The organism is Nocardia sp. CA-119907 (assembly GCF_050955995.1).
GTDB lineage: Bacteria > Actinomycetota > Actinomycetes > Mycobacteriales > Mycobacteriaceae > Nocardia.
The window spans coordinates 1,671,879-2,133,251 of sequence record NZ_CP192091.1 but is presented as its reverse complement, the minus strand read 5'-3'; the positions used below and the strand labels follow the sequence as shown (position 1 = coordinate 2,133,251).

General features: G+C 66.3%; 366 protein-coding genes, 2 tRNA genes, 1 other RNA gene and 4 pseudogenes (2 of these 373 running past the window's edge). 178 read left to right on the top strand and 195 right to left on the bottom strand.

The window, feature by feature from the left end; translation table 11 throughout:
- On the bottom strand, positions 1-286 hold the 5' portion of the coding sequence (locus ACQP2D_RS09515; protein ID WP_433683343.1) for a DUF6223 family protein. 254 nt of this gene lie to the left of the window's left edge; the window shows 286 of its 540 coding nt (coding positions 1-286); the start codon lies at positions 284-286; its stop codon lies off the left edge, out of view.
- 122 nt (positions 287-408) lie between these two features.
- Between ACQP2D_RS09515 and ACQP2D_RS09510 the strand changes: the two genes are divergently transcribed.
- Positions 409-1,638 (top strand): sensor histidine kinase, encoded by a 1,230-nt coding sequence (locus tag ACQP2D_RS09510; RefSeq protein WP_433683342.1) that lies wholly within the window; start codon positions 409-411, stop codon positions 1,636-1,638.
- Complete coding sequence (locus tag ACQP2D_RS09505) at positions 1,635-2,303, top strand: response regulator transcription factor (RefSeq protein WP_433683341.1); 669 nt, start codon at positions 1,635-1,637, stop codon at positions 2,301-2,303. Before ACQP2D_RS09510 ends, ACQP2D_RS09505 begins: the two co-directional genes overlap by 4 nt.
- Positions 2,304-2,704: 401 nt before the next feature.
- Here the strand turns inward: ACQP2D_RS09505 and ACQP2D_RS09500 are convergent.
- A tRNA-Ala gene (locus ACQP2D_RS09500) sits at positions 2,705-2,777 on the bottom strand.
- 163 nt (positions 2,778-2,940) lie between these two features.
- Here ACQP2D_RS09500 and ACQP2D_RS09495 point away from each other — a divergent pair.
- From ACQP2D_RS09495 to ACQP2D_RS09485, 3 genes are all read left to right on the top strand, one after another.
- On the top strand, positions 2,941-4,410 hold the full coding sequence (locus ACQP2D_RS09495; RefSeq protein ID WP_433683340.1) for a DUF222 domain-containing protein: 1,470 nt from the start codon (positions 2,941-2,943) through the stop codon (positions 4,408-4,410).
- An 835-nt stretch (positions 4,411-5,245) separates the two neighbouring features.
- Positions 5,246-5,578, top strand: a complete 333-nt coding sequence (locus ACQP2D_RS09490) for a transglycosylase family protein (protein WP_433683339.1) — start codon at positions 5,246-5,248, stop codon at positions 5,576-5,578.
- 412 nt (positions 5,579-5,990) lie between these two features.
- Entirely contained in the window at positions 5,991-7,946 is a 1,956-nt protein-coding gene (locus ACQP2D_RS09485; RefSeq protein ID WP_433683338.1) for an MFS transporter, read from the top strand.
- 45 nt (positions 7,947-7,991) lie between these two features.
- Here ACQP2D_RS09485 and ACQP2D_RS09480 read toward each other — a convergent pair whose 3' ends face one another.
- From ACQP2D_RS09480 to ACQP2D_RS09460, 5 genes are all read right to left on the bottom strand, one after another.
- The gene (locus tag ACQP2D_RS09480) at positions 7,992-8,729 is read right to left on the bottom strand and encodes a DsbA family protein (protein ID WP_433683337.1); all 738 of its coding nucleotides are present in this window, start codon (positions 8,727-8,729) and stop codon (positions 7,992-7,994) included.
- A 129-nt stretch (positions 8,730-8,858) separates the two neighbouring features.
- Positions 8,859-10,055, bottom strand: coding sequence for an MFS transporter (locus ACQP2D_RS09475; protein ID WP_433683336.1), 1,197 nt, complete (start codon positions 10,053-10,055; stop codon positions 8,859-8,861).
- 316 nt (positions 10,056-10,371) lie between these two features.
- A complete protein-coding gene (gene pgm, locus ACQP2D_RS09470) occupies positions 10,372-12,012 on the bottom strand; it encodes a phosphoglucomutase (alpha-D-glucose-1,6-bisphosphate-dependent) (protein ID WP_433683335.1) in 1,641 nt (546 codons plus the stop codon).
- A 47-nt stretch (positions 12,013-12,059) separates the two neighbouring features.
- Positions 12,060-12,578, bottom strand: coding sequence for a DUF190 domain-containing protein (locus tag ACQP2D_RS09465; protein WP_433683334.1), 519 nt, complete (start codon positions 12,576-12,578; stop codon positions 12,060-12,062).
- A 77-nt stretch (positions 12,579-12,655) separates the two neighbouring features.
- Positions 12,656-13,024, bottom strand: coding sequence for a fluoride efflux transporter FluC (locus ACQP2D_RS09460; protein WP_433683333.1), 369 nt, complete (start codon positions 13,022-13,024; stop codon positions 12,656-12,658).
- A 142-nt stretch (positions 13,025-13,166) separates the two neighbouring features.
- On the opposite strand from ACQP2D_RS09460, the gene ACQP2D_RS09455 reads away from it, so the two are divergent.
- Complete coding sequence (locus tag ACQP2D_RS09455) at positions 13,167-14,465, top strand: lipase family protein (RefSeq protein WP_433683332.1); 1,299 nt, start codon at positions 13,167-13,169, stop codon at positions 14,463-14,465.
- Positions 14,466-14,544: 79 nt separating this feature from the next.
- Here the strand turns inward: ACQP2D_RS09455 and ACQP2D_RS09450 are convergent, their stop codons facing one another.
- On the bottom strand, positions 14,545-16,044 hold the full coding sequence (locus ACQP2D_RS09450; RefSeq protein WP_433683331.1) for an MFS transporter: 1,500 nt from the start codon (positions 16,042-16,044) through the stop codon (positions 14,545-14,547).
- A 117-nt stretch (positions 16,045-16,161) separates the two neighbouring features.
- On the opposite strand from ACQP2D_RS09450, the gene ACQP2D_RS09445 reads away from it, so the two are divergent.
- Positions 16,162-16,836, top strand: a complete 675-nt coding sequence (locus ACQP2D_RS09445; RefSeq protein WP_433683330.1) for a TetR/AcrR family transcriptional regulator — start codon at positions 16,162-16,164, stop codon at positions 16,834-16,836.
- Positions 16,837-16,891: 55 nt separating this feature from the next.
- Positions 16,892-18,187: a D-arabinono-1,4-lactone oxidase gene (locus ACQP2D_RS09440; protein ID WP_433683329.1), complete on the top strand. Its 1,296-nt coding sequence runs from the start codon at positions 16,892-16,894 to the stop codon at positions 18,185-18,187.
- A 278-nt stretch (positions 18,188-18,465) separates the two neighbouring features.
- Here the strand turns inward: ACQP2D_RS09440 and ACQP2D_RS09435 are convergent, their stop codons facing one another.
- Positions 18,466-19,212, bottom strand: coding sequence for an SIR2 family NAD-dependent protein deacylase (locus ACQP2D_RS09435; protein ID WP_433683328.1), 747 nt, complete (start codon positions 19,210-19,212; stop codon positions 18,466-18,468).
- A 133-nt stretch (positions 19,213-19,345) separates the two neighbouring features.
- Between ACQP2D_RS09435 and ACQP2D_RS09430 the strand changes: the two genes are divergently transcribed.
- The 3 genes from ACQP2D_RS09430 to ACQP2D_RS09420 all read left to right on the top strand — a co-directional run bounded on the left by ACQP2D_RS09430 (position 19,346) and on the right by ACQP2D_RS09420 (position 21,448).
- The gene (locus ACQP2D_RS09430; protein WP_433683327.1) at positions 19,346-20,254 is read left to right on the top strand and encodes an oxygenase MpaB family protein; all 909 of its coding nucleotides are present in this window, start codon (positions 19,346-19,348) and stop codon (positions 20,252-20,254) included.
- A 336-nt stretch (positions 20,255-20,590) separates the two neighbouring features.
- The gene (locus tag ACQP2D_RS09425) at positions 20,591-21,004 is read left to right on the top strand and encodes an arsenate reductase ArsC (RefSeq protein WP_433683326.1); all 414 of its coding nucleotides are present in this window, start codon (positions 20,591-20,593) and stop codon (positions 21,002-21,004) included.
- Positions 21,005-21,052: 48 nt separating this feature from the next.
- On the top strand, positions 21,053-21,448 hold the full coding sequence (locus ACQP2D_RS09420; protein WP_433683325.1) for a VOC family protein: 396 nt from the start codon (positions 21,053-21,055) through the stop codon (positions 21,446-21,448).
- 15 nt (positions 21,449-21,463) lie between these two features.
- On the opposite strand, the gene ACQP2D_RS09415 is transcribed toward ACQP2D_RS09420, so the two are convergent.
- Positions 21,464-22,174: a helix-turn-helix domain-containing protein gene (locus ACQP2D_RS09415; RefSeq protein ID WP_433683324.1), complete on the bottom strand. Its 711-nt coding sequence runs from the start codon at positions 22,172-22,174 to the stop codon at positions 21,464-21,466.
- A 145-nt stretch (positions 22,175-22,319) separates the two neighbouring features.
- Between ACQP2D_RS09415 and ACQP2D_RS09410 the strand changes: the two genes are divergently transcribed.
- A complete protein-coding gene (locus ACQP2D_RS09410) occupies positions 22,320-22,964 on the top strand; it encodes a winged helix-turn-helix transcriptional regulator (protein WP_433683323.1) in 645 nt (214 codons plus the stop codon).
- 88 nt (positions 22,965-23,052) lie between these two features.
- Here ACQP2D_RS09410 and ACQP2D_RS09405 read toward each other — a convergent pair whose 3' ends face one another.
- Positions 23,053-23,538 carry a hypothetical protein gene (locus ACQP2D_RS09405; RefSeq protein WP_433683322.1) on the bottom strand — a complete coding sequence of 162 codons (486 nt, stop codon included), beginning with the start codon at positions 23,536-23,538 and terminating at the stop codon, positions 23,053-23,055.
- A gap of 173 nt (positions 23,539-23,711) precedes the next feature.
- On the opposite strand from ACQP2D_RS09405, the gene ACQP2D_RS09400 reads away from it, so the two are divergent.
- From ACQP2D_RS09400 to ACQP2D_RS09390, 3 genes are read left to right on the top strand one after another with little or no spacing between them, the layout of a single operon-like run.
- Positions 23,712-24,482 carry a dienelactone hydrolase family protein gene (locus ACQP2D_RS09400; RefSeq protein WP_433683321.1) on the top strand — a complete coding sequence of 257 codons (771 nt, stop codon included), beginning with the start codon at positions 23,712-23,714 and terminating at the stop codon, positions 24,480-24,482.
- A 24-nt stretch (positions 24,483-24,506) separates the two neighbouring features.
- Positions 24,507-25,463 (top strand): threonine/serine dehydratase, encoded by a 957-nt coding sequence (locus tag ACQP2D_RS09395; RefSeq protein WP_433683320.1) that lies wholly within the window; start codon positions 24,507-24,509, stop codon positions 25,461-25,463.
- Positions 25,464-25,523: 60 nt separating this feature from the next.
- The gene (locus tag ACQP2D_RS09390; protein ID WP_433683319.1) at positions 25,524-26,066 is read left to right on the top strand and encodes a thioredoxin family protein; all 543 of its coding nucleotides are present in this window, start codon (positions 25,524-25,526) and stop codon (positions 26,064-26,066) included.
- Here the strand turns inward: ACQP2D_RS09390 and ACQP2D_RS09385 are convergent.
- Together ACQP2D_RS09385 and ACQP2D_RS09380 are read right to left on the bottom strand one after the other, a co-directional pair.
- A complete protein-coding gene (locus ACQP2D_RS09385; RefSeq protein WP_433685594.1) occupies positions 26,063-26,353 on the bottom strand; it encodes a hypothetical protein in 291 nt (96 codons plus the stop codon). The two genes, ACQP2D_RS09390 and ACQP2D_RS09385, sit on opposite strands and share 4 nt — an antisense overlap.
- 114 nt (positions 26,354-26,467) lie before the next feature.
- Complete coding sequence (locus ACQP2D_RS09380) at positions 26,468-27,646, bottom strand: MFS transporter (RefSeq protein WP_433683318.1); 1,179 nt, start codon at positions 27,644-27,646, stop codon at positions 26,468-26,470.
- 137 nt (positions 27,647-27,783) lie between these two features.
- On the opposite strand from ACQP2D_RS09380, the gene ACQP2D_RS09375 reads away from it, so the two are divergent.
- Positions 27,784-28,434, top strand: coding sequence for a TetR/AcrR family transcriptional regulator (locus ACQP2D_RS09375; protein WP_433683317.1), 651 nt, complete (start codon positions 27,784-27,786; stop codon positions 28,432-28,434).
- Positions 28,435-28,442: 8 nt separating this feature from the next.
- Here the strand turns inward: ACQP2D_RS09375 and ACQP2D_RS09370 are convergent, their stop codons facing one another.
- The 3 genes from ACQP2D_RS09370 to ACQP2D_RS09360 form a co-directional block, all read right to left on the bottom strand.
- Positions 28,443-28,811: an META domain-containing protein gene (locus ACQP2D_RS09370; protein WP_433683316.1), complete on the bottom strand. Its 369-nt coding sequence runs from the start codon at positions 28,809-28,811 to the stop codon at positions 28,443-28,445.
- 193 nt (positions 28,812-29,004) lie between these two features.
- Positions 29,005-29,718, bottom strand: coding sequence for a helix-turn-helix domain-containing protein (locus tag ACQP2D_RS09365; RefSeq protein ID WP_433683315.1), 714 nt, complete (start codon positions 29,716-29,718; stop codon positions 29,005-29,007).
- Positions 29,719-29,821: 103 nt separating this feature from the next.
- Positions 29,822-29,983, bottom strand: a complete 162-nt coding sequence (locus ACQP2D_RS09360; protein ID WP_433683314.1) for a hypothetical protein — start codon at positions 29,981-29,983, stop codon at positions 29,822-29,824.
- 218 nt (positions 29,984-30,201) lie between these two features.
- Here ACQP2D_RS09360 and ACQP2D_RS09355 point away from each other — a divergent pair, with 218 nt between their 5' ends.
- Complete coding sequence (locus ACQP2D_RS09355) at positions 30,202-31,131, top strand: ubiquinol-cytochrome c reductase iron-sulfur subunit (protein WP_433683313.1); 930 nt, start codon at positions 30,202-30,204, stop codon at positions 31,129-31,131.
- A gap of 3 nt (positions 31,132-31,134) precedes the next feature.
- On the opposite strand, the gene ACQP2D_RS09350 is transcribed toward ACQP2D_RS09355, so the two are convergent.
- The 3 genes from ACQP2D_RS09350 to ACQP2D_RS09340 form a co-directional block, all read right to left on the bottom strand.
- A complete protein-coding gene (locus tag ACQP2D_RS09350) occupies positions 31,135-32,043 on the bottom strand; it encodes an EamA family transporter (protein WP_433683312.1) in 909 nt (302 codons plus the stop codon).
- Between the two features lie 77 nt (positions 32,044-32,120).
- Positions 32,121-33,425: a glycosyltransferase 87 family protein gene (locus ACQP2D_RS09345; protein ID WP_433683311.1), complete on the bottom strand. Its 1,305-nt coding sequence runs from the start codon at positions 33,423-33,425 to the stop codon at positions 32,121-32,123.
- A 69-nt stretch (positions 33,426-33,494) separates the two neighbouring features.
- Positions 33,495-33,890, bottom strand: coding sequence for an ankyrin repeat domain-containing protein (locus tag ACQP2D_RS09340; protein ID WP_433683310.1), 396 nt, complete (start codon positions 33,888-33,890; stop codon positions 33,495-33,497).
- A 374-nt stretch (positions 33,891-34,264) separates the two neighbouring features.
- Between ACQP2D_RS09340 and ACQP2D_RS09335 the strand changes: the two genes are divergently transcribed.
- Positions 34,265-34,690 carry an AfsR/SARP family transcriptional regulator gene (locus ACQP2D_RS09335; protein ID WP_433683309.1) on the top strand — a complete coding sequence of 142 codons (426 nt, stop codon included), beginning with the start codon at positions 34,265-34,267 and terminating at the stop codon, positions 34,688-34,690.
- A 16-nt stretch (positions 34,691-34,706) separates the two neighbouring features.
- Here the strand turns inward: ACQP2D_RS09335 and ACQP2D_RS09330 are convergent, their stop codons facing one another.
- Positions 34,707-36,116, bottom strand: a complete 1,410-nt coding sequence (locus ACQP2D_RS09330) for a PLP-dependent aminotransferase family protein (RefSeq protein WP_433683308.1) — start codon at positions 36,114-36,116, stop codon at positions 34,707-34,709.
- A 79-nt stretch (positions 36,117-36,195) separates the two neighbouring features.
- Here ACQP2D_RS09330 and ACQP2D_RS09325 point away from each other — a divergent pair, with 79 nt between their 5' ends.
- Positions 36,196-36,537, top strand: a complete 342-nt coding sequence (locus tag ACQP2D_RS09325; protein ID WP_433683307.1) for a cupin domain-containing protein — start codon at positions 36,196-36,198, stop codon at positions 36,535-36,537.
- A gap of 3 nt (positions 36,538-36,540) precedes the next feature.
- Here ACQP2D_RS09325 and ACQP2D_RS09320 read toward each other — a convergent pair whose 3' ends face one another.
- Positions 36,541-37,404: a helix-turn-helix transcriptional regulator gene (locus tag ACQP2D_RS09320; protein ID WP_433683306.1), complete on the bottom strand. Its 864-nt coding sequence runs from the start codon at positions 37,402-37,404 to the stop codon at positions 36,541-36,543.
- Positions 37,405-37,506: 102 nt separating this feature from the next.
- On the opposite strand from ACQP2D_RS09320, the gene ACQP2D_RS09315 reads away from it, so the two are divergent.
- Positions 37,507-38,214 carry an SDR family oxidoreductase gene (locus ACQP2D_RS09315; RefSeq protein WP_433683305.1) on the top strand — a complete coding sequence of 236 codons (708 nt, stop codon included), beginning with the start codon at positions 37,507-37,509 and terminating at the stop codon, positions 38,212-38,214.
- Positions 38,215-38,308: 94 nt separating this feature from the next.
- Here the strand turns inward: ACQP2D_RS09315 and ACQP2D_RS09310 are convergent, their stop codons facing one another.
- The gene (locus ACQP2D_RS09310; RefSeq protein WP_433683304.1) at positions 38,309-39,916 is read right to left on the bottom strand and encodes a peptide ABC transporter substrate-binding protein; all 1,608 of its coding nucleotides are present in this window, start codon (positions 39,914-39,916) and stop codon (positions 38,309-38,311) included.
- A gap of 163 nt (positions 39,917-40,079) precedes the next feature.
- Complete coding sequence (locus ACQP2D_RS09305; RefSeq protein WP_433683303.1) at positions 40,080-40,979, bottom strand: phosphotransferase; 900 nt, start codon at positions 40,977-40,979, stop codon at positions 40,080-40,082.
- Positions 40,980-41,158: 179 nt separating this feature from the next.
- On the opposite strand from ACQP2D_RS09305, the gene ACQP2D_RS09300 reads away from it, so the two are divergent.
- From ACQP2D_RS09300 to ACQP2D_RS09285, 4 genes are all read left to right on the top strand, one after another.
- The gene (locus tag ACQP2D_RS09300) at positions 41,159-41,590 is read left to right on the top strand and encodes an acyl carrier protein (RefSeq protein ID WP_433683302.1); all 432 of its coding nucleotides are present in this window, start codon (positions 41,159-41,161) and stop codon (positions 41,588-41,590) included.
- A 160-nt stretch (positions 41,591-41,750) separates the two neighbouring features.
- Positions 41,751-42,605 carry an AfsR/SARP family transcriptional regulator gene (locus tag ACQP2D_RS09295; protein ID WP_433683301.1) on the top strand — a complete coding sequence of 285 codons (855 nt, stop codon included), beginning with the start codon at positions 41,751-41,753 and terminating at the stop codon, positions 42,603-42,605.
- A gap of 60 nt (positions 42,606-42,665) precedes the next feature.
- Positions 42,666-43,307, top strand: coding sequence for an NB-ARC domain-containing protein (locus ACQP2D_RS09290; RefSeq protein ID WP_433683300.1), 642 nt, complete (start codon positions 42,666-42,668; stop codon positions 43,305-43,307).
- 53 nt (positions 43,308-43,360) lie between these two features.
- Positions 43,361-43,495, top strand: a complete 135-nt coding sequence (locus ACQP2D_RS09285) for a hypothetical protein (protein WP_433683299.1) — start codon at positions 43,361-43,363, stop codon at positions 43,493-43,495.
- Between the two features lie 292 nt (positions 43,496-43,787).
- Here the strand turns inward: ACQP2D_RS09285 and ACQP2D_RS09280 are convergent, their stop codons facing one another.
- From ACQP2D_RS09280 to ACQP2D_RS09270, 3 genes are all read right to left on the bottom strand, one after another.
- A complete protein-coding gene (locus ACQP2D_RS09280; protein WP_433683298.1) occupies positions 43,788-45,101 on the bottom strand; it encodes a serine hydrolase domain-containing protein in 1,314 nt (437 codons plus the stop codon).
- A 216-nt stretch (positions 45,102-45,317) separates the two neighbouring features.
- The gene (locus ACQP2D_RS09275) at positions 45,318-45,725 is read right to left on the bottom strand and encodes a hypothetical protein (protein ID WP_433683297.1); all 408 of its coding nucleotides are present in this window, start codon (positions 45,723-45,725) and stop codon (positions 45,318-45,320) included.
- Entirely contained in the window at positions 45,725-45,997 is a 273-nt protein-coding gene (locus ACQP2D_RS09270) for a polymorphic toxin type 24 domain-containing protein (RefSeq protein ID WP_433683296.1), read from the bottom strand. Before ACQP2D_RS09270 ends, ACQP2D_RS09275 begins: the two co-directional genes overlap by 1 nt.
- Before the next feature lie 3 nt (positions 45,998-46,000).
- Here ACQP2D_RS09270 and ACQP2D_RS09265 point away from each other — a divergent pair, with 3 nt between their 5' ends.
- Complete coding sequence (locus ACQP2D_RS09265; RefSeq protein WP_433678047.1) at positions 46,001-47,302, top strand: IS256 family transposase; 1,302 nt, start codon at positions 46,001-46,003, stop codon at positions 47,300-47,302.
- Between the two features lie 5 nt (positions 47,303-47,307).
- On the opposite strand, the gene ACQP2D_RS09260 is transcribed toward ACQP2D_RS09265, so the two are convergent.
- From ACQP2D_RS09260 to ACQP2D_RS09195, 14 genes are all read right to left on the bottom strand, one after another.
- Entirely contained in the window at positions 47,308-48,462 is a 1,155-nt protein-coding gene (locus ACQP2D_RS09260) for a hypothetical protein (protein WP_433683295.1), read from the bottom strand.
- The gene (locus ACQP2D_RS09255) at positions 48,459-48,770 is read right to left on the bottom strand and encodes a WXG100 family type VII secretion target (protein WP_433683294.1); all 312 of its coding nucleotides are present in this window, start codon (positions 48,768-48,770) and stop codon (positions 48,459-48,461) included. Before ACQP2D_RS09255 ends, ACQP2D_RS09260 begins: the two co-directional genes overlap by 4 nt.
- 23 nt (positions 48,771-48,793) lie before the next feature.
- Positions 48,794-49,117 carry a WXG100 family type VII secretion target gene (locus ACQP2D_RS09250; protein ID WP_433683293.1) on the bottom strand — a complete coding sequence of 108 codons (324 nt, stop codon included), beginning with the start codon at positions 49,115-49,117 and terminating at the stop codon, positions 48,794-48,796.
- Positions 49,118-49,382: 265 nt separating this feature from the next.
- Positions 49,383-49,753: a transfer-messenger RNA gene (gene ssrA, locus ACQP2D_RS09245) on the bottom strand.
- Positions 49,754-49,950: 197 nt separating this feature from the next.
- Positions 49,951-50,814, bottom strand: coding sequence for an EamA family transporter (locus ACQP2D_RS09240; protein WP_433683292.1), 864 nt, complete (start codon positions 50,812-50,814; stop codon positions 49,951-49,953).
- Positions 50,811-51,284: an SsrA-binding protein SmpB gene (gene smpB / locus ACQP2D_RS09235; RefSeq protein WP_433683291.1), complete on the bottom strand. Its 474-nt coding sequence runs from the start codon at positions 51,282-51,284 to the stop codon at positions 50,811-50,813. Before smpB ends, ACQP2D_RS09240 begins: the two co-directional genes overlap by 4 nt.
- A gap of 52 nt (positions 51,285-51,336) precedes the next feature.
- Entirely contained in the window at positions 51,337-51,585 is a 249-nt protein-coding gene (locus ACQP2D_RS09230; RefSeq protein ID WP_433683290.1) for a hypothetical protein, read from the bottom strand.
- 53 nt (positions 51,586-51,638) lie between these two features.
- Positions 51,639-52,715, bottom strand: coding sequence for a metallophosphoesterase (locus tag ACQP2D_RS09225; RefSeq protein WP_433683289.1), 1,077 nt, complete (start codon positions 52,713-52,715; stop codon positions 51,639-51,641).
- Positions 52,712-54,595 (bottom strand): DNA helicase RecQ, encoded by a 1,884-nt coding sequence (gene recQ, locus ACQP2D_RS09220; RefSeq protein ID WP_433683288.1) that lies wholly within the window; start codon positions 54,593-54,595, stop codon positions 52,712-52,714. The genes ACQP2D_RS09225 and recQ overlap by 4 nt, the downstream gene beginning before the upstream one ends.
- 100 nt (positions 54,596-54,695) lie before the next feature.
- Positions 54,696-55,601: a permease-like cell division protein FtsX gene (gene ftsX, locus ACQP2D_RS09215; RefSeq protein ID WP_433683287.1), complete on the bottom strand. Its 906-nt coding sequence runs from the start codon at positions 55,599-55,601 to the stop codon at positions 54,696-54,698.
- Positions 55,601-56,281, bottom strand: coding sequence for a cell division ATP-binding protein FtsE (gene ftsE / locus ACQP2D_RS09210; RefSeq protein WP_433685593.1), 681 nt, complete (start codon positions 56,279-56,281; stop codon positions 55,601-55,603). The genes ftsX and ftsE overlap by 1 nt, the downstream gene beginning before the upstream one ends.
- A gap of 202 nt (positions 56,282-56,483) precedes the next feature.
- Positions 56,484-57,341 carry a mechanosensitive ion channel family protein gene (locus ACQP2D_RS09205; RefSeq protein WP_433683286.1) on the bottom strand — a complete coding sequence of 286 codons (858 nt, stop codon included), beginning with the start codon at positions 57,339-57,341 and terminating at the stop codon, positions 56,484-56,486.
- Complete coding sequence (prfB, locus tag ACQP2D_RS09200; RefSeq protein ID WP_433683285.1) at positions 57,342-58,457, bottom strand: peptide chain release factor 2; 1,116 nt, start codon at positions 58,455-58,457, stop codon at positions 57,342-57,344.
- A gap of 205 nt (positions 58,458-58,662) precedes the next feature.
- Entirely contained in the window at positions 58,663-59,520 is an 858-nt protein-coding gene (locus ACQP2D_RS09195) for a helix-turn-helix transcriptional regulator (RefSeq protein ID WP_433683284.1), read from the bottom strand.
- Positions 59,521-59,651: 131 nt separating this feature from the next.
- Between ACQP2D_RS09195 and ACQP2D_RS09190 the strand changes: the two genes are divergently transcribed.
- The gene (locus tag ACQP2D_RS09190; protein WP_433683283.1) at positions 59,652-60,236 is read left to right on the top strand and encodes an NADPH-dependent FMN reductase; all 585 of its coding nucleotides are present in this window, start codon (positions 59,652-59,654) and stop codon (positions 60,234-60,236) included.
- Between the two features lie 411 nt (positions 60,237-60,647).
- The gene (gene hisN / locus ACQP2D_RS09185; protein ID WP_433683281.1) at positions 60,648-61,433 is read left to right on the top strand and encodes a histidinol-phosphatase; all 786 of its coding nucleotides are present in this window, start codon (positions 60,648-60,650) and stop codon (positions 61,431-61,433) included.
- A 69-nt stretch (positions 61,434-61,502) separates the two neighbouring features.
- Here hisN and ACQP2D_RS09180 read toward each other — a convergent pair whose 3' ends face one another.
- From ACQP2D_RS09180 to ACQP2D_RS09170, 3 genes are all read right to left on the bottom strand, one after another.
- Positions 61,503-62,468 carry an SMP-30/gluconolactonase/LRE family protein gene (locus ACQP2D_RS09180; protein ID WP_433683280.1) on the bottom strand — a complete coding sequence of 322 codons (966 nt, stop codon included), beginning with the start codon at positions 62,466-62,468 and terminating at the stop codon, positions 61,503-61,505.
- A 305-nt stretch (positions 62,469-62,773) separates the two neighbouring features.
- Positions 62,774-63,037, bottom strand: coding sequence for a hypothetical protein (locus ACQP2D_RS09175; protein WP_433683279.1), 264 nt, complete (start codon positions 63,035-63,037; stop codon positions 62,774-62,776).
- On the bottom strand, positions 62,970-64,784 hold the full coding sequence (locus tag ACQP2D_RS09170) for an ArnT family glycosyltransferase (RefSeq protein WP_433683277.1): 1,815 nt from the start codon (positions 64,782-64,784) through the stop codon (positions 62,970-62,972). Before ACQP2D_RS09170 ends, ACQP2D_RS09175 begins: the two co-directional genes overlap by 68 nt.
- Before the next feature lie 132 nt (positions 64,785-64,916).
- Between ACQP2D_RS09170 and ACQP2D_RS09165 the strand changes: the two genes are divergently transcribed.
- The 9 genes from ACQP2D_RS09165 to ACQP2D_RS09125 all read left to right on the top strand — a co-directional run bounded on the left by ACQP2D_RS09165 (position 64,917) and on the right by ACQP2D_RS09125 (position 75,996).
- Positions 64,917-66,308 carry an acyl-CoA dehydrogenase family protein gene (locus ACQP2D_RS09165; RefSeq protein WP_433683276.1) on the top strand — a complete coding sequence of 464 codons (1,392 nt, stop codon included), beginning with the start codon at positions 64,917-64,919 and terminating at the stop codon, positions 66,306-66,308.
- 33 nt (positions 66,309-66,341) lie between these two features.
- Entirely contained in the window at positions 66,342-67,562 is a 1,221-nt protein-coding gene (locus ACQP2D_RS09160; protein WP_433683275.1) for an acyl-CoA dehydrogenase family protein, read from the top strand.
- Between the two features lie 236 nt (positions 67,563-67,798).
- Positions 67,799-68,425 carry a hypothetical protein gene (locus ACQP2D_RS09155; protein ID WP_433683274.1) on the top strand — a complete coding sequence of 209 codons (627 nt, stop codon included), beginning with the start codon at positions 67,799-67,801 and terminating at the stop codon, positions 68,423-68,425.
- A 104-nt stretch (positions 68,426-68,529) separates the two neighbouring features.
- Complete coding sequence (locus ACQP2D_RS09150) at positions 68,530-69,039, top strand: ArsR/SmtB family transcription factor (RefSeq protein ID WP_433683272.1); 510 nt, start codon at positions 68,530-68,532, stop codon at positions 69,037-69,039.
- A gap of 144 nt (positions 69,040-69,183) precedes the next feature.
- Positions 69,184-70,809, top strand: coding sequence for an acyl-CoA synthetase (locus ACQP2D_RS09145; RefSeq protein ID WP_433683271.1), 1,626 nt, complete (start codon positions 69,184-69,186; stop codon positions 70,807-70,809).
- A gap of 208 nt (positions 70,810-71,017) precedes the next feature.
- Positions 71,018-72,676: an acyl-CoA synthetase gene (locus ACQP2D_RS09140; RefSeq protein ID WP_433683270.1), complete on the top strand. Its 1,659-nt coding sequence runs from the start codon at positions 71,018-71,020 to the stop codon at positions 72,674-72,676.
- Positions 72,677-72,846: 170 nt separating this feature from the next.
- A complete protein-coding gene (locus ACQP2D_RS09135) occupies positions 72,847-73,410 on the top strand; it encodes a hypothetical protein (RefSeq protein WP_433683269.1) in 564 nt (187 codons plus the stop codon).
- A gap of 305 nt (positions 73,411-73,715) precedes the next feature.
- Positions 73,716-75,170, top strand: coding sequence for a PepSY-associated TM helix domain-containing protein (locus ACQP2D_RS09130; RefSeq protein WP_433683268.1), 1,455 nt, complete (start codon positions 73,716-73,718; stop codon positions 75,168-75,170).
- Between the two features lie 121 nt (positions 75,171-75,291).
- On the top strand, positions 75,292-75,996 hold the full coding sequence (locus ACQP2D_RS09125; RefSeq protein ID WP_433683267.1) for a hypothetical protein: 705 nt from the start codon (positions 75,292-75,294) through the stop codon (positions 75,994-75,996).
- Between the two features lie 156 nt (positions 75,997-76,152).
- Here the strand turns inward: ACQP2D_RS09125 and ACQP2D_RS09120 are convergent, their stop codons facing one another.
- The 5 genes from ACQP2D_RS09120 to galK form a co-directional block, all read right to left on the bottom strand.
- Positions 76,153-77,295: an MAB_1171c family putative transporter gene (locus ACQP2D_RS09120; RefSeq protein WP_433683266.1), complete on the bottom strand. Its 1,143-nt coding sequence runs from the start codon at positions 77,293-77,295 to the stop codon at positions 76,153-76,155.
- A gap of 534 nt (positions 77,296-77,829) precedes the next feature.
- Positions 77,830-79,086, bottom strand: a complete 1,257-nt coding sequence (locus tag ACQP2D_RS09115; RefSeq protein ID WP_433683265.1) for an epoxide hydrolase family protein — start codon at positions 79,084-79,086, stop codon at positions 77,830-77,832.
- 68 nt (positions 79,087-79,154) lie between these two features.
- Positions 79,155-79,409 carry a hypothetical protein gene (locus ACQP2D_RS09110; RefSeq protein ID WP_433683263.1) on the bottom strand — a complete coding sequence of 85 codons (255 nt, stop codon included), beginning with the start codon at positions 79,407-79,409 and terminating at the stop codon, positions 79,155-79,157.
- A 12-nt stretch (positions 79,410-79,421) separates the two neighbouring features.
- The gene (locus ACQP2D_RS09105; protein WP_433685592.1) at positions 79,422-81,116 is read right to left on the bottom strand and encodes a sodium:solute symporter family protein; all 1,695 of its coding nucleotides are present in this window, start codon (positions 81,114-81,116) and stop codon (positions 79,422-79,424) included.
- Positions 81,117-81,291: 175 nt separating this feature from the next.
- A complete protein-coding gene (gene galK, locus ACQP2D_RS09100; RefSeq protein ID WP_433683262.1) occupies positions 81,292-82,413 on the bottom strand; it encodes a galactokinase in 1,122 nt (373 codons plus the stop codon).
- A 194-nt stretch (positions 82,414-82,607) separates the two neighbouring features.
- On the opposite strand from galK, the gene ACQP2D_RS09095 reads away from it, so the two are divergent.
- From ACQP2D_RS09095 to ACQP2D_RS09085, 3 genes are read left to right on the top strand one after another with little or no spacing between them, the layout of a single operon-like run.
- Positions 82,608-83,198, top strand: a complete 591-nt coding sequence (locus tag ACQP2D_RS09095; RefSeq protein WP_433683261.1) for a pyruvoyl-dependent arginine decarboxylase — start codon at positions 82,608-82,610, stop codon at positions 83,196-83,198.
- On the top strand, positions 83,195-83,815 hold the full coding sequence (locus tag ACQP2D_RS09090) for a hypothetical protein (protein WP_433683260.1): 621 nt from the start codon (positions 83,195-83,197) through the stop codon (positions 83,813-83,815). The genes ACQP2D_RS09095 and ACQP2D_RS09090 overlap by 4 nt, the downstream gene beginning before the upstream one ends.
- Positions 83,815-85,404, top strand: coding sequence for a diguanylate cyclase domain-containing protein (locus ACQP2D_RS09085; protein WP_433683259.1), 1,590 nt, complete (start codon positions 83,815-83,817; stop codon positions 85,402-85,404). Before ACQP2D_RS09090 ends, ACQP2D_RS09085 begins: the two co-directional genes overlap by 1 nt.
- Before the next feature lie 82 nt (positions 85,405-85,486).
- On the opposite strand, the gene ACQP2D_RS09080 is transcribed toward ACQP2D_RS09085, so the two are convergent.
- Both ACQP2D_RS09080 and ACQP2D_RS09075 read right to left on the bottom strand, forming a co-directional pair.
- Positions 85,487-86,209, bottom strand: a complete 723-nt coding sequence (locus tag ACQP2D_RS09080; RefSeq protein ID WP_433683258.1) for a DUF6319 family protein — start codon at positions 86,207-86,209, stop codon at positions 85,487-85,489.
- Positions 86,210-86,413: 204 nt separating this feature from the next.
- Positions 86,414-87,031 (bottom strand): TetR/AcrR family transcriptional regulator, encoded by a 618-nt coding sequence (locus ACQP2D_RS09075; RefSeq protein ID WP_433683257.1) that lies wholly within the window; start codon positions 87,029-87,031, stop codon positions 86,414-86,416.
- A 206-nt stretch (positions 87,032-87,237) separates the two neighbouring features.
- On the opposite strand from ACQP2D_RS09075, the gene ACQP2D_RS09070 reads away from it, so the two are divergent.
- From ACQP2D_RS09070 to ACQP2D_RS09040, 7 genes are all read left to right on the top strand, one after another.
- Entirely contained in the window at positions 87,238-88,605 is a 1,368-nt protein-coding gene (locus tag ACQP2D_RS09070; protein ID WP_433683256.1) for a flavin-containing monooxygenase, read from the top strand.
- 13 nt (positions 88,606-88,618) lie between these two features.
- Entirely contained in the window at positions 88,619-89,758 is a 1,140-nt protein-coding gene (locus tag ACQP2D_RS09065; RefSeq protein ID WP_433683255.1) for a serine hydrolase domain-containing protein, read from the top strand.
- Positions 89,758-90,798, top strand: coding sequence for an NAD(P)-dependent alcohol dehydrogenase (locus ACQP2D_RS09060; protein ID WP_433685591.1), 1,041 nt, complete (start codon positions 89,758-89,760; stop codon positions 90,796-90,798). Before ACQP2D_RS09065 ends, ACQP2D_RS09060 begins: the two co-directional genes overlap by 1 nt.
- Positions 90,799-90,893: 95 nt before the next feature.
- The gene (locus ACQP2D_RS09055; protein WP_433683254.1) at positions 90,894-92,582 is read left to right on the top strand and encodes a class I adenylate-forming enzyme family protein; all 1,689 of its coding nucleotides are present in this window, start codon (positions 90,894-90,896) and stop codon (positions 92,580-92,582) included.
- A gap of 13 nt (positions 92,583-92,595) precedes the next feature.
- Positions 92,596-94,341 (top strand): N-acyl-D-amino-acid deacylase family protein, encoded by a 1,746-nt coding sequence (locus ACQP2D_RS09050; RefSeq protein WP_433683253.1) that lies wholly within the window; start codon positions 92,596-92,598, stop codon positions 94,339-94,341.
- 116 nt (positions 94,342-94,457) lie between these two features.
- Positions 94,458-95,321: an alpha/beta fold hydrolase gene (locus ACQP2D_RS09045; RefSeq protein ID WP_433683252.1), complete on the top strand. Its 864-nt coding sequence runs from the start codon at positions 94,458-94,460 to the stop codon at positions 95,319-95,321.
- Positions 95,322-95,398: 77 nt separating this feature from the next.
- The gene (locus ACQP2D_RS09040; protein WP_433683251.1) at positions 95,399-96,511 is read left to right on the top strand and encodes a DoxX family membrane protein; all 1,113 of its coding nucleotides are present in this window, start codon (positions 95,399-95,401) and stop codon (positions 96,509-96,511) included.
- A 331-nt stretch (positions 96,512-96,842) separates the two neighbouring features.
- On the opposite strand, the gene ACQP2D_RS09035 is transcribed toward ACQP2D_RS09040, so the two are convergent.
- Positions 96,843-97,304, bottom strand: a complete 462-nt coding sequence (locus tag ACQP2D_RS09035) for an STAS domain-containing protein (protein WP_433683250.1) — start codon at positions 97,302-97,304, stop codon at positions 96,843-96,845.
- Between the two features lie 129 nt (positions 97,305-97,433).
- Between ACQP2D_RS09035 and ACQP2D_RS09030 the strand changes: the two genes are divergently transcribed.
- The 5 genes from ACQP2D_RS09030 to ACQP2D_RS09010 all read left to right on the top strand — a co-directional run bounded on the left by ACQP2D_RS09030 (position 97,434) and on the right by ACQP2D_RS09010 (position 103,816).
- Positions 97,434-98,555: an ABC transporter substrate-binding protein gene (locus tag ACQP2D_RS09030; protein WP_433683249.1), complete on the top strand. Its 1,122-nt coding sequence runs from the start codon at positions 97,434-97,436 to the stop codon at positions 98,553-98,555.
- Positions 98,556-98,558: 3 nt separating this feature from the next.
- Positions 98,559-99,608 carry a FecCD family ABC transporter permease gene (locus ACQP2D_RS09025; protein WP_433683248.1) on the top strand — a complete coding sequence of 350 codons (1,050 nt, stop codon included), beginning with the start codon at positions 98,559-98,561 and terminating at the stop codon, positions 99,606-99,608.
- Positions 99,605-100,423 (top strand): ABC transporter ATP-binding protein, encoded by an 819-nt coding sequence (locus ACQP2D_RS09020; RefSeq protein ID WP_433683247.1) that lies wholly within the window; start codon positions 99,605-99,607, stop codon positions 100,421-100,423. Before ACQP2D_RS09025 ends, ACQP2D_RS09020 begins: the two co-directional genes overlap by 4 nt.
- 255 nt (positions 100,424-100,678) lie before the next feature.
- Complete coding sequence (locus ACQP2D_RS09015; RefSeq protein WP_433683246.1) at positions 100,679-101,437, top strand: zf-HC2 domain-containing protein; 759 nt, start codon at positions 100,679-100,681, stop codon at positions 101,435-101,437.
- 30 nt (positions 101,438-101,467) lie between these two features.
- Positions 101,468-103,816, top strand: a complete 2,349-nt coding sequence (locus ACQP2D_RS09010; RefSeq protein WP_433683245.1) for a heavy metal translocating P-type ATPase — start codon at positions 101,468-101,470, stop codon at positions 103,814-103,816.
- Between the two features lies 1 nt (position 103,817).
- On the opposite strand, the gene ACQP2D_RS09005 is transcribed toward ACQP2D_RS09010, so the two are convergent.
- The 4 genes from ACQP2D_RS09005 to ACQP2D_RS08990 form a co-directional block, all read right to left on the bottom strand.
- Positions 103,818-105,770, bottom strand: a complete 1,953-nt coding sequence (locus ACQP2D_RS09005; protein WP_433683244.1) for a cytochrome c oxidase assembly protein — start codon at positions 105,768-105,770, stop codon at positions 103,818-103,820.
- Positions 105,771-106,515: 745 nt separating this feature from the next.
- Positions 106,516-107,499 carry an endonuclease/exonuclease/phosphatase family protein gene (locus ACQP2D_RS09000; protein ID WP_433683243.1) on the bottom strand — a complete coding sequence of 328 codons (984 nt, stop codon included), beginning with the start codon at positions 107,497-107,499 and terminating at the stop codon, positions 106,516-106,518.
- A 150-nt stretch (positions 107,500-107,649) separates the two neighbouring features.
- The gene (gene ctaD, locus ACQP2D_RS08995; RefSeq protein ID WP_433683242.1) at positions 107,650-109,398 is read right to left on the bottom strand and encodes an aa3-type cytochrome oxidase subunit I; all 1,749 of its coding nucleotides are present in this window, start codon (positions 109,396-109,398) and stop codon (positions 107,650-107,652) included.
- Positions 109,399-109,613: 215 nt separating this feature from the next.
- Entirely contained in the window at positions 109,614-110,309 is a 696-nt protein-coding gene (locus ACQP2D_RS08990) for a hypothetical protein (RefSeq protein ID WP_433685590.1), read from the bottom strand.
- Positions 110,310-110,499: 190 nt separating this feature from the next.
- On the opposite strand from ACQP2D_RS08990, the gene ACQP2D_RS08985 reads away from it, so the two are divergent.
- Positions 110,500-111,306: an IclR family transcriptional regulator gene (locus ACQP2D_RS08985; RefSeq protein ID WP_433683241.1), complete on the top strand. Its 807-nt coding sequence runs from the start codon at positions 110,500-110,502 to the stop codon at positions 111,304-111,306.
- Positions 111,307-111,479: 173 nt separating this feature from the next.
- Complete coding sequence (locus ACQP2D_RS08980; RefSeq protein WP_433683240.1) at positions 111,480-112,385, top strand: bile acid:sodium symporter family protein; 906 nt, start codon at positions 111,480-111,482, stop codon at positions 112,383-112,385.
- A 291-nt stretch (positions 112,386-112,676) separates the two neighbouring features.
- Here the strand turns inward: ACQP2D_RS08980 and ACQP2D_RS08975 are convergent, their stop codons facing one another.
- Positions 112,677-113,969 carry a glycosyltransferase 87 family protein gene (locus ACQP2D_RS08975; RefSeq protein ID WP_433683239.1) on the bottom strand — a complete coding sequence of 431 codons (1,293 nt, stop codon included), beginning with the start codon at positions 113,967-113,969 and terminating at the stop codon, positions 112,677-112,679.
- A gap of 106 nt (positions 113,970-114,075) precedes the next feature.
- Between ACQP2D_RS08975 and ACQP2D_RS08970 the strand changes: the two genes are divergently transcribed.
- Positions 114,076-114,705 carry a TetR/AcrR family transcriptional regulator gene (locus tag ACQP2D_RS08970; protein ID WP_433683238.1) on the top strand — a complete coding sequence of 210 codons (630 nt, stop codon included), beginning with the start codon at positions 114,076-114,078 and terminating at the stop codon, positions 114,703-114,705.
- Position 114,706: 1 nt separating this feature from the next.
- Here the strand turns inward: ACQP2D_RS08970 and ACQP2D_RS08965 are convergent, their stop codons facing one another.
- Positions 114,707-115,855, bottom strand: coding sequence for an alpha-hydroxy-acid oxidizing protein (locus tag ACQP2D_RS08965; RefSeq protein ID WP_433683237.1), 1,149 nt, complete (start codon positions 115,853-115,855; stop codon positions 114,707-114,709).
- Between the two features lie 244 nt (positions 115,856-116,099).
- Between ACQP2D_RS08965 and ACQP2D_RS08960 the strand changes: the two genes are divergently transcribed.
- Positions 116,100-116,324: a hypothetical protein gene (locus tag ACQP2D_RS08960; RefSeq protein ID WP_433683236.1), complete on the top strand. Its 225-nt coding sequence runs from the start codon at positions 116,100-116,102 to the stop codon at positions 116,322-116,324.
- Here the strand turns inward: ACQP2D_RS08960 and ACQP2D_RS08955 are convergent.
- The gene (locus ACQP2D_RS08955; protein WP_433683235.1) at positions 116,321-117,424 is read right to left on the bottom strand and encodes a methyltransferase; all 1,104 of its coding nucleotides are present in this window, start codon (positions 117,422-117,424) and stop codon (positions 116,321-116,323) included. The two genes, ACQP2D_RS08960 and ACQP2D_RS08955, sit on opposite strands and share 4 nt — an antisense overlap.
- 252 nt (positions 117,425-117,676) lie before the next feature.
- Between ACQP2D_RS08955 and ACQP2D_RS08950 the strand changes: the two genes are divergently transcribed.
- On the top strand, positions 117,677-119,260 hold the full coding sequence (locus ACQP2D_RS08950) for a long-chain-fatty-acid--CoA ligase (protein WP_433683234.1): 1,584 nt from the start codon (positions 117,677-117,679) through the stop codon (positions 119,258-119,260).
- A 92-nt stretch (positions 119,261-119,352) separates the two neighbouring features.
- Positions 119,353-120,135 (top strand): AfsR/SARP family transcriptional regulator, encoded by a 783-nt coding sequence (locus tag ACQP2D_RS08945; protein WP_433683233.1) that lies wholly within the window; start codon positions 119,353-119,355, stop codon positions 120,133-120,135.
- 739 nt (positions 120,136-120,874) lie between these two features.
- Here ACQP2D_RS08945 and ACQP2D_RS08940 read toward each other — a convergent pair.
- From ACQP2D_RS08940 to ACQP2D_RS08925, 4 genes are read right to left on the bottom strand one after another with little or no spacing between them, the layout of a single operon-like run.
- Positions 120,875-122,206: a protoporphyrinogen/coproporphyrinogen oxidase gene (locus ACQP2D_RS08940; RefSeq protein ID WP_433683232.1), complete on the bottom strand. Its 1,332-nt coding sequence runs from the start codon at positions 122,204-122,206 to the stop codon at positions 120,875-120,877.
- A 10-nt stretch (positions 122,207-122,216) separates the two neighbouring features.
- Positions 122,217-123,173 carry an AfsA-related hotdog domain-containing protein gene (locus tag ACQP2D_RS08935; protein WP_433683231.1) on the bottom strand — a complete coding sequence of 319 codons (957 nt, stop codon included), beginning with the start codon at positions 123,171-123,173 and terminating at the stop codon, positions 122,217-122,219.
- 11 nt (positions 123,174-123,184) lie between these two features.
- A complete protein-coding gene (locus tag ACQP2D_RS08930) occupies positions 123,185-126,307 on the bottom strand; it encodes a type I polyketide synthase (RefSeq protein WP_433683230.1) in 3,123 nt (1,040 codons plus the stop codon).
- Positions 126,308-126,334: 27 nt separating this feature from the next.
- Positions 126,335-133,078, bottom strand: coding sequence for an SDR family NAD(P)-dependent oxidoreductase (locus tag ACQP2D_RS08925; protein ID WP_433683229.1), 6,744 nt, complete (start codon positions 133,076-133,078; stop codon positions 126,335-126,337).
- A 186-nt stretch (positions 133,079-133,264) separates the two neighbouring features.
- Between ACQP2D_RS08925 and ACQP2D_RS08920 the strand changes: the two genes are divergently transcribed.
- Positions 133,265-134,818: a succinic semialdehyde dehydrogenase gene (locus tag ACQP2D_RS08920; RefSeq protein WP_433683228.1), complete on the top strand. Its 1,554-nt coding sequence runs from the start codon at positions 133,265-133,267 to the stop codon at positions 134,816-134,818.
- 18 nt (positions 134,819-134,836) lie between these two features.
- The gene (locus tag ACQP2D_RS08915) at positions 134,837-135,544 is read left to right on the top strand and encodes an endonuclease/exonuclease/phosphatase family protein (protein ID WP_433683227.1); all 708 of its coding nucleotides are present in this window, start codon (positions 134,837-134,839) and stop codon (positions 135,542-135,544) included.
- On the opposite strand, the gene ACQP2D_RS08910 is transcribed toward ACQP2D_RS08915, so the two are convergent.
- From ACQP2D_RS08910 to ACQP2D_RS08890, 5 genes and pseudogenes are all read right to left on the bottom strand, one after another.
- Complete coding sequence (locus ACQP2D_RS08910; RefSeq protein WP_433683226.1) at positions 135,534-135,917, bottom strand: hypothetical protein; 384 nt, start codon at positions 135,915-135,917, stop codon at positions 135,534-135,536. The genes ACQP2D_RS08915 and ACQP2D_RS08910 overlap by 11 nt on opposite strands.
- A gap of 129 nt (positions 135,918-136,046) precedes the next feature.
- On the bottom strand, positions 136,047-137,345 hold the full coding sequence (locus ACQP2D_RS08905) for a protoporphyrinogen/coproporphyrinogen oxidase (protein WP_433683225.1): 1,299 nt from the start codon (positions 137,343-137,345) through the stop codon (positions 136,047-136,049).
- Between the two features lie 3 nt (positions 137,346-137,348).
- Positions 137,349-139,847, bottom strand: a pseudogene (locus tag ACQP2D_RS08900) (type I polyketide synthase); the annotation flags it as partial.
- 26 nt (positions 139,848-139,873) lie between these two features.
- Positions 139,874-141,010 (bottom strand): 3-oxoacyl-[acyl-carrier-protein] synthase III C-terminal domain-containing protein, encoded by a 1,137-nt coding sequence (locus ACQP2D_RS08895; RefSeq protein WP_433683224.1) that lies wholly within the window; start codon positions 141,008-141,010, stop codon positions 139,874-139,876.
- The gene (locus ACQP2D_RS08890; protein WP_433683223.1) at positions 141,007-141,279 is read right to left on the bottom strand and encodes an acyl carrier protein; all 273 of its coding nucleotides are present in this window, start codon (positions 141,277-141,279) and stop codon (positions 141,007-141,009) included. The genes ACQP2D_RS08895 and ACQP2D_RS08890 overlap by 4 nt, the downstream gene beginning before the upstream one ends.
- A 244-nt stretch (positions 141,280-141,523) precedes the next feature.
- Here ACQP2D_RS08890 and ACQP2D_RS08885 point away from each other — a divergent pair, with 244 nt between their 5' ends.
- Positions 141,524-142,813 carry a hypothetical protein gene (locus tag ACQP2D_RS08885; RefSeq protein WP_433683222.1) on the top strand — a complete coding sequence of 430 codons (1,290 nt, stop codon included), beginning with the start codon at positions 141,524-141,526 and terminating at the stop codon, positions 142,811-142,813.
- Here ACQP2D_RS08885 and ACQP2D_RS08880 read toward each other — a convergent pair.
- Positions 142,789-143,538: a thioesterase II family protein gene (locus ACQP2D_RS08880; RefSeq protein WP_433683221.1), complete on the bottom strand. Its 750-nt coding sequence runs from the start codon at positions 143,536-143,538 to the stop codon at positions 142,789-142,791. The genes ACQP2D_RS08885 and ACQP2D_RS08880 overlap by 25 nt on opposite strands.
- A gap of 13 nt (positions 143,539-143,551) precedes the next feature.
- A complete protein-coding gene (locus ACQP2D_RS08875) occupies positions 143,552-145,786 on the bottom strand; it encodes a LuxR C-terminal-related transcriptional regulator (RefSeq protein WP_433683220.1) in 2,235 nt (744 codons plus the stop codon).
- A 285-nt stretch (positions 145,787-146,071) separates the two neighbouring features.
- Between ACQP2D_RS08875 and ACQP2D_RS08870 the strand changes: the two genes are divergently transcribed.
- Entirely contained in the window at positions 146,072-146,608 is a 537-nt protein-coding gene (locus ACQP2D_RS08870; RefSeq protein ID WP_433683219.1) for a chorismate--pyruvate lyase family protein, read from the top strand.
- Positions 146,609-146,733: 125 nt separating this feature from the next.
- Entirely contained in the window at positions 146,734-147,579 is an 846-nt protein-coding gene (locus ACQP2D_RS08865; protein ID WP_433683218.1) for an AMP-binding protein, read from the top strand.
- Between the two features lie 7 nt (positions 147,580-147,586).
- On the opposite strand, the gene ACQP2D_RS08860 is transcribed toward ACQP2D_RS08865, so the two are convergent.
- Both ACQP2D_RS08860 and ACQP2D_RS08855 read right to left on the bottom strand, forming a co-directional pair.
- On the bottom strand, positions 147,587-148,252 hold the full coding sequence (locus tag ACQP2D_RS08860; RefSeq protein ID WP_433683217.1) for a response regulator: 666 nt from the start codon (positions 148,250-148,252) through the stop codon (positions 147,587-147,589).
- Positions 148,249-149,412, bottom strand: coding sequence for a sensor histidine kinase (locus tag ACQP2D_RS08855; RefSeq protein WP_433685589.1), 1,164 nt, complete (start codon positions 149,410-149,412; stop codon positions 148,249-148,251). The genes ACQP2D_RS08860 and ACQP2D_RS08855 overlap by 4 nt, the downstream gene beginning before the upstream one ends.
- A 223-nt stretch (positions 149,413-149,635) precedes the next feature.
- Between ACQP2D_RS08855 and ACQP2D_RS08850 the strand changes: the two genes are divergently transcribed.
- Positions 149,636-150,520, top strand: coding sequence for a sterol desaturase family protein (locus tag ACQP2D_RS08850; protein WP_433683216.1), 885 nt, complete (start codon positions 149,636-149,638; stop codon positions 150,518-150,520).
- A 9-nt stretch (positions 150,521-150,529) separates the two neighbouring features.
- Here ACQP2D_RS08850 and ACQP2D_RS08845 read toward each other — a convergent pair whose 3' ends face one another.
- Positions 150,530-151,336 (bottom strand): SgcJ/EcaC family oxidoreductase, encoded by an 807-nt coding sequence (locus tag ACQP2D_RS08845; RefSeq protein WP_433683215.1) that lies wholly within the window; start codon positions 151,334-151,336, stop codon positions 150,530-150,532.
- A gap of 102 nt (positions 151,337-151,438) precedes the next feature.
- Between ACQP2D_RS08845 and ACQP2D_RS08840 the strand changes: the two genes are divergently transcribed.
- Both ACQP2D_RS08840 and ACQP2D_RS08835 read left to right on the top strand, forming a co-directional pair.
- Positions 151,439-152,230, top strand: a complete 792-nt coding sequence (locus ACQP2D_RS08840) for a 3-oxo-5-alpha-steroid 4-dehydrogenase (protein ID WP_433683214.1) — start codon at positions 151,439-151,441, stop codon at positions 152,228-152,230.
- A gap of 19 nt (positions 152,231-152,249) precedes the next feature.
- Positions 152,250-153,074: an amidohydrolase family protein gene (locus ACQP2D_RS08835; protein ID WP_433683213.1), complete on the top strand. Its 825-nt coding sequence runs from the start codon at positions 152,250-152,252 to the stop codon at positions 153,072-153,074.
- Between the two features lie 97 nt (positions 153,075-153,171).
- Here ACQP2D_RS08835 and ACQP2D_RS08830 read toward each other — a convergent pair whose 3' ends face one another.
- Positions 153,172-153,627 carry a DUF2231 domain-containing protein gene (locus ACQP2D_RS08830; RefSeq protein ID WP_433683212.1) on the bottom strand — a complete coding sequence of 152 codons (456 nt, stop codon included), beginning with the start codon at positions 153,625-153,627 and terminating at the stop codon, positions 153,172-153,174.
- Between the two features lie 296 nt (positions 153,628-153,923).
- Positions 153,924-155,165, bottom strand: coding sequence for a PucR family transcriptional regulator (locus ACQP2D_RS08825; protein WP_433683211.1), 1,242 nt, complete (start codon positions 155,163-155,165; stop codon positions 153,924-153,926).
- A 324-nt stretch (positions 155,166-155,489) separates the two neighbouring features.
- On the opposite strand from ACQP2D_RS08825, the gene ACQP2D_RS08820 reads away from it, so the two are divergent.
- Entirely contained in the window at positions 155,490-156,818 is a 1,329-nt protein-coding gene (locus ACQP2D_RS08820; protein ID WP_433683210.1) for a lipase family protein, read from the top strand.
- A gap of 175 nt (positions 156,819-156,993) precedes the next feature.
- Here ACQP2D_RS08820 and ACQP2D_RS08815 read toward each other — a convergent pair whose 3' ends face one another.
- Positions 156,994-157,593, bottom strand: coding sequence for a TetR/AcrR family transcriptional regulator (locus ACQP2D_RS08815; protein ID WP_433683209.1), 600 nt, complete (start codon positions 157,591-157,593; stop codon positions 156,994-156,996).
- 30 nt (positions 157,594-157,623) lie between these two features.
- On the opposite strand from ACQP2D_RS08815, the gene ACQP2D_RS08810 reads away from it, so the two are divergent.
- The gene (locus ACQP2D_RS08810; protein WP_433683208.1) at positions 157,624-157,971 is read left to right on the top strand and encodes a DUF6463 family protein; all 348 of its coding nucleotides are present in this window, start codon (positions 157,624-157,626) and stop codon (positions 157,969-157,971) included.
- Between the two features lie 123 nt (positions 157,972-158,094).
- Here the strand turns inward: ACQP2D_RS08810 and ACQP2D_RS08805 are convergent, their stop codons facing one another.
- The gene (locus tag ACQP2D_RS08805; protein ID WP_433683207.1) at positions 158,095-158,469 is read right to left on the bottom strand and encodes a hypothetical protein; all 375 of its coding nucleotides are present in this window, start codon (positions 158,467-158,469) and stop codon (positions 158,095-158,097) included.
- Entirely contained in the window at positions 158,466-158,756 is a 291-nt protein-coding gene (locus ACQP2D_RS08800; RefSeq protein WP_433683206.1) for a hypothetical protein, read from the bottom strand. The genes ACQP2D_RS08805 and ACQP2D_RS08800 overlap by 4 nt, the downstream gene beginning before the upstream one ends.
- A 135-nt stretch (positions 158,757-158,891) precedes the next feature.
- Between ACQP2D_RS08800 and ACQP2D_RS08795 the strand changes: the two genes are divergently transcribed.
- From ACQP2D_RS08795 to ACQP2D_RS08780, 4 genes are all read left to right on the top strand, one after another.
- Positions 158,892-159,311: a hypothetical protein gene (locus ACQP2D_RS08795; protein ID WP_433683205.1), complete on the top strand. Its 420-nt coding sequence runs from the start codon at positions 158,892-158,894 to the stop codon at positions 159,309-159,311.
- Positions 159,283-159,810, top strand: a complete 528-nt coding sequence (locus ACQP2D_RS08790) for a DUF6879 family protein (protein ID WP_433683204.1) — start codon at positions 159,283-159,285, stop codon at positions 159,808-159,810. Before ACQP2D_RS08795 ends, ACQP2D_RS08790 begins: the two co-directional genes overlap by 29 nt.
- Positions 159,807-160,652: a helix-turn-helix domain-containing protein gene (locus ACQP2D_RS08785; protein WP_433683203.1), complete on the top strand. Its 846-nt coding sequence runs from the start codon at positions 159,807-159,809 to the stop codon at positions 160,650-160,652. Before ACQP2D_RS08790 ends, ACQP2D_RS08785 begins: the two co-directional genes overlap by 4 nt.
- 214 nt (positions 160,653-160,866) lie before the next feature.
- Positions 160,867-161,541 carry a VC0807 family protein gene (locus ACQP2D_RS08780; protein ID WP_433683202.1) on the top strand — a complete coding sequence of 225 codons (675 nt, stop codon included), beginning with the start codon at positions 160,867-160,869 and terminating at the stop codon, positions 161,539-161,541.
- Between the two features lie 5 nt (positions 161,542-161,546).
- Here the strand turns inward: ACQP2D_RS08780 and ACQP2D_RS08775 are convergent, their stop codons facing one another.
- Positions 161,547-162,101, bottom strand: coding sequence for a PadR family transcriptional regulator (locus ACQP2D_RS08775; protein WP_433683201.1), 555 nt, complete (start codon positions 162,099-162,101; stop codon positions 161,547-161,549).
- Positions 162,102-162,188: 87 nt separating this feature from the next.
- Here ACQP2D_RS08775 and ACQP2D_RS08770 point away from each other — a divergent pair, with 87 nt between their 5' ends.
- Positions 162,189-162,590 (top strand): hypothetical protein, encoded by a 402-nt coding sequence (locus ACQP2D_RS08770; RefSeq protein ID WP_433683200.1) that lies wholly within the window; start codon positions 162,189-162,191, stop codon positions 162,588-162,590.
- On the opposite strand, the gene ACQP2D_RS08765 is transcribed toward ACQP2D_RS08770, so the two are convergent.
- The 8 genes and pseudogenes from ACQP2D_RS08765 to ACQP2D_RS08730 all read right to left on the bottom strand — a co-directional run bounded on the left by ACQP2D_RS08765 (position 162,584) and on the right by ACQP2D_RS08730 (position 173,344).
- Positions 162,584-164,008: a lipase maturation factor family protein gene (locus ACQP2D_RS08765; RefSeq protein ID WP_433683199.1), complete on the bottom strand. Its 1,425-nt coding sequence runs from the start codon at positions 164,006-164,008 to the stop codon at positions 162,584-162,586. The two genes, ACQP2D_RS08770 and ACQP2D_RS08765, sit on opposite strands and share 7 nt — an antisense overlap.
- 18 nt (positions 164,009-164,026) lie before the next feature.
- The gene (locus ACQP2D_RS08760; RefSeq protein WP_433683198.1) at positions 164,027-164,851 is read right to left on the bottom strand and encodes an HAD family hydrolase; all 825 of its coding nucleotides are present in this window, start codon (positions 164,849-164,851) and stop codon (positions 164,027-164,029) included.
- 95 nt (positions 164,852-164,946) lie between these two features.
- A complete protein-coding gene (locus tag ACQP2D_RS08755; RefSeq protein ID WP_433683197.1) occupies positions 164,947-165,816 on the bottom strand; it encodes a MurR/RpiR family transcriptional regulator in 870 nt (289 codons plus the stop codon).
- A gap of 104 nt (positions 165,817-165,920) precedes the next feature.
- A complete protein-coding gene (locus ACQP2D_RS08750; protein ID WP_433683196.1) occupies positions 165,921-168,164 on the bottom strand; it encodes a hypothetical protein in 2,244 nt (747 codons plus the stop codon).
- A 279-nt stretch (positions 168,165-168,443) separates the two neighbouring features.
- The gene (locus ACQP2D_RS08745) at positions 168,444-170,480 is read right to left on the bottom strand and encodes an ArnT family glycosyltransferase (protein ID WP_433683195.1); all 2,037 of its coding nucleotides are present in this window, start codon (positions 170,478-170,480) and stop codon (positions 168,444-168,446) included.
- A 64-nt stretch (positions 170,481-170,544) separates the two neighbouring features.
- A pseudogene (locus tag ACQP2D_RS08740) lies at positions 170,545-170,869 on the bottom strand (glycosyl transferase); the annotation flags it as partial.
- 233 nt (positions 170,870-171,102) lie between these two features.
- Positions 171,103-172,662, bottom strand: coding sequence for a sensor histidine kinase (locus tag ACQP2D_RS08735; RefSeq protein ID WP_433683194.1), 1,560 nt, complete (start codon positions 172,660-172,662; stop codon positions 171,103-171,105).
- The gene (locus tag ACQP2D_RS08730; RefSeq protein WP_433685587.1) at positions 172,640-173,344 is read right to left on the bottom strand and encodes a response regulator transcription factor; all 705 of its coding nucleotides are present in this window, start codon (positions 173,342-173,344) and stop codon (positions 172,640-172,642) included. The genes ACQP2D_RS08735 and ACQP2D_RS08730 overlap by 23 nt, the downstream gene beginning before the upstream one ends.
- A gap of 235 nt (positions 173,345-173,579) precedes the next feature.
- Between ACQP2D_RS08730 and ACQP2D_RS08725 the strand changes: the two genes are divergently transcribed.
- Positions 173,580-174,212: a hypothetical protein gene (locus ACQP2D_RS08725; RefSeq protein ID WP_433683193.1), complete on the top strand. Its 633-nt coding sequence runs from the start codon at positions 173,580-173,582 to the stop codon at positions 174,210-174,212.
- A 172-nt stretch (positions 174,213-174,384) separates the two neighbouring features.
- Here ACQP2D_RS08725 and ACQP2D_RS08720 read toward each other — a convergent pair whose 3' ends face one another.
- Positions 174,385-174,951 carry a PadR family transcriptional regulator gene (locus tag ACQP2D_RS08720; protein ID WP_433683192.1) on the bottom strand — a complete coding sequence of 189 codons (567 nt, stop codon included), beginning with the start codon at positions 174,949-174,951 and terminating at the stop codon, positions 174,385-174,387.
- Between the two features lie 122 nt (positions 174,952-175,073).
- Between ACQP2D_RS08720 and ACQP2D_RS08715 the strand changes: the two genes are divergently transcribed.
- From ACQP2D_RS08715 to ACQP2D_RS08705, 3 genes are read left to right on the top strand one after another with little or no spacing between them, the layout of a single operon-like run.
- The gene (locus tag ACQP2D_RS08715) at positions 175,074-175,490 is read left to right on the top strand and encodes a nuclear transport factor 2 family protein (RefSeq protein WP_433683191.1); all 417 of its coding nucleotides are present in this window, start codon (positions 175,074-175,076) and stop codon (positions 175,488-175,490) included.
- Entirely contained in the window at positions 175,487-176,971 is a 1,485-nt protein-coding gene (locus ACQP2D_RS08710) for a phytoene desaturase family protein (protein ID WP_433683190.1), read from the top strand. The genes ACQP2D_RS08715 and ACQP2D_RS08710 overlap by 4 nt, the downstream gene beginning before the upstream one ends.
- A 14-nt stretch (positions 176,972-176,985) precedes the next feature.
- On the top strand, positions 176,986-178,122 hold the full coding sequence (locus tag ACQP2D_RS08705; protein WP_433683189.1) for a 2Fe-2S iron-sulfur cluster-binding protein: 1,137 nt from the start codon (positions 176,986-176,988) through the stop codon (positions 178,120-178,122).
- Between the two features lie 79 nt (positions 178,123-178,201).
- Here the strand turns inward: ACQP2D_RS08705 and ACQP2D_RS08700 are convergent, their stop codons facing one another.
- Positions 178,202-178,762 carry a TetR/AcrR family transcriptional regulator gene (locus tag ACQP2D_RS08700; RefSeq protein WP_433683188.1) on the bottom strand — a complete coding sequence of 187 codons (561 nt, stop codon included), beginning with the start codon at positions 178,760-178,762 and terminating at the stop codon, positions 178,202-178,204.
- Positions 178,763-178,764: 2 nt separating this feature from the next.
- Complete coding sequence (locus ACQP2D_RS08695; RefSeq protein WP_433683187.1) at positions 178,765-179,460, bottom strand: type 1 glutamine amidotransferase domain-containing protein; 696 nt, start codon at positions 179,458-179,460, stop codon at positions 178,765-178,767.
- 404 nt (positions 179,461-179,864) lie between these two features.
- Between ACQP2D_RS08695 and ACQP2D_RS08690 the strand changes: the two genes are divergently transcribed.
- Entirely contained in the window at positions 179,865-180,620 is a 756-nt protein-coding gene (locus tag ACQP2D_RS08690; protein WP_433683186.1) for a thioesterase II family protein, read from the top strand.
- A gap of 146 nt (positions 180,621-180,766) precedes the next feature.
- Here ACQP2D_RS08690 and ACQP2D_RS08685 read toward each other — a convergent pair.
- From ACQP2D_RS08685 to ACQP2D_RS08665, 5 genes and pseudogenes are all read right to left on the bottom strand, one after another.
- A pseudogene (locus ACQP2D_RS08685) lies at positions 180,767-202,366 on the bottom strand (SDR family NAD(P)-dependent oxidoreductase); the annotation flags it as partial.
- A gap of 92 nt (positions 202,367-202,458) precedes the next feature.
- Complete coding sequence (locus ACQP2D_RS08680) at positions 202,459-212,370, bottom strand: SDR family NAD(P)-dependent oxidoreductase (RefSeq protein WP_433683185.1); 9,912 nt, start codon at positions 212,368-212,370, stop codon at positions 202,459-202,461.
- Positions 212,367-223,208 carry a type I polyketide synthase gene (locus ACQP2D_RS08675; RefSeq protein WP_433683184.1) on the bottom strand — a complete coding sequence of 3,614 codons (10,842 nt, stop codon included), beginning with the start codon at positions 223,206-223,208 and terminating at the stop codon, positions 212,367-212,369. The genes ACQP2D_RS08680 and ACQP2D_RS08675 overlap by 4 nt, the downstream gene beginning before the upstream one ends.
- Before the next feature lie 35 nt (positions 223,209-223,243).
- Positions 223,244-237,925, bottom strand: a complete 14,682-nt coding sequence (locus tag ACQP2D_RS08670; RefSeq protein ID WP_433683183.1) for an SDR family NAD(P)-dependent oxidoreductase — start codon at positions 237,923-237,925, stop codon at positions 223,244-223,246.
- Positions 237,926-239,201: 1,276 nt separating this feature from the next.
- A tRNA-Met gene (locus ACQP2D_RS08665) sits at positions 239,202-239,275 on the bottom strand.
- A 576-nt stretch (positions 239,276-239,851) separates the two neighbouring features.
- On the opposite strand from ACQP2D_RS08665, the gene ACQP2D_RS08660 reads away from it, so the two are divergent.
- Positions 239,852-240,397, top strand: coding sequence for a transglycosylase family protein (locus ACQP2D_RS08660; RefSeq protein WP_433683182.1), 546 nt, complete (start codon positions 239,852-239,854; stop codon positions 240,395-240,397).
- Between the two features lie 118 nt (positions 240,398-240,515).
- On the opposite strand, the gene ACQP2D_RS08655 is transcribed toward ACQP2D_RS08660, so the two are convergent.
- On the bottom strand, positions 240,516-243,512 hold the full coding sequence (locus ACQP2D_RS08655; RefSeq protein WP_433683181.1) for a UPF0182 family protein: 2,997 nt from the start codon (positions 243,510-243,512) through the stop codon (positions 240,516-240,518).
- A gap of 509 nt (positions 243,513-244,021) precedes the next feature.
- Between ACQP2D_RS08655 and ACQP2D_RS08650 the strand changes: the two genes are divergently transcribed.
- Entirely contained in the window at positions 244,022-244,603 is a 582-nt protein-coding gene (locus ACQP2D_RS08650; RefSeq protein ID WP_433683180.1) for a PPA1309 family protein, read from the top strand.
- Between the two features lies 1 nt (position 244,604).
- Here ACQP2D_RS08650 and ACQP2D_RS08645 read toward each other — a convergent pair whose 3' ends face one another.
- Complete coding sequence (locus tag ACQP2D_RS08645; RefSeq protein ID WP_433685586.1) at positions 244,605-245,630, bottom strand: YlbL family protein; 1,026 nt, start codon at positions 245,628-245,630, stop codon at positions 244,605-244,607.
- 126 nt (positions 245,631-245,756) lie between these two features.
- Between ACQP2D_RS08645 and ACQP2D_RS08640 the strand changes: the two genes are divergently transcribed.
- The 3 genes from ACQP2D_RS08640 (at position 245,757) to ACQP2D_RS08630 (ending at position 249,532) form a co-directional block, all read left to right on the top strand.
- A complete protein-coding gene (locus ACQP2D_RS08640; RefSeq protein ID WP_433683179.1) occupies positions 245,757-247,154 on the top strand; it encodes a zinc-dependent metalloprotease in 1,398 nt (465 codons plus the stop codon).
- Positions 247,155-247,241: 87 nt separating this feature from the next.
- Positions 247,242-248,105, top strand: coding sequence for a hypothetical protein (locus ACQP2D_RS08635; RefSeq protein WP_433683178.1), 864 nt, complete (start codon positions 247,242-247,244; stop codon positions 248,103-248,105).
- Between the two features lie 83 nt (positions 248,106-248,188).
- The gene (locus ACQP2D_RS08630; RefSeq protein WP_433683177.1) at positions 248,189-249,532 is read left to right on the top strand and encodes an ABC1 kinase family protein; all 1,344 of its coding nucleotides are present in this window, start codon (positions 248,189-248,191) and stop codon (positions 249,530-249,532) included.
- A 155-nt stretch (positions 249,533-249,687) separates the two neighbouring features.
- Here the strand turns inward: ACQP2D_RS08630 and ACQP2D_RS08625 are convergent, their stop codons facing one another.
- The 6 genes from ACQP2D_RS08625 to ACQP2D_RS08600 form a co-directional block, all read right to left on the bottom strand.
- On the bottom strand, positions 249,688-249,972 hold the full coding sequence (locus tag ACQP2D_RS08625) for a WhiB family transcriptional regulator (protein ID WP_433685585.1): 285 nt from the start codon (positions 249,970-249,972) through the stop codon (positions 249,688-249,690).
- A gap of 182 nt (positions 249,973-250,154) precedes the next feature.
- A complete protein-coding gene (locus tag ACQP2D_RS08620; RefSeq protein WP_433683176.1) occupies positions 250,155-250,499 on the bottom strand; it encodes a hypothetical protein in 345 nt (114 codons plus the stop codon).
- 107 nt (positions 250,500-250,606) lie between these two features.
- Entirely contained in the window at positions 250,607-252,781 is a 2,175-nt protein-coding gene (locus tag ACQP2D_RS08615) for an ATP-dependent DNA helicase UvrD2 (RefSeq protein ID WP_433683175.1), read from the bottom strand.
- A gap of 106 nt (positions 252,782-252,887) precedes the next feature.
- On the bottom strand, positions 252,888-253,346 hold the full coding sequence (locus ACQP2D_RS08610) for a MarR family winged helix-turn-helix transcriptional regulator (RefSeq protein ID WP_433683174.1): 459 nt from the start codon (positions 253,344-253,346) through the stop codon (positions 252,888-252,890).
- A complete protein-coding gene (locus tag ACQP2D_RS08605) occupies positions 253,339-253,893 on the bottom strand; it encodes an EVE domain-containing protein (protein WP_433683173.1) in 555 nt (184 codons plus the stop codon). Before ACQP2D_RS08605 ends, ACQP2D_RS08610 begins: the two co-directional genes overlap by 8 nt.
- Positions 253,890-254,312 (bottom strand): SRPBCC family protein, encoded by a 423-nt coding sequence (locus ACQP2D_RS08600; RefSeq protein ID WP_433683172.1) that lies wholly within the window; start codon positions 254,310-254,312, stop codon positions 253,890-253,892. The genes ACQP2D_RS08605 and ACQP2D_RS08600 overlap by 4 nt, the downstream gene beginning before the upstream one ends.
- 107 nt (positions 254,313-254,419) lie before the next feature.
- On the opposite strand from ACQP2D_RS08600, the gene ACQP2D_RS08595 reads away from it, so the two are divergent.
- Positions 254,420-254,650: a mycoredoxin gene (locus ACQP2D_RS08595; protein ID WP_433685584.1), complete on the top strand. Its 231-nt coding sequence runs from the start codon at positions 254,420-254,422 to the stop codon at positions 254,648-254,650.
- Between the two features lie 62 nt (positions 254,651-254,712).
- Here the strand turns inward: ACQP2D_RS08595 and nudC are convergent, their stop codons facing one another.
- The 4 genes from nudC to ACQP2D_RS08575 all read right to left on the bottom strand — a co-directional run bounded on the left by nudC (position 254,713) and on the right by ACQP2D_RS08575 (position 265,499).
- Complete coding sequence (gene nudC / locus ACQP2D_RS08590) at positions 254,713-255,621, bottom strand: NAD(+) diphosphatase (protein ID WP_433683171.1); 909 nt, start codon at positions 255,619-255,621, stop codon at positions 254,713-254,715.
- 47 nt (positions 255,622-255,668) lie between these two features.
- A complete protein-coding gene (locus ACQP2D_RS08585; protein ID WP_433683170.1) occupies positions 255,669-256,724 on the bottom strand; it encodes a potassium channel family protein in 1,056 nt (351 codons plus the stop codon).
- A 119-nt stretch (positions 256,725-256,843) separates the two neighbouring features.
- On the bottom strand, positions 256,844-261,025 hold the full coding sequence (locus ACQP2D_RS08580) for a UvrD-helicase domain-containing protein (RefSeq protein ID WP_433683169.1): 4,182 nt from the start codon (positions 261,023-261,025) through the stop codon (positions 256,844-256,846).
- Positions 261,026-261,098: 73 nt separating this feature from the next.
- The gene (locus ACQP2D_RS08575) at positions 261,099-265,499 is read right to left on the bottom strand and encodes a PD-(D/E)XK nuclease family protein (protein ID WP_433683168.1); all 4,401 of its coding nucleotides are present in this window, start codon (positions 265,497-265,499) and stop codon (positions 261,099-261,101) included.
- Positions 265,500-265,592: 93 nt separating this feature from the next.
- On the opposite strand from ACQP2D_RS08575, the gene ACQP2D_RS08570 reads away from it, so the two are divergent.
- The 4 genes from ACQP2D_RS08570 to ACQP2D_RS08555 all read left to right on the top strand — a co-directional run bounded on the left by ACQP2D_RS08570 (position 265,593) and on the right by ACQP2D_RS08555 (position 269,410).
- The gene (locus ACQP2D_RS08570; RefSeq protein WP_433683167.1) at positions 265,593-266,369 is read left to right on the top strand and encodes an alpha/beta fold hydrolase; all 777 of its coding nucleotides are present in this window, start codon (positions 265,593-265,595) and stop codon (positions 266,367-266,369) included.
- A gap of 5 nt (positions 266,370-266,374) precedes the next feature.
- On the top strand, positions 266,375-266,671 hold the full coding sequence (locus tag ACQP2D_RS08565) for an MGMT family protein (RefSeq protein ID WP_433683166.1): 297 nt from the start codon (positions 266,375-266,377) through the stop codon (positions 266,669-266,671).
- Between the two features lie 39 nt (positions 266,672-266,710).
- A complete protein-coding gene (locus ACQP2D_RS08560) occupies positions 266,711-267,460 on the top strand; it encodes a VOC family protein (protein ID WP_433683165.1) in 750 nt (249 codons plus the stop codon).
- Positions 267,461-267,622: 162 nt separating this feature from the next.
- Positions 267,623-269,410 (top strand): NTP transferase domain-containing protein, encoded by a 1,788-nt coding sequence (locus ACQP2D_RS08555; RefSeq protein WP_433683164.1) that lies wholly within the window; start codon positions 267,623-267,625, stop codon positions 269,408-269,410.
- 39 nt (positions 269,411-269,449) lie between these two features.
- Here the strand turns inward: ACQP2D_RS08555 and ACQP2D_RS08550 are convergent, their stop codons facing one another.
- Positions 269,450-270,124 (bottom strand): hypothetical protein, encoded by a 675-nt coding sequence (locus ACQP2D_RS08550; protein ID WP_433683163.1) that lies wholly within the window; start codon positions 270,122-270,124, stop codon positions 269,450-269,452.
- A 41-nt stretch (positions 270,125-270,165) separates the two neighbouring features.
- Here ACQP2D_RS08550 and ACQP2D_RS08545 point away from each other — a divergent pair.
- From ACQP2D_RS08545 to mtnC, 4 genes and pseudogenes are all read left to right on the top strand, one after another.
- Positions 270,166-270,456: pseudogene (locus ACQP2D_RS08545) on the top strand (sulfatase-like hydrolase/transferase); the annotation flags it as partial.
- Between the two features lie 109 nt (positions 270,457-270,565).
- The gene (gene mtnA, locus ACQP2D_RS08540; RefSeq protein ID WP_433683162.1) at positions 270,566-272,251 is read left to right on the top strand and encodes an S-methyl-5-thioribose-1-phosphate isomerase; all 1,686 of its coding nucleotides are present in this window, start codon (positions 270,566-270,568) and stop codon (positions 272,249-272,251) included.
- On the top strand, positions 272,248-272,823 hold the full coding sequence (locus tag ACQP2D_RS08535) for a 1,2-dihydroxy-3-keto-5-methylthiopentene dioxygenase (protein ID WP_433683161.1): 576 nt from the start codon (positions 272,248-272,250) through the stop codon (positions 272,821-272,823). The genes mtnA and ACQP2D_RS08535 overlap by 4 nt, the downstream gene beginning before the upstream one ends.
- On the top strand, positions 272,820-273,503 hold the full coding sequence (mtnC, locus tag ACQP2D_RS08530; protein WP_433683160.1) for an acireductone synthase: 684 nt from the start codon (positions 272,820-272,822) through the stop codon (positions 273,501-273,503). Before ACQP2D_RS08535 ends, mtnC begins: the two co-directional genes overlap by 4 nt.
- Positions 273,504-273,535: 32 nt before the next feature.
- On the opposite strand, the gene ACQP2D_RS08525 is transcribed toward mtnC, so the two are convergent.
- Positions 273,536-273,970, bottom strand: coding sequence for a YdeI/OmpD-associated family protein (locus ACQP2D_RS08525; protein WP_433683159.1), 435 nt, complete (start codon positions 273,968-273,970; stop codon positions 273,536-273,538).
- Between the two features lie 435 nt (positions 273,971-274,405).
- On the opposite strand from ACQP2D_RS08525, the gene ACQP2D_RS08520 reads away from it, so the two are divergent.
- The 6 genes from ACQP2D_RS08520 (at position 274,406) to ACQP2D_RS08495 (ending at position 282,976) form a co-directional block, all read left to right on the top strand.
- Positions 274,406-278,203, top strand: a complete 3,798-nt coding sequence (locus ACQP2D_RS08520) for a nitrate reductase subunit alpha (protein ID WP_433683158.1) — start codon at positions 274,406-274,408, stop codon at positions 278,201-278,203.
- Position 278,204: 1 nt separating this feature from the next.
- Entirely contained in the window at positions 278,205-279,953 is a 1,749-nt protein-coding gene (narH, locus tag ACQP2D_RS08515) for a nitrate reductase subunit beta (RefSeq protein ID WP_433683157.1), read from the top strand.
- A 34-nt stretch (positions 279,954-279,987) separates the two neighbouring features.
- Positions 279,988-280,668: a nitrate reductase molybdenum cofactor assembly chaperone gene (narJ, locus tag ACQP2D_RS08510; protein ID WP_433683156.1), complete on the top strand. Its 681-nt coding sequence runs from the start codon at positions 279,988-279,990 to the stop codon at positions 280,666-280,668.
- The gene (narI, locus tag ACQP2D_RS08505) at positions 280,665-281,405 is read left to right on the top strand and encodes a respiratory nitrate reductase subunit gamma (RefSeq protein WP_433683155.1); all 741 of its coding nucleotides are present in this window, start codon (positions 280,665-280,667) and stop codon (positions 281,403-281,405) included. The genes narJ and narI overlap by 4 nt, the downstream gene beginning before the upstream one ends.
- A gap of 190 nt (positions 281,406-281,595) precedes the next feature.
- Positions 281,596-282,591 carry an alpha/beta hydrolase gene (locus tag ACQP2D_RS08500; RefSeq protein WP_433683154.1) on the top strand — a complete coding sequence of 332 codons (996 nt, stop codon included), beginning with the start codon at positions 281,596-281,598 and terminating at the stop codon, positions 282,589-282,591.
- A gap of 46 nt (positions 282,592-282,637) precedes the next feature.
- Positions 282,638-282,976: a TfoX/Sxy family protein gene (locus ACQP2D_RS08495; protein ID WP_433683153.1), complete on the top strand. Its 339-nt coding sequence runs from the start codon at positions 282,638-282,640 to the stop codon at positions 282,974-282,976.
- A gap of 4 nt (positions 282,977-282,980) precedes the next feature.
- Here the strand turns inward: ACQP2D_RS08495 and ACQP2D_RS08490 are convergent, their stop codons facing one another.
- Positions 282,981-284,681, bottom strand: a complete 1,701-nt coding sequence (locus tag ACQP2D_RS08490) for a metallophosphoesterase (protein WP_433683152.1) — start codon at positions 284,679-284,681, stop codon at positions 282,981-282,983.
- A gap of 219 nt (positions 284,682-284,900) precedes the next feature.
- On the opposite strand from ACQP2D_RS08490, the gene ACQP2D_RS08485 reads away from it, so the two are divergent.
- Positions 284,901-285,347, top strand: coding sequence for a cupin domain-containing protein (locus ACQP2D_RS08485; protein WP_433683151.1), 447 nt, complete (start codon positions 284,901-284,903; stop codon positions 285,345-285,347).
- A gap of 56 nt (positions 285,348-285,403) precedes the next feature.
- Here ACQP2D_RS08485 and ACQP2D_RS08480 read toward each other — a convergent pair whose 3' ends face one another.
- On the bottom strand, positions 285,404-286,039 hold the full coding sequence (locus tag ACQP2D_RS08480) for a hypothetical protein (RefSeq protein ID WP_433683150.1): 636 nt from the start codon (positions 286,037-286,039) through the stop codon (positions 285,404-285,406).
- 285 nt (positions 286,040-286,324) lie between these two features.
- Between ACQP2D_RS08480 and ACQP2D_RS08475 the strand changes: the two genes are divergently transcribed.
- Together ACQP2D_RS08475 and ACQP2D_RS08470 are read left to right on the top strand one after the other, a co-directional pair.
- A complete protein-coding gene (locus ACQP2D_RS08475; RefSeq protein WP_433683149.1) occupies positions 286,325-286,738 on the top strand; it encodes a pyridoxamine 5'-phosphate oxidase family protein in 414 nt (137 codons plus the stop codon).
- 107 nt (positions 286,739-286,845) lie between these two features.
- Entirely contained in the window at positions 286,846-287,298 is a 453-nt protein-coding gene (locus ACQP2D_RS08470; protein ID WP_433683148.1) for a VOC family protein, read from the top strand.
- Between the two features lie 181 nt (positions 287,299-287,479).
- On the opposite strand, the gene ACQP2D_RS08465 is transcribed toward ACQP2D_RS08470, so the two are convergent.
- Positions 287,480-288,484: an AMP-binding protein gene (locus ACQP2D_RS08465; RefSeq protein ID WP_433683147.1), complete on the bottom strand. Its 1,005-nt coding sequence runs from the start codon at positions 288,482-288,484 to the stop codon at positions 287,480-287,482.
- 139 nt (positions 288,485-288,623) lie between these two features.
- On the bottom strand, positions 288,624-289,535 hold the full coding sequence (locus ACQP2D_RS08460; protein ID WP_433683146.1) for an NAD-dependent epimerase/dehydratase family protein: 912 nt from the start codon (positions 289,533-289,535) through the stop codon (positions 288,624-288,626).
- Positions 289,536-289,676: 141 nt separating this feature from the next.
- Here ACQP2D_RS08460 and ACQP2D_RS08455 point away from each other — a divergent pair, with 141 nt between their 5' ends.
- A complete protein-coding gene (locus ACQP2D_RS08455; RefSeq protein WP_433683145.1) occupies positions 289,677-290,636 on the top strand; it encodes a GlxA family transcriptional regulator in 960 nt (319 codons plus the stop codon).
- A gap of 369 nt (positions 290,637-291,005) precedes the next feature.
- Here the strand turns inward: ACQP2D_RS08455 and ACQP2D_RS08450 are convergent, their stop codons facing one another.
- The 6 genes from ACQP2D_RS08450 to ACQP2D_RS08425 all read right to left on the bottom strand — a co-directional run bounded on the left by ACQP2D_RS08450 (position 291,006) and on the right by ACQP2D_RS08425 (position 299,112).
- Complete coding sequence (locus ACQP2D_RS08450; RefSeq protein ID WP_433683144.1) at positions 291,006-291,839, bottom strand: sirohydrochlorin chelatase; 834 nt, start codon at positions 291,837-291,839, stop codon at positions 291,006-291,008.
- Entirely contained in the window at positions 291,836-293,077 is a 1,242-nt protein-coding gene (locus tag ACQP2D_RS08445) for a uroporphyrinogen-III synthase (protein ID WP_433683142.1), read from the bottom strand. Before ACQP2D_RS08445 ends, ACQP2D_RS08450 begins: the two co-directional genes overlap by 4 nt.
- Positions 293,074-293,484, bottom strand: coding sequence for a nitrite reductase small subunit NirD (nirD, locus tag ACQP2D_RS08440; RefSeq protein ID WP_433683141.1), 411 nt, complete (start codon positions 293,482-293,484; stop codon positions 293,074-293,076). The genes ACQP2D_RS08445 and nirD overlap by 4 nt, the downstream gene beginning before the upstream one ends.
- Before the next feature lie 64 nt (positions 293,485-293,548).
- The gene (nirB, locus tag ACQP2D_RS08435; protein WP_433683139.1) at positions 293,549-296,098 is read right to left on the bottom strand and encodes a nitrite reductase large subunit NirB; all 2,550 of its coding nucleotides are present in this window, start codon (positions 296,096-296,098) and stop codon (positions 293,549-293,551) included.
- Between the two features lie 26 nt (positions 296,099-296,124).
- A complete protein-coding gene (locus tag ACQP2D_RS08430; RefSeq protein ID WP_433683138.1) occupies positions 296,125-297,588 on the bottom strand; it encodes a nitrate/nitrite transporter in 1,464 nt (487 codons plus the stop codon).
- A 264-nt stretch (positions 297,589-297,852) separates the two neighbouring features.
- A complete protein-coding gene (locus ACQP2D_RS08425; RefSeq protein ID WP_433683137.1) occupies positions 297,853-299,112 on the bottom strand; it encodes a CynX/NimT family MFS transporter in 1,260 nt (419 codons plus the stop codon).
- Between the two features lie 65 nt (positions 299,113-299,177).
- On the opposite strand from ACQP2D_RS08425, the gene ACQP2D_RS08420 reads away from it, so the two are divergent.
- From ACQP2D_RS08420 to ACQP2D_RS08385, 8 genes are all read left to right on the top strand, one after another.
- The gene (locus tag ACQP2D_RS08420) at positions 299,178-299,849 is read left to right on the top strand and encodes a FadR/GntR family transcriptional regulator (protein WP_433683136.1); all 672 of its coding nucleotides are present in this window, start codon (positions 299,178-299,180) and stop codon (positions 299,847-299,849) included.
- Positions 299,850-300,049: 200 nt separating this feature from the next.
- On the top strand, positions 300,050-301,534 hold the full coding sequence (locus ACQP2D_RS08415) for an MFS transporter (RefSeq protein ID WP_433683135.1): 1,485 nt from the start codon (positions 300,050-300,052) through the stop codon (positions 301,532-301,534).
- A gap of 281 nt (positions 301,535-301,815) precedes the next feature.
- Positions 301,816-303,675, top strand: coding sequence for an SCO2524 family protein (locus ACQP2D_RS08410; RefSeq protein WP_433683134.1), 1,860 nt, complete (start codon positions 301,816-301,818; stop codon positions 303,673-303,675).
- A 10-nt stretch (positions 303,676-303,685) separates the two neighbouring features.
- Positions 303,686-304,600, top strand: a complete 915-nt coding sequence (locus tag ACQP2D_RS08405; protein ID WP_433683133.1) for an SCO2523 family variant P-loop protein — start codon at positions 303,686-303,688, stop codon at positions 304,598-304,600.
- A complete protein-coding gene (locus tag ACQP2D_RS08400; RefSeq protein ID WP_433683132.1) occupies positions 304,601-305,608 on the top strand; it encodes an SCO2522 family protein in 1,008 nt (335 codons plus the stop codon).
- Between the two features lies 1 nt (position 305,609).
- On the top strand, positions 305,610-306,587 hold the full coding sequence (locus tag ACQP2D_RS08395; RefSeq protein WP_433683131.1) for an SCO2521 family protein: 978 nt from the start codon (positions 305,610-305,612) through the stop codon (positions 306,585-306,587).
- An 8-nt stretch (positions 306,588-306,595) separates the two neighbouring features.
- Positions 306,596-307,267, top strand: a complete 672-nt coding sequence (locus tag ACQP2D_RS08390) for a GNAT family N-acetyltransferase (protein WP_433683130.1) — start codon at positions 306,596-306,598, stop codon at positions 307,265-307,267.
- Positions 307,268-307,336: 69 nt separating this feature from the next.
- A complete protein-coding gene (locus ACQP2D_RS08385; RefSeq protein WP_433683129.1) occupies positions 307,337-308,206 on the top strand; it encodes a hypothetical protein in 870 nt (289 codons plus the stop codon).
- Positions 308,207-308,219: 13 nt separating this feature from the next.
- On the opposite strand, the gene ACQP2D_RS08380 is transcribed toward ACQP2D_RS08385, so the two are convergent.
- The 7 genes from ACQP2D_RS08380 to ACQP2D_RS08350 form a co-directional block, all read right to left on the bottom strand.
- Positions 308,220-309,332, bottom strand: coding sequence for an SCO2521 family protein (locus ACQP2D_RS08380; RefSeq protein ID WP_433683128.1), 1,113 nt, complete (start codon positions 309,330-309,332; stop codon positions 308,220-308,222).
- Position 309,333: 1 nt separating this feature from the next.
- Positions 309,334-310,350, bottom strand: a complete 1,017-nt coding sequence (locus ACQP2D_RS08375) for an SCO2522 family protein (protein WP_433683127.1) — start codon at positions 310,348-310,350, stop codon at positions 309,334-309,336.
- 47 nt (positions 310,351-310,397) lie between these two features.
- Positions 310,398-311,312 (bottom strand): SCO2523 family variant P-loop protein, encoded by a 915-nt coding sequence (locus tag ACQP2D_RS08370; protein ID WP_433683126.1) that lies wholly within the window; start codon positions 311,310-311,312, stop codon positions 310,398-310,400.
- Positions 311,313-311,316: 4 nt separating this feature from the next.
- Positions 311,317-313,161, bottom strand: a complete 1,845-nt coding sequence (locus ACQP2D_RS08365) for an SCO2524 family protein (protein WP_433683125.1) — start codon at positions 313,159-313,161, stop codon at positions 311,317-311,319.
- A 308-nt stretch (positions 313,162-313,469) separates the two neighbouring features.
- Entirely contained in the window at positions 313,470-314,321 is an 852-nt protein-coding gene (locus ACQP2D_RS08360; RefSeq protein ID WP_433683124.1) for a TIGR02569 family protein, read from the bottom strand.
- Positions 314,322-314,390: 69 nt separating this feature from the next.
- Positions 314,391-315,575 carry an adenylyltransferase/sulfurtransferase MoeZ gene (moeZ, locus tag ACQP2D_RS08355; protein ID WP_433683123.1) on the bottom strand — a complete coding sequence of 395 codons (1,185 nt, stop codon included), beginning with the start codon at positions 315,573-315,575 and terminating at the stop codon, positions 314,391-314,393.
- 341 nt (positions 315,576-315,916) lie between these two features.
- The gene (locus ACQP2D_RS08350) at positions 315,917-317,047 is read right to left on the bottom strand and encodes a DUF3152 domain-containing protein (protein WP_433683122.1); all 1,131 of its coding nucleotides are present in this window, start codon (positions 317,045-317,047) and stop codon (positions 315,917-315,919) included.
- A gap of 282 nt (positions 317,048-317,329) precedes the next feature.
- Here ACQP2D_RS08350 and ACQP2D_RS08345 point away from each other — a divergent pair, with 282 nt between their 5' ends.
- The gene (locus ACQP2D_RS08345; protein ID WP_355177032.1) at positions 317,330-317,995 is read left to right on the top strand and encodes a TetR/AcrR family transcriptional regulator; all 666 of its coding nucleotides are present in this window, start codon (positions 317,330-317,332) and stop codon (positions 317,993-317,995) included.
- A gap of 80 nt (positions 317,996-318,075) precedes the next feature.
- Here ACQP2D_RS08345 and ACQP2D_RS08340 read toward each other — a convergent pair whose 3' ends face one another.
- Together ACQP2D_RS08340 and ACQP2D_RS08335 are read right to left on the bottom strand one after the other, a co-directional pair.
- Positions 318,076-318,303, bottom strand: a complete 228-nt coding sequence (locus tag ACQP2D_RS08340) for a DUF3107 domain-containing protein (protein WP_062984284.1) — start codon at positions 318,301-318,303, stop codon at positions 318,076-318,078.
- A gap of 103 nt (positions 318,304-318,406) precedes the next feature.
- Positions 318,407-318,955 carry a YceI family protein gene (locus tag ACQP2D_RS08335; RefSeq protein ID WP_433683121.1) on the bottom strand — a complete coding sequence of 183 codons (549 nt, stop codon included), beginning with the start codon at positions 318,953-318,955 and terminating at the stop codon, positions 318,407-318,409.
- A 102-nt stretch (positions 318,956-319,057) separates the two neighbouring features.
- Here ACQP2D_RS08335 and ACQP2D_RS08330 point away from each other — a divergent pair, with 102 nt between their 5' ends.
- Entirely contained in the window at positions 319,058-319,888 is an 831-nt protein-coding gene (locus ACQP2D_RS08330; RefSeq protein WP_433683120.1) for a helix-turn-helix transcriptional regulator, read from the top strand.
- On the opposite strand, the gene ACQP2D_RS08325 is transcribed toward ACQP2D_RS08330, so the two are convergent.
- From ACQP2D_RS08325 to ACQP2D_RS08315, 3 genes are all read right to left on the bottom strand, one after another.
- Positions 319,889-320,605 carry a ferritin-like fold-containing protein gene (locus ACQP2D_RS08325; protein ID WP_433683119.1) on the bottom strand — a complete coding sequence of 239 codons (717 nt, stop codon included), beginning with the start codon at positions 320,603-320,605 and terminating at the stop codon, positions 319,889-319,891.
- Between the two features lie 92 nt (positions 320,606-320,697).
- Positions 320,698-321,753, bottom strand: coding sequence for an alpha/beta fold hydrolase (locus ACQP2D_RS08320; protein ID WP_433683118.1), 1,056 nt, complete (start codon positions 321,751-321,753; stop codon positions 320,698-320,700).
- Between the two features lie 111 nt (positions 321,754-321,864).
- Positions 321,865-322,722: an SCO6745 family protein gene (locus tag ACQP2D_RS08315; protein ID WP_433683117.1), complete on the bottom strand. Its 858-nt coding sequence runs from the start codon at positions 322,720-322,722 to the stop codon at positions 321,865-321,867.
- Between the two features lie 402 nt (positions 322,723-323,124).
- Here ACQP2D_RS08315 and ACQP2D_RS08310 point away from each other — a divergent pair, with 402 nt between their 5' ends.
- From ACQP2D_RS08310 to nfi, 5 genes are all read left to right on the top strand, one after another.
- On the top strand, positions 323,125-324,900 hold the full coding sequence (locus tag ACQP2D_RS08310; protein ID WP_433685583.1) for a DEAD/DEAH box helicase: 1,776 nt from the start codon (positions 323,125-323,127) through the stop codon (positions 324,898-324,900).
- A gap of 102 nt (positions 324,901-325,002) precedes the next feature.
- Positions 325,003-326,238: an Rv3212 family protein gene (locus tag ACQP2D_RS08305; RefSeq protein ID WP_433683116.1), complete on the top strand. Its 1,236-nt coding sequence runs from the start codon at positions 325,003-325,005 to the stop codon at positions 326,236-326,238.
- 49 nt (positions 326,239-326,287) lie between these two features.
- Entirely contained in the window at positions 326,288-326,899 is a 612-nt protein-coding gene (locus ACQP2D_RS08300; protein WP_433683115.1) for an acid phosphatase, read from the top strand.
- Entirely contained in the window at positions 326,896-327,387 is a 492-nt protein-coding gene (locus ACQP2D_RS08295) for an N-acetyltransferase family protein (protein WP_433683114.1), read from the top strand. Before ACQP2D_RS08300 ends, ACQP2D_RS08295 begins: the two co-directional genes overlap by 4 nt.
- 55 nt (positions 327,388-327,442) lie before the next feature.
- On the top strand, positions 327,443-328,123 hold the full coding sequence (gene nfi, locus ACQP2D_RS08290; protein WP_433683113.1) for a deoxyribonuclease V: 681 nt from the start codon (positions 327,443-327,445) through the stop codon (positions 328,121-328,123).
- Positions 328,124-328,129: 6 nt separating this feature from the next.
- On the opposite strand, the gene ACQP2D_RS08285 is transcribed toward nfi, so the two are convergent.
- Complete coding sequence (locus ACQP2D_RS08285; RefSeq protein ID WP_433683112.1) at positions 328,130-328,585, bottom strand: hypothetical protein; 456 nt, start codon at positions 328,583-328,585, stop codon at positions 328,130-328,132.
- Positions 328,586-328,651: 66 nt separating this feature from the next.
- Here ACQP2D_RS08285 and ACQP2D_RS08280 point away from each other — a divergent pair, with 66 nt between their 5' ends.
- A complete protein-coding gene (locus ACQP2D_RS08280) occupies positions 328,652-329,596 on the top strand; it encodes a diacylglycerol/lipid kinase family protein (RefSeq protein WP_433683111.1) in 945 nt (314 codons plus the stop codon).
- A 250-nt stretch (positions 329,597-329,846) separates the two neighbouring features.
- Positions 329,847-330,101 carry a WhiB family transcriptional regulator gene (locus ACQP2D_RS08275; protein WP_011211115.1) on the top strand — a complete coding sequence of 85 codons (255 nt, stop codon included), beginning with the start codon at positions 329,847-329,849 and terminating at the stop codon, positions 330,099-330,101.
- 311 nt (positions 330,102-330,412) lie between these two features.
- Here ACQP2D_RS08275 and ACQP2D_RS08270 read toward each other — a convergent pair whose 3' ends face one another.
- Entirely contained in the window at positions 330,413-331,927 is a 1,515-nt protein-coding gene (locus ACQP2D_RS08270; RefSeq protein WP_433683110.1) for a sensor histidine kinase, read from the bottom strand.
- A gap of 23 nt (positions 331,928-331,950) precedes the next feature.
- Positions 331,951-332,166: a biotin/lipoyl-binding carrier protein gene (locus ACQP2D_RS08265; RefSeq protein ID WP_433683109.1), complete on the bottom strand. Its 216-nt coding sequence runs from the start codon at positions 332,164-332,166 to the stop codon at positions 331,951-331,953.
- 125 nt (positions 332,167-332,291) lie between these two features.
- Here ACQP2D_RS08265 and ACQP2D_RS08260 point away from each other — a divergent pair, with 125 nt between their 5' ends.
- Entirely contained in the window at positions 332,292-332,366 is a 75-nt protein-coding gene (locus ACQP2D_RS08260; protein ID WP_095887907.1) for a 50S ribosomal protein bL37, read from the top strand.
- A 105-nt stretch (positions 332,367-332,471) separates the two neighbouring features.
- On the opposite strand, the gene rsrA is transcribed toward ACQP2D_RS08260, so the two are convergent.
- Complete coding sequence (gene rsrA / locus ACQP2D_RS08255; RefSeq protein ID WP_354961574.1) at positions 332,472-332,732, bottom strand: mycothiol system anti-sigma-R factor; 261 nt, start codon at positions 332,730-332,732, stop codon at positions 332,472-332,474.
- Positions 332,733-332,752: 20 nt separating this feature from the next.
- Entirely contained in the window at positions 332,753-333,637 is an 885-nt protein-coding gene (locus tag ACQP2D_RS08250) for a sigma-70 family RNA polymerase sigma factor (RefSeq protein WP_433683108.1), read from the bottom strand.
- Between the two features lie 87 nt (positions 333,638-333,724).
- Between ACQP2D_RS08250 and ybaK the strand changes: the two genes are divergently transcribed.
- Both ybaK and ACQP2D_RS08240 read left to right on the top strand, forming a co-directional pair.
- Positions 333,725-334,219, top strand: a complete 495-nt coding sequence (gene ybaK / locus ACQP2D_RS08245; protein WP_433683107.1) for a Cys-tRNA(Pro) deacylase — start codon at positions 333,725-333,727, stop codon at positions 334,217-334,219.
- A gap of 83 nt (positions 334,220-334,302) precedes the next feature.
- A complete protein-coding gene (locus ACQP2D_RS08240) occupies positions 334,303-334,647 on the top strand; it encodes a hypothetical protein (protein ID WP_433683106.1) in 345 nt (114 codons plus the stop codon).
- A 24-nt stretch (positions 334,648-334,671) separates the two neighbouring features.
- Here the strand turns inward: ACQP2D_RS08240 and ACQP2D_RS08235 are convergent, their stop codons facing one another.
- Positions 334,672-335,463 carry an SOS response-associated peptidase gene (locus tag ACQP2D_RS08235; RefSeq protein WP_433683105.1) on the bottom strand — a complete coding sequence of 264 codons (792 nt, stop codon included), beginning with the start codon at positions 335,461-335,463 and terminating at the stop codon, positions 334,672-334,674.
- A 95-nt stretch (positions 335,464-335,558) separates the two neighbouring features.
- On the opposite strand from ACQP2D_RS08235, the gene ACQP2D_RS08230 reads away from it, so the two are divergent.
- The 3 genes from ACQP2D_RS08230 to rsgA all read left to right on the top strand — a co-directional run bounded on the left by ACQP2D_RS08230 (position 335,559) and on the right by rsgA (position 339,745).
- Positions 335,559-337,106, top strand: coding sequence for an aldehyde dehydrogenase family protein (locus ACQP2D_RS08230; protein WP_433683104.1), 1,548 nt, complete (start codon positions 335,559-335,561; stop codon positions 337,104-337,106).
- Positions 337,107-337,451: 345 nt separating this feature from the next.
- Entirely contained in the window at positions 337,452-338,762 is a 1,311-nt protein-coding gene (gene aroA, locus ACQP2D_RS08225) for a 3-phosphoshikimate 1-carboxyvinyltransferase (RefSeq protein ID WP_433683103.1), read from the top strand.
- A 101-nt stretch (positions 338,763-338,863) separates the two neighbouring features.
- Positions 338,864-339,745: a ribosome small subunit-dependent GTPase A gene (gene rsgA / locus ACQP2D_RS08220; RefSeq protein ID WP_433683102.1), complete on the top strand. Its 882-nt coding sequence runs from the start codon at positions 338,864-338,866 to the stop codon at positions 339,743-339,745.
- A 12-nt stretch (positions 339,746-339,757) separates the two neighbouring features.
- Here the strand turns inward: rsgA and ACQP2D_RS08215 are convergent, their stop codons facing one another.
- Together ACQP2D_RS08215 and secA are read right to left on the bottom strand one after the other, a co-directional pair.
- Positions 339,758-340,135, bottom strand: coding sequence for a nuclear transport factor 2 family protein (locus tag ACQP2D_RS08215; protein ID WP_433683101.1), 378 nt, complete (start codon positions 340,133-340,135; stop codon positions 339,758-339,760).
- Between the two features lie 134 nt (positions 340,136-340,269).
- Positions 340,270-343,113 (bottom strand): preprotein translocase subunit SecA, encoded by a 2,844-nt coding sequence (gene secA / locus ACQP2D_RS08210; RefSeq protein WP_433683100.1) that lies wholly within the window; start codon positions 343,111-343,113, stop codon positions 340,270-340,272.
- 662 nt (positions 343,114-343,775) lie between these two features.
- Between secA and ACQP2D_RS08205 the strand changes: the two genes are divergently transcribed.
- The 6 genes from ACQP2D_RS08205 (at position 343,776) to bluB (ending at position 350,669) form a co-directional block, all read left to right on the top strand.
- Complete coding sequence (locus ACQP2D_RS08205; protein WP_433683099.1) at positions 343,776-345,188, top strand: WS/DGAT/MGAT family O-acyltransferase; 1,413 nt, start codon at positions 343,776-343,778, stop codon at positions 345,186-345,188.
- Positions 345,189-345,228: 40 nt separating this feature from the next.
- Complete coding sequence (locus ACQP2D_RS08200) at positions 345,229-345,759, top strand: DUF6912 family protein (protein WP_433685582.1); 531 nt, start codon at positions 345,229-345,231, stop codon at positions 345,757-345,759.
- Positions 345,760-345,876: 117 nt separating this feature from the next.
- Positions 345,877-347,034 carry a ferredoxin reductase gene (locus ACQP2D_RS08195; protein ID WP_433683098.1) on the top strand — a complete coding sequence of 386 codons (1,158 nt, stop codon included), beginning with the start codon at positions 345,877-345,879 and terminating at the stop codon, positions 347,032-347,034.
- A gap of 80 nt (positions 347,035-347,114) precedes the next feature.
- Positions 347,115-348,530 carry a fatty acid desaturase family protein gene (locus ACQP2D_RS08190; RefSeq protein ID WP_433683097.1) on the top strand — a complete coding sequence of 472 codons (1,416 nt, stop codon included), beginning with the start codon at positions 347,115-347,117 and terminating at the stop codon, positions 348,528-348,530.
- 99 nt (positions 348,531-348,629) lie between these two features.
- The gene (locus ACQP2D_RS08185; RefSeq protein ID WP_433683096.1) at positions 348,630-349,877 is read left to right on the top strand and encodes a fatty acid desaturase family protein; all 1,248 of its coding nucleotides are present in this window, start codon (positions 348,630-348,632) and stop codon (positions 349,875-349,877) included.
- 156 nt (positions 349,878-350,033) lie between these two features.
- Positions 350,034-350,669 (top strand): 5,6-dimethylbenzimidazole synthase, encoded by a 636-nt coding sequence (gene bluB, locus ACQP2D_RS08180; RefSeq protein ID WP_433685581.1) that lies wholly within the window; start codon positions 350,034-350,036, stop codon positions 350,667-350,669.
- A gap of 44 nt (positions 350,670-350,713) precedes the next feature.
- Here bluB and ACQP2D_RS08175 read toward each other — a convergent pair whose 3' ends face one another.
- Positions 350,714-352,006, bottom strand: a complete 1,293-nt coding sequence (locus tag ACQP2D_RS08175; protein ID WP_433683095.1) for an acetyl-CoA C-acyltransferase — start codon at positions 352,004-352,006, stop codon at positions 350,714-350,716.
- Between the two features lie 347 nt (positions 352,007-352,353).
- Between ACQP2D_RS08175 and ACQP2D_RS08170 the strand changes: the two genes are divergently transcribed.
- The 3 genes from ACQP2D_RS08170 to ACQP2D_RS08160 all read left to right on the top strand — a co-directional run bounded on the left by ACQP2D_RS08170 (position 352,354) and on the right by ACQP2D_RS08160 (position 354,086).
- A complete protein-coding gene (locus ACQP2D_RS08170) occupies positions 352,354-353,058 on the top strand; it encodes a helix-turn-helix domain-containing protein (RefSeq protein WP_433683094.1) in 705 nt (234 codons plus the stop codon).
- Between the two features lie 12 nt (positions 353,059-353,070).
- Entirely contained in the window at positions 353,071-353,487 is a 417-nt protein-coding gene (locus ACQP2D_RS08165; protein ID WP_433683093.1) for a hypothetical protein, read from the top strand.
- Positions 353,488-353,561: 74 nt separating this feature from the next.
- Entirely contained in the window at positions 353,562-354,086 is a 525-nt protein-coding gene (locus tag ACQP2D_RS08160) for a hypothetical protein (protein ID WP_433683092.1), read from the top strand.
- A 113-nt stretch (positions 354,087-354,199) separates the two neighbouring features.
- Here ACQP2D_RS08160 and hpf read toward each other — a convergent pair whose 3' ends face one another.
- The 15 genes from hpf to cofD form a co-directional block, all read right to left on the bottom strand.
- Complete coding sequence (gene hpf / locus ACQP2D_RS08155) at positions 354,200-354,907, bottom strand: ribosome hibernation-promoting factor, HPF/YfiA family (RefSeq protein ID WP_433683091.1); 708 nt, start codon at positions 354,905-354,907, stop codon at positions 354,200-354,202.
- A gap of 245 nt (positions 354,908-355,152) precedes the next feature.
- Positions 355,153-355,797, bottom strand: coding sequence for a ComF family protein (locus ACQP2D_RS08150; protein ID WP_433683090.1), 645 nt, complete (start codon positions 355,795-355,797; stop codon positions 355,153-355,155).
- A 79-nt stretch (positions 355,798-355,876) separates the two neighbouring features.
- Complete coding sequence (gene lpqB / locus ACQP2D_RS08145; RefSeq protein WP_433683089.1) at positions 355,877-357,694, bottom strand: MtrAB system accessory lipoprotein LpqB; 1,818 nt, start codon at positions 357,692-357,694, stop codon at positions 355,877-355,879.
- 2 nt (positions 357,695-357,696) lie between these two features.
- Complete coding sequence (gene mtrB / locus ACQP2D_RS08140; protein WP_433685580.1) at positions 357,697-359,547, bottom strand: MtrAB system histidine kinase MtrB; 1,851 nt, start codon at positions 359,545-359,547, stop codon at positions 357,697-357,699.
- Between the two features lie 74 nt (positions 359,548-359,621).
- Positions 359,622-360,299, bottom strand: coding sequence for an MtrAB system response regulator MtrA (mtrA, locus tag ACQP2D_RS08135; protein ID WP_433200345.1), 678 nt, complete (start codon positions 360,297-360,299; stop codon positions 359,622-359,624).
- Between the two features lie 78 nt (positions 360,300-360,377).
- Positions 360,378-361,019, bottom strand: coding sequence for a dTMP kinase (locus ACQP2D_RS08130; protein ID WP_433683088.1), 642 nt, complete (start codon positions 361,017-361,019; stop codon positions 360,378-360,380).
- A 67-nt stretch (positions 361,020-361,086) separates the two neighbouring features.
- Positions 361,087-362,571, bottom strand: coding sequence for an adenosylhomocysteinase (gene ahcY, locus ACQP2D_RS08125; protein WP_433683087.1), 1,485 nt, complete (start codon positions 362,569-362,571; stop codon positions 361,087-361,089).
- A gap of 68 nt (positions 362,572-362,639) precedes the next feature.
- A complete protein-coding gene (locus ACQP2D_RS08120) occupies positions 362,640-363,710 on the bottom strand; it encodes an alkane 1-monooxygenase (protein WP_433683086.1) in 1,071 nt (356 codons plus the stop codon).
- A gap of 278 nt (positions 363,711-363,988) precedes the next feature.
- Positions 363,989-364,609, bottom strand: a complete 621-nt coding sequence (locus ACQP2D_RS08115) for a TetR/AcrR family transcriptional regulator (protein ID WP_433685579.1) — start codon at positions 364,607-364,609, stop codon at positions 363,989-363,991.
- Between the two features lie 39 nt (positions 364,610-364,648).
- The gene (locus tag ACQP2D_RS08110; RefSeq protein ID WP_063047281.1) at positions 364,649-364,831 is read right to left on the bottom strand and encodes a rubredoxin; all 183 of its coding nucleotides are present in this window, start codon (positions 364,829-364,831) and stop codon (positions 364,649-364,651) included.
- Positions 364,828-365,001, bottom strand: a complete 174-nt coding sequence (locus ACQP2D_RS08105) for a rubredoxin (protein ID WP_433683085.1) — start codon at positions 364,999-365,001, stop codon at positions 364,828-364,830. The genes ACQP2D_RS08110 and ACQP2D_RS08105 overlap by 4 nt, the downstream gene beginning before the upstream one ends.
- A 2-nt stretch (positions 365,002-365,003) precedes the next feature.
- A complete protein-coding gene (locus ACQP2D_RS08100; RefSeq protein ID WP_433683084.1) occupies positions 365,004-366,242 on the bottom strand; it encodes an alkane 1-monooxygenase in 1,239 nt (412 codons plus the stop codon).
- 236 nt (positions 366,243-366,478) lie between these two features.
- Entirely contained in the window at positions 366,479-366,997 is a 519-nt protein-coding gene (locus tag ACQP2D_RS08095) for an NUDIX hydrolase (protein ID WP_433683083.1), read from the bottom strand.
- A gap of 31 nt (positions 366,998-367,028) precedes the next feature.
- On the bottom strand, positions 367,029-368,396 hold the full coding sequence (locus tag ACQP2D_RS08090) for a coenzyme F420-0:L-glutamate ligase (protein WP_433683082.1): 1,368 nt from the start codon (positions 368,394-368,396) through the stop codon (positions 367,029-367,031).
- Positions 368,397-368,413: 17 nt separating this feature from the next.
- On the bottom strand, positions 368,414-369,412 hold the full coding sequence (cofD, locus tag ACQP2D_RS08085) for a 2-phospho-L-lactate transferase (RefSeq protein ID WP_355176996.1): 999 nt from the start codon (positions 369,410-369,412) through the stop codon (positions 368,414-368,416).
- Positions 369,413-369,940: 528 nt separating this feature from the next.
- On the opposite strand from cofD, the gene ACQP2D_RS08080 reads away from it, so the two are divergent.
- The 7 genes from ACQP2D_RS08080 to ACQP2D_RS08050 all read left to right on the top strand — a co-directional run bounded on the left by ACQP2D_RS08080 (position 369,941) and on the right by ACQP2D_RS08050 (position 376,521).
- Positions 369,941-370,174: a WhiB family transcriptional regulator gene (locus ACQP2D_RS08080; protein ID WP_029901515.1), complete on the top strand. Its 234-nt coding sequence runs from the start codon at positions 369,941-369,943 to the stop codon at positions 370,172-370,174.
- 185 nt (positions 370,175-370,359) lie between these two features.
- Positions 370,360-370,839 carry a metallopeptidase family protein gene (locus tag ACQP2D_RS08075; protein WP_354959585.1) on the top strand — a complete coding sequence of 160 codons (480 nt, stop codon included), beginning with the start codon at positions 370,360-370,362 and terminating at the stop codon, positions 370,837-370,839.
- A 94-nt stretch (positions 370,840-370,933) separates the two neighbouring features.
- On the top strand, positions 370,934-371,314 hold the full coding sequence (locus tag ACQP2D_RS08070) for a DUF3499 domain-containing protein (protein ID WP_433685578.1): 381 nt from the start codon (positions 370,934-370,936) through the stop codon (positions 371,312-371,314).
- Positions 371,315-371,374: 60 nt separating this feature from the next.
- Positions 371,375-372,745, top strand: coding sequence for a phosphomannomutase/phosphoglucomutase (locus ACQP2D_RS08065; protein WP_433685577.1), 1,371 nt, complete (start codon positions 371,375-371,377; stop codon positions 372,743-372,745).
- Between the two features lie 239 nt (positions 372,746-372,984).
- Entirely contained in the window at positions 372,985-374,208 is a 1,224-nt protein-coding gene (locus ACQP2D_RS08060) for a tobH protein (protein ID WP_433683081.1), read from the top strand.
- Positions 374,208-375,428: a mannose-6-phosphate isomerase, class I gene (manA, locus tag ACQP2D_RS08055; protein WP_433683080.1), complete on the top strand. Its 1,221-nt coding sequence runs from the start codon at positions 374,208-374,210 to the stop codon at positions 375,426-375,428. The genes ACQP2D_RS08060 and manA overlap by 1 nt, the downstream gene beginning before the upstream one ends.
- A 172-nt stretch (positions 375,429-375,600) precedes the next feature.
- The gene (locus ACQP2D_RS08050) at positions 375,601-376,521 is read left to right on the top strand and encodes a cation diffusion facilitator family transporter (RefSeq protein ID WP_433683079.1); all 921 of its coding nucleotides are present in this window, start codon (positions 375,601-375,603) and stop codon (positions 376,519-376,521) included.
- An 82-nt stretch (positions 376,522-376,603) separates the two neighbouring features.
- Here ACQP2D_RS08050 and ACQP2D_RS08045 read toward each other — a convergent pair whose 3' ends face one another.
- A complete protein-coding gene (locus ACQP2D_RS08045) occupies positions 376,604-378,067 on the bottom strand; it encodes a phytoene desaturase family protein (RefSeq protein WP_433683078.1) in 1,464 nt (487 codons plus the stop codon).
- Between the two features lie 56 nt (positions 378,068-378,123).
- Positions 378,124-378,708: a TetR/AcrR family transcriptional regulator gene (locus ACQP2D_RS08040; RefSeq protein WP_433683077.1), complete on the bottom strand. Its 585-nt coding sequence runs from the start codon at positions 378,706-378,708 to the stop codon at positions 378,124-378,126.
- 114 nt (positions 378,709-378,822) lie between these two features.
- On the opposite strand from ACQP2D_RS08040, the gene ACQP2D_RS08035 reads away from it, so the two are divergent.
- Both ACQP2D_RS08035 and ACQP2D_RS08030 read left to right on the top strand, forming a co-directional pair.
- Positions 378,823-379,245 (top strand): DUF4267 domain-containing protein, encoded by a 423-nt coding sequence (locus ACQP2D_RS08035; protein ID WP_433683076.1) that lies wholly within the window; start codon positions 378,823-378,825, stop codon positions 379,243-379,245.
- A 182-nt stretch (positions 379,246-379,427) separates the two neighbouring features.
- Complete coding sequence (locus ACQP2D_RS08030; protein WP_433685576.1) at positions 379,428-379,643, top strand: DUF4287 domain-containing protein; 216 nt, start codon at positions 379,428-379,430, stop codon at positions 379,641-379,643.
- Between the two features lie 57 nt (positions 379,644-379,700).
- Here the strand turns inward: ACQP2D_RS08030 and ACQP2D_RS08025 are convergent, their stop codons facing one another.
- Positions 379,701-379,922, bottom strand: a complete 222-nt coding sequence (locus ACQP2D_RS08025) for a hypothetical protein (RefSeq protein WP_433683075.1) — start codon at positions 379,920-379,922, stop codon at positions 379,701-379,703.
- 27 nt (positions 379,923-379,949) lie between these two features.
- Positions 379,950-381,308, bottom strand: coding sequence for a cation:dicarboxylate symporter family transporter (locus tag ACQP2D_RS08020; RefSeq protein WP_433683074.1), 1,359 nt, complete (start codon positions 381,306-381,308; stop codon positions 379,950-379,952).
- A 109-nt stretch (positions 381,309-381,417) separates the two neighbouring features.
- Here ACQP2D_RS08020 and ACQP2D_RS08015 point away from each other — a divergent pair, with 109 nt between their 5' ends.
- Complete coding sequence (locus tag ACQP2D_RS08015; protein WP_433683073.1) at positions 381,418-383,106, top strand: ATP-binding protein; 1,689 nt, start codon at positions 381,418-381,420, stop codon at positions 383,104-383,106.
- Entirely contained in the window at positions 383,103-383,804 is a 702-nt protein-coding gene (locus ACQP2D_RS08010) for a response regulator (RefSeq protein ID WP_433683072.1), read from the top strand. The genes ACQP2D_RS08015 and ACQP2D_RS08010 overlap by 4 nt, the downstream gene beginning before the upstream one ends.
- Before the next feature lie 11 nt (positions 383,805-383,815).
- On the opposite strand, the gene ACQP2D_RS08005 is transcribed toward ACQP2D_RS08010, so the two are convergent.
- From ACQP2D_RS08005 to rfbD, 3 genes are all read right to left on the bottom strand, one after another.
- Complete coding sequence (locus ACQP2D_RS08005) at positions 383,816-384,895, bottom strand: sugar phosphate nucleotidyltransferase (RefSeq protein WP_433683071.1); 1,080 nt, start codon at positions 384,893-384,895, stop codon at positions 383,816-383,818.
- Positions 384,896-385,007: 112 nt separating this feature from the next.
- Positions 385,008-385,901, bottom strand: coding sequence for a glycosyltransferase family 2 protein (locus ACQP2D_RS08000; protein ID WP_433683070.1), 894 nt, complete (start codon positions 385,899-385,901; stop codon positions 385,008-385,010).
- 11 nt (positions 385,902-385,912) lie between these two features.
- Positions 385,913-386,779, bottom strand: coding sequence for a dTDP-4-dehydrorhamnose reductase (gene rfbD / locus ACQP2D_RS07995; protein ID WP_433683069.1), 867 nt, complete (start codon positions 386,777-386,779; stop codon positions 385,913-385,915).
- A gap of 231 nt (positions 386,780-387,010) precedes the next feature.
- Here rfbD and ACQP2D_RS07990 point away from each other — a divergent pair, with 231 nt between their 5' ends.
- The 3 genes from ACQP2D_RS07990 to ACQP2D_RS07980 all read left to right on the top strand — a co-directional run bounded on the left by ACQP2D_RS07990 (position 387,011) and on the right by ACQP2D_RS07980 (position 390,638).
- On the top strand, positions 387,011-388,489 hold the full coding sequence (locus ACQP2D_RS07990) for an LCP family protein (protein ID WP_433683068.1): 1,479 nt from the start codon (positions 387,011-387,013) through the stop codon (positions 388,487-388,489).
- Between the two features lie 18 nt (positions 388,490-388,507).
- Positions 388,508-389,230 (top strand): TIGR03089 family protein, encoded by a 723-nt coding sequence (locus ACQP2D_RS07985; RefSeq protein ID WP_433683067.1) that lies wholly within the window; start codon positions 388,508-388,510, stop codon positions 389,228-389,230.
- Positions 389,231-389,330: 100 nt separating this feature from the next.
- Positions 389,331-390,638, top strand: coding sequence for a cytochrome P450 (locus ACQP2D_RS07980; RefSeq protein WP_433683066.1), 1,308 nt, complete (start codon positions 389,331-389,333; stop codon positions 390,636-390,638).
- 173 nt (positions 390,639-390,811) lie between these two features.
- Here the strand turns inward: ACQP2D_RS07980 and ACQP2D_RS07975 are convergent, their stop codons facing one another.
- The gene (locus ACQP2D_RS07975) at positions 390,812-391,831 is read right to left on the bottom strand and encodes an NAD(P)/FAD-dependent oxidoreductase (RefSeq protein WP_433683065.1); all 1,020 of its coding nucleotides are present in this window, start codon (positions 391,829-391,831) and stop codon (positions 390,812-390,814) included.
- Between the two features lie 78 nt (positions 391,832-391,909).
- On the opposite strand from ACQP2D_RS07975, the gene ACQP2D_RS07970 reads away from it, so the two are divergent.
- Entirely contained in the window at positions 391,910-392,497 is a 588-nt protein-coding gene (locus ACQP2D_RS07970) for a helix-turn-helix domain-containing protein (RefSeq protein ID WP_433683064.1), read from the top strand.
- A 78-nt stretch (positions 392,498-392,575) separates the two neighbouring features.
- On the opposite strand, the gene ACQP2D_RS07965 is transcribed toward ACQP2D_RS07970, so the two are convergent.
- Positions 392,576-394,153, bottom strand: a complete 1,578-nt coding sequence (locus ACQP2D_RS07965; RefSeq protein WP_433683063.1) for a carboxylesterase/lipase family protein — start codon at positions 394,151-394,153, stop codon at positions 392,576-392,578.
- 152 nt (positions 394,154-394,305) lie between these two features.
- On the opposite strand from ACQP2D_RS07965, the gene ACQP2D_RS07960 reads away from it, so the two are divergent.
- Positions 394,306-394,533: an FmdB family zinc ribbon protein gene (locus tag ACQP2D_RS07960; RefSeq protein ID WP_433683062.1), complete on the top strand. Its 228-nt coding sequence runs from the start codon at positions 394,306-394,308 to the stop codon at positions 394,531-394,533.
- A 121-nt stretch (positions 394,534-394,654) separates the two neighbouring features.
- On the opposite strand, the gene ACQP2D_RS07955 is transcribed toward ACQP2D_RS07960, so the two are convergent.
- The 5 genes from ACQP2D_RS07955 to ACQP2D_RS07935 form a co-directional block, all read right to left on the bottom strand.
- Positions 394,655-394,930 (bottom strand): SelT/SelW/SelH family protein, encoded by a 276-nt coding sequence (locus ACQP2D_RS07955; protein WP_420772092.1) that lies wholly within the window; start codon positions 394,928-394,930, stop codon positions 394,655-394,657.
- 17 nt (positions 394,931-394,947) lie between these two features.
- The gene (locus ACQP2D_RS07950; protein WP_433683061.1) at positions 394,948-395,337 is read right to left on the bottom strand and encodes a YchJ family protein; all 390 of its coding nucleotides are present in this window, start codon (positions 395,335-395,337) and stop codon (positions 394,948-394,950) included.
- 1,137 nt (positions 395,338-396,474) lie between these two features.
- Positions 396,475-396,834 (bottom strand): hypothetical protein, encoded by a 360-nt coding sequence (locus ACQP2D_RS07945; RefSeq protein WP_433683060.1) that lies wholly within the window; start codon positions 396,832-396,834, stop codon positions 396,475-396,477.
- Between the two features lie 374 nt (positions 396,835-397,208).
- Positions 397,209-397,463, bottom strand: coding sequence for a hypothetical protein (locus ACQP2D_RS07940; RefSeq protein WP_433683059.1), 255 nt, complete (start codon positions 397,461-397,463; stop codon positions 397,209-397,211).
- Between the two features lie 221 nt (positions 397,464-397,684).
- Positions 397,685-400,060, bottom strand: a complete 2,376-nt coding sequence (locus ACQP2D_RS07935) for an AAA family ATPase (protein WP_433685575.1) — start codon at positions 400,058-400,060, stop codon at positions 397,685-397,687.
- Positions 400,061-400,590: 530 nt separating this feature from the next.
- Between ACQP2D_RS07935 and ACQP2D_RS07930 the strand changes: the two genes are divergently transcribed.
- The 4 genes from ACQP2D_RS07930 (at position 400,591) to ACQP2D_RS07915 (ending at position 408,607) form a co-directional block, all read left to right on the top strand.
- Entirely contained in the window at positions 400,591-403,452 is a 2,862-nt protein-coding gene (locus ACQP2D_RS07930; protein WP_433683058.1) for a DUF5691 domain-containing protein, read from the top strand.
- Positions 403,449-404,558, top strand: a complete 1,110-nt coding sequence (locus ACQP2D_RS07925; protein ID WP_433683057.1) for an ATP-binding protein — start codon at positions 403,449-403,451, stop codon at positions 404,556-404,558. The genes ACQP2D_RS07930 and ACQP2D_RS07925 overlap by 4 nt, the downstream gene beginning before the upstream one ends.
- A 115-nt stretch (positions 404,559-404,673) precedes the next feature.
- The gene (locus ACQP2D_RS07920) at positions 404,674-407,313 is read left to right on the top strand and encodes a DUF5682 family protein (RefSeq protein WP_433685574.1); all 2,640 of its coding nucleotides are present in this window, start codon (positions 404,674-404,676) and stop codon (positions 407,311-407,313) included.
- A gap of 139 nt (positions 407,314-407,452) precedes the next feature.
- Positions 407,453-408,607 (top strand): VWA domain-containing protein, encoded by a 1,155-nt coding sequence (locus ACQP2D_RS07915; RefSeq protein ID WP_433683056.1) that lies wholly within the window; start codon positions 407,453-407,455, stop codon positions 408,605-408,607.
- Positions 408,608-408,795: 188 nt separating this feature from the next.
- Here ACQP2D_RS07915 and ACQP2D_RS07910 read toward each other — a convergent pair whose 3' ends face one another.
- From ACQP2D_RS07910 to ACQP2D_RS07860, 11 genes are all read right to left on the bottom strand, one after another.
- Positions 408,796-409,623, bottom strand: coding sequence for a phosphatase PAP2 family protein (locus tag ACQP2D_RS07910; protein ID WP_433683055.1), 828 nt, complete (start codon positions 409,621-409,623; stop codon positions 408,796-408,798).
- Positions 409,624-410,091: 468 nt separating this feature from the next.
- Entirely contained in the window at positions 410,092-412,620 is a 2,529-nt protein-coding gene (locus tag ACQP2D_RS07905) for an ABC transporter permease (protein ID WP_433683054.1), read from the bottom strand.
- Positions 412,620-413,396, bottom strand: a complete 777-nt coding sequence (locus tag ACQP2D_RS07900; protein ID WP_433683053.1) for an ABC transporter ATP-binding protein — start codon at positions 413,394-413,396, stop codon at positions 412,620-412,622. Before ACQP2D_RS07900 ends, ACQP2D_RS07905 begins: the two co-directional genes overlap by 1 nt.
- An 80-nt stretch (positions 413,397-413,476) precedes the next feature.
- Entirely contained in the window at positions 413,477-413,902 is a 426-nt protein-coding gene (locus ACQP2D_RS07895; RefSeq protein ID WP_433683052.1) for an acyl-CoA thioesterase, read from the bottom strand.
- Positions 413,903-413,956: 54 nt separating this feature from the next.
- Positions 413,957-414,775, bottom strand: coding sequence for an alpha/beta fold hydrolase (locus tag ACQP2D_RS07890; RefSeq protein WP_433683051.1), 819 nt, complete (start codon positions 414,773-414,775; stop codon positions 413,957-413,959).
- 78 nt (positions 414,776-414,853) lie between these two features.
- Positions 414,854-415,432, bottom strand: a complete 579-nt coding sequence (locus ACQP2D_RS07885) for a TetR/AcrR family transcriptional regulator (RefSeq protein ID WP_433683050.1) — start codon at positions 415,430-415,432, stop codon at positions 414,854-414,856.
- 11 nt (positions 415,433-415,443) lie between these two features.
- Positions 415,444-416,910 (bottom strand): FAD-dependent oxidoreductase, encoded by a 1,467-nt coding sequence (locus tag ACQP2D_RS07880; RefSeq protein ID WP_433683049.1) that lies wholly within the window; start codon positions 416,908-416,910, stop codon positions 415,444-415,446.
- A gap of 20 nt (positions 416,911-416,930) precedes the next feature.
- Complete coding sequence (locus ACQP2D_RS07875) at positions 416,931-417,437, bottom strand: carboxymuconolactone decarboxylase family protein (RefSeq protein WP_433685573.1); 507 nt, start codon at positions 417,435-417,437, stop codon at positions 416,931-416,933.
- 19 nt (positions 417,438-417,456) lie between these two features.
- Positions 417,457-418,350 carry an NAD(P)-dependent oxidoreductase gene (locus ACQP2D_RS07870; protein WP_433683048.1) on the bottom strand — a complete coding sequence of 298 codons (894 nt, stop codon included), beginning with the start codon at positions 418,348-418,350 and terminating at the stop codon, positions 417,457-417,459.
- Entirely contained in the window at positions 418,347-419,099 is a 753-nt protein-coding gene (locus tag ACQP2D_RS07865) for an SDR family oxidoreductase (RefSeq protein WP_433683047.1), read from the bottom strand. The genes ACQP2D_RS07870 and ACQP2D_RS07865 overlap by 4 nt, the downstream gene beginning before the upstream one ends.
- Before the next feature lie 31 nt (positions 419,100-419,130).
- On the bottom strand, positions 419,131-420,654 hold the full coding sequence (locus tag ACQP2D_RS07860; RefSeq protein WP_433683046.1) for an aldehyde dehydrogenase: 1,524 nt from the start codon (positions 420,652-420,654) through the stop codon (positions 419,131-419,133).
- 299 nt (positions 420,655-420,953) lie between these two features.
- Between ACQP2D_RS07860 and ACQP2D_RS07855 the strand changes: the two genes are divergently transcribed.
- From ACQP2D_RS07855 to ACQP2D_RS07815, 9 genes are all read left to right on the top strand, one after another.
- Positions 420,954-422,159 (top strand): cytochrome P450, encoded by a 1,206-nt coding sequence (locus ACQP2D_RS07855; RefSeq protein WP_433683045.1) that lies wholly within the window; start codon positions 420,954-420,956, stop codon positions 422,157-422,159.
- Positions 422,160-422,972, top strand: coding sequence for an SDR family oxidoreductase (locus tag ACQP2D_RS07850; protein ID WP_433683044.1), 813 nt, complete (start codon positions 422,160-422,162; stop codon positions 422,970-422,972).
- Positions 422,969-423,184, top strand: coding sequence for a ferredoxin (locus tag ACQP2D_RS07845; protein ID WP_433683043.1), 216 nt, complete (start codon positions 422,969-422,971; stop codon positions 423,182-423,184). The genes ACQP2D_RS07850 and ACQP2D_RS07845 overlap by 4 nt, the downstream gene beginning before the upstream one ends.
- Positions 423,184-423,735, top strand: a complete 552-nt coding sequence (locus tag ACQP2D_RS07840) for a nuclear transport factor 2 family protein (RefSeq protein WP_433683042.1) — start codon at positions 423,184-423,186, stop codon at positions 423,733-423,735. The genes ACQP2D_RS07845 and ACQP2D_RS07840 overlap by 1 nt, the downstream gene beginning before the upstream one ends.
- Complete coding sequence (locus tag ACQP2D_RS07835; RefSeq protein ID WP_433683041.1) at positions 423,735-424,973, top strand: hypothetical protein; 1,239 nt, start codon at positions 423,735-423,737, stop codon at positions 424,971-424,973. Before ACQP2D_RS07840 ends, ACQP2D_RS07835 begins: the two co-directional genes overlap by 1 nt.
- A 12-nt stretch (positions 424,974-424,985) precedes the next feature.
- Positions 424,986-426,614: an acyl-CoA synthetase gene (locus tag ACQP2D_RS07830; protein ID WP_433683040.1), complete on the top strand. Its 1,629-nt coding sequence runs from the start codon at positions 424,986-424,988 to the stop codon at positions 426,612-426,614.
- 187 nt (positions 426,615-426,801) lie between these two features.
- A complete protein-coding gene (locus tag ACQP2D_RS07825; RefSeq protein ID WP_433683039.1) occupies positions 426,802-428,397 on the top strand; it encodes a succinic semialdehyde dehydrogenase in 1,596 nt (531 codons plus the stop codon).
- Between the two features lie 25 nt (positions 428,398-428,422).
- Positions 428,423-429,649, top strand: a complete 1,227-nt coding sequence (locus tag ACQP2D_RS07820) for a cytochrome P450 (RefSeq protein ID WP_433683038.1) — start codon at positions 428,423-428,425, stop codon at positions 429,647-429,649.
- Entirely contained in the window at positions 429,646-430,131 is a 486-nt protein-coding gene (locus ACQP2D_RS07815; protein WP_433683037.1) for a glutathione peroxidase, read from the top strand. The genes ACQP2D_RS07820 and ACQP2D_RS07815 overlap by 4 nt, the downstream gene beginning before the upstream one ends.
- A 57-nt stretch (positions 430,132-430,188) precedes the next feature.
- Here the strand turns inward: ACQP2D_RS07815 and ACQP2D_RS07810 are convergent, their stop codons facing one another.
- Positions 430,189-430,770, bottom strand: a complete 582-nt coding sequence (locus tag ACQP2D_RS07810; RefSeq protein ID WP_433683036.1) for a TerD family protein — start codon at positions 430,768-430,770, stop codon at positions 430,189-430,191.
- A gap of 79 nt (positions 430,771-430,849) precedes the next feature.
- Entirely contained in the window at positions 430,850-432,205 is a 1,356-nt protein-coding gene (locus ACQP2D_RS07805) for a cytochrome P450 (protein WP_433683035.1), read from the bottom strand.
- Positions 432,206-432,419: 214 nt separating this feature from the next.
- Here ACQP2D_RS07805 and ACQP2D_RS07800 point away from each other — a divergent pair, with 214 nt between their 5' ends.
- Entirely contained in the window at positions 432,420-432,755 is a 336-nt protein-coding gene (locus ACQP2D_RS07800; RefSeq protein WP_433683034.1) for a sporulation protein, read from the top strand.
- A 521-nt stretch (positions 432,756-433,276) separates the two neighbouring features.
- Here ACQP2D_RS07800 and ACQP2D_RS07795 read toward each other — a convergent pair.
- From ACQP2D_RS07795 to ACQP2D_RS07780, 4 genes are all read right to left on the bottom strand, one after another.
- On the bottom strand, positions 433,277-433,705 hold the full coding sequence (locus tag ACQP2D_RS07795; protein ID WP_433683033.1) for a DMP19 family protein: 429 nt from the start codon (positions 433,703-433,705) through the stop codon (positions 433,277-433,279).
- A 118-nt stretch (positions 433,706-433,823) separates the two neighbouring features.
- Positions 433,824-434,999, bottom strand: coding sequence for an elongation factor Tu (gene tuf / locus ACQP2D_RS07790; protein ID WP_433683032.1), 1,176 nt, complete (start codon positions 434,997-434,999; stop codon positions 433,824-433,826).
- Between the two features lie 294 nt (positions 435,000-435,293).
- A complete protein-coding gene (locus ACQP2D_RS07785) occupies positions 435,294-437,165 on the bottom strand; it encodes a protein kinase domain-containing protein (protein ID WP_433683031.1) in 1,872 nt (623 codons plus the stop codon).
- 173 nt (positions 437,166-437,338) lie between these two features.
- A complete protein-coding gene (locus ACQP2D_RS07780) occupies positions 437,339-438,613 on the bottom strand; it encodes a protein kinase domain-containing protein (protein ID WP_433683030.1) in 1,275 nt (424 codons plus the stop codon).
- Positions 438,614-438,778: 165 nt separating this feature from the next.
- Here ACQP2D_RS07780 and ACQP2D_RS07775 point away from each other — a divergent pair, with 165 nt between their 5' ends.
- The 4 genes from ACQP2D_RS07775 (at position 438,779) to ACQP2D_RS07760 (ending at position 443,318) form a co-directional block, all read left to right on the top strand.
- Positions 438,779-439,549 carry a deoxyribonuclease IV gene (locus ACQP2D_RS07775; protein ID WP_433683029.1) on the top strand — a complete coding sequence of 257 codons (771 nt, stop codon included), beginning with the start codon at positions 438,779-438,781 and terminating at the stop codon, positions 439,547-439,549.
- A gap of 267 nt (positions 439,550-439,816) precedes the next feature.
- Positions 439,817-440,746 carry a TauD/TfdA dioxygenase family protein gene (locus ACQP2D_RS07770; RefSeq protein WP_433683028.1) on the top strand — a complete coding sequence of 310 codons (930 nt, stop codon included), beginning with the start codon at positions 439,817-439,819 and terminating at the stop codon, positions 440,744-440,746.
- 169 nt (positions 440,747-440,915) lie between these two features.
- The gene (locus ACQP2D_RS07765; RefSeq protein ID WP_433683027.1) at positions 440,916-442,124 is read left to right on the top strand and encodes a CaiB/BaiF CoA transferase family protein; all 1,209 of its coding nucleotides are present in this window, start codon (positions 440,916-440,918) and stop codon (positions 442,122-442,124) included.
- A 222-nt stretch (positions 442,125-442,346) separates the two neighbouring features.
- Entirely contained in the window at positions 442,347-443,318 is a 972-nt protein-coding gene (locus tag ACQP2D_RS07760; protein ID WP_433683026.1) for a hydroxymethylglutaryl-CoA lyase, read from the top strand.
- Positions 443,319-443,453: 135 nt separating this feature from the next.
- On the opposite strand, the gene ACQP2D_RS07755 is transcribed toward ACQP2D_RS07760, so the two are convergent.
- Together ACQP2D_RS07755 and ACQP2D_RS07750 are read right to left on the bottom strand one after the other, a co-directional pair.
- Positions 443,454-444,305, bottom strand: a complete 852-nt coding sequence (locus tag ACQP2D_RS07755) for a GNAT family N-acetyltransferase (RefSeq protein WP_433683025.1) — start codon at positions 444,303-444,305, stop codon at positions 443,454-443,456.
- A 76-nt stretch (positions 444,306-444,381) separates the two neighbouring features.
- Positions 444,382-444,732, bottom strand: coding sequence for a hypothetical protein (locus ACQP2D_RS07750; protein ID WP_433683024.1), 351 nt, complete (start codon positions 444,730-444,732; stop codon positions 444,382-444,384).
- A 226-nt stretch (positions 444,733-444,958) separates the two neighbouring features.
- Between ACQP2D_RS07750 and ACQP2D_RS07745 the strand changes: the two genes are divergently transcribed.
- Positions 444,959-445,423: a hypothetical protein gene (locus ACQP2D_RS07745; RefSeq protein ID WP_433683023.1), complete on the top strand. Its 465-nt coding sequence runs from the start codon at positions 444,959-444,961 to the stop codon at positions 445,421-445,423.
- A 54-nt stretch (positions 445,424-445,477) separates the two neighbouring features.
- Here the strand turns inward: ACQP2D_RS07745 and ACQP2D_RS07740 are convergent, their stop codons facing one another.
- Together ACQP2D_RS07740 and ACQP2D_RS07735 are read right to left on the bottom strand one after the other, a co-directional pair.
- Positions 445,478-446,605 carry an acyl-CoA dehydrogenase family protein gene (locus ACQP2D_RS07740; RefSeq protein ID WP_433683022.1) on the bottom strand — a complete coding sequence of 376 codons (1,128 nt, stop codon included), beginning with the start codon at positions 446,603-446,605 and terminating at the stop codon, positions 445,478-445,480.
- Between the two features lie 9 nt (positions 446,606-446,614).
- The gene (locus tag ACQP2D_RS07735; RefSeq protein WP_433683021.1) at positions 446,615-447,784 is read right to left on the bottom strand and encodes an acyl-CoA dehydrogenase family protein; all 1,170 of its coding nucleotides are present in this window, start codon (positions 447,782-447,784) and stop codon (positions 446,615-446,617) included.
- 227 nt (positions 447,785-448,011) lie between these two features.
- Between ACQP2D_RS07735 and ACQP2D_RS07730 the strand changes: the two genes are divergently transcribed.
- Complete coding sequence (locus ACQP2D_RS07730; RefSeq protein ID WP_433683020.1) at positions 448,012-448,806, top strand: hypothetical protein; 795 nt, start codon at positions 448,012-448,014, stop codon at positions 448,804-448,806.
- 116 nt (positions 448,807-448,922) lie between these two features.
- Here ACQP2D_RS07730 and ACQP2D_RS07725 read toward each other — a convergent pair whose 3' ends face one another.
- Positions 448,923-450,164, bottom strand: coding sequence for an epoxide hydrolase family protein (locus ACQP2D_RS07725; RefSeq protein WP_433683019.1), 1,242 nt, complete (start codon positions 450,162-450,164; stop codon positions 448,923-448,925).
- Positions 450,165-450,253: 89 nt separating this feature from the next.
- Here ACQP2D_RS07725 and ACQP2D_RS07720 point away from each other — a divergent pair, with 89 nt between their 5' ends.
- The gene (locus ACQP2D_RS07720) at positions 450,254-451,213 is read left to right on the top strand and encodes a helix-turn-helix transcriptional regulator (protein WP_433683018.1); all 960 of its coding nucleotides are present in this window, start codon (positions 450,254-450,256) and stop codon (positions 451,211-451,213) included.
- A 23-nt stretch (positions 451,214-451,236) separates the two neighbouring features.
- Positions 451,237-451,608, top strand: a complete 372-nt coding sequence (locus tag ACQP2D_RS07715) for an MmcQ/YjbR family DNA-binding protein (protein WP_433683017.1) — start codon at positions 451,237-451,239, stop codon at positions 451,606-451,608.
- Here the strand turns inward: ACQP2D_RS07715 and ACQP2D_RS07710 are convergent, their stop codons facing one another.
- Positions 451,609-451,854, bottom strand: coding sequence for a hypothetical protein (locus tag ACQP2D_RS07710; RefSeq protein WP_433683016.1), 246 nt, complete (start codon positions 451,852-451,854; stop codon positions 451,609-451,611).
- The gene (locus ACQP2D_RS07705) at positions 451,851-453,269 is read right to left on the bottom strand and encodes an MFS transporter (protein ID WP_433683015.1); all 1,419 of its coding nucleotides are present in this window, start codon (positions 453,267-453,269) and stop codon (positions 451,851-451,853) included. Before ACQP2D_RS07705 ends, ACQP2D_RS07710 begins: the two co-directional genes overlap by 4 nt.
- A 54-nt stretch (positions 453,270-453,323) precedes the next feature.
- Here ACQP2D_RS07705 and ACQP2D_RS07700 point away from each other — a divergent pair, with 54 nt between their 5' ends.
- The gene (locus ACQP2D_RS07700; RefSeq protein WP_433683014.1) at positions 453,324-453,812 is read left to right on the top strand and encodes a winged helix-turn-helix transcriptional regulator; all 489 of its coding nucleotides are present in this window, start codon (positions 453,324-453,326) and stop codon (positions 453,810-453,812) included.
- A 9-nt stretch (positions 453,813-453,821) separates the two neighbouring features.
- On the opposite strand, the gene ACQP2D_RS07695 is transcribed toward ACQP2D_RS07700, so the two are convergent.
- A complete protein-coding gene (locus ACQP2D_RS07695; protein ID WP_433683012.1) occupies positions 453,822-454,751 on the bottom strand; it encodes an SMP-30/gluconolactonase/LRE family protein in 930 nt (309 codons plus the stop codon).
- 130 nt (positions 454,752-454,881) lie between these two features.
- Here ACQP2D_RS07695 and ACQP2D_RS07690 point away from each other — a divergent pair, with 130 nt between their 5' ends.
- From ACQP2D_RS07690 to ACQP2D_RS07670, 5 genes are read left to right on the top strand one after another with little or no spacing between them, the layout of a single operon-like run.
- Complete coding sequence (locus tag ACQP2D_RS07690; RefSeq protein WP_433683011.1) at positions 454,882-455,607, top strand: alpha/beta hydrolase; 726 nt, start codon at positions 454,882-454,884, stop codon at positions 455,605-455,607.
- A gap of 47 nt (positions 455,608-455,654) precedes the next feature.
- Positions 455,655-456,032, top strand: a complete 378-nt coding sequence (locus ACQP2D_RS07685; RefSeq protein ID WP_433683010.1) for a hypothetical protein — start codon at positions 455,655-455,657, stop codon at positions 456,030-456,032.
- A complete protein-coding gene (locus ACQP2D_RS07680) occupies positions 456,025-457,314 on the top strand; it encodes a PPE domain-containing protein (protein ID WP_433683009.1) in 1,290 nt (429 codons plus the stop codon). Before ACQP2D_RS07685 ends, ACQP2D_RS07680 begins: the two co-directional genes overlap by 8 nt.
- Positions 457,296-458,183 (top strand): ESX secretion-associated protein EspG, encoded by an 888-nt coding sequence (locus ACQP2D_RS07675; protein WP_433683008.1) that lies wholly within the window; start codon positions 457,296-457,298, stop codon positions 458,181-458,183. The genes ACQP2D_RS07680 and ACQP2D_RS07675 overlap by 19 nt, the downstream gene beginning before the upstream one ends.
- A gap of 25 nt (positions 458,184-458,208) precedes the next feature.
- Positions 458,209-458,739 (top strand): gamma carbonic anhydrase family protein, encoded by a 531-nt coding sequence (locus tag ACQP2D_RS07670; RefSeq protein WP_433683007.1) that lies wholly within the window; start codon positions 458,209-458,211, stop codon positions 458,737-458,739.
- 26 nt (positions 458,740-458,765) lie between these two features.
- Here ACQP2D_RS07670 and ACQP2D_RS07665 read toward each other — a convergent pair whose 3' ends face one another.
- Positions 458,766-459,389 carry a phosphoribosyltransferase gene (locus ACQP2D_RS07665; protein WP_433683006.1) on the bottom strand — a complete coding sequence of 208 codons (624 nt, stop codon included), beginning with the start codon at positions 459,387-459,389 and terminating at the stop codon, positions 458,766-458,768.
- Between the two features lie 13 nt (positions 459,390-459,402).
- Positions 459,403-460,257, bottom strand: coding sequence for a carbon-nitrogen hydrolase family protein (locus ACQP2D_RS07660; protein ID WP_433683005.1), 855 nt, complete (start codon positions 460,255-460,257; stop codon positions 459,403-459,405).
- Between the two features lie 62 nt (positions 460,258-460,319).
- Here ACQP2D_RS07660 and ACQP2D_RS07655 point away from each other — a divergent pair, with 62 nt between their 5' ends.
- Positions 460,320-461,373 carry the 5' portion of a DEAD/DEAH box helicase gene (locus tag ACQP2D_RS07655; RefSeq protein ID WP_433683004.1) on the top strand. 740 nt of this gene lie beyond the right edge of the window, so 1,054 of the gene's 1,794 nt are visible here — the first part of the coding sequence; it begins with the start codon at positions 460,320-460,322; the stop codon falls past the right edge of the window.

The following is a 461,373-nucleotide window of genomic DNA, read 5'->3' as shown; positions in this document are numbered from 1 at the left end:
CGCCGACGGCCACGCTGGTCAGAGCGACGACGGCGGCCACCATGGCCCCGAACCTCCCCGAGCTAGGACCGTAGCCACCGACCGCGACCCAGACGTGTGCGGCTGCGGGTGCGGCGGACAGGTGATGGATGAACATGGCGATTCTCCTTCGAGCCCAGGACGAGCGGCAGAGGCGTCGAAACGCGGTGACGGCGATGCGGGGCGCACGGGGCCGAGCCGGTGGGGGCTCAACGCTTCGACATTCACAAGAGAGATCATGCGTCGCGTTGGCGGCGCCGGCCTCCACCTCCGATCGACAGGGAATACGCCATTCCCCGTATCCATTTCGCTCCCACCTACGCCCGTTGGCGTAGACGGCCGCGCGGCGGTGGGGAGTGTTTCCTCACCCGCGCACCATAGGATCGCGACATGGAAGAGCATCGTCTGGCAACGCTGCGCCTGCCTGCGGCGGTGCAGAATCTGTTGCTCACGCTCTTCATCACCGTGATGCAGGTGCAGGGCACTATGGTCCGCAATGCCGGTGAGGTGGTGTCGCGTCCGCTGAGCGACCTCGGATACCTCGGATACATCCTGCTGATCGTGAGCGGTCTAGCCGTTGCCGTCCGCCGCCGATGGCCGCTACTGGTGTTCGTCATCACCGCGCTCGCCAGCCTGGTGTATTACTTCGTCGGTTTTCCGGACGGCCCCACGTGGCTCGCGCTCTTCGTCGCCCTGTACACCCTCGCGGCGTACGGCGACGGGCGCCGGTCGCTGCTGACGGCAGGGGTGGGCATCCTCGTGCTCGCGGTTTTCTGGCTGATCGCTTCCGCCGACATCGAGCCTCGCGCTGCGATCGGCTGGGTGTATTTCCGCATCGGTGTGTCGGTGATGAGCGCGGCCCTCGGCGAGTCCGTCCGATCCCGGCGGGTTATCGCCACAGACGCTCAGGAACGCGCCGAACTGGCCGAACGCACTCGAGAGGAGGTCGCGCGGGCGCGGGTCGACGCCGAACGGCTGCGGATCGCGCGCGAGGTCCATGACACCGTCGCGCACGCCATAGCCATCATCAATGTTCAGGCCGGTGTCACCGCGCATGTACTCGACAAGAAACCGGAACAGGCCCGCGAGTCCCTGCGCACCATCGAACAGACCAGCTCACGGGCACTGAGTGAGATGCGGGCCGTGCTCGGCGTTCTTCGCGGTGACGACAACGATGACGGGCGCGCACCCTATCCCGGGCTCGGACAGGTCCACGAACTGGTCATCGGGGCCCGCGACGCCGGACTCGACATCACTGTCGAGGAAAACCTGCCCGCCGCCCTGCCGAGTGCGGTGGGCTATGCCACGTATCGCATTCTGCAGGAATCGATTACGAACGTGATCCGCCATGTCGGCCCGACCCGGGTGACGATCGCGCTCGACCACGATGCCGACGCGGTGCAGATCCGCGTGACCGATGCGGGGCGGCCGGCGTCAGCGGACCCGCACCCGCGAGCGCGGTTCCCGACCGGCACCGGCGCGGCCGCCAGCCGTGGGATCCTCGGGATGCGTGAGCGCTGTCAGCTGCTGGGCGGAGAGCTCGACGCCCGGCCACGCATCGGCGGCGGATTCGAGGTCACGGCACGATTGCCCTTCGCACCCGCCGGGTCGCGACTGTGAACGCAGCGACCATCAGGGTGCTGCTCGCCGACGACGAAGGGCTCGTGCGATCCGGCTTCAGGGTGCTGCTCGACCTCGAAGACGACATCACCGTGGTGGGCGAAGCCACCACCGGCGCGGAAGCCATCGAGCAAGCCCGCGCGACCCGCCCCGACGTCGTCCTTATGGACATCCGCATGCCCAAGCTCGACGGCATCCAGGCCACCGCCCACATCGCCCGCACCCACGGGCTCGAGCGGACCCGCATCCTCATCCTCACCACCTACGACACCGACGCGAATGTCTTCGAAGCACTCCAGGCCGGTGCCAGCGGTTTCCTCCTCAAGGACGCCGGACCGGCCGAGCTGCTACACGCCATCCGGGTGATCGCAGCCGGAGACGCGCTCCTCGCGCCGCGCATCACCCGACGCCTCATCAGCCAGTTCACCGCGCAGCAAACCGCCACCCAGGCCGCCGAAGAGACGCTGGCCGTGCTGACCCAGCGCGAGCGCGAAGTGCTGGCGCTGGTCGGCCAAGGCATGAGCAACGCCGAGATCGGTACCGCACTGCATCTCAGCCCTGCCACCGCCCGCACCCATGTCGGTAACGCGATGCGGAAACTGGGCACGCGCGACCGCGCACAACTGGTTGTAATCGCCTACCGGACAGGACTGACCCGGCCCTGAATGACTTAGCGGCAGGTTCGCTTGGCTCCGCACTGGAGGCGTGGATCCCGTTACTCCGCGTCAGATCGCGTTGTACAAAGGACCGCGCTCGCCAGGACTCCCGGCGTGGATGGGGTACCCCCACGCCGCCGACGAATTGAGCGGCTGAACGAGAGTTACGCCAACCGGGCATCCGCACATGCAGCCGGGCGCTCGGGCGGCCCGTATCCGCTGAGGTGCCAGTAGATCTAGGAATCGCCCTGTATTGCCGCATATCGGGCGCACCGAAACTCGGCTCTGCGCTTTCGGATGCCCTCGATCACCACCCCACCGGCCCATCCAGAATCCGATGCAAACCGTGGGTAGGGCCGAATAAAACAGGTCAGGCCCGGTTAAAAACCGGGCCTGACCTGGTGTTTCTGTGGAGCTAAGGGGACTCGAACCCCTGACCCCCACACTGCCAGTGTGGTGCGCTACCAGCTGCGCCATAGCCCCGAGTGGTTGCTTTCAGGTTTCCCTGACTGCCTGAACGAAGTTACACCACTGGCGTGTCGGCAACCAAATCGCCTTGATTCAGGGGTGGCGGAGGGGGTTGCAGAACCGTAGAATCGAACATATGTTCGATAGCGACGATCTCTCATCCGTGGACTTCGGGTCCATGAGTGACGAGAGGCTGATCGATGCCCTTCGGGCGGCGCATGGGCGGGCGGCGGTGGCGCAGGCCGCTGAGGTATTCGCGGTGCGGGAGTTGTATCGGCGGCATCGGGCCGATTCTGCGGAGCCGGGGCCAGGCGGGGTGCGGGCCGGGGAGTTCGCGGCCAGCGAGGCCGCCGTGGCATTGCAGATCGACGAGGGCACGGCGGGGGCGTTGATCGATATCGGTCTGGCACTGGAGGATTCATTGCCGCAGACGCGGGCGGCGTTTGCCGCGGGGCGGATCGATCTGGCGAAGGTGCGGGTGATCGTGGACAACACCCGAGCGGTCGCAAGGGAGGTGCTGGACGTTCTCGAACCACGGCTGCTCGAGGCGGCGGGGCGGAACAATTCGGTGCGGCTGCGGCAGGCGGCGCGGCGGTGGGCGGCGCGATTGGATCCCGGCGGGGCGCAGCGGCGGCGGGAGTTGCGCCAGGACGAGCGGGATGTGCGGCTGCGGGCGGTGCAGGACGGCATGGCGGTGTTCGACGGGTTGCTACCCGCGCCGGGTGCGCAGACGGTTGCGATGCGGTTGCGGGAGATGAGTCTGCAGGTGTGCGCGTCGGATCCACGGAGCATGCCGCAGCGGCGGGCCGACGCCCTGGTGGCGCTGGCGGATGGGTCGGGGCGGCTGCGGTGCCAGTGCGCGCGCGGTGCGCGGTGTTCGAAGTTCGGGATACCGATCGAGAAGCCGCGCAGGCCCTTGATCCAGATCGGGATCCCGGCGGATACCCTGCTCGGCATTCAGGAGGCACCGGCTTTTCTGGCCGGATATGGGCCGATCGACGCGGCGCTGGCCAGGATTCTGGCCGAACATGCTCGCTTCCAGGTGATTCCGGAACGATCGGCCACCGACGACGCCCGGCCCGCCGCCGAGGAGGCGGCAAAATGGTTGCCGTCGCCGCGACTGGAACGTGAGGTGCGCGCGGTCGACGGCATGTGCCGCTTCCCAGGTTGCGTCATGCCCGCCGCAGAATCCGAACTGGACCACAATCACGCCAACGACCGGCGGTCGGACCGCAGCGGACGAACCATTCGCACCAACCTGGCCGTACTGTGCACCCGCCACCGTCGCCTGAAGACATTGGCGGACAACGAGAGACTCCCCTGGCGCACCTGGCGCGCCGACCTGGACCGCCTGCAATGGACCGCACCGACCGGCGACATCCACACCACGGTCCGCGAAGGCGCCCGCTACCTCTTCCCGCGCACCGACACCGACGCCCCCGTCGCCCCATACACCGGCCACCACCGATCCGAGCCGATCGAAGCACCCGCACCGATCCCCGTCCGCCCCGCCGATCGCCCAACCGCCGAAGACATCGCCTACCCCCTCGACGGCTACATCGTCGTACACGGCCAACTACGCCGAATCCACCCCGAAGACGAGATCCCCGAAGACACACCGCCCCCAGCCCGAGCCCCCAGCGACTGACCAAGCCGCCTTCCAGTCCGACAGCAATCACCAGCCGCAGCGGCGACCACCGGGTAGCTGGGTGCGACCAGCGGGCAGCCGGATGCAGGTAAACGTCGAGAACTATGTCGGCAATGGAGCGCGGCCGTTCCCAATCGCGCACGGATGCCTGGGACGATGTACGGCTGATCACGGGACCACCCAGGCGGTGCCACAAACCTCACATCGCCGTTAGCGACAACGCACACCCAATTGCAGGAGCCATGTGCGCTCGTCATCGTCGGACCTTATCGGGCATCCGGTCCCCATAAGCCCGCTACGGGCCCAAATTCCCGTATCAGCTCCGCCGCTTCTATCAGGCGTTGCCAAACCAATCGCCATGTCGGATGGCTCGATTTGTTCGATCCCGTGAAGCCGATCGGATTCACAATTACCCCGACAGATAACTGCTGCACCATGCGTAACAGCTGGCAGGCATGCCGAAACCGCTGCCGAACCGGACATTCATCCCAGGATTCGCCGGGAGCGGGCGATGCAGGTCACTATTTCGCAGTGATCCCGAACACATAACGTAACTATCACGCCTTGCCGCAGATATACATTTTCACCCATTCGAACTGCGGGAATATCAAAACTCTGGCGCCAGGCTTCAGGCAATTCGGACGTTATCTCTACGTGATCTGCCGCGAATTCTTCGCTACCGTCGTCGACAGCCCTGATCAACGAGACGGGCTCGAACGCGAACCGCCGAACGCCGGTAACCCTGCCCCGCGGTTCCGAGGATCCCCGACATCGCTGGGGGCAGGGACACGGCGGGAAGTTCGCCGGAGCCGAGCGGGCGCAGCCAGGAAAACACATGACTCAGAACCGCAAGTTCACCCGCGCCCTCGGTATCGCCGCCGTCGCCGGTGCCATCGCCGCAGTTCCGTTCGGTCTGTCCACCGCCACCGCGTCGGCCGCCGGCCACAACTGGGACGCTGTTGCCCAGTGCGAGAGCAGCGGCAACTGGGGCACCGACACCGGTAACGGCTTCTCCGGCGGCCTGCAGTTCACGCAGAGCACCTGGTCCGCCAATGGCGGTTCGGGCAGCCCGAGCGGCGCCAGCCGTGAAGAGCAGATCCGCGTGGCCGAGAATGTTCTCGCCACCCAGGGCCCCGGCGCTTGGCCCGTGTGCGGCGCTTACCTGTAAGCCCAGATCTTCCCAACGGGGTCCGTGCCAGCGGCACGGACCCCGTTGTCGTCGGTCCCGCCACCAGACTCGAACCACCGAAGTCGGATAGCACCGGAAACCATTCCAGCAACTATTCGGCGACTCAGCAAAGATTTCCGCCTACGCCAGCCGACCACCTGCGGCACAGTGGAATCGAAAACCCCTCCGCGACGGTGGAATTCGCGATTCCCGCGCCCGTCCGCACGGTCAACCACCAGTCCCGCTCAGCGGTACCGCCCATTTCGGTTACGCAATCAATCGGTCTCATGGCCCGAAACACCTGCGGTAAGTGATTCATATCACTACCCTGTTTCCACCCGGCAACTCGTCCTGGCCCGCGGACGGTTCAGGTTCCTTTACGAAATGCCGTGGCTAGAAAGGCATCTCGACCATGAGCTCGACCCAGACCGCAGAGCCGCCGACCCTGCTCACGGGGCTGTGGCAGCGCAAGCTACCGCACTATCCCGATACTCCCGCCCGCTCCTGGTATCTGGCCCTGGTGGTCATCACATCAGTGGCGCTGTACTACCAACTATTCGTCACCGGAGCGGTGGGAAATGAGCTGATCGCCTACTTCCACCTATCCTTCCGGTACTTCGTCGGGATCTTCATCGCGGGCGCCGCATTCGGCGCGGCCGCCTCGGTGCTCGCCGGTCTGCTCGACCGCTGGGGACGAGCCAATATCGTCGCCTACGGCGTGGTGATCTGCTCCCTGCTCACCCTGTTCGCCGTGCCCGCGACCACCAGCAAGGAGGCCTACCTCGTCGTCTACTGCGTGGTGAGCATTGTCGAGGGCGCGGTGCTGGTGGCCACACCGGCATTGATTCGCGACTTCTCCCCGCAGTTGGGCCGGGCTTCGGCCATGGGCTTCTGGACCCTCGGGCCGGTGCTCGGCGCCTTGATCACCACCGAAATCTCCACACACACCCTCGGTGCCCATCCCGATTGGCAGTACCACTATCGGCTGTGCGGTGTGATCAGCATGGTCATCGCGGTATTCGCGGTGATCGGCTTGCGTGAGCTCAGTCCGGCGCTGCGTGACCAGATCATGGTGTCGATGCGCGACCGCGCGCTGATCGAAGCGCGGGCGCGCGGATTGGACGTCAGCACGCTCGAGCACGGGCAATGGCGGCAGATGCTGCGCGTCAATATCGTCGGATCGGCGCTGGCGATCAGCCTGTTCCTCGCCTACTTCTACACCATCGTGTCTTTCCTACCCGTTTATATGGCAACCATTTTCGGGTTCAGTTCGGCCAAGGCCAATGCCCTCGGAAATTGGTATTGGATCGCCAATGCGATCGCGCTGGTGCTGGCAGGTATCGTTTCGGACTACGTCAAGGTGCGCAAGCCGTTCATGATCGTCGGCGCACTCATCAGCATTGTCGGATTGTTCGTATTCCTCGGCTACACCGAGAAGCCCGACACCGGGTACTACACGTTCGCATTGTGGTTGAGCGTCATTGCGGTCGGCGCGGGCATCGCCTACGCCACGTGGATGGCCAGCTTCACCGAGACCGTGGAGAACCGGAATCCGGCCGCGACCGCGGTTGGTCTCGCGGTCTGGGGCGGCACGCTGCGCGGCGTCGTCACCATTGTGCTGTTCGGCTTGCTGATCGTGATCAATACAGCTGGCACGCTGGTCAACTACGGTCCTCGGCTCGCCGAGATCCAGCACAAGTACGGTCCACAGCTCGCGACCATTCAGACGGTCGGCACGGATACTCTCGCGGCACTACAGCAGAACCCCAATGATCAGGCCGCACAGGTCGCGGCGCTCACCAAGCTGACCGGTGCGTCACCCGCCGAGATCCAGACGACCGTCGGGCTCAATACCCGCTATCCGCAGGAGCTGGCGACACTGCAGGCCATCGACCCGGCCACGTTGGCGACGCTGTCCACCAATCCGGCCGATGCCGCAGCAGGGCTCGCGGCGGTCGGCCAGGTCGCGAAGAAGTTCGGCATCCCGGTGGACCAGGCCATCGCACGCCTGCAGGCGACCCAGCAGCTCCCGGCCGCCGATCTCGCGGTCGCCGCCAAGGTGGGCCCCAAGCTCACACAGGCGACAGCGCAGCTGCAGTCGGTCGGCACCATCCCCGCCGATGACCAGGCCTATCTCGCCGCCCACGCCACCGAGGTGCAGCAGGCGGCCAAGGATTCGCCGGGACAGTGGAAGCGCTGGTGGTGGATCTGCCTGATCGCGCAGGTGGTATTCCTGCCGTTCGTCTTCCTGATGTCCGGACATTGGAGCCCGAAGAAGGCCGCCGCGGAGGCGAAGGCGCACGACGAGCGTGTCGAGCGCGAACTCGCCGCGATCAAGGAAGAACCGGAACCGGAACCAGCCGGGTAGTGCGTCGTGCCGGGCGCTGCAGCGGCATCGCCCGGCACGAACCGGTCACTTGGTGAGGTCGACCACCCATTCGTGGTTGTTCACGTCGACCTTGTCCTTGCCATCGAAAACGGCGGGCGTAGCAACCTCACCGTTCGCATCGGTCAGCGCGGCACGCGCCATCTGGGCGTGGATCTTCGCCGCGTCGAGCTTCGCGCCGGAACTGATGCACTGCACCGTCTCCAGCGACGCGCCCGCCTCCTTCGCGACATTGGCCAGATCCTCATTGCTGAGATCCGCGCCGCCTTCCTTCGGCTGCTTCGAGGTGAACAGCAGGGCGTGGAACTTCGAGTACACCGGACCGGAGCCGGTCTCCGCGATGCATTCGTTCGCCGCGACCGCCCGGGTCGAGTAGTCCTTGCTCTTGGACTTGGAGTCGAGGAATGTCACCAGGTGATAGCGCACCGCGAGCCTGCCCTCGTCCATCTTCTGCGCGATCTCCTGACCGTAGAGCCGCTCCAGCGCACCACAGGACGGACACAACGGATCCTCGTACACGTCGATCGTCTTCGACGCATCCCCCCGCCCCAGCAGAATCGCACCGCTCTTCTGGTCCAACACCGCGGTCACCCCCGCATCATGAACCGCCCCGTACCCGTCATTACGGATCGAGGCATCATCCCGCCCCCACCTAACAGCAAGAATCACGATCAACGCAATGAGCACAAGTGCCACGCCCCCCAGCGCATACGTGGTCACATTGGACACCGGCCGCGGCGTGTACTTCGAACCCGATTCGGTCACCCCCACACTCTGCCCCACCCCGCCCCCACCTCCACCCCGAGGGGTCCTGGACCATGATCATCATGCGCTCATGCAGGTAAACGTCGGGAACGGTCCCGCATCAGCGCATGTCCAACTCCTCGGGCTGGGTTAGGGGCGGGGGGTGGGGGGCTTGTCGAGTGCGGGGCGTTTGTGTAGGGGTTCGGGGACTAGGGTCCAGACTGCGGCGGCGACCGCGAGTAGGGCGCCGGTGAGGGCGAGTGCGAGGCCGTAGGAGAAGTTCTGGGCTACGGCGCCTACCGCGACCGGGCCGATGACCGTGCCGAGATCGGCGGCCATCTGGAATCCGGCGAGCACCGGGCCACCGCGGGCCTTCGGTCCGATGACATCCGCGACGGCCGCCTGCTGGGCGGGGGTGAACATGCCCGATCCGAGTCCGGCGACGAATGAGGTCGCCAACAGCCAGGGCAGGTCCGCGGCGATACCGAGTCCTGCGGTGCCGATCGCGCAGATCAGGGATCCGGCGATCAGGAACGGCTTGCGGCCGAATCGGTCGGAGAGCCTGCCGGAGGCGAACAGCACCGCAACATTGCCCGCCGCGAACACCGTCAGTGTCACACCGGCCATACCCGGTTTCTGATGCAGCACTTCGACCACGAGCAGCGGCACCAACGCCATGCGCACACCGAATACGGCAGCGCCATTGGCGAAATTCGACAGCAGCACCGCGCGGTACTCCGACCGGGACAGGCCCTCGCGGAACGACATCAACCGCAGTCCGTCAACGGGTTCGGGGGCGGCCAAGGTCGAATGCCGCAGGTTCACATAGACCACCGCGGTGGCGAGCAGCAGCGCCGCCGCGTAGATCAGGAACGGCGCCCGCAGCCCGAGCCCGGCGAGCGCACCGCCGACCAATGGCCCGCTCACCGATCCGATCAAAAAGCTCGTCGACCACAGCCCGGACACCCGGCCGCGCTGCGCGGGCGGTGACATCCGGATGACCAGCGCCAGCGACGATACGGTGAACATGGTCGACCCGACACCGCCGGCCGATCGCAGCACCAGCAGCTGCCAATAGCTCTGCGCGAACGCACTCGCCCCGGTCGAGACCGCGACGATCAGCAGTCCACCCAGATAGACCGACCGCTCCCCCAACCGCTGCACCAATCGACCACTGACCGGCGCGAACAGCAGCCGCATCAGGGCGAAAGCACTGACGATCGCCGACGCGGCGGCGACACCGACCCCGAACCCACGTGCGAACTGCGGCAACACCGGTGCCACCAGACCGAATCCGACGGCGATGACAAACGATGCGCCAACCAACACCCAGATCTCGACCGGCAAGGAACCCGCCCCACTCGATCCAGCAGCAGCCCCGGCCCGCCCTCCAACCGAATCCGACGCCACCGCCGACCCCAATGCCCTCGCCGGTCCCCTTGTCTGCACCGCACCCCATGTCGTCGATCCCCTCGGCACCACTGAACCGGGCGCACCCGCTGTCCCTGGCGAACCGAGCGAACCCACCAAATCCGCCGAACCCGACGCCACCGTCGACCCCACTATCCGCGCCGATCCCCCCGGCAGCGCCGAATCCGCCGACGCACCCGCACCGAGCGAACCCGCCAAATCTGCCGACCCCGACGACCCCGTAGCCGATCTATCACTCACCGGACAGCGCCTGCCCCACCACTTCCTCCGCGGCCGCCTGCACCTGTGCCAAATGCTCGGGTCCTTGGAACGATTCCGCGTAGATCTTGTACTTGTCCTCGGTTCCCGACGGCCGCGCCGCGAACCACGCGTTCTCCGTGGTGACCTTCAATCCGCCCAGCGGGGCGCCATTGCCGCGCGCCCGGGTGAGCACCGCCGTGATCGGCTCACCGGCGATCTCCTTTGTGGTGATCATGTCCGGTGTCAACCTCGCGAGCAGTGCTTTCTGTTCCGGGGTCGCGGCGGCATCGATCCGCGCATAGGCCGGACTGCCGTAGCGCTTCTCGAGTTCGACGTAGCGCGCCGACGGACTCTGACCGGTGACCGCGGCGACCTCGGTGGCCAGCAGGGCGAGCAGGATGCCGTCCTTATCGGTGGTCCACACGGTGCCGTCCATCCGCAGGAACGACGCGCCCGCACTCTCCTCACCGCCGAAAGCCAGACTGCCGCTGAACAATCCGGGTACGAAGAATTTGAAGCCGACCGGCACCTCGTACACATCGCGACCGAGTACGCTGACCACCCGGTCGATCATCGACGAACTCACCGCCGTCTTGCCGATCTTGGTCAGCGCGTCCCAGCCCATCCGGTTCGCGACGAGATATTCGATGGCGACCGCGAGGAAATGGTTCGGATTCATCAGACCACCGTCGGGGGTGACGATGCCGTGCCGGTCCGCGTCGGCATCGTTGCCGGTGGAGATGTCGTAGTCATCCTTGATGGCGATCAGTGAGGCCATCGCATAGCGCGAGGACGGATCCATCCGGATCTTGCCGTCGGAATCCAGGGTCATGAACCGCCAGGTCGGATCGACGAACGGGTTGACGACCTCGAGCTCGAGGTCGTAGCGCTGCCCGATCTCCTCCCAGTAGTCGACACTGGCCCCGCCCATCGGATCCGCGCCGAGCCGGATCCCGGCACCGCGAATGGCGTCCAGGTTCAACACATTCGGCAGATCGGCGATGTAGTGGTCGAGATAGTCGTAGCGCTCGACGCCGTTCTCCAGCGCATGCCGCAGCGTGGTCCGCCGCACACCGGCCAATCCGCCGCGCAACAGTTCGTTGGCGCGGGTGGCGATGGCATCGGTGGCCTTGGTATCGGCCGGACCACCGTGCGGCGGATTGTATTTGAAGCCGCCGTCGCGCGGCGGATTGTGCGAGGGCGTGACGACGATGCCGTCGGCCTGATGTCTGGCGCCGCCGCGATTGTGGCGCAGCACCGCATGGCTCAGGGCGGGCGTCGGGGTGTAGCGGTCGCGGGCATCGATCATCGTGGTCACATCGTTGGCGGCGAGCACCTCGAGTGCGGTGGTCCATGCGGGCTCGGATAGCGCGTGGGTGTCGCGGGCCAGATAGACCGGACCGGTAATGCCGCGCGTGGCACGGTATTCCACGATCGACTGGGTGATCGCCAGAATGTGCGCCTCGTTGAACGCGCAGTCCAGACTCGAACCACGATGCCCCGAGGTACCGAAGGCGACCTGCTGTGCGGGATCGGCCGGATCCGGGATGCGGCTGTAATAGGCCGTCACCAGACGCGCGATGTCCTCCAGGTCGGAGGGGCGCGCGGGTCGCCCGGCTCGATCATGGGCCATGCTCGGGTCTCCCTTCCGTGTCGGCTGCGCCCGGCTCGTCATCAAAATCATGGCCACAACCACCGGGTCGTGGCCGCGGCGGCGTACACCGCGGTCAGGCTGGTCACGACGCTGAGCACCACATTGCCCACCGCATACGCGTGGGCGCCCTCGACAGCGAGGCGGATCGTCTCGTAGCCGAAGGTGCTGAATGTGGTGAGCACGCCACAGAAGCCTGTTCCCGCGGCGGCCAACAGCCAGCTGTTCGCGCTGGCGCCGATCAGTCCACCGAGCAGCGCCGAACCGACAATGTTAACGGTCAATGTGCCCGGCGGCAGCAGAGATTCGAATCGCGCGGCAACCGCCGCCAGGATCCGGCTGGTGTGGATGCGCGCGGACGCGCCGTCGCCCTCCACTCCGCGCCACACGCTGGCGCCCGCCAGTCCGGCGTCGCGGGCACGCCGCACGATCTCGGGGTACACGGGTCCGTGCCGCGACTTGTCGTCCTCGTCGAGCAGGATCGTCAGTCGCGCGGCCGACTGCCACTGTCCCGCAGCCGGACCAGCGCCCGCCGGTGAATCATCCATCGCCTGACCCCCTTCCGTCGTGCTCTCCACTGTTCAACTCGTTCGTCGTGCCGTACCAGCCGCCCACCGTGCCACAGTCATGCCGAGCACGACCGCCCCCGATACCGCCACCATCGTCCCCCCGAGATAACCGAGCGCCGGACCGCGGCACCCGATTCGAGCAGTCTACGAACCTCGACGCTGTAGGTGGAAAAAGTGGTGAAGCCGCCGAGGAATCCGATACCGAGGAAGGGGCGCAGCAGTCTGTGGGCTACCCACACTTCGGTGATCAGAACCATCAGAATTCCGATCGCAAAGCATCCCATGACGTTGATCGTGAACGTCGACCAGGGGACCTGATGTGGTTGCGCCGGCCACCAGAGGCCGATGGCACAGCGCAGCAGCGCGCCGAGACCACCGCCGAGGGAGATCACGATGAGCACCACCGGCGCAATGCTAACGGTCACCGGATGATCCGCATATCCGGGACGCCGGCGCACGCTATGAGCAGCGCTGTTCGTTGACATGGCAGCCCCTAGCACGTACGAATGCCTGGAAGGTTTGGCCGAAGTTCCCACCTACCCCTACAGAGACAGGTCGGGAGCGATGATGGCGGCACGACGGGGAGTATCCAACGCGCCTCGGAATACGGCGGAAGGCCGCCGGACCGGGTGTCAGCAACTGTTCGGCAGATCGATTCGTCGGATACGGATATGGCGACTGTCGGTCCGGCGACTCGGTGTCGCGATCTCGGCGGCCGCGCTGGCCGGACTCGGTGGTGCACCGCCCGCGATCGCACAGCCGACCTATCCGATTCCGGATCCGGACGGTTTCTATTGGGCGCCACCGGATGTGGGTAACTTCCAGCCCGGCGATGTGATCCGCAGCAGGCCGGTGGCCGCGACGGGCTTCCCCGGCGCGACGGCATGGCAGCTGCTGTACCGGTCGACCAATTCGGCGGGCGATCCCATCGCCGCGGTGACCACGGTGCTGCTACCAGTGGGTGGCGGACTCAGTCGGCCGCTGGTGTCTTATCAACCGGCCATCAATTCGCTCGGCCTGCAGTGCGCACCCTCGCACAGCCTCTTCGACGGCGGAATGCAGGAGGCGCCCATGCTCAATGTGCTGCTGGCCCGCGGCTGGGCGGTGGCCGTTCCGGACCATCTCGGCCCGACCAGCGCCTACGGCACGGCCCGCCTCGGCGGCATGCTGACACTCGACGGTATCCGGGCGGTAAAACGTTTCCCACCAGCCGATCTCGCGGGCAGCCCGGTCGGCATGACCGGATACTCCGGCGGCGGCATGGCGACCGGATTCGCGGCGGCCCTCGCCCCGGAGTACGCGCCGGAACTGCCGATCGTCGGAGTGGCACAGGGCGGCGTGCCGGTGAATATCGGCAAACTCGCCCGCGAGGTAGGCCAGGCGCCGAACCGGTTGTTCGGCCTCGGTTTTGCCGCCGGAATGGGGTTGGAGCGCGAATACCCGACCCAGCTGGCGATGGAACGGGTCCTCAATCCGGCGGGATGGGCACTGCGCGACCAGGTCGCCAACGCCTGCACCAGCGAGATCATCGCGGCGGGCGCGAACAAGGACTTCGACGATGTCTTCACCGGCTCGGTGTTCGACGCGGACGCGAACGCGATCAGGGTGATGGACGAGAACAGCCTGGAGACCTATTCCGGCGTACCGCGCGCGCCGTTGTACGAATGGCACGGCACCAATGACCACGATGTCGACCCCTGGCTGGCCCGGGATGTGATGAGCCGCTACTGCGCGGCGGGCACCCCGGTGCTGCTCGATCTGATCCCGGGCGCCGACCACAACTCGGCGATCTTCATCGGCGCGCCACGGGCATTCAGCTATCTGTCCGATCGTTTCGCGGGCCTCCCGGCCCCCAGCAACTGCTGATACCGGATTGCCGGTACACCGAAAACACAACGCCCGCGTCATCATTGACGCGGGCGCTGTGCTGTTCGAGCGGAACAGTTCAGTGCACGATGACCGGCTCACCCTCGGATGGCGCTGGCACCGTATTCGGCATCAGGAATGCAGTGATGACCGCACCGGCCACGAAAATCGCAGTGGCCCACCAGAAGCTGGTCGTGTAGCTCTCGATCTGCGCCTGTGCCATTGCCAGTGGACCCGGCTGATGCGTGGACAGGTAGTCCGTCGCGGCCGAGGCGGCGATGGTGCTCAGCAGCGCCGTGCCGATCGAACCGCCGACCTGCTGGCTGGTGTTGATCATCGCCGAGGCCACACCCGCGTCCTCGTGGTGCACACCGGCCGTCGCGCCCTGGAAGGCGGTCGACATCGCGCCACCGAGGCCCAGACCCATCAGGATCAGCGCGGGCAGGATATTCCCGACATAGCTGCTGTCCAGGCCGATCTGGGTCAGCCATGCCATGCCGAGCGCGGCGACCAGGAAGCCACCGGCGACCGCTACCTTCGGACCGACCCTCGGCAGCAGCAGCGAGGGCACCGTGGTCGAGGAGGCGATCATGCCCGCCACCAGCGGCAGGAAGGCCAGACCGGTCTTGATCGGCGAGTAGCCCATGCTCAGCTGCATGTAGTAGGTCAGGAACAGGAAGATCGCGAACATCCCGATGCCCATGACGAATACCGTCATGAACGAACCGCCGCGGGTGCGATCCATGACGATGCGCAGCGGCAGCAGCGGATATGCCACTCGCGTCTCGATCGCCACGAACACCGCGAGCAGCGCCGCGCCGCCGATCAGGAAGCCGAGGGTGACCGGATTGGTCCAGCTGGTCGATTCGGCGTGCGAGAAACCGTAGACGATGCCGAACAGCGCGGCGGTCACCACGACGGTGCCGGGGATGTCGAGCTTGGGCCGCTCGGTCACCACATGCCGTGCCAGCAGCAGCACCGCACCGACCAACGCGACCGCGGCGAAGCCGAGGTTGACGAACATCACCCAGCGCCACGACGCCCATTCGGTGAGCATGCCGCCGAGCAGCAGGCCGATCGCGCCGCCGGCACCGGCGACCGCACCGAAGATGCCGAAGGCCTTGGCCCGCTCGGATGGTTCGGTGAAGGTGACCGTCAGCAGCGACAATGCGGCCGGTGCCAGCAATGCGCCGAAGACGCCCTGCCCGACTCGGGCCGCGACCAACATCTCGAAGCTGGTCGCCGCGCCGCCGACCGCGGAGGCGACGGCGAATCCGACCAGGCCGATAATGAAGGTGTTGCGTCGGCCGAACAGGTCACTGAGTCGGCCACCGAGCAGCAACAGGCTGCCGAAGGCAAGGGCGTAACCGGTGACGACCCACTGCCGGTCGCCGTCGCTGAAACCGAGGTCCAGTTGCGCTGCGGGCAGCGCGATATTCACGACGGTCGCGTCGAGCACCACCATGAGCTGAGCCACGCCGAGTACGGCGAGCACCCACCAGCGCAGGGCATGCGAGCCGCGGCGGCCCGAGTCAGATTTCTCGGGGGCGGGTGCCCCACGGTCCAACGTGGTAGTCATGTGTCCCCTTATGTCTCGAGTCTTATCCGGAGGTGATTCCTCCGCTTACCGGACTAAGCTAACACAATAACGGAGACAACACCTCCGCTTAATCCCGCTTATTGCTAGGATGTTCCTGTGAATCACGCCACTACCGTGCCTCCACCTCGGCGTCTGCGTGCCGACGCTGCTCGCAATCAGCAGCGGATCGTCGAGGCGGCCCGCCAGCTCTTCGCCGATCACGGACTCGAGATCACCCTCGACGATGTGGCCGAACGCGCCGGGGTCGGCGTCGGCACCGTCTACCGACGTTTTGCCAACAAGAAGGAATTGATCGCCGAGGTCTTCGAACAGAACGTCGGCGAGTTCGCCGTCGCCGCCGAAGCCGCCGCGCAGCATCCGGACCCCTGGCTGGGGCTGGTTCAGTTCTTCGAGTACGCCTGCACCCACCTGGCTACCAATCGTGGCTTCAGCGAGGTGATGCTCGAACTCGAGGAGGATATGGACCGCTTCGCCCAGTTGCGCGACCGGATCAAGCCGACGGTGGCCGCGGTCATCGATCGCGCGCGCGAAGCGGGCGCACTGCAGCCCGATATCGAGCCCTCGGACTTCTTCGCGCTGATCCACATGGTCGACGCACTCGCCGAGTTCTCCAAGCCGGTGAACCCGACCACCTGGCAGCGCTATATGGCCATCGCACTCAATGGCGTACGCAGCGATACCGCGCCGCGCCGACCGCTTCCGGTACCTCCATTGACGGATGAGGAAGTCGAACAGGCCAAGACGTTCGTCTGCGCGGGCAGAAAGCGCTAGCGCAAAAATCGGACATATCTAGCGCATATATGACCGTTCCCCTAAAGTTGGACATATGACCAACTCGTGGGGGAACTGGGCCGGCGATCAGCAGTGCGCTCCGGCCGCCATTGCCGCCCCTCGCAATTCCGAAGAATTGGCCGCGATCATCGGCCGCGCCGCCAGCACCGGACAGACTGTACGCGTCGCCGGAGCGGGCCATTCCTTCACCGATGCCGTGCTGACCGACGGCATCCTGGTGAACCTCGCGAAGATGAACCGCATCCTCACCGTGGACCGGGAGACCGGCCGGGTTCGAGTCGAGGCGGGCATCACCCTCAATGCCGCTAGTACCGCACTGCATCCGCTCGGCCTGGCGTTCCCCAATCTGGGCGATATCGATGTGCAGACCGTCGCCGGCGCCACCGCCACGGGCACCCATGGCACTGGCTCGACCCTGCAGAACCTCTCGGCCGCACTGCAATCCATCGAGTTGGTACTCGCCGACGGCAGCCGGGTCGAGGTGAACGAGCAGACCGATCCGGACGGCTGGCGGGCGGCGCGGGTCAGCGTCGGCGCGCTGGGCGTGGTCAGTGCGGTCACCTTGCAGTTGGTGCCCTCGTTCGTGCTCGAGGGGATCGAGCGGCCGGTACCGGTCGAGGAGATCCTCGCGGATCTGGACTCCTATGTCGACGGCAACCAGCATTTCGAGTTCTACTTGTTCGGACACAGTCCGCTCGCGATGACCAAGCGCAACAACCCCGTCGACCTGCCGGAGCAACCGCGCGGTAAGGCCGCCGACTGGTTCGCCGACATCCTGATGTCCAACTACGCCTTCGACGCGCTGTGTCGGCTGGGCAAGCGGCAGCCGCGGCTGGTGCCGTGGATCCATCGCGGTGCGGCGTACGCGGGCAGCTACCGTCGCCAGGTCGACCGCTCCTATCGAGTCTTCGCCTCGCCCCGCCTGATTCGCTTCACCGAAATGGAGTACGCGATCCCGCGCGAGCATTCCGCCGCCGCCATCCGCGAGATCAAGGAACTCTCGACGAAGTTCGATACCCCCATGCCGATCGAGGTGCGCTGGGTCGCACCCGATGACGCATTCCTGTCCCCCGCCAGTGGCCGCGACACCTGCTACATCGCCGTGCACCAATATCGCGGGATGGACTTCGAACCGTATTTCCGCGCCTGCGAAGCGGTTTTCGACAAGTACAACGGCCGCCCGCACTGGGGCAAGCGCCACTTCCAGACCGCCGAGACGCTCCGGCCGCGGTACCCGGACTGGGACCGCTTCGCCGAGGTGCGCCGCCGTTTCGACCCGAAGGGCCGCTTCGCGAACCGGTACATCGAACGAGTCCTCGGCTCTGTTTGATTTGCAGCGCCTGCGGCGCTGCGTGTTCGCGGCCCCCTGGTGTCTCGCGTCCGAGCCGTCGAGACTCGCGCCTGCGGCGCATGCGCTTCGACGACTCGGACGCGAGACGGGCCGCGAACGTCGCTCGTAAGACTCGCTCCCTTGTCGTCACCCCGAGCGGGCAGTTCGAGCCCAGTGGTCGAGACTCGCGCCTGCGGCGCATGCGCTTCGACGACTCGGACGCGAGACGCGCGAACAGTCGCTCGTAGGACTCGCTCCATGCTGGCCGAGTCAGGTAGTCAGCTGGCCAGTATTTCGGATACCAGGCGCGGTAGCGCGGTGCCGATGGGTTCGCGGATGACCTCGGTGGCGATGCCGTCGTAGGGCGTGGGCTCGGCGTTGACGATGACCAGATCCGCGCCGCCGTCAACGGCGATCGCGCACATCGACGCGGCGGGCTCCACCTGCAGCGAGGAGCCGATGGCCAGGAAGATATCGCTGGCCTCGGCGGTCAGCGCGGCCTTGGTCATGGTGCGCCGGTCCATCTGCTGGCCGAACATGATGGTCGCCGATTTCAGGATGCCGCCGCAGGCCGGGCACGGCGGATCCGCCTCACCTGCCGCCACGCGAGCCAGGGTGGCGGCCATGGTCGTCTGGTAATCGCAGCCGACGCAGACGACTTCGAACATATTGCCGTGGATCTCGATCACCCGGCCCGGCGAGGATCCGGCGCGCTGGTGCAGCCGGTCGATGTTCTGAGTGATGATCGTGATGGTGCGTCCGGCGCGCTCCAGGTCGGCGAGTGCGGTGTGCGCGGCATTCGGCTCGGCCTGCCAGGCCGGATTGTCGCGGCGCGCAAGCCAGGACCGTTTACGCAGCTCCGGATCGGCGAGGTAGGCGTCATAGGTCGACAGCAGTTCGGCGATGGGATCCTTCGTCCACACCCCGCGCGGGCCACGGAAGTCCGGTATGCCGGAATCGGTGGAGATGCCCGCACCGGTGAGCACGCCGATCCGCCCGTCACGATTGCGCCAGTCGGTCGTCATATCGAATCAGCCTAGGGCGCTGCGCGATCCATGCCCACAGCGATCGGTCGGCCGCTACGACGAGCCAAGTTCATGAGAGATTGTTACACTAAGTCTCTCATGTTCTTGGAAGGGCCGATCAAAGGAGATCGCAATGACCGCCGCCGTCGCATTCGACAGCAGTTCAGGGACCGGACCGCAGCGCCGCCCATTCGCACCGGGTACGCGGATGTGGGACGAGACCGGGTTGATCACCTTCTCCCTGACGGCCGGTTCGGCGTTCCTGCTGCAGACCATGGAGCCGACCATCTCCGCCGTGGTCGATGCGCACTCCACCTTCCGGACCGATCCGCTCGGGCGCGCGGTGCGCAGCATCGGTTCGGTAATGATGTGGATCTACGGCGGCGACGAGGCGATCGCCGAGGCGGATCGGCTGCGCAAGATGCACGCCTCGCTCAACACCACCACTCCGGACGGCGTGCGGCACACGGCACTGGCCTCCGGCCCGTGGGCGTGGGTCCTGCACACCGGCACCTTCGCCTTCACCGAGAACGCGGAGTACTTCTCCCGCCGCCCGCTCACCGCGGCCGAGAAGGAGGCGTACTACCAGGAGACGGTGCAGCTCATGCGCAATTTCTCGGTGGCTCCCAAGGAGGTTCCGGCGAACTACGCCGAATTCGAGAAGTTCTTCGCGGATATGGTCGAGAACCACCTGCAGGAGACCAGCACCGCACACGACTACCTGAAGGTGATCCGGTCCGTCGCGCCGCCGCGGCAGCTGCCGCGCGCATTGCGGCCGGTGTGGAAGCGCGTGGTGTCGCCGGTGGGACGGCTGCAGTACTTCGTCACCGTCGGCACCACCCCGGAGCCCGCGCGCCGCAAGCTCGGACTGACCTGGACCGCATCCGATGAACGCAAACTGAAGGCGGTGGGCTGGTTCATCGCCCGCGCGGTGCCGCTGCTGCCGGAGCGTGTGCGCTACTTCCCGATCGCGTACGAGGCGCGTCGGCTGGAGCGCGATCGCGCCCGACTGCGCAAGGTCATCGATCTGCGTCCCCTGTGAGTTATGGCGCGCTCGACTGCGACGAGCGCCATCACGAAGGGCCCGCGGTTGCCGATTCGGCACCGCGGGCCCCGCTGTATGCAGGCAAAATACAGAATGTATGACCGACCGGTTTCTTCTTGGCCGATATCCCGCGCGCCGCAACAACTCTCGAGCGAGCGGCCTCGAGATACCTTGGCGGACAAAGTCGGCCCCCTCGTCGCGAAACGCACTCGCCCCGCCCTGGTATACGTATCACGCACCCTACGACGCAGACCCGGTGCACACTGTGCCCGACATTTCCGACATCGCGCCCAGCACAGCTCCGATACACCAGCCTGAAAGGTTTTCCCGCGTATGGCTCACAAGCCCATCGTGCTGTTCGTCTGTGTCCACAATGCGGGCCGGTCGCAAATGGCCGCCGGATTCCTCGACACGCTCGCCGCTGACCGCATCGATGTGCGTTCCGCGGGCAGCGTGCCCGCCGACGAACTCAACCCGGCAGCCGTCGCGGTCATGGCCGAACTCGATATCGACATCTCCGCCCAAGCGCCCAAAGCGCTGACCGTTGACGCGGTGGCCATGTCCGATGTCGTCGTCACCATGGGCTGTGGCGACGTATGCCCGTTCTTCCCCGGCATCAGCTATCGCGACTGGATGCTGCCCGATCCGACCGGCGAGGACATCGCCATCGTGCGCTCGATCCGCGACCGGATCCGCATCCTGGTGGAGAACCTGATCGCCGAATTGATTCCGGCCACCGCCTGCTGAGTCCGATTTGTTCAATACACCCGCCGAAGTGCGGCATACGCTGCGGATATGACTCCACAACTGAACGTCATCGGCATTGTCGTCAGCGATATGACCGCCTCGCTCGCCTTCTACCGACGCTTGGGTCTCGAGTTCCCGGAGGGGTCGGAGAGCGAGGGCCACGTCGAAGCCGCACTGCCGGGCGACGTGCGCGTCACGCTGGATACCGAGGCGGTCGTCAAGTCCTTCCACGCCGACTGGCAGCGGCCGACGACGGCGGGCCGGATCGGATTGGCGTTCCAGTGCGCGGACCCGGCCGAAGTCGATGCGGTCTACGACGAACTCATCGGCGCGGGCTACCACGGCGAGTTGAAGCCATGGGACGCCTTCTGGGGCCAGCGCTATGCCACGATCCTGGATCCGGACGGCAATAGCGTCGATCTGTACGCGCCGCTGCCCAGTTGATCCGGTAACCGGGCGCTACGCGCGAGTCAGCAACTCGCTCAACCGCATTCCGGCCAGTTCGCGCACATCGCGCGCGAGATGGGCCTGGTCGGCGAATCCGGTGCGAAATGCGGTGTCCGCGAGCGGCACGCCGCTGCGGGCCACCGCGAGCGCCCGCTGCAGCCGCAGAATGCGCGCCAAGGTTTTAGGCCCGTAGCCGAATGCCGCGAGCGATCGCCGATGCAGCACCCGGGCACCGAGCCCGGCGGCGTCGGCGGTCTCCGCGACCGACCATCCGGCATCCAGTGCACCGACGATCCGCCGCAATATCGGATCGGGCGGCTCGGCCTCGTATGCCCGGCGCAATGCGATCGCCTCCAGCGCGGCGGGCTGATCCCGCGCCGCCCCCACCTGTTCCGCGAGCCGTCGCGCCGTCGCCGCGGACCACAGATCGGCCAACTCGACGCGCCTATCGCGCAACTCGTGCGCGGGCACGCCGAGCAACGAGGGTGCGGTCCCCGGTGCGAACCGAATCCCCACCCACCGCCGGCCGACCGCGCCATCGGCCGTATACGCCCGGGTATCCGGCCCGGCGACCAGCAATCTGCCTTCGCTCCACAGCAGATCCATACAGCCGTCCGGCAGCACCGGCAGCGCCGGTGCCCCGGTGGCGTTGGTGTTCGTCCACACCACGGCATCGGTGAGCCGCGACGGCCGCTCCCGATACCTCGACGCCACCTCTACCACGGATCCGAGGCTACCTGCGCCGCTCGCGCCGAAGGTCGCGCCTCAGTCGAAGAAGGCCAGCAGCGGTCGGCCAACCACCGCGACGGCTCCGCTAACATAAGATTTAGAAGTAAGGACACCATGTTTTAGAACGAGAGGAATGGCGATGGCGCGGCGCACCTACAACCAGTACTGCGGCCTGTCCCGCAGCCTCGATCTCGTCGGTGAACGGTGGACGCTGCTGATCGTCCGCGAACTGATGTCGGGACCGAAGCGCTACACCGATCTGGCCGATGCGCTCGACGGCATCGGCACCAGCCTGCTGGCCGCGCGCATCAAGCAGCTCGACGATGACGGCCTGATCACCCGGTACACACTGCCGCCACCGGCCGCGTCGCAGGTGTACGAGCTCACCTCGGCCGGTCGAGAACTCGCGACAGCGCTTGTCCCCCTTGCCATGTGGGGCATCCGGCACCAGTTCGACGAACCGCGTAAGGCCGAGGAGAGCTACCGCGCCGAATGGACGCTTGTCTTCCTCGCCACGCTCATCGACCCGCCCACGGATATGCGCGCGACGATCCAGTTCCACATCGACGGTTCCGCGGGGGCCATCCGGATCAGCGACGGACAGGCGAGCGTGATCCCCGGCGAAATCGGCAACGCGGACGCCACCATCACCACCGACCTACGCACCCTGGGCCGCATCGGCACCCGCGAACTCGATCCGGCGGATGTCGTCGATCGGGTGCAGGTAGCCGGTAACACCGAAATCGCCCTGCGCCTATTGGGTTTGGTCACCAACCGACGGTGACATTCGATGAATTCTCGGCCGCCCGATCGTCATGTCCAGCGGACTCGAGTTTCCGCGCCAGCACGGCGCCGGTGTGTCGAATCACCCGTCAGTGCGGAGTGATCCCGCGCGGGACGACCCGGATCACCGGATTGTCACCCGCGGCGATTTTCGACTCCGGATCCTTGCATCCCACGGTGACCTCGGCGCCCGGTGGCGAGGAAAAGGTCCACAGCGTCATCCACTCTTTCCCACCGATATTTTCCTGTTTGTTCGTATTGGTCGAACGTAGGTCTTCGTTGCGGCCGGTGCTGTCGGTAACGGTGCAGCGCAGACTCGTTGTCGCGGCGCTCCAGTCGACGGGCACCCTGATATCCATCACGGCATCGGCGGGAATGGGCACTTTCTTGGTCTCCCCCAGCGGAATTCGCGCACCGCCGCTGGGTTCCTCGGGTTCGGCGGCGGGCATCGCGCTCACCGAACTCGAGTCCGACGCGGTTGGCGATTGCGATGCGACCGTCGCGGACTTGTCATCCGAACACCCCGCCACGGCGACGGCCAGCGATGCCGTCACCGCCATCCAGATCAGTTTCACAGGTCAACCTCTCTTCGACAGAGCATGACTACAACTTCCAGATGGACGCAGACTACATGGCGCAAAAATCGGCCTTTTGTTCGCAAATAAGATGACTCGGCCGATATCGGAAATCCGGATGGCGCGATACTGATCGGCGTCGCTCTCGCCGCCATTCGTCTCGAAGGAACTCCATGACGATGCCCGTCGCATTCAGCACGCTCGATGTCCGCACCGCCGATGGCAATGCCGACGCCTACCTGGCCCGACCCGATGACGGCGCACCGCATCCCGGCATGCTGTTCTACATGGACGCTTACGGTCTGCGCCCGTGGCTGCGCGAAATGATGGAAGCCATAGCGGCCAATGGGTTCACCGTGTTGGCGCCCAATGTTTTCTACCGATCCGGGCGCGCCCCGGTGCTGCCGATGCCCGAATCCGCCGACCCCGCGGCGCACGCGAAATTCTTTGCCGCACTGGGCCCGATGCGCGCCGCGTTCACGCCCGAGAAAGCGTTGCAGGACGCACAAACCTATCTCGATTGGCTCGGCGCCGCCGAGTTCGTTGCGCCGGGTCCGGTGGCCGTGACCGGATACTGCATGGGCGGCAAACTCGCCTTGCGGACCGCGAGCGCATTCGGGAATCGTATTGCCGCGGCGGCGAGTTTCCACGGCGGCCGGCTTGCCGTGGACGAACAACCCGACAGTCCGCACCATGGCGCCGCCGGCATTACCGCCGAACTGTTGATCGCGCACGCGAGCCAGGATGATTCGATGCCACCCGAGCAGATCACCCGCCTCGACCAGGCGCTCGACGCCGCGCAGGTGCATTACACCTCGGTGGTCTACCCGAATACCCGCCACGGCTTCACCATGCGTGACACTCCTGCCTTCGATCAGGCGGCCTACGACCGCCACCTCGCGGATCTCCTCGCGCTGCTGCGGCGGGCCCAGCGGGCAAAATGATGGGACGAGCGCGGAGGAGTACCGATGGAGTTGAGCTACGCGGATGTCAAAGCTGCCGCCGATCGGATCGCCGGTCGGGTGCGGCCGGTTGCCGTCGTCCCCGGGGACGGTCACGCGATCGCGCCGACCGGATCCGGATCGTGTGAGTTATCGCTGGCGCTGGAGTTCATGCAGCACACCGGATCGTTCAAAGCCCGTGGGGCGCAGAACTTCATCCAGGCGCACCGCGATAACGGGACGCTACCCGATGCGGGCGTGACCATCGCCTCAGGCGGGAACGCGGGGCTCGCGTGCGCGTGGGCGGCACGCGGGCAGGGTGTTCGGGCGACGGTTTTCCTGCCGACCACCGCCCCGGCCGTGAAGGTAGAGCGGCTGCGCGGCTACGGCGCGGATGTGCGCCTGGTCGGTACCGAGTACGCCGACGCGCTCGCCGCCTGTCACGAATTCGCCGACACCAGCAGCGCGCTGCGCTCCCATGCCTATGACAATCCGTATATCGCGGCCGGTGCGGGCACCTTGATGATGGAGATCCACCGCCAACTCCCCAGGTTGGACACCGTCGTCGTCGCGGTCGGCGGCGGCGGGCTGTTCGCCGGAATAGCCACGGCCGCGGCGCACTATGGCGTGCGGACGATCGCGGTGGAACCGGAGAACTGCCGGGCCTTGCACGCCGCGATCGCGGCCGGGCAGATCGTCGACGCACCCGTCGACTCGATCGCCGCCGATTCCCTCGGCGCCCGCCGCGCCACCGAGCTGGCACTGCGCGCGGCGCAAAACTACGACGTCACCTCGATCCTCGTCCCCGATCGCGACATCATCGCGACCCGCAGAAAACTGTGGCACGACCGCCGCCTGGCGGTGGAACACGCCGCCGCGACCGCGCTCGCCGCCCTGACCAGTGCCTACCGTGCCGAACCCGGCGAGCGGATCTGTGTCGTGCTGTGCGGTGCGAATACCGATCCGACGGACCTGGCACAGTAATTCGGGTCGAGCTCGGGCCGAGGGCACTAAGCTCGATATCGACTCGGATGGAGGCACCTCATGTCGGTTCAATCCCTCATGGTCCCGGTCGGAACGCCCGCGCCGGACTTCGCACTGCCCGATCTCGACGGTCACACCCACGCCAGGGCCGACTACACGGCCGGACCCGGCCTCCTGGTCATCTTCGCCTGTAACCACTGCCCGTACGTGCGGCATATCGAGTCGAAGCTCGGCGAGGTACTCGGCACGCTGACGATCCCGACGATCGCGGTCTGCACCAATGACGCCGACGCCTACCCGGACGACGCACCGGAAGGACTGCGCGCCCAGGCCGACCGCGCCGGGTGGAAATTCCCCTACCTGATCGACGAATCCCAGCAGGTGGGTCGAGCCTTCAGTGCCGCGTGCACACCGGACTTCTTCCTCTACGACGCGCGCCTCGAACTCGCCTACCGCGGCGCATTCGACGAATCCACGCCGGGCAACGGTAAACTGGTGACCGGCAATGAGTTACGCGCCGCGATCGAGAATGTGCTCGCCAGAACACCCGTGCCCGAACCGCATCGGCCGAGCATGGGCTGCTCCATCAAATGGCGGGCCTAGGTACCGATCACCGCATTCATGATCGTGCCCGCACTGGTCGCGACGACGCCGCCGATCATGGCTCCCGCCACCATCTTCGGTGACTGCAAGCCGCCGCCGGACCACTTCTCCCAGGCGAACCGACCGCCCGCGTAGGTGATGGCGGTGATGCCGGCCAGCAGAATGAACCAGGTGAAATAGCGCACCATCTGCAGGATTTTGTCCGCGACGGGCGGCGCCTCCGGTGTCGGGTTGCCGAGTTGGGCCAGGACTGCTCCATAGGTGTCATGTGCCGCGGCGAGAATCATGCTCACAGTCGAACCCCTCTTCTGATATCGGCGACGCCGTAGAGCGCCCTAGCCAGATAATAGCCTCTCGACTCGAGACAGATTGTGCAGCAACCGGATTCAACGACATACCGGTCAGCTGGATTTCCGCACCGGTTCGCGATCGTGCCGCAGCATGTGCAGCGCGAGCAGCAGACCCGATACCGTGAGGACGGCGGCGATCGGATAGATCGAACGCAGTCCGGGTCCGTCATCGATGACCCAGCCGCCGATCCGGCCCGCGAACACGGCGGCGAGTTGGAAGCCGGAGGCATTGACCGCGACGGCCAGCGTTGGGGCCGCACCTGCCGCGCCGACGACCCGCGTCTGCATGCCGGGAATGATCGCGAAGGCCAGCGCGCCGAGCACGAAAACCAGTGCCACCGCGAGCAATTGGATCTCGGCAACCGCCCAGAACAGCGTCAGCGTGCTCGCCGAGGCCGTCAGCAGACCCGCCAGCGACGGCATCAGCGCCTTATCGGCCAGCCGACCACCGAGGTGATTACCGAGCACCACACCGGCCCCGCACGCCAGCAGTAGCACCGGCACCGCGCCCGCCGCGAATCCACCGATATCGGTGAGCAGCGGGGTGAAGTACGGAAAGACCGTCACCACACCGACATTGCCGAGCGCGGTGAGCGCGATCGCCAATTGCACACCGCGATCGGCGAATACACGCAACTCTCCCAGAATTGATCCACGCGAAGCCACGGGCATCATCGGCAGAAAACGCAGGACCAGCACCAGCGCGACGGCCGCGCAGAGCGCCACCGACGCGAATGTCGCACGCCAGCCGAAGTATTGGCCGACGGCGGTACCGATCGGCGCGCCACCGATAATGCCCAGATTCATGCCGAGCGCCACCCGCGCCACCGCCGACGCCTCCCGGCCGGGTTCGGCGATCGAGATGACCATGGCGATCGCGACCGCGAAAAACGTTGCGACAACGAGCCCGGCGACGAACCTGGCCAGCAGCAGGATCGAATAGTTCGGCGCGAGAGCCGAACCCAGATTCGCGACGACCGCTACCGCGACCAAGCCGAGGACGAGCGGCCTGCGCGGCAGCCGTGCGGTCGCCACGGTCACGACCGGCCCGCCGACGATCATGCCGAGCGCGTACACACTCACCAGCAGACCCGCCGCAGGCACCGAAACCGCGAGATCACCCGCCACATCGGGCAGGATTCCGGCGATTACGAACTCACCGGTCGTCAGGCTGAACACCGCCGAGGCCCTGGACCTGCTCGGCGCCCAGTCGCCCTTGACCTCGCTCACCGCCTCCCAGCAGGAGACGCTGCGCGATCTGCTGCATGCAATGGTGTCGCCCGACCCCTTGTTTAAACATACGTCCGGACGTATTCTTTGACTATGACGACGGCGATGCTCCCGACCGGTAAGCGAGTGTCCACGTGATGACAGCATCGCGAAGCGATTCGATGAGAGGTGGCGGCCCGGTGGCGGGTGGGCCCGAGGACAAGCGTCTGCAGCGCGGCGCGCGCAGTCGACAGCTCGTGCTTCGTCAGGCCGTCGACACCGCCTCCCTCGATGGTCTCGACGGCTTGAGCTTCGGCAAACTGGCGACCGATACCGGCCTGAGCAAGGCGGGCGTGCAGACGCTGTTCAAGACCAAGGAAGCCCTGCAGCTGGCTGCGCTCGAGATGGCCCGCGAGATGTTCATCGACGCCGTCGTCCGCCCCGCACGGGCACAACCCCATGGGGTGCAACGCCTTCGCGCGCTGATCGAGCACTGGATCGACTACGCCGCGGCACCGCTGTTCGCGGGCGGCTGCTACCGCGTCGCCAATATGGCGGATTTCGACAGCCGTCCAGGACCGGTCCGCGACGCCCTGGTTCGCGACCAGCGGGACTGGTTGGCCACCATCGTCCGCGAACTCCGATATGCCGTCGATGCGGGCGAAATCGTGGACCTGGATGCCGATTTCGCCGCCTTCCAGATCGACGCCGTCCTGTGCGCGGCCAATACCGCCCTCCGGCTCGGTGACACCGATGTGGTGGGCAAGGCCCGCCGGGTGGTCGAGGGCTTTCTGACCCCACCGGCATGAACCGCCGATCAGGGACGGTCGGCGGTTCGCTCCAACTCGATGCGGATTCGGTCGTCACTGAGGATCAGGGTGCCGTCAATGGTGGTCCAGGTGGGGGCGAGCAGGAGGAATTCGGTCAGCCAGGTGTCCTGGGTGGTGACTTCCCGCGGATAGGACAGGACGGTGCTGAACGGGGAACGGGTTTTCAGGACGCCGTCATCGACATCCACCTCGAACATCACGGTATTGCCGCCCGCGTGGGCGGACAGGCGCTGGGTTTCCTCGACGAACCACAGGGTGATCCGGGTGCCGCGGACCAGAAATCGTGGTCGGCCGCTCTCGGTTACCGACGAGGAGACATAGCGGTGACCCCACAGTTCGCAGTCGTGCCCACCCATTGCCCGAGCACCGCCCCTCGTCGAATCGCTACGCGATAATGGCCCACGCGTCACCCGACCACCACCCCTCATCGAATCGCTACGCGACAATGTCATGTGGTGGATCAGCCCTTACTCACGGCGGACGACGGCACACCTATCCTGATTGCCGCCCCCATCGGGCTGAAATGACCCGGTCCACTGAGCGAACCGATCAGCGCAGATTCTTCTCGATTTCGCGTGCGGCGCGTGCGACCAGACCCGGCAGATTCGGCGGAAACTGTTGCGACAGTGACATACAAGCGATAGCGGCCGCATCGCAGCCATGGGGTTGGCGGATCGCCGCTGCGGCACAACATATTCCGGCGATCAGCTCGTGGTGGTCGACGGAAACCATTCCGGCATCGGCGATTCCGGTGCGCACACGATGCCATTCGGCGGCCGAATAGGTCGGTGGCGGGACGGTATTGTCGGTACGTCCCGCGAAGAGGACCTGCGCCAGCGCGGTCCGATACACCACGTCGGGGTCCGCAGTGGTGTTGAGGAAGAATTCCGCGCCCTTGACACCGGCCACCATCCGGACCTCACCCGCTTCGAGAATACAAACCGCGACAGTCGAATTCGTCACGGCCGCCAATACCCGGGCCGGTCGCTGCGCGGCCCGGCGCAGCAGCGGTGCGGCCTGCCAGTGCCGCCCCAGCTCCGCCATCCGCTCGCCGACGAAATACCGTTGCTCCACCCGCTGCACCGCGCCGAGCACGACCAACTGCTCGGCCAACCGGTATGCGGTGGCCTTGGCCAACCCGGTGGACCTGGCCAGCTGCGATAGCCCACAGCCCTCCGGCGCCGCCGAAATTGCTTCCAGTATCTGGAAACCGGCATCGAGCACCCCACGGCCCGCTCCGTCAGCCGATGGACTCCCGGCCATCGCCCCGCCTTCCTCCGCACCGCGGCCGCACGTCGGCACAACACGGCAAGAGAAGATGCTACGCCCATTGTCGTTCGCAACAAGGCGTTCTGCGTCGCTCAACTCATGATGAGTACTCGCCGGAACGAATCTTCCAATCGGCCGGATTCACCGCGGTGGCGCGCACCGCGACCCGGATCTGACCAGCGCCCGGTTCCGGAATCGGGATGTCGACAACCTGCAGTACCTCCGGCCCACCGTGTTCGTAGTACGCAATCGCCCGCATCGCGTCAGCTTAGGCGCAGCATCAGGGGTTTTCTCAGCAGAGTCTCATGGAACACCAGCCCTGGTCTCAGGAGTGTTCCGTTCAATAACCGGTAGCTGCCCCGCCCGGTTCCAGTCTCAGCCGGGCGGTAGGCAGCGCCAATGCGAAACGACCTCGAACCGAACCGACGGCCATCTCGTAACACATAGCACAAATGTGTCGAGAACGCTGAGGTCGCAATGAGTGTCGAACACTTCAACCGTCGAACAATCGTCATCGGAGCAGGGGCCGCGGCATTCGTCGCGGCCTGCTCGACGAGCGAGCGCTCGTCAACGCCGACAACCACTTCCACCGCGACGTCAGCGACGACATCGAGTTCGGTTGCCGCCGCTCCCGCCACCGAGCCACCACCACCGCCGACCGAGCAGGTGCAGGCGGGCCCCGAACCGGCGCCGGGCACCGCGCTCACACGCACCTCCGATGTGCCGATCGGCTCCGGCGTACTGCTCGGCGATACCGTCGTCACCCAGCCGAGTCCCGGTAATTACCAGGCTTTTTCGGTGATCTGTCCGCATGCGGGCTGTGCTGTCAACGCGATCAGCGGTGGCACCATCAATTGCCCTTGTCACGGCAGCAGATTCAACCTCGACGGATCCGTCGCCACCGGTCCGGCCACCCGGCCGCTGGCCACACGCACCATCTCCGTACAGGGGGAATGGATCGTCGCGGGCGCGTTCGCCCCGTTGCCCGCCGCCGAGCAGCAGGTCCAGGAGCAACCCGCACCGGCCCAGCAGGTCGTCGAACCGGGCGCACCCGAGAACGCTCTGGCCCGCGCCTCCGATGTACCGGTCGGCTCCGGGCTCATTCTCGGCGATACCGTGCTTACCCAACCGAATCCCGGTAACTACCAGGGCTTCTCGGTGATCTGCACGCATCAGGGCTGTGCCCTCAACGAAATCGCGGGCGGCACCATCAACTGCCCTTGTCACGGCAGCAAATTCAATCTCGACGGATCCGTCGCCACCGGCCCGGCCAGCGAACCGCTGTCTCGCCGTGAGGTATCGGTACAGGGCGACTGGATCGTGGCGGGCGCACCGGCAACGCCGCCGGTGATCAAACCGTGGTGGTGTGAGGTACCGATCTTCGCCCCGGGAAGCGCGGGCTGCTGACGGCTACTTTCGCCGAGCGGTTCGGGTCGCTCCGATGGAGGCGGCCACCACGCAGATCACGCCCGCCCATTGCCCCGGATTCATGATCTGGCCGAGGACGATCAGTCCGGCGAGTGCGGCAGCGGCGGGTTCGAGGCTCATCAGTACGCCGAAGACACGCGGTGGAATGCGCCGCAGCGCTTCGAGTTCCACCGAATACGGCAGCACCGACGAGAGCATCGCGACCGCGAATCCGGCGGCCAGGACGGTGGGGTGGAACAGCGTGGTACCCGCCTCGGCGATGCCGACCGGGACCATGAGCACACCGCCGAAGGCCATCGCGATGGCCAGACCCCCGCCGCCGCTGGTGCGGTCACCGAGTGCGGCGCTGAGCAGGATGTAGCCCGCCCAGCACGCTCCGGCCGCCAGGGCGAACAGCACTCCGGACCACCCCGCCTGTCCGCCCGCCCTGGTCAACAGCAACACCCCGGCGGCAGCGAGCACCGCCCACACCGGATCGGCCCACCGCCGCGAGCCCGCCAGTGCGACGCTGAGCGGCCCGAGGAATTCGAGGGTCACCGCCATACCGAGCGGAATTCGGTCGATGGCCTGGTAGAAGCATAGATTCATGCAGGCGAGCACCGCGCCGTAGCCGAGCACCACCGGCAGCGCGCGCCGCTCGATCCGCAGCCCGGACCGCCAGACGACCAACAGCACGATCCCGGCGAAGAACAGCCGCAGCGTCACCGCGCCCGCGGCCCCGGTGGCGCTGAACAGCTGTTTGGCCAGTGCCGCGCCGACCTGCACGCTCACGATCCCGATCAGCACCAAGGCCGTCGGCGGCACCCCGCCGAGCCCACGCTGACTCACCGCGCGCATGGCCGTCAGCGGTCGCGCCGACTTCACATTCCGTTCGACATCGATCGCGACCACGCGGTGCCCTCCATCCACAAACCCCGGACCTTCCATCATCCGCGTACTGTCAACGGATGGCGTGACCCGCGTGGGAGTCAGGCGGCGGGTCGCGGACCTGCCAGATCGACGAGATCGCCATCCTGCGGCGCCGAATCCGCCTCGGCCGCAAGCGCCTTCGCGCGCTTACTGCCCACGAGGTACACCGCGACCAGCAGTACGCTCAACCACACGTAGGTGTTGCCCCACACGTGTTGCCAAGGCGTCCACGACAATTCGCGTCGATTGTCACCGGGCATCCAGTTCTGCGGCCCGTAGACGAATGCCGCCGCGGTCACCACGATGGCCACATACCACCCGATCGCCCGACCCCGCGGCATCGTCGTCGCATAACAGACCATCCCGAACAGCGCGGGCGCGATCATCACCCAGTGATGCGACCAGGAGATCGGCGATACCAGCAATGTGAAGACCGCATTGATCCCCAGCGCCAGCGCGGGAGCCTGTTCCGCCTGTCGCATGGCCGCGACCACCAGGACGAGCAGCGCCGCGCTCAGCACCAGCCAGAGCACGGTGAACAGCGGCTTCTCCACACCGAACCGGGCCAGCACGGCCTGAATCGACTGGTTGGTGTGGAACGACGAGCCGCTCAATCCCGAGACATTGCCGAGTCCGCCGAACCAGTAGGTGACCGACTCCTTGGGCAGCACCGCGAAGCTGAGCGCCGTCGCCACCGCACCGGTGACGGCTGCCGTCACTGCCGCGCGATAGTCCCGGCGCACCAGGAAGTACAGCACGAACGCGGCCGGGGTCAGCTTGATCGCGGCCGCCACGCCGACCAGCATGCCGCGCCGCCACTTCGGCTTCTCGGTCAGCGCGTCGGCGGCTACCAGCACCATGAGCAGCAGGTTGACCTGCCCGAAGTCCAGTGTCGAGCGAATCGGCTCCAACAGCATGGCCAGCGGCGTCGCGCACGAGGTGGCCAGCAGTGCCAGCCGCAACCCACTGCGTTCGGGCCAGCGCCGCCGCGCGACCAGATACAGCGTGACGGCCAGCGCGAGCGTCGAGGAAACGAAGAAGGTGAAGGCCGCGGCATCCCAGGGCAGCAGCGCGAAGGGGCTCAGCACCAATGCGGCGAACGGCGGGTAGATGAACGGCAGGCCGATACCAATGGTGGTCTGCGGCAGCTGGCCGTACATATCCGCGCCGTCACGCAGCGCCTCGATGCCGAGCCGGTACACCTGCAGGTCGATGAAACCGCCGGTGATCCGATGGAAGGGCCAAAGCGGTTCGGTCAGGCACCACGTGGCGAAGGCAATGAGCAACACCGGCACTAGCCACACCACGCGCCCGAATCGTCGGTTCACGGGCTTGGACCTATCTCGGGTGGTGACATTACTCATCCGCGGCGACTATACCGACCCGCGCGAACGCGTCCGAATCGGCGTTCCGGCCAGTGACAATTCGGTGGCTCAGGGCGCCTCGAACAGGCGCAGCAGGTCGTTCTTACCGAACATGGCGGCCGCGGCGCGCGCGGACGGGGTTCCGGCATCCGGATCGGCACCCGCGGCGAGCAGCGCGCGCAGGATCTCGACCTCGCCCTTGAACACCGCGCCCGCCAGCGGCGTCTGCCCCTTGTCATTGGCTCGATTCGGGTCGGCGTCGCGCGCCAGCAGGACCCGTACGGCGTCCTGATGACCGTGGTAGGCGGCCAGCATGAGCAGGCTGTCACCGTGGTCATTGGTGAGGTTCACCGGGACACCGGCGTCCAGATACGCCGTCAGGCGCTCGGCGTTGCCCTGGCGCGCCAGATCGAAGATCTTGGTGGCGAGTTCGAGCAGTTCCGGATCCGTGTCGTCAGTGCTCATCTGCCCAGTACACCACCTGAGATCGGTCATAGCCGGTAGGTGCGGCCGAATGTGCGCGCCGGCCTGAACATGGGCGGTCGCTGTCGGTAACAGTTTGATAACTCGAGGATCGGGTACTCCCCACCTATGACAGCGACGCGAAAGCGACTGCACCGCCACACCGGTGTTGATCGCGGAACCGCGCTGCTGGCCTCGATTACCTGCCTGATTTTCGTGGCTGGCATCGCCACCATCACCCGATCCCTCTCGACCGCCGCAGCTGCGGCCGCATGCATCGCGGCCGGACTAGCCGTGTCACTCGGTATCCTGCCGCACAGTCGTTAGCCACCCACCAGAGATCCGACTCTCCTTGCCGGTACGGCAGGCTTATCGCCGTGCGTGTTTTGCTGCTGGGTCCGTTCGAGGTCCGCGTGGCTGAGGACCGACCGATTCGGATCGCCGGAGTCAAAGTGCGCGCATTTCTGGCCCGGCTCGCCATGGAACCCGGCCGAGTGGCCCCCGCCGATGTGTTCGCCGACGCGATCTGGGCTGGACGCCCACCGGAGAATGGCGCAAATGCCTTGCAGGCCTTGGTCTCTCGGGTTCGGCGTGCGATCGGCACGGCGCGCGTCGAGTGGCAGGCGCCGGGTTATCGGCTGGTCATCGATCCCGTCGATGTCGCGCCTGCCGAGCAGGACCGTGCAGCACTTGGCCCCGAAGCGTTCACGGCGGCCTTCGACAGCACAGCCGCCTCGACCCCGACTGCCGCAATCGAATTCCTCCTCGCCCCCCACGCGACTACCGCCCGGCAGACACCGTAGAACTCGGGGGCATCGGCTACACCGCCAAAGCCGGTGGCGCCAGCGTGGTCCGACTCGGTGGGTGGTAGGCGCGCCATGCGATGGCGAGGCGATCGACCGCCTCGGTGAGCGTCTGCGGTGGATGCCGGAAGTGGATGCGGACGTAGTCGTCGCTGCGTCCCGACACGTCGAGGCCGCTGCCAGCCAGTATCGCGACACCATGGCGCAGCGCGGTCTGTGCGAAGGAACTTCCGTCGCCGTACGGCAAGCGGATCCACAGCGTCTGACCACCGCGGACCGGTGTCACGGACCAGTCGGGCAACTTCCGGGACAGGGCGGCCAGTACGAGATCGTGACACGACTCGCGTTGCGCGGCACGGGCCGCGCACAGGGCATCGATCCGCCGCACCAGGTGGGCGGCGGCCAGCTGAGCCGGGAGGTTGCCGCCGAGGTCGTGTACCGCCCGCAGGCGTGTCAGCCGGGCAATGGTCGCTGCCGACGCACGCACCCAGCCGACGCGCAGCCCACCCCAGATGTTCTTGCTCAGCGAACCGATCGTGATGACGGTGGCGGCGTCAGCGGCCAGCGGCGGCGGCAGGTCCTGCCCGGGAAAGCCGAGCTCGGCCACGATTTCGTCGGCGACCAACGGAACGTCCACGGCGGCGGCCACTTCCACCAGGCGCCGCCGCACCAGCGCGGAAAGAACTGCGCCAGTCGGGTTCTGGAATGTCGGAGTCACATAGGCGAGCGCGGATCGGTGCGTGCGCGCGGCCGCTTCGAATCCGTCGAGCCCGAGCGGCAGCGGATGTAGCAGCGCACCCGCCTCGCGAAACGCCTCCAGAGCGCCTGGGTACGTCGGGGTTTCCGTCAGCACGCGATCACCCGGCCGCAGGAATGCGCGGGCCAGCAGCGATAGCGCCTGTTGACCGCCATTGGTCACCAGCACCTCGTCCGGCCGCGTCGGCACACCCTGCCGCAGATAACGCTCGGCAATGGCCGCGCGCAGTGCCGGATGGCCGCCCGGGTAATAGCCGATATCGGCTGTGGTCGAGGACAATTCGGGCAGGATCCGCGCATACGCCTCGGCCACCTCCGGCGGCGGACTCTCCGGCGCGGCGCAGGCCAGCGATATGACATCGGGTCGCGGCTCGAGCAGATGCAGGAACATGGGCGCACCGGTCGTTTCCGGTGTGGCCACCGTCGTCGCACCGGCCACCCGGGTGCCGCTCCCCCGACGCCGGACGATGCGCGCCTCCGACTCCAGCAGGTCATAGGCCGCGACCACCGTGCTGCGTCCCACGGCGAGTTGCGCGGCGAATACCCGGTCCGGCGGCAGTGCGGCGCCCGGCTGCAGTTCACCGTCGTCGATCAGCTGCCGCAGCCGGGCCGCGAGCAGCACATAGAGCGGTCCGCGACCCGACGACCAGCGGCCGAGTCGTTCTGTCACAGCAATTGGCTCCATCTCCAAACCAATTCTGCCGGATTGGCCCTGTCCGCGCGCACCGGCCCCATCGAGGATCATTCCCATGACCGAAGAAACGACCACCACGCAGGCGGTCTCCATCGATCGCGCCGTCGCGGCACTGCCCGGCCCCTTTCAGCAATCCCTGCTGGCACGGGTCAACGACACCGTTGTCAAGGTCGCCCGCCTCGAGGGCGCGTTCCCGTGGCACCACCACGATGAGGACGAACTGTTCCTCTGCTGGGACGGCACCTTCCGCATCGAACTCGAAGGACAGCAACCGGTGAGCCTCGACGCCGGTGATATCTACGTGGTGCCCAAGGGAATTCGGCATCGTCCCGTGGCGGACACACCGGCGCATGTCGTACTCGTCGAGCGGCCCGAGACGAAGCAGTACGGCAACTGAGGTCTATTTCTCGAAATCGACCGGTACGGAGGCGGATTCGGGTACCGCACCCGCGGCGATCATGCCGAGCAGGGTGAGTGCGCGTTCGGACGCCGACCCCGGCTCGGCGTGGTAGGCGATGAGCATCTGGCCCGCAGCGCCATTGACAGTGAAGGTTTCGTAGGACAGCGCGAGGTCGCCGACGAGCGGATTGCGAAACTCTTTGACGCCAGCGGTTTTCACGCGAACGTCGTGGCGGGCCCATAACCGCCGGAAGTCCTCACTCTTCAACGACAATTCGCCGACCAGTTCGGTCAGGCGCGGATCATCGAGGTCCGTGCCCGCGGTGGCGCGCAGGCTGGCGACGGTATCGGCGGCGACGGTCGGCCAATCGCGATAGCAGTCGCGAGCCGCCGGATCGAGAAAGACGGCCCGCACCAAATTGACCCCCTGGGCGGAACAGGAATTGAGCGCGGTCGCCAGGGGATTCGCGGCGAGTACGTCCAGATGGCGGCCCAGCACCAGCGCCGGCGTATTCGGCCAGGAAGCCATGAGCCGGAGCAGGCCGGGAGCGACCCGCTCGGGCCGTCGCGGGGTCCGTTTGCGCCGCATACCGGGTCGTGCCAACTCTCGCAGGTGCGCGAGCCCCTCGTCGTCGAGCGCGAAAACCCGGGCCAGTGCCTCGACGACCTGTTCGGACGGATGCTTATCGCGCCCCTGTTCCAGCCGCACGTAGTAGTCGGCGCTCATACCGGCGAGCATCGCCACTTCCTCACGGCGCAGCCCGGCGACTCGCCGCTGCCCACCGCCGGGAATTCCGAACTCCTCCGGGCGCGCCAGCTCGCGGCGTGCGCGCAGGAATACGCCCAATCGGTTCTCGGAGTCCATCCACCCGAGCGTAGGCCAACCGCACCGGGCCCGGGTGGCCCTGCCGCTACCAGGAAGTCCGCAGCCTGGCGGGGCCCGGCGGCGGCTACGAACGTGGTGGTCATGACATACAACCTCGAAGGCCGCACCGCGGTAGTCACCGGAGCATCGAGTGGTATCGGCGCCGCCACCGCCCGACAGCTCGCACAGCACGGCGCCCGGGTCGCGCTGCTCGGCAGGCGCAAGGATCGGATCGAAGAACTCGCGGCCGAGATCGGCGCGGCGGCCATCGCGGTGGTCGCCGATGTGGCCGATCAGCAGTCGGTGCGTGATGCCGCGGCCACGGTGCGCGCGGCATTCGGTCCGGTCGATGTCGTGGTCGCGAACGCGGGCGTCATGCTCGCCGGGCCGTTCGAATCCGCGCACACCGAGGAATGGGATCAGATGGTCGGTACCAATATCAATGGATTGCTCTACACCGGAAGAGCTTTCATCGATGACCTGCTGGCCGCGGCGGGCGACGGCCGCCGGGCCGATCTGGTCCATGTCGGCTCGATCGGCGGGCACACGGTCTTCCCCAACTTCGGTGTCTACACCGCCACGAAGGCCGCCGTCGCCCACCTGACCCGCAATCTGCGTGCGGAATTCGGCCCGCGCGGAGTCCGGGTGAAGAATATCGAACCCGGCGTCGTCGGGACCGAACTCGGCGCTGGCATGCGCGATGAGCAGCAGCGGGCCGGGCTCACCAGTGGCGCAACGAATTGGAGATCCTGCGACCCGACGATATCGCCGATGCGATCGCCTATGCTGTGGCAGCGCCGCCGCGGATGAACGTGGCCGAACTCATTGTCGTGCCGACGCAACAGGGCTGAAAACCGTTGCGGCGGGCGCACTTCAGCCGCGCCCGCCGCAGGCCCATCCGCACCTACTTCTCGATGCCCTCGAAATCGAACAGGCCGTTCCACGCGAGATCGGCCTTCCTCACCTTCTCGGATCGACCGGCGGCGGCGACGTAGTCGAAGAGCGGGATATCGGCCATATCTTTGAGCAGCAACGCCTGTGCTCGCCCCACGATTTTGTACGACTCCTCCAGCGTCGGCGCGGCGAGCGCGGCGTCGAGCAGATGGTCGAATTCGGGGTTGTTGTAGTTGACGTTGTTGGTCTCGGAGAAGCTGTAGTACTGCGAGGTCAGGAACTGCAGCATGGTCGGGTAATCACCTTGCCAGCCGTATCGGAACGCCTTACCGATCGTCTTGGCGTTGATCAGATCGCGGATGTTCTTGAAGGTCGGATAGGGCACACCGACCGCGTCGATGCCGAGCACGTTTTTCACGCTATTGGCCACGGCCTCGACCCAGCCCTGGTGGCCGCCATCGGAGTTGTAGGCGATCTCGTAGCGGCCCGACCACGGTGAAATGGCATTGGCCTGCGCCCACAGCTTCTTGGCCTCCTCCGGGTTGTAGTTCAGAACCTCGACGCCGGGCAAGTTTTCATCGAATCCCGGCAGGGTGCGCGCGGTGAAATCGCGGGCCGGCTTACGGATGCCGTGGAAGATGTTCTCGCAGATCTGTTCCCGATTGATCGCCATCGACAGCGCCCGGCGCCGCAGCAGTCCCTCCTCGCCGCCGAAGTGCGCGACATTGGTCTGGATGCCGACGGCCTGCTTATAGGCGATCGGCTTGGTGATCGCGCGGTCGCCCAGGTCCTTCTTATAGGTCGACATGGCGCTGTCGGGCACGATATCGAGGGTATCGAGATTGCCCGCCTGCAGATCCGAGTACGCCGTGTCATAGGACTGGTACATCACGAAGCGCAGGCCCTTGTTCTTCGGCGGGCGTCCGCCCCGGTAGTACGGATTGGGCACCAGATCGATCTTGACGTTGTGCTCCCACGCGCCCGGGCGCGCGAACTGGTACGGGCCATTGCCGATCGGATTCTCGCCGAAGGCCTTCATATCCTTGAAGGCGGCCTCGGGCAGCGGATAGAACGGTGCGAAGCCCAACTCGGTCTCGAAATCGATGGACGGCTGCTTCAACGCCACCGTAAAGGTCCGGTCGTCGACCACCTGCAGTCCCGACAGGGCCTGCGCCGTCGGCTTTTCCGCCGAGACCTCGTCGAATCCGACGATGGGCGCGAAAACATAGTTCTGCAACTGCGCATTGGTACCGAGGGCGCCGTAATTCCAGGCGTCGACGAACGACTTCGCCGTTACCGTGGTGCCGTCGGAGAATTTCCAATCCGGTTTGATGGTGATCGTGTAGGTCTTGCGGTCGGTCGTCTTGATCGACTCGGCCATTTCGTCGTGCGCGATACCGTTCGCGTCGTAGTACTTCAGTCCCGCGAACAGCCGGTCCACGACCCGGCCGCCCATATTCTCATTGGTATTGGTCGGCACCAGCGGATTCTGCGGCTCACCGCCATTGGTGGTGACGATATCGGCATCGGTACTGTCACTCGACGAGCATGCGGTCAGTCCGAGGCTTGTGGCCAGCAGTACCGCCGCGGTCAACGCTGTAGCTCTGTTGAATCTCAACGCATTCTCCCATGTTCCACTGTGGAATGCCTTTGGACAGTAGCCATTCGAACCGGCGTTGTCCCGAAATCCACCGATCACCGGATGATTTTGCGATTGCCAGGATTTCACCGAGCCGGAGCACGGTGGGCAGTGCGGTGACTTCGGCCGTAGTGTCGCCGCCTTATGACAGCGCCGTCCAGCCGCTCCACGGCCGTGGACCGATATCGCCACGGATACAGGCCAACCGCAGTTCCGCCTGCTCCTGATAGGCGGAATTCGCGGCGGCCGCCTGCGCCGCCATCGTGGCCATCCGGAACTCCCGAATATCGCGCAATAGGTAGTAGCCGTCCCAGCGCATCACATCGCTGCCGTAGCCACAGCAGTACTGCGCGTACTGCGCGCCGGTGATCCAGCCGAATGACGCACACTCGATTGCCGCGTGCACCAGATCCCATTCCGGCGGACCGATCGACAGCTGGCCCGGATCGAGCAGGATCACGGTGCCGTCCTCGGCGACAACGACATTGCCGCTCCACGCGGCGCCATGGATAACGCCCCAGGGGCGCCCGGTCGGCAGCGCCGCCCACCGCCCGCGCAGTTCCGCCAAATGCCTACGCAACCACGACCTATCGTCGGCGCTCATGGTGTGTGCCGCGGCAATGCGTTCATCGAGTCCGACGAAGGGCGCGACCTGCCCGAGCTCCAGATCGGTCGGCGGCGAAAGTCCGTGCAACCGTGTCAGTGCCGCGGCCACCTCCGCCGGTGTGCCTGCCCGATGGTGTGGCAGCGCATGCCAGAAAGTCACCGCGCGGCCGTCCACCACCACCGGCTGCCGAATATCGGCAACGGCCTGCACCACCGGGATTCCGGCCGATGCCAACCACCGGGCGACATCGACCACGCGTCTGGCCGCGCCCTCCTGCCCCGGCGTGCCGATCCGTACCATCACGCCGTTGGGCAACCGGTAGTCGACCTCTTCGGTGACTCGACCCAGTTGCGCACCCGCGGCATTGACTCCGGCACGCACACAGGCGGCGCGCAGAATCGGTCCCGTCCCCTTGCCCAGCCGCATCGCGGTCATTGCTCAATGGTAGCGGTTGATCCCACGAATTATGTTGATTCACAAGCAATCCGATGCGCGAGCTACCGCACCGACCGAAATGTTGCTCGCGAGTTGCCGATGGGCCGCACTGGCTCGGCTACCAGGCTGCTTGGATCTGCTCGAGGTACACGCCCAGGTGCAGGAGCCAGAGTCGACCCATGCGAGCCGAAGATCTTACGGCGGTGGCCATCACGTCCGTCGCGGACGCCATCCGCCTGGACAAGACCCGGATCAAACCGGAGTCGACGCTGATCGGCGAGCTCGGCGCTGAATCGATCGACCTGCTGGATATGTGGTTCCGCATCCACCGCGACTCCGGAGTCGAGATCCCCGGCGCCGATGTAGCCGCGCTGTTGCGGGGAGATCTTCCCGACGATGAGTTCAGTGGCGAGATGGTCAGCGAGGTCGGGTTGGCCCAGCTCATTGAGCGGGTACTGCCGCAGTTCGACCGTGACTCGCTCACCCGCCCGCTGCGCAGTGATCAGGTGCTCGAGTTGGTCACCGTCGGCACTCTGATCGATCTGGCGCATCGGCTCGCGGCACGGGACAACGACCCGGCCGCGTCGAGGGAGGTGGGTGCCGAACTCTGAACACAGCTAACGGACCGCGGCGGGGTCGGCCCGTTGCCATTCGGCCCACTGCGGACCGAGGTGATGCGTGTTACGCGGCACAGTCAAAATGAACAGCAGCGTTCACGGATCTGATTTCTCGGTCTCGGTGGAGGAAATGATCGAATTCAGACTATTGGGGGTGGAGCTCGTGGTAGACGGCATGACCATCGATCTGGGGCCGTCCGAACAGCGGGGCATTATCGCGGCGATGCTCGCGGAGCCGGAACGCCCGATCTCTACCGAAGCCCTCGTGGACCGGGTGTGGGACGATCCACCGGATACCGTCCGGCATTCGGTGTACACCTATATGACGCGGCTGCGCCGGATATTGCGCACGGCGACCGCGCATTCCGAGGAAACGGCGGCGATCGGCCGGACCGTCGGCGGCTACCGACTCGACGTCGATCCCCATCGGATAGATCTTTTCGGATTCCGCCGACTGCTGAACCGATCGCGCGCAATGGACGCCGACCATCCCGATCGCGCCGGCCTGCTGACACTGGCACTCGGCATGTGGCGCGGCGAACCGCTGGCCGGTCTGGACAGTGATTGGGCACTGCGCTTTCGGGAAAGCCTGCGTCAGCTCCGCCATGAGGCGCTCGTCGAATGGGCGGACGCCAGTCTGCGCCTCGGCCAGCTGAAAGTGGTGGCCACCGAACTACGCAAGGCGCTGCTGGAAAGTCCGCTCGCCGAGGATCTACATCAGCGCCTACTGACCTCCTACTACCTGGATAACCGTGGCGCAGAAGCGCTTTCGCACTACGACCGCATGCGCCGTCGCTTCGCTGCCGAACTCGGCGTCGACCCCGGCCAACGGCTGCGCGAACTACACGAATTGCTACTGGGCAAGCAGGAGCCCAATACCATTGCGGTGATCCCGGTTTCGCCCCGCCGCGCCGAGCCGCCGTCTCCCGCGAACGCTTTTCGTGGCCGCACCGTCGAAATCGCCCGCATGCAACGGCTACTCGCGGAGCCGAGCACACCGACGTCTTGATCACCGGCGGCCCCGGAATCGGCAAGTCCGCCTTGGCAGATCACCTGGCAATCCTATTGCGTGACCGCTTCCCAGACGGTGTGCTGCGCGCGGATCTGGGCGGTGCCACCACCCCCGGCGGACGTACTCGAACAGCTGCTGGGTCAACTCGAAATCACCGACATCCCAATCGATCTCGCCGCCCGCAGCGCTCGCTACCGTGCTGCCCTATCCGAACGGCGCATGCTGGTCGTCCTCGACGACGCCGCCACCGACTCGCAACTCACCCCCTTACTCCCGGTTGGCCCGCAGAGCGCGATTTTCATCACCAGCCGAATCTCGTTGGGCCCAGCCAATATTCACCGCATGGTGCTGAACGAACTGACCATGGCCGAAAGCATCGAGGTCCTGGAAGCCATCCTCGGCCCCGACCGGGTCCGCGCCGAGGAATGGGCCGTCAGCGCCCTGACCCGCTGCTGCTCCGGCATCCCCCTGGCCCTGCGCGCCGTCGCCGCCCGACTAACTGCCCGCCCCCACTGGACCATCGTCGAACAACTCGGCCGAATGTCCGACGAAGAACAGCGCCTCAACGAATTCACCTACGGCCCCTATGACATCCGCCGCACCCTTGCGACAACGGTGAACCGCCTGACCCCCGCCGCCACCGCCGTCTACCACCACCTCGGCACCGTCCTGCCCCCCGCGAACTCGTCACCGCGGTAGCCCTCCCCACCGGTACCGACATATCCGCCCTCGACGAACTACTCGCCGCCCATTTGATCTCCGTGGTCCCCTCCCCCGACACGACCCACCCCCGCCACTACAGAATGCTCGAAATCCACCGCCTCTACGCCAAACAATTGGCCACGCGGGCCGTTGTCGCCGATCCGCCCGAAGCCATCCTGGCCTGATCCAGAAGTTGTGTCGGGGCAGTCCGTACCGGCCACGGAGCGACCTCACTCGCAGGTCGTCGCCCATACTTCGGCAGCCGACACGTGTGCCATTCACGTCGCGATATCGGCCGAGGCCGTATCGGCGGGGCGCAAATTCAGCTGAGCGCAATGGTGGAGCCGGAGCGCAATCGGCTGCCCCGCGAACGGATAGCCCAGAAGCCGCGCGGATCGGGAAGGCCGTCCGCGGCACAATGGCCGAACTCGATCTCCCGGCGCCCGCGACGATTACCTCGGCGCTGTCCATCCGGCATCATCGACCGGGGGTTGCGGTTTCCGCGGAACCGCTCGGCGGCGCAGTCGTACTCGTATTCGCCGCGGCCGGATCTCGCCCTGGTACGGCATCGGCACCATAGAAGACCGGCAGCATAGCTTTCAGCAGTATCAGCGCCGACCCCTCACCCGACGGCACCGTCGCGAGGTTGGTGCAGATCACGATCGTGAGATCCGACGTCGGGTCGTGGCCCATGAACGTCATGAATCCCGGAATCTGACCGTCGTGACCGATGAGATGCGGACCGAATCGTGCGATACCGAGACCGTATCCGGCATTCTCCGGGTTGGCGGGATCGATCGGCTGAATACTTTCCAGCCGAGTCTTCTGCATCGTCGCGTCCAGCAGCCCGCCGCCGACCAACGCCTTCACATAGGTGGCCAGATCTTCGGCCGTCGAAATCGCACCGCCAGCGGTCCACGCCCAGGACGGGCTCGCGTTCGTCTCATTGTTGGGTTTCAGGGTGCCCGCGACCGCCGCCGCTTGTTCCGCGGCCGGAAGTGCGAACGTTTCGATGGTGGACACATTGGTACCGAAGGAATAGCCCTGCGGGTGCGGATCCGGAATCGAGGAGTCCGCGGCCGCGGGCAGCGACGTGTGCTTCAGCCCGAGCGGTTCGAAGATGTGCTGCCGAAAACTCTCGGCAGCAGTCATTTTCGTGACCTTCTCGATGACCAGCCCGAGCAGGATCGTATTGGTATTGCTGTACTCGAACTTCTCCCCGGGCTGGAAGTTGACCGGATGCGCGAAGGCGATCGCCAGCAACTCCTCCGGCGTCCACACCTTCTGCGGATCGCTGTCGAGCGTGCCATTGAACTGCGGATCGAACGTGTAACTGTATAGACCACTTCGCATTTCGGAGAGCTGCGCAATGGTGATCCGATCACCGTTCGGCACCCCCGGCCAGTATTTGTCGATGGGATCATCGAGCGCGAGCTTGCCCTCCTGCACCAACCGCAGAATCACCGTCGACGTCATGGTCTTGGTATTGCTGCCCACCCGGAAGTAGTCACCGACCGACATCGGCTCACTGGCATCGACACTCCGACTACCAAATGCCTCTGCCCAATCCCCTTGCTTCCCCGACCTGACAACCACTACCGCCCCCGGAACAACGTTGTCCTTCATCGCCGTGGTTATCGCCGATCGCAGACCCGCGACATACGCGGGCTCAGCATGCGCCCCTCCCGACACAGTCGAATGCGTACTCCCGGAACTCCCACCGGAATCCGTAGAAGTCCCGCAGCCCACCACCAACAGACCCGCAACCGCAACACACGCAACGACACCCATCCGATGTCCCATAACTCTCCGCCCAAGGTTTGCTGGAACGTGGCTATGTAACGCGCAGCCACCATAACCCCACACCACGCCGCCTCGGGCAGAAATGCCCCACCCAAACGCCCCCATCAGCCGGGTCGGCGTCACATCGTTGGAATCAACCAGATCGGCACTCCAGGCGAGGCGAGCGCCGCCGTTGTCATCGGCCCGTCGGCCGCAATCGACCGATCAATGGCCACGAAGCGCTTTGAGATTTCGAAGCGCCACCGCAGCGTTGTCCGACATCTCCCGCCCTGAGGACTCTACGATCTCGACGACCGGCACCTCACCACCGGCGTCGAGCTCATTCAGCCGGTACGCAATATAGTCGGCATCGGGATCATCGCAGCGACGGCCGAGTACTTCGAGGACCGCGACGATGCCAGCTGCACCGCCCTTCCTCGCCAGCACCTCCGCCGCATCGACCTCCATCGTGACGACTTCGTCATCGAGCAGCTCCGTCAACCTGTCCCTCGCTCTGACATCGTCCACGAAGTCACCCAACTCAGGGATCGCATTCACGCGCGTCAAACCATCGCTGCTGCGCGAGCGCGCAAGAATATCTTCCAATCGGCTGTTACCCGCTGCTGGGTCCATCAGGGAATCTCCTCCGCTGTCGCTGGTCTCACACTGTCACTATTCGTTCGGGCAAATATTTCACCAGTCTTCGGATTTACATTCTTCTGCACGTCTACAACATGCGGAGTGGGAACATACTCACCCGTCGACTTATCCAAGTGTGGCTTGCCGGTCAAATCCACTCGTTTGGTCGCAACCCCATCTGCGTCATAATACGAATAGTTGGTAATGTTTCCGTCCGCATCGGGACTGTAAATACAACGGTGTAACTCCCAATTAAGGAGTGGCACTTGATGTCTGATGTGGTGGCGGCCGATGTGGTCGATACTGCTGCGGTGGCGAAGCGTAAGGACGCGAAGGCCTCGGCGGTGGATGCCGAGTTGGTCGGTCAGTTGGTGGCGTCGGCTCGGGCCAACGGTCTGCAGTTGACTGGTGAGGGTGGGCTGCTGGCGCAGCTGACGAAGATGGTGGTCGAGTCGGCCCTCGACGGTGAGATCACCGATCATCTGGGCTATGACCACGGCGACCCGGCTGGACGTGGAACACCGAACTCTCGCAATGGAACTCGCTCGAAAACGGTGGTCACCGACGTTGGTCCAGTCGAGATCGACGTCCCTCGTGACCGGGATGCCAGCTTCGAGCCGCAGATCGTGCGTAAACGCCAGCGCCGGTTGAACGGTGTGGAGAACATGGTGCTGTCGTTGTCGGCAAAAGGGCTCACGCATGGGGAGATCTCGGCGCACCTGCGGGAGGTCTATGGCGCCGAGGTCTCCAAGCAGACGATCTCGGTAATCACCGACAAGGTGCTCGACGGGATGGCCGAATGGCAGAACCGTCCCCTGGATGCGGTGTATCCGGTGATCTTCCTCGATGCGATCCATGTGAAGATCCGCGACGGCAAGGTCGCCAACCGACCCATCTACGTTGCGTTGGCGGTCACGGTCGATGGCACCCGTGACATCCTCGGGTTGTGGGCCGGAGACGGTGGTGAGGGCGCGAAGTTTTGGCTGCAGATCCTCACCGAGCTGCGTAATCGTGGTGCCGGAGATGTGTGCATGCTCGTCTGCGACGGCCTCAAAGGCTTGCCCGAGGCCATCGAGCAGGTCTGGCCGGCCGCAGTCGTGCAGACCTGCGTGGTGCATCTGCTGCGGGCCTCGTTCCGCTACGCGGCCCGCCAGCACTGGGACGCCATCGCCAAAGCGTTGAAACCGATCTACACCGCCCCCACCGAATCCGCGGCGTTGGAACGGTTCTACGAGTTCAGCGAGACCTGGGGCACGAAATACCCGGCCATCGTGAAACTGTGGGAGAACTCCTGGTCGGAGTTCGTGCCGTTCCTGGCCTTCGACACCGAGATCCGCCGAGTCGTGTGCTCGACCAACGCCATCGAAAGCGTCAACGCCCGCATCCGCCGCGCCGTGCGCGCTCGCGGCCACTTCCCCAACGAGCAAGCCGCCCTGAAATGCGTCTACCTGGCGATCATGGCCCTCGACCCCACCGGCGCCGGACAGAAACGCTGGGTCACCCGATGGAAAGCAGCGTTGAACGCCTTCGACATCACCTTCGACGGACGCCTGTCCGCTGGACGAAAGTAACCAAATCAAACCGAGTTACACCGTTCACTGGACAGACCCTCCGCATCTCTTTTGACCAGGTAACCGTTCTTTGGCCCATTCAACGTCGGAAGGTTACCATCCTTCCAGGTCTGCGCATTAGTCAGCTCGTCCTTCAGCGACTTCTTCGGAACTTTAGTCTTCAGTTTTTCGGCGAGTTTGGTCGTGAGGTCTTTTATGCGCTGGATGGATTCTTTGGTTTTGGTGGTGGCCCGCTCGATCTTGACCGCAACCCGGAGTTTCGCCGCTTGTACGGCCCTCTTGATCAGGTCGGCGAACTTTTCGATGATCTTGGCTACTTTGACCGCGGTTTTGGCGGCCACCGCCGCGGCGCCGACGCCGAAGCTGACGCAGGAAGTGACTGCCGCGAAGACGAGGTCAACGGCGACTTCTGTGGCGAGCTCTGTGGCGAGGTCTTTGACCAGTTGCACGAGCGCGTCGCGCATGTCGTCGTGGGCTTGTTTCTGGTCCCGGCAGGCTTGGGCGAGTTCGCCGTAGGCGCCCGCGAGATCGCTTGCGGCGGTTTTCAGTTCGCGGAGGTCTTCATCGATGAAGTTCGCGTCCGGGGAGGTGACTTGTTCGAACAGGGCAGCCGCGCGTTCGAGTTCACCCGGAGTGGCGGTAACGGTGCCGTTGGTGGCGAGGTTGTTCCAGACATCGCCGGAGTGTGACAGCTTGGCCGTGTCGCCATCAGGAATAGGAATGCCGACCTTCACGGCCAGGTCGAGGCCGTCGTCGACGAGTCCGCGGCCGGGTCCGCCCGCAGAAGGGGGCACCAGCAGCGAGACGAGTTCTTGCGGGGAGAGGGTGAACGAGGGGGTCAGGTTGGGAGCGGTGGGCTCGGGTTGCCCGCTGTTCGGGTCGTGGTCGGCAAGTGCATGGTTGTAGCCGGCCTGTTTGAGTACCTGGGCGTAGCCGTCGAGCGCCAGCACCATGTCGATGGACATCGTGTAGATGTCTTTGCATTGCTGGTCATAGGACTCGGCCCACTTCTTACCGTCGCCGACGCTGCCGGCCATGTTGGCGGTGTCGCCGAAAGACCTCATCGCGGCCTTGAACGCCTCGAAGTAGCCCGAGGAGGCTTTGGCGCAGATGTCGGCGGCGTCGTAATAGGTCTGGGCCGAGACGTCGAGGACCGTCACGACCGACTGCTCGAACTACGGCCGAGCATCTGCAGGTTCGTGGTGATCGCGGCCTGGTAGCGGTCCCGCGCGGCCGTGGCTGCGGTGCGCATGGTCTCGATGCCCTCGGCGACCTCTTGGGCGCCGGTCACCCACTTGGTGAATGCCTCGTTGGCGGCAGTTGCGGAGGGGCCGGTCCAGCTGGACTGCAATGCGGCTGTGCGTTGCTGGATGCCGGTGACGCTTTCGGTGAGGAACCCGACGAACCCCTTGAGCTGCGTGGCGATGTCGTCGAGCTCGGTCAGATCCACCCGGAACGAATCAGCCATGAATTTCTCCCTCCCCCAACGCCTTACGGCAAATCCAACGAACTCGTGCCGGCGGCGCGCTGTGTGTCGAGCGTGATGTGGGTCTCAGCGACCACGCCGAGAAGTTCAGCCAACGTCGCCAACGCCTCCAGGACGGTTTCCGCGCCCTTGCGCGTCTCCTCCCATCCGGAGCGATAGGAGGTAGCGGAGTTTCCGGTCCAGCTCTCCAGCAACTTGCTGACATCAGCGTCGATGGAGCGGAGCCCGTTCACCAGCTCCTCAGCTGTCAGTTGCACGTAACGACCAGCGTCGGTGACCTCGGCTGGAACGACATCGAACGTTCCATCCCAGGAATTCGATTGCGCCACATAACCTCCCCCAACCAAAGACACTGCGAATCTACATCAAGTCATACCGCTCGATGAATCCCAAGTCATTGAGAGCGCCTCCCTGGAGCCGCCGCGCCGGTCGTCAAAACGACCGCAGACCCACAACTGCAGAGATCCGCTCGTCATGGGCGAACTCAACCAACGGGGCAGCGAATGCGGGAAGACTCCCGGTACCCGTCAACAGCTGAACAACGAAAAATGCCCCCGCTCCCAGCATTACCGCTGGCCACGAGGGCACTTTCCCTAGTGGAGCTGCCGGGAATCGAACCCGGGTCCTCCGCCGCGTCTTCAGGGCTTCTCCGTGTGCAGTTCGCTAGGTCTCTGCTCGGATCTCCGGGTCTCGCGAACAAGCTCGGATGACGATCCCAGTCGCTGTTGGATGTCCCGTCCGGCTCCGCGACCGAGTCGGACGGTAATTCCCTCTAGCTGATGCCAGTACCCGGGTCGAGGGACGAACCCGGACTGACAGAGACGCCTGCTACTTAGGCAGCGAGGGCGTACTCGCGCTGATTGGAATCGGCGCTTAATTGGTTGCAGCGACGCTTACGGTGGTCTCTTGCCTGCACCGACACGCTTCCCCTGAATCAACGTACGCAGTCGAAACCGTTCAGCCCCGTACGTCCCGACACCTTGTCGGGCTAGTTATGTTAACACTCGGCCATGCCGGGTTCATTCCATTATCCCCATAGCTGGTTTCAGGCCTCTGACCTGCGCGGTAACAGAGTCGAGCGCACTATTCCGCGATGTCACTGCCGCCCATCCAGCCCCATCAGTCGCTCCTGCATCCCGCGCTCAGGACTCCGGCGAACCGATCAGGCCGCCGCGATCAACCCGACCGACCCGAGCGCCAGCATCATCCCGACCTGCTGCTGTCGGCCGACCCGCTCACCGAGCAGGACCATCGCCAACAGCACGGTCGCGGCCGGGTACAGCGAACCGATCACGCTGACCAGCGACAGCATCGAACCGTGGAAGGCGTAGAGCAGTGCGGCATTCGCGATGGTGTCCAGCACCGCGATGTAGGCCGCCAACCGCAGTGGTTCACCGCGCAGCGGCCGGAACTCCCCGGCCGATAACGCGATCAGCCAGACCATCGGACTCGCCGCGCCTCGTTGGGCCAGCAGGGGCCAGACGCCGGCGCTCGCGTGGGTTTCGTGCAGGAAGACGAAGGCGAGTCCGAAGGCCGCGCCCGAACCGATGGTGAGCAGCGCGACTTTCCTGGTGAAGCGCAGCTCACGCCCGCCGGTGATCTCCTCGGTGACGTCATCGGGCGACTCGCGGCTCACCAGGTACACCGCGCCGAGTGCGAATACGATGCCAGCGACGGCGAGCGGGCCGGGGCGCTCGCCGATCACCAGACCGACCAGCACTGGAATACCCGCGACCAACAGCGCTGTCAGCGGTGACACCACCGCCATCGGGCCGCTGGCCAGCGCGGCGTAGAACCACCACACCGCGAAGCCGCTCGCCACACCGGCAGCCAGTCCCCACAGCATCGACGCGGTGTCCGGTGTTCCACCGGTCAGTGGTAGCAGCACGAGGACGAACAGCGTCGACATCGGATAGGAGACGATCACGACGCGCAGGGCGGTCACCCGCCGCGACGCCACACCACCGAAGAAATCACTCACGCCGTAGCCGACCGCGGCCACCAGCGCCAGTAGAACAGCGGTCAACGCATGCCTTTGATGCGCCGTCCCAGCTCGCGGGTGACCTCGCGCTCAGCGGTGCGCCTGGCCATATCCTGCCGCTTGTCGTAGTCCTGCTTACCCTTGGCCAGCGCCAGCTCGACCTTGACCTTCCCGTCGGAGAAGTACATCGATAGCGGCACCAGCGTCTGGTTGCCCTCACGCGATTTGCCGACCAGCCGCTCGATTTCGCGCTTGTGCAGCAGCAGCTTGCGCACCCGTCGCGGTGAGTGGTTGGTCCAGGTGCCGTGGCTGAACTCGGGAATGTGCAGGCCTCGCAGCCACACCTCGCCGTTGTCGACGGTCGCGAAGGCGTCCACCAACGAGGCCTTACCCTCGCGCAGACTCTTGACCTCGGTACCGACCAGCGCGATCCCGGCCTCGTAGGTGTCCAGGATCGTGTAGTTGTGCCGCGCCCGGCGGTTGGTCGCGATGACCTTGCGCCCCTTCTCCTTCATAACGGTCAACTTTAAGTGACTCGGCAACCGGATTATTCCGCGCCCGCTTCCACTAGCCCCCTGGCCGGACCAGGAGGTACAGCACGAGCACCACGATGAAGGCCGCGACCAGCAATAGCGTGGTCACACGCGGCAGACCGCGTGGACGCGGTGGCGGCGGCGGGCGATGGCGCAGCCAGATCGAATCCACCGCGGGGTCGTGGGTGCCACGCCGATAGGGCGGCGTATCGCCGGGGTCGCTCGGCGGGGAGCCGCCGAGGTCGGGCCCGTCGTCGGCGGGGCGGTGATCACCGGATGCCATAGCGTGCACGGTAGCCGCCGCAGCGGTCCGATGCCGCGCAATTCCGTTGCGATTCAGGCAAGTCGGCGCGCGAACGCCTCGGTGGCGGCGGCGCTGGCGAGATCGACGGTGACCACGGTCAGGTCGACGCTGCGCGCGGTGAGGTCCATGATCATGAAGCCGAGCTCGTGATAGTTCTCGAAGAGCGCGGCATTGCCGGAGCCGCCGGGATTCAGCTTCGGTTCAGCGGCCACGGTTTTGGCAGCCGCGCCGGAGACCAACTGGCGGGTGCCCTTCGACGCGGGGGTCGGCTCGAGCACCTGGAGCGAGTGATCGTGCCCGGACAGGATGAAGTGGCAGTTGCCGACGATATGGTCGTCGAAGAACCGTTTCGCGTGGATGCCATTGATGGGTGCCGCGGACAGTCCCTCGTAGCGGCCAGCGTCACCGTGCGGACCATTGTTGAGATAGGGGTGGTGGGTGCAGGCGATCTTCCACTCGGCGGGTGATTCGGCGATGGCGCGATCGAGCCACGCGCGCTGCTCGTTCATGAACTGGCCGTCGACCTCCCAGTACGGAGCGAAGATCGGCGGCACGTACGAGGCGAGCGGATTCACGTCGAGGACGAAGAACTCGACCACCGGCTGCTGCTCGGGCACCCGAACCGAGTAGTACCGGCTCGGCATCCACCAGCGCGGCGAATTCGCGTGGTACTCGACCTCATTGTTGCCGCGCAGCAGCCAGCCACCGTCGCCGCCGAGGACCGAACTGTTGTCGTGATTGCCGAGCACCATCAGCCACGGGAAATCCAGTCCCGCATTGGGGTTTTCGAATTTCTCGGCGAACTGGACGTCGACCGCGCTGGTCGGGCCGCTCTCGTAGATATTGTCACCGAGCCCGAGGGCAAGTGAAAACGGTTGGCGGCGATGGTAATCCCGCATGGCGTCGGCGACGGCCCATTGGGTGCGGGTGCCGGTGCCCGCATCGCCGGTGATCAGCAGGCGCACGCTCCGGTCGGTCGGAAAGTCGAATTTGGTGACGCCCGGCGCGACCGGAACCGCGTCGGCGGGCGATAGACCGACCAGCGAGGCGCCCGCCGCGGCGGCGGCGCCCGCTAGAAATCCACGCCGCCCGATCGGATTGTCGTTCATGCCCCGGCCTCTCCGGCCAGGACGGCCAGCACACCTTCACCGTATTTCGCCAGCTTGTTCTCACCGACGCCGCCGACCGTTCCGAGTTCGGACAGGTTCGCGGGCTTGCGGGCGACGATCTCCCGCAGCGTCGCGTCATGGAAGACGACGTAGGCGGGCACACCCTGTTCCTTGGCCGTCGCGGCCCGCCACGCACGCAACTTCTCGAAGACCGGCACATCCGCAGGCGCCAGATCGGCGGCCGGTGACTTACCCTTCGCCGTCTTGACCGCCCTGGCCGGTTTCACCGCGCGCTCGGGCTCGCGGCGCAGCAACACTTCCCTACCGTCGAACAGCACCTCATTGCTCGCCTCGGTGAGAGTGAGCACGCCGTAGTCACCGTGCACGGCCAGCAGGCCCTGTGCGAGCAATTGCCTTACGACACCGCGCCATTCGACATCGCGCAGATCGGTGCCGATCCCGAAGACCTTCAGCTCATGGTGATCGTGTTGCAGCACCTTGGGATTCGATTTGCCGAGCAGGATGTCGACGATATGCCCCGCGCCGAAGCTCTGTCCGCGTTCACGTTTCAGGCGGAGCACCGTGGAGAGCACCTTCTGCGCGGGCACCGTACCGTCCCAGGACTGCGGCGGAGTCAGGCAGGTGTCGCAGTTACCGCAGGCCTGTCCCGGCTGTCCGAAGTACGCCAGCAGCTGAGTCCGCCTGCAGGACACCGTTTCACACAGTGCGAGCATCGCGTCCAGATGCAACTGGAGCAGTCTGCGATGCGCGGCATCGCCATCGGAGGAGTCGATCATCTTGCGCTGCTGCACCACATCGGCGAGCCCGTAGACCATCCAGGCGGTCGAGGGCAGTCCGTCACGACCCGCGCGCCCGGTCTCCTGGTAGTAGCCCTCCACCGATTTGGGCAGATCGAGATGGGCGACGAAGCGCACATCCGGCTTGTCGATGCCCATGCCGAAGGCGATGGTGGCGACCACGATGAGGCCGTCTTCGCGCAGGAATCGCGCCTGGTTGGCGGTGCGGGTGCGGGAATCCAGGCCCGCGTGATACGGCACCGCGTCGATGCCGTTATCGGTGAGGAAGGCCGCGGTCTTCTCGACCGAATTGCGCGACAGGCAGTAGACAATGCCCGCGTCCCCGGCATGTTCGGCCTTGATGAATTCCAGCAGCTGCTGATCCGGCCGGTTCTTGGGCTCGATCCGGTACTGGATATTCGGCCGGTCGAAGCTGGCGACGAAGCGCCGGGCGGAGCCGAGGTCGAGCCGCTCGACGATCTCGTCGCTGGTCTTGGCCGTCGCGGTCGCGGTGAGCGCGATGCGCGGCACGTCCGGCCAGCGCTCGTGCAGCATCGACAGAGCCAGATAGTCGGGGCGGAAGTCGTGACCCCACTGCGAGACGCAGTGCGCCTCGTCGATGGCGAACAACGCCACCTTGCCGCGATCCAGCAGGGCAGCGGTCGATTCCAGGCGCAGCCGCTCCGGCGCGAGGTAGAGCAGGTCCAACTCCCCCGCGACGAATTGCGCCTCCACCATCCGCCGCTCATCCGGGAACTGGGTGGAGTTCAGGAATCCGGCGCGCACGCCGAGCGCGCTGAGCGCGTCCACCTGATCTTGCATCAATGCGATCAGCGGCGACACCACCACACCGACACCGGGACGCACCAGCGCCGGCACCTGGTAGCACAGCGACTTACCGCCGCCGGTCGGCATCAGCACCAGTGCGTCCCCGCCGCCGATCACATGCTCGACGATCTCCCGCTGATCGCCACGGAAGCTGTCGTAGCCGAATACCCGGCGTAGAACCTCTTGTGCCGCACCGGATTCGGCGACCGGGTCGCCATCGGTCAGAACAGCCGCGAAAGCATCGGGGGATTCCACGCGGCCCATCCTACGAGCGCGGTGGGACAACCGAACCCCTAGCTCGGCGCGGATCGCAGGTGCCGCGCCGAGTTCTCCACCTGTGGATAACCGAAACTTCCTAGTCGCGGACGTAGTACCGCAGGGTGCCGTAGGCCGTTATCGCGGCGAATACGATGCCCAGTGGCGCGACGGTCAGCGAAACCAGGGCGATGTCTTCGCTGGTGATGTGCGGAAAGACATTGCTGTTGAACAGCGCGCCCAGCCCGCGATTCACTACCAGGGGCTGCGCGAGGAACAGGCCGAGGACCGCCAGAATCGACCCCGCCAGCGCCGCGACCACCGCCTCCAAGAGGAACGGCAACTGGGTATACCAGCGCGTCGCGCCGACCATCCGCATGATGCCGACCTCTTCTCGCCGGCTGAACGCCGCGATCTGGACCATATTCGCGATCAACAGCAGCGCGGCCAATGCCTGCAGCCCCGCCAAAGCGAATGCCGCGTTCCGCAATCCGTCGAACACCCCGACCAGCCGGTCCACGGTGTCCTTATCGTTGAGCACGCTCTGGATGCCGGGCTTATCACGGAAGGTCTGGTAGATCCGCGGATACTGGTCGGCATCGGTCATCTTCACGCGCAATGACGCGGGCAGTCGGGTGTCCTTGATCATGTCCAGCATTTCGGGCTGATCCTTGAAGGTCACCTCGGTGGCTTCCTTCATCGCCTCATCGCTGTTGACGAACTGGACCGAGACCACGCCGTCGGTCTTCTTCAGATCCCGCATCAGCAGCTGACACGGTTCCCGCGAACAGTCCGTATCGGTCGCCGAGACCAGGTCGGAGAGGTAGAGCCGGATCTCGACCCGGTCCATGAAGTAGTTCTGGGTCTTATCCGCGATCCGCAAGGCCAGCAGACCGCCGCCGAGCATCGTCAGCGATACCGCGGTGGTCAGGATCATCGCGATGGTCATGGTGACATTGCGACGCAGGCCGGTGATGACCTCGTTGAAAAGGAATCCAGCGCGCATTATCGACCCACCCCGTAGACGCCGATCGCGTCATCGCGAATCAGCCGGCCGCGGTCCAACTCCACCACCCGCTTGCGCATCGCGTCGACGATGTGATTGTCGTGGGTCGCCATCACCACGGTGGTGCCGATCCGGTTGATCCGCTCCAGCAGCAGCATGATGTCGCCGCTGGTGTCCGGATCGAGATTGCCGGTCGGCTCGTCGGCCAGCAGGACCAGCGGCCGGTTCACAAACGCCCTGGCGATCGCCACGCGCTGCTGCTCACCGCCGGACAGTTCATGCGGCAGCCGGTCGGCCTTGCCGCCGAGCCCGACCATATCGAGCACCTCGGGCACGGTCCGGTCGATGAACTGGCGCCGCTTGCCGATCACTTCCAGTGCGAACGCGACATTCTGCGCGACGGTCTTCTGCTGCAGCAGCCGGAAGTCCTGGAAGACGCACCCCATGCGCTGACGCAACTTCGGCACCTTCCGCCCGGGCAGCCGGTCGACCCGGAAATCGGCAACCCGAATCTCGCCCGCGGTCGGGGCCTCCTCCTTGAGCAGCAGTCGCATGAAGGTCGACTTGCCCGAACCGGACGGGCCGATGATGAAGACGAACTCGCCTTTACCCACATCGACGGTGATGTTGTCCAGCGCGGGTCGCGTCGAGGTCTGATAAGACTTGGTCACGTTCCGCATAGCGATCACGGCTAGCCAGTGTAACCAGCAACCGCCGCGCAGCCACCAGCTACATCATGGTCAATGCCCGGGGGTAGCTGTATTCAGCACTGCAGGAACGACGTTGAGTTTCTCGGGTGATTGCACGATCGGTTGATCGGGCTTGACGAACAGATACAACACGAACGTGGCGATCCAAGTTGCCAGCAGGATCGCCGTGGATCTACGTGGTCTCACTGATTCCCTCCCGGCGCAACGCCGCGGCGACTCGCACCCGCAACTCGCGACCGACTTCGAATTGTTTACCTGGCAACGTTCGGGCAACCATTCGGATGTTCATCTGGTCCACTGTCAGATCTTCGACGCCCATCACGGTGGGCTCGTCGAGCAGCAACGGCTTCAACTTTCGGTCCTCGTACGCCCTTGTACCGACCTCGTGCAGGATCTCGTTGACCCTGGTGATATCGGCGCTGGCCGCAACCGGTACATCGATGGCGGCGCGCGCCCAATCCTTCGACAGATTTGTGACTTTCACAATCTGGCCGTTGGGCACGGTGATCACCTCACCATCGGCATTGCGCAGTGTGGTGATCCGCAACGTGACGTCCTCGACCGTACCCTCGGCCTGCTCCGCGGATCCAGTGACGGCGATGCGAACCACATCACCGAATCCGTACTGCCGCTCGGTGATCAAGAAGAATCCGGCAAGAATGTCCTGCACAATGCGCTGCGCGCCGAAACCCAGCGCGGCGCCGAGTACGGCCGCTGGCGCAACCAGGCCAGTGACACCGAAGCCGAACCGGCGCAACACCTCGATGCCGACCAGGACGTAGACGATCGTCAGGATCACCCAGGTGACGACCTGTGCCAGCGCATGCCGATGCTTGGCCGCCTCGGAACGCACCAGGGCGTCGCTGCTGCGGAAGCCCGCGTCGATCCGGCGGGTGATCCGGTCTCTGACGAAGGTGGCGAACCGGCTGAACAACATCGCCCCGAGGATGTACAGGACGATCTCTAGACCGGAGGACCGCAGCCAGGTGGTGAAGTCGGTGGACGTGGAGAAAGCCTGGGGTACGTCCAACTAGCTCGCCTGCTCTCGCATTCGCCAACGAATTCCGGATTCGATGAAACCATCGATATCACCGTCGAGCACGGCACTCGGATTGTTGACTTCGTAGTTGGTGCGCAGATCCTTGACCATCTGGTACGGGTGCAGCACATAGGAGCGCATCTGGTTGCCCCAGGACGCACCCTCGTTGGTCTTGAGCGCGTCCATCTCGGCGCGCTCCTCCTGCCGCTTGCGCTCCAGCAGTTTGGCCTGCAGCACGCGCATGGCCGAAATCTTGTTCTGCAGCTGGGATTTCTCGTTCTGACAGGTCACCACGATGCCGGTGGGAATATGCGTGAGCCGCACGGCCGAGTCGGTGGTGTTGACGCTCTGACCACCCGGACCCGATGAGCGGTACACGTCGACGCGGACCTCGCCCTCCGGAATCTCGATGTGGTCGGTGGTCTCGACCACTGGCAACACCTCGACCTCGGCGAAGGAGGTCTGGCGGCGCCCCTGGTTGTCGAATGGGCTGATCCGGACCAGCCGGTGCGTGCCCATCTCCACCGAGAGGGTGCCGTAGGCATAGGGCGACTTCACCGCGAAGGTGGCGCTCTTGATACCTGCTTCTTCGGCGTAGGAGGTGTCGTAGACCTCGACGGAGTACTTGTGCCGGTCGGCCCAGCGGATGTACATGCGCATCAGCATCTCGGCCCAGTCGGCGGCATCCACACCACCCGCGCCGGAGCGAATGTTGACCAGCGCCTCGCGCTTGTCGTATTCGCCCGAGAGCAGGGTGCGGACCTCCATGGCCTCCACATCACCGTGCAGTGCGGCCCGTTCGGCGTCGGCATCGGCGAGCGCGGCCACCCTGGCCTCGCCCTCCTCTTCCTCGGCCAATTCATAGAGCACCGCTAGATCGTCGAGCCGCTGCCGCAGCTCCTCGACTCGACGCAACTCGCTCTGAGCGTGCGACAGCTCACTGGTGACCCGCTGCGCGTGCTCCTGGTTGTTCCACAGATCGGGATCGGCGGCCTGATGCTCGAGCTCATCGATCCGTCGACGCAGCTCCTCGACATCGAGGACCGACTCGACGGTCTTGAGGGTTGCGTCGAGTTCGGCGATATCAGCGGAAACGTCAGGATGCACGATGCTCAAGCCTACTGGGCGCGGTTGAGACGGTGAAACACACGGGCACGTGCGCGGCGGTGCTCGGGTGCCGGTGACGCTGGCGACACCTGCCCCCGGCCGACGGATGGAGCACGCGCTTTTCGCGCGAACACGGCAGAGATGGCCCGATTCGACGGGAAAATGCCTGCTCAGACCCATCGACTTCGGGTCTACGGACCCGTTGTCAGCCGGAAACGGCGCGGAGCCCACCCGGACGGCGACCGGCGAGCGAATCCAGCGCGGCGGCGGTCACATCGTCCGCGGGCAGGTAGACGATCAGTTGCTGATCGTCGTCGGCAGAGAGTTCGAGGGTTTCGTAGGTGAGGCGCAGTGCACCCGCCGCGGGGTGATTCAGGCGGGTGGTGCCGGTGGCGGCGGCGAGGCTGGGTACGGATTCGACGCGGCGGGTGAACTCGGCACCGGCGGCGATGGTCAGTTCGTCGGCCAAGGCCGCGATATGCGGATCAGCGCGGAACGGACCCTGCTTCAGTGCGGCGACCAGTTCGTCGGCAATGTGGTCCCAATTGGAATAGGAGGTGCGGGCGCGTGGGTCGGTGAAGACGAAGAGCGCGAGATTGGCGCGGTCCGCATCGTCGAGCAGCCCGATCGGTGCCATCAGGCGCTCATAGCCCTCGGTCCAGGCGAGCACGTCCCGCAGCCGGTTGACGATCAGCGCGGGCGCGGGTTCGAGGCGATCGAGGACGGCGCGGACCGTGGCGCGCACCTCGCGCGGCGGCCGCGCGCCGCCCATGCAGCTGAATCCGGGGTCGGCCCCCTTGATGAGCCGGTGCAGGTGGACGCGTTCGCTCGGCGCCAAGCCGAGTGCGTCGGCGAGTGCGGACACCACCGAAGGGGACGGGCGGCGATCACGGCCCTGTTCGAGTCGCGTGATGTATTCGACGCTCACTCCGGCCAGGGTGGCCAGTTCGGCGCGGCGCAGGCCGGGGGTGCGGCGGCGCGGTCCGGTGGGCAGCCCCACCTGGGCTGGCGTCACCGCTTCACGGCGGTTGCGCAGGAACAAGCCCAACTCGTTATCGCTCACGACTCGACGGTACAAGTGCGGTCGGCGCGGAGGGTGTCCCTGCCACTACCACTCTTCGCGCGGTCTTCCTGGTCGCGACGTCGGGCAGCAGATTTGGACGCGAACAACCTCGTGATCGAAGGAGAACACCAATGTCCACGTTGAAGCTCGCGGTGATCATCGGCAGCGTTCGGGAAGGACGCTTCGCACCGGCCGTCGCCTCCTGGTTCGTCGAGCAGGCCGCCCGCCACGGCGCGTTCGAAATCGACCTCATCGACCTGGCCGAGGCCGAACTGCCATTGGCACTGCCCGCGGTCCCTCCCTTGATGGAGCCCGATCCGGAGCGGCCGGCCGGAATGACCGACCTCACCAGGCGACTCGGCGAAGCCGACGCATTCGTCATCCTCACCCCCGACTACAACCGCAGCTACCCTGCCTCACTGAAAGCGGCCATCGACTGGCACTTCACCCAATGGGACCGCAAGGCAATCGGTTTCGTCGGTTACAGCGGCGCCAGCGGCGGCCTGCTCGCCATCGAACACCTGCGCCAGGTCTTCAACGAACTCAACGCCCACACCATCCGCAACTACGTCACCTTCCCCCGCTACTACCTGCTCTTCGACGCCGAAGGCAAGCTCCTCGAACCAGAGGAACCCGCCGCAGCCGCAACATCCATGCTCGACCAATTGCACTGGTGGGCAACCGCCCTCACCGCCGCCCGCTCCACCGCGGCCTAACCCGCCCCGCAATCGCCGCCTGACCAACCCCACACACCCTCGAGGCTGACCACCGGCATCGCCCACCGACCGTCCCCAGTGAAATGGCGGCCAGTCGGCCGGAGTCGGCGAGCCGAACATGGCGGGCAGAGTTGACGCATAGCTCGTGACTACCTCGCACAGGGGTACGGCCTATGCGAGGTAGTCATTAGATATGCGACAAGTGCCGAGGAGCGGGCCTGGAGCACGCGCAATGCGCTGGCTGGCCGAACGACCGAGGCGTCGCGGAAGTGCCGATCGACGGTCGTCCGCGCTGGGGGACGTCCTGTCCGGAGGGACGTCCAGTCCGGAGGGACGGTCAGTCCGGAGGGGCGTCCAGTCCGGAGGGACGTCCTGTCCGGAGAGATGGCGGGCTGGGGATAGGGTTCGGGGGTGGCTGACTACTCCTCCGATCTCGAACTCGCCCTGCGCTTGGCCGATGTGGCCGACGGGATTACCCGGGCGCGGTTCGGTGCGCTGGATCTGAAGGTGGATTCGAAGCCGGATCTGACGCCGGTTTCGGATGCGGATCTGGCGGTGGAGCAGGCGATTCGGGAGGTGCTCGCACAGGAGCGGCCCGAGGATTCGGTGCTCGGCGAGGAGTTCGGCGGCGATGTCGAGTTCAGCGGACGGCAGTGGGTGATCGATCCGATCGATGGCACCAAGAACTTCGTGCGCCGGGTGCCGATCTGGGCGACATTGATCTCACTGCTCGAAGACGGTGTGCCGGTGGTCGGCGTAGTGAGCGCGCCCGCGCTGACCCGGCGCTGGTGGGCCGCGGCGGGTTCCGGCGCCTTCGCCAGCTTCGATTCCGATGCGCCGAAACCCATTTCGGTCTCCGCCGTCAGCGACCTCGGCTCCGCCAGCCTGGCCTTCTCCAGCCTCTCCGGCTGGCACGAACGCGGCCTCCGCGAAAAATTCCTCGACCTCACCGACAATGTCTGGCGCGTCCGCGGCTACGGCGACTTCTTCAGCTACTGCCTACTGGCCGAGGGCGCAGTCGACATAGCCACCGAACCCGAAGTCTCCCTCTGGGACCTGGCCGCCCTCGACATCCTCATCCGAGAAGCAGGCGGCCACTTCACCTCCCTAACCGGCACCCCCGGCCCCCACAACGGCAACGCCCTGGCCACCAATACCCTCCTCCACCCCCAAGCCCTATCCCACCTCCACCCCTGATCCGTCGAGAACGCGCTGGTGCGGGTAAACGTCGAGTGCCCACCAGCACCAGCGCATGCTCGTCGATTTCTAGCGTCTCGGGTCGGCGGGGGTCAGGTCGATTCCGGGGGGTGGGCGGAGGCGGCGCAGGGTGCCGTCCATGCTGGTGACGTAGAGGGCCCAGGTGTCGGCGTCGCGGGCTATTCGTACGGAGGTGGCGCCGTCGGGGGGGTTGCGGAGGGGGGCGGGTTTGATCAGGCCGGTGATGATCGTGCAGGCGGTGCCGGTGGCGGGATCGATCTGGTAGACGGCGCCCTGGATGTGGTCGGCGACGAAGAGTTGGTTCGCTCGGGTGGCTTCCATATCGTCGGGGAGCGCGATCATCGTGGGGGCAGCGGCGACAACGGTTGGGTTGTTGGGGTCGTCGAGTGGGACGCGGAAGACGCGCAGGGTCATATTGTCGGTGTAGATCGACTTTCCGTCGGGGGCGAGCGCGAGTCCGTTCGTCCACGGCAGGCTGGACCAGCCCTTCGTGTACTCCCCTGTCGATGGCCGATACCGCGAGATACCGGTCGCCGGGCCGGAGATCCCGATCGTGGCGAACAACAGGTCCCCGTCGGGTAGTTCCAAGAGTCCGTTCGGACCGGACAGCTCCGTGAGCAGGATCGTCACCGCACCGGTGTCCATGTCATAGCGTCGCAAGGTGCCCGGCGCCTCGGCCAAACCATCGCCGGTGAGGAAGTAGACGGAACGGCCGACGACGCGCACTCCGGCCGGATGATCCAGCCCGGTGACCAGCTTCTCGAAATTGCCAGCGGCATCGATATGAGCGAGGTACCCGTCCATGATCCCGGTGACGTAGAAACCGCCAGCACCGTCGGTATCGAGATTCTCCAGATTCCCGACTCCGCTGACGATCGTCGATACGTCCCAGCCATCCGCACACGATCCGGCGGGCGTCTGCGCCCCGGCCGAACCTCCGGTAACGATGCCTGCCGCAACGGCCGCTGTCAGCACCGTTGCCCTTAGTCGCCGCCGCCGCGGCCGTCTTGCCATGCGGCACAACCTAACAGCCGGGCGGGCATATCGCCCGGGACGAACATCCCGTCCCGGGCGACTCGGCTTATGGAGTGAACAACATGCCCATCAAGCTGACGATCCCGGAGGCGAACTGATCGAACATGCGAATCACCACGACATCTCCTTCACTTCTGCGATGGAAGACAGTCTCGGCACAGAGCGCGACCGAGGCTGCGGACGGCACCTTATTCGACAGGCGTCGATCGGTCTTCGTAGCCGGTGGGGTGCTTGGATGGCTCCAAATTTTTTTCTTGGCAACCAAGATCATTCGAGGTGGCCCGTCAGCCCAGATGTTCGGCCTGTGGCCACAGTTCGGACCAGGGCACTCGCGGTTCGCGGCAGACGAACAGCGGCCGGCCCTGTTCGTCATTGTCGATGCCGAGACCGTTGTCGATGCGACCGACGGGTTCGACGTCGGCGAAGTACCGCGTCAGCTGGTCGTGGTCGAGGCCGACGGCGATGACCGCGGTGGCCGTATCACCGGGTGGGCCCCCACCACCAGTAGGAGTTGTGGCCGCTGTGCGGTGTGGGCAGTCCGTATTCACCGCCGAAATGCTCGATCGCGCCCGCCTCGCCGTAGTTGGCGGTGAGGATGGCGATATCGGAGCCGAGCGTCGCGCGCACCTCGGCGATTCGGCGCACGAACTGCGGCCAACCGATGGTTTCGCCCGCGTCGTAGTTGATCGCGAGCACCGGCGAATCCTTCAGCTCCGCTATGGGCAATACCGGCAGGAACAGTACCGCCGACACGGCCGCGTTCACCGTGATAGCCGAACCCACTGCCACCCAACGGTTTCGCCGGTTCGCAAGCCACTCGACGACCGGTACGGCACCGGCCGCGAGCAGCACCGGATACATCCCGCCCAGGTAGTACGCCTTGCCGCCGACGACGGCGAAGCCCACGAACAGCAACGCATACGCGACCGCGAAGGCCCGGCGGCGCGGATCCCGCCACAGACGCCAGAGCCCGAAAATCCACAGCGGCACCAATAGCGGACCCATCAGCCCGAGTTGCAGAACTACGAACGCCACCGGTGAGTCCGAGGTGCCGGAGGAGCCACCCGCGATCGCCCGGCTCAGCCCCCACTGCGGCCACCCGTGGTGCGCCTGCCACCACAGATATGGCAGCCAGAGCACCGCGGCGAGCCCGATCGCCATCGGAAAGTACCTCGTCGCGAATATCTTTCGCGGACCGACCAGGACCAGTGCCAATACCAGCGCACCGACCGGAAAGACCAACAGCGCCTTGTTCAGCAATCCGATCCCGACTACGAGCCCCACCCCGAGCCACCACCGCTGGGCCGTCGTCCTTCGCCATCCACCCGCATCCCCGACCGCAGACGCACACTCCCCGCCCACGGGCGCGCCCTCACACTCCGCACCCTTGCGCTCCACGCCCACACCCGCACCGCCACGCTCGACGCCCACGCGCGCACCCCCACACTCGACAACCGCACGCTCCGCACCTTCACGCTGCACGCCCGCACGCTCCACGCCCACGGGCGCACCCTCACACTCGACACCCACACACTCCGCACCCACACGCTCCGCACCTGCGCACTCCGCACCCACACGCTCCGCACCCACACGCTCCGCACCTGCGCACTCCGCACCCACACGCTCCGCACCTGCGCACTCCGCACCCGCACGCTTCACACCCACACCGGCACTCCCCGACTCGACACCCACACGCTCCGCACCCTCGCGCCCCACGCCCCTACCCGCACGCTCGATGCCCACGCGGGCACACCCACGCCCCACACCGTCACGCTCCGCACCCACACTGGCGCGGTGCACCGCACCCACACGCGCACCCGCCAGCCTTCCGCGCCCGCCGCTCCCCGCAGCCAGCACATCTGGATCGCGCAGCAGCCGCAACACCAGCAGGCAGACCAATCCGAACGCCGCCATATCGAAGGACGTCGTGGTCAGTAGATGACCGACACCCAGCACCATCGCGGCGCTCGCGACCGCGGCCGACGCCAGCACCTGCGCCCCGCGACCACCGCCGAGTTCGCGCGCCATCAGCCCGGCGGCAACGACGACCGACGTCGCGGCCGCGATCGACGGAATACGCAGCAGCAGTAACGAATCGGCATCGATTGCCGCCATTGCGCGGGCGAGTAGCGGGGTCAGTGGTGGCTGATCCGGATAGCCCCAATCGAGGTGTCGGCCGGCGGCGAGAAAGTACAGCTCATCCCGGTGATAGCCATAGCGGTCGGCGAAGGCGGCCAGTAGCGCGGCAAAGACAACGGCGACGGCGATCAGCTGTCGCGCCGCGATTTTGGGCACTCGTCCAGCCTGACACAGTTCGGCCGCGTATGCTGCACCTCGACGCGCTTCTTACTCAGGAGTAAGATAGCCTTACTCAGGAGTAAGATAGCTGGGACAAGACCGCACCACACCCACCCGAGAAAACAGGTGATGATGAGTACTCGAGACAGCGCAACGACGCGACGTCCAGACACGTCCGCGGTCGGCCTGAACCACCCCAAGCGGGACTGGATGGGCGCGGCCATGCGGGTCATGACGACCCTTACCGGTTCGGATCTCGCCGAGAAGTACAACCTGCGCAAGCCGATCGAGCGAGTCACCTACGAAGGCACCAAGACCGGTTTCCGCACCCTCGGTGCCGCAACTCGCGCATTCGGCAAGGTTGCCGGCGGTGGCGCTCCGAAGCGCCTGGCCGACAACGAGTCCAAGAACAAGGGCTACTTCGACCTGACCCCGAGCGACGAGCAGCAGATGATCGTGGAGACGGTGAAGGAATTCGCCGCCGAGATCCTGCGCCCGGCCGCCTACGAGGCCGACAATGCCGCCAAGGCGCCGCGCGACCTGCTCGAGCGCGCCGCCGAACTCGGCATCACCCTGATCAATGTGCCCGAGGAGCTGGAAGGCGCGGCCGCCGAGCGCGGCGCGGTCACCAACTCGATGGTCGCCGAGGCGCTCGCGCACGGCGATATGGGGCTGGCCCTGCCGATTCTCGCGCCCAGCGGTGTCGCGGTCGCCCTGTCCCAGTGGGGCACCGATGCACAGCAGCAGACCTACCTGCCCGCCTTCACCGGCGAGAATGTGCCGCAGTCCGCGGTCGTGATCAGCGAGCCGCGCGCCCTGTTCGACCCGTTCGCACTGCAGACCAAGGCCACCCGCTCGCCGAGCGGCTTCCGGCTCAACGGTGTGAAGAGCCTGGTCCCGGCCGCCGGTGACGCCGAGCTGTTCATTATCGCCGCCGAACTCGACGGCCGCCCGGCCCTGTTCATCGTGCCGTCCGACGCCCAGGGTCTGGTCGTGGAGGCCGATCCGAGCATGGGGCTGCGGGCCGCCGGCCTCGGCCGCCTACTGCTCGACAATGTCGCGGTCGGCGCGGATGCCATCCTCGGCGACAGCGACGCCATGACCCGCGCCGAGGAGTACGCGGACGCGGTGCGCCTGGCTCGACTCGGCTGGGCCTCGCTCGCCATCGGCACCGGTCAGGCCGTGCTCGACTACGTGATTCCGTACGTCAACGAGCGCGAGGCGTTCGGCGAGCCGATCTCGCACCGCCAAGCGGTCGCGTTCATGGTCGCGAACATGGCAATCGAACTGGACGGCCTGCGGCTCGTGACCCTGCGGGGTGCGTCACGCGCGGAGCAGGGTCTGTCCTACGCCCGCGAGGCGGGGCTGGCCCGCAAGCTCGCCACCGATAAGGGCATGCAGATCGGTCTGGACGGCGTGCAGCTGCTCGGCGGCCACGGCTTCACCAAGGAACACCCGGTCGAGCGCTGGTACCGCGATCTGCGGGCCATCGGCGTCGCCGAAGGTGTCGTGCTCATCTAACCGGCTGGTTCCTCAACTTCCAGGAGATATTCCATGATCAATCTCGAACTCCCGAAGAAGCTGCGGGCCAGCGCCAATCAGGCCCATCAGGTCGCCCAGGAGATCTTCCGGCCGATCTCGCGCAAGTACGACCTCGGCGAGCACGAGTACCCGGTCGAACTCGACACCATGGCCGCCATGGTCGAGGGGCTGGCCGACTCCGGCACCCAGAAGATCGGCGGCGCGGCCGGTGGCCGCTCCGATACCGACGAGCACGCCACCGAACTGCTCGGAAATACCAACGGCGGCAATATGTCCGCGCTGCTGAACGCGCTGGAGACCTCCTGGGGCGATGTCGGCCTGATGCTCTCCATCCCCTATCAGGGTCTCGGCAACGCGGCCATCGCGGCCGTCGCCACCGACGAGCAGCTGAAGCGTTTCGGCAAGGTGTGGGCCTCGATGGCGATCACCGAACCGTCCTTCGGCTCCGACTCGGCCGCCGTCACCACCACCGCCGTGCTCGATGGCGACGAGTGGGTGCTCAACGGCGAGAAGATCTTCGTGACAGCGGGCCAGCGCTCCACCCACATCGTGGTGTGGGCGTCGGTGGACCGCAGCCTCGGCCGCGCCGCGATCAAGTCGTTCGTCGTGCCCCGCGACGCTCCGGGTCTTTCGGTGGCCCGGCTCGAGCACAAGCTCGGCATCAAGGCCTCCGATACCGCGGTACTGCTGTTGCAGGACTGCCGGATTCCGAAGGACAACATCCTCGGCAGCCCGGAAGTCAATGTGGAGAAGGGTTTTGCCGGGGTCATGCAGACCTTCGACAACACCCGTCCCTTGGTCGCGGCCATGGCGATCGGTGTCGCACGGGCGGCGCTCGAGGAACTGCGCACCATCCTGACCGAAGCCGGTGTCGAGATCTCCTATGACATCCCGGCCAATAACCAGCACGCCGCGGCTGCCGAATTCCTGCGCATGGAAGCCGATTACGAGTCCGCCTATCTGCTCGCCCTGCGCGCGGCCTGGATGGCCGACAATAAGAAGCCGAATTCGCTGGAGGCCTCCATGTCCAAGGCCAAGGCGGGTCGCACCGGCACCGATGTCACCCTGAAGGCCGTCGAATTGGCCGGTGCCATCGGCTATTCCCAGCGCACCCTGCTCGAAAAGTGGGGCCGTGACTCGAAGATCCTCGACATCTTCGAAGGCACCCAGCAGATCCAGCAGCTCATCGTCGCGCGCCGAGTACTCGGCAAGACCAGCGCCGAGCTGAAATAGGAAGTCGGACAAGGAAACCGGTGTCGGTCCGTTGGTGGACCGGCACCGGTTTTTGGTTTCCCCGGTCGCAGTGCATCGGGATCAGATCGTCATCGTGCTGCGCCAACACGATCGCCGGACCGCCCAGATATCGGGTGCCACAGATCGCCCGCAAAGTAGCGACCGGTATCTTGGCTGCGATCGTTCAGCGGACGACTGCCATCGAGCTGTACCAAGACCCCGCAAGGAGACTGGTTATGCACAGACTGGGTTTGATACGTCGCTTCACCGCCGCACTCGCGGCCGCCACCGCATTCGCAACTGTTTTCTGTGGTCATGCCGCTGCCGAACCGGTGGCGATCGACTGGAACGCGGGTGTACAGCAGCTGCGGTCGGCGGCCCGCGGCAATCCTGCGGCCGAGCAGGCCGTGGACCGGCTGCTGGCCACCGGACAGGTTGTCACGCAGGTGGCATTGCCGGCGCAGCCGTTCCAGATGCCAGCGCAATCCGATATCGGGCGCGGTGACGGACCGGGCGTCTACGGGTCCGGTATCGCCCTCGGGTACGACGGGTTCCGATTCGGATTCTTCGGCGGCCCGGGCACGATCTCCCCGATCCAAGATGGCGCCAAGCTTCAGGTGATGTGGATCAACCTGTCCAACGGCCGCAGCGGCACCGAGACGCTCACCGAGCACAATGACGCCACGGTCGACACGACCATCCGCACCCGCACCCTCGACATCGGTAGCGGCTTGGTCGTCGCCGCGGTCTACGGAACACTGTGGCATCGTTGGCCCGTTCCGGTCAGCGATGCCAACCCGGACGGTTTCCAGTACAAGCTGGCCACCATCTCCATCCCGTCCTTCGGGGCCGTCTACAACTGACCCCGGCACTCGAGCCCGGCATGGACTTCCGTGCCGGGCTCTTGCTTCACACCGGTCTGTGCTCAGCCATTGCCAGCAATTAATGACTCCGTTAGTTTGCCCTCGTGAGCGTGGAAGACCGACTAGCGAAACTCGAACGCCGACGCGCGGCCAAGGACCTTGTCCGGGATGGCAACAGACAGGCGATCGGGTCCGCCCCACAGGGCGGGTGGGCGCTGCGGCGGCTTCATCAAGAGTTCGCGGATGCAGACGAGAGCAATGGCGGGGTGATGTTCGCCGGTTCGGGCCGACTACCCAGTGCGGAACAGTTCGACTGGCAGGTCCAGTTCGGCACCGATGACATCGTTGCCTACGACTGGGACGATGCCGCCGAATGCCTTGCCGCCCTCGGCAGTCCGGTCCGCCTGCGCATTCTGCGGGAGATCCTTCGCGGCAGCAGAACCGCGGCCGAGCTCACCGACCTCGACGAGTCCGGCTCCTCCGGTCAGATCTACCATCACCTGCGCCAACTGGCCGCCACCGGCTGGCTGCACACCGTGGGCAACGGCCGCTTCGAAGTTCCCCCGAACCGCGTGGTGCCACTGTTGGTCGCATTGGCGACCGCGCGCCGATGACGATCGAGATCTGGCGGACGAGTGCGATTCGACCGCAATCTGTGATGCCCGACACAGCCACTGATACGGTTGGTGCGACATAAACGCCCGTTCGATATCGCTAGGTCGAGGGCCGACGCGAGTTCCTTGTGGAGGTGTTCGACGATGAAGTTGGCGCATGCGCTCGAGGTTGTGAAGGCGCTGGGAGTGCTGCGGTCACGCGGGGTCAGCGATCCCACGAAACCGCTGGAAACGCTGCGGACGGCGAAGGAATCGCAGGTCTATGGGCCGCAGGCGACGCTGATCCGGCATTCGGCCCGGGTCGCGCCCGATGCCCCCGCACTGGTGGACGAGGGCGGCGAACTGACCTATCGGCAGCTGGACGAGCAGTCGACCGCGATCGCGCGCGGGCTGCGGCAGGCGAATTTGACCGAGGGGTCCGTGGTCGGTGTGCTGGCGCGCGACCACCGCGGCCTGATCCTGGCCATGGCCGCCGCGGGAAAACTCGGCGTGCGGGTCGCACTGATGAACACCGGATTCGCCAAGCCGCAGTTCGCCGAGGTCTGCGAGCGCGAGAAGGTCAAGGCGGTCCTGCACGACAGCGAGTTCCTCGGCCTGCTCGACGCGCTGCCCACCGATCTCCCGCGCTACCTCACCTGGGTCGACGAGGGCACCGAATTGCCCGAGGGCGCCAAGACTCTCGATGATCTGATCGCCGCCAACTCGACCGCGGACCTGCCCGCGCCGTCCAAGCCGGGCGGCTTCGTCATCCTCACCAGCGGCACCACCGGCCTGCCCAAGGGCGCACCGCGCAGCAAGGTCACCCCGCTGGCCACCGCGCAGATGGTGGACCGAATCCCGTTCCCGATCCGGGGAACTCAGGTCATCGTCTCGCCGATCTTCCACAGCACCGGACTAGGCACGTACCTGGTCGCCTCCGCGATGAGCAACAAAGTGGTGGTGCGCCGTCGCTTCGACGCCGAGGCCACACTGAAGATGGTGGCCGATCACAAGGCCGAGATGCTGGTCGCGGTGCCGACCATGCTGCACCGGATGACCGAACTGGCACCGGAGATCCGCGCCAAATACGACACCACCTCGCTGAAATGCATTCTGCTCGCGGGTTCGGCGCTCGCACCGGAGCTGTGTATCAAGGCGACCCAGGTCTTCGGCCCGGTCCTGTACAACCTGTACGGATCGACCGAATGCGCCGTCGCCACCGTCGCGAATCCGGAGGATCTGGCGCTGGCACCCGGCACCGTGGGCCGCGCGCCGATCACCTGCGAGGTCCGGCTCTACGACGATAACGACAAGCAGGTCAGCGCGATCAACACCACCGCGCGCATCTTTGTCCGCAGCGGCGCGCCCTTCGAGGGCTATACCGACGGCAGGCATAAGCAGATCATCGACGGCTATATGTCCAGCGGCGATGTCGGTCACTTCGACGAGCACGGCCTGCTGATGGTGGACGGCCGCGATGACGACATGATCGTCTCCGGCGGTGAGAACGTCTTCCCGCAGGAGGTGGAGAACCTGCTGCTGGAGCGTCCGGACGTCTTCGACGCGGCGGTGGTAGGCGTCGACGATGTCGAGTTCGGTAAGCGCCTGCGCGCCTTCGTGGTCCCCGAGCCGGGGCACTCCCCCGATGGTGAGGAGATCAAGACCTACGTCAAGGAGAATCTGGCCCGCTACAAGGCGCCCCGCGAGGTCATCTTCCTCGACGATCTTCCGCGCAACCCCACGGGCAAACTGCTGCGCCGGGTCCTCGTCGAGTACGACGTCAAGGCTTAGCCGAACGCGGCCGCCCCGGCGAAAACCGGGGCGTACCGGCGCGTTTCACGCTTCCGACGGAAGATGAGCCCGGGCGCGCCCGGGCCGATGAGATACATGACACACCAGGTCACAGATGCTTGCTATTGTTAGCGACAGCACTGGATCTCGAAGTTGCGGTCCACACCACCCCCGGTCCCGGTGGGCGGACTGCGGAAGGCGTTGTCGAATGTCTCTATCTCTGCCTGCGTTGAATGACTCCGTTCGGAAGGCGGGCGATTTAGCCCAAGGCGTGAACGTCATGGTCAAGCGGCGGCTGTTCAATCCGCTGCGGCCCGATCATGCGGCCCGGTCCGCATTCAACGTGCTGAAGTTCGGCCCGTTCGCCGGTGTCGTCATGCATGCGGCACAGACCAGGCCGGGCGCGGCCGCCATTGTCGACGAACGCGGCGAGGTGACCTTCGGCCAACTCAACGAGCAATCGAGCGCGCTCGCGCGTGGGCTCGCAGCGCAGGGCCTCGAGCCTGGTGACGTGGTCGCCCTGCTGGCCCGCGATCACCGCGGCATGGTGTTGAGCCTGCTCGCGACCGGCAAACTCGGCGTCCGCACCGTGCTGATGAATACCGGCTTCGCCAAGCCCCAGTTCGCTGATGTGGCCGAGCGCGAGCGCGTCAAGGCCGTACTGCACGACAGCGAATTCCTCGATCTGATGAGCGCGATTCCCGCCGATATCCCCCGCGTGCTCACCTGGGTCGACGAGAAGGACAATGTCGATCCATCGGTGCCGACCATCGAATCGCTGATCGCGGGCCGCTCGACCGAACCGATGCCCGCGCCCGCCAAGCCGGGTGGCATGGTCATCCTGACCAGCGGCACCACCGGCACCCCGAAGGGCGCGCCGCGCGATCGGGTCAGCCCGTTCGCCTCGGCCCAGTTCGTCGACCGGGTGCCGCTGCCGAACAACGGCACCATGATCATGGCCGCGCCGATCTTCCACGGCACCGGCCTCTCGCAGTTCACCCTCGGTCTGGCGCTCGGCAACCGGGTGATCTTCCAGCAGCGCCGCTTCGATCCCGAACGCACCCTCGCGAATATCACCGAGTACAAGGCGGATTCGCTGGTCGTGGTCCCGACCATGTTGCAGCGCATCCTCGATCTCGGCGACGAGGTGCTGGCCAAGTACGACCCGAGCAGTATCAAGGTGATCTTCGCGGCGGGCTCGGCCATCGCACCCGATGTCGTCACCCGCACCCTCGACTACTTCGGTGACAGTCTCTACAACCTGTACGGCTCCACCGAATGCGCGGTCATGACCGTCGCGACCCCGCAGGATCTGCGCAAGGCCCCGACCACCGCGGGCAAGGCGCCGGTCGGCATCCGGATCGTGCTGCTCGATGAGAACCGCAAGCCGATCACCGAGCCCAATGTGACCGGCACCATCTTCGTCGACAACGGTTTCGCCTTCACCGGCTACACCGACGGCCGCACCAAGGAGATCGTGGACGGCATGATGTCCAGCGGTGACGTCGGACATTTCGATGCCGAGGGCCTGCTCTACATCGATGGCCGTGACGACGACATGATCGTCTCCGGTGGCGAGAACGTCTTCCCACTCGAGGTGGAAAACCTCATCGCGGGCCGCGACGATATCTTCGAGGCGGCCGTGGTCGGCGTGGACGATCGCGAATTCGGAAAGCGGTTGCGTGCCTTCGTCGTTCCCGGTCCGGACTCCAAGCGCGACGCGCAGGAGATCAAGGATTACGTCAAGGCGAATCTGGCGCGTTACAAGGTGCCGCGCGAGGTGATCTTCCTCGACGAACTGCCCCGCAATGCGACCGGCAAGCTGCTGCGCAAGCCGCTGATCGAAATGGAAATCGACGCAAGCTGATTCGAACTCGGGGCCGCACACCTTCGATTTCCCGGCCGCGGAATTCGTACGGATATCCGGAGGTGTGCGGCTTTCGCATTTCTTCCACCTGGAAACTCGATGCATCCCATGGATTTCGGCGATCGGCCGGGGTGGCGATCGGCCGGTAATTCGTCAGCTATCATCAGCGCGTGAGTATCGAGTTCGGCCCGGCCGCTGCGGGGCAACGCAGCGCCGTCGCGCGGGTGCGCGGCGCATGTGCCGGTTCGATCTCCGGGGCCATATCCGTTGCCGCACATGGGTGGGCGTCCGGCGGTATGGCGCCGAGCGGTACCACCCTGGCACTGCTCGCTGCCACCGCGGCCGTCGTCGGTGCGCTCGTCGCCGGTATCGCATCGCTGCGCCACAGCTCGATCGGGCTGGTCATGGTGCTGGCCATCGGTCAGCTGCACGGCCACCTCACCATGGGGTGGAGCTCGGGGCATATGCAGCACGGCGATGTCCAGCTCAGTCCCGGGATGTTGGCCGCGCACATTCTCGCGGCCATCGTTGCGGCAATGGTGATCCGAGGCGCGGAAGCCGCGTATCGGATCGGCTGTGCCGTGCTGTCCCGAGTGCTGCCGCTGCGCTATCACCCGCCCGCGATTCCGGGGCCGGTGCCGCTGCGCCTGCCCCATCGCGATCGCGTCATTCTGCGGATTTTCGCGGCGGACTCGCTGCGCACGCGTGGCCCGCCGCTGGTGTTCGGTTACTGATTCTCCTTTACCCGGTGCACGGGCTCCGCTCGTGCGTCGCCGTCACCCGCGCACATACCTTTCCGCGGACGAGATCTCACATCACCGTGTGACATCGATTCCGTTGTTCAACGGTGCACCGATCAGCACTGCTATCGATCGCATCCGTTGTTGCGCGGCGCTCTTCGCGCCCGGCGAAACGCCGGGATCCGCTGCCCGTCATGAATTCCGGCGAATCGCCGCGATGACGGCGTTCGGTGGATTCCGACGGCCCTCGTCGACGACGGCCGATTCCGGGTGCCTCCGAACTCCAGAAACGAATCACCATGAGCATTACGGACATCAGTCCACCGGATGCCGAATCAGCGGATCCGGCAAAGGAAACGACCAATCGGCCGCGCACTGGCCTCTATCCCCTGGCCATGCGGCTGCATTTCTACGCGGGCATTTTCATCGCACCGTTCATCCTTATCGCAGCGGTCACCGGAGCGCTCTATGCGATCTCCCCGACCTTGGAATCGATAACCTCGCACGATCTGTTGAAGGTCGAGCCGACTGGTCCGATGCGGCCGCTGTCCGAACAGGTCACCGCGGCAGTCGCCACCCAGCCCACGCTGAGGCTGGTCGCGGTGGCTCCGGCACCCGAGGCCGATGACACCACTCGCGTGCTGTTCGATGATCCGTCACTCGGCGAATCCGAACGTCGCGCCGTCTTCGTGGATCCGTATACCGCGCAGCCGGTCGGCACCGATGTCGTCTATGGCAGCTCGGGTGCGCTTCCGCTGCGCACCTGGATCGATAGGCTGCACCGGGATCTGCACCTCGGTGAGCCGGGACGCATCTACAGCGAACTCGCCGCCTCCTGGCTGTGGGTTGTCGCCCTGGCCGGTCTGGTGTTGTGGATCCGCAGGGTCCGCAACCGTCGCAACCGGAACTCGGCGGCCTGGCTGCTGGCACCGGACAGCGCCCAGAAGGGTCGCGGCCGGTTGATGAATTGGCATGGCGTCGTCGGAGTTTGGATCATGCCGGTGATCCTGCTGCTCTCGGCGACCGGCATGACCTGGTCGACCCATGCGGGTGAGAACATCACCGAACTGCGCCAGCAGCTGAGCTGGACCACCCCCGCGGTGAGCACCGCGCTGCCGGGCGCGACTGCCACCGAACACTCCGGGGGCGATCACCACGGTGGCGGCGAACACGCGCACGCGCCGGTCGACACGCCGACCCGGATCGCGCAACTCGACGCGGTATATGCGGCGGCCCGCGCCAACGGCATAACCCAGGGCGCGGAGATCAGCATTCCGGCCGAGCCCGGTGTGGCTTTCGCGGTGAAGGAGCGGCGCATGTCCGGCACCTACACCGTCGACGCGGTCGCCGTCGATGGCGCCACCGGCTCGATCACCGGCACATTGCCCTACGCCGAGTGGCCGCTGATGGCCAAGCTCACCAACTGGGGCATCCAGTTCCACATGGGCCTGATGTTCGGGCTGCTCAATCAGTTGCTGCTGCTGGTCGTGATGATCGGGCTGATCGCCGTGCTGGTGCTCGGCTACCTGATGTGGTGGAAGCGGCGGCCGACCCGTGGTTCGTCGCGCCCGGCCATCGGACGTGCACCCCGGCGCGGCGCATTGCGCCGAACCTCGCCGTGGCTGGCGCTGCCGATTGTGGCGGCCGCGCTGGTCGTCGGGTGGTTCGTCCCACTGGTGGGGCTGAGCCTGCTCGCCTTCCTCGCCGTCGATGTCATCGTCGGCCTGATCGCACGCGGCCGCGCCACGGCATAGCCGAATACCGCCGGGGCGTGAGGGGCTCCGGCAGTTACCAATTCGACCTACCGAACGTCAGAGGTACGGCCGCTGTATCGCCATGCCTCGAGCTGTTCAAGACAAAGGATTCACCCATCTCATGAAGATCACCAAGTTCGCCCTGGCCGCCGCGTTCATGACAACCGCGGTGGGTATGTCCGCCGGTGCGAGCTACGCCGCGCCGATCGAGGACGCCCCGATCAACTTCACCGCCGACACCACCGACACCCAGTCGATCATTACCACTGATGGTGGCTCGCTGGTCATCGAGGAAGGCGCGCTGAAGATCAAGGCCGCCAATGGAACTACCGTCGCGGGCACGCCGCTGATTTTCCGGGTCGACGACTTCGAATTCCCGATAGCGGCCGATATCACCGACCGCACAGCGACTCTCACGCCGCAGTTCGATATGGCGCACGCGACTTACAAGCCGGTCGCGTTGCCCTTCGAGGACAAGGCGCCGTGGAAGACCGAGTACGACCGTGAACAGGCCGCCTGGTCTCGCATGACCAGCACCATCAGCATGGGCGCCACCATCGGCACCCTGGTGGGCGGCATCGGCGGCGGCGCTGTCGGCTGCGTGCTCGGCGGTATCGCCGGTGCGACGGTCGCGTCGGCCACCATCGTCGGCCTCTTCGGTCCGTTCATTCCGGCCGCCGCGGTCGGCTGCGTCGGCGGCATCGTCGCGATCGGCGCGCTCGGTGTGCTCGCGGGTCAGATCCTGGTGACCGCACCGGTCGCGATCGGTGCCGCGATCCAGTACTTCACCACGCTCGGCCAGCCCTTCAACGCACCGGCGAAGTAGTCTGCGGCACAACGAAAGACAGTGCACCGCCCGATAGCGATCGGGCGGTGCACTCATTGAGCACGCTAGCGGCGGCCCCAGACGGTGCGTCCGAAACGTCATGGGATACCCCCCGATGGCGACCGGCGATCCACCCGCGCGCGCTGCGCGATCGGCTCATTCCACCGCGGCCTTGGCCTGCGGCCAGATGCGGGCCAGGTCGATCAGGAGTGCGAGTTCGGCGTCGAAATCGTGCGCGCCCAAGGGCAAGGGTGGTGGTGCACCGGTGCCAGCGGGCGGCAGGCCCGCCTTTCTGGCCTGCGCCGCCCGACTCAGCCGATGGGCGTAATCGGTGATCCCCCGGTTCCATTCGGGCTCTGGCACGGTATCGCGTTGCGTTTCATCGGCTTCGGCTGGGAGGTAAGCGCCCAGGTGGAGCATTGCGTCGCGGATCTCCACAGTCATCCGCAGTAGCCGGGTGGCCGGATCCGAGCCGTGCCGCGCGTCGGCGGGCATGACGATCTCCGGGACGGCCGCGGTGAGATCACGCCACAGCGGCAGCAGCCGACGGCAGGTTCTGGTGGCGCGATCCATACCCGCTCGCAGCACCAGCTCCGCGACCAGCGGTACCGCGAGCAGCGTCGAACCGGTCGCGACGAACAGCGTGAACGCAGCCGGGACCAGCGACAGTTGTGGTCCGTCGGGCCATCCGGTGGCCAGCTGGGAAAGCGAGAGTGCCTGCGCGCCCCAGATAACCGCAGTTGTGCCGATCATGCCGAAAGACACGATCCGCGCCGCGCGCGGCGTATCGATATCGCGGACTGCACCGAGGCAGCTGCGGGCGAAGACGAACGTGTTGTAGGTGAGTGGTACGGCGAAGGCGCAACCGATGCCCAGTGCATCCCCCGTGCGGCGCAGGTCGACCGTTCGTCCCGAGTATCTGGTCGACGCCGCGGTCAGGACTATCGAGGCCGTCGCGGCCAAGGCGACGAGACCGGCGTTGCGCTGGTTGCGCCATACGATATCCGGCTCGGGATCGGCGCTGACGAGCCGACCGATGCTGTACAGGTGCGTGGTGGTCATCAGAACGCAGCCCAGGGCAAGCTGATTCGCCGGGTCATCGATGGTCGGCGTCGACGCGCACCGGTACATCAGCAGGGCCACGATGCACCACAGGCCCATGTGGATTACCAGCCGGCCCATCTGGTTGTCGAACCGATCGGCATCGGTGCCGCGGACGACCCATAACCAACCCGCCAGCCCCACCGCGAGGTAGCCGATCACCGCCCAGGCCACGATTCCCGATATCGGTGACGACATCGATGCACCCTCTCGGTCCGGAACTCATGCCCGTCGGAGGATACTGCCGTCTCGACGACTCCTGGAACCCAAGACAATTGGGCGGGGGCATGCGCTCGAGACACGCTGCCGCCCGCGACGACCGCGGCCTTGTCCCGTGCACCCATGGGTTACCGCGCCCGCCGATGCGACGATTTCGGCGTGATCGAGCGCACGTTCGCACGGTATCGGCGATGACCGATGCTGACCGCGAATCTGCTGAATTCTGGACAACGCCACCCGCATCGGCCCGCGCTGCGCTTCAGTACGGCAACGATGACCTACACCGAACTGGCGAATCGGACGGCGGGGGTGGCGGCGCTGCTGCGCGGACGGGGGTATCCGGTACGGCGATCGGGTGGCGCTGATGCTGCCGACGACTCAGCGATAGGTGTATGCATCGACGACCCGTCTTACCTTGCCCAGCGGGGCGCCAAGCCGGGCCGATTCCATCGGATTATGACCGCAGATCGGCGATACGGGTGAAATACGCTCTGTCGCAGGGTATTCGGGTTGTCAGCGGCGGCCGCGGAAGGTGCGGCGGAGGTCTTCGGTCCAGAGGTCCGGAATCTCCCAGGGGATGAAGTGGCCGCCCCGGTCGTGGGCGGTGAGGTTGACGTGGTTGTACCAGGGGCCGCGGTCGCTGGCGACGAAGTTGTCGACCCGTTGGTCGGTGGTGACGCCGGGTGGGTTTTCGTAGCCGACGAAGGTGATGCCGGTAGGGGCCTCGATGACCGGGTGGCGGTTGTGCGACGGGGTCCAGGGGTAGCGGTTGTTATTGGCGTAGGTACGGATCGAGGTGCCGATCGAGTTGGTGGCCCAGAAGATCATGGCGTGGGTGAGCAGATCGTCCCTGGGGAAGACGGTTTCGATATCGCCGCCGTCGTCGCTCCACTTCATCCAGCGCTGGAGTATCCAGGCGAGCATGCCGGCGGGTGAGTCGGACAGGCCGAAGGCCAGGGTGCTCGATTCGAGCACATGGGCGGCGAGATGGACGCCGAAGCGGTGCTCCAATTCGATAATTCGGGCGTAGACGTCGGCGGGCAGGCCGTCCGGGATGGGGCGGCCGCCGGTGAGATCCCAGGCCCGGTCGCCGTTGAACAGGGTCAGTTTCTGGCCGGAGCCGATGTGGATGGCGTAGAGCTCATCGGCGTACTTGTGGCCGAGTTGGCCGGTGACCAGTGCGCCGACATCACAGCCTGCCGCGGCGTACCTGTCGTAGCCGAGGGTTTCGGTCATCAAGGTGTGCCAGAGATCGGCCACCTTCCAGAAATTCATATCCGGGTTGTTCGGCAGCGGGGTGGAGAAGCCGAAACCGGGGAACGACGGGACGATCACGTCGAAGGCTTCGGCGGGGTCGGCGCCGTAGGCGCCCGGATCGGCGAGCGGGTCGATGACCTTGGACCAGTGCCAGAACGTCCACGGCCAGCCGTGGGTGAGGATCAGCGGTATCGGATTCGGGCCGACGCCGGGCTTGCGCATGAAGTGCACCGGGACACCGTCGACTTCGACGCGATAGTGCTCGTAGGCGTTGATCGCGGCTTCGGCCTTGCGCCAGTCGTATTCGCTGTGCCAGTACTCGACGAGTTCCTGCAGGTAGCGGCGATCGACGCCGTAGTATCCGTCGTCATTGCCCGCGTCGTCGGGCCAGCGGGTCAGGGCGAGTCGCTGGCGGAGATCGGTGAGCACCTCATCGGGCACATGGATCGGCGTCGCCGGCAATGGAAACGGCCGATTCCCGGCGCGGTCGGATCCGTTGGTTTCGTGACTCAATGACCATCTCCTGCGCGGCATCACGGATGTTTCGACCGTAGCACTCCAAGATCACCGATCCGCGCCGGTCAGGACTCGGGTGGCGAATCCCCGTCGGCGGCAGGCGCACCGGTCTCGGCCGGGACGGACACCGGCCGCAACAGCACCCAGACCAGGAAGGCGAGCGCCACCGCCCCCATGCCGACGCCGGCCCAGACGTTCACATTCACGCCGCCGGTCTTGGCCTGCTCGGCGGCGGTATTGTGCACCAGCCCGGTCACGATCAAGATGACGGCGTAACTGCCGAGCAGTGCGCCGACGATGGTGCGGATATCGAAAAGCATCGGCTGGCCTCCTTATCCGACGATGATATTGAGGGCGATGACCAGAACCAGGGCAATGCCCGCGAGCAGCACCGGACGCTGATACCAGGGCAGGCCGGCCTCGTCCGGATCGTGGCGCAATTGTTTCGGCGTCTCCGAATAGACGAGCCCGACGAGTTCGGCATCCGGCTTCGATGTGGTCACCTGAGTGACCGCGACGCTGACGGCGATATCGACGACGAAGGCGACACCGGCCGCGACGAAACTCGACCCCTGGCCCGACATTTCGAACACATCGGTCTTGTGCAGGATGAAAACCACAATGGCCGAGAGGGTTCCGAAGACCAGCCCCATCCAACCCGCCGTCGGCGTCATCCGTTTCCAGAACATGCCCAGGATGAAGGTCGCGAACAAGGGCGCGTTGAAGAAGCTGAACAGCGTCTGCAGGTAGTCCATCATATTGCTGAAATTGCCCGCGATGAAGGCGGTTCCGATCGCCGCGACGGTCGCACCGACCGTGGCCAGCCGGCCCACGGTCAGGTAGTAGCCGTCCGGCCGATCCCGGCGCACATACTGCTGCCAGAGGTCATAGCTGAACACCGTATTGAAGGCGGAGATATTGGCGGCCATCCCGGCCATGAACGCCGCGAGCAATCCGGCGAGCCCGACACCGAGCAGCCCGTTGGGCAGCACATCCTTCATCAAATACAGCAGCGCCTGGTTGTAGGTGACATCATCACCGGAGAAGTTCGGATCGGCCGTCACCGCCGCCTTGTACTCGCGCATCTGCGGCACCAGCACCGCGCTGATCATGCCGGGAATCACCACGATCAATGGAATGAACATCTTCGGATACGCGCCGATGATCGGGGTGCGCCGGGCGGCGGAAATGGAATGCGTGGCCAGCGCGCGCTGCACCTCGACGAAGTTGGTGGTCCAGTATCCGAACGAGAGCACGAATCCGAGGCCGAACACAATGCCGACCACGGAGAGGAAGTTATTGGAGAACCCACTGAGCGCGGTGCCCGGCCAGGACTCCAACTGTTCGGCACCGCCCGGCGATGCGGTCACCTTGTCCCGAAACCCTGGCCAGCCACCCGCCTTGTGCAGGCCGACCAGGGTCAGCGGCAGCAGCGCGGCGACGATGACGAAGAACTGCAGCACCTCGTTGTAGATCGCCGCGGACAATCCGCCGAGGGTGATGTAGGAGAGCACGATCACGGCCGCGACGATCACCGAGACCCACAGTGGCCAGCCGAGCAGCACATTCAGGATGGAACCGAGCAGGTACAGATTCACCCCGGCGATGAGCACCTGCGCGATCGCGAAGCTCAGCGCGTTGACCAGATGTGCGCCGGTGCCGAAGCGCCGCCGCATGAACTCCGGCACACTGCGCACCTTGGAGCCGTAGTAGAACGGCATCATCACCACACCGAGGAACAGCATGGCGGGCACCGCGCCGATCCAGAAGTAGTGGAAGGTCGGGAAGCCGTATTCGGCGCCGTTGGCCGACATGCCCATGATCTCGACCGCGCCGAGATTGGCGGAGATGAAGGCCAGTCCGGTCACCCACGCGGGCAGCGATCGGCCGGACAGGAAGAAGTCGATACTCGACGAGACCCGCCGCCTGGCCAGCAGACCGATGCCGAGTACGAAGAGGAAATACAGCGCGACCAGCGCATAGTCCACGGGCTGCGCGTCCAGGCGCAGCGTCGACGAGGCCTGCACCGAGACGGTATCCGGCGCTGCTGTGAAAACGGTTGAATCGGCAAGCAGCACAGCGTCGTCCCTCCAGGCGTGAAACCGGGCGTCGAGCCAGTCGTGCGTTCTACTGTGCGTGATTGTGCCGCACCCGCGCGGCACAATCACGCACAAAGGTCGGATGTATCGTCCGATCGGTTGCTCAGTCGAGGCGGTGGGCGCCAGCGCCCGGCAGCACCACGAAGGTACGTGGTGCGTCGAAACCCGATCGCGCGAACCGGTTTCGCACCGCTTCGGCGACCGTCGCGGTGTCATCGCGATCGACGAGCGCGATGACACTGCCGCCGAACCCGCCGCCGACCATGCGCGCACCGTGCGCCCCGGTGGCCAGCGCCGCCGCGACAGCCGTGTCCAGAGCTGGTGTGGACACGGCGAAATCAGCACGCAGCGATTCGTGCGCCGCGGTGAGAATCGGTCCGATCTCGCGTGGATCCGCACCAGCCCGCAATTTTTCGGCAACCGCCAGTACTCGCGCGTTCTCGGTGACGACGTGTCGAGCCCGATGCCGCAGTACCGGGTCGGCGATCCGATCGAGCGCCGCGATCGAATCGACATCGCGCAATGCGGATACGCCGAGTTCCGCGGCCGCCGCCTCGCACTCGGCGCGCCGGGTGGCGTAACCACTGTCGACCAACGCGTGCGGCTGCCCCGTATCGATCACGAGCAGTTCCAAACCGAACCGGTTCAGGTCGAACGGAATCTGTTCGTAGCCACCGCCACGGCTCGCCGCATTGCGAAAATCACGAACGTCGAGGAAGAGCGCGTGCCCCTCCCGGCACAGGATCGAGGCGGACTGATCGAGCACCCCCGTCGGCACTCCCGCGTAGTCGTTCTCGGCGGTACGCGCGATATCGATCAACTCACGATCGGTGACGCTGGGCGCGAACAGCTCTCGCAGGGCGACCGCCACCGCACACGACAACGCGGCCGAGGAGGACAGGCCCGCACCGATCGGCACCGCGCCGTCCAGTTCGAGATCGACCCCGTCGACCGGATACCCGTGCCGCCCGAATTCGGACACAACGCCCAGCGGATACCGCGCCCACGGCGGCAGCCGATCCCGTTCCGCGCCAAGGTCACCCGGCTCGATGAGCACCACCTCACCGGGGCGCTGCCGCGATGCCACCCGCACCAGTCCGTCTCTGCGGACCTCGGCCGCACACTCGACTACCAGCGGTAATGCGATGGGCAGCACGAATCCGTCGTTGTAATCGGTGTGCTCACCGATGATATTGACCCGCCCGGGCGCCACCCACTTCGGCACGAAATTCCTCACTTCGCCATCTCGCCAGTGCCCACGCCTGTCATCCCAGCAACCACCGGAACCACACCCTACGAGACACGCCGCGCGAGCACGGCCTTCGGTCGACGCGGATGCGCGATCGATCTTCTTGACGCACAGTCGAATTTGACGCAATACCGGCCTAAAAAATCGGCCGACGGTTTCGGGAGGGCATTATGATTCACACGACCCCACGCAGCGGCCTACTCGGGCTGCAGTGGATCGATCGACTACTCCCGCCCATGGGCAGGCCGGATCGCGACGATCAGCGTGACTCCGGAGCTCCACTGACGATCGAGATCGGCGCGGCGACCGGGGCGGGCCCGACGGCTATGTCGGCCTTCGATGCGGCACTGCGTGACCTGGGAGTAGGTGATGCCAACTTGATTCGCCTGTCATCGGTCATTCCGCCGCGTGCGACCTTGGCCCGCACCGGTCGGGTGCGCAAGCCGATCCCCTGGGGAGATCGGCTCTACTGTGTCTACGCCGCGCAGCACGCGCATGCGGCGGGTGAGCGGGCCAGCGCTGGCATCGGCTGGGTACTGCGCGACGACGGTTCCGGCGCCGGACTTTTCGTCGAACACGAGGCCGAAACCGCGGCGGAGGTCGCGCGACTGATCCGATCCAGTCTGACCGATATGACCCGCAACCGGCCGGCGCGATTCGGCCCGATCCAACTGTGCACCACCGAAGCCCGCTCCGATGGCATGCCGACCTGCGCGCTGGTGCTCGCCGCGTACCACACCACCCCGTGGGGGCAGCGATGACGGCGGTAGCGCGCAGCGATTCGATCGGAGGTGGTGGTCGGGGGGCGGGTGGGCTGCACGTCACCATCGAATCGCGCATTCCGGACGACCGAATCGAGATGTTCCACCGGCTCTACGAGGAGGCCTTCGGCCCGCTGCGGAGCAAGGCCATTGCCAGACAGGTCCTGCACCGTTCCGAATTCCGCGCGGAGATGGTCGATCCGCGGGTCGCCAAACATGTCGCGCGCGCCGCGACCGGCGAACCCATCGGGGTGACGACGCTGACCAAACATCTCGAGACCGTGCCGTGGATCAGTCCGGAGTACTTCGCCGCCCGCTATCCCGAGTACGCGGCGCGCGATGCGATCTACTACGCGGGTTTCACCCTTGTTGCGCCAAGTGCCCGACAAGGCGCCGCGTTCCATGCCATGATCAAATCAGTTGTCCAGGTACTGGTGGCCGAGCGCGCTGCGGTCGGTTGGGACATCTGCTCGTACAACAACACTCGGTTTTCCTTCGCCGACAGCATTCGAGCGGTGCTCGATGAGCAACAGGCGAACGTCGAAGTCGCGGTGGAGGATTCGCAGACCTACTACGCGGCGCGGTTCACTGGGGATGGAGCGACCAAGGGGGGCTGATGACAGTCAGCGAAGAGCAGTCGACAACCACCCGGCACCGCAGCGAAATGTGGTGGTGCACAGTACTTCTCGTGGTTATCGCGATCGGGCTCGCGGTACTGCTCCTCGCCGATCAGCGGCCGCTGTCGCTGCTGACCATGGCCGCCGTGGTGATCGGTGCGCTCACCATGATCGGCATCGGCCTGCGGCGGCACCGACCCGAGCGGCCGCTGCCCTGGTATCTGCTCTCGGCCTCGGCGGTGCTGTTCGCCATGGGCACGACCACCCGCGAGATCGACTATCACGGGATGCACCCGATCGACGACCTGTTCACTCTCGCAGGCTATTTCGGCCTCGGTGTGGCCGCGACGCTGTGGCTGCGCCCGCGTCAGGTCCGGGCCGACTACGACCTGCTGCTCGACTCCGCACTCATCGGGCTCGGCGCACTGCTGGCCTCGTGGACCTTCCTGATCTCACCGATCCTGCAATCGCACGACACCACCGTGAACACCCTGGTTGCCGCGACCTATCCGGTACTGGACGCATTGCTGCTGACCCTGGTCGCACATTCGATGGCGACCGCGACCCGGTCGGAGACCTCGCTGCGCCTCTTGCACGTCGGCCTGATCGCGGTGCTCATCGGCGATCTCGGCTACAGCCTCGACACCGTCGGCAACGCACCCTTCGGACACGAGATGCTGCTGGCACCACTGCTGCTCGCCTACCTGATCGTCGGTGTCGCGGCCCTGCATCCGACCATGGCGACCCTCGGTGCGCCCCGGCGCATCCACCCGCATCACTCGCGGCAGCGGGCCAGTTTCATCGCGGTCGCGTTGATCGTTGCCTCACTGGTTCCGGTGGTCGGCACCAGCCTGGACACCCTGGATCGGGCTGTGGTCTCCTCGCTGTGCGCGCTGCTGCTCATCGGCGTGCTGGTGCGCAGCGAACGGGCCATCGTGCGCAGTGCGCGCAGTGAGCGGCGCGCTCAGTACCAGGCCGATCACGATATGCTCACCGGATTGCTCAACCGGTCCGCCCTGCTGCGCGCGCTGAATCGCAACCACGAGCACTGGATCGAGCAGCCATTGTGTCTGCTGTTCATCGATCTCGACGGCTTCAAGATGGTCAATGACAGCTATGGCCATGCGGTCGGTGATGAGCTGATCGCGAATGCGGCATCCCGGATCCGGCGCGTCATTCGGCGCGGCGATGTGGTGGCCCGCTACGGCGGCGACGAATTCGTGGTGCTCGCGCCACTCGAGCGGCAGGAGGCGGCCATGCTCGCGGAACGACTACTCGGCGCCTTCGTTCGGCCATTCGAGCTGAGCGCGGGCGAAATCCCCATTACCGCGAGCGTCGGGCTGGCCTGCGGCAGCCCGCGCAGCCCCGAGGACACCCTCTACGACCTCATCCGGGATGCGGATTCGGCGATGTACCACGCGAAGGAGTACTCGCTCGGCTACGCATTCCACGACGATCTGCGCCACTGTGCCGACGCGCGCCATGGCAGCGACACCCGCCACGGCGCCGCCGACTCGGGTCGCCGGATCTGGCGCCCGAGTGGCAGGTCGCACAATGCCAGCGGCAAGTCTGCCAGCACCGCGGTTTGATCAGCCCAGCACCGCGGTTTGATCAGCCAGCATCGCGGTCCGGTCAGCCCGCACCACCATCCGTTCCGGCCAGCACCGCGGGCTAGTCCGACAGCTCCTCGAGCAGCCGCTTCGCTTCGGCTAACTCCGCCTGTAACTGCTGCACCTTGGACTCCTGCACCACGCGGGCCGCCTCCAGGATTCCGGCCACCACCTCGGCCACCTCCGGGTGCAGCACCTTGGCCGCCTGCGCCACCGCCGAGCTGGTCACCGGCAGCCCGCGCACGGACTTCTTCTTGCCGCTGACCACATCGACCGACCATTCGCCGTCCGCGGTTCCGGTGAGCGTCACCGTGACCTCCGGCGCCTTGGCCTTGCTGCGAGCGGCGGCGGTTGCCTTGGTCGCGGGCTTGGCGGCACCTGTTGAGGCGGCCGGTTTGGCCGGTTCGGCAGCGGGGGCAACGGGTTTCGGTATGACGGGGGTCGGGCTCGCCGCCGGGCTCGGCGGGGTGGGCGTCGTCAAGGTCGACGGCTGGGTCACAGTGGATTCCTTCCTGGTTGTCGACTTCGGCTGGGCAGGACTAGCGGTCGCCGCCTTGTCCCGCGGCGGCTTGGTCAACGTGACTTCGGTCGGAGAAAAGGACAGTACATCCTTCGATCCGGTCGGCTTGACCCGCAGGAAGTCGCTTTCGGATCGATCACCGATCTCGACCACCTTGCCGGACCGTCCCTCCGGCACGCCAACCGCGGCCGCGGTGAACCACACCATCGGCGGGCGACCACCCGCGATATCCGTGGCGATCTGCTGAATTTCAGTGTCCGACAACGGCTGTGGTTTCGTTCTTGGGGACGGCATGGTGCACTCCGAGCGGTATTCGTGGATGGCTGCGTGCACAGATGATGCCGCACACCACCGACAGATACACAGGCCACCACCGAATCCGCCCAGGATCAGGCAAGATTCCGAACCCCAGCGAACGTCGAGCTATCAGCGCGGCCAGGGCTTGTTCTCGGATACCCGGACCCGCTGCTACGTCGCGGGCGCCTGTAGAGCGGGGAACCAGATTTCGGTGAGGACCTCGGCGGCCTGGTCGGCGGTGACATCGATGGTGCCCTGCATGGCCCAGCGGGTGAAGAAGCGTTCCAGTTGGGCGACAAGCAGTTCCACGCGCAGCCGGGCCTCGTCCTGACGGTCGGCGGGCCAGCGGGCGAGGTAGGAGGTCATGGCATTGGGCAGGGCGAGGATGCCTTGCCGGGCGAGTTCGCGGAACTCCGGCTCCAGCGCGGTGGCCTCGTCCCAGGCGGGCAGCAGATCCTTGTATTCCTGGAACCACGCGATAGCCCGGGTCACCCAGTCCACGAACTCCGCGCGCGAGCCGGTATCGAGCACCCGGTCCAGATCCTCATAGAAGTGCAGTGCGGTCGGCGCGGTGCCCTGTTCGGCGATGGCCCGCAGCAACTCCTGCTTACTGGCGAAATGCAGGTAGAAGGTGGCGCGGCTGCAGCCGACGACGGCGACGATGTCGTCCACCCGGACCGCCGCATAGCCGCGCTCGGTGAACAGCGCTTTCGCGCCATCCAGCAATTTCGCGCGGGTCTGCAACTTCTGCTCATCGCGCAGACTCAGCGGATTCGACTTGGTCGGCATGGGTGCGGCCACCTCGGGTCGGTCGTCGGAAAAACCAAGAACACGGGCTTCGCTAGACATCATGCCATTCACTAGACACCAAGTCTAGTCAGTGCTACTTTGTTGCCTACGTCACTCCGCGGTCGCAGGCGGCCGGCGAATGGTTCGGGCACCGCATCCGGTGCCGCCGATAGGTGACGGCAATCCTTCAGACGAGGACCACTGAATTGACTCAACACAATCTGCCCCGGGTTTGCGTCATCGGCGCGGGCCCCTCCGGTATCACCGCCGCAAAACGCCTGCAGGACTTCGATATTCCCTTCGATGTCTTCGAGGCCAGTGATGAGGTCGGCGGCAACTGGTACTTCAAGAATCCCAATGGCATGTCGGCCTGCTACCAGTCGCTGCACATCGACACCAGTAAGTTCCGGTTGGCGTTCGAGGATTATCCGGCCCCGGAGGAATGGCCGGATTTCCCGCATCATTCGCAGCTGTTCCAGTACTTCCGCGATTATGTCGACCATTTCGGCTTCCGCGACAAGATCCTCTTCGATACCAAGGTCACCGCGGCCGAACGGCAGGCAGACGGCAGCTGGCTGGTCACCGCGAGCGACGGCCGCACCCGCGGCTACGACGCGCTGATCGTCTGCAACGGCCACCACTGGGATCCGCGCACACCCGACTATCCCGGCGAATTCGACGGCGTGCTGATCCACAGCCATGCCTACAACGATCCGTTCGATCCGGTCGATATGCGCGGTAAGAGGGTCGTGGTGGTCGGCATGGGCAATTCCGGGCTGGATATCGCCTCCGAGCTCTCGCAGCGCTTCATCGCCGACAAGCTGACCGTCTCGGCCCGGCGCGGGGTGTGGGTACTGCCGAAATATGTGCACGGCACGGTCGGTGACAAACAGAGTGTGCCGCCGTGGATTCCGCGCAAGGTCAGCATGAAGCTCAAACAGCGCTTCGTGCGCAAGTTCCGCGGCGATATGGAGTTCTACGGACTGCCGAAGCCGGATCACAAGCCGTTCGAGGCGCATCCCTCGGCCAGCGAGGAGTTCCTGCATCGCGCCGGATGCGGTGATATCGCCTTCAAACCGGCCATTACCGCGCTGGAGGGACCGCGGGTGCGCTTCGCCGACGGCAGCACCGAGGAGGTCGATGTGATCGTCTGCGCCACCGGCTATCACATCAGCTTCCCGTTCTTCTCGGATCCGAACCTGGTGCCCGACGAGCAGAATCGCATTCCGCTGTTCAAGCAGATGCTGAAGCCGGGCGTGGACAATCTGTTCTATCTCGGCCTGGCCCAACCGCTGCCGACCCTGGTGAATTTCGCCGAACAGCAGAGCAAGCTGGTCGCGGCATATCTGACCGGAAAGTACCTGCCGCCGTCGGAGGCGCAGATGAACGCGGAGATCGATGCGGCCGAAAAGCGCCGCAGCGGGCGGTATTACAACTCGCCCCGGCACACGATCCAGGTCGAATTCGAGCCCTACGTGCGCGATATGAACCGGGAACTGGCCAGGGGCGCAAAGCGCGCCGCCGCCGCCGGCAATGCCCTGCCGGTGCCCGCCCGGGCGCTCGAGAATGCGTGAGGGGCCGTTCATCATGACGACATCAGGATTCTGCGCTGACGAATTCCACAGTGTGCGAACGGAATTGGCGAACCAGATCGCCTCGGGCGAGGAACTCGGCGCGGCGGTCTGTGTGCTGGTGGACGGCGAACCGGTCGTCGATATCTGGGGCGGACATCAGGATCTCGAGCGCACGGTGCCGTGGACCGAGGACACCTTGGTCAATGTCTTCTCCATCAGCAAAACCATGACCGCGCTGTCCGCGCTGCTGCTGGTCGACCGCGGTGAGCTGGATGTCCAGCAAAAGGTCGCGCACTACTGGCCGGAATTCGCCGCGAACGGCAAGGCCGATATCGAGATCCGCCACCTGCTCGGGCATACCTCCGGTGTCTCGGGCTGGGCACGGCCGATCGAGCTGGCCGATATCTACGACACCGAAGCGGCCAGCGCCCGGCTCGCCGCACAGCCGCCGTGGTGGGAGCCGGGCACCGCATCCGGATATCACGCGCTGAACTACGGACATCTGGTCGGCGAGGTGATCCGCCGCATCACCGGCCGCACGCTCGGGCAGTTCTTCGCCGAGGAACTCGCGGGACCGCTGGACGCCGACTTCCATATCGGCACCGGCCCCGAACATCACCATCGGATCGCGCCGCTGGTCCCACCGCCGCTGCTGGAATTCGATATGGCGGCGCTCGATCAGGAGAGCATCCTGGTCAAAACGCTCACCAGCCCGTTGCTCGATATTCCGGAGGCCAATAGCGCCGCGTGGCGGATGGCCGAGATCGGGGCGGTGAACGGACACGGCAATGCCCGTTCGGTGGCCCGCGTGCAATCGCTGGTGTCCTGTGGTGGCGAGCTGAACGGCCGCAGGTTGTTATCGGAGAAGACCATCGACCTGATCTTCGAACAGCAGTCCGACGGTGCGGATCTGGCGCTGCTGCTGCCGCTGCGCTTCGGACTCGGGTACGGACTCCCCCAGCCGCAGACCGCACCGGAGGTCCCCGGCGGCCGGGTCTGCTGGTGGGCCGGATTCGGCGGCGCCATCGTGGTCAACGACCTGGAGCACCGGGTCACCTTCGCCTACACCATGAACAAGATGGCACCGGGACTCATCGGCTCCGACCGCGCGAATGCCTATCTGCGCGCGGTGTTTTCGGTGGTGCGGTCATGATGCGGGCATTGCAGCTCACCGATCCGGGTGTGCTCGAGCTGCGCAAGGTGGCGGTGCCCGAGATCGGGCCGACGGATCTGCTGCTGCGCGTCGGCGCGGCCGGAATCTGCCATTCGGATCTGCATGTGCTGCATATCCCGTTCAAGATGCGCGAGGAACCGCTGACGCTCGGGCACGAGGTCGCGGGCACCATCGAGGCGGTCGGCAGCGATGTCGATGGGCGGGTGGCCGGTGAACGGGGCATCGTCTATCTGTGCTGGTCCTGCGGGGTGTGCCGAGAGTGTGTGAGCGGCAATGAGAATGTCTGTCTGGCCGCCGGTCGTACCGCCATGCCGCCGTGTCCCGGACTCGGTCCCGACGGTGGCATGGCGGAGTACATCCGCATTCCCGCAAGCTCTTTCGTGCCCATCGGCGACCTGGATTTCCTACAGGCCGCACCGCTGGCCGACGCGGCCCTGTCGAGCTATCACGCCATCGAGGGGGCTCGGGCACAGCTGCGACCGGGGTCGGTCGCGGTCGTCATCGGCATCGGCGGGCTCGGCCATGTCGCGGTGCAGATTCTCACCGCGACCAGCGCGGCACAGGTGATCGCGGTCGATATCAGCGAGGACAAACTCGCCCTCGCCGCCCGGTGCGGCGCGGCCGAGGGGCTGCTCGGCGGTGCCGACACCGCACGCGAAATCCTGGACCGCACCGACGGTCGCGGCGCCGATGCCGTCTTCGACTTCGTCGGCGTCGATGCGACCGCGACCCTGGCCGTGGAATCGGTCGCCCCCAATGGCGCGTACCGGATGATCGGACTCGGCGGCGGCGCACCGGAGATCACCGCGGGACCGGCGGGCGGACCCGGCTGGCCGTGGGGTGCGTCGGTTCGAAAGTCCTACGGCGGCACCAAATCCGATCTGATCAACTCCGTGGCCCTGGCCCGGTCGGGCAGGCTCACCGTCGAGGTCGAACGCTTCGATCTCGCGGACGGCCGTGAAGCCTTGGATCGACTGGAGCGCGGTCTGATCACCGGCCGCGCGGTCCTCGTTCCCTAGGCGACGATGATGCCCAACCCATCTCGTCGTTCCGACGCATTGACGACAGAGTCCGATGACCGGATTTCCTACGCACCCATGAGGAAGAGCTACCCATGACAAAGCCTTTCGACCCACAAGCAATGGCGGCCGCAGCCGTGGCGAAGCTGACCGGGCCGGGTGGTCAGTTCGAGATGACGGTCGAGGATGTCCTCGGCGCACCGATTCCGGTGATCAAGGATCGGGTGCGTGCGCTGGGCGATGTACTCGCGAATTCGGTGGCGCTGGGTGATCGCGATTACCTGGTGACCGAGGACCGGCGGATGTCGTATGCCGAGCATGCGAATGCCGTATATGCGCTGGCTCGGGCGCTGCGGGAGCGCTACGGCGTCGGAAAGGGTGACCGGATCGGCATTCTCGCGGCCAATACTCCCGAATGGGTGGTGACGTTCTGGGCCGCGCAGACGCTCGGGGCGATCGCGGTCGGCTACAACGCCTGGTGGATGCCGCGCGAAATCGCCTATGGCCTCGACCACACCGGCCCCGCCGTGCTGATCGTCGACGCGAAACGCGCGGCGCAGGTGGCGCAGCTCGATATCCAGGTGCCCGTGCTCACCATGGAGCACGATCTGCCCGCGCTGATCGCCGAATTCGGCGACGGCGAGGCGCCGCACGCCCCGGTGGACGAGGACGATCCCGCGGTCATCCTCTACACCAGCGGCACCAGCGGTCGCCCCAAGGGCGCGGTGCACACCCATCGAAACCTGGTGGCGGTCATCGACTATCACCGGTTCAACGACGCACTCGCCGCCGCCTTCCAGGGCGGTGTCGACGACGGCGGGCCGAAGGGCCGGCGCTTCCTGCTCACCTCCCCGCTGTTCCACATCGCCAGCCTGCACAACCTGGTGCTGCCGCGCATGGCGACCGGCGATACCGCCGTCATCTACCAGGGCGCGTTCGACGCGGAGCGGATACTGCGGCTGATCGAGCGCGAGCGGATCACCAACTGGGGCGCCATGCCGACCATGGCGAGTCGACTGCTCGAGGTCGATCTGTCGAAGTACGACGTGTCATCGCTGGCCGCCTTCTCGCTCAACTCCGCACCGTCCTCGGCCGCGCTGCAACAGCAACTGCGCGAACAACTTCCGGTCGCCAAGACCGCGCTGGTGACCAGTTACGGCATGACCGAATGCAGTACCGCGGCGACCATCGCGGCACCGGCCGAACTCGCCGCCTTCCCGGATACCGTGGGCCGCCCGGTAGTCGGAGTCGAGCTGCAGATCCACGATGGGCTCGGCGAGCCGGTCGACGAGGGGGTGGAGGGCGAGATCTGGGTGCGCAGCCCGTACGTCATGCTCGGCTACTGGGCCGATGATGCCGCGACCGCCGCCGCCATCACCGCCGACCGCTGGCTGCGCACGGGCGATATCGGCGTACTCGAACAGGGCCGACTCCACTTGTCCGGCAGACGTTCGGATCTCATCCTGCGCGGGGGCGAGAACGTCTACCCGACCGAGGTCGAGCAGTGCCTGGACGAACATCCCGCGGTCCGCGAATGCGCCGTCGTCGGCCTGCCCGACGACGATCTGGGTCAACAGGTCGCCGCCCTCGTTGTCGTCGAAAGCCATTCCGCCACAACCGAACAGGAACTCATCGAGTTCGCGAAACAGCGCATCGCCTACTACAAGGTCCCCGCGCGCTTGCGGCTCACCACCACACCGTTGACCCGCAATGCGACCGGAAAGGTCGTGCGCGCCGGAATCGCCGAAGCCCTGTCCGCCGACGCGGCCTCGGATCAGCACTGAGATATGAGAAATCATGTACGACACGATCATTAGCGGCGGGCGCTGGTTCGACGGCGCCGGTTCCCCCTCGGCCATCCGTCACCTCGGCATCCGCGACGGCGTCATCGCCGCGGTCTCGGCCGAACCGCTCGATGAGACCGACTGCCCGAATGTCATCGATGCCGCCGGGAAGTGGGTGATTCCCGGCATGATCGATATCCACACCCATTACGACGTCGAGGTACTGCAGAGTCCCGCACTCGCCGAATCCATCCGGCACGGCATCACCACCGTACTGCTGGGCTCGTGCTCGCTGTCGACGGTGCATGTCGGTGCATCCGACGCCGGTGATCTGTTCGGGCGGGTCGAGGCCATCCCGCGCAAACATGTGGTCGCGGCGATGACCGAAACCAAGTCGTGGACGTCGGCGCGCGAATATGTGGCGGCGTTGGAGGCGCTGCCGCTCGGTCCGAATCTCGCCGCCTTCATCGGACATTCCGATATTCGGGCCGCCGAGATGGGACTGGATCGCGCCACCCGCAGCGAGGTTCGCCCCACCGAGGCCGAATTGGCGGCCATGGCGGCGAAACTCGATGAGGCGCTGGACGCCGGTTTCGTCGGCATGTCCTCCCAGCAGCTGTTATTCGACAAACTCGACGGTGAGGTGTGTCGCTCGCGCACCCTGCCGTCGACCTATGCCACCACGCGGGAACGCCGCAGGCTCAATGCGATTCTGCGCCGCCGCGGCCGGGCGCTGCAGGGCGGTCCGGATGTGGCCCGGCCGCAGAGTCTGGTCGCGATGGCGGCGAGCAGCCTCGGCATCTTCCGCAAGCCGCTCAAGGTCAGCCTGCTCTCGGCGGCCGATATCAAGGCCATTCCCGCGGTCGCCCAGATCTTTCCGCTGATCGCGCGCATTCTCAACCGGCTGGGCGGCGACTTCCGCTGGCAACATCTGCCGGTGCCGTTCGAGGTGTACTCCGACGGTATCGATCTGCCGGTCTTCGAGGAATTCGGTTCGGGCGCCGCTGCCCTGCACCTGTCCGATCAACTGGAACAGCGCAGGGAACTGCTGCGCGACGAAGGCTATCGACGCCGGTTCCGCAAGGACTACGACAAGAAGTTCGGGCCGCGGGTCTGGCATCGCGATTTCTTCGATGCCGAAATCGTGGCGTGCCCGGATCAATCGGTGCTCGGCAAGACCTTCGGTCAGGTCGGGCTCGATCGCGGTGGACTGCATCCGGTGGACGCGTTCCTGGATCTGGTCGTCGAATACGGCGGCAAAGTACGGTGGCGGACAACCATTTCCAATCACCGGCCGCAGGTGCTGGACAAGTTCGCGGCCGATCCCGGTGTGCAGCTGGGCTTTTCCGATGCCGGTGCGCACCTGCGCAATATGGCCTTCTACAACTTCGGGCTGCGGTTCCTGCGCCGGGTGCACGACGCCGAGCGCGCGGGCCGACCGTTCCTCGCCCTGGAACGGGCCGTGCACCGGATCACCGGCGAACTCGCCGACTGGTACGGCATCGACGCGGGCCACCTGCGCCCGGGTGGCCGCGCCGACCTGGTCGTCATCGATCCCGCACACCTCGACGAGTCCGTCGAGGCCTACGCCGAACATCCGGTCGAGGTATTCGACAACCTCCCCCGCATGGTCAACCGCAATGATGCGACCGTGAGCGCGGTGCTCGTCGGGGGTGAATACGTCTTCGGCAACGGCGTGGCGGCGCCGGTCCTCGGCGCTCAGCGCACAGGCCGGTTCCTGCGGGCGGGTACGGAGTAGCTCCGCACCGCCATACCGACCGGCCGCTCGACGATTCGCTTCGCCGCCCGATACGCGCTACCTTATCTGTTACTGGCGAACACAGGTGTTCGCCTATCCACTCGCAAGGAGGCGATGTGGCGATATTCGCGCACCGGGGTCGGAATGTGGTCTACGACCGGGTCGGCAGCGGGCCACCCGTCGTGCTGCTGCACAACGCCGGCACCCAACGTCATATCTGGGACGATCAGGTCGGCGAATTGCGGCATCACTATGAGGTTTTCGCACTCGATCTGCCCGGTTACGGTGAATCCGACCAGCCGGCCGACGGGTATCGGCTCGCCGACTATGTGCAGATGCTGGCGGCCTTCCTCGCCGCGCAGGATCTCACCGATGTGGTGCTGATCGGCAATTGCCTCGGCGCCGCCACCTCGTTGCGGTACGCGATGGCGCATCCGGACAACGTCCGGGCTCTGGTGCTGTGCAACCCGCTGACCTGGCATACCGTCCGCGCCGGACGCCAAGCCGGACTGGCCTGGGTCGATGCCAGGCTCCCGCTCGCACCGGTGGCGCGCAGGCTCGCGCTGCCGGATGCGGTCGTCTCCCGAATCGTTGGCGACCAGTTGGGTGCGGACGGGCGGCGCCGGAATCTTCACCACTCGCCGCGCCTGACGGCGCGCTGGGGCGATAAGGGGCGGTTGCAGGCGCTGCACGGCCTGGTGCAGGACTTCCCGACCTATGCCGAGCTCGATGTTTTCACCCCCGGGCCCGGGTTCCCGCCGATCTGCACCATCTGGGGTCAGCAGAACCGCATCCTCTCGGCGCGCGCGGGCGCCGAACTCGACGAGACGCTACGGACGCACACTCGGATCCAGCTAACCGAATGCGGACATCTGCCGATGGTGGAGGAGCCGCAGACCGTGACGAATGCCATCACCACCTTCCTCGCCGCGCCGGAGGTGCGGCCGTACCTAGCGGAGAATCGCCAGGTCAACCCCTGATTCAGGGGTGTTGATATGGTTGTTTGGCGAAGCGAAGCGCGGGAAACCGAACCTCAAACACGGAGGAAAGGGACGTCATGTTGCTACGCCGATTTGCCCGTCCACTGCTGGCGACCGCATTCGTCGCCGATGGTGTCGACGCACTTGCCCACCCTGAGCAGCGCACCCAGGCCGCCGCTGCGCTGGTACAGCAGGGCCAGCAATCACTGCCCGATAATGTCGCTGCCAAACTGCCGTCGGATCCGGGAACGTTCGTGAGGATCAATGCGATCGCGCAGGTCTCGGCCGGTGCGTTGCTGGCTCTCGGCAAAATGCCGCGGCTCGCCTCGCTCACCCTGGCCGCGACGGTGATTCCCGCGACGGTCACCGAACAGGACTTCTGGGCGGAGAAGGATCCGGATCGCAGGCTGGCCAAGCGCAACGCCTTTCTCAAGGATGTGAGCCTGCTCGGCGGGTTGATGATCGCCAGCGCCGATACCGGTGGGAAACCCTCGCTCGGCTGGCGTGGCCGCCGGGCCGCGAGCAATGCCAGCGCGGCGGTCTCGGCCGCATTGCCCTTCGCGACGGCGGATTCGCCGACCGGCGAGGCGCTGCGTCGACATGCGCACGACGCCGCGGTGCGAGCGAGGGAATTCGGCGATGTCGCCGCGGCGAAGGTTGCCGCGGTCGCGCAGGAGCGGGGCTCCGAGATCGCCGATACGGTCAAGGAGCACGGACCAGAATGGGCCGAGCTGGCCAGGGAGCGCCGCGCGAAGCTGGCCGAGAAGGCCGCTGAACTCGCCGAGCTCGCCAAGGAACGCGGGCCCGAAATCGCCTCGGTCGCACGCGAACGCGGCACGGTGCTGGCCGAGATCGCTCAGCACCGCGGGGCCGAACTGGCCGAAAAGGCCCAGCACCGTGGGGCCGAACTCGCCGAAAGAGCCCAGCACCGCGGGGCCGAACTCGCCGAACTCGCCAAAGAGCGTGGGCCCGAATTGGCTTCGACGGCGCGTACGCGCGGCGCCGGGCTGTCGGCGAAGGCGCAGAAGCGTGGTGCGCGGCTGGCCGTGAAGGCCGAGCGCCGGGCCCAGAAGGCGCAGCCAAGGATCAATAGGGCCCTGCGCCGTCTCGACAAAGCCCAGGAGCGAATGGCACTGGCACAGGAGCGGATTGCGCAGGCCAGGGAACGCGTCGAGGGGCGGCGCCACTGATTTGCGTCGGGCGCGATCACCCGAACTACATCGAGGCCGCACATCCTGGCGTGGTGTGCGCGAGCGCTGCGGCCAGCGATCCGAGTCGTAGGGCGGCACGGCTGAGTCGCGCCAACGAGATCACCGGAACTACACCGGGGCCGCACACCCCGGCGTGGTCTCGGCGAGGGCCGCCAGCGATCCGAGTCGTAGGGCGGCGCCACTAAGTCGCGCCAACGAGATCACCGGAACTACACCGGGGCCGCACACCCCGGCGTGGTCTCGGCGAGGGCCGCCAGCGAACCGAGTCGAACGGCGGCACCACTGAGTCGCGCCAACGAGATCACCGGAACTACACCGGGGCCGCACATCCCGGCGTGGTCTCGGCGAGGGCCGCGGCCAGCGAAGCGGCGCGACGGAACGTCGTGGACAACCCGGTGATTTCGATGACGCGGTCGACACAGCGTGCGGTGGTGATCAACACCATTCGGCGATCGGTCTTTTCGGCCGCCGCTTGGGCCTCGACCAGTGTCGTGAGCCCGGCGGCGGCGAAAAAGGTGACCGGTGAGAGATCGACGACGATGGTCGATTCCTGAGAACCGCAGGCGCGCAAAAGCTTATCCCGCAGCCAGGGGGCGGTGCACAGATCGACTTCGCCGGCGACGACCACCAGCGTCACATCGCAGCGTGGGTGGCTCACCGAGAACTGGATGATCCGAGGTCCGGGCGCGGCCGAAATAGTGACGCTCTCACCGTGTTTCGGGCCGTCACGGTCAGCGGGTCGCCCTGCCGGATAAGCGAAGTGGGTGGACATGCGCTGGCTCCTGCGGTCCGGGTGCAGACCTGGTCACACCAGTGAAGCAGGGTCCGCCGGGTCTGTACAGAGACGGCGCGTGCCGCGATTCCCGGGAACCGGAGCGCCGTACCGGACGACTGAGTGATCATGCATCACACCGCACTGGCAGCGCGTCGGCCCGCGGCCAATGGCGATCGCGCCGGAGGCATCGAAAGACCGACCCTGCCCACGAAACGCGCCGCTGTGCTGGCCTTGGCCATCGGCGCCGTTGCCGTCACCGGATGTTCGACCACGGTCACCGAATCAGCGACCACCGCACCCGCCGCCGCGACCGAGGGCGTCACCAAATATCCGGTCACCATCGAGAACTGCGGTAGGAGCTACACATTCACCGAGGCTCCGAAGCGGGTCGTGGTGATGAACGGCGGCTCCATCGGCGAAGTCTCGTCCCTGATCGCCCTCGGCGTCGGCGACCGCGTGATCGCCAACGCCCAGTCCTACGGCACCTCCGAGGTGCCCGGCCGCGCCGCGGCCATCGCCGCGCTGCCGACCGGCGGCATCACCCCGAACAAACTGCAGGACATCCCCCGCGAGGCCATGCTCGCCCAGCGACCCGATCTCGTCATCTCCACCGGGGGTGGCGGCTTCTCGGCCGACCAGGGCTTCGCCACCCGCGCGGAGCTGTCCAGCGCGGGCGCCAATACCTATGTGCCCCGCGCGAACTGCGGTGTGACCGGCGCGGTCACCGGCACACCTACCATCGAGGACAGCTACGCCATGCTGCGCGATTTCGGGACGATCTTCGATGTACCCGGCCGCGCCGAGCGACTCATCAACGACATCGCAGGCAAGATCGCCGAGACCGCCGCGCGGGTCGCCGCACAGCCCGAGAAGAATGTGCTGCTCATCTTCCCGGGTATGGACATGGGTGGTGCGGGCGACTTCTCGGCCATCGCGGCGGGTGGCATCTGGAACGACATCATCGAGCGGGCCGGTGCGGTGAACCCGTTCAACCGCACGGACGGCACGACTTTCGTGACGATCAGCAAGGAGCAACTCGCCGTCACTTCGATCGACGGCCTGATCGTGGTCAACTACCGCAATCCCGATATCGACGGAACAGCAAAGCGGATCCTCGAACAGTTCCCGCAGTGGAATGCGAGCAAGAACACCAACTACACGGTGCTCTCGGATTCGATCTACCTCGGCCCGAGCAATGACATCGCGGTGGCGAAAGTCGCCAGACTCGTTCACCCAGAACAGTTCTGATCGATGACGCGCACCCTTCGACAGCAGCGGCCGCTGGCCACCACACCCCTGCCCATCGCGATCACCGTCGCACTGGCAGTCCTGTGCGCGGTAATGCTGGTATCCATCGGCGCGGGATCGGTCACCGTCTCGATCGCCGATACCGCCCGGGTCATCCTCGCCCACTTATCGGGTAGGACACCGGATGTCGGATTCACCGTCGACCAGATCGTCTGGAACTATCGGCTGCCCAGGGTCATGCTGGCCGCGCTGTGCGGCTGCGGGCTCGCGGTCTCCGGCGTGATTCTGCAGGCACTGGTGAACAATCCGCTCGCCGATCCCTATGTGCTCGGCCTGTCCTCCGGCGCTTCGCTCGGTGCGGTGACGGTCATCGTCACCGCCGGTGCGGCGCTCGGCGGTATCGGTGTGTCCGCCGCCGCCTTCCTCGGCGCGATCGGCACCGCCGCAGTGGTTTTCGCACTCGGACAGCGGCGCGGCACGCTCGCCCCGACCCGCCTCGTACTGGCCGGTGTCGCCGTCGGATATCTGCTGCTGGCGGCGACCAATTACCTGCAACTGCGCGCCACGCCGAATGAGCTGCGCGCGGTGATGTTCTGGACCATGGGCAGTGTCTCCGGCGCGAGCTGGTCGCGACTCGGTCCGATCACGCTGGTGGTTCTCGTGGTCATCGCGGTCGTGCTCGCCTTCGGCCGCCGCCTCGATGTGCTCGGCACGGGTGATGAGCAGGCGACCGCGCTGGGCGTCGATGTCCGCACCACCCGAATAGTTCTGCTCGTGCTCGCCTCCCTGCTGACCGGTGTACTGATCGCGGTGGCGGGCGGAATCGGCTTCGTCGGCTTGATGATTCCGCATCTGGTGCGCCTGACATTCGGCATGGCCCATCGCCGGGTACTGCCGCTGGCGAGCCTGCTCGGCGCCGCGTATCTGGTTGCGGTGGATCTGCTTTCGCGCACCGTCGACGCCCCGAACGAACTTCCGCTCGGCATCTTCACCGCCGCTTTCGGCGCACCCTTCTTCCTCTGGCTGCTGCGCCGCGACGGAGGCATCGCATGACCGGCCGTGCCGTCCATGAATCGGGCAGCCCGGGGACCGCCGAGCTATCGGTTGTCGGCGTCAGCGTGGGGCTCGGGGGTGCGCGGATATTGGATGCGGTGACCTTGCAGGCGCCGCCGGGCGGCGTGGTGGGTGTGGTCGGGCCGAATGGCAGCGGCAAGACGACGCTGCTGCGGACAATCTACCGGTCGTTGCGGCCGGATCAGGGCATGGTGCTGGTCGACGGCGCGGATATCACCGGAATGTCCGTGCGGGGCGCGGCCAAGACCACCGCTGCGGTCCTGCAGAACGGGGCCGGATCACCCGAGCTCACCGTCGCGGAAATGGTCGGCCTCGGCCGCAATCCACATCACGCGCTCTTCAGCCGCGATACCGCCGCCGACCATGCGGCCGTCGAAAAGGCCATGGCGCGCACGGGTGTCACCGCCTACGCCGGTCGCACCATCGGCTCTCTGTCCGGCGGCGAGCGCCAGCGCGTGCTGCTGGCCAGGGCGCTGGCACAGCATCCGCGTCTGCTCGTCCTCGACGAGCTGACCAACCATCTGGATGTGCGCGCCCGATTCGAACTGCTCGACCTGGTTCGCTCGACCGGGATCACCACGCTCGCGGTGTTGCACGAACTCGACCTCGCGGTCCGGTGTTGTGATCGTTTGGTCGTGCTCGATCACGGCAGGGTCGTCGCGGCGGGGACGGTGCTCGAGGTGATGACGCCCGAGCTGCTGCGCACTGTCTTCGGCGTCAATGCGCGCGCCGAGCAACACGACGACGGAATCGTCCGATTATATTACGCCGCAAAGCCTTTGGCCGTCGAGTGAGTGCCAGCTCGGGTGCTGCACCGACTGTCAGGCTCCGCACTCGATCGGGCACCAACGGTGGTGCACACGTGCGCCCCCCTTGAAGGTGAGGCGCAGTGCCAGCTGGGTCGTCACGTCATCCTCGGCGGGCGTCGGCACGACGTCGAGAATAACCGGCGGCCGACGGCGCGAGGGACGGAGGCAAGCTGCGAGGAAGCCGGGCATCGGATACAACCCGCGGGAACTTTGTTGTGCGCCGAGCCGACAATTTTGGATGTGGAGTGCAAGGTATCCCGGACCGCGCTATCGGCCCGGATCGATGGCGAACGCGAAACCGTGCCCGCGGCGCGCGTGGACGAACACCTGGAACAGTGCCCGGAGTGCTGTTCCTGGTACGCCGCCGCCGTAGCGACCTCGCGCCTGCTGCGCGGCGGTTCGTCCTACGCCCCCGACCTCGCCGACGCCATCTTCGCCGCCGCCGACCTGGAGCGCCCGCGCGGACCGCGGTGGCGCACAGCACTGTCCGGCGTCGGCTGGTTCGAATGGATCCGGCTGCTGCTCGGCCTGCTCGGTGGCGTGCAGTGCGCGCTGGCGGTCGGCCAGTTCGCCGGACTCGACTTCGGCATGACCCACCACCACGGCGTCGAGCCGACCCGGCATCTGATGAACGAATCCACCGCGTGGAGTCTGGCGATCGGTATCGGATTCATCTGCTGCGCGGTGCGGCCGTACGCGACCTCGGGCGTGCTGCCGGTGCTCGGCGTGCTGGTCGCGACGCTCACCGCGTTCGTCATCGGTGATCTGTATTCCGGAGTGGTGCCGGTCTCCCGGGTGCTCTCGCACGGCATCCTGGTCGTCGCGCTGGTGCTCGTCGTGGTGGTGCATCGCACCCGCCGACCGGAGACCGCACCGCCGACCCGCACGAGCAATCCGGCGCCCACCGACCTCGTCCTGCCAGCCGGCGCCCGATTCGGCCGCCGCACCGGCCATCTGCGCTCGGCCCCGGATCGCTCGACCCAAGATCCCGCCGCCTGACCGACCCGCCACCTGACCGAACGGAAGCAAATGGACACAGCATCGCACAGCGATTCGATGAGAGGTGGCGGTCGCGCGACGGGTGGGCACACAGCATTGACCGAGCGCGGTCGCGCGACGGACGAGCCCGACCTCGCCGCCGCGGCGCAGCGCAGCACCGTTCGCATCTCGCTCGCGGTTTCCGGCATGACCTGCGCCGCCTGCGCGAACCGGGTGGAGCGCAAACTCAACAAGGTCGAGGGCGTGCTGGCATCGGTGAACTACGCGACCGCCGTCGCCACCGTCGATGCGGCCGCGGACATTTCGGCCGAACGGCTCTGCACCGAGGTGGTCGCGGCGGGCTACGGCGCGGAGCCGATCACCGAGGGCACCGGCCCGATCTCCTCGGCCCCCGAGGAGGCCGCGGTCCGAGATCTGTTCCGCCGCTTGGTCGTCGCGCTACTGCTGTTCTTTCCCCTCGCCGATCTTTCGGTCATGTTCGCGATGGTGCCCGCGGCCAGGATCACCGGCTGGCAGGTCATTCTGACCGTGCTCGCACTGCCGGTGGTGGTGTGGGCGGCCGCGCCGCTGCACCGAAAGGCGCTGGCAGGGGCGAAGAATTTCACCGCGAGCATGGACACCCTGGTATCGGTCGGTGTGACGACCGCGACGCTGTGGTCACTGGACACCATGTTCCTGCACGCGGAGCGGACCGCAACTCCCGACGGCGTATGGGACGCGTTCTGGTCCGGTGATTCGATCTACCTCGAAGCCGCCGCCGGCGTCACCACCTTCGTGCTCGCCGGACGGTATTTCGAGGCGAAGGCCAAGCGGTCGGCGGGCAGCGCGCTGCGGGCACTGGCCGCGCTCGGCGCCCGCGAGGTCACGGTGCTGACCCGCGACAATCGCGAAATACGCATCCCCATCGGCGAACTCGTCGAGGGACAGCGCTTCGTGGTGCGGCCGGGCGAAACCATCGCGACCGACGGCCTGGTCGTCTCGGGTGCGTCGAGTGTCGATGCCAGTGCCACGACCGGCGAATCCATACCGGTCGATGTGACCGAGGGCATGGCGGTGATCGGCGGCACCACCGCACTCACCGGCCGCCTGATCGTGGAGGCGGCCGCGGTGGGCGCGGATACCAAGCTATCCGGCATGATCCGGCTGGTCGAGCAGGCGCAGACCGGGAAGGCGCGCATGCAGCGCATCGCCGACCGGGTCTCGGCGGTATTCGTCCCGTTCGTCTTCGCCGTGGCGGCCGGCACCTTCCTCAGCTGGTGGCTGCTCGGTTCCGGAGCCGACCGCGCCGCCGCGGCCGCCTTGGCGGTGCTGGTGATCGCATGCCCGTGCGCGCTGGGACTGGCGATTCCGACCGCGCTGATGGTGGCCTCCGGACGCGGTGCGCAACTGGGCATATTCATCAAGGGCCATCAGGCGCTCGAGGCCACCCGCGATGTGGACACGGTGGTACTCGACAAGACCGGAACCGTCACCAATGGGGTCATGAGCGTCGTCGGGGTGACCGTGACCGACGCGCTGACCGAAGCCGAGGTGCTGCGGCTGGTCGGTGCGGTGGAGGCGGCATCCGAACACGCCATTGCCGCGGCCATCACCCGGCACGCGACCGCAATGTTGGACGAGCTGCCGCAGGTCGAGTCCTTCGCGGCGCTACCGGGATTGGGCGCGTGTGGCAGTGTCGCGGGCCACGAGGTGCTGGTCGGACGCCCGCGCCTGCTGCACGATCGCGGTATCGATGTGCCGCGGCCGCTGAGTCGCGCCGTGCGCCGAGAGGAACGGGCCGGACGCACCGTGGTGCTCGTCGTGATCGACGGTGCGGCCAGCGCGGTGATCGCGGTCGCCGATACCGTGAAGGACTCCGCCGTCGACGCCATCGCCCGACTGCACGCCCTCGGCCTGCGCGTCATGATGTTCACCGGTGACAACGCCTATGCCGCCCAGTCGGTCGCGGACGAGATCGGCATCGATGAAGTTGTCGCCGAACTGCTTCCGGAGGGCAAGGTCGAACTCATCGCCCGCATGCAGGAGCAGGGCCGCCGCATCGTGATGGTCGGCGACGGCATCAATGACGGGGCGGCGCTGGCCACCGCCGACTTCGGCATGGCGATCGGGGCCGGCACCGATGTCGCGATCGCGGCGGCCGATGTGATCCTGGTCCGCGATGACCTCGGGGCCGTCGCCGATGCCATCGAGCTCGCGCACGCCACGCTGCGCACCATCAGGGGAAATCTGGTGTGGGCCTTCGGCTATAACGTGATCGCCATTCCGGTGGCCGTGCTCGGATTCCTGAACCCGCTGATCGCCGGTGCGGCCATGGCGTTCTCGTCGTTCTTCGTGGTCTCCAATAGCCTGCGACTGCGTCGCGTTCGGCTGGCGCGCTGAGTCAGCGGCGCGACCGCGCCAACTGCTCCAGCATCGCGTTATAGGCGGCGAGTTCGGAGTCCCCGTACTCGTCGTCCTTGCGGTCGGTGCGCACGGCGGTGCGACGATCCTGGGCCACCCACTGGGTCAGCAGTGCGCCGACCACGAGCAGGATCGGGATTTCACCGGAGACCCAGGCGATGCCGCCGCCGACCCGCTGATCGGCCATCAGGTCCAGGTGCCATGGCAATCGCAGCTGTTGATAGAACCGCTCGCCGATGGTGGTGTTCATCGACATCACCGCGACACCGAAGAAGGCGTGAAAAGGCATGATGGCGAACAACATGCCGAGCCTGCCCAGATGCGGCAGGCGGCGCGGACCGGGATCGATACCGATGATCGCCCAGTAGAACAGGTAGCCGATGATCAGGAAGTGCACGTTCATCAGCACGTGCCCCCAGTGATAGCGGATCAGATTCTCGAACAGCGGCGTGAAGTACAGGACGTAGAGCGAGAGCACGAAGGCGGTGATCGCGGTGCCGGGATGGGCCAGAAACGCGGTCGGGCGCGAATGCAGGATCCACAACACCCATTCGCGCATGCCGGGAACCGCATCCTTCGGGGCCGCGGGCACGGTGCGCAGCACCAGGGTCACCGGTGCGCCGAGCACCAGCAGCACCGGCACGAACATATTCAGGGCCATATGCGTGATCATGTGCACGCTGAACATGGCGTAGCCGTAGGTGCCGATGCCCGATGATGTCGAAATCAGCAGGGCCACACAGCCGCTCGTCCACGACAGGGTGCGCCAGGGCGACCAGGTATCGCCGCGCCGCCGCAGTCGCAGCACACCCGCAAAGTACAAACCGATGCCAGCCAACGCGGCGGTGCCGAGCACGATATCGAAGCGCCACATGGTCATCAGCCGCCAGAGGTCGGCCCGACCCGGCAGATCGAAACCGAGGAAGACCTCCTGGGCCGTGAACGACCGATCGGCGAAGGCCGGGGCGGGTTGTACCGCCATCGCCACCGATGCGGCCATCGCCAGCACCGACAGCGCACCGGTACCGGCGATCAACTGTCGCGTGCGGGGCAGCGAATGCGATTCGGCTGCAATCCTTCTCAATATCAGCCCGATGCCGATGGCCGCCGCGACCACGAGCAGCGCGAGCCGTCCATAGCCGGTTCCGAACAGCGCCGACCACGGCAACAGGACCGCGCCGAGCACCAGACCGCTGGCGGTGGCCGCGGCCAGACACAACAGGCCGATGCGTGCGAAGCGTCGAACCGCGGTCGCCACATGGGAACCCGCGCGTCCCACCTGCGCCGCGACACACCACGCCGCACCCGGCAGCACCGAGACCGCCAGTTGGAAGATGATCATCGCGCCGGTCCCGAAGTCGTGATTCGGTCCCTCACCCGCATTGCCGACCAGCGCGGGCGGCAGCACCGCCAGCAGCGCGAACACTGTCGGTACCACAAGACCGGTCCAGGCCAGGGTCAGCCGCGTCACCAGCGCGACGACACCGGCCAGCACCGCGACGACGATCCAGGCCTTGGGCTTCTCACTCGCATCGACCAGCGCGCCGATCGCACCCCGCTCCAGTGCGGCGCTCATCGACAGTCCGCCCACATTGGCGGCGCTCACCGGAATCAAGATCAGCGCCGAGGCCAGCCACACCAGACTCGCGCGCTCGGCCACCCGGACCCCGGCATATCCGTCCACATCGACGCGCCCGCGCGCGGTGACCACGGTGCAGCACAGCGCATAGATCAGCGCGCCGACAGTGACCGCGCCCGCCAGCGCCGCCACCACTCGCAGCGCGACATAGATCAGGACATCGGGGAAGCCCGGATATGCGAGCCCGGCCCGGCGGTAGGGCATATCTCCGGCCGCGATGACGGAGATGAGGACGACGGCACCGGCGGCGACCGCCGCGATCAGCCAGATGAGGTGGTCGGGCGAGCGCTTCACCTGCACGTTTTTCCGCCAATCCGGGTAACCGAAGATGTGTGACGGGCAGCGGATGTGCCAGCCCTCGCACATAAGTCGACTGTGGCCCGGTGCTGGTTCCCGGGCCGCAGGCGGTGCGACGAGCGTCACATGGCGGATCGCTCAGGCAAGCCGAAGGTGACCGCGACCGGGGCCTGATCGAATTCCGGATCGTCGACGTCGATGGCGAACGCACCGAATTCGTCTATACCCCAGCCTATTTCAGTTCCTTGGAAGATCTACAGACACAGGACCCAGGTCACCGATCCCAGCCAGATGGGGAAGCATATGGCAATCGACCCCTGGGCAGGCGTTACTGGAGCTGGAGCCTCGGTCGCGGAAGCGGCGGGAGCCACAATGGAGCCAACGCCAAGGGATAGTGCGATTGCAGTTGCGGCAACGGAGCTTGCGATCTTGGTGTGCATCTTCTTGCCTTCTCACTTGAACCTTGCACCACATTGGTGCTCGAGCACGAAACGCGAGAAAGAAGCGTTTCATCCAATATATGATTTGCCGTGCAACTATCATCTCTGCGATTCACGTAGTCTACTAGGGACTTTCGGCCCCCTTCGCAGTGTCGAGAAGTTGGGGGAAGGCCGGGTTTTCCGGTCGATATTCGATCTAATTCGAGTATGAGGAACCAACGATTACCCGGTTATGTCCTTTTTATTCCGATCTCCGGTCCATTTTTCCCTGTCGCGACATCATCAAAATCTTGGCGGATCGCTCAGGCGAAGTCGAAGGTGACCACGACCGGGGCGTGATCGGATTCCGGGTATTTGACATCGGTGGCGAAAGCACCGGATTCGTCGTGCAGCACCTCATTGTGGATCTCCGCGCCGCGGTAGTGGGCCAGCAGATTGCGGGTGACCAGGATGTGGTCGAGCATCTGCCCCTTGCCCTGATGGAACAGCGAGTACCGCGCGGATTCGGGGATGGTGTTCTCCAGCGGCACCAGCACCCGTCCCGCCAGCGCGCCATTGCCGGTGTCCTCGACATCGCCGCGAATGGCGATCAGCGGCACCTCCTCGGCGGTGGCATTGAAGTCGCCGCCGACCACGACGCGCGCGTCCGGATCCTGGTCCAGGATCTGATCGACCAGCCGCCGGACCTCCAGCGCCTGGCTCATCCGCTTCATCGAGGAGATGAACGAACCCTCGGCGGCCGCACCGGCACTGCGCCAGGTGAAGGTATTGAGCTTCTGCCCGGGAATGTCGGTGGGCAGCTTCGACTTCAGATGCACCACGATCACATGCAGCGGTGCGCCGTCGATATTCAGCTCCACATGCAGAATCGGCCGCTCGACTCGAATCGCCTGCGGTGCGACGGCGGGTGGATCCGCGGTCAGCATCCGATAGACCGGCGCGGCTACGAGCGTATTGAGCAATTGCGTGTGCCCGGTCACCGGCAGCGAGGTGACCAGCACCAGATTGCGCTGATCGAATACTTCTCCATTGGCGGTTTGCGTCGAAACGATATTCGCCCCAGCCAATTTCGTGCCGGAGAGCAGTTCGGCCAGGGCGAGTAGTGCCCGTGGCTGGCCGGGCCGTTCCTGTCCGTGCACCTCTTGCAGACATAAGATATCGGCCCGCAACCGCTCGATCTGCGGCCGCATTACCGCGATCCGATCCGCCAACGACGGCGTGCTCGCATTCGGCACCGTCTCGTCGAAATTCTCCACATTGAACGTGGCGATACGTAGGGTGGTCATGACACACCGATCCACTATCAGGCCCCGACCGACTTATCGATTACGACCCGATTCTCACTCGGCCGACGCCCGAACTCTTGCGTACCGACTACTCGAATTCCCCGATCTACGCGGCCATCGGGGTGCGGGTTATGGCCCTCAGGGCGCTGACTACGGTTCTGCCCGAGGAGCTTCGGTCTCGGCTTCGGCGTGTTCGGCGACCGCCGCGGCGTGTTTGGCGCCCGAGCCCCAGCCGACATGCAATTCCGAGCGCATGCGATCGACCATATGCGGGTAGTGCAGCTCGAAGGCGGGACGTTCGGAGCGGATCCGCGGCAGCTCGTAGAAGTTGTGCCGCGGCGGCGGGCAGGTGGTGGCCCACTCCAGCGAGTTGCCGTAGCCCCACGGATCGTCCACGGTCACCACCTCGCCGTAGCGGTAGCTCTTGAAGACGTTCCAGATGAACGGCAGCATCGACGCGCCCAGGATGAAGGCGCCGATCGTGGAAATGGTGTTCAGCGTGGTGAATCCGTCGCTGGGCAGGTAGTCGGCATAACGACGCGGCATGCCCTCCGCACCCAGCCAGTGCTGCACCAGGAACGTGGTGTGGAAGCCCACGAAGGTGGTCCAGAAGTGCCACTTGCCGAGGCGTTCATCGAGCAGCCTGCCGGTCATCTTGGGGAACCAGAAGTAGATGCCGGCGAATGTCGCGAAGACGATGGTGCCGAAGAGCACATAGTGGAAGTGTGCGACCACGAAATAGCTATCGGTGACATGGAAATCGAGTGGCGGGCTCGCCAGGATGACACCGGAGAGACCGCCGAACAGGAAGGTCACCAGGAAGCCGACCGAGAACAGCATGGGGGTTTCGAAGGTCAGCTGTCCGCGCCACATGGTGCCGATCCAGTTGAAGAACTTCACACCTGTGGGGACCGCGATCAGGAAGGTCATGAACGAGAAGTACGGCAGCAGCACGGCGCCGGTGGCGTACATGTGGTGCGCCCACACCGCGATCGACAGCGCGCCGATGGACAGCGTCGCGTACACCAGGGTGGTGTAGCCGAACAGCGGCTTGCGGCTGAACACCGGGAAGATTTCGGTGACGATCCCGAAGAACGGCAGCGCGACGATGTACACCTCGGGGTGGCCGAAGAACCAGAACAGGTGCTGCCACAACAGGACTCCACCGGTGCCCGGATCGTAGATATGTCCGCCGAGATGCCGGTCGAAGGCCAGCGCCATCAGCGCCGCGGTCAGAATCGGGAAGGCGAGCAGGATGAGGATGCTGGTGACCAGGATGTTCCAGGTGAAGATGGGCATCCGGAACATGGTCATGCCCGGACACCGCAGGCAGATCACCGTGGTGATCATATTGACGCCGCCGAGAATGGTTCCGACACCGGAGACCGCGAGGCCCATGATCCACAGATCCGCACCCGCACCCGGCGCATGCTCGATGGTGCTCAGCGGGACATAGCCGGTCCAGCCGAAGTCGGCCGCGCCGCCGGGGGTGACGAAGCCCGCCGTGGCGATCGTCGCGCCGAATAGATACAGCCAGTAGCTGAGGGCATTGAGCCGGGGGAAGGCCACATCCGGCGCGCCGATCTGCAGCGGTAGGACGCAATTGGCGAAACCGAACAGGATCGGCGTCGCGTAGAACAGCAGCATGATCGTGCCGTGCATGGTGAACAGCTGGTTGAACTGCTCGGTCGACAGGAACTGCATCCCCGGACGGGCCAGCTCACCGCGCATCAACAACGCGATGAGACCACCGATGAAGAAGAAGGTCATCGCGGTGGTCAAGTACATGACCCCGAGCACCTTCGGATCGGTGGTCGTGATCATTTTCCAGAAATAGGAGCCCTTGGGCCCGACCCGCCGTGGATAGGGCCGAACAACTTCCAACTGAGTTGTGGTCACGGCCGTCGCCACCTTCCGATCGCCGAGCAGCCTTGCCCGAATTATGCGCCTTTTCGATCACCGACATGCCTGCTTTGACCCATTGCCGCGGTTGCGCCGCACAACCGATTCGGCAAAACATCACACGTTCGACGCGTCCGTTCGGAAAGCCCCGCCCGGCGCAGTTGCCGGGCGGGGCCGGTGTCCCCCGCGTTCGTCGAGTCCTCCGGGGTTGTCTACTTGGCCTGGACCGGCGGTTGGCTGATCGTGGTGAGGTACTGGACGGCGGCCCCGATCGTGATCGGTGCGGTCACCAGCAACTGACCCACGACGGTGCCGAGAGCGCCGACCGCGACGATCCCGCCGAGGCAGCCAACGGCCGCAGCCGGGATGAACGCGCCGAACAGCCCGACGATCGCCGCCGAAGCGACCGTCGCGCCGGCGACGCCACCCAGCACACAACCGACCGCCGCGCCGCCGATACCACCGACCAGGGTGCCGACAATCGCACCCGTGGTGATGGTGCTGGTCATCCGGGACCACGCGGCCTGCTCACGGTCGTACTCGTTCTTCCACGGCGCCTTGTCCTCGAACGGCAGAGCCGCCGGCTTGTACACCGCGTGAGCCATTTCGAGCTGAGGCGTCAACCTCGCTGTGCGCCCGGCGATTTCGGCCACGATCGGGAACTCGAAGTCATCGACCCGGAACTTCAGCGGCATTCCGGTGAGCACCGTGCCGTCGACCGCCTTGACCTTGAATACCCCGTCCTCGACGACCATGGAGCCGGCATCGGTCGTAATAATGGACTGGGCATCGGTGGCGTAAGCCGTGAAGTCGACCGTCCCATCCGGAGCGGGCCGCGCGCTGGCCGAGCCGGAGGCAATCCCGACTCCGGCGACCAGAGCAGCGGCCGCCGCGACGATTTTCCTCATCATTGTTGTTTCCTCTCGATTTCCAAGAATGCGGACACGAGACCGCGCCGCGTGCCTGCCGCTGTCGCGCGGCGGACAGATACCTCGTCCTTGCCTGTGATCGGTTGAGTGCAGCAATGTCACAAGCCATGCCATGTGACCGACAACACAGACTGCACAATGTGCAGATAAAGGTTTCGAAGGAGAAGACATGTCCCCGACCAGGTCCGGAGCTCAGGGCGTTCTGCGCGGTCTGGAAATCCTGGAAGCACTGGCGGGGCTCGAGCAGCCCGCCACCCTGGCACGCATCGCCGCCCGCTCGGGACTGAACGAGACGGCGACCTACCGCACCCTGCGACGCCTGGAGGCGGAGGGCTATGTCGATCACGCGGCACGCGTCGGATACCGACTTGGCAGCAGGTCGGTGGCGTTGGCAGTGCTGGTCGGGCCGGACCCGCCGTTATTGCGCGCCACCTACCCGGTGGTCACCCGCTTGGTGACGGTTACCGGCCACTCCGCCGCCATGCATCTGCGCTCCGGCAGCCACCGGGTGCTGACCGTCGGCGTGCCCTCGCCATCACACCCCTTGCGCGACCAGGTCGTCGTAGGTGAACGGTCGCCGTTGACCTCCGGCGCGAGCGGATTGGCCATCCTGGCTCACTTGCCGCCGGAGGAGGCCGACGCCATCCTGGCCAATTGCCCCGCATCGGAGCGGCGGCCGAGCCGCGAAGAACTCGAGCGCATCCGTCGCGCCGGTTATTCGGTGAGCCACAGCCAGAATCATGCGTCTATGACAGGGATCTCGGCTCCCCTGCTGAATCCGGAGTCCGGCACGCCCCTGGGTTCCCTTTCGATCGCCTCCCGCGCCGACGCGACCGACGCGACCGAGATCACCGAGTTGGCCCCGATTCTGCTCAGCAGTTGCGCCGAACTCGGCCCTCGGATCGCCGCACTGATCGGGCCGGGGGCAGCGCGTGGCCGACGGGGCCTCGATGTGACAGTCCGACGCCGCGACTGAAGTCGAGTTTTCACTATGTGCAAGTCGAGTGGCCGCGCGTAGCGTTTGTCCGCATTTTGTATATCCGGCATCACAAAGATGCCGCATGAAAGCAAAGGCGTATCAACGATGCGAGAGCGGCTACCCGACGCGGCGTGGAACCGACCGACCCCTGCACCTGCGGGAGGTGCGACATGGACCTGGTGAGTACCGCTCTGCCGGTGGGGATGGGCATGGTCATGCTCGGCCTGGGCCTTGGTCTGACCGTCGGCGACTTCGCACGCATCGCTCACCGGCCGCGGGCGGTCTTGGCGGCGCTGCTGACTCAGCTTCTTGTGCTTCCGGCCGTGTGCGTTGGCCTGATCTACCTGTTCGGGCTCTCCCCGATCCTCGCTGTCGGCATGATGCTGCTGGCAGCATCCCCCGGAGGGCCGATCGCGAATCTCTACAGCCACTTGTTCGGTGGTGACGTTGCCCTCAACGTCAGTTTGACCGCGATCAACTCGGTGCTGGCCATTGTGACGATGCCCGTCATCTACAACTTCGCGGTCCTCCATTACGCCGCCGGTGACGGGGCGCTCGGCCTACAGTTCGGCAAGGCCGTCGAGGTCTTCGCCATCGTGCTGGTTCCGGTGGCCATCGGGATGTTCATTCGCCAACGGCGCGCAACGATCGCGCGGCGCTTGGACCGGCCGGTCCGCATCACGTCGCTGGCTCTGGTTGTTGTCCTCATCGTCGCCGCGCTGGTGCAGAATTGGGAGATCCTTGCCGACAACTTCGGTCACCTTGCCGGGGCTACCGCGACATTCGGCGCGGTGAACCTCGCGTTGGGTTACTCGCTTCCTCGGCTGGTCAGCGTGGTCCATGCGCAGGCGGTGGCGTGTTCGTTCGAAATCGGTCTGCACAATGCGGTGATGGCGATCGTCATCGCGCGCACTGTGATCGGCAGCGAGCAGATGGCGCTTCCGCCGGCGGTGTACACCGTGATCCAATTGCCACTCGCCCTCGTCTTCGGGCTCGTACTCATGAAGATGGCCGCCACACCGCATGCCACACCACGCGCAGTCGAAAGACCGACGCCGATCGGCGAGCGGCCATGACCGCATCGACAGCTGCGGCCGATCTCGCCGTCGTCGTCGTGATGCGTCGCCGGGACTTGTGATCGGGCGATCGGTAGCTGGCGCGTCGTTGGTGTGGTGCGGGCGGCGAGGTAGGCGGCCCAGTTGGTTCGGGCCAGCCGGGTGTGCGCGGTGGTCAGGCACACGCCGAACAGGTCGCTGACCACAGCGGGTGGCAGCAGATGACCAGTCGAACGGCCTTCGCTCGGCTCGGCTCGCGCGCGGGTTCCCGCGGACCCGATCAGGTAGCAGGCCTACGCACCCTGGGGCGGGTCAGTGGACCGTTGTGACGCGGTCGTCGATCGGCTGGTCCACCGTGCGAGGCAACTTCACCGCGGCGGCCGCGAACAGCGCGAAGGTCAGCCAGATGTACCCGTTGTGGAAGAACGTCGTGAGGTGGCTGCCCGGGGGATAGTCGAAAATGCTGACCACCCCGGGATCGAACAGGGATATCACACCGCCCGATGCGGCCGCCAGCGCCACCAGAAATCCGAGCGGTGCGGCCACCCCGCCCCGGCGCAATGCCAGGTCGGCCAGATACACCAGCAGTGGTGCGAGCCAGACCCAGTGATGTACCCAGCTGTACGGGGATACCGCGGTGGTGGTGAGTCCGCACAGTACGACGGCGGGCAGTTCGTATCCGGTCAGCGACAGCCGCCGCGCCAGCAGCAGGCAGCTTGCCGCGATGACGAAAGCAACTGCCAGCCAGAGCAATTGGTGTACTCCGTCGACACCGATGGTGCGGGCGAGCAGGCCGCGCAGCGATTCGTTGCGTGGGTTCTCCGGCACGCCGACGCGGGTGGGATCGGCGAAGGCGCCGCTCCAGAATGTCAGCGAATCCTTGGGCATGGCCGCGAGACCGATCAGGACGGTCGCCACACATGCGCCGATCGCCGTCACGGCGGCGCGGTACCTGCGCGTGACCAATAGATACAGCACGAAGAACGCGGGGGTCAGTTTGATTCCGGCCGCGATCCCGGTCAGCACACCCTTCCAGCGCGATGAATCGGGCAGTGCCATATCCGCGAGCACCAGCAACAGCAGGAAGATATTGATCTGACCGAAGGCCATGGTTTCGCGCACCGGCTCGCACCACATCAACAATCCGGTGATCGGCAGGCCCACCAGCACCAGCCGCCGGTCGCGCCGGTAGCCGAGCATCGACAATGCCGCCCAGACCGACCCGGTCAGCATCGCGAAGTTCCCCAACGCGCCGACATAGGTGTACAGGTCGCCATGGAGGCCGGCCAGCGGCACGAACAGCAGGGCGGCGAACGGTGTGTAGACGAACTCCCAGACGCCGCGGGTGTGGCCGAGCAATGGGGTGTCATAGACGGAAACGCCGTCGACCACCCGGTTCCCGGCGATCTGGTAGACGCTGAGATCCATCAGATGCATCATCACCTGCGGCGTTTCGAGAACCTGCACGAGATAGCAGATACCGGCGGCCGTGCCGAGCACCGAGATCGCCAAGAAGGCCGGTGCGGGGATGGTGCGGCGCTGCGGCGCGGAGATTGCCGCGGACGGCACCGCCGCATTCTCGATCGTCGATAATGGCACGCTCATCTCCCAGCGATCGGGTCCGGATTCGCCGCCCCACGGTAGTGGCACTCGTCGCGGGCCGCACACCGCAGCCGCGCCGTGGCCCGTGCGGGACCGATATTGTCCTCGGGTGACTGCTGGCCCAACACCGCGGATGTACGACGGACGACCCGTCGCGGACCGGCGGGCCCAACGTCGCCAGGAATTCCTGGCCGCCGGGGTGGCGGTATTCGGAGAGCAGGGGTATCAGGGCAGTTCGATCACCGCGCTGTGCCGGGCGGCCGGGTTGGCGCGCAGCCAGTTCTACGAGCATTTCGACAATCGCGAAGATCTGCTGATCGCGGTCTACGACATGATCCAGGTCGAGACCAGGCAGGCGGTCACCGCCGCGACGGCCGCGACCGCACCGGGTGATGCGGTCGGCCGGGCCCAGGCGGCGGTGCGGGCCTATGCGGAGTCGATCGGTCGCGACCCGCGCCGGGCCCGGATCGCACATATCGAGGTCGTCGGGGTCAGCGAGCGAGTCGAGCGGCGCAGGCTCGAGCAGCGCGGGCTGTGGATGGCATTCTTCGAAGACCAGATCCGGCGGGCGCTCGGACCGGATTTCGTGCCGCCCGGTGGGTTCGATGCCGCAGTGACCGGATATCTCGGTGCGCTGCTCGCCCTGGTGCAGCAGTGGAGTACCGGAGATCCGCGCACCGACCTCGCCGGGATCACCGAGGTACTGACCCGTTTCCTGGTCTGCCTGATGACGCCCTGATTCAGCGACTCGGCCGGATATTCTCCCGGACCGCGGCGATATCCGGATATCCGTTCACCGCCATCAGCAGATCGGCCTCCGCCAGCAGCATCCGGAGCACATGCACCAGACCCGAAACCCCGCCCAGCGCAAGGCCGTACACGTACGGACGGCCGATGCCGACCATGGTCGCACCCAACCCGAGCGCCTTGATCACATCGGTGCCCGAGCGCACACCGGAGTCGAAGAGCACCGGCACCTGATCGTCACAGGCTTCGACCACCCCGGGCAGTGTCGCGAGCGCGCTGAGACCGCCATTGGCTTGGCGCCCACCGTGATTGGAGCAGTAGATGCCGTCGACGCCCGCATCGATCGCCCGGCGCGCGTCATCGGGATGGGAGATGCCCTTGAGAATGATCGGCAGTTCGGTCAGTGACCGAAGCCAGACCAGATCGTCCCAGGTGAGCGGATTGCCGAAGGTCTGAACCCAGTGCAGCACGATGGACTGTGGGTCGTTCGAACCGACCATCTTCTGAAAGACGGGATCGGCGGTGTAGTTCTTCAGGACGTGCCCGCGCAGCTGCGGAAAGTTGCCGCTGGACAGATCGCGCGGACGCCAGCCCGGCACCCAGGTGTCCAAGGTGACGGTGATGCCGCGATATCCGGCCTGCTCGGCCCGGCTCACCAGGCTCGCGGCGAGGTCGCGGTCCTTGGGGGTGTACAGCTGGAAGAAGCTCGGCGTGCTGCCCGCATGCCCGATGACCTCCTCCAGCGGATCCTCCATCAGCGTCGAGAAGAGCGCGGGCACACCGGTTTTCGCGGCGGCCTGGGCGACCGCGATATCACCGTGCTTGTCTCCGACCAACCCGATCACCCCGACCGGGGCCATGAAGATCGGACTCGGGAAGGTGAGTCCCCACGCGCTGACCGACAGGTCGCGCTGCGTCGCGCCGACGAGCATCCGCGGCACCACACCCCAGTCCGCGAAGGCCTCGACATTGCGCCGCTGGGTCAGCTCGTCCCCGGCACCGCCGGCGATATAGGAGTGCAGCGATGCGGGCAGCGCGGCGGCGGCCTTCGCCTCGAGCGTCGCGTAGTCCATCGGAAATTCCGGTGCGTGTCCACCGAGTGCGGCGAAGTAGATCTCGTTCTGGTAATCGGCGAACGCCACTGTTCTGCCCTTCGGTAGGGGTCGATCGGAGGGGTGGTCTCCGGTTGCCCGAATATTAGACGCTAATGTCCATGATCGAGTCCGGACGAACCGCGAAACATTCGACCACGGCACAGCGAAGGAGTCTGTGCGATGTGCGTCACAATGCCGGAGTGGTTCGCACCGGATGACCTGCGCATCGGGTCCGACGGCCGTACCTGCTGTAGCGCGAGTAATCGCCGTAGCGACTGGTAATCCGGAACAGATGACAGATTGTGAGAACCGCGCCGTGAATCTCGACTACCTGCCCAGATCCTGTGACCACGACCTGCTGCTGGCGAATCAGATCATGAGTAGCCCACTACGCCACCTGGTACATCTGGCGCTGGGCCTGTCCACGGAGTCCATGGACCTGCTCACGGCCCTCACCGACCGACTACGGACCGCCGAGGGCGCGCTACCGGATCCCGCGACCGCCGGCGAGTTCTAACCCTCCCCTACCTCCGGCACCGCCTCGACAATCGAATGCGGCCCGGCCGTCGCCACCACCCGACGCAGCCGGAAGCCGCCGCGCGCGAGCAGGTCGCGGTATTCGGCCGCGGTGCGTTCCCGGCCGCCGATGGACAGCAGCACCTCCAGGTCGAGCCAGAGACTGAAGTGCGCCCGGTTGCGCGGCGGGACGACACATTCGATCAGTAGCAACCTGCCGTGCGCGGTGATCGCCGTGCGCACCGTACGCAGGATTTTCAGGGCCGCCTCGTCGGGCCAGTCGTGAATGATGTGCTTGAGCACGTAGGCATCCGCGCCGGGCGGTGCGGCATCGAAGAATGAGCCGTTCTCGATCGCGCCGCGTTCGGCCACCCCGGCGCGGTCGAAGATGTCCGCGGTGGTTGCGGTGGCCGAATCCAGATCGTAGACAATACCTTTGGCGCGCGGAGCGGCGCGTAGGATGGCGGCGAGCAGATATCCGCTGCCGCCGCCGACATCGACGATCCGGTCGAATCGGGTGAAGTCGTAGGCGGCCAGGATCGCCCCCACCGCGAGCTGGGTGGTCGCCTTCATCGCCTCGTGGAAGCCGTTGGCGAATTCGGGATTCATCCCCAGATATTCGAACCCTGTTGTGCCGTGGGCCAATTCATGACCCGATCGACCGGTCTCGACCGCGTGGACCAGTTGCCCGCGCGAGGCCCAGACCACGGGATGGCCGAGCATCAACAGCACCGGCCGCACGGTTCTCGGCGAGTCCGTGCGCATGCTCTCGGCCATCGGAGTGAGCGCGAAGCGGCGTCCGGGCAGTTCGGCGAAGACACCTCCGCTGGCAAGTGCCCGCAGCAAGCGGTAGGTCGCGTCCGGATCGGCGTCCACCGCGGCCGCGATTCGCTGTGCCGAGCACGGGCCGTCGGCGAGCACGTCAGCGATGCCGAGCTCGGCGGCGGTGTAGAGCGCCTGGGTCATCATCCAGCCCTCGGCCAGTTCGAGCACCGCGATCGGTGCTGGCGCGAGGCGTTGGACCAGCCGTCGCAGGCGCACACGCAGGCCTTCGACGGCATGTGCGAGGCGTGGTGGCGGAACAACAGTGGGCGAGTGCATCATCGGTCTCCTCGAGCTTCGTGTTCGCACCTCCCCCGAACACCCGGTTCGGTTCCGCGACCACTGCACCGCAGCGGCTTCGGCGGGCCAACCCCTATCGCTGCCCCCTATGCGTCGCGCGTGTACGTGTATCCGAAAATGCACCGCGCGCACGCTTTTCGCGGTTACTGCGCGATTACCGCACGTCGATAGCGTCATTGGCGGGTTCGTCGACAACCACCGTGGCCCGCATTCGGAATTCAGGAGCACATGATGTCGCAGTCCACTATGGAATCGAGCACGATCGGACTCCCGACGGTGATCGGCGAACATGCGCTGCATCGGCCGGACGCGGTGGCCCTGATCTGCGGCGCGCAGGAGACGACTTACGCCGCCCTGCACCGGAATTCCTGCCGGGCGGCGAACGCCCTGCTGGCGGAGGGGCTTGTCGCTGGCGACCGGATCGGCTATCTCGGACACGACAGCGCACGGTTCTACGAGCTGGTGATCGCGGCCGCGCATACCGGAATCGTGCTGGTGCCGATCAATTGGCGGCTCACCGTCGCCGAAATCGCACATGTGCTGGGCGATTCCGGCTGCAAGGTGCTCTTCGTCGACGCGGGCCGCGAGGCCGCTGCCGAGAGCGCATTGGTCGAGGTGCCTGTGGAGGTCACGCTGCATCGGATGGATCGCGCCGGGCTCGCCGGGGCGGGATTCGTCGCATGGTACGGCGACCAGCCGGATTCGCCGCCGGAGAGCGCGGTTTCGCGGTTCGACCCGCTGCTGCAGATGTACACCAGCGGTACGACCGGGAAGTCGAAGGGTGTCGTCATCGCCCAGCAGAGTCTGTTCGCGGTGCGCGATGTACGCCATGAATCGGAGTTGGCGTGGCTGGAGGTGCCCGAGGACGATGTAGCGCTGGTGGTGATTCCCGGATTCCATATCGCGGGCCTGGCCTGGGTGGTGCAGGGATTGATCGATGGCATCGTCACGGTGGTCCTGCCCGAGTACACGCCGGGACTATCGCTGGAGGCCATCCGGACGCGCGGAGTAACCGCCGTCTACGCGGTGCCGATCATGCTGGCGCTGATCCTCGTCGAACCCGGGGTGAGTGCGGCCGATTTCGGCAAGCTGCGGTTGGTCGCCTATGGCGGATCCCCGATACCCGAGGACATGCTCGCCCAGTGCATGGCGCAATTCGGCTGCCAGTTCCTGCAGTTCTACGGAATGACCGAAACCGCGACGCCCATGACGTTTCTGCCGCCCGAGGACCACTGGGTGGGCAATCCGCGGCTGCGCTCGGCCGGATTCCCCTATCGGGGCGCGCGGATCGAGGTGCTGGATCGGGACGGAAACCGGTTGCCGCCGGGTGAGGTCGGCGAGGTGGTGGTGCACGGGCCCGCGCCGATGCTGGAGTACTGGCACCGGCCCGATGCCACCGCGGCCACCCTCGTCGACGGCTGGATCCACACCGGCGATGCCGGATATCTGGATCAGGACGGTTATCTGTATATCAGCGACCGGATCAAGGACATGATCATTGTCGCGGGTGAGAACGTCTATCCCGCCGAAGTGGAGAACGTCATCGTCGCGCATCCGGCCGTGCGCGAGGCCGCGGTCGTCGGCGCCCCCGATGACCGGTGGGGTGAAACGGTGCACGCGTTCATCGCGCTTGTCCCCGGACAGACCGTGACCCCGCACGAGCTCACCCTGTTCCTGCGCGACAGGCTGGCCAGTTTCAAACGGCCGCAGCACTTCGCCTTCATCGACTTCCTGCCCCGCAATGCGAGCGGCAAGATCCTGCGGCGCGAGTTGCGCGACCAGTTCTGGCAGGGGCGCGAACGCGCCGTCAACTAGTAAGGGTGCCGCGGGTAGGGGTACCTCGCCGACCATCGCCCCTGATACACCTGGTTGATACCGCGACAGTGGCTCAATCGGGAGGCGGCACAATGGAATTCCGTGTCCTCGGCGCGTTGGATATCAGCGCCTACGGTGCCGAGATCGATCTCGGCGGGGTGACCCGCCGGGCGGTGCTCGGCTATCTGCTCCTACACGACAATCAGGTCGTCCCGACCAGCCGCATCCGTGATGCGCTGTGGCACGGGGATCCACCGCCGACGGCGCGCAAGATCGTGCAGAACGCGGTCTCCGCGATCCGCAAGGTTTTCGCGCACGCGGACGGCGAATCGGCCACGGCGTTATTGACCCAGGTCCCGGGCTATCGCCTCCGCGTCGACCCGGAAGCGGTCGACCTCTACCGCTTTCGCAAGCTGGCCCGGCTCGGCCGCGCCGAACTCGATGCGGGCGCACCGGCGCGCGGACGCCTGCACCTGCGCGAGGCGATCGGCATGTGGTCCGGCAACGCACTGGCCGATCTGGTCGAAAACGGCATCCTCTGGAGCGAATTGACCGCCATCGAGGACGAACGCCTCAACGCCTACGAGGACTGCTTCGACGCCGAACTGGCCTGCGGACGACACCGCGAAATCACCCCCGAACTCGAATTACTCACCACCACAGCACCATTGCGCGAAAGCTTCCACCGCCAATACATGCTCGCCCTCTACCGCAGCGGCCGCCAAGCCGACGCCCTGAACGTCTACCACCGCTCCCGCACCACATTGGTCGACACCTTGGGCATCGAGCCAGGACACGAATTGCAACGCCTGCACCACCTGATCCTGACTCAGGATTCCTCGCTGCGGCCGAGGGCCTATCAGGCTCCGGCATAAATGATCCCGGCGTTCGGTCGGATGACAGGTTTCGGCCAATGATCGGCACAACCAAGCCTTCCTACTCCTCAGCCGCTGCGCATTTGCCAGTCGCGCTCCGCACTAGTGCCGCGTCCAAATAGCTCGCTGCACTACCCGCTCCAGCAGCACGCCGAACGTACTGATGTGGCGGTTGAATGCAGCGTGTGCGACCACCATTCGACTACGCTCGACGGAACTCTTCGGACCCCGAAGGCTCGATACAGCAGATGCTATCTGGACGCGGCGCAAGCAGTTGGGGGGCCTGGAACGACGGAAGCCGCTGCAGCAAACGGCACCGGAATGGCTTGTACAGCAACGTTATCAGCGCGACATCCTCGGTGAGATCCTGGCCGGGAGGCGCACGTTGACATCAGCGACGCGCGAGCTGGTGGACGGGATTCAGCTCGAATACTAGCCGCCAGCGTCGCCAGACCCGAGCGCTGGAGTCCACGCCTGGCACTGGCGCAAACCATTTAGAACCCTCGCATAGAACACAGGCTATGCGAGGTAGCCAATTGGTATGCAGCAGACCGCTGCTCCCACCGCGACCCCCATCACCTCCGAGCGACTCCTGTAATTGGTCGCTGCGCTAGTCTGTAAAAGTGGATCAGCTGTGGGCTTTTATGGGCCTACCCCAGATAGGGCTGGCCGCGCTGCTCGGCGTGGTGTTGTAGCCGGAGCCGAACGGTATCCCGCAAGACGGCCGACGAGAACCAGTTCACGCCGGCACGGCCGAATTCAGTTGGTTCAGTAGCTTGTTGGCGGCTTCGATGCCGGAGCGGCAGGATGCTTCGAGGGGAGCGCCGCGGAGGTAGTCTCCCGCTAGTTCGAGGCCGGGGGTTGCGGCGACTTCGGTGTGTACCTGTGATAGGAACTTTCCGTGGAATGGGACGTAGGCGCAGTAGGCGGCGTCCCAGATGCGCTTGACGGTGTGGACGCGCTCGACGTGGGCTACGCCGAGTAGGTTGGTGAGTTCGCGCTCGGCGTTGTCGATCCACTGGTCGAGGACCTCGTCGCTCGGGGTGGGGCGGGCGTGGCGGCCGCTGAAGGTGTAGCGGACGATGTGGAGGTCGTTGATGCCGTAGACGCCGGCGTTGCTGCACGGGCCGTCGTCGAGGACGATGGCACGGACCTCGGTGCCGAAGACCGGGCGGTCGTACTCGACCAGCACCACCGCGGCGGGGAAGTATTTGACCTCGCGCAGTAGATCGCTCAGGGCGGGCAGTTCGGATTTGACGATCTCGGCGGTGGCGTGGGCGGGCGAGGCGAGTACGACCCCGTCGTAGTAGTGGTCGGTCACCGGGCCGTCGTGTTCGGAGATGCCGAGGCCGATCACTCGGCCGTCCGCGGTGAGGACCTGCTCGACCTTGGTATTCGTGCGCACGCGTACCAGCTCGGACAGCTCATCGATGATCGGCGAAATGCCGTGGGTCAGTTGGTCGTAGGTGTCCATGATCATGTTGAGGTTGGTGCCGAAGGTGCCGAGATAGACCTCGTCGGGTTCGGCGCCGTTCATGCGGACGTTCATGGGACGGAACATATTTCGGACGATGCGCGGGCTGAAGTGCGCGCTCAGCGGTCGGTCGTCGTTGCGGTCGGCGATCCTGGTGAAGGCCGCCGAACCGAGGAAGCGGTTCTCCTCCTTGCGGCGCACCAGAAAACCCAGATAGGCAAGTTTCAGCAGATCTCGCACCGGACCGAGGCGGCGCAGGCGGCTGATCTTGTCCCAGGCGCTCTGTTTGCTGTCGAGGGTGAGTATCTTGCCGTCGAGTACCCGCGAGGTGTTGATGCCGAACTCCTCGTATTCGGGGTCGCCGAATTCGGCTAGGAATTCCCGCAGCGCACTGTATTTGCGGCCCAGGTTCTTACCGCCGGTCATGACCGGGCGATCGCCGAGCCGGTCGACACCGAAGCGTCCGCCGAGCACCTCCATCTGCTCGATCAGTTCCACCTCGTAACCGGCCTTGTGCAGCTGCAGCGCGGCCGTCATGCCTGCGATACCGGCGCCGACGACTGCGAGCCGCCGGTCGGCATGTCTCGGATTTTCCATCGCGGTCTCCTCAGTTCTGCGCGTCGGATGAGTGCGCTTCGGACGGATACGGAATGAGTTCGATTCGGCATTCGGCGATCCGGACGCCGAACTGGGACAGCGCCAACTCGATATCGGCGCCGAAGTCCGGATCCGCATCGACCCGGTGGGTGAAGGTCAGTGGGCCGTCCAGTTCGGCGAAACCGGTGAAGGTGGCTTCCAGCCCGGCGAGTGCGTACGGCTCGCCCGCGGCCACTAGAGCGGCCTGTCGGAAGCCCTCCAACATCAGCGGCCCGGGGACGTGGTCGTAGGGGTGGTCGAAGAAGGACGGATGTGTGCGATCCACGAGCAGTTCGAGATCACCGCCGACGACGACATTGCGAGAGTCGCGCCTACCGACGCGATTCGGCGGCACCGGTGCGGGGGCGTTGACAGCCGCTTGCTCCGGACGGTTGCGTCGCTGGTGCGTGCGGAATTCGGCGTAGGTCTCCGGTGGGAAGGCGATGCCACCGCCGCGCACCGTCAGTGCCGCGGCGGTGCCGATGGTCAGGGTGGCGTCGAAGGAATGCTCGGCGAGATAGCTGGCGCCGGATCCGAGGTCGGTGCGGATCCGCACGATGCCCTCCAGCGGATCGTTTCCGGTATCGCGCAGCGTGCTGTGATCCTCGATCTCGGCGGTCATCCGCTGCAGGCTGAGCGCGGTACCGAGCGGCAGCCCGAGGTAGCGGTGCCCGAGCACGGTCATGGCCTGCCGGATCGCCTCCACCGCCGCGAGCGGGTCGTGGAAGTCCGTGACGCGATCCGACCACAGCGAATGCGCGCGCGGAATCTGTATCGCCGCCAGATACTCCCCCGGACCGGCGGCCGCGGTATCGGCGACGAAAACCTCACCGAGACAGCGCCGGTGGGCCAGCGAGCACGGCACGGTCTGCTCGAAACTCAGCCCGCTGGTATGTGTGGTCGGCGGAGCGAGCAGTTCCTTCGGCATGGGTGTCCTCCTCAGATACCGACGCGCACCGCGTCGTCCACGAGTTCGGCGAGAACCAGCCCGGCGAGAGCCCGTGGGGTTGGGTTGTCGAGAAAGCCCTCGACCGGGATGCACGCGCCCGCGAGCGCATTCATGCGGTTGCGCAGTTCCAGTACCGACAGGGAGGTCAGCCCGGTGGCGAGAATGCCGGTATCCGGGTCGATCTCGCCGTCGGCCCGGTCGACCAGGATCGCGGCGATCTGGGTGCATACCGTCGTGAGGACGAGGTCGGATCGCTGCGGTTCGGATAGCGCCCGCGCGCGTGCCCGGAATTCGGCGTTCGGGTCCGCGGTCGGCAATGCGGCTGCTTCGGCGGGCTCGTCAGGATGCAGAGGCGCGACGGGCTCGGTGCTGTCGCACCAATAGTGCTGTGTGCCACGCCAATACCGGCGGTGCTGGAATGCGTAGGTGGGCAGGTCTACCGTCCGCGCCCCGGTATCGGTGAAGATCGCCGCCCAGTCCACCCCGATACCGCGCACCCACGCCCCGGCCACGGCCCGCATCAGGTCGTGCGGCTCGGATTCGGCGGTACGCAGTGTCGGAAATGTGACGCACGCACGATCGGCGGCACATTCATACGCCATACCGGACAGCACGTCACCGGGGCCGATCTCGACGAAGGTATCGACCTCCGCGTCGAGCAGATAGCGCATGCAGTCGTGGAAGAGCACGGTGCCGCGGGCCTGACGGACCCAGTATTCCGGTGCGCACATCTCTTCGGCCGTGACCGGTTTACCTGTGACATTGGACAGCAAGGTAATCGACGGCGGCTTCAATTCGGCGGCCGCCACAATGGCGCCGAATTCCTCGAGCAGGCCGTCCAAATGTGGGGAGTGGAAGGCACGTTCGACCCGCAGTCGCCGGATCCGCCTGCCCCGCGCCCGCCAGAACTTCGCCAATGCGCCGATCGCGTCCTCGTCACCGGAGATGACGGTCGCGTTGGGACCGTTGCTCGCGGCGGCCGACACCCGGTCGTCATATCCGGCAAGCGATTCGGTGACCTCATCGAGCGACGCGCGCACCGCGAGCATGGCCCCGGGACCGAGCCGCTGCATCAACCGTCCCCGGGCCGCCACCACGGCCACGGCATCGGCACGGGAGAACACACCGCCGATATATGCCGCGGCGAGTTCACCGATCGAGTGGCCGAGCAGGAAATCCGCGGTCAGTCCCCAGGATTCGAGCAATCGGTAGGTCGCTACCTCGACGGTGAACAGTGCGGGCTGGGTGAACTCGGTGCGGTCCAACTCAGCCGCGGCCTGCGGTTCGAACATCACGGTGCGCAGCGGCCGGTCGAGATGGGTGTCGAAGGCGGTGCACAGCTCGTCGAAGGCCGCGCGGAAAGCCGGAAACGCCTCGTACAGTTGCCGACCCATGCCGGTGCGCTGACTGCCCTGACCGGGTAGCAGCAGGCCGAGTTTGCGGCCGGACGCGGCGACACCGGAGACCACGGCTCGGTCGATCGCACCGCGCGCCGCCGCCGATGCCGCATCCCGCAGACCATCATGGTCGGCGGCGAGCAGTACGGCCCGGTGATCGAAGACGGTGCGGGTGGTCGCCAACGAGAAACCGATATCCGCGATATCCGCGGGCGGCAGGGCGCTCAGGCGCGCGGCTTGATCCCGCAGCGCCGGTGCCGTCCGGCCCGAGAGCACACAGGGGTACACCGGATATTGCCGGACGGCTCGCGGTTCGTCCGGAATGCCCGGCTCCGCATCGGTCTGCGCCGGGTCGTACTCGACGATGACGTGTGCATTGGTGCCACTGAATCCGAATGCCGACACGCCCGCCCGTCGGGGCCGTCCGGTCTCCGGCCACGGTCGCGCCTCGCTGGCCAGGCGGACCCCGCCCACCGACCAGTCGATGTGTTCGGAGGGCCGATCGACATGCAATGTCGCGGGCACCACCCCGTGCTGCATGGCCAGCACCATCTTCATCAATGCCGCTGTGCCCGCAGCGGATTGGGTATGCCCGATATTGGATTTGATCGAGCCGAGCCACAGTGGCCGCTCGGGATCGCGGTCGCGCCCGTAGGCCGCGAGCAATGCCTGCGCCTCGATCGGGTCGCCGAGCGGCGTCCCCGTGCCGTGCCCCTCGACCACATCCACATCGGCGGCCGACACCTGCGAATTCACCAGCGCCTGCCGGATAACGCGCTGCTGGGCTCGACCATTGGGTGCGGTCAAACCATTGGACGCGCCATCGGAATTGATGGCACTGCCACGGATCACGGCGAGCACCGGATGTCCGTTGCGCCGGGCATCGGACAGGCGCTCCACCACGAACATGCCGACGCCCTCGGCCCATGCGGTGCCGTCGGCGGCCTGTGCGTACGGTTTGCACCGGCCGTCGGGCGCCAGGGCACGTTGCCGGGAGAACGCGATGAACGGCGATGGCAGCGACATCACGGTGATGCCGCCGGTCAATGCCAGCGAACACCCGCCGCCACGCAGCGATTCGACGGCCTGATGCAGTGCGACCAGTGCACCCGAGCAGGCCGTATCGACCGTGACGGCGGGGCCTTCCAGCCCGAGTAGATAGTTGATCCGTCCGGTGGCGAGGCTGGCCTGGGTGCCGAGCACGTAGTACGTCTCGAATCCGTCCCAGTCCGGCGACCAATCCGAGTAGATCTGATCGCTGACCGCCGCGAATACCCCGGTATCGGTGCCGCGCAAGGTGGTCGGGTCGATGCGCGCCCGCTCGATGGCCTCCCACGCCACCTCCAGCAGCAACCGCTGCTGCGGATCCATTGCCCCGGCCTCGCGTTCGGACACGCCGAAGAATCCCGCGTCGAAATCCGCTATGCCGTCGAGGAATCCACCGAGACCGACGGTTGTCATACCGGGTTCGTCATGCGCCGCCGCCGGACGCCAGCCCCGATCGGTCGGGAATTCCATAACCACCGACCGCTGTTCGGCGACCAGATCCCACAGTGCTTCCGGCGACCGGACGCCACCGGGAAACCGGCAGGCCATTCCGATGATCGCGATCGGCTCGGTCTGCTCGGCCCGCACCTCGCGCAACCGCTGCCTGGTCTCCTGCAACTCGTGCACGGCGCGGCGCAGATATTCGCGCAACTGCTCGTCATCGGCCATGGTGCCGCATCTCCCTTCGGCCTCGAATCAGTCCAGTTGGTCGATGAATTCGAACAATTCGCTGTCCTCGGCCACCGCGAGATCAGCGATGCTCTCGCGCTCCGCGCCGCCGTCGAGTTCGCGCAGCACGGCCCGCAGCCGGGTGGCGATATCGCGTCGATCGTCGGGATCGAGCGAGGCCGCGGTGCAACTCTTCGCCAGCGCCGCCACCTCGGACCTGATCCGGGCGGGTGCGTCATCGACCGGTGCGATCTCCTGACGGATGTATCCGGCCAGTGCGGCCGGGGTCGGATGGTCGAAGACCACCGTGGTGCCGAGATTGATGCCGACCGCGGACTTGACCCGGTTGCGGAACTCCATCACGCCGAGCGAATCGAAACCCAGTTCCTGGAACGGGCGTTCGACGTCGATCGCATCCGGCGACTGATGGCCCAGGACGGCGGCCGCCTGTGCGCGAATCGCGTCCACGATGACCCGCTCCTGTTCGGCCGGATCCAGGCCGATCAGACCGGCCGCGAATTTCGCGGATTCACTCGACCTGGCCGCCGCGGCCCGCCGCGAGGACCGCGCCAGACCGCGCAGCATGGCGGGCATATCGGCCGGATCCATCGCCGAGAGCACCGACACATCCAGGCGCGCGGCCACCGCGGTGGCCCGGCCGCTCGCGAGCGCGGCGTCGAAGAGCGCCATGCCGTGGTCATCGTCGATGGGCAGCATGCCCTCGCGACGCATCCGCGCCCAGTCCTGATCGCCCAGTTCGGCCGTCATACCGCTGGCACTGCGCCAGGCGCCCCAGGCCAGCGCGGTGGCGGGCAGTCCAGCGAGCTGGCGGCGGCGGGCCAGCGCGTCCAAATAGGCGTTCGCCGCGGCGTAATTGGCCTGGCCCGGTCCGCCTAGCACGCCCGCGATGGAGGAGTAGAGCACGAAGGCGGCCAGGTCGAGATCCTTGGTGGCCTCGTGCAGATGGTGCGCGGCATCGACTTTGGGGGTGAAGACCGTTGCCACCTGCTCGGCCGTCATGGAATCGAACATGCCGTCGTCGATCACACCGGCGGTATGCACCACCGCCGTCAGTGGATGCTCCGGCGGAATGGCCTCGAGCAGTGCCGATATCGCGGCCGGATCTGCCACATCGGCGGCGACGATATCGACATCGGCACCGTGGGCCGTCAATTCGGCCACCAGTTCGGTCGCGCCATCGGCGGCCGGACCGCGGCGGCTGGCCAGCAGCAGCCTGCGCACGCCGCGCGCACCGACCAGATGCCGGGCGAGCACGGCACCGAGTCCGCCGGTGCCGCCGGTCACCAGGACCGTGCCCACGGGATTCCACCGCTGCGGCACCGTCAGCACATTCTTGCCGATATGGCGGGCCTGGCTCATGAACCGGAAAACCTCCGGCGCCTCCCGCACATCCCAGGACGTCACCTGAATCGGCCGCAGCACACCGGAGTCGAACAGTTCGACCAGTTCGGTCATGATCTCGCGCAGCCGGTCCGGGCCCGCTTCCATCAGGTGGAAGGCCCGGTAGTAGACGCCGGGATGTTCGGCCGCCACCTTGTCCGGCTCACGTCGGTCGGTCATGCCCATTTCGATGAAGCGGCCACCGCGCGGCAGCAAGCGCAGGGAGGCGTCGACGAATTCGTTGGCCAGTGAGTCGAGCACGACATCGACGCCGCGTCCGTCGGTGGCGTCGAGGAATCGCTGTTCGAAATCGAGGGTGCGGGTGTCGCCGATATGCGCGTCGTCGAATCCCATGCCGCGCAGCACATCCCACTTCGGCTTGCTCGCGGTGACATAGAGTTCCGCGCCGAGATGCCGGGCCAGCTGCACGGCGGCCATGCCGACGCCGCCGGTGGCGGCATGCAACAGTAGCGTCTCCCCCGGCTGCAATCCGGCCAGATCGACCAGGCCGAAGTACGCCGTGGCGAAGACCACCGGTGCGGCGGCCGCCTGTGCGAAGGACCAGCCGCGCGGCATCGCGACCACCAGCCGCCGATCCACCACGGCGGTGGAGCCGACCACCGGCAGGAAGCCGAATACCCGATCGCCCGGCGCGAAATCGGTGACGTCCGGGGCGACTTCGAGCACGACGCCCGCGCCCTCACCGCCGATCGGCGCGTCCGGATCCGGATACATGCCGAGCACGATCAGCACGTCACGGAAGTTCACACCCGCCGCCCGCACCGCGACCCGGACCTGACCGGACGCCAGCGGTGCGGTGGCGTCGGGATCCGGTGTGAGCGCGAGGTTATCGCCGGTCAAGGTGCCCTTGCCGAGTGGGAGCAGCCGCCAGTCGCCCGCGTCCGCTGACGTACTCGCATCGACCGTGTCGGCGCCGGAGCGGCTCACCCGGACCGCGTGCAATCCACCGCGCCGCAGCGCCAGCTGTGGTTCGTCGGCGACGGTGACGGCCTGTTCGACGGCGTCGCGGTAGTGCGCCCAATCGTCGACATCGACGAGCAGCATCCGCCCCGGGTTCTCGTTCTGCGCGCTGCGCAGCAGGCCCCAGGCCGCCGCGCCCGCCAGCTCGGCCTGTTCCGCGCCGTGCACGGCCACCGCGTTGCGGGTCACTACCACCAGGATCCGTTCGGCGGCATCCTCCTCGGTTACCAGCCGCTGCACGGTCGTCATCAGGTCGGTCACCCAGTCGCGTACCGATTCGGGTGCGCTGCTATCCGATTCGACGGCATCGGCGGCGAGCACCGCGGCCCGTTGCCCGGCCACGGTCGCCGATTCCAGGCTCTCGCCCAGCCGCGCCCACGGCTCGTCGACGGTCACGTCCTCGGTGCGCGGCACGGTAATCCAGGTCGTACCGAGCAGATCCGCGTTCACGGTCGACTTCACGACCAGCGCTTCGCGCGGCAGCGCGCGCAATGCCAGCGCGGCCACCTCGGCGACCGGAGCGCCGCCCGCATCGGCCAATGCGAGTGAGATCCGGTCCGGCGCCGGTGCGGTCAGCCGCACCCGCAGCGACGACGCACCCACCGCGTGCAGCGAGACGCCCTCCCAGGAGAACGGCACCGATACCTCGCCGTCCGCACCCGCGGCGCCGCCGCCCAGGGCGATGGCGTGCAACGCGGCATCCAGCAGTGCGGGGTGCACGCCGAACCGTTCGGCCGAGGAGCGCGCCTGTTCCGGCAGATCCACCTCGCCGAACAGATCGTCGCCGCGCCGCCAGAGTGCGGTGAGCCCGCGGAACAGCGGGCCGTAGCGATATCCGGCCTCGGCCAGATCGTCGTAGCCGCCGTCGAGCGCGACCGGCTCCGCACCCGACGGCGGCCACGTCGCGAAATCCGCACTCACCGTGGCCGATTCATCCTGCGGGGCCGGTTCGACGACACCCACGGCGTGGCACGTCCATTCGATCTGTTCACCGGTCTCGGATTCGGCCTGTGGGCGCGAGTACACCGTGAGCGCCCGAGCGCCGGTGTCCTGCGGTGCGGCCGCGACGACGCGCAATTCGATCGCGCCGGTACCGGACAGCGGCAGCGGCGCCTGCAGCACCAGCTCGGCCAGTCGGGTGCAGTCCACCAGACTGCCCACGTGCAGGGCCATTTCGACGAAGGCGGTGCCGGGCAGCAGCACGGTACCCGCGATATCGTGATCGGCCAACCACGGATGGCTGCGCAGCGAAAGCCGTCCGGTGCAGACGATCTCATCGGATTCCGGCAGCCGCACCAGCGCGCCGAGCAGCGGATGCGCGGCATCCTCCAGCCCCGACTGCCGCACATCACCGACACCCGCGGATTGCAGCCAGAACGGCTGCCATTGGAAGGGATAAGTCGGCAGGTCGACCGCCGTCGCACCGCTACCGGCGAACAACTCCGCCCAATTCACCTGCGCACCAGCGCAATATCCGGTGGCCAGCGCGGCAATGAGTCCGGACACCTCGCCGTCCGCACCGGGCGTGCGCAGCACCGGTTTGGTCGTCGGCACCGGTTGCTCGGCCGCGGCGGCGGTCTGCACCACCAGCGTGGTCAGCGCCGCACCGGGTCCGGCCTCCCACGCGACGCCGACTCGGGCATCGCTCAGCCGCTGAGCGGCCGCCATGAACCGCACCGGTCGGCGCACCTGACCGACCCAGTAGGCCGGGGAACGCAATTCGTCATCGCTGGCCGGTTCGCCGGTCACCGTGGAGATGATCGGAATGGTCGCCTTGTGGTAGGTCAGTCCGGCACAGACCTTTTCGAAATCGGCGAGCATCGGCTCCATCCGCGGCGAATGGAAGGCGTGACTCACCACCAGGCGTTTGGTCTTGCGGCCGCGCTCGGTCAGGATCGCCGCGATCTCGCCGACGGCATCGTCGTCGCCGGAGAGCACCAGCGAGCGCGGCCCGTTGACCGCCGCGATGCCGACCCGGTCCGCGCGATCGCCGATGAGCGCGGCCACTTCGTCCTCATCAGCGGTGACCGAGACCATGGTGCCGCCCTCGGGCAGCGCCTGCATCAGTCGTCCGCGCGCGGCGACGAGCGCGCAGGCGTCCGAGAGCGACCACACCCCGGCCACGAACGCCGCCGCGATTTCACCGATGGAGTGCCCGACCAGATAGTCGGGGCTGACGCCCCAGGACTGCAGCAGCCGGAACAGCGCGACCTCGATCGCGAACAGGGCGGGTTGGGTGTATTCGGTCCGGTCCAGCAGCGCGGCCGCCGCGGTGTCCGGTTCGGCGAAGATCACCTCGCGCAGTCCCACGGTCCAGTCCGGGGTGGCGGCATCGACCTGTGCGCACACCTCGTCGAAGATCTCGGCGAACAGCGGATAGGCCCGGTACAGCTGGGTGCCCATGCCCGCGCGCTGCGCACCCTGGCCCGGGAACAGCACCGCGGTGCGGACATCACGTCCGGCGACGCCGCGGACCACCTGCGGCGAATCCTGTTCTGCCGTCAGTGCTTCCAGTGCGGCCAGCAGCTCATCGCGATCGGCACCGAGCAGTACCGCCCGGTGCTCGAATTCCGAGCGGGTCGCGATCAGCGAGTGCCCGATATCGGTGGGATCGGTGTCCGGATATGCCGTCAGGTACTGCGACAACCGCCGCGCCATCGCGGGCACTGCCGCCTCGGTGCGCCCGGACAGTACCCACGGCGTGATCAGCGGCTTGTTCCGTTGTGGTGCACTGTCATTCGGCTCATCGATCGGCGGCTCCTCGATGATCAGGTGCGCATTGGTGCCGCTGATGCCGAACGAGGAGATTCCGGCGCGTCGCGGCGTGGCCCGGCGCGGCCACGGCCGTGATTCGGCGAGCAGCCGAACATTGCCCTCGGTCCAATCCACATGTTCGGTCGGGTCCTCGGAATTCAGTGTGCGCGGCAGCATTTCGTGCCGCATGGACAGCACCGTCTTGACGATTCCGGCGACACCGGCGGCGGCCTGGGTGTGTCCCATATTCGATTTGATCGAACCCAGCCACAGCGGATCGTCCGGACTCGGCCGCTGCTGGCCATAGGTGGACAGCAGCGCCTGCACCTCGATGGGATCACCCAGAACCGTTCCGGTGCCGTGCCCTTCGACCATATCGACATCGGCGGCGGTGATCTTCGCATCGGCCAGGGCGTCCCGGATGACCCGCTGCTGCGCCGGACCGTTCGGTGCGGCCAGCCCATTGGACGCGCCGTCCTGATTCACCGCCGAACCGCGCACCAATGCCAGAATCCGGCGGCCCTGCGCCCGGGCCCGCGACAATCGCTCCAGCACCAGCACACCGACGCCCTCGGACCACACGGTGCCGTCGGCACCCTCGCCATAGGACTTGCACCGTCCGTCCGGCGCCAGCCCGCGCTGCATGCTGAACGAGATGAACGGCGCGGCCTTCGCCATGACCGTGACACCGCCGGCCAGCGCGGTATCGCATTCGCCGCGCCGCAGCGCCTGGGCGGCCAGATGCACGGTCACCAGCGACGACGAGCAGGCCGTATCGATGGTGAGCGCCGGACCCTCCAGCCCGAGCGCGTAGGAGATGCGCCCGGACGCGACACTTCCCGTCATACCGGTCATCAGATATCCGGCGAGGTCCGCGGGTGCGGTGTCATCGGCGTAGTCGTTGTAGAACATTCCGGCGTAGACGCCGGTGCGACTGCCGTGCATGGAACTCGGGTCGATGCGCGCGTGCTCGAGCGCCTCCCACGAGACCTCGAGCAACAGGCGCTGCTGTGGATCGGTGGCCAGCGCCTCGCGCGGTGAGATGCCGAAGAAGCCCGCGTCGAATGCCGCGGCGCCGTCCAGGAATCCGCCGGAACGGACGTAGGTCTTTCCCTCGGCGCCCGGCTCCGGATCGTAGCAATCGTCCCAACCGCGTTCGGGCGGGAACTCCGAGGTCACCTCGCGACCGGCCATCAGCATGCGCCACATGTCCTCCGGCGAGGCGATGCCGCCGGGATAGCGGCAGGCCATGCCCACGATGGCGATCGGTTCCTCAGGATCGGTGGCGGATGCGACGAATCCGCTGCCCTCGGGCGCGTCGGCACCGATCAGCCTGGTGCGCAGCAGTTCGGCGAGCCGGTCGATGGTCGGATAGTCGAAGGCGACCGCGGCCGTGAGCTCCACGCCGCTGACCCGGCGCAGCCGGTCGCGCAGTTCGACCGCGGACCGAGAGTCGAAGCCCAGGTCCCGGAACGAGGCCGATACGTCGATCACCTCGGGCGCGATCCCGCCGAGCACATCGGTCACCTGCTCGACCACCAGCTCGCGCAGCAGCCGCCGCTGCTCCTCGGGGGCGCGGCGGCTGAGCTCATCGCGTTCGAGCACCGCGCTGCGGTCGCCATTCGACTGTGACATCTGGACTCCTCGAATGTGGTTGCGCTGCACCGGAAACCTTCGACTTTCGCCGATATTCCGAGCCTAATTAGTGGCCGGTCTGCGCCCGTCCACCGTCCGGTAATCGGTCGGCAACCGCTGGTCCCGATTCGTCTAATTCGGCGGTAGTTTTCTATTCGACATTCCATGCGAGGCGGGAGTACGACAATGCCGGTTCCGGAATCCACTGTTTTCCAGCGATTGTGTCGGCTCGCCTCGGTCACCGACCACGACGGTCGACCGACCACCACGATCGACGAGGTGTTCACCGGCCAACCGCTCGGCCCGGTTCCGCGGGCCGATGCCGATGACGTACACGCCGCCTTCACGAAAGCCTCAGTCGCGCAGCGTGATTGGGCCGCGCTACCGGTACGCGCCCGCGTCGATGTCATCAAGCGCTATCGCGCACTGGTACTCGAACGCCGCGACCTGCTGCTCGATATCATCCAGGCCGAGACCGGAAAGGCCCGCTGGACCGCGCAGGAGGAAATACTCGGAATCCTCGCCGGAACACAGTATTACGCGCGGCTGGCGCCGGAGTTATTGAAGCCGAAGCGAGTTCCCGGGCCGCTGCCCGGTCTGACCCGGGTGCACGTACACGCGCAACCGAAGGGCGTCGTCGGTGTCATCGCGCCGTGGAATTACCCCATGTTCCTGGCCATCGGCGATTCCATTCCGGCACTGCTCGCGGGTAATGCGGTGGTGCTGAAACCCGCGTCCCGAACGCCCTTCGCCGCCTTGGCCAATGCCGAATTGCTCTACGCGGCCGGGCTGCCCCGCGACCTGCTCGCGGTGGTTCCCGGTCCGGGTTCGACGGTCGGACGCGCCATCGTCGCGGACTGCGACTACCTCATGTTCACCGGCTCCTCGACCACCGGGCGGGTGCTCGCCCGGCAGTGCGCCGACCGGTTGATCGGATTCTCCGCCGAATTGGGTGGCAAGAATCCGATGATCGTGACCGCGGGCGCCGATCTCGACAAGGTCGCGAAGGCCGCACTGCGCGCGTGCTTCTCGAATGCCGGTCAGCTGTGTCTGTCCATCGAGCGCATCTATGTCGAGCAATCGATCGCCGAGGAGTTCACGGCGAAATTCGTCGCCGCGATCGAGGCGATGCCACTCGGCGCCGGCTACGACTTCACCACCGCGATGGGCAGTCTCAGCTCCGCCGACCAACTCGCCACCGTCGCCAAACACCTCGCCGACGCGAAATCCAAGGGCGCGACGGTCGTTACCGGCGGCAAGGCCCGGCCCGACCTCGGTCCACTGTTCTTCGAGCCGACGGTGCTGACCGGGGTGACATCCGACATGGACTGTGCCCGTGCGGAAACCTTCGGCCCTCTGGTCTCGATCTACCCGGTCGCCGATATCGATGCGGCCGTCCGGCTCGCCAATGACACCGAGTACGGCCTCAGCGCCAGCGTATGGGCCGCGACCCCGGCCGAGGGCGAGGCCATCGCGGTCCGATTGCGCTCGGGTGCGGTGAATGTCGATGAAGGCTATGCGGTCGCCGCGGCCAGCCCGAGTGCGCCGATGGGCGGTATGGGCAGCTCCGGACTCGGCCGCAGACACGGTCCGGAGGGACTGCTCAAATACACCGAGCCGCAGACCGTCGCCACCGCACTGGTCGTCGATCTCGATGCGCCACCGCGCATGTCCGCCGAACGGTGGCAGCGGTTGCAGGTGCCCATGGCCGAATTCATCGGCAAACTTCCCGGCCGGTGACCACTAGCATCGTGCCCTGTGATCACAGTGGCCAGTTGGAACGTTCTGCATCGCGTACACGCGGAGAACTGGGGCTCCGATATCGCGGCGCGCTGGCCCGATGAAGCGGCACGCATCGCGGCGGTGACCGACTGGTTGGCCGCGCGCCCCGAACAGGTCATCGCCCTACAGGAGGTCAGCGGCGATCAGCTGGCAAGTCTGCGATCGACATTGCCCGGCAGGGATATTCACGCGCTGCGCTATCCGCGCGTCCCGCATCCGCGCAGCGGCACCAGTCCGCTGCGCGACCGCACCGAACACCTCGTGCTCCTGATCGACGGATCCGGCCGCGAGGTCGCGGCCGAATCCTTCGACAACGATCCGGGCAATGGCGCATTGGCCGTCGAAACGGCCGGAATGGTTTTCCTGGCAACCCATGTGACCGGCGACCCGCGGCGCACCCGTCAGCTCGCGCGGTTGGCCGAACTCGCCGCACCGGGCCGGGCGACCGTCCTGCTCGGCGACTTCAACATCGACCGCGACACCGTGGCATCCGCACTCGGCGCCGACTTCGCCATCGCCGATCTGCCCGCCGATTCGGTGCCGACACGCCCGCGCACCTCGGGCACGAAATCTCAGTTCATCGACCACGTGGTCGTGCGGGGCGCCACCGTGACCGATGCGGCGGTGGTCGCCGTCGACGGTCTCTCGGACCACAATTTCGTCCGCGCCACCATCACCGGATAGGCCCTCCGCCAGCGCGCCAGAGCCAGCGCCAGCGCGGCAACTCCGCGATCACCGTGAGCACCGCGAGCACTTGGACCAGGACGGCGATCCAGGTCGGCAAGAGGACCCAGGTGCTGATGACGGCCGCGACCACCTGCAGCACAACCAGGGCGATCGTGACCCACCCCGGCACCGGGACAAGAATCTGCTGCTTGTCACCCGGCGTGGCGAACACCGTCGGCAGACCGATCAACACCACCACCGACAGCACCGCGAGCAAGGCCGAATGCCCGGCGAGCGCCCATGGTGTCGTGATCCAGGCGATGAGCTCGATCGCAAATCGCAGGCCCGACGCGGCTCTGCCCTGCCCGGTGCGGTTCGGCGATTCCACCATGGATACAGCGTGCCATGCGATGGACACGGACGCAGAGTGCAGCGAAGCCCCGGACCGAAGGGGATGGCCCGGGGCTTCACGAGGTTTATCGTGCGCAGCGGCCGCCGAGTTAACAGTGTGCAATGACGGTCACACCAGTTGGGCCAGTAGGTCATCGGCGGCGCTGGTGCCGGAGCGGAAGCAGGCCTCGAGGGAGGTGCCGATGAGGTAGTCGCCCGCTACGGCGAGGCCGGTGCAGGTGGTGATCTCGTGGCGCAGTTTGGCGGTGAAATCGCCGTGGTCGGGCAGGTAGGCACAGTAGGCGGTATCCCAGGTGCGGGTTACCCGATGGCGGCGGGCGGCACCGGTGGCGGCGCAGTGTTCGAGCACGGCGCGTTCGGCTCGGGCGAGCCAGGTTTCGAAGCCTTTGGCCGATGGGAGCGGACGCGCGTCGCGGCCCGCGAAGATATAGCGGACGATATCGCGGCGGCTCGGACTCTCCGGGCCGACGGCGCGACACGGTCCGTCGTCGAAGGTGATACCCCAGACATCGGGTGCGAAGATATCGCGGTCGTATTCGACGACCGCCGCCGCGGCCGGGAGGTACCTGATCTGCGAGAGCAGCTTGCCGACGGCGGGGAATTCGTCGATCACCAGATCGGCGGCCGCCAGCGCCGGAGTCGCCACCAGAACCGCGTCATAGCGGTGTTCGATGGGCGGAGCGCCCTTTTCGGCGATGACCAGGCCGCGGACCCGGCCATTGCGCACCAGTAAGCGCGACGCCGTGGCGCCGGTGCGCAGCACAACCTGTCGGGACAGGGCGTCGAAGACCGGCTGGATACCGTCGGTCAGGCGGTCGAAGTCATCGAGCACGGTCGCCAGCGTCGCGCCGAAGGAGCCGAGGTAGACCTCCTCGGGCTCGGCACCGTGGGTCCATACGGTCATGGGGCGCAACAGTATTTCGGTGAGGGCCGGGCCGAAGTGTTCGCTGAGCGGTTTGTGGTCGCTGTGCGCGGCGAGTCTGGCGTAATAGCCGGGTTCGAGGAGGCCGTCGGCGGTCATTGCGCGGGTGGCGAGGTAGGAGAACTTCGCGACATCCGGTGCGGGGGCACCCGCTTCGATGAGATGCCGCAGGCCGCCGGAGCGATCGCGATGGTCGATGGTGAACAGCGCACCGTCCACGATCCGCGACATCCGCAGCGGATAGCGCTCGAGGCCGAACGGGCCCAGTTCCGTCAGGAATTCGCGCAGTGCGGTGTACTTGCGGCCGATGAGGCGCCCGCCCGCCATGATCGGCCGGTCACCGAGCAGGCTGGCACCGCACCGGCCACCCGGCTCCGGTTCGCGTTCGATCAGTTCGACCCGGTGCCCCGCCTGCTGGAGGCGATGGGCGGCCGCCAGTCCCGAAATACCCGCACCGACCACCGCGATGTGCTGGCCATCCCGCACGCCTCACCTACCCAGCCAGTAGGTGCGATGCTGAAAGGCATAGGTGGGCAGGTCGATTCGCCGCGCCCCGGTCGTCGCATACAGCGCCGACCAGTCCACCGGCGTTCCGGCGGTATGCGCACGGGCCAGGCCGGCCGTGAAGGCGATCGCCTCGTCCGATGGACCGTATTCCCCGGTGCCGAGCATCGGCGTGACGACCACATCGGTATCCCCGGTGACGGTCGCGCCGACGATTTCTCGCGCGCGCTGCGTCCATACACCGCAACCCAATTCCATGACGATCGATCCGGCATGCGCGGCCGCCCACCGGATCGCCTCCCAGGGTGCATCCTCCGTACGAGGCTCCGCCGTCCAATACTCGGCCGAGCACAGCTCGTCCCGAACGACCAGTCGGCCGGTCCGGGCGGACACAATGGCGACCTTCGTATCCGCGAAACTCGCGTTCGCGCATACCCGCGCGATTTCCGCCGGATCGCTTCCGGCCCTGATGAACTCGACCGCCGACGTCAACGACAACACTCCCGCCACATATCCGACCGCGACCTCGCCGATGCCCTGTCCGACCAGATAGTCGGCCCGCACCCCGAACGAGGCCAGTAACGCAGACAACCCCACCTCGATGCCGAAGACTCCCGCCCGCGCGAACTCTGGACGATCCCACAATCCAGCGGCCGAATCGGGCTCACCTGTCACAAGATCGCGCAGCGGACGTCCCAGATCCGCGAACGCCGCATCCACTTCGTCATAGGCCGAGCGGAAGACCGGAAAATCGGCATACAGCCCACGCCCGGCACCGGCGAGCCCCGCATCGGGAAACAACACCACCGTCTTGGCCACCGGTGACGCCACCGCACGCAGCACAGTCGGCGAATCCTGTCCGGCCGCAAGCGCTTCCAGCCCGGCCAGCAAATCATCGTATTTGCGACCGATCAGCACCGCCCGGTGCGGCAGCCGCGCACGCGAAACCGCCAGTGCATGACCGATATCCACCGGATCGAGATTCGGCTGCGCGCGCAGCTGGCCCGCGAGCCGTTCCGTCTGACCCGTCAGCGCCCGCGGCGACCGCGCCGACACCACCCAGGCCAGCACCGGCGGCGCACCGTCGGATGCAGGCGCGGGCTCCTGTGTCGGGGCCTGCTCGAGCACCACGTGGGAATTGGTGCCGGTGATGCCGAACGACGATACGGCCGCCCGCCGTGGTCGCCCGGTATCCGGCCACGGCCGAGTCTCGGTGACCAGCTCCAGTTGCCCGGCCGTCCAGTCGACGTGCGGCGTCGGCTCGTCCACATGCAGCGTCGGCGGGACCACGCCGTGGCGCATGGCCATGACCATCTTGATCACCCCGGCCACCCCGGCGGCGGCCAGGCAGTGGCCCATATTCGATTTGATCGACCCGAGCAGCGCCGGACGGTCCCGCTCCTGTCCGTAGGTGGCGAGCAGCGCCTGCACCTCGATGGGATCGCCGAGCACGGTCGCGGTGCCGTGGCCCTCGATGACATCCACGTCCGCGCCGGACAGCTGGGCATTGGCCAGCGCCGCGCGGATCACCCGCCGCTGCGCCGAACCGTTCGGCGCGGTGAAGCCATTGGACGCGCCGTCCTGGTTCACCGCCGAACCGCGCAGCACCGCGAGTACCGGATGGCCGTTGCGCTGGGCATCCGAAAGCCGTTCCAGCAGTAGCATTCCCACGCCTTCGGACCACACGGTTCCGTCGGCGGCGGCGGCATATGAGCGGCAGCGCCCATCGGAGGCGGTGCCACGCTCACTCGAGGATGCGAACATATCCGGCGTCGCCATCACCGTGACGCCACCGACCAGCGCGAGGGTGGACTCCCCCGACCGCACCGACGCCATGGCCTGATGCAGTGCCACCAGCGAGGACGAGCACGCGGTATCCACCGTCACGGCCGGACCTTCCAAACCGAACACATAGGAGATCCGCCCCGATCCGGCGCCTGCCGCCTTGCCGGTCAGCAGGAAGCCGGACAGACCGCTGATCTGCTCTGTCGTCAACGCGCGATACGCGCCGTCGACGGTTCCGTAGGACTGCCCGATCAGACCGACGAACACCCCGGTTCGACTGCCGCGCAAGCCGGTCGGATCCATACCCGCCCGCTCGAAGGTCTCCCACGCCACCTCGAGCAGCTGACGTTGCTGCGGGTCGATGGCCAGCGCCTCACGGGGACTGATCCCGAAGAAGCGCGCATCGAAATCGCCCGCGCCCTCGATGAATCCGCCCTGTTCCACCATCCTGGTCCGGCTCGGATCGGGATCGGTGACGCCCGCGAAGTCCCAGCCGCGATCGGTGGGCCACCCGGAGACGACATCGCGTCCCGCCGCGACCATGTCCCACAGATCGTCGGGACCGAGCACGCCGCCGGGATAGCGACAGCCCATCGATACGATCGCCACCGGCTCGTAGATGCGAGCCTCCAACTGCCGCACCCGATCCCGGGTGCGCTGCAATTCACCGGCCGCGGTGCGCAGATATTCGCGCAGCCGCTGTTCCTCAGCCATGGCCGGACACCTCAGACCCGGTCCGCGGCCACCGCCGTGAGATGCATGAACGAGATGATGAAGCGGCCGGATTCGGGCACCATGCACACCAGGGTGTCGCCCTCCTTGATCAACCCCTCGGACAGCATTTCATCGAGAATGATGTAGATGCTGGCGCTGCCGATATTGCCGACCCTGGTGAGGTTGCTGTACCAGTTCACCATCTCGCCCCGAGTGATGTCGCGGCGCTTGAACTCGCCGATCATCAGCTCCTTCATCCGCTCACTCGAGTAGTGCACCGGATACCAGGTGACCTTCTCCGGATCGAATTTTCCGGCGGCGACGAGCTTTTGGTACTCCTGGATGCCGACTTCGACCAAATGCGGGAGCAGCGACAGCTTCTGCCGAATCGCCAGCGCCCCATCGTGCGCGGCGGCCGTGGTGGTCGGGTAGTCGCCCCAGCTCTTGGTGCAGGCATTGTCATTGCTGCCCAGGTACATGCACGCCTGTTCGGTATTGGCGTAGGAGGTCAGCGAGATCCAGTCGATGCGCAGACTGATCTTGCCCGGCTCCGGCTCGGACCGCAGTACCGCCGCACCGGCGCCGTCGGAGAGCATGTACCGCAGAAATGCCGTCTCCATGGGCAGCGTGCCCTCTTCGATCACCGACTTCATCTCGGCATATCGGGAACTCTTGAAGCCACGCGAGGCGAATTCACTGGCCACCGCGACGGCATTGCGCTTCTCGCCGATGGCGACCTGGAGATAGGCGTCCTTCAATGCCATCATCCCGGAGCTGCAGATCCCGTGCGCGGTCATGACCTCCATCGGCGCGTAGCCGAGTTCGCCGTGAATCATGCTGGCGTGCCCCGGCCCGAGCAGATCGGGCATGGTGGTCGCGGCGGCGAGCATTTCCACCTCGTCCGGGCCGAGACCCGCCCGCGCGACGGCCGCGCGCACCGCCTGTGCCGCCATCGCCGCATTCGACATCACCGTCTGCTGATTCTTATCGATCGCGTAGTGGCGGGTCTTGATGCCGCTATTGCCGAGGATCATCTCGCGCAGATCCGCCGATGCGAGACCGGCCTTGCCGATGTAGTCCTCGATTTCGTCATTGGGCACCGGATCGCCGGGCAGATAGCGACCGGTCGCGGTGATGTAGGCGCTCACCTCTCCGCTCCGATCGCACTCTCCCGCGCGGCCACCTTCCGCTCCAGCAGATCGGTGAAGTCCCCGAAGGTGCGCACCGAGGCGATCCGCTCGTCGTCCAGGACGATGCCGTACTTCTTCCGCACAATATCGGCAATGGCGAGCAGGCCCAGCGAATCGACCCCGAGTTCGTTCAACGCCGAATGACTCTTGATTTCGTCCTGCTCGATACCGTAATGCGAATCCAGATAGTCGAATATGTCCTTTTGAATTTCGTCTACTATCGACATGCGCTACCCCATTCTGATGCGATGGGCCTGCCCCCGGAGCCGGGTGAACGACCTGCACCAAGTCTTACACCAGCCCCTACCACCGTCAAGATGATCATTTCGAAAGATATTGTCCGACAGTACAATTCGATTGCGTCAACCCCTATTTCGCAACCCCTATCGGCAGAATTCGCGCCTTGACCGGCCGGTGCGCACGCCGATACAGTTTCCGGCATCGCTAATTCTTCGAATTCGCCCGGCGAAAGTGGGCAGCACCATGGTCATGGATCAGCACAACAAGCGTGCGGTCATATTCTCGTACTCGCAGACCGGCCAATTGACCGATACCGTGCGGGCATTCACCGAACCGTTGCTCGCGGCGGGCTGGCGCATTCGCCATGTCCCCGTCACACCGGCCCGGCCGTATCCGTTCCCGTGGCCGATCGCGAAGTTCTTCGGCGTCTTTCCCGACAGCGTCGACGAACAGGCCCGCATCGCGCTCGACACCTCGGTTTCGCAGCCGCGCTCGGATCCGGACGAGCTGGTCGTACTGGCCTATCAGGTGTGGTTCCTCGCGCCGTCGCTGCCGATGCGCACGCTGCTCAATGCCCATCCCGAGGTCTTCGCCGATCGCGATGTGGTGTCGGTGATCGCCTGCCGGAATATGTGGTATTCCGCCGCGGTGGAGGTCGACCGGCGCCTGCGCGCGCTCGGTGCCCGGCATCTCGGCGCGGTGGTGGCGACCGATACCCGACCCCAGTTCGTCACGCTGGTCACCACATTGCGCTGGCTGTTGGGCGGCAAGCGGGAAGCGCGAGGGGTTTTCGGCAGGGCCGGTATCGACCAAGGCGAACTCGATCGCGTTCGGGACTGCGGGATCGCTTGGGCGGCAGGCGCTTCCGATATCTCCGGCACCAAAGTCGTCTATCCGATCGCGGGAGCGGACCTACTGGCGGGTCGAATCTTCCGGCGCTGGGGCCGATTGATTCGCGCGGCGTCCCGACGGGGTCCGGCATTGCGCGCCGCGACCTTGACGGCATTCGTCCTCTGGCTCGGCAGCTCGCTGGCCCTGATGCCGCTCGGCGCACTGCTCGCATTGCCGATGCATCGGCGCATCGATCGGGCCATCGACAAGACCTTGGCGGACATCACCGAGCTGCGGCAAGTCACCGATCCACCGTCCACAGCACGCGAACACGAGGCGGCCGATCCTCGAGTGCTGGAGCTGTGCAAGGACGAGTACGTGTTGCTCTTCGACGCCGAGAGCCAACCGACGTGGCTCGACGCCGTCGGCTACGTACGCATGATGGACACCACTCCCCTCTCGGCGGTGGCGGTCTCGCGTGACCGCGAGCACGCCGACGGCACGCTCGCGGACCCCTCCGGCAAGATATCGGCCGCATACGGGCTCAGCGGTGCCACCGCGGTACTGCTGCGACCCGACGCGTTCGTGGCGGCCGTACTGCCCGGCACCGATCCGTACCAGGAACTCATCCGTGCGGTACGGGACGCCACTCGCGACGACGACCCTCAGCCCGCGACCAACTCCCGCTGAACCACGGCCGCGACCTCTTCGGGTCGATCCCACAGGTAGAAATGCCCGCCGCGGAAAGCCTGCAGGTCGAACGCCGCCGAGGTATGCGACTGCCAGGCCTCGGCCTCCGCCCGGCTCACCCGGGGATCGCGATCGCCGACCAATACCGTCACCGGGCACGCCACCCGAGCGCCCGGCGCGCACCGATAGGTCTCCACGGCCCGGTAGTCGCTGCGGATCGCGGGCAGGAAGGCCGCGGCGATCTCGGGATCGTCGAGCAGTTCGATACCGGGACCGCCGAGCAGGCGCAGTTCGGTCAGAATTCCCGCATCCGAACGCCGATGGACCGATTCGGTCCGCACCCTCGACGGCGCCCGGCGCCCTGAGGCGAAAAGATGTTGTGGCACAGCATCTTCGGTCGTCAACAACCGACCGACCTCGAAGGCGACCACCGCCCCCAGACTGTGTCCGAACAGTGCGATCGGCACATCGGTGCGCGCGAGCACCGCGGGCAGCGCGCCCGCGGCCAACTCCGCAACCGTCTCCAGGCACGGCTCCCCGCGCCGGTCCTGCCGGCCGGGACTCTGCACCGCGAACACCTCGATCGGTCCGTCGATGGCCCGCGCCAGCGTCGCGAACGAGCTCGCCGAACCACCGGCGTGCGCGAAACAGATCATCCGTACCAGCGGGCGCGGATGCGGCCGTATCCGCTGGAGCCAGCGCTCGTGCACCCTCGGTTCGGTCATCGGCGCGGCCGGTTCAGCATTTGGTGCTCAACATGAAGCGCAGCTCGGTTCGCCTGCGTACCTTCAACTTCCGGTACACCCGGGTCAGATGCTGTTCGACGGTGCTGGTGGTGATCTCCAATTCCTCGGCGATCTCTCTGTTGCGCAACCCTTTTGCCGCCATCTCCGCCACCCGGTGTTCGGCCGCGCTCAACGATCCGATATCCAGTGCCTCGGTAGTGCGCACCGGTACTGCCGCATCCGATTGGTCACCGGACAGTCGCCGTGACAGCGGCTCCGCCCCGCAGTGCACGGCTAGGCGCAGCGCCGAACGACGCAGCGACCGGGAGCGGTCCACCTCGCCGAGCAATTCGTAGGTCCGGCCGAGATCCGCGAGCACCGTGGCCAATTCGAGCCGATCGTCACTGTGCCGGGCGATCGTCTCGGCCTGGCGCAGCAGCGCGACCCGGTCCGACGGGTCGACGGTGGCCGCGATCAGCCGCAGCGATACCGCGCCGGTGCCGTGCCTGCGCGCATCACCGAGGCGAACCAGGTGCCGCTCGGCGAAACCACGCGCCCGAATCAGGTCACCGGCCACCAGATAGCCGAGCGCGACATCGTTGCGCCAGGGCACCAGGGCGGGCAGATCCATATTCCAGCGCCGCATCAGGGAACCGCAGAGCTGGAAGTCCAGCAGCGCGTCCTCGACCCGCTCGGTCGCCAAGGCGAGATGGCCGCGGGCGTGCAGATAGGGCAGCGCGAGCCGGGAGTCGAACAGGCTCAATGGCACCTCCCGATCCAGCTGGGCCTGCGCCTCGGCGAAGCGGCCCGCCGCGGTGAGCGCACGCACGTAACACCACAGCGGCCGGCCGACCACAGTGCCCAGATTGCCCGCGGGCACCTGGTTCAACGCCTGCACCGCGTAATCGGCGGCATCGTCCAATCTGCCCTGGCGCAGCGCGATCTCCGCGCGCAGCCCCGCGAAGATCGCCTGCCAGGTCGGCGAGGAGCGGGCCACCGATTCGGCGAGCAGGGCATCGCACCACGCGGTCGCGACTTCCAACTTGTCGGCGTAGATGAGGCCCTCCAACGCCGTTGTGAGGGCCTCGACGGTGGCGGAGTCCAACCGATGTCGCGACAGTAGCTGATGTGCCATCGGCACCGTCGCCGCGCGTCCGGCGTCGGAGGCAATGGCGGTCAGCAGGTTCGCGGCGAGCAGATGGACCGAGGACGTCGCGTCGGCGCTGCCCGCGGGCGGCACCGGAACGGGCCGGCTCGGGATCGGTTGGCGCAGTGGCAGTTCGGGGTAGGTGTAGGCGATCCAGGACCGTAGGAAGGTGAGTTCGTCGCGGTCTTGCGCCCCGCCATCGGCGTGGTCGGGTCGCGAATCACGTTCCAGCAGTAACCATGCCGTGCGCGCGTCGTCCATTCGCCCGTGCCAGAGCAGATATCGCACCGCGGCGTGCAGCGCGGGCGCCGACAACGTGCCCGCGCGCACGGCGGCATGCAGTCTGGCGAAATTCCTGGTGGCGGTCGATGGATTGACCCGCCATTCGATCGAGGCGAGCACGGCCGCGATCTCGGCCCGTTCGGCCGGAGCGACGGCGGTGCGGTAAGCCAGCTCCAAACACTGCACCGCGCGGTCGATTTCATCCAATGCCAATGCCTCGTCGGCGGCGGCGCGCAGAATCGCGGGCGCCCATGAATGCCGCGTCTCCCCGGATCGCACCAGATGTTCGGCGACCGTCGCCGCGGGCGCGTCCAGGTCGTACAGCGCTGCCGCGGCCCGATGGTGCAACTGTCTGCGGGCATCGACCCGCATGCCGCGCAGTACGCACCGACCGACCTCCCGATGCCGAAAGCGGCCCGCCTCGACCAGCCCGTTCACCGTCAGCTGCGCGATGATCCGATCCACCGCCGCCGGATCCTGGTGCAGCACAGTGGCTATGGTCTCGGGCGCACTCGCCGCACCGAGCACCGCGATGGCCTCACCGACCCGCATATGCTCCACGCCGCCGCGCCGCAGGCGGTGCACGACCGCCTCACCGATATCGCTGACCGCGTGTCGGCCGACCTCCTCGCGCAGCGCGGCACGCGCACCCGTCCGAATCGGACCTTCGCAGACCTCGGTGAAAATATCGTCGGCCAGCGCCGCGGACAGACCCGTCGCCCTGTTCAGCACCGGAACGGGATTGCCGACAACGGGGCTCGGATTCTTCCAGGCGGGCGGCGAGGGCTGCTTCCGCGCGGGCGGATCGAGTTCTCCCATATTATGTCCCAGAATCGCAGGCGAATTGCATGGCAACGTCACGGCGGCTCTGTCGCAACTCAACACACACATTAGTAGCAGATCATCAACTGTCGCTACATCATTCAACACCCAAGGAAACCTCACCCCGAGATTGCTGTCAAGGCATAGTGAATCAGCAGACAGCTCGTAATAGGGGACGCTTTAGGGGTTTCTGCGCCACAGCGTCTTTCGCCAAACTCACCACATGAGACACAAACGCACCCCGGCGGGTCTTCCGCACCGGGCCGACCGAGCAGCACCACAATGCTGACCGATTTCGCGGCCGATGTGCTGGTGCGCAGGCATTTTCACGCACCATCCGCGCGCCCGTCCGGTTGGCACGACGTCTCCGCCGCGACCCTGAGCTCCTATCACCGCAGCGTGCTCCTGACCGACGGCACCGTGACCCGCACGCTGGAGGCGCATGTGCTCGAACCGGTCGAGGCGCGGTGCACCGCCCAGCGGGAAACCACCGCCGCCGCCGATCGCGACGGCTGGCTCGATGTCCCGCCCGAGGAGAAAGTGCTGGTACGCAAGGTCGACCTGATCGGCGCGCGCACCGGAACCCGATACGCCAGAGCGGAATCCCTGATCGCACTCGGCCGCTTGCCCGCGGCATTCTCGGCCGCACTGGAGACCGAATCGGCGGGCATCGGCGGCGCACTGCAGACCACATCGTCGGAGTCGTATCGGCAACTGCTGTTCTACGGCCGCACCAGCGATGCGGTGTGCGCCCGCTGTTATCGCATCTACATTAACCGGCGACCGGCACTGGTGATCCGCGAGTGGTTCCTGCGCTGAGCTAGCAGGAACCTGCTATTTCGACGCGCGCCGAGTCGTATCCAAAAGATAAGCGATATAAAGCAATTAATCGGCGATCAACCGGGGGTGAAATGTTTCGGACTCAACTACTTCGCCCGGTCCCGATGTTGTTGGCGCAACGGGCACTACATTCCGGTGCCGAGATCGCATTCGAGGACCGATTAAGGGCCGTCGACTATCGCACACTGGAGGCCCGCACGGCACGAATGGCGGGTCATCTGATCGCGGCGGGGCTGCGTCCCGGCGATCGTGTTGTGGTCTGTCTCGGCAATCGGGTCGAATCGGTGGAAACCACCATCGCGGTGACCCGCGCGGGGTGCGTCGGCATCCCGGTGAGCCCGAATCTCGGCGATGCCGAACTGCGGTGGCTCATCGGGCAGAACCGGCCCACCGCCGTCTTCGCCACCTCCCTGTCCGAGGGACTCCTACACGCACACCGGCCGCGAGCGCCTTTGACGGTAGTCGTCCCCGAAGACGGCAGCACGACATCAATTCCGGGGTGGTGCGCGCACTTCGAGGATCTGGCCAGCACCGAGCCCACCGCGCTGCCCCGCGACGACTACGGCATCGACGATCCGGCGTGGATTCTCTATTCCCGTCGCACCCACGCTCGACCCGCGGAAGTGGTCGCGACCCAACGCAGTTCGGTCTGGTCGGTCCTGTCCTGCTTCCAGCGCATGTTCGCCGGAGGCGGGCTGCATCCACTGCCGGTGCCGCTGTCCTTCGGCTACGCGCACATCCTGTGCATCCTCGGCGTCATCGCACTGGGCGGCAGCGCCCGGCTGGCCGGATTCCTCCCCGACGAAGTGCTCGACCAGGCCGGTGGACACGACTACACGCTGCTGGCCGGAATCGACGCGCCCGCACGGGTCTGCCTCACCGCGGGCCTGGCCGGCGGTCCCGCCGAACTACTGCGCCAGGCACCACTGCTCAATCTCCTCGTGCCGTAATGCCGCCCTAACGGCCGTGTATGGGGGCGACCAGACCGTGCTGGTGTGCGTAGACGACCGCGTGAATGCGATCGCGCACACCGAGTTTCGCGAGTATCCGGGAAACATGGGTCTTCACCGTTTCCTCGCCGACCCCGAGGGCCGCCGCGATCTCGGCATTGCTGCGCGCATCGGCCAAGAGCAGCAACACTTCTCGCTCCCGCGCGGTGAGTTGTTCCACCTCCGGCGGGGTGCGCGGCGGCGCGAGGGTGCCAGCGAAGCGCGATATCAGCCGCCGTGTCATCGACGGATCGATCAGGGCATCGCCGCGGGCCGCGATGCGAATGGCGGCCACCAGTTCTTCCGGCGGCAGACTTTTCAGCAGGAACCCGCTGGCTCCCGACTGGAGCGCGCGGTAGAGGTTGGCCTCGCTGTCGTAGGTGGTGAGCACCAGGACGCGGGTGCCGCCCGCCGCGACAATGGCCGCGGTCGCCGCGAGTCCGTCCAGCTTCGGCATCCGCACATCCAGAATCGCGACATCCGGTCGCAGCCGGGCGGTTTCGGCGATGGCGGCGCGGCCGTCGCCGACCTCGGCGACACATTCGAGATCGGCCTGACTGTCGACCACGGCGCGCAGTCCGGAGCGGAACATGCTGTGGTCGTCGGCGATCAGCACGCGCACCGGTGCGTTCACGATCCTCCGATCGGTAGGGCGACCCAGGTGTGCCACCGGGTTTCGGCTTTGTCCGGGCCGAATTCCAGTTCGCCGCCGAATAATTCGGCACGCTGGCGGATCCCGCCGAGACCGCGGTGCGCGGTCGCGTCGTCCACGTCGACGGTCGCGGCGAGCGGGTTGACCGTCTCCAGCACCACGCGGTTCGGCTGGTAGTCGACGAGCAGTTCCGCGTGCGCGCCGTCGCCGTGGCGCAGGGCGTTGGTCAGCATCTCCTGCACGATGCGATACAGCGTCAGGTTCAGCGAATCCGGCAGCTCGACCGCGGCACCGCGCACGGTGAATTCGACGGCCAAACCGGCCGCGCGCACCCGTTCCAGCAGGTCATCGATATCGGCCAGGCCGGGCTGACGCTGACCGTCTTCCTCGCGTCCGTGCAGCAGGTCGAGCTGGCGGCGCAGGTCGACCATGGCCGCGCGGCTGCTCGATTCCACCGCGGACAGCGAGCGGGTGGCGGCGGCATTGCCGCGGTCGGCCATGGCGATTCGGGCAGCACCGGCGTGGATGCCGATGGCGCTGACGTGATGGGAGATCACATCGTGCAGATCCCGGGCAATGGCGGCGCGTTCCTCGGTGAGCGCGCGGGCGAGCGCGGTCCGCTGCTCCTGTTCGCGCAGTTTGGCCTGCTGCTCGAGATCGGCGATATAGGCACCGCGTGCCGCCGTGTACCGCCCGACCAGCCACGGCACCACCCCGACCGACACCGCCGATGCCAGCAACAGCCGCCAATCGTGCGAGGTACTGCTGCCGACCAGCAGATGCGCGGCCGCGCAGCCGGTGCACATGGTGATGACGGTCGCCACCGATTTCGGGCCGGTCATCCAGGCGCCGGCCCGATATCCGGCCACCAGGAATCCGACATCGGCGAATCGGGCGGTGAAACCGTGCCGGTGCAGCATCACGGCCTCGACCAGCCGCAGCGCCACCTGGACAATGGCCACCACACCGGCGGTGCGCGGCGGCGCCGCCAGCGCGAGATCCGCCGCGACGATCCCGATCAGCACCGCGCTCGCCTGCCACGGCGCCACCGAGAAGATCCCGTTCAGCACCAGCATCGAGGCATCGACGGCCGCGGCAACCACCGCGACCACCAGCGACTGGCGCGCCAGCGACCTGCTCACATCCAACAGTTCGCCACCACCTTCGCACTATCCGAGAAGTCCGGGTCGAGCCGTCCGCGGGCGATCCTACCCAGCATTCGCCCCGGCGCTCTGGACCGCACTCTGCCCGCATGCGCGGCGCGACGCATCCCCCGCGCGAGGGACGGCCGATCCCTCGTCAGCGCGATGTTTGCGCAGGCCAGCGACCGTAACGTGGCGGTGAGCAGCGAGCGGAGGAGACATTGTGATCAGTGGGCAGTTATTCATCTACGCCATACCGGCGTTCGCCGTACTCATGTTCGTGGAGTGGATCGAATATCGCCGCGATCCGGATCGCCCGGCCAATGGCCACTCCGGGCGGGATATGGCCGCCAATATCACCACCTACCTGCTCGGCCGATTCCTGAAGCCGGTGGCTCAGTATCTGATTCCGTTCTCTGCGGTGGTGCTCGCCGCCGCGATCACACCGCTGCATCTTTCGTCGCACAGCTGGTGGGTGTGGGTGCTCGGGCTGGTGGTCACCGATTTCTGCTACTACTGGGCGCATCGCGCCGATCATCGGGTCCGGCTGCTGTGGACCTCGCACAGCGTTCATCACTCCAGCGAGTACTTCAACCTCTCCACCGCCATCCGCCTGCCATGGGTGCATCCGGTGGCCAGCGTGGTACGCGGATTCGCCTGGGTGCCAGCGGCTTTGATCGGTCTCCCGGCGTGGATGATCTTCCTGCTGCAGGCCATCGGGCTGCTCTATCAGTTCCCGATCCACACCCAGCGCATCGATACCCTGCCACGCCCGATCGAGTTCCTGTTCAATACCCCGGCCCACCACCGGATCCACCACGGTTCGAATCAGCCCTATATCGATAAGAACTACGGCGGGGTCTTCATCATCTGGGACCGCATGTTCGGCAGTTTCGCCGCGCAGAGCGAACCCATTCGCTACGGCCTCACCAAGAACATCGGCACCGATAACCCGCTGAAGATCAACTATCACGAACTCGGTGCACTGATCAGCGATGTGCGCCACGCGAATACGTGGAAGGGCCGTCTCGGCTACATCTTCGGTCCGCCCGGATGGTCCGAGAACACGCAGGCCGACAGTGCGCCCGCGCTGGAATCAGCCACGTGAGACGCGGTCTCAGCTCGAGTGGGTGAACATGCGGATCGCGGTGATGCGCCGGGTATCGGTGGCGAATTCGACGAAGGCGACGCCATGGGCCGAATCGAGCCGGACGCTCGCACTCACCGTTCGACCGGCGGCGATCAGCTTGTCCCACTGCATATTTCGGGTGCGGTTGGTGAATTCCTCGAGTGAGATCCTGGTTCCCGCGGGCAGTTCGATAATGGTGCGCTCACCGAGCAGTCGCCGCACCCGCGCGATATCGGTGGACGCCGCGGCCGAGAACAGCTCGGCCGCAGTGCGTTTGCCCGCTCGGCCGACCCCGCGCAGCGCCCGCATCATGCCGAGCATGCCGCCGAAGCCTTGGTTGGCGATCAGCTGTGGACCCAACTTCAGTGCCGCACCCAGTCCGGGCAGGCCGGTGCGCAGCAACTGCACGATCATCGCGGCCAATTCCCAATGCGCGGCCAGCCGGGCGATCTTCCAGACGCCGTCTTCCTCGATGAGGTCGTAGCGCAGATGCATCGGGACGGCCACGGTGGCGCCGGTCGACATGGTGGTCCGGATCAGCAGGTCGCGAACCACCGTCGACGGGCCGATGAAGTCGTGGTCGATCTGGAATGCGATGGTGTTCGGGCCGATGAAGGTGTCGTAGAACCGTTCGATCGCGGCGCGGCCGATATGCGGGCTCGATCCGACCGGATCGTTGACGGTCGCGTCGGCGGCGAACAGGTCGACCCAGGCCGCCTTATCGTGTGCCGCCACCGCGCGCGGCGACGCCTCGACGGCCGCGAGCAGGTCTTTGGCGGTGGAATCCAGCGGCATGACAGTTCCTCCTAGTTGCTGCGTCACATGGTAGAACATGTTCTAATTTTGGCGCCGCGGGTTCCGCAGAACCGCCCGGCGTCCCGCCCGACAAGGACTCCTATGGATTGGTACACCGGCAATACCGCCTACGACACCGTGCTGACGATCGCCTTCGCCTTCGCGGCGTTCGTGCTGATCGGCGGCCTATTCGCCCAAAGCCCCTACGGCCGCTTCGGTACCACCAAGATAGGCTTCAACCTCAACCCGAAGCTCGGCTGGTGGTTGATGGAGATTCCGGCGACGGTGGTCTTCGCGGTGTTCTACCTGACCGGCCCGGACCGCTTCGAACCGACCTCGCTGGTGCTGGCCGCGATCTGGGTGCTGCACTACGGCAACCGCGGCTGGTTCTTCCCCTTGGCCATCCGCCAGGTCCCGGGCAAGCGCAGCAGCTTCAATGTGTCGGTGATCGCCGCGGGCATGTTCGTCACCGCGCTGCACGGCTACCTCAACGGCGCCCTCTTCAGCCACGACTACCTGCACCAGTACGGCACCGACTGGCTGACCGATCCGCGGTTCCTGGTCGGTCTGGTCATCTACCTCGGCGGCTTCGCACTGCTGGTCCGCTCCGAGTCGATCGTGCGCAATCTGCGCGATAAGGACGATCCGGGCGCGACCGAGTACCGGATTCCGCACGGCGCGGGCTTCCGGTTCGTCACCAGCCCCGCCTATCTCGCCGAACTGATCGCCTGGGCCGGATTCGCACTGCTCACCTGGTCGCTGGCGGGTGTGGTCATCTTCTTGATCACCGCGGGCAATCTGGTCCCCCGAGCCTTCGCCACCCACAGGTGGTACCGGGAGAAGTTCCCCGACTATCCGGCCGATCGAAAGGCATTGATCCCCTTCGTCTGCTGAGGAGTCATACAGTGGCGTGATGGCGATCATCGATGCGTGGGCCCAGCATCCGACGGTGCGGCTACTCCAGCACGAAATGCTCGACTCCCTGCGCCGCTGGACCGGTGACACGATTCCGACCCAACCGCCGCCGGTCTCGACAACGCTGGCGGCCATGGACGCGGGCGGCGTCGACACCGCCTTGATCAGTGCCTGGTACGGCCCCGAAGGCGCGCTGATCTCCAATGACGAGGTGGCCGGTTTCGTCGCCGAATCCAACGGCAGGCTGGTCGGCGTGGCCTCGGTCGACCTCCGCAAACCGATGGTCGCGGTGCGCGAACTGCGCCGCGCGGTAACCGAATTGGGTATGAAGGCACTGCGCATCGTGCCGTGGCTCTGGGGACTGCCCCCGAACGACCGCCACTACTACCCGCTCTACGCCGAATGCGTCGAGCTCGGCATCCCGTTCTGCACCCAGGTCGGCCACACCGGCCCCCTACGCACCTCCGAAACCGGCCGCCCCATACCCTACCTCGACGATGTCGCCCTGGACTTCCCCGAACTGGTCATTGTCGGCGGCCACATCGGCTACCCCTGGACCACCGAAATGATCGCGATGGCAACAAAATACGAGAACATCTACATCGACACCTCCGCCTACACGATCCGCAGATACCCGCCAGAATTGGTGTCCTACCTGAAATCCCACGGCCGCACCAAGGTCCTCTTCGGCACCAACTACCCCATGATCCCGCCCCGACAAGCCCTCGCAGGGCTGGATGACCTGGACCTGGACGCCGAGTCCCGCGACCTGTTCCTCTCCACCAACGCCACCCGCATCTTCAACCTGACCAAGTCCCCCTGAAGACACCCGTAGCTGAGCCCCCGAAGCGCTCACGAGAATGCTCTGGTGCAGGTAAACGTCGAGTAGCGACCTGCACCAGCGCATTCTCGCGGGGTGATTACTGGGCTCCCCATACGGCGTGGGCGCCGGAGTCGCCTACTCGGTAGATCTGTACGAGTGCGGCACTGCCTGCGAATATTGCTAGTGCGGCGACCAGTGCGGTGAGCGGGCGGCCTAGCGGTTTTCCGCGTTCGTCGCGGAGGTGGACGATGATCAGCAGGGCCGTGACCAGTAGGAGCCCGAGGACGAAGTAGATCATCGTGTTGCCGAGGTCTGCGTGCTTATCGATTGCGGGGGAGCCGCCCAGTTTGTGTTGAAGCCACTCGCCTGCGTCGGTTGTGATGGGGGTCAGTGCGACGGTGATCGCGGCCAGGGCGGTGATCAGCCAGATCAGGCGGCGGCGGGCGGCGGGCCAGAGGGCGGACAGGATCAGCAGGACCGCGGTCAGCGGGACGAAAACGACAATGATATGGACCAGCAGCACATGCGCGGGTAGACCGTTGATCGTCGACATGAGGTGCACTCCTGAAGTTCTCGACCGCCTGAGCAGTTCCGGCCCAAGTATTTCCCTCACCTCACGTTCCACCGCGCCGACAGGTTCATTTCACGGATGTCCGGACGTCCGCCGCGGCGATGTGTCCACGGCGGGATGCAGCCGGTGCGGCGCCGGGTTCCATCGGTCGACCGCACCGGATCGAGCATCGGAATGCGAAGGTCAGGCGGTACCGGTATTGCTCAGTGGCAGGCGCAACCGGACCTGTGCTCACCATGCGCCCACAATCGCACCGGGCGCATCAAGGGATCGTGAAGTCAGTCCGCCTCGACGACCTCCGCCACCTCGGCCACCGGATAGAAGCGGTGCACGGTGAGCGCCGCGGCGAGCAGCCGGGAGCCATTGGGTTCGCTCGGATCTATGCCGGTGAGTTCGGCGATGCGCTTGAGCCGATAGCTGAAGGTATTGGGGTGCACATGGACCTCGGCGGCGGCCGCCTTGCGATCGGATCCGTGCCGTAGGTGCGCCTCCAGGGCCTCGAACAGGTGCGCCCGCAAGAGCAGTGGCGCGATGCGGTCGGCCAGGCGATCCCGGGCCGGACCCGGGCGGGTCAGCTGATACTCGAGCAGCAGATCGTCGAGGTCGTACAGTCCGCTCGGCCGGTTGAGCAGCCGGGCGAGTTCGGCTAGATCGGATGCCTCCTGAACCGCGTGCGGGAGCAGATCCCGTTCCACCGCGCGGCGTTCGGCGAGGAAGACATCGACGCCGAACTGTTCGGTGAGTTCGGCGGCCAGCCGCCGATACTCCGTGGAATCGGATCCGCTCGGCAGCAGCGCGATTCCGGTCGTGCCGTCGAAGGTGCTCAGCGCCTTGGTTCCGGCGATCCCGTCCAATGCCCGCTGCAGCACCCGGATGCGGCGGCGGGTGAGCAGATCGGCGACCACGATCGGATGATCGTCCGGGCGGATGTGGATGGCGAGCACCGTATAGCGTTCCGCGAGAACGACATCCGCGCGCGCGGCCAGTTCCTCGGCGGGCTGGCCACGCAACAGGGCCGAACACAGTGCCCGGCGCGCCTCGCGTTCGGCGTGATAGATCGACTGCTCGACATCGGTATACGCCTCGACCACCGCGACATTGATATCGCGCAGCAGGTCGAGCAGCCGACCACCGAAGGCGATCAGATCGTTCATATCCTCGGGTTCGGCCATCGCCGCCGCCTCCTGCAGGATCGCCTGACCGGAGCCGTGTACCGCATGCATCAGCAGCCCGAGCGGGATGCGGTCCTCGGCATGCCGCTCGGCCACCGGGCCGACGAATTCGACCACCTCGGCCCCGGTGAACGTGCGCTGCTCCTGTAGCGCGCGCAGGAAGGCGCGGCCGCATCCGGCGATCGCGGGCAGCACCTCATCGGTGAAATGCCCGTCCGGCAGATCGGCGGCCGGTGGCGTCGATCCGAGGCCCGCGGCGAGCATGCGCTCGGCGATTTCGGGTAGCCGACGGACCAGTCGGGCGATTATCGGGGCGTCTCCGGACAACGGGGGTAGGGCAACGGGCATGACTTGCACGGTACCCAACGATGCCATTTACCAATAAATCTCGTAACCACCGGCCGGTTGTCTTCGAACACAAAATTTCCGCGGATTCTTCTCGCCCGCGTGCAGTGACAACGTGACTCGAATGACCCTGTTCACCAGCGCGTTCCACGCGCTACCGGGTGACGTCCGTCACCGTCAACTCCGTCCACGGGAGAAAAACACCCGACTCAATTGTGTTTCGGGACAATTAATTTCCGCCACCGCCGTTGCTACCTTGAGAACAGGATTCCGGCGTCATTTCAAATAAACACCGTGCCGGTGTGCCGTTCGAAAGGATGTACAGGAATGACCCTGCATGCCGACACCGGGATGGACCCGGCGCGTCCGATTGTCGAAATATTCCCATCGGAGCGACCGCTGCCGCCGGAGCTGGATCGGTTCTATCTCGCGCCCGCCGGATTCGCACGCTTCGCCCCCGGCACCGTGCTGCGCACCCGCAGGGTCGAACTGGCACTGTTCGGGCGTGTGCCACAAAAGGTTTCGGCCTGGCAGCTGCTCTACCGGACCAGCAATCTGCACGGCAGCGCGGAGACGGCCGTAACGACGGTCCTGCTGCCCTGGGGCGCCGATCCGCATCAGCCACGGCCGCTGGTCTCGTTCCAGTGCGCCATCGACGGCGTCAGTTCCAAGTGTCTGCCCTCCTACGCTCTGCGCCGCGGCGCGCGGGCACTCGGCTCGATCCCGCAGGTCGAACTGCCGGTCATCGCCTACGCACTGGCTCAGGGCTGGGCGGTATCGATTCCGGACCACGGCGGGATGGCCGGACATTTCGGGGTGCCACGCGAACCCGGCTATCGGTCCCTCGACGCGATCCGGGCGAGTCTGAGTTTCGCACCGCTCGGCCTGCCCGAATCGACTCCCGTTGCGCTGTGGGGTTATTCGGGCGGCGGACTCGCCACCGCCTGGACCGCGGAGTTGGCCGCCGAATACGCACCGGAGCTCGATATCGTCGGCGCGGTCGCCGGTTCGCCGGTCGGCGATCTCGGCTCGGCCTTCGCGCGTTTGAACGGCACCTTCTTCGCGGCCTTCTCGACGATGGCCGTAGCCGGGCTGCGGCGGGCCTACGCCGATCTGGATCGCATCCTACGCGCGCATCTCAAATCCGAATTCCTCGAGATGATCGCGGATGCCGAATCGCGCACCACACTGCACTTGTTGTTCCGGTTGATGGGCAAGAACATCGACAACTACAGCCACCGCACCTTCGCCGAACTACTCGCCGAACCCGACCTGCAGCAGATCCTGGACGATATCCGGCCCGGTGTGCAAGCGCCCGCCATGCCGTTGCTCGTCATCCAGGGGGTCAATGACGAGCTCATCGCCGTCGCCGATGTCGACCAGCATGTGGCCCGGTACGCGATCCGCGGTGCGCACGTGCGCTACCTGCGCGACCGCCTGAGCCTGCATATGCCGCTGCTGTTCATCGGCGCACCCGTCACCATGAACTGGCTAGCGGACCGATTCGACCAGCGCCCCCTGCCCGCGGCGGGCACCGAAACGGTGTGGTCGGTCGCATTCACGAAGCGAGAGGCGCTGGGCCACTTACGTTTTGCCGGATTGATGGCACGCATGCTCACCAGCAGGCCGATCCGACAGTTCCGTCGCTGCGCCTGATACCGCAACGGCACTCGGTGCTACTGCCGTGTCCGGATAGCTTCTGAGGGAACTGAGATCCGTCGAGCGCAGTCATAGGGCGGGGCGGCGGGGCGTGTCGTGCCGCGTTTCGACTGCGCTCGGCGAGTGAGCCGGACCTGATAGCGCGGCAACCGATCTGGACGGGGCACTTGGCCTAGTGGGCGGTGCGGGTCGGACGTAACTTGTGGACAACGGCAGCCGTCGCGGTGGCGGTAACCTCGTCGACCCAGTCCGGAATGGGTGCCGCGCACGCGATGTACTCACGGACCAGTCCGTAAGGAATGGCCTTGACGGCGGCCACTGCGATCGCCATGCGGTGCTCGTCGGCGTCGCCGAACTCCGCGATGACGGCGGTGCGCAGCGCGTCGTTCATTCGGTCGTTGACCGCGGTGATATCAGCGCGCAGTTCATCGGGGCCTACTTCGAGCAGTTCGTCGCGCCGGAACATTTTCATCGCACGGGCTTCGGTGGGGTTCTCACGGCAGTACCGCGGCAGGTAGATCGCGGCGGCAAGCAGCGGGTCGGCCCCGGACAGGGCGGCGACTATCCCGATCTGGAAGCGTCGGATCGAGCGCAGCCACAGTCGGGCGAGCAACTCTTCGCGGGAGGCGAAGCGCACGTAGATCGACCCCGTGGGGACGCAGGAGGCGGCGCTGATCGCGGCGATGCTCGGCCGGGTCGTCGTCGGATCGGCGAGCAGATCGCGTGCCGCGTCGAGGATCTGGTCATCGGTGAATCGCCGGGGTCTTGCCACGCGGGACAGCCTAGGGCAACATTTCGGAATGTGGATTCAAAAACTGGGTTCCCGCTCACGGGCAGTCTGCTCGCCTTCATCGGATCGGCCCACACCGTGCTCGGCGCTGCGATATGGGTGGCCGGCAAGGAGCAGACCGACCTCTCGTTCTGGTTCACCGCATTCGGAGTCGCCGCCGTATGCTTCGGGATCGCAGTGATCGAGACGGAGCGAACCCGCGGCTACGTGCCGGTGCCCGTCCTCGCCGCAATCGCCGTTCTCACCGCGTTCGGCCTCGCCTTCGAGCCCGTGTCCGGGTTCCTCACCGTCCTCGTACCCCTGGCCGTCGGCGTTCGCGGATGGGTGCGTCACCGCCGCGTCGCAGTCCCGGCCGGATAACCGAATCCCACTCGCCACGGCCGAATCGTGTCGTCGCCGCGATCTTCACGGGGGTCTTGATTCCAGTTGTCATGGTTGTTGCCGTCGGGCCCTGGGCCCGCAACTCGTGCCACCATCTGTTGGTCATCCCCCTTCTAGCGTCGTTGGCTTGACAGGGGTTTCAGCACCGCCCGCGTCGACAAACTGCAACGGGGCGTGAGGTGCGTAGGTCGCTTCGGGGTTCACAGTGTTCAGCTCGCACTGCCGTACAAGCCGTTGCGGCACTCGGCCGCCGAAGTGTTCGAGGCCCGGCGCGATCACTGCGTCGACATCGAGGGCCTGGACCACGTTCACCAGCCGTCCTTCTGGGTCGTCGGTCTCAGCAGTGAATGTCACGGTCTTGGCGAGGTCGTAGCCGAGACGTTTTGCGCGGCTGCGGATCTGGATCTCGTCCCAGTCTTGGGAGACTCCCGAGATGTCTTTGCGCAGGTAACCGATCGCGGTAGGTGTTGCCCTCACCGGCTTGCCCCGTTCGTGCTCACGGTGGCAGCGTCGTTGCGCGGCAGGAATTCTCGGTATGGCCGTGCATTGATCAGCGACCGCCCGCGGTCGGTGATCCGCCATCGGACAGGGACTGTGCGGGAACCATGAGCGAGACCGGAATCGGCGAGCCCTTGCAGCGCTGCACGCGTGGCAGCCTCGGCGCGGCCAGCGTGGCCACACAGTTCGCGCACGGTCAGCACGTGTGCGGGTTCCAGAATCGCCAGTGCGGCCAACACTTTGGCCTGTGGCTCAGTGAGCGCCATCTCACCCTCCGTCGTCGATGGTGAGGCAACTCAGGACCAGGATGACTAGCACCGGCCCCGAGCGCCCACCTCGGACGGTACGAACCCCGCCATCACCCGATCCATGAGTTTGCAAAAACTTGGAAGAATTCGCGATTGACCAACCGATTTCTTGCACCGGGGCGGATGATTGGAAGGCGCGGAATCACCGCGCGTTTCACAACTGAGGGGGCCGACATGCGGCTGACATTTCTTGGCAAGGGCGGGTCCGGAGATCGCGACTGCCCGACCCTGTACGCCACCGACCAGGACAGTTTTCTTGTCCAGGGATGGCGAACCGAACAGGCTGGCACCATCGAAATCCCCCACCTGCTACCAGGATTCGCCGATCCGGATACGTTCATCGGTGCGACGATGACCGACACCGGCCGCGGCACCTTCCGCCTGTCGGGCCGCCCCGTCACCGACGACCAAACACTCGGTCGGCTCACACTGGCCGTCGACGAGACCGCCATCGAGGTGCCGAAGCTAGAGAGGACGTTCTACGGTGCTGCTAGTCCACGGACCCGCCGCTGATGACCTGTTCCGCGGGTGTCGGCGCAAGGCATTTCATCTCGAGGTGCGCGACTCCTACGCGGTGGCGTCGGAATCGGAAAGCTTGAGACGGTTCCTCGCGGGCGAGCCTGACCCGACCGACTACCACCAACGGCCGTGGGCGCAATTCATGCGGGAGACGGTCGGACGCGGCATCACAGTGCGTAGGGTGCGTGTCGTGACCGTTCCGCACTCCGACTATCAACGGTGGTTGCTGTCGATCACGGCGAGCAACGTCGCCGCCGGCGAAGACATCCGGTATGTCCCCCGGCACCATGCCGGGGACGTTCCGCCGGATGACTGGTGGCTGTTCGACGACGAGCTCGTCGCGTTCAATCTCGTCGACCGGGACGGGCGGCCCGCGGGGATGGCGGTTACTTCCGACCCGGAGATCGCCGACCTGTGCCGGGGTGTACGAGACCGGTTGTGGGCGCTCGCAACGCCGTACGCCGACTACCTGAATTCCGTCGACACCAGATGACGAATACCGCCCAAGATGCTCGGGAGGCCCTCGGCCAACGCTTGCGCGAGATCCGGCGTAGGGCAGGGCTTTCCGGGCGCCAGCTCGCCGCGCTGGCAAGCTGGCACGAATCGAAGATATCCAAACTCGAATACGGCAAGCTGCGCGCCTCCGACGCCGACGTCCGTGTCTACTGCACCCATGCTGGCGCCGAGGATGAACTCGCGGACCTGCTCGCCACCCTGCACAACATCGACGCCGCCTACATGGAAATGCGGCGCCTGCTCAGCACTGGGACCGGGCGCGGCCAAGATGAACTGGTCAAGCTGGCTGAGAGGACCCGGCTGACGCGTATCTATCAGAACGTCCTGATCCCAGGAATTTTGCAGACTTCCGAGTATGCGCGAGCGATCCTCGAGCGGTCCATCACGCGGCACCGACTTCCGGACGATATCGACGCAGGCATCGCCAAGCGCATGGAACGTCAGCAATTCCTCTACCACCGCGACCGCCGCTTTCACATCCTGGTAGCCGAGCAGGCGCTGCTGACCACCGTCGGCAATAATTCGGTGATGATAGGCCAGCTCGACCGCCTGCTCGTCGCCGCTGGCCTCCCGCGCGTCACCCTCGGCATCGTCCCGGCCATGGCCGAGATTCCGCAGCAGACAACTAATTTCGTGATGTTCGACGACCGCATGACCACCGTGGAAACCATCACGGCCGAGCTGACCGTGACCCAGCCACGCGAGATCGCGACATATGGGCGAACGTTCGACATGCTCGCCGAGTTGTCCGTCACCGGCGATATTGCCCGCGCGTTGATCCTGGGCGCAGTCGATCGCAGACGAACGGCGCCTCAGTAGCGCGGCACCGCGAGCACCGCGTCGACCTCGTCCACGCCCGGTCGCGTTGCAAACCCCGATAGCCCGGTCGCACACCGCACTCGGCGAAGCCGGCGCGGGGCGTGACAGTTGTCATGCCCGACCCGTGATGGTTGGCAGATTCGCCGCTCCGCGCCTGACCGTAACGTCATTTCTCGTAGTGCACAGCCGAATTCACCAGCCAGGAGCACCCGAGATGACGCCCACCGCACCCGCCGCGCCCGTGGCCGAGCCGATCGAACCGGCTCAGACCTCGGCCCCGCGCTTCAACCCGATCCGCGTACTCGCCCCGATCGCGCGGGATATCGCGGTGCCCATCGGCGCCTACTTCCTGCTGACCGGCCTCGGTTACAGCGACTTCACCGGACTGCTCGCCGGCACCCTGTTCTCCGGTGCGGTCCTGATCATCGAGACCATCCGGTCGCGCCGCCTCGAACCCTTCGCCGCGATCATGCTCGGCGTCTTCGTCTTCGGCCTGGTCGGCTCGCTGATCAGCGGCGACCCCCGGATGATGATCGTCAAGGATTCCGCGGGCACCGGGATCGTCGGCATCACCTTCCTGATCAGCACGGTGATCGGCAAACCACTGACCTACCTGTCCGCCCGCAAGGCGCTCTCGGCCGTCGGACCGGCCGAACTCGCCGAATTCGAGGAGTCCTACCGCGACAATCCGGCCAAGCGCCGCGGCTTCAGCACGCTGTCCGCGGCCTGGGGCGTCGGCCTGCTGTCCGAGGCCGTCGTCCGGATCCTGCTCGCCTACCAACTCCCGGTCCACACCATGGCCTGGTTGTCGCCGGTGCTGTCGATCATCTTCTTCGCCCCGCTGATCGCCCTGAGCGTCCGCTTCGTCAAGCGCGCCCGCCGCGCCTGAGCGTCCTATCCGTGCCGTCGGCCCCGATTTTCGGGGTCGGCGGCGAGGTCTTCCCAGAATTCGACGTAGGCCTGCTCGTGCAGGATGCCGAGCCGGATGATGCGGGCGCGGGAAACCGCGCGAACCTTATCGGCCGGGTCGATATCGGCGTGTAGTGATCGATACAGCTCGAGCAGCCGACGATGTTCCGCGGCTTGGCTGTTCGCCAATGCGACCACATCGCCGGGTGCGCCCAGATCGGCGAAGAAGAGTTTCAGCTGTGCCGGATCGCGGGTCTCGGCGGGCGGGTTCCGCGGGTCGGCGAGCCAGCGCCGCAGTTCGGCCCGGCCCTTATCGGTCACGTGGAAGAGTCTGCGCCGTCGGCCACCCTGCTCGGCTTCCTCGTCGAGCAGACCGCGCTCGGCCAAGCGCACCGGAATCCGGTACAGCTGAGCATGCGGCACCGGCCAGAAGTAGTCGACGCTCTCTTCGAGTCTGGCCTTCAACTCGTAGGGCGTGAGCGGCCCGTGCCTGGCGATCAACCCCAGCACGATGTGGTCCTGCGGCCCGAGATTCGGCATGCCTCCTCCATCCCATTGACACCGTCTCACTGAGACTATATGTTAGTGCCATCGAGACCGTATCAATGAGACTATTGAGGAGTGACGATGCGCGATTTCGGCATCACCCTGTTCGACCAGTGGACCGCGATGTGGAACGGCGATCTGGCGCTCGCGGAGCAGATCATGGCCCCTGAATTCACCCTCCGCTACGCCCAGCCGAATGGCAGCGAATACGACAACATCGCCGATCCACAGGCCCTCGCCGCCCAGGTCGCCGAATTTCGGGAGCAGCGTCCCGGCATCCGATTCGCACCCCAGGGTGAGCCGGTCGTCGAAATGGATGACACCCGAACCGGATTGATCGCACGGCCGTACGGCGCGGAGTCGACCGGTCCCGATGGGGCGGCCATCGCCATCAGCGGCACCGATATTCTGCGCACCGTCGCGGGGGTCATCACCGAGGTCTGGTCGGTCTCCGGCGGTCCCGCCGGACGCAGTTTCTACTGAGCGAGGGTCATCGGGGGGAGGTAATCACCGATCAGGGTGCGGTGCCACCAATTTCGCTCGTGCCGTAGCTCGGCGGGAGTCGCGAAGCGGTACAGGTAGATTCGCGCCCGCACATAGGTCGGTGGCGCGTCGGGGAAGGGACAGCGGCGCAGCAGCCGCAGCGTTGCCGGATCATTGCGCAACAGCCGCTCGACGAAGCCGAGCAGCCAGCCGCGAGCGTAGGTCGGGGAGATCGCGGCGAACCACATCAACCAGTCCAGCCGCAAATGGTAAGGGGCCCATTGCCGTGGCAGTCGGTGCGGATCCCCCGGCTTACCTTTGAATTCGTACTCCCGCCAGTGCGTTCGCTCGGTGATCTCCGCATCGTCGGTGCCTTCGAACACCACCTCCTCGCGGGTCCGCCCGATACTGCCGAACGCACCGTAGGTATTGACGAGGTGCACCGGGTTGAAGGAAGCATTCATTCGCTGCTGCCGGGATATCAGATTGCGCACCGGCCAGTAGCTCAAGATCACCACCGCGACGGTGCACGCGATCACCAGGCCGGCGAACCACGCCGGTGCGGCGGCCAACGACGGCGGATCCGGCACCGGCAATACCGCGGCGGCCGAGGATCCGTCGATCGCGGTGGCGGCCAATAAGATCGTCACCCAGTTCAACCAGGCGAAGTTCCCGGAGAGCACCAGCCAGAGCTGGGTGACGATAATGAGCGACGCGGCCACACTCGCCACCGGCTGCGGTGCGAAGAGCCCCCAGGGCACGACGAGCTGGGCAAAGTGGTTGGCCGCCACCTCAACTCGATGCAGCGGCCTCGGCAGGCGGTGGAAGAACCAGCTCAGCGGACCGGGCATCGGCTGAGTCTCATGGTGGTAGTACAGGCAGGTCAGATCCCGCCAGCAGGAATCCCCGCGCATCTTGATCAACCCCGCGCCGAACTCCACCCGGAACACCAGCCAACGCATCAGCCACAACACCAGCACCGGCGGCGCCACCCGATCGTTGCCCAGGAAAATCGCCAGGAATCCGGCCTCCAGCAGCAGCGACTCCCACCCGAACGCGTACCACGCCTGCCCGACATTGACGATCGACAGATACAGCACCCACAGCACCGCCCACATCAGCATCGCGCCCCACAGCGGCACCAGATGCAGCGCACCGGCCGCCACCGCGGCCGACAGCGCCGCACCAGACCAGGCGACGGCAGCGAAGTATCGATCCGAGTAGTGCCACTGAAAGATGCTCGGCGCGCGGCGGAAGGAAACCCGCCGGACGAACCGGGGCACCGGCAACATCCCCCGCGCACCGATGAGCGCTCGAAATTGCCGCGCCGCCGCCGAGAACGCGATCAGGTAGATCACCGCGAGGCCGTGCTGAAAAACCAGTCTGCCCAACCAGTACTCGGATTCGGTGAACGCCATGCCCGCTCCTTCGTACCGCTACCTCCGAGGGTGTGGTGCCCGCCCATCGGTCAGCTGTGACTCGGCTCGGTCCGTACTCATCGCTACTTTCCCGAGTTCGGCCAAATCGGAGACGACCACATCCGCCCCGGCCCGGCGCAAGGCGTCGGCATGTGCGGTATCGCGGTCTCGATCGACGCCGACGACGTATCCGAAACCACCGGCTCGACCGGACGTCACCCCGGCGCTGCTGTCCTCGAACACCGCGCCCTGTTCCGGCTTCGCTGCCAGGGCTTGTACGGCCGCGAGAAATGCGTCCGGTGCGGGTATGCCGCGCAATCCGCGGCGCGCGATCTCCAGCCCGTCGATGCAGACATCGACGAACCGGCCCAGATCCGCGGCCGACAGCACCGCGGCGGCATTCGCCGATGCGGTCACCACCCCCGTCTTCACCCCGGCCGCGCGCACCTCGGACAGATACTGCACCGACCCCGGATAGGTATGGACACCGTCACGTTCGAGGAACGACAGCAACAGCCGATTCTTCCGATTGCCGAGCCCCGCGACGCTCGGCTCCCCCTCCGACGCATCGGGCTCGCCTTCGGGCACTGTGATTCCCCGCGACTTCAGGAACTCCCGGATACCGTCCGCCCGCGACCGGCCGTCCACATAGCCCAGATAGTCCGCATCGGAGAACGGCCGGAACGCGCCATGAACGCGACCGGCCAGCAATTCGTCGAATACCAACTTCCACGCCCGCCGGTGCACCGCCACGGTGTCAGTGAGCACGCCGTCGAGATCGAATAGCGCCACCGAGATCGACTCGGGTAAACCCAGTCCCCGGAGGTCATGGATGGGCGTCATATCACAGCGGTACCCGGGAGCCGGAGCGGCAAACTCGGTGCTGAGCTGCGATGACATTCGAGATGGTGACGGCGACGATATCGTCGATCGCCGCACTATTCGAACAATTGGTCGTCGAGGATATCGGTATCGGCGCCGACGGATTCCAAACGCAGCCCGACGGCGGTGACCAGTGCGTGCACGAGTCCGGTGAATGCGGTGAGCGAACGCAGCACCGTGACCGAGCCGGTTTCGACATAGAAGGTCAGATCCGCGATGCGGGCCAGCGGGGAGGACGGATCGTCGGTGAGTGCGATCGTGGTGGCACCGCGGCGGCGCGCGTACTCGACCGCGCGCACGGTATCGCTGCTGTACCGGCGGATCGACACCGCGACGAACGCATCGCCGGGTTCGATATCGCGCAATTCGTCGGTCAGCAGGCGGGCGGAGGCTCCCAACTGCCGGACCCGTGGCCGGATCATCCGCAGCAGATGGTCGGCCAGATAGGCGACGGACAGACAGCGCCGCAGACCGATGATGTGGACGGACGACGCGCTCGCCAGCGTCTCGACCGCCCGATCCCAGTCGTCGCGATCGATCCGCGCGAAGGTGCGGGTCAGATTGTTCGTATCGTATTCGGTGATCGCAGTGAAGAATTCGTCGTTCGAGGAGGGCGGCGGCGCGCCGGCGGGCCTACGCACCAGATACGCCTCCGCCGCCAGTTGCCTGCGGCATAGCTCGACCAGGGCCGGATAACCGGGTAGTCCGAGCATGGTCGCGAACCGCACCAGTGAGGAGCGATGCACGCCCGCGAGTTCGGCGCTGCGGCCGATGCTCCGGAAGGCGGTACCCTCCGGATCGTCCAGAACCAGCCTGGCTATGCGCTGTTGACCGTCGGCTAATTCGGGCAACCGCTGCTGTAGTAGGGCACGTAGTTCCTGAAAAGTGGTAGGTGCCCTGTCCTGCACAGTGAGCCTCACGATCATTCGGGGTACTCGAACGATAGGTCGTCACCATAACTGACGACCCGTCTGGTTCAAGTGCCCAACGGTAATCGCGTTCAACCCACAGGTTTGTCCCAGTCTTCTCACTACGGAATCTGGCCACCTTGCTGAGTGGGCGGACTCTGCGTCCGGCCACCTTGCTGGGGGGGCAGATTCCGTACCCGCATACCGGCCCACGGATCGTTGACCAGAAGATCGGTGATGCCGTCGAACGTGTATGCATGTTCGGCCATGGCCCTGGCGCGCGCGAGATTTTGATCGCTGGGCGTGTCCACCCACGGTTCCAATGCGGCGACGTAGTCGTCGGCGAGGTCCTTGCCGATCTGTTGCAACGTTGCCTTGTTGGCGGCCTCCCACCGGTCTGTGCTGATGGCCTGATCGAGCGGAACGTTCGCCTGCCACGCGGCCGTTGCCGCTGCGACGAGGTCGTCGTCGATCACGGCGCCGGGCGCAGGCCTCGGCGCGTTATTACGGAAGTTGTCGGCCGCGGCATGCGCCTGACCACGCAGTTGGGGGGCGATTTCGCCGGTGCTGCGACCGTCTGTGGACACCGCCGATTCCAATGCCGCGTGCGCCTTCGCCCTTGGCATGTACTCGAACAGGTTCGGCGGGGTAGTCGCCTTCTGAATCGCGTGGGCCGAAGCCATATTGGCGATGGTTGTCGGATCGACGCCGAGCCGGGTCAGCGAGCCCATCTTGCCCTGGTAACTCGCGTCCATATCGCCGAGGCCGTCCCACGCGTGAGCGAGGCCCCGAATGGTGTGGACTCCGCCGTGGGGTTCCGCTCGCGCTGTCGCCTTGGCGTCGAGGACATTGCGCGCGGCCCGCAGTTCCTCCTGCTGTTCGAGCGTCATATGCGATGCCGCGATGCGCATATTGACCAGCTCGGCCTCTTTCCGCAGTCGCGCATTGGGATCGAACGGTCTGTTCGTCCGCATCGCCAACCAGGCCACCACCGGAGAGGTGTTGGCGGTGTTGATCGCGGCCAGGCCGGACATCAGTCCCGACCCCGACCCACCGCCCCTGGCCTGCATGGTTCCCATCCCCAAGGCCGTGCCGCCGCCACCGCCCGCGGCGGGCGCACGCCCACCCTGGATAGCCAGCGCGAAGCGGTTGGCGATCCAGTCATTGCCCCGATTCAGACTGCGGCTCAGGCGTTTCAGCTGCGAGACGGCCACCAACTCCGCGGTGCCCGCGATCACGATCACCGCCATGGTCTCGCCCTTGGCCTGCGCGAACAGATTGCCCATGAACAGCACATAGATGCCGAGGAAGATGGTGTAGGCCGTCATCTTGGCGGCCCCGACGATGCTGTCGACGATATTGCGGACCAGGAAGGTCTGTGTCGGTCCGTAGACGAATCCGCCTGCGGCGAAGCCGAATATCGACATGAAGCCGTGATAGATCGTGTCCAGAGCGGCCTTGATCACCCTGATCCCGAGCACCACCGCGAAGGCCAGCAGGATGCCGCCGCAGATCAACAGCATCAGTCCGGTGCCGACCTGACCCATGCTCGGATTCTGGGCCTTGTTGTAGGCGGCGGAGTCGCCGCAGGACTGCATGCCCTTGCGGACCCGATCGTCGTCACCGGCGGCCATCCCCGTAGACCACGCCGAACGACATGCCGGTTGCTCGTCGACCACATGCCCGAAGTTCCACACCTGGACCGGGCGGCGCGCGAAGTTATCCGCCAGGTCGCGCTGCATGGTGGTGACCAGTTGATTCGGATTCGGATTGTTATTGCCGTTCAATCCGGCGGCGACCGAAATGCCCAAATCCCTACCCTTGGCGAGCAATCCGTCCGGGGACAGCACATCGGCGAGCGGTTCGGCCAGGAACACCGGGCCCAGGATCGCCACGCCGAGCATCGTCACGATCTGCAGCACCGCCTTGGCGTGATAGCCGCGCAGCCAGAACCAGGCGACGCAGAACGCACCGATCGTCGCCGCGGTGATCAGCAGCACGGGTGTCGCGATCTGACCGGTCAGCCGGTCCGCGACCCCGGTCAACGCCGAGCTGAACATATTGAGCCACTGGAAGCTCAAGGCGTTCCCGATCAACCAGATCGCGGTCGTCACGATCGCGATATAGCCGATGAATTCGAAGCCGAGAATGGCCCAGAGTATGGTCGCGCCCGGGTTCAGCACCCCGCCGTGGTCGGTCGCGAACGCATAGTTGGCCAGCGGCACCCCGGAAGAGTCCCGGATGTGCATCCAACTGAGCCCGTCGATTTCGGAGACACCGCTGCCGGTGGCCGCGGCCTGGTACTGCGCACTGGCCACCGCGCCGACGATGCCGGGGAAGACGAACAGCACGAAGATGACTGCCATAAACCACCCGACGCGCCGCCGCCAAGGACTCGCACCGAACCGACGCAACAATAGAACGGGGCGCGAACAGCACCCCCATGGATCCTCTGATCCCCACCTCGGCCGGCTCGGCCGCCTCTTCGACCGTCTGGCCATACCCTCAGCATGACGCAACTATTGTTGCGCGGCAACACTTCTGAGAAACCAATTGTTCACCTAACGTCCACTTCCGCCGATTTCCCATCATCGAGAAGGGATATCGGCGGAAGTGGTTGTGCTGCAGTAAAATACGGCCGATGATCAGGACGTTAGCGGCAGGGCGAGGTCGTAGACCGTGGTCGTGCCGACGGTTATCGCCGTGAAGTTGGCCTCGACCCATGCGGTGATTTCGCTGCCATTGCCCGATCCGCCGCCGGGACCGCCCATGCCGCCGCCCGCGATGAAGTAGTGGACCTCGCCATTGGCGACGTACTGCTGGAATTGTGCCAATGTCGGCGAGTTGTCGCCGCCAGTGAAGCCGCCGATGGCCATGACCGAAGTGCCGGTGGATAATTCGAGGCTGCCCGCCGATTGGGCACCCATTGTTGCCGCGGCCCAACGGTTGTCGGTGTTCTTCAGCAGCTGTTGCAGCGCCGTGTTGTTCGCCCTCGCGCCGCCCGGTCCGCCGCCGTCACCCGGGCGGAACCCGTCGGCATCGCCGCGTCCGGGTGTCGCTGCATCGGAAGTTGGTCCAGCCGTGGGTGATTCGGCTCCGTCGGGCGCCATGTCGCCGCCCACGGGGCCGCCCGGTCCGCCACCCATACCGCGACCGCTGTTCGGCCCCGAGGTCGGAATCGAACCGTTGTGCGGTGTCGCCGCGGTCTCGATGGCGTACGCCGCGGTCCCGGCCAGTCCGAACAGCAGGCCGGCGATGGCGACCACCGCGGTCAGCCTGCCGAGCCGATGGGTGCCGACAATGACGATCGCGGCGATCACGATCGATCCGATCAGCACGATCCAGCGCAATGCCGGATACCAGTCGGGTGTGCGGTCGAGCAGGATGAAGTTCCAGACGCCGGTCGTCGCGAGTATGACGCCGAGCGCGATGCGCGCCGTCCGGAATCGCCTGCCGCGCCACAACTCCGTCACCGAAACCGCCACCAGTGCGGCGATCGCGGGCGCCAGTGCCACGGTGTAGTAGGGGTGCATCGTGCCCTGCATGTAGCTGAATACGACACCGGTCACCAGCAGCCACCCACCCCAGAGCAGCAGGGCGGCACGGGTCCGCCCGGTGTGCGGCGCGCGGCGGGTGAACCACAGGCCCGCGACCAGACCGATCAGCGCGGCGGGCAGCAGCCAGGAGATCTCGGTTCCCATAGAATCACCGAACAACCGCGTAAGGCCGGTGCTGCCACCGAAACCGGTGTTGCCACCGAAACCACCACCGCCGCCAGGGCCGCCACCGTTGCCGGATCCGCCGAGGACCCGGCCGAGACCGTTGTAGCCCAGCGCGAGTTCGACCAGGCTGTTGTCGGTCGATCCACCGATATAGGGCCGAGAATCACTCGGCCACAAGCTGACCAGTGCGACGAACCAGCCGCCCGAGATCACCATGGCCGCGAAAGCGCCGAGCAGCTTGCCGATTCGGCGCCGGCAGGTGATCGGCGCGGCGACGAGGAACACCAGACCGAATGCTGGTAACACCAGGAACGCCTGCATCATCTTGGCGAGAAAGCCGAATCCCACCGCGACACCCGCGACTGCGAGCCATCGCCCGCTGCCGTTCTCGGTGGCGCGCACCGTGCAATAGCCCGCGGCGACCAGCAGCAGCACCAGAAATGCGTCCGGATTGTTGAATCGGAACATCAGTGCCGCAACAGGAGTCAGTGCCAGTGTGGCCCCGGCCAGCAGACCTGCCGCCGGACCGCTCCAGCGCCGGACCGCACCGTACAGCAGCCCGACCGATGTCACGCCCATCAGCGCCTGCGGCAGCAGCATCGAGAACGAGCTGAAGCCGAGCAAGCGCCCCGATAGTCCCATGACCCACAGCGCGGCGGGCGGCTTGTCCACGGTGATGGCATTACCGGCGTCGAGCGAACCGAAGATCAGCGCCTTCCAGCTCTGTGTGCCCGCCTGCACGGCTGCCGCGTAGAACTCGTTGGCCCAGCCCGACCGGCTCAGCCCCCACAGATAGAGGACGGCGGTCACCGCGAGCAGTGTCCACAGGCCGGGACGGGCCCAGCGGGGCTGGTCGCGGGAGCCGAACAGCAGTCGAGTCCATCGGGTTTGCTGCCGTATCGAGCCATCCGGCTCGGCGCGTTCGGCACGCCATACGGGCGCTTCGGTAGCGGTAGTCATATTCCGATCCTGTTCTGCGGACGTGGGTCCGAAATTTGCGATTGCTGTGCAGTGTCTGTGGGGGTTAGGAGCTATTGCCCGTGAGGTCGTAGACGGTGACGCCGTCGGTCCGGCGGGCGGTGAAATTCGCCTCGACCCAGGCGGCTATCTCAGTGGCGTCCTGGCTGCCGCCGCTGTATGCGCCACGCATTCCGCCCATGCCGCCTGCGCCGATGATGTAGTGGATCTCGCGTTGCGCCACATACTGTTTGAATGCGGCCAGGGTGGGTGCGGGATCGGTTCCGTTGAAGCCGCCTACGGCCATAACCGGTGCACGGATGGCCAGGCTGGTAGCCAGCGGCGTTATTCGAACCGACCGCGGCGGCGACCCCGGTGTAGGTGCTCGCGTCCCACCCGCTGGCGCCGAGATCCCACAGGTACAGCATCGCGGTACCGAGCAACGGCATCGGCAGCGACAGCCGCTGCCACGGCCGGGTGCGCCCGAACGACATTCGGCGCGGCGCCGCGTCGATGACGTCAGGAGACCCCAGCAAGTCGTAGTCACCCTTCGAGCGTGACGACGCGATGTCGTGCCGACCTCTGCCGCGGCTGTGGGTTCGCTGTGAGCCGACCGATGGGATCGTCAGGTGCTGGTCACCGCCGGATCCACGGGCAATCGCACGGTGAATTCGGTGCGGCCGGGTGTGCTGTCCACCGTGATCTCGCCGCCGTGCGCCTTCACCACCGCGGCCACGATCGCCAGACCGAGTCCGGAACTCCCCGCGCGCCGCGAGCGCGACGAATCGCCGCGGGCGAATCGCTGAAAGATCTCCGGCTGCAACGCTTCGGGAATGCCGGGCCCGTCGTCGGTGACGCGCCACACCGCACCGCCGTCACCATCGAAGGCCAACGCCGTGACGACCGTGGTGCCCGGACCGGTATGGACCCGGGCATTGGCCAGCAGGTTGGTCAGCACCTGATGCAATCGGGCGGCATCGCCGACGGTTACCACGGGTTCGTCGGGCAGATCGAGATCCCACTGCTGCTCGGGTCCGGCGATATGCGCGTCGCTCACCGCGTCCACGGTGAGCTGGGTCAGGTCGACCGACTCGTGTTCGAGCGGGCGGCCGGAATCCAGCCGGGCGAGCAACAGCATGTCCTCGACCAGCGCCGACATCCGCCGGGCCTCGGAGTCCACCCGGCCCATCGCATTGGCCACCTCACCGGGCACCTCCGCCCGTTTGCGTTGCGCCAGTTCGGCATAGCCGCGGATGGCGGCGAGCGGAGTGCGCAGTTCATGGCTGGCGTCGGCGAGGAATTGCCGGACCCGGGTCTCACTGGCGTGTCGGGCCGAGAGCGCGCCGGTGATGTGGTCCAGCATCCGGTTGACGGCCGAGCCGAGCTGCCCCACCTCGGTATGCGGATCGGCATCGTCCTGCGGAACCCGCACGGGCAATGTGACCTCCCCACGATCCAACTGGAGATCGGCCACGCGCGCGGCCGTGGCCGCGACCCGATCCAGCGGCGCCAGCGCGCGGCGAATCAGCCAGATACCCACCGTGACCGCGAACGCCAGCACGATGACGGTAACGATCACCAGCACCCACAACACCCGCATGAGCGTCTCGTCCACGGCCGCCAACGGCAGCCCGGTGACCACCGTTGTGCCCTGCCAGGTCCGGTCCGCGATCACGCGATAGCGGCCCTCGCCATCGATATTCACGGTGGTCGCCCTGCCGTTGGCCGCCACCGCGGCGAGCTGTCGACGGGCGGCACCCGATAGCGCGGCCTGCATGCCGTCGCCGCCGATCCGGCCCGCGGCGGTGACCGTGCCCCGATCGACGATCGCACCCACCGCATCGGGCTGGATGCCACGCCGGTCGAGGAATTCCGGCCCCGGTCCGGTGCTCTGCGGATGCGGCGGCGGGGGCGGCGGTACGGACTGGTTACCGGAAGACTCGCCGGGTGGCGGCCCCAGGCTGGGACCGCCACCGGAATCGGCGAGTGAGCGCTTCTGCGCATCGATGAGCTGGGTATCGAGTTGGTGCACCAAGAACTGTTGCAGCGCGAACTCGGTCGCGGCGCCGATGCCGACCACCACGGTCACCAGCAGCAGCACCTGCCCGACCAGCAGCCGAGCCCGCAGCGACCACCGTCGTGGGGACCGCATACGGCGCACCTCAGCCCGCGGGCTTGAGGACATATCCGGCTCCGCGCAGGGTGTGGATCATCGGCGCCCGACCGCTATCGATCTTCTTGCGCAGGTACGACACGTACAGCTCGACGATATTGGACCGGCCGCCGAAGTCGTAACTCCAGACCCGGTCCAGAATCTGCGCCTTGCTCAACACCCGCCGCGGATTGCGCATGAAGAACCGCAGCAGTTCGAATTCGGTGGCCGTCAATACAATCGGCGTACCCGCCCGGGTGACCTCATAGCTGTCCTCGTCGAGCACCAGATCGCCGACCACGATCTGCGCGCCGCCGTCCTCGCTCGCCACCCCGGTGCGGCGCAGCAGCGCCCGCAGCCGCAGCACCACCTCTTCGATGCTGAACGGCTTGGTGACATAGTCGTCACCGCCCGCGGTGAGCCCCGCGATCCGGTCCTCCACCGAATCCTTCGCGGTCAGCAAGAGCACCGGCAGCTGCGGAACCTGCGCGCGCAGTTTGCCGAGCACCTCGAGGCCGGTCATATCGGGCAGCATCACATCGAGCACCGCCACATCCGGCCTGGTCTCGCGCGCCCTGGTCACCGCCGTACGCCCGTCACCGGCCGTGCCGACCTCCCAGCCTTCGTACCGCAGCGCCATCGACAACATCTCGGCCAGGACCGGTTCGTCATCGACGACGAGCACAGTGATCGGACTGCCATCGGCGCGCCGCATGGCAGCTCGGTTGGCCGGGCTGTTTCCAGAGGTCATCGTGGACATGGGCCTCATACTCCGGGCGGTGGCTCGGCAGTAGCTATGCCCTGGCTGTGAACTTGCTGTGCGCGAGTCGGACATAGCCGATCCTGACGTCGCCCACAGCTCGCACCTAACTGCGCCGACGACGGTTGACCCGAACAGGACTACCCGGACCGGCGCGCTCACCGGCCGTCACCGCAGAGGAGCACCCAACATGACCATCCCCACCCACCAGCCCCCGTCCGGCCAGGACCCGGCCTCGGGCGCACCGACTCCCCCGGCCTCGACCGGCTGGTCGACCCGAAAGACCCTGGCAGCCGTGGGTATCGCCGGTGTGATCGCCGCGACCGGCGGCGGCATCGTCTTCGCGGCGTCTTCCAGTGACAACGGTGGCAACCACGGCTCCGGCGGACCGGGCGGACCGGGGATGAGCATGAGCGGCGGGAACGGCCAGCCCGGCGCCGGTCCCGGCGGCACGATGAGCGGGCCGCCGCTGCACGGCCAATTCGTCGTCTCCGACGGCAATGGCGGCTACCGCACCGAACTGACCCAAACCGGCACCATTACCGCGCTGTCCAGCACATCCGTCACCGCCAAGAGCGCCGACGACTACACCGAGACCTACACCATCACCGCAACGACCACCGGCGCGACCAGCGTGAAAGTCGGTGACACCGTGGCGATTCGGGGCACCCGGAGCGATGGCACCAATACCGCGACCACCGTCGGCACGACTACCAACGGTGTGAACGGTGGCCCCGGGCCACAGGGCGGCAGCACCAACGGTCTGAACGGATCCGGTATGGGCCGGCCCATGGACGGCCCGCCGACCCGCCCCGGCAACTGACCCGAATCCGCGCGAGGGCGATCCGATCGCGGCACCAACCACCCCGCCTCAGGCGGGCTGCACCAGCTCCGGCACAGCCGCCCGGCGATGCAGACCACGGCGTTCCCAGAACGATGTTGCGCCGGATGGCACACGCGGACCGAGCACGCCAACGAGATTCGAGCCCGCCGGACTAGGACTTGGCCGCGCCCAGTCGGCGATCGATGACGGCGAGCGCCAGTTCCGCCCAGCGGATGTTCTCCTGCTCGAAGGACACCCCGCGCATCAGGGTGAGGTAAGGGCCGACGTGCTCGGCCTCCAGCAGATACGCCTGTTCGCTGCGGCCGTCGAGCAGCCGCGTCCGGAGTCGTTCGTAGCGGGCCAATTTCGCCTCGGCCCACTGTTTGCGCTCAGCGACAGCGGCGCGCACGGCCGGCCCGTCGCCGACATCCACTGCCTGCACCTTGACCAGCAGTTCGTCGCGGATCGCCGTGGGTTTCGGTTCCTCGGCGGTGAACGCGCGCAACGCTTCCCATCCCGCCTCGGTGAGCGAGTGCAATCGTTTGTTCGGCCTGCGCTCCTGCTGCACCACCCGCGTCCGGATCAGCCCTTCCTCGGCCATCCGGTCGAGTTCGCGATACAGCTGCTGTGGAGTGGCCATCCAGAAGTTGGCCACCGACGCGTCGAAGCCCTTGGCCAGGTCGTAACCGGAGGCCTCGCCTTCGATGAGCGCGGCCAGCACCGCATTGCGTAATGCCATCGGGTCAGGCTATCACCTTGGCGATTATTCAAAAAATTGTCTACTCAGCTATGGACACCAGCATCTGATGCTCGCTAACCTTCGAGTTACATAGTCAACAAATTGAGTATGAAGGTGAGAAGATGCACCCCTTCCGCACGGCCGTCGAGACCCGCGATGCCGCCGCCATCGAGGCGCTGCTGGCCGACAATGTCGTATTCACCAGCCCGGTCGCGTTCAAGCCCTATCCGGGCAAGGCGATCACCGCCGCGATCCTGCGCGGCGTCATGCGAGTATTCGAGGACTTCCACTACGTGCGCGAGATCGCCGATCCGGGCGGGCGCGATCACGCGTTCGTCTTCGAGGCGAAGGTCAATGGCAAACAGCTCACAGGCTGCGACTTCCTGCACTTCGACGCCGACGGCAAGATCGACGACTTCATGGTGATGGTGCGCCCGCTCTCGGCGGCGACCGCACTGGCCGAGGCGATGGGCGCACAGTTCGAGCAGATCCAAACCGAAGCGCTCGCCGCTGCCGAGTCGAAAGGCGCTGACGCATGAGCGATTTCGACGCGATCGTGATCGGCGCCGGCAATGCCGGCCTGACCGCGGCCGCCACCCTGCAACGGGCGGGCGCGCGCACACTCCTGGTGGAGCGCCACAATATCCCGGGCGGCTGCGGCACTTCGTTTCGGCGCGGGCGCTTCGAATTCGAGGTCGCACTGCACCAGCTGTCCGGAGTAGGTGTCGAGGGACAGCCGGTCTCCCTGCGCGAGGGCCTGTTCCAGCAGCTCGATATCGCCGACAAGCTGGAATTCGTGCAGGAGCACGACCTGTACCGGGCGGTGATTCCCGGGCAGCTCGACCTGACCCTGCCCGCGGACTGGGAGGGCGCCATCACCGCGATCGAAGAAGCGTTCCCCGGCAATGGATCTCGGGCGCGGGCCTTCTTCGATCTGATCAAGGCGGTCGCCTTCTGGCACATCGCGGCCAAGCGCGGCATGCCCGCCGAGGAGATCGATCCCGCGCTGTTCGAGCATGCGCTGCGGCCCCTTCGCGCGGTGCTCGATGAGTACTTCGAAGACGAAGCGCTCAAGTGCGCGCTCGGTATCTATTGGACCTACCTCGGCCAGCCGCCGTCGAAGCTGCCCTTCCAGGATCTGGCGCTGACGCTGTTCGCCTATTTCGAATTCAAGCCGTGGCATGTGCGCGGAGGATCCCAGGCCATGTCGACCGCCATTCTGGATTCGTTCCTGCGGGCGGGCGGTGAGGTCCGGTTCAATACCGCCGTCGACGCCATCCTCACCGAGGCGGGGCGCGCGATCGGCGTCCGGCTCGAGGACGGGCAGGAGGTCACCGCGCCCGATATCGTCTCGAATGCTTCGCTGCCGGTCACCTACGGGATGCTCGGCGATATCGTGCCCACGGCCGTCCGCGATGATCTCGCCACCCGCCGCATCGGCGTCTCCGGCTTCGTACTGCATATGGGATTGGACGCCACCCCAGCGGAATTGGGCTTCACCACCAGCACGAGCTTCATCAACCTGGACGCCGATGACGACCGCACCCACGCCTCCTGGCACTCGCTCGAACCGGCGCGCGGGGTCTGCGTCTCCTCCTACGATGTCGCTCCCATCGGCTTCGCCCCGTCCGGCGCGACCCATATCAGCCTGATGACCCTGCAGTACGCCGACGCCTGGGACACCATCGCGCCGCGGGACTACGCGCGCACCAAATTCGCCTATGCCGAGACCCTGCTCGATGTGGTCGAACACATCACACCCGGCATTCGCGACGCCATCGAAGAGGTCGATGTCGCAACGCCTTTGACGATGATGCGCTACCTCGGCCACCCCGGCGGCGCCATCTACGGCTATGACCAGGATGCCGCCGAGGGCTGGCTGTTCCGCAACAGCGAGCGCCGAACCCATGTCCCCGGACTGCATCTGGCCGGATCCTGGGCCGGTATCGGCGGCTTCCAGCCCACCCTCGAGGCGGGCGCCCGCGTCGCCCGCCGCCTGCTTCGCACCAAAGCCGCCTGAACGGAGCATCTTTCGTGACTCATCCACTCGCCGACCGCTTCGACGGCACCGCCGAAATCCTCGCCGAGATCGCCGCACGCACACCCGACACCCGCGACTATCACCGCGAAACCCACAGGACCATCGACGCATACCACCCCAAGCGGTTGCGGGTGGTGGTCACCGACGTGATCGGGGAGACCGCCACCAGCAAGACGTTCCGGATCGCGGCGGCCGATTCGGTTCCACTCCCGCCATTCCTGGCCGGACAGTACGTCAACGTCTTCATCGACGGCACCAGCAGGCCGTTCGCGATTTCCTCCAGCCCGGCCCGACTCGACCACTACGACCTGACCGTGCGCCGGGTACCCGGCGGTCGGATCAGCAATCTGCTCATCGACACCGTCGAGGTCGGGCACCATCTCACCACCACCGGTCCGATGGGCACCTTCCACCACAATCCGCTCTTCCACGGCGATGACGTGGTGTTCCTGGCGGGTGGGTCGGGAGTCGCCCCGGCGCTGAGCATGATTCGCGATATCGTCGACAATGAGCTGGAGCGTGGCTTCCACCTCGTCTACGGCTCACGGTCGGCCGATGACATCATCTTCCGCGACGAACTCGACGCGATCGCCGCCGCACATCCGAATATCCGCGTCGATTACGTGATCGCCGAACCGAATCCCGGCTGGCACGGACCGACCGGATTCCTGACCGCCGAGACGATCACCGCGCTGGTCGATGAACTGCGCGGTCGGATGGTGTACGTATGCGGTCCGCAGGCGCTGTATCCCTATGCGCTGCAACAACTCACGTCGCTCGGTCAGCGACGCCGCCGGATCCGCTTCGAGGCCAACGGGGCGCCCGCCGACCCCACCGCACAACCGCACTGGCCCGCGGGACTCGATGCGACCGAAGAGGTGACCGTCACCGTGGGCGCCACCTCGTTCCGCACACCACGCAACCGACCGCTGCTGGACGCGTTGGAAGATCAGGGCATCCGGCCCGAGGCCGCCTGCCGATCCGGCGAGTGCAGCCTGTGCCGCGTCCGGATCTGCAAGGGCGAGGTCCACAATGCCGAGGAAGCGCGACTGCGCTTGTCCGACAGCCGGTTCGGCTACACCCATTCCTGCGTCGCCTACCCCCTCACCGACGTCGAAGTAGATCTCTGACCCCATTCGCCGGATGCTGCCGACGGCCGCTCGAGCCGTCGGCAGCGACGCTCATGCCGCGGCGAACAGGACGTCGACGCTAATCACGATAGGGTGCCGCGGCGAGCAGCCCGCTGAGCAGTGCGGTAACGGCGGGGTCGAACAGTTGGCGGGCCTGGGGCGCGGATTCCAAGCCGATCACCATGGCGATACAGATATCGGCGGCCGCCGCGGGCGACACCTGCTCGGCCGTGCCCGCCGCGGTGAACAGTCCGACCAGCAGTTCGCGCAGGTCGCTGGTGAATGCCGTGCAGATATCGCCGAACAGGCGTGCCTTGTGGTCGAGCAATTCGGTTCCGTGCGGAGAATCGCCCTTCAGGTGCAGCACCAGGTCGAGTTTGGCCGCCAGTACCCCGTGAATACGGTGGGCCGCAGGGCTTTCCGCGATGGCCGCCGCCTGGGCTCGCGCGAGCGCCCGAGTGTGCAGGCGTTCGGCGAGCCGCCGGACGGCATCATCCTTGCTGCGGACGTATTGATAGACCGCCGACCGGGACACCCCCATGGTGGCGGCGATGTCATCGACCGTGGTGCGCCGCACGCCGTAGCGGGTCAGGCACTCATAGGTCGCGTCCAGCACCTCCGCGAGCCGGTCGGGGGCCATGATCAGGACAGCTTCTTCAGCAGTTCTTCGGCGACACCGGCCGAGGACGCCGGATTCTGGCCGGTGATCAGGTTGCGGTCGACCACCACATTCGGGGTCCACGGATCGGCCTCGCGGAAGTCGGCGCCGATCGCGACCAGCCGGTCCTGCAGCAGCCACTTGGCCCTGTCGGCGAAACCCGCCTGCGTCTCTTCGACATTGGTGAATCCGGTCAGGGCGTAACCGGCGAAGGCATTGCTGCCGTCGGCCTTGGTCGCGGCGAGCAGCGCGGCGGGCGCGTGGCACACCACGGCCAGCGGCTTGCCGGAATCCAGTGTGGTGCTGAGCAGTTCGCCCGAGGTGGCGTCTACCGCGAGATCTTCCATCGGGCCGTGGCCGCCCGGGTAGAACACCGCGTCGTAGTCGGCGAGGTCGGCCCGCTCCAGCGCGATCGGGTTGTTCAGCTCGGTGCTGGTCGCGACCACGCCGGCCCGCTGGTCGGCGGTCTCCTGGCCGCCATTGACCTCGGGCGCGAGGCTGCCCTTGTCCACGGTCGGCACCACACCGCCCGGGGTGGCCACCACGATCTCGTGGCCCGCGGCCTTCAGTGCCTGGAAAGGCACCACGAACTCCTCGGCCCAGTAGCCGGTGGGGTGCTTGCTGCCATCGGCCAACGTCCAGTAATCGACGCCGGTCATCACGAAAAGAATCTTCGACATGGGTTGCCTCCGTAGGTCGGAGCCCGGTTGCGAGCTCGCTCATCGAGTTGCGTCGCGCTGGCCCGAGCGCCCTCGTCCAGTGGATGGGCTGACACTGTGTGCTCGATTCGTCAGCAGCGACAGCGTCGAACGTAGCCCCGCCCGATCAAGCTCGACCAATAGAATTGGCTATTTGAGACATCGAAATTCCGATGGATTGCACCGAATGTGCTCGGAATCACATCCCCGGCAACGATCTTGCGCGGATTATCGGATTTTGTTTGCCACCCACGCCTCCGCACCGACCCGTATGCCGTTAGCAGATGAGGCGAATCGACATCTCACCCATGGGTAATGCCAACTTGACAGTCAACTGACCGTCAACTAGCGTCCCAACGTTGATCTAACGAAAGGCTCTCCACCCAATGGGTAATAGCTGGCTGCGTAGCCTGTCCCCCTCTTCGGGGAATGGATCCCATAAATTGATCTGCTTTCCTCACGCCGGCGGCTCCGCCATATCTTTCGGCCCATTGACCGAGTGCACGGGATCAGAGTACGACGTTCTTGCCGTCCAGTATCCGGGACGACAGGACAGAAGACATGAACCGCTCGTGGACAACATTCCCGACCTCGTCGATGGCCTGCTGCCCGAGCTGATCGCGACGGTCGAGGATGCCGAGAATTTTTCCTTGTTCGGCCACAGCATGGGATCTGTCGTAGCCTTCGAGGCCGGTCGGCGGCTCGAGCAGGAATCAGGAGCGACCGCGCGCGTCCTGTTCGCCTCAGGTCGGCGCGCCCCTTCGTCGACGCACCGCGAGCAAGTGCACCTGCTGAGCGATCGAGAACTAGGTGATCTATTACTGCGCGTCGGCGGCACACCATCGGCATTGCTCGAGGATCCCGAATTTCGACAAATAATCCTGTCGATCGTCAGAAATGACTACCGAGCTATCGAGACTTACCGGTGCGATACGGACGCGATGGTCAAGTGCCCGATAGTCGCAATTGTCGGCGATCGTGACCCCGATGCAAGTTTCGCGGAAATCGGGGCGTGGAGCGCACACACCTCCGGAAGCTTCTTCGCGAAATCATTTCCTGGCGGCCATTTCTTCATCGATTCGAATTGCCGCCCGGTAGGGCAGCTGATCCGCGAGCACAGCTCACAAGCGCTGTTGAGCTAGGCGAGAATCGTCGCGGAGCATATCGAGCGGCTTCTGACCTGTGGAGCTACGACCGGGTGAGCATGCGCTCACCCGGTCGTAGCCGTTCAGGAAGTCAGCAGTGGCGTGAACACTCCTTACGCACCTGAGTCGAGCCAACCCTCGATCGCTTCAGCGACATCCACTGAGCCGTCCTCCAGCATCGTGAAATGATCGGCCGGCACCGACACAACGGTTTGCGTCGAATCCCACGGATGCGCCTGCCAGTCCACCCGATCCGACGAACTCCCCAGGAATGACCGGGCACACTGGACGAACAACGTCGGCGTGACAATGGAGCCGGGCACCACCTCGTGGAGCAACTGCACGTACCGGCCCATACCGGTCAACCGGGCCCGGTCGAAGCGACCGAACACCGCTTCGTTCGACACCATGTGTTCTGCCATCTCCTGAAGCAGCCAATCGCCGTCATCGTGCACCCGGTAGGTGTCCAACATGACCAGGCCGGCAGGCACTGGGCGGCCGGTCGCTTCCAGGTACTCGGTGACGAGGTAGGCCAGCAGGCCGCCCGAGGAATAGCCGAGTAGCACGAACGGCTCTCCCTGCGCGGCCTCGAGGACGCAGCGCGCCATTCCTTCCCATGCCGTCGTAGGCGTCGCGGGCAGCGGCTCGCCCGCACCGAAGCCGATCAGCGGCAGCACCAGGACGTCGCGGGCAGTTCCCAGATGCGATGCGACCCGGGCGTACTGATGCGCGCCGCCGGTAGCCAGTGGCGGATTGAGGCAGATGATCCGGGGAAGGGTGGAGCCCTCGGCGAGTCGTGACGGCACCGGCAACCGGTCCAGTTCGTCAGCCGAGGAGAACTCGTCACGTAGTTCCGCCGCCGCCCTCAGCAAGGCAAAGCCCTTACGAGCCCGACCGTTCTCTACCGCGCCGCGGAACATCCCGTAGAGCGAGTCGTCTTCGCCGACTCGATCATTGCCCCTCTGTGAGCCTGTATCGAGTTCCTTCCGCAGGTATCGGGCCAGTGCCAGCGGCGTCTTGTGATCGAAGATCGCAGCGGTCGACAGCGTCAGCCCGGTGGAAGCATTGAGGGTGCTTCGCAACTCCATGGCAGCCAGTGAGTCGAACCCGGATTCGAGGAAGTCCCGCTCGGGGTCGAGAGCATCGGCGCTTTCATGCCCCAGCAGGCGGGCAGCGGTGTCGAGTATGTGCATCTGGAGCCACTGCACCTGTTCGGACTCCGACAGTTGCGTCAGATGCCTGCGAAGCGCCGCCACGTCCTGCGTTTTGCCGCTCTGCCGACGCCCGGGCTTCTTGGCCAAATCGCTGAGCAGCGAAGGCACCGAGTCCCGAGCACGCAGTACAGCTAGGTCGATCTCAACCGGTACGTGCACCGGACGCTCGGTGGCCAATGCCGCATCGAACAATTCGAGTGCTTCATCGGCGGCCAGCGGCGAAAACCCTTGGCGGCGCATACGCTGCCGGTCGGTCTCGCTGAGCCACTGCGAAAGTCCGGTTTCGATGTCCCACATGCCATAGGCGAGCGAAGTGGCCGGCAAGCCTTCGGCGTGCCGGTGACTCGCGAGCGCGTCGAGGAACACGTTGGCCGCTGCATAACCGCCCTGGCCTGCAGGCAGTATCGAACCTGCCACCGAGGAGATCATTACGAAGGCCGACAGCTCGGCTTCGCGGGTGAGCTCGTGCAAGTACCAAGCGGCGTCGGCCTTGGCGCCGAGGGAGTGGTCGATCTGCTCCGGCGTCAAGGTATCCACCAGGCCGTTGTAGGCAACGCCCGCCGCATGGACGACCGCACCCAACGGATGCTGCGCGGGTATCGAGGCAAGAAGGTCTCGCAACGCGTCACGATCTGTGACATCGCAGGCAGCTACGCGAACCTGGGCGCCGAGAGCGCTGAGTTCCTCGATGAGATCCCCGGCGGCGTCTGGTCCGCGGCGGCCGGCCAACAGCAGGTGCCGTACACCGTGCTCGCTCACCAAGTGCTCGGCGATGCGGCGACCGATCCCGCCGGTACCACCGGTAATCAATACCGTCCGTTCGGGATCCCAGCCTGTCCGCCGCTCCGCTTCGGGCGACTCGGCGCGAATGAGCCGCGGCACCCGCGTCCCATCCGCATGGACAGCCAGTTCCGGCTCGCCCGTCATCGCCGCGGCCACAAGACGATCCGTCATTGCCCCTTCGTGGGTCTCGACGAGCACGATCCGCCCCGGGTTCTCCGCCTGCGCCGCGCGCACCAGACCCCGGACCGCAGCCGGAGCCGGGTCGGACGTGCTGCCAGTGATCACAGCCAAAGTGCTTGCGGCGTACCGTCCTTCGCTCAGGAACTGCTGAACGGCGCCCAGCGTGCGGTGCAAAGCCGTGCGCAGCCGGACCGGCACGTCCACGCCGTCGACCGGAGGTCGGAAGAGGTAGACCGAGGCCGACTCCGCCGCGCCGAACTCGGCCCAGGCAACTCCCGCCGCGGATCGCAGCTCCGGACCGGGCCGCCACATGAGCTCGTACAGCGCGTCGTGCGCGGACCGGGTTGCGGCCGAGAGCACTGCGACGGACATCGGGCGCAATGCGAGGGACCGTACGGACAGCAATGGCGCGCCACCGGAATCGGCCATCGCCAGGGTGGCTTCGCCCTGATTCAGCCTGGTCAACCGAACCCGCACCCGCCGAGCGCCGTCGGCGTACAAACGCACCGAAGACCAGCTGAACGGCACGAGGGTCTGCCGCTCGGCAGGCTCGTCCGCGCTCTGCGGACGGCCGACGGTCAGTGCGTGCAGGGCGGCATCGAGCAGCGCCGGATGTACGCCATAGCCTCGAGTAGCGGTCTGCTCGGGCAGCGCAACCTCAGCGTAGAGCTCCTCGCCGCGGCGCCATAGGGCTACCAGACCTTGGAAGGCGGGCCCGTAATTGTACCCGTTGTCGGCGAGTTCATCGTAAGCGCCGTCCAATTCCACATTCGTGGCGCCTAACGGCGGCCACTGAACAAAGTCGGCCCAGTCTTGTGGCTCGTCGGTCTCCCTGCCCGAGCTCATTCTGCCTTGCGCATGGTGCGTCCAGGAGGCTGTCGGATCGTCCTCGTCCTTACGTGAGTAGATGTCCAGCCGCCGGCGACCGGTCTCATCGCTGTCACCGACGATCACTTGGATCTGTACTCCGCCATGCCCTTCGAACACCAGCGGCGCCCGAAGAGTGAGTTCCTCCAGTTCTGGGCAGTCGACCTGGTCTCCGGCGTGCATGGCCAGCTCGACGAATCCCGTGCCGGGCAGCAGCACCGTGCCGAGCACGTCATGATCAGCCAACCAGGGATGGGTGACCGTAGATAGGCGGCCGGTCAGTCGGACGCCCCCGCCCTCCGGCTGCGCCACCAATGCACCCAGCATGGGATGTTCGGTAGACCGCAGACCGAGCGCGGATGCCTCTCCTGTGTGCAGTGGCCCCGTGGCCCAGAAGCGGCGGTGCTGGAAGCTGTATGTCGGCAGAGCTACCTTCGTCGCGCCGGCGCCGGCGTAGTAGCTCGTCCAATCCACCGTCGCACCTGTGACGTGCAATCGGGCGAGGCCCGTCAGCACGGTCGCGGGGTCCGCGTTGTCTCGTCTGGTCAGAGCGATTGTGGTTGCGGTGTCAAGAGTTTGGGTGATCATCGGGGTCAACACCGCATCCGGCCCGACCTCAGCGAACCTCGACACACCCATCCCCGCCATCACGGCAACCGCATCCGCGAACCGCACCGTCTCACGGACCTGACCCACCCAATACGACGGATCCGACATCTCATCGACAACCTTCGCGCCGGTCACCGTCGACACCAACGCAATACTCGGACGAGCGAACACCAAACCCTCGATCACCGTGGCGAACTCGACCAGCATCGGCTCCATCAACGCCGAATGGAAAGCATGCGAAACACGCAACCGATGCGTGCGCCAACCAATCTCGGCACACCGATCAGCGACGGCCACGACATCGGATTCGACACCGGAGAGCACCACCGACGACGGACCATTCACCGCCGCAATCGACACCCGGCCCTCCACCAGCAGCGGCAACACATCCGCCTCCGACGCACCCACAGCCACCATCACCCCACCCGAAGGCAGAGCCTGCATCAACCGACCACGCGCAGCCACCAACACACACGCATCCACCAACGACAACACCCCAGCCACATGCGCAGCAGCCACCTCACCAATCGAATGACCAGCCACCACATCCGCGCGGACTCCCCACGACTCCAGCAGCCGAAACAACGCCACCTCGAACGCAAACAACCCCGCCTGCGCAAACACCGTCCGATCAACCAAATCCTCGGACGCCAACGCCACACTCAACGAAACCGACTGCCCCAGCAGCGGATCCAACTCAGCAACGATCCCGTCGAAAACCTCCGCGAACACCGGATACGTAGCACGCAACTCGGCAGCCATACCCGCCCACTGCGCACCCTGACCGGAAAACACCAACCCCGTCGAACCGGCCACCACACGACCGGACACCACACCAGGCACCCGCTCACCAGCAGCCAACGCCCGCACACCCGCCAACAGACCAACACGGCTGTCGGCCACGACAACAGAACGATGCTCGAAAACAGCACGCGTCGACGCCAACGAAAAACCGACATCCACCGCATCCACATCGTCGTGATCACCCACATGCGATGCCAGGCGGGCAGCCTGACCGGCAAGAGCCTCGCCACTACGCGCCGAAACCACCCACGGCAGCACTCCACCGGCCGGGACGGTCTTCACCACCGGCACCGGAGCCGGGTCCGCTAGCGGAGCCTGCTCGACGATGAGGTGAGCATTCGTGCCACTGATACCGAAGGACGACACACCAGCGCGACGCGGCCGCTCCGTGTCCGGCCACGGCACCGATTCGGTCAACAGCCGGATATGGCCTTCGCTCCAGTCGACCTTGGTGCTGGGTGCATCGACGTGCAGCGTCTTCGGCAATACGCCATGGCGCATCGCCATCACCATCTTGATCACACCACCCACACCCGCCGCAGCCTGAGCATGACCGATATTCGACTTCAACGACCCCAACCACAACGGACGATCCGGCTCACGGTCCTGGCCGTAAGTGGCCAACAACGCCTGCGCCTCGATCGGATCACCCAAAGTCGTCCCCGTGCCGTGGGCTTCGACCACATCCACATCACCCGCGGACACCCCGGCATTGGCCAACGCCTGACGAATCACCCGACGCTGGGACGGACCATTCGGCGCGGTCAAACCATTGGACGCACCATCCTGATTCACCGCCGAACCGGCAACCACCGCAAGAACTTCATGCCCATTGCGACGAGCATCGGACAAACGCTCCAACACCAGCACACCGGCACCCTCGGACCAACCCACCCCATCAGCCGCATCGGCGAACGACTTACACCGTCCATCCGGTGCCAATCCTCGCTGGCGGCTGAACTCGACAAACGTTTCCGGGGTGGCCATTACCGTCACACCACCGGCCAACGCCAGATCACACTCCCCCGACCGCAACGACTGCGCGGCCAGATGCATCGCGACCAGCGACGACGAGCACGCAGTATCCACCGATACCGCTGGGCCTTCCAATCCCAGCGTGTAGGCGATGCGGCCGGAGACCAAACTGCCGGCCGCGCTGTTCCCGGTTCCCTGGGCGTAGTCGTGGTACATCACACCGGCAAAGACACCGGTCGAGCTGCCACGCAGCACCGCCGGGTCGACACCGGCGCGCTCCAACGCCTCCCATGTCGTTTCCAATAGTTGCCGCTGCTGGGGATCCATCATCGTGGCCTCGTTGGGGCCGATCCCGAAGAAGTCCGGATCGAAGTCGGCAGCAGAGTGCAGGAACCCGCCTTCCCGGGTGTAGGACTTGCCCGCACGGCCAGGCTCCGGATCGTAGATGCCATTGATGTCCCAGCCTCGGTCGACCGGGAGCGTCGTTACCGCATCCCCGCCGATACGGACCAGTTCCCAGAGTTCCTCAGGGGAAGTGATCCCGCCGGGATAACGGCAGGCCATTCCGACCACGGCGATCGGATCGTCGTCGACAGCTCTGCTGGCAGTGACCTCGATGTCCCGGCTGGTGCCAACGAATTCGTCGTCCAGATACTTCGCCAGGGCCTGGGGCGTCGGGTAATCGAACACCAAAGTCGCGGGCAACTGCAGACCCGTGACGGCTTTGAGGGCGTTGCGGAACTCGATAGCAGTGATCGAATCGAAGCCCAGTTCGTTGAAGGCCCTATCCGCTGCGATCGCACTCGCGTTCTGGTGACCGAGGATGGTGGCGACCTGGCCACGGACGATCTCCACGAGCACGCCGAAGCGTTCACTGTCGGGAGTATTCGCCAAACGAGCACGGAGCGCCGTGAAGGCGCCCGAGGCCGCTTTGCGGCGCGCAGGGAGCAGACCGGCCAACAGTGCCGGCGCGGCGATTCCCGCGCTGCGAATGCTATCCAGATCGAGACGGGCGAGGATGGGCGCCGCCGCGTCGATCTCGGTAGCGGCGTCGAAGAGCGCGAGTCCTTGTTCCTCCGAGAGTGGCAGCACGCCCGAACGAGACATCCGCTGGCGGTCCACGTCGCTGAGTTCCCCGGCCATACCCCCGTCCCACAGACCCCAGGCCAAAGACTTACCGCAAAGGCCCGAAGCCCTGCGGTGCGCCGCCAGCGCATCCAGGCAGGCGTTGGCCGCGGCATAGTTACCCTGGCCGGCGTTTCCGAACGCACCGGCCACCGAACTGAACAACACGAACGCCTGCAACGGCAGCCCGGCGGTCAGTTCATGCAGATGCAGGGCAGCATCGACCTTGGGCCCCAACACCGTATCCATCCGATCCGCGGTCAGCGAACCGATAGCGCCATCATCGAGCACGCCAGCCATATGGAACACACCGGTCAGCGGGTGACCGGCAGGCACATTGGCCAGCACCTTGGCGAGCGCCCCACGATCGGCGACATCACAAGCGACGAACTCGGTCTCGGCACCGAGACGCTGCAACTGCTCCCGCAACTCGGTGGCGCCGGGAGCCGACTCACCGCGCCTGCTCAACAACACCAGGTGACGGACACCGCATGCGTCGACCAGGTGCCGGGCGAACAACCCACCGAGCAAACCACCCGCACCGGTGATCAGAACCGTGTCGTCCGGACCGAAAGAGGTAGTCGCCGAAGCGGTTTCGGCGGAAGCGGGCGCGGTGGAATCGATGCGGGCCAGCCGCGCGATGTGTACTTGCCCAGCACGCACGGCAACCTGTGGTTCGCCCGCAGCCAGAATCCCGCCCAGCAGCCCCTCGATTTCGCGATCGGTGTCGATCAACACGATCCGACCAGGACTTTCCGCCTGCGCCGAGCGAACCAGACCACACACGGCAGCACCGGCCAGGTTCGTAAGGTCTTCCCCGGCAACCGATACCGCACCACTGGTCCGGACCACCAGCACCGACTCGCTGAACCGATGATCGGCAATCCAGGTCTGCAGCACCTGCAGCACCTCATGGGTCGCGGCATGGACGGCGGTGGGATCGTTACCCGTCGGGCACTCCAGCACCACCGCTGCCGGGACCTCGTCACCGAGATCCGCCCATCGCACGGTGGTCACCTCAGCGTCGAGCACCGCGGTCGGTGTCCACCCGACCTGGAACAACGCATTGCCGACAGTGGACGCACCGGCCGTGAGCTGCCCGGGATCGATCGGCCGGGAAGCCAGATGCCGCACCGTCGCCACCGCGGCACCCGACGGATCCGCCAGATCCAGCGCTACCGCGTGCGCACCGACGCGAGTGAGCCGAACACGCAGTGCGCCTGCTCCGGTCGCGTGCACAGCGACGCCGGACCACTCGAACGGCAATGCGAGTCCAGTCCCGTCCGCAGGCATGTGGTCGGCCACGCGCAGCGCGTGCAGAGCGGCATCGAGCAGCGCCGGATGCAGACCGAAGCGTTCTGCCTCGGTTCGGGCCTGCTCAGGCAATTCGACCTCGGCATAGAACAGCCCGTCGGATCCGCGCCAGACCGACCGCAGCGCCTGGAACACCGGACCGTACTGGTAGCCCTGCACATCGAGTGAGTCGTACACACCATCGATATCGACAGTGGTGGCGCCCGCGGGCGGCCACTGCACCAGATCCACCGGCGCACTATCGAGTCCCGGGGCGAGCACGCCTTCGGCGTTCAGTCTCCACGACCCAGCCGGATCGACATCATCATCGGGGCAGGAGAAGATCCGCACCGCGCGACGCCCCGTCTCATCTGCGCTATCGACCACGATGCGCGCCGCAACGCCGCCGGTCTCCGACAGCACCAGCGGAGCCTGCAGGACCAACTCTTCCAACGTCGAGCAGCCGACCTGCTCCCCGGCGTGGAGGGCGAGTTCGACGAAGCCGGTACCGGGGAACAACACCGTGTCCATCACCATGTGATCGGCCAGCCACGGATGTGTCTGCACCGACAGGCGACCGGTCAGCGTTACCGCATCGGAGTCCGGTTGCGACACCACCGCAGAAACCAAAGGATGCCCGGTAGCCACCAGCCCCATCGCCCGAGCGCCAGCGCTGCCAGCCGCCCCCTCGGCCGTCCAATACCGCCGACGCTGAAAAGCGTAGGTGGGCAAGTCGATTCGTTGGGCTCCGGAGCCAGCGTAGAAACCGGCCCAGTCCACCTCGGCGCCCGAGACGAACAATCCGGCCACCCCACCCAACAAGGTAGAAGCATCAGCCCGATCTCGACGAACCAACGCGACCATCGTAGAAACCGTGCCTGCCTGCGCGTTATCGCCCGCCTGGCCGTCGTCGAGTGTCTGGGCGATCATCGGGGTCAACACCGCATCCGGCCCGACCTCAGCGAACCTCGACACACCCATCCCCGCCATCACGACAACCGCATCAGCGAACCGCACCGTGTCCCGGACCTGACCCACCCAATACGACGGATCCGACATCTCATCGACAACCTTCGCGCCGGTCACCGTCGACACCAACCCAATACTCGGACGAGCAAACACCAAACCCTTAATAGCCGTAGCGAACTCGACCAGCATCGGCTCCATCAACACCGAATGGAAAGCATGCGAAACCCGCAAACGCTTCGTCCGCCACCCACGCTCGACGCATACCTCGACAACAGCGGCGACGGCGCTCTCGACACCGGAGAGCACCACCGACGACGGACCATTCACCGCCGCAATCGACACCCGGCCCTCCACCAGCAGCGGCAACACGTCCGCCTCCGAGGCACCCACAGCCACCATCACCCCACCCGAAGGCAGAGCCTGCATCAACCGACCACGCGCCGCCACCAACACACACGCATCCACCAACGACAACACCCCAGCCACATGCGCAGCAGCCACCTCACCAATCGAATGACCAGCCACCACATCCGCGCGGACTCCCCACGACTCCAACAGCCGAAACAACGCCACCTCGAACGCAAACAACCCCGCCTGCGCAAACACCGTCCGATCAACCAAATCCTCGGACGCCAACGCCACACTCAACGAAACCGACTGCCCCAGCAGCGGATCCAACTCAGCAACGATCCCGTCGAAAACCTCCGCGAACACCGGATATACCGTGCGCAACTCGGTAGCCATACCCGCCCACTGCGCACCCTGACCGGAAAACACCACACCGGTTGAACCGGCCACCACACGACCGGACACCACACCAGCAATGGTTTCGCCACGACCCAACGCCTGTGTACCAGCCCGCAAACCATCACGCCGAGCCGACAACACCACGGCCCGATGCTCGAACAACACCCTAGAAGTCACCAGCGAAAAACCGATATCAATCGGATCCTGGCCATCGTCGATATGCGAAGCCAAGCGCCGGGCCTGCTCAGCAAGCGCCGCACCACTGCGCGCCGAAACCACCCACGGCAACACAGCCGGGGCGGTCTTGACCACCGGCCCGGGAGCCGGGTCCGCTATCGGGGCCTGTTCCACGATGAGGTGAGCATTGGTGCCGCTGAGGCCGAACGAGGACACCCCGGCCCGGCGCGGTCGACCGGTCACCGGCCACTCAACCGGCTCGGTCAGCAATCGGATATCGCCTTGGGTCCAATCGACTTTGGTGCTGGGTTGATCAACATGCAGCGTTTTGGGCAGCAACCCGTGCCGCATCGCCATCACCATTTTGATCACACCGCCAACACCCGCGGCGGCCTGGGAGTGACCGATGTTCGACTTCAACGACCCCAACCACAACGGACGACCAGCATCACGGTCCTGGCCGTAGGTGGCCAGCAGCGCTTGGGCTTCGATCGGGTCACCCAAAGTGGTGCCGGTGCCGTGGGCTTCGACCACATCCACATCACCCGCGGACACCCCGGCATTGGCCAGGGCTTGACGGATCACTCGACGCTGGGACGGACCATTCGGCGCGGTCAAACCATTGGACGCACCATCCTGATTCACTGCCGAACCAGCAATAACCGCCAACACCTCATGACCATTGCGCCGGGCATCGGAAAGCCGTTCCAACACCAGGACGCCGACACCTTCGGACCAACCCACGCCGTCGGCGGCGTCGGCGAAGGACTTGCACCGACCGTCCGGCGACAAACCGCGCTGCCGACTGAAGTCCAGGAACATGTCCGGGGTGGCCATCACTGCCACACCACCGGCCAACGCCAGATCACACTCCCCCGACCGCAGCGACTGCGCGGCCAGATGCATCGCGACCAGCGACGACGAACACGCTGTATCCACCGACAGCGCCGGGCCCTCCAGCCCCAACGTGTACGCAACCCGACCCGAGACCAAGCTCCCTCCAGCGCTATTGCCGCTATCGGTTCCCTGGGCGTAGTCGTGGTACATCACACCGGTGAACACCCCGGTTGGCGTGCCACGCAGCACCGCTGGATCAATGCCAGCGCGCTCCAACGCCTCCCATGAGGTCTCCAGCAGCAACCGCTGCTGCGGATCCATCATCGTCGCCTCATTGGGACTGATCCCGAAGAAGTCCGCATCGAAATCGGCTGCCGAATAAAGGAATCCACCATTGCGCGCGTACGTCTTACCGGCCTTACCCGGCTCAGGATCGTAGATACCGTCGACATCCCAGCCTCGGTCAACCGGCAACTCGCCGGTGGTATCGATCCCGCCAGCAACCAACCGCCACAGGTCCTCCGGCGAGGCAACCCCACCCGGATACCGACAACTCATCGCAACAATCGCGATCGGATCATCATCGACCCGAACCCGACCGACCACACCCTCATCAACAGCCACCGTGCCAGCGAGTTCCGAATCAATGAACTCGGCAACAACCTGCGGATTCGGATAATCGAAAATAAGCGTGGCCGGCAGTTTCAGACCAGTCGCGGCATTGAGCCTGTTGCGGAACTCGACAGCACCGAGAGAATCGAACCCCAACTGCTGGAAAGCCCGCTGCGGCTCAACAGCATCCATAGAAGCATGCCCGAGAACCCCAGCGGCTACCGATCGAACCAACTCCAGCAGAGCAATGTGACGATCGACATCCGACAAACCAGCCACCTTGTGGGCGAATGCGTGATCCACCCCCGGAGTTCGCGTCCGGCGACGCACCGGGATCGGTGCAATCGCACGGAGCAACGCCGGAACCTGCTCGCCCCGGGTTCGCAGCACAGCCGGATCGACCCGTAGCGCCACCAGCTGAGCGGTGTCGGTCGCTATCGCCGAATCGAACAGCGCCAGACCCTCGGCCTCGGTCAGGGGTGGCAATCCCTGCCGACGTATCCGCTCCACATCAACTTCGGACAGCATGGACCCGAGACCGGTAGCTGTCGCCCACAACCCGTAATCCACAGATGTCGCAGGCAATCCCACACTGTGCCGATACGCCGCTAAAGCATCCAGAAAGACATTCGCCGCAGCATAATTCGCCTGACCAGCCGCCAGAACAAGCCCACCGGCAGAGGACACCAGCACGAACAACGACAGCGAATGATCACGAGTGAGCTCGTGAAGATGCCAACCAGCGTCGACCTTCGGTCGGAACACCTGCACGATCTGGTCAGCGGTGATCGACTCGATCAGACCGTTATCACCAGTCCCCGCAGCATGAACCACCCCAATGAGGGGAGCCTCGTCCGGGATGCTGTCGATCAATGCAGCCAATGCGTCCCGGTCGGACACATCACACGCGGTGACAGTCACCTGCGCACCGAGCTCGACCAGCTCATCACGCAACTCCACAGCGCCAGGAGCATCCAGACCACGCCGAGACGTCAAAAGCAGGTGGCCCACACCATATTCGGTCACAAGATGCCGAGCGATCAACGCACCCAGACCACCCGTACCACCAGTAACCAGCACGGTGCCGGGCTCGGACAGCCGAACAACCTCGCCAGCTGCGTGACGACTCAACCGTGGAACCAGCAGAGCCGCATCGCGTAAGGCAACCTCCGGCTCGGCCACGGCGACAGCTGATGCGGTCGCCACAGATATGGGGTCGTGGTCGTGATCCAGGTCGAGAAGTTGGAGCCGACCCGGATGCTCAGCCTGCGCCGCACGCAACAAACCCCACACCGGCGCCTGAGCCAAGTTCACATGCTCGGAAACATCAACAGACACAGCATGTTCGGTCACCACAACCAAACGAGAGTCAGCAAAGCGAGCATCGCTCAACCACAGTTGCACAGTGTCGAGCACACCGGTGACAACATTTCTTGCCGCCTCCGGCGGCGCACCCACACCATCCGGGCACGCCAACAACACGACCTCAGGAACAACCGAACCCTCGGCCGCATCCAGATCAGAGATCAACGCCGCGAGATCACGATAATGCGGCACATCACCGGAATCCTGACCAGCACCCAACACCGCAACACGTTCCGGCTCAATATCAACCGACGATTGCTGAACAGCGACCCAATCCACACCGAACAGCGAATCCGACACCGGGTTCGCGTTCAGACGCTCGGCCGACACCGATCGAGAAACCAGAGCAGCCACCGACAACACCGGTTCACCCTGCTCATCAGCTATCTGAACCCCAAAAGCGTCGCCTACCAGCGAAATCCGGACCCGCACCACGGCGGCACCGACCGAGTGCAGGGCGACCCTGCTCCACGAAAACGGCAACGCCGGGGAATCTCCAATACCGCCACTGCGGAAACCTTGAACTATCCGCACATGCAAAGCCGCATCGAACAACGCCGGGTGGATCCCGAAACCTTCAGCTGTTCCCGGGTCGGGCAAAGCGACCTCGGCGAACAACTCATCCCCACGCTGCCATGCCGCCCGCAAGCCCTGGAAGAAGGGCCCGTACCCATACCCGACATCGAGCAACTCGTCATAGACACCATCGACATCGACAGCAGTGGCGCCAACTGGAGGCCACGAATCCAGATCGAAATCAGCCTCCGTCTCACCCGAAGCGAGAACACCCTCGGCGTGCAACGTCCACGATGGTCTCGTATCGAAATCTCCGTCCGGGCAGGAGAAGACCCGCACTGGCCGATGACCCGTCTCGTCCTGGTCACCGACTACCACGCGTACCGCAACCCCACCGGTCTCCGACAACACCAGCGGAGCTTGCAGAACCAACTCCTCCAGCGTCGAGCAGCCGACCCGTTCCCCGGCATGCAGGGCAAGCTCGACAAAGCCGGTACCGGGGAATAACACCGTGTCCATCACCATGTGATCGGCCAGCCACGGATGCGTCTGCACCGACAGGCGACCGGTCAGCGTTACCGCATCGGAGTCCGGTTGCGACACCACCGCAGAAACCAAAGGATGCCCGGTAGCCACCAGGCCTATCGCCCGAACATCACCACCACCAGCAGTAGATCCCAACCAATAGCGCCGACGCTGGAAGGCGTAGGTGGGCAAATCAATTCGTTCGGCCCCCGTACCGGAGTACAGGCCAGCCCAATCCACCTCGGTGCCCGAGACGAACAATCCGGCCACCCCACCCAACAAGGTAGAAGCATCAGCCCGATCCCGACGAGCCAACGCCACCACCGTTGGCACCGAGACCGTAGGTACTGGTGTCGCCCCATCCTCGAGTGTCTGGGTGATCATCGGGGTCAACACCGCATCCGGCCCGACCTCAGCGAACCTCGACACACCCATCCCCGCCATCACGGCAACCGCATCCGCGAACCGCACCGTCTCACGGACCTGACCCACCCAATACGACGGATCCGACATCTCATCGACAACCTTCGCGCCGGTCACCGTCGACACCAACGCAATACTCGGACGAGCAAACACCAAACCCTCGATCACCGTGGCGAACTCGACCAGCATCGGCTCCATCAACGCCGAATGGAAAGCATGCGAAACACGCAACCGATGCGTGCGCCAACCAATCTCGGCACACCGATCAGCGACGGCCACGACATCGGATTCGACACCGGAGAGCACCACCGACGACGGACCATTCACCGCCGCAATCGACACCCGGCCCTCCACCAGCAGCGGCAACACATCCGCCTCCGACGCACCCACAGCCACCATCACCCCACCCGAAGGCAGAGCCTGCATCAACCGACCACGCGCAGCCACCAACACACACGCATCCACCAACGACAACACCCCAGCCACATGCGCAGCAGCCACCTCACCAATCGAATGACCAGCCACCACATCCGCGCGGACTCCCCACGACTCCAACAGCCGAAACAACGCCACCTCGAACGCAAACAACCCCGCCTGCGCAAACACCGTCCGATCAACCAAATCCTCGGACGCCAACGCCACACTCAACGAAACCGACTGCCCCAGCAGCGGATCCAGTTCGTCAATGATCCCGTCGAAAACCTCGGCGAATACCGGATATACCGCGCGCAACTCGGTAGCCATACCCGCCCACTGCGCACCCTGACCGGAAAACACCAACCCCGTCGAACCCGACACCACACGACCGGACACCACACCAGGAATGGTTTCGCCCTGCCCCAGCGCCCGAACTCCCGCCAGCAGACCATCACGCCCCTCGGCCATGACAACGGCCCGATGCTCGAAAACGGCACGCGTCGACGCCAGCGAGAAACCCACATCCACCGGATCCAGGTCATGATCACCCAGATGAGACGCCAAGCGGACAGCCTGACCCGCAAGAGCCTCACCACCACGCGCCGTAACCACCCACGGCAGCAACCCACCAGCCGAGGCAGTATGCGCTCCCGGCAGCGGAGCCTGATCCACCACCGGCTCGGTCACCGGAGCCTGCTCGACGATGAGGTGAGCATTCGTGCCGCTGATACCGAACGAGGACACCCCGGCACGACGCGGTCGACCGGTCACCGGCCACTCAACCGGCTCGGTCAGCAATCGGATATCGCCTTGGGTCCAATCGACCTTGGTACTCGGTTGATCAACATGCAGTGTTCGAGGCAACACGCCATGACGCATCGCCATCACCATCTTGATCACACCACCCACGCCGGCCGCGGCCTGAGCATGACCGATGTTGGACTTCAACGACCCCAACCACACAGGACGGTCCGGATCGCGGTCCTGGCCGTAGGTGTCCAGTAGCGCTTGGGCCTCGATCGGATCACCCAAAGTCGTACCGGTGCCGTGGGCTTCGACCACATCCACCTCACCCGCGGACACCCCGGCATTGGCCAACGCCTGACGGATGACCCGACGCTGGGACGGACCATTCGGGGCGGTCAAACCATTGGACGCACCATCCTGATTCACTGCCGAACCGGCAATCACCGCAAGAACCTGATGGCCGTTGCGCCGAGCATCGGACAAACGCTCCAGCACTAGGACGCCCACGCCCTCGGACCACCCGACACCGTCGGCGGCGTCGGCGAAGGACCTACACCGACCATCCGGCGACAAACCCCGCTGCCGACTGAACTCCAGGAACATTTCCGGGGTGGCCATCACCGCCACACCACCGGCCAACGCCAGATCACACTCCCCCGACCGCAGCGATCCCGCAGCCAGATGCATCGCGACCAGCGATGACGAACACGCCGTATCCACCGACACCGCCGGGCCTTCCAACCCCAGGGTGTACGCCACCCGACCCGACACCAGGCTCCCACCAGCGCTATTGCCGCTGTCGTTGCCCTGCGCGTAGTCGTGGTACATCACACCGGTGAACACCCCGGTCGAACTACCCCGCAATACCGCCGGATCAATACCAGCGCGCTCCAACGCCTCCCATGACGTCTCCAGCAGCAACCGCTGCTGCGGATCCATCATCGTCGCCTCATTGGGACTGATACCGAAGAAGTCCGCATCGAAATCAGCCGCCGAATACAAGAACCCACCACGCCGGGTATATGTCTTACCCGCCTTACCCGGCTCAGGATCGTAGATACCGTCGACATCCCAGCCACGATCCACCGGCAACTCGCCGGTGGTATCGATCCCCTCTACGACCAACCGCCACAGGTCCTCCGGCGAGGCCACCCCACCCGGATACCGACAACTCATCGCAACAATCGCGATCGGATCGTCGCCGACAACTCTGCTGGCAGTGATCTCGATGTCCTGGCTGATGCCGGTGAGTTGGGAATCGATGAACTCAGCGACGATCTGCGGGTTGGGCTGATCGAAAACGAGAGTGGCCGGCAATTGCAGACCGGTCGCGGCATTGAGCTTGTTGCGGAACTCGATAGCACTCAAGGAGTCGAAACCGAGCTGCTGGAAAGCCTGCTGGGGTTCCACAGCATCGACAGAAGCGTGACCGAGGACCTCGGCAGCCACCGATCGGACAATGTCGAGCAGGGTGCTCTTGCGGTCGGCATCGGACAGACCGGCCAGCTTGTGGCCAAATGACCGACCTGCTGGGCTTCGATTGTTGCGGCGCACAGTGATCGGCGCGATCGCGCGGACAAGGGCGGGAATCTGCTCGCCCCGGTCTCGCAGCACAGCCGGGTCGACCCGTAGCGCCACCAACTGGGCGGTGTCGGTGGCTATCGCCGAATCGAACAGCGCCAGACCGTCGGCCTCGGTCAGCGGGGGGAAGCCCTGCCTGCGCATCCGGTCGAAGTCGTCCTCGGACAGCTCGGTGCCGAGCCCACTCGACCGCGCCCACAGGCCGTAATCGAGAGAGGTCGCCGGCAGTCCCAGGCTGTGACGATGCGCGGCGAGGGCATCGAGGAAAACGTTCGCGGCAGCATAATTCGCCTGACCAGCCGCTAGAACGAGCCCACCGGCAGAGGACACCAGCACGAACAACGACAGCGAATGATCACGAGTGAGCTCGTGAAGGTGCCACGCCGCATCGAGTTTGGGCCGGAAGACATAGTCGACCCGGTCCGGTGTGATCGACTCGATCACACCGTGGTCGGCGGTTCCGGCGGCGTGCACGACACCCACCAGTGGATGCTGTGCCGGGATGGTGTCCAGCAGTGCCGCCAGTGCGTCCCGATCGGACACATCACACGCGGTGACAGTCACCCGCGCACCCAACTCGACCAACTCATCACGCAACTCCACAGCGCCAGGAGCATCCAGACCACGCCGAGACGTCAAAAACAGATGACCCACACCATGTTCGGTCACAAGATGGCGAGCGATCACCGCACCCAAACCACCCGTACCACCGGTCACCAACACAGTGCCCGAAAGCATCGGTCGAACAACCACACCAGGCGCATGACGACCCAACCGCGGAACCAACACAGCCGCACCACGTTGCGCGGCTTCCGGCTCCGCCGCAACACCCACTGCCAGCGCCGCAACAGCGACCGGATCCTGACCCAAGCCGTCCTGATCCACATCGAGAAGCTGGAACCGACCCGGATGCTCAGCCTGCGCCGCACGCAACAAACCCCACACCGGCGCCTGACCCAGATCCACATGATCGGAAACATCAACAGACACAGCATGTTCGGTCACCACAACCAAACGAGAGTCAACAAAACGAGCATCGCTCAACCACAGCCGCACAGCATCGAGCACACCGGTGACAACATGCCGTGCCGCCTCCGGCGGCGCACCCACACCATCCGGGCACCCCAACAACACGACCTCAGGAACAACCGAACCCTCGACCGCATCCAGATCAGAAATCAACGCCCCGAGATCACGAAAACACCGCACATCACCGGAATCCTGACCAGCACCCAACACCACAACACGACCCGGCTCAACAACCACCGATGACCGCCGAACAGAAACCCAATCCACACCGAACAACGACTCCGACACCGGATTCGCGTTCAGACGCTCGGCCGACACCGATCGAGAAACCAGAGCAGCCACCGACAACACCGGTTCACCCTGCTCATCAGCTATCTGAACCCCGAACTTGTCGCCGTCAACCACGATCCGGACCCGCACCACGGCGGCACCGACCGAATGCAAAGCGACCCTGTTCCAGGTAAACGGCAACGCCGGGGAATCTCCACCTCCGCTGCGAAGACCATGAACTATCCGGACATGCAAAGCCGCATCGAACAACGCCGGGTGGATCCCGAAACCTTCGGCATCCCCCGAGTCGGGTAAAGCGACCTCGGCGAACAACTCATCCCCACGCTGCCATGCCGCCCGCAAGCCCTGAAAGAAGGGACCATAACCGTACCCGAGATCGAGCAACTCGTCATAGACACCGTCAATGTCCAACGGCCGCGCACCAACCGGAGGCCATGGAACCAAATCGAAATCAGCCACCACCCCATCCGAAGCAAGAACACCTTCGGCGTGGATCACCCACGGACGCTCCGGCGCCTGGCGAGAATGGACACTCAGTCGTCGACGACCAGTATCGTCGGCGGCAGCCACCACTACCTGCACCGACACACTGCCCTCGGCCGGAAGTGTCAACGGGGTGTGCAGCACGAGCTCTTCCACCACATCGCAGCCCATCAGACCGCCGACATAGCTGGCCAGCTCGACAAATCCGGTGCCCGGCAGCAACACGACCCCGAATACACTGTGGTCTGCCAACCATTCCACGGAGTCCATCGACCAACGGCCGGTGAAGCTCACTCCACCCGATTCGGGGTGCGGCACTACAGCACCGAGCAGAGGATGCTCCACGGCATCGAGGCCGACAGAAGTGACCCCTCCCAACTCGGCTCCCAGCCATGACTGGGCCAAGACCTGCCTGGCATCGAGCCAGAAGCGTTCGTGTTGGAAGGCGTAGGTGGGCAAATCAATTCGCTTGGCTCCCGTACCGGAGTACAGACCTGCCCAGTCCACATCGGCACCAGAGACGAACAACCCGGCCAGCCCGCCCAAAACGGCCGACACATCCGCCTGACCCCGGCGCGCCAAAGCCACCACAACAGGAGCCACGACCGCAGCCCCCGCACTCACCTGCCCGTCGTCGAGTGTCTGGGTGATCATCGGGGTCAGCACGGCATCCGGCCCGACCTCAGCGAACCTCGACACACCCATCCCCGCCATCACGGCAACCGCATCAGCGAACCGCACCGTCTCACGGACCTGACCCACCCAATACGACGGATCCGACATCTCATCGACAACCTTCGCGCCGGTCACCGTCGACACCAACGCAATACTCGGACGAGCAAACGCCAAACCCTCGATCACCGTGGCGAACTCGACCAGCATCGGCTCCATCAACGCCGAATGGAAAGCATGCGAAACCCGCAACCTGTGTGTACGCCAACCACGCTCGACGCACGCCTCGACCACAACCGAAACCGCATCCTCCACACCGGAAAGCACCACCGCTGCCGGACCATTCACCGCCGCAATCGACACCCCACCGTCCAGCAGCAGCGGCAACACATCCGCCTCCGACGCACCCACAGCCACCATCACCCCACCCGAAGGCAGAGCCTGCATCAACCGACCACGCGCCGCCACCAACACACACGCATCCACCAACGACAACACCCCAGCCACATGCGCAGCAGCCACCTCACCAATCGAATGACCAGCCACCACATCCGCGCGGACTCCCCACGATTCCAGCAGCCGGAACAACGCCACCTCGAACGCGAACAACCCCGCCTGCGCAAACACCGTCCGATCAACCAGATCCTCGGACGCCAACGCCACACTCAACGAAACCGACTGCCCCAGCAGCGGATCCAACTCAGCAACGATCCCGTCGAAAACCTCCGCGAACACCGGATACGCCCCACGCAACTCGGCAGCCATACCCGCCCACTGCGCACCCTGACCGGAAAACACCAACCCCGTCGAACCCGACACCACACGACCGGACACCACACCAGGCACCTGCTCACCAGCAGCCAACGCCCGCACACCCGCCAACAGACCAACACGGCTGTCAGCCACGACAACAGCACGATGCTCGAAAACAGCACGCGTCGACGCCAACGAAAAACCGATATCGACCGAATCCGTCTCACCCACAGGCAATTCCGGGTTGCCGATATGTCCTGCCAAACGAGTAGCTTGACTGGCAAGGGCCTCACCATTTCGCGCCGAAACCACCCACGGCAGCAAGCCAGCAGCCGGAGCTGTCTTCACCGCCGGGTCCACCACCGGCTCGGTCACCGGGGCCTGCTCCACGATGACATGAGCATTCGTGCCACTGATACCGAACGACGACACACCAGCACGACGCGGCCGACCTGTCACCGGCCACGACTGCGACTCGGTCAACAACTCGATACTGCCCTGGGACCAATCAACTTTCGTACTCGGCTGATCGACATGCAGCGTCTTCGGTATGACCCCGTGTCGCATGGCCATCACCATCTTGATCACACCACCCACACCAGCAGCAGCCTGAGCGTGACCGATGTTGGACTTCAACGACCCCAACCACAGCGGACGATCACGATCCCGCCCATACGTCGCCAACAACGCCTGCGCCTCGATCGGATCACCCAAAGACGTCCCCGTGCCATGGGCTTCGACCACATCCACCTCACCCGCGGACACCCCGGCATTGGCCAACGCCTGACGGATCACCCGACGCTGGGACGGACCATTCGGCGCGGTCAAACCATTGGACGCACCATCCTGATTCACCGCCGAACCAGCAATCACCGCAAGAACCTGATGGCCGTTGCGCCGAGCATCGGACAAACGCTCCAGCACCAGGACACCCACGCCCTCGGACCACCCGACACCATCAGCCGCGTCGGCAAAGGACCGACACCGACCATCCGGGGACAAACCCCGCTGACGACTGAACTCGACAAACGTTTCCGGGGTGGCCATTACCGTCACACCACCGGCCAACGCCAGATCACACTCCCCCGACCGCAACGATCCCGCAGCCAGATGCATCGCGACCAGCGACGACGAGCACGCCGTATCCACCGTGACCGACGGCCCCTCGAAACCAAAAACATACGACACCCGACCGGATGCAATAGCTCCCGAATTCGCGTTGGCCGGATAGTCGTGATACATCATGCCGGTAAACACACCGGTCGAACTGCCCCGCAACGAACCCGTGTCGACACCGGACCGCTCCAACGCCTCCCACGAGGTCTCCAACAGCAAAAACTGCTGCGGATCCATAATCGCAGCCTCATTGGGACTGATACCGAAGAAAGCAGGATCGAATTCGCCAGCCGAATGCAGGAAACCACCCTCACGGGTGTAAGTGCTGCCCGGCGTTTCACCGGTCCGATCGTAAAGGCGCTCTACATCCCAACCTCGATTTACCGGAAACTCCGACGTTGCATCGGTGCCCTCGGCAACCAACCGCCACAGGTCCTCCGGCGAGCCCACCCCACCCGGATACCGACACGCCATACCGACAATCGCAATCGGCTCACGAAGGGCCGCATCGAGCTTGCGGTTTCGAGCACGCAATCGCTCGGTCTCTTTGAGTGAGACACGCAACGCCTGCGCTAGCTTCTGAGTATTGTCGTCGGGCTTCGTCATTGTTGTTCTAGCTCTTCCTACGGTCACCGTGACCAGCCGGTGAAGTTTCGTCTATGAGGCCAAAATTCGATGCATTACGGAATCACGATGGGCTTCCATCAACGTCGCACATATCGGAATCAGTCCTCTAATGAGCTGTTGTAAGCCAGATCGATCAGGTCGTCGATATCCAGCGCGTCAATTGATTCATCGGCGATGCTCTGATCTATCTCGTCATATCTTTCCTGACCCTGCGCAAGCTTCATAAGCGCATCCAGCAGACCCGCGTCGCGGAGACGGGCGAGCGGAATTGTTTGAAGGGCTCGACGAATATCGTTTTCCGGTAGATCTGCCGACGCGCCGGGCCTGTGGTCGGTGAGTTCCTCGCCGAGGTGGTCGGCCAGGGCCTTCGGTGTCGGATAGTCGAACACCAGAGTCGCGGGCAGTTGTAAACCCGTCACAGCTTTCAGGGCATTACGGAACTCGACCGCAGTGACCGAATCGAAGCCCAACTCACTGAACGCCTTGTCCACCTCTATCGCATTCGTGTTCTGATGCCCCAGAATCACCGCGACCTGGCCGCGAACAATCTCCACCAACACACCGAAACGCTCGTTCTCCGGGGTATCGGCCAAACGAGCACGCAACGCCGCAGCCGCGCTCGAGGCTGCTTTACGACGCTGCGGGATCAGATCAGCGAATAATGGCGAGGCCGACCCCGCGGCGCGAATGCTGTCCAGATCCAAACGGGCCGGGACCAGCATCGCCGCATCGATCCGAGTCGCCACGTCGAACAGTGCGAGGCCTTGTTCCTCCGATAGCGGCAGCACACCGGAGCGAGATATCCGCTGGCGGTCAACAGCATCGAGTTCACCGGCCATCCCGCCGTCCATGCCCCACAAACCCCACGCAAGGGACTGCCCACACCGACCGGACACCCTGCGATGCGCCGCCAACGCATCCAAACACGCGTTGGCCGCCGCATAGTTACCTTGCCCGGCGTTGCCGAACGTGCCTGCCACCGAACTGAACAACACGAACGCCTTCAACGGGAGGTCCTGAGTCAATTCATGCAGGTGCAGGGCGGCATCGACCTTGGGTCCCAATACCGTGTCCAACCGGTCCGGGGTAAGCGAACCGATCGCACCGTCATCGAGCACGCCGGCCAGATGGAACACACCCGTAAGTGGATGACCGGCAGGAACATTGGCCAGCACCGCAGCCAACGCACTGCGATCAGCGGCATCGCACGAGACGAACTCGACCTCCGCACCGAGATGCTGCAACTCCGCTCGCAGCTCGGTGGCGCCGGGGGCGGATCCACCGCGACGGCTCAACAGCAGCAAGCGGCGGACGCCGCGGGTGGCAACCAGATGCCGGGCGAACAACCCACCGAGCAACCCACCCGCACCGGTGACCAGAACAGTATCGTCCGGACCGAAAGCGGTTTCCACGGCAGCGGTGTCCGCAGTGGAAACCGCTCGGCCCAACCGCACAGCGTGTACTTGCCCATCCCGCACAGCCACCTGAGGTTCGGCAGTAGCCACCACCCCACCCAGCAAGCCGGCATCGTCGGAGTCGGTATCGATCAACACGATCCGGCCAGGATGTTCGGTCTGTGCGGACCGAACCAGACCACACACCGCGGCACCGGCAAGGTTTGTAATGTCTTCCCCGACTACCGATACCGCACCGCTGGTCCGGACCACCAACATCGAATCGGCGAACCGAGGCGCTGTCGTCCAGGCCTGAAGTACCTGCAGAACATCGTGGGTCGCGGAATGAACAGCAGCCGGATCATTACCTGTCGGACAGTCCAACACCACCACTGCGGGGACATCATCACCTAGATCCCCCCACCCCACTGCGGTCACCTCGGCTTCGGGCACCGAGATCGGTGTCCAGCCGATCCGGAACAACGCATTCCTGGCAGGCGACCCACCAGCAGTGAGTTGCGCGGGATCTATCGGTCGAGACGCGAAATGCCGCACGGATGCCACCGGGACACCGGTCGAATCCGCGAGATCCAGCACGACACCGTTCTCACCCACCCGAGTGAGTCGAACACGCAACGCATCGGCCCCAGCCGCATACACGCTGACACCTGACCACTCGAACGGCAGGGCAACTTCATCCGCAGGCATATCCACTGCTGCTGAACGCAAAGCATGCAAAGCCGCATCGAGCAACGCGGGGTGCACACCGAACCCACCTGCGTCAGAGCGGGCTTGTTCGGGCAAAGCGACCTCGGCATAGATTCCCTCGGTCCCACGCCACACCGATGTCAATGCCTGAAACACCGGACCGTACTGATAGCCCTGCGCGTCGAGCGAGTCGTAAACACCATCGATATCAACAGCAGTGGCGCCAACCGGCGGCCACGAAGACAGATCGAAATCAGCCTCCGTCTGACCCACGGCAAGTACGCCTTCAGCGTGCAATGTCCACGATGGTCTCGTATCGACATCGCCGTCCGGGCAGGAGAAGACCCGCACTGGCCGATGACCCGCCTCGTCCTGGTCACCGATCACGACACGCACCGCAACACCACCGGACTCCGGCAACACCAAGGGAGCTTGCAGTACCAACTCCTCGAGCATGGAGCAGCCGACCTGTTCCCCGGCATGCAAAACGAGTTCGACAAAGCCGGTCCCGGGGAACAACACCGTGTCCATCACCTTGTGATCGGCCAGCCACGGATGCGTCTGCACCGACAAACGACCGCTCAGAGCGACGCCGTCGGAATCCGGTTGCGACACCATCGTCGAAACCAATGGATGCCCGGTAGCCACAAAACCCATCGCCCGAGCCCCACCATTGGCAGCAGCGGACCCTTCGGCCATCCAATACCGCCGACGCTGGAAAGCGTAGGTGGGCAGGTCGATTCGTTGGGCTCCGGAGCCAGCGTAGAAACCGGCCCAGTCCACATCGGCACCCGAGACGAACAAACCGGCGACCCCACCCAACAAGGTAGAAGCATCAGCCCGATCCCGGCGCGCCAACGCCACCACCGTTGGAGCCGCGCCCGTAGGTGCGGTTGTCTGCCCGCCATCGATGATCTGGTTGACCATCGGAAACAGCACGGCATCCGGTCCGACCTCGGCGAACCGCACCACACCCAAGTCCCTGGCCGTTCGAACAGCATCAGCGAATCGCACCGTCTCACGGACCTGACCCACCCAATAGGACGGATCACACATCTCATCGACGACCTTCGCGCCGGTCACCGTCGACACCAGCGGCAAGCTCGGACGAGCGAACACCAAACCCTCGATCACCGTGGCGAACTCGTCCAGCATCGGCTCCATCAACACCGAATGGAAAGCATGCGAAACCCGCAAACGCTTCGTCCGCCAACCACGCTCAACACATACCTCGACAACAGCGGCGACAGCGCTCTCGACTCCGGAGAGCACCACCGACGACGGCCCGTTCACCGCCGCAATCGACACCCCACCAGCCAGTAGCGGCAGCACGTCGGCCTCCGAGGCACCCACCGCGACCATCGCCCCACCCGCGGGCAGTGCTTGCATCAACCGGCCACGCGCAGCCACCAACACACACGCATCCGACAACGACAACACACCCGCGACATGCGCAGCAGCCACCTCACCAATCGAATGACCCGCCACCACATCCGGGCGAACACCCCACGACTCGAGCAGCCGGAACAACGCCACCTCGAACGCGAACAACCCCGCCTGCGCAAACACCGTCGCATCGACCAGATCGTCGGACGACAGAGCCGCACCCAGCTGAACCGATTGCCCCAGAAGCGGATCCAACTCAGCGACGATCGTGTCGAAATGCTCCGCGAACACCGGATACGCACCGCGCAACTCAGCGGCCATACCCGCCCACTGCGCACCCTGACCCGAGAACACCACACCCGTCGAACCCGACACCACACGACCCGACACCACACCAGGAACAGATTCGCCGCGACCCAACGCCTGCGTACCGGCCCGCAGACCATCACGCTGAGCCGACAACACCACGGCCCGATGATCGAACAACACCCTCGTCACCAGCGAAAAACCGATGTCGATCGGATCCTGGTCATCATCGGCGATACGCGAAGCCAGACGCCGGGCCTGATCAGCAAGCGCCTCACCACTGCGCGCCGAAACCACCCACGGCAACACCCCACCCAGCGGAGCCGTCTCGATTACCGGCACCGATTCGGCCACCGGGGCCTGCTCCGCCACCGGCACAGCCTCCACGACCTGAGCCTGCTCGAGGATGAGGTGAGCATTCGTGCCACTGATACCGAACGACGACACACCAGCACGACGCGGCCGACCCGTCACCGGCCACGACTGCGACTCGGTCAACAACTCGATACTGCCCTGGGACCAATCAACTTTCGTACTCGGCCGATCAACATGCAGTGTTCGAGGCAACACGCCATGACGCATCGCCATCACCATCTTGATCACACCACCCACACCCGCCGCAGCCTGAGCATGACCGATATTCGACTTCAACGACCCCAACCACAACGGACGATCCGGCTCACGGTCCTGCCCATACGTCGCCAACAACGCCTGCGCCTCGATCGGATCACCCAACGTCGTACCCGTCCCATGGGCCTCGACCACATCCACCTCACCCGCAGACACCCCGGCATTCGCCAACGCCTGCCGGATCACCCGACGCTGCGACGGACCGTTCGGGGCAGTCAAACCATTCGACGCACCATCCTGATTCACCGCCGAACCAGCAATAACGGCCAACACCTCATGACCATTGCGCCGGGCATCGGAAAGTCGCTCCAACACCAGGACGCCGACACCCTCGGACCACCCGACACCATCGGCGGCGTCGGCGAAGGGTTTACACCGACCGTCCGGCGATAATCCCCGCTGACGGCTGAACTCCACAAAGGTTTCGGGTGTCGCCATCACTGCCACACCCCCGGCCAACGCCAGATCACACTCCCCCGACCGCAACGACTGCGCAGCCAGATGCATCGCGACCAGCGACGACGAGCACGCCGTATCCACCGTGACCGACGGCCCCTCGAAACCGAAAACATACGACACTCGACCGGATGCAATAGATCCCGAATTCGCGTTGGCCGGATAGTCGTGGAATGTCATGCCGGTGAAGACCCCGGTCGAGCTGCCGCGCAACGAAACCAGATCGACACCGGACCGTTCCAATGCCTCCCACGAGGTCTCCAACAGCAACCGCTGCTGCGGATCCATCATCGTCGCCTCGTTGGGACTGATCCCGAAGAAATCCGCATCGAAATCGGCTGCCGAATAAAGGAATCCACCCTGACGGGTGTAGGTCTTGCCTACCTTGCCGGGCTCCGGATCGTAGATGCCTTCGATATCCCAGCCACGATCCACCGGCAACTCGCCGGTGGTATCGATCCCGTCGGCAACCAACCGCCACAGGTCCTCCGGCGAGGCAACCCCACCCGGATACCGACAACTCATCGCAACAATCGCGATCGGATCATCATCGACCCGAACCCGACCGACCACACCCTCATCAACAGCCACCGCGCCACCGAGCTCCGAACCAATGAACTCGGCAACAACCTGCGGATTCGGATAATCGAAAGTAAGGGTGGCCGGTAACTGTAGGCCGGTCGCGGCATTGAGTTTGTTGCGGAACTCGACAGCACCGAGAGAATCGAACCCCAACTGCTGGAAAGCCCGCTGCGGCTCAACAGCATCCATAGAAGCATGCCCGAGAACCCCGGCGGCTACCGATCGAACCAACTCCAGCACAGCGATACGACGATCAGCATCCGACAAACCGACCAGATCATCCAGAAAACCTTGACCCACTGCTGAGGCTGTCGGATGACGACGCGCAGAGACCGGAGCAATCGCACGCAGCAATGCCGGAACCTGCTCGCCCCGGGTTCGAAGCACCGCCGGATCAACCCGCAACGCCACCAGCTGAGCGGTATCGGTGGCTATCGCCGAATCGAACAGCGCCAGACCCTCGGCCTCGGTCAGAGCAGGAAGACCCTGCCTGCGCATCCGCTCGAAATCAGCCTCGGACAACTCCATACCGAGCCCGCTCGACCGCGCCCACAACCCATAATCCACCGACGTCGCAGGCAACCCCGAACTGCGGCGATACGCCGCTAAGGCATCCAGAAAAACATTCGCCGCAGCATAATTCGCCTGACCAGCCGCCAGAACAAGCCCACCGGCCGAAGACAACAACACGAACAACGACAACGAATGATCACGAGTGAGCTCGTGCAGATGCCACGCCGCATCGACCTTCGGCCCGAAGACATAGTCGATCCGGTCCGGTGTGATCGACTCGACCAGACCGTTATCAACAGTCCCCGCAGCATGAACCACCCCAACGAGGGGAGCCTCATCTGGGACGCTGTCGATCAAGACGGCCAATGCATCCCGATCGGACACATCACACGCGGTGACGGTCACCTGCGCACCCAACTCCACCAACTCATCACGCAACGCCACAGCACCAGGAGCATCCAAACCACGCCGAGACGTCAAAAGCAGATGAGCCACACCATGCTCGGTAACAAGATGCCGAGCGATCAACGCACCCAAACCACCCGTACCACCGGTAATCAGCACGGTGCCGGGCTCTGCCAGCCGAACAACCTCGCCAGCTGCGTGACGACTCAACCGCGGAACCAACACAGCCCCACCACGCAACGCGGCTTCCGGTTCCATCACAGCAGCCGCTGCCACGGCCGCGACAGCGACCGGGTCCTGATCCCAGTCGTCCCGATCCACGTCGAGAAGCTGGAACCGACCCGGATGCTCAGCCTGCGCAGCACGCAACAAACCCCACACCGGAGCCTGAGCCAAATCCACACGTTCAGAAACATCAACGGACACAGCATGTTCGGTCACCACAACCAAACGAGAATCAGCAAAGCGAGCATCGCTCAACCACAGTCGAACAGTGTCGAGCACACCGGCCACAACATGCCGTGCCGCCTCCGGCGGCGCACCCACACCATCGGGGCACTCCAACAACACGACCTCGGGAACAACCCGACCCTCGACCGCATCCAGATCAGAAATCAACGCCGCAAGATCACCAAAACGCGGCACACCCCCAAAACCCTGACCAGCACCCAACACCGCAACACGTTCCGGCTCAACAGCCACCACCGACTGCCGAACAGCAACCCAATCCACACCGAACAGCGACTCCGACACCGGGTCCGCGTTCAGACGCTCGACCACACCCAAGCCAAGGGATTCGACTCCATCCGGCGCGAGCCAATAGCGACGTCGCTCGAAGGCATAGGTGGGCAACGACACTCGCGAGACCGAGCGAGCGGCGAAGAACACCGTCCAGTCGACGTCGACGCCAACCGCGTGCGCGTGTGCCAGGCCGTTCACGAACTGCTCGACCTCGGCCCGCCCTCGACGTGCTCCGGCAACCACCGCCGACTGCGATTCGATATCTTCGGGCAAGCATTGACGGGCCATCGCCGTCAGCACCGCATCCGGACCGATCTCCAGGAATCGACGCACGCCCGCGGCCACCAGAGTGTCCACGCCCTGGGCGAACCGAACGGCCGCCCGCACCTGCTGGACCCAGTAAGCGGGTTCCAGCACTTCATCTCCCGCAATGCGGCCGGATAGATTCGATACCAGTGGAATCTGCGGGCGGTGATAGGTCACATCCCGTGCGACAGACTCGAACTCGGCCAGCATCGGTTCCATCCGGTGTGAATGGAACGCATGCGACACATTCAAGCGCGATGTCTTCCGCCCGCGGTCGGCGAACCACCGCTCGAGCGCCGTCACCGCGTCCTCGTCACCGGAAACAACAACGGCTACCGGCGAATTCACCGCGGCAATGGACACTCGGTGCGCATCGTCGACGAGCGCCTCGGATACCTCGAGCTCGCTCGCCGCGATGGCGAGCATTGCGCCGCCTTCCGGCAGCTGCCCCATGAGGCGACCACGCGCCGCGACCAGTCGGCACGCGTCCGGTAGCGACCACACACCGGCGATGTACGCCGCGGCCAGCTCACCGATCGAATGTCCGATCAGGACATCCGGTGTCACACCGAACGAGTCCAAGAGCCGGCACAGCGCGACTTCGTATGCGAACAGCGCGGGTTGGGTGAACTCCGTCCGATCCAGCACACCGGCATCAGCATTGTCAGGGCTGGCATCGACCAGCTGACCGGTGAACATCAACTGCTCGAGCGAACCGCCCAGTAGTGGATCGAACTGCGCGCAGATCTCATCCAACGCCGAAGCGAACACCGGGAACGCTTCATACAGTTCGCGTCCCATCCCGACCCGCTGCGCGCCCTGCCCGGTGCACAGGAAGGCTGCCTTACGCGTAACCGCCTGCCCCGTCGTCACGCCATTGCCGGAGCTCGCCGACCCGTGTTCGGCCAGCGCCGCCAGTCCGGCGAGCATCGTGTCCCGGTTGCCGCCCACCACCGTGCCCCGCCAGTCCAGCTGGGCGCGGGTCGTCAACAGTGAATAGCCGATATCGTCGACTGTCAGGTCGGGGTGTTCGGTCACCCAGTGCAGCAGTTTGGCCGCCTGCGCACGCAGGCCGTCCTCGGTTTTCGCCGAAACCAGCCAGGGAGAGACTCCGGACGCCACTGCCTTCGCACCGCGATCGGCGGCATCGTCCGCCGGTTCGGCAGGGGCCTCAACCGGAACAGGGGCCTCTTCCAGAATCACGTGAGCGTTGGTACCGCTGGCGCCGAAGGAGGACACGCCGACGCGACGCACCCGCTCTCCTGCTGGCCACGGTTCCGGCGTGGTGAGCAGCCGCACCGTTCCCGCCGACCAATCCACATGCGGGGTCGGCGCATCGACATGCAGTGTCGCGGGCAGCATTTCGTGTCGCAACGCCTGGACCATCTTGATCACACCGCCGACACCGGCTGCGGCGGAGGTGTGTCCGATATTCGACTTGAGCGAGCCGATACGCAGCGGATCGCCGGCGCGATCGCGACCGTAGGCACCGATCAACGCCTGCGCCTCGATCGGGTCTCCGAGGGTGGTGCCGGTGCCGTGCGCCTCGACCACATCGACGTCGGCGGGCGTCAGACCGGCATTGGCGAGGGCCTGCGCGATCACCTTTTCCTGCGAAGGACCATTCGGCGCGGTCATACGGTTGCTGGCGCCGTCCTGGTTGACCGCGCTGCCGCGGATGACCGCGAGGACCTGGTGGCCATGACGGCGTGCATCGGACAGCCGCTCGACCGCGAGCATGCCGAGGCCCTCGGAGAATCCTGTCCCGTCCGCCGCTGCCGCGAAGGCCTTACACCGTGCATCGGGGGACAGCGCCCGCTGCCGGGCGAAGGCGATCAGCAGGGTGGGGTCGGACATCACGGTGACCCCACCGACCAGGGCGAGGGAGGTCTCGCCCTGACGCAATGCCTGACAGGCGAGGTGCAGGGCGACCAGCGACGACGAGCACGCGGTGTCCACCGACAGCGCCGGACCTTTGAATCCGAAGATGAAGGCGACGCGCCCGGAGAGGACGGCCGCCGAAACACCCGGGTAGGCATGGCCTTCCGACTCAGCGGCCAGGCCCAGCGAACCCACGCGCGGGCCGTAGTCCTGATGCATCACGCCGGCGAACACACCGGTGTCGCCGCCGCGCAGCGACGCCGGATCAATGCCGGCGTCCTCCAATGCCTCCCAGGCCGCTTCCAGGAACAGACGCTGCTGCGGATCCATCGCCGCGGCCTCGCGCGGACCTATTCCGAAGAATCCCGGATCGAAATCGCCTGCCGCAGCGAGGAATCCGCCTTCCCGAGTGTAGATGGTCCCGGGCGTATCGGGGTCGGTGTCGAACAGACGCTCGAGGTCCCAGCCCCGGTCGGTCGGAAAAGGACCGACGGCGTCGGTGCCGGAGGCGACCAACTCCCACAGTTGCGCGGGAGTTTCGACGCCGCCCGGGTATCGACAGCTCATGCCTACGATCGCGATCGGTTCGCTGGCACGTTCTTCCAGGTGCTGGATGTGCTTCTTGGCGGCGCGGAGATCTCCGGTGAGCTTCCTCAGATACCGACTGAGCCGTTCCTCGTTGCTGGTGTCGGGGTTGCTCATGCTGGGCCAAACTCCTCGTCGATCAGATCCAAGAGCTCACTGTCGGAAGAAAATTCGAGATCGTCGTACTCGCGGTCCGACCACTTGCCCCCCAGGAAGGTGCGGAGGCGCTCGTTGACGCCCCGCAATCCGGCGACGGTCTCGTCGTTGTCGCTGCCGTTGGCGATAATCCGCTCGAGCAGGGCCTCGAGCCGCGCGATGTCATCGGGCGCCGCCGACGACGGTTGCGCGGGCGCCGCAACCGTCGTCTGCGCCAGCAGGTAGTCGGCGATATCTCCCGCAGTCGGGTAGTCGAACACCAACGTCGAGGGCAGCGACAGCCCCGTTACCTTCGTGAGCCGGTTCCGGAACTCGACGCCGCCGAGGGAATCGAAGCCGAGTTCATCGAAGCCACGATCGGGCCCGATGTCGTCGGCCGAGCCGTAACCCAGCACCGCCGCCACGTTATCGCGCACCAGGTCGAGGACGACCCCACGCCGCTTCGTCTCCGCCACACCGTGCAGACGCTCCCCGAGCGAGGCTTCACCATTCGATGTCGTAGCCGACCGGCCGCGGGCGCGAACGAATCCACGCAGCACTGCCGGTACCGGACCGGTGTGCGCTTCCAGGCGCAGTTTGTCGGTATCCAGGTGCACCAGCGCTGATACCGGTTCCGCCGTGGTCAGCGATTCATCGAACAGCCGCAGGCCGTCGGTCCGGTCCAGCGGAGCCAGGCCCATGCGGTCCAGTCGGCTCATGGCGGTGCGATCCAAAGCGCCGGTCATGCCGATGTCCTGCTGCCACGGCCCCCAGGCGAGTGAGAGCGCCGGTAGTCCTCCGGCGCGGCGTTGCACAGCGAGGGCGTCCAGGAAGCTGTTCGCGGCAGCGTAATTCGCTTGCCCCGCGGAACCGATCATTCCGGCAATCGAGGAGAACATCACGAACGCCGACAGGTTCATGTCCCGAGTGAGCTCGTGCAGATGCCACGCCGCATCGGCTTTAGGCGCGAACACCCGATCGACCTGGTCGCTGGTGAGCGTGTGGAACGTGCCGTCATCGAGCACGCCAGCGGCGTGCACGATACCGGTGAGCGGGTGCTCGGTGGGAAGGCTGAACAGCAGATCTCGAAGCGCGTCGCGGTCGGTGACATCGCAGGCGGCGACCCGCACCTCGGCGCCGAGTCGGGACAGTTCCGCCGCGAGTTCCGGCGCACCGTCCGCCAGCTCTCCACGGCGAGATACCAGCAGCAGTCGTCGCACACCATGCGCGGTTACCAGATGCTGGGCCAGCAGCGCGCCCAATCCCCCTGTCCCGCCGGTGATCAGAACGGTGCCGGACCCGAACGATGCGTTCTCGACAGCCGGGGAGGTCACCGCCTCCAGTCGCGGTGCCAGGACGCGGTCGCCCCGCAATGCCACCTGTGTCTCTCCGGTCGACATCGCCGCTCGGATCGAGTCGGCCGAAACGTGCGCACCATCGGATCCGTCCGCGTCGAGCAGCACAATCCGCTCCGGATACTCGGTCTGAGCGCTACGTATCAGCCCCCATACCGCAGCCGATGCGGTATCCGGCGCCTCATCGGGCAGGGCTGCCGCACGCCTGGTCACCACGACCAACTGCGACTGTGCGAACCGCTCGTCGGCCAACCAGCCGCCGACCATGCGCAAGGCGGCGTGCACCCGATCGCGCGCGGACGGCTGCGAATCATGGTGCAGCGCAGCGGCTTCGGACCAGACCACGACGTCCGGGACGGTCGCAGCCGAAGCGAGCGTCTCCAGATCCGGATACCGCTCGTCGATTCCGGCCACTTGCGCGGCTCCGAGCACGGCTGCGCTCATGGTCGGGGTGAGTCCATCGGGCATCCCGACCGCCGCCCAGCGCAACCCATACCGTGCCGCACGTCCACCCGCCAGCGTGGCGCGGAACTGCTGGACGTCATAGGAGCGCATGACCACTTCGTCGATGGAAACCACCAGGGTTCCGTCCTGGTCGACGGCCACGACGGTGATCGCCTCACTGCTGCGCTGGACGGCCATCACCCGCAACGTCCTGACCTTGGACGTGGTGTGGAATTGCGTTCCGCCCCAACGGAACAAGAGTTTGCCCTCAGCGGGATTGCTCTTGTGGTCGGGCCAGATCAAACAGGCCATTCCGGCATGCATCACCATGTCGAACAGCGCCGGATGCAGCTGGAACCGTTCGGCCGGGACTTCCTGGTTCAGGGTGACCTCGGAGAACACCGTGGCACCACTGCGCCATGCGGCATCGATGCCGATGAACGAAGCACCGTATTCCAGTCCGGCGACACGCGCCGCCTGGGCCGGAATCCAGTCGGTGTCCACCGGTTCGGCGTCGACCGGCGGCCACGGCTCGTTTCGCAGCATGTCCACAAGTCCGATATCGATCAGCTGTCGACCGCTCAACACGCCACTGGCGTTTCGCGTCCACTCACCGTCCGCGACGCCGGTACGGCGGTAGTGGAACGTGAACGATCGACGTCCCGCGGGATCCGGTTCCCGCACCAGTACCTGGAGTTCGACATCGCCGTCTGCCGGCGGGAGGATCGGCGCCTCGAGGGTGAGCTCGTCCACGGCGCTGCATCCGATCCGCCGAGCCGCGACCAGCAGCATCTCCATGAGCGCGGCACTGGGGACGAGCACCACACCGTAAGTAGTGTGGTCGGCGATCCATGGATGGGTTCGCAGCGAAAGCCGCCCCGTGAACAACCACTCGTCGCGGTCGGCCACGCGCACCGCATCGGTGAGCAGCGGGTGTTCCGAGGTCGCGTTCCGGGGCTCCCCGAGGCTGGGTTCGAGCCAGTAGCGCCGATGTTCGAAGGCGTAGGTGGGCAAGGCAACTCGTGACACCTGGCGGGCGGTGAACAGCGCATCCCAGTCGACCGCCACCCCAGCGGTGTGGGCTTGGCCGAGCATCGTCAGGAACTGCTCGACCTCGTCGTGATCCCGACGGGCCGCCGCGGCGACCAGCGATCGAGCCTCGATATCCGCGGTAAGGGATTGCCGGGTCAGCGCCGCCAGCACCGCGTCGGGCCCGACTTCGAGGAACCGACGCACGCCCGACGCCACCAGCGTCTCGACACCGGGCGCGAAACGGACCGCGGCGCGCACCTGTGACGCCCAGTACCCCGGATCCACGATCTCGTCGCCGCCGATCTGGCCAGAGATGTTCGACACCAACGGAATCCGCGGGGCGTTGAAGGTCACTCCGGCCGCCACGGTCGCGAACTCGGCCAGCATCGGCTCCATCCGATGTGAATGGAACGCATGCGACACCCGCAATCGGCTGGTCTTGCGCCCCTGCTCGGCGAACAGCCGATCGATCTCGGCAACGGCCTCCTCGTCACCCGAGACCACCACGGCCGCAGGCGCATTCACCGCCGCCACCGACACCCGATCACCGAATCCGGCTATCGTCGCACCGACTTCGGTCTCGGACGCGGCGACCGCGAGCATCGCACCGCCCGCCGGCAGCGCCGCCATCAGCCGCCCGCGTGCCGCGACCAGCTCGCAGGCGTCCTCCAGTGACCACACACCGGCCACATACGCCGCGGCCAGTTCACCGACAGAGTGCCCGATCAACATATCCGGGACGAGTCCGAACGACTCCAACAGCCGATACAGCGCCACTTCGAACGCGAACAAAGCGGGCTGGGTCAACCGCGTCCGATCCAGAATCCCGGTCTCCGCGGCGACTCCCTGATCGTCGATCAGGTGTCCGGTGAACATCGCTTGCTTCAGGGAACATCCCAGCAGCGGATCGAACTGGGCACACACCTCGTCCAGCGCTGCGGCGAAGACCGGGAAGGCCTCGGACAGGCCGGCGCCCATACCGACCCGCTGCGCGCCCTGACCGGTGAACAGGAAGGCGGTCTTCCCGGAGCCCACCGTGCCGGAAACCACTCCGGCCGAGGCGGAACCGGCGGCCAACTTCGCCAGCCGCGTCAGCAGTTCGTCGCGATCGCCGCCGATGACCGCGGCGCGCCACTCGTGCTGCGCACGTGTCGTCGCGAGCGAAAACGCCACATCCGCCGGATCGGCGTCGGGGTGATCGATCAGCCACGTGTGCAGTTTCGCCGCCTGTGCCTGGATCGCGGTCCGGTTCTTGGCCGACACCAGCCATGGCACCACTGCGCGCGGCCGGTCGGGAACCGGTGGTGAGACGACCGACCGTGGGGTGGGCGCTTCCTCGATGATCGCGTGGGCGTTGGTGCCGCTGACTCCGAACGACGACACACCGGCCCGGCGAACCGTCCCCCCTGCGCGCCACGGTTCCGGCTCGGTCAGCAGGCGCACCGCACCGGCGGACCAATCCACGTGCGGGGACGGTTCTTCCGCGTGCAAGGTCGCTGGCAGGGTTTCGTATCGCAGCGCCTGCACCATCTTGATCACGCCACCGACACCGGCCGCGGCGACGGTGTGACCGATATTCGATTTGATCGATCCGATTCGCAGCGGCTCCCGGTCCCCACGATCCTGCCCGTATGCCGCGATCAACGCGTTGGCTTCGATGGGATCCCCCAGGGTGGTGCCGGTCCCGTGAGCTTCCACCGCATCCACGTCAGCGGGGGTGAGCCCGGCATTCGCGAGGGCCTGCGCGATCACTCGCTCCTGCGACGGACCGTTCGGCGCGGTCAAACCGTTGCTCGCACCGTCCTGGTTCACCGCCGTCCCGCGCACCAGGGCGAGAACGTTGTGTCCCAGGCGCCGGGCGTCGGAGAGCCGCTCCAGCACCAGCACACCGACGCCCTCGGAGAACGCGACGCCATCGGCCGCGGCGGAGAACGCCTTGCAACGTCCATCGGGCGACAGACCGCGCTGCCGCGCGAAATCGACATAGAGGTAAGGACTTGCCGCGACGGTCACACCGCTCGCCAGCACCATCGAACTCTCCCCTTGGCGCAGCGCTTGGCAGGCCAGATGCAGCGAGACCAGCGATGACGAGCACGCGGTGTCCACGGTGACCGCGGGCCCCTCGAGACCGAGGACATAGGCCACCCGCCCGGACATCACGCTGCTCGTGGTACCGGTGAGCCGGTAGCCCTCCAGATCGCCGACTACGCGATCGACGTAGCCCGAGTACCCCGCTCCGACGAACACGCCGGTGTCACTGCCGCGCAACGACACCGGATCGATCCCCGCGTGCTCAAGCGCCTCCCACGACACCTCCAGCAACAATCGCTGCTGCGGATCCATCGCGGACGCCTCCCGCGGGCTGATCCCGAAGAATCCCGGATCGAAATGGCCTGCGTCATAGAGGAATCCGCCGCGGTGGGTGTAGACGGTACCGGGCTTGTCCGGATCCGAATCGAACAGTCGCGCGAGATCCCAGCTGCGATCCGAGGGGAAATCGCCGGTCGCGTCGGTTCCGGAGGCAACGAGATCCCACAGCTCATCCGGTGATTCGACACCGCCGGGGAAACGGCAGGCCATCCCCACGATCGCGATCGGCTCGTCGGCTCGCACCCGGCGCACAGTCTTCTTGACGGGCTCGCCCACCGTCGCCGGCTCGACGCGCGACTGCACCAGCTTCGCCACGGCCGCGGGGGTCGGATGGTCGAACACCAAGGTCGACGGCAACTGCACACCGGTGGCCTTGGCCAGCCGGTTACGGAACTCCACCGCACCCAGCGAATCGAAACCGATCTCGTCGAAGGGCTGATCGGGCCTGATATCGGCCCCCGAGTCGTGCCCGAGCACGGCGGCGGCCTGGTCGCGCACCAGCTCCAGCACTACCTCGCCACGTTGCGCCTCCGGCACCCCGGCCAACCTCGCGCCCAATGAACCCGCGACGTGTTCTGCCGTGGTCTGCGCCGGATGCGCTGAGCGCCGCACGAATCCACGCAGCACCGCGGGAACCACCGCCGCATCGGAGGCACGGCGCAAGACACTCGCGTCGAACCGGATCGGCGCCAGCCGCGCGGCCGTATGCGCGACGGCCTCATCGAACAGGCGCAGGCCTTGAACATCGGCGAGCTGTCCCAGCCCCAGCCGCTCCCAACGCACCACAGCGGTGCGGTCCAGCTCGCCGGTCATCCCGCTGCCCTGATTCCACGGCCCCCATGCCAACGACGTCGCAGCCAACCCCGCCGCTCGCCGCTGTTGCGCCAACGCATCCAGGAAACCGTTCGCCGCAGCATAATTGCCCTGCCCGGCCGACCCGAGCACACCGGCGACCGACGAGAACATCACGAACGCCGACAAGTCACGATCGCGCGTCAGCTCGTGCAAATGCCACGCCCCGTCGACCTTCGGTGCCAACACCCGATCCACCTGCGCACCGGTCAACGACTCGACAGTGCCGTCGTCGAGCACCCCGGCGGTATGGACGATGGCGGTCGGATCAATGGTGTCCAATAGCTTGCGCACCGCATCGCGGTTCGCGATGTCGCACGCGACTACCCGAGCATCGGCTCCCGACTGCGCCAGTTCGGCGACCAGCTCGGCGGCACCGGGCGCCTCGGATCCCCGGCGCGATGTCAGCACCAGCCTGCGCACGCCGTGTTCGGCCACGAGATGGCGGGCGAACAACACACCCAGCCCGCCCGTGCCACCGGTAACCAACACCGTCCCGTCCCCGAACGACGACAGCGCACCGGTGTCCGCCGACGCGGACGCGCGCGTCAGCCGGGGCACCAGAACCTCCCCACCACGCACCGCGACCTGCGGCTCACCCGACCGCAACACCGCCCCGATCCGAGCGGCATCCAACGGCCCGGCAGGGTCCTCGTCGATGAGGATGATGCGCTCCGGATTCTCCGACTGCGCACTTCGCACCAGCCCGCACACCGAAGCGGCGACCAAGTCCGGAACCTCGCCGGGCAACCCCGCACCGCCCGCCGTGACCACCAGCAACCGGGCATCGGACAAACGTTCCTGCGCGAGCCAAGCCTTCAGCAACGCCAGCGTGCCGTGCACCCCCGCCCGCACCACTGGCGGAACATCGGCCGCATCATCAGCGGAGCGTTCGGTCGCCCGCCACACAACCACATCCGGAACATGTTCGGCTGCAACAACATCGGCGACCGATCCATAGGACGCATCGATTCCCGGCACCGTCGTCTCCGCGAGCACCGCCATCGACAACGCGGATCGGTCGGTTGGCCCTGCCGCGGTGCGCTCCCACTGCACCTCGTACAGGCTCGCATCGTCAACGGACAAAGCGCTCCGGAATTTCTTGACGTCATACGTGCGCATCACCACCGCATCGACCGACACAATCGGAGTGCCATCCGAATCGACGGCAGCGACGGAAATGGTCTCTGCGCCAGTCGCGGTCGCGATGACCCGAAGCGACGTCACCTCCGCAGGCCATTCGCCGTCGGTCGCCGATTTATAGAATCGCGCACCACCCCACCGGAACAGCAACCGGCCGGTATCCGGGGCGAAATCCGCGTCACGCCACATCAACCGGAAGAAGCCAGCGTGCATCACCAGGTCCAGCAGCGCCGGATGCAGAGAGTACCGACCGGGTGCCGGCGCCGCGTCGGTATCCAGGGCGATCTCCGAGAAGACCGCGTCGCCACGTTGCCACGCGGCCCGAACTCCGATGAACGCCGGACCGTACTCGAGCCCGGTGCCATATGCGATCCGCTCCGCAAGACCGGTACTGTCCACGAATTCGGCGTCGGCCGGCGGCCATTCCTCGTCCCGCAACCGCGACAGCAACGCCGAATCGTCATCCCACCGCGCCGCAAGCGCACCGGTCGCGTTGTGCACCCATTCGTCATCCGGCGAGTTCCGGAAAAAGAACTCGAACTGCCGACGCCCGGATTCGTCGGGTGCTTGCACCAACACCTGCAGTTCGACCTCATCATCTGCGGTCGGCAGAATCGGCGCCTGCAGCGTGAGTTCCTCAACCACCCCGCAACCGATCCGGGCCCCCGCGACAAGAAGAAACTCGATCAACGTCGCGCTCGGTACAACCACAACACCGTAGGTCGTGTGATCGACGATCCACGGATGAGTACGCAACGACAACCGGCCGGTGAACAACCACTCATCGGTACCCGCCAACCCGACCACACCCGTCAAAATCGGATGATCCGAGGAAGACGGCGACGCGTCGCTGTCGGGCTGCAACCAGTACCGGCGGTGCTGGAACGCATACGTCGGCAACGGAACCCGACGCACCTCACGACCCGCGAACCACCGACGCCAATCCACCCGCACACCCGCAACGTGGGCCTGCGCCAAGGCGGTAACGAACTGTGTCACCTCATCGGTCGACCGGCGGGCCGCCGCGACCACCAACGAGGCCGACTCGACCTCCTGATCCTCGGCCAGACACCCACGAGTCAATGCGGCCAGCACCGCATCCGGGCCCACCTCGACAAAACGTCGAACACCCGCCGCGACGAGAGTCTTTACGCCCGGCGCGAACCGCACACACGCCCGCACCTGCCGCACCCAGTACTCCGGATCGGTCACCGCGTTCCCGGCGAGTTCACCGGACACATTCGACACGATCGGCAAACTCGGCGATTCGTATGCGATACCTTCGGCCACCGAACGGAACTCGGCCAGCATCGGATCCATCCGCGCCGAATGAAAAGCGTGGCTGACCCGCAACCGACTCGTCTTGACCCCAACAGCCGACAGCTGCCGCTCGATCACCTCGATAGCGTCGCCATCACCCGACAACACCGTCGACGACGGACCGTTCACCGCCGCGATCGATACCCGATCACCGAAATCGGCGACACTCTCGACCGCTTGCTCCTCACCGATCGCCACGGCGAGCATCGCGCCCCCCACGGGCAACGCACCCATCAACCGGCCACGTGCCGCCACCAGCGTGCAGGCGTCCGACAGCGACCACACCCCCGCCACGTACGCAGCAGCCAACTCCCCCACCGAATGCCCGATCAACACATCCGGCACCACACCGAACGACTCGATCAACCGGAAAAGCGCCACCTCGAACGCGAACAACGCGGGCTGGGTGAACTCCGTCCGATCCAACACCCCACCGGTATCGGTGAACATCAGATCCTTCAGCGAACGACCCAGCAGCGGATCGAACTCCGCGCATACCTCGTCCAAGGACGCCGCGAACACCGGAAACACGCGATACAGATCCGCGCCCATACCGACCCGCTGCGCACCTTGACCGGTGAACAAGAAAGCCGTTTTGCCGGAATTTGCCTTCGACTCGACGGTGTTCGGCGCACCCTCCGCCAACTCGGCCAGACCAGCCAATAGTTCATCCCGGTCACGTCCCACGACCACACCGCGCCAGTCCAACAGCGCCCGCGAGGTCGCCAACGAATGCGCCACATCCCACATACCGGCATCGGGATCACCGATCAACCACTGCCGCAACCGATCCGCCTGCGCCCGTAGCGCGTCCTCGGACTTGGCCGAGATCACCAGCGGGACAACATCGGATGCGATGGACTCCGCAATCGTCACCCGCTCGGCGTCGCCTGCCGCCTGGGCGGCGACCGGAGCGGCGGGCGCCTCCTCCAGAATGAGGTGGGCGTTGGTGCCGCTGGCCCCGAACGACGACACACCCGCCCGACGCACCCGTTCCCCCGCGGGCCACGGTTCACTGTTCTGGAGCAGCCGCACTGTCCCCGCGGACCAATCCACGTGCGGCGACGGGGCATCCACATGCAACGTCTTCGGCAACATCTCGTGCCGCATCGCCTGCACCATCTTGATCACCCCACCGACCCCCGCGGCCGCCTGGGTGTGCCCGATATTCGACTTCAGCGAACCCAGACGCAGCGGTCCGCTCTCCCGCCCCTTCCCATAGACACTGATCAGTGCCGACGCTTCGATCGGATCCCCCAACTTCGTGCCGGTGCCGTGCGCCTCCACCACGTCGACATCCGAGGCAACCAGACCGGCATTCGCCAATGCCTGCGCGACGACCCGTTCCTGTGACAGACCGCTCGGCGCGGTCAAGCCGTTGCTCGCGCCGTCCTGATTCACCGCGCTCCCGCGCACCACCGCCAGGACGGTGTGACCGAGCCGCCGGGCATCCGACAACCGCTCCAGCACCAGCATCCCGAGACCTTCGGAGAAGCCGGTACCGTCGGCCGCCGCCGCGAACGCCTTGCAGCGGGCATCGGAGGACAGCCCCCGCTGGCGCGCAAACGAGATCAGCAGGGAGGGATCCGACATCACCGTGACGCCGCCCGCCAGGGCCAGTGTGGCGTCGCCGTTGCGCAGCGCCTGGCAGGCGAGGTGCATGGCCACCAGTGACGACGAGCACGCGGTGTCGACCGAAATCGCTGGACCTTTGAAGCCCAAGGTATACGCGATCCGACCGGACAGCACACTGTTCGCGACACCGAAGTAGGCGTGGCCTTCCGTCTCGCCGGTGGTCGTCGGAGAGCCGATGCGGGGACCGTAGTTCTGGTGGATGACGCCGGCGAAGACGCCGGTGCCGGTGCCGCGCAGCGATACCGGGTCGATACCGGCATCCTCCAACGCTTCCCAGGACACCTCGAGCATCAGGCGCTGCTGCGGATCCATCGCCGCGGCCTCACGTGGGCTGATCCCGAAAAAGCTCGCATCGAAGTCGCCGATGGAGTCGAGATATCCGCCTTCACGGGTATAAACCGTGCCCGGCACATCCGGATCCTGGTTGTACAGCCGCTCCAGATCCCACCCTCGGTCGGCTGGAAAGTCGCCGACCGCGTCCACACCGTTCGCGGTCACGCGCCACAAATCCTCGGGTGACCGCACGCCGCCGGGGTACCGACAGGACATGCCGACAATGGCGATGGGCTCGGTCGACCGATCGGTGAGCTCGCGGAGTTTTTGTTTGGTCTCGTACAGCTCCTTCGCGGTCTTCTTGAGATACTGCCGCAGCTCGTCGTTGTCGGCCATCGGTGGGGCTCCTAAATGCGTCTGAATGCGTCAGCTCAGCTGAGGTTGTCGATGAAGTCGAAAAGCTCACGATCGTCCGCGGCGTCGAGACTGTCGGAGTCCAGCTCGACGGCGGCGTCCTTGCCTTCGAGCTGGCGTAGCAGCACGGTCAACCTGCGCGCCATATCCGAACGGTCCTCGGGTGACAGCTCGGCCGTGGCGCAGCTGCGCGTCAGCGAATCGATCTCGGCCGCAATCCGTTCCACGGGGTCATCGGCGGGGGCGATCTGTTGGTATACGAAGCCGGTCAGTGCTTCCGCGGTGGGATAGTCGAATACCAGCGTCGCGGGCAACTGGAGACCGGTCGCCTTCACCAACTGGTTGCGGAATTCCATGACACTGAGCGAATCGAAACCAATGTCCTTGAACGGCATATCCGGTGCGATCGACTCGACGCCGTCATGACCCAACACCGCCGCCGCCTGAGCACGAATCACCTCGAGCACAACACTTTCCCGCTCGGCAGGCGACCGACCCGCCACCAGCGCCGCCAACGTCGAAGACTCGCTCACCGCACTGGTCACTCGACGACGCGACGGCCGCACCAAACCACGCAGAATCGAGCGACCATCCTCGGCGAGCGCGGACTGGTCGATCCGGACAGCCACCACATCCGCACTGCCACCCGCCAGGGCCGCATCGAACAGCGCCATACCGTCCTCGACGCCCAGCGGCGGGAAACCATCCCGGCGCAACCGGGCGATATCGGCCGCACCGAGACCACTGGTCATCCTGGTGCTCTCGGCCCACAACCCCCACGCCATCGACGTCGCGGGCAAACCATTGACGTGCCGATACTGCGCCAACGCATCGAGGAAGACATTGGCGGCGGCATAGTTCGCCTGACCCGGGTTGCCGATCACCCCCGCAATCGACGAATACAGCACGAACATCGACAGATCCAGGTCTTTGGTCGCCTCGTGCAGATTCCACGCGGCGTCTACCTTCGGACGCAACACCTCAGCGATCCGCTCCGGCGTCATCGTCGCCAGCAAGCCGTCGGAGAGCACACCCGCCGCATGCACAACACCGGTCAACGGATGCTCCGCCGGTATCGCCGCCAACGCGCCATCCAGCGCGGCTCGATCGGCCGCATCACAGGCGACCACATCCACCTCCGCGCCGAGCGCGACGAGCTCGTCCCGCAGCTCGGCCGCACCGGGTGCCTCCGGGCCACGCCTACCGGCCAACACCAGTCGACGCACACCGTGCTCGGTGATGAGCTGCCGTGCGACCACGGCACCCAATCCGCCGGTACCGCCGGTGATCAGCACGGTGCCTTCGGGCCGCAGCGGGGTCGGCACGGTGAGCACGTTCTTGCCGATATGCCGAGCCTGACTCATATACCGGAACGCTTCCGGCGCGTGGCGCAGGTCCCATGCGGTGACCTGCGAGGGCGCCAGCGCTCCGGCTTCGAATAGCTCGACAACAGTCGTCAGGATCTGTCCGAGTCGATCCGGCGGCACGTCCAGCAGCATGAAGTGGTGGTAGTCCACCCCGGGATGATCAGCGGCCACCTGCACCGGATCACGCTCGTCGAGGTGACCCATTTCGATGAACTTGCCGCCGCGCGGCAGCAACCGCAACGACGCGTCCACGAATTCGAGCGTCAGCGAATTCAATACGATATCCACGCCGCGACCGTCGGTGGCGTCGAAGACCGTCTGCTCGAAATCCAGAGTGCGCGAGTCACCGATCTCGGAGTCGTCGAAGCCCAGCTCGCGCAGCACGTCCCATTTGGGTCGACTCGCCGTCGGCAACAGCCGCAACCCCAAATGCCGAGCCAAGTGGATTGTCGCTATGCCGACACCGCCGGTGGCCGCGTGCAGCAGCAGTGTCTGACCCGGTTGTGCCCCAGCCAGATCGACGAGGCCGTAGTAGGCGGTCGCGTACACCACCGGTACTGCGGCGGCCTGGGCGAACGACCAGCCATGCGGCATCCGGGCAATCAGTCGCCGATCGGTCACCGTCACCGAGCCGGCCCCCGAGGTGAATCCGAAAACCCGGTCACCGGGCGCGAATTCGGTCACATCCGGCGCCGCTTCCAGCACGACGCCCGCACCTTCGACACAGATGGTCGCGCTGATTGATTGGGATGCGGCATTCGCATCCGACACCATGCCCAAGGTGATCAGCACATCGCGGAAGTTCACCCCCGCCGCACGCAGCGCTATCCGAACCTGACCGGGCTCCAGCGCCCGCAACTCGTCCGGCGTCTGCACCAGAGCGAGGTTGTCTCCGGTCAATGTGCCCTTGCCGAAATGGGTCAACGCCCACGCCTGCGACTGCACCAGGTCACTCGCACCCACGATGTCGCCGCCACCGCGGCTCAATCGGGGCGCATGCACCGCCCCGCGCCGGAACGCCAGTTGGGGTTCGCCACCCATGGTCACAGCCACGGCCACCGCACGCCGATAATCGGCCCAGTCATCGACATCGACATCGACAACGAGAATCCGGTCCGTGTGCTCGCTCTGCGCCGTGCGCAGCAAACCCCACACCGCCGCGGCGAACAGGTCCACCGACTCTCCGGGATGCGTCGCCACCGCGTGGCGGGTCACCACCACGATCAGCCCGTCCCGCGCCAGCAGTTGCTGCAGTCGCACGGTCAGCTCGGTGACCGAATTCCGCACCGCCACCGGGAGATCGCCGCGGACCTGTTGGTCGAGCCGCACCACCGTCGCGCTCTGTCCCGCGATCGTGACGGCTTCATCGTCCTGCGCGGGAGTCCAGATATCAGCTGCGCTGAACTCATTCTCGGGAGCGGGCAGTGCCACCCACTCCACCCGGTAACCGACACCGTCGCTACGGCGGGCAGTACCCAGAAGTGTGTCGGTCGAGAGCTGCCGCAGCGTCAGCGCCGCCACCTCGGCCACGGTCATACCCGCGCCGTCGGCGACGGTCACCGCGATCCGATCACTCCCGGACAGAACCGCTCGCACCCGCAGCGACGTTGCCCCGGTCGCATACAGCTCGACGTTCTCCCACGAGAAGGGGACGGCCACCTGACCGGGGTGCGTGTCGGGAAGCAACTCACCCAGCAGGATCGCGTGCAGTGCGGCATCCAACAAGGCCGGATGCATACCGAACTCCGAACTGTGCGATCCGGCCTGCTCCGGCAGCGCAACCTCGGCGAACACCTCACCGTCGCGCCGCCACAGCGCCGTCAGTCCCCGGAAGACCGGCCCGTACTCGTACCCCCGCTCCGCCAGATCCGCATAGGCACCGTCGACCCGCAACGCCGTCGCACCTGCGGGCGGCCAGCTGGTCATCCCCTGGTCGACCGGCGGTGCATCCACCTGGGCGGTGACCGATCCGACCGCATGGCGGACCCACTCGTCGGATTCCTCGGCGCCGAAGGCACGGGAGTACACCGACACCGACCGCGCGTCGGTCTCATCCGGTCCGCCTACCATGACCCGCAACTCGACCGCTCCGGTGGCAGGCACCGGCAGCGGCGCCTCGAGCACCAATTCCGCCACCCGCGGGTACCCCACCAGCGTTCCCGCGTGCAGCGCCAGCTCTACGAGGGCGGCGCCCGGCAGCAAAGCGACTCCCGCGACGGCATGGTCGGCCAGCCACGGATGACCGGCCAGCGAAAGCCGACCCGTGAACACCACATCTTGCGAATCCGGCAGTCGCAGCATCGCGCCCAGCAGCGGATGTCCGGCTTCGGCCAAACCCGACTGCCGCAGGTCCGGTGTGCCACTGGGCTGCAGCCAATGGCGCTTGTGCTGGAACGCGTACGTCGGCAGGTCCACCCGCGCGGCAGTCGGGGCCAACGCCTGCGCCGCTACCTCGACTCCGACGCAGTGGGCCTGCGCCAACGCCGCAGCAACCTGCTCCGGCCCCCCTTGATCACGCTTCAACGTGCCGAAAACAGCCACCCGATCGGCCAACCCGATCGCCTCCGCGGTTAGCTCGACACCCACCGTCAACACCGGATGCGGACTCACCTCGATGAACGCATTCACCCCCGACCGCGCCAACACCTCCACCGACTCCGCGAACCGCACCCGCTCGCGCAACCCCCGATACCAATACCCCGCATCCAACACCGCGGTATCCACATAGTCCGCGAACACCGTCGAGAAGAACGGCACCGTACCCGACACCGGCACAACGGCAGCCAACTCCGCCAACACCCGATCCCGGATGGACTCCACTGCCTTCGAATGCGACGCATAGTCCACCGGAATCCGCCGCACCCACACACCGTCGGCCGCACACGCCGTCAAGAACTCGTCCAGAGCCGACGCCTCCCCGGACACCACCGTCTGGTCCGGACCATTCACCGCCGCAACCGAAATCTGGTCACCGAACCCGGCCAACCGCTCCACAACCGCGTCGGTGGTCAACCGCACCGATGCCATGCCGCCGTCGCCCGCGAGTTCCTCGGCGACGACCTGGGAACGAAGGGCGACCACCCGTGCACCATCCGACAGCGACAGTCCGCCCGCGACCACGGCCGCCGCAATCTCGCCCTGCGAATGTCCCAGTACCGCAGCGGGTTCGACCCCGCTGGCGCGCCATACGCGCGCCAACGACACCATCACCGCGAACAGCACCGGCTGGACCACATCCACCCGTTCCAGTGACGCCGCGCCCGGCTCCCCGCGCAGCACTGCGGTCAACGACCAGTCGACGAACGGCGCCAGCGCGGCCTCGCACTCCGCGATCGCATCGGCGAATACCCCACCCCCGGCCAACAACTCAGCGGCCATCCCCAACCACTGGCTCCCCTGACCAGGAAACACGAACACCACCCGGCGCGACACAGCACGGCCCGACACCACACCGCGCTCCTCGACGGGCTGTGTCGCCGACTCGGCCAACCTCGCCAAACCGGCCTTCAGATCCGCCGGGCCCCGGCCGACCACCGCACCACGCCATTCCATCTGCGAGCGGTGCCGCACCAACGAATGCGCGATATCCGCCGGATTCGCCTCCATATGCGACTCCAGCCACTCCCCGAGCCGAACCGCCTGCTCCCGCAACCCCTCCCGGCTCTGCCCGGACAACACCCACGTCGACGTCGGGCTGTCGGGCTGGAAGCCCGACCGCCCACCCACCGCAGGCGCTTCCTCGAGGATCACATGCGCGTTGGTGCCGCTGATTCCGAACGACGACACCCCCGCACGACGAACACGCCCATTGCGCCGCCACGGCCGAGCCTGCGTCAACAACTCGACGGCACCCACCGACCAATCCACGTGCGGGCTCGGCTCATCCACATGCAGGGTCTTCGGCAACATCTCGTGCTGCAATGCCTGCACCATCTTGATCACCCCGCCGACACCGGCGGCCGCCTGCGAATGCCCGATATTCGACTTCAACGACCCGAGCAGCAGCGGCTCCGACCGGTCCTGCCCATAGGTGGCCAGCAGCGCATTCGCCTCGATCGGATCACCCAACGGCGTCCCTGTGCCGTGCGCTTCCACCGCGTCCACATCCGACGGTGTCAAACCGGCATCGGCCAACGCCGCCGCGATCACCCGCTCCTGCGACGGGCCATTCGGCGCGGTCAGACCATTCGACGCACCATCCTGATTCACCGCCGAACCACGCACAACGGCAAGAACGTTGTGGCCCAAGCGCTGTGCGTCCGACAACCGCTCCACCACCAGCATCGCCGCCCCCTCCGCCCAGGTGATCCCGTCGGCCGCCGCCGAAAACGACTTGCACCGAGCATCCCGAGCCAAACCACGCTGCCGCGAAAACTCCACGAACACCATCGGTGTCGCCATCACCGTCGCGCCACCCACCAGCGCCAGTGAGCTCTCCCCCTGGCGCAGCGCCCGGCACGCCGTATGCAACGCCACCAGTGACGACGAGCACGCCGTGTCCACCGTCAACGCGGGCCCCTCCAAACCCAACGCATACGACACCCGCCCCGACACCACACTGCCCATGACTCCCGTCACGGCGTACCCCTCGACCTGGGGCCCGGCCTTGCGGGTCACGGCCTCATAGTCCTGGTACATCACGCCGGTATAGACACCGGTATCGCTGCCCCGCAACGAGATCGGGTCGATCCCCGCATGCTCCAACGCCTCCCACGACACCTCGAGCAGCAGCCGCTGCTGCGGATCCATCGCGGACGCCTCCCGCGGCCCGATCCCGAAGAACCCCGCATCGAAATCGGCCGCATCCCGCAGGAACCCACCCTCCCGGATGTAGGACGTCCCCGAATGCTCCGGATCCGGATCGAACAGCCGCTCCAGATCCCAACCCCGATCCGACGGAAACTCGCTGATCGCATCGGTTTCCGACAACACCAGATCCCAGAGTTCGTCCGGCGATGCGACACCACCCGGATACCGGCAGGCCATACCCACGATCGCGATCGGCTCGTCCGTGCGGACCCGGCGCACCGTCTTCTCGATCGATTCGTCCACCGTCTTCGGCTCGGTGCGCGACTGCACGAACTTCGCCACCGCCGCCGGGGTCGGGTGATCGAACACCAAGGTCGACGGCAACCGCACCCCCGTCGCCTTGGCCAACTTGTTGCGGAACTCCACACCGCCCAGCGAGTCGAAACCCATTTCGTTGAAAGGCTTTTCGACATCGATCAGGCCCGGCGAGGCATGCCCCAGTACCGCGGCCGCTTGCTCCCGCACAACCGCGAGCACCAGCTCACCGCGTCGATCCTCCGGCACAGCGGCCAACCGGGCACCCAACGAACCTGCCGCCGGCTGCGCCGAGCGCGGTGCATGCCGCACGAATCCGCGCAGCACCGCGGGAACCGCGGCGGCATCGGACGCGCGACGCACCACACTCGCATCGAACCGGATCGGAGCCAGGTGCGCGTCGGAGCGAGCGACCGCCTCGTCGAACAGACGCACGCCCTCGGCATCGTCGAGTTGCCCGAGTCCCATCCGTTCCCAGCGCGCCACGGCGGTGCGGTCCAGCTCGCCGGTCATCCCGCTGCCCTGATTCCACGGCCCCCACGCCAGCGCTGTCGCGGCCAGTCCCGTTGCCCGCCGCTGCTGCGCCAGCCCATCCAGGAAGCCATTCGCCGCGGCATAGTTACTCTGCCCGGCCGAGCCGACCACGCCCGCGATCGACGAAAACAGCACGAACGCCGACACATCCCGGTCACGAGTCAGCTCGTGCAGATGCCACGCCCCATCCACTTTCGGTGCCAGCACCCGATCCACCTGTTCGGCGGTCAGCGACTCCACCGTGCCGTCATCCAGCACCCCCGCGGTATGTACGACAGCCAACCCACCGTCAGAGTCAATGGTGTCCAGCAGGTTTCGTACCGCGTCGCGGTCGGTGACATCGCACGCGACGACCCGGGCGTCGGCGCCGGCCTGTGCCAATTCGGCAACCAGCGCTGCGGCACCGGGCGCTTCGAGTCCCCGCCGCGACGTCAATACCAACCGGCGCGCGCCGTGCTCTGCGACGAGGTGGCGGGCGAACAACGCACCGAGCCCACCCGTGCCGCCGGTGATCAACACCGTCCCGTCTCCGAATGGCACCGGCACGGCTTCCGCCGACGCGGACACCCGCGTCAGCCGAGGAACCAGCATCTCCCCGGTCCGCACCGCGACCTGTGGCTCACCCGAGTGCAACACCGCCGCGATCCGATCGACAGTCAGCGGCTCCGCGGGATCCTCGTCGACCAGTACGAACCGCTCCGGATGCTCCGACTGCGCACTGCGCACCAATCCCCACACCGAAGCAGCGGTCAGTTCCGGAGTCTCACCGATCAGCCCGGCCCCGCCCGTGGTGACCACCACCAGCCGAACATCGGACAGACGTTCTTCGGCAAGCCATGATCTCAGCATTGCCAACGTGCCGTGCACTCCGGCCCGCACCATGCTCGGGTCGACCGCCACGGGATCATCGGTGGCCTGTGTGGGTGCCCGCCAGACAACCACACCCGGAACATATTCGGCCGCAACAACATCGGAAACCGAGGCGTAAGTCTCATCGATCCCCGCCACGCTGGTGCCCGACAGCGCGGCCATGGCCGGTGCGGACCGGTCCGCCGCATCCGGCCGCATCGACTCCCAATGAGCCCGATACAAGCCTGCCCGGTCCGCGGACTGCGCGCCGAGGGCTCCGATGGCGATCGGTCGCAGGGTCACGGCAGCGACCTCGACCACGGGAGCACCATGAGAATCACTGAGCGACAACGTGATCCGCCGATTTCCCGCCTCTGCCCCGGCCGATGCCATGCGGACCCGCACCGAGGTGGCGCCCACAGCATGGACGTCGATGTTCTCCCACGAATAGGGCACCAGAATCTCACCCGGCGCGACGGAGTCGGCCAGCCCGCCGAGGAGAATCGCGTGCAGGACCGCATCCAACAGCGCGGGGTGCACCCCGAACCGGCCTGCCGAAGCCTGCCCCGCAGTGCCGGGCGCCTGTTCCGGCAGGTTCACCTCGGCGAAGACCTCGCCGTCGTGCCGCCACAGCGCGGTCAGCCCGCGGAAAGCCGGTCCATAGCCATAACCGCGCTCGGCCAACTCGGCGTAGGCGTCCCCGATCGCCATAGGCAACGCTGCGACCGGCGGCCAACTCTCGGTGCGCCAGGTCTGGGACGACGGCGCAGGTGCCACCAGAGTTCCCGTGGCATGGCGAATCCACTCGGCCCGATCCGATTCGCCGTCCTGTTGTGGACGCGAATACACCGACACCGATCGTGAACCCACCTCATCGGGGCCGGCGACCATCACCCGCAGCTCGACAGCGCCCGTCGTCGGCACGATCAACGGGGCGGTCACGACCAGCTCGGCCAGCCGCGGACTGTCGACCAGCGCCCCGGCATGCAACGCCAACTCCACGAATGCCGTACCCGGCAACAACACCGACCCACCGATCACGTGATCGCCCAACCACGGATGACTCGACAACGACAACCGGCCCGTCAACGCCACCCCGTCGGAATCCGGCAACCACACCGCCGCACCCACCAGCGGATGCTCGGTACTGTCCAGGCCCGACATCCGAACATCTCCGATACCCGCGACGGCTGCCAGCCAGTACCGCCGGTGCTGGAATGCGTACGTCGGCAACGGAACCCGACGCACCTCACGACCCACGAACCACCGACGCCAATCCACCCCCACACCCGCAACATGAACCTGCGCCAACGACGTGACGAACTGCATCACCTCGTCAACCGACCGACGTGAGGCCGCCGCAACCGACGAAGCCGACTTGCCCTCCGGGTTCTCGGCCAGACACCCACGAGTCAACGCCGCCAGCACCGCATCCGGACCGACCTCGAGGAAACGCCGCACACCCGACGCCACCAACGTCGCGACACCAGGCGCGAAACGCACCCCGGCGCGCACCTGCCGCACCCAATACTCCGGATCGGTCACCGCATCCCCGGCAACCTCACCCGACACATTCGACACAACCGGCACACTCGGCGACCGATACGCGACACCCTCAGCCACCGAACGGAACTCGGCCAACATCGGATCCATCCGCGCCGAATGAAAAGCGTGGCTGACCCGCAACCGACTCGTCTTGACCCCAACAGCCGACAGCTGCCGCTCGATCACCTCGATAGCGTCGACATCACCCGACAACACCGTCGACGACGGACCGTTCACCGCCGCGATCGATACCCGATCACCGAAATCGGCGACACTCTCGACCGCTTGCTCCTCACCGATCGCCACGGCGAGCATCGCGCCCCCCACGGGCAACGCACCCATCAACCGGCCACGTGCCGCCACCAGCGTGCAGGCGTCCGACAGCGACCACACCCCCGCCACGTACGCAGCAGCCAACTCCCCCACCGAATGCCCGATCAACACATCCGGCACCACACCGAACGACTCGATCAACCGGAAAAGCGCCACCTCGAACGCGAACAACGCGGGCTGCGTGAACTCCGTCCGATCCAGACCATCGCCGCCGAACATCACCTCTTTGAGCGAGCACCCCAAGACCGGATCGAACTGGGCGCACACCGAGTCCAACACGTCTGCGAATACCGGGAACGCCTCGTACAAACCGGCGCCCATACCGACTCGCTGTGCACCCTGACCGGTGAACAAGAATGCCGTCTGCCCCGAACCGATGGCACCGGCGATCACACCGGGGCCGGTTTCCGATTCGGCAAGATCGGCCAACCGTTCGAGCAACTCGTCCCGATCGCGACCGAGTACCACACTCCGCGAATCCAGCTGCGCCCGCGACGTCACCAGCGAATAGGCCGCATCCGCGACGTCCACGTCCGGCCGCTCCGACAACCACGCACGCAGCCGGGCGGCCTGCGCGCGCAGACCTGCCTCGCCCTTACCCGACACCACTAACGGGATGACCGGCACGGTGCGATTCGACTGCCGCTCCGCATCGTCTCCGATGTCGCCAATCGCAACCGCTACCGGTGCGGCAGGTGCTTCTTCGAGGATCACATGCGCGTTGGTGCCGCTGATTCCGAACGACGAAACACCCGCCCGGCGCACCCGATCTCCGGCGATCCACGGTTCGGCTTCGGTCAGCAGACGCACCGCGCCCGCGGCCCAATCCACGTGCGGCGACGGCGTTTCGGCGTGCAGCGTCCGCGGCAACCGCTCGTGCCGCATAGCCTGCACCATCTTGATCACACCGGCCACACCGGCGGCGGCCACGGTGTGGCCGATATTCGATTTCAAGGAACCGATCCGCAGCGGTCCCCGATCGCCGCGATCTTGTCCGTAGGCAGCGATCAAGGCCTGCGCTTCGATCGGATCACCCAGCGTCGTGCCGGTCCCGTGCGCCTCCACCGCGTCCACATCGACCGCCGAGATCCCCGCATTGGCGAGGGCCTGCGCGATCATCCGCTCCTGCGACGGACCGTTCGGTGCGGTCAGACCATTACTCGCGCCGTCCTGGTTCACCGCACTACCACGAATAACGGCCAGGATGTCGTGGCCGAGCCGCTGCGCATCCGAAAGTCGCTCCAGGACAAGAACACCCGAGCCCTCCGACCATGCCACACCGTCAGCCGCAGCAGAGAAGGCCTTGCAACGACCGTCACGTGACAGGCCACGCTGGCGGGAGAAGTCCACGTACAGATACGGACTGGCCGCGACGGTCACGCCGCCGGCGAGAACCAGCGAGCTGTCACCCTGCCGCAGTGCCTGGCACGCCAGATGCAACGCCACCAGCGACGATGAGCACGCCGTATCCACCGTCACCGCCGGGCCTTCCAGCCCGAACAGGTATGCGACACGGCCCGAAATGACGCTGTGCGATGTGCCGGTCAGACGGAAACCCTCCAGCTCACCGGTCACACGTCGCGAGTAACCCGACGAGCAGGCACCGACGATGACGCCGGTATCGCTGCCCCGCAGAGACATCGGGTCGATGCCCGCGTCTTCCAAAGCCTCCCATGAGGTCTCCAACAGCAGTCGCTGCTGCGGATCCATCGCCAATGCTTCACGGGGGCTGATGCCGAAGAAGCCGGGATCGAAATCGCCTGCGCTGCTGAGGAATCCACCGTGGCGCGTGTAGACCGTGCCCGGTTTATCGGGGTCGGGGTCGAATAGCCGGTCCAGGTCCCAACCGCGGTCGGTGGGGAATTCGCCGATCACGTCCCGGCCCGCGTCCATCAGGTCCCACAGGTCCTCGGCGGACCGCACACCTCCGGGGAATCGGGCGCCGATGCCGACGATGGCAATGGGTTCGTCCGTTGTCGTGCGCCGCGATACCCGGTGCTTGCCCCGGTCCGTGCCGGTGACCCGGGCGCGCAGCAGTGTCGCAACCGCATGAGCGGTCGGGTGGTCGAAGATGAGCGACGCCGACAGCGGTACACCGGTGGCCCGCTTCAGTCGGTTCTGCAGCTCCACCCCACTCATGGAGTCGAAGCCGAGCTCAGTGAACGGCAGGTCGGGCCGAATCGACTGGGCCGACTCGTGGCCGAGTACGGCAGCAGCATGCTCGCGCACGATATCGAGCACGACTGTGTCGCGCTGATATTCGGGGGTGGCCAGCAATGTGCGTGCCAGCGGGCCGTCGTGCCAGGCTCCGGTATGCTCGCCACCCTCGGCGGTTTGCTCCTGGATTGCCGTATCGACATCGGATATGACCGGGAAGCCACCGGAAGCGGTCGGCGCAGCGTCCCAGAAGTTGCGGCGCTGGAACGCATACGGCGGCAGGTCGACCCGGGCTCCACCGGAGACCAGCGCGCGCGGATCCACCCGCATACCGGCGCAGTAGGCCTGTGCCAGTGACGCCAGGAATCGTTGCGGGCCGCCCGCACCACGCCGCAACGATCCGACAACAGCTACGCCCTCGGCCGCACCGGCCGCCTCGGCGGTCAGGCCGATACCCATCATGAGCACCGGATGCGGACTGGCCTCGATGAATCCGGTGATACCGTCCGCGAGCAGCGCCGTAACAGCATCGGCGAATCGAATCGGTTCCCGCTCCGACCGATACCAATATTCGGCGTCCAGTTCCGCCGTATCCAACCGGTCGGCGAATACCGTGGAGAAGAACGGCACCGACCCGGATCGTGGACGGACCGGCTCCAGCTCCGCGAGCAGCCGAGCACGGATCCGCTCGATCGCCTTCGAATGCGACGCGTAATCGATCGGCACCCGGCGGGCCCACACACCGTCGCGGGCGCAGTCCGCGAGGAAGTCCGCCACCGCCGAAACGTCACCGGACACAACACTTTGCGCCGGGCCGTTCACCGCCGCCAACGACAGCCGATCCCCGTACGCCGAAAGACGTTCTCGGACCGCATCCGCGCTGAGTCCGATCGAGACCATACCGCCGTGTCCGGCCAGCTCATCGGCGAGCGCCCGGGACCGGAGCGCCACCACGCGCGCCGCGTCGGACAGCGACAGTCCACCGGCAATGTAGGCGGCGGCGATCTCGCCATGCGAGTGGCCGATCACCACGTCCGGCTCCACGCCGGCCGCTTGCCACATCCGGGCCAGTGAGACCATCACCGCGAACAGCGCCGGCTGCACCACATCCACACGATCCAGCCGAGGCGCGGCACTGCTGCCACGCAGCACCGCCGTCAGCGACCAATCCACATACGGTGCGAGCGCCGCTTCGCATTCGGCGATCGACTCCGCGAACGCCCCACCCGAATCCAGCAGCCCCAGCGCCATACCCTCCCACTGGCTGCCGTTCCCCGGGAAGACGAACGCGATCCGCCGCTGCTCGGCCCGTCCGATGGTCGGCTCGACCGCCGCGGTGGGCGCGGTCGGGTCGGCCAGGGCGGCCAACCCGGCCAGCAGGTCCGCTCGATTCCTCCCGACGACGCTGCCGCGCCACTCCATTTGGGCTCGCGTGGCCAGCAGCGAGTGCGCCACATCGACCGCATCCAGCTCCGGATGGCGCTGTAGCCACTCCAGCAGCCGGGCCGCTTGCGCGCCTATGCCGCTCTCGCTGCGGGCCGACACCACCCACGGAACCGCGCCGACCGCGCCGTCCACCGTGGACGCGGCGGATCCGACGGCGGGCGCCTCCTCCACGATCACGTGGGCATTCGATCCCCCCATACCGAACGACGACACGCCCGCCCTGCGCACGTTGGCCACGGGCCAGCTCTCGGCGCCCGTCACCACCCGTAGCCCCAGGTCCGCGAGCGGAATTCGGGGATTCGGGGTTTCGAAGTTCAGGCTGGCCACCACTTCTCGGTGGGTCAGGCAGAGCACGGTCTTGATGAGGCCCGCGATGCCGGAAGCACCTTCCAGATGCCCGATATTCGTCTTGACCGATCCGACGGCCAGCGGCGCTTCCTGCGCCCGGCCCACCCCGTAGCTGTCGCCGAGCGCGGCGGCCTCCACCGGATCACCGGCGGGTGTTCCGGTGCCGTGCAGTTCGACGTACTGCACCGACGACGCCTCGACGCCTGCCGCGGTCAGCGCGGAGTGGATCGCCGCCGCCTGCGCATCCCGACTCGGGGCGGTCAGCACCCGGCGTTCGTTCCCGGTGTTGACCGCACTGCCGCGGATCACCGCATGAATCCGGTCGCCGTCGGCGACCGCCCGCGGCAGTGGTTTCAGCACCACCACGCCGCCACCCTCGCCGCGCACGAACCCGTCGGCCCGCGCATCGAAGGTGTAGCAGGCGCCGAGCGCCGACTGTGCACCGAACTGCTCGATACGCTCACTGCTCGTCGGCGACAGGATCAGGTTCAGGCCACCGGCCAGGGCCATGTCGCTCTCGCCGCTGCGCAGGCTCTCGCAGGCCAGATGAACCGCAACCAGCGAGGACGCCTGGGCGCTGTCGACCACGATGCTCGGGCCGCTGAAACCGAAGTGGTTCGAGACGCGGTTGGCGATGATGCCGCGTCCGACACCCCACAGCGAGTGGCGGCTGACGCCCGGGCCACCCCGAGAGGCCAGGACTTCGGCGAATTCGCTTCCGCTGCAGCCGAGGAACACACCACACCGCCGAGCATCGCGCCCCGTGGCGGCCAGGCCAGCGTCCTCGAGCGCCTCCCAGCTCAACTCCAGTGCCAGCAGCTGCTGCGGATCGATTGCGCGCGCCTCATTGGGCGAGACCCCGAAGAAGTCCGCGTCGAATTCCCCTACGGTATCGACGAATCCGGCCTGCTCAGTGACGCTCCCCCGCCCAGGGGGAGCTGTGCCGATCGCGCCGCGTCCCTCCCTGAGGAGCTGCCAGAAACTGTCGAGATCGGCCGCGCCCGGCATTCTGCAGGACATGCCAACGATAGCGACGGCAAACGCCGATCCGGTCACCTCTGACCATCCTTCCTCAAGGCATGCTGTGACCCCCCGTAAGCATCTGACGTGTGTGTTTGTTGCCGGTCACCGTTTCCGGAGACGTTTGCCGAGCGCCCCGCCGGCAGGGCGTTCGCGATTGGGCATTCCCGTCGCGCCCCTGGATGACGGCGCTGGGTGGATGACGTCGCCTGCCGCGACATCCATCCGGATCGCAGAGCAGATCATGCCACCATCAATTCGTAGGTCTAACTAAAGTTTTTGTAAATTTCGATTTGGCCGACTCCTGCTGCGGCATATCGGTTTTCGACGCGGTCGAGGCTCAGCAAAGAGCCCCGACTGATGCGGAGCGTCTTCCGCAGGCAGTCCGAGGCTTCGGGAGATGGTGTAGGCGGGGCCCAGATTGGACCTGACCGTGCCGCCCGGCGCCAATACGGCAAATAATCAGCGAACGCCGCTGAAGGCCGAGGCGCTACGTGGGCACGCCAGAGGATCGAGGCGCACGTAAGAGGGGGTAGTGACCGAAACGCCCGCCGTGAAGTGCGTACATAGCACCTCCGCTACAGCGATACGGATCGACACGATGATCCCTCGGATTGTCGAACAGCGGAACAACATTCATCGTACTGAACAGTAATTTGACGATCTTGAGCTTGTCAACCGGCCAGTAGCTTCCTGATGGCTACTCCGGCCGAGGATGAGCCGCACACTCGATCGAGGCGGTGACCACCAGTCGGCTCCGGTGCGATTGTGCGGTGTAAAGCCATGGACGTATCGCATTGGACGTACACATCGTTGGGCCTCCTCGTAGCGTCACTGCATCAGAAATAGCAGACGTCGTCCGAGCGAATTTTCCAAATATGGGAAGGTGAGCCAGACCGCGACAGCGTTGCTTACAGCCGACCGACAAGGCCGATCCGTGCCTGCTCGACGGCCCACCCGACGGTCGAGTGTCGAGCTGCCGCTCCTGGCCAGCAATCGCGACGACCGCGCTGGCCTCATCACGGGGAACCACCGATCGCGGGTCCAGGAGAGCAACCCGTTGAGCGGACGAGTCCGCCAGACCACCCCTACAGTTCCGCACGGGAGGAGTCTCAGGTCTCAGCAGCCATACGACCACCTTCGTGAACGCGCGAATCCCACACTGGCAGCGGATGAGGGAGAGTCGCCGTTGCCGGGCCGCTACTTCGACCGAACCGGCTCGAGAATCCCGACCTGGCCGACGTTCCCGAATATGTTCCCCCACACCAATGAAAAACGACCCGGAACTGTGTGTTCCGGGCCGTTTCCCTAGTAGCGGGGACAGGATTTGAACCTGCGACCTCTGGGTTATGAGCCCAGCGAGCTACCGAGCTGCTCCACCCCGCGTCGGTAAACACAACATTACACACGTCTACGCAGGGAAGGCAAATCGCTGACTTCGCAGGACATTTTCGCTGGTCAGCGGATTGAAGGAGAGACGGAAGAGATGACCGGTGACGCGGCGCACAGACCGCCCCGGAGTAAGCCCAACAGTCGGCCATGGCAAAGGTCCGGGGCCATCGCGCGAACAACGGCAGACGCATAAGAACCACCCCCGAGCGCAATCGGACCGGTCGGTCATCGCATTCAAACGTGACCTGGGCCACTATTTCTTAGTGATCCCGAACACATAACGTTGCTATAACAGACCGTCCAGAATCCATTCTTACGGCATTTGCGACCTGCGCAAACACTGATATACACGCTATTCGCATCATGCACTCGCGAAGTTATCAAGATGTGATCTGCGGAGATTTCTTGGTTACCGTCGATCCACGGCCCGGATCAAACGTGATGGGCTCGAACTCGAACCGCCGAACACCGGCGACCCTGTCCCGCGGTTCGAGGATCCCCGACACACCTGGGGGCAGGGACTCGGCATTTTGTTTACCGGGGGCGGTGGGCGCAGGGAGGGAAAACATCATGTCGAAACACCGGAAGCTCAGCACCCGCGCCCTCGGCTATGCCGCTGTCACCGGCGCAATCGTTGCCGTCCCGTTCGGTCTTTCCACCGGCACCGCCGCGGCCGCCCCCACCCACAACTGGGACGGCGTCGCCCAGTGCGAAAGCGGTGGCAACTGGGGTATCAACACCGGAAACGGCTACTACGGCGGTCTGCAGTTCTCGCAGAGCACCTGGGCCGCCAACGGTGGCGCCGGTTCCGCCAACCACGCCAGCAAGGAAGAGCAGATCCGGGTCGCCGAGAACGTGCTCGCCACCCAGGGCGCCGGAGCCTGGCCGGTCTGCGGCCAGTACCTGCGCGCCGGTGAGTCCGAGCCGAGCCCGGCCGTCGTCGAGCCGGAGCCCGCCCCCGCCGTGGTCGCCCCGACCCCGCCCTCCAGCGTCGCATCCGCCATCGAGAAGGCGAAGTCCGCCGGTTTCGAGCTGGCCGAGCAGAACGGCCTGGAGGGCCCGTACAAGCAGCTCCTGGACCAGAACAGCGCGCTGATCGACTCGTTCGGTCGCTGACGTACGAAGCCGACGTCACTCGGCAACGGCGCCGAAGGTGACATCGGCTGGTCCGACGTCAACTGGAACGGCCCCGTCACCCACTTCCGGGTGACGGGGCCGTTCTCGCTTTCCGGGATCAGCGACCGGCGTCCTGATAGGCCTTCACCGCGGCCTCCAGTTCCTCCAGCGCCTTGCCGAAGTCCTGGAAGTTGCCGGACTTCATGGCATTTCGGACATTCTCGATCTTCTTGTTCAGCTCCGCGGCCGCCGCGTCCTTGGCGGTGGATCCGGTCGCGGGCGGCGGTGTTGTGCCCTGCGTCGGCGGGGTGGTGCCCTGCGTCGGCGGGGTGGCGCCCTGTGCCGGCGGCGGTGTGGTGCCCGGTTTCGGCCTGCTGGTCGGATCACCGCCGAACGGCGTGGCCAGCGAACCCGTACCCGGCAGCACCTGATTCAGCGCATCGGCCAGGGTGGAGGCGAAGCCGACCTTCACACTGCCCGCCACATCGCGATAACTCACCAGCACGCGCAGCAGCTGCGGGAAGGTGGCGCTGCCCGCCCCGGTATTTCGCTCGTTGTAAAACGGCTCCACATAAAGGATTCCGCCATCCGCGATCGGCAAAGTCAGCAGATTGCCATATCTGATCTTGTTCGAATTAGACAGCAGCGTTTTCTGACTGGAGACTTCGGGCGCCGTCGTCATACTGTTCTGCGTCTGCTGCGGACCCTGAGTTTGGGTATCGGTCGGCAATTGCAAGATCGTGAATTTGCCGTAGCCGTCCGGATCCGACCGCACCGAGATATAGGCGGAGAGGAACTGGCGGTTGTAGCCGACCATGGCACTGGTCAGGTTGAACACCGGCTTATTCGTCGCCGGATCACCGAGCAGCACGTAGTACGGCGGCTGGTTGAACGTACCGCCCTCGGTGGTCGGATCGCTCGGCACCGACCAGAAGGCGTTGTTGGTGAAGAACTCTCGCGGATTGTCCACGTGATACTTGGTCAGCATCTCGCGCTGCACCTTGAACAGATCCTCGGGATAGCGGAAGTGCGCCCGCAGCTCCGGGGTGATCTCGCTCTCCGGCTTGACGGCGCCGGGGAACACGCCGCGCCAGGCCTTGAGCACCGGGTCGGTGGAGTCCACCTCGTAGAGGGTCACCGTGCCGTCGTAGGCGTCCACGGTGGCCTTCACGGAGTTGCGGATGTAGCTGACCTCCTTGCGCGGCAACAGCCTTCCGGTCTTCTTATCGATGCTGTCCTCGACCGCGCCCTCCAGCGAGGTGGTCTGCGCGTACGGATAGTTGTCGAGCGTGGTGTACGCGTCGACGATCCACTGGATCCGGCCGTCGACAACCGCCGGATAGGCATTGCCGTCGGTGGTCAGCCACGGCGCCACCTTCTGCACCCGCTCGCGCGGACTGCGATTGAAGATGATCTTGGAGTTGCCACCGATGTCGGAGTTGAACAGGATATTGCGCTCGGTGTACTTCGCGGCGAAGGCCAGCCGGTTGAACCAGTTGCCGATCGAGACGCCACCCTTGCCGTTATAGGTGAATTGCGCAGTATCGGAGTCGTATTCGCGCGGCTGGCTGCCGCTGACCGCGCCGACGATCGCGTAATCCGGGTTGGACTGCGAGATCAGCTCGCCGTAGTAGATGCGCGGCTGGTCGACCTTGATCTGCTGCTGGTCGGTGGTATTGAACAGGTCGCTGACCAGGAAGATCGGATAGCCGCTGTCGCTGCTGCCACCGGCCGCGCTCGGATCCTCGTATTGCGGCTTGTTGACCCGGTTGGCCGGCGCTGCCACGAAGCCGTTGCCGTGGGTGAAGACGGTGTGCTTGTTGATCCAGTTCGTCTGGTTGCCGCTCAGCGCCGACGGATGCAGCTCGCGCGCGGCCACGATGTAGTCCTGCACATCGCCGCCGAGGTTGTAGCGATCGATGTCCAGCGAATCCGGGAAGCCGTAGAAGTTCTTCAGCTGCTTGAGCTGAGTGAAGGTGGGCGAGAGGATATTCGGGTCGAGCAGTCGCGCGTTGCCGATGGTGGCCGCGTCGACCGGCACCTCCAGCGGGCTCTTCTTACTGTCGCCCTTGTAGTCCTTGTACTCGATCTTGTCGGAGGTGATGCCGTACGCCTGCCTGGTGGCGGCGATATTGCGTTCGATATAGGTGCTCTCCTTTTCGGCGGCGTTCGGGCGCACCGAGAACTGCTCGACCACCAGCGGCCACACCGCGCCGACCAGGACCGAGGAGAGCACGAGCAGCGCGGCGGCCATGGCTGGCACCCGCAGATCGCGCAGCACGATCCCGGCGAAGAAGGCGATCGCGCAGATCACCGCGATGGACAACAGGATCAGCTTCGCGGGCAGCACGGCGTTGATATCGGTGTAGGAACCGCCGGTGAATATCGGCTCCTTGCGGCTGCTGGAGAGCAGTTCATAGCGGTCGAACCAGTACGCGACGGCCTTGAGCAGCACGAAGATTCCGGCGATCACAGCCAACTGGATGCGCGCGGGCCGGGTCAGCGTGCCCTCGCGTCCGCTCAGGCGCAGGCCGCCGAAGACGTAATGCGTCACCAGGCTGGCGAAGAACGCGATGACCGACGCGACGAACAGCCAGTTCAGCACCATCCGGTAGAAGGGCAGATCGAAGGCGTAGAAGCCGACGTCCAGGCCGAACTGCGGATCCGTCTGGCCGAACGAGCCGCCGTGGAGGTACAGCTGCACGGTGACCCAATTCGACTGCGCCACCAGTCCGGACAGCGCACCGAGCAGCAGCGGGATGCCGATGCCGAACAGCTTGAGCCGACTCATCACGGTGGTGCGGTAGCGCGCGATCGGATCGTTCGGACCGGCGACAGGCACGAATACCGGCCTGGTCCGGTAGGCCAGCAGCAGCGCCAACCAGACGACAAGACCCACGAACAGCGCGACGACGAGGAACAACAGGATCCGCGTACGCAAGACGGTGATATAGACACTGCGGAAGCCGACCTCGCCGAACCACAACCAGTTCGTATAGGTGTCGGTAAGCCGCGGTCCCAGCAGCAGCAGCGCCGCCAGGATGATGGCCGCCACCAGCAGCACTCGGCTGCGTCGGGACAACGAAGGTAAGCCGGTGGGGGGCCGCATGCCCACGATGCCACTCTCCAAGGTCCGGCGGCGCTCGTACCGATCACTCGGTTGTCGCACCGCAGTCCGATTTTGCAGGTGGTCCGTTCCGGACCGTCTCGCGCCCACTCTACGTAATCTGTGACGTCGGCCGCGCGGGCGCTGTGTTGAATTTGCGGCGCCTGCGGCACCGCGTGTTCGCGGCCCCCTGGTGTCTCGCGTCCGAGCCGTCGAGACTCGCGACTGCGTCGCATGCGCTTCAACGACTCGGACGCAAGACGGGCCGCGAACGATCGCTCGTAAGACTCGCTCCGTGGTGGTCGGCTCGGCTGGGGAGGTGTACCCACCCGCAGCTGGGACTCGTGCGTGCAGTGCCTGCGCTTCAACGACTCGGACGCAAGACGGGCCGCGAACGGTCGCTCGTAAGACTCGCTCCGTGGTGGTCGGCTCGGCTGGGGAGGTGTACCCACCCGCAGCTGGGACTCGTGCGTGCAGTGCCTGCGCTTCAACGACTCCGATGGTGTAAGGATGGGCGTGTGACCGCAGATCTGCACGCCGAACTCGTCCTCGCCCGTTCCGTCCGTGAGGTGGCGGAATTCGTCGACGCCGAGGGTTGGGGCAGACCGCCGCAGATGTTCGCGCTGGTGCCGACGGCCGATCTGGTCGCGGCCGAGCCCGGGTTGCTCGATCAGCTCGACCAGGGCAGCGAGCTGACTCCGATCGCCCAGGAATCGTTCCCGGACGACATCACCGGTGGATCGATGGCGCTCGACGAATTCCTCGCCACCACCAGCTGGCCCGAGGCGGTCAGCGGCTGTGTGCTGGTCCAGGAGATCGTGGTGCTACCGCCGGATGCCGAGAGCACCCTGGACGACGCACTCACCCCGCTGCTCGCCGATCACGAGGCCGCCGACGCCGCCGCCCGCGCCGCCGCCGAGACACATCCGGAACGGCGCACGGCACGACTGCTCGCCGCGGTGCTGCGCTCCGGCGCGGAACTGTGCCTGCTGCAGCTGAAGCCGGAGGACGATGCCGGCGATTTCGGCGATCTCGACCTGCGCACCTACCCGAACCTGGCGCCCAACCTCATCGAGGCACTGCACCACACGATGGAGTGAATCAGCCGCAGGAGACGGTCTCCCGGCCCGCGTTGATGTCATTGAGCGATTGCACTGCGCCGCTGAGGTTTTCGACCTTCACCAGCCGCAGGCCGTCCGGCGTGCGCTGCTCGGCCTCATTGCAGTTGGCCGCCGGGACCAGGAAGGTCTCCGCACCGGCATCGCGCGCGGCCATCATCTTGTACTGGATGCCGCCGATCGGGCCGACCTTGCCGTCCTGATCGATGGTGCCGGTGCCGGCGACGAACTTGCCGCCGTCGAGTTCGCCGGGCGAGAGCTTATCGATCAAGGCGAGGCTGAACATCAGCCCCGCCGATGGGCCGCCGATATCGGCGAGGTTGAACGAGACCTCCAGCGGCGGGCGGGCGCCCTCGGTCGGGGTCAGACCGAGATAGCCCTTGTTCGCGTCATCGGGGCGAGCAGCCAGTGTGATCGTCGCGGTCTGTTCGGCATTCTCGCGGCGGTAGACCACGGTGATCTCACTGCCCGGCGCCTGCGAGGAGACCGCGGTCACGACATCCTTCGGCGTGGCGATCGCTGCGCCGTTGATGTTGACCAGTTCATCGCCCGCGCGCAGCGTCTGCTTGGCCGGGCCGTCGTCGGAGACCTTGCGCACCAGCACCACCGTCGGCAGGTTCAAGAAGTGCAGCGCGGCCACCTCGGCATTGCCCTCGGAGTCCTTGAAGTCCTGCTGATTGGACTTATCGATCTCCTCGCGCGGGACACCGGGCGGATAAACCTCGGAGCGCGGTACCAACCCGTGCTCGCCGCTGACCCAGAATCCGAACGCCTCGAAGATGTTCAGCCCATCGCGCACCGAGACCGTGGTCATATTCAGGTGCCCGGTCACCGGGTCCACCTCGGCGCCACGCACGTCGACAACCTGCTTGCCGTCCACCGCGCCGAGGGTATTGAACGTGGGTCCGGGACCGAGTGCGACGAACGGCACAGTGAGCACACTGCCCACCGCACCGAGGACGAGCACCGGGATCAGGGCGGCCACCAGGGTCAGGATCCGACGATTCACCTGGACCACAGTAATGATCGCCCGCGCGGCCGGACGGGCGAGGCGCATATTTACTCCCCGCGCGCGTGTCCCGATTTCGCGCCGCGCGAACATCGAACCCCGACGCCGCACGCGTATGTTTGGGGTATGAGTGACCTCCCCTTCGGATTCTCGAACCGCGATGACGACGACCGCAAGCGCGGCGACGAGCCGAGCGGTCCCGGGGCGAACGATCCGTTCGGCTTCGGCGGGGCAGGGGCGGGCGGTTTCGATCCGACACAGCTCGGACAGATGCTCACCTCGCTCGGCCAGATGCTCAGTGGGATGGGGCAGCCGGGGTCGGCACAGGCCGGTCCGGTCAACTACGACGTGGCCAAGCGACTGGCACGCCAGCAACTCGGCGCGAGTGTGACGCCGGTCGCCTCGGGCACCGTCAGCGCCGTCGCCGATGCCGCGCACCTGGCCGAACTGTGGCTCGACAGTGCGACCACCCTGCCCGCCGGCGCGAACAAGACCGCGGCGTGGACCGCCAACGACTGGATCGAGGAGACGCTGCCGACCTGGAAGCGGCTGTGTGATCCGGTGGCCGAACAGATCTCCGGAATGTGGACCGCACAGCTGCCGGAGGAGGCGCGCGAATTCGCCGGCCCGATGGTCGGCATGCTCGGGCAGATGGGCGGGCTGGCCTTCGGCTCGCAGCTCGGCCAGGCCCTCGGTCAGCTCGCCAAGGAGGTGCTGACCTCCACCGATATCGGGCTGCCGCTCGGCCCGACCGGCACCGCGGCGCTGCTGCCCGCGGCCATTTCCGAGTTCAGCGCCGGACTGGAACAGCCGGAGAGCGAGATCCTGGTCTTTCTCGCGGCCCGCGAGGCCGCGCATCAGCGGCTGTTCGGACATGTGCCGTGGCTGCGTCAGCAGGTGCTCGGCGCGGTCGAGGACTACGCCCGCGGCATCAAGATGGACTTCTCGGCACTGGAGTCGGCGGCCCAGGGCATCGACCCGATGTCGCTGACCGATCCCTCGAAGCTCGAGGAGATCCTGTCCCAGGGCGCCTTCGAACCGCAGACCACTCCGGAGCAGAAGCAGGCGCTGGAACGACTGGAGACGCTGCTCGCCCTGATCGAGGGCTGGGTCCAGGTCGTGGTCACCGACGCGGTCGGTGATCGCCTGCCCGGCGCCGGTGCGCTCGCCGAAACCCTGATCCGCCGCCGCGCCACCGGCGGCCCCGCCGAGCAGACCTTCGCGACCCTGGTCGGACTCGAGCTGCGTCCCCGCAAGCTGCGTGAGGCGGCGGCGCTGTGGCGGCGACTCACCACCGATGCGGGCGTCGACGCCAGAGACGCCGTCTGGGCGCATCCGGACCTGCTACCGGATTCCAACGATCTGGACTCCCCCGCCGCCTTCATCGACTCGGTAATCGGCGGCGGCACGGACGCATTCGATGATCCGCTGGCCCAACTCGCCGAAACCGAGGCCCGTGAGAAGGCCGAGCGCGAGGCCGCCGAGGACGGTCCCAACCTCGGCAAGGACACCGACCCGTCCTGACAATGTCCTGTTGATAAGTGCGAATCCCTGTGGACTACCGCGGGATTCGCGCTGATTCACCGGTCGCGCCATCCGCATACTGCTGACATGACGAGGCGGATGTGCGGGCCGATGCTGGCGCCGCGGGTGACGGTCCTGGTGCGACCGTCCGGGGTCGTGCAGTTGGGATGGGATCCCGAGGCGGCGTTGCTGCTGGATCGGACCGCATTGGACACCGAGACGGTGCTGGCGTTTCTGCGGCTGCTGGATGGGATGCAGAGTCGACCGCAGCTCATCTGGCGGGCCGGGGAATGCGGGATCGACCCCGAGGCCGCGGCCGAACTGCTGAACCGGATCGATGACGCCGGGCTGCTCCTGCAACCGGACCAGCGGCTCGGTCAGGTGCGGGCGGTGCGGGTGCACGGGCTCGGGCCGCTCTCGGATGCGGTCGCGACCGGGCTGCGGCGGCTCGGACTCCGTGCGATCCGGTCGCGTGGGTACCGCCCCGATAGCTCAGTGCTCGCCTGGCGTGGCGAACTCGTGGTGCTGGCCGATGCCTTGGTCATCGACCCGCGATTGGCCAATGAGCTGGTGCTGCACGGGATCCCGCATCTGCAGGTCCGTATTCGCGATGGCAATAAGGGGATCGTCGGACCGCTGGTATTCCCCGGCCTGACGAGTTGTCTGCGCTGCCTCGACCTCACCCGATGTGAATACGACCCGGAATGGCCACAACTCGCGAGCCAGCTGCTCGGCCGGGTCGGGCACGCCTCACCGGCCGGCATCCTGGCCACCGCGGCATTGCTGCTCGGCGAACTCGAAGCGATCATGCGCTGTTCACCGGAGCGGCCGCTCGACACCATGAACACCACGATCGAGCTCGAACTGGATACCTACCGGATCTCGCGCCGCGAATGGCCGCAGCACGAAGGGTGCGGATGCCGGGCGGTTTTCGCTGGTCCGCCCCGATGAGAGGGGCGATTTTTACACTCCGCCAAGGAAAGACATCAATATTGGCATGGCAAAGCCACGGGTCCGTCCGCCATGATGGGTACGTGTCTGAGATTGTGCGTCGTCGCTCAACCCGCAATGCCAAGTTAGCCAAGATTCCGCTGGGAATCGCCGGACGGGCCGCCGTCGGGTTCGGCAAGAAACTGGCCGGTGGCGATAAGTCGGAGATCAACGCCCAGTTGAACCAGAAGGCCGCCGAGCAATTGTTCACCGTGCTGGGTGAGCTCAAGGGTGGCGCGATGAAATTCGGCCAGGCGCTGAGCGTGATGGAGGCCGCGGTTCCCGAGGAGTTCGGCGAGCACTATCGCGAGGCACTCACCAAACTGCAGGCGGCCGCGCCGCCGATGCCAGCCGACACCGTGCACCGGGTCCTCGACCAACAACTCGGAACCCAATGGCGGCAACGCTTTCGATCCTTCGACGACACTCCGGCCGCATCAGCGAGCATCGGCCAGGTGCACCGGGCGGTCTGGTCCGACGGCCGGGATGTCGCGGTGAAGGTGCAGTATCCGGGCGCCGATGAGGCACTGCGCGCCGATCTCAAGACACTGTCGCGGATGACCGGCCTGATCGCCTCGGTAATTCCGGGCGCCGATATCAAGCCGATCCTGGCCGAGATCACCGAGCGCACCGAGGAAGAACTCGACTATCGCAATGAGGCCGCCAACCAGCGCGCCTTCGCGAAGGGTTACGACGGGCATCCGGAGATCGTGGTGCCGAAGGTGGTGGCCAGCGCGCCGAAGGTGATCGTGACCGAATGGCTCGACGGCACCGCGGTCTCGGCGATCATCAAACAGGGCGCCGAGGATCCGGAAGGCACTCGCGCGCTGCGCAATCGAGTCGCCGGATTGATGGGCAAGTTCCATTTCTCCGCACCGGAGACCGTCGGCCTGCTACACGCCGACCCACATCCGGGCAACTTCATGATGCTGTCCGACGGCAAACTGGCCGTCATCGACTTCGGCGCCTGCGCACCCATGCCGGACGGCTTTCCGGAAATCCTGGGGCGCATGCTCGCGCTCGAAATCGACGAACGCTTCGACGAACTGGTCGAGCTCATGTACGACAACGGCTGGGTGATTCCGGGCCGGACGGTCACCGATAAGGAGATCGCCGACTACCTGCGGCCGTTCACCGACCCGATCCAGACCGATTCGTTCCACTTCACCCGCAAGTGGATGCAGCGGGTGGCGGGCAAGGCCTCCGATATCACCAGCGCGGATATGAAGACCGCGCGCGCCCTGCAGTTGCCCGCGCAGTTCGTGATGATCTTCCGGGTGCTCGGCGGTTCGGTCGGCATCCTGGCCCAGCTCGATGCGGAACTGCCGTTCATGCAGTTGGTGCGGACCTGGATGCCCGGCTTCCGCGAGGAGCGCTCGGCCAGCTGACGGTCCCCGACCGAAAGATATTGAGCCAGAACGCAAACGAGCCGCCCACCGGATCTCACGGTGAGCGGCTTGTTTGCTTTCTCGTTCCTGGGCCCGGCCCGGATCCGAAACGGCCGGATAGGCCTCAGCGACCGGAGGGAGGGAGGTCAGGGATCTCATGCCGAGATCGCGACCTTGCGTGGACGACCACGCGGGCGCTTGCGGGCGATCACGACACCCTGGTCGAAGATCTCACCGCCCCAGACACCCCACGGCTCACGCCGATCCATGGCCGCGCTCAGGCAGCCCTTGCGGATAGGGCAAGACGCGCACAGCGCCTTGGCCTGCTCCAGCTGGACCGGGCTCTCGGCGAACCAGAGATCGGGATCTCCGGCTCGACAAGGCAGGACCTTTGTGACCTCCCGGGGGCGGGTGGGCCGTGCCACGGTTCGGCATGTCACGTCAGTAGTGGCTTGTGGCCAGCTCTCTGCGGTGAACACGTCGTTCTCCTTCAGCTCGTTTGCAGCGGTACGTTTCGTTCGTTCCGCGAAACCGAGGCCGGTTGTGGCTGAAGGGCCGGTAGAAAATACTGGCCACGGTTTCGCTTCGGGCGATCCGTGGCCAGGAGGTCGGGGAGTGTTCCCTACCTAGTTCGACATCTCTGTCGAATCCTGATCACGGTCGCTGGGTGGGTGGTGCGGCGGAGGCGTGCTGCCCGCAGATCTGCCGGTGCGTATCCGGCCTCAACTGCGACTGCGCCGACTTCTGCCTCGGTGGCAAATGCCGGGTGCCAGCCCGCGCTGGGCTTGTCCTGCTCGTTGACGCAAATCGGGGAATGCGTAGGCATGGATTGCGCCTGAATCCCGAATACGTCGACGCCGGACAGACCGATCCCCTGCAAAGCAGCGAGGATCCCCCGGGAGGCCGACATGACGGGTGCAGCATTCACCGCAACGCCGCTGGCGCTGAAGTTCGTGTTGTCATTCATCGTTCTGCCTCCCTCCTGTACTCGTGTCGGTAACTGTGCGCGCCGGGATGACCTCCCGGTGCGTCATCCCACCATATGTGTTGGCGCGCATCGCGACAACCTATTTTCTACCTGCGGTTTTGTGGGCTTGACCGCAGTCGCGATGCCACTATCTTCAACACCTCGGCCCCGTATTGCTCGAGCTTCTTGGCCCCGATTCCGGGGATGGCGGCCAGTGCGTTGTCATCGGCGGGCAGTTGCTCGGCGATCGCGGTGAGTGTGGTGTCGGTGAAGATCACGAACTCGCGCACCCGCAGATCCTGCGCCTTCTCCTCGCGCCACGCCTGCAGCGCGGCCAGTAGCTCGGCGTCCAGTTCGGCCGGACAGCGGCGGCAGCGACCGAGCATGGTCGCGTAGGTGCCGATCAATGGTTTGGCACAGATCCGGCAGGTCGGGCGCACCCCGTTCGCGGCGGCGTCGGCGACCGGCGCGGCGATTCGCGAGGCGGGCGAGTCGTCGGGCACCAAACCATTGAGGAATCGGGAGCGCCGCCGGGTGCGCCTGCCGCCCTCGCCGCGGGCCAGCGCCCAGGACAGCTGCAGGTGTTCGCGGGCCCTGGTCACGCCGACATAGAGCAGTCGCCGCTCCTCCTCGAGCGCGGCCTGATCGGCGACCGAACCGTCGTCGCCGAGCACATGCGCGATCGGCAGGGTGCCGTCGGCGACGCCGACCAGGAATACCGCATCCCACTCCAGCCCCTTCGCCGCGTGCAATGAGGCGAGGGTGACACCCTGCACGGTCGGTGGATGCCTGGCCTCGGCGCGGGCGGCGAGTTCACGCAACAGGCCGAGTAGATCGAGTGCGTCGTCGTGGTCGACCAACTCCTCGGTCAGCCGCACCAGCGCCACCAGCGATTCCCAGCGCTCGCGGGCCTGGGTGCCCGCCGGTTCGGTGGCGGTGAGGCCGACCGGCGCGAGGGCGGCGCGCACCAAAGTGACCAGGGCCTTACCGCTGCGGGACCGGTCGGGCAGATCGTCGCGGGCTGCGACCTGACGCAGCGCGGATATGGCTTGCCTTACCTCAGCGCGGGCGAAGAAGCCTTCACCACCGCGGACCTGATAAGGGATGCCTTGTTCGGTCAATGCCTGTTCATAGGCCTCGGATTGCGCGTTGATCCGATAGAGCACCGCGATTTCGGCGGCCGGTGTGCCCGCGGCGATCAGCTTCTTGATGGACCGGGCGACCGCGGTGGCCTCGGCGGGACCATCGTCGAATTCGGCGAAGGCCGGTTCCGGCCCGTCGTCACGCTGGCCGATCAGTTGCAGCCGGGTGCCGGCGATGCGCCCGCGCGCGGCGCCGATGACCCGATTGGCCAGCGAGACCACCTGCGGCGTCGAGCGATAGTCACGTTCCAGCCGGATCACCGTCGCCTCCGGAAAGCGCCGGGAGAAGTCGAGCAGATAGCCGGGGGTGGCGCCGGTGAACGAATAGATCGTCTGGTTCGCATCGCCGACCACGGTCAGATCGTCGCGCTCGCCGAGCCAGGCATCGAGCACCCGCTGCTGCAGGGGCGTGACGTCCTGATATTCATCGACCACGAAACTGCGGTAGCGCCCGCGGAATTCGTCGGCCACCGCGGGATAGTCCTCCAGCGCGGCGGCGGTGTGCAGCAGCAGATCGTCGAAGTCGAGCAGTAGACCGTCCGGCGTGGCCTTGAGCTTTTCGTAGCCGCTATAGACCGCGGCGACACGCATCGGGTCGTACGGTGGTTCGCGCCGATGTCGGGCCACGGCGGCCGGATAGTCCTCCGGCGCGATGAGAGTAGCCTTGGCCCATTCGATTTCGGTGAGCAGATCGCGAACGGCTTCGGTATGTGAGGACAATCCGGCCTGATGTGCCGCCTGCGCCACGATCGGGTATTTGCGATCGATCAACTGCCAGGGCACATCCCCGACGACCTGCGGCCAGAAGTACTTCAGCTGCCGCAGCGCGGCCGCGTGGAAGGTGCGCGCCTGCACCTGGTTGGCCTCGCCGCCGAGTCCGAGCGCGCGCAGGCGGGCGCGCATCTCCCCCGCCGCGCGCGCGGTGAATGTCACCGCGAGCACCTGGTCGGCCTTCACATGTCCGGCGGCGACCAGATGCGCGATGCGATGGGTAATGGTCCTGGTCTTGCCGGTCCCCGCGCCCGCGAGCACACATACCGGCCCGCGCGGCGCGCGCACGGCGGCGGCTTGTTCGGGGTCCAGCGAGTCCAGTGCTGGGCGCAGGGGCTCGCTCGTACTGGTTGCCGACACGACACCCATCATGGCAGTGCCCGCCGACAAGTCGTGCCGCCCGGCCAGCAGCCGCCACGCGACGGGTCGCGGTGTTTCACGAGGCGGATAGCGCCACGGACGATGAGACGAGGGCCTAGCGATCGCGCAATTGCCGCAGCGCGCCTGCGAACGTCCGCGCCTGGCCGCCGAGCGGGCCGAAGAACTCGTGATCGCAGTTCTCGACCACCACCAGCGCCCGATTCGCCAGTGCCACACCGTCTTCGGTGGGGACGAGAGCCTTGGCCCTGCGGTCGTGCGGGTGGTCGCGCCGCTCGAGCAGACCCTTCTGCTCGAGCGCGCGCAAGACCTGGGAGGTCATCATCGGATCGGTGGCGGCGTACGCGGCCAGATCGCGTTGCATCACCGGCTCGTCGCGACGTGCGGCCAGATAGGTCAGCGCGGCCAGCAGGACGAACTGCACATGGGTCAGATCGAACGGGGCCAGCGCCGCCCGCTGGGCGGCCTGCCAGCGATTGGTCACCTGCCAGAGCAAGAGCCCGGGACTTTCGTCGGCCTCGGCGAATTGGGAGCGCAGACCCCGGTCCTCACTCATATGCCTCCCTTACCTCTGGTTCGTCGATCATCGCCTGTGCGATGACCGCGAAGTCGTGCGCGGTCAGTTCGACCAGCCCGCGGCGCAGCACCATGCCCCAATTCGGCGCACCGGTGAGATCCAGTTCGCCGCGCAGTTCCTCGATGGGGATCGCACGCGCGTCGGTGCGATAGTGCACCGCGCGCCGCCACGGCTGAAAGCAGCCGCCGTCCTGCGGATCCGCCTGCCAGACCGGGCGGTCGGCGATGGTGCCGATGGCGGTGAAGGAACGGATCGGGGCGCCGGATCGCATCCCCTCGCGCGGTGAGTAATAGAGGAAGCCGTCGCCGGGACGCATCCGTTCCAGCGGTGTCCGCTTGCCGTGGTTGACCTGCGCGATGCCGAGTTCGACACCACGCAGCACGTGCTCACGCGACACCACGCCGAGCCAATACCGCTGCCCGGGGGTCGTCCGATCACCCGTCATCGAATCGCTGCGCGATGCCGTATGCCCACCCATCGCCCACCCACCGCCCCTCATCGAATCGCTGCGCGATGCCGTATTCATACGAGCACCGCCTCGGCCGCCGCGACGAGGGCATCGAGATCGGGCGCGACGGACTTGGCGATATCGCCGCCCATCACCTTGATCCAGAACCAGCGCAGCGGCCCGTCGATCGAGACGGTCACCGTCACCGTCGTGCCCTCCGGACCGGTCGCGACCTGGTGGTCGAAGGTCAGGCGGGCGCCGATGAGCTCGGAGACGTCGACGAATTCGGTATCGGAGAGCCGTTCGACGAGGAACCGAACCTTGGGGCCGCCCTTCGGTTTCAAGGTGCCGGTCGCGCCCGGGGTGAACGGACCGTCGAGGCGGACCCACTCGGTGTCGTTGTTCCACTCCGGCCAGGTGGACATATCGGCCCACTTGGCGAAGAAGGCGGCGGGTGCGGCGGTCGAGGTGGCCTGTGCGGTGGCGATTGTTGTCATGGATTTAGTATGCGCGCATATTAAATCCAGCGCAAGTCCGAGGGCGGAACAGGATCGGACCGTGGAATGTTGAACGATCCGTGACTGACTTGACTCCCGCCTTGACGATGTACTCGACCACCTGGTGCGGCTACTGCCGCAGGCTCAAGAAGCAGTTGGACGAGTCCGGTATCAGCTATGTCGAGATCGATATCGAACAGGATCCGGCATCGGCCGAGTTCGTCGGCAGCGTGAACGGCGGCAACCATGTGGTGCCGACGGTGAAGTTCGGGGACGGTTCAACGGCGACCAACCCGTCGCTGGCCGCGGTCAAGCAGACGCTGGCCACGCTGGCCTGATCGGGCCGGCCACCGAATCCGTGCGGACCTCGCGGCCCGCACGGAACTTTTCTGTGCCGCGATCAGCTCTCCAGCGCCGCCCAGGACTCCACGATCGTGCGCGCGATGGAGATCGACCCCGGCAGCAGCAGCCGCGCGCCCTGGTTCTGCGCGGACCAATCGCCGACCGCCAGCGCCTCGCGCACCTCGGCGCGGGTGAACCAGTAGGCCTCGGCGATCTCGCCGTCGGAAAAGGTGAGCGGCTGATCGGGATCGGCGACGGCGGAGAATCCGAGCATCAGCGAACGCGGGAACGGCCACGGCTGACTGCCCAGGTAGGTGATGTCACGGACCTGGACTCCGACTTCCTCGAGCATCTCGCGCTCGACGCAGCGCTCCAGCGACTCCCCGGCCTCGACGAATCCGGCGAGCAGGGAGAACAGCGTCTTGGGCCAGGTGTGCTGGCGGGCCAGCAGTACCCGGTCGCCGCCATCGTGGATCAAGCAGATGACGGCCGGATCGATGCGGGGGAACTCCTCGTAGCCGCCCTCGGTGATCCGCGACCAACCGCCCTTGGTCGCGACGGTCGCGGTGCCGTCGGCGGCATGGAACCCGGCCTTGTCGTGCCAGTTCAGCAGGGCCATGGCGGCGGTGAGCAGACCGGCGGTGAGATCGTCGACGCCGCCCGCCATCGCCCGCAGATCGGTCAGCGTGCCCTGCAGTTCGGGATCGCGCACCGCCCAGACGTGTTTGCCGTCGCTGACGCCGAGAAATACCGCGGCCGGATTCGGTTCGGCGGACAGCTCGATCGCCGGTTCCAGCACCAGCGCGCCGTTGTCGAAACGGAACTGCCCGCGCTTGTTGACCCGGAGTAGTTCGGCCTCGGCCCAGCCCTCCTTCAGCGCCTGTTCATCGGTCCGGATCTCCTCGGCCCGGTCGAGCACTGAACGCGAAAGCAGCGGAACACCATTGAGCTGAAATCCTGAGGCCACGGTTCGAGACTATCGCGCCGCCGCGAACGCCAGCCGTCGCGCCGGTATCACCGGCCCGCGTGCCGGATGTACAGCAGCTTGTCGGTCGCCTCCAGCGCGTCCACCTCGGCCTGGCCCACCCGGATCAGCACACCGCCGCGCACCACGCCGAGCACGATATCGCCGAGATGCCGGGGCGAGCCGCCGACCTCGGACGGTTCCACATCGCGTTCGGCGACCGCGAAGCCCTCCTCGGGGGTCAGCAGATCCTCGATCATCTCGACCACAGTCGGGGTGGTGGTGGCGATGCCGAGCAAACGGCCGGCGGTCTCGGAGGAGACCACCACCGAATCCGCGCCGGATTGGCGCAGCAGATGGGTGTTCTCGGCCTCCCGGATGGCGACGACGATCTTGGCGCTCTTGTTGAGTTCGCGGGCCGTCAGGCTGACCAGCACGGCAGTGTCGTCACGGTTGGCGGCGACGATGACCGAGGCCGCGCGCTGCACACCGGCCAGCCGGAGCACATCGGATTGGGTGGCCGAACCGTGCACCGTCACCAGGCCCGCATTCGCCGCGGCCTCCAGTGCCACGGAATCGGTATCGACCACGACGATATCGGCGGGCTGTATGCCATCGCCGAGCATGGCGTCGACCGCGGTGCGGCCTTTCGTCCCGTATCCGACCACGACGGTGTGATTACGCACGCTGCGCCTCCAACGCTGAATCTTGAATGCCTGCCGGGAACGCTCGGTGAGTACGCCGATGGTGGTACCGACGAGCACGATGAGGAAGAGAATGCGCAGCGGGGTGATGATGACGATATTGACGAGCCTGGCCTCGGGGGTCACCGGCGCGATATCGCCGTAGCCGGTGGTCGACAGCGATACCGTCGCATAGTAAAGGGCGTCGAGGAACGACAGCTCGTTCCCGGAATTGTCGTGGTACCCATCGCGACCCACGTACACCACCAGCGCCGCGGCGAACAGCAACCCGATCGCGAAGAGCACCCGGCGCACCAGCGAAGCCCCTGGACTGGACTGGATCTCGGGAATGCGCAGCACACCGACCAGCGCGAAATCCGGGCGACTCGACAATCCGACACTGCGTGCGCGATCACCGAACACCGGACTCACCCGCCCTGGCCGAGTCGACTACCTCCGGCGTTATCTGTCTCTCCGGCACGCACCGGAGCCTACCGGGTATCGGCCACCCCACACCGCACCCACACGAACAGTCGGTGAACCTATGGTCGCGGATCATTCGGCGCGGCATTCCTGATCAGTTCGGCCAATTCGTCCGGGCCGGGCAGTGCGGCGGGCGCGATGGTGCGTCCGGTGCGCACGTAATGAAATGCGGCGCTGATGCGTTCGAGCATTTGTGCCTCGGTGCCGTGATCGCGCGCGGCCATCAATCTGGCCCAGGCCAGTCGGTAGACCGCCAGCTGCATGGCGACCGCTGGCTCGTCGGCGGGTGCGGGTTCGGCGCCTGTCTTCCAGTCGACCACGATCCAGCCGCCGCCGGGTTCGGCGAAGACGGCATCCATCCGGCCGCGGATCACCGTGCCGGCGATGGAGGTTTCGAAGGGGATCTCCACCTCGAGCGGACTGCGATGGGCCCACGGCGAGTTCAGGAACGACTCCTGCATGGTGACCAGTTCGGTGTCCACGCCCGCATCGGCGGCGCTGCTGTCCGCGCCGGGGAGTTCGTCGAAGCCGAGCAGGCGGTCGGCGGCGAACCAGCGCTGCACCCAGGCGTGGAAGGCGGTACCGCGGCGAGCCAGCGGATTCGGCGGGAACGGCAGGGGGCGGCGCAGGCGGGCGGCGAGTTTGGCTGGGTCGGCGCGCATTTCGACCAGGGCGGTGGCGGCGATCTGGCCGGGGAGTTCGACTTCCTCCGCGATGGCTTGGTCGGCTTCGAATTCGGCGAGTAGCGCGTCGACGTCGGCGGCCCAGCCGTCGGGGTCGTCGGGATCGGCCGCGTGTCCAGCGGACCGGTCGTGGGGCGGTGTGGGTTCGGAGGTCGATGAGCCGAGCTCGTCCGGGGGTGGCTCGAATTCGTCGAAAGGCGGTTCGTAGTCGCTGAGGGGCGGCTCGGGCTTGTCGGGATGCGGTTCGAAGTCGGGTGGGGGCAGCGGGAATTCGTCGTGGCCGTGCGGATCCGGCGCATCAGGGACGCTCGCGGGTGGTTGGTAGGGATCGTCGAACGGAGCGGGCGCATCGGGAAAGTCGGGCGGGGGAACGTCGGCGTAAGGGTCGGCTGACAGTACGACCGCGGCGGGACCGTCGGGGCGGGCGGCCGTTGTTTTCGGGTCGGCAAAGTTGTCGGTGGCAGGGGCTACAGTCGGTGCCATGTCGATGTCATGGGGCACAGGGTCCACGAAATCGGCTGAGGCAGTTGCTTTGTCGCGGGTTGCGGGCTGGACCGTACGGTTCGTCGCAGTGACACCTGCGGCCGGTTGTGCCGCAAGTTCGGCGAGCGCGGCGCGAACGAGGGAGGCACCCTGTTCGATGGGGTCGCGGCGGTTGCCGAGGGGGTCGCGGGGCCATTCGGCGGTCGCGGGGTTATCGGTGAAGGGGTTGACGGCGTCGACGTCGGGGGCATCGTCCCAGCGGTCGATGGTGACCGCGCCATGCGCCGGGCTATCCGGCGCTTCGCTGGCATGTTTGAGTTCCAGGAGGAAATCCGATGGCCCTTTCGGGGCGGTGCCGGTTTCGGCCCAGTGGTGGGCGGAGACGAGCAGGACGCGCTCGGTTCTGGTGAGGGCGACGTAGAACAGGCGGCGGTCTTCGTCGATGCGGCGGCGATCCAGTGATTCCTTGTGCGACTTGATCGCTCGCTCCAGGTCCGCGCGGTCGTAGAGGTCCGACAGGTCGAGGACGGGGACGCCCTCGGCGGCATCGTCCTGTTGGCGGTCGCCGCGCAGCGCGGTGGGGAGTTCGGCGAGCGCGCCGAGCCAGGTGCCCGAGGCCGCGCCGGAGGGGAAGACCCCGCGGGTGACGTGCGGAACCGCGACGATCTCCCATTCCAGTCCCTTGGCCGCGTGCACGGTCAATACCTGGACTCGATCCCGGGCGACCTCGACCTCGCCCGGCTCCAAACCGTTCTCGACCGACTCGGCGGCGGCGAGGAAGGCGAGCAGGCCACCGAGCGATGCGCCGGAATCGCTGGCATATCCGGCGACCACCTCGGCGAAGGCGTCCAGATGTTCGCGTCCGGCACCGGCGCCGACCATCGCGCGACGGGCCTGCGTCTCCACGCCGACGCCGATGGTGCGTTCCACATCCGCGACGAGTTCGGCGAGTGGTTGGCCGCTGCGTTCCCGCAGTGCCGCGAGTTCCCGGCCCAGTGCCACGATGCGCAGGAAACCGGATTCCGAATACTGTTCCCGCGGACCGGGATCGGCGATCGCATCGGCCAGACCGGCCTGTTCGGCCGGTTCCGGCGCCACCTCGCGCAACGCTTCAGCGAGGGCGGTGGAGTCGGTGATCTCATCGACCTCATTGCCGTGCAGGCGGCTGATCGACAGATCCCTGGCGCGGCGGGCGAGTGCGGCGAGGTCGGCGACGCCGATGCGCCAGCGGGCGCCGGTGAGGATGCGCAGCGCGGCGCTGCCCGCACCGGGTTCGGCGATGAGCCGCAGGGTGGCGACGATATCGGCCACCTCCGGAGTGGCCAGCAAACCGCCGAGACCGACGATCTCCACCGGAAGTCCTTGTTCGCGTAGGGCTTCCGCGAGCGGAGCGGCATCGGCATTGCGACGCACCAGTACGGCCGAGGTCGGCGGAGCCGCTCCCGCTGCACGCTTGGTCGCCCATTCGGCCGCGATCCGGCCCGCCACCCAGTTGCGTTCGTCGGCAACGGTTTCGGTGAGCGCCATGGCGACGACACCCGCCGCGGCGTCGGGTTTCGCGCGCAGCGCGTCGACGGTGACACCGCCGCTGTCGATGGCATTGCGGCGCAGTGGTTCGGCGACCAGATTCGCCAGGGCCAGCGCTTCCGGCGGATTCCGCCAGCTGGTCAGCAGTGGCAGAATCGGCGCGGGAATGCCAGGGGCACTGGGGAAGTCGGTGGCGAATCTGGGCAGGTTCGCGGCGGACGCACCGCGCCAGCCGTAGATCGACTGCATCGGATCACCAACAGCTGTCACCGCCAGTCGCTGTTCGCCACGACCGGTTGCCCGTTGCTCCGCATCCGACCGATGCTCCCGCATCGCACCGCCGTCACTCCGGCGAACGGCGGGGTCGGCCTGGTGGGAGCCGGAGTCGCCTCCGCCGGCGTCGGACACACTCCGGTGCGAGCCGGAGCCGCCTTCACCAGCGTTGAACTCACCTCGGGTGGAGCCGGAGCCACCCCCACCAGCGTTGAACTCACCCCCGTCGGAGCCAGGGCCGCCGGGGCGAACGTCCCGGTCTTTCGGCGCATCTGACGACGAGGGACGATCAGCCTCGGTGTCGGCGGTGGACTTGGATGGGGCGGTGGCCTTTCGCGACCGTTTGGTGTGCGGTTGCGGTGGCGATCCGCCGAACAGTGCTGCGAGCAGGATGCGTTGGGCGTGGCCGGTGTCCTGGTATTCGTCGAGTAGGACCAGGCGGAAGCGGGCGCGTTCGGCGGCGGCGACCTCGGGATGTTCGGCGGCGAGGCGGGCGGCCAGGGACATCTGGGCGCCGAAATCCAGTGCGCCGCGGCGGCGCAATGCCTCGGCCAGCTGCTTGACCAGGGGCAGCAGCGCGACGCGTTCGCGCTGCACCTGGACGATGTTCTGTAGTGCCTGGCTCGGTCCGCCGCGTTGGCGCGGCCCCGCGGGCAGGGTGTGCACCAGTTTTTCGAGTTCGGTATGGGCCTCGGCGAGTTGTTCGGGCTCCACCAGGTGTTCGGCGAGCTGACCGGACAGGGCCAGCACCGCCTCGGTGACCGAGACCGGGGTGCGTTCGGTATCGAGGTCACCGTCCCAGTTGCGGACCACCTGGTGCGCGAGTTGCCAGAGCTGGGTTTCGGTCAGCAAGGTCGCCGAGGGTTCCACCGGCAGCAGCAGGCCGTGTTGGGTGAGCAGTCGCCCCGCATACGAGTGGTAGGTGCTGATCTCGGGTTCGGCCCCGGAGAGTTGAGTGCGCAGCTCACCGCCGGTGTCGAGTTCGCGCAGCAGTGGCGAACCGGCCAGCCGGGCCAGCCGGGTGCGGATGCGGGAGGTCAACTGCTGGGCGGCTTTTCGGGTGAAGGTCAGACCGAGTACCTCATCGGGCAGCACCAGGCGGTTCGCGACCATCCACACCACGCGGGCGGCCATGGTCTCGGTTTTGCCCGCGCCCGCACCGGCCACCACCAGCGTCGGCCCGGGTGCGGCCGCGATCACGGCGGCCTGCTCGTCGGTGGGCGGCGGGAGGCCGAGCGCCTCCGCGAGCCGGTTCGGCGAGACGGTGCCGCTCATGCCTGCGCCTCGCTGACGCTCGGCTCCGGCAGGCGCGACGCGCGCTGGCACATGGTTCGCTCACTGCGTTCGCTCACTCGTCGGTCACCTGTCTTCCGGTGTCCTGGACGGGGCAACAGCCCGCCACCGAGCAGTGCCTGCAGCCGTCATTGCGCATGGCGAGGTAGCTCGGGCCCTGGGTGGCGGCCGCGGCATCGTGAATTGTGCCACGCCATTTCTCGAGCGCCTCGGCGTCGAGGGCGGGTTGCATGCGTTGGGTGGCACCCTCCTTGCTGCTCGGTTTGGCGACGTAGACCAGTCGCGCGCCACCGGGTTCGGCCGCGGATGCACCTGCGACAGTGTCGGATTCATTGCGCCCCGAGCCGGATTCATCGCGCGCACGATCCGATTCATCGCGCGCACGATCCGACTCCACCGCGATGTCGAGTGCGCCAGCGGCGGCGGCTACCTGATAGGTCGCGAGTTGGGCATGGTCGGCGGCGGCCTGCTTGGTGACCGGCGACTTGCCGGTCTTGACATCGACGATGACGAACCGTCCGAAGGCGTCGCGCTCGAGCCGGTCGACCCGCCCCCGAATCCGCACGGCGCGTTCATCTTCGGTGCGCGGGGGCAGCACACAGTCGACCGGTACCTCGACTCCGGCCTGGGTCAGCTCACCGCGGGTATTGTGCACCCAGGCCATGAACGTCTCCAACATGGCCTCGGTGCGGCGCAGTTCCTGGCGCGAATGCCAGCCGGTGCCGGGATCGATGGCCTGCCAGGCCCGGTCCAATGCCGCGCGGACCTGCGATTCGGGCACCTTGCCCGCCAGCGCCTGTACGAGCGTGTGCACCAGATTGCCCTTGACGGCGTGCGGGTTGTCGCCATCGGTGCCGCCGTGACGTTCCAGCGCCCAGCGCAGCGGGCAGGTGCGCAGCAGCTCAACGGTGGACGGGGAGAGGGCGACCGCGGTGTCGTCCTCGTTCCAGAGCGAACGTGAGGAGCTGAGATCGGCGGTGCCGTACCACTCGTCCGGATGCGTACCGGGCACACCCGCGTGCGCCAGCCGGGCCAGTTGATGCGCGGCGCGGCGCCTACGCGCCGGATCGGCCTCGGAATCGCAGACCACACCGCGCAATTCGGCCACCAGCGCATGCATGACCAGGGCCCGCCCCGGATCGGCGATCGGCAGTGCGCCGGGTTCGCTGTCATCGTCGTGGCCGAGGAGTTCGGCGAGGAATCGGGACGGCACCAGATCACGTTCGCCCGATACCGATTCCACCGCGGTGACCAGCAGTGAGCGCCGGGCCCGGCTGCACGCGACCAGCAACAGCCTGCGCTCCTCGGCCATGATCGGGGCCGCACGGCTGACCACATCACCCGCGTCGACAATGCCCGCGGTGAGGTCGACCAGATCCTCGGTCTGCAGCAGGGTGCCGCGCGGGCGCGGATTCGGCCAAATACCTTCCTGTACCGCGGCCACCGCGACCACATCCCATTCCCGGCCCGCCGACGCGTGTGCGCTGAGCAGCGCGACCGCATCCCCCGGCGCGGTCAGCGACCGGGTGTCGTGCGGAATCTCCTGCTGCACAAGGTATTCGACGAAGCCCTCGATACTCGCGCGCGGTAGCCGGTCCACATAGGCGGCCGCGGCGTCGAACAATCCGACCGCGGCATCGAGGTCGCGATCTGCCTGCATGCCCGCTGCCCCGCCGCGCTCGGACTGCGCGACCCAGCGCCGCTCCAGCCGCGATCCGGTCCACAGCGCCCAGAGCACATCCTCCAGACCGGCACCGCGGCGCCGGGTCTTGGCGGCCCGGTCGAGTGCGTCGAACACCCGCTTCAGCGGTGCGGCCTCGACATCGGTGAGCCGCTGCATGATTCGGCGGTCCGCACGCCCGACCAGCAGATCACGCAGCACCTCGGCGGAGGATTTGTCGACATAGGAGCGCCAAGTGTCGGCCGGGTCGGATTCGGGCCCGGCCGATCCGGTTTGCCCGCCATTTCGCGGCTGCGCGCCACTCTGATCGGCTCGCCGCCCGACCCCTTCGACATCGTCCGGAAGCGATTCAGCCTCATCTGATCCCGTAGGTCCGTCACTAAATCGCGGCCCCGCGCCACCCAGATCGGCACGCCGCCCGACCCCTTCGACGTCATCGGGACTCGACTCAGCCTCGTCCGATCCGGTAGGTCCGCCACTATATTGCGGCCCCGCGCCACCCAGATCGGCTCGCCGCCCGACCCCTTCGACGTCATCGGGACTCGACTCAGCCTCGTCCGATCCGGTAGGTCCGCCACTATATTGCGGCCCCGCGCCTCTCTGATCGGCTCGCCGCCCGACCCGTTCGGCGTCCTCCGTACGCGATTCGGCCGCATTCCGATGGGCAGTCGCGCCACCGTTGGGCTCGTCCACGCGGTCCGCGCCATCGAGGGCCTCTTCGGCATCGCGGTCGACGGCGCCAATGTCCGCTGTTGTCGCGCTGTCCGATTCGTACTCATCGGCGTCTGATTCTGGACGCTCGCCCTGCCATTCGGACTCGCGCAGACTCCATTCCGGCTCGATGCCGTACCAATCCGCATCGTCGGCGATCCGTTCGGCTTCGCCGATGCTCCGCTCGGCCGTCGCCACGTTGCGCCGGACGTCGCTTCCGCCGGGCTCCCCGAACGCGCCCTCCGCATCGGCAATCCGGTCGGCTTCACTGATGCTCCGTTCAGCCGTCGCCACGTTGCGCCGGACGTCGTCATCGCCGGGCTCCCCGAACGCGACATGGGCCTCGTCCGGCGGCAGATCCGCCTCGTCGGGCGGGAAGTCTCCGGCAGCGTCCGGTGGGAAATCCGCAGCGGCCCAATCAGGTTCACGGTCGAACACGGAACCCGCGGACCCCGCGGCGGTCTTGATCTCACTGCGTGCGGACTCCAGCACACTGCGCCGGATACCGCGACGCAATCGACGCAGGGTGATCTGATCGGCTCCGCCGAGCGGTCCGGCCAAGAGATCCAAGGCGTCCTCCGCCGAGAACATCGCCTCGGCCGAGCGCCGTCGCCCACGCCGCTGTGCTTCCTCGGCCAACACCGCCCGCAGCGCGAGCAGCATCCAGGCCGCACCGCGCCGTCGAGCCAGTGGCGCGTCCAACGCGGGCTGCTGCACCGGCACTCCGGCCGCGAGCAGGGCGCGGCGCAGCGGTGCCAGCGACAGCGGCACCGAGCGGACGATCACCGCCATCCGCGACCAGGCGACGCCGTCGGTGAGGTGGGCGCGGCGCAAATGGTCGGCGATCAGGGCGGCCTCCTTGGCCGGGGTGGCCAGCACCCGCACCCGTACCTCGGTGCCGTCATCGGTTGGCTCGACCGTATGACCGGGTGCCGAAAAGCGCTGTGGCGCACTGCCGGGCAATTTCGCGGCGATCCGCGCGACGGCCAGTTGTACCTGGCCGCCCGATCGGTGGTTGTCCCGCAGGATGATTCGCTGTCCGTCCGGCGCCGCCAGATCGGCGATGAAGCGCGCGTCCGCACCGCGGAAGGCGAACACACCCTGATCCGGATCGCCCGCGACGACCGCGGTGTGCGCGGCGGTGCCCATCACCTCGACCAATAGCGCCGCCTGCGGATCCATATGCTGCGCATCGTCGACCAGCAGATATCGGATCCGATTCCGTTCGGCCGCGAGCAGATCGGCGTCACCGGCCAGCGCGTCCAATGCCGCACCGACGAGTTCGGCCGCGTCCAATGCCGGTGCGGTCGCCTCGGGCGCCTCCACCCCGACCGACCAGCGCAGCAGCATCGACTGTTCGTATCGGACCGCGAATTTGCCCGCCGCCACCCACTCCGGCCTACCGTGCTCGCGGCCCAGCCGCACCAGATCCTCGGGACCGAGTCCGCGTTCGGTGGCCCGCAGCATGAGATCGCGCAACTGTTCGGCGAAGCCGCCGAGGCCGAGCGCGGGCTGCAACCTTTCCGGCCAGAGGTTGCCGGCCCCGGCCGCGATATCGGTCAGATCGCCGCGCAGCATTTCGCGCACGACGGCATCCTGCTCGGCACCGGTCAGCAAACGCGGCGGCGGATTTCCGTGTGCGCTGGCATGTCTGCGCAATACCGAGAACGCGTAGGAGTGCAGCGTGCGCACCAGCGGCTCCCTGGTGGCACCGGGCACACCGCCCTCCGCGGTGTCCGGACCGCTCAGCCGCGCGGTGATCGCGTCGCGCACCGCACTCGCCGCCTGCTTCGAATGGGTCAGCACCAGCACCGATTCCGGATCGGCGCCCGCGGCGATGCGCTCGGCGGCCAGATCGATCAGCAGCGCCGTCTTACCGGTGCCGGGGCCGCCGAGCACCTGCCAGGGCCGCCAGCCCGGCCGAATCGGGCCGACGAGGGCGGCGGCGTCGAACAGCGCACGGACATCGGCACCCCAGACCAGAGCCGGGGGTGCCGCCACATTTCGGCGAACAAGTCGCACCGCGCTATCCGATCGCACCACGCGGGCTATTGCAACAGACACCCCCGACACGCCACGCGGCCGATTCACGCCTCGGTGAGGTCGAACACACGCCTCGCTCTGCGATGGGTTTCGATATACGTCAATATAGGTCCTGTGTCGCCTCTTCATGTGTATCGGTACGGACCCATCGACGGGCCGAAAGTCCTGGCCCTGCATGGTGTGACCGGTCACGGCAAGCGGTGGGAGGAACTGGCGACCCGACATCTGCCCGATATCCGGATCATCGCCCCCGACCTGCGCGGACACGGCCGCTCGCCCGCGCTGCCGCCGTGGAACTTCGAGGCCATCGTCGAGGATCTGGTCGAGCTGCTGGCCGCAGAGGCCGACGAGCCGGTGGTGGTGGTCGCGCATTCGTTCGGCGGAGCTTGCGCACTGCACCTGGTTCATCACCATCCGCACCTGGTGCGCAAACTGATCCTGCTCGATTCGGCCATCGCGCTCGAGGCGGAGCGCCTGATGGATATCGCCCTGTCCAGTCTGGCCTCACCGGACTACGACACCATCGAGCACGCGCGTCAGGACAAGATCTCCACCGGCTGGGGCGAGGTGGAGCCGCGCCTGCTCGACGCCGAACTCACCGAACATCTGATGCCGACCGCCGACGGCCGCGTCGGCTGGCGGATCAGCCTGCCCGCCATCAATTCCTACTGGGGCCAGCTGGCCCGGCACTATGTGCTGCCTCCCGCGGACCTGCCGACGGTCCTGGTGCAGGCCATGAAGGTGGTGCCGCCCTTCGTGACGCCGGAGTTCCGGGCCGCGCTCACCGAACACCTCGGCGCGAATCTGACCATGCTCGAATGGGACTGCGATCATATGGTCGCCCAGGCCCGTCCGGCCGAGACCGCGGCGCTGATCCGATCGGTACTGTGACTCGGATGGCCACCACCGATGCCGAGGTCGAGCGGGTGCGCGCACTGGTCGCGACGGTGCCGACCGGCCGAGTGGTCACCTACGGCGATATCGCCGCGGCCGCCGGATTGTCCACCCCGCGCACGGTCGGCTGGATCATGCGCACCGACTCCGCGGATCTGCCATGGCATCGGGTGATCGGCGCGAGCGGCCGCCCCGCCGCCCATCTGGCCGATCGCCAGCTGCGCTTGCTGGCCGCCGAGGGCGTCCCGATCCGCGACGGTCGAGTGGACCTGCGCACCGCGCGTTTCCCGCTCCCGTAAACGGTTCCGCCGCCGTCGAGCGGCGGTTACCGTTGAGTCATGTCCACCCGCCTGGCGTGTGTCGCATTCGATGCGGACCGGCCCCGGTCCGTCGCGGACTTCTGGGCCGAGTTGCTGGGCTGGGCGGTGACGATCGAGCGCCCCGACGCGGTCGACGTGGCGGCGCCCGATCCGGACGGCCTCGACCTGACCCTGACCTTCCGGCCGACGACGCGTGCCAAGGGCAGCAAGAACCGCATCCATCTGGATCTGGCCAGTCGCTCACTCGATCACCAGCGGGTGCAGGTCGACCGCGCGCTCGCGCTGGGGGCCCGCCGCATCGATATCGGCCAGGGCACGGTGCCGTGGGTGGTGCTCGCCGATCCGGAGGGCAACGAATTCTGCGTGCTGGAACCTCGGGAGGAGTACGTGGACACCGGTGCGGTGGCCGCCATCGTGGTCGACACCGACGACCCGGTGCGGCTGGCCGAGTTCTGGTCCACCGCCTCCGGCTGGCCGGTCGCCCACGGCGGCGCGCAGGTGGCAGGGCTGCGTTCGGCCACCGGACTCGGCTGCTGGCTGGAATTCATCCGCACGCCCGATACCGAGCGCGGCCGCAATCGCGTCCATCTCGACCTGGCGTTCTTCCCGGCCGACGATCCGGCCGCGGAGTTGGCCCGGCTACGCGCGGCGGGCGCCACCGAGATCGGCCCGGAGGTCATCGGCGGCGCATCAGGGCGGGTGCTGGCCGATCCGGAGACCAATGAATTCCGGCTGCTCCGGCTGGCCCCCGACTATTCGGCGGTGTAGCGGGTGCGACGGCCCGCTGGTCGCCCGCGGCACCCGGCCCGCCCCGGATCCGTGCCGGCGACGAATTAGCATGTCGGCCATGCTTGCCCACCCGTTGCCCGACCGCCATCCCGCATCGAATCGCGACACGATGCCGCGGGCCATCGCGCCGGGCGCCGGCCGGTGACCGCCGCGGACGCGATTGTGCTGGCGGGCGGGCGCGCCAGCCGGATGGGCGGCGTCGACAAACCCGCCATTGTCATCGGCGGCCGGACCATGCTCGATGCGGCGCTGGCGGCGGTGACGTCCTGTCGGCGGACAGTTGTGGTCGGACCGCATCGGCCCGAACTGGACCCGGAGATCATTCAGGTGCGTGAGGTTCCGCCCGGCTCGGGTCCGGTCGCCGCGGTGGGAGCCGGGCTGCGCGCGCTCGGTCCGACCGCCGCCCCGCTGGTGGTGGTGCTCGCGGCGGATCTGCCGTTCCTCTCGAAAACGACAGTGCCGGAACTGATTCGGCACGGCACTGAATCCGGTGCGGACGCGGTCTTCGCGGCCGATGAATCCGGCCGGCCGCAGTATCTGATCGGCGTATGGCGGCGCACGGCACTGGCGGGCGCGCTGGCGCGGCTGGAGTCGCTGATCAACCAGCCGATGAAGGCGTTGATTCCGGCCGATACGATCACCGTCACCATGGCGGGTATCGCCGATTGCGATACCGAAGAGCAGGTGCGCCGAGCCCGGCTGGCCTGGGATGCCGGTGTTACGGCGCCGAGTGCTCGTCCCACACCCTCGAAGACCGTCGCCGGTACCCCGCTGCCCCTCGATGAAGCACGGAATATCCTGCGCACCACCATCTCTCGACTCACCGATTATCGGGCCGAGCTGGGCTCGGTGCGCGGTGCCACGCTGGCCGCGCCGCTGACCGCGGTCGGGCCGCTGCCGCGCTTCGACGTCTCGGCAATGGACGGCTACGCCGTCTCCGGTGACGGTCCGTGGCAATTGCGCCGCGATATCGGCTTCGCGGGCGGGCGGCGGCCGGTCGGATTGCTCTCCGGTGAGGCGGTGCGGATCGCCACCGGCGCCCATGTGCCCGATGGCACCACCCGGGTGCTCCGTGACGAATTCGCGCGGATCGACGAGGACCGAACACTGCACCGACTACCGGATTCCCCGCTGCGCGAGGATATTCGCCGCCGTGGCGAGGACCGCGACCGCGGCGATCTGGTCGCCCCCGAAGGCACCGCCGTCACCGCGGCGCTGATCTCCGCCGCGGCCAGTGTCGAGGTGACCGAGGCGCTCGTGCGCGGTCCGGTCCGGGCCCGGATCATCATGACCGGCGACGAGATCCGCAGTACCGGCCCGCTCCAGACCGGCCAGACCCGCGACTCGATCGGGCCCATCCTGCCGGATGTGCTGTCCTGGTACGGAATTCGCACCATCGATCGGGTGCACCTGCGCGATACTCCGCGCGGTTTCGACGAGGTGCTCGGCGCCGCCGACGAATGCGATCTGCTCGTGATCGTCGGCGCCACCGGCGGTGGGGCGGCGGATCAACTGCGCGGCGCCATCGCGCGCGCCCGGGCTCGAATCCTGGTGCACCGCTTGGCCATCCGTCCCGGCGGATCCTCTATTGTCGCCGAACTGGCCACTGGCACAACGGTTCTCGGTCTGCCCGGCAACCCCTTCGCGGCCCTGGCCGTACTCATGGCCCTGTCCCCCGCCCTCGTCGAAGGCCGGACCGGCGGCCATCCGCTGCGTCCGCTGGTCGGACCGCTGCACAACGCGAGCGCGATCTCCGGACCCGTCACCCGCATCGTCCCGGCCCGCATTGCCCCCGACGGCGGCTGGCTGGGCGATCCGCAGGTCCGCACCACCCATCTGGGCGGCCTCGTCGACCGTGACGGCTTGGTCATCGTCGCGGCTCAGGCCACCGACGACGATCTGGTCGAATTCCTCCCACTGCGTGTGTAAAGAATCGACATTTCTTCTTCCACTGCTGATGTCCGCTCGCTATTGTGGCGTTGTTAGGCGAATCCAAATCACTTCGGAAAGGACCGAGTGGAGATGGCTGAAAAGTCGAAGAAGACGCCTAAGAAAATGCCCAAGCAGATGGAGCGGCAGCAGCAACAGCAGCGCCAGGAGGGCATGAACCGATCCGGCTCGTTGAGCGATCGCGACCGGATGGAACAGCAGCGTCAGGACCAGGGCTCGGAACGGCGCAGCTCTGAACAGCGCCGACCCGGACAGCACTGATCTGAAACGGGCCGCCGGATCCTGCACGGACCGGCGGCCTGTTTGTGCGCACCCCGCTCCGCGCCGGTTCTTTCCGGCTCCGGACTCTGAATACTGCACTGTATTTCGGCCGATCATCCCATAAACGTTCGACGTGTACTCGCGAATGCACTGCGCGCCGTTCGAATTACGCACGGCCACGCGCCAGCGCCGCTTTTCGTCGTCGAAAATACGAAATACATTGCGGGCCGCCGTGTGGGAATTACAACCGAGGCGCAGCAGCTCCGGGGCATCAGGACTCGAGGCGCGGCAGGCCGGATCGGGAGTGGGGACGGCATCGAGGAGACGGCGAGTGTAGTCCGCCCGCGGCGTGGCGAAGACCTCCGCGACGGGGCCGATCTCGACGACGGAACCCTGGCGCAGGACCACCACCCGCTCGGCGATCTGGTGCACGACCGCGGGTCGTGGCTGATGAACAGGCAGGTGACGCCGCCCCGCTGTGCTCACCATCGCGCGCCTCGCTGCTGACCGGAATCAATGCCCACCGTGCGGGTTTCGGCTTCGTCGCGAATGCGGACTCCGGATATCCCGATCTGCGACTCGAACTCGCCGACGATGTGCTGACGCTGCCGGAAATCCTGCGCGACAACGGCTATGCCACCTATGCGGTCGGCAAATGGCATCTGGTCCGCGATGCCACGATGAATCCGGCGGCACACCGGGATTCGTGGCCCACCCAGCGCGGCATCGACCGCTACTACGGCTCGCTGGAGCGACTCAACTCCTCGGAATGACGCCGGCAGCCCCCGTCGGCCGGATTTCCGCCGCCACCGGCTGTCCGATACCGTTGACCAGGGACAACACCCCAACCCGCCGGACCGAAGGATGCGCCTGATGGACGACAGTTCCCTGATCTGGGACGACGGTGCGCTGATCACCATCGACCAGCGTGAACTGCCGCACACGGTGCGCGAGCTGCGGTTGACCACCGTCGATGAGGTCGTCGACGCGATCAAGACGCTGGCCATCCGCGGCGCGCCCGCCATCGGTATCGCCGGTGCGTTCGGGGTGGTCATCGCCACCGCCGCGCATACGACCGGCGGCGTCGTCGATGTAGCGCGGGCCGAGGCCGAGGCCGCGCGGATCGCCGAGGCCAGGCCCACCGCGGTCAATCTCGCCTGGGCGGTGCGGCGGGTGGTGCCCAAGGTGCCACTCGGCGCGGACGCGGTACTCGCCGAAACCCTGGCCATGCTGGCCGAGGACGGTCGGGTCAATCGGACCGCCGCCACCCATGCCGCCGATCTCGTGCAGCAACTGTGCCCGGACCGGCCGCTGCGGGTACTCACCCACTGCAATACCGGGCGACTGGCGACCAGCGCCTTCGGCACCGCGATCGGGGCGATGCGGGTGCTGGCCGACCGCGGGGCGATCGAGAACGTCCTGGTCGACGAGACCCGTCCGCTATTGCAGGGCGCGCGGCTGACGGCCTGGGAGCTCGCCGAAGCGGGCATACCGCATCGGCTCACCATCGATTCGGCCGCCGCCTGGGCGATGGCGACCGGTCAGGTCGACTGTGTGCTGGTCGGCGCGGACCGGGTGACCGCCAATGGCGATGTCGCGAACAAGATCGGCACCTATGGGCTCGCGATCGCGGCCCGCCACCACGGCATTCCGTTCATCGTGGTGGCGCCGGAGTCCACGCGTGATCCGAAGACGGCGACCGGCGCCGATATCGTCGTCGAGCAGCGGGCGGCGGCGGAGGTGACCGGATTCGGTAGTGTCGCAACGGCTCCCACCGATACCGAGGCCTTCAATCCGGCCTTCGATGTGACGCCGGCGGAATTGGTGACCGCGGTCGTCACCGAACTCGGTGTCGTGCACGGCGCGAATGCCGCACCGGCCGAAGGTGATCCGGGTGCGGCCATCGCCGATATCGCGCGCGAGCTGTACGGCCGCGGCTGGATGCCGGGCACCGCGGGCAATATCTCGGTGCGCACCGACGACACCGCGGTCATCACCGGCAGCGGTCTGTCGAAGGGCGAACTGACCGCGCGGGACATGGTGACCGTCCGCATCGCGGACTCCGCGCCGGTGTCGGACCAGCAGCGCAAACCCTCGGCGGAGACCACGATTCACACGGCGGTGTACCGAACCACCGAGGCCACCGCCGTCGTACACATCCATCCGCCGTACGCGACGACCGCCGCGACCCGCTCGGGCTCCCCCGATGCGGTGACCACCCTGCGCATCGCCGACTACGAACTCATCAAGGGCCTGGTGGCCAAGCAGCCGGACGGCAGCTACCCGACCGTGCTGGATCTCCCCGTCTTCCCGAACTGGCCCGACGTCGCGCGCATCGGCACCGATATCGAGCGATATCTGCGCGAGAACCCCACCGCGGCACCGGTATTGGCCATCGCGGGGCACGGAATCACCACCTGGGGGGACAATCTCTCTCAGGCACGCGACCGCGCCGAATGCCTCGAGGCCCTGTGTGAGCTGGTGGCCGGCACCGGCCGTCGACAGGCCTTCGTCTCACGCAATCCGAACGAGATCACCGAGATTGGACTGACATCATGACGCTGCTGCAGGTTATGGCCGCCGACAATGCCGATAAGGTCCTGCTGCGCACCACCGACGATGCGGTGATCGCCGCCGAATTGGCCACCCGGGGAATCACTTTCGACCGTTGGCCGGTGCTGGACAACGCCACCGAAACGGCATCGGAGCAGCTGCTGGCCGAATATGACGACCGGGTCACCGAACTCAACGCCTCCGGCCGGTACAAGCATATCGATATCGCCCGGATCCACCCCGACGACGCGAACCCGGAGTGGCCGCAGATCGCCAAGGGCGCTCGGGAGAAGTTCCTCAACGAGCATCGGCACGCCGAGGACGAGGTGCGCTTCTTCGCCGCCGGACGCGGCTGCTTCTATCTGCATCTCGGCGACGAGGTCGTGGCGGCGGTCTGCGAAGGCGGCGACCTGCTCTCGGTGCCAGCGGGCACGCTGCACTGGTTCGATATGGGCACCCGCCCCGACTTCATCGCCATCCGATTCTTCGAGGAGGCCGACGGCTGGGTCGGCGATTTCACCGGTGACCCCATCAGCGCGGGTTTCCCCACCCTCGACCAACTGCTGACCGCCTCGTGATCGCCGCCGTCGTCGTCGATATCGAGGGCACCACCAGCCCGACCAGCTCGGTGCGCGAGGACCTGTACGGCTACACTCGAGCGCGCCTGCCCGAGTGGCTGGCCGAAAACCGGACGGGCGCGGCCGCTTCCATTATCACGGCCACCCAGGAACTCGCCGAACGCCCCGATGCCGATACCGACGAGGTGGCCGCGATCCTGCGCGACTGGCTCGGCTCGGATGTGAAGGCCGAACCGCTCAAGGCGGCGCAGGGCATCATCTGCGCCGAGGGCTTCCGCAATGGCGCGCTGCACGGCGAATTCTTCCCGGATGTCGCGCCCGCCCTCGCCGCCTGGCACGCCGCTGGCCTGGCGCTCTACGTCTACTCCTCGGGATCGGTACGCAACCAACAGGATTGGTTCACCTTCGCCCGCGGCGGCGAGCTGGCATCGCTTATCAGCGGCTACTTCGACCTGTCCAGCGCGGGACCGAAGCGCGAAGCTGCGTCGTATGCGAAGATCGCCGGTGCCATCGGCATATCCGTCGACCGCATCCTGTTCCTGTCCGACCATCCGGACGAACTCGATGCCGCGGTCGCCGCGAGCTGGTCGGCCACCGGCGTCCACCGTCCCGGCGAGCCGAATCCCGCACGGCCCCCGCATCATTGGATCGCCTCTTTCGCGGAGCTGACCCTGCCCTGAGGTATTCGCCTGCCGCGCTGACACTTTGACGGCTAGCTGGCCGCCGCCACCGCCTGCTGGATCCGTCGGGACCGAGTGTCCGGCCGCTTCGCCGCGATGACACCGGTGACGAATTCGCGGCGCGCCGTGAACGACAGTGCGTCGAATGCCGCGCGCACTCCGGCGTCCTCCAGTGCGGCGGCCAGGTCCGCGGGGACTTCGACCGTGCGCTCGACGTCGTCGCGTTCCACGGTGACCTCGACCGTATCGCCGGGCTGCTTACCCAGTTCGGTGCGGATCGCTTTGAGCATGCCGAGGCACGGTCCCGCGCCCATGGTCGTGATGGATCCGGTGTAGGAGATACCGTCGAAACCGGCGCGGACGGGTATCCGGCCGCCGCCTCCGAGCGCCGCGATGACCTCGGCGGGCACCGCGACGTAGGCACCGCCCCGGGCGGCGGGCTCGATGGTCGCTTCGAATCTGTGCATGCGCCGAACAATAATCCGCGGATGCGGTAATCGCCGAAACTATTGGCAAATCTGTAGCTAATAGCGAAGCGGGTCGTGAAAATGGTGTGCACGCAGCCGTTGGACCACTCCGCGCGGATGTGAACTGGACCGCAGCGGGCCTCTCGAAGTGTGTTAACAAATGTAAACCACCTGAGAACCAGCGGTTTCCAAAGCATCACCGGCAAGTCCCCGAAACACCCGCCGGAAGCCGCATTTCGGCCGGTCAGGGCGGATCCGCCCAGGTCACCTCGATACCGTCGGCGTTTGGGGGCAATCGCGCGGTGACCACCACGTTGCGCCGACCTCACAACTCACCACCGGCCAGCGCGCGCTGTGAGAGATTCGTTTGGACGTGCGTCGTGACCTCCTTACAGTCGGTGCAACAGCCCGGTTTCACAGCTCGAAGGGGACGTCGTGGTTAATTCGCGCATTCAGGGTTCCGCGTCCTCCGATTCGGTCGATCGGCAATCCGGCGACGCGAGCGACGCACTGCTGCGTCTCGGCAAATATTTCCACCGCGGCGAGGTGTCGACCGACCAGCGCAGCCTGCATCAGGTCGGCGGGCGCAGTGCCGACGAGTTCTACCGCGACCGCTGGTCACACGACAAAGTGGTGCGCTCCACGCACGGGGTGAACTGCACCGGATCCTGCTCCTGGAAGATCTACGTCAAGGACGGCGTGATCACCTGGGAGTCGCAGCAGACGGATTATCCGTCGGTCGGCGCGGACAAGCCCGAGTACGAACCGCGCGGCTGCCCGCGTGGCGCGTCGTTCTCCTGGTACACCTATTCGCCCGCGCGCGTGCGCTATCCGTATGTGCGCGGTGTCCTGCTCGAGCTGTACCGGGAGGCCAAGGAGCGGCTCAAGGATCCGGTGCTGGCCTGGGAAGCGATCGTCGAGGATCCGGAAAAGGCCAAGCGCTACAAGTCCGCTCGCGGCAAGGGCGGATTCGTCCGCGCGGAGTGGTGGGAGGCCGCCGAGATCGCGGCCGCCGCGCACGTGCACACGATCAAGAAGTACGGCCCCGACCGGGTGGCCGGATTCTCCCCCATTCCGGCCATGTCGATGGTCAGCCATGCCGTTGGCGCCCGGTTCATTTCGATGCTCGGCGGCTCGATGCTGTCGTTCTACGACTGGTACGCCGACCTGCCGGTGGCCTCACCGCAGGTCTTCGGCGATCAGACCGATGTGCCGGAATCGGCCGACTGGTTCGACGCGGGCTACCTCATCATGTGGGGATCGAATGTCCCGGTGACCCGAACCCCGGACGCGCACTATATGACCGAGGCCCGCTACCGCGGTCAGAAGGTCGTCGTGGTCTCCCCCGACTACGCGGACAACACCAAATTCGCCGATGAATGGGTGCCGGCGCGGCCGGGAACCGATGCGGCCCTTGCCATGTCGATGGGTCATGTGGTCCTGAAGGAATTCTTCGTCGACCGCGCGACGCCCCGATTCCTGGACTACGTCAAGCGCTACACCGATCTGCCCTTCCTGGTCTGCCTCGACGATCCGCAGGGCTGGGACTCCGACGGCGTCTACCACCACGACGGCGCGCTGCCCGGCAAATTCCTCACCGCGGCCGACCTCGGCCACACCGATGAGACCGCCGCGCACAAGATGGTGCTGCTCGACGCCGCCGGCAATCCGGTGGTGCCCAATGGCTCACTCGGCCACCGCTTTACCGCGGGCGATGCCGGCAAGTGGAATCTGGATCTCGAGGGCGTCGATCCGCTGCTGACCCTGCACGACCGGGCCGATCAGCGCCCGATCGCGGTACAGCTGCCGCGCTTCGACACCGATACCGCGGGCGTGGTGGTGCGCGGCGTGCCGACGATCACCGTCGCGGGCAAGCGGGTCACCACGGTCTTCGACCTGCTGCTCGCGCAGTACGGTGTGGGACGCGATGGCCTGCCGGGCACCTGGCCGAGCGGCTACGACGACGCGTCCGAGCCCTACACCCCGGCCTGGCAGGAGGCCATTACCGGCGTACCCGCCGCACAGGCTCAGCGCATCGCCCGCGAATTCGCCGATAATGCCGATAAATCCGGCGGCCGGTCGATGATCCTGATGGGTGCCGGCACCAACCACTGGTTCCACTCCGACCAGATCTACCGCGCCTTCTTCACCCTGACGCTGCTCACCGGCTGCCAGGGCGTCAATGGCGGCGGCTGGGCGCATTACGTCGGCCAGGAGAAATGCCGCCCGGTAACCGGTTGGTCGACATTGGCCTTCGGGCTGGACTGGCAGCGACCGCCGCGCCAGATGCAGGGCACGGTGTTCTGGTACCTCAGCAATGACCAGTGGCGCTACGACCCTTTCACCGCACAGTCGTTCGCCTCCCCGCTGGGCCGTGGCAAATTCGCGGGGCGCACCGCCGCCGACAATATCGCGCTGGCCAGTCGCCTCGGCTGGATGCCGAGCTATCCGACGTTCGACCGCAATCCGCTGGATCTGGTGGACGAGGCCGAGGCGGCGGGCAAGACCGCGCCCGAACATGTGGTGGACGGGCTCAAATCCGGTGACCTGCGCTTCGCCTGTGAAGATCCGGATGCGCCGGAGAACTTTCCGCGCTGCCTGACCGTCTGGCGGGCGAATCTGCTCGGGTCCTCCGGTAAGGGCAACGAATACTTCCACAAGCATCTGCTCGGCGCGGATTCCAATCTGCAGACCACCGATGCCGAGGGGGTGCGGCCGCAGGAGCTGGTCTGGCGCGAGGACGCACCGACCGGAAAGCTGGATCTGCTGCTATCACTGGACTTCCGGATGACCAGCACCACGCTGTTCTCCGATATCGTGCTGCCCGCCGCCACCTGGTACGAGAAGCACGATCTGTCCTCCACCGATATGCACCCGTTCGTGCACGCCTTCTCCCCCGCCATCTCCCCGCCGTGGGAGGCCAAGACCGATTTCGAGGCGTTCCACCGGATCGCGCGCGGATTCTCCTGGATGGCCGAGAAGCATCTCGGCAAGCGCAAGGACATTGTCGCGGTTCCGCTGCAGCACGATTCGCCGGATGCGCTGGCGCAGGCCGGTGGACGCGTACTCGACTGGAAAGCCGGTGAGTGCGAACCGATTCCGGGCAAGACCATGCCGAAGTTGGTGGTGGTCGAGCGGGACTACCCCAAGCTCGCGGAGAAGATGGCCGCGCTCGGTCCGCTGATCGATACGCTCGGCGTCACCACCAAGGGCGTCACCACCCATCCGGACGAGGAGGTGGCCTACCTCGCCGGTGTGAACGGCACCGTGGTTTCCGGTGTGGCCCAGGGACGTCCGTCGCTGGCCAAGGACACCCACGCGGCCGAGGCGATCCTGGCGCTCTCGGGCACCACCAACGGCAGGCTCGCGGTCGAAGGGTTCCATGCGCTGGAGCGACGCACCGGCACCCAGCTCGCCGATCTCGCCGCCGAGCACGAGGGCAAGCGAATCACCTTCGCCGACACCCAATCCCGGCCGGTTCCGGTGATCACCTCGCCGGAGTGGTCGGGCAGCGAGACCGGCGGACGGCGGTACTCCCCGTTCACCATCAATACCGAACGACTCAAGCCCTGGCACACCCTCACCGGGCGCCAACACTTCTACCTCGACCACGACTGGATGGCCGAACTCGGAGAGCAGCTGCCGATCTTCCGGCCGCCGCTCGATATGAGCGCGCTGTTCAGCGAACCAGGGGTGGGGGCCGTCGGTGACAACGGCGTCACCGTTCGGTACCTCACACCGCATTCGAAGTGGTCGATCCACTCGGCGTACCAGGACAACCTGCACATGCTGACGCTCTCGCGCGGCGGGCAGTCGATCTGGATGTCGGATCGGGACGCGGCGAAGATCGGTGTGGCGGATAACGATTGGATCGAGGCGGTCAACCGCAACGGTGTGGTCGTCGCGCGGGCCATCGTCAGCCACCGGATGCCCGAGGGCACGGTATTCATGTACCACGCCCAGGACCGGGCGGTGGATGTGCCGCGCATCGAGGGCCTGCCGAAGTCGAACGGCAACGGGAACGGCTTCGACTGGGCCGCACCGGAAACCCAGCCCGGTAAGGGCAAGCGCGGCGGTATCCACAATGCGCTCACCCGCATCATGATCAAGCCATCGCATCTCATCGGCGGTTATGCGCAGCAGTCCTTCGCACTGAACTACCACGGGCCCACCGGAAATCAGCGCGACGAGGTCACCACCATTCGTCGTCGCTCGCAGGAAGTGGAGTACTGACATGCGTGTCATGGCACAGATGGCCATGGTGATGAACCTGGACAAGTGCATCGGCTGTCACACCTGCAGCGTCACCTGTAAGCAGGCGTGGACCAACCGCGGCGGCACCGAGTACATGTGGTTCAACAATGTGGAAACCCGGCCGGGGCAGGGGTATCCGCGCCAGTACCAGGATCAGGACAAATGGAAGGGCGGCTGGACGCTCACCAAGCGCGGCAAGCTCACCCTGAAGTCCGGTTCGCGGCTGAAGCGGCTGCTCAACATCTTCGCCAATCCGGATCTGCCGACGGTCTCGGATTACTACGAGCCGTGGAGCTACGACTACGACAATCTGCTGTCGGCGCCCGCGATGGACACCAGCCCGGTGGCGCGGCCGAAATCGCTGATCACCGGCCAGGATACGAAGATCACCTGGGGCGCCAACTGGGATGACGACCTGGGCTCCGGACCGGAGCAGGTCGGCAAGGATCCGCTGCTGGCCAAGCTCTCCGATCAGGTGAAGCTGGAATTCGAGCAGACCTTCATGTTCTACCTGCCGCGCATCTGCGAGCACTGCCTGAATCCGTCGTGTGTGGCCTCGTGCCCGTCGGGTGCGATCTACAAGCGCTCCGAGGACGGCATCGTGCTCGTCGACCAGGACAAATGCCGCGGCTGGCGGCAGTGCGTCAGCGGCTGCCCGTACAAGAAGATCTACTTCAACCACAAGACGGGCAAGGCGGAGAAGTGCACGTTCTGCTACCCGCGCGTGGAGGTCGGCATCCCGACGGTCTGTTCGGAAACCTGCGTCGGGCGGCTGCGCTACATCGGCGTCATGCTCTACGACGCGGATGCGGTGCAGGCGGCGGCCTCGGTCACCGACACCAAGGATCTGTATCCATCACAGCTCGGCGTGTTCCTCAATCCGCATGATCCCCGGGTGATCGCGGAGGCCGAGCGCGCCGGTATCTCGCCGGAGTGGATCGAGGCCGCGCAGAACTCGCCGGTCTACAAGCTGATCGTCGACTACCAGATCGCGCTGCCGCTGCATCCGGAATACCGCACCATGCCGATGGTCTGGTACGTGCCGCCGCTGTCGCCGGTGGTGGATGTGCTCTCGGAGACCGGCCACGATGCCGAGGACGCGTCGAATCTGTTCGGCGCCATCGACGCACTGCGCATTCCGGTCGAGTACCTGGCCGAACTGTTCACCGCCGGTGAGATCGGACCGGTGCGAGCGGCGCTGCAGCGGCTTGCGGCGATGCGGTCGTTCATGCGGTCGGTGAATCTCGGTATGGAGCCCGATCCCTCGATCGCGCCGTCGGTGCGTTTGGAGCCCGAGGAGATCGAGGCGATGTACCGGCTGCTGGCCATCGCGAAATACGAACACCGGTATGTGATTCCGCACGGCGCGACATCCCAGGCGCACGAACTGGATTCGCTCGCCACCGGATGCAGTCTCGATACCGATGGCGGGCCGGGTATGACGGCGTTCGACACGATGGTGGAGAAGTTCCATCTCACCGACGCCAATGATGCCGCGCCGGAGCAGAAGTCGACGCGGATCAACCTGTTGAACTGGGATGGGCGCAATACCGATGGGTTGGTGCCCGCCGCGACCAATGGCAATGGCGCCAACGGGCACGCGACCAACGGTTCGGCGAAAAACGGTGCGGCCGAGAGTGGCTCGGCCAATGGCTCGAATGGTTCGACCAATGGCTCGGCGGCGACGAACGGTTCCGCCGCGCCGACGCCGACCGGAGCAACCCAATGAACGCCATCGGTCGACCAGCGGTCGGAGACGCGTGATGGCACTGCTGAAGGTACGCCGTAGGCCGGAGCCCGTCGCCCGGCTGTCCGAGCGCGATTGCCGTCTGGTGTGGCGGATAGCGGCCCTGCTGCTCGACTATCCGAACGAGCAGACGCTCGCGACCATCGACCAGATCGATGATGCCGCAACGCAATTGCCGGAAGAGGTGGGTGCGCACCTGCTGGAATTCATCCATCATCTGCGCGCCACCCCGCCGATCACGCTGGCCCAGCAGTATGTCGAAACCTTCGATATGCGGCGGCGTTCCAGCATGCACCTGACGTTCTACGCCTACGGCGACACCCGCAAGCGCGGCATGGCACTGCTGCGGTTCAAGCACGCCTACCGGCACGCCGGCGTCGAACTCGGCGACGAGGAGTTGCCCGACCACCTGCCGGTGCTGCTGGAATTCGCCGCCACCGTCGACCCGATCGGCGGCGAACGCCTGCTGGGCGAACACGTCCCGGTGCTCGAGCTGCTGCGACTGTCGTTAGCGGACAACGGATCTCCCTACGCCGGTGTGGTCGCCGCGGTGGTCGCCACACTGCCGCCGCTGACCACCGCGGACCGCCGCCGGATCGCCGAACTCGCCGCGCAGGGCCCGCCCGAGGAAGAGGTCGGCCTGGACCCCTTCGCCATGGACCCCGCCCTCTTCGACGGATCGGAAGCCCGCCGATGACCACCACTTTCTGGATGACCCTGCCCTACGTGGCCTTCACCTCGTTCGTGCTCGGTCACCTGTGGCGCTACCGCAACGACCAATTCGGTTGGACCACACGGTCATCGCAGATCTACGAGAGCCGCCTGCTGCGCCTGGGCAGCCCGCTGTTCCACTTCGGCATGCTCGGTGTCATCGGCGGCCACGTGCTCGGCGTGCTGATCCCGGAATCCTGGACCACCGCGGTCGGCATCTCCGAACACACCTACCACCTGGTCGCGGTGGCGGCGGGTTCGGTCGCCGGACTCGCGGTCATCCTCGGCGTCGGCATCCTGCTCTACCGCCGCATCACCGTCCCCGCCGTCCGCAAGGCCACCACCCGCAACGACCAGCTCATGTACGCACTGCTGGCCGCCGCCTTGATCACCGGCCTGCTCAATACCTGGGGCAGCAACCTGCTCTGGGGCACCTACAACTACCGTGAAACCGTATCCCCATGGTTCCGTAGCCTTTTCACTCTGCACCCGCAGCCCGAGCTGATGGTGGGCACGCCATGGACCTTCCAGGTCCACGGCCTGGTCGTGCTGACCCTCATCGCGATCTGGCCATACACCCGCCTGGTCCACATGTTCAGTGCCCCCGTCGGCTATCTGACCCGCCCGTACATCGTGTACCGCGCCAAGGAATCCAACGCCCCGGACAAGCGCCGCTACGCCCGCGCCTGGGATGCCCCCGTCACGCCCGAAACCTGGCGCTGACCCCGAATTCGGGTCCTCTCACCCGATGCCCGGCGGCCCCGTCCTCCCCACACCGGGAGGACGGGGCCGTGTCATTTCCCAGCAAACACGCCCGTCGTATCCCGAGACCACGGCTGCGGCCGTGATAGGAATTCGACCCATGTACCGGCTCGTGCCCACGCCTCGCGCACGCTCGGCCTCGACCCGCCCGATGGGGACCGTGCCGATGGTTCGCTCGCTGCGCTCCCTCGTTCGATGCCTGGTCTTCCTGTTCGCGGTCTGCGCCGCGACCATTCCCACCGCCGGAGCCGAACCCGGCTCGCAGATCCTCGAAGTTCGGCCATTGGGCGGGCGGCAATTCGAGGTGGTGGTGCGTTCGGCGGCGATGGATCGGCCGATCACGCTGTGGATGTCACACCCCGGAGCGGGCGCGCCCGCGCTCTATCTGCTCAATGCGGTCGACGGCGGCGAGGACGGCGGGCCGTGGACACGCCGCACCGATATCGCGGACTTCTTCGCGGACAAGCACGTCAATGTGATCGTGCCGATGGGCGGGCGCGCGAGTTATTACACCGATTGGCTCAATGACGATCCGATCTTGGGCCGCAATAAGTGGACGACCTTCCTGACCCGGGAACTGCCGCCGCTGCTGGAATCTCGTTTCGAGATGACCGGGCGCAATGCCGTTGCGGGCCTGTCGATGTCGGCGACCTCGGCACTGAATCTGGCGATCGGCGCACCCGGCCGCTATCAGGCGGTGGGTTCCTATAGCGGCTGTCCGCGCACCAGCGACCCCGCCGCCAATGCCTATGTGCACTCCGAACTCGCGGTGTTCGGTGCGAATGCGGACAATATGTGGGGCGCCCCGGACAATCCGGCCTGGGCCGAACACGATCCGATGCTGCACGCGGATCGGCTGCGCGGCATCGCGCTCTATATCTCGGCGGGCAATGGCGTGCCGGGCGCGCACGAAACCCTCGGCGATCTCGACATCGAAGGCAGCCCGGTGCGCCTGCTCGATCGCATAGCGGTCGGCGGCGTCATGGAGACCGTCATCGGCAACTGCACCCACCCGTTCCTGGACCGGCTGGCCGCCGCGGGCGTGCCCGCCACCGTGAAATTGCGTCAGGGCACCCACGCCTGGGCCTATTGGCAGGACGACGTGCACGAATCCTGGCCGCTGTTCGCCGCCGCGATCGGCGCGTAGCGGCCGTTCACCGCGAACTTGTCGGTGCCCTGGTCGACAATGCGGTATGGCGTATGACAAGGAGCTCGCCGATCGGATCCGGGAGCTGATCGAACCCGCACCCGATGTGGTCGAGAAGAAGATGTTCGGCGGTCTGGCCTTCCTGGTCGGCGGCAATATGGCGGTCGCGGCCAGCGGTAAGGGCGGTCTTCTGGTGCGCGTCGACCCGCAGGAGAGCACCGCGCTGCTCGCCCGCGACTACGTCGGCACGATGGTCATGGGCGGTCGGGAAATGAACAACTGGCTGCGCGTCGACGGCGCGGCGGTCGCCGACGATGACGCACTCGACGAATGGATCGACCGCGGGGTGAGCTACGCGCGCTCGCTCCCGCCGAAGCAGAAGTAGCGGTTCAGCGGACGAGGCGACGGAAGGTGAGTTTGTCGAATTCCCGGCCGTATTCGTCCACCGCCACCACATCCATTTCGCTGGCGAAGATGCCGGGGCGGACATCGACGCGCAGGAACGAGTAGTTGCGGAACCGCACTCGCGACCACGGCGCGGCCTCATCCTGCTTCTCACCGGAGGAGGTCCAGACATAGCTGTTCGGGACCGTGGTGTCGGGTAATTCGTGGCCGCGGAACGATTCCTGCGAACCGGGCTGGAAGTCGTAGCGCGGGCGACCACCACCGCCGACGGTGTAGTAGACGGTGCCGTCGGTCTCCGGGTAGACGATCGAATTGTCACCGGCGACCCTGCTCGCGGCGCCGGCGCGGATCGGATCCGTGCGCTCGAAGACGTGATTGTGCCCCTGCAGCACCAGATCCACCTGATACCTGTCGAACAGCGCGGCCCAGGCATCGCGCAGGCCGCCGTCGCTGGCATGCGCGTCCGTGGTCGAATACGCGCAGTGGTGGAAAAAGCACACCAGGAAGTCGATGTCCGGATCCGCGCGATAGGCGGCGAGGGTGCGCTCCACCCAACTCGTCTGTGCCCCACCGGAATACCCGGTATTGGCCTTGATCTCATAGCTGACGTCATTGGCGTCGAGCGAGAGCACCGCGACATTGCCGTAGGTGAACGAGTACGCCGAGGGGCAGCCGGCGGGCCCGTTGCCAGGGAAGTCCAGCCGCGCCAGATGTCCGCCGTAGCCGTGCTGGCCGTAGGTCGCTTCCATATCGTGGTTGCCGGTGGCGAACATCCACGGCGTCTGGGCGGCGCTGACTTCGATGGCGCCGAAGTAGACATCCCAGACATACGGGTTGTACTTGTCGAAGCCGGAGGCGACCTTCGCGTCGTGTGCGACGAATTCGCCGGGCTTACCGGCACCGGACGGATCGGCGTAGGCGATATCACCGGCGAGGATGTGGAAATCCGGTTTGGCGGCGGCGATCTGGCGCAGCACATTGGTCGCATGCGGTGCGGTCGGATCGTTATCGGCCTTGTAGTACTTGTCGTCGTAGTCGCCGGGCACGGTGCCCTGCGGCAGTGCCGGGGTGTCGTCGGTGCCCTGATCGCCCATCATGGTGAATCGGAAGGGCAGGATCGCGCTGCGCGCGCTCGGCATCGCCGGGGCGGCGGCGCGGATGTCGCCGGTGAATCCGTCGGAGCTGCGCCACCGATAGAAGTGCGGCAGTCGCCCGGGCAGACCGTCGACCGGGGCGTGCACGTAGAACTGTTCGGCGGCGAGCACTCCACCGTCGGCGGCGGGCACCTGGGTCAGCAGATTGCGCACCTCGGCCTCGATGGTGCCGCCGAGCGCGGGTGTCGGGCCGTGGTCCAGATAGACCTTGGTACCGGCCGGCGGCCGGGAGAGCTGACCGGCGAACCGGAGCTGACTGGCCGCGTCCGGTCCGTATCCGACATGCCGACCGCCGACCGCGAGCTGCGCGTCCTCGGCGTAGGCGCGCCGGCCGAACGGCGAGGTTCCGACCGCGGCGACCGCCGCGGCCGCAGCCGCACCGCGCAGGACATTGCGCCGCGAGACGGCATGGCGGCGTAGATAGTTCCGGTGCCACTCGTGCTGCTCGGCCATGGTCATCTGGGCGGCCAGGGCGGCGGGAATTCCGGTGTCGGGTAGATCGCCAGCTGGGTTCAGCGCATTGGACGGCACGGCATCCGATGCTCTACGGCCACAGCGCATCCCGCAACTCGACACTGCTTCCCAGACGCGAACAATTCATGAACTCCGGTCCGAGCCCGGGTCCAGGTAAGCGCACCGACCCGGACAATCAGTACAAAACGAACGAATGCCACAGCGGCCGCGGCGATCTCGAACCGGCAGCGGCGCAAGGCCCTTTTCTGACCGCGTCGCGCTGGATAAGCTGCCGCAATGACGCCATTTGCGCGCGGGGCCATCGCGGCGCTCGTGTCGGTCGGTTCGATTCTCGGCGCGACGACCGCTAACGCGACGCCCGGCACCGATATCACCGCGGTCACCCTCGGCCAGGCCCAGATCCCGGCCGGACTGCTGCCCTTCGTCGCGGGCACCGATCTCGTCGTCCGCGAAATCACCATTGCCCCAGGCGGTTCCACCGGCTGGCACTTTCACTACGGTCCGGTCTTCGGCTTCGTCCGCTCGGGCACCCTCACCCACCCCGGCCCCGACTGCGTGGCTCCGGTCTTCCACACCGGCGAGTTCATCTACGAACCCGAGGGCGCCTGGAACGTGCACATCGGCCGCAATCTCGGCCCCGACCCGCTCGTACTCGACGTCGTCTACGCCCCACCCACCGGCAAGCCGCTGTTCGAGGATGCCGACGCGCCGGAGTGCGCGTAATCGTCACCGGTCTGGTGTCCGGTGCCCGCACAGTGGGCACCGGACCCGCCCTCTTACTACTGCGTTGCCGTTGTCGTCGTAACGGTCGTAGTCGGCGACGGAGCAGTCGTTGGCGCCAACGTGGTCGTGAGCGTGGGTGCCGCACTGCTGGTTGTCGTCGGTTGAATCGGCTCGGGACACTTGCCGTCTCGTTCGCCGATGCTGTTGATCTCGGCGTTGGACCGCGGATCGCCCGCGTAGTTGATCTTGTCGGTGCACTTGACATCGGTGCCGTCGGGCGCCGGAGCGGGATTGCTCGTTGTGCCGCAGAAGGTCACGCCACAGGTGTCCGTGCCACCTGGTGCCGGCTGAGATTCGGTGGGTGCGCCGCAGTAGGCGATTCCGCAGTTGTCGACGCCACCCGAGGTGACAGGCTGCCCGGCGGCCGTCGGTCCAGTGCCTGCTCCACCCGCACTGCCCGGCTGTCCGCCGGTCTCGCCAGGGTTGCCCGGGGGCGCGGTGGTGGTGGCCGGGGGCGTTGTCCGCGATGCACTGATCGAGGTGACCGTCACAGTGCCAGAGCCCGGCGCGGCGGAATCGTGCTTATCAGCCGTGCACGCGGTCACGATCAGCACGGGCGCCACGACGCCCAGCACCAGTCCGGTGCCGACGCGCCATCGGCGGCCCCTCCCCAACATCTGCATGATCCGCACGAACTCTCCTCCCGAGCCTGCCGCCCTGCACGAAAAAGACAGACGCGCAATGGGTCTGGTGAAATTTGACCGATGGACGGTACCCCTGCGTAGTCGTTGGATGATCCGCTGTTGTTACCAACCGCGGGAATCGCAAGTCGCTCCGTCCACCGGCCGCTTATTTACGAGGGGACACTCCGCACGGCGGACGCGATCTTCGTGCGCGACCGGAACCTGTACAGCTCCTTCGACCGGAATCTTCAACCGAGGTAGACTCGAACATAAGTTCGAATCAAGGGGTTGGAGATGCGGACGCTACGTCCTGCCGAGATCGCCGGATTGCTGGCCAGCGATATCGTCGCGCACCTGGCCACCATTGACGCGGCCGGATATCCGCATGTCACGCCCATCTGGTTTCTGTGGGATCAGCATGCTTTCCGGCTCACCAGTTGGGCCGGGCGTCCGCATCTGCGGCGGATACGGGCGAATCCGCGGGTCGGGTTGGTGATCGACCGCGAGGTCGGCCGGCGCGCGGACGGTCAGCGGCCGAACCGGCAGATCCGAATTATCGGTGACGCCGAGTTGACCATCGACCCGGACGGTGTCTGGACCCAACGCATCTGGGAGAAGTACGGCGGATCGGCGCTGGATCAGCAGGATCGCGCGCGGGTGCTGATCACCATTACACCCGATCTGTTCGTCGCCATCGCGAGCGTCTGAGGTCGTGGCGAAAAAATCTCGAGAAATCCGTAGCGATACGTCGAAGGCGTCCGATCGGCTCCGACCAAACGGTGACAGTAGGTCATCGACAACCCAAGGAGCCCACCATGTCGGTCAACACCTTCCTCTGGTTCGACAGCGACGCCGAAGAAGCCGCCGCCCGCTATACCGCGCTGATCCCCAACTCCCGCATCGCCGAGGTCACCCGCCACCCCGACGGTTCGGCCTTCATCGTGGCCATCGAACTCGACGGCCACCCCTACACCCTGATGAACGGCGGACCCGGTCATCCCTTCACCGATGCCGCCTCGATCCAGGTCGTAGTCGAAACCCAGGCCGAGGTCGACCAACTCTGGGACGCCCTGGTCGAGGGCGGCGAACCCGGCCCGTGCGGCTGGCTGACCGACCGCTACGGACTGTCCTGGCAGGTGGTTCCCGCCACCCTGGTCACCCTTATGAACGGTGGGAACCCCACTAAAACCGCAGCGGTCGCCACCGCCCTGCGGTCCATGTCCAAACTCGACCTGAAGGTTCTCCAGGACGCCTACGACCAGGCCTGAGACTCGACTCCGCGCACCGGGCACCCGTCTACCTCGACTCGAGGGGTGCCCGGTGCACAGCGACGGAATGTCAGCGCAATCTCGCCCGGCGAGTGGACACGCAAGTCGACAATGGTCGCCGCGTCGGACTCGTCGGCTCGCACGCAGACGAGATTACCGGGTGCGATACCGGCGTCGGCCGTCAGCGGCCGGGCATGACCGACGGCGGCTCCACCACCAGCGGTGCGCCGACGGCGAATGCCGAAAACAGCTCGAGCAGATGCGCGTCGAATGAAGGCGCGTGTTCTCGCAGGATCACCGAATCACGGTGCACACCATAGTGATCGGCGATATAGCCGGTGAGCGGGGCAAGCCCGCGGTGGGTGACGACCACACCCTTCGGTGTGCCCGTCGTTGCCGACGTGTAGACCAGATAGGCCGGATGACCAGGCCGCAACGCACGCGCCCGGTCGACATTGTCCACCGGATCCGCAGCCCGGCGCGCGGCGCGTCCGGCCGCGGCGGCATCATCGAGGAGCAGCCACTCGATCCCGGACCGCGGCAAATCCGGCATTGCGGCCGAGACGGTGATCCCTTGTCGCGCACCGGAATCCGCGATGACCCTCGCGATACGCCGGGCAGGTTCGGCGGGGTCGATCGGAACGAAGCACGCGCCCGTCTTGGCGACAGCCCACAATGCCAGCACGGATTCGACTGAGCGCGGCACCGCCACCACCAAGAACTCCCCTGGTCCGGCACCACCGGCCAGCAACTCGCGCGCCCACCGCGACGACTCCTCGTCCAACTCCCGGTAGGTCATCGTGCGCCCGCCGTCGCGCAGGGCGACCGCGTCCGGGACGGGACCTGCCCGAAGCAGTTCGGGCAGTAGCACCGTCGGACTGCCGGTCGGCGGGTCCAAGGTCCCTATTCGGCAGTCGGCTTCGGCGGCGAGATACTGTCGCGGCTGCCCGGCCAGCACCTGGAACGACCGCTTTAGCGGTTCGAGTTCGCGGGCCGCGGGTGGCGAGCACTCGCGCAGCAATCCGATATCCACCGGCCCAGAGATGTCCTGGTACATCGCACCCCTGATCGGCAGGTCCGGATGCAACTGCTGGTCCACCCACCACCGCAGCTGGGCAGTCGACAACGGCGGCGAAGCGCCATTGCCCAGCGCTGCTCGCACGGTGCCGCCGTCGGATTCCGTCACAACGCCTCCCCGGAATTCGGAAAGCCTGCCGCTGAAGTTCCCTCGGGCAAACCTACGGCATCACCTGCCGCGGACCGTGGCATTGCGGGCCCGTCCGGATGTCGCCGCGGCCGGCGAAGGCCGCGGCGATCCGTAGCGATCAGGACGCCGAAACCACCTCCGCGAAGACCGTGTCGAGGTCACTGGCGGTGACCCCGAAGGTCTCCCGGATTGCCGCATCGTCAACGGTGAACTTCCGGTGCGACATGTGATAGGTCTCGAACAACTCGACCCAGAACGGATCGGTGAGGCCGAGCAGGGTCAGTTCGCGGTCGGACATCTCCGCCAAGCGCGGACTCGGGGCAGCCGCCGCGGCGGCGAAGCGTTCGGCGGCTTCGCGCAAGGTGGTGGTAATGGTCGGGGCGAGCCAAGCACGGCCCCAGGCGTTTTCGCTGCGCGCGACCGCGACCACGGCGTCGGCGGCATCGCCGATCGCGGTGTAGGCGTGCGGCAGGTCCAGGTCCTGCGGGACCAGAGCGAGTTGGTCCGCAGTCACTTTCGGCTGCACGAGCAGCGAGAACACCGATATCGCACCGGCGCCGAGGAACTGACCGGCCCTGACCTCGGTGACCCGCACCCGGCCCGCCTCGTGAGCCGCCTTGGCCTCGAGCCACATCCGGGCGCGCACCCGTCCTTTGTGTCCGGTAGCGGCCAAGGGCGTTTCGTCGGTGACAACACCGTCCACCGGCCCGTAGCCGTACAGGTTGCCGAGCATCACGTAGTTCGCACCGATCTGCTCGGCGGCCGACAGTACGGCGCCGAACAGCGGCGGCACCGCCTCCGGCCAGGTGTGATACGCGGGCATGGCGGCATTGATGACGGTATCGGCCCCCTTGGCGAGATCGGCGAGCGCGGCCGCGTCGACGGCATCGCCCGCGATGCGCTCGATATTCGAGTGCTCCGGACCCGCGCCGCTGCGGCTGATCATCCGCACCCGGTCACCGGATTCGGCCAGCCGGACGGCGGTTGCCGAGGCGGTGGCGCCACGGCCGATGATGACATGCGAAGGCATGCGACTTCCCTTCTGAGACAAGCTAATTCACACAATCGGCGGGCGCTTCGGAGGCGGTTGCCGATCGCGTGCCATCAACATTGCCGGGCGTGGAAGCGCTAGACTAGTGGCCGGTTAGCCATCTATCCCAAGGATCCAGCCATGAAAACCGTGGCCGTCGTCGCCGTCGCGCCGGTGAAGCCGTTCGAACTCGCCATGCCCGGAACCATGCTCGGCACGGTGACGGTGGACGGTGAGCCGTGTTATCGGATGGTGGTGTGCACCGCCGAACCCGGTGTGGTTCCCGGTGCGCTGGGCGGCTTCGATGTCGTGGTGCCACGCGGACTGGATGCGCTCGACGAGGCGGATACCGTCATCGTGCCGAGCACCGGCAGTCGCGGCACCGCCGATGCGACCACCATCGCGGCACTGCGCAAAGCCGTCGAACAAGGCAAACGAGTCACCTCGATCTGCAGTGGCGCATTCGTATTGGCCCAGGCGGGGCTGTTATCCGGACGCACGGCCACCACGCACTGGGGTCTGGCCGACGAACTCGCCGCGATGTACCCGGACGTGACCGTGCGTTCCGACGCACTGTTCATCGAGGACGGACCGGTGACCACCGCCGCCGGTGCCGCCGCCGGAATCGACCTGTGCCTGCACCTGATTCGCACCGACTACGGTGCGACGGTCGCCAATGCCGCGGCCCGCGCCGCCGTCGTAACCCCGGTACGTCCCGGTGGCCAAGCCCAATTCGTCGACTCACCGCTGCCGCCCGAGAACGGCCTGTCACTCTCGGCCACCCGCACCTGGGCCCTGGAACGCCTCGACACTCCCCTATCCCTGGACGATCTAGCCACCCACGCCCGCACCAGCGTGCGCACCCTCACCCGCCGCTTCCACGAGGAAACCGGCCTCAGCCCGCAGAAATGGCTACTGCACCAACGCATTCAGCGCGCCCGCGAACTCCTGGAATCCACCACGCTGCCCATGGACCAGGTCGCCCGCCACAGCGGCATCGGCTCCGCAGAATCCCTGCGTCAACACATGATCCGCCACGTAGGCCTCCCCCCGAGCGCCTACCGCGCCTCCTTCACCCGCACCCCATCATCAGCAAACTGATCCCGCATCCAGCACCGCCAAGCGGCCGATCCGCGCAGAAGACCCGCGCCCGGCCCCTCGTTCACAATGACTTCGCTGGTGCCCCGCGTCGCACAGGCTCGAGCACGTCGCATAGCAGATGACGACCTCGCAGACGGTAGAGGTTGTGCGAGGTAGTGACAGTTTGTGCGGGAGGTGGTGCGGACCGTCGCCATCATCGCCGGTGCACGGCTGCTGCTGGAGGACTGGCCTTCCGCCGTGCTGCGGCGGTTCTTGGATCGGCCGCCCATGAGCACGGGTCTCCAATGACGACGAACGCGCCCCAACCTGATCGATCTGGTTAGGGCGCGGTTCGTCGCAGACTTGCGGTCGTGCGGCGTCGCGCGTCCGCTACGTCCCTGTGACTTCCACAGGCAAAGTGTTGGGCCGCATCAGTTCTCGGGCGGCGGTGCGGTAACGGTCGGCGATCAGACGGACGACCGCCGGGTGCACACCGATCGGCTCGGCCACACCATCGGCTCCAGCGTCGTGCAGGCGCTGCTGGAACAGGCCGTGGGCCAGCAGATACGACGCGATGAAGACGCGCTGCGCACCCGACTCACGAAGTTCGGCGACAACTTCCGGGACACGCGGGGCTCCGGTGGCGACATAGCCGATGCGGACCGCGACGCCGAGATGTTCGGCCAGCATGGCCGCCGCGCGCCGAACATCTTGGCGCGCACGGGCATCCGAGGATCCGGCGGCCGCGAAGACCACCGCGTCACCCGGCCGCCATCCGGCGGAACGCAACCGCATGGCCATGATGCGGGCCAATGCCGGGTCCGGCCCCATCGCGGGTGTGACCGCGACCTCGGGATGACCGCTCTCGGCCACCTCGCGCGGCACATCCTGGTACACGTGATATCCGGAGGCGAGGAACGCCGGAACCACCACGGCGGGAACGGATTCCCCCGCATCGGTCAGGTCGCGCAGCACCTCGGATGGCGAAGGACCGAGCACGTCCACGAATGCGGTACGCACCCAGGGCTTCTCGGAAGTCTCCGGTTCGCGAACGACGGCGCGATGTTCACAAACCGTAGCCGTCATCGCGGAAGCCTCGCCGTCGCGCCCCGAAATCGCGACGTCGAGCTCCCGTCCCACCGCCTCGGCGAGCGCGGCGATCATCTGCACACCCCTGGTACTCCTGGTGCCGTGTGCGACCAGGACCAGGGCCGGAGCCGTCACCAGCTCCCCGCAGTCTGGGCGTACCTCGGCGCGCGCGCCGGGGTACCGATACCGGCCACCGGCGGACGTCCGTCAGCCACGGTGCGCGGATAGTCGTCGGCGCATTCCACGGCGTCCAGCGCGAGTCGGTAGCCCCGTTTGACCACGGTCTGAATGGCTTTCGGCGTACCGAGTCCCGCGCGCAGCCGCGCGATCGCGGTCTCCACGGCGTGGGTGTCGTCACCGCCGCCGGGCAGCGCCGCGAGCAGATCCTCCCGGGAGACGACCCGGCCGGGCTGACGTGCCAGCGACCGCATCAGCGCCATCGGCGCCGGTGCGAGCTGGCGCACCGAACCGTCGACCACCACGCAGGCACCGCGCACGCTGATCGTATGTCCGGCGGCCTGAATACGATTGGCGCGCCGCGGCAATTCCTCGGCGACGTGCCGGGCCAGCGCACCGAGCCGGGCTCGTCCCGGCATCGAGGTCGGCACGCCGAGCTCCTCCAGCGGAGCCGCGGTGATCGGTCCGACGCAGGCGGGCAGCACCCGACCGCGCAGGGCGTGCAGCACGCCTTCCAGCAGCCCGGTTTCCTTGGCGCGCATCAACATCGACGCCACGGCGGGCGCACTGGTGAAGGTCACACAGTCCAGGCTGGAGGTGATGATGGCCTCGATGAGCTGATCCATCGGCCCCTGGTCATCCGGCGGCACCCAGCGATACACCGGCACCGGAACGACATCCGCACCCGCGCACCGCAATACCTCGCAGAAATCCGGGACCGGCTCCCATTCCGTTGTCGCGCCGTGCAATTGGACCGCGATCCGCACGCCCTCCACGCCCTCGGCGAGCAGATGGTCGAGCACCTCCGCGGAGGATTCCGAGGCCGGGGACCACTCCTCGCGCAGTTCGGCGGCGCGGATGGCGCCCTTCGCCTTCGGCCCACGCGCCAGCATCCTGGTCGAGGCCAGCGTCGTGCGCAGATCCTCGGCGATGCCCCAGCCCTCGGCCGCCTCCATCCAACCGCGGAAGCCGATGCCGGTGGTGGCGACCACCAACTGCGGTGGATCCGCGACGATCTCGCGGGTCACCCGCTCCAGCTCGTTGTCATCGGCCAGCGGAATGATCCGGATCGCGGGAGCCGCGACGATACCGGCACCCCGTCGGGTGAGCAGCGTGGCGAACTCTTCGGCCCGCCTGGCCGCGGTGATGCCGACCGTGAAACCGGCCAGACAGGCGCCCGTATCGATTGTTGTCATGCCGATCCACCGTCCGTGGCGTCGAGTCCGGTGTCGACCGGCTCATTGGATACCGAAACGATGCCGTCGTCGACGCGCACCGCGTATACCGGCAGCGCTGCCGAATCGTCGTCCAGGCAACGCCCGTCCAACAGCGAGAAGGCCTGCTTCAGCAGCGGCGACGCCACGACGGGGATACCGCCGCGGTCACCGACGATCCCACGCGACATCACTGCCGCCCTGCCGATCGGATCGATATTGCCGACGGCGTACAGGGTGCCGTCGGTCAGCAGGAACAGGGCGGCCTGACGGCCACCTCTCAGCAACACCGCAGCGCCGCGGCCGGGAATCAAGTAGTCGAGTCGGCACGCCTGCGTCCAACCCGTGGTGGTAGCTGTGGCAATGCCGGGGGTATCCATCACGGTCATCGGTGTCATCCTCCAAACGCCTTACCCATTGGTACCGGCGTCCTGTTTCTTCGGGGTTAAGCGGCTATTGCCCGCGTGTGGCGACCGGGATTTCTGGCATGCCCAACAGCACAGGCACCTTCCGTTCCCCGCTCTCATCGAACGAAATGGTCGGATCGGCCTCTTCTGGGGCATTGACAAAGGAGACGAAGCGCGACAACTTCTCCTCGTCGTCGAGCACCGCGGCCCATTCGTCGCGGTAGCCAGCGACATGCTGGGCCATCGCCGCCTCCAGATCGTCGGCGATGCCGAGGCTGTCCTCGCAGATGACCTGCTTGAGGTAGTCGAGACCGCCCTCGAGTGCCTCCTGCCACGGCGCGGTGCGCTGCAACCGGTCGGCGGTGCGGACGTAGAACATCAGGTACCGGTCGATGTACTTGATCAGCGTCTCGTCGTCGAGATCACCGGCGAGCAGCACCGCGTGCTTCGGGGTCAGACCGCCGTTGCCGCCGACGTACAGGTTCCAGCCGTGCTCGGTCGCGATGACGCCGACGTCCTTGCCGCGGGCCTCGGCGCATTCCCGGGCGCAGCCCGAAACGGCCAGCTTCAGCTTGTGCGGCGAGCGCAATCCGCGGTAGCGCTTCTCCAGCAGCACCGCCATGCCGACCGAATCCTGCTGACCATAGCGGCACCAGGTGGAACCGACGCAGCTCTTCACGGTGCGCAGCGACTTGCCGTAGGCGTGGCCGGACTCCATGCCGACATCCACCAGTCGCTTCCAGATCAGCGGCAGCTGTTCGACCCGCGCGCCGAACAGGTCGATCCGCTGACCGCCGGTGACCTTGACATAGAGGTCGAATTCCTTGGCGATCTGGCCGATGGTGATCAGCTGATCCGGGGTGACCTCACCGCCGGGCATCCGCGGCACCACCGAGTAGGTGCCGTTCTTCTGCATATTCGCCAGGAAGTGGTCGTTGGTGTCCTGCAGCGCGGCCTGTTCACCGTCGAGGATGTGCTCGCTCGAGGTCGAGGCCAGGATGGAGGCGACGGTCGGCTTGCAGATATCGCAGCCGGTGCCCTTGCCGTGCTTGGCGATCAGGCCGGAGAAGGTGCGAATGCCGGTGACCTGGACGATCTGGAACAACTCGGCGCGCGACTGCGAGAAGTGCTCGCACAGCGCCTTGGACATCTCCACACCGGACTGCTCGAGCAGTTTCTTGAGCATGGGCACGCAACCACCGCAGGAGGTACCCGCGGACGTGCATTTCTTGATGCCCGCGATATCGCAGGCGCCCTCTTCGATGGCCCCGCAGATCGCGCCCTTGGAAACGTTATTGCAGGAGCAGATCTGGGCGTCGTCGGGCAGCGCGTCGGCCCCGAGTTCCGCACCCGCCGGGGAGATCAGCGCGGCGGGCTCGGCGGGCAGCGGACGCCCGACCAGCGGACGCAGCGCCGAGTACGCGGTGGCATCGCCGACCAGGATGCCGCCCAGCAGGGTCTGCGCGTCATCGGAGACAACGAGTTTCGCGTAGGTGCCCTTGGCGGCATCGTGCAGCACCACCGATAGGGCGCCCTCGGTGGTGCCGTGCGCGTCACCGAAGCTGGCCACGTCGACGCCGAGCAGCTTCAGCTTGGTCGACATATCCGCGCCCGGGAATTCACCGGCGCCACCGAGCAATCGGTCCGCGACGATCTCGGCGGTGGTGTAGCCCGGAGCGACCAGGCCGTAGCAAACGCCTTCCACCGCGGCGCATTCGCCGATCGCGTAGATGTTCGGATCCGAGGTCCGCAGACCCAGATCGGTGATGATGCCGCCGCGCGGACCGACCTCGATGCCGCTGTCGCGGGCGATCTGGTCGCGCGGGCGGACACCGGCGGAGAAGACCACGAGACCGGCCTTGATCACCGACTCGTCGGAGAGCGTAATCGTCAGGCGCTCAGCCGATTCCGCGGCCGGATCGGCTTCGATCGACGCGGTGCCGACACCGGTGTGCACATGCAGTCCGAGGTCGGTGACCAGCTTCTCCAGGATGGCGCCGCCGCCCTCGTCGACCTGGGCGGGCATCAGGCGGCCGTTGAACTCGACGACATGCGGTGTCATGCCGAGCAGGCGCAGCGCGTTGGCCGCCTCCAGTCCGAGCAGACCACCGCCGACGACCACGCCGGCAGCACCGGGTCCGGCCGCGGCGGCCGCCGCGCGGATGCCGTCGAGGTCATCGATGGTCCGGTAGACGAAGCATTCGGGCTGATCGTGGCCGGGCACCGGCGGCACGAACGGGTACGAGCCGGTCGCCAGCACCAGCGCGTCGTAGGCGATGGTGTCGCCCGCCGACGTGGTGACCTTGCGGGCCTCCCGGTCGATGCTCTGCGCGGCCTGGCCCAGCCGGAGCTCGACCAGGTCGTCACCGGCGTACTCGTTGCCGGGCAGGGCGAGCGCGCTGGCTTCCCAGTTGCCGACGTAGGACGAGAGTCCGACGCGGTCGTAGGCGGGCAGCTTTTCCTCGCTGAGGATGACCACCTGCCACTGACCGGCCTCATCCCGGGATCGCAGCGCCTCCACGAATCGGTGCCCGACCATGCCGTGGCCGACGACCACGGCGGTCTTGCGCAGGGTGGGGTCGACTGTCGAGTTCATGACTGTCCTCCGTTGATGGTTCGGCGTCAGGCTCGGGCCGACGGGCTGGTGGACTGGGATGTGGTGCCGACGGATTCGGCTTCGAGTACGAGTGCCTCGGCCTCGGCGACGACCTCGGAGTCGATGGCGACGCGCGGGCGGCGCAGGAACACCACATAGGTCACCGCGGCGCAGGCCACGTAGAAGGCCATGAAGACCCAGAACGCGGTGGTCGCCGATTTGGTCGAGGCGTAGGACGAGCGCAGCATCAGGTTGATCCCGACGCCGCCGAGCGCACCGATCGCGCCGACGAAACCGATGAGCGCGCCGGAGGTGTTCTGCGACCATGCGGCCCGGGCGGCCGGACTCGCGTCCAGGCTCTTGGATTTGGCGTCGAAGACGGACGGGATGATCTTGGTGACCGCCCCGTTGCCGATGCCCGATACGACGAACAGCGCGATGAATCCGATCACCAGCGCGACCATCGCGGTACCGCTCGGCACACCGCCGCTGCGGTCACCCGCGGCGCTCGCCACGGCCACCAGCACCGCGGCCACGGTCATCGCGGCGAAGGTGTACATGGCGACCCGGCTGCCGCCGATCCGGTCGGCCCACTTGCCGCCGTACGGGCGGGCCAGGGAACCCAGGAGCGGACCGATGAACGCGATCTGCGCGGCGTGCAGTGCGGCCTGCGCGACGGTGTCACCACCGGCCTTGAAGCTGATCTGCAGCACTTGGCCGAAGGCGAAGCTGTAGCCGATGAACGAACCGAAGGTGCCGATGTAGAGGAAGGCGATCGCCCAGGACTGCGGCACCTTGAGCGCCGTGATCATGTAGGACAGATCGGCCTTCTGGTTCTTCAGGTTGTCCATGTAGAGCGCGGCGCCGACACCGGCCAGCGCCACGAGCACGAGGTAGATCGCGCAGATCACCGAGGCGTGGGTATTGCCGAGGGTGGCGATGACCAGCAGGCCGAGCAGCTGGATGACGGGTACGCCGATATTTCCGCCGCCCGCGTTCAGACCCAGCGCCCAACCCTTCAACCGCTGCGGGTAGAAGGCATTGATATTGGTCATCGAGGAGGCGAAGTTGCCGCCACCGAATCCGGCAAAGGCCGCGACGACCAGGAAGGTCGTGTACGAGGTGCCCGGCTGGTTGATGAAGTACAGCGTGAGCAGCGTCGGAACGAGCAGCAGCAGCGCACTGAAGATGGTCCAGTTGCGGCCGCCGAAACGCGCCGTGGCGACGGTGTACGGAATCCGCAGCACCGCGCCGACCAGGGTCGGCATGGCGACGAGGAAGAACTTGCCCGCCGGATCGATGCCGAACTTATCGGTGGGCATGAACAGCACCATGACCGACCAGATGGACCACACCGAGAAACCGACATGCTCTGCGAAAACAGACCAGATCAGATTGCGCTTGGCGACGTCCTTGCCACCGGCCTCCCAGGCCGCGACATCTTCGGCATCCCAATGCTCGATGTTGTGGTTACGCGTCAGCGTGCTCAACAGGGGCCTCCCAAAATCGGTTAGCCCCACGGTAAGAAACGGGTATTGCCGAAATGCTGCCCCAAATGACCGTCAAATCAACGGTTGCTCACGATTGCCGGGGATCCCGGGTGAGTTTCAATGAAATGTTTCGGGCGTGTGACACAGCGGTTTCCGCGCGTCACGAACGGCCGACTTGTCGATCAGCAGCCGGTGAGGTGTGACGCGCACAGCATGCGCGCCGTCACACCACCTCGCAACTCGAACGGCGATATCTTCGCGCCGCTATTTCCAGGTGTCTTCGAGCATCCGCGGTTTGCAGGCCTGCCAGGCACCGGCCAGCAGCACCAGCACCGCGACGACGAGCATCGCGAACGGCGCGCCCCAGCCGTCGGTGGCGCTGTGCAGCATGCCGAAGAGCACCGGACCGATGCAGGCCACCGCGTACCCGACGCCCTGGGTGAAGCCCGAAAGGGCGGCCGAGCCCTGCGGGGTCCTGGTGCGCATATTGATCAGCGTCAGCGCCATCGGGAAGGTGCTCGGACCGAGTCCGAGCAGGACGACCCACAGCAGGGTCGCGGTCATCGGCGCGATCAGCAGTCCGGCGAACGCGGTGAAAAAGAAGACGGCGCAACCAACCACAAAGGGAAAGGGATTGCGGAACCGCGCGACGATCGTCGGTGCGGTGAATGCCGACACCAGACCGACCAGCGCGAACAGCCCGACCATGGTCCCGCCGTACGCGGCGCTCGCGCCCGCCTCGGACAGGATCTTCGGCAGCCAGGTGAATATCGCGTAGGTGGTCAGCGAGGTCATACCGAACATGCCCGCCATGCCCCAGGCCAACGGCGAACGCCACACCTGGCCCTTGGGCTCCTGGGTCCGCGGCGGCAGCGCGGTGTTATCGACCCGGTCGTGGCCCCGACGGTCGCGCAGCACACCGATCCACGGCAGTGCGGCCGCGAAGCCGAGCACCGCCCACAGCCCGAGTGAGATCCGCCAGCCGTGCGCCTCGGCAACGGGCACCGCGATCAGCGCGGGCACCACGGTGCCGAGCTGGACCATGGTGATGTACAGCGAACTGACCACCGCGAGCCGGTCCGGAAAGTACCGCTTGACCAATGGCGGGATCACCACATTGCCGATGCCCATGCCGCCGAGGGCAAGTGCGGAGAAGATGAGCAGTTCGGCGGTGCCGCCGACCAGCGCCCGGACCAGCATGCCGAATCCGGCCAGCAACATCGCGACCAGCGCGGTGCGCTCCAGTCCGAGTCGGCGCACGAACACCGGGGTGAGCAGACCCGAAACCGCGAACATCAGGGTCGGGATCATGCCGAAGACACCGACGACGGCCGTCGAGTACCCGATATCGGCGCCGATGCGCTCGGCGAGCGGAGAGAATGCGGTGACGGCGACCCGGAGGGTGAGCGCGGACATCACAATGGCGGCGAGAACGAGCACTCGCCCTTCCGTCAGGGCGCGTTTGCGCCGCTCGACCCGGGCGTATTCCGGGCGAGTCGCAGTTTCCGAGAGAGTCGCAGTCACCGCGAAATCATAGGATGACCCCATGATAGGAGGCAAGAATTTGTGATGGGCGGTACTCTGTTGCCGTGCAACCCGTCCGGCGGACCAGCCTCATTGCCCAGGTAACCGAGCAGCTGCGTGCCGAAATTCGTTCCGGCCGTTGGCCGATCGGCTCCCGCATCCCCACCGAACCGGAGCTCACCGAGCTCACCGGAACCGGTCGAAATACGGTTCGCGAGGCGGTCCAGGCCCTCGTCCATGCCGGGATGCTGGAACGTCGCCAAGGCTCGGGCACCTACGTCATCGCGGCGTCGGAGGTCGGTGGCACGCTCGCGAAGTACTTCGCCGATGCGGAGGAACGCGATGTCCTCGAGCTGCGCATGGCACTGGACACCAATGCCGCCGCACTGGCCGCGCGCCGCCGCGACGAGAGCGATATCGCGAATCTGCGACGGCTGCTGGAGGAACGCAGCCAACAGCCTTGGGACGTGGACAATCTCGCGGCCATCGAAGCCGATGTGGAATTGCACCGCGCGATCGTGGTCGCCAGTCACAACGCGGTATATCTGGAGTTCTACGATTCGCTGCTGCCCATTATCGAGCAGGTGATCCGGGCCCGGACCGCGAAATCCGATGACGCCTACGATGCCGAGCACAATGAATTGGTGCAGGCCGTCATCGATGGGGATCCGGAGCAGGCCGCCCAGGCCGCGCGCTGCTTCCTCGGCTCGCTCATCGCGGAATATCCGGACCGGTAGAATCCTGGTCGGATGACCGAACAATCCGGCCGGTTCCGCCGCCGGGTGCCAGGTAACCAACTGGTCACCAACCGACATCCCGGTGTGTGAGTCGGATTTGCCGCGAACGTCACCGAGCGCCATTCACACGCAACAACCGGCTCCTACCTTTGTCTCGACCGTAGCTCGGCAACCCACCGAGCCAGATCGAGAGGAAGCCGATGACCGCCGCAGTAGCTGCCACCGGCCAGCAGTCCGACACCCCAGCATTCACACACCAGAAAAAGGGGCGCTGGTTGGATCACTGGGAGCCCGACAACACCGAATTCTGGGAATCGGGCGGCAAACTCACCGCTCGCAAGAACCTGATCTTCTCCGTCTTCGCCGAGAATCTCGGCTTCAGCGTATGGGTCATCTGGGGCACCGTGGTGACCAGTATGGGCCTGGCGGGATTCGACTTCCTCGCCGGACTCGGCAAGGGCAACCCGACCGCGGTCAGCAACGCCCTGCTGCTGACCTCCACCCCGACGCTTGTCGGTGCGGCACTGCGCATTCCGTACACCTTCGCGATTCCGAAGTTCGGCGGGCGCGCGTTCACCGCGTTCAGTGCGGCCATGCTGCTCATCCCGACGCTGGGCCTGGCCTACTTCGTCAACCACCCGGGCACCCCGATGTGGGTGTTCATGATCCTGGCCGCCCTGGCCGGCTTCGGCGGCGGTAACTTCTCGTCCTCGATGGCCAATATCTCGTTCTTCTTCCCGGAAGGGAAAAAGGGTGCGGCCCTTGGCATCAACGCCGCCGGTGGCAACCTCGGCGTCGCGCAGACCCAGCTGGTGCTGCCGCTGCTGATCACGCTCGGCACGCACATCATGGCCAAGGATGCGGCGGGCTACCGCTTCGGCATCACGCTGTCGGTGCTGGTCTGGATCCCGTTCATACTGGTCGCCCTGGTCGGGGCACTGCGCTACATGGACAGCATCAGCACGGCCAAAGCCGACGGCAAGTCCTACAAGCTGGCGCTGACCAATAAGCACACCTGGGTGATGTCGTTCCTCTACATCGGCACCTTCGGTTCGTTCATCGGCTTCTCCTTCGCCTTCCCGACCCTGATCAAGGCCAACTTCCCGGATCTGGCCAAGATCGGCTGGATCACCACGCTCGGCAACCTCGCCTTCCTCGGCGCGCTGGTCGGGTCGTTCAGCCGTCCGTTCGGCGGCTGGATCTCCGATAAGGTCGGCGGCGCCAAGATCACCATCTATGTCTTCAGCGGTATGGCGGTCGCCTCTGTGCTGATCATGGCCGGACTGAAGGCGAAGAGCTTCCCGCTCTACCTGGCTGCATTCTTGCTGCTGTTCGTCCTGACCGGCATCGGCAACGGTTCGACATATCGGATGATCCCGTCCATCTTCAGCGCCGAAGCCAAGAAGTACGCCTCCGAGCACGGCCTCGACATCACCGACGCCGCGGCCTCGGCCAAGCGTCAAGCCGGTGCCGCGATCGGCGTCATCGGTGCGATCGGCGCCTCCGGCGGCTACCTGCTCCAGCAGGCTCTTCGCTTGTCCAACATCAACTTCCACAGCATGAACCCCGCATTCTGGGCCTACACCGGCGCCTTCCTGGTGATGGCCGCGGTCACCTGGTTCTTCTACCTGCGGTCCTCGTTCGCCACGTCCCGCGTGCCCTCGCTGGCCTACGCCAACGTGTAACCGCCTGCGCCGCCTGCCTTTCGGCCCGAACCCCCGATCGGCAGGCCAGGCATGGTTGCCCCCGAACCCCCTCCGGGCCGGCAGCCGCGCCACCGATAGATCCGAATGCCGCGCCGGGAAAGGTCCCCCGGCGCGGCATTCGGCATTTCGCGAACCCCGCACCTGCACGGCGAAGCCGAGCCGATCCGTGGACTGGCGAACCTTTGCCGAGGCACACTTTGTGTAGCAACGACGTTCGGCCCCCGCGGGGTCGAACGCAGGGGCGAGGGCAGGGGACAATATTGAGAATTCGGCCGAGGCAGCAGCTGCTGGACCTGTGGCGGGCCGTGCTCGCCTATTCCTATCGGGACGAGAAGTGGATCTGGGGCGGGCGCGACGGCGCCAATTCGATCAGCGACGCCGAGCAGCTGCTGTGTCTGCTGTATCCGGCGACCGAGATCGATGCTTTCGCGCTCCACCAGCCCGACGAGATGGCCGCCGACGCGAAGACAGCCCTCGCCCGGTTCGGCGAGGAGACCCGCATCGGTAGCGTCCTGGTGGGACTGCTCGAGGACTATCTCGACCGCTACACCGGCGCCGACGGCCAACCGACCTTCGCCGCAGGCGGCTACCTGCATTCTGTCGACGAAAACCCGCCCAGTGATGCTCAGCTGGCGCTGGAAGTCGTCGACTCCTATTCGATGTCGCTGAGCCTGTGCATCGCATCGATGCGCTTCTTGCGCGGCTTCGACCGATTCGTCCGCGGTGAGGTGCGGATGGAGGCCAGGCAGCTCCGCGAGCGGATCCCCCTCGTGATCGACAAGGTCAGCACTCGACTCACCGCCGCGATGGCGGGCCTGGTGCGCAGCTTCGTGATTCACACCCCGGAGTCGAAAAGAGCTGCGGGGCAGGAGATCCTGGACATGATCAATCAGAGCCACGCACCGGCCGAGGATGCCCTCGCACTGCTGTCGGCTCAGCTGGAGCAACTGCGGGTAAGGGCTGCCAGCGAGGTCAGGCTCGGTCAGCCCACCGAGCGCGACATCGCCTGGATCGATATCGCCGACGACAGGCGGCTGTTCGAATGCGGATGGGGCTGGGGCATCGTCCACACCGCCGAGCCGATCGACTTCGTACCCGGCCACATGGGCGCCGTGACCGGCCTCGCGCAACCCCGCCCCCACCTGTACTTCACCGCGGTGGCCCTGGACGGCATCGTCGATCTGTCGTCCCAGCGCATCCGGGAACTGGACCTGCTCACCGACGAGCAGCGCAAGCTCGCCGACGCGTTGGCACTGCGCTTCGAACTCACCCGCGAATACTGGTCTACCGTGGCCCGCTTCGGTAGCGGCCGTTGGCCATTGGAGGACATTCCCTGGCGCACCTCCGACGGCGAGGAATCGGACTACTTCAGCCTCGCGGTCAGCGCCATGCTCATTCAGGACCTGGTATACCGCGAAAGCACCCAGGATCTGGCACGCACCGTGGCCGTGTTCGATCAGCTGGCCCGCCGCGGCCGGATCACCAGTCGGCTCACCTCTGGCGACCCGGCCGCAACCCTGCACTATCCGGGCGTGCGGATGCGCTTGGCCGGTAGCGAGCACGTCGGCGGCGGGCCCCAATTGGAGTGGTACGTACCGGATTTCGTGACGATGATGCTCAAGCGCTGTCTGCAGGCCGCACGCCTGCGCACCGACGTCGACACTCGCGACCAGCTGATGGCGCTGGCCGAATCGGCCATGGACCACCTCGACAGCCGCATCTTGCGAGACACCCATGCCCAGGGGCTGTGGGACGACCCCGGCTGGCTGCTCGATGCCGCGAAACCCGAAGGCCCGTCCTGGTTCGTCACCGAGCGGGTGATGGAATGCCTGGTCATCGCGCACGGCACCTTCAGCAGACCCCCGCTGGCACCGAAGTCCATGGTCTCGCGCGCGGTGGATCTGCTCAGCGAGGCCGAACACCTGCTCAACCAGGAGGAGCTCGAGGTCGAAGGCGATGACCTGTCCCCGAGGCAAATGGCGGTCAACCGAATTCGGCAATCACTCGACCGCGCCCGCCGGGTGCTGAACGAGCGCCCCGGAACCGCATACGGGCTGGCCACCCAGGCGCTGACCGAGCTCGACGAACTGGCATACGCGCGCGACGACGCGACGCGGTGAGGGCGGAATCGTGCTGGTGTTCTCCACCTCCGACAAGGGCGGCACCGGACGCTCGGTGACCAGCTGCAACATCGCCTACCGGCTATGTCTTTCCGGGCGCGATGTCGCCTATGTCGATTTCGATTTCGGCTCCCCGACAGCTGGCGCGCTGTTCGAGATCAGTGCCATGGAACGCGGTACGGCGGTCGGCGGCACACATTCCTATCTGCTCGGCGAGTGCGACACCGCCGCCAGCGTCGACGTCGGCACAGCCACAGACCGGACGGAGCTGAAGCGCGTCGGTCCCCGGTCCGGCCGACTGGTGCTGTTTCCCGGCGACGAGGGCGGTGCCGAATTCCTCGCCTGTGATGACGCAATAGTGACGCGCTGCGTAGAGCTACTGGCGACGCTGGACCAGGAATTCCCGGTAGTGGTCGTAGATCTCAGCGCGGGTCGGTCGATCGCGCTCGACATCGTCTTGCAGGCAACGGCTCTGCCGCAGTTGCGGCGGCACACCGCACGCTGGCTGATCTTCCACCGCTGGACTCGCCAGCACATTCTGGCCGCCTCGGGGTTGGTGTACGGCCAGCACGGGCTGCTGCAGACCGGTGCCTCGTACGGCCACGACAGCGACGAACTGCTCGGCTCGCTGCGCTACGTGCGCACGGCCGTACCCGACACCAACTCGCACCTCAGCACCCAGCGCGCCGCTCAGGCGGCGTGGCTGCAGGAGCACGACGCCGCGCTGCGCCGCCTCGCCACCGCCAACCGTCTCGGCACGACCGCGGTCCTCGGTGAAAGCCCGATAGAGCCGGTGCTGCAGTACCGCGAACAGCTCATACTCGACAGCGACGTCAATACCCATATCGCCAACATCGAGACCGCGCAGGCATATATCGAACTCGCCCGCCGCCTGATCGACATCGCCACCTGGGAGAGACTCTAGATGCGTGTAGCGCGAGGATACAGCGAAGCAACCGATCGGCCGCACATCACGCGGATCCCATTGTCGCACTTGTCGATCGAGGTCGGGCACTTCGATCCCTACGATATCGCCGGCGATATCGACCGGGTGAAGGCGGAGTTCCGCCGCCTCGTCCCGCTGGTGACGGCGTTCAACGAATCGGCACGGGTCCAGTTCGGCCCCGACGCACGGGTCAGCACCTGCCATCTGATCGACGACTACTTCCAGCCCGACACCGACCCCGCCGACATCCTCGGAAAGCTCCTGGCCGCTGCCGACGAAACCGGTTTGACCATCGACTATCTGGCGCGCGAATCCGGCTGCTGGCAGACCTCGCGGTTCCTCGCCGGCGTGCCGTCGGGCGAGCCGATTCCGGTGGCCGAGATGGTGGCCGCACGCATCATCGCCGAGCCCGTGCCGCCGGACACCGGCCGCCGCCCGCCCACGGCCGAGTCGGGCTGGCTGTGCAACGGCCGCCGATCCTCGGAGCACGAACCTGTGCAGGCCATGCGCGGGCGGCCCTACCGGCCGCCGGAGGAGTTCGGACGCCGCGAACACTCCATCTTCCTCGACGTGCAACTGTGGAGTAGGCAGATCGTCGACGGGGTCGCCGAGACCCGATGGTCGTGCCCGTTCCTGGTCGCCGTCTGGCAACTGCTGCGGCTGGGCATGCTGCGCTATCACGGTGAGCCCGTGGTGGATCCGCAACCCTGGCGTGGCGAACCATGGCCGCGGCGCTGGCCCGAGATACCGCCCGTAGTGCAGGTCAATCCGGCTGCCCAACCGTTCGCGGCCTACCGGACGCTGTCGATGCTGCCCAAGCTCTACATCGGCATCGAGCACTCGGTCCGACTGGTGCTCGATCATCTGGATCTGGACGACGACGTGGTCACCCAGATCATCGACAGCGCGGCCGACGATCAGGTACCGGTGACGGTGTCACGCAAAATCAGCGACCGTTTGTCCCACCTGCTCCTGGACGGGTCCTGAGATGGCCGTCCCGTTGGTGGTGCTCGGCGAGATTCGCACGTGCCTGCTACCGTCCGCGACCGCACTCACCCAGGCGCAGGCCGGTGAATTGCTGGCCCTGATGCCGGGCAGCGGCGTGCGCCGGCGGGAGCGGCCGGGCAGACTTGCCGTTTCGCCGACCATCGCGGTCGGCGTCGACTGCGACCTGGCCCTGGGCGATCAGGTCGCGCGCATTGTCGGCACGGTGGCGACCAGCGTCGTGCTGGTGGGCGGCCGCGTGCTGCAGTCCTCGGCCCGCACCCGGGTGGTGCGGGCCGAGGAGAGGCGGCGAAGGACGTGGTCGTACTACGTCGGCCAGAAGGGCGTCACGGAGGTCATCAGCCGTATCCCGGATAGAGCGACGGCCGGAATCGCTTTGGCCGAGGGGTATCTCACCGGACCGGTCGACGGCGACACCCTGGACTTGGCCTCGATCAGCGAGCGCCTGCTGGCCCGCATCCGCGCCGACGCCCGGCTGGACCAGGATCCGCCCGTGCGGACGCGCACCACCCGGCTGCGCTGGACCGCGCGCATCGGCGGCAATGCTGGTCCCGCGGCGGAGTTGCACTTGGACGACGACAGTGTCCGCTCGATCCGGCTGATTGTGCGCCAAGAGGCAGACCTCGATGCGGCACAACGATTCTGCGAGGATCTGGCGGCACACGACTGGCTGCTGACCGTGCTCGCCGAGGCCCTCGACGAGGCGGACCGATTCCCCTCGCACAGCCGTGAGCGGATGAACACCCTTGCGCCGGTACTCGAACACCTCGCGGGATTGTGGATGCCGGGCGCACATACTCCCGCGGAGTTGCGTGCGCTGTGGAAGGAGTTGCAGGCCGAGGCCGGCTTCTCCCGCCAGTGGACCACGCTGGTCGCCGGACTGCGCGACAAGATCGCGGTGGCAACGCTGGAGGCCTTGCGGCACAGAGTTTCCCGGGTAGGCAACGACGCCACCCGATAAAACCCCGAATGCCGCGCTGGATCGAGTTCGCCAGCACGGCATTCGACTTGTTCGATCCCGAGTCGGGCTCGGTCCGCGAATCCCATTGCTATGGTGGGTATCACGCCGAGCGAGCATGCGGCGTAAGGGGGCACTGCGGATTGGATATTTCCAAGGGGCTGGGGGAACCGGTGTTCCGGGCCGCGAGGCTGGCGGATCTCGACCATATCGCTCAGCTCGAACGAGAACACTTCGGTGACCTGTGCTACCAGTACGTCGTACTGCGCCAATTGTTCGATCTACACGGATCGGAGTGGGTGGTGGCGGAGATCGGCGGCAGAGTCTGTGGATACGCGCTCGTCGGAGTCGGTAACCGCCGGCGCGGCTGGGTAATCGGCCTGGCGGTCGCCCCGAAATACCGACACCGCGGCGTCGGGCGGGCGTTACTGGAACGAGCCGTATCCAGCTGTCGCAGCGCCCTGGCGGATTCGGTGTATCTCACCGTGCGGCCGACCGATCAACGCGCGGTAAACCTGTACAAGACTTCAGGATTCCACTGGGCCGGGCACGAAGGACGATACTTCGGTGACGGCGAACCGCGCGATGTGCTGGTGCACACCATCGAACGCCAGCCACTCGGCGCACCGTTCCCCGGACCCGACGACAAGCGCTGGCTCAAGGGCGGCCGCGCGCCGGATTGATAGGCGAATTCCGTTGGTATGGTGGATATCACGTCGCTCTCGACGGCAGCACCCCGGGGGAATTACCACATGACCGAATACGCCGGCCTGTCACAGCTTCCACCTGCGATCATGTCGATCACGACACTGATCGACCGGCACGCCGACCGCTACTATGCGGAAGAACTCGCCGAACACTTCGACCGGACCAGGCCCGAATCCGAACGACCTTCCGAACAATTTCTCCTCGACCTCTTCAACGACCACGTCGAAAAGTTGCTCGACTATGAGGAGGCCAAGAAGATTCCACAGCGCCGGGACAGTCTGGTGTTCGCCCACATCTACACGGCGGCCGAACGGCCCACGGCTGACGGCGACGATTCGGAACACCCACCGATCGCAGTGCTGACCGCGCTGCTGGCGGCCGAATTCGAATTCCGCGGCCCGCGGCGACTGAGCCGGATTCAGAACATGCGTCTCGCCGAAACATACGAGGACCTCGGCCGAAGCCTGATCGCATCGGATCTGCCCGAACACGCCGCGCTGGCATTCAAGCGCGCCGTGGGCCTGCACCGGCTGGAGGAGGATTTCGACGCACAGGACCGCTGCGGGCTCGCGCTGGCGCAGGCCCGCTGCCGCTGCATCTCCCCGACCTGGCGGCGAATCCCGTATTGGACTTTGGAAGTGTTGTGCGGCTATGGTTTTCGGCCGTTCCGACTGCTCTGCTGGATCGCTGCGATCCTGCTGGTCGGCACGGTGGTGCTGCGCCTGACCGATAGCCTGCCGATCGCGACGACGCTGCACATGTGCCTGATCAACTACCTCAACCCGCTGGGCCGGGGCGACCTCGACGACGTCAAGGGTGCCGGGCGCACCCTGCTGATCGTCGAGGCCTACTGCGGGCTCGTCTTCAACTCGCTGTTCTTCGCACTACTGGTGCGGCGATGGTTCCGTATCTGACACCGCCCCTGCCCTAGTCGGGGGAGTAGTCCTTGGTCTCGGCTCTGCGCTGCGCCGCATCCAGGGCCGCCACCAGTACCCGGTTGCGCACCTGGTCGATCAGCCCCTGTCGGTCCGCGGTGAAGTCGGGGTCTTCCTGCAACTGCGCCCACAGCATCCGCAGGGGCCGGGGAGTATGCGCGCCGGGCACCCACAGGTGTGCCAAATGGTGTAGCACGGGCGCCAGCACCGCCACCGACTCGTCGCTGCGCGGGTCGAATAGATCGGATTGCACCAGGGCTGCCGCTATGACGGTCAGCAGCCAGTCGTGCACCGCGAGATCCTCACAGAACCACTGCGCCTGCGCCAGCTCATCCTCGTTTCGCACGGTGAGCAGCACCGTGCGAACCGTATCGTTCTGCAACCGGAAGGCCACCCGCGGCCGTTGGACGGCATCGATCCGTACCGCCCAGCGCAGCTGGGTCGTCCCCGTCTGCAGGGGTACGTTCTGATCGAGATGAGGGTTCATGCGGACACGGCCGAGCAGCCGGTTGACGATCGACGCCAGATCGAGCGTGCCCGCCGGTGCCGCGCCGGCGGCCAGGAAGCCCTCGGCCAGCCGGGCACCGGTCTCGGCGTTGACCTTGGAGATCACCTCTATCACTCCGGGCTTGCTCAGATAATGAGACCAGTTCCGGCGCTGATCGTTCCCGGCCCGCACCACACTGGACCATGCCGAACTCTGCAGCACCCGCCCACCGACGACGACCGCGCGGGTCGCGACCGTCCCGATTCCGCGCACGCTGGGGTGCGCCGGAGCGGCCAGCAGGCAATCCACTCCCTCCGCGGTGGTCGGCGAGACGGCCAGCGACATCGGCCGCTCCCGCCACAGCATCGGGCGACCCGGCATCAGCTCGAGCAGCCCCTCCAGGTCATCGCGCGACCAAGGAGTGGCGGCGGGCAGGAGACAGGTGTCGATCTGCCCCAGCGCGATCAGCGGGCCCGAGGGGAGCACCGGCATGCGCGGCTGCGCCTCGGCGGCGCGGACGAGTAGCCGCACGGCCCGCCCGCGCCGCCGCTCCCGATCGAGTGGCGTCGCGCGAACCGCACGGATCCGGCGTGCGGCCGTCGTATTCGATTCGGTCACCTCAGGACCCATCCAGCAGGAAATGGGTGAGGCGCTCGGTCACCTTGGGCGGCACGATGATTCCCTCTTCCAGGCCCCGCTCGACGATCTGCTCGATCACCTCGGCGTCGAGCTGGACATGGTCCAGGATTACCCGCACAGCATGCTCGATACCCAAATATCGCTGCGGCAGCAGCGATAAGGACCGGTAGGCGGCGAAGGGTTTCGCCCGCGGATTCAGCTGCAGCACCGCAGGCATCTCCCACCACCGGGTCGGCCACCCGTCGCTCGGCTGCCACAGCTGTGGTTCGACCACCGGCTGTCCGTTGAAGCGCAGCATGCCCAGGCGCAGCAATTGCCAGATCGAGGCGAGGTACGGACAGGACCATTTGATGGATACCTCGTCGCGCCCGTTCACCTTCCGAACGTACGAACTCCACATCTGGACATCCAGAAAAATAGAATGCTCGCGACGACCGAACTCCTCGGGTGGCACATAGGGTTCGTCGTGCAACGCTTGCCCGCCGGAGTCATCGGAGGCACGGCGACCATTGCACAACCAACCGGATTCAGCGGTGGGCGGCCTGCGACCGTTCGAGCCCTCGGGCGGCTCGGCCACGATGCGCGACCGGACCATCTCGGCCAACTTGATGCGCGGGGTGCTCGCAGCACTGTCACCTGTTTCCGGGACCTCCCAGCACCCCGCCTCGCGGGCGAGATAGTCGATGGTCAGGCCGCACTCATCCGCGTTGCGCAGCAACTTGTCCAGAATCTCGGCGGGGTCGGTGTCGGAGCGAAAATAGTCGTCGACCAGAAAGCAGGTGCTGACCCTGGCCCGCGGTCCGAATTCGTCCTTCGCGGCCTCGGTGAATGCCCGGACCAGCGGAACGATCCGGCGAAACTGCGCCCGAATCCTTTCCTCGCCATTGCTGAGGTCGTTCATGTAGAAATGTCCCACCTCGATGGATAAATGGGACAGCGGTACCTTGGCGACCCGCGTGCGCTCGGTCGCCTCGATGTAGCCCGGGACATTATCCACTGTGCTCGAAATCCCTTTCCAGGATGTTGTTCTCGAGAGCCGCCGGTTCAGACTGGCTTCCAGCTCGCGGGGTCGAGCACGCGATCGGCTAGCTTTTCGAAAGCCTCGACGGTCGCCCTGTTGGCGATTTTCCTATCCACATCGATATCCAGAATCAGCTGCTCGCGCCATTGCAGGATCGGTTCGACCGGTGTCTCGCCGAGCAGCGCGCTCGCGCCGACCTTGTTCGTCAGTGCCAGGCGCTTCAGTTCGGTGTGCTGCTCGTGCAGCCACGCGGCCTGCGGCCCTGATCCCTCGGTCTCATCGTTCAGAACGGGCACCGCCGTGCGTATGTATCGGACCCGGTCCAGTAAGGCATCCGGATCGTGCCCGACCCTCTTGCCGCCGTCCAACAAGCCATGCTCGCCGCGCACCAATCCGTGCGCCGCGATGATGTGCTGGCGGGTCCATCGATGAAATACCAACCAGCGCACCATCCGTTCGGCGAGCTGCGGTAGCGCGGTCGCCTTCAGTGCGAGCTCCATGGCCACCGAACGACCCGCGCTGAGGTCGACGAGGCACACATCGAAACTCTGATCCACCTCCAGCAGCAGCTGGGCGCATTTCGCAACGATGCCGTTGTCGATCTGCTTGAACTCCGCGCCACCGGAATCACCGGGCAATAAGACCAGCTTGCCTGTCCTGGTTCGCAATTTGCGCAGCTGGTGACGATCGGTGCTGTCCCGCACGTCGATTCGGGTGGCGACCCCGGTCTTCCCCTGCAGATACGAATGCAGCCCAGCATTGTCGGGGACGCCCCGCTCCGCGCCACTGATCTCGAACAACGCACCCGCGGTCGGCGAACCGAAGTCGAAGTCCAGATACGCGACTCGCTTACCCTTGACGCACATGCGGTAGCCCAGATTGCAGCTGGTTACCGAACGGCCGGTGCCGCCCTTGTCCGAAGTCGCGAACACGATCATGTGCTCAGACGTTCCTGGTCGCGTCGCGGCGTCCGGTCGCCAGACCGTCGAGTTCGCGCAGGGCATCGAGGGTATGTACGAGCGTCGTCGCGGCATCCTCGCGAATCTGCTGCCTGGCCTCGTCGATATGTTCCTCGACGCGGTTGAGCGTCTTACGCCGGGGCGATTTGTCATCGATGCTGATACCGAGCATTTCCTGATGGAACCGGTGCTCGGCGGTATTCAGGGTGACCCGCGCCACCGTCTGCAATTCGGTCCAATTGGGCGGAGGTTCCCGATAGGTCCGATCCGCGGCCACCAGGCACTCGACCACTCGCTCGGTCATATACCAAGAAGGTTCGGTCACCGTCGGGTCGTCATTGACGCCGAATACGCCCGCCGGATCGTCCCACAGCCCCGCCGCGCCCGCCCGGAGCATGCGTCGATCGAGATGCTCCATCGCCAATTTGGACAATTCCATCAGTTTGTCGCGGGCCGCGACATTGTTGGACAACCGGGCCGCCTGCAGCATTCGCTTGAGCAGCACGGCCGAGAAATCCGACACCTCCCACTGCAGCACCGGACCGCTATCGACCGATTCACTGCCCCGCAGCGTCAGCCGCACCCCTGGTGTGTGCAGCTGAACAGCCGGATCGTCCCCGGCGGCTCGACGGATGATTCGACCGCGCCCGGCCAATTCGTCGAAAATGGCCACCGCCCTTGTCAGATCGTCGTCGGAAGCGGTGCGGGCAACGAGGTCCTGGATCAGCACGGCCGACACGATGAGACTGAAGTAGTCCGACTGCTCACCGTCGGAAGTCCGCCATGGAATGTCCTCCAATGGCCAACCGCCCGAGCCGAATCGCGCGATCGTGGACCAATAGCGCTGGGTCAGCTCCCAGCGGGTCCGCAAGGCCTGGGCCAACCGATGCTGGGTCTCGTCCAGCAGACCGAGCTCACCGGTTCGCGGCGAGACCAGGTCATTGATGCCGTCCAGCGCGACGATCGTAAAGTAGAGGTAGGGGCGCGGATCGGCGATTCCCGTTTGGGCTCCGATGTTTTCGGTGACGAACTTGACGGGGCTGGCGTCGCGGGCGATCCCCCAGCTCCAGCCGCATTCGAACAGTAGGTTCTCGTCCTCGAGCTCCTTGACCGTCTCTTCCTGGCCGAGGGTGACATCGCTGCGCAGTCGCGCCCTGACCCGCGACAGGCTGGTGCGCACACCCTGGAGCAGGGCATCCTCGGACATGCCGGTCTGATTCAACATGCCGAGCATCACTTGTCCCTCAGGGGATTTCGGCCGCACCGTATTGACGACGAAACTACGGACCAGGCCCGTCATGGCGGCGGTCAGTCGCGTGCTCAGCTGGCCGGACAGCTCCTTGATCCGGTCTTTCAGCCGCCCGCGCGCGGTACGCTCGAAGGAGCGAAGGAAACGCAGACCCGCCATGCAGACGGTCAGCGACATCGAATACGAGTCGACAACCTCGATCTTGCGCTGTTCCTCTGTGGGTTCGCGCTTTTCACCGGAACGCAGATAACTACCCGCCGAAAAGTTCGGCTGTCCGTCCTCGCGCGTATTGTGCTCGATGTACTCCTCGAGCAGCGACACTATGAAGGTGCCGATTTGCTTCGGATCGCCCAGCTTGCCGCCGAGCACCGAAATGACGTCTTCCTCCATGCGATCCGGCTCATCGAGAGCGAAGGTCTCGATCTCGGTTGCGGGATAGAGCAGGCAGAGCAACTGCTCGGAATCGCTGATGGAATTGGCCGACATCACACCGTCCCAGCGCCAGGACTTCTCATCCCAGCACGCATCGACCAGCGCCCGCCACACATCCAGAATCTGTTGCCTCGGTTGGATTCTCACCTGCCGCCGTCCTCACCCCATGTCGCAGGCGGCGCTCATCCACCTCGCTGCTGCGAACGTCAAAATAACACGGACACCACCGCAATGCGGCCCCACAAAAGTCCCATTCCGGTATCCCCAAACCAACTGCCCGGTATTTCCGAAATAGAACAACTAATTTTCGGAACTCGGGCAACCACGGAGCATTCGGCAGCCCGCAGAGCTTGCAGTGACCGCCGAATCCAATGGCGGTTGTCAGAGCATAGAACAACCTGTTCGGCACTTGGCCGGAATCGGATCACTGGACAGTTGCCAGAGTTCAGCGGTCGTCATAGCATCAGTCGAACCATATCCGCGGTGCGCGCCAACCCCGGAAATGCCTCCGGGGTGGATCGCGGATGCAACGCATGCACCGCGAGCCGAAACATGACCGCGCGCAACAACATCTGCGGCCATTCGGGGAGATCGGACCAGCGCTCGAGCAGACCGTCGTCCGCGCCGCCCCACGCGAGTGCGTCGACGACGATGACACCGGCGGCCCAGGGCGCCGGTCGCCAGTACGGCGTGATGTCGGTGAGACCGGGAGTGAACACTCCGGCGAACAGAACGGTGCCGAACAGATCCCCGTGGACCAGCTGGGGAGGTGTTCGGACCGGTTTGCGCAGCGTCGCCAATTGGCCGATGAGTTCCATACTGCGCTGACCGTCCGGCGAGGTCGCGGGCGGCGTCCCGCCCGCCTGCAGACTGCGCAGCGGTACCGCCTCCCAGGCGGCGCGGTCGGCGGCGACGAAGACATCCACATCCACCCAGGGCGCGGTCGGCAGCTGGACCAGGAAGCGGGGGCGTTCGAGTTGGGCGGTGGCCTGATGTAGTCGCAGCGATACCGAGACGACTTCGTCGTGGCGCGGCTCCGGCACACCCTCCAGATATGTGTCTGCGCGCCAACCGGATACGACATAGCGGCCGTCGGTGGCCCGCACAGGGCGGGCCAGGCGCAGGCCGTCCACCTTCAGGGTTTCGCGGGTCTTCGCCGACCATGCCGCCCTGGCATGGTCGGCGACCGGGCTCAGCACCACATCACCGAGACGCCAGCCGCCGTCCCAGTCTCCCAGGGAAACCGGGGTCACTTCGCGCAGACCGAACGTGGCGCGCACGTGCTCGGGGGGTTCCACAGAAGTCACGGCCGTACGGTACCGCTGGGGATCAACGTGGGCAGAGACGCCGCGCCGAGCAGGTCGGCGCGGTCGAACTCAGTACACCGGCAGTGACTTGTCCACCTGGTTTGCCCAGGCGACGATGCCGCCCTGGACGTGTGTGGCGTCGGAAAAACCCGCGTTCTTGAGCACCGCGAGCACCTCGGCCGAGCGGATACCCGTCTTGCAGTGCAAGACGATCGGCCGGTTCTGCGGCAGATCCGCGAGCGCCTCACCGGAGAGGAACCGATCCTTCGGGATCAGTTTGGCGCCGTCGATGTGCACGATGTCCCATTCGACGGGTTCGCGCACGTCGATGAGCTCGATTTCCTTGCCCGCGTCGATGAGCTCCTTGAGTTCGCGCGCGGTGATCGTCGAGCCCGCGGCCGCGGCCTGGCCCTCTTCGGAGACCACACCGCAGAACGCCTCGTAGTCGATCAGTTCGGTGATCGGCTGACGCTCCGGATCGCGGCGCAGCTTGATGGTCCGGTAGTTCATATCCAGTGCGTCGTAGACCATGAGACGGCCGAGCAGCGGCTCACCGATGCCGGTGATCAGCTTGATCGCCTCGGTCACCATGATCGAACCGATGGAGGCGCACAGCACGCCGAGTACGCCGCCCTCGGCGCAGGAGGGCACCATGCCGGGCGGCGGGGCCTCCGGGTAGAGATCGCGGTAGTTGATGCCGCGGCCGTCGGGCGCGTCCTCCCAGAAGACCGAGACCTGGCCCTCGAAACGGTAGATGGAGCCCCAGACGTAGGGCTTGCCCGCCAGCACCGCCGCATCGTTGACCAGGTAGCGGGTGGCGAAGTTATCGGTGCCGTCGACAATCAGGTCGTATTCGGCGAACAGTTCGACGGCGTTCTCCGGCTCCAGGCGGAGCTTGTGCAGCCGGACGTCGATACCGGAGTTGATCTCGAGGATGGAATCGCGCGCGCTATCGGCCTTCGGGCGGCCGATATCGGATTCGCCGTGGATGATCTGGCGCTGCAGATTGGAGGCGTCGACCTCGTCGAATTCGACAATGCCCAGCGTACCGACACCAGCGGCCGCGAGGTAGAGCAGCGCCGGGGAGCCGAGGCCGCCAGCACCGATCACCAGCACCTTGGCGTTCTTCAGACGTTTCTGCCCGTCGACGCCCAGATCCGGAATGATCAAATGACGGCTATAGCGGGCGATCTCGTCCTTGGTCAGCTCCGCGGCCGGTTCGACCAGCGGCGGCAGGGACTTCGGTGATGACACGTCCTGGACTCCTCGAATCAATTGGCCGATCGCACTGTGGTGGCTAGCGCTTACTAGTCAACACCGACAACCGGACCGTTCTTCCCGACTATGGTCTCGTATCACCAACCGCCCCCTGCAACCGCCCCGCACAACCCTGACCACCTCGGAGCGAGTCTTACGAGCGACGTTCGCGGCCCGTCTCGCGTCCGAGCCGTGGAAGCGCATGCGCCGCAGTCGCGAGTCTCGACCACTGGACAGTGCACCTCGGGCACTGAACTACCCGCCCGAGGTGACCACCACGGAGCGAGTCTTACGAGCGACCGTTCGCGGCGCCGCAGGCGCTGCAAATCCAACACAGCTCACCCGCGGGGATAGGGCCAGGGGTTGAACCGACAGCGTTTGCCGTCCATCGGGACCACGCCGTCGGGGTCGAGCGCGGCGATGTCGTTGTTCTTGGTGCCGAAGGTCTGCTGCATCATCACCGGCGCCAGCCCGCCGTCGGTCTCACACGGCTGATGCTGGTGGTAGCCGATGGCGTGGCCGACCTCGTGGTTGACCTGGTACTGCCGGTAGGAGCCGATATCGCCCTCGAAGGCCAGCGCACCGCGCACCCAGCGCACCTCCGACAGCACCACCCGGCGCAGGCCGGCATTGAAACAGGAGGAGTCGATCGGAATATCGAAACCGCATGCCTTGCGCGAGGATTCGCGGGAGGCGAGCGAAATGCGGAAGTCCGCTTCGCCGTGATCGATGCGCCGGAAAGCGAATTTGCTGTCGTGCGCCCAGCTCTTCGGATTGTTCAGTGTGCTGTCGACCATCTTGGCGACGGATTCGTCCCCGCCGAATCCGGAAGTGTCTACGCCGTCCTCGATTTCGACGGTGTACTTGAACTGGAATTCCGTTCCCGTGCCCACCTGCACCGTGCTGCCCGGCACCACATGCCATGTGCCCGTACCGATTTCGGTGAACGGTCCGCCGTCCGGCAGCGCGCCGGTCGGCAGGTTGGTCGGGAAGTGGCCGTCGCCGGGCGGTGCGCCGATGATGCCAGCGGAGGCCGTGTGCGGACTGAGCCGCCCGAATCCGGGTGCGCCGCCTGCGATATTCGCGGGATCGGTGCCTCCGCGCACCGCGTCCACGATCACCAGCACGGTGACCACGAACAGCACGGGCAGGGCGTAGGCACGCCAACCGTAGGTGCGGATGAAACGACCGAGTGCACTCTGTTTCTTGGCATCGCGCTCCGGTCTCGGTGGGCGCGAACGATTCTCGTCGGCGGCGGTGGGATCCCAGCGCGCCCGCAGCGGCTGATGGGAGCGATCGACGGGCGGTTCGTACAGACCGAACGGATCGTAGATCTCGACATCGTTCTTATCCCGCTGCGCCGCCCCGGGTCTGGACGATCGGTCGGTGCCGACCTCGACGCGGGCTCGGGCAGCAGCACCATTTCTAGCGGCTGCCCCCGTGCGCACCTCGGGGTCCGGCCTTTCCACAGAGCCCGAGACTACGGAACCGGACGCCGGGGAGCCAGCGGGGCGGTGCGCATCTCGCCCGCCGCCGGAGGATCTTTCCGCGCGGTCGGTCACATTCACCAGCGTCTCACAGGGGGCGATGCGGCTGCGCCGAGCCGGATACGGGCCGGAACGGGTGCGACATATCTCACCGAGTGGGCTCGATCTCCGGCCCCGAGCCGCATGTGAGCTACGACCGGGTATCGTTCATTGGATACCCGGTGTACACCCCATATAGCCGGGGCATCGACTGGGAGAGCCGAAATGACTGACCTCGTGGACCGGATGACGTCGCGCAGAACGTCGTCCGACGCCATGGCGCCGACAAAGCGCGGTACCCGGCTTCCGCGCGACGAGCGTCGTCAACAGCTACTCCTGGCGGCCAGTGAGGTCTTCGTGCAACGCGGCTACCACGCCGCTGGCATGGACGAGATCTCGCAGTGCGCCGGAGTCAGCAAGCCGGTGCTGTATCAGCACTTCGCCAGCAAGCTCGAGCTCTACCTGGCGGTGCTACAGAACTACGTCGACATGCTGGTGTCGAGTGTGCGCCAGGCGCTGCGCTCGACCACCGACAACCGCCAACGCGTCCGCGCCGCCGTGCAGGCCTACTTCGACTTCGTCGACAATGAAATGCAGGGCTTCCGACTGGTTTTCGAATCCGATCTGATCAGCGAGCCGCAGGTGCAGCGCCGGGTCGAGCAGGCCACCGAGGCCTGTGTGGACGCGGTCTTCGATCTGGTCGCCCACGATTCCGGCCTGGATCCCTACCGGGCCAGGATCCTCGCGGTCGGGCTGGTCGGTACCAGCCAGTTCACCGCGCGGTACTGGCTGGAGGCGGACCGGCCGATCCCGAAGGAAGAGGCGGTCGATACCACCGTCGCACTGGCCTGGGGCGGGCTGTCGCACGTGCCGCTGCACCCGATCAACTGAGCCGACAACTCGGACAAGACACCAGAGCCCCCGCACTCACCCGAGTGCGGGGGCTCTCGTCTGTGGCGTCGCGGTTCGGCTCAGACGGCGGCGAAGCCGACCCGACCGCCGGTGGCGGCGCCGATCTCGACGTAGGCGACCTTCGAGGCCTGGATCAGGAACTTGCGGCCCTTCTCATCGGTGAGCGCGACGACGCCGCCCTCGCCGCTCAGCGCACCGGACACCAGCGCCTCGACCTCGTCCGGGGTCTGCCCGCTATTGATCACGAGCTCGCGCGGGCTATCCGAAATACCGATCTTGACCTCCACGGCCAACCTCCGAACCTAGAGTCCTGTGTGCTGTCGAAATCAAGGCTAATGCAGCACCCCGGCGCCGGTACCATGCCCGCCTGCGCTAAGAGCGAACAGATAACTACTTGGGCTCGATGAGCTGGACTTCCAGCTCGATTTTGACGGTGTCGCTGAGCATGCCGGGCAGCGGGCCGCCGACGCCGAAGTCGGTGCGCTTGATGGTGCCGGTCGCGGAGAACCCCGCATGCCGGTCGCCGGTTCCGGCGAATACCTGCACACCGCCCCACTCCACATCGAGGGTGACCGGCTTGGTGATCCCGCCGAGGGTGGCCTCGCCCTCGACCACGAACGATTCGGCGATCTGCACCGGCTCGATGGCGCGGAAGCTCAGGGTGGGGCGGTTGGCGACGTCGAGGAAGTCGGCGGTCCGGACGTGGTTGTCGCGATCGGCATTGCCGGTATCGAAGGAGTCGAGGTAGATGGTGGCGCCGAGGGTGGCAAAGCCCTTGTCGTCGACGACGAACTCGGTCTCGAACTTGTTGAAACGGCCGCGGACCTTGGAAATACCGAGGTGGCGGATGGTGAATTCGACCTGGGAGTGCATGGCGTCCAGGGCCCAGGAACCCGGGACGAGCGCGGTGGCGGTGCTGGATTCGGTAGAAGATGTCATGTGATACACCATGACCGGACCGTGGTCCGTTAACCAGACCGCCGTTATCCTGGACCCCGCAGGGCGCGGCTAACCATCCCAGGACAGGGCACGATGAAACGCATGGCACCGAACCCATTCGCGGAGTACCTCGTGGCGCGCCGCGCCCAACTGCGGCCATCGGATGTGGGTCTACCCGAGGGTCGCCGCCGCCGGACCCCGGGCCTCCGCCGCGAAGAGGTCGCGGTGCGCGCCGGAGTGAGCGCCGACTATCTGGCCCGGCTGGAGCAGGGCCGCGATACCAACCCCTCGGGCGCGGTCATCGATGGGCTCGCGCAGGCGCTGCTGATCGAAGGGAAGGATCGCCACCACTTCGGCTGGCTCGCCGTCACCTCGAGTAACGAATCCCGCTGCCCCGCTACCGAATCCGTTGCCGAGCATCCGACGCCCGCGATGGAGACCATCCTGCGCGCACTGCAGCCGACCCCGGCCTTCGTGCTCGGGCGACGGCTGAATGTGCTCGGCTGGAATCCGGCGTGGGAGGACATCGCGAAACCCCTTGGGCTGCTCGATGATCCGGAAACCTCGAATCTGGCCTGGTTCACCTTCACCGATCCGCGCGCCGCGCAGGTGCTGCGCAACTGGGACGAGGTGGCCGACACCTTCTCGGCCGCACTGCGCCGCGCGACCGTGCGCTGGCCGGGCGAGGGCCGGCTGCTCGAACTGATCACCGCTCTGCGAGAATATCCGGAATTCGAAAGCCGTTGGCAGCCGCAGCATGTCGATGATCTGATCTCCGGGACGCTGCGCTTCGACCATCCCGAGCACGGCCATATCGATATCCCGTTCGAAACGCTCAACGGCGACCACGATCAGAGCATCGTCGTCTGCCTCACCGATCAGACGCAGGCGCAATCCCCTGGCCTGCGACTGGTCCGTGCGGTGAACGACTGATCAGATGCCCAGCACGGCCATGCGCTCGGCATGGCTGGCCTGCATGCGCTCGAACAGCGCGGCGATGCCGTTGAGATCACCGGTCGCGCTCAGCACCAGCTCGGTGAGTTCATCGCGCTGGGCCATCACGTACTGCGCCTGGGTGATCGCCTCACCGAGCAGCCGTCGGCCCCACAGGGTCAGCCGGTCGCGCTCGGAGCGGCTCGTCGCGACCGCGCGGCGCACCTCCTCGACCACGAATTCGGAGTGGCTGGTCTCGGCGAGCACATCCCGGACGACGGCGGCGACCTCGGGAGAAAGGGCACCGGCGATCTCGGTGTAGAAGTCGGCGGCGATACCGTCGCCGACGTAGAACTTCACCATCGACTCGAGCCAGGTCGAGGGGTCGGTGGAGTCGTGGTAAGCGTCCAGGGCACGCACGAACGGCGCCATCGCGTCGAAGATGTCGATGCCGCGTTCGGCCAGTGCGGACTCCAGGGTTTCGAAGTGCCGCATCTCGGCAGCGGCCATCTTCGCGACGGCCACCTTGCCGCGCAGCGTCGGCGATAGCTTGGCCTCCTCGGCCAGCCGGTAGAACGCGGAGATCTCACCGTAAGCGAGCACCGCGAACAGGTCGACCACACCGGGATCATCGGCTGTGAAAGATGAGCCGGACAATGAAACCCCCTGCGCGGCAGCTTGCCATGTTCCTAGCGCTGCGGATGACTGTGCTCCCATGTCGAGACAGCCTAGCCCCGGTCCGTTACATGTCAGCGTCATCCCGGTACATGTCGGAGTCGTGGCGGCGAACGCGCGGAACCAATGGTGGCTCAGGACAGCTCGGCCAGGAACTTGTCGAGGTAGGTCCAGGTGGTCTCGCGCGCGGTTTCGCCGGTGAGGATGCCCAGGTGGCTGCCGGGGGCGGTCTCGTAGCGGACGAACCGGGCACCGGTGAGGGTGCGTTGCCCGCCCGCCACGGCAGCGGCCGGGGTGATGACATCGGCGGGTCCGCCGACCAGCAGCACCGGCGCGGTCACTTCGGCCAACTCGATGCGGCGCGCGCCGAGCCGCACGACGCCGCGGCCGATGTCGTTGTTGAGGATCAGGCGGCCCCACAGCTGGCCGTAGAAGCGACCGGGATAGCCGGGCATCTGCGCCATGAAGCGGTCGATGGACTCCATTTTGGCCAGGGTTTCGGTGCGGGCGATATTGCTCGCGACGAACCACGGTCGGGTGAGTTCGCGATCCCATGCGGTGACCCGGTAGGCGATCCGGGTCAGCGTGGCCGGAATGCCGCCCGCCGCGCGCACCGCGGTCGAGGTAGCGATGCCGCCGGTCAATTTGGCGACCGCGCGCACCTGCGGAATGCCGGTCATCTTGTCGTAGTCCAGCGGCGCGCCGATCGCGGTGATGGAGCGGATCGGCAGTTCGGCGTGCGCCGCCGCGGTCAGCAGCGCCAGGGTGCCGCCGATGGACCAGCCGACCAGATCGACGGGCTTACCGTCGCGATCTGCCGAGGTGCGCAGAATAGACTCCGGCAGGATGTCGTCGATCCAGGCTTCGAACCCCATCCGCCGGTCGGCGAAGGTGATCTCGCCATAGTCGACGACATAGGGCGTGCGGCCGGTCTCGAGCAGGAATCTGGCCACGCTCTGATCGGGGCGCAGATCGAAGCAACTGGCGGGAGCGGCCAGCGGCGGTACCAGCAGCACCGCCGAATCGGTTGTGGCAGTGGCGGATTCACCTGCCTCGAAGCGGCGCAGCTGCCGGTGCGGTTCATCCCACAGCACCGTCGACGGGGCGGGATCCGGTGTTTCGACGCCTTGGCCGAAGGTCAGCGCCCAGGCATTGCGCGCGGCGATGGTGACGGTGTCGGTGAAACTCACACCCAAGAATCTCTCATATATTGGTACCGGCGGTAACAGGCAAGTCCGGTTTGTGAGCACCGCCGCATATTCAGCCCCACAGCCTCCCGATTCAGCCGATGCTCCGCCGATTCAGCTCTGCGCCATGCCGATCGGGTTGATCGGCGGCACCAGGCTTTCCTGAACGCGCCGCACCAAGGGCGCGAGCGTATCGGTCAGCTCGGCGATCGCGTCCTGCGACAGCGCCGATAGTGCGCCGTTCCAGGCGGCCTCGTCGGTAATCGCCTCCACCCGATCGAGCAATTCGGCGCCAGCGCCGGTCAGCGCCGGACTGGTCGGCTCACCTTCGATCAACCCCCGTGTCCGCAACTCGTCGGCGATATCGGACCATTCCGGCTCCGACCAGCCGCGCGCGGGTCGCATCACCGATTCCGGCGCCTTGCCCGCCGCCACCTGCAGCACCAGCGCCTGCGATCCGGTCAACCCGTAGCTGATCAGCGCCGCCACATGTCCGTCACCGCGATGCTCGCGCAGTGTGGTGGCGAGCTGCCACAGCGCGGCCACCGGATCGGCGGCCAGGGGCAATTCCGCATTCGCCGCGTACAACGCCCGGCCGGTCGCGTCGGCCGCGCGCGATACCGGTTCGAGCAGATCGACCGCGCGGGCGCATTCGGCGTCACCGGCTCCGGCCCCACGCAACAGACCGGTGGAAAAATCGAGACGGGCCGCCAGACATTCGTCCGGCGTCGTCCTGGCCCACGCGTCCGGCACCGCCTTGCCGACCATATCGGGATGGAATCCGGCGAAGGTCGCCGATACCGCGCCCGCGCCTACCGCGCCGAGCGGAGCGGCCCGGAACGCGAAGTAGGTCTGCCAGAATCCGCGCAACCCGAGCGCCAGTCCTGCCTCCTTGACACCCGCACCGAAATACACCACATCATGTAGCGGTTCGAGCGTGGTCCAGATTCGGCGCGCCAAGTGAATTACCATGTCGCGCAGCGTACGTCGAAGAACCATCCGAGGAAACCGGACTTTTGGCACGGAAAATGCCGACCATTTCGATCGACCCGCATACGGTCGCTACGGTGGTGGCAATTCGAGCCGTGCACAATATCACGCTACAATCTCTGCGGACAACGGAAATTTTCGTCCCATCGAGGCGCCGATCACCTGGGCGCCAGAGTTCCGGCGGCGAGGTTTTCGACGTTCAGGAATATGTGCGCGCACCAGATCCGCATCACCCTTGCGCCGCGCCGATGTCTCCCGAGGTAGCCGCCACAACGACGAGCTCCCGCCGACATCAGGGCCAGTGGCCGAGGTGAGTATCACAGGCGGATACGTGGTCGTCGCGGACCGACCGGTCCGCCCCACGCCTCGTGCGCGCGTGACGCGATAACGAGGAAAGGCACGAACCTGAGCAAGATCACTGTCGAACAGGAACCGGGTCTGGCGGATACGCTGCTGACCGCCGAACTGGACGAATCCCACCTCGCCCCGTCATTCGCCGAATTGGGGGTTCGCGATGAAATCGTGCGAGCACTCGGTGAGATCGGAATCGAACGAACTTTCGCAATTCAGGAACTGACCCTGCCGTTGGCACTCGCCGGTGAAGACCTCATCGGCCAGGCCCGCACCGGTATGGGAAAGACCTTCGGATTCGGCGTACCGCTGCTGCACCGGATCACCACCGCCGACTCCGGGACGACCCCGCTGGACGGCACCCCGCGGGCACTGATCATCGTGCCGACGCGCGAACTCTGCATCCAGGTCACCCAGGATCTGGAGAACGCGAGCAAGCACCTGAAGAACCACCAGGGTCAGCTGCGCGTGCTCTCGATCTACGGCGGCCGCCCTTACGAATCCCAGATCGCCGCACTGCGCGCGGGGGTCGATGTCGTCGTCGGAACTCCTGGCCGACTCATGGATCTGGCTGATCAGGGCCATCTGATCCTCGGCAAGATCGGCGTGCTCGTCCTGGACGAGGCCGATGAAATGCTGGATCTGGGCTTCCTACCCGATATCGAGCGCATTCTCGGCATGGTTCCGGCGCAGCGCCAGACCATGCTGTTCTCGGCCACCATGCCGGGCCCGATCATCACCCTGGCCCGCACCTTCCTGACCCGGCCGACCCATATCCGCGCCGAGGAGCCACACGACTCCGCCGTGCACGATCGCACCGCGCAGTTCGTCTACCGAGCGCACGCACTGGACAAGAGCGAGCTGATCGCCAAGGTGCTGCAGGCCGAGAGCCGCGGCGCGACCATGGTCTTCACCCGGACCAAGCGCACCGCGCAGAAGGTCGCCGACGAACTCGCCGAGCGCGGCTTCGCCGTCGGTGCGGTACACGGTGACCTCGGGCAGATCGCCAGGGAGAAGGCGCTCACCAAATTCCGCAAGGGCACCATCGACGTGCTGGTCGCGACCGATGTCGCCGCGCGCGGTATCGATATCGACGACGTCACCCACGTCATCAACTACCAGTGCCCGGAGGATGAGAAGACCTACGTGCACCGGATCGGGCGCACCGGCCGGGCCGGACGCACCGGTGTCGCGGTGACGCTGATCGACTGGGACGAACTGAACCGCTGGGCCGCCATCGACACCGCGCTCGGCCTCGGCATCCCGGACCCGGTCGAGACGTATTCGCGCTCTCCGCACCTGTTCTCGGACCTCGGCATCCCCGAGGGCGTCACCGGCACGATCCGCAAGGCCAAGCCGGTCCGCGACGAGGACGCCGAAGTGGTCGAGCGCCCCGCCCGCACGCCACGCAAGCGCAATCGCAGACGCACTCGTGGCGGCCAGCCGATCGACGGCGCGGTCAACGGCACCGACAGCGATGCGACCGACAGCGCCGAAACCGATACCGCCGCAGCCCCATCCGACACCGCGCCGAACGTCGACGCCGACGATACGGCGGATAAGCCCGCCCGTCGCCGTCGCCGTCGCCGCAGGTCCGGCGGAGACACCGAGCCCGGCACCGAGTCGAATGGCAACGGCGACAACGAGAACGGTGCGACCGCCGCAGCGGACACCAGCTCCGACGAAGCCGACACCTCCGATCAGCCCGCGCGCCGTCGGCGCCGTCGTCGCAAGCCCGCGGACGAAGCTGCCGCGGATACCGCCCCCGCGGCGGATAACGCCCCTGCGACGGTTACCGCATCGGCATAGTCGATACCCGGGCGCGTCCGTCGCGGACGGGCGCGCCGGTACCGAACAATCCGGACGAGAGCCGATCACATCGGTCGGCCGACACGTTGTAGTCTCGCAAACGTGCTCGCACCCGAGCGGCGAACGCGCGCCGACATCATCTCCGCAGTCGCGATCGCCGTGGTCGTGGTGATCGCGGCAGTAGTGGTGTGGGCGCGCAGTGATGCCAGGGGTACCGAGTCGGTGACGGCCGAACATCCGGTTTCCACTCCGGCGGCCGCGGATCAGGTGCCGACCGGTCTGCACGAGCTCTGGCATGCCGCCGACCCCGGCGCGAACCGGGCGTTGGTGGCCGCCGGCACGGTGGTCACCGGGGAGGACGGCACGGTCACCGGTCACGATCCACGCACCGGCGCCGACCTGTGGCACTACCGGCGCGACCTGCCGCTGTGCGGCGTCGAATCGCAATTCGGCACGGTGATCGCGGTGTACAAGGATCAGCGCGGCTGCAGCCAGGCCACCCTGCTGGCCGGTGAGGACGGTTCGCGGCGGACCGCGCGCAGCAGCTATATGGATCCTGCGGTGCAGCTATCCGTAGACGGCACCTACGTGCTGGCCCAGGGACCGCGGCGGCTGGAAATGTGGCGCTCGGATCTGGTGCGCACCATCGAATACGGCTACGTCGACGCACCGGTCAATGTGAAGACCCAGCCGCGCAAGGGCTGCAAACTGCTCTCGTCGAGTTCGAGCTCCACCCGGCTCGCCGTACTCGAACGCTGCCCCGAAGACCCCACCAACCGGCTGACCATCCTCAATCCGGCACCGAAGGACAACACGGTGCCCGAAGAGTACGGCTCGCACATACTCAGCGGACCCGGCGCGGACTCCCCCGATGCGCGCGTGATCGCGGTGGCCGACAACCGAATCGTGCTGTACCTGCCCGGTGCGGCGGCGACCGCTGGCGCCGAGGCGACCGCACCGCGACTCGAGGTCTTCGATAGCACCGGAAATGCGCTGACGGTGCACCAACTTTCCGCACCGCTGAGCGATAGGACGACAACCACCCGGATCAGCTCGCTGTTCCTGGTATTCACCGGCAATAGCCTGATCGCCTTGAACGCCAGCACTTTCGATCCGATCTGGGCCGCCCCCGGCGCACTCGGCAGCCCGGTCTTCATGGCGGGCCGACTACTCATGCCGGTGGACGGCGCGATCGCCGTCCTCGACCCCACCTCGGGCACCGAGGTGTCCCGGATTCCGGTGTCCCGGCCCGGCTACGACGGCTCCCCCATCTCACTGGCCGTACTCGGCACGACGGTGCTGGAAAAGCGCGGCGCCGAACTCTTCGCACTCGGCTAGGACCCGCCCGTCACGGGCGCCGTCGGACCCGTGCCCCATGATGGAAGCCATGTCCGCACTCGATGCCGCCCGCCTGGTCCTGCTCCGGCACGGAGAAACCACCTGGTCGAGCCAGCGGCGCCACACCGGCCGCACCGATCTGCCGCTCACCGAACGCGGTGCGGCCCAGGCCCGCGCCGCGGGCGGACTGCTGAGCGAGCTGAAGCTGCGCGATCCGTTGGCGCTCACCAGCCCGCGCCAGCGTGCCGTGCACACCGCGGCGCTCGCCGGCCTCACCGATGCCGTGGTCGATGACGAACTGGCCGAATGGGATTACGGCGACTACGAGGGCCGGACCAGCGTCGAGATCCGCGAGCACGATCCAGGATGGACCATCTGGACCGGAACCGTGCCGGGCGGCGAGACGGCCGCACAGGTCAGCGCCCGCGCCGACCGCGTGCTCGCATCGGTCGAGCCCGCACTGCCGGACCGGGATATCGTGCTGGTCGGGCACGGTCACTTCTCCCGGGCACTGATCGCCCGCTGGGCCGAACTCGATATCCGGGAGGGGCGGCGCTTCGCCATGTCCACCGCTGCGATAACCGTCCTCGGGTACGAACACGAGGAACGAACCATCCTGGCGCACAACCTAGTTCCCGCCGACGATGGAGCCGCACTATGACCCGCCCCGGCCAGATCCGCCGTGCCGTCCCCGCCGATGTACCCGCGCTCGTCGGTCTGGTCGAAGACCTCGCCGAATACGAGAAGGCCCGCGACGAGTGCACACTCACCGCCGAACAGCTGCACACCGCCCTATTCGGACCGTCGCCCGCGGTCTTCGCCCACGTCGCCGCGGACGAGGCGGGCGTGGTCGGCTGTGCGATCTGGTTCCTGAACTACTCCACCTGGACCGGTGTGCACGGCATCTACCTGGAGGACCTCTACGTCAAGCCGGAGACCCGCGGCAAGGGGTACGGCAAGGCGCTGCTCGCCGCGCTCGCCAAGGAGGCCGCCGCCAATGGCTACAGCCGGGTCGACTGGTCCGTGCTGACCTGGAACACACCCTCCATCGACTTCTACAAATCCATCGGTGCCAACCCCCAGGACGAATGGGTCGGCTACCGCCTCACCGGCGCGGCCATCGACAAACTCGCCGCCCAAGCCTGGTGACCGAATCCGCTCGGTAGCGAATCAACCCGGCGCAATACGGATTTCGAGTACAGCAATGAAGGTTGACACACCTGCCGAATGGCCGACCACCGCGGACGAAGCGATAGCGGTCCAGGATGCGTTGCGACCGTTGGTGATTGCGGCCGACCCGCGCCCAGCACGGTTCCGCACCATCGCCGGAGTCGACTCGGCCTATGACGACGAAACCGGCATCGTCGCCACGGCCGTGGTCGTATTGGACAGTGACACACTGGAACCCGTCGAATCCGCGGTAGCGCACGGTACCGTCACCTTCCCTTACGTGCCGGGCCTGCTCTCCTTCCGCGAGCTGCCGACCACCCTCGCCGCGCTCGAAAAGCTCGACACCACACCGGATCTGCTGATCTGCGACGGCCAGGGGCTGGCCCACCCGCGCCGCTTCGGCCTGGCCTGCCATGTCGGAATCCTCACGGACACACCGACGATCGGCGTCGCCAAGACACCGTGGGGCGACTATCGGCCGCCCGATCCGGAACGTGGCTCGGCCAGCGATATCACCATGGACGGTCAGCTCGTCGGACGCGCCCTGCGCACCCAGCGCGCCATCAAACCGGTATTCGTCTCGGTGGGACATCTCATCGACCTCGACACCGCGTGCGCCCAGGTGCTCGCGCTCACCCCGCGCTACCGCCAGCCCGAGACCACCCGGCAGGCCGATCACCTGTGCCGTCGGGCACTGCGCGCCGCGACCGCCTGAGCCCGGCTACTTCGATTCGGGCGCGTCGGAGTCGATGCCGTACACCTGCGCCATCCAGCGATTCGACGCTGGTGCGAACAACAGGACCAGTGCGCCGATCACCACAATGCCGAGCAGCGCGCCGAACACCGGCTGATGCGAATCGGTCAGCAGCGACCAGGTCACCGGAAGCAACAGCACCTGCGCGATCACGGCGATGGCCCGCCCCCACCGGTGTCCGAGGACCAGACCGATTCCGGCCGCGAGCACCGCACCGCCGAGAATGCCGAACCACGCGGCCGTGCCGTAGCCGCTGGTGGCACTCTGATCGTGCCCGAGCAGTCCGCGCACGATCAGCACGATCGCCACGATCACCGCGACCGCACCCTCCAGCGCGACCAACCCGCCCGCGCCACGCACCGTTGCCGGCGCGCCCCCGGCCCCCGCACCGCTGTCAACCTCGTCCTTGCCGCTGTCCGCCACGGGCCAAGCCTAGAACGCACTTGCCGGCTTTTCGGACCGGGCCGTCGGCCGATTAGGCTTCCGAAGGTGCGGACGCTGCTGATCGTGAACCCGAATGCCACCTCGACTACACCGGCGACTCGGGATCTGCTCGCGCACGCGTTGGAGAGTCGGACCCAGCTGACCGTCGCGCACACCCAGCATCGCGGCCACGCGGCGGAATTGGCGCAGTGGGCGTCGACCAACGAGATGGATCTGATCGTCGTACACGGCGGCGATGGGACGGTCAACGAGACCATCAACGGTTTCCTGCCGCTACCCGAACTGAACGACGGACAGGCCTGGCTGCCGCGGCTCGGCGTGATCCCCGGCGGGTCGGCGAATGTGTTCGCGCGGGCATTGGGCATCTCCCCCGATCCGGTGACCGCGACCAACCAGCTCATCGATCTGCTCACCCTCGACCGCGACCGCAAAATCGGCCTCGGACTGGCCGATGACCGCTGGTTCGGCTTCAGCGCCGGCGTCGGCCTCGACGCCGACGTGTGTGAGGCGATCGACAACAGTCGCGCCAATGGTCACGCGGCCACCCCCGGTCGCTATGTTCGAACAACTGTGCGACAATTTTTCAAAGCGAAGCGCAGGGAACCGACCGTCCGGCTCGAAATTCCGGGATATGAACCCGTCGAGGGCGTCCATTACGCCTTCGTGACGAACGCGAGTCCGTGGACCTATCTGAACGACACCCCGGTGCATACGAACCCGGGTACGGCCTTCGAAACGGGTCTCGGCGTGTTTGCCGTGCGGTCGATGTCGGTGGTCTCCACCCTGCTGCTCGCTCGCCAGCTGCTGGCCGCCGGTGGAAATCCCAAGTCCCGCAAGCTATTTCGCGAGGACGATGTGCCGACCGTGCGAATCGAGGCCAGCGAACCCATCGGTCTGCAAATCGATGGCGACTTTATTGGAAAACGCAACATGGTGGATTTCACAGCTGTGCCGAACGTGCTCGAGGTCGTCGCTCCACGTCCGGAATGAGCGCGAAACGCGCGAAAAAACTCGGTGTTGTGCTGCGAAAACCAGGTAGAGCGAGTACAAAGGACCGGGCAGGTTCCCGGTAGGGGACCTTGAGAGCGTGAGCTTCCCCACGGTGCACCAGATACCTATTGACATCTACGGTGTTCGTGAAAGCATTCACAAGCAACCGTGCGGAAACATTCGAGTCGCACAAGTGAACGATCCACAAACCGTCGGCGCCCTTTGCGGCGCCCAGCAAAGGAGCAGAGGAATGGACTGGCGCCACAAGGCCATCTGTCGCGACGAGGACCCCGAGCTGTTCTTCCCGGTGGGTAACAGCGGTCCTGCGCTCGCGCAGATTGCCGATGCCAAGCTGGTCTGCGCTCGCTGCCCCGTTACCGCCGATTGCCTGTCCTGGGCCCTGAAGTCCGGGCAGGATGCGGGCGTGTGGGGTGGAATGAGCGAGGACGAGCGTCGCGCGCTCAAGCGTCGCAACGCCCGCACGCGGACCCGCACCGTCGTCTAGTAGGACGACAAGCGTTACCGGACCTTCCAGCCCGGCCCGGTAACGCGGTCAAGCCCGGCACCAAGGTGCCGGGCTATTTTGTGCCTGTATGTGATTTGCTCTGTCTAATTGCAGCGCCTTCGGCGCTGCGTGTTCGCGGCCCCCTGGTGTCTCGCGTCCGAGCCGTCGAGACTCGCGACCTCGTCGCATGCGCTTCGACGACTCGGACGCGAGACGGGCCGCGAACGGTCGCTCGTAAGACTCGCTCCGTGGGGGGTGACCTACGTACGGAAGCTGAATCTTATTGTCCAACAGCAAAGTTCGTGATTGCCTCAGCGCCCCGAGCGACGTCCCAGCGGTACCCGCAACACCGCATCCGTACCGATATCGGCGCCGGGATGTAATCCGATGGAGCCGCCGAGTTCGGCGGTCACCAGGGTGCGCACGATCTGCAGGCCCAGGCGGTCGGAGGATTCCAAGCTGAAACCCGGTGGCAGGCCGCGGCCGTCATCGCTGATGATCACGTCCAGCCAGCGTGCCGAACGCTCGGAACGGATTGTCACCGTGCCGTTTTCGCCCGAATCGAAGGCGTGCTCGATGGCGTTCTGCACCAATTCGGTCAGCACCATCACCAGCGGGGTGGCGCGTTCGGCGGAGAAGACGCCGAGCGAACCCGCCCGGCGAACTTTGATTCTGGCGGTGTGCACGGTCGCCACATCGGCCATGATCGGCAGCAGCCGATCCACGACCTCGTCGAGATCGACCTCTTCGTCCACCGACATCGACAGCATCTCGTGCACCGAGGCGATGGAGGTGACCCGGCGCACCGATTCGGTCAGCGCGACCTGCGCCTCCTCGTTCTCGGTGCGCCGCGCCTGCAGCCGCAGCAGCGCGGCGACGGTCTGCAGATTGTTCTTCACCCGGTGGTGGATCTCCCGGATGGTCGCGTCCTTGCTGAGCAGCGCGCGATCACGGCGCTTGACCTCGGTGACGTCACGAACCAGCACCGCCGCGCCCGCCAGTTCGCCGTGCGGGCGCAGCACCAGGGTGCGCAGCAGCACGGTGGCGCCGCGCGCCTCGACCTCCATCCGGCGTCCGGTGCGTCCGGCCAGCGCGGCCTGGATATCCCCGACGACCTCCTGTGCGTCGAACGGATCGGTGATCAGCGAGCGCGTGGTGACAGCCAGATCCTGGCCCGCGAGATCGGACTGCAGACCCATCCGGTGGTAGGCGGACAGCGCGTTCGGACTGGCGTAGACGACGATGCCGTCGGTATCGAGGCGGATGAAACCGTCGCCGGCGCGCGGGCTGGAATGCGTCGCGGCGCGGTCCTCGGTGGTCGGGAAGGTGCCGTCGGCGATCATCTGACACAGATCGTCGGCGCAGGCGACATAGGCGACTTCCAGCGCGCTGCGCACCCGCGAACGCTGCAGATCGGTGTCGCGGCTGAGCACCGCGATGACATCGTCACCGCAGCGCACCGGAATGGCCTCGCGGATCGCGTGCACCGGATGCGGATGGTAGACACCCTCGGCCTCGACTTCGCTATCCGCGCGCACGATCTTGCCGGTCATCAACGCATCGAAAACCTGTGGGTGATCGGCCTGTGAGGCGATGCCACCCACCCGGTCCTCCGGATGAACAGTGGGCGCCGTCGTCGGGCGGCACTGCGCGACGCAGACGATATCCGCGCCATCGGCAATGGGGCCAGCACCGACCCACAGCAGCAGATCCGCGAAGGACAGATCGGCGAGCAGTTGCCAATCTCCGACCACCCGCTGCAGATGGTCAACGGCGACACCGGGTAGGTCGGTGTGTTCGGCCAGCAGCTCACTCAGTGTCGCCATATTCGGTCTACCCGCTCCAGATACTAAGAGATGACAGCGATTAGGTGCCCGGCCTTGATCGCATCGCCCGCCTTGACGCCGATCGAGGTCACCGTGCCGTCGCTCTCGGCCACCACCGGGATCTCCATCTTCATCGACTCGAGGATCACCAGCGTGTCACCCTCGCGCACCTCGTCGCCCTCGGCAACGACGATCTCCTGCACGACCGACACCAGTTCCGAGAGCACTTCCTCAGCCATGACACCTCATTCATTCGTTCGGCCTGTATCCGCTGAAGCTACAGCCAACCACACATGAAACAATGTCCTTCGATCAGATGTGCTCCCCGCGGACGCGGGGGTGATCCGCAGAAGGGAGACTACCGATGGGTAAGCGTGGTCGTAAGAAGCGCAGCCGCAAGGGCAGCGCCGCCAACCACGGCAAGCGTCCGAACGCCTGAGCCGTAACGGATACGAAAAACACCGAGGGCCATAGTCTTCCAACAGGAAGAAGTGCCACTCGGTGTTTTTTCTGTGTCCAGGGCGCTGAGCGGAATCAGGCGGAACTACTCGGTGGTCTCGACCCGGGTCACCGTGACGGAGCGACGGATCTCCACGCTCAGCCGATCGCGCAGCGTATCCGGTGCTCGGTCGCCGCCGCACTTGCGACTGAGCAGGCTCTTGATCTTCTCCTCGATGCCATAGGCCTCGATGCACGGCGAGCAGTGCTCCATGTGGTGCTGCAGCCGCTCGCGGGTGGCCTGGTCGCACTCGTTGTCGAGCAACAGCCAGACATCGGCCAATACCGCCGTGCAGTCCAACTCCATATCGGGGTCACGCTCTGTACTCACTGCTTGACCTCCTGGCGTTCCGCGCCGTTGCGGTTGAATCCACGTTCGCGCGCCACATCGGCGAGCAAACCCTTGAGCTGCTTGCGGCCGCGATGCAGCCGGGACATCACCGTACCGATGGGAGTGCCCATGATGTCGGCGATTTCCTTATACGGGAAGCCCTCGACATCGGCGTAGTACACCGCCATCCGGAACTCCTCCGGCAGCTCTTGCAGCGCCGCCTTGATGTCGTCGTCGGGCAGCGCGTCCAGCGCCTCGACCTCGGCCGAACGCAGGCCGGTCGAGGTGTGCTCGGCGGTGGCCGCGAGCTGCCAGTCGGTGATCTCGTCGGTCGGGTACTGCGCGGGCTGACGCTGCTTCTTGCGGTAGGAGTTGATGTAGGTGTTGGTCAGGATCCGGTAGAGCCAGGCACGCAGATTGGTGCCCTCCTTGAAGGATTTGAAGCCCTGGAACGCCTTGACGTAGGTTTCCTGAACCAGATCCTCGGCATCGGCCGGATTCCGGGTCATGCGCAGCGCGGCACCGTAGAGCTGGTCGAGCAACGGGAGCGCATCGCGCTCGAACCGCTGCACCAGCTCGGTATCGTCGACCGCGGCGCCGACCGCACCGTCGGTCACCACGTCATCGTCGCTCGTCACACCAATCCCTTCGATCGCCGTACCTGCCAAATCTACAGGCGCGGTCGGATCGAGTGGGAACCGAGCGTCCCCCGCGGCACCATCTACGTGCCCGAAGGCGGCAACAGAGCGCGACAATGCCGGGGGCCGAATGTGCCGCATATCCAGCACAGCTGACGCCACCGGGCGCTCTTCGAGCAGAACGGGCACCGACCTCTCCTTCACGTCGTACCGCCGTTGGGTTTCTGTATTCGCATGCAACATGCGGGTGCTCGACTGTGTTCCCGCGGCGAACTCTCCGCACCGAAAACGGTTTGCCGAGCGGGTTTACGTCGCGACTAGGGTGGCCGCATGGCAGGAGCCTCGACCCCGGCGATCCGCACCCTGGCCAAGGCCGGTGTCGCCCATCGCGTGCACAGCTATAGACACGATCCGCGTGCCGAGTCCTATGGCGCCGAGGCCGTCGACGCCCTCGCGGCCGAGGTCGGTGTGTCGGCGGCACAGATTTTCAAGACGCTGGTGCTCGAATTGTCGACCGGCGCACTCGCGGTCGCGGTGCTGCCGGTGCCGAATACCTTGTCGCTCAAGGCGGCCGCCGCCGCGCTCGGCGCGCCCAAGGCGGCGATGGCGGATAAGGCGAAGGCCGAGCGAATCACCGGTTACGTACTCGGCGGCATCTCCCCGCTCGGCCAGCGCAAGCTGCTGCCGACCGTCGTCGATGCCTCGGCGCTGGCCTATGACCGCATGTTGTGCAGTGCGGGACGGCGCGGATTGGAGATCGAACTGGCGCCAGCGGATCTGGTCCGACTCACCGATGCGGTCACCGCACCGGTCATATCGGGATAAACGGGATAAAGCAGCACCGAGCCAGCAACATTTGTGCGTTACTGAACGGGCCAAGATCGTCCGACTCGAGGATGTGATGCGAAATGCCCGCGCGCCAGCGATTGTGCACCGTGATCGTCACCCTGTTCGGAGTTCTCCTACTCGCCCTCGGCCCGGTCGCGCTGTCGGCGCCGACGGCCACCGCCGCACCCGGCGGTCCCCTGGTGATCGAGGTCAACGACTTCCCGTTCAACGAGCATGTCGTTGACGACGGGCCGAAGAAAGACGGCCCCCCGAAGAAGGATGAGAGGGTCGACAAGGCCGAGAAGCTGGGCGGCGGTGTCGCGGGCAAGGTCATCGACATGGCCGGCGGTATGGCCATCCTGGCCGGCAATATCGTCAAGTGTGCGCTGAATATCGTGACGAACAGCGTGAAGTGCCAGCTCTGAGTCGATGCACGGTGGGCCGGGCGATCACAACAAGCTGATCTGCCCGGCCTTTTCCGTACCCGCCTGAATGTCCAAGGGCGCCAGCAACTCCGGGCCGTTATTGCGCACGCTGTTGACCAGCGACGAAACCGGCCGCGCCACAATGCCCGCCACCGACTCGACGCTCGGGGTCTCGAGCAGCGCGGCCGGTGCCGGATGGTCCGGATCCAGCCAGGCATCCCAATGCTCGCGCGGCATCGGCAGCGGCATCCGGTCGTGGATGTGGGTGAGTTCGCCGACGGCGTCGGTGGTCAGGATGGCGCAGGACAGCAGCGGTTCGCTCGCCTGCAGCGAACGGTCCCGCCATACCGACCACAGCCCGGCCATATACAGCCGCGATCCATCGGCATTCGCCATGAAATAGGGATGTTTGGCGACCTTGCCCTTGGCTGCGGCATCCGGTTCGACCAGCCACTCGTACCAGCCGTCCATCGGCACCAGGCAGCGGCGGTACTTCACCGCGTCTCGGAACGACGCCGTGGTCGTGGCCTTATCGGCGCGGGCGTTGAACAGCGGCTTACCCTTCACCGGCACACCGGGTTCGGCGGCCTTGGTCCACACCGGGATCAGGCCCCACCGCATCCGCCGGATGCGCAGTTCGGCCTCATCGTCCGGATGGTCGTGTTCGTGCCGCTCGACCACGGTGAGCACCTGGGTGGTCGGCGCGACGTTGTAGTTGGTGAACCCGCCGCCGTCACCGGTCGGGGTTTCGTCGATGGCATCGAGCTCGACGGCGAGCCGACCGGGATCGGTAGTTGTCGCATATCTGCCACACATACCTCGATACTTCCACTAGGTGCCGACAGACTCGGGAAGAATTGATGGTAGATGGTGACCTGGTGAGAGTTGTGACATAGCATCATCTCAAGGGAATGGCCGTTAACTTATCTCGGCAAGAGGAGAGACCCACCGTGACAACCATCGAGACCACCCCAGCGGCACCGGAGACGGCGCTGACATCGGTCGATCCGGCCACCGGAGAGGTCATCGGCACGCATACCATCGCCGATGCGGACGCGGTGCACGCAGCCGTCGCCAAGGCCCGCAGTGCCGCCGCGACCTGGGGCGGACTGAGCTTCGACGAGCGGCGCAAACACCTGCTGCGCTGGTCGAGCCAGCTGGTCGCGGACTCCGAGGAATTCACCGCGCTGATCCACAAGGAGAACGGCAAACCGCTCGACGACGCGTTCCTGGAATTGATGCTCGCGCTCGAGCACATCGCCTGGGCGGCCAAGAATGCCAAGAAAGTCCTCTCGCCCAAGAAAGTCGCCCCCGGGGCGTTCATGGCGAACTTCTCGGCCCGGCTGGAGCAGCGCCCGCTCGGCGTCATCGGCGTCATCGGCCCGTGGAACTACCCGGTCTACACCCCGAACGGCTCCATCGCCTACGCCCTCGCCGCGGGCAACGCCGTGGTCTTCAAGCCGAGCGAATTCTCCACCAGCATCGGCAATTTCCTCTCCGACGCGTTCAAGAAGGCCAATCCGGAACTGCCGGAAGGGATCTTCGAAACCATCAACGGCTACGGCGCGACCGGCGCCGAGCTGGTCAAGTCCGGCGTGGACAAGATCGCGTTCACCGGCTCGACCGCCACCGGTAAGAAGATCATGGCCGCGGCCGCCGAATCCTTGACCCCGGTACTGCTGGAATGCGGCGGCAAGGACGCGGTGATCGTCGCGGGTGATGCCGATATCAAGGCCGCCGCCGACGCCGTCGCCTGGGGCGCCACCGCCAATAGCGGCCAGACCTGCGCCGGGGTGGAGCGGGTGTACGTGGATCGCTCGGTACGCGATGACTTCGTCGCGGAGGTCAAGCGCATCCTGACCGACATCAAACCGGGCTCGGGCTCCGATGCCGCCTATGGTCCGATGACCATGCCCAGCCAAATCGATATCGTGCGCCGCCATATCGACGATGCGCTGAAGAACGGCGGCACCGCGGTGCTCGGCGGACCGGAATCGGTCAAGGGGCCGTTCATCGAGCCTGTCGTGCTCGTCGATGTGGACGAGAGCTCCGAGGCGGTCGCCGAGGAGACCTTCGGCCCGACCGTCACCATCCGGACGGTGGACAGCATCGACGAGGCGGTCGAGCTGGCGAACAAGTCCAAGTACGGCCTGTCCTCGGCGGTCTACTCGAAGAAGAACGGCCTGGATATCGCCCGTCGACTACGCGTCGGCGCCACCTCGGTGAACTCCGTGCTCGCCTTCGCCGCCATCGCGGGCCTGCCCTTCGGCGGTGTCGGCGATTCCGGTATCGGCCGCATCCACGGCGAGCCCGGTCTGCGCGAATTCGCCCGTCCGCATTCGATCGCGGTGCAGCGCTTCGCGATTCCCGGCATGGCGCTGCTCAGCTACTCGCGAACCCAGTCCACCATGAAACTCCTGCGCCGCTTGGTCCCGGTCCTGCACGGACGCCACAAGTAGGTTTGCGCGTCGGGCTCGTCTTTCCTGGCGAGCCCACCCCCACCGTTGACCACCACCGAGCGAATCTCACGAGTTCGCAGTCCGTTGCGTCTCCGCAAAGGCGCGGCCATCGAACTCAGCCGAACCCGCCGAAGCGCGTGCGCCGCAGGCGCGAATCCGATCACTGGCCGGTGCACCTCGAGCGCCGAACTGCTCACTCGAGGCGACCACAAGGGAGCGAGTCTTACGAGCGACCGTTCGCGGCCCGTCTCGCGTCCGAGTCGTCGAAGCGCATGCGCCGCAGGCGCTGCAATTAGACAGAGCAGGCGCGGCAAATCCAACACCGCCCGCGTGTCCGGGTACGCGATGGGTGAAGATGGACGGGTGAGTTTCTGGCCAGCGCCCCATGTCGATGTCCCCGTGCACGCGACCGTGACCCTGCCCGGATCGAAATCGATCACGAACCGGGCCTTGATCCTGGCCACGCTCGCCGAGGGCCCTTCGACCATCTCCGGCGCGCTGCGCAGCCGCGATACCGAACTCATGATCGGCGCGCTGCGGGCACTGGGCGCGCGGATCGAGGGCGACGAGGATACGTTGACCGTGACGCCGGCGCCGCTGCACAGCGGCACCGTCGACTGCGGGTTGGCGGGCACCGTGATGCGGTTCCTGCCACCGGTCGCGGCCCTGGCCACCGGCGATGTCGCCTTCGACGGTGACGAGCAGGCCCGGGTCCGCCCGCTCGCCACCATCCTGGACGCGCTGCGCCGCATCGGCGCGGATATCGAGGGCAACGCGCTGCCGTTCACCGTGCACGGCAAGGGTGCGCTGCGCGGCGGCGCGGTCACCATCGATGCCTCCGGATCGTCGCAGTTCGTCTCCGGTCTGCTGTTGTCGGCGGCCCGCTTCGACGAGGGCATCGTGGTGCACCACGACGGCAAGGCGCTGCCCTCCATGCCGCATATCGAGATGACGGTGGAGATGCTGCGGCTCGCCGAAGTCGCGGTCGAGGCACCCACCGACAGCCGCAAGGCCCAGACCTGGACCGTCGCCCCCGGCCCGATCCGCGCGGTGAACTGGGATGTGGAGCCGGATCTGTCCAATGCCACGCCCTTCCTCGCGGCGGCCGCCGTTACCGGCGGCGAGGTCCGCATCCCGCATTGGCCGCGCCTGACCACCCAGCCCGGTGATGTGATCCGGGAGATCCTGGTGCGCATGGGCGCCGAGGTGACCCGCTTCGACGGTCTGCTGACCGTGCGCGGCCCGGAGCGGCTCGCCGGTATCGATATCGATCTGCACGATGTGGGCGAGCTGACCCCGACCGTGGCCGCCCTTGCGGCACTGGCGGATTCGCCGTCCTGGCTGCGTGGCATCGCACATTTGCGCGGGCACGAGACCGATCGGCTCGCGGCCCTCTCCACCGAGATCAACCGGCTCGGCGGCAATGTCACCGAAACCGAGGACGGACTGGAGATCACCCCGGCCCCGCTGCACGGCGGCAACTGGCACTCCTACGCCGACCACCGAATGGCAACCGCCGGTGCGATTCTCGGACTGAAGGTGCCGGGCGTGGCGATCGAGGATATCGGCACCACGGCCAAGACGCTGCCCGGATTCGTCGGACTGTGGGAGCGGATGCTCGATCCGACGCTCTCGAATCAGGGAGCGGCCCGCTGAGAAAACGCGAGTACGACGAGTCGGATGTCCGGGTACGCCCGGGCAGATCGTCGCGTCCACGCACGAAAACCCGTCCGCAGCACAATGATGCGGAGTCGGCCATGGTCGTTTCGGTGGACCGCGGCCGCTGGGGTTGTGTGCTCGACGGCGATCGGGACAAACTGATCGTCGCCATGCGGGCCAGGGAACTCGGCCGCACCCCGATCGTCGTCGGCGACCAGGTCGACGTGGTCGGCGATCTCTCCGGAAGACCCGATACGCTCGCGCGCATCGTCCGCGTCGCCGAACGCCGAACGGTATTGCGTCGCACCGCCGATGACACCGATCCCTTCGAGCGGATCGTCGTCGGCAATGCCGAACAGCTCTTCATCGTGGTCGCCCTCGCCGACCCGCCGCCACGCACCGGTTTTGTCGAACGGGCCATGGTGGCCGCATATGCCGGTGGGCTGCAACCGATTCTGTGCCTCACCAAACACGATCTGGCGGCCGAATCCGAATTCGCCGCCGCCTTCGACGATCTCGACCTCACCATTATCTACGGCGGCATCGACGACCCACTCGATCCGGTCCTCGAGCTGCTCACCGACCGTCTCACGGCCTTCATCGGCCACTCCGGCGTCGGCAAGTCGACGCTGGTGAATCGCCTTGTCCCCGACGCGGATCGAGCCGTCGGCGAGGTCTCCGGCGTGGGCAAGGGCAAGCACACCTCCACCCAATCCGTCGCCCTGGCACTGCCCCGGGGCGGCTGGGTCATCGATACGCCCGGCGTCCGCTCCTTCGGCCTGGCCCATATCACCCCCGACGACGTCATCGCCGCCTTCACCGATCTGGCCGCCGCCATCGAGGACTGTCCGCGCGGCTGCACCCATCTCGGTCCGCCCGCGGATCCGGAATGCGCATTGGACGCACTGCCCGGCAAGGAACGTCGCGTGGCGGCCATCCGGCTCCTGCTGACCGCGCTCAACGCCAACGACTCCTGGTAGTCGCCGAAATCTCTAATGCCCGTCGGGCTGTTCCGGGGCGAAAGGCCATTCCTCGAAGCGGGTGCACCGACCGTCGGAGTCGAACCGCAACACCCACAGATCACGCCAGCGCGAGAGCGTATCCCACCGATACTCCACGCTCACCCGGACAACGGCGGTCGAATCCTGCACCGCGACAATCTCCGAGGCCATCGTGAACGACTCGTCGGGTCCGCTGCGCTCGGCCTCCCAGAACACCCCGAGCGGTTCGAGACCGACAATGGGATCCGCCCACGGCGATACCAGATATTCGACATCCTCGGTGAACAGCTCGCCGAGCAGTCCGGTGCCCGGCGAACGCCAGGCCCGTTCGTAACCACCGACCCATTTCTCGACACCGTCCCGGTCCACGCCTCGAAGCTACTCCGCCGCACCGGCCCTCGTGGCCGTTAGCGAATGCTCGCAGGTCGCTCGAAAGGGTCGGCCGCACAGACGCGAAGGCGCCCATGGACGCACGGTCCATGGGCGCCTTCGTGATCGGCGAATCAGTGTCGACGACGCGACTTCGGTGCGCGCTTACCCTTCGATTCGGCGCGGGCGGCCTCGCGGCGTTCGCGGCGGGTGGTACCACCGAATTCGCCGTCGCCGTACTCCTCGGCGTCGTTGTGCACGGCGGCGTGACCGCCCTCGTCCGGGCCCGAGTAGCTGAAGCCGCGCAAGCCACGGTCGTCGATGCCCTTGGCGCGCAACGCCGCCGGAGCTCCGTTGGCAATGGGAGCGGCTTCCTGGGTGGGCAGCGGACGCGGCGCGGACATCGCGCCGACCGGGGAACGCAGGCCCTGGTCAACCGAAACGCTCTCCGGCTGTGGCTGCTGCACCTCGACCTGCAGGTTGAACAGGAAGCCGACCGACTCCTCCTTGAGGCCTTCGAGCATCGCGGCGAACATATCGAAACCTTCGCGCTGGTATTCGACCAGCGGATCGCGCTGCGCCATGGCACGCAGGCCGATGCCCTCCTTGAGGTAGTCCATCTCGTAGAGGTGTTCGCGCCACTTGCGGTCCAGCACCGAAAGCAGTACCTGGCGTTCGAGATTGCGCATCGAACCCTCGCCCGCCAGGCCGTCGATCTGCTGTTCGCGCTTCTCGTACGCGTCGTGCGCATCGTCGAGCAGCGCCTCGATCAGTTCGTCCTTGGTCAGGTCGCCCGCCTCGCCGACGCCGGTCTCGCCGGTCAGCTCCCGGTAATCCAGGCTCACCGGGTACAGCGTCTTCAGGGCCGTCCACAGCTTGTCCAGATCCCAGTCCTCGACGTAGCCATCGGCGGTGGCGCCATCGGCGTAGGCGGTGATCACGTCGGTGATCATCTCCTGCACCTGGCCCTCCATATCCTCACCGCGCAGGATCCGGTTGCGCTCGCCGTAGATGACGGTGCGCTGCTGGTTCATCACCTCGTCGTACTTGAGCACGTTCTTGCGGATCTCGAAGTTCTGCTGCTCGACCTGGGTCTGCGCGCTCTTGATGGCCTTGGAGACCATCTTCGCCTCGATCGGCACGTCATCGGGCAGATTCAGCCGGGTCATGATGGCTTCCAGCGCGGCGCCGTTGAAGCGCCGCATCAGCTCGTCACCCAGCGACAGATAGAACCGGGACTCACCCGGGTCACCCTGACGACCGGAACGACCGCGCAGCTGGTTGTCGATGCGCCGCGACTCGTGCCGCTCGGTGCCCAGCACATACAGGCCACCGGCATCGCGCACCGCGTCGGCGTCCTCGGCGGTCTGCGCCTTGACCCGCTCCAACGTCGGCAACCAGGCGGCCTGGTACTCCTCCGGCGTCTCCACCGGATCCAGCCCCTCCCTGCGCAGGATGATGTCGGTGATGATGTCCGGATTGCCGCCGAGCACGACGTCGGTACCACGACCGGCCATATTCGTCGCGACGGTGACCGCACCCGGTCGGCCCGCCTCGGCGATGATCTCGGCTTCCTTCTCGTGGAACTTCGCGTTGAGCACGTTGTGCGCGATACCGCGCTTGGTGAACTGCTTGGACAGGTACTCCGAGCGCTCGACGCTGGTGGTACCGATCAGCACCGGCTGACCCTTTTGGTGCCGTTCGACGACATCGTCGACCACGGCCGAGAACTTGGCCTCTTCGGTCTTGTAGATCAGGTCGGACTGGTCCGCGCGAACCATCGGCTTATTGGTCGGGATCGGCACGACACCGAGGCTGTAGATCTGGTGCAGCTCGGCGGCCTCGGTCTCGGCGGTACCGGTCATACCGGAGAGCTTGTCGTAGAGGCGGAAGTAGTTCTGCAGCGTGATCGTGGCCAGGGTCTGGTTCTCCGGCTGGATCTCGACGCCTTCCTTGGCCTCGATCGCCTGGTGCATGCCCTCGTTGTAGCGGCGCCCGACCAGGATGCGGCCGGTGAACTCGTCGACGATGATGACCTCGCCGTCGCGGACGATGTAGTCCTTGTCCCGGTTGTAGAGCTCCTTGGCCTTGATGGCGTTGTTCAGGTAGCTGACCAGCGGCGAGTTGGCGGCCTCATAGAGGTTGTCGATGCCGAGCTGATCCTCGACGAACTCCACGCCCGCCTCGTGCACGCCGATGGTGCGCTTCTTGATATCGACCTCGTAGTGCAGGTCCTTCTTCAGCAGCGGTGCGATGCGCGCGAATTCGGCGTACCACTTCGAGGAGGCATCGGCCGGACCCGAGATGATCAGCGGGGTACGGGCCTCGTCGATGAGGATGGAGTCGACCTCGTCGACCACGGCGAAGTTGTGCCCGCGCTGGACCAGATCGTCGAGTGAGTGGGTCATATTGTCGCGCAGGTAGTCGAAGCCGAACTCGTTGTTCGTGCCGTAGGTGATGTCGGAGTTGTAGGAGTCGCGACGCTCGGCCGGGGTCATCCCCGACAGGATCACGCCGACACTGAGCCCGAGGAAGCGGTGCACCCGGCCCATCCACTCCGCGTCACGCTTGGCCAGGTAGTCGTTCACCGTGACCACGTGCACACCGTCACCGGAGATGGCGTTGAGGTAGGCGGGCAGCACACAGGTCAGGGTCTTGCCCTCACCGGTCTTCATCTCGGCGATATTGCCCAGGTGCAGTGCCGCGCCGCCCATGATCTGCACCTTGTAGTGCTTCTGGTTGAGCACGCGCCAGGACGCCTCACGGGCCACCGCGAACGCCTCGAGGAGCAGATCGTCCAGCGATTCGCCGTCCGCGTAGCGCTCCTTGAACTCGTCGGTCTTGGCACGCAGCTCGTGGTCGGTGAGCTCCTCGAACTCGGGCCCGAGCGCGAGGACCTCATCCGCGAGGTGGGCGAGCCGCTTGACCGTGCGTCCCTCACCAATCCGTAGCAACCTCGTCAGTGTCAGCGCAGGCACGGGTCTCGTCAGTCCTCTGGTCGGTGTGTCAAATGTTCGGCCGTCACCCGGGTCGGGCAGTGTGCTCAGGGCCCCCGCCGAGCATGGCGGAATCCGCTGCACCGTTCATGGTAATGCGGCCACCATGCTAGTTCCGTAGCGACTGCTTGGAGGTCGCTCGAAAGAGCCAGCCGGTAACCAGCGCCCCGGCGCCGCACCCGCCGCTACCACCGAGGCGGCAGCCGTTTCTTCTCACCGTACCCGTCTGTTGCGCGCAAGAGCGGGCGAGAAATGGCGGCTCGCGGTGTCCGATAGCGCGGACCGATGGGAACTTCGATCAATCGAATGGGAGTCGAACCTGTTTCACTGTCGGTGTCATACGATGTAAGTCGTCCGTGGCGCCGACCGCATCGACCCCCATCTGCTGAGGTCGGGCGGCATGCGATGACGTAGGGCAGCGCGGCTCTTGGGCATGTCCCGCGCGGTACCCCCGCTCGCTGTGATCGAATCGAGTACCCCGGAACCGAACCGATGAACCCTCCCACGGATCTGGGGTTCAGGTAAAGGGGTGCGCGGATATCGCTGGATATGCCACAGGAGGCAGGACGGATCGTTGTGGGCGACCACAATAGGCGATGCAGACGGCTCGGGTGGGAGCCACATCGGAAGGAGCACCGGGCAGCGTGATCACGAGATTGACGCCGCAGGACGCGTCGTTCTATCGGCTCGAGTCGAGTAGCAATCCGATCCACATCGGCTCCCTTGCGATCGTCCGAGGCAGCGACTCCGCGCAGGGGGAACCGGCACTGGACTACGACCGGCTGGTCGACCTGGTGGAGAGCAGGCTCTCCTTGGTCCCCCGCTATCGCAGGAAGGTGCGCGAGATCCCCTTCGCGCTCGGCCGTCCGGTCTGGGTCGAGGACAGCCATTTCGATATCACCTATCACATCCGCCGCTCCGCACTGCCCGCTCCGGGCAGCGACGGTCAGCTGCACGATCTGGTGGCTCGGCTGGCGTCGCGTCCACTGGATCAGAGCCGCCCACTGTGGGAGATGTATCTGATCGAGGGACTCACCGAGGGCCGGTCCGCGATCTTCACCAAGACCCATTCGGCACTGGTCGACGGGGATACCGCGCTCGAGATCGGGCACGTGATCCTCGATACCAGCCCCTCTCCGCGCGGCATCGCCGACGACTCGTGGGTCGCGCCGCGCGAACCCAATGAGGCGGAGCTGCTGGTCGGTGCTCTCACCCACCTGGCCGGGCAGCCGCGCGAGGTGCTCGAGGTCGCCCGCGACGCCAGCGCCCAGGCGTTCTCGGTGGTCGAGGCCGCGGGCAAGGCGGTGGACTCGGTGGTCTCGGCGGTGCGCGCGGCGGCCATCGGCGCACCGGACAGCCCGTTGAACGCCAAGACCTCGCGCAATCGCCGCTTCGATGTGGTGCGCACGGATCTGGAGGACTACCGCAAGATCCGCAAGCGCTTCAACTGCTCGATCAACGACGCGATCCTGGCCGTCGTCACCGGCGCGCTGCGCAACTGGCTGCTCTCGCGGGGTGAGGCGCTCACCGAATCGGCCGTGCTGCGCGCGGTGGTGCCGATGTCGGTTTATGTGGAGGGCATCGACGACCAGCTGAAACCGGTCAGCGAGGTGTCCTCGTTCCTGATCGATCTGCCGGTGGGCGAACCGAATCCGGTAATGCGGCTCTCGCACATCTCCCATGCCACCGAGGCCAATGGCAAACACCGGCGCGGGGTTCGGGCACGCACCCTGGTGCACCTGGCCGGATTCGCTCCGGCCAGCCTGCATGCGATGAGCGTGCGGGCGGCGAGTACGTTCGCAGAGCACACGTTCAATCTGGTGATCACCAACGCACCGGGTCCGCAGACCCCGATGTATATCGGCGGCGCGCGGATGCTGGAGATGTATCCGGTGTCGCCGCTGCTGCGCAACCAGGCCTCGAGCATCGGGATCACGTCCTATGACGGACGCGTCTTCTACGGACTCAACGCCGACCGCGACGCGATGGCCGATATCGGTGTGCTGGCCGCGTCGGTGCACGAGTCCATGGAGGAGATGCTCGGTGCCTGCGTCTGATCAGAACACTCTGCGGGTCTACATACCCGCCACCGTGCCGATGCTGCGTGAGCTCGTCGCGAACCGGGAACTGCGCGCGGTCGGCGGTACCGCGTTCGCGGTCACTCCGACCCTGCGCGAGGCCTACGCCTCCGGTGACGACGAGGAGTTGGCCGAGGTCGCGATGGCCGAGGCCGCGCGGGCCGCGCTGCGGCTACTGGCCGCCGAGCGCGAGGAGGCGGCCGGGGACAGCGCCGACGATGACGATTCCGAGGACGCCGACGGCCCCGTCACTTACCACAGTCCGGTCTACCGGCGCGCGGTCATCGCCGCCGATGTGACGGGTGCGAAGCTGCGCCCCGACCTCGATGACGCGGTGGTCCGGCTGGCCGGACCGATCGGTTACGACCGGATCGCGTCGGTGCATGTCGATCTGGCCGAGGCCGAACCCGAGGTGGCCAAGGCGGTCGATGTGGTGGACGCGGCCGATCTCGGCGATACGGACGCCGAGTTCGTGCTCGGCGACGCCGAGGATCATCAGCTCGCCTGGTACGCCGCGCAGGAACTGCCGTTCCTGCTCGAATTGCTGTGATCCGGGCCGAATCACGGTGAGCCCGCACCTGCGCATGCCACGCTAACCTACGATGCCGTAACCTGACAGCGAGGCGGCCCTGCTGGTGGCCGCACGACAGGGAGACGAACTGCGGCAATGGTCTTGAAAAAAGCGGCATCCTCGGTGCGCACGGTCCGGGAGTGGCTGGAGGCTCCGGCGGCCGAGGTCGCCGAGCGCGGCGGACGGCTGAACGTGTTGCGCGGCGCCGTCGCACGTGTGACCACGCCACTCCTGCCCGACGACTATCTGCACCTCGCGAATCCGCTGTGGTCCGCGCGGGAGTTGCGCGGCCGAATTGTCGAGGTGCGCAAGGAAACCGCCGATTCGGCCACCCTGGTCATCAAGCCGGGATGGGGCTTCGACTGGAAATACGAACCGGGTCAGTACATCGGCATCGGCATTTTGGTCGACGGCCGCTGGCACTGGCGCTCGTACTCGCTGACCTGCCCGCCGAACTGGACCGATCCGGAACACCGCGGCAAGCGCACCATCTCGATCGCGGTGAAGGCGATGCCGGAGGGCTTCCTGTCGAGCCACCTTGTCAGCGGTGTCGCCGAAGGCACCGTCGTCCGGCTGGCCGCGCCGCAGGGCGGTTTCGTGCTGCCGTCGCCGCCGCCGGAGAAGGTGCTGTTCCTGACCGCGGGCAGCGGCATCACCCCGGTCATGGCCATGCTGCGGGCGCTGGATCGCCGCGATGTGGTCACCGATGTTGTGCATGTGCACTCCGCGCGGAGCCTCGATGATGTGATGTTCGGCGCCGACCTGCGCGACCTGGCCGACCGGCACCCCGGCTTTTCCTCGCATCTGCACCTCACCGACGAGCAGGGCCGGTTCTCGCTCAGCACACTCGATGAGCGGTTTCCGGATTGGCGCGAGCGCCAGACCTGGGCCTGCGGCCCGGCCGCCATGTTGGACGAGATCGAGCACCACTGGCGCGAGGCGGGCATCAGCGATCGCCTGAATGTCGAGCGATTCGAGATCGAACGCTCCGCCATCGGCGAGGGCGGCACCGTCACCTTCGCCAAGACCGGGCGCACCGCGGAGGTCGACGGCGCGACCAGTCTGCTGGAGGCGGGCGAGGCCGCCGGTGTGCAGATGCCGTTCGGCTGCCGGATGGGCATCTGCCAAACCTGTGTCGTGACATTGGCTTCCGGACACACCCGCGATCTGCGCAACGGTGACGAGCGCCGCGAGGGCGACAAGGTGCAGACCTGTATCTCGGCCGCGGCGGGCGACTGCACGCTCGACGTCTGAGACAGCTAGCACTCTGCCCACCCGCCGGGAGGATCCGGCAGGTACCCTCGAGGTACATCCAGTCAGGGGAAAGGACCCCGGTGGCCATCACCGATATCAAGGCGTTCGCTCATCTCACGGCGAGCGACATCGAAACACTGGGGCAGGAACTCGATTCGATTCGACGTTCCGTCGAGCTGTCCCGCGGCGAACGTGACGCGAAGTACATCCGGCGCACTATCGCCGCGCAGCGCGGCCTCGAAGTGCTCGCGCGCGCCGTGCTGTTCGGCAGCCGCAACCGCTGGGCCTGGCTGACCGGAACGGCCATGCTGTCGGTCGCCAAGATCATCGAGAATATGGAGCTCGGGCACAACATCAGCCACGGGCAGTGGGACTGGATGAACGATCCGGAGATCCACTCCGGCACTTGGGAATGGGATATGACCGGGCCGTCGGCGCAGTGGCGCCGCGCGCACAACTACTCCCACCACACCTACACCAATGTGCTCGGCAAGGACGAGGACCTCGGCTTCGGCATCCTGCGGATGACCCGCGACGAGCAGTGGCGGCCGATCCACCTGGTCCAGCCGCTGGCGAATATCCTGCTCGCGGCCACCTTCGAATGGGGCATCGCGCTGCACGACTGGAGCATCGAGAAGGAACTGTCCGGCGTACCGCCCAAGGAGCTGATGTCGGAGCCGAACAAGGAGTTCGCCCGCAAGATCACCCGCCAGGTGGCCAAGGACTTCCTGTTCTACCCCGCGCTCACCGGCCCCGCGTTCTGGTCGACACTCAAGGCGAACGCCACCGCGAACCTGGTACGCAACCTGTGGGCCTATGCGGTGATCTTCTGCGGCCACTTCCCCGACGGCGCCGAGAAATTCACCATCGAACAGCTCGAGGGCGAGACGAGCGGCGAATGGTATCTGCGCCAGATGCTGGGCAGCGCCAACTTCAAGGCCGGGCCCGCGATGGCCTTCATGAGCGGCAACCTCTGCTACCAGATCGAACATCACCTGTTCCCCGATCTGCCGAGCAACCGCTACCCGGAGATCGCGGTGCGGGTCCGCGAGCTGTGCGATAAGTACGACCTGCCCTACACCACCGGCTCACTCGGCAAGCAGTATCTGCTCGCCTTCCGGACCATCCACAAGCTGGCGCTGCCGGACCGCTTCCTCAAGCGCACCGCCGATGACGCGCCGGAGACCTCTTCGGAGCGCAAGTTCGCCGGCATCTCGCTGCCCGCCATGCCCTCGATGCCCAATGCCGAACGCTGGGCCGATAAGTGGCACGAGACGCATTGGCTGCCCGTCGACCCGGAGACCGGTCAGCGCCGCGGACTGCGTTCGGCACTGACCGAGGCCAAGGTGGCGCTGCGGGAGAAGGCCCGGCACGAGAAGGAAGTATTGCGCGAGGCGAAGCTGGCGCTGCAGGAGAAGGCACGTCAGGAAAAGGCGACATTGCAGCGGAAAGCCGCGCGTGAGCGGGCGATCCGCCGGATCCGACGCCGCAAATGAGATAGCATCCGCCGTTCCCATTTGCAATGGGGGATAAACCACAACACGGAGACGTTCCCTGTAACCTACGGTCTCGTAACTTACGGTACTGTAACCGCCATGGCGATCTCGGATGTCAAGGAATACGCGCACCTCACAGCGGCCGATGTGGAGGCACTAGGCGCGGAATTCGACGCGATCCGCCGTGATATCGAGGCCTCGCGCGGTGCTCGCGACGCGCGGTACATCCGCAATGTCATCCGGCTGCAGCGCGCGCTCGAGATCAGCGGCCGCGCGGTGCTGTTCGCCAGCTTCCTGCCGCCCGCCTGGTTCACCGGTGTCGCCCTGCTCAGTGCCGCCAAGATCATCGAGAACATGGAGATCGGGCACAACGTCATGCACGGGCAGTGGGACTGGATGAACGATCCCGAGGTCCACTCCAGCTCCTGGGAATGGGATAACACCGGCCCGTCCAAGCACTGGAAGCACACGCACAACTACTTGCACCACAAGTACACCAATGTGCTCGGCATGGACGACGACATCGGCTACGGCCTGCTGCGCGTCACCCGCGACCAGCGCTGGAAGCCGTTCAATATCGGCAACCCGGTCTACAACCTGCTGCTGCAGATGTTCTTCGAATTCGGCGTCGCGGTGCAGCATCTCGAGCTGGGCAAGGTCGGCCGGTACAAGCCGGACTCGCCCGAGCGAGCCGAATTCGAGGTCAAGCGCAAGGAAGTGCTGGTCAAGATCGGCAAGCAGATCGGCAAGGACTACCTGCTGTTCCCGCTGCTGACCGGGCCCGCATTCGTCTCGACGCTCACCGCGAACCTCACCGCCAATATCATTCGCAATGTCTGGACCAATGCCGTGATCTTCTGCGGCCACTTTCCCGACGGTGCGGAGAAGTTCACCAAGGCCGATATCGATGGCGAATCGAAGGGCCAGTGGTACCTGCGCCAAATGTTGGGCAGCGCCAATATTTCCGGCGGCCCGTTCATGCACTTCATGACCGGCAACCTGAGCCACCAGATCGAACACCACCTGTTCCCGGACCTGCCGAGCAACCGCTACGCCGAGATCGCGGTGCGGGTGCGGCAGCTGGCCGATAAGTACGACCTGCCCTACACCACCGGCTCCCTTCCGGTGCAGTACTTCAAGTCCTGGCGCACCATTCTGAAGCTCTCGCTGCCGAACAAGTACCTGCGCGCCACCGCCGACGATGCCCCCGAAACCGCCTCGGAGCGCAAGTTCGAGGGTGCTACCGCCCCCAGCTTCGACCCGGTGACCGGCAAGCGCCGCGGCCTGCGCACCGCGCTGAAGCAGGGCCGTCGCCGGATCGCGCGGCGGGCCCTGCCGATCGGCTGACGCACAGTCGCAACGAAGGCGCCCACGGAAGCCCGTGGGCGCCTTCGCCTTTCGATGGGCATATCGGCTCGCGGCCGATGCGCTCGCAGCATCTCCCTGGGCCTCGACGGAAGCGCGGGTTGCGGCTGGTTGACTGAGGGCGTGTGTGCGGAAGATCTGAGCGTTTACGAGGCCATCCGGATGCGGCGGGATGTGCGGGCCGAATTCACCGGTGACCTCGTCGATGATGCGACGCTGTGGCGGATACTCGATGCCGCACACCGCGCGCCCAGTGTCGGCAATTCGCAGCCGTGGGACTTCGTGGTGGTGCGCGAGGATGCGACGCTGCGGAAGTTCGCGGAGCATGTCGCGCAGAAGCGGATCGAATTCCGGGATGCGCTGCCGCCGGAGCGGGCGGCGACCTTCGAACCGATCAAGATCGAGGGTATTACCGAGAGCGGCACCGGCATCGTCGTCACCTACGACCATCACCGCGGCGGCCCGCAGGTCCTCGGACGCGCCACCGTCCCCGAAACCGGCATCTACTCGGCGGTCCTGGCCATCCAGAACCTCTGGCTGGCCGCCACCGCGGAGCAGGTCGGCGTCGGGTGGGTTTCGTTCTACGACAGCGAATTCCTGGCCGACCTGGTCGCCCTACCCGAAGGCATCCGCCCCGTCGCCTGGCTGTGCATCGGCCCGGTACACGAATTCCAGCGCGTACCCGACCTCGAACGCTTCGGCTGGCGCACCGGCCGCCCCCTGACCGACGCTGTCCACCGAGAAACCTACTCGCCCGCCTCTCCGCGCCTTTAGGTCATACGAGTTGGGTGCCGCGCACGTCGCGTTCAGGTCCTACGTCAGACGCGCTCCAGCACCGCCGATGCGCCGATGCCGCCTGCGGCGCAGATGCCGAGGAGGGCGGCGCTTTTGCCGGTGCGGGCCAACTCGGTGGCCATTGTGGTAACCATGCGCGCGCCGGTCGCACCGAATGGATGGCCGAGTGCGACCGAGCCGCCGTGCACATTGAGCTTGTCGATATCGACCTCGCCGACGGCGCTATCGCGATCGAGGCGGTTCTTGGCCCACTCGTCGCTGTTCAGTGCGGCCAGCACCGACAGCGTCTGGGCGGCGAAGGCCTCGTGGATATCGACGAAATCGATATCGCCCAGCGACATTCCGGCCTTATCGAGGGCACGCGGCATGGAGATGGCCGGACCGATCAACACCTGGTCGGTCGGGTCGACGCTGACATAGCTCCACGACCGGAACGCGGCCAGCGGGCGATAGCCGAGGGCATGCGCGGTCTCCTCACTCATCAGCAGCACCGCCGACGCACCGTCGGTCAGCGGGCTGGCATTGCCCGCGGTGACGCTGCCGTCGCGGGCGAAGACCGGCTGCAGCCGTGCCAACTTCTCGACGCTGGTACCCGCGCGCACCAATCCATCGCGGGTGATATCCGCGCCGTCCGGCGTACGCACCCGCAGCACCTCGTCATCGAAGCGACCCGAATCGATGGCCGCGGCGGCACGGTGATGCGAACGCGCCGCGAATTCGTCCTGATCCGCGCGGCTGATCCCGTGGATGCGGGCCATCTTCTCCGCCGATTCCCCCATCACCTCACCGGTGGTGCGTTCGGCGATCTTCGGTCGGCTCGGCAGCAGGTCGGTGAACGGCGCGAGCTGACGCGCGGCCGCGAGGTAGTCCTTCGGCTTCGGCTTGCCCAGCGCCAGCGGCGCCCCGGCGTGCACCAGCTTCTGCGGCAACTTCACCTCGGCATTGCTGGTCGAATCGCTGCCGCCGGCGATCATGATGTCGTATTCGCCGCGCTCGATCGCCGCGACGGCCGAGGTGATCGCCTGGAGTCCGGAGGCGCATGCCCGCGTCACCGTGTACCCCTCGCACCCGGCGTCGAGACCGAGATCCAAGGCGATCTCGCGCGCGATATTCGGCGCCGCACTCGGCAGGATCACCCCGCCCCAGACAATGGCCTGCACCTGCGCGCCGGGCAGCCCGGTCCGCTCCAACAGCCCGCGCACCGCGGCATCGGCCAGCGCGATCGAATCCATCCGCGTGTAATCGGTGAACGCCTTGAGGAACGGCGTACGCGCACCGGAGACGATGACGGCACGGCGAGCAGCATCGGTAGCCATGGGGTTGTCCTCCTCGAGAGACCTACCCCACAAACTTACTCGGAAGTAAGTTCAAGGTCCAGGCCCGACGTACCCGGCTCAGCGATCCCCTCCAAATGCCGCTGAGCCGGGACGCCGGTACACCCGAAACGAGCCTGCGCTCAACCGGTCCCGGCCTGCGGCGCGCCGTTGCGCAACAGACCGGGAGCGCCCGTCCCGGCGAACGCCCCTGCTCGTTCCGGAACCTGCAAGGCCGACGTCGACACTCTTCCGGCGCAAGGAAACGATAGCAATCTTTCCATTAGTTTTTCAAATCTTTTCTATGAAGTTGTCTTTTCACCCGAAAGCGCTCTAGCATGAGCCTCACTATGCAGAGCCCTTCGGAGCTGTCGCGACATAAGCGCTTCGGCCGAATCATCAAGGAGCGCCGAGACGAACTCGGCCTGACACAGATGCAGATCGGTGATCTGGGAGGGCCCTCGGCGCCGACGATCCGCAAGATCGAAGATGGCGACGCGGCGATCAGCACGCACACTCTGAACAAACTCGACGCGCCCCTGCGCTGGCTACCCGGCAGTGCGGCACGCACCTACGCAGGCGGCGACCCGACCGCGCGCGAGGGCGCGGCGCATACCGCGAGCACCGACGAGTCGATCGTCTCCGGACCCGATTCGATCCGCTTCGAAATATCGGATCTGACCGGGCTGCTCGCGGCTTCCGGTCGGCTCAACGACGCGGTCGAACGCGTCCGGACCACCGAACCCCAACTGCTGTTGGCCATTTCGGAGCTGAACGACGTCGTCTCTCGACTGTCCGCGCGCTATGCCACCGCAATGCTGGAACGCAACGGCGGCCCGGGGCGCCCCCTGCACCCCTTGGTCGCCATGGCGTTCTCCCACTTGCTGGACGTGCCAGCCGAATCGAGCGATCCCGCCGAACTACTGGAACGCCGCTATCGTCGCTGGCTGGCCGGGCGCGTGGAGGATGTGGACGCCAGCACCGAGGCCAGATTCCGCGCGCGCTGGCTGGCAGCCAATCCGGGTGCGGCAGCGATTCGAAACGGCAAGCAGTAGAGGGCGACGCAGATGACCGACGATGCGACGAATCGAGCGCGACTGACGCTCAGCCACAAGGTGAATCGACTTTTCGCGACCGTGCACCCACGTTCGGAGCCAGAGCGCACGACCGCCTCGGTCGCCGAACAGGTCGGCACCCAGCTGGGCCGCACCATCCCGGCGGCCCAGCTCGACCGGTTGCGCCGAGGTGAATTCGACTCCACACCAGTCAAATCCGACCTGCTCGCCGCGATCGCCCACTGCTTCGGGGTGAGCGCGGACTATCTGACCACCACCGGTGCGGTGGCGGCCGCGATCGATCGCGAACTCGAACTGCTGGCCACCATGCGGGACGCCAATGTCGCCAGCATCGCGTTGCGCGGCTCCGATGTCGATCTCACCGCATTGGCCACCCTCATCGAAAGTACGGACCAACCCGCACGGTGACCGCGGACCGGGCAGTTTCCGACGGCTGGGTTAGCATCGTGAGCTACCCGCAGCGCTGTAGGAGATCGCCACGAATGCCCGGTATGGAGAACCGGTTCCGGGAGGTATCCCGGGACGTACCGATACCGTCCCCCTGGAATCTGAGCACCTACCTCGATGCCGTCGCCGACCATCGAGGCCGCACCATCACCCTGCAACCGGTGGACACCGCACTGCTCGCCGGCACCGGCTGCGGCACCGGCAGCGGTCTGTGGATTGCCAAGCGCGACAGCGACATCATCGTCTACGGCGCCGATACCACCGAATGGCATGCCGAGCACATCATCGTGCACGAACTGGGCCATATGCTGCTCGGCCACGGACCGGAATCGGCGACCGAGACATCCGCGCCGACCCCGCGACCGCTGTCGGCCATCGCCGAACTGCTGCCATCGATCTCCCCGGAGTCCATCGCATATGTGCTGGGGCGCAGCGATTATGAATCCGCGCGCGAACGCGATGCGGAGACCTTCGCCGACCTGGTCATGCTGGCGGCCATGCGCCCGCAACGCCGAGATTCCTTGCTGCACAGAACCTTTTTCCGAGACCGACGACGCTGATCGTCCACACGGCAACCGCGCCGGACGCCATCCCGATCCGGACAGCGGCTCCCGCAACGAAAAATCTCCGGGCACCCAGCTCATCGGCTGAATGCCCGGAGAAGCGGGGGAGCCTACGCGAGCCGGATCAGGCCGTAGTCGAATGCGTGGCGACGATAGACGACCGACGGTCGGTCGGTCTCTTTATCCTGGAATAGGAAGAAGTCGTGGCCGACGAGCTCCATCTGGTAGAGCGCATCGTCGACCGACATCGGGGTCGCACTGTGCACCTTGGTCCGCACGATGTGGCCGGGACCGGCCGCGTAATCCTCGGCTTCGGTTTCGGCGGGCCGACGGCCCTCGACCTCAGGATGTTCGTGTGCCGCGGCGGTCTCGTGCAGCGGTGCGAACAGCGAATCGTCGATCAGATCAGCGGTAGCCTCGGCCACCGATACGGGGGTCTTGTCCCCATAGTGCACCCGGCGCCGATCCTTCGTTCGGCGCAAACGACTCTCCAGCTTCCCGGTCACCGATTCGAGGGCAGCGTAGAAGCTGTCCGCACAGGCCTCTGCCCGGACGACCGGGCCCTTGCCGCGCGCGGTGATCTCGACGCGCTGGCAGGCCTTGCGCTGACGACGGTTGCGTTCGTGGAACAACTCCACATCGAAAAGGAAGATCGACGGATCGAAGCGCTCGAGACGGGAGAGTTTCTCCGCGACGTAAATTCGAAAATGGTCGGGAACCTCGACATTGCGGCCCTTCACCACGACATCGCCGCGAGGCGCTCGAGGTCGGTCCGCTACGGGTTCGGCTGTCTCCTCCAAGGTGCTGTCAGCCAGCACCGACGACTGGGCCTCTTTAACAGAGGGGGCAACTTTCACTGAAGGTCGTGAAGAAGTCGTCACGCGTACCTCCCGGATATGGCCGCACAGACCTACGTGCGTGCGGCGGGATTAGCCGTGCCGATAGACACTCTCTCGGCACATGATGTCCGAGGCGCCACCTCCAAACTCCCGGTTCGGGTGTGTGATCGCGACGCTAGTACGCCAACGGGCGGTCCGCCAGTGTTCACGCAAATTTCCCGGAGTCAAGCCGAACACGTCACCAGCACGGCACATACCGGCACCCCTGTCCGGCCGAGCACACGGACCGATTCGCGGGCCGTCGCGCCGGTCGTCAGCACATCGTCGACCAACACGACCTCGGCATTCGCCGGGATTTCCGGTACGGCGCCGGCACCTGGCACGGCCACCACGTGACCGCGCATATTGTGTTGGCGCTGACTGACTGTCAAGCCCACCGAATCCCGCACACCCCACCACACCCGCAACATCGGTACCACCCGGCAATCCGGCAGCCACCCCGCCGCCGCCCGCGCGGTCCGGACCACCGGATCCCCGCCGCGGCGTCGTGCGGCCACCCGCCGGCTCGGGGCCGGGATCAGTACCAGCGGCCGCGAACCGGCGCGCAGCCGCGTCAGACCGGTCGCCAGCGCCAGGCCCAACGGCTCCGCGAGATCGCGTCGCCCGCGCTCCTTCACCGCGAGCACCGCCCGTCGCGCCGGACCCGCGTACGGGCCGAGCGCCCAGCACGGCACACCGGGATCGGTGCGCGGTCGCACCCGCACCGGCGGCCGGGCCAGCGTCGCCGCGCAGTCGGCACACCAGCCGACCCCGACCGCACCGCATCCGGCGCAGTCCATCGGCAGGATCAGATCGAGCAGTGTCCGCATCGCATGAGTCTGCGCCCACCCACCGACAGGTTCACACCGGCCGAATGCCCTGTCGCCGCGCTCATTTCGCGGCCGCCGGTCAGCCGGGCAGTACCGGGACCGAGTTCTCGCCATTGAGGCCGGGCACCTCGCGCCAGAAGCGGTCCGCGGTCTGATCGCTGTACTGGAGCTGGAGCACCGCGCGCGAATCTCCCACGTACTCGGCTTCCGGCGAGGCACTGACCACTCGAACGGGAGCGGTCAGATTCTGGCTGATCTGCGGGGTCGGCTGCGATCCGTCGATCGACACAGTTGTCAGCGGATCGACATTGCCCTCCCTCGCGATCACGATGGTTTCTTCGGTAAGCCAGCTCAACGACACCGCCCGTGTGCTGAGGGTGAGCGCTAGTTGCAGCGGCGAGGTGAGCGCGTACTTGCCGTCCGGGCGCCGTTCGACCACCGCGACATAGACCTTGCCGTCGGCGATGAGCGCCGCACGCACGCCGGTGCGGGAGATCCGCAATTCGGTAATCGGCAGTCGCAGCGCCGACCCCTGCGTCGAGGCCGTCAACGCCGAGATATCGACCTCCTGCACCGAGACCGTCCCGGTGCCGCGATCGGTGACCGCCCGGATGACCCGCTCCCCATCGATGACGGCCCAGGCCGCGGTGCCATCGACATTCCAAGACGGTCGGCTGATCGTCGAACCCTCGGCGACCGGGAAGGCATTGCCGCCGTAGCTGCCGACCATCAGCGTGCGCGGCGGTCCCGGCGGGGGCCGTCCGGCGTCGGCGACCGCGGCGACCAGTTGTCCGTCCGGCGAGAGCCCGACCGACTGCAGATTGTTCACCGCGCCGAAGTAGCCGGGCGGGGTGATCATGCCGCTGTCGGTGACCTGTACCAGCGAACCGTTGCGCAGGGCGTGCAGCCCGATCTGGTTGCGCCCGTACACGGCCGGGCTGAGCTGTTCGACGTCGGCGACCGACCAGCCGTTGGCGGCGAAGCGATCGTCGAACGGTTTACCGTCGGCGAGCAGCATGTACGGGCCGAGGATTTCGGCGCCCGCCAGCGTGAGCACCACCTGTCCGGCCAGTAGCTCCTTATCGCGCGGAGACAGTCCGGACGCGCCCGCGAAATCGATGCGCACCCCGCCGAGTCCCACCCCGACGTTGTTGTCGTCGCTATTGGGTTTGGTGATCGGGCCGCGCAGGGTCACCGGTGGCGCGAGTTCATTGCGGACCACCGAGGCGAGTGCGGGCTGGGTGCCCTCGGTGAGCAGGCTGAGCAGCCGCTGGGCCAATTGGTTCTTGGCCACCGAGATCCAGCGCAGATCCGGGACGACCGAGGTGCTGGACGGGTCCACGAAGTACAGCACGTAGCGGCGGTAGGACTTGGCGAACGCGGTCTGCTCCATCACCACGCCGTCGGGCAGCTCATCGATGCGCCACTCGCCGTCGACCTTGGTCATCTCGATCTTGTTTTCCAACGGCGCGTCGATGGCACGGTAGGCGCCGTCGGCGGCCAGCTCGCCGACCTTGTGCGCCCGGATCACGTAGGTCGCCTTATCGCCGGAGCGCGATTCGCGCAGCGTATCGGCCTTGTCCACGATCAAGGTGCCAGCGGCGTCGTCCCACTGCGCCGACGCCGACGGGGTCATGTACTGCCTCGCGGCCAGGTGCCGATTGGCCGGATCCGCGGTGGCCTGCAGGAAGTCGCGCAGCAGCAGGTCCGGATCGCGACCGGCGATGGGCGGCGGCGGCCCGTCGGAGGTGGGCTGGCGATTGATGGTGCCCAGCGCCTGGGGTGCGGAGGATTCCGGCAGGCTCGCGCATCCGGTGAGCACCAGCAACGCCGCGGCCGCCGCCGCGCCGAGCGCGGACAGCCGCAGCGAAGTGCGCCTCGGATACCAGCTGCGCATCCTCATGACTGTACGTCTCCGCCGTCACCGGGCACGCTGTGCCCGGCCTGCCGCGGTTCGGCGCTGTCGCCGTCGGAGGTGGCCGTATCGGGCACTGATCCCACGCCACTGCTGGCGCTCGGCGCGACACCGTTCGATTCCGAATCGGTGTCCGTCGAATCCGGGGCGGCGGTCGGGGTCGCGTCGGCCCCGTTCGTCTCGACTCGGATCACCGAAGCCAGGTCCGTGACGTTGCCCTCGGTGGCCGGTTGCGGATCGACCGGTTCGGGATCGACTCGCGGCGCGGGCAATGCCTTGCGCAGCACCGGTTCCAGCGGCAGCGGGCTCGCGCCCATCTTCTTCCCGCGCACCAGCGGCAGGGTCAGCCGGAAGCTCGCGCCGATGCCGATCTCGCCCCATGCCTCGAGCTTGCCCTCGTGCAGATTCGCATCCTCGACGCTGATCGACAGACCGAGTCCGGTGCCGCCGGAACGCCGCATCCGGGATGGGTCCGAGCGCCAGAACCGGTTGAAGACCAGCTTCTCCTCACCGGGCCGCAGACCGACACCCTGGTCGCGCACGATCACCGCGACCGCATTGGCCTCGACATCGCCACGCATCCGAATCAGCACCGGCTTGCCCTCGCTGTGGTCGATCGCATTGGCGAGCAGATTGCGCAGCACCCGTTCCACCCGGCGCGGGTCGACCTCGGCGACCAGCGGCTCCTCCGGCATATCGATGACGACCTCGACACCGGACTCCTTGGCCAGATGCCGCACGGTGGAGATCGCGGCCCGCGCGCACATCCGCACGTCGAGCGATTCGACCTGCAATTCGGCCACACCGGCATCGTGGCGACTGATCTCGAGCAGATCGTTGAGCAGCCCCTCGAACCGGTCGAGTTCGGTGACCAGCAGTTCGGAGCTGCGCGCCAGGGCCGGATCCAGATCGTCGCTGCTGCCGTGGATGAGGTCCGCGGCCATGCGGACGGTGGTCAGCGGGGTCCGCAGTTCATGGCTGACATCGGAGGTGAAGCGGCGCTGCAGATTTCCGAACTCCGCCAACTCGCTGATCTGGTTGGACAGACTTTCGGCCATTTCATTGAAGGCTTGGGCCAGCCGCGCCATATCGTCCTCGCCGCGCACCAGCATGCGTTCCTTGAGCCTGCCGTCGGCGAAGCGGCCGGCGATCCGGGCGGCCGAGCGGATCGGCAGCACCACCTGCCGGGTGACCAGCGCCGTGATCGCGGCCAGCAGCACCAGTAGTACGACGCCACCGATCATCATGGTGCCGCGCATCAGCGAGAGGCTGCGCTCCTCGTTGGCCAGCGGGAAGATCAGATAGATCTGCAGCGTCGGAATCTCCGCGCTCGGGCTGCCGATGATCAGCGACCGGCCGTGATAGCCGTCCGGATCCGAGACCGTGGCGAACTGGTAGCTGACCTGGTTGCGCGCGACGAATCGGCGCAACTCCTCGGGCACCTCCTGGATCGGCCCGGTCGAGATCAGCTGCTGCGGAGTACCGCCGACCAGACTCAGCGCCGAGTCGAAACTGCCTGCGACCCCGGTGGATTGACCGGTCCCGCCGCGGTTGGACAGCGCATTGCGCGCATCGATGAGACGCTGCTGCTGGGTGCCGATATCGTGCACACCGGCCAGCTGGCTCTCCACCGTATTGCGGGCACGATCCATCTCCTCGACCGCGCCGTTGATCTTCGCGTCGATCAGCCTGTCGGTGATCTGACTGGTCAGCACCACGCCGAGGATCGTGATGACGATCAGCGACAGGGTGAGTGTGGACACGATGACGCGCAATTGCAGCGAACGCCGCCATACATGGCCGAGTGCGCTGCCGACTTCCTTGAGCCAGGCCACCACCGGCGCGAGGGATCGTTCGATACGCTGCACCACCGTGGGCGAGGCGGTCGAACGATCCGCGTCGCCTCCGATCACGGGGGTCCGGCCTTGTAACCGACGCCGCGGACGGTCAGCACGATCTCCGGATTCTCGGGATCCTTCTCGACCTTCGCCCGCAGCCGCTGCACGTGGACGTTCACCAGACGGGTATCGGCGGCGTGCCGGTAGCCCCAGACCTGCTCGAGCAGCACCTCACGGGTGAAGACCTGGCGCGGCTTGCGGGCCAGCGCGACGAGCAGATCGAACTCGAGCGGCGTCAGTGAGATCTGCGCGCCACCGCGGGTCACCTTGTGTGCGGGCACATCGATGACGATATCGGCGATGGAGAGCAGTTCGGCGGGCTCCTCCTCGGTGCGGCGCAGGCGGGCACGCACGCGGGCGACGAGCTCCTTCGGTTTGAAGGGCTTGACGATGTAATCGTCGGCCCCGGACTCCAGACCGAGCACGACGTCGACCGTATCGGTCTTCGCCGTCAGCATGACGATCGGAACTCCCGAGTCGGCCCGCAGCACCCGGCATACATCGATGCCGTTCATGCCGGGCAGCATCAGGTCCAGCAGCACCAGATCGGGGCGGAGCTCACGAACCGCCGCCAGCGCCTGCGTGCCGTCGCCGACCACATGCGGGTCGAACCCTTCCCCGCGCAAGACGATCGTGAGCATCTCAGCGAGTGCCATATCGTCGTCGACGACCAGAATCTTCGGCTTCATAACTACTATGTTGTCATCTCTCGGGCTCGGAACGGGCCGCCACGCCAACACTGGTGCAATCCCGCCGCACATCCAACCTTATCCGGCAACAATTTCGGCCACTCGGGCAGCCAGCGTCGCCGGATCGTCACCGGATCGGTATCTCCACCACGGCCCGTACCAGTCCCGTTCGGCCAGCTCACGGTACACCTCGCCGGTACGCCGCTGCAGACCGCCGTCGCGCTCGTAGGCATCGAGGGCACGGGTCCGATCGAGTTCGCCACGCAGCCGGGCACGCTCGGCCGCGACCTCGGTCGGCACGTCCAGCAACAGCTGCAGCGTCGGCACCGGCAAATCCAAGCGACCGAACTCCAATTCGCCCACCCAACGGACGATTTCACCGTCGGCCGACTGCTGCATGCGGGCGGCCGAATAGGCGGCGTTGGAGGCCACGTAGCGGTCCAGGATCACGATGTCATTGTCGGCCAACAGCTTCGACAACTCATCACGGGCGTCCGCCCGATCCAGCGCGAACATCAGCGCCATCCCGTGTACCGAATCGGCGAGATCGCCGTGGCCACCACGCAATGCCTCGGCCGCGAGATCCGCGTGGATCGACCGCTCGTAACGTGGAAAGGCGAGCGTTTCCACGCGCAGGCCCTTCGCGCGCAGCTCCGCGGCAACGCCATCGATCAGCGTCCGCTTCCCGGCGCCGTCGAGACCCTCCACCGCAATCAGCACGAATCCTCCGCCAAATCAGTTGCCGCCTCGGCCCGTCGGCCCATATCGGGCCGACGGGTAACCCTACTCAGTAGCGGTAGTGGTCGGGCTTGTACGGGCCCTCGACATCGACGCCGATGTACTCGGCCTGATCCTTGGTGAGCTTGGTCAGCGTGCCGCCCAGCGCCTCGACGTGGATACGCGCGACCTTCTCGTCCAGATGCTTGGGCAGACGGTAGACCTCGTTATCGTATTCGTCCGGCTTGGTCCACAGCTCGATCTGGGCGATCACCTGGTTGGAGAAGCTGTTCGACATCACGAACGACGGATGTCCGGTCGCATTGCCGAGATTCAGCAGCCGCCCCTCGGACAGTACGATGATCGACTTGCCGGACTCCTTGAAGGTCCACAGGTCGACCTGCGGCTTGATATTCAATTTCGTTGCGCCGGAACGCTCCAGCGCCGCCATATCGATCTCGTTGTCGAAGTGACCGATATTGCCGAGGATGGCCTGGTCCTTCATCGCCTTCATGTGGTCGAGGGTGATGATGTCCTTATTGCCGGTCGAGGTGATGACGATATCGGCCTGGCCGATCGCCTGCTCGACGGTGACAACGTCGTAGCCGTCCATCAGCGCCTGCAACGCGTTGATCGGATCGATCTCGGTGACCTGCACCCGGGCACCCTGTCCCGCAAGCGATTCCGCGCAGCCCTTGCCGACATCGCCATAGCCGCAGATCAATATCTTCTTGCCACCGATCAGCACATCGGTGCCACGGTTGATGCCGTCGATGAGCGAATGGCGGGTGCCGTACTTGTTGTCGAACTTGGACTTGGTGACCGAGTCGTTGACATTGATCGCCGGGAACACCAGCTCACCCGCCGCCGCGAACTGATACAGCCGCAGTACGCCGGTGGTGGTCTCCTCGGTGACGCCCTGCACCGATTCGGCGATCTTGCCCCACTTGGTCTTATCGGTGTCGAAGCGCTCACGCAGCAGGTTCAGGAAGACCTTGAACTCGGTCGAGTGGTCCTCGTCCTCCGGCGGCACCACACCCGCCTTCTCGAACTGCGCGCCGCGCAGCACGAGCATGGTGGCGTCACCGCCGTCGTCGAGGATCATATTCGCGGGCTCACCCGGCCAGGTCAGCATCTGCTCGGCGGCCCACCAGTACTCCTCCAGGGTCTCGCCCTTCCAGGCGAAGACCGGGGTGCCCTTGGGCTCGTCCACGGTGCCGTGCGGGCCGACGACGACGGCCGCCGCGGCGTGGTCCTGGGTGGAGAAAATGTTGCACGAGGCCCACCGGACCTCGGCGCCGAGCGCGGTCAGGGTCTCGATCAGCACCGCGGTCTGGATGGTCATGTGCAGCGAACCGGAGATGCGGGCACCCTTGAGCGGCAGCACCTCCGCGTACTCGCGACGCAGTGCCATCAAGCCGGGCATCTCGTGTTCGGCGAGGCGGATCTCCTTGCGGCCGAAGTCGGCCAGCGACAGGTCCGCCACCTTGTAATCGATGCCGTTGCGGACATCGGCGGTCAGGGACGTGCGTGCGGGAAGTTCTGAGGTCGTCATCTGCCTCTATCAGCCTCTCCTGGTTCGTCAGTACCGACCTAAGGCTAGCCGCTGCCGGACCAGGGGAACTACGCGGTCACGCCGTATGTCGTCAGGATCCGGCGGCGCTTGCGCGGCTGAATATTCGCCAGGGTGACGTCGCCGCCGTAATGGGCCAGCACGCGGTGATCCATGATGGCGCGCCAGAGCGGCGGGATGGCCGCGAACACGATCATGGACAGGTATCCCGCGGGCAGCTGCGGCGCCTGCATCGAACTGCGCAGGGTCTGATAGCGGCGCCCAGGATTGGCGTGGTGGTCGCTGTGCCGCTGCAGGTGGAACAGGAAGATATTGGTGACCAGGTGGTCACTGTTCCAGCTGTCTCGCGGCGAGCAGCGCACGTAGAGGCCATTGGGGCGGCGCGCCCGCAGCAGTCCGTAGTGCTCGATGTAGTTCACCGTCTCCAGCAGCATGACGCCGATCACCGCCTGCAGTGCCAGATACGGCAGCACGCGCCAGCCGAAGACCGCCAGCAGCGTGCCGAACAGCACCACGCTCATCGCCCACGCCTGCAGGATGTGGTTGTCCAGACTGAACCAGCGTTTGCCCTTGCGGGTGAGGCGCTCGCGTTCGAGCCGGATGGCAGAGCGGTATCCGCCGGAAATGCTGCGCGGCAAGAACTCCCAGAGCGATTCGCCCAGCCTGGCGCTGGCCGGATCCTCCGGCGTCGCCACCCGCGCGTGATGACCGCGGTTGTGCTCGACGAAGAAGTGTCCGTATCCGGACTGCGCGAGCGAGATCTTGGCCAGCCAGCGCTCCAGATGTTCGACCCGATGCCCGAGTTCGTGCGCCGCGTTGATGCCGATACCGCTGACGAACCCGAGAGTCGCCGCGAGCCCGAGCTTGTCGAGTACGGTCAAGTCCTCGCCCGCCCACATATAGCTGGCGATGAGTAGGCCGATCAACTGGACCGGCAGGAACAGGTAGGTGCACCAGCGGTAGTACCGGTCGTTGGACAGCAACTCGTAATCCTCGTCGCGCGGATTGGTGCCGTCCACACCGACGGCCCAGTCCAGCACGGGGATGACGATCAGCACGATGATCGGCCCGATCCACCAGAAGACCGGCGCACCGGTATGCAAGACCAGCTGTGATGGCAACAATGCGATCGCAGGAGCGACCAGTCCGAGGACCCACAGGTGGCGTTTAGGGTCGGGAGACCCCGCCGGTTTGCCCGCCGTTTGCACGTTTGCCCCGCTAAATAAGTACCCTAACTCCGACGCATGACAATACATACAGACTTTACGACCGTTACACAGCGGCTCGCCGTCGAAAGATGTCAGCAGTTACATCCCTGCCGGTTGGTTTTTAAGCACCTTCACATGCGACCGCGCTCACGGCACACCCACCGCAAACAGTCAATTTCCCACGAGTGGGGTCAGCGCTGTTCTTGCGACGCCAGAATCGCCTCGACGTACGGACTGAAAACGGCACTCAATTCGGCGGGCGCATTGCGCCCGGGCGCGGGCGGCGTCGGGATATAGCTCAGCGCGATCCGCACCAAAGCCTGGGCCAGCACATCGGATTCGGTGGCCGTCGCCTGCACCCAGCTGTGCTGGAAGGCGATGGACAGCCGTGCGGTGGCATGTTCGAGCAACGGCTCGGCATCAAGGGTGATGAGCCGCAACAGATCCAGCTTCACCTCACCGGCGACCAGCGACCGCACCAGCGGATCGGCGGCGGCCGCCTCGAAGAAATCACGCAGGCCCTCCTCGAATGCGGCGCGCGGATCGTGAATATTGCCGTCGATCGCGGAGCCGACATGATCGACCAGATCGTCGGCAAGGCGCAGCGCGTAGGACTGCGCCAGCCCGGCGCGCGAACCGAATTCGTTGTAGAGGGTCTGTCTGCTGACCCCGGCCCTGGTGGCCACATCGCCCAGGGTGATCTTCGACCAGTCCCGTTCGGTCAGCAGCTCGCGCATCGAATCCAGGACAGAGGTGCGCAGGAGTTCCCGCGCCGCCTCCTGATAGGAAACCCTCGGTCCGGTGCGCGGCATACCCGCGAGGTTGTCACGGGTGGTTGCCGCAGTCAAAATTCACGACCGTTCGATCTCGACCATGTAGAAGTCGGCCTTGGCCGCACCGCAGTCCGGACAGGTCCAGTCGTCCGGAATATCGTCCCAGCGGGTGCCCGGCTCGATTCCGTCCTCCGGCCAGCCCTTGGCCTCGTCGTACTCGAAACCGCACTGGATGCATTGGAACAGCTTGTATTCGGTCATTTCGGAACTCCCAAGGGTTCGAAGTCGATCTTCTCGCGCACACCGCAATCGGGGCAGCACCAGTCATCGGGAACCGTTTCCCATGCTGTGCCCGCCGGAAACCCTTCGTGCGGTGCGCCTTTCAGCTCGTCGTAGACGTAATCGCAGACGGGGCAACGAAATCTGCTCATGATCACGCCTCCGCGCCGGGCGTACCGTAGCGCGCGATCACCTTGTCCCGCTTGCCCGGATGGATATTGGCACGGGTGATGTCGCCGCCATAGTGCGCGATCACCCGCTTGTCCATCACGCGCCGCCACAGCGGCGGGAAGTAGGCGAGCAGGATCATGCTGGCGTAGCCGCTCGGCAGATTCGGCGCACCGTCCCAACTGCGCAGCGTCTGGTAGCGCCGGGTCGGGTACGCGTGATGATCGCTGTGCCGCTGCAGGTGGTACAGGAAGATATTGGTGACGATGTGGTCGCTGTTCCAGCTGTGCACCGGGGCGGGCCGCTCGTACCGGCCGGATGCGGTGCGCTGGCGGACCAGGCCGTAATGCTCCAGATAGTTCACCGCCTCCAGCAGGCTGAAGCCGACGATCGCCTGCAGGATCAGATACGGCAGCAGGCCGATTCCGAATACCGCGAGCAGCACCGCGTACAGCGCCACCGACATCAGCCAGGCGCTGACAACTTCGTTCTGCAGGCTCCACGGCTTCTTGCCGAGGCGCTCGAGCCGGGTCCGCTCCAGGCGCCACGATGAGATCAGGCTGCCCCAGACCGTGCGCGGCCAGAAGGCCCAGAATGTTTCGCCCACCCGGGAACTCGCCGGATCCTCCGGCGTCGCGACGCGCACGTGATGGCCGCGGTTGTGCTCGATGTAGAAGTGGCCGTAGAACGACTGGGCCAGGGCGATCCGCGACAGCCAGCGCTCCAGATCGACCTTCTTGTGGCCGAGTTCGTGCGCGGTATTGATGCCGATACCGCCGATCATGCCGACGGTGATGGCCAGGCCGATCTTGTCGACAATGTGCAGTCCGCCGTCGATGCCGAGCCAGCTGAGGTTGTCCGCCGTGATCAGGTAGGCGCCCATGAGCAGCGTCGCGTACTGGAACGGCAGGTAGAGGTAGGTGAGGTAGCGGTAGTACTTGTCGTTCTCCAGGTACTCCATGACCTCATCGGGCGGATTGTCACCGTCCGGGCCGAAGAAGATATCGGCCAGCGGGATCACCACATAGACCAGCACCGGGCCCAGCCAGAACGGCACCTGGGCCAGTCCGTGCCAGCCGAATTCATTGAACGCCCAGATCAGCGGCAGGCCGATGGTGAAGAGGCCGGTCGGCGCGAACAGCCCCCACAGCCACAGATAGCGCTTGCGGTCGCGCCAGTCGGTTGCCTCGACCCGAGGGCCGGACGCATGAGTTTCCGTGGACATCGTTGTCTCCTCATCAAAGCGGCACATCACATGTGATGTGCAGTACCACTTAAGATTTACAATAGAGATCAATCTGTCTCTCGTCTAGACAAATCGGACAATTTGTAAAGACTGGCGGATACGGCAAACCGGACATCGCGCGAGCGCGGCACGCCCGATACGACAATCGCCACGTCACCCCGGCGAAGGCGGGATCACGCGGCGATCGGGTGCGGTATCTAGAGCGGTTCGGCCGCTCAGCGCAGCAGGACGTCGGCGTTGTCGGGCAGCGCGTCGACCGGCCACCAGCGCAGGTCGGTGGACTCGTGGCTGCGGATCGGGACGGCGCCGGCCGGTGCCACGACGCGGAACAGCAGATCGAGGTGCCTGGTCGGGCGGCCGAGCGAGCAAGTGATCGGATGCGCTTGCGCGCCGTACAGTTCCGGATCCATGCGCAGGCCCGTCATACCGGACTCCTCGGTGGCCTCGCGCAGCGCGGCGGCGGCCACCGTCTCATCCCCTTCCTCGCAGTGCCCGCCGAGTTGGATCCAGCGGCCGACGCGCGGATGCAGGGTCAGCAGGACCTCGCGTTCGTCATGGGAGAAGACCACGGCCGAGGCGGTGATGTGACCGGGTGCGTGCTCACGCAGACATCCGCGCGGCGCGGATCCGAGGAATGCCAGCATCGCCTCCCGCAGCGATGCGTCGGTGCCCGTCGCGGGCCGCCACGATTCGAGCAGCGCCGTCGCCGAGGCGTGTAGCGAACTGGCGCTCACTCGTCCACTCCGAGAGCGAATTCCCGAACGCTCACAGCTCGACCAGACCGGGGCCGGGGCCGAAGACCGGGCGGGGGGTCAGTTCCTCCACGGGATGACCGATGGCGATGGCGCCGAGGGGATTCCAGTCGTCGGCGAGGCCGAGCACGTCGCGGGTGATTTCCGGGGCGAAGATGGTCGACCCGATCCAGCAGCTGCCGATGCCCTCGGTGGCCAGCGCGACGAGCAGCCCCTGCACGGCCGCGCCCACCGCGACGGTGAACATGGTCCGTTCATTACCGCGCCGACGCTCATCCGGATAGTCGTGCGCACCGTCGGGCACGCAGAACGGGATGATCACCTCGGGTGCGTCGAAAAGGATTCGGCCGCGCGCGATTCGGCGTTCCACCCGCTCCGGGTCGAGCCCGTCGGCGGTCAGATCGGCCCGCCACCGCTCGGCCATGGCCTCCAGCAGTTGGACGCGCAGTCCGGGCTTGCGGACCCAGACGAAGCGCACCGGGCGGGTGTGATGCGGCGCCGGCGCGGTGAGCGCCTTGGCGACCGCGGCGCGGATGCTTTCCGGATCGACCGGGGTGTCGGCGAATTGCCGGACCGAACGGCGCAGCAGCAGCGCCTCGGCGCGCCCCCGCTCGATCGCCTCGGCCGTACCGAGCCAGAACAGGTCATCGATGCCGCCGCGCAACAGGTCCGCGGCGGAGGATCCGTCATCGGTGACCGGCAGTCCGCGCACCACCGCGACCGGGACGCCGCCGAGTTTGCCCTTCACCAGATCCGCGGCGGCGGCCAGCTCGTCGGCCACCGCGACCTGGGTGACGTGCAGTTCATTGCCCTGTCCGTCGACCGCGCCCGCGTAGTCGTGCAGCACCCGCAGACCCGATGCGCCGATGGCGGTATCGGTCTGGCCATTGCGCCAGGCCCGGCCCATGGTGTCGGTGATGAGCACCGCGACCCGCACGCCGAGCCGCTCCGACAGCGCTGTCCGCAGCGCCTTGGCGCTCCCGTCCGGATCGGCGGGCAGCAGGACGAGTTCACCCTGCTCGACATTGGATCCGTCCACCCCGGAGGCGGCCTGCACGATGCCGAGCTTGTTCTCGGTGATCAGTGTGCGGCCCTTGCGCGCGAGCACGCGCACCGCCTCCTGTTCGACCAGCGCGCGCCGGGCGCTGTCGCGCTCCTCGGGATCCAGCGGCGCCTCGACGATGCGCCCCTCCGCCTTGGCGACGATCTTGCTCGTGACGACCAGGATGTCGCCATCGGCGAGCCATGGCGCGCAGGCGGCGATGTGCTCGCCGATGTCATCACCCGGCCGGAACTCCGGCAGTCCGGCGATCGGCAGGATGCGCAACTCCCCCGCCGCGTGGTCGACCGGTCCGTTCGCGTCGACGGTCCGCTCGGTCATACCGTCACCTTCCTGACTCACGGCTTGACTCCCGCCAGATCCAATGCCTCCCGGACCATTTCAGCGGTGGTCGGAGGATCGGTCATCAGCAGTGGCACGCTGCGCACCTCCACACCGGGCACATCCGCGGTATCGGTGGTGTGGATCAGCCACCCGTCCAGGATGCCGGTGGCCGAGCGCGCGCCATAGTAGCGCCCGATCGCCTCGGCGGTGGTCTCGACGCCGATCACCGAGAGGCATTCATCGGCCATGCCGCGCAACGGCTTCCCGTCGATCACGCCGGAGATGCCGATCACCTTGGCCTCGGTGGTGCGCAGCGCACCGCGAATACCGGGAACCGCGAGGATGGCGCCGATGCTCACCACCGGGTTGGACGGGGCCAGCAGCACGGCGTCGGCCTCCGCTATGATCTGCGTCACATTTGGGGCCGGTTTGGCCTCATCTGCCCCAATTGTGGCGAATCCGTGCGTCTCGATGTCCGCGCGGTAGCGAACCCACCACTCCTGGAAATGGATCGCGCGGCGTTCGCCAGGGTTGTCGGGGTCACTGACAACAACGTGGGTTTCGCAGCGATCGTCGGTTGCCGGGATGAGTTTTACGCCCGGCTGCCACCGGTTGCACAACGCCTCGGTGACCGCGGAGAGCGGGTATCCGGCGCGCAACATTTCGGTCCGAACCAAGTGTGTGGCGATATCGCGGTCCCCCAAACCGAACCAATCCGGCTGGGCGTGATATTTGGCGAGTTCTTCCTTGGCATGCCAGGTTTCCGCGACCCGGCCCCAGCCGCGTTCGGTATCGATGCCACCGCCGAGGGTGTACATGCAGGTATCGAGGTCGGGGCAGATCCGGAGGCCGTGCATCCAGACGTCGTCACCGACATTGACGATGGCGGAAACGTCCGCATCGGGCAGCAGTTCCCGGACGCCCTGAAGGAAGCGCGCGCCGCCGACCCCGCCCACCAGGACGGCGATCTTGGGGCCACTGGCGGGTGCGGTGTCCGCTTGTTGTGGAGTCACATCGACACAGCCTATGCGCTGCCGGAGCGGCCGCGGTTCATCCCGTATTTGCTGCTTATTTGCTATTCCGCGTTCAAGATCAGCTATGGAATGCGGTTGCGGATAGTAACGGAATTGCGACGGCGGCTTGACCATCGACACGTCCGGCGTGTCTAATCACAGTCATGTCATTTCGGGTTCGCGCGAGAGTTCAAGGCGCGGACGGCTTTTCGAACAGGTGTTCGCACCGGGGTGGCAAGCTCGGGGATGTCCGCGGGACAACGTCGCGGGGTACGGCCGTCGGTGTGCGTGTTGGTCCGACGGAAAGAATCAATCTGCGCTAACACACAGTGAGGAGGCGGAGCGATGGCCAATGAGCTGGCCCCTTCGGGCATGCCGGGCGGCGTATCGCAAACCGATTCCACAGCAGGCGCAGCACGTGGCGTCTGCGCAGAGATCGGTCGGATCGAACCGGATCGGATCGAGCCCGAGATGACCGACGGAGTGACAGCACCCCGGCTCAGTGTGGTCGTGACGGGCTTCGATGAGATGTTCGAATCCATCGAGGAGCAGTGGCAGGAACGTGCCCTGTGCGCACAGACCGATCCGGAGGCGTTCTTCCCCGAGAAGGGCGGCTCGACCCGTGAGGCCAAACGGATCTGCATGGGCTGTGAGGTACGCGACGAGTGCCTGGAATACGCACTCGCACACGATGAACGCTTCGGCATCTGGGGCGGCCTCTCCGAACGGGAGCGGCGCCGCCTGAAGCGCGGCATCGGCTAGAGACCTGGGGCATGCCCCGGAGTTGCCCGCGAGTACAGCGCGTCGTCGACCCGACAGCTGCTTCGCTGGCGCATGGGTGACTCCGGGACACGCCCAGACGTCGAACCCCGTACCGCACCGTCCGCCGCCGACGCGCCAGTGGGGCGGCGAAGGTGCGGGGCGGCGAATTGGCCTAAGTTTTAATCATGGCCCGTTCACGCAACCGTCGTCCACCGACCGCACGTTCGGTGATCCGCCGTGGGCGCGGGGTGCGCGGGCCGATGCTCCCACCGACCGTGCCCGCGTGGCGCACCAGGGGGCAGCAGTTCGACCGACTGGTCCTCGAGGCCTTCGCACCGCTGGACACCCGCTGGCACGATCGGCTGACCAAACTCGATATCGCGGTCGACGATGTGCCGAAAATCCGTCCGCTGCACCCAGATTCGGTCACCTGGCCGGATGAGGTGGTGGCCGACGGACCGGTGCCACTGTCGCGGCTCATACCGGCCGGTGTGGACCGGCACGGCGTGGCCACCCGGGCCCGAATCGTGTTGTTCCGCAAGCCACTCGAATTGCGCGCGGGCGATCCGGACGATCTCGTCGACCTCCTGCGCGAGGTGCTCGTCCAGCAGATCGCCACCTATCTCGGCGTCGATCCGGACATCATCGATCCCGAGGGCGCGTAACCACGCCGAGAACTCGCGCCCGAAAACGCCGAATCCTTAGCGTGTCTGAGCACATCGCGGCGTCGAGGGGGTTACTCTCATCGGCGTGATCCCCATGCGTCGTTGCTGCCGACCAGGTTGCAAGAATCCCGCTGTTGCGACGCTCACCTACGTCTACTCCGATTCGACCGCGGTGGTCGGGCCACTGGCAACGGTGGCCGAACCGCATTCCTGGGATCTGTGTGAAACACATGCTTCCCGCATCACCGCGCCAAAGGGTTGGGAGATGGTGCGCCACGAGGGCGGATTCTCTTCCACCACACCGGATGACGACGATCTGACGGCATTGGCCGAAGCGGTCCGCGAGGCCGGATTGCGCCGCCGTCCCCCGGAGCACGACCAGCGTGGCTACTCCGACTACGCTCCGCCTCCGCCGCGGGCCACCCGCACCGGCCGCCGCGGGCACCTTCGAGTCCTGCCGGACCCGCCCAACTGAGGTCGGGGCGGGACCGTGTCAGCGGCGTCGGTGGGAGCCACTAGTGTGGTCACCATGACAGTGGCCCGCTCTGCCGAATTCGTGAACGCGGTGATCAAGGCGTATGACGTTCGCGGTGTCGTCGGTGAACAGATCGACGGTGAATTCGTCAAGGATGTCGGTGCCGCGTTCGCGCGGTTGATGCGCGCCGAGGGCGCGACCCGCGTGGTCATCGGACACGACATGCGTGAATCCTCACCGGAACTCGCCGCCGCCTTCGCCGACGGCGCACTCGGCCAGGGCCTGGATGTGGTGCATATCGGCCTCGCCTCGACCGATCAGTTGTACTTCGCCTCCGGTCGCCTGGACTGTCCCGGCGCGATGTTCACCGCCAGCCACAACCCGGCCCGCTACAACGGCATCAAGCTCTGCCGCGCGAAAGCGCTTCCGGTTGGCCAGGACACCGGCCTGGCGACCATCAAGGACGAGGTGATCAACGGTGTCCCCAGCTACGACGGCACGCCGGGCAGCGCCACGAAGCTGGAGCTGCTGACCGACTACGCGAAGTTCCTGCGCGGGCTGGTCGATCTCGATGATGTTCGCCCGCTCACGATCGCGGTGGACGCTGGCAACGGCATGGGCGGACACACCGTGCCCGAGGTGCTCGGCACCGTGGCACAACTGAAGGTGGTGCCGCTCTACTTCGAACTGGACGGCTCGTTCCCCAACCACGAGGCCAATCCGCTCGATCCGAAGAATCTGGTCGATCTGCAGGATCTGGTCCGCAAGTCCGGCGCCGATATCGGCCTGGCCTTCGACGGCGACGCCGACCGCTGCTTCGTGGTCGACGAGAACGGCGACCCGATTTCGCCATCGGCGATCACCGCACTGGTCGCCGAGCGGGAGCTGGCCAAGGAGCCCGGCGCGGTCATCATCCACAACCTCATCACCTCGCACGCGGTCCCCGAGCTCGTGCACGAACTCGGCGGCACTCCGGTGCGCACCCGGGTCGGCCACTCGTTCATCAAGCAGGAGATGGCGGCCACCGGCGCGGTATTCGGCGGTGAGCACTCCGCGCACTACTACTTCCGCGATTTCTGGGGCGCCGACTCCGGCATGCTCGCGGCATTGCACGTGCTTGCCGCGCTCGGCGAGAACGATCGGCCGATCTCGGAACTCATGTCGTCGTACGAAACGTATGCGGCGTCCGGCGAGATCAACTCGACGGTGGCGGACGCGAAGGAGCGGACGATGGCTGTGGTGGAGGCATTCGGGGATCGGGCCGTCTCGGTGGACCGGTTGGACGGGGTCACCGTTCAGCTCGCCGATGACGCCTGGTTCAATCTGCGCGCGTCGAATACCGAACCGTTGCTGCGACTGAACGTCGAGGCCCGGTCAGCGGAGGAAGTAGACGCACTCGTAACCGAGATCCTGAGCATCGTCCGCTCCTGACTGGGATAGTGGAATTACGTCGGAATGGAATCACATGCTCAGGATTCGACGACTGGGGAAGTAGACGGCTCAGCCCTATGCCGAGATCCTGAGCATCGTCCGCTCCTGACTGGAATAGTGGAATCACAGACGATGGATTCGCCCGACCTGGGCGCCCGTGTCGATCTCTCGGAGTCGACAGCCCAGGTGGGAGCAGGGCGGGACCGCACACTGCGCGATGAGGGGAGGTGGGACGCCCGATGATCGCTGGAACACCGGTGCTCGACCTCGACGATGCCGCTTCACTCGAGGCGGCCGATGTCGGCGGCGCCCTGCGCTCCGCCGCATCCGGTGGCGCGCAGGTGCGCGCGACCGCGGCAGCCGTCGGTGAGGACGCGCTCGCGCGCCTCGCCGATCTGCGACCACGCAGCGTGGTGCTGGTCTCCGGCGCGGGCCGGGCCGCACGCGCCGCCAGCCTCATCGTCGCCGCGCTCGGCGATCGCGCGGGCCTGCCCGTGGTGCCGGTCGCCGCGCTTCCGCCGTGGGTGGGACCGTTGGACGTGGTGCTCGTCGCGGGCGACGACGCCGGTGATCCCCGGCTGATCGACGCGGTCGACCGCGCGCAGCGCCGGGGCGCCGAGGTCGTGGTCGCCGCGCCGCACGAAGGACCGCTGCGTGCCGCGGCGGCCGGGCGTACGTCGCTGCTGGTGCCACGGATTCCGGTCCTCGACCACAACCGTCTGCTGCGCTTCCTCGCGGCCTGTATCGCGGTGCTGCGCATCGTCGATCCGGCCCGTTCGGGTGCGGTCGTACCCGATCTGACCGAACTGGCCGACGTGCTCGACGCCGAGGCGTTGCGCGATGGTCCGCACAACGAGGTCTTCCACAATCCGGCCAAGACGCTGGCCGCGCGCATGCAGCAGCGCGGCATCGTGCTGGCCGGGGACTCCCCTGCCGCCAACGAGCTGGCCGAGCACGGTGCCGAGGTGCTGTTGCAGTCGGCGGGCAAAGTGGCCACTGCGGTGGCGCTGGCCGAGGCCGTCGCCGCCAATCCCCGGATGGTCGAGGCCGCCGGGCAAACCGCGCCGAACTTCGATCCGCTGTTCCACGACGAAGAACTCGACGGACCCGCACCGGTGGAGCGGATCCGGATCTTCGTGCTCAGCGCGGATCTCGATCAGGCGGCGGCGCGGCGCAGGCTGGCCGTCTTCGGCGGTGCCGGATCGGGTCTGGTCGACGCCGATCTGGTGAGCGCGGATGTGGAGGTGCTGCACACCTCGCTCACCGATCCCACCGCGCCCGCACCGGCCAGGGTGGATGAATCGGGCGCACCCCTGCCCGGCACCATCGGCCATGCCAGTGAACTCGAACAACTCGCGGTGCTCGCGCTGCGCTTGGAGATGGCCGCGGCCTATCTGCGGCTGATCGGCGCGCGCGGCGATGCGAACCCGGCCACGGACCAGCTCGACGGGGGACGCTACTAGTGCACGAACTCGTTGGTGCGCTGCGTTCCTATGCCTGGGGTTCTCGCACCGCACTCGCTCGGTTGTGCGGCCGACCGGTCCCCTCCGCGCATCCGGAGGCGGAACTGTGGTTCGGCGCCCATCCCGCCGATCCGGCGTATGTCCGCATCGAGAACAGCACCCGCTCCCTGCTGGAGTTGGTCGCGGCCGATCCGGAGCACGAACTCGGCCCCGCCGCACCGGAATTCGGCGGGCGACTGCCGTTCCTGTTGAAGATCCTCGCCGCCGAGGAACCGCTGTCGCTGCAGGCGCATCCGAGTTCGGCGCAGGCGCGTGCCGGATTCGAGCGGGAAAACAATGCACGGGTGCCACTGGATTCACCGATGCGCAACTACCGCGATGAGAATCACAAGCCCGAATTGGTGGTGGCGCTGGACCGGTTCGAGGCGCTGGCCGGATTCCGGGATCCACATCGCACGGTCGCACTGCTGCGCGCACTGGATGTGCCCGGGCTGCGCTCCTACGCGGATCTGCTTGCCGCCCAACCCGATTCGGCCGGACTGCGGACCCTGTTCACGACCTGGATCACGCTGCCGCAGCACGTGCTGGCCACGCTGCTGCCCCAGGTGCTCGATGGCTGCGTGCGCTATCTGTCGGTCAAGGGCAGTCGCGAGTTCACCGCCGAGGCGCGCACCGCACTCGAACTCGCCGAGGCCTATCCGGGCGATGCCGGGGTGCTGGCCGCGCTGCTGCTCAACCGGTTGACCTTGGAGCCGGGACAGGGGTTGTTCCTGGCGGCGGGCAATCTGCACGCGTATCTGCGCGGGCTCGGTGTGGAGATCATGGCCAACTCCGACAATGTGCTGCGCGGCGGTCTGACGCCCAAGCACGTCGATGTGCCAGAGCTATTGCGGGTGCTGGATTTCGAACCGATCGATCTGCCGGTAGTACTGCCGGAACCGGCGGGCGACGGGTCGGTGCGCTATCGGACACCCGCACCGGAATTCGCGCTGCGGCGGTTCGATCTGACCGCCGGGTCCGGACAGGTGCCGCTGACCTCGGCGGGTCCCGGAATCGTGCTGTGCACGGCGGGGACGGCGCGGCTGCTGCAGGGTGGGACCTCGCTGGTATTGGGGCGCGGTGCGGCGGCGTGGATATCGGCTGCCGACAGCGAGATTCGCGCGCAGGCCGTGGAGGGCGACGCGCAGTTGTTCTGCGCTTGTGTAGGTGGCGCCGCCTGACCTATCGCACAGCCAGCTCGTTAGGCTGATCGTTCGACGGCACGCCTACGCAACCACAACGGAGCGAGTCTTACGAGCGACGTTCGCGGCCCGTCTCGCGTCCGAGATACTCGGGACCGCGAACACGCAGCGCCGCAGGTGCTGCAAATCCAACACAGGAGGAAGTCCACACATGTCGGCTGGTGGTGGCAAGAAGGCGATTCTCGCCGCGTTGTCGGCGAACGCGGGGATCGCGGCGGCCAAGTTCGTCGGCGCATTCATCACCGGTTCGGGATCCATGCTGGCCGAGGCGGTGCACTCGGTCGCCGATACCGCCAACCAGGGTCTGCTGCTGCTCGGTCAGCGCCGCGCCGCACAGGATGCCGACGAACTGCATCCGTTCGGATACGGACGCAATCGCTACTTCTACTCGTTCATCGTGGCGCTGGTGCTGTTCACCCTCGGCTCGATCTACGCCATCTACGAAGGCGTGCACAAGATCCAGCATCCTGAGGAGCTGAGCAATCCGATCGTCGCGATCGTCATCCTGTTCATCGCTATCTGCCTGGAGGGTTACAGCTTCACCACCGCGATGCGGGAATCCATCCCGCTCAAGGGAAATGCGAGCTGGTGGCGGTTCATCCGCAACTCACGCAGTCCCGAACTGCCGGTGGTGCTGCTCGAGGACACCGGTGCCCTGGTCGGTCTGGTCTTCGCCTTCGGCGCGGTCGGGCTGACCATGCTCACCGATGATCCGGTCTGGGATGGCATCGGCACGCTGGCCATCGGCGGACTGCTCGGCGTCATCGCGCTGATCCTGATCGTGGAAATGCAGAGCCTGCTGATCGGTGAGGGCGCGACTCCGGAGGAGGACAGGGCGATCCGCGCCAACCTGGTCGACGGCAAACGCATCGACCGGGTGATCCACCTCAAGACCCAGTATCTCGGTCCCGAGGAGATCCTGGTCGCGGCGAAGATCTCGATCGTGCCCGATCTGGATATCGCCGATATCGCCGCGGCCATCGACGATGCCGAGGCACGGGTCCGGACCGCCGTACCCGCCGCACGGGTGATGTATCTCGAGCCGGACCTCTACCGCAGGCAGACTGTCTGACGGGCACGTCACCGCAGCCGCCCGGCCCCGGGTGCCGGGTGGCTGTCGCGTTTCGCCCGGCTTCGAATGCTGAGGTGTGGGCTCAGGCCGGTTGCGGTGTGCGCAGCAGATCCAGTGGGTCGGTGCGAATTCCGAACTCCCGACGTAGCACATGTCCAACGGCGTGCAATCCCGACATTCCATGGACCCCCGGACCGGGCGGGGTCGAAGCAGAGCAGAGGTAGACGCCGGGTAGCGGTGTGGCATAAGGGTTCCAGCGCGGGACGGGGCGGAAGGCGAACTGGGGCAGGGTCATCGCGCCCGCCGAGATATCGCCGCCGATGTAGTTGGCATTGTGAGTGGGCATTTCGGCACCGGTGACGACATTCTTGGCGAGGATCAGGTCGCGGAAACCGGGGGCGAATCGTTCCACCTGGGCGATCACATCGTCGCTGATATCGCGGGTGGAGCCGTTCGGAACGTGCGCGTAGGTGTAGAAGGTGTGCCCACCCGCCGGGGCTCGGGTCGCATCGACAACGCCGGGCTGGATGGCGAGTACGTACGGGCGCTCCGCGTGTTGTCCTGCGGCGATGGCTCTTTCGGCCGCCATCGCTTCGGCACGGGTACCGATCAGATGCAAGGTCCCCGCGAGCGCACAGCCCTCCGCCTGCCACGGCACCGGTCCGGACAGCGCGAAGTCGACTTTGCATGCCGCGCCGCCATAACGGAAGCGGCGCAGCCCCTTCGCATAGCGCGCTGGCAGCCGGTCCCCCGCGATGCGGAGCAGCTCGGCGGGCGCGGTATCCAGCACGACCGCTCGCGCACCGGCGAATTCGTCGAGTGTGTCGACTCGGTGTCCGGTGCTGACCTTGCCGCCGAGACGTTCGAGTTCGGCGATCAGCGCATCCGGAATGGCCTGGCTGCCGCCGCGTGGCAGCACCCAACCGCCGACATGGGCGAGAGTGCCGAGCAGCATGGCGGCGCCCGCGGTGGGGATGGCACGCGGCGGTGTGATCGCGTGCGTGGCAACGCCGGTCAGCAGCGCGGGAGCGGTGTCATCCCGAAAGCGCGTATTCCACAGGGGTGATCCCTGTTCCAGTACCCGCAGCCCGAAGCGCAGTCCGCTCAGCGGATCCCGGGGCAGGCGGCGCAGATCAGACATGGCGAAGTCGACAATCGACTGCCAATGTCGAACCATCGGCCCGTACAGCGATCGCCAGGTCGCGCCGTCGCGGCCGAGACCGGCCACCGTGCGGTCGAGATCCCGCCAAGCCAGTCCGGCTCTGCCGCCGTCGAGCGGATGGGCGTAGGACACCTCGGGTGTGAGCAGGTCGACACCGTGTGCGGCCAGGTCGAAGGCACGAAAGACGGGCGAGGCCAAGGCCATCGGATGCGCTCCGGCGCAGCAATCGTGCCGGTATCCGGGCAGCGTCAGCTCGAGCGTGCGAGATCCGCCGCCCACGGTGGTCTCCGCCTCGTGCACCTCGACGTCGAGTCCGGCACGGGCCAGGATCACCGCCGCGGCGAGACCGTTGGGACCGGAACCGACGACAACGACATCTGGCATACCTCGATTCTGCCGCGCCGCCCCGGGCCCGTGCCGTCACCCGCGAGAGGTATCGATCACCTATTCGCGCTCTGCTGCGTCCATTGGCCGAGTAGCACCCGAATGCGCTCTTCGCGCAGGTCATCGACCAGGCGGCCGCTGCGATCCAGGGTGGCTATGCCGTGCAACGTGCTCCAGAGCACCTCGGTGCCCGCCTGCAGATCGAACTCGCCCGCGAACGGCGCGTAGGCGCTCTGGATCTCGCCGAACGCGTCCTTCAGCGCCTGCGGGGCATCGTTGCCGAAGGTGAGTTCGGTGTTGAGGACGAACATCGCGTCGTAGCGGGCCGGATTCTCGGTCGCGAAGTCCAGGTAGCCGCGCACCATGGCCTCGAGCGCCTCGACCGGCGTTTTCGCGCGGGCCCGCCGCGCGCGCAACTGTGCGGTGAGATCGACGATGCCTTCTTCGGCGACGGCCGAGACGATCGCCGCCTTGCCCGCGAAGTGGCTGTAGAGCACGGGCTGGCTGTATTCGATCTTCTCGGCGAGGCGGCGCACGGTCACCGCCTCCCAGCCCGAGGTTTCGGCGAGCTCGCGGGCGGTGTCGATGATGCGCTGATGGCGTTCGGCGCGTTCGCGCTCTTTGCGGTTCTGCGTGGTCATAGCAAAATTCTAGCAGCGCTAGACAAACTAACGAAGCTTCAGTATCGTTGCTCTCATATCTAGCAACGCTAGAAACAAGAGCAGCGGCACGAGCGCCACATCGAGGAGCACGCCATGACCATCTCGCGCATCGCCACCGCCTTTTCCCTCATCGGCGCGGCCTTCATCCTCTACATCGGCATCAGTTACCTGGTCACCCCGGAAACCACCGCCACCGGATTCGGCCTGCCGGAATGGCCCTCGGGTGACGCGGTCGCGTTCATGAACCTCAAGGGGGTGCGCGATACCGTCTCCGGCCTGATCATCCTGGTGCTGCTCGCCACAAGGCAGCGCTACGCCCTCGGCATCGTGACCCTGGTGATCGCGCTGGTCCCGATCGGCGACATGGTCACCGTCCTCAGCTGGCACGGCTCCACCGCCACCGCGCTGCTGGTGCACGGCCTGACGGCGGTCTTCGTCATCGCGACCGGCATCCTGCTGCTCCGCGAGCGCAGCGTGGCCACCCGGTCGACCACGGCCGTCGCGGTCAACGCCTGATCGACCCGGTCGATCCCGATACGACGGCATTCCAGCCGGATCGCACAGCACGGCGCCGACCCACACCGCGGGTCGGCGCCGCCGTGTGTGATCCGGCGCACAATTGCGGTGTGCGCGATGAGTTTCCGACGACGGCTTCGTCCAAACCGATGAGCGCACGACGAATACAGGAGATCAACACCATGGCGACCAAACCGCACGGCCCCGCGTCCTACTTCCCGTCGATCGAGGCCAAATACGGCCGCACCATCGACGAGTGGAAGACCGCCATGGTCGCCTCGAACCTGAACTCGCACAAGGAACTCGTGGAGTGGCTGAAATCCGAGCACGGCTTCGGACATGGGCACGCCACCGCGATCACCCAGCACCACCTGAACCCGGAGAAGTGGGCCAGCTGAGCCGCACACCACGAAGGGGCCCGCAGATCTGATCTGCGGGCCCCTTCGCGCTGCTGGTCACGACCCGAGGAACAAGCGTTCGCAGGGCAGGCGCGGCAGCAGTCGACCGTCTTCAACGGTTTCGCGAATCAATTCGATTGTGCACCAGTGCTTTCGCCGCCAGTCGTGGATCAGATTACGGACCGCCGCCGCGGTGGCGGCGTAGTCGAAGACCACACCGGCCATCCAGATCCGAAGGTGCAGATCACCTTCGGTCGGGAACCATCGTTCGGCGGTCACGGTCTATCTCCTCGTTCGGACGAGGCCCTACGCCTTCACCATATCGACGGCGTCCGGCTCCTGTGGTGTCCGCAGCCCGTGGCCATCGTCGACCATGGTCCGCTCGTCGAAGGGCAGTTTGCGGTCGAGGACCGACTGGACCCACTCCATATCGATGGTCTTGGTCCAGGTGCCCACCAGCACGGTGGCGACGGCATTGCCCGAGAAGTTGGTCAGCGCACGGGCTTCGGACATGAACCGGTCGATGCCGACGATCAGACCGACGCCGTCGAGCAGTTCGGGGCGATGGCTCTGCAGTCCGCCCGCCAGCGTGGCCAGACCCGCGCCGGTCACCCCGGCCGCGCCCTTGGACGCGACGATCATGAACAGCAGCAGGCCGATCTGCTCACCGATATTGAGCGGTTTGCCCATCGCGTCGGCGATGAACAGCGACGCCATGGTCAGGTAGATGGCGGTGCCGTCCAGGTTGAACGAATATCCGGTCGGCACAACCACACCCACGGTGGTGCGCTCGACGCCGAGATGCTCCATCTTCGCGATCAGCCGCGGCAGCGCGGACTCCGAGGACGAGGTGCCCAGGATCAGCAGGTACTCGCGAGCCAGGTACCGGACCAGTTTGAAGATCGACACCCGCGATACCGCCCACAGCAGCACGCCGAGCACGCCGAAGATGAACACCAGACAGGTCAGGTAGAACGCGACCATCAACAGCGCCAACTGCTTCACCGCGTCCAGGCCGGTCTTGCCGACCACATTCGCGATCGCGCCGAACGCGCCGATCGGGGCCAGCCACAGAATCATCGACAGGATCCGGAACACCAACTTCTGCAGCGACGCGACACCGCGCAGGATCGGCTCCCCGGCCGCGCCCATGGCCTGCAGCGCGAATCCGACCAGCAGGGCGATGAACAGCGCCTGCAGCACGCTGCCCGTGGTCAACGAGGAGACCAGGGTGGTCGGGATGATGCTCTGGATGAAGTCCCAGGTGCCACCCGCGGCATGGGCCTGATCGGCCAGCTTCGCGCCTTGTTTGGCGGTCTTGGCGATATTCATGCCGGAGCCCGGCTCGAGCAGATTGCCGACCACCATTCCGATGGCGAGCGCCACCGTCGACATGACCAGGAAGTACCCGAGCGCGAGCCCGCCGACCTTGCCGACATTGGCCGCCGAGCGCACCGATCCGATGCCGAGCACGATCGTGCAGAAGATGACCGGCGCGATCATCATCTTGATCAGATTGACGAACATGGTGCCCAGCGGCGCGACGTCCTGACCGAATTCGGGTGCCAGCCAGCCGACCAGAATTCCCGCGATTACGGCGATGATCACGCCGAGATACAGCCAGTGGGTGCGGTCGCGCGGCTGCCGTTTCTGCACATCGCTCATAGCGGGGAAAGTCCTCTTCATTGGTACCGGGGTGAGGTGGCTCACGCCATCACGTGCACAATGTTGGCTCTGGAGGTGACGGCGGTCACGCTTTGGTGCATTACGTTCAATGGCTAGAGGAAAGACAGTGTTGCGCGGTGAGCAGTACGGGGGACGTGGTCGGCTATCGCTGGCCGGACAGGCCTTCGTACTCCAGCTCGTGGTGCTCGGGCTGGTCATCGGCATCGGAGCGGTGCTCGCGGTGCTCGACGCCCGGCACGACAGCGATGTCACCACCTCGCGGGAGGTCACCGATGTCGCGGTGACCGTCGCGCAGGCGCCCTCCACCGTCGAGGCGCTGCACACCCCCAACCCGACCGCGCTGCTGCAACCGGTGACCGAGCGGACCCGCCTCGAGACCGGCATGGACTTCATCGTGGTGATGGCGCCGGACCGCACCAGGTACACCCACACCATGCCCGAGCGCATCGGGCAGCCGTTCAGTGGCAATATCGACCGCGCACTGGCCGGGGAGACCTTCACCGAGACCTTCACCGGCACACTCGGTCCCTCGATCCGGGCGGTTACTCCGGTCTATGACAACGGGCGCATCATCGCGTTGGTCTCGGCGGGTGTGACCCGGGCGCGGATCGGCGATCAGGTCGGCACGCAGCTGCCGCTGATCCTCGGCGTCGCCGCCGCTGGCCTCGCGGTCGCGGCGGCGGGTTCGTTCCTGTTGAGTCGCCGGATTCGCCGACAGACGCACGGTCTCGCGCCCGCTGAGCTGCGCACGTTGTACGAGCAGCACGACGCGGTGTTGCATTCGATCCACGAGGGGCTGGTGGTTTTCGGGCCGACCGGTGAACGCGCGGAGGTGGTCAACGATGAGGCGCGCAGGTTGCTCGATCTGCCCGACGGCATGGTCGTGCGCGGCGATCTGCCGATCTCGATGCAGCGCATGAGCTGGGGTGTGGTCCGTGACGAGATGCATGTGACCACGGATCGGATTCTGCTGGTCAACCAGGATGTCGTCACCTGGGAGCGGCGGCCGATCGGCACCGTGATCACCATTCGCGACCACACCGAACTGCGCACTGTGATGGGCGAACTCGATTCGGTGCGCGGTTTCGCGGAATCGCTGCGCGCGCAGGCACACGAATCGGCCAATCGGCTGCACACCGTGATCACCATGGTGGAGCTCGGCCGCTACCGGGAGGCGGTGGAGTTCGCGACCGCGGAACTCCAACTGTCCCAAGCCCTTATCGATCGGCTGCTGACCTCGGTCGGTGACCCGGCATTGGCGGCGCTGCTGCTCGGTAAGGTGAACCAGGCCGCCGAACGCGGCATCGAGCTGACGATCACCGAGGATACGGCGCTCGATTCGACCGCGCCGCTGTCGGCACAGGAGACCGTGACGCTGGTGGGCAATCTGATCGACAATGCCATCGACGCGGCCACCGAGGGCGCCGATGGATGGGTGGAAGTTACTGTGCGCCAACAGGATTCGGACCACGGCTGCGATCCGGCGACGGCGGCCGATCCGGCGCTCGCGATCGAGCTGGCCGCGGCGTTCGATGCGGTGCGAGCGGAGAACGGGGATTCGGCGCTATTCGTCCGGGTCGCCGACAGTGGACCCGGAATGTCCGCCGAGACCTTCGCCCGCGCCGCCGAACGCGGCTATTCCACCAAAGCCGACCACCAGGGCCTCGGCCTGGCGCTGGTACACCGACTGGTCGACCGCCACGACGGTGTGATCGGTACCGAACGAGATCCGGAAAGCGCCGTGACCGTGACGATTCCGCGAAAGGACGCGCGATGATCCGAGTGTTGATCGTCGAGGATGAGCCATTGATCGCCGAGGCGCACCGCGCGTACGTCGAACGCATTCCCGGCTTCACCCCGGTCGCCGTCGCGCACACCGGCCGCGAGGCCATGCGCGCCGCCGCCGATGCCGCCGCCGAGAGCGCGCCGATCGACCTGGTGCTCATGGATATCGGCCTGCCCGACGCCAGCGGCCTCGACGTCGCCGCCGCGCTCACCGGCCTCGCGCCCCGCCCCGACGTCATCGCCATCACCTCGGCCCGGGACCTGGCCATGGTGCGCACCGCCGTCTCCTACGGCGTGGTCCTGTATCTGCTCAAACCGTTCACCTTCGCCGCCTTCCGCGACAAACTCGAACGCTACCGCGAATTCCGCACCGCCCTACCCGCAGGCGAAACCGCCATCTCCCAACAGGACATCGACCGCGCCCTCAGCGCCCTGCGCACCTCCGACCAACGCGCCACCGCGCCCAAAGGCGTCGCCCCCCAGACGCTCGACGAAATCTCCCGCACCGTCCGCGACGCCCCCGGCGGAGTCACCGCCGCCGACACCGCCACCACCGTCGGCGTCTCCCGCATCACCGCCTGGCGCTACCTCGAAAAGCTCGCCGACGACGGCCTGGTCGACCGCAAATCCGACTACGGCCGAGCAGGCCGCCCCAAAACCCGCTACATCTGGAAAATCCGCCCGGAGTAGGCGCTTGGGGCTCAGACGTCGGTGGAGAAGCGGATGCCGCCGTCGGGGATTTGGACGCCGGGCCAGACTCGGGCGCCGCGTAGTAGTTCACAGCGGGCGCCGACATTGGCGCCGTCGCCGATGACGGCGTCGCGTACGAGGGCACGGGGGCCGATGCGGGCGCCGAAGCCGATGATGGAGCGTTCTACAGTGGCGCCGGCTTCGATGCGGGCGCCGTCGAACAGGACCGCGCCGTCGAGACGGGCTCCGGCGCCGACCTCCGCGCCGCGACCGACCACGGTGCCGCCGATCAGTACGGCGCCGGGGGCAACACCGGCGCCCTCGTGGACCAAGGATTCGCCGCGCTGACCGGGCAGGGCCGGGGAGGGGGCGATGCCGCGGACCAGGTCGGCAGAGCCGCGGACGAAGTCCTCGGGGGTGCCCATATCGCGCCAGTAGGACGAGTCGACATGACCTTGGACGCGGGCGCCCTCGGCGAGCAGTGCCGGGAAGACTTCCCGCTCCACCGAGACCGGGCGGCCCGCCGGAATCTTCTCGATGTATTCGCGCCGGAAGACGTAACAACCGGCGTTGATCTGGTCGGTCGGCGGGTCCTGGGTCTTCTCCAGGAAGGCGGTGACCCGGCCGTTCTCGTCCGTGGGCACGCAGCCGAACGCGCGCGGATCGCTCACCCGCACCAGGTGCAGCGTCACATCCGCGTTGGTGGACTCGTGCGTGTCGAGGATCGCGCCGAGATCGGTGCCGCCGAGCACGTCACCGTTGAACACCATGATGTTGTCCGCGCGCAGCTTGGGCAGCACATTGCGAATCCCACCGCCGGTACCCAACGGCTCGGTCTCGGTGACGTACTCGAGCTCCAGACCGAGTTCGGCGCCATCGCCGAAGTGCTCCTCGAAGACCTCCGCCTTGAACGAGGTGCCGAGCACCACATGGCTGATACCGGCATCGGCGATGCGGGCCAGCAGGTGGGTGAGGAACGGCAGTCCGGCCGTGGGCAGCATCGGCTTGGGCGCCGACAGGGTCAGCGGCCGTAACCGCGTGCCCTGACCGCCGACCAGAATCACGGCGTCGGTGCCTGCATTTCCTGCCATCATGCTCCCCTGTTCACAGTGGATCGTCCTCGCTGGTGCACTCGACACCTTCGACACCAGTTCAGTACCCGGCGACATGCGCCGGGCACCGTCGCGTGCCGTAGTTGTGACGCTAGCCCTGAGCTTCCTGCGCCTGTTGACGCAGCGCAGATCGAACCGCAATTCGGGAACGGATCGCAAGTCCGGCCCGCAACGCCAGCCGCAACGGGGCCTGCCACCAGTGCGGATGCCGATCGGCCTGGAATCGGTACGCGCTCGCGTGATGGGCGGGCAGCATCACCTCGGGATGGCGTCCGGCCGCATGTCCCTTGGCATGGGTGACCTCGGCGTCGGGCACGAAGACGTTGTGCCAGCCCGCCTTGCCCATCCGGTCGCCGAAGTCCACGTCCTCCATGTACATGAAGTAGCGGGAGTCGAAGCCGTCGATCGAATCGAAGGCCGCACGCCGCACCAGCAGGCACGAACCGGACAGCCAGCCGACGGCCCGCTCGGAGATCTCCTCATTGTCCTGGCGGTAGCGCAGCGTCCACGGGTTCGACGGCCACACCGTGCCGAGAATGGCATGACCGGCGCCGTCGAGCAGACCAGGAACCGAGCGCGCGGAGGGGTAGACGCTGCCGTCCGGTTCGCGCACCATCGGCCCGAGCGCACCCGCGCGCGGCCAGCGCTTCGCGGCGGCGAGCAGCTTGTCGATGGAATCGGCACCCCAGCGGATATCCGGATTGGCGATGACAATGAATTCGACGCTCGGATCGATCTCCGCGACCGCCCGGTTGATCGCGCCGCCATAGCCGATATTGCCGCCGGTCCGCAGCAGTCGCACGTGCGAGTTCGCCTCCGCCGCCAGCTCCGGCGTCCCGTCCACCGACCCATTGTCGGCAAGGATCACCTGTGGCTTCTCGCTGGTGGCAGCGGCCAGGGTAGTGATGAAGTGCTCGAGGTGCTCGCCAGGTGAATAGGTCACCGTGACGACGACAAGCCCACCGGGGGCCACAGATTCACTCACGGCCGCCCAGCCTAGCGGGACAACCTCGACAGCGCGTCCCCGAGTGCGGCCTCCCACGGCCGCAGCGGAGTCAGTCCGGCATCGGCCCAGGAGCGATTGGACAACACCGAATATGCCGGGCGCCGTGCGGGTCTCGGAAATGCGGTCGAATCACACGGACGGACCCGAGTCGGATCCGCGCCGATGCCCGTGAATACCGCCCGCGCGAAGTCGAACCAGCTGGCCTGGCCGGAGTTGGTCGCGTGCAGCACCCGGGGCGCGTCCGGCCGGCCGGCCAATTCCAGTAGTCCCGCGGCCAGGTCGGCGGCGTAGGTCGGGGAGCCGAGTTGATCGCTGACCACGTCGACGGTGTCGCGTTCGCGTTCCAGCCGCACCATGGTGGCAACGAAATCGCTTCCGCGCCCGGTGTATACCCACGCCGTGCGCACCACGTGAGCCTGTGGCGCCAGTTCCAGCACGGCCTGCTCGCCCGCCGATTTGGATCGGCCGTAGACGGTCGCCGGATCGGCCGGGTCATCGGTTTCGTACGGCTTGTCGCTGGTACCCGCGAACACATAGTCGGTCGAAATATGGATCAGCCGGGCGCCAACCCGGGCACAGGCCGCGGCGAGTACGGCCGGTCCGGTCGCGTTCCCGGCGAAGGCGGCTTCGGCATCGGCTTCGGCCTGGTCGACGGCGGTGTAGGCGGCGCAGTTCAGCACCACATCGCCCGGTTCGAGCACGGCACCAACGGCATCGACGTCAGTGATGTCCAACTCACCGTGACCGAGGGCACGGGCGGCGGGAGCGCGGCGCAGGAGTTCGCGGCCCAACTGCCCGCCCGCCCCGGTCACGACAAGGCGCGCGGCTACGGTCGGGGAGGGCGATATCGCGGTCACGGGCACGAGTCTGGCACGCCGGGACACCAGCGGTTGAGGTCCGCTCGGATAACCGTTGGTTAGCCTTGAGGCAACGGAAACGGGGGTACCGGGGGCGGGGCGGTCGAGTCAGCAACGCGTCGACTGCGATGAAACCGGCGCTGCGCAGGCAGAACATCAGCTGGAAGCGCTCGGCGAGCACAGCTCAGGATTGATACCCGGGTTCGGCGAGAGGATGCAGTGGTGCGGCAGATGGACAGGGCGACAGCGTCGTCGCGGCCATCCGGGGCCGAGGGCGGCTTCGGACCGCTGCGCGCGTTCATCGCGGTCGGGGCGGTGCTGATCCTGCTCATCACCGGATTCGCCTGGCACAGTGTGGACTCGCTGATCTCGAATATCGAACGCATCGGCGGCCTCGGGCTCGGCGGTGGCCGCGACGGCGCCGTCGACATCCTGCTGGTCGGCGTGGACAGCCGCACCGACGCGCACGGCAATCCGCTCAGCAATAACGAGCGCGCCATGCTGCACGCGGGCGATGAGGTCGGCACCAATACCGACACCATCGTGCTGATCCGCGTCCCGAACGACGGCCGCTCCGCCACTGCCATTTCCATTCCCCGCGACTCCTATGTCGATATTCCCGGCATGGGCAAGGGCAAGATCAACTCGGCCTACGGCGCGACCAAGGAAGCCCAGCGGCTGAAACTGACCAAGCAGGGCCTCTCGGAGGCCGACGCGGAAAAGCAGTCCACCCAAGCGGGCCGTCAGGCGCTGATCAAGACCGTCGCCAATCTCACCGGCATCACCGTCGACCACTACGCCGAGGTCAGTCTGCTCGGCTTCGTACTGCTGACCGATGCGGTCGGCGGCGTCGATGTCTGCCTGAACAACCCCGTCGACGAATGGATGTCCGGCGCCGACTTCCGCGCGGGCCGCCAGAAGCTCAACGGCCCAGAGGCTTTGAGCTTCGTGCGTCAGCGCCACGATCTGCCGCGCGGTGATCTGGACCGGATCGTGCGCCAGCAGGTCTTCATGGCGCAGCTGGTCGGCCAGGTGCTCAGTGCCAAAACGCTCGGCAATCCGGGCAAATTGAAGAATCTCAGTGATGCGGTCGGGCGCACCGTTGTGCTGGACGATCATTGGGATGTGCTGGCGTTCCTGCATCAGCTGAAGGATCTGACGGGCGGTCAGGTCAGTTTCGAGACGGTGCCGGTCGCCGATCTCAATGACACGACCAGCGACGGTGAATCGGTCGTCCGAGTCGATCCGAAGGCGGTCGAGGCGTATGTGGCGGGGCTGGTCGATGGCAGGTCCGCCGATCATGGCGAGCCGACGATCGATCCGGCCTCGGTGAGCGTCAGTGTGTTCAATGCGAGCGGGGTCGGCGGACTGGCCGGTCAGGTGGCACAGGCTTTGCGGGCCAAGGGTTTCCAGGAGGGACTGGTCGGTAACTACACCGGGCCCGCCGTCACCGGCAGCCGAGTGCTCGCGGTGAATACCTCGAATCCGAAGGCGAAGGCGGTCGCACAGGCACTCGGCGGGCTGACCATCGTCTCCGATGCCTCGATGTCGCCCGATTCGGTCAGCGTCGTACTGGCAAGCGACTATTCTGGTCCGGGCTCGGCCGTGAGCCGCATGTTCGACTTCTCCGGAACGTCGAGCACCGCAACGCCCGTGCCGCCCGCCCCACCGATCGACGCAGGCCAGAACGGACCGAAATGCGTGAATTGACCATGCGTGAATTGAACGATGCGTGACCAAGACCAGAAACTGACCCTCACCGAGGCGGTGCTGGATCCGATCCTCGAACGCGATCCAGCGGGTCCGCGCGTCACCTACTACGACGATGCCACCGGCGCCCGGATCGAGCTATCCGGGCTGACGCTGGCGAACTGGGCGGCCAAGACCGCCAATCTGATTCGCGACGAATTCGGGCTGAGCCCGGGAGCCAGGGTCGCGGTGCTGCTGCCGGCACACTGGCAGACCGCCGCGGTCCTGCTCGGCTGCTGGTGGGCCGGGACCGAGGTGGTGCTCGGACCCGATCCGGACGCCGATCTGGCGCTGACCACCGCCGAGCGGCTGGCGGAGACCGACGGTATCGCCGAGGTCGCCGCGCTCTCGCTGGACGCCTTCGGGATGCCGGTGCGCGACCTACCGATCGGTATCACCGATTTCGCCACATCCGTGCGGGTGCACGGGGACCACTTCCTGCCGGGCGGTACCGGGGTGGCGCTGGATGGTATGCCGGTCTCCGAGGTACTGGCCGAGGCCAGGAAATCCGCATTGCGGCAGGGGTTCGGCGAGGGCGACCGGGTGCTGTCGAGCACACCCTGGGATACCGCCGCCGAACTGATCGACGGATTCGTCTCGGTGCTGGTCGCGGGGGCCGCGCTGGTGCAGGTGGTCAATCCCGATCCAGCGCTGCGCCAGCGGCGCATCGAATCCGAGCGGGTCACCGCGCAGCGCGGCTGACCTCCTACCCCGGTATAGGCGGGCGTCCGACCATAGGACGTTCCACTCAGGCCGGGCGGTTAGTACGGTGGAGCTATCGCACAACGATGGGGTTGGTGAGATGAAGCCGCAATATTGGTTCCGTTGGTTGTCGACGCAGGGTGCGCCTCGGTTGGCCCTGCGCACGCAGGCGCGGCGCGGTGATCCGTTCGCCCAGCTCATGGGCGGACCGGACGGCCTGGCCGATCCCTACCCGCTGATCGAGCTACTGCGCGGGCAGGGTCGGCTGCTGCGCACCCCCATCGCGTGGGCCAGCTTCGACTACGATCTGTGCCGAAGTGTGCTGCGGGACAACCGGTTCGGTGTGCGCACCACCGATACCTTCAATATTCCGAAGCCGCTGCAACTGCTCGCCGAACGGCTTCCGCTGCCGCCCAATCCGGTCGAGCCGCCGTCGATGCTGGTCATCGACCCACCGGCGCATACGCGGATGCGCAAGCCGGTCGCCTCGGCCTTCACTCCGCGGGCGGTCGGCAGATTGCGGGACCGAGTCGAGACGGTCACCGAGGAACTGCTCGACGCGCTGCCGTCGGGCGGCTCGGCCGATCTGATCGAGTCGTACGCCGCGCAGGTGCCGATCGCGATCATCTCGGAAATGCTCGGCTTCCCGGAAGAGGACCGACAGGTATTCCTGGACTGGGGCGATCGCATGACCCCGCTGCTCGATGTCGGGATCTCTTGGCGGGCGTTCCGGCGTGCGCTCGGGGCGATGGAGGTGATGAACCGCTACCTCGACGGGCATATCGCGCGACTGCGCCGCGAACCGGGCGACGATATCCTCAGCAGCCTGGTCACCGCCGGTGAACTCGATGACTTCGCACTGAAGGCGACCGCGAGTCTGCTGATGGGTGCGGGATTCGAGACGACGGTCAACCTGATCGGCAATGGTGTCGCTCAATTGGTCGCGCATCCCGAACAATTGGATCGGTTGCGCGCCGAACCGGACCTCTGGCCGAATGCGGTCGAAGAGGTGCTGCGGATCGACGCCCCGGTGCAGACGACGGCGCGAATCGCATCGACCGACTTCGAATTCGAAGGTATCCAGCTACACAAGGGCAGCACGATCGTGCTGTCGCTGGCGGGTGCGAATCGAGACCCCGCGGTCTTCGCCGATCCCGATGTTTTCGACGTCGGCCGCGCGAATGCCAAGGAGCACTTGACATTCAGCAGCGGCATACACGCGTGTCTCGGTGCCAGCCTGGCCCGCATGGAAGCCACCTTCGCGTTGCAGTCGCTGTTCGAAGGCTTCCCCGACCTGCGGCTCGACGGGACGCCGCAACGCCGAAAGTTGTTCACGCTGCATGGATACGAGCGGATGCCGGTCCGCCTCGGCCACCGCGCGGCTGCCCCCGAACCTACTGCGGTCTGAGCTGCGCCTGGTGTCGGAGGCCGCGAGCACATGCAGCGTTGCGGCGGTACGAGCCGGGGCGACGATCGCCTGCGGCCATTTCGCACCGCTTCGGCTCTGACCGAGACCCGGTAGGCGACAACCGCCGACCGGGAGTCTCGGCGACCGGGTCCGCGCAGCGCGGCCGGTTGGTGTCAGATGCCGTGGCGGCGGTCGCCCGGTAGCGCTTCGCACAGCTGTGCTTCGGTTTCCGCCGAGACCGGTTCCCGGTACGCCGCGACCGCTCGGTTGGTCTCCTCGGCGACCAGGTCCGCGTTGATCTGGGCTGCCGCGGCTGCGCCCGCCGCTGCGGCCGCGCCGACCTGGGCCATCAGATCGGTGACATTGCCCGCGGCCCAGACGCCGGGGATATCGGTTCGGCCGGCCGGGTCGGTGGGGATGTACTCGCCGACCCCGGCCGGGTGTTCGGTCGGGCGCAGTCCGAGGGTATCGAGGAACTGCGCGCGGGCCACCATTCGCGACCCAACCACCACCACATCGCGGGCGACCACGGTGTCGTCGCTCAATCGAACTCCGGTGAGACGGTCGTCGACGATGCGCAGAGCGGTCACCAGACTGTCTACTACGCGAATACCGCGGGCGGCCAACTGCTCCGATTGCTCGGCGGTCAACGGCGGATTCATGTGCGCGAAGTAGATGACATCGGCACTCAACTGCCGAAAGAGCAATGCCTGGTGCACCGCCATCGGCCCGGTCCCGAGCACGCCGATAGCCTGATCGCGCACCTCCCAGCCATGGCAGTACGGGCAGTGGATCACATCCCGGCCCCATCGCTCGCGCAACCCCGGCACCTCTGGTAGCTCATCGGCCAGTCCGGTGGTCACCAACAGTCGGCGCGCCCGCACCGATCGGCCGTCCACGGTCACCGCGAAGCCCTCGCCGTCGCGCACCACGGCGGTGACCTCCCCGCCGACCACCTGTCCGCCGTAGCCGTGGACCTCGGCGCGACCGCGCTCCAATAGCTCGCCGGGCGGGGTCCCGTCGCGGGCGAGTAGTCCGTGCACACCCTCGGCCGGGGCATTGCGCGGATGGCCCGCATCGAGCACGACCACCGAACGTCGCATCCGAGCCAGCATCAGCGCACCGCTCAATCCCGCGGCGCCGCCGCCGATCACCACCACGTCGTAGTCATCTTTCAGCTGATCCGTCACCATGACCACCTCCTCACGACGACCATGCGGGACCGGCGGCGAACTTGGCAAACATACTTGCCGATATGGCAAACTGATGACATGGACGACGACCTCGGCAATGCGCTCGACGCGGTCGGACCTCGGCTGCGCACGCTGCGCCGCCAGCGCGAAACCACATTGGCCGACCTGTCGGCGGCGACCGGCATCTCGGTCAGCACCCTGTCCCGTCTCGAATCCGGTACCCGCCGTCCAACCCTCGAACTACTGCTGCCGCTGGCCAGGGCACACGGCGTCACCCTCGACGAACTCGTCGACGCGCCGCCCACCGGCGACCCGCGCATCCACCTGCGCCCGATCACCCGCCACGGCATGACCATGCTGCCGCTCACCCGCCGCGCGGGCGGCATTCAGGCATACAAACTCGTCATTCCCGCCAGCAGCCGCAAGGAGCCCGATCCGAAAACCCATGAGGGCTACGAATGGCTCTACGTCCTCAACGGACGCCTGCGCCTCGTCCTCGGCGAACACGATGTCATCCTCACCCCCGGCGAGGCCGCCGAATTCGATACCCGTGTTCCACACTGGTTCGGCACCGCCGACTCCGAACCGGTCGAATTCCTCAGTCTCTTCGGCAAACAGGGTGAGCGCGCCCACCTGCGCACCAGCCCCAAGCCGAAATCCCGTTAGCGACGGCACTCCGCACACAGTGCGGCCGTTCCCCGGTCCGGTGCGATCCCAGGTGCCCGGGAGACATGCGTTGACTGCTCAGCTGAAGCCGACGGCTTGTTCACCCCAGGCGGTGTGCAGGTCGCGGTCCGGATTGTCGACTACCCGGTCGATATTGTCGATTAGGAGGGTGGTGCGGGTGTTGGGCCGGTACGGCGGCCAGTGTTTGGAGCCGTCGATGGCAGCGGGGACGCCGTGGGTGGCGAAGGCGAGCCAGCGGCGCTGCATGCGGCCGGAGACCTCCATGGCTACCTTGCGGCCGCCCAGCCAGAACGTGGGGTCGTGGTTCAGAGTGCCGAAATTGCCGAAGACATAAGGCAATTCGGTGGCATGGCCCGCGCCGACGCGAGCCGCCTTCAGCATCGGGGTGGCATGGTCGAAGCGGTACATCCAGGTCGGTGAGTGCGCGGCGTGGCCGTCGGCGACCCAGTGGGCCGGCATCCGGAAGGCCGCATCGGTCGACATGGCCAGCGCGCCACGGGTTTTCGCGAGATCCGGGTATGCGGAGGTGATCTCGGCGATACGCTCGGGTGACATATCCGGGTGGTTGGCGGCCACATCGCGCAGCATCGCGTTGACCGCGTCCGGGGTCACCGGCATGATCGGCGAACGCAGCACGCGGAACAGGGATGCCTCGTCTTTGTTGGTGCCGATGATCAGTGGCACGCGATGTGATCGGCCACGCTGGAAGCGGTCGATCGGATAGGTCGGAACCAGGTCGCCGTCGACGACCGGCGCGGCGGCCAGCCTGCCCGGCTCCCGCAATGGGATCTCATCGAGCAGTACGCCCGCCGCGGTCACGATCCGTTCGATCGGGCATTCCAGCAGTTCATTCGCGCGGGCGAACGGCAGTTCCATCAGTTCCAGCAAGCGCCGCGCCACACCAGCGGCCCGCTCCTGGCCGAAAACCGTTGTCGCAGGCGGGCTTTGCGCGATAGCCCGGTGGAAAAGCCCGGCCGCCGGCGGCGAAGTCAGCAATGCGGTCACGCATCCGGCGCCGGATGATTCACCGAAGAGGGTCACATTTCCCGGATCGCCGCCGAATGCGGCGATATTGTCACGCACCCACTCCAGCGCGGCGAGCTGGTCGTGCAGACCGAGATTGGGCGTGAACTCGCTGGACAGCGACGACAAATCGAGGAAGCCGAGCGCGCCGAGCCGGTAGTTGACCGTCACCACCACGACGTCGCCGGCTTCGGCCAGCCTGCGGCCGTCGTAGATGCCCTGGGCCGCGGTGCCGAGGCAGTAGGCGCCGCCGTGCAGCCACACCAGCACCGGCCGCGGCGCACCGGTATCGGCGGAACTGCGGGGTGAGAAGACGTTGAGCCACAGGCAGTCCTCTCCCATCCGCAGACCGGAGTCGACCGGAACCATATTGCCCATCGTCTGCGGCGCGATTTCGCCGAAGGTCGTGCACTCGCGGATCCCATCCCATGGCCGCGGCGGCAGCGGTGGCCGGAACCGATTCGGCCCCGCCGGTGCGGAGGCGTACGGGATGCTGCGCCACACCGCGACCGGTCCGTCCCACCGTCCGCGCACGCGGCCCCAGGTCGTTTGCGCTACCGGCTCGGTGTCGCCGACCTCGGAGTCCGGTTCGGCATCGAACTGAGTGGTCATCTTCCCGCACCTCCTGCCCACGACCCGGGCAGTGCGCTGCGAGTTTGCTCCGGCCGGGTCCAGCGCCTAGCGATCTCTCATTCGAGAGTACGTCCACCCGGACGGTTGGACGGGTAAGTCGCATCACAGCACCCGGGCGCTACGCTGGGCCGATGCCGAGTTATAGCTTCCGATGCCGCAGCTGTGGCGACACCTTCGATGTCAACCGCCCGATGGCGGAGGCGTCGAATCCGGCGGCCTGCCCCAATGGCCACGACGACACGGTCAAGCTGCTGACCACATTTGCCACGGTCAGCAGGGGTAGCGGTGGTGCACCGTCGCCCGCGCCGGCGCCGCGGCCCGCTGGCGGTGGATGCTGTGGCGGTGGGTGCGGCTGCTGATCCGCCGTTGATCCGGACAAAGTGATTCGTGTGACCTAGATCACATTTGCGACCTGATTGTGGACGTCGCGCCAGCCCACGACGTTCACGACCCGGGGTTCGTGAGCGTCATGCATGGTGATCAGTCGCGCTTATCGGCGTGGCCGAGGTCACGGTCGGGGGCCACTCGGTCGCGTACCCGCTGTTTGAGTACGGCGATATCGGGAAAACCGCCGTCCGCCTTGCGTTCCCAGACCTGGTCGCCGTCGACGGTGATGCGGAAGACGCCGCCGGTGCCCGGGATCAAGGCCACCTCGCCGAGTTCGGTGGCGAAGGTGCTCAGCAATTCTTGCGCCATCCAGCTCGCGCGCAGCAACCAGCGACATTGCGTGCAGTACTCGATCGCGACACGTGGCATGGGTGGCACGCTACCGTTCATGGTTCGATGACGCCGTCGAGGTAGACCCAGGCGCCGTCCAGGCGGGTGAATCTGCTGACCTCGTGCAGCGAGCCGCGGCGTCCGTCGGCGCGGAAGTGGGCGATGAACTCGACAGTGCCCGCATCGTCGAATGGCCCGCCGCGCTCGGTGCGCAGGATCTCCAGAAACAGCCAGCGCTGGTCCGGATCCAGCTCGAGCGCCTGCGGCCGGGTACGCGGATGCCAGGACCGCAGCAGGTATTCGGCATCGCCGACCACGAATGCGGTATAGCGCGAACGCATCAGCGCCTCGGCCGTCGCCGCGGGCCGCTCCCCCGCCAACACCGGTCCGCAGCACAGACCGAACGGTTCTCCACGCTTACACGGACACGGCCGGGACTCGTCCATATCCCGAATCTTGCTCGCCGCGCGGACCGCGGCGCACAGGGGGGTACTGCGGCAGAGTCGCGCGCCCTCGATAACCGCCGACCAGAATCACCGAGCCGGCCAAGATCAGGCAAAGCCGACACTCTGGCGATGGCGCCGCCCGCTAGCTGATCTTGACCCTTGAGGTTCGACCGAGCCGCCTGAGCGCGAAGGGATTTCGATGGCGGGTGCTCGGCAATGGTTCGGCGACTTGGATGTTCTTGGGGCTATACAGACAATTTCGGCGTGTCGCTCGGAGTGTCGCTGGATAGGGTGGCGAGATCGGCGATCCGGCAACTTCGAGGCGACGAATCACCGTGCGTATAAACGCAAGTGTCGGCACCGATCAAGGAGCCCACCATGGGAATGCTGAATGTGTTGAACATCTTGAGCACCGGTTCGTCCATCGCCGCGACCAGCCTCTCGCTGGTGGCCAGCATCCTCGGCCTGTTCTCTCTTTCCTGAACCAGCCCCACCTCGCGATGCGAATGCCTTGCGGCACAACAGCATCGACAGATCCAACCGCACGTCGATCCGCGATCGACGACCACACCGTCACATGGGCGAGCACCGCCAGGCCTGCCGATGCGCGGCAACGCCAACTCGCGACCTGCTGATACGCGGTCGCACTGTTGTGGTCTTTCGATGCATGGCTATGCCTTCACACGGCCCTGGGATGCACGGCGGTGCCATCGGGCGGTCTGCCATGCACGACGGTGCCATCGAGCAGGTTGCCGACGCGCGAATACTGATGTGCCACTGCGTGTTACGCAATTAGCCTGTGCGTGATCTGCTCTTGCGCAAGCTGCCGATGCGTGACCCCTCCTGCCCAGGCTGCTGATGCGCGACCCGCTCTTGCACAAGCAGCCGATGCGCGACCCGCTCTTGCACAAGCAGCCGATGCGCGACCCGCTCTTGCACAAGCAGCCAGTGCGCGACCCGCTCTTGCACAAGCAGCCAGTGCGCGACCCGCTCTTGCACAAGCAGCCAGTGCGCGACCCGCTCTTGCCCCAAAGCTGCCGGTGCGTGCGCGCCAATGCCCGGCTGCTGGCGCGCGGCGCGCTCGGGCGGGCCCATGCGCGGTTGCCATCGCGTGAACGTATCGGCGCGCCGATGCGGTTACCGGACCGCGGAGGCGGCCAGAGATGTGGCGATGGCGGCGGTTTGGTCGCGCCAGCGGCGCAGTTCGGTGACACTCGGGGCGAGTTCGTAGTCGTGGTGGTGCGCGGCGCGCGACAGTGCCGACCATACGGTGGCTACTTGGGCGGCGGTGTCGTGACCTGCGAAGACGCGTAGGGCGAGCAGTTGTGCGCGCATCGGGCAGCGCGCCAATTCCGGTGCCACCTGTAACCACAGCTCGTCGACGGACTGCTCGAGCGCGAGCCGCAGGATCCATACCGTTGCTCGCGACCACAGCCCGTCGGCATCGGTCACCGACCCGTCGAGCAGCCGATCCACGGCATCGAACCGCTCGGCCACGGTCGGCCGCGGCGGAGTCGGCCGCGCCGCCGCGCCCTGCCTGCGCCCGCCACCCTTCCGACCCGCTTCGGCCCGCCGACCTGCCTCGCCCTGTCGACGGCCCCCGCCCCGCCTTCCAGTTCCACCCCGCCGCCCCGTCTTCCGTCGCGAACCCTCCGCGCCCCGTCCATCCCCTGCCTCCGCACTACCGGGTCCGCCTGCACCGCCGCCCGAACCACGTGCACCACCGCGCGACCCGCCCGCAGCACCACCAAGCCCACCCGCACCGTCACCACCGCGGGGCCGACCAGCACCACTACTTGTCCCACTCACACCGACAACGCCCGACCCACTCACACCACCGCGCGATCCACCAGCACCACCACCCCGCCCGCCTACATCACCACCACCGCGCGGCGCGTCCACACCAACGCATGGCTCGCCTGCACCGCGCCCCGGCCTACCCATACCACCATCCGGTCCGCCCGCACTACCGAGCTCGCCCGCACCATCACCCGGCTCATCCACACTCCCGACACCCGGCCCGCCCACACCACCACCCGGCTCGCCTGCGCCGCCCCCCGGCCTACCTGTACGACCATCCGGTCCGCCCGCACTACCGAGCTCACCCGCACCATCACCCGGCTCATCCACACTCCCGACACCCGGCCCGCTCACACCATCACGCGGCCCGCCAGCACCTCCACCAGGTCCGCTCACACCGTCACGCGGCCCACCTGCACCACCCCCCCGCCCACCCACACTCCCGACACCCGGCTCGTCCACACCACCGCGCGGCCTGCCTGCACCGTCACCATCCGGCCCGGTCACCAGCGCGGTCCCCGGGCCGAGATCACGACACAGCAGCCGTTCATTGCCGCAACCATCCGACGAACTTTTCGGTGTCCGCGATCAGGTCGCGCATGCCACGGCCGATCGGCACGTGGGCGCCCGCGGTGGCGTCGCGCAAAGCGTCGACAACCCATTTGCCTTCGCGGGCAAGGTGTTTGTTGAGGTCGTCGACGCGGCCGCCGATACCCATCACCGCCAGGGCGACCATCGCGCGGGTCGTCTGCGCACCTTCGATATGGCGCTCGACGTCGCGGTGGTCCATGCCAGCGGCCAATAGATTTCGGCGCGCCCTGGCCAGGCTCGCCGCTTCCACGGCCGAGCGGCAGCAGGTGGCCACCAGTTCGTCGGCGATCGCCGGGGGCAGCTGTGGTGTGCGCACCAGTGAGCGCGCATCGTCGAGGTAGCGGCGGATGGGGTCGCTGGACATCCGCACTTCCACCACCGAGCGCTCGCGCCGCTGCACCTCGAGCACGCTGGCGTCGAGCTGCATCCGCCGCACCGCCTCGGCCAGCCGCTCGTCATGGGTGAACACGATCACCTGCCGCGTCCACGCCATTACCTCGAGCACCCTGGCCAGCCCGTCCACCTTCGCCGGATCCATTGCCTGCACCGGATCATCGATCATGACGAAGCGAAAGGGACTGTCCTCCACGGTCGCTCGCGGCAGGAACAGGGAAAGTCCGAGGGCGTGCAGCTCACCCTGACTCATCACGCCGAGCGCGGCCCCGTCCACCTCGTCCACGGTGACATCCAGCAGCACCCGGCGCGCGGTTCCGGCATTGCCCTGCAACCGAATCGCGCCGAGTTCGACATTGCTCTGCTGACGCAGCGTGCGCCAGACCCAGCGCGCCGTGGTCTCCAGCGGCGCCATTCGCTCACCGCGCAAACCGGCCGTCGCGGACTTCAGCCAGTCCTCGGCGCGTTTGAGAGTGCGCAGTTCACCGCCGTTCGCGACGATCGCGCGTGCCCCGTCCAGCCAGGCGTTGATGCGCGGCACCAGTGGCGACCACACCTCGTCGAGGCGGTTCAATTCCTTGCGGGTGCCCTGCTGCAATAGTTCCAGCTCGTCGACCAGGCGCGCGTGCGCACCGCGCAGTCGATCGGGCAGGTCCGGGGTGTAGTCGGCGCCGGTCAGCGCCGCCCAGTCCGTCCAGGCTCGGCGTACCGCGGTGGTGTCGACGGTGGGCGGATTGCGCGGATCGAAATCCAGCTCCGGCGGAATATGTTCGGGCAGTGCGCGAGCGTCGCGGACGGCCTGCCGCAGCGCGTCGCGTGCGGTCGCGAGCGCGTCGACCCGGGAGGTCAGCTCGACCATCGCCGCCTCGGCACCGCGCAACCACGCCGCGTCGAGCTCCCCGCGCCCGCACACCGGACATGCGCATTCCCCGCTGGCGGCAACGTGATCGCGCGCCCGGCGCAGCAACTCCAGCACCCGCAGATCGGCCTCGGCGTCCGCGGTCGAATCGCGTGCGAGCACCGCACGGCACTGTTCGAGGCGCGCGGCGATGGCTTCGACCTCGGCACCGGTGGGCAAGGCGAGGCGCACGATCGCGCGCAACCCGTCCGGACCGACCGGATGTTCGGCCGTGCCGAGCACTTCACGGCCGATCGCGGTGAGATCGGGCCGATCCGGGCGCAGCAGCGCCGCCATCCGGACCGCGCGATCGTCGGCCACCGTCTCCAATGCGGCGACCAGTTCGATACGCGCCTGGCGCGAATCCCGCACGGCGCGTTCGAGTTCCAGCCGACGTGTGCGGATTCGCTCCTGCGCCACGGTCAGTTCGTCTAGGCCGAGCAGCCGATGCAGCGCGTCGAACAGGTCGCTCGGCTTACCGTCGACGAGTGCGCCGAGTTCGCTGTAGGACAGAAAGGGGCGGTACAGCTCCAGCAGACCGGCCCAGCGCGCACCATCGAAATCCGTTGGCGCGGTATCGGGTCGCTGTTCGGTCCAATGCGCCTGACTCAGTTCCGCCTGCGGCGCCCATTCTTTGGCGATGGTCAGCTCGGGAACCGCTCCGGTGGTGAGCAATTCGAGTTCGATCCGCGCCGATGCGCCGTCGTGCAGATTCCGCCAGCCCTCGCGCCAGGCCGCCGACCGGCCGTCCCAACGGCGATTGCTGCCGGTGAGCACCAGTTCGGCGGCCTCGGCGAAACTGGACTTACCACTTCCATTGCGCCCGACCACCAGGGTGAGACCGGGGCCGGGCGGCAGCTCGAGGGTCGCCTCGGGGCCGATGCCACGGAAGCCGCGCACCCGAATCGCGCGCAGGAAGATGCCGGAGCCGTCGAATTCTGTTGCCAGATCATCGGATTCGCCGCCGCCGAGGGAGCGGAGCACGGCATGTGCGACATCGGGGGTGACGGCCGGATCAGCGGCGAGCCGCCGGGATACCACCTCGGTCAAGCGCGGCACCGTCGTCGCAGGATCTGTTCCCGGATCTGAACGCATAGGCAACCCCCTATACCACCGAACCGCGGCAAGTCCTCCAACCCCGAACCGGGTATCACTGTCGAAAGCTGAGCGAAACGCTACCCGATGGGGTCGAATTCGCCCACAGCAGTGCCGGTTCGAGTGAGATCGAAGAGTGGGGGCGAATCTGCCCGCGGGGATGGTATGGCCATCGAACAGGCTGGGCCCCGCTCGATGTCCACCCCTCGCCAACCCCGGCGGGCAGCTCGATGGTGTGTCACCCGATTTGGGTGGCTCGGTCGGAGCCGAACAGGACAGAATGCCAGAATCGGACAACCAGCGCAAGGTGACAATGCCACCGAATATGGCGTTCGCGCAGCGTCTTCCAGTAAAAATACCCGTTCACCACCCAACTTGTCGGTGGGCTGCGGTAGAAATCCGTCAACCGACAAACGGGGGAAATATGATGCACACTCGATCCGGAGCCGCCGGATGAACCAGGCGGGAGCAGTCAAATGACCGCGCCATGGACCGAAGACCAGGTCAACGCATTGGCGCCCGATGCGAGCTCATTCGCCGCCGCGCGCAAGCTCGCCGGACGCTGGCAGAGCACCGGCCAGTCGGACACCGCGCTGTGGGGCCTGTGCAAAGGCAGCGGCGCCAAGCCTTATCAGACGATCGTCGATCTGGCGGGGCCCGCGTACAAATGCTCGTGTCCCAGCCGCAAGTTCCCGTGCAAGCACGCCCTATCGCTCATGCTGAACTGGTCGGATGGCGCGGTCGCGGATACCGCGCCGATCGCGGACTTCGCGGCGGAATGGATCAACGCACGCGCGGCTCGCGCCGCCCAGCCCGCCAAGGACGCACAGACCCGCACGGCGAACCCGGCGACCGCCGAACAGCGGCGCGTGCGCGTGACCGCTGGACTGGAGGAGCTCGACATCTGGCTCGGCGATCAGGTGCGCACCGGGCTGGCGCAGACCGATCGCTCGTTTCGGGCCTTCGAGGCGATCGCGGCCCGGATGGTCGACGCACAAGCGCCGGGCGTCGCGGCCGCGCTGCGACAGCTGCCGACCACGGTGGTGAACCGGGCGGACTGGCCGGACGTCGTGCTGGCCGAATACGCCAGGCTGCATCTGCTGATCGCCGCGCACCGTCGCCTCGACGAGCTGTCCCCGGAACTGCAGGCCGGCATCCGGACCCATATCGGCTATCCGATGCCCGCCGAGACCGTGCGCGCCGAACCGGCGGTGCGGGACCAATGGCAGGTCCTCGGCATCCGCACCAGTGCGGAGGAGCGGCTCTATAGTCGCCGAACCTGGTTGTACGGCAGGCAGACTCGGCGTTGGGCCATGCTGCTGGAGCACTCCTTCGGTGCGCCGAACTTCTCGACGGAGGTGCCGCTGCCCGGCATGATGGCCGATGCGGAGCTGCACTACTACCCGGGCGGTGCGCCGCTGCGCGCGCTGTGGGGTGAGCGACACGGTGCGGCCGAACCGTTCACCACACTGCCGGTGCTCGACGGGACGATCGCCGCCGCGCTGGATGAGCATGCCAGGGCATTGGGTGGTGACCCCTGGCTGCGGTCGCGGCCGGTGCTGCTCACCTACGTCGTACCGGTGTGGACCGAAAACGGCTGGTACGTTACCGAATCCGACGGGACCGCACTGCCCGTCGCGGCCACCGAACAACCCTGGCGGCTACTCGGGGTATCGGGCGGGCATCCGGTGACGCTGGCCGCCGAGTGGAGTGCCGCCGGATTGGTCCCGATATCGGCCTTCATCGCAGGGGAGATCATCGATGTCGGCAGCACGGAGTACCCGACACGCGGCACGTCGAATTCCCCCGCCGCGCCGCTGTCGGAGGATCTGACCTCGGTGGCCTTGCTCGGCACGGCACGCAGAGCGTTGGATACCGCACGGCTGGACGCGCCGGTCGCAGCGGCGGCGACCCGACTGCGCAGCGACCCCGCGCTGACACTGCTCGAATCGGCGGCGCTGCGCGGCGCCTTCGCCCGCGGCGGCACCTCCGTCGCCAGGGCGACCAGGCCTGAACCCGCCGAGGATGACGCTCGCCGACTCATGCCACGGGCCGCCGCCGCCCGACTGTCCCGGCTGCTGCGCGACCGGTCCGCCTTCCTGCCCGAATGGTTCGCCGCCGCAAGACCATTCGACTACCGCGCGCCGGATGCGCTGTGCAGCCTGCTGCTCGAGCAGGCGAAGGCGAATACCGAGCTGCGCGAGCCACTGCTGCGCCTGGCCGGCACCCGCGGTCGATGGCTGGCCGACCGGTCTCCGGCATGGCGAGACCTGGTGCGGCACGGGCACTCCGCCGCGCCGACCGAGCAGAGCTGGCAGTTCGGTCAACCACCCGAACGCCGAGAATGGCTGGCCGAGCTGCGCCGTCGCGATGCCGATGCGGCGCGGGGCGCACTGGCCGCATCCTGGCCGAAGGAATCCGGTCCGCTGAAGGCGGAGCTGCTCGCCGTACTCGCCGACGGGCTTTCGGCCGCCGACGAATCATTGCTGGAAACGGCGCTGGACGATCGGCGATCGGACGTCCGGCGAATCGCGGCGGGACTGCTACCGCTGCTGCCGAATTCGGCATACGCCGAGCGCATGATGCGACGGGCTGGGGACTGGGTGACAGTCGAACACCAACTGCTGCATCCGAATCTGGTTGTTCGCGTTCCAGAGGAACTCGCCGACGCCGACCGCAGGGACGGCATCACCGATCGCACTGTGGAGTTCACCTATCGCTGGGATGGCGCACCGGACCTGCGCGCCGGGCGGCTGCGCCAACTCATCACCGCGACACCGCTGGCGCACTGGGAGTCCGCGCTCGGCGCACCGGATAAGGCCACTCAGGCCAAGATCGTCGATCGGTTCCGGCAGCCGCTGTTCGACGGTTGGGTGGATGCCGCACTGGCACAACATGATCCGACCTGGGCGCGGGCGCTGTTCGATGCCGGGGTGCCGACCGATCTGGCGATGCTGCGGCGACGCGAACTGTTCGCACTGCTGCCGCTGTCCGATCGCACCCGGCATCTGCTTCAACTCGACGGCGCATGGCTCTCCGAGCTGGAGGCCCTGCTGCCCGCCATGGGTCATCCGTGGCCGAAACCCCTTGCCCAACACCTGCTGCTGTTGTTGTTCGAACGCGCGCGTGCCGCGGCCAAACGCCCCGAGGCGCATGGCACCGGCCCGAGCGCACACCGGTCGCTGCTCAGCGCGGCGGCCGTGCACCTACCCGTCGGCGCGGCACGCGCGGCCACCGCGGTGGCTCGCAAGTGCGCCGACCCGAACTGGGAACGAGCCTTCGATCAGCTCGCCCATGACCTCAACCACCGCTCGATGATGCTCGAGGAGTTGCAGTGACGACCACTACCACCGCCGACACCACGCCGGAGCTGTTGCGCCCGCATGCCGAACAGGCCTTTGCCGACGAACTGCGGGCACTTGCGGCGCTCGACGATCGGCCGCGTCCACCGTCCTGGCAGCTGTCGCCGTGGGCGGTGGTCACCTATCTGCTCGGCGGCACGCTCGACGACGGCACGGTGATCAGCCCCAAATATGTCGGGCCGCGCAGGCTCATGGAGGTCGCGGTGGCGACCCTGGCGACCGATCGGGCGCTGCTGCTGCTCGGCGTTCCCGGCACTGCGAAAACCTGGGTATCGGAACATCTTTCGGCCGCCATCAGCGGTGCGTCGACGCTGCTCGTACAGGGCACATCGGGCACGGCCGAGGAGGCGATCCGCTACGGCTGGAATTACGCACGGCTGCTCGCCGAGGGCCCGAGTGAGGGTGCGCTGGTGCCCTCACCGGTCATGACCGCGATGAGCCGCGGCGCGATCGCCCGTATCGAGGAGCTCACCCGCATCCCGTCCGACGTGCAGGACGCGCTGATCACCGTGCTGTCGGAGAAGACGCTGCCGGTACCGGAACTCGGCATGGAGGTGCAGGCCGCCAAGGGCTTCAATGTCATCGCCACCGCCAATGACCGCGACCGCGGCGTCAACGATCTCTCCTCCGCGCTGCGCCGCCGCTTCAACACGGTGGTGCTGCCGCTGCCCGCCAGCGAGGACGAGGAGGTCGCCATTGTCACCCGCCGCGTCGAGCAGCTCGGCTCGGCACTCGAACTGCCGACCGTCCCCGCCGCGGCCGAGGAGGTGCGCCGCGTAGTGCGCGTGTTCCGGGAGCTGCGCTCCGGGATGACTGCCGACGGCCGCACCAAACTCAAATCGCCCTCCGGCACCCTGTCCACCGCCGAAGCGATCTCGGTGATCACCAATGGCATCGCCCTGTCGGCCCATTTCGGTGACGGCACGCTGCGTGCCGCCGATATCGCGGGTGCGGTGCTCGGCTCGGTCATCAAGGATCCGGTGGCCGACGCCGTCATCTGGACCGAATATCTGGAAGCCGTCGTCCGCGAACGGCCCGACTGGGCCGACTTCTACCGCGCCTGCCGCGAGGTCACCGGATGAGGTTGCGCCCGAGGCGAATCAGCTGCCGCAACACGATCCCACGACACCGCATGTTCAGCCCGGGGGTAACAGGGTGACAGAGACACACACCGAAGCCGACGATTCGGCTACGGACATCGGCTACGACACCACGCAGCGCGGTCCGGTGACCAGGGTATTCGGCATCCGCCACCACGGCCCTGGTTCGGCCAGATCGCTGCGCACCGCGCTGGAGAGATTCCGGCCGGATGCGATTCTGATCGAGGGCCCCGCCGACGCGGACCCGCTCGTCGGTTATGTTGCGGCCGAGGGGATGTCGCCGCCGGTCGCGCTGCTGGCCTATGTGCCGGATGCGCCAGCCAAGGCCGCCTTCTGGCCGTACGCGGTGTTCTCGCCGGAATGGCAGGCACTGCGGTACGCCGTCGAAAACGGTGTGCCGGTGCGGTTCTGCGATCTGCCCGCGACCGCCGCACTAGCCACCGAGGACGAACCGGGTGACCGCATCGATCCGCTGGCCGAACTGGCGGCCGCGGGTGGCTACGACGATGCCGAGCGCTGGTGGGACGCGGTGGTCGAATCCGTTGCCGACGCCGACGCTTTCGACGCGATCACCGAGGCAATGGGCGCGCTCCGGGAAGCCGCCGAACAAGGCCGGTTCGCGATCGGAACTGCCACAGGCACAGGCGAAGACCATGCGCCTGACGACCGGCGCCTGACACCCCCTGCTCGCGGACGAGACGTTGCGCCTGGCGTCCAGACGCGTGAGAGCTCGGCCGCGGATGACGCAGTCGAAGCGATCGGCCGCGAAGTCACTGTGCGCGAACCGATAACGCCCGAAGGCGCGGGCACAAGCGCAGGCGCTTCGCCGGACGACGCGCCTGGCTTCCAAACGCATGACGACGCAACCGCAGGCGACTCAGACGGCGCAGAAGACGCTGCGCGCGAACCGATAACGCCCGAAGGCACCCGCACAACCGCGGATGCTTCGCTGGACAATGCGCATGACCGCACGACTGCAGGCGACACGGTCGGCGAAGCAATCGGACCCGAAGACATTGTGCGCGAACCGATAAGGTTCGACGGCATCGACGCCTACACGCTGCGGCGGGAGGCGTACATGCGACAGACGATGCGCAAAGCGTTGAAGGAGGGGGCACAGCGACTCGCCGTGGTGTGTGGGGCCTGGCACGCACCGGCATTGACCGGAAAGCTGGGGCCTGCGACGGCGGATACCAAGCTGCTGAAGGGACTTCCGAAGGTCAAGGCGACGGTGACGTGGGTGCCGTGGACGCATTCGCGGCTGGCGAGCACCTCCGGATACGGCGCTGGCATCACCTCGCCGGGCTGGTATCACCACCTGTTCACCGAGACCGAGCAGCCGATCGCGCGCTGGCTGACCAAGGTGGCCGGGGTGCTGCGCGCCCACGATCTACCGGTCTCCAGCGCGCACATCATCGAATCCGTTCGGCTCGCCGATACCCTCGCGGTGCTGCGGGCCCGTCCGCTGGCCGGGCTCTCGGAGGTCACCGAGGCGGTGCGGTCGGTGATGTGCGCGGGCGACGAAACCATGCTGCGACTGGTCGCGACCGAACTGGTGGTCGGCGAGGCGCTCGGCGGCGTCCCCGAGGGCACGCCGACCGTCCCACTGGATGCCGATCTACGCGCCCGGATTCGCACACTTCGCCTCAAACAGGAAGCGCTGTCCCGCAACCTCGATCTCGACCTGCGCAAGGAACGCGAGGTCGAACGCTCGCGGCTGCTGCACCGGCTGCGGGTGCTCGGCATCGACTGGGGCACACAGACAACCGGCGAAGTCCGCAGTACCGGCACCTTCCGGGAGAGCTGGACGCTGCAGTGGCGACCCGAATTCGCGGTCTCGATCATCGAGGCCTCACGCTGGGGCACCACCATCGGCACCGCGGCGGAGGCCAAGATCCTCGATACCGCGAGTCGCGCGGAGGCCACCGTCGGCGATCTCACCGCCGCACTGGAGGTGGCGCTGCTCGCTGATCTCGGCGGCGCCACCGACGGCCTGATCACCCGCCTGGAGTCCGCGGCGGCCCTCGACCACGACGTGACCCACCTGCTCGCCGCCCTCCCCGGCCTGACCCGCACACTGCGCTACGGCGATGTGCGCGGCACCGACACCAAGGCGCTCGCCCACGTCGCCGACGGCCTGCTCGTGCGCATCTGCGCGGGCCTGCCCGGCGCGGTCACCGGCCTCGATACCGAAGCCGCCGAACAACTCCGCGCCCAGATCGATGCCGCGCACACCGCCATCCACACTCGCGACGACGACTGGGCCACCGGTGAATGGCTGGCCGCCCTGCGCCGTCTCGCCGACCGCGACGACGTACACGGCGCTCTCGTCGGCCGCGCCGTGCGATTGCTCGCCGATGCCGGTCGCATCGACGAATCCGATTCCGCGCGGAGGCTTTCCGCCGCACTGTCGATCGGCAATACCGCCGCCGCCAAGGCCGCCTGGATCGACGGCTTCCTGGGTGGTCGCGGACTGCTGCTCGTCCACGACCGAGAGTTGTTGCGCCTCATCGACGATTGGCTGCGCGGCCTCGGCGACGATATGTTCGTCGAAATCCTGCCCCTGCTCCGCCGTACCTTCGGCGCCTTCGAATCCGGGGAACGCCGCGCCATCGGGCAGGCCGTGCGCGACGGCGGCGTCCGCGTGGCGCGCACCGACGACGGCACGGCTTTCGACATCGAGCGTGGACTCGTCGCAATGCGCACTGTCGCAGACATCTTGGGCGTGCCGGTATGAGCCGGACCGCATCCGGTGGGCTCGTGCCCCTGATCTCCCCGAGACCCGACGCGGCGCAACGGTCTGCCCACCCGAATGTTCTCGACCAGCACACCATGTGGCGGCATTGCGCCGTCACCGACCTTCCCGGAGTGGCCGGATGACCGCGATCGATGAAACCCAGGCCAGGCGTTGGCGTTTGGTCCTCGGCACCGCCGCCGAGCAGCCGCTCGGCGGTCTCGGATCCGCCGACGACGAGGCAATGGACCGCGCGCTGTCGGCCCTCTACAACACCGGCGACGACCAGAACTCGGGTAAGCGCTCCGCCGGCCTCGGCGGTTCCGCCCCCAAGGTGGCCCGCTGGCTCGGCGATATTCGCACCTACTTCCCGTCCACTGTCGTCGAGGTCATGCAGCGCGACGCGGTCGATCGCCTGAACCTGACCCAGCTCCTACTGGAGCCGGAACTGCTCGAAGCGGTGGAACCCGATGTGCACCTGGTCGGCACCCTGCTCAGCCTCAATCGGGTGATGCCCGAAACCACCAAGGCGACAGCGCGAATGGTGGTCGAGAAGGTGGTCCGCGAGATCGAACAGCGCATCGCCGCACATACCGTCGCCGCGGTCTCCGGCGCTCTGAACCGCGCCGCCCGCGTCACCCGGCCTCGACTGCGCGATATCGACTGGGACCGCACCATCCGCACGAATCTCGCCAACTATCTGCCCGAATATCGCACCGTCGTCCCCGAGCGCCTGATCGGCTACGGCCGCAAGGCGCAGGCGGTGCGCCGCGACGTGGTGCTGGCCATCGATCAATCCGGTTCGATGGCCTCCAGCGTCGTCTACGCCTCGGTCTTCGGCGCGGTGCTCGCCTCCATGCGCTCGCTGAAAACCTCGCTGGTCGTCTTCGACACCGAAGTCGTCGACCTGACCGAACAACTCACCGATCCGGTCGAGGTGCTCTTCGGCACCCAACTCGGCGGCGGCACCGATATCAACCGCGCCATCGCCTACTCCCAATCGCTGATCACCCGCCCCGCTGACACCCTGTTCGTCCTCATATCCGACCTCTACGAGGGCGGCATTCGCGAAGAGATGCTGCGGCGGATGAACTCCATGCGGGAATCCGGCGTCCAAGTGGTCGTCCTGCTCGCGCTCTCCGACGATGGCGCTCCCGCCTTCGACCACGACAATGCCGCCGCCCTTGCCGCCCTCGGCATTCCCGCGTTCGCCTGCACCCCGGACAAGTTCCCGGATCTACTCGCACTGGCCCTGGACCGTGGTGACGTCCAGGCCTGGGCCAACCGAAACACCTGAACGGACTCAACTACCTGATGACAGGCTGACCACACTTTGGAGCATCGACAGGAATTTAACGCCCACATCCAGAATCGTGTCGATCGCGGTGATGAAAGCCATGTTCGGACTCCTTGTCTGAGCCGGGCAAACAAATCAGCCCGTCGATGGTACGCCCGAGTTGATCTTGTTCAGCTCGTTTGCCATGGTCAGCGCGTCGGGAGTAATTCCGGACCGACCGGGCCCATGGCACCCCACGCGGTGTCCGACGCGGGCACGACCAGCGGATGCAATAGCGACGCCGATCCGAGCAGGACGACCGCGACGACCGCGTCGAGCCAATAGTGATTGCCGGTGCCGACCACGACCACCGTCGTGAGCACCGGATGCGCCAGCGCCAGCCATCGCCAGCTGCCACGGGTCGCGGCCACCACGGCGAAGGCGAGCAGCAGGGCCCATCCGACGTGCAGTGAGGGCATGGCCGCGAACTGGTTGGAAAGCCCGCCGGATTCCGGTGAGCCGTAGACCGATTGGCCGTGTCTCGCGGCGAGGTCGACGAATCCGTACTCGGGCAGCATGCGCGGCGGCGCCAGCGGCATCAGCATATGCACCGCCAGTGCGGCCGCGGTCAATGCCACCATCAGGTTTCGGGTCCATCGATAGTGCTCGGGCCGAAAGACCCACAACCACAGCAGTACACCGACCGCGACCGTGAAATGCGCGGTGGCGTAATAGAAGTTGGCCCCTACCGCGAGAAGATCCCGATGCAGGAACACGCCCTGCACCGTGGTCTCCTCCGGCAGCCCGAGCGCATCCTCGATGCTCAGCATGCTCCTGGCATTCCCGAGTGCGCGCACGGTGTCGTCGGCGGTGGCCATCCGCCCGACCCGATAGGCCAGATACAGCACAGTTATCAGCGCGAGCTGTCGAACCGCCTCGCCGCCGCGGCCGTGCACCGCCGCCCTCATCTTCTCGGCGATACCGCCGAACGCGGGCGAAAAGCCCACACCCGGTCCACCGAGACCCGCTGCCACCATCGCCAGCGGCCTCCTTACCCATCGAACCCCAGGCCGTATCAGGCGCGTTAAACGGAGTAATAACCTCCGGTTACCGTAGCACCGATCGTTAGGCAGGCTCAGCACATTGTGATCCGAGAGACACAACGCGTCGCATCGCGAGCACGGCCGCGTGACTTCGACTCACCGGAGCAGGCCGGATCCGGTGCGATGGCCGCGGCCAGTGCGGCGAGCACCGGCCCCTCGAACAGCGTCCGTGGCTTGTCGTTCGCGGGCGCCTGCAGCAAACCGCGACCGGTCGGGCTCCGCCGAGGAGGCCAGCAGCACAACGCAAAACGGGCTCCGTTGAGTCGTTGTCACCTACTTCTGCGACAGCGAATCAACGGAGCCCGTTCACGACATGCGCTATGGCCTGGCATCAGCAATGGCCGCAACGCCATCCCACCCCAGCGCTCGACGCCGGGTCGGCATCGAGCGCTCGGGAACGGCCTACAGATCTGCGATGGCGGCCAGCGGTGGTGTCCGGGCGGCCCGGATACCGGGCCACAGTGCGGCGAGCACACCGACCACCGCCGAGCTGATCAGCACCAGCACCAGTTGGCTCCACGGAATGGCGATCTCATCGAGCCCGAGGTCACGTAGCGTGCGCAGGAAGCCGACACCGAGGCCCAAGCCGAGCAGCATCCCGACGATCGCCCCGAACACCGCGATCAGCATGGATTCCAGATAGATGGTCCGGCGGACCTGCGCCCGTTGCATACCCACCGCCCGGAGCATGCCGATCTCCCTGCGCCGCTCCACCACCGACAGCGCCAGGGTATTGACGATGCCGAGGATGGCGATCACCACCGCCAGCGCGAGCAGTCCGTAGAGGATGGCCAGCAGCGTATTGATCTGCTTGCCCTGCGCACCCTTGAACTCCTCCCGGTCCAGCACCTGGACCACGACGAACTGTTCGGTGGCGTTCTCCAGGTCGGTGCGCATCTGGGGCAGATCCGCGCCCGACTCGGCCTTCACGAACATCAACAGGTTGGTCCGGAAGTTGACCGGCATCACCTCGTCGTACATGACCGGCGACACCACCATCGAGCCGAGCAGCGGCGTCTTCTTGTAGATGCCGACCACCTTGACCGCGATCTTCTTGAACCCGAGGCTGGTCACGGTGACCTGGTCGCCGACCTTCCAGCCGCGCTTATCGGCCTCGTCCTGCGACACTATGACATCGTGATCGCCCAGCGTGCTGGTGCCCTTGATCATGTCGTAGTTCAGGACGCTGTCGACCGCGCCGTCGAATTCGGTGCCGCCGATCTGGTCATCGCCGATCTTGAAGGCGACACCGCGCAGCCCGACCACCTCGGCAACGCCGGGCACCGACTTGCGCACCGCGTCACCGGCACCGAGCGGCACACCGATCAGCTGCGGCCCGGACAGCACGTAGTCGGCCTTCACACCCTTGTCGACAAGGACGCCGACGCTCGCCTTCGCCGACGCGCCCAGCATGCCGATCGCGGTCACCAGCATCAGACCGAGGGTAAGCGCGAAAGCCGTTGCCGCAGTGCGCCGCGGATTGCGCGCGGCATTGTTGCGCGACATCCGTCCGATCGGTCCGAACGGCCGCAGCAGCGTACCGAGCACGCCGACCACCGGCCGCGATAGCGCGGGCGCGGCGAGCAGGACCGCGAAGATCAAGCCGAGCGCGCCGATCCCGACCGTCAGAGCGGCGTGGCCGCCGGTCTTCTGCGCACCGAGCACGACGAGCACCGCCCCCGCGATGGCGAGCAAGGTGCCGACCCCGGTCCGGACCCGCAGCGACTCTCCGGCCGAGGCGAATTCCTCGCGCATGGCCTCCACCGGCGGAATCTTGGCGGCACGGCGGGCGGGCGCATAGGCGCTGACCACCGTCACCAGCAATCCGACCAGCAGTCCGATGATCACGGTGCGCGGCAGCACGGTGAGCGAACCGGTCGGCAATCCGAGATCGAATGCGTTGAGCAGGGCCGAGAGCCCGAAGGCCAGACCGATGCCGCACGCCAAACCGATTGCGCTGCCGATCAATCCGATGACAAAGGCCTCGGCGACCACCGAGGTGCCGACCTGCTGTCGGCTGGCGCCCACCGCGCGCAGCAGGGCCAGCTCGCGCAACCGCTGGGCCACGATCATCGAGAAGGTGTTGTAGATGATGAAGGTGCCGACGATCAGCGCGATCGCGCCGAAGGCGAGCAGGAAGTAGTTGATGAAGTTGAGCGCGTTGGAGACTTCCTTCTTCAGATCGGCGCGCACCTGATCGCCGTTCTGCACCTTGTAATCCGGCAGTACATTGGCGATCTTGTCGCGCAGTTCGTCGCCGGGCATACCGGTGGCCGCGATATCGACGTAGGCGACATGCGAGCCGTCGGTGAACAGCGTGCGCGCCTGCGCGTCATCGAACAGCACGCCGATGAAGCCGCCGGTATCCGAGGGGACTTCGTAGATGCCGGTGAGGGTGACATCGATCGGGCCGCCGTGCGAGGGGATCAGCACCTTGGTCTTGTCCCCGACATGCAGGCCGGCCCGTTCCGCGCCGCCGGTATTGAGCGCGATCTCGCCTTCGCGGGCCGGTGGCACGCCCTGGACGAACTTGTCCGGTTCGGCGACCGCTTTATCCGCCGGGATGTAGGACTGACCGAAAGTCGGTGCGCCACCGGTCTGTACGGCCTTCTTGCCGTCCGGATAGAGCAGCACCAGCGGGCCGTTGACACTCGGTGCGACCGCCCGCACCCCGTCCATCTTCGCGATATCGTCGACCACGCTCAGCGGAATGCCCTGGGCCTGTTGCTTCTGCGGGCTCACCCGCACATCGACGCCCTTGGCCTGATTGGCGAAAATGCCGTCGAAGGTGCGCTGCAAAGTGTCGGTGAAGACGAATGAGCCAGCGATGAAGGCGGTTCCGAGCACCACCGAGAGCAGGGTCAGCGCTAGTCGCACCTTGTGCGCGGCGAGATTGCGCAAGACCACCTTGCGCATCGGTTTGCCACTCATTACGCCTGCTCCAGCGACTTCATCTTGTCGAGCACCGATTCGGCGGTCGGATCGCGCAGTTCGTCGACGATGCGACCGTCGGCGAGGAACACCACCCGGTCGGCGTATCCCGCGGCATGCGGCTCGTGCGTGACGATGACGACCGTCTGCCCGAATTCGTCCACCGCCGCGCGCAGGATAGTGAGCACCTCCTCCGAGGCGCGGGAGTCGAGGTTGCCGGTCGGCTCATCGCCGAAGATGATCTCCGGCTTTCCGGCCAGCGCGCGCGCACAGGCCACGCGCTGCTGCTGTCCGCCGGAGAGTTCGCTCGGGCGGTGAGTGAGCCGGTCGGTCAGCCCGAGGCGCTTGATCACCGTGTCCAGCCAGTCCTGGTCGGGCTTGCGGCCGGCGATATCCAGCGGCAATGTGATGTTCTCCTGCGCGGTCAGCGTCGGAACCAGGTTGAACGCCTGGAAGACGAAGCCGATGCGGTCACGCCGCAGCCGGGTCATCTGCTTGTCCGAGAGCCCGGCCAGATCGGTATCGCCGATCCGCACGGTGCCGGTGGTGGAGCTGTCCAGGCCTGCCAGGCAGTGCATCAGGGTCGACTTACCCGATCCGGAGGGCCCCATGATCGCGGTGAACTCCCCCTTCGCGAATTCGGCGGATACCCCATCCAGTGCCCTGACCTGTGTATCTCCGGATCCATAGACCTTGACCAGGTCGATGGCGCGGGCCGCCACCTCGGTGGCGGCAGCCGATTTCTCGAGGTCGGCGCCTAGGGCGTGCGAAGTCATGCGTTCAGTCTGTCTGCCATCGCGGGCCCGCGCCATCAGGGACCTCCCCCAAGTCTCGAGGTCTCAATGAACCCTTAGAACTACTCCCCCCGGTCGAGACCGAAGACCGTCGGGTCCGCCGCGAGGTCGCGGAAGTAGCGCGCCGCGTCCGGCACCAACCGCCGTTCGGTCAGATCGAGCAGACCGCCGACGCCGACGATCTCCGCGGAGACCGTGCCATCGGTCTTACGAATCTCCTGTCGGGTCTGGTGGGTCTTGCCGTCCCATACGAAAGCGCATGTGACCGTGACCTCGTCGCCGACGAACAATTCCTGTTCGAAGGTGATCGTCGCCTGCAGCGCGATCGGCCCGACCCCGGCGGCCTGCAGCTTCTCCTGGGTCAAGCCGCCCTGTTGCAGACAGGCCCAGCGCGCGCGTTCCGCGTATTGCAGATAGACGGCCATATTCATATGCCCGTTGCCATCGATGTCCTCGGGCGAGACGGTGATAGGGAGAGCGAACGCCATGGGCGTACGGTAGCGGCGGGGTCCGACAAGAATCCGCCGCTGCTGTCGGTGAGCTCACGCCTTGATGAACTCGACGATGTCGGCGTTGAGCTGCTCGGCGTGCGAGATCATGATGCCGTGCCCGGTGGCCGGGTATTCCTTGTAGGTGTTGCTCGGAATCAGCTCCTTGATCACCCGCCCGCACAGCTCGATCGGCGCGGAGGCGTCGGCATCGCCGTGAATTACCAACGTGGGCAGTGTGATCGCGCGCAGCTCGTCGCGGAAATCGGAGGTGTAGATCGTATTCATGATCTCGTCCGCCGCCAGCAGCGAGCAGTCCATGCACTTCTGGACCATCCACGCGATCCGCGCGGAGGACACCTGGTTGCCCAGATGCGTCGCGAAGAACGCCTGCGCGTTCTGCTCCATCCACAGCGGCCGGTCCGCGGCACGGGCCGCGCCCACCGCATCGAAGACGGCCCGCGGCACACCGTTCGGGTTGTCCTCGGCCTGCGCGAAGTACGGCATGGTCACCGAGATCAGCGCGATTCGGCTGATCCGGTCGTTGCCGTGCCGGGTCAGGTAGCGGATGAGTTCACCGCCCGCCATCGAATGCGCGATCACCGTCACCTCGCGCAGATCGAGATGTTCGAGGAAGGCGGCCAGATCCTCGGCCAGGGTGTCGTAGTCGTACCCGTGCCCGACCCAGTCCGACTTGCCGTGTCCGCGCCGGTCGTAGGACAGGCACCGCAGCCCCTGCTTGGACAGCGGCAGCATCTGCAGCTCCCACGAACTGCTGCTCAACCAGCCACCGGCCATGAACAGCACCGGTTGCCCGGAACCCCAGTCCTGGTAGTGCAGGGTGGTGCCGTCGTGTGATTCGAAGTAGGGCATCGGTTTCTCCAATCATCAGGTGCCCCACCATCATTGCGGGTTCTGATAATGAAGTCGATTACCTCTCGGGTAAGTGCACTACTTCAGGATGAGCAGCGCCGACTTCTCGATGCGGTCGGCGATTTCGGAGTACGAGGCATAGCCCATGCCAGCGCGGACCAGAGCACCCGCGTAGACGAGTTCCAGGGATTCGATCACGTCCGGATCGGCCTCGGGGCCCAGCGCGCGCATCAGCCGTTTGCGGATCTCCATCCCGATCCGCGCCCGCAGGTGCGCCACATCCGGATCGCGGCCGAGCAGGGCGCTGGTCACCGCGCCGGAGAGTTCCTGTTCGTCGGCGACGAGCATGGCGATATTGCGGAGTTCGGCGACGACCCGGACGGTGGGGTCCGGATCGTCGCTCACCGGAGCCGAATTGGCGAACAGACGGCGCCAGAAGATCTCCGCGACGAGGTGTTCCTTCGACGAGAAGTAGGTGTATGCCGTGGCGGTGCCGACACCGGCCGCCGCGGCGACCATGCGGATGGTCATCCCCGCGAAGCCTTCGCGCGCAAGCACTTCCACGGCCGCCTTGGTGAGCTTGTCGACGGTGTCGGCCTGCTTCTCGGTGAGGCGACGCCGGGTCGCCTCCAGGATGATGGACTCGCCTTCGGACATGTGTCTAGATCCTACTTTGCGGCCGCGCGACCGGCACGTCGGCCATAGAAGCTGCCGTCGCCGAGGGACGCACCGCTGACATAACCACCGGCACACAGTCCGGAGGTGCAGCGGCCCGCGGCGAACAGGCCGGGAATCGGTTCACCCGAGACGTGCAGTACCCGGGAATCGAGGTCGGTCCGCAGTCCGCCGAGGGTGAAACCCGCGGTGAATCCCCGCATATCGAAGGCCGCGAGCGGCGTGCCGATCGGCTTGACCCACTCCGGCTTCTTACCGAGCAACGGATCCTTGCCATCGGCGGCGTGCAGGTTGTAGCAATCGACGGTGCCCTGCAGCGCCTTCTCCGGCAGGCCCATATCGGATTCCAACTCCGCGACCGTCTCCGCCGCCCAGGTCGGCGGCTGCCGGAAGAACGGCGTCGACGTGACGGTCGCCAACGCGGCCTCGAGCGCTTGCTCGTCGATGACCAGATACGCCTGATTCTCCTGCTGGATCAGCGTCGCCTGCCCGATCCGCCCCGGATAGGTGTCCTCCGGGATATAGCGCTGGCCGCGGCCGTTGACCAGAATGCCGCGCGACAACATCTGCGGATCGCCGAAGAACGCTACCTCGGTGGCATCCATATGCGCCAGTTCCGCACCGAGCGCCTGGGCGACCAGGATGCCGATGCCGTCGTGTTCCTCGATGGCGGCGGCGGGGCGTCCGATCAGCCGCGGCGCATAGGTCTCGATCATCTGCTTGTGATACGCGAAGCTGCCGGTGGCGAGCACCACCCCGCGCTCGGCGCGGATCGCGACCTCCTTGCCGAAGTGCGTCGCGACGAGTCCGACCACGCGATCGGTGTCGTCGATGACCAGCCGTCGGATCCTGGTGTCGTATTCGACACGCACGCCGAGGCTTTCGGCCGTCTCGGCCAGCGGCTTCATCAGCATGTAGCCACCGCTCTTGGCACCGATCTTCTTATCGGCCATCTGCGGAACATGCCCGCGCGGAGCGGGTTTCGCGATGGCGTTGAACGGCGCGGCATTCTCGCCGCCGGAGTACATCAGCCCCTCGTCGTGCGGCGGCTCCCAGCCGGGCTCACCCCAGAACGCCTCCTTGAACGGCACACCGCAGGAGACCAGCCAGTTGTAGTGCTCGACGCTGTTCTGGCAGTAGTCCGCGATCTTGGCCGTATCCTGTCCCGGCCCGAGCGCGGCCTGCAGGAACGTCTCCATATTCTCCGGTGTGTCCTCGAAACCGAGGGCGCGCTGCAGGGGCGTGCCGCCACCGAGGTAGATGAATCCGCCCGCCATCGCCGCGGCACCGCCCCAGCCGCCGGTGCGCTCCAGGATCAGCACGTCGGCGCCCGCACGCGCGGCCTCGATGGCGGCGCAGACACCGGCAATGCCATATCCGGCGACGACGACATCGGCCTCGAAATCCCATGTGGAGATCGCGCTGGCCCGCAGCGGCCGAATCTTTGCGGCATCAGACATATTTCGCGTTCCTTACTGCTCTACTCGGAGAGGACTGCATCAGACTGCACCGCATCCCCGGACGGTGTCCGGTCTTCGGACAACACAGACGATTCGGTCTCCCCCGCCGTTTCGGACTGCTTGCGCGCGGCCTTTTTCTGTTGGGCGACAATCGTTCCCACCAGCAGATCGAGTTTGGTGCCACTGGGCCACCCGACGTAGTAACAGAGGAACAGCGCGATCTCGTGCAATTGCGCCTCGGTCAACTCTTTATTGCGCAGCGCCGCGCCGATCTGGATACCCGCCGTATCCATCAGCCCCTGGGCGGTGAGGGCGCCGAGCAGGATCAGGCGGCGATCGCGGATGCTGAGTCCGGGACGCGACCAGATCTCGGCGAAGAGATGGTCGGCCGTCACGGCGAAGTGATCGCCGGGATAGTTCTGGAATTCGGTGCCATAGACCTCGGCCATTTTGGCCAACCCGCGCTGGCGCACGGCATCGGCAGATCCGTTGTCACCCCCGCCCGTCACCCGGCCACCACCCCCCATCGAATCGCTACTCGATGCTTCACTCATTGTTCTCCCTTTCACGTGGTACGCCGAGTCCGGACCCGAGGCGGTCGAGCGCCAGTTCGGCCAGCGGCAGCTCGACACCGAGTCGTGCGCCGAGTTCCAGGGCCAGGCCGAGATCCTTCTCGCCGAGATCGCGCACATGGCTCAGAATCGGCAGCCAGAAATCATTCGATTCGATCGGTGCGGTGCGATCGCGCAACATGATTGCGCCGGGCCCGCCGGTCACCGCGTCAGAGTGTCGGACAACCTTCCCGAGCACGGTGATATCGATATCCGCGGCCTCAGCCAGCCGCTGCGCCTCGGTGGCGGCGGTGAACGCGACGAAGTGCAAGAGATTGCGCGCCAACTTCATTCGGGTGCCGGCACCGACCGGTCCGGCGTGCACGACCAGATCGGCGAAACATCCGAAGGGCCCGCGTACCCGCTCGAAGGCGGTGTCGGTGCCGCCGACCATGACCGCGAGTTTGCCGCGCGCGGCACCCGGCGCACCGCCGCTCACCGGGGCGTCCACCAATTCGACGCCGTGCTCGGCACATTCGGCGGCCAGTTCCTGGGCGGTCCGGTCGCTGATGGTGGAGTGCACGGCGATCACCGTGCCCGGCGCGGCCGTGTGCAACAGGCCCTCGGGCCCTGTGACGACCGCACGAACCTGCTCGTCGTTCAGCACGGTGACCGAAATGACGGCCGCCTTCTCGGCGATCTCCGCGGCCGAATCCGCGGCGGCCGCACCGGCCTCGGTGAACGGCTGCACTGCATCCGGACGCATATCGCAGACGGTGAGCCCGCCCGGCCAGGCCAGCAGACTCCTGGCCATCGGTGCGCCCATATTGCCCAATCCGATGAACCCGACCGGCAATTGGTCAACTGTGCCGACTGTTCGCTCGCTCATGACCGGAACACTTGTCCGCCGTCGATATTGAAGATCTGCCCGGTGACCCAGCTCGCCTCGTCGGAGAGCAGATACAGGCAGGCGCCGACCAGATCATCCGGCGTACCCATCCGCTTGAGCGGCAGGCGTTTCACCATATCCTCGACGATGACGCTCGGCGTCACAGTCTTGGTGGCTTCGGTGTCGATGGGGCCGGGGGCAATGGCATTGATGCGGATCTTGGAACCGCCCAGTTCGAATGCGAGCTGCTGGGTCAGGCCATTTATGCCGACCTTGGCCAAACCGTAGAAACTGGAATATGTCCATGCGGCGGTGGAGGATTGGTTGACGATCGACCCGCCGCCCGCCTTGACCATGTGCTGCCACACCGCACGGGTCATATTCAGCGCACCGTCCATATTCACGCCCATGAACTTCTTGTAGTAGTCCCATGGCACGGTGAGCAGCAGGTTGAGCTTCATATCGCCGTAGATGGCGGCATTGTTCACCAGATGGTCGATCGCACCGAATTCGCGGACGGTCAAATCGGCCAGCGCGGTCGCCGATTCCGGATCGGCGACATCGACCTCGCCGAAGACGGCGGTATCGCCCGCGGCGGTGATCTCGGCCGCCACCTCCTTGCCGCGGTCGGTATTCAGGTCGGCGACTACGACATTCGCGCCCTCATGGGCCAGTGCCTTGGCATATGCCGCGCCGATGCCTTGGGCGGCGCCGGTGACGATCGCGGTCTTTCCCGAAAAGCGGGTCATGAAATCAGCTCCTCTGCGGCTGTACTCGGGTCTATCCGGCGGTGGCGATGAGTTTGGTTTCCAGGTATTCCTCGAATCCGGCGACGCCCATCTCGCGGCCGATCCCGGATTGCTTGTAGCCGCCGAACGGCGCGTCGGCCGAATACCAGACACCGCCGTTGACGCTGAGCGTGCCGGTGCGAACACCATTGGTGACGTGCCGGATTCGGTCCGGATCGGTGCCCCATACCGCCCCGGAGAGCCCGTACGGGGAATCGTTGGCGATCCGGATCGCATCGTCATCACCGTCGTACGGGATCACCACCAAGACGGGTCCGAAGATTTCTTCGCGGGCCACGGTCGCGGTATTCGGCACATCCGCGATCAATGTCGGTTCCACGAAGTAGCCGCGCTCATGACCCGCCGGGCGGCCGCCGCCGACCACGATCCGCCCGCCCTCGGTGCGCGCGATCTCGAGATACCGCTCGACCCTGGCCCGCTGCCGTTCGGAGATCAGCGGCCCGCAGACGGTGCCCGGATCGGCCGGATCACCGGGCACAATGCCCGACAGCGTGCCCGCGGCAGCCTGGACCGCCTCGTCATATGCCGAGCACGGCACCAGGAGCCGGGTGGTCAGCGCACACCCCTGACCCGCGTGCACGGCTACCGAAAACGCCGCCACCGCACAGGCTCCCGCGATATTCGCGTCGTCGAGCACGATGAACGCGGATTTGCCGCCGAGTTCGAGGAACGCCTTCTTCAATGTCGTTGCCGCACCGGCCATTACCGCCTTGCCGGTCTGCGTGGAGCCGGTGAAGCTGACCATATCGACCCGCGGATCCGCGGTGAGCTGCGCGCCGAGGCCGTGATCGGTGGAGGTCACGATATTGACCACGCCGGGCGGGATATCGGTCTGCTCGGCAATGATCGCGCCAACGGCCGCCGCGCACCACGGGGTATCCGGTGCGGGCTTGAGCACCACGGTATTTCCGGCCGCGAGCGCGGGACCGAGCTTGGCGAAATTGATCTGGTGCGGGAAGTTCCACGGTGTAATGGCACCGACCACACCGATCGCCTCGCGGCGCAGCACCCGATGGCTCGCGATGCCCATGGGCGTCGCGGTGCCGAGATCGGTTTCCCAGCTGTAGGTTTCGGCCAGCGATGCGGCGAACGACAGATCCGCGACCGGACCTTCCAGCTGTGGCCCCCTGGTCAGCATGGTCGGTGCGCCTGCCTCGGCGATGGTGATCTCGCGCAGCTCATCAATATTGGCCTGCAACGCGGTGCGCAACTGTTCGAGGCAGCGGGCACGGAAGGCGTGATCGCGGGACCAGTCGGTGTCGTCGAATGCGGTGCGCGCGGCCGCGATGGCCGCATCCATATCCGCGCCGTTCGCATTCGCGGCCTGACCGATGACTTCCTCGGTCGCCGGGTTCACCGTCGCGAAGACGCCGTCCCCGCCGGTGACCAGTTTGCCGCCGATCAGCAGCCGCGAACCGTCGGCGGGCAGCAGACTCGGCCCGCCCGTCGCCCGACCATCACTCCTCGTCGAATCGCTGGTCGATGCTTCCTTCATGATGCTCCGATGCTGTCTGGACAGGTGTACGGAATATAGTCTCGCCTGCCGATTCGACGCAAGAACTCGTTCCAAAACGAAGCGTCGAAGCTAGGCGTATCGCACCGAAACAACGACCTCCGATCATTCGCGCCGAACCCATGCACCGACCGCGACAACGGGAGATTGTTCTGCGAAACCACTGTCGATTCAGGCAACCTGATGGTACCGTCCAGACACATGTCCAGCTATGTGTCTCCCATCGAGGACGCGGTACCGGTCATCGATGAGAACCGGTTCTCGAATTCCGGGTCGACGCGATGACGGCCGCCTCACTGGAGCCGCTGACCTTCGACCCCTACGACTACGCGTTCCACGAGGACCCGTACCCCACCTACGCACGGCTGCGCACCGAGGCGCCGCTCTACTACAACGCCGACCTGGATTTCTGGGCGCTGTCCCGGCACGCGGATGTGACCGCGGGCTTCCGCGACAATGTCCGACTCTCCAGCGCCAACGGTGTCTCGCTGGATCCGGCGGCCTGGGGACCGCACGCGCACCGGGTGATGTCGTTCCTGGCCATGGACGATCCGCGGCATCTGCGCATGCGCCGACTCGTCTACAAGGGCTTCACCCCCAAGCGGGTGGCCGAGATGGAAGACCGGATCAGGGAGCTGACGCGGTCCTATCTCGAACCGGCCGTCGCGACCGGATCGTTCGACTGGATCGATGAGGTCGCCGGCAAACTCCCGATGGATGTCATCTCCGAACTCCTGGGCGTGCCTGCGGCCGACCGCGCGGAGATCCGCAGGCTGGCCGATCTGGTGGTGCATCGCGAGGACGGCGTCCTCGATGTCCCGATGGCCGCCGCGCAGGCATCGATCACCCTCATCACCTACTACGCCGAGATGGTCGCCGAGCGCAGGCGCTCCCGCACAGCGGATCTCACCTCGGCGCTGCTGGATGCCGAGATCGACGGCGACACACTGACCGATGAGGAGATCATCGGCTTCATGTTCCTGATGGTGGTGGCCGGCAATGAGACCACCACCAAACTCCTCGGCAACGCGCTGTATTGGAGCGCGCGGCATCCGAGTGAATACGCCAAGGTCGTCGCGGAACCCGAGCTGGTCACCGACTGGGTCGAAGAGACACTGCGTTACGACACGTCCAGCCAGATCGTCGCGCGCTGCGCCGCGGTGGATATCGACCAGTACGGCCACACCATCCCGACCGGCGCGAAAGTGCTCCTGCTGATCGGTTCGGCCAATCGGGATCCGGAGGTATTCGCCGACGGCGACAGCTACCGCATCGGACGTGCCGATAAGGGTGGACTGGCCAGTTTCGGTGCGGGCGTGCACTTTTGTCTCGGTGCGCATCTGGCCCGGCTGGAGGCCGGTGTCGCACTGCGCGAATTCGTCTCGCGGGTGCGGTCCTACGAGGTCGAGCATTCGGGCATCGTGCGGGTGCATTCGACCAATGTCCGCGGTTTCGCCAAACTCCCCATCGTCGTGGAGGCCGGGTAAATGCCACGCTTCGAACCCAATCCCCCGCGCCGACCGGCGATCGTGGCCGGAGCCTCCTCCGGGATCGGCGCCGCCACGGCGGAAGCGCTCGCCGAACTCGGGCACCCGGTCGCACTGGGCGCGCGCCGGGTGGATCAGTGCGAGGCACTGGCCGCCAAGATTCGCGCCAATGGCGGCGAGGCCTTTGCCCACCAGCTCGATGTCACCGACGCGGCATCCATCGACGCTTTCGTGAGCGCGGCCGAAACTGCCATTGGGCCGATCGAGATCCTGGTCTCCGGCGCGGGCGATATCGAATTCTCACCGGTACACGAAATGGAACCGGAGCGGTTCCTGCAGCAGGTGCAGGTGCATCTGGTGGGCGCGCAACGGCTGGTGCACCGCGTGCTACCCGACATGGTCCGAAGGCAGCGTGGTGATTTCGTCCTGATCAGCTCCGACTGCGCCGAGGAGCCGCGCCCGCGGACCGGCGCCTACAGTGCGGCCAAGGCCGGGCTGGAAGCCATGGTCCAGCAGATGCGAATGGAGCTGGAGGGCACCGGCGTTCGCGCCTCGCTGGTGCGGCCGGGTCCGACGCTGACCGGTATGGGCATGAATTCCACCCCCGAGGTGGTCGGCCCCATGCTGGAGGCCTGGAAGACCTGGGGCTTCGCCCGCCACCCGTACATGCTGCGCGCCTCCGACCTGGCCGCCGCGGTGATCGCCGTCGTCTCGGCCCCGCGCGGTGCGCATCTGGTGCTGATCGAGGTCCAGCCCGAGGCACCGCTGCGGCCACTACCGGATTCGAATGATCAGGACAGGAGCCGACCATGAGGATCGTCGTCGATCTGGATCTGTGCCAGGGCCACGCCGTGTGCCAGGACGAAGCGCCGTCGACCTTCACCGTGCCCAAGCGCGGCAAGGTCGAAATCCTCGACCCGACACCGGGTCCAGACGCACGCGCGGATATCGAGCGCGCCGTGCGCTACTGCCCCACCCAAGCGCTGTCGATCCGCGAGGACGAACCGGCGAAAGGAACACGGTAATGCCAGATTTCGACCGCGCCGAACTCGATGAGATGGTCCGGCGCTGGATCCTGGAGAACCAGCGCTGCGAGGAAAAGGGCGATTGGAAGCCGCTCGCCGAGATGTACACCGAGGACGCCACCTATGGCTGGAATTACGGTCCGACCCAGGAATTCATGGCGGTCGGCCGGGCGGAGATCCGGGAACTCGCACTCGGTCAGGAGATGGAGGGGCTGGAGGGCTGGTCGTATCCGTATCAGCAGTTCGTCATCGATGAGCGCAGCGGCGATGTCATCGGCTTCTGGAAGCAGGTCAGCGATAACAAGCGCTCGGACGGCCGCAACTACAGTCCCGAGGGCATCGGCGGCAGCTGGTTCCGCTACGGCGGCAACTACCAATGGTCATGGCAGCGCGATTTTTTCGACTTCGGCAATGTCTCGCAGCTGTTCGTGGAGATGATCCAGAACAACGCACTGACACCCGGCATGCAAAAACGCATCCAGCGTTCGGTCTCCGGGAAGCCGCTGGCGGGCTGGTATCGGATCGGCGAAGCACCGGTTCCACTGTGGTGATGTCGAGCTTCGAGCGACTGTCGCGGGCGCAGCTGGCCAAGCTGGTGCCCGAACTGCTGCTGTGCGGGCATCTGATCGACCGGTCCGGAATGGCGCACTCCATTGCGGCATTCGGCCGCGAGGGCATGACGGCGGTCGCCATCGAGGAGTGGCAGCTCGCCAGTCCGGTCTACACCCGCCGGATGCGCACCGCGCTCGGATTCGACGGCGATGACGTGCCGACGATCTTCAAGGGCCTGCAACTCGATATCGGCGCACCGCCGCAATTCATGGACTTCCGCTTCCGCGTCGACGATCGCGATCACGGCGAGTTCTGGCTCGATCACTGCGGCGCGCTGGCGGATGTGGAGCCGCTCGGCGAGGACTTCGTGGTGTCGATGTGCCACGACATCGAGGATCCGACCTTCGATGCGACCGCACTCGCCACCAATCCGCATGCCCAGGTCCGGCCGATCCACCGGCCGCCGCGCCACCCCGCCGACCGAAAACCGGTGTGCGCGTGGACGGTCATCATCGACCCGGCCCATATCCCGCCACCGACCCCGCCACACGCCGAGGTGGTGGCGAACTCCCGGGCCGCACTGCTGGAGCTGTCCCCGATCAATAGGGACGATCCGGGCGCAAGCGATTACGCGGGTCCGCTGCTCAGCGATCTGCGCTTTGCCGACTTCTCCACATCGGCGCTGGTGCGAATGGCCGACGAGATCTGCCTACAGCACCATCTGCTCACCATCGGATTCATGACCGCCGTGCGCGCCAGGGCCGCCGATGCCGCAACCGATATCGGCCGCAAACAGTTCACCGGTATCGCCGGACTCACCTCCGAGCGAATTCGCACCGCACTGGGACTCGGTGACGATCCGGCCGCACTGGCCGAGGCCCTGCGGCTGCATCCCGCATGGAACCCGCTGTCCTACACCGGCATCGACATAGCGAGCACCGACGAGACCGTACGACTGCGGGTACCGCGCAACAGCGACGCCTGCACCGATCGCACCTGGCCATCGATGCTCGATCCCGATCACCTCGCACCCCTGGAGGCCATGGTGCGCGGGGTGAATCCGCGGTTCCACGTGCGCTCGACCACCACCGGCGCGGACCACTGGATCGCCGAAATAGCGCTCGCCGCAACGCCGTTCAAGGAGGCAACCGAGGTGGCCATCACCCGGATCAGCACCGGCGCCGCCTTCACCTTCACCGATCGCGGCATTCCACTGCCGCTCACCGTCATTCGCTGAGAGTGAATCGCCATGTCCAACAATTTCGCCGACCTGTTCGAGCATGCGGTCGACGCGATGCCGGAGCGCACCGCCCTGATCGAGGGCGATTTCGCACTCACCTATGCCGAACTCGACGCACGCGCGAATCGACTGGCCGACCATCTCGGCTCGATCGGTGTCGGTCCCGGCACCCATGTGGGTTTCCAGATGCACAACGGCATCGAGACCATGACCACGCTTATCGCCTGTTTCAAGGTGCGAGCCGTTCCGATCAATATCAACTACCGCTACGGCGTCGATGAGCTGCGCTACCTATACGACAACGCAGATCTCGAAGTGCTGGTGTGCCATGAGACCTACGCCGACGCGGCGCTGGAGGCACTCGCCGATGTGCCGTCGGCGATCCACGTCCTGATCGTCGACGACGAACCACCCGCCCCCATCCACACCGACGCTATTACTCCGGCAGCGCTGTCCGCGTCCTTCGAGCAGGCACTGCTCTCGGGCTCGCCCACCCGCCGCACCGTCGCCCGCAGTCCGGACGACCTGTTCATCATGTACACCGGCGGCACCACCGGTCGCCCGAAGGGCGTCATGTGGCGGCAGGAGGATATATGGCGCGTCCTCGGCGGCGGCATCGACTTCTACACTGGCGTTCCGGTTTCCGATGAATACCAGCAGTCCCGCGTCGGCGCACAGGGCGAACCCGGCACCTGGTTCATCCTCCCGCCGCTCATCCACGCCGCCGCGATGATGCCGACCTTCACCGCCCTCTGGTCCGGCAATGCCGTGATCTTCGAGCCGAAATTCGATGCGCACCGGGTGTGGCGAGTGGTCGAACAACGCCGCCCGCAGATCATGGTGATCACCGGAGATGCCATGGCGCGCCCACTGATCGACGCCTACCGCACCGCACCGGTGGACGCCAGCTCCCTGGTCGCCATCGCCTCCGGCGCCGCGCTGCTGTCACAGCCGGTGAAGAACACACTGCTGGAACTGTTTCCGTCGTCGGTGGTCTCCGATGCCATCGGCTCCTCCGAAACCGGTTTCGGCGGTATCGGTTTCGCGCAGAAGGACGACGATCCCGGACGCGGTCCCCGGGTACAGAGCGGCCGAGGCGCGATCGTCGTCGATGACACCGGACATCCGGTCGCACCGGGTACCGAAGGCTGGCTCGCCAAGACCGGTGCGGTGCCGATCGGCTACTACAAGGATCCGGACAAGACCGAGCGGCTGTTCAAAACGGTCGACGGCGCGCGGATCGTGGTGACCGACGATCGCGCCAGGGTCGAGGCCGACGGCTCGGTGACCCTGATCGGCCGCGGCAATATGGTCGTCAATACCGGCGGCGAGAAGGTCTACGTCGAAGAGGTCGAGAGCGTGGTGAAGGCCCACGAGGCCATCTACGACGCGGTGGTGATCGGGGTACCGCATGAGCGCTGGGGTCAGCAGGTCGCGGCGGTCGTCTCGGTCGTGGGCTCGCAACCGGTGGATTTCGCCGCGCTGGAGCGCCATGTGCGCGCGTATCTCGCTGGCTACAAGGTGCCGAGGCAGATCTGGGTCGCGGAGATGATCACGCGCGCCCCGAGCGGTAAGCCCGACTACCGCTGGGCCGAGGAGTTCGCGGCGGGCCGAACACCGGACCATCGGGCGGATTGAGCATGTTCCGGTCCGTATTCATACAGGTCATACCCGCGAAGACCCTGGCAGCCACAATGAGAACGTGTTCTAATTCGAGGATATACGCCGTCGTCGCGAAGAAGGTCCCGATGAGTGAACGAAGTGAACGAATCATGTGCCAGCGCGCCGTGCGCATGCCGGAGCCGAGCGTCAGCGAGGCGCAGGCATGAGCACTACCGAAGCCAAGAAGGATGCCGCACCGGCACTGCCCGCCCGGATCACCGAGGAGCTGATCGGCCGGCTGATCGGGATGGTCGCGGCCGCCGGCACCGCCGACCCGTATTCGATGATCGAGGTCTACACCGGGGCCGTGGTCGGCGCGCTCCCGCAGTCGACACCCGAGGACGTCGCCGCCGCCTATGCGACCGCACGCGCGGCGCAGAAGGAATGGGCCAGCTGGCCACTACAGCGCCGCTTGCAGGTATTCGAACGAGCACACGATCTGATCCTCGCCGAGCACGAAACCATCGCGGATCTGATCCAGATCGGCTGCGGTAAGACCCGCCGAATGGCCTTCGAGGAGTCCTGTGACGTCCCGATGGTCATCAGCCACTACCTCAAGACCGCGCGCCGGGTACTGAAGCCCAAGCGGCGCGGTGGTCCGGTGCCGCTGATCACCACCTCGACCGAGGAGCACCGCCCCAAGGGCGTCGTCGCGGTCATCGCGCCGTGGAACTTCCCGTTCGCCATCGCGCTGTCGGATTCGATGCCCGCGCTGATGGCGGGCAATGGCGTCGTGCTCAAGCCCGATAACAAGACCGCGCTCTGCGCGCTGTTCGGGGTGGAACTGCTGTATCGGGCGGGGCTGCCGAAGGGGCTGTTCCAGGTCGTGTGCGGGGAAGGCCCGGACGTGGGTCCGTCCTTGATCGACAATGCCGACTTCGTCATGTTCACCGGCTCGACCGCGACCGGCCGGATAGTCGGCGAGGGCGCGGGCCGCAATCTGATCGGCTGCAGCCTCGAACTCGGCGGCAAGAACCCGATGATCGTCCTGGACGATGCGAATCTCGACGAGGTCATCCCCGGTGCGGCATTCGCGGTCTTCGCGAATTCCGGCCAGGCCTGCATGCATATCGAACGGATCTATGTGCAGGACCGGCTCTATGACGAATTCGTGCGCCGATTGGTCACGGCGGCAGACGAATTGAACGCAAAGATCGGCGCGGCCTACGACTACACACCGGAATTCGGTTCGCTGGTATCGGTGCAGCATCTGGAGCGGGTCGCGGCACACGTCGAGGACGCGCGTACAAAGGGCGCGAACGTACTGACCGGCGGCAAGGCACGACCGGATATCGGCCCGGCGTTCTACGAACCGACGGTGCTCACCGATGTCACCGCCGAAATGAAACACGCGACCATGGAGACGTTCGGCCCGGTGGTGAGCGTCTACCGGTTCACCGACGAGCAGGAGGCGATCCGGCTCGCCAATGACACCGCCTACGGCTTGAATGCCAGCGTCTGGGGCCGGGACCTGGCCCGCGCCAACCGAGTCGGCGCCCAGCTCGAGGCCGGGAATATCAATATCAACGACGGCTTCGTGACCACCTACGCCGCCAAATCCACACCGTCGGGTGGCGTGAAGCAGTCCGGCGTCGGCACCAGGCACGGGGATCAGGGCCTGCTCAAGTACACCGACACCGTGAATATCGGCGTGCAGAAGCGCCAGGTGATGGCGGCGCGTGCCGGACTCCCCTACGAAAAGCAGCTGAAGACAACGCTGACGACCCTACGACTCATGCGCCGACTCAGGCTGCGCTGAAACAATTTTCATCCAGGAGGTAGCCATGGCAGCGCCCGCTTTCCCGGCAGGATTCGATTTCACCGATCCCGCGCTGTGGCAAAACCGCATGCCGGTCGAGGAATTCGCGACCCTGCGCCGCACCGCGCCGGTGTGGTGGTGCGCGCAGCCGGATGAAACCTCGGGTGGCTTCCGCGATGGCGGGTACTGGGTGGTCAGCAAGCACGAAGATGTGAAGGAGATTTCGCGCAGTCCGGAGCTCTACTCCTCCGCCCAGAAGGGCGCCATCATCCGACTGCCCGACGATGTCACGCCGGAACAGATCGAACTCACCGGCGCCCTGCTGGTCAATATGGATGCGCCCAAACACGCCAAGATCCGCCGGATCGTCTCCAAGGGATTCACACCGCGTGCGGTGGAGGGCCTGCGCGCCGCGCTGACCGACCGCGCGGCGCGAATCGTGCACGAGGCCAAGCGCACCGGCGGCGGCGACTTCGTCGAGCAGGTGGCCTGCGAACTGCCGCTGCAGGCCATCGCGGAACTGCTCGGCGTGCCGAATGACGACCGGCACAAGCTGTTCGAATGGTCCAATCAGACACTGAACTACGACGATCCGGAATACGGCGACGCCAATACCGCCTTCGCCGAAATCCTCGGCTACGCCTGGAATATGGCCGAACAGCGCCGCGCCTGCCCAGTCGATGACATCGTCAGTCAGTTGGTGCACGCCGATGTCGACGGCGAGGCGCTCGGCTCGGATGAGTTCGGATTCTTCGTCATCCTGCTGGCCATCGCGGGCAACGAGACCACTCGCAACGCCATCACCCACGGCATGAAGGCCTTCGTGGACCATCCGGAGCAGTGGGAGCTGTATCGGGAACAGCGCCCGCGCACCGCACCCGATGAGATCGTCCGCTGGGCCACCCCGGTCAATGCCTTCCAGCGCACGGCGACCGAGGACACCGAACTCGGCGGGCAACAGATCAAGAAGGGGCAGCGGCTGGGCATCTTCTACAGCTCGGCCAACTTCGATGAGGACGCCTTCGAAGATCCCTTCACCTTCGATGTATTGCGCGACCCGAATCCGCATGTCGGATTCGGTGGTACCGGTGCGCATTACTGCGTCGGGGCGAATCTGGCGCGGCTGGAGATCGACCTGATGTTCAATGCCATTGCCGATGCGATGCCCAAGATCAGCCAGGTCGCCGATCCGGTACGGTTGCGTTCGGGGTGGATCAACGGAATCAAGAACTGGCAGGTCCGATACGAATGAATATCCGCAACATTCCACTACGTACCCTCTCCGGCGACCCGGCCACGCTGGGCGAACTGGTCGGCGACAAGGCCGTACTGCTGGTCAATGTGGCCTCCAAATGTGGGCTGACGCCGCAGTACACCGAACTGGTCGAACTGCACAAGACCTATGGCGACCGCGGCTTCAGCGTGGTCGGGGTCCCGTGTAACCAGTTCATGGGCCAGGAGCCGGGTACCGCGGAGGAGATCGCGGAGTTCTGTTCGGCCACCTATGGCGTGGATTTTCCGCTGCTGGAAAAGACCGATGTCAATGGCGATGAGCGCCACCCGCTCTACGCCGCACTGGTGGAAACCGCGGATGCCGAGGGCACGGCCGGCGATATCCAGTGGAACTTCGAGAAGTTCCTGATCGATCGTGACGGTGCGGTGGTCGGCCGGTTCCGGCCGCGGACCGCGCCCGATGAGGCGGCCATCGTGACCGCGGTCGAATCCGTTCTCTAGATCGAACTCTGGCACTAGCGGCCGGAGCTCGCCCGAGCTCCGGCCCGCGCCGCGTGCCTAGGCCATGGCGAAGTGCAACAGGGCCTGCTTATCGCCCTGCTTGATCTTGCCCTTGCGATTGAGCACCTCGAGCTGCCAGCTCCCACCGTTGCGGAACGCCTTGGCCACCGCATTGGCATTATCCGTGCCCAGTAGCGACGGCCAGATATCGGCCACCTGCTGGGCGCTGCCGCCGGTCGCGTCGTAGACCTTGAAACTGATGTTGTTGGCCTTCTCGAAAGAGCTGCCCTTTTTGAATGCCGCGGCCACGAAAATGATCGCGTCGATGGCCTCGGGCACATTCGCGAAGGTGACGTGCACCGATTCGTCGTCGCCGGAGGCGGCGCCGGTCTGTTCGTCGCCGGTGTGCTGGACCGAGCCGTTCCCCAGCGGGTCGAGGGAGTCGAGACCTGCGAAACGCACCGGCTCCGAGCCCTGCATGAGAATGGCGATCAGATCCAGATCCACACCGCGCTTGCGGCGCAGCATCCCGAGCGCGCCGCCGCTGGTGCCCCCCGACGGGTCCCAGCTCACCCCGACCGTCAGTTTGGTGATGCCGTTGAGATCCGCGGCGCCATCTTCCTTTTTGAGCGTGATCATGTCTTCACCCTACAAGTGCATCCGGAACACCAAGGGGCGCAGAATTTTTCCGCTCACGCTCGCGTAACTGATGGTTCTTCTAGACCTTTCGCCGCCTGCGATAGCGGACCGCGCACGGCTGCTGCAGCTGCACGACCATCTTGCTGTGATCATTGCGGTAGCTGTCGGATGGTTGGGCCATCTCGAATTCCCAGTCCCGCAGCAGTATCGAGAATATGGCCTTGAGCTGCATGAGCGCGAATGCCGCTCCGACACATCGATGCCGCCCGGCGCCGAACGGAATCCAGGTCCAGCGGTTGACGATATCTTCCTGATTCGGGTCGATATAGCGCTCGGGATCGAAGTGGTCCGGGTTCGGGAAGTCCTCCGGGATCCGGTTGGAGATGGCCGGAGTCGCCGCGACGAGATCGCCCGGCTCGATGCGATGTCCGCACACCTCGAATTCGCCCTGGGCCACCCGCATCAGAATGATCAGCGGCGGATGCAGTCGCAGCGTCTCCTTGACCACCGCCTCCAGATTCGGAATCCGGCGCAGCGCACCGAAACTGATATCGGAACCGTCGGCGTAGAGCTCATCTAGTTCGTCGACGACGCGGCGCAATTCCTCGGGATGCCTGAGCAATTCGATCACCGACCAGGCCGCGGTACCGGAGGTGGTGTGATGGCCTGCGAACATCATCGAGATGAACATCCCGGTGATCTCACTGGCGCTGAACCGCGGCCGGCCCTGCTCGTCCTTGATCGAGATCAGGATGTCGAGCATGTCCCGATCTTCCTTGTTCGCGGGCGGATTCGCGGCGCGGCCGTCCATGATGCCCTGCACCAGTTCGACCAGTTCGTGGCGGGCCTCGTCGCGGCGGCGGAAGCTTTCGATCGGCGCGTACGGGTCCACATAGGCCAGTGCGTCGGTGCCGCGCTCCAGATCGTGGTAGAGGTGCGCGAAGCGCTCGTCGAGTTCATCGCGAAAACGCTTGCCGATCAAGCAGGCCGAGGAAGTGTAGATGGTCAGCTCGGCGAAGAAGTCGAGCAGGTCGATCTCGCCCTCGTCACCCCAGACCGCCAGCATCCGCTCGACCTCGTGCCCGATGGTGGCCGCATGTCCGCGCATCTGTTCGGCCCGCAGCGCCTGGTTGTGCAGCATCTCCTTGCGCCGCTCCGGACTCGCGTCGAACACCACGCCCGCACCGAAGATCGGCTTCATGAACGGGTAGGCCGCCGCCTGATCGAGATCCTCGTCCCCGGACCGGAAGAAGAATTCATTGGCCTCCGCACCGGACAGCAGGATCACATGCTTTCCCGCGAGATCGAATGCCCCGACATCCCCGCATTCCGCCCGCACCCGCCGCATCAGTGCCAGCGGATCGACCCGAAATTCATCGAGATGCCCATGCTCGTGATCGCCTCCGGACACCCGCACCGGCTTGACCAGGGTCATTGGAAATCCTCCTGGGATAGCTGTCCACACATGTGATGGACACGTGTCTGGACAGTACTACGAGTCGGTGCGACCAGGCAAGGACACCTTGCGTGCCGTTCTACCCATCACCCCGGGTCCATCGGCCCTCCACTCATCCAGTGACACCGGTCGACACTGGAGTGCGGACCGACAGATCGGCCATTGGGATCGACAGCATCACGGAGGCAATGCCATGAACGTCACCGACGTCCTCGCTACCGCGAAAGATTCGATGACGGCGAAGCGAGTATTCGCCGACCCTGTCGAACGCGACGGCACAACCGTGATCGCAGCAGCCGCGATCATCGGTGGCAGTGGCGGCGGAGTCGGCACCAATGAAGAAGGCCAGGAAGGATCCGGCGGCGGCTTCGGAATGGGCGCCAAACCGGTCGGCGCCTATGTCATCAAAGACGGCAAGGTGCACTGGCAGCCCGCAATCGATATCAACCGATTGATCACAGTGGTCGGCGTCGTCGCGGTAACCGCCCTCCTCGTCGGCGCCCGCATCGCGAAACTCCAGGCACAGTAATCCGATCTCCGCCCGCCCCAACCCACCGCTCGATGCCACGACCCGCCCTACGCCCACCCACTCGCTGGGCATTCACCACGGCCCGCACCTGAGCAACCCCAGCGACGCACTGATAGCCAAACGAATTGGACTTCCGCACAAGCATTGGTGACCTCGCAGACGGCATAGCCTCTGCGAAATACACACTGCCTCTGCGGCAGCGGGATTCGGCATCATGGTCTGCCGCCGACGGGAACGAAGCCGGCCACACGGCGATGGGTAGCGATCCTCAGCGGATTCGTCGCGACGTCAACACAACCGGCCTCGTGAGCACTTGTCATCACAGCACCATGGAGAGCACCTGCCCCCCAGTCGCGGCCAGCGTGATGCGCTTGGCAGGCAAGCGAATGGAGTTGCCGCACACGCAGTTATGACCTCGCAGACGATATACCTATTGCGAAATGCACACTGCCTATGCGGCAGTGGCTGCGGAGTCTGAACGTGGTGCCTGGCGGCGTGTGCGGGTGGGCGAACCGAGGGGGCTAGAGTCGGGAATCCGCATCGTCGAGGAATTCGGCGATCTCGTCGTCGAAGCTGGTGTCGCTACGGAGATACTCGACGCTGAGTAGTGTCAGGTCTTGGCCGATCTTGGTTGGCGTGGTGAAGTCGGCCATGAATTGGTTGTAGTCCACCAAGTCCTCGGCACAGCGGGTTACCGCGCGTACATAAAAGGACAGTGCGACCGGCGCACCCACCGCGCGCAGCATGCCGTCGCATTGCTCCAATCGCTCACGTCCCCAGTTGTAGATCAGCTGGCCGAAGCCACCGTTCTTCACCTGGTAGTCGAAGTCCGCAGCCAGGACGGCGAGGTAAACCAGGTCACGTGTTGATTCGTCGAGATCCTCGGCATGGTCGATGAGTTGCGCCGCCCGCTGGCCCAGGTGTTGGAGCCGTTCGTTGTACACGCTCACGCCGGACAGCCTAATGACGCGGAGAGCCAGCTGATCCCATCGACGGGAAGTGACCAAAAGGCGGCGCGCGACACCAGCGAGTGGGGCGCCGGGCGGTTACCCAGCGCCCCACCTTGGGCTAGCCGACGGTCAGGACGGTGCCTGCGCCGACTGTCCGACCGCCTTCGCGGATCGCGAACCCGAGGTCCGGCTCCAGCGGAACCGGGCGGCCCAATTCGACTGTCAGGTCGATGGTTTCGCCGGGGCGGGCGACCGCGATGTCGTCGGGCAACGTGACATTGCCGACGACATCACCGGTGCGCACGTAGAACTGCGGACGGTAGCCGGTGCTGATCGGGGTGCGCCGACCACCCTCCGCCGTACCGAGCAGGTATACCCGCGCCGTGAACCGGCTGTGTACCGCAATGCTGTCCGGCGCCGCCGCGACCTGACCGCGACGCACCTGACCGCGCTGCACGCCGCGCAGCAGCAATGCGACATTGTCGCCCGCCTCCGCGAACTCCATTGTCCGGCCGAAGGTTTCGACGCCGGTGACAACGCAGGCCAGGTCCTCGCCGCCGAACAGCTGCACCCGATCGCCGAGCCGGATCCGACCACGCTCCACCGCACCGGTGATGACCGTGCCCCGACCGGTAATGGTCAGGACGTTCTCCACCGGCAGCAGGAACGGCGCGTCGGTGTACCGGACCGGTGTCGGCACGTGGGTGTCCACGGCGTCCAGCAGGTCGAGCAGCGCGGCGGTCCACCGCGAATCCCCTTCCAGCGCACGCAGCCCCGAGACCCGCACGACCGGCAGCTCGTCCCCCGGATACCCCTGGGCGCTGAGCAGCTCACGCACCTCCAACTCGATCAGGTCGAGCAGTTCCGGATCACCCGCATCGGCCTTGTTCAGCGCCACCACGATGTGCTGCACCCCGACCTGACGCGCGAGCAGCACATGCTCGGCCGTCTGCGGCATCACGCCATCCTGCGCCGAGACCACCAGAATGGCCCCGTCGAGCTGGGACGCGCCGGTGATCATATTCTTCACGAAGTCGGCGTGCCCCGGCATATCGATATGCGCGTAATGCCTTGTGGCGGTTTCGTATTCGACGTGCGCGATATTGATGGTTATCCCGCGCAGCGCCTCCTCCGGCGCCCGGTCGATCCGCTCGAACGGCACGAAGCTGCCGCCACCGCGCTCGGCGAGCACCTTGGTAATGGCGGCGGTCAATGTGGTCTTCCCGTGATCGACATGACCCATGGTGCCGATATTGAGATGCGGCTTGGTCCGCACATACGTCTTCTTGGACATGACTTTCCCTGACTAGGAATGATTTCCGGCGACACACCGGGGGACCTCTCTGAGACGGGCCACCTTCCCCGTCAGAGGTCCCGGGACATCCCGGGGAAGGTCAGCTTCGGGCGCCGTCGAAGTGCGCCGCAGTCACTGCTGCGGACGTTGCCAGGGCAGCCGCCATCGCGCCCGCGACCGCGGACTCCAGAGCGATGGTGTGGCCGAACATGTGGTGCACTGTACGGGCCGAAAAGACCCGGGCGCGAGCGATTTTTCGCTCGCGCCCGGTTCGGCGGTGTCAGTGCGACGGCATCAGTTCAGCGGAGCCGAACGCCACCAGCGCAGCACCTTGTCCTGTGCACCCGCCAAACCATCTGCGTACATCAGGAATTGGGCGCGCTTGCTGTCACCGGTGAAGGCGGTGACGATCTTCGGACCGTCATTGACGAATTTGTAGTTGGTGTAGGACTTTCCGCCATTGGTATCGGTCGACTTGGTGGCGTCCGAGGGCAGATTGCTCAATACCTTCTGCACATCGGAGGCGTTCTTGTAGACGTAGATGGTGTAGAACGGGTCGTCGTTGTCGCCGCCGCCGTAGCAATCCCACTGCGCGGCCCAGGCCCCGAAGTCCGGGGTGCCCGGGGTGGGCAGGGTCAGATCGCCGGTCTTGTGGGCATTGCATTTCGCGCCGTTGTAGCCGACCGAATCCGAATCGCTGGCGGGCACCATGCGCGGGAACTCTTTGCTGATCGAGGCCGCCGTGGCGTCGACCGAGCCGCCGCCACCACTGGACGAGGAAGACGAGGTGGTACTGCCACCGCCACTGGTCGTCGACGAACCACCTTTGGACACCACGCCGATGATCGCGAGCACGATCACCAGGAGCACGACCAGACCGACGCACAACGCCACGATGAGCCCGACATTCGACTTACGCGGCGGTTGGACCGGGCGAGCTCCGCCCATCGGCGGACGGGGCGCACCGGGCGGCGTCGCGAAACCGAGCGGCTGCTGGTTGTGCGGCTGCTGGTTGTAGGGATTGCTCGGATGCGATTGCTGCTGCGTCGGCGCGGTCTGCACCGGCTGCGGGCGCTGGGCGCCCTGCGCGGGATTGACGGTCGTCGGCGCCAACTGCTGTGGCTGCATGGTGTGCGGGCCGCTTGTCTGCGGGTACGGGCCGCTGGTCTGTGGGTAGGGCCCGGCGGTCTGCGGGTACGGCCCGTTCGTCACCAGTGGGGTACCGGTCATGGGCATCGGCTGCCCGGTGACCGGCCGTGGCGCACCCGTCACCGGAATCGCCGGTCCGGTACCCGGACGCGGGCCGCCGACCACCGGCATCGCCGGGGCGCTCGGGTTGGCGAATGCCTGCTTGGCCGCCAGCGCGAACTCCGAGCAGGAGGCGAAGCGGTCATCGGGCCGCTTGGCCATGGCCTTCGCCAGTACCGCGTCCAGTTGGTACGGCAGGCCGGGACGGACACTGCTCAATGCCGGGGGCGTGCCCTGCAAATGCCCCTGGATCACCGCCGCAGGATTGGTCGCCGCAAACGGACCGGACCCGGTGAACAGCCAGAACAGCGAGCACGCCAGCGAATACTGGTCCGAGCGGTGATCCAGCGAAGCGCCGGTCAGTTGTTCGGGCGAGGCATAGGCGAGGGTGGCGGTGAAGGTGCCGGTCTGGGTGAGATGCCCGGTGTCGTCGCGCAGGCGCGCGATGCCGAAGTCGGTCAGATAGACCCGCTCACCGCGCCCACCGCCGGAGCGGGCCAGCAGGATATTCGCGGGTTTCACATCGCGGTGCAGCACGCCCATGCCGTGCGCGTAGTCGAGCGCGTCCGCGGTCTCCTTGACGATCTGCACCGCGCGCTCCGGCGGCAGCGACTTCGGATCGACCGATGCGGCGTCGATGCCATCGATGTACTGCATCGAGATCCACAGCTGCTCGTCCTCGAGGCCGCGGTCGTAGACGGTGACGATATTCGGGTGATCGAGCTGCGCGACCAGATCCGCCTCCCGCTCGAACCGCGCCCGCACCTCCTTATCGAAGAACATCTCCCGATTCAGCAGCTTCAGCGCCGTCATCCTCGGCAGTCGCGGATGCTTCGCCAGGTACACCGAACCCATGCCACCGCGGCCCAATTGCCGATCGATGACATAACCGGCGAATACCTCACCGCTGGCCAGCATGTCTGCTCCACTTCCCGCCGCGCACCGGGACCCACCGATGCACAGGCGTACAGCATAAGAATGCGCGATCAGGACCACCTGACCACGGAAAACATCGAAACCTTAGCAGGATTCGCTTAAGCCCTGGTTATCGTCGACTTATAGATATCGCATGCGATGCCGATAACGCACTGCTAGGGCGGAGGCCGCGGTGTGGGGCCCGGCGGGGTCCGCCCGGGGCGACGCGGGATGTCGGGTAGCGCGATGGTATTGGGTCGCACCGACCGTCGCGGCGGCAGTGGCAGCCGCGGCTGAGGGGGCCTCGGCGACTCGGGCGCGCCGCGGTTGGTCGGCTCCGTCGGCCGGGCACTTCGGCTGCTCCCGACTCGCTCAGAAGTGTTGGGGGGCACCGGGTTTCTAGACCGCACCGAGTCTCCGGACGACCCAGCGTTTTCAGACGACCCCGCGTTTCCAGACGGCACCGCGCTTCCAGACGACCCCGCGCTTCCAGGCGGCACCGGATTACGCGGCGGACCGGTATGGTGCGGCGGTTCGGTGCCAGTACGCGAATCGTGGCCTGATGGTGGGCGATACGGACCGCGCTGCCCGTTCCCGTTCTGTGTATGCGGGTGCGGCCCGAACGACACCAACGACCGCCGAGCCGCCACGGCGAATTCGGTACAGCTGCCGAACCGGTCCGCGGGCTGTTTGGCCATGGCCCGCCCCAGCACCGCGTCCAACCCGGGCGGCACATCGGGGCGATATCGGCGCAGCGACGGTATCGCCCCGTACAGATGTCCGTTGATGACGGCCATGGGATTCGCCCCGTGGAACGGCCCGACCCCGGTCAGCATCCAGAACAGCGAGCAGGCCAGTGAGTACTGATCGGCCAGATAGTCCGGCGTCCCGGTCAGCTGCTCCGGCGCCGCGTAGGCCAGGGTGGCGGTAATGGTTCCTGGCGAGCTCAGCGTGGACTCGGTGCCGCGCATGCCCGCAATGCCGAAATCGGTGAGCAGCACCCGTTCCGGCTGCCCGATCGGCGCCTTGGCCAGCAGGATATTGGCCGGTTTCACATCGCGGTGCAGCACCCCGTTGGCGTGTGCGAAATCCAGGGCGGCCGCGGTATCGGCGATGATCTGCACCGCGCGACCCGGCGCGAGCACATTGACATCCGCGCAGGAGGCATCGGCACCCGGCACGAATTGCATCGAGATCCAGAGTTGTTGATCCTCGGCGCCGCGGTCGTAGACGGTGACGATATTCGGATGGTCGAGGGTGGCGACCAGATCGGCCTCCCGCTCGAAACGGCGCCGGATCTCGGCATCGGTATACAGTTCGCGCTTCAGCAGTTTCAGCGCGGTCAAACGCGGCAGGCGTGGATGCTGGGCCAGGTATACGGTGCCCATACCGCCCTGGCCGAGTACACGTTTGATGGTGTAGCCAGCGAAAACGTCGCCAGTTCGCAGCACAGTGGATTCACCCCCCATATTCGGGTCGAGCACCTGGATCCTACCGATGTATCTGTTCGAGTGGCCCCTGCGCAACATGTTCGTTGCCGTCCGCTGCAGGCCTTCGACGGGCCTTTGACCGCCGTGTCGGAGACGTTGTCGGTGGCAGTCGATAGGCTCGGCCCCATGCGCATTGGAGCACACGTCCGGCTCGACAGCGATCCGATCGGCTTCGGTGAAAAACTCGGCGCCGATGTCATCCAGCTGTTCGTCGTCGACCCGCAGAGCTGGGACAAGCCGACCCCGCATCCGCGGACCGAGGAGATCCTCGCCAGTCCGATCGATGTGGTGGTGCACTCGTCCTATCAGATCAATGTGGCCAGCCTGAACAACCGCCTGCGCATGCCATCGCGCAACGCGGTCGCGCAGCAGGCCGAGGCTGCCGCCGATCTCGGCGCGTTCGGCCTGGTCGTGCACGGTGGACATGTCCGCTCGGACAGCGAACTGGACACCGGAATCGACAACTGGCGCAAGCTGTTCGAACGCCAGCAGGACAAGGGCGGCTTCGCGGTGCCGATCCTGATCGAGAACACCGCGGGCGGCAATCACGCCATGGCCCGGCATTTCGATTCGATCGCCCGGCTCTGGGACGCGGTCGGCGATTTCGGCGCTGGCTTCTGCCTCGACACCTGCCATGCCTGGGCGGGCGGTGAGGATCTGGTCGGCGTCGTCGAGCGGATCAAGGCCATCACCGGCCGCATCGACCTGGTGCACCTGAATTCCTCACGCGACGAGTTCAATTCCGGCGCGGACCGGCACGCCAACTTCGCCGACGGCACCATCGATCCACAACTGCTCGCAGAGGTATGCCGCACCGCGGACGCTCCGATCATCCTGGAGACCCCCGCCGAGGGCGTCGCCGATGACCTGGCCTACCTGCGAGAGCACGTCGGCTGATTCCGTCCTCGGCCCCGGCCGGGCCGTCCGATGGGCTGAACAGACCGGCGGGTAGTCGGGCAGAGCGGGTAGACCGGCACCAGCAACTCGGACCGTGGGCCGGGCGGCGGGAACGACAGCGCAGAAACGTCGGTGCGATGGCGCAATGAGCCGGGCGTGGGGTCGGTACCGTTGGGATCACCGCGACGAAAACCCTGGTTGGCGTGCCTATTTCGGTGGTGTGCTCAATCGCGCATCAACCGATTTCAACCAGCGAAGGTGATCCCTATGACGGTCGAATACGCCCAATCCACCGCCACCGTGACCAAACTCGGCGCTCGTATCGGTGCCCAGGTCGACAATGTCCGACTCGGTGGCGATCTGGACGCGGCCACCGTCGAGGTGATCCGGCGCGCCCTTGTCGAGCACAAGGTCATCTTCTTCCGCGGGCAGGACCATCTGACCGAGGACGGGCAGTACGAGTTCGCGCAGCTGCTCGGCACCCCGACGACACCGCACCCGACGGTCACCTCGCACGGCGTCAAGAGCCTGGCCATCGACTCCGAATACGGCCGGGCCAATAGCTGGCATACCGACGTCACCTTCGTCGACCGGATCCCGAAGGCCTCCATCCTGCGCGCGGTCACGCTGCCGTCCTACGGTGGATCCACCACCTGGGCATCCACCGTCGCCGCATACGAGTCGCTGCCCGAGCCGCTCAAGCGCCTGGCCGAGAGCCTGCGAGCCGTGCACACCAATATCTACGACTACGCCGCCACCAATGTCGACCGCAGCACCCCGAACACCGAGGCCTACCGCGCCGAGTTCCAGTCCGACTTCTACGAGACCGAACATCCGGTGGTGCGGGTGCACCCGGAGACCGGCGAGCGGGCCCTGCTGGTCGGACACTTCGTCAAGCATTTCGTCGGCGTCTCCACCAGCGAGTCCCAGGCCCTGTTCCGCCTGTTCCAGGACCGGGTGACCCGGCTGGAGAACACCACCCGCTGGAACTGGCAGCCCGGTGACGTCGCCATCTGGGACAACCGCGCCACCCAGCACTACGCCATCGACGACTACGACAACCAGCCACGCAAGCTGACCCGGATCACCCTCGCCGGCGATATCCCGGTCGGTGTCGACGGCATCAAGAGCACGGTGCGCCACGGCAATGCCGAGCACTACTCGATCATCGAGGAAGTCTCGCCGCTCGCATCGTGACGGCGACCGCACGGCTGCCGCAGTCCTGCCGATTGTGCTGCGGCAGTTGAGGGGCCGTGCGGTCCACATACCGGGCGGTGGCCGAGCACGAGGTCGGGCCGCTGCCGGGCTGGCCCCTTCGACCGACCTGCAGGCAGTCGCCAGCGGCGCCATAGTACAGACTGAACCCATGAGCATCAGCCCGCTGGACGGGGTTCGCGTCCTGGAACTCGGCAATTACATCGCCGCGCCGACCGCTGGTCGCATCCTCGGCGATTTCGGTGCCGAGGTGATCAAAGTGGAGCGGCCGAAGGCCGGAGACGAGCTGCGCAATTGGCGGCTCTACGGCGGCGATACCTCGATGCTGTACCGCACCATCAACCGGAACAAGAAGTCGATCACGCTGGATCTGCGCACCGAGGCGGGCCGCGGCATCGTGCTGGACCTGCTGCGGCACTGCGACGTGCTGCTGGAGAACTTCCGTCCGGGCATGCTCGAGAAGTGGGGTCTCGGCCCCGAGGTGCTCAATGAGGTCAATCCGGATCTGGTGATCACCCGGATCTCCGCCTACGGGCAAACCGGGCCGCTGGCCGCACGCCCCGGTTTCGCCGCGGTCGCGGAGGCCGTTGGCGGTCTGCGGGAACTCGTCGGCGATCCGGATCGGCCGCCGGTACGGGTCGGTGTATCCATCGGCGATTCGATCGCGGGGATCTACGCGGCCTTCGGGACGGTCATGGCGCTGTTCCAGCGCGAGCGTACGACCGCATCGATTCCGCTCGGTGAACGCGTTATCGATGTGGCTTTGAACGAGGCGATTCTGTCGGTGATGGAATCGCTGGTCCCCGACTATCTCGCGTACGGCATCAACCGCGAGCGCGTCGGCGGCCGGATGGAGGGCATCGCACCGAGCAATGCCTACCCGACCAGTGACGGCGCGAGCATCATTATCGGCGGCAACGGTGACGCCATCTTCCAGCGCTATATGGAGGTGATCGGCCGCCCGGACCTGGCCGCCGATCCGGAGCTGCAGGACAATGCCGGACGCTGGCGCAACCGCGAGCGGCTCGACGCGGGCATCGCCGAATGGACGGCGCGGCACACCCGCGACGAGGCGCTGAAGATCCTGGAGGCGGCGGCCATCCCCTGCGGCCCCATCTACACCGCCGCCGATATCGTCGCCGACGAGCAGTACCGGGCGCGCAATATGATTCAGCCGTTCCCGGTGGATGTCGGTGCGCCGCAGCCGAAGACGGTCGGCTTCCCCGGCATCGTGCCGGTGATCGGCGAGAAGTCGCTGCCCATTCGCACTGTCGGCCCGGATCTGGGTGCGCACACTCGCGAGGTGCTTTCGGAACTGCTCGGCATGAGCGAGGCCGATATCGACGGGCTGGAGGCGTGATGCGCGCCGGTATCGAGGCGGTGGAGGCGGCATGACGCGACGGGTTTACGGCAGACGTCGGCCGCCGGGGCGCAACGCGCGCGAAATTTCTGCGCCCGGCCACGCGCGCCCGACGATCCACCCCACCCCGGCCAGCAACGAAAAGCCGTGCGGTGGCGTGATGTGCGTCCCACCCCATGTGCGTCAGGCGCCGCCGGTTCGGGATGCGCAGGAGGAAGAGTGATGAGCTCCGCAACGCGCAGCGATTCGACGAGGGGCGATGATCGCGCGACGGGCGGGCCCGACTCCATCCTGCGCGATGTGACGCTGCGCGACGGATTGCAGCTGACCGGAAAGGTGCTGCCGGTCGAGCGCAAGGTGGAGATCGTGCGCCGCCTGCTCGCCCTCGGCGTGCCCGCGTTGGAGATCGGCTCGATGGCCCGCGCCGATCTGGTGCCGCCGATGGCCAACACCATGGAGCTCATTGCCGCACTGACTCCGGAGGAGCTGCAACGCTGTTGGGTCTGGGTGGCGACGCCGCGCCATATCGAGAAGGCCGCCGCCGCCGGCGTGCGCAACTTCCAATACTGCTTCTCCGCCTCGGACGCGCACAATAAGGCCAATATCGGCCGCAGCACCGAGGACAGCGTCGCCGCCATGCCGGACGCGGTCCGCCTGGCCGAGGCGGCGGGCGGCGAAATCCAACTCTGCCTCGCCACCAGCTTCACCTGCCCGTTCGACGGCCCCGTCGACCCGGAGCGCGTCCTGGCCATCGCCAACGACCCGCGCACCGAGGGCGCCACCGATATCGTCATCGCCGACACCCTCGGCCAAGCCCACCCGACCCAGGTATCGGCACTGATCTCGGCCGTACGCGACCGAACGCCGCACCGCCGCATCGTCTTCCACGGTCACGACACCTGGGGCATGGGCGTCGCGAACACCCTCGCCGCCCTGCAGGCCGGTGCCACCATGGTGGACGGCTCCCTCGGCGGCCTCGGCGGCTGCCCCTTCGCCCCCGGCGCCAGCGGCAACACCTCCACCGAGGACATCCTCTTCGCCACCCGCCCCACTTGGTTCACCCCACCCGTCCTGGCCGAACTGGTCACCCTCACCGAAGCCCTACTCACCGAACTGGGCGAACCCAACCGCTCCCGCACCGCCGAAGGCGCCCGCTCCAAAGCCCCCGCCTTCGAATGGGTCATCACCCGGTAACCAGTGCCGCTGCACACGCAATGTGAATGCCGCACAAGCTATATACGCTCTGTGAGGTCTCCAATGCTTGTGCGGCACCAAGTGGCGATCAGTCGTGGCAGAGGGAGTTGGCCAGAGCCGACGGCGCGGACCGCTTTACCGCTCGGTGGGGGGCGGGGTGAACTGGTAGTGGCGGAAATCGCGGACGGGCTCGAAACCGATGGCGCGGTAGATCTTGTTCGAGGTGGGGTTGGCGAGATCGGCGAACAGGCAGACGTTCAGCCCCTGCCAGCGCAGGGTGCGGGCCACATGGGCGGTGAGGATGCTGGCGTAGCCGTGTCCGCGCTCCTCGGGCGGGGTGTAGACCGGGCCGATCCTGGACCACCCGAAAACCGGAATCTGATGCGCGGCAAGGGAGACGGGACGGCCGTCGCGTTCCCACAGCCACCAGCGTCCGGTCGCGATCCGGTTCCGGACGGCGATGGCGTTCAGGGTCGGCGATGGCATCCCGGATTCCACCCGCATGGCCTCGGTCCAGCCGACGCACAGCGCCACATCGGATTCGGTTGCACGCCGGGGTGTTCCGGCGGTCTCGGGGAAACTCAGTTCGGCGAGCCGGTAGAGGCGGGTGGAATACGCCTCGACGAAATCCACGCCGTGTCGGCACCCCCAGCGCTGGGCGAATTCGGTGGCATCGTCGATCGCACCTTCGACCCCACCCACATCGCGCGCGACCTCGGCCATCGCATCGGCAACGGCCGCAACACTTCCCGCGGGCAACTCACCGAGATACACCCCGCGTCCGGCCGCGCGCATGGCGGCGCCGATCACCGCCGCCTCGTCATCGTGCACGGACAGGAACCGCGACCGTTCGGCATCGGCCTGCATGCCGGCGAGGTGATTGGCGATGGCCGTGGTGATCACCGTGTGCCGCAGTGGATCACGCAGCAGCAAGGCCTCGGTGACCGCCCGGTACCGCGCGGCATCGGCGGTGATCTCGATCCTCATACCGAAACACGCTAGAGCCCGAAAGCCCTGCCCGCTCGCGATTTTCCCACGCCAGCGCGCCGCGGCGACGTCCGCTTCAGCCGGTTCGACTCGCTCCGTCGGCGCGCAGCTTGAGCAGGACCAATCCGGCGGTGCACGCGAGAATCAGTCCGGCGACGGTGATTTCGACATGCAGTCCGGCGATGCCGAGTACTGCTCCGACGATGCCGCCGACGAAAATCAGCCAGGCCGCTATTCGCGACAGGAGCGCGGACAACGTGCGTTCTGGCGGGTTCGACACGACTTGCTGCGAGTTTTCCGTGGCCGCCGATTCGTCGGCCGCGCCGGAGGCTCGCAACGGAGTTGTCGAGTAAGCTCCCATCATCAACTCCTCGATGACGCCGATCAGAGTATTGCCCTCGCGCAAATTGCACCGCGCGTCTCTCATCTAGGTACTGGCGTCTCACGCGTAACTTTGATCACACACGCTACGGCCACGGGACGTGGTTCGACTACGACACGTGCCCGCGACACGCCGAAGAGATCAATTCGATATCTGAATTAACGATGTTTAATATGCGCTGGCGTCGCATGTGCCCAGCGTCTTCTCATCTGGCCGGGGCGACCGGCCTCGATTATTGTGAGCCCCACTCGAACTACGAGGAGTGTCACCGATGGAGAGCAGCAGGGCCAAGATCGCGGGTCCGGCGATCGCCGTGGGCGCGGTCTCTCTCGGGCTCGTACTTATCGGCGCCTGCGGGCTCGGTAAGCACGATACCTACGTCGCACCCCCACCGATCAAATCCGCGAACGACGCGGCCCCGGTCGTGCGCGCCGGTACCACCTCGGCGGTGCCGAAGGTGTACATCCCGCCGTCGCCGAGCTGGCAGGTCGCGCCGCCCGGACCGCCGCGCAAGCCGGTCGGATTCACCGATCCCTCGACCTCACCCGAGTTGACGCCTCGGTCGTCGCAGACCTCCTCCGCGCCAACCGGTTCGCCGCCGATCGCCACAACCGAATTCGAGTCGGCGCCGACCATCACCCAGCGTCCGGCCGTCGTCGAGCCGGCCGAAGAGCCGCCGACCACGACGCGCCGCCCGGCGACCGCCCCGGGTTTGTACGGCGACTCCGACGGATAAGCGAAACGGCGGCGCATGCAACCGCATACGCCGCCGTTCGGAGTTACCGCGCTTCTACAGCTCCGGCAGGTCGTAATCACCGACCCTGGCGCTGAGCACGCGCAGATGCTCGAGCCCACCGCCGAGCGTGCGCTCGATCGCGGTGAGGCGGGCGACGTAGTGGCTCACCGGATACTCCGCGGTCACACCGATACCGCCGTGCATCTGGATCGCCTCCTGGCCGATGTGCCGAGCCGAGCGGCCCACCTGCAGCCGCGCCCGCGACGCGACCACTGGATCGTTGGCGCCGTCGGCGAGTGCGGCGTTGGCGTAGAGGCTCATGCTGCGCGCCAGTTCCAGCGAGACGTACATATTCGCCGCCCGCTGGGTCAGCGTCTGGAACTTCGACAGCGTGACGCCGAACTGCTTGCGCGTCTTCAGGTAGTCCGTCGTCAGCCGCAGCGCCTCCTCCATCGCACCGATGGACTCCGCACAGAGCGCGGCCTGCGCATAGCCGATGGCCACCTGCACCGCCTCGGCGGCGTCGATAGTGTCACCGAGCAATTCGCCTGGGGCCTTGTCGAATGCGATCTGCGCACCGCGCTGACCGTCGACCGTCCGAAACGGCTTGCGCTGCACACCGGCGGCATCCGGACCGACCAGGAACAGCCCGGTGCCGCCACTGGGCAGCACCGCGCTGACCACCAGTTCATCGGCGCTGTCACCGTGCGGAACCGGATTCTTCAGACCCGTCAGCACCCACGAATCCCCCTGCTGCACAGCGGTGGTCGTGAGTTCGGTGGACGGCCAACGGATGCCGGGTTCGGCATGCGCGAATGCCAGCAGCTTGGTGCCGCCGGCGACCTCGGGCAGAATCCGCTGCCGCTGTTCGGCACTGCCGACCTGCGCGACCAGGCCACCCGGCACCAGCACCGCGTCCACCAGCGGCTCCGGTGCGAGCCGACGCCCGATCTCCTCGAGTACGACCATCGTCTCCACCGGACCGGCGCCCATGCCGCCGTCCTCTTCGGTGAAGCTCAGGCCGAGCACGCCGAGTTCGGCCAGCTGGTTCCAGACATCGCGGCTCCAGCCGAGTTCGGTGTCGGTGACCTTCAGGCGGGTCTCGGGATCATAGTTGCGGGCCAGCAGGTCGCGAACCGTGTCGCGCAGCATGACCTGTTCATCGGTGAGTTCGAAATCCATGGCGGTGCCTCACAATCCGAGGATCGTGGAGGCGATGATGGTGCGCTGCACCTCGCTGGAGCCTCCGTAGATGGTGGTCTTGCGGTAGTTCAGGTAGCTGGGGCCGCTGCGCTGCGCCCAACCGGGCGAGGCGATGTCGGCGGCATCGACCGGGAGAGCGTCCGGGCCAGCGATATCGAGTAGCAGTTCGGTGGCGGCCTGCTGGAGTTCGGAACCGCGCAGCTTGAGCACCGACGAGGCCGGATTCGGCTTACCGTCCGAGGAATTCGAGACCACGCGCAGCTGGGTGAGTTCCAGTGCGAGCAGTTCGTTCTCCAGTTCCGCGAACCGGGCGGCGAACAGCGGATCCTCGAGCAGCGTGCCGGCCCCCGACTTGGTCTGGCGCGCATACTCCTTGGCGACACCGAGTTTGACCTTGGTGCGGCCGACACCGGTGATGCCGGTGCGCTCGTTGCCGAGCAGGAACTTGGCGTAGGTCCAGCCCTGGTTCTCCTCGCCGACCAGCTGATCGGCGGGCACCCGCACATTCTCGAAGAAGACCTCGTTGACCTCGTAACCGCCGTCGATGAGCTTGATCGGGCGGATCGTGACACCGGGAGACTTCACGTCGAACAGCAGGAAGGAGATGCCCGCCTGCTTCTTCGCGCTCGGATCGGTGCGGACCAGGCAGAAGATCCAGTCGGCGTACTGACCGAGCGTGGTCCAGATCTTCTGGCCGTTGACGATGTAGGAGTCACCGTCGCGCACCGCGGTGGTGCGCAGCGAGGCCAGATCGGATCCGGCGTCGGGTTCGGAGAAGCCCTGGCACCACCAGATATCCAGCGCGGCCGTCGGCGGCAGGAAGCGTTCCTTGATCTCCTGCGAACCGAAATGAGCGATCACCGGGCCGACCATCTGGGCATTGAACGTCAGCGGCTCGGGCACCGAGGCCAGCTGCATCTCGTCCTGCCAGATGTGGCGCTGAATCGGCGTCCAGTCCTTCCCGCCCCACTCGACCGGCCAGTTCGGCACGGCCAGACCGTGGTCGTTGAGGATTTTGTGTGCCGTGACGATGTCCTCGCGAGTCAGCTCGTGACCGTATTTGACGCGGTCACGGATGTCGGCGGGAATCTCGGTCCGGTAGAAGTTCCGCAGTTCGTCGCGGAAGCTCACCTCGTCGGGCGTCAGACTTAGTTTCATACACATCTCCCGGTGTGTCTCGTACATCCGCGTCAAACCTACCCCCCGGTAATCTCGCACTGCCGAGTGGGTCACAGAGGTAGGTCGCGCAGGTACCGCCACCGTGTCGCGATTCGGCCGGCGGCCAGCCCCGGGGATCGCGACTCCTTGGGCGGCGGTAGCGGCGAACTGGTACGTTGCTGCACGTGGGTCGGGGCTATCCCCGTGTTCGGTATCGAGGAGAACGAGTGAACGGCAGATCCATCGCACGTGCCGCCGCGGCAGTGACATCTCTCGGCGTCGGAGCGGTTGTGGCCCTCACCGGCACGGCGGTCGCCGAGCCCTCACCCATCGACACCGGACTCGAACAGCTCACCACCGCCGCCGGACCCGATCCGGCCGCGCAGGCGGGTGTCGGCGCGCTCAACCAGTTCACCAAGCTGGTGGATATCGCCGAATTGCGCAATGTCTCGGCAGCTTTCACCCCGTTCGCCTATGCCGCGCCGACCTTCGGCTGCGGCAGCACCGGCCCCGTCACCACGATCATCGCGGCCGGTTCCACCGACGGCGCCACCCCCAACGGCGCGGTCGACCCGCTGCCGGGCACTCTGCGGTTCAGTGCGACACCCGCGCATTCGGGCTCGCCGCTGGCTTCGGGCCTGGTCGTGGCCTGGCTGAACGTCAATACCGGCGCGAGCGGACTCAGCCCCCTCGACGACCGGACCGAATACGGCCCGACCCTGTCCAAGACCGTGGCCAGCGGTCCCGGCACGATCATCGCCTCGATGTGGGGCATCATCGACTACCCGTTCGCGCACTGTGTGATGACACCGACGGTCGGAATGTTCTACGTGCCGGACCGTCCAGTGGTGGCGCCGCCGCCCCCGGCACCCGATGCCCCAGCACCGCCCCCCGCCGCTGGCGCAGCCGATAAGCCGCAGGCGCTCCCCGCCCCCGACGGCGCCCAGGTACCCGTCGCCCCCGCCGCCCCAAACCAGGCAGGGCCAGTAGCACGCACCGAGATCGCACACCAGAACAACTGACCGCCCCAGCCCGTCCGAGCCGAACGTCCAGCCCAGCCCGACAGAACACCGGCTCTACCGGACACTCACCCCGACTGGATGCTCAGCTCAACTGGGCGCCCAGATCAGCCGATCGCTCAGCGAATCTTGCCGAAGAATGCGCGAACGTCGGCCACGTGCATATCCGGCAGTTCCATTGGTACGAAATGGTTTCCGGTATTGCCCTTGGGCCAGTGCGCGATGATGTTGTCGCGCTCGGCGAGTCGCCGCATGAGTGCCGAGCCACCCGCGTAGACGCCGGTCGGCACCAGCTTTTGGCCGGTGGGCCAGACGAATCCGCCGTCGCCGAGGCCGTCGTACATCGGCCAGGACGAGGTGCCAGCGGTATGGGTGAACCAGTACAGGCTGATATTGGTCAGCAGGTGGTCGCGGTCCATGACGTCCTCGGCCAGTTCGGCCAGCGGGGTGAATTCGTTGAACTTCTGCATCAGCCAGGCGAGCAGGCCGACCGGGGAGTCGGTCCAGGCGTGCGCGAAAGTCTGTGGCGCGGCGCGCAGTAGCGTGTGGTGGTTCACGCCGCCGCTCATCCAGCCCTGCATCTGATCCCATTCGGCGCGTTCGTCCGGCGTCATGGTCGGCACATCGGCCTCGGTCGGCATGCCGATGCCGCCGTCGATATGCACACCGACCACGCGATCCGGTGCGACGAGAGCCATTTCGGGTGACACATAAGCCCCGAGGTCGCCGCCCTGGACGCCATAGCTGGTGTAGCCGAGCCGGTCCATCAGCTCGACCCACATCTCGGCCACCCGGCGCACGGTCATCCCGGTATCCCGCGGCCCTTCGGAGAAGGCGAAACCGGGAACCGACGGGACGACGACATGGAATGCCTGCGCCGGATCCAGCCCGTATGCGCGCGGATTCGTCAGCGGGCCAATGGTTTTGGTGAATTCGACAAATGAATTGGGCCAGCCGTGGGTCAGGATCAGCGGCAGCGCATCCGGCTCGGGTGAACGCACATGCAGGAAATGCACATCCAGACCGTCGATTTCGGTGATGAACTGCGGGAACTCGTTCAACGCCGCCTCTTGCGCGCGCCAGTCGTACCCGGTGCGCCAGTACTCGGCCAGTTCCTTCAGATACGCGACCGGAACACCACGCTCCCAGCCCCGCCCTGGCAGCTGTGCCGACCAGCGGATGCGCGCCAGCCGATCGATCAGATCGTCGACATCGGCCTGCGGAATGTCGATGCGGAACGGGCGAATGGCGTGCCCACCGGTCACCTGATCGCCACCGCGGATCGAATCGCTGGGCGCTGCATGCCCATCCGTCGCCCGACCGCCGCCCCGCACGGAATCGCTACGCACTGCTGCATTCATCTGTATCTCCTTGCTGATCTCGGTACAACGAATACGTTAGGAGGCATCTAGGACCATCTATGTCCTAGTTGTCTAGAATCCTGAAAATCATGAACGACACCCCCGCCCGCCTGCTGCGTCTGCTGTCACTGCTGCAGACACCACGTGAATGGCCGGGCAGCGAACTCGCCGACCGCCTCGGCGTCACCGACCGCACCGTGCGCCGCGATATCGAGCGCCTGCGCGAACTCGGCTATCCGGTCGAGGCGACGATGGGCGCGAGCGGCGGCTATCGACTGGTGGCCGGTGCCGCGATGCCACCGCTGCTGGTCGACGATGAGGAGGCGGTCGCCATCGCGGTCGGACTGCGCGCCGCCGCCGGATCGGCCATTGCGGGCATCGAGGAGGCCTCGGTCCGCGCACTCGCCAAGTTGGAACAGGTGCTGCCCGCGAAATTGCGCCGCCGGGTGCGGGTGCTCGGCACCGCACTCGTGCCGCCCACCGACGATGGCCCCGCCGTCGATCCGGAGGTACTGACGACGCTGGCCGCGGCCGTAACCAATAGGGAGCGTGTGCGTTTCGGGTACCGAGGCGAATCCGGCGCGGAAACCCGTCGTCACATCGAACCCGTCGGCCTCGTCCCGTCCCGGCGCCGCTGGTACCTCGTCGGCCACGATATGGACCGCGACGACTGGCGCATCTTCCGGGTCGACCGTATCGAACGGCCCCAGCCCACCGGCGCCCGCTGCACTCCGCGATCGCTGCCCGCCGCGGATCCGGCCGCCTATGTCGCTGGCCGCCGGACCAATTGGGGCACACCGTCGTTCCGCGTCCGCGTCACCATCCAGGCTCCGGTAAGCCGTGTCGTGGGCCGCCTCGGCGATTCGCCCGGCGATATCGCCGCGATCGATGACGATTCCTGTCTGCTGGACGTCACCCGCGACGACGATCCGACCTGGCTGGCGTGCCGGCTCATCGATCTCGGCGCGGACTTCCAGGTGCACGAACCGCCCGTGCTGGCCGACCGGCTGCGCATGCTCGCGAGCCGCATCACCAACGCCCTCACCTAGCCGGATCACCCACGGTCGCGGTGTTGCACGATAGAGGTCCGATTTCCGAACCGGAGGCCCGAATCGTGCTCGACGCTGACGACGTGCGCCGCATCGCGTTGTCCTTTCCCAAGACCGTGGAGAAGGAACGCTGGCACCATCCGACCTTCGATGTGGCGGGCAAGATGTTCGTCACCCTCCCCGACGATCAGACCTCGTTCGCGGTCCGCTGCCCCAAACACGACCGCACCGAACTCATCGCCGCCGAACCGCACAAATTCTGGGTTCCGCCGCACGAGGCCTCGTCCTCGTGGGTCCGAGCCCGGCTGTCCGCACTCGAAGACAGCAACGAATTGCGCGATATCCTGCTGGACTCGTGGCGGCAGGCCGCGCCCGCCGACCTCATCGAGGAGTGATCACACCCGAGGGTCGGCTGGGACGTAATGCCAGAGTTCCCAAGGGATTTCCGGTGTGCGGACGCGGAAGGCCTCCGGGGTGTGCAGAGCGGGATCGGATAGGGCGCGGTTGACTGCCACGTATAGCTCCAGGGCGAGTCGGCGGCGACCGGAAGGTGCCAGCGCTTGCAGTGCGCGGACCGTAGCGCGGATGGCGGACAGCAGGGATTCCGTTGCGGTGGTGAGAATTTCGGTGTGATTGCTCATGGTGTCACCGGTTCGGTCGGGGCGGTAGGGTGCACGGCGGCGACAGACAGGGCGGGCGCGCGGACCGGGCGTAGCGCCAACGCCACCAGGCCCGCGGCGAGAGCGGCCGCGATACCGAGAAAGAAGGCCCGGTCGGAAGCATCCAGGGCGGCAGACAACGTGGTCGGGGTGCCGATAATGGCGATCAGCAGCGCGGTGCCCAATACCGCGCCGAACTGGCGGAAGGCAGCCCCGACAGCACTCGCCGATCCGTAGCGATCCGCCGGAACATCCGCGACCGAGGCCGCGCCGAGCGCCGGGAAGGCCAGTCCGATACCGATGCCGACCAGGGACTGTCCGGGGAGCCAGGTGGTGAGGAAGTCGGGTTCGGCTCCACTACTGCGCAGCACGAGCAGGCCGACGGCGTACACGATGGTGCCGGGGACGATCACCATGCGATGGCCGAAGCGGTCGGCGATGCGGCCAGCGGGAATGGCGACCACCGTTGTCAGCAGCGGTCCGGGCAGCACGGCCGAACCGGCTTTCAGGATGCTGTATTGCCATACGCCCGTGAGGAAAAGGATATTGCCGAGGATCATCGAGAAGAAGGCGAGGGCGAACAGCAGGGTGCCGAGATTGCCGATGGCGAAGCTCGGGATGCGCATCAGGGCGGGCTCGACCACCGGCTGCGGATGCACCAGGCAGCGGCGCACCAGCCAGGCGATGAGCACGGCGGCGGCAAGGAAACAGGCGATGGTGTCGAGGCTGCGCCAGCCCCAACTGCCGCCCTGAATGATCGCCAGCGCCAGGAGTCCGAGTCCGGCCGCGGATAGTGCCGCGCCGAGCAGATCGGGCAGCCCCGTCGCGCCGTCCTCCTTGGTCTCACGGAGTCCGGCCCGGCCCACCACGATGATCAGCAGCCCGACCGGAATGTTGATCAGGAAGATCCAGCGCCAGTCAGCGATCTCGACGAGGAATCCGCCCAGCGGCGGTCCGGTTCCAGCGGCCAGCGCCGCGGCCGCGCCCCAGATGCCCACCGCCGCGGCACGCCGCTCATTCGGGAATTCGGGCAGCAGCAGGGCGAGCGAGACCGGCGCGATAATGGCCGCGGCCACCCCCTGCAACGAGCGTGCGCCAACGAGCAGCTGCCAGTTCGGCGCTGCCGCGCAGGCGATCGAGGTGAGCACGAAAAGGCCGGTGCCCCAGAGCAACAGACGCTTGTGACCGAGCCGGTCGGCGAGTCCACCGGCCGGGACCAGCAGTGCGGCCATGGCGATGAAGTACGCGTCGAGTACCCAGCTCAGCTGCGCACGAGAGGCCTGCGGGAAGGACGCCGCGATATCCGGAAAGCTCACATTGACGATCGAGGTGTCCAGGAAGGCGAGGAACGCGCTCCCACAGATGGCCAGCAGCGCCAATGTGCGTCGTTGCAACATGCAACTAGAACCTAGGCGACGTAGTTGCGAATTGCAACGGCTATCGTGGAATCAATGAAACACGACGATCTGCTGGCGAGTAACTGTGCGATCGAGCGCTCCGGCGCCGTACTCGGCGAGCGCTGGGTGATCGCGATCCTGCGCGCCGCCTACTTCCGCGCCCGCACCTTCGAGGACTATCAGCGCAAGACCGGTATCGCGCGCAATATCCTGACCGAGCGGCTCAACCGACTAGTCGACTACGGCATCCTGGAGCGCCGCGAATACGCCTCCGGACCGTCGCGCACACTGCACGAATACCGCCTGACCTCGGCCGGTATCGACCTGTATCCCGTCATCGCGGCGATCCTGGCGTGGGGCGAGAAGCACACCGGCCTGATCAACGGCGCGCCCACCGAATTGGTGCATCAGACCTGCGGCAAGGTCACCCACGCCAAGGTGGTGTGCGAATGCTGTGGCGCGGAGTTGCGGCCGCATGACATCGAGGTGCGGCCGGGGCCGGGCGCGGAGCATCCCGCGCCGCCGTGGACACCGGTCGGGTGAACCGGTCGGTCAGTGCGACAGCCGAATCCGAAGGATCGCGCCGCCCTCCGTCCCGGCCAAGAGTTCATCGGGATGGCCCGGCACGGCGACCACCGATGTCAGTGGCTGGCCGGTCAGCACCGCGCATGCGGTATTCGTGCTCGGATCGATTCGAACCAGCTGACCGGTCAATGTGGTCACATAGAGCACGCCCGCATCGTCGATGAGGAAGTCATCGGCGAAGTCCGGGATCCCGGGCGACACGGCCACATCGGCGATCACCGTCACGGCGCCCGGATCTTCGATCGGGAAGCGCACGATGCGGCCGAGCGGATTGCCGTTCATGCTGAGATAGATCGAATCATCTCGCACCACAATGCCATTGGCGCCGGTGAACTTCGCCCGCGCCGTCCAGTCCGCGTCGACGACGCCATCCGGACCGATCCGGATCACACCGACACTGGAGGCGACGTACAGATTGCCCTTCGCATCGAAGGCGGCACCGTTGGGCATGGTGAACCCGGAGGCGAGTACCGCCGGTCGGGGATCGCTGGGATCGAAACGCACCACACCACCGGGGCGCAAAACGCTCGTCGGCGAGTCGCCGTAGACGACATAGAGCAGTCCGTCCGGCCCGAGCCGGACCGCGCCGGGAAATTCGACCGGCACCGTCGCGGTCAACCGTCCGGCACCGTCGTAGCGCTGCACCTCATTGCGATACAGCCGCGACACCCACAGATTGCCCTGCGCGTCGTACCCCACATTCTCCGACCAGTCGAGTATGGGCAGACCGGCGGGCACCGCGGTGGCCGCCTGGGCGGACGAGCACACGGCCACCGCAACCGGCTCTGCCACCGCACTGGGCACACGGAAGCTGGGTACACCGATACCCGCGCAGCCCAAGGTGAGCACAGCGGCAACCGGCCATACCCGAGCACCTGCTCGACGGAGCTTCTTCAACGCGAACCTCGACTCTGCTGCCCGACCCGTTGACTTGCCCGGCAGTCTAGTCACCTTTGCCGCTTATGCCGTGCATGCGAGTTATGTCATGAACTCGACTGGATCGCAGAAGGTTTGGCAGTATCCACGGATGCCTTTCTTCGACGGCGCGCGCGGCCGAATGCACTATCGGCGGTGGCCGGTCGAGAACAGGGCCGCGGTGGTGGTGTTGTTGCCCGGAATGGGGCAGCACAGTGGCCACTACCACCGCTTCGCTCGGACACCGACGTCGGTCGGCATCGAAGTGTGGGCGCTGGACACCTCGGGACACGGATTGAGCGAGGGTGATCCGGGCAATCCGGGCACGCTGGTGGAATTGGTCGCCGACGCGCTGCGGCTGATCGACCTGGTTCGCGCCGAACTCCCGGACACTCCGCTGATGCTGATGGGCCACTCGCTCGGCGCGGTCACCACCCTCGGCATTCTCGGCGCGGCGGTGCCGAATCGCGCCGGTGCGGCCGACGATCTGAGCGGGCTGGAGGCGAAGTATCCGCTCCGGCCGAGCCTGCCGCCGAGCGGGTTGGCCGGGCTGGTCTTGTCCGGCGTGCCCGAGCGCGCGCTCGGCGGCGGTGTGCCCGGCGCACCCGGCACACCGTTGCCGACCACCCTGCCGATCCTCGCCGTGCACGGCGTCGAGGACCGGCGGGCTCCGATCGATGCGATGAGGGTCTGGACTCGACGCCACGATTGGGTAAGTTTGCGGGAGTACGCCGACGCCGGGCACGACCTGTTGCACGAGCCGGTGCACGCGCGGGTCGCTGCCGACATCGCGGACTGGATGCAGGGTGTCGTCGTGGGGTTGGCACGACATCGGTGAGTTGATCACGGCTGCGCGGGCAGCACGACGAGGAAGGGGGCGGCGAGATGTCGGATGTGACTGCGCTGAATCAGGCGATCGACGATGGCCAGCTCTGGATCGATGGCGTACTGGTCGGCGAGGGCGCACACGAACACTGCGCCGAGCGCTACGAACAACTCGCCGATGAGGTCGAGGCCCAGATCGCCGTATTGAGCGGGGCCGCTTCATTACCCGGCTTCGGCGGATTCGATTCGGGTGCGGCATTGCGCAGCGGCTTCGAGAACAAGGCCGAGGGCGCGATGACCCGGTTGCGCGAATACGCCAATGCCGCAAGGGCACTCGCACAGACCTTCCGCGCGGCCGGAGCGGCGTACAGCCGAGCCGATGAGGATCTCGCATCGGCGGTCGGTCAGGTCGAGGTGGCGGGAGCGGCGCATGCGTAAGATGCCGCACACCGGTGAGAAGACGCCCATCAAGTACGTCGACCCCGACTACACCCGGACCGTCGAGATCTTCGACAACCTGTCCCATCAGCAGATCCACGACGGTGTGCAACTGATGAATCCGGTCGTGCTCGCGGGCGGACAGCAGGCGTGGCAGGGCAGTTCGACCGGCCTCGCCAGCGCGGTCGAGCAGGCGCATACCGAAATTCGGGCCGCGATCGCCGATGGCTGGCGCGGTGCCGCGGCGGACTCGGCCGTCGACGCGGTGCGCGAATTCGAAAGGCAGGGACAGCAACTCGCCGATGTGATGGCCGCCGTCGGTCAGCGGCTCGGCCAGGCCGGCGATGCCGCCGAGGCATTGCGCGGCGCCGTCGTCGCGCCGTCCGACACCACACCGGATCTCGCTGGCGCGCTGCTGGATCCGACACGCGCCACCGAGAACACCGCCATCCAGAAGTCCGCCGATGGCACCCGCCAGGACGTGGTGCAGGCGATGGACACCATCTACACCAAGGTCTTCATCCCCACGGGATCCGGCATCCCCGCCTTCCCCGATGCGGTGACCGGCGATACGGCACCGACGCCCGACACCACGCCCGCCGCGCAGGTTCCCGCGACGACCAGCCTGGACACCGGAACACAAACCTCCACCACCCCAACGGTTTCGGCGATCGCTCCGGTGACGACCACATCGCACACCACCGTCGAACCCGCCGCGGCGACGACCCCACCCGCGACGACACCGACCGCCATCACCCCGGCGGCCACCACCGACAGCACCACCCCCGCCGCAGCCAAACCCGTTGTGCCGATCGCGGATTCCCCAGCCGCGGCCACCACCGCGGCCACTGCGCCAACGGCCGCACCCGATCGAAGCATTCGCCCCGGAACCGGCGCACCGGTGGTCGCCGCCGCGGCCGCGCCGGTGGTCGCTCCGACGGTCCCCGGCGCGGGCACCGCCAGCTCGGACGACGAACGCAAACGCGATGAGCGCAAACGCGATACCAGTGGCGACGCGATCAACGGCGTCGGCGCGGGTGCGGTCGGCGGACTCATGGGCGGTGCCATGGTCGCGGGCGAGACCCCACGCTCCGGCCTGAGCACCGGCGCGGCCGCCGTGCGCGCGGCTCAGGCCCGCGATGAGGACGACTACGACGACGATTACCACTTCTTCGACGACGATCTGACCTTCCTGGAACCGGCCGACGACGGCGGTGAGCTGATCGGCGATATGGATCCGACGACACCACCGGTCGTCGGCGAATGGACCGAACTGGAGTGAACTGGACGCTGACCCCGGACCAGTTCGCCATGGCCTGGGCCCGCACCGACGGCGACCGCATGCCCTATCCCCTCGCCGTGCGCCTCTCGGCTCGCGATACCTCGGAACGCGACGCCCAACTGCCCGCCCTGAACCGTTGGTGCGAGCAAACTCTCGACGCGGACCTGGAAGGGGCACTGCGCGTGCTGGCCCGCCCCGCTGTGCGCATCGAGGTCTTCGGGCAGCGCGATGCCGCCGCGCAGGAACCGGGAAGTACTGGTGACCGATCGGGCTCCGGGCACGACGAGGCGATCGAACCGACGGGTCTGCTCGGGCAGAGCGACCCGGTCACCGCCGCGCCGGATATCGCCGCCGAGACGCGTCCGGTGCGCGTACTCGGTGCGATCGCCGGGGATATCGCGGTGGTCGCGGCACAGCGCTCGGGTGCGAGCGCAGACCGTGGCGGCGATATCCGACTGTTCGTCGATCGGGTGAAAAACCTATCTGCACGGGTGATTTCGGTGCTGCCGGAGAATACGCCCGGCACAATGGCACAGCTGACCGCGCCCCTGGCCCGGGTCAGTGAGGACAGCCGGGATCTGGTGACCGTACCGGTGGCCGGACCCGCGACGCCCACGCGAATTCGCAAGCTACTGCGGCAATCTCGCGACGGTATCGGCCAGATCGTGGTGTCGGTGCGACGGCCCGACGGCGAGCTGCGTCCGTTCGGAGTGCTGTGCTGGATCGATGTGGTCGGTGACGGCAGATACACGGTGCGCACCGGGGTCGACGTCGACATCATGCCGGTCACCGCACAACGGTTCACCTCGGTACTGCGTCCCATGGTCACCGCCGCCGAACGCACCCTGGCCTTCGCCGAGCGGTGGTGAGGCACCACTGGGTTACCGTGACCCTGTGCCACTTTACGAATTCGAAGGCAAACGGCCCCAGGTCGATCCGACGGCGTTCATCGCACCCACCGCGACCCTGATCGGTGACGTGCGCGTCGAGGCAGGCGCCTCCATCTGGTACGGCGCGGTGCTGCGCGCGGACCTAGCGCCGATCACCATTCGGGAAAGCGCCAATGTCCAGGACAATGCGGTCCTGCACGTGCCGCCGGATGTGCCGATGGAAATCGGTCCGGGCGCGACCATCGCACACAGTGTCGTCTTCCATGGCGCGTCGGTCGGCGCCGAGGCCATTGTCGGCAATGGCACCACGGTCCTGGACCTGGCCGAAATCGGCGCGGGCACAATGATCGCCGCACATTCGCTGGTTCCGCCGCATGCCAAGATCCCGGCGGGCGTACTCGCCGCGGGCGCCCCAGCCGAGGTCAAGAAGTCCATCGAGGGCACTCAGGCCGAGGGCTGGGTCAAACTCAACCCCGGCTTCTACGCCGAACTGGCCCAGCGCCACCGCGACGGCATCAGCGAAGTCCAGCCCTGACCTCGGGCACCGGGTTCGGCGGCAGCTCAGACCAGCAGCTCGGTAACTTCGTCGTCATCCAACTGATGAAAGTCGCGATAGGCCATCCCGACACCGCCGAGCGAATGCGGAACCCACGGACAGACCACCTCATCCGCCTCGGCGGCCGCCCGGTGCAATGCCTCGGACGAGGACACCGGCACCGCGACCACGATGCGCAACGGCTGGTGCAGTTGAGCGACCCGGCATGCGGCGACCACCGTCGCCCCGGTCGCCATGCCGTCGTCCACGATCACCGTGGTGCGGCCCCCGATCGGGATCGGCTTGGCGTCACCGCGCCACACCTCACGGCGGCGCTCCAGTTCGACGCGTTCCACATCCTCGATCTCGGCAATCTGATCTGGCGTTATCCCGGTGTGCGACAACACATCCTGATTGAGCACCCGGATACCTTCCTCGCCGATCGCGCCCATCGCCAGCTCCGGCTGCCATGGCACACCGAGCTTGCGGACCAGCATGATGTCGAGATCGCCCCCGATGACCTCACGTACCGCGGCCGCCACCGGAACCCCACCGCGGGGCAGTCCGAGCACCAACGGTTGCGCCGCGTGCAGGTGGCCGAGTTCCAGACCCAGCGCGCGACCGGCAGCTGTCCGATCGGTATAGATCATCCCGAAATCAACGCTACTCCGGTACGCGCTCGGCGATCGCGAATCGACGCAATGCCAGGCTGGGGTTGGTGCGGCGGACCGCGGCGAGCTGATCGAGGTCCATGGTCGCGGTGAGCACGCCGGGTTCGTCACCGAGTTCGGTGAGCACCACGCCGGTGGGATCGATGATCATCGAGGCGCCCGCGCCGCGCGGCGCGCATTGATCGGCGGCCGCGACGTACACGGTGTTCTCGATGGCGCGGGCGCGCAGCAGCGTCGTCCACTGATCCACCTTCGCCGGACCGGGAATCCACTGGGCGGGCAGCACCAACACCTGCGCCCCCGCCGCCGCGACGCGACGGCAGCCTTCCGGAAAGCGAAGATCGAAACAGGTCTGCATGCCGAATGTCACAGTATCGACGGTGAAGGTGGCCGGCGTCTCGATCGCCCCCGCCTCGACGACATCGGATTCGAGATATCCGAACGCGTCGTACAGATGCACCTTCCGGTACTTCGCCACCAGCTTCGCATCGGGTCCCAAGACGACGAGCGTATTGCGGATGTGCTTCGCCTCCGGCGCCACCTGTTCGACGATTCCGGCGACCAGATGCACCCCGAATTCGCGTGCGATTTCGCCGAGGCCGGTGACGAACGACCCGGTCAGCGGTTCGGCGATGGCCACGACCCGCTCGTCGAGCCGGGCGACGGCAAACATCGAGTATTCGGGTGCGACGACCACCCGCGCACCGCGTTCGACGGCGGTGCGGACGTGCTCGCGCAGGGCGGCGAGATTGGCGGACGGATCGGTTCCCGCGGCGAATTGGACCACCGCCACAACCACCGGGGATGGTGCCGGGTCGTGATGCGTGGGCACGGTTTCGGGTTGCATACGTCTCACCGTATTGGCCCGGTGGCCGGGGCGACCACCACCAGGCAGTAAACTCCTGGTCAATGAGTACCAATCAGGTCGACAGCGTTCCTGGCGACAACGACAGGGACGATGACGGCCCGACCTTCGCCGATCTCGGCATCGATGAGCGCGTCCTCGCGGCCATCGCCGATGTGGGCTATGAGTCGCCCTCGCCCATCCAGGCGGCGACGATTCCACCACTGCTCGACGGCGCCGATGTGGTCGGGCTGGCCCAGACCGGCACCGGCAAAACCGCGGCATTCGCCATCCCGATCCTGATGGGCATCGAGGCGACCGGCAAACTTCCGCGCGCCCTCGTGCTGGCCCCGACGCGCGAACTCGCGATCCAGGTCGCCGAGGCGTTCGGCCGCTACGCCACCCACATTCCCGGACTGCATGTGCTGCCGATCTACGGCGGCCAGGCCTATGGCGTCCAGCTCTCCGGTCTGCGCCGCGGCGCGCATGTCGTCGTCGGCACGCCGGGCCGGGTGATCGATCACCTGGAGAAGGGCACGCTCGACCTGTCGCAGCTGCAGTATCTGGTGCTCGACGAGGCCGACGAGATGCTGAAGATGGGGTTTCAGGAGGATGTCGAGCGCATTCTCGCCGACACCCCGCGCGAGAAGCAGGTCGCGCTGTTCTCCGCGACCATGCCCTCGGCGATCCGCAGCATCTCCAAGAAGTACCTGCGCGAACCGGTCGAGATCACGGTCAAGTCGAAGACCTCGACCAACACCAACATCACCCAGCGCTGGGTGCAGGTCTCGCATCAGCGCAAACTCGACGCCCTGACCCGGATCCTCGAGGTCGAGTCGTTCGAGGCGATGATCCTCTTCGTGCGCACCAAACAGGCCACCGAGGAGTTGGCCGAAAAGCTGCGCTCGCGCGGCTTCTCCGCGGCGGCGATCAACGGTGATATCGCGCAGAACCAGCGTGAGCGCACCATCGGGCAGCTGAAGTCCGGTGCGCTCGACATTCTGGTCGCCACCGATGTCGCCGCGCGTGGTCTCGACGTGGATCGCATCTCGCATGTGGTCAACTACGACATCCCGCACGACACCGAGTCCTATGTGCACCGCATCGGCCGCACCGGCC

Bases quoted from the DNA above. Each gene is read 5' to 3' on its own strand.
- ACQP2D_RS09510 (WP_433683342.1), top strand. From the start codon at position 409: ATGGAAGAGCATCGTCTGGCAACGCTGCGCCTGCCTGCGGCGGTGCAG.
- ACQP2D_RS09495 (WP_433683340.1), top strand. From the start codon at position 2,941: ATGAGTGACGAGAGGCTGATCGATGCCCTTCGGGCGGCGCATGGGCGG.
- ACQP2D_RS09490 (WP_433683339.1), top strand. From the start codon at position 5,246: ATGACTCAGAACCGCAAGTTCACCCGCGCCCTCGGTATCGCCGCCGTC.
- ACQP2D_RS09485 (WP_433683338.1), top strand. From the start codon at position 5,991: ATGAGCTCGACCCAGACCGCAGAGCCGCCGACCCTGCTCACGGGGCTG.
- pgm (WP_433683335.1), bottom strand. From the start codon at position 12,012: ATGGCCCATGATCGAGCCGGGCGACCCGCGCGCCCCTCCGACCTGGAG.
- ACQP2D_RS09465 (WP_433683334.1), bottom strand. From the start codon at position 12,578: ATGGATGATTCACCGGCGGGCGCTGGTCCGGCTGCGGGACAGTGGCAG.
- ACQP2D_RS09455 (WP_433683332.1), top strand. From the start codon at position 13,167: ATGGCGGCACGACGGGGAGTATCCAACGCGCCTCGGAATACGGCGGAA.
- ACQP2D_RS09450 (WP_433683331.1), bottom strand. From the start codon at position 16,044: ATGACTACCACGTTGGACCGTGGGGCACCCGCCCCCGAGAAATCTGAC.
- ACQP2D_RS09440 (WP_433683329.1), top strand. From the start codon at position 16,892: ATGACCAACTCGTGGGGGAACTGGGCCGGCGATCAGCAGTGCGCTCCG.
- ACQP2D_RS09435 (WP_433683328.1), bottom strand. From the start codon at position 19,212: ATGACGACCGACTGGCGCAATCGTGACGGGCGGATCGGCGTGCTCACC.
- ACQP2D_RS09430 (WP_433683327.1), top strand. From the start codon at position 19,346: ATGACCGCCGCCGTCGCATTCGACAGCAGTTCAGGGACCGGACCGCAG.
- ACQP2D_RS09425 (WP_433683326.1), top strand. From the start codon at position 20,591: ATGGCTCACAAGCCCATCGTGCTGTTCGTCTGTGTCCACAATGCGGGC.
- ACQP2D_RS09420 (WP_433683325.1), top strand. From the start codon at position 21,053: ATGACTCCACAACTGAACGTCATCGGCATTGTCGTCAGCGATATGACC.
- ACQP2D_RS09410 (WP_433683323.1), top strand. From the start codon at position 22,320: ATGGCGCGGCGCACCTACAACCAGTACTGCGGCCTGTCCCGCAGCCTC.
- ACQP2D_RS09400 (WP_433683321.1), top strand. From the start codon at position 23,712: ATGACGATGCCCGTCGCATTCAGCACGCTCGATGTCCGCACCGCCGAT.
- ACQP2D_RS09395 (WP_433683320.1), top strand. From the start codon at position 24,507: ATGGAGTTGAGCTACGCGGATGTCAAAGCTGCCGCCGATCGGATCGCC.
- ACQP2D_RS09390 (WP_433683319.1), top strand. From the start codon at position 25,524: ATGTCGGTTCAATCCCTCATGGTCCCGGTCGGAACGCCCGCGCCGGAC.
- ACQP2D_RS09385 (WP_433685594.1), bottom strand. From the start codon at position 26,353: ATGATTCTCGCCGCGGCACATGACACCTATGGAGCAGTCCTGGCCCAA.
- ACQP2D_RS09375 (WP_433683317.1), top strand. From the start codon at position 27,784: ATGACAGCATCGCGAAGCGATTCGATGAGAGGTGGCGGCCCGGTGGCG.
- ACQP2D_RS09370 (WP_433683316.1), bottom strand. From the start codon at position 28,811: ATGGGTGGGCACGACTGCGAACTGTGGGGTCACCGCTATGTCTCCTCG.
- ACQP2D_RS09365 (WP_433683315.1), bottom strand. From the start codon at position 29,718: ATGGCCGGGAGTCCATCGGCTGACGGAGCGGGCCGTGGGGTGCTCGAT.
- ACQP2D_RS09360 (WP_433683314.1), bottom strand. From the start codon at position 29,983: ATGCGGGCGATTGCGTACTACGAACACGGTGGGCCGGAGGTACTGCAG.
- ACQP2D_RS09355 (WP_433683313.1), top strand. From the start codon at position 30,202: ATGAGTGTCGAACACTTCAACCGTCGAACAATCGTCATCGGAGCAGGG.
- ACQP2D_RS09345 (WP_433683311.1), bottom strand. From the start codon at position 33,425: ATGAGTAATGTCACCACCCGAGATAGGTCCAAGCCCGTGAACCGACGA.
- ACQP2D_RS09340 (WP_433683310.1), bottom strand. From the start codon at position 33,890: ATGAGCACTGACGACACGGATCCGGAACTGCTCGAACTCGCCACCAAG.
- ACQP2D_RS09325 (WP_433683307.1), top strand. From the start codon at position 36,196: ATGACCGAAGAAACGACCACCACGCAGGCGGTCTCCATCGATCGCGCC.
- ACQP2D_RS09320 (WP_433683306.1), bottom strand. From the start codon at position 37,404: ATGGACTCCGAGAACCGATTGGGCGTATTCCTGCGCGCACGCCGCGAG.
- ACQP2D_RS09315 (WP_433683305.1), top strand. From the start codon at position 37,507: ATGACATACAACCTCGAAGGCCGCACCGCGGTAGTCACCGGAGCATCG.
- ACQP2D_RS09305 (WP_433683303.1), bottom strand. From the start codon at position 40,979: ATGACCGCGATGCGGCTGGGCAAGGGGACGGGACCGATTCTGCGCGCC.
- ACQP2D_RS09300 (WP_433683302.1), top strand. From the start codon at position 41,159: ATGCGAGCCGAAGATCTTACGGCGGTGGCCATCACGTCCGTCGCGGAC.
- ACQP2D_RS09280 (WP_433683298.1), bottom strand. From the start codon at position 45,101: ATGGGTGTCGTTGCGTGTGTTGCGGTTGCGGGTCTGTTGGTGGTGGGC.
- ACQP2D_RS09275 (WP_433683297.1), bottom strand. From the start codon at position 45,725: ATGGACCCAGCAGCGGGTAACAGCCGATTGGAAGATATTCTTGCGCGC.
- ACQP2D_RS09265 (WP_433678047.1), top strand. From the start codon at position 46,001: ATGTCTGATGTGGTGGCGGCCGATGTGGTCGATACTGCTGCGGTGGCG.
- ACQP2D_RS09255 (WP_433683294.1), bottom strand. From the start codon at position 48,770: ATGGCTGATTCGTTCCGGGTGGATCTGACCGAGCTCGACGACATCGCC.
- smpB (WP_433683291.1), bottom strand. From the start codon at position 51,284: ATGAAGGAGAAGGGGCGCAAGGTCATCGCGACCAACCGCCGGGCGCGG.
- ACQP2D_RS09230 (WP_433683290.1), bottom strand. From the start codon at position 51,585: ATGGCATCCGGTGATCACCGCCCCGCCGACGACGGGCCCGACCTCGGC.
- ACQP2D_RS09225 (WP_433683289.1), bottom strand. From the start codon at position 52,715: ATGAACGACAATCCGATCGGGCGGCGTGGATTTCTAGCGGGCGCCGCC.
- ftsX (WP_433683287.1), bottom strand. From the start codon at position 55,601: ATGCGCGCTGGATTCCTTTTCAACGAGGTCATCACCGGCCTGCGTCGC.
- ftsE (WP_433685593.1), bottom strand. From the start codon at position 56,281: ATGCGGAACGTGACCAAGTCTTATCAGACCTCGACGCGACCCGCGCTG.
- ACQP2D_RS09190 (WP_433683283.1), top strand. From the start codon at position 59,652: ATGTCCACGTTGAAGCTCGCGGTGATCATCGGCAGCGTTCGGGAAGGA.
- ACQP2D_RS09180 (WP_433683280.1), bottom strand. From the start codon at position 62,468: ATGGCAAGACGGCCGCGGCGGCGGCGACTAAGGGCAACGGTGCTGACA.
- ACQP2D_RS09165 (WP_433683276.1), top strand. From the start codon at position 64,917: ATGATGAGTACTCGAGACAGCGCAACGACGCGACGTCCAGACACGTCC.
- ACQP2D_RS09160 (WP_433683275.1), top strand. From the start codon at position 66,342: ATGATCAATCTCGAACTCCCGAAGAAGCTGCGGGCCAGCGCCAATCAG.
- ACQP2D_RS09155 (WP_433683274.1), top strand. From the start codon at position 67,799: ATGCACAGACTGGGTTTGATACGTCGCTTCACCGCCGCACTCGCGGCC.
- ACQP2D_RS09145 (WP_433683271.1), top strand. From the start codon at position 69,184: ATGAAGTTGGCGCATGCGCTCGAGGTTGTGAAGGCGCTGGGAGTGCTG.
- ACQP2D_RS09140 (WP_433683270.1), top strand. From the start codon at position 71,018: ATGTCTCTATCTCTGCCTGCGTTGAATGACTCCGTTCGGAAGGCGGGC.
- ACQP2D_RS09130 (WP_433683268.1), top strand. From the start codon at position 73,716: ATGAGCATTACGGACATCAGTCCACCGGATGCCGAATCAGCGGATCCG.
- ACQP2D_RS09125 (WP_433683267.1), top strand. From the start codon at position 75,292: ATGAAGATCACCAAGTTCGCCCTGGCCGCCGCGTTCATGACAACCGCG.
- ACQP2D_RS09120 (WP_433683266.1), bottom strand. From the start codon at position 77,295: ATGTCGTCACCGATATCGGGAATCGTGGCCTGGGCGGTGATCGGCTAC.
- ACQP2D_RS09110 (WP_433683263.1), bottom strand. From the start codon at position 79,409: ATGCTTTTCGATATCCGCACCATCGTCGGCGCACTGCTCGGCAGTTAC.
- ACQP2D_RS09095 (WP_433683261.1), top strand. From the start codon at position 82,608: ATGATTCACACGACCCCACGCAGCGGCCTACTCGGGCTGCAGTGGATC.
- ACQP2D_RS09090 (WP_433683260.1), top strand. From the start codon at position 83,195: ATGACGGCGGTAGCGCGCAGCGATTCGATCGGAGGTGGTGGTCGGGGG.
- ACQP2D_RS09085 (WP_433683259.1), top strand. From the start codon at position 83,815: ATGACAGTCAGCGAAGAGCAGTCGACAACCACCCGGCACCGCAGCGAA.
- ACQP2D_RS09075 (WP_433683257.1), bottom strand. From the start codon at position 87,031: ATGCCGACCAAGTCGAATCCGCTGAGTCTGCGCGATGAGCAGAAGTTG.
- ACQP2D_RS09065 (WP_433683255.1), top strand. From the start codon at position 88,619: ATGACGACATCAGGATTCTGCGCTGACGAATTCCACAGTGTGCGAACG.
- ACQP2D_RS09060 (WP_433685591.1), top strand. From the start codon at position 89,758: ATGCGGGCATTGCAGCTCACCGATCCGGGTGTGCTCGAGCTGCGCAAG.
- ACQP2D_RS09055 (WP_433683254.1), top strand. From the start codon at position 90,894: ATGACAAAGCCTTTCGACCCACAAGCAATGGCGGCCGCAGCCGTGGCG.
- ACQP2D_RS09050 (WP_433683253.1), top strand. From the start codon at position 92,596: ATGTACGACACGATCATTAGCGGCGGGCGCTGGTTCGACGGCGCCGGT.
- ACQP2D_RS09040 (WP_433683251.1), top strand. From the start codon at position 95,399: ATGTTGCTACGCCGATTTGCCCGTCCACTGCTGGCGACCGCATTCGTC.
- ACQP2D_RS09035 (WP_433683250.1), bottom strand. From the start codon at position 97,304: ATGTCCACCCACTTCGCTTATCCGGCAGGGCGACCCGCTGACCGTGAC.
- ACQP2D_RS09030 (WP_433683249.1), top strand. From the start codon at position 97,434: ATGCATCACACCGCACTGGCAGCGCGTCGGCCCGCGGCCAATGGCGAT.
- ACQP2D_RS09025 (WP_433683248.1), top strand. From the start codon at position 98,559: ATGACGCGCACCCTTCGACAGCAGCGGCCGCTGGCCACCACACCCCTG.
- ACQP2D_RS09020 (WP_433683247.1), top strand. From the start codon at position 99,605: ATGACCGGCCGTGCCGTCCATGAATCGGGCAGCCCGGGGACCGCCGAG.
- ACQP2D_RS09010 (WP_433683245.1), top strand. From the start codon at position 101,468: ATGGACACAGCATCGCACAGCGATTCGATGAGAGGTGGCGGTCGCGCG.
- ACQP2D_RS09000 (WP_433683243.1), bottom strand. From the start codon at position 107,499: ATGACCACCCTACGTATCGCCACGTTCAATGTGGAGAATTTCGACGAG.
- ACQP2D_RS08990 (WP_433685590.1), bottom strand. From the start codon at position 110,309: ATGAGGAAAATCGTCGCGGCGGCCGCTGCTCTGGTCGCCGGAGTCGGG.
- ACQP2D_RS08985 (WP_433683241.1), top strand. From the start codon at position 110,500: ATGTCCCCGACCAGGTCCGGAGCTCAGGGCGTTCTGCGCGGTCTGGAA.
- ACQP2D_RS08980 (WP_433683240.1), top strand. From the start codon at position 111,480: ATGGACCTGGTGAGTACCGCTCTGCCGGTGGGGATGGGCATGGTCATG.
- ACQP2D_RS08975 (WP_433683239.1), bottom strand. From the start codon at position 113,969: ATGAGCGTGCCATTATCGACGATCGAGAATGCGGCGGTGCCGTCCGCG.
- ACQP2D_RS08960 (WP_433683236.1), top strand. From the start codon at position 116,100: ATGACAGATTGTGAGAACCGCGCCGTGAATCTCGACTACCTGCCCAGA.
- ACQP2D_RS08955 (WP_433683235.1), bottom strand. From the start codon at position 117,424: ATGCACTCGCCCACTGTTGTTCCGCCACCACGCCTCGCACATGCCGTC.
- ACQP2D_RS08950 (WP_433683234.1), top strand. From the start codon at position 117,677: ATGTCGCAGTCCACTATGGAATCGAGCACGATCGGACTCCCGACGGTG.
- ACQP2D_RS08945 (WP_433683233.1), top strand. From the start codon at position 119,353: ATGGAATTCCGTGTCCTCGGCGCGTTGGATATCAGCGCCTACGGTGCC.
- ACQP2D_RS08940 (WP_433683232.1), bottom strand. From the start codon at position 122,206: ATGGAAAATCCGAGACATGCCGACCGGCGGCTCGCAGTCGTCGGCGCC.
- ACQP2D_RS08935 (WP_433683231.1), bottom strand. From the start codon at position 123,173: ATGCCGAAGGAACTGCTCGCTCCGCCGACCACACATACCAGCGGGCTG.
- ACQP2D_RS08930 (WP_433683230.1), bottom strand. From the start codon at position 126,307: ATGGCCGATGACGAGCAGTTGCGCGAATATCTGCGCCGCGCCGTGCAC.
- ACQP2D_RS08925 (WP_433683229.1), bottom strand. From the start codon at position 133,078: ATGTCACAGTCGAATGGCGACCGCAGCGCGGTGCTCGAACGCGATGAG.
- ACQP2D_RS08920 (WP_433683228.1), top strand. From the start codon at position 133,265: ATGCCGGTTCCGGAATCCACTGTTTTCCAGCGATTGTGTCGGCTCGCC.
- ACQP2D_RS08910 (WP_433683226.1), bottom strand. From the start codon at position 135,917: ATGGTGGAATCGCCGAACCGCACCGGGCAGGGCAGAGCCGCGTCGGGC.
- ACQP2D_RS08890 (WP_433683223.1), bottom strand. From the start codon at position 141,279: ATGTCGATAGTAGACGAAATTCAAAAGGACATATTCGACTATCTGGAT.
- ACQP2D_RS08880 (WP_433683221.1), bottom strand. From the start codon at position 143,538: ATGACCGAACCGAGGGTGCACGAGCGCTGGCTCCAGCGGATACGGCCG.
- ACQP2D_RS08875 (WP_433683220.1), bottom strand. From the start codon at position 145,786: ATGGGAGAACTCGATCCGCCCGCGCGGAAGCAGCCCTCGCCGCCCGCC.
- ACQP2D_RS08870 (WP_433683219.1), top strand. From the start codon at position 146,072: ATGCTGACCGATTTCGCGGCCGATGTGCTGGTGCGCAGGCATTTTCAC.
- ACQP2D_RS08865 (WP_433683218.1), top strand. From the start codon at position 146,734: ATGTTGTTGGCGCAACGGGCACTACATTCCGGTGCCGAGATCGCATTC.
- ACQP2D_RS08845 (WP_433683215.1), bottom strand. From the start codon at position 151,336: ATGCCGCTGGATTCCACCGCCAAAGACCTGCTCGCGGCCGTCGAGGCG.
- ACQP2D_RS08840 (WP_433683214.1), top strand. From the start codon at position 151,439: ATGGATTGGTACACCGGCAATACCGCCTACGACACCGTGCTGACGATC.
- ACQP2D_RS08835 (WP_433683213.1), top strand. From the start codon at position 152,250: ATGGCGATCATCGATGCGTGGGCCCAGCATCCGACGGTGCGGCTACTC.
- ACQP2D_RS08830 (WP_433683212.1), bottom strand. From the start codon at position 153,627: ATGTCGACGATCAACGGTCTACCCGCGCATGTGCTGCTGGTCCATATC.
- ACQP2D_RS08825 (WP_433683211.1), bottom strand. From the start codon at position 155,165: ATGCCCGTTGCCCTACCCCCGTTGTCCGGAGACGCCCCGATAATCGCC.
- ACQP2D_RS08820 (WP_433683210.1), top strand. From the start codon at position 155,490: ATGACCCTGCATGCCGACACCGGGATGGACCCGGCGCGTCCGATTGTC.
- ACQP2D_RS08800 (WP_433683206.1), bottom strand. From the start codon at position 158,756: ATGGCGCTCACTGAGCCACAGGCCAAAGTGTTGGCCGCACTGGCGATT.
- ACQP2D_RS08785 (WP_433683203.1), top strand. From the start codon at position 159,807: ATGACGAATACCGCCCAAGATGCTCGGGAGGCCCTCGGCCAACGCTTG.
- ACQP2D_RS08780 (WP_433683202.1), top strand. From the start codon at position 160,867: ATGACGCCCACCGCACCCGCCGCGCCCGTGGCCGAGCCGATCGAACCG.
- ACQP2D_RS08775 (WP_433683201.1), bottom strand. From the start codon at position 162,101: ATGCCGAATCTCGGGCCGCAGGACCACATCGTGCTGGGGTTGATCGCC.
- ACQP2D_RS08770 (WP_433683200.1), top strand. From the start codon at position 162,189: ATGCGCGATTTCGGCATCACCCTGTTCGACCAGTGGACCGCGATGTGG.
- ACQP2D_RS08765 (WP_433683199.1), bottom strand. From the start codon at position 164,008: ATGGCGTTCACCGAATCCGAGTACTGGTTGGGCAGACTGGTTTTTCAG.
- ACQP2D_RS08760 (WP_433683198.1), bottom strand. From the start codon at position 164,851: ATGACGCCCATCCATGACCTCCGGGGACTGGGTTTACCCGAGTCGATC.
- ACQP2D_RS08755 (WP_433683197.1), bottom strand. From the start codon at position 165,816: ATGATCGTGAGGCTCACTGTGCAGGACAGGGCACCTACCACTTTTCAG.
- ACQP2D_RS08750 (WP_433683196.1), bottom strand. From the start codon at position 168,164: ATGGCAGTCATCTTCGTGCTGTTCGTCTTCCCCGGCATCGTCGGCGCG.
- ACQP2D_RS08745 (WP_433683195.1), bottom strand. From the start codon at position 170,480: ATGACTACCGCTACCGAAGCGCCCGTATGGCGTGCCGAACGCGCCGAG.
- ACQP2D_RS08735 (WP_433683194.1), bottom strand. From the start codon at position 172,662: ATGTCCTCAAGCCCGCGGGCTGAGGTGCGCCGTATGCGGTCCCCACGA.
- ACQP2D_RS08730 (WP_433685587.1), bottom strand. From the start codon at position 173,344: ATGCGGCGCGCCGATGGCAGTCCGATCACTGTGCTCGTCGTCGATGAC.
- ACQP2D_RS08725 (WP_433683193.1), top strand. From the start codon at position 173,580: ATGACCATCCCCACCCACCAGCCCCCGTCCGGCCAGGACCCGGCCTCG.
- ACQP2D_RS08720 (WP_433683192.1), bottom strand. From the start codon at position 174,951: ATGGCATTACGCAATGCGGTGCTGGCCGCGCTCATCGAAGGCGAGGCC.
- ACQP2D_RS08715 (WP_433683191.1), top strand. From the start codon at position 175,074: ATGCACCCCTTCCGCACGGCCGTCGAGACCCGCGATGCCGCCGCCATC.
- ACQP2D_RS08710 (WP_433683190.1), top strand. From the start codon at position 175,487: ATGAGCGATTTCGACGCGATCGTGATCGGCGCCGGCAATGCCGGCCTG.
- ACQP2D_RS08700 (WP_433683188.1), bottom strand. From the start codon at position 178,762: ATGGCCCCCGACCGGCTCGCGGAGGTGCTGGACGCGACCTATGAGTGC.
- ACQP2D_RS08695 (WP_433683187.1), bottom strand. From the start codon at position 179,460: ATGTCGAAGATTCTTTTCGTGATGACCGGCGTCGATTACTGGACGTTG.
- ACQP2D_RS08690 (WP_433683186.1), top strand. From the start codon at position 179,865: ATGGGTAATAGCTGGCTGCGTAGCCTGTCCCCCTCTTCGGGGAATGGA.
- ACQP2D_RS08680 (WP_433683185.1), bottom strand. From the start codon at position 212,370: ATGAGCAACCCCGACACCAGCAACGAGGAACGGCTCAGTCGGTATCTG.
- ACQP2D_RS08675 (WP_433683184.1), bottom strand. From the start codon at position 223,208: ATGGCCGACAACGACGAGCTGCGGCAGTATCTCAAGAAGACCGCGAAG.
- ACQP2D_RS08660 (WP_433683182.1), top strand. From the start codon at position 239,852: ATGTCGAAACACCGGAAGCTCAGCACCCGCGCCCTCGGCTATGCCGCT.
- ACQP2D_RS08640 (WP_433683179.1), top strand. From the start codon at position 245,757: ATGAGTGACCTCCCCTTCGGATTCTCGAACCGCGATGACGACGACCGC.
- ACQP2D_RS08635 (WP_433683178.1), top strand. From the start codon at position 247,242: ATGACGAGGCGGATGTGCGGGCCGATGCTGGCGCCGCGGGTGACGGTC.
- ACQP2D_RS08620 (WP_433683176.1), bottom strand. From the start codon at position 250,499: ATGAATGACAACACGAACTTCAGCGCCAGCGGCGTTGCGGTGAATGCT.
- ACQP2D_RS08615 (WP_433683175.1), bottom strand. From the start codon at position 252,781: ATGGGTGTCGTGTCGGCAACCAGTACGAGCGAGCCCCTGCGCCCAGCA.
- ACQP2D_RS08610 (WP_433683174.1), bottom strand. From the start codon at position 253,346: ATGAGTGAGGACCGGGGTCTGCGCTCCCAATTCGCCGAGGCCGACGAA.
- ACQP2D_RS08605 (WP_433683173.1), bottom strand. From the start codon at position 253,893: ATGAATACGGCATCGCGCAGCGATTCGATGAGGGGCGGTGGGTGGGCG.
- ACQP2D_RS08600 (WP_433683172.1), bottom strand. From the start codon at position 254,312: ATGACAACAATCGCCACCGCACAGGCCACCTCGACCGCCGCACCCGCC.
- ACQP2D_RS08595 (WP_433685584.1), top strand. From the start codon at position 254,420: ATGTACTCGACCACCTGGTGCGGCTACTGCCGCAGGCTCAAGAAGCAG.
- ACQP2D_RS08580 (WP_433683169.1), bottom strand. From the start codon at position 261,025: ATGAGCGGCACCGTCTCGCCGAACCGGCTCGCGGAGGCGCTCGGCCTC.
- ACQP2D_RS08565 (WP_433683166.1), top strand. From the start codon at position 266,375: ATGGCCACCACCGATGCCGAGGTCGAGCGGGTGCGCGCACTGGTCGCG.
- ACQP2D_RS08560 (WP_433683165.1), top strand. From the start codon at position 266,711: ATGTCCACCCGCCTGGCGTGTGTCGCATTCGATGCGGACCGGCCCCGG.
- mtnA (WP_433683162.1), top strand. From the start codon at position 270,566: ATGGACGACAGTTCCCTGATCTGGGACGACGGTGCGCTGATCACCATC.
- ACQP2D_RS08535 (WP_433683161.1), top strand. From the start codon at position 272,248: ATGACGCTGCTGCAGGTTATGGCCGCCGACAATGCCGATAAGGTCCTG.
- ACQP2D_RS08525 (WP_433683159.1), bottom strand. From the start codon at position 273,970: ATGCACAGATTCGAAGCGACCATCGAGCCCGCCGCCCGGGGCGGTGCC.
- narH (WP_433683157.1), top strand. From the start codon at position 278,205: ATGCGTGTCATGGCACAGATGGCCATGGTGATGAACCTGGACAAGTGC.
- narJ (WP_433683156.1), top strand. From the start codon at position 279,988: ATGGCACTGCTGAAGGTACGCCGTAGGCCGGAGCCCGTCGCCCGGCTG.
- narI (WP_433683155.1), top strand. From the start codon at position 280,665: ATGACCACCACTTTCTGGATGACCCTGCCCTACGTGGCCTTCACCTCG.
- ACQP2D_RS08500 (WP_433683154.1), top strand. From the start codon at position 281,596: ATGGGGACCGTGCCGATGGTTCGCTCGCTGCGCTCCCTCGTTCGATGC.
- ACQP2D_RS08495 (WP_433683153.1), top strand. From the start codon at position 282,638: ATGGCGTATGACAAGGAGCTCGCCGATCGGATCCGGGAGCTGATCGAA.
- ACQP2D_RS08485 (WP_433683151.1), top strand. From the start codon at position 284,901: ATGACGCCATTTGCGCGCGGGGCCATCGCGGCGCTCGTGTCGGTCGGT.
- ACQP2D_RS08475 (WP_433683149.1), top strand. From the start codon at position 286,325: ATGCGGACGCTACGTCCTGCCGAGATCGCCGGATTGCTGGCCAGCGAT.
- ACQP2D_RS08470 (WP_433683148.1), top strand. From the start codon at position 286,846: ATGTCGGTCAACACCTTCCTCTGGTTCGACAGCGACGCCGAAGAAGCC.
- ACQP2D_RS08460 (WP_433683146.1), bottom strand. From the start codon at position 289,535: ATGCCTTCGCATGTCATCATCGGCCGTGGCGCCACCGCCTCGGCAACC.
- ACQP2D_RS08455 (WP_433683145.1), top strand. From the start codon at position 289,677: ATGAAAACCGTGGCCGTCGTCGCCGTCGCGCCGGTGAAGCCGTTCGAA.
- ACQP2D_RS08445 (WP_433683142.1), bottom strand. From the start codon at position 293,077: ATGACAACAATCGATACGGGCGCCTGTCTGGCCGGTTTCACGGTCGGC.
- nirD (WP_433683141.1), bottom strand. From the start codon at position 293,484: ATGACCGTGATGGATACCCCCGGCATTGCCACAGCTACCACCACGGGT.
- nirB (WP_433683139.1), bottom strand. From the start codon at position 296,098: ATGAACTCGACAGTCGACCCCACCCTGCGCAAGACCGCCGTGGTCGTC.
- ACQP2D_RS08415 (WP_433683135.1), top strand. From the start codon at position 300,050: ATGACCGCCGCAGTAGCTGCCACCGGCCAGCAGTCCGACACCCCAGCA.
- ACQP2D_RS08400 (WP_433683132.1), top strand. From the start codon at position 304,601: ATGCGTGTAGCGCGAGGATACAGCGAAGCAACCGATCGGCCGCACATC.
- ACQP2D_RS08395 (WP_433683131.1), top strand. From the start codon at position 305,610: ATGGCCGTCCCGTTGGTGGTGCTCGGCGAGATTCGCACGTGCCTGCTA.
- ACQP2D_RS08390 (WP_433683130.1), top strand. From the start codon at position 306,596: ATGCCGCGCTGGATCGAGTTCGCCAGCACGGCATTCGACTTGTTCGAT.
- ACQP2D_RS08385 (WP_433683129.1), top strand. From the start codon at position 307,337: ATGACCGAATACGCCGGCCTGTCACAGCTTCCACCTGCGATCATGTCG.
- ACQP2D_RS08370 (WP_433683126.1), bottom strand. From the start codon at position 311,312: ATGATCGTGTTCGCGACTTCGGACAAGGGCGGCACCGGCCGTTCGGTA.
- ACQP2D_RS08345 (WP_355177032.1), top strand. From the start codon at position 317,330: ATGACTGACCTCGTGGACCGGATGACGTCGCGCAGAACGTCGTCCGAC.
- ACQP2D_RS08335 (WP_433683121.1), bottom strand. From the start codon at position 318,955: ATGACATCTTCTACCGAATCCAGCACCGCCACCGCGCTCGTCCCGGGT.
- ACQP2D_RS08330 (WP_433683120.1), top strand. From the start codon at position 319,058: ATGGCACCGAACCCATTCGCGGAGTACCTCGTGGCGCGCCGCGCCCAA.
- ACQP2D_RS08325 (WP_433683119.1), bottom strand. From the start codon at position 320,605: ATGGGAGCACAGTCATCCGCAGCGCTAGGAACATGGCAAGCTGCCGCG.
- ACQP2D_RS08315 (WP_433683117.1), bottom strand. From the start codon at position 322,722: ATGGTAATTCACTTGGCGCGCCGAATCTGGACCACGCTCGAACCGCTA.
- ACQP2D_RS08300 (WP_433683115.1), top strand. From the start codon at position 326,288: ATGTCCGCACTCGATGCCGCCCGCCTGGTCCTGCTCCGGCACGGAGAA.
- ACQP2D_RS08295 (WP_433683114.1), top strand. From the start codon at position 326,896: ATGACCCGCCCCGGCCAGATCCGCCGTGCCGTCCCCGCCGATGTACCC.
- nfi (WP_433683113.1), top strand. From the start codon at position 327,443: ATGAAGGTTGACACACCTGCCGAATGGCCGACCACCGCGGACGAAGCG.
- ACQP2D_RS08275 (WP_011211115.1), top strand. From the start codon at position 329,847: ATGGACTGGCGCCACAAGGCCATCTGTCGCGACGAGGACCCCGAGCTG.
- ACQP2D_RS08270 (WP_433683110.1), bottom strand. From the start codon at position 331,927: ATGGCGACACTGAGTGAGCTGCTGGCCGAACACACCGACCTACCCGGT.
- ACQP2D_RS08265 (WP_433683109.1), bottom strand. From the start codon at position 332,166: ATGGCTGAGGAAGTGCTCTCGGAACTGGTGTCGGTCGTGCAGGAGATC.
- rsrA (WP_354961574.1), bottom strand. From the start codon at position 332,732: ATGGAGTTGGACTGCACGGCGGTATTGGCCGATGTCTGGCTGTTGCTC.
- ACQP2D_RS08250 (WP_433683108.1), bottom strand. From the start codon at position 333,637: ATGTTGCATGCGAATACAGAAACCCAACGGCGGTACGACGTGAAGGAG.
- ybaK (WP_433683107.1), top strand. From the start codon at position 333,725: ATGGCAGGAGCCTCGACCCCGGCGATCCGCACCCTGGCCAAGGCCGGT.
- ACQP2D_RS08240 (WP_433683106.1), top strand. From the start codon at position 334,303: ATGCCCGCGCGCCAGCGATTGTGCACCGTGATCGTCACCCTGTTCGGA.
- ACQP2D_RS08235 (WP_433683105.1), bottom strand. From the start codon at position 335,463: ATGTGTGGCAGATATGCGACAACTACCGATCCCGGTCGGCTCGCCGTC.
- ACQP2D_RS08230 (WP_433683104.1), top strand. From the start codon at position 335,559: ATGGCCGTTAACTTATCTCGGCAAGAGGAGAGACCCACCGTGACAACC.
- aroA (WP_433683103.1), top strand. From the start codon at position 337,452: ATGGGTGAAGATGGACGGGTGAGTTTCTGGCCAGCGCCCCATGTCGAT.
- rsgA (WP_433683102.1), top strand. From the start codon at position 338,864: ATGGTCGTTTCGGTGGACCGCGGCCGCTGGGGTTGTGTGCTCGACGGC.
- ACQP2D_RS08200 (WP_433685582.1), top strand. From the start codon at position 345,229: ATGCTGCGTGAGCTCGTCGCGAACCGGGAACTGCGCGCGGTCGGCGGT.
- ACQP2D_RS08195 (WP_433683098.1), top strand. From the start codon at position 345,877: ATGGTCTTGAAAAAAGCGGCATCCTCGGTGCGCACGGTCCGGGAGTGG.
- ACQP2D_RS08185 (WP_433683096.1), top strand. From the start codon at position 348,630: ATGGCGATCTCGGATGTCAAGGAATACGCGCACCTCACAGCGGCCGAT.
- ACQP2D_RS08175 (WP_433683095.1), bottom strand. From the start codon at position 352,006: ATGGCTACCGATGCTGCTCGCCGTGCCGTCATCGTCTCCGGTGCGCGT.
- ACQP2D_RS08170 (WP_433683094.1), top strand. From the start codon at position 352,354: ATGCAGAGCCCTTCGGAGCTGTCGCGACATAAGCGCTTCGGCCGAATC.
- ACQP2D_RS08165 (WP_433683093.1), top strand. From the start codon at position 353,071: ATGACCGACGATGCGACGAATCGAGCGCGACTGACGCTCAGCCACAAG.
- ACQP2D_RS08160 (WP_433683092.1), top strand. From the start codon at position 353,562: ATGCCCGGTATGGAGAACCGGTTCCGGGAGGTATCCCGGGACGTACCG.
- ACQP2D_RS08150 (WP_433683090.1), bottom strand. From the start codon at position 355,797: ATGCGGACACTGCTCGATCTGATCCTGCCGATGGACTGCGCCGGATGC.
- lpqB (WP_433683089.1), bottom strand. From the start codon at position 357,694: ATGCGCAGCTGGTATCCGAGGCGCACTTCGCTGCGGCTGTCCGCGCTC.
- mtrA (WP_433200345.1), bottom strand. From the start codon at position 360,299: ATGAAGCCGAAGATTCTGGTCGTCGACGACGATATGGCACTCGCTGAG.
- ahcY (WP_433683087.1), bottom strand. From the start codon at position 362,571: ATGACGACCTCAGAACTTCCCGCACGCACGTCCCTGACCGCCGATGTC.
- ACQP2D_RS08115 (WP_433685579.1), bottom strand. From the start codon at position 364,609: ATGCCGCGCACCGGACCGAGGGTTTCCTATCAGGAGGCGGCGCGGGAA.
- ACQP2D_RS08110 (WP_063047281.1), bottom strand. From the start codon at position 364,831: ATGACCGAATACAAGCTGTTCCAATGCATCCAGTGCGGTTTCGAGTAC.
- ACQP2D_RS08105 (WP_433683085.1), bottom strand. From the start codon at position 365,001: ATGAGCAGATTTCGTTGCCCCGTCTGCGATTACGTCTACGACGAGCTG.
- ACQP2D_RS08100 (WP_433683084.1), bottom strand. From the start codon at position 366,242: ATGTCCACGGAAACTCATGCGTCCGGCCCTCGGGTCGAGGCAACCGAC.
- ACQP2D_RS08090 (WP_433683082.1), bottom strand. From the start codon at position 368,396: ATGACCGAGCGGACCGTCGACGCGAACGGACCGGTCGACCACGCGGCG.
- ACQP2D_RS08080 (WP_029901515.1), top strand. From the start codon at position 369,941: ATGTTCGAATCCATCGAGGAGCAGTGGCAGGAACGTGCCCTGTGCGCA.
- ACQP2D_RS08075 (WP_354959585.1), top strand. From the start codon at position 370,360: ATGGCCCGTTCACGCAACCGTCGTCCACCGACCGCACGTTCGGTGATC.
- ACQP2D_RS08070 (WP_433685578.1), top strand. From the start codon at position 370,934: ATGCGTCGTTGCTGCCGACCAGGTTGCAAGAATCCCGCTGTTGCGACG.
- ACQP2D_RS08060 (WP_433683081.1), top strand. From the start codon at position 372,985: ATGATCGCTGGAACACCGGTGCTCGACCTCGACGATGCCGCTTCACTC.
- ACQP2D_RS08050 (WP_433683079.1), top strand. From the start codon at position 375,601: ATGTCGGCTGGTGGTGGCAAGAAGGCGATTCTCGCCGCGTTGTCGGCG.
- ACQP2D_RS08045 (WP_433683078.1), bottom strand. From the start codon at position 378,067: ATGCCAGATGTCGTTGTCGTCGGTTCCGGTCCCAACGGTCTCGCCGCG.
- ACQP2D_RS08040 (WP_433683077.1), bottom strand. From the start codon at position 378,708: ATGACCACGCAGAACCGCAAAGAGCGCGAACGCGCCGAACGCCATCAG.
- ACQP2D_RS08035 (WP_433683076.1), top strand. From the start codon at position 378,823: ATGACCATCTCGCGCATCGCCACCGCCTTTTCCCTCATCGGCGCGGCC.
- ACQP2D_RS08030 (WP_433685576.1), top strand. From the start codon at position 379,428: ATGGCGACCAAACCGCACGGCCCCGCGTCCTACTTCCCGTCGATCGAG.
- ACQP2D_RS08020 (WP_433683074.1), bottom strand. From the start codon at position 381,308: ATGAGCGATGTGCAGAAACGGCAGCCGCGCGACCGCACCCACTGGCTG.
- ACQP2D_RS08015 (WP_433683073.1), top strand. From the start codon at position 381,418: ATGGCTAGAGGAAAGACAGTGTTGCGCGGTGAGCAGTACGGGGGACGT.
- ACQP2D_RS08010 (WP_433683072.1), top strand. From the start codon at position 383,103: ATGATCCGAGTGTTGATCGTCGAGGATGAGCCATTGATCGCCGAGGCG.
- ACQP2D_RS08005 (WP_433683071.1), bottom strand. From the start codon at position 384,895: ATGGCAGGAAATGCAGGCACCGACGCCGTGATTCTGGTCGGCGGTCAG.
- ACQP2D_RS07990 (WP_433683068.1), top strand. From the start codon at position 387,011: ATGGACAGGGCGACAGCGTCGTCGCGGCCATCCGGGGCCGAGGGCGGC.
- ACQP2D_RS07985 (WP_433683067.1), top strand. From the start codon at position 388,508: ATGCGTGACCAAGACCAGAAACTGACCCTCACCGAGGCGGTGCTGGAT.
- ACQP2D_RS07980 (WP_433683066.1), top strand. From the start codon at position 389,331: ATGAAGCCGCAATATTGGTTCCGTTGGTTGTCGACGCAGGGTGCGCCT.
- ACQP2D_RS07975 (WP_433683065.1), bottom strand. From the start codon at position 391,831: ATGGTGACGGATCAGCTGAAAGATGACTACGACGTGGTGGTGATCGGC.
- ACQP2D_RS07970 (WP_433683064.1), top strand. From the start codon at position 391,910: ATGGACGACGACCTCGGCAATGCGCTCGACGCGGTCGGACCTCGGCTG.
- ACQP2D_RS07965 (WP_433683063.1), bottom strand. From the start codon at position 394,153: ATGACCACTCAGTTCGATGCCGAACCGGACTCCGAGGTCGGCGACACC.
- ACQP2D_RS07960 (WP_433683062.1), top strand. From the start codon at position 394,306: ATGCCGAGTTATAGCTTCCGATGCCGCAGCTGTGGCGACACCTTCGAT.
- ACQP2D_RS07955 (WP_420772092.1), bottom strand. From the start codon at position 394,930: ATGCCACGTGTCGCGATCGAGTACTGCACGCAATGTCGCTGGTTGCTG.
- ACQP2D_RS07950 (WP_433683061.1), bottom strand. From the start codon at position 395,337: ATGGACGAGTCCCGGCCGTGTCCGTGTAAGCGTGGAGAACCGTTCGGT.
- ACQP2D_RS07940 (WP_433683059.1), bottom strand. From the start codon at position 397,463: ATGAGCCGGGTGATGGTGCGGGTGAGCTCGGTAGTGCGGGCGGACCGG.
- ACQP2D_RS07930 (WP_433683058.1), top strand. From the start codon at position 400,591: ATGACCGCGCCATGGACCGAAGACCAGGTCAACGCATTGGCGCCCGAT.
- ACQP2D_RS07915 (WP_433683056.1), top strand. From the start codon at position 407,453: ATGACCGCGATCGATGAAACCCAGGCCAGGCGTTGGCGTTTGGTCCTC.
- ACQP2D_RS07910 (WP_433683055.1), bottom strand. From the start codon at position 409,623: ATGGTGGCAGCGGGTCTCGGTGGACCGGGTGTGGGCTTTTCGCCCGCG.
- ACQP2D_RS07905 (WP_433683054.1), bottom strand. From the start codon at position 412,620: ATGAGTGGCAAACCGATGCGCAAGGTGGTCTTGCGCAATCTCGCCGCG.
- ACQP2D_RS07900 (WP_433683053.1), bottom strand. From the start codon at position 413,396: ATGACTTCGCACGCCCTAGGCGCCGACCTCGAGAAATCGGCTGCCGCC.
- ACQP2D_RS07895 (WP_433683052.1), bottom strand. From the start codon at position 413,902: ATGGCGTTCGCTCTCCCTATCACCGTCTCGCCCGAGGACATCGATGGC.
- ACQP2D_RS07890 (WP_433683051.1), bottom strand. From the start codon at position 414,775: ATGCCCTACTTCGAATCACACGACGGCACCACCCTGCACTACCAGGAC.
- ACQP2D_RS07885 (WP_433683050.1), bottom strand. From the start codon at position 415,432: ATGTCCGAAGGCGAGTCCATCATCCTGGAGGCGACCCGGCGTCGCCTC.
- ACQP2D_RS07880 (WP_433683049.1), bottom strand. From the start codon at position 416,910: ATGTCTGATGCCGCAAAGATTCGGCCGCTGCGGGCCAGCGCGATCTCC.
- ACQP2D_RS07875 (WP_433685573.1), bottom strand. From the start codon at position 417,437: ATGGGGGGTGGTGGCCGGGTGACGGGCGGGGGTGACAACGGATCTGCC.
- ACQP2D_RS07870 (WP_433683048.1), bottom strand. From the start codon at position 418,350: ATGAGCGAGCGAACAGTCGGCACAGTTGACCAATTGCCGGTCGGGTTC.
- ACQP2D_RS07865 (WP_433683047.1), bottom strand. From the start codon at position 419,099: ATGACCCGCTTTTCGGGAAAGACCGCGATCGTCACCGGCGCCGCCCAA.
- ACQP2D_RS07860 (WP_433683046.1), bottom strand. From the start codon at position 420,654: ATGAAGGAAGCATCGACCAGCGATTCGACGAGGAGTGATGGTCGGGCG.
- ACQP2D_RS07855 (WP_433683045.1), top strand. From the start codon at position 420,954: ATGACGGCCGCCTCACTGGAGCCGCTGACCTTCGACCCCTACGACTAC.
- ACQP2D_RS07850 (WP_433683044.1), top strand. From the start codon at position 422,160: ATGCCACGCTTCGAACCCAATCCCCCGCGCCGACCGGCGATCGTGGCC.
- ACQP2D_RS07845 (WP_433683043.1), top strand. From the start codon at position 422,969: ATGAGGATCGTCGTCGATCTGGATCTGTGCCAGGGCCACGCCGTGTGC.
- ACQP2D_RS07840 (WP_433683042.1), top strand. From the start codon at position 423,184: ATGCCAGATTTCGACCGCGCCGAACTCGATGAGATGGTCCGGCGCTGG.
- ACQP2D_RS07835 (WP_433683041.1), top strand. From the start codon at position 423,735: ATGTCGAGCTTCGAGCGACTGTCGCGGGCGCAGCTGGCCAAGCTGGTG.
- ACQP2D_RS07830 (WP_433683040.1), top strand. From the start codon at position 424,986: ATGTCCAACAATTTCGCCGACCTGTTCGAGCATGCGGTCGACGCGATG.
- ACQP2D_RS07825 (WP_433683039.1), top strand. From the start codon at position 426,802: ATGAGCACTACCGAAGCCAAGAAGGATGCCGCACCGGCACTGCCCGCC.
- ACQP2D_RS07820 (WP_433683038.1), top strand. From the start codon at position 428,423: ATGGCAGCGCCCGCTTTCCCGGCAGGATTCGATTTCACCGATCCCGCG.
- ACQP2D_RS07815 (WP_433683037.1), top strand. From the start codon at position 429,646: ATGAATATCCGCAACATTCCACTACGTACCCTCTCCGGCGACCCGGCC.
- ACQP2D_RS07810 (WP_433683036.1), bottom strand. From the start codon at position 430,770: ATGATCACGCTCAAAAAGGAAGATGGCGCCGCGGATCTCAACGGCATC.
- ACQP2D_RS07805 (WP_433683035.1), bottom strand. From the start codon at position 432,205: ATGACCCTGGTCAAGCCGGTGCGGGTGTCCGGAGGCGATCACGAGCAT.
- ACQP2D_RS07800 (WP_433683034.1), top strand. From the start codon at position 432,420: ATGAACGTCACCGACGTCCTCGCTACCGCGAAAGATTCGATGACGGCG.
- tuf (WP_433683032.1), bottom strand. From the start codon at position 434,999: ATGTCCAAGAAGACGTATGTGCGGACCAAGCCGCATCTCAATATCGGC.
- ACQP2D_RS07785 (WP_433683031.1), bottom strand. From the start codon at position 437,165: ATGCTGGCCAGCGGTGAGGTATTCGCCGGTTATGTCATCGATCGGCAA.
- ACQP2D_RS07775 (WP_433683029.1), top strand. From the start codon at position 438,779: ATGCGCATTGGAGCACACGTCCGGCTCGACAGCGATCCGATCGGCTTC.
- ACQP2D_RS07770 (WP_433683028.1), top strand. From the start codon at position 439,817: ATGACGGTCGAATACGCCCAATCCACCGCCACCGTGACCAAACTCGGC.
- ACQP2D_RS07765 (WP_433683027.1), top strand. From the start codon at position 440,916: ATGAGCATCAGCCCGCTGGACGGGGTTCGCGTCCTGGAACTCGGCAAT.
- ACQP2D_RS07760 (WP_433683026.1), top strand. From the start codon at position 442,347: ATGAGCTCCGCAACGCGCAGCGATTCGACGAGGGGCGATGATCGCGCG.
- ACQP2D_RS07755 (WP_433683025.1), bottom strand. From the start codon at position 444,305: ATGAGGATCGAGATCACCGCCGATGCCGCGCGGTACCGGGCGGTCACC.
- ACQP2D_RS07750 (WP_433683024.1), bottom strand. From the start codon at position 444,732: ATGAGAGACGCGCGGTGCAATTTGCGCGAGGGCAATACTCTGATCGGC.
- ACQP2D_RS07745 (WP_433683023.1), top strand. From the start codon at position 444,959: ATGGAGAGCAGCAGGGCCAAGATCGCGGGTCCGGCGATCGCCGTGGGC.
- ACQP2D_RS07740 (WP_433683022.1), bottom strand. From the start codon at position 446,605: ATGGATTTCGAACTCACCGATGAACAGGTCATGCTGCGCGACACGGTT.
- ACQP2D_RS07735 (WP_433683021.1), bottom strand. From the start codon at position 447,784: ATGAAACTAAGTCTGACGCCCGACGAGGTGAGCTTCCGCGACGAACTG.
- ACQP2D_RS07725 (WP_433683019.1), bottom strand. From the start codon at position 450,164: ATGAATGCAGCAGTGCGTAGCGATTCCGTGCGGGGCGGCGGTCGGGCG.
- ACQP2D_RS07720 (WP_433683018.1), top strand. From the start codon at position 450,254: ATGAACGACACCCCCGCCCGCCTGCTGCGTCTGCTGTCACTGCTGCAG.
- ACQP2D_RS07710 (WP_433683016.1), bottom strand. From the start codon at position 451,854: ATGAGCAATCACACCGAAATTCTCACCACCGCAACGGAATCCCTGCTG.
- ACQP2D_RS07705 (WP_433683015.1), bottom strand. From the start codon at position 453,269: ATGTTGCAACGACGCACATTGGCGCTGCTGGCCATCTGTGGGAGCGCG.
- ACQP2D_RS07700 (WP_433683014.1), top strand. From the start codon at position 453,324: ATGAAACACGACGATCTGCTGGCGAGTAACTGTGCGATCGAGCGCTCC.
- ACQP2D_RS07690 (WP_433683011.1), top strand. From the start codon at position 454,882: ATGCCTTTCTTCGACGGCGCGCGCGGCCGAATGCACTATCGGCGGTGG.
- ACQP2D_RS07685 (WP_433683010.1), top strand. From the start codon at position 455,655: ATGTCGGATGTGACTGCGCTGAATCAGGCGATCGACGATGGCCAGCTC.
- ACQP2D_RS07680 (WP_433683009.1), top strand. From the start codon at position 456,025: ATGCGTAAGATGCCGCACACCGGTGAGAAGACGCCCATCAAGTACGTC.
- ACQP2D_RS07675 (WP_433683008.1), top strand. From the start codon at position 457,296: ATGGACCGAACTGGAGTGAACTGGACGCTGACCCCGGACCAGTTCGCC.
- ACQP2D_RS07665 (WP_433683006.1), bottom strand. From the start codon at position 459,389: ATGATCTATACCGATCGGACAGCTGCCGGTCGCGCGCTGGGTCTGGAA.
- ACQP2D_RS07660 (WP_433683005.1), bottom strand. From the start codon at position 460,257: ATGCAACCCGAAACCGTGCCCACGCATCACGACCCGGCACCATCCCCG.